Raw genomic sequence first — 448969 nt, forward strand, 5'->3', positions numbered from 1 at the left:
GTGTTCGGCGTGGAAGGCGTGGCGCCACCCGCCACCGCCGGCATCATCACGCAGGGCGAAGGCAACATCCAGTTGTACGCGCAGGGCAGCATCCTGCTGGGTCAGAGCCGGGTCATGACGACCTTCGGCGGGGGGATTACCGCGTGGTCGGCGCAAGGCGATATCAACGCGGGCCGGGGCTCGAAGACGACCGTGCTGTACACGCCGCCCAAGCGCGTCTACGACGCGGTCGGCAACGTGACCTTGTCGCCCAATGCGCCCAGCACCGGCGCGGGTATCGCCACGCTGGCGCCGCTGCCGGAAGTGCCGGCGGGCGATGTGGACCTGTACGCCCCGCTGGGCACGATTGACGCGGGCGAGGCAGGCATCCGCGTATCGGGCAACGTGAACATCGCGGCCTTGCAGGTGGTGAACGCGGCCAACATCCAGGCGCAGGGCGATAGCGCGGGGGTGCCGGTAACGGCCGGGGTCAACACCGGTGCGCTGTCGTCGGCCAGCGCGGCGGCAAGCTCGGCAGTCAATGCGGCGCAGGAGTCCGCCCAGCGCGCGCAGGCCGAGGCGCGTCAGAACCAACCTTCGGTGATCAATGTGCAGATCCTGGGCTATGGCGACGAACCGGTGGCGGGCGCCGCACCGGCTGTGCCGTCGGCGGGTGCGGCTTCGGGTACGGCTGCGGGTACGCCGAAGTACGACGCGGCCAGCGCGGTGCAGGTGCTGGGGGCGGGGGCGTTGGACGCGGGCGAGACGGCATCGTTGACGGCGGAGGAGCGGCGCAAGCTGATGCTGTGAAGAGGGGGGGCGGGGGCGGAACCGGGGCGTGAGGAACGCGATGGTTTTGAACCCCGGGGCGGAGTCGGGCGGACGGCGGTTGATGGGTTGCGCGCGTTCGGCGCCGGGGTTCTTGCCTTGGCGTTTGCGCGCTTCACCCATCCTACGCATGCGATTCACCCATCCCACGCATGCGCTTCACCCATCGTACGTATGGGCGGCCAGTTTGCTACTGGCCGCTTTTTTTTGTTGCGCTGCTGGCGCCGTCATGTGGCGTCGCCAGAATCCCCGCCAGATCGTTCGGCCCGCTCGACGCCCGGATTTTTTTCATGAAGTTTTTCTTACAACGCGCGGTCTTGGGCCTGCCAGTACGTCTAGTAACAAGCAGAAGTTGTAGACGCGGGGTTGTGGGCGAAAACCGTAACGGGATTGTCGCGAAGCGCGCTGCACGGTAGCGGCCGGTACCAGACCGGTTTTCACACAAGGAACTGAGTGCATCGCTATGCATGATTTCGAAAGTAGGGGCCGCGCGTTGCGCGCCATCTTGCGCCGCGCGCCGCAGGCGCTTGTGCTGATCGCCGTGATGAACACGGCCGGGGCGCAGGACGCGGCCGGGGCGGACGCCACGTCGGCGCGCCGCGTCAATATCAATGAGTACATCGTGCGCGGCAACACCGTGCTTGAAGCCCGTGACATCGAGCGCGCCGTCTATCCCTATCTGGGACCCGACCGCACCCTGGCCGACATTGAATCGGCGCGCGAGGCCTTGCAGACGATCTATCAGGAAAAGGGCTACCAGTCGGTCTACGTGGACTTGCCCGAACAACAGGTGGCCGACGGCATCGTCTTCCTGCAGGTGTCGGAAACCAAGGTCGGCCGCGTGCGGGTGGTGGGTGCGCAGCACTATTCGCCCCTGGCCATCCGCGACGACGTGCCCGCGTTGCAGGAAGGGCAGGTGCCCAACTTCAATCGCGCGCAGGCCGAGCTGACGCAACTGAACAAGGGCGCCAGCCGCCAGGTGGTGCCGTTGGTGAAGGAAGGGCGCATTCCCGGCACGATGGATGTGGACCTGAAGGTGGAAGACAAGAGCCCCTGGCACGCCAGTCTGGGCTTGAACAACGATTACAGCGCCGACACCTCGCGCCTGCGCAGCACGGCGTCGCTGGGCTATGACAACCTGTGGCAACTGGGCCATTCCGTCAGCCTGACTTTCTTCACCGCCCCGCAGGAAACCGACAACGCCAAGGTGTGGTCGGGCTCGTACTCCATGCCGCTGACGCCGCGCTGGGGCCTGCAATTCTCGGGCTACAAGAGCGACAGCAACGTCGCCACCATCGGCGGCACCAACGTGCTGGGCAAGGGCTATTCCTTCGGGCTTTCCGCCATCTACACGATGGATCCGCAAGGCGACTGGAGCAATTCGCTATCCATCGGGCTGGACTACAAGAAGTTCGATGAGTCCACCCGCTTCGGCGACAACGAAGACCAGATCCCCATCAAGTACCTGCCGTTCACGCTGGCCTACAACGGCTACCGCTATTCCGAGTCATCGCAAAGCAGCCTGGGATTGTCGGTGGTGGGCGCCAGCGGCTCCTTCTTCAACCAGGGCAGCGACTGGCAGGAGTTTGACGACAAGCGCTATCAGGCCAGCCCCAGCTTTGCCTTGCTGCGCGGCGACGGCACGCACACGCAGAACCTTTTCGGCGACTGGCAATTGGGCCTGCGCGGCTCGTTCCAGCTGGCCTCGGGCGCGCTGGTGTCCAACGAGCAATTCTCGGCCGGCGGCGCGACCAGTGTGCGCGGCTACCTGGCCGCCGAACGCACGGGCGACGACGGTGTGTTGGCTTCGGTCGAATGGCGCACGCCGTCCCTGGCGCGCTGGCTGGGCGCGAACGTCAACGAATGGCGCTTCTATGCCTTTGCCGACGCCGCCACCTTGCGCCTGCGTGACCCGCTGCCTGAACAAGACGCCAGCTATTCACTGGCCAGCCTGGGCCTGGGCACCCGCCTGCAAGTGCTGGATTGGTTGTCCGGCTCGCTGGACTGGGGCTACCCGCTCAAGGACGGCCCCAATACCCGCAAACATGATCCCCGTCTGAACTTCAGCGTCCGCGCCAACTTCTGAGCGCACGCGCTTACCCCATTCACCCCCGGAGTCTTACTCATGCAACGCCTATTGATGCTCCTGCTAACCGTGCTGGCCGGCGTACTGCCGTCCGCCGCCAACGCCTGGTGGCAACCAGACTGGCAGTACCGCAAGCAAATCACCGTCGACAGCACCGCGCAGGGCATGCCGCTGGGCGGCCCCGCCGGCCGCATGCCGCTGCTGGTGCGCCTGCATACGGGCAACTTCACCTTCGACGGTATCAACGAGAAGGGCGCCGACATCCGCTTCGTGGCGGCCGACGACCAGACCGTGCTGAACCACCAGTTGGAATCGTTCGACCCCTTGCTGGGGATGGCGTTGGTGTGGGTGGATGTGCCGGACGTGGCCGACGGCCAGCGTCAGGACATCTGGATGTACTACGGCAACCAGAAAGCGCCCGCCTCGGCCAACGGCCAACTGAGCTTCGACCCCAACACCACGCTGGTCTATCACTTTGACGGCGCGGCCGGTGCGCCGCCCCGCGACACCACGGCCTACAGCAACCACGGCCAGACGCCGACCGCTGCGATGGTGGATGGCGTCATCGGCCGCGCCGCGCAGTTCACGGGCGCCGCGCCGCTGATGCTGCCGGCCAGCCCCTCATTGGCCATTCCCGCCGCGGGCGCCTTCACGTTCAGCGCCTGGGTGCGTGCCGACCAACCGGCCGGCGAACAACTGATCTACGCGCGTCGCGACGCCGGCAACGCCTTGCTGATCGGCCTCAACCAGGGCGTGCCCTTTGTGGAAGTGAACGGCCAGCGCAGCCAGCCCGGCCAACCGCTGACGCCCGCCGCCTGGCAGCACCTTGCCGTAACGGCCGATGGCAGCCAGGTTCACCTGTATGTGAACGGCCGCGCTACCGCATCGCTGGCCGCGAGCCTGCCGCCGCTTGCCACCACCGCCGCGCTGGGCGGCGATGTGCCGATGCCGCCGGTGTCCGCCGCAACCCCCGCGACCCCTGCAGCGGACGGCACGACGCCCGTCGAAGCCGCCCCGGCGCCGCAGCCGACGTACGCGCCGTTCGTGGGTGCGATTGACGAAGTGCGCCTGTCCAAGGTGGCGCGTCCCGCCGCGCTGATCTACGCCGACGCGGCCTCGCAAGGCGCGGAGTCGCGCCTGGTGGTCTACGGCGCCGATGAAGAGCAATCTGGTTTTGGCTTTGGCGGACTGGGCTTTCTGCTTAACGCCGTGCCGATCGACGCCTGGATCATCATCGGTGTGCTGGTGCTGATGATGGTGCAGTCCTGGATCATCATGTTCAAGAAGAGCCGCAACGTGGCCCGCGTGTCGCGCGCCAACGAGTCGTTCCGTGAGGCCTTCGCCACGGTCGGCCAGCGCCTGGAACTGCTGGCGGACGACAAGGCGCTTGCCACCCGCGTTGAGCACGCCTCGCTGTGGCGCCTGTACCGCGTTGCGATCAACGAGATCCGCACGCGCCGCGCGCAGGGCGCCGACACCACGTCGATTTCCACGGCCACCATCGAAGCCATCCGCGCGTCGATGGATGCCGTGCGCACCAAGGAAAACCTGGCGCTGGGCTCGAAGCTGGGTTCGCTGTCAAACGCCATTGCCGGCGGCCCCTATATCGGCCTGCTGGGCACGGTGCTGGGCATCATGGTGGTGTTCCTGGGCACGGCCATGGCGGGAGACGTCAACATCAACGCCATCGCGCCCGGCATGGCCGCCGCCTTGCTGGCGACCGCGATGGGGCTGTTCGTGGCGATCCCCGCGCTGTTTGGCTACAACCGCCTGGTGTCGCGCAACAAGGAAGTCAGCGCCGACATGCGCGTGTTTGTCGACGAGTTCGTCACGCGCCTGGCCGAAGTGCACGGCGAAACGCAAGCGCAGGAAGCCGCCCATCAGCAGGCAGTGCGCGCCCCGGCGGCCAGCCGCCCGGCCGTGCGCGACGTGCAACCCGCGTCCGCCGAAGCCTAAGGAGCAGCCATGGCATCCGTATCCACTTCCCAGGACGATGACGACGACGCGCCTGTTGACGGCATCAACATCACGCCGCTGGTCGACGTGCTGATGGTCGTGCTGGTCATGTTCATCCTGACGGCTACCGCGCAGATCGCCGGCATCAAGGTCAACCTGCCCAAGGCCAGTTCGACCATGGCCTTGTCGCAGCCGAAAACCAAGGCGATCTCCGTCAACGACGCTGGCCAGGTTTTCCTGGACGCATACCCGGTTACCTTGCCCGAGCTGGAAGACCGGCTGCGCACGGAGAAGGCACTGAACCCCGACTTCCCGGTCATTGTGCGCGGCGACGCCGCCGTGCAATACCAGAAGGTGGTGGAAGTGCTGGACCTGCTGCGCCGCCTGGAACTTGCGCAGGTCGGCCTGGTTACCGGCAAGCCGCAATAGAGGCCGGAACCGACGTCATGCCGCAACATGCATCCGATTCCTCGCGCGATCCGCATCCGGCGCGCCGCTGGCTGAAGCTGGCGGCCGTGGTGGTGGCGGCGATCGTGGCGGCCTACGCGCTTTGGCGCTGGGCCAACGATATGTCCGGCGTCCGGCGCGATGCGCCCAAGGTCACGGCCATCATCCCGCTGCCGCCACCCCCGCCGCCGCCACCCGAACCCGAGAAGCCGCCGGAACCCGAGCAGCCCAAGGAAGAGCCCGTGGCCACGCCCGAGCCCGAACCGCAGCCCACGCCCGAACCGCCCAAACCGCAGGACGAGGCGCCGCCGCGCCCGGCCGACGACCTGGCCAACCCGATGCAGATCGACGGCGACGCACAAGCCGGCAGCGACGCCTTCAACATCGGCGCGGGGCAGGGCAAGGGCATGTCGGGCGGGGGCGGTGGCCGCGCGGGCAACGCCACCTACAGCCAATACCTGGCCTATGCGCTGCAGAAGATCCTGCGCGAAGACGAACGCACCCGCAATCTGACTTTCCGCCTGCAAGCCAACATCTGGCTCACGGCGTCGGGCCAGGTCACCCGCGTTGAACTGACCCGTGGCAGCGGCGACGCCGACGTCGACGCCCGCGTGATCGCCGCGCTGCGCGCCGTGCCGGGCCTGGACGAACGTCCGCCGGCCTCGGCCAGCATGCCCATCCGTGCCTCGCTGACTGGCCGCCGCCCGTCTTGATGTCTCACATTGAATTGATCCTGGAGTGACAAGAGCATGAAGTTCCCATTGAACCGGTTGGCGGCATCGCTGGCGTTGGCCGTGGCGGGCGCCGCCTCGCTGCCGGCGTACAGCGCGCCCGCGCCGTCCGAGAACGCCACCATCAACCTGATCCGCCTGCTGGTGCAGCAAGGCGTGCTCAAGCCCGAACAGGCCAACGCGCTGGTCGCACAGGCCGAGGCCGAAGCCCAGGCCGCGCGCAGCGCCCCGCCCGCCGACCGCGGCGCCGCCGTGGCGCAAGCGGGCGACGTGCGCGTGCCCTACATTCCGCAGACCGTGCGTGACCAGATTCGCGACGAGGTCAAGGCGGAAGTCATGGTGCAGGCCAAGGAAGAGAACTGGGCACAGCCCAACACCTTCCCGGAATGGGTGTCGCGCATCACGGTGGAAGGCGACGTCCGCGTGCGTGACGAATCGCGCTTCTACAACGGCGGCAACAGCGACGAGATTGTCAATTTCGCCAAGCTCAACGCCAACGGCCCGTACGACGTCAACAAGAACACCAACGGCGGCTATCCGCCCATGCTGAACACACGCGAAGACCGCCGCAACCAGTTGCGCATTCGCGCCCGTCTTGGGGTGCGCGCCGACATTTCCGAAGCCTGGACGGCCGGCATCCGCTTGGCCACCGGCAGCGACGACAGCCCGGTGTCTACGTCCCAGACGCTGGGCGGCGGCATGGGCAAGAAGGAAATCTGGCTTGACCAGGCCTACCTGACCTATCGTCCCGCGAAGTGGGCCACCGTAACGGGCGGGCGCATCGCCAACCCGTTTGAATCCACCGACACGCTGTTCTCCAACGATCTGAATTTCGACGGTATCGCGGCCATTTTCAAGCAGCCCCTGCAAGGCCGTGATGTGACCTTGTTCGGCACGCTGGGCGCGTTTGCGACCGAGTACGCCAACAACGGCTGGAACTCGTCGTCGATGACGGAAGGCGCAAGCGAAAACAAATGGCTGCTGGGCGCGCAGGTTGGCGCCGACTGGAAGGTCAATAACCAGAACAGCCTGCGCGGCGCGCTGGCCTACTACCACTTTGACAACATTGCCGGCAAGCGCTCAAGTGCGTGCTCGCCGTGGGCAGGCGACGAAAACTGCGACACCGACTGGTCGCGTCCCGCCTTCATGCAAAAGGGCAACACGCTGTTCCTGTTGCGCAACATCGCCCCCAACCCGCTCGACCCGGCCAACACGCCGCAACCGCAATACGTGGGCCTGGCCTCGAAGTTCGACCTGCTGGACCTGAACCTGCGTTGGGATACCCGCGTGTTCGATGGCCTGGGCCTGCGCGTGAACGGCAACTTCATCCACAACCTGGCCTACAGCAAGGGCAAGATGGCGAGCCGCTCGCAGGGCTATATCGTCAACAACTTCGACGACAACGGCAACGTCGAAAGCGGCCCCAACGCCTGGATGCTGCAAGCCACCTTGGGCCGTTCGTACGACCTGAAAGACAAGGGCGACTGGCTGGCCTTCGTTGGCTACAAGTACATCCAGCCGGATGCGCTGCCCGATGCCTTCAATGATTCGTCGTTCCACCAGGGCGGCACCAACGCGCGCGGCTACTACATCGGCGCGGGCTATGCCTTCGAAAAGAACGTGTATGGCGTGTTCCGCTGGATGAGCACCAAGGAGATCTACGGTGAACCCCTGGCCATCGACACCATGCAGTTCGAAATCAATGCCAGGTTCTAAGGCCATGGACATGCACATCGTATGGGATGAATCCCGCCATTCCCCCACGGCCGGGCGCGGCCGGCGCCTGGCCGCCGCCGTGGCGCTGTGCGCGGCGGGCCTGAGCCTCGCGGGCGGCGCGCAGGCCGAAACCATGGAAGAGCGCCTGCGCGCCCAGTTGCGCAGCACCACGCAGCAGCTACAGCAATTGCAAAGCGAGCAGGCGCAGATCAACGCGGCCAAGGCGGCCACCCAAGCGCAGCTTGACGCCGCGCAGAAGGAGCTGGAATCGCTGCGCGCGCAGTTGGCAAAGAGCCGTGGGCAGGCCGAGAAGCTGGCGGCGCAGCAAGACGCCTTGACGGAAAGCGCCCAGGCCCAAGTGGCCGCCAGCCATGCGCAACTGGGCAAGTTCAAGGGCGCCTACGACGAACTGTTGACCCTGGCGCGCACCAAGGAAACGGAACGCGTGGCGCTGGCCCGCAACCTGGCGCAGCGTGATGAAGAGGTCAAGGTGTGCCTGGCGAAGAACCGCGAGATGTATGCGGCAGGCAAAGAGATTCTGAATGCCTATGAACGCATCAGCACGGGCGACATTCTGGCGCTCAAGCAACCGTTCGCGGGCAAGGCGCGCGTGCAGTTCGAAGAGCAGGCGCAGGCCTACGGCGACAAGCTCTACGACGCGCAAGCGCCCCAAAGTCAAGCACCCCAAAGTCAAGCTGCTGCAACGTCCAAGCCGTAGCCTTGCCGCATGCTTAATCTTTATTCCTGGAAACCTGAAATGACCGAATCGAACCTGATTCTTGATGTGAACGCCGAACGCCTGCAAGCCCTGCTGCAATCCGTTGGCTACCGCGTAACGCTGTCCGAGCAGAACGGCATGGTGCAACTGTTGAGCGCCAGCCAGGGCGTGGGCTTTGCCGCGCGCATGGGCAACCCGGCCCAGCAGGATGGCCATTATCTGGACTACACGCTGAGCTGCGCGCTGCGTGTGCAAGGCGAGCTGCCTGCTGGTCTGGCCGACCGATGGAACGTCGAAAAGCGCTTTGCCCGCCTGTCGGTGCAAGGCGTGTTCCTGGTGCTGGAACTGGACGTGATCGTGGCCGGCGGCGTGTCGGAATCGTATCTGCGCGCCACGACCGAACTGTGGGACCGCTTGCTGCAAGAATTTCTGTTGTTCTTGCGCGCGAATGCCTCGGCGGAGCAGGGCGAGGCGGGGCAAGCTGAGGGCCGGGCTGAACAGCAATCCGATCAGCAAACCGAACAGCGAGCTGAACAGCAAACCGAACAGCGAGCCGAACAGGAAGCCGACGCGGCCGAGACAACGGCGGCGGCGTAACGCCGCTTGCCTGGCAAAGGGTGCGATCCATGACCAAGACACTGACTTCCAACAAGCAACTGCGCGTGACGGCGGCCGTGCTGCTTATCGCCGTGCTGGCGGGCGCCGTTGCGTTGATGCGCGGCAACGATGCCCAAAGCAGCGAGCCCGCTCCGGCACCGGCCAAAGCCGTGGCGTCCGCCGCGCCCGTGGCTTCACCGCCCGGCGCCACGGCGGCCAAGGTCGGGGCGGCGGCTCCGGCTCCCCAAATGCCGGCCATTGCCACTTTGGGCGCCGTGCGTGTCGAACGCGATGAATTGATGCGCCAATTGCAGGCCTTGCCGCCGCAGGCGCGTCAGCAATTGCAGGACAACCGCGCGGGCCTGGACCAGTGGCTGCGCGGGCGTCTGGCAGAGAAGGCGCTGATCGAGCAGGCGCGCGCGCAGGGCTGGCAGGAAAAGCCCGAGATCAAACAGGCCATCCAGGCGGCCCAGGAACGCATCGTGGTGCAAAGCTATCTGGAATCCGTCAGCCGCGCACCGGACGATTACCCCGGCGATGCGGAGCTGCAAGCCGCCTACGAACGCGCCAAGCCGCAACTGACCGAGCCGGCGCAATACCGCGTCAGCCAGATTTTCCTGCCCGCGCCATTAGCGGATGCCGACGCGGTTGCAGCGGCGCGCAAGCAGGCGCTGGACCTGGCCAAGCGGGCGCAGGCGCCCAAGGCCGACTTTGCGGCGCTGGCGCAGGCCAATTCGCGCGACGAGACCTCGCGCGCGCAGGGCGGCGACATCGGCTATGTGCCGTTGGCGCAGTTGACGCCGGAGATGCGCCCGGTGGTGCAGCAGATGAAAGCGGGCGACGTGTCCGCCCCGGTGCAGTCGGCTGCCGGCTTCCATATCCTGAAGCTGGCGGCGTCGCGGCCGGCCAGCGTGACGCCGTTCGACCAAGTCAGGCCGGCGCTGCGCGCCGCGCTGCGTAACCAACGTCAGGAACTGGCCGCGCGGGCCTATCTGGAGGGTTTGCTGAATGCCGGAACCGTCAGCATCGATGGCGCAGCCCTCAATGCCGCGTTCGAACAGAACGCGGCCGCCCAGGCAAGCGCGCCGTCCGTTGCCCGCGCTCCGTGACGCGGCAAGCGCCGTCACGCTGGCCCTGGACGAACGCCTGACGCGCGTGCTGGGCCACGCCCAGCCGCCCGCCAGCTTGCGAGACGCGGCGGCGCTATTGCAAGCGCTGCGCCAGACGTTCCCGAATGATCTTGCGCGCTGGTTTCCGTTGATACCCGTGGGCATGCCTTTGGGAATGTCCACGGGAATGCCGGCATCCGCGACCGCGCAGTCACCGCGCGCGTGGGGCCTGGACCTGGCCGACCTGCGCGTGTTGCATCGCGCGATTCGCGTGGTGTGGTTGGCCGAGCTGGTGTTCGGCGACCGCGAGCAGGCGGTTCGCTGGCTAAGCGCTCCCAAACGGCGGCTGCTTGGACGGGTGCCGTTGTGGGTGTGCCAGCATGGCCGCTATGCCGCCCTGATCGAACAATGGCTGGTGGATATCGACGAAGGAAACGGCCCATGATTGCGCTGTGGCGTTTGAGCAATGCCCAGGATTTGCAGCCGCGCGCGCTGCCGGCGGGCCGTTGGCACGAGGCGGGCGCCCCGGTGATCGTACTGGACGCAAGCCCGGCCGCCGCGGTGTTCGCGCGGCTGGCGCTGGCCGAGGTGGCGCATCCAGGCGCCTTGCCACGCGATTACCTGCTGCTGGAGGTACAGGCGCCCGGCCGCGCGGTGGGCGTGGCCGAGCCACCGCTGCATTGGCAGACCGATCTGCGCGCCACGCGGGCGGTGGGCGACGCCTGGCTGGCGGCCGGCGACACCCTGTTGCTGCGCGTGCCGACCGCCACGGGCGGCGTCCAGTATTTGCTGAACACCGCGCATCCGCAAATGGGGCAATGCCAGGTCGTGTCGTCCGTGGCCTATCCTTACGCGCCGCACCTGGGCGGTGTCGTTCGCGCAGTGCGGGACGGCGCCGCCTGGGTGGCCGCGGCATGCGAGGGCGCCACAGCGGACTAGAATGTTGCGCAGCCGGCCGCTTGCCGGCATGCAACCTTAAGTTCCTGTCAGGAGCCCGCCGTATGACCGCCATTTCCGCTGCCCCCACGCCCGGCGCAGCGTTGCCCGCCTTCACCGCGCAGGTGGACGTCATTTCGATCCAATCCCAAGTCGTCTACGGCTATGTCGGCAACAACGCCGCCATGCCGATCTTCCGCCGCGCGGGCCTGCGCGCCATCGCCGTGCCGACGGTGGTGCTGAGCAACACGCCGCACTATCCCACGCTGCATGGCGGCGCGGTGCCCTTGGACTGGTTCGCCGGTTTGTTGAAGGGGTTGGACGAGCGCGGCGTGACCCGCGTGGCGCGCGCCGTGGTCTGCGGGTATCTGGGGCAGCCGGGGCAGGCGGACCTGCTGGCAAGCTGGCTGCCGGCCTTGCGCGCCGCGCGGCCGGACGTGCGTGTGCATATCGACCCTGTCATGGGCGACCGCAACGACGGTTTGTATGTGGACGCGGGCCTGGTCGCGCAATACCGCGACTTGCTGGTGCCGCTGGCCGACGGCATGACGCCGAATCACTTTGAACTTGAAATGCTGGTGGGCCGACCCTTGGCGACGATGGACGAAGTGGCGGCGGCGGCGCGTGAACTGATCGCGTTGGGGCCGCAATGGATTGTGGTGACCAGCGCCGCGCCGATGGCGGCGGAACCGGGCGCCTTGCAGTTGGCGGTGGTCACGCGCGACACGCTCGACGTTGTGACGCATCCGGAAATCGCCATCCCGCCGTCGGTGCATGGCACCGGCGACGTGTTCATGGCCAGCCTGACGGCCAGGCTGTTGACCGGGCAGGACCTGCTTGAGGCTGCGCGCGAGGCGGCGGCGCAAGTCACGGCCACCTTGCAGCGCACGCGCGAGCTGGGTTGGGAAGAGCTGGCGGTGGAAGGCTAGGCCAGCTCGCAGCCAAAATCAGCAACCCAAGCGCGCCCCGGTCTTGACGCGGGGCGCGCCAGCTCAACGCATCAATACATCTTGTACGGCAGGAACTTGCCGCTCATCACGATCTGCACGCGGTCGCCCTTGGGGTCGGCTTCGCGCTGCAAGTCCATCTTGAAATCGATGGCGCTCATGATGCCGTCGCCGAATTCTTCGTTTATCAGCGCTTTGAACGTGGTGCCGTAGACGTTGATCAGCTCATAGAAGCGGTAGATCAGCGGGTCGGTGGGCACCGTGGTGGGCAGCGAGCCCTTGTAGGGCACCACTTGCAACTGCACCACGGCGTCGTCGGGCAGGTCCAGGATGCGGGCGGCGGCCAGGGCTTGTTCCTCGGTCAGCGTCATCTGGCCCAGCAGCGCGGCGGTGGTCCATTCCTTGCTTTGGCCAACGGCTTCGGCGATGGCGTTCCAGGACAGCTTCTTTTCCAGTTTGCGGGTAACGACCAGTTCGGTCACTTCAGCGCGGGACATCATGATGGGTGTCACTCCTTGTGGGATGCCTTGTCGACCAGGAAGTCGACGAGATGGTTGCGGATGTCGTAATAGCGGGGTTCGTGGTGCAGGCTGGCGCGGGTCCGGTCGCGCGGCAGGTCCACGCTGACGGACTCGGCAATGCGGGCGTAGGGGCCCGCGCTCATGAGCAGGATGCGGTCCGACAGCAGGATGGCTTCGTCCACGTCGTGCGTGATCATGAATACGGTCTGGCGGGTTTGCTGCACGATGCCGCGCAGCTCGTCCTGGATGGTGCCGCGCGTCAATGCGTCGAGCGCGCCGAAGGGTTCGTCCAGCAACAGCATCTTGGGCTGGATGGCGAAGGCGCGCGCAATACCCACGCGCTGCTTCATGCCGCCCGACAGTTCGCTGGGCTTCTTGCCGGCCGCCTGCGCCAGGCCCACCATGTCCAGGTAGCGCAGGCTGTGTTCGCGCACTTGCTCGCGGCTATAGGCGGGCCAGCGCGAACGCACGCCGAATTCCACGTTTTGCAGCGCGGTCAGCCAGGGCAGCAGCGCATGCGCCTGAAACACCACGCCGCGCTCCAGCGACGGGCCCGAGATCTGGCGGCCGTCCATGATGACGACGCCTTCGTTGGTGTCGTCGATGCCGGCCAGCACGTTCAGGATGGTGGTCTTGCCGCAGCCGGAATGGCCGATCACGCAAACGAACTGGCCTTGCTCGATGTCGAAATCAACGTTCTCGAAGACGGGCGGCTGGGGCTGGCCGTTGCGCCCCGGGTAGCGTTTGCCAAGGCCTTGGACTTGCAGGAATGCATGGCTCATGGCGTTACTCCCGATAGCTGACCAGCCGCGCGACGCGAGCCAGCGCGGTGTCCAGCAGCATGCCGATCAGGCCGATGAAAAAGATGGCGCAGATGATGTTGGCAATCGACAGATTGTTCCATTCGTTCCACACGAAGTAGCCGATGCCCGTGCCGCCGATCAGCATTTCAGCGGCCACGATCACCAGCCAGGCGATGCCCACCGATATACGCATGCCGGTCATGATGGTGGGCGCGGCGGCCGGCAAAATCACTTGCAAGGCGGTGCGCAGGCGCGACACTTCCAGCGTGCGCGCCACGTTCAGCCAGTCTTGCCGCACGGCGCCCACGCCGAAGGCGGTGTTCACCAGCATCGGCCATAACGAGCAGATGAAGATGACGAAGATGGCGGACGTGTCGGCGTCCTTGATCGTGTAGAGCGCCAGCGGCATCCAGGCCAAGGGTGAAATCGGCTTGAGCACCTGGATGAAGGGGTCGAAGGCGCGGTAGACGGTCTTGGACATGCCGATCAGAAAGCCCAGCGGTATCGCCACCAGTGCGGCCAGGCTGAAGCCGGCCAGCACGCGCGCTATCGAATAGCCCAGTTGCACGCCGATGCCTTTGTCGTTGGGGCCACGGTCGTAGAACGGATCCTTCAGGTGTTGCCACAGCTTTTCGCCAACGTCGGCCGGGCCGGGAAACGGCGTCTTGGAGCCGCTGGCCGCGGCATTGCCGACCAGCGCGGCGTAGGCCGGGTCCACCGTCACGTCGCCCGTGTCGGGGCGCGTGGCGGCGTGCCACAGCAGCAGAAACGCCAGGAACAGCGCGACGGACAGGAACGTCGCCCGCCAATATTGCACTGACCGCATCAGGTTCTCCGGATCTTGAAGCTGGCCAGATAGGCTTCGGGCTGGGCCGGGTCAAATGGCTTGCCCATGACGCTGAAGGTCTTGGCCGATTCGGCGGGCGGGGTCAGGCCGGCCTCGCGCATGAGGCGCACGGCGTCGGTCGCCAGGAAGACTTCGCTGGCCACCTTCTGGTAGTCGATGTCGCCCTTGACCTGGCCCCAGCGCTTCATCTGCGTCAGGATCCACACCGCGAACGACTGCCACGGCATGGGATCGAAGTCGATGCGGTTGGGGTCGGTCAGCACTTTGCCCAGGCCGTCGGCGTAGGTGCCGGTCAGCACTTGTTCGACTACGGTGACGGGCTGGTTCAGGTAGTTGGGCGCGGCGATGGCGGCGGCGATTTCCTTGCGATTGGCGGGGTTGCGGGCGTAGGCGGTGGCTTCGATGATGGACTTCAACAAGGCCTGGTAGGTGTTGGGCATGGTCTTCACGAATTCCTGGCTGGCGGCGAAGGCGCAGCAGGGGTGACCGTCCCAGATGTTCTTGGACAGGGTGTGGATGAAGCCCACGCCGTCGTAGACCGCGCGTTGGTTGACCGGGTCGGGCGCCAGGAAGCCGTCGATGTTGTCGGCGCGCAGGTTGGCCACCATTTCAGGGGGCGGCACGGAACGGATCTGCACGTCGGTGTCGGGGTCCAGGCCGTGTTCGGCCAGGTAGTAGCGCAACAGGTAGTTGTGCATGGAATAGTCGAACGGGACGGCGAACTTGAAGCCCTTCCAGTCCTTGGGGTCGCGGCGGTCCTTGTGTTTCATGGACAGCGTGATGGCCTGGCCGTTGATGTTTTCCACGGCGGGCATGGTCCACGGCACGGCGCGGCTGGCGCCGACGCCCAGCGAGATGGCCAGCGGCATGGGGGACAACATGTGGGCGGCGTCGTATTCGCCGGACATGGCCTTGTCGCGCACCAGCGCCCAGCCGGCGGTCTTGACCACTTCCACGTCGAGCCCCTGCTTGGCATAGAAGCCCATGGGGTGCGCCATGATGATGGGCGTGGCGCAGGTGATGGGAATGAAGCCGACCTTCAGCTTTTGTTTTTCTAGCGGGCCGGTGGATTGCGCGAAGGCTTCGCGGGCGGCGGCCAGCGGGAAGATCGACGCAATGGCGGCCATGGCGGTGCCACCACCCACGGCGCGCAGGAAGCGGCGGCGCAGGCCGTCTTCCGGGAACAGGGCGCGCATCACCGCCTGGTCGACGGCGTTGTCCGTGACGGATTGCACGGCGCGTTCATGTTCGGCTTGCGAGGCGTGGCGGCCGCAGCCGCAGGCAAGACGGCTGTTGGCGTCGAACGGATTGCTGAATAGGGACATGGGATGGCTCCGGCCAGAGGGGGATTGGAGCCATCATGGGGCCGGGCGCGCGGGGCCGGTATCCCCGGTTCGACGATATGCGTGTAGGGGGTCTACTACGCGGTGCGACGCTGCGCCGTGCTGGTGCGCAAGGGGGCTACAGCGCACCCAGGTGGTGCGTGTTGGCGTAGGCCACCAGTTCGACCAGCGTGCGCACGCCGAGCTTTTCGAAAATGCGGCTGCGGTAGGTGGAGATGGTGTTGACCGACAGGGCCAACTGTTCGCCGATGGCGGATACCGAACGGCCGGCTACCAGCAATTGCAAGACCTGGAATTCGCGGTTGGACAGTTGTTCGTGCGGGGGGCGGGTGCTGTCCTGGCGCACGGTGTGGGCCAGGAGTTCAGCCACGGTGGGGGTGACGTAGAGCTTGCCGGCGGCGGCGTTGATCAGGGCGGACAGCAGTTCGTCGGGGTCGCAGCCCTTGTTCAGGTAGGCGTGGGCGCCGGTGCGCAGGGCGCGCACGGCGAATTGGGTTTCGGGGTAGACGGACAGCATGACGACGCCCAGGGCGGGGTAGTCGGCGCGCACGGTTTTCAGGACGTCGAGCCCGTCGCGTTCGCCCAGGGCCACGTCCAGCACCATGGCGTCGTAGCGGGTCTGGCGCAGGGCGCGCAGGGCGGAAGGGGCGTCGGCGGCTTCGTGCACGAGGGCGACGCGCGGGTCTTCTTCCAGAATGCGGGCCAGGCCTCGGCGGATGATGAGGTGGTCGTCGACGATGAGCAGGTTCAGGGCCATGGGGCGGGACAAGTAGGGGTCAGGCGCTGGCGGGATTCAGGCGCGGGTGGGGTTCAAACGCAGGCGGGCGCGCATGCCGGCGCCGGGGGCGCTGTCCAGGGCAAGGTCGCCGCCAATGCCGCGGGCGCGTTCGCGCATGCCAAGGATGCCGAAGGTGTGGCGGGCTTCTGGCAGTTGCATGCCGATGCCGTCGTCTTCCACGGTAAGCAGCAGGCCGTCGTCGCTCCAGACGGCGCTGACGCTGACGCTGCGGGCGCAGGCGTGGCGCTGCACGTTGGTCAGCAGTTCCTGGACGATGCGGTAGACGGCGATTTCGGCGTTGCGGTCAAGGCGGCGGCGTTCGGTGTCGGGGGGGCACAGGTAGCGGCATTGCAGGCCGGTGCGGGTTTGCAGGTCTTGCAGCAAAGTTTCCAGGGCGGCCCACAGGCCCAGGTGGTCAAGCACGACAGGGCGCAGGTCGCTGAGGATGCGGCGGGTGGCGCCCATGGCGGTCTGGGTGACTTCGAGCATGCGGTCGACGTGGGTTTGCAGGGCAGGGGTAGCGCCCAGTTGGCGGCGCAGCCAGTTCAGGTCCAGTTGCAGGGCGGTGAAGGATGCGCCCAGGTCGTCATGGATGTTGCGGGCGATGTGGGCGCGCTCTTCTTCGCGCAGGGTGGACAGGTGGGAGGAAAGGCGCCGCAGGGAATCATGGGCGTTGCTGAGTTCGGCGGTGCGTTCGCCGACGCGGCGTTCCAGCAGGGCCTGGGTGCTGTGCAGTTCGCGTTCGATGCGCTTGCGGTCGGTGATGTCTGAAAACGTGACGACGGCGCCGACGACTTCCTGTTCGTTGCGGATGGGGTAGGAGGCGTATTGGGCGTCAAAGCAGGAACCGTCGCGGCGCCAGAGCACTTCGTCGTCCACGCGCACGCCACGGCCTTCACGAAAGGCCTGGAAGATGCGGCAGTCATGCACGGGCATCAGGGCGCGGTCGGCGTGGGAGTGATGGATGAGGTAGTGCATGTTGCGGCCAACGACTTCGTCGGGGGTGTAGCCCAGCAAGGTGGCGCCGGCGCCGTTGATGAAGATGCAACGGCCACGCAGGTCGATCCCGTAAATGCCTTCGCCGGCGGATTCCAGCAACATTTCCAACTGACGGCGCCAGGCGGCGTGGTGGGATAGGTGGTTCAGGTCGGCGAACATGATGGGGTTTATTGCGGGGGCGGCGGGCGGGCGGATTTTGGGGGGAGTTTACGGGAGGCTTGGTGCGGGGAAGGGGAGGGAATGCCCTTGGTGCGCAGGGCTTGAGATGCAAGGGGTGCGAGTCTTGAAACGCTTGGGGGGTGGTTCTTGAGATGATCGAGGCGTGGTGCCTGGGATGCGCCGGGTGCGGTTCTTGAGAAGCACAGGGTGTGGTTCTTGAGATGCCAGGGTGTGGTTCTTGAGATGCCCGGGGTGGGGTTCTTGAGAAGCACAGGGTGTGGTTCTTGAGATGCCCGGGGTGCGGTTCTTGAGATGCACGGGGTGTGGTTCTTGAGACGCCCGGGGCGGCGGCGTCCTGGCGTCGCGGGTCAACGATTGCGGTCCGGAGCCTTCGCTCCGGACTGCCCCCTTGTCATCCTCGTTGCCGCCTGCGGCGGCTGCCTTCGGATTCCCTCGGGCTTATCGACGCCCCGCGCCACCAGGCCGCCACCACCCCGAGCTGCGCCGCAGAAACTTGTCGGTTGCTGGGGCGGGCGGTGTGCTTGGCATGCTTCTGTGGGGGTGTTGGGGAATTGGAAGAGTGTGCAGGGCCGCCAAAGCCGGCCGCCCGGGCGGCCGGCTTTGGCGTTTGGTTTGGCGGCATTTTTCGGGCGTGATCCGACGGACCTCTCTTGGCATGTGATGCGACGACCGCCGTCGGCACCTGCACCGACGGACCTCTCTTGGCGTGTGATCCCACGACCGTTGCCAGCACCTGATTCGACGGACCTATCCTCGGCACCTGATTCGACGGACCTATCCTCGGCACCTGACGCGACGGTACTTTGTAGGATGGGTGAAGCGCGGCACGCCCGTCACGCGAAATCCGACGCTTAACGCGCGCAACCCATCACGATCCACCCACACCAACCGCCCTCGAGGCACACGCCCGACACTGCGGGGAAACCCGATATAAAAGTTTGCATGGCGTCCATGATCCAGGGTTATGCCTCGGCCGTCCGCCAACACCGTCCGCGTGCTGAATCCTCAATCCAATCAGCGCCTTAGCCACAATCCCCGCCCCGGCCACCGCCCGCCGCAACCCAACCGCTCACGGTATCGCAAAGTCGCGAAGGCATGCATGCTTCTTTCCTACGGTCGCGCGCGCCATTCGCCGCCTCCATCTGCCCCCCCCCGGCACTCGAACCCCATTCGAAACGAACCCCTGGAGATTGACATCGTGAGTAACGCATCCCCCGCCCGCAAAATGGGCCTGGCGGTCGCCCAGATGGGCGCCGTGAACCTTGCCGACACCCGCGCGGTGGTTGTGCGCCGTCTGGTCGAGATGATGCGCGAGGCCGCTGGTCGCAAGGCGGAATTTGTCGTGTTCCCGGAACTCGCCCTGACGACCTTCTTCCCGCGCTACTGGATGGAAGACGCGGAAGCGGTTGACCGCTTCTTTGAAAAGTCCATGCCCAATGCCGATGTGCAGCCGCTGTTCGACACCGCGCGCGAGCTGGGCATCGGCTTTTACCTGGGCTATGCGGAAGTGACGCCGGAAGGCCGCCAGTTCAACACCGCCATCCTGGTGGATCGCTCGGCCAAGATCATCGGCAAGTACCGCAAGATCCATCTGCCGGGCCACTCGGACCACAAGGTCGACGCGCCGTTCCAGCATCTGGAAAAGAAGTTCTTTGAAGTCGGTGACCTGGGCTTTGGCGTATGGGAGACCAACGACGTCAAGATCGGCATGTGCCTGTGCAATGACCGCCGCTGGCCCGAGACGTACCGCGTGATGTCGCTGCAAAGCGCCGAGCTGATCGTGCTGGGCTACAACACGCCGTCGCTGAACATCCATTGGAACGAACCGGCGCACTGGCGCACTACCACGCACGAGATCGTGTTGCAGGCCAGCGCCTATCAGAACGCGGTGTGGGTCGGCGCTGCCGGCAAGTGCGGCCATGAAGACGGCCACCACATGATTGGCAGTTCGATGATCGTGGCGCCGTCCGGCGAGATCGTGGCGCGTTCCAGCGGCGAGGAAGACGAAGTGATTACCGCGAAGATCGATCTGGCCATGGGCCAGACCTTCCGCGAACATGTCTTCAACTTCGCCAAGCACCGCAGCCCGCAGCACTACAAGCTGATCACCGAACGCACCGGCGCGGGTGATCCGCTACCCGTGCCGGACGTGGCTTAAGCCCGGTTGAAAATTGCCTGCGTTATCGCAGGCAATTTTTTTGGCGACCAGGGATAGCTGCGCCAGGGAATGCCTTCAATGGAGCGCTGGGGCGCATCGGGGAATGTCTTGGCAATGACTGGCGCAGGCGCAATTCAGGAATGTCTTGGCATTGGAGGGCTGGGGCTCATTCAGGAATGCCAGTGGCAATGGATGGTGAAGGTTCAATCCGGAGTTGGGGCAGGTGCACCAAAAGCTCCCCGCGTGAGTGCGGGATCTCGACAATCCGGCCCTCGATCATCACACCCAAGGTCCGCGCTGCTAGACTGCCTGCGGCTCTTTGATTCGTTGACCCTCTTCAGGCACTGATCCCATGCGCTTTATCGACACCGAACAGACTCGCGGCGCCCTGTCATTCGACGCCGTCATTCCCGCCCTGCGCGAGGCCTTCCGCGAAGGCGCCACCGTGCCCACGCGGCACGTCCACGCCATTCAGTCGGGCACGGCCCACGGCACCACGCTGATCATGCCGGCCTGGAGCGACCGGGGTTATTTCGGCGTGAAGATCATCAACATCTTTCCCGAGAACACGCACCAGGGCCTGCCCGGCCTGCACGCCACGTACAACCTGTACAGCGCCACGACGGGCGTGCCGATTGCGCAGGTGGATGGCGACATCGTTACCGTCTACCGCACTGCGGGCGCGGCTGCGCTGGGCGCGGACTATCTGGCGCGCAAGGAGGCGAGCACGCTGCTGATCGTGGGCTCGGGCCGCATCGCGGGCCTGGTTGCGCAAGCCATGCGTACCGTGCGTCCGATCCAGCGTGTGATGGTGTGGAATGTGCGCGAGGCCGGCGCCCAGGCATTGGCGGAAAGCCTGCGTGCACAGGGCTTCGATGCCCAGCCCACGACCGACCTGGAAGCCGCCGCGCGTGCGGCCGACATCATCAGTTGCGCCACCCTGTCCACCGTGCCGCTGATTCAGGGCGCCTGGTTGCGCCCCGGCACGCACCTGGACCTGATCGGCAGCTTCACGCCCGATATGCGTGAAACGGACCCGGCCTGCTTTGATGGCACGACGGTTTACGTGGATACCGACGAAGCCCCCACCAAATCCGGCGACCTGCTGTCAGCCTTCGACGCCGGCGTACTGACGCGCGACGCCATCCAAGGCAACCTGCACCAACTCACCACCGGCGCCCGCCCGGGTCGTCAAAACGATCAGGAAATCACGGTCTTCAAGGCCGTCGGCAGCGCCCTGGAAGACCTGACGCTAGCCACCCTCGTCTACGAATCCCTGAACCCGAGCTGACGCTGGCATCGTAGGATGGGTGAAGCGCGGGAAAAACGACAAAAGAACCCCGCCCCCCAACGCGCGCAACCCATCACCACACCGCACGCAAACACCCACCCCTTAACCCACGCACTCCTTAACCCACGCACCCCTTAACCCACCCACCCCTTAACCCACGCACCCCCCATCACCCTCAAGGCACCAACGACAACCCCACCCGGAACTGCGATTCATTGCGCTGGTTATACCCAAGCAACGTCTCCCCGTACCCGTTGAAATACTGCAAGTGCAGATACCCGTTCATGTTCAACCACGTGCGTTGCAGCGGCCAGGCAAAGTCCAGCTGCGTCGTGCGGCGCTTCTGGTCGCCTTGGCGGTACATCGCCGACACCACCGCGCCGTTGTCCTGCGCCCAGCGCAATTGCCAATCCACGTGGCCGGCGTAATCGGCGTAGTCGCGGTTCTCATCGGCCACGCCGAAGTAAGCCTTGACCTTGGGCGCGAAGGTCAGCGTGCTGCCGCCGTCGAAGCGGTAGTGGAAGCGCGGTTCGATATAGCCGTCGTTGACCGAGCGGGATTCGTCGCCGTCCTTGCCGTTGGAGCTGTGCTCCACGCCGGTGTTCATGCCGAAGCGCCAGTTCTGGTTGGCGGATTGCCAGATGCTGTCCGACAGCCAGAAGGCGCTGGGGTTGAAGGTGGTGTCGATGAAGGGCATGGAATCGCCCTGCAAATCCCACAGCGAAGTCTGCGTGTAGGCCAGGTAGAAGTTCTCGCCCCAGGTTGCCGGGCGGTCGCCCGTCGGGCTGAAGAGGCGGTACTTGGCGCTGATCTGAAAGCGGGCGGTGGTGCGGCCGCGGGTGCCGATGTCGAAGTAGACGGGCTTGTATTCCGAGATGGAACTGCGGAAGCGGTCGAACGCGGTTTGCGGCTGCACGGTCGGCGCAACGGTGGCGTCGGGCGCGGGGCCCACATCGGGCGAGGCGCCCGCCGCCGTGACGGCGGCCACGGGCACGGGCTGGCCGCTGCGCGCATCCACCACGGGGCCTTGGGCCGGCGTGCTGGCCAGCGTGCCGGTTTCGCGGCCGGTGGCGTCCAGCGCCATCAAGGACGGCTCGCCTTCAATGGACACGGCTTGCAGGCCGCGCGCGGTGCTGGGCACGACGGCGGTCCATGCCATGCGGGCAAAGTTGTTGACGGGCACGCTGTAGCTTGCGCGGTCACCGTCCAGCTTGGCCAGGCTGCGCACGATCTGGCCGTCCTGGCTGCGCCATTGCAGCACCAATTCGGGTGGCGCTTGCCAGTTGGCGCGTGCGCTGCCTTCGTTGAAGTACACAGCTTCGATGGTGACGGTCTCGCCGGGGGCGGCGGACGGGCGGTCCATTCGGTACGACACGCCTGCCGCGGCCGAGCCGGCGGCGCTCAGGGCAACGGCGGCGGTCAGGGTGCGCAGGGCGAAGTAGGGGGGTGCAGGTCGGCGTAGGGACATGGGGACGGTGTGCTTTTCTTGTGACGAAGAAATGTAGCATCGCCTGCCGCAACTGTTTGTAAGCCAGGCTTATCGGATGTAGGCCATGTAATAAACAGATGTTACGCAGGATGTCGTGCGATGACCCATGCAACAAGGCCCCGCGCGGATTCAACCGCGCGGGGCCTTGCGTTTCAAGCCTTGCGATTCAAGGCTTTCCAGTCGGCTTATTCGCCGAACTTGATGCCTTGCGCCAGCGGCAGGTTGCGCGAGTAGTTGATGGTGTTGGTGGCGCGGCGCATGTAATTGCGCCAGGCGTCGGAACCCGATTCGCGGCCGCCGCCCGTCTCCTTTTCGCCACCGAACGCGCCGCCGATCTCGGCGCCCGACGTACCGATGTTGACGTTGGCAATGCCGCAATCGGAACCGGACGCTGACAGGAAGGTTTCGGCTTCGCGCAGGTCATTGGTGAAGATGGCCGACGACAGGCCTTGCGGCACGCCGTTCTGCAAGGCCAGCGCGTCGCTGAATTCCTGGTAGCGCATCACGTACAGGATGGGGGCGAAGGTTTCGTGGCAGACCACGTCGGTCTGGCCGGGCATTTCGGCGATGGCCGGGCGCACGTACCAAGCGTTGGGGTATTCATCGGCCAGCACGCGCTCGCCGCCCGTGACCTTGCCGCCTTGCTCGCGCGCAGCCTTGAGCGCGTCTTGCATGGCGTCAAACGATCCCCGGTCGATCAGCGGGCCGACCAGGTTGCCGCTGTCCAGCGGATTGCCGATGGGGGCGCTGGCGTAGGCCTTGTGCAGGCGTTGGACCAGGGCGTCGGCCACGCTTTCATGCACGATCAGGCGGCGGGTAGTGGTGCAGCGCTGACCGGCCGTGCCGATGGCGCCAAACACGATGCCGCGCGCGGCCATGTCCAGGTCGGCGGTGGGGCCGACGATGATGGCGTTGTTGCCGCCCAGTTCGAGCAGCACGCGGCCAAAGCGTTGCGCCACGCGCGGGCCCACCTGGCGGCCCATGCGGGTGGAGCCGGTGGCCGACACCAGCGCCACCGTATGCGAATCCACCAGCGCTTCGCCCACGTCACGGCCGCCGATCAGCACTTCGGACAAGCCGGCGGGCGCGTCGCCGAAACGCTGCATGGCTTGCGCGAAGAGCGCTTGGCAGGCCAGGGCGGTCAAGGGCGTTTTTTCAGAGGGCTTCCACACCACGGCGTTGCCGCAGACGATGGCCAGCGCCGCGTTCCACGACCACACGGCCACGGGGAAATTGAAGGCGCTGATCACGCCGATGACGCCCAGCGGATGCCAGGTTTCCATCATGCGGTGGCCGGGGCGTTCGGACGCGATGGTCAGGCCGTACAACTGGCGCGACAGGCCGACGGCGAAGTCGCAGATGTCGATCATTTCCTGCACTTCGCCTTCGCCTTCGGCCACGATCTTGCCGGCTTCCAGGCTGACCAGGCGGCCCAGCGCGGTCTTGTTCTCGCGCAGGGTTTCGCCCAGCAGGCGGATCAGTTCGCCCCGGCGCGGGGCCGGCACGTCGCGCCAGGCCAGGCTGGCCTGGCGGGCGCGGGTGATGGCCGAATGGGCCTGGGCCACCGTGTGTTCATGCACCTGCGCCAGTTCAGCGCCGTCGATCGGGCTGCGCGCGGTCAGCGTGCCGCCGGTAAGCGCGTCGGGGTTCAGACCGAGCGCGCGCAGGATGTCTTGGGGGGTGTCCATGCCGGTTCCTTGGATTGCCAGCGAAGTCATGGCTTCGCTTAAGGGTTATGCCTAAGTGGCGATTCGGGAAAAAAATTTACTATACGAAACTCCAGCGTGAATTGCGAAACTTTTTTGCTTAACCCGCTTAAGCGCGGTTTTCGAGGTGCATCAGTGGCAGACGCTTTACTGGATGTCCAAGCAGTCACCAAAACGTTCCATCGCGACGGGCAGCCGCCGCATCTGGCGCTGGACGGCGTCGATTGCCAGCTGAACAAGGGCGAAGTCATGGTGGTGGTCGGGCCGTCGGGCTCCGGCAAAAGCACCTTGCTGCGCACGCTGAACGGCCTGGAAACCATTGATAGCGGCACCATCCGCGTGGACGGCGTGTCCTTGACGGACCCCGCCACCGACGTCAACCGCTGGCGCACGAATGTCGGCATGGTGTTCCAGCACTTCAACCTGTTCCAACACCGTACTGCGCTGGACAACGTGGCGCTACCCCAGCGGGTGGTGCGCGGGCGCAGCCGCGCCGACGCCGAACGCTACGCCCGCGACCTGCTGGGCCGCGTGGGCATGGCCGACTTCGGTGAGCGCTATCCCAGCCAGCTGTCGGGCGGCCAGCAGCAGCGCGTGGCCATCGCCCGCGCGCTGGCCATGGACCCCAAGCTGATGCTGTTCGACGAGGCCACATCCGCGCTCGACCCCGAAACCGTGGGCGGCATCCTGGAACTGATGCGGCAACTGGCCCGCGACGGCATGACGATGGCGGTGGTGACCCACGAAATGGGATTCGCGCGCGACGTCGGCGACCGTGCGCTGTTCATGGACGCCGGGCGCATCGTGGAAATCGGTACGCCCGACGAGGTGTTCGTTCATCCCAAGGAGCCGCGCACGCGCGCTTTCCTGGACAAGATTCTGTAGTCAAGGCAGTCCCAAGGCAGTCCCAAGACAGTTCGAAAGCAGTCCGAAAGCAGTCCAAGCACAGGCCGGTCCGGCAACTCCGGGCGCTGCCGGCCATGCGGCAACACCCTATGCCAAGCCCGGAACGACGTCATCCACCACAAGGGAATATCGACATGCTGAAAATCAAACAATGGCTGGGCCTGGCCAGCATCGCCGTCGCCAGCGCCACCGTGGCGCTGCCCGCGCAAGCCGACGAACTTAGCGACATCATCAAGCGCGGCGAACTGCGCGTGGCCGTGCAGACCTCGGGCCCCTTGATGAGCTTCATGGACAAATCCGGCAAGCGCACCGGGCTGGCCGTGGAAGTGGCCAAGCGCATGGCCGACGACCTGGGCGTGAAGCTGGTCTTGCAAGACTATGAATGGAAGGGCCTGCTGCCGGCGCTGTTGTCCGGCAAGGCCGACATGGTGGCCGCCGACATGACGCCCACCCCGCAACGCGCGGCGCAAGTGCTGTTCTCCGCGCCCATGTTCTATGCCGAAACGGTTGCCGTGGTGCAGAAGGACTCGCCCTACAAGTCGTACCAGGAACTGAACAAGGACGGCGTCAACGTCGGCGTGCTGGGCGCCAGCACCTATGCCGAAGCCGGCAAGAAGATGTTGCCCAAGGCCACCATGAAAGAGTTCTCCGGCGGCAGCGCCCCGGTCGGCCAGGCTCTGTCCAGCGGCCGCCTGGACGCCGGCATCATGTCCATGTCCACCGCCAACCAGTTCCTGGTGGACTTCGGCAACCTGCGCGTGCTGGACGGCGTAATGGTGCGCGAGCCGCTGGCGTTTGCCGTGGGCCCCAACGCCTTCCGCCTGAAGTTCTGGCTGGATAACTGGCAAACGCTGAAGACCGCCGACAACACGCTGCCGGAGCAGGTGCAGTACTGGTACTCCACCGACTGGAAGAAAGACCACCAATAAACCACGCGACATAACCAGGAGACCGGAGCGCCCATGGATTGGCTGATCGACTACTACAACTGGCGCATCGTCAGCCAGTACGCGGGCGAATTCGCCACGGGCTTGGCCAACACGCTGATCGCGGCAGGCGCCAGCCTGGTGCTGTCCGTGTTGCTGGGTGTGCCGCTGGCCTTGCTGCACATGTCGCGCCGAGGCGCCATCTGGCGCCCGGTGGCGGCGTATGTGCAGTTCATCCGGTCCACCCCCTTGCTGGTGCAGATCTACCTGGTTTATTACGCCGTGCCCATGGTGATACCAGGCGCGGGGCGCTGGAGCGAAATGGTGCTGGGCATCATGGCCATGACGCTGCATCACGCCGCCTACATGAGCGAGATCATCCGCGTGGGCATCGAGTCCGTGCCGCGCGGCCAGATCGAAGGCGCCAAGGCTTGCGGCATGAACTATCAGCAGCGGCTGCGCTATGTGGTGCTGCCGCAGGCCTTCGTCAACACGCTGCCGCCGCTGCTGGGGCAGACCGCTGTGCTGATCAAGGACACCTCGCTGCTGTCGTTGATTACCGTATTCGAACTGGTGGCGGCCGGCGTGCAGATGAACAGCGACCGCATCGTGCCCAGCGAAAGTTTCCTGACCATCGCCGCGGGCTACCTGCTGATCTACGGCGTCATGCTGATGTTGTCGCGAGGCGTCAGCCTCTGGTTGGCCGGCCCGGCCTGGAACGCGAGGTAAGCATGCTGGATTCCTATCTTTCCACCGCCGGCGTCGTGCTGCCCTTCCTGCTGAAGGGCTTCTGGGAAACGCTGAAGATCTCGTTCGTGGCCATCATCGCCGGGTCGCTGCTGGGCTTTGTGATAGGTGTGATACGCAGCTACCACATCCGTGGTATCCACCAATTGCTGGGCCTGTACATCCACATCCTGCGCGGCACGCCGTTCCTGGTGCAGCTTTATATCTTCTACTTTGTGCTGCCCAGCACCGGCATCGCACTGCTGCATTGGGATTCGGCCACCGCCGCCTTCGTGTCGCTGTCGGTGTACACGTCTTGCTATGTGGCGGAAATCGTCATGGGCGCCATCCAGTCCGTGCCACGCGGCCAGACCGAAGGCGCCATGACACTCGGCCTGCGTCCCTTGCAGATCCTGCGGCTGGTGGTGCTGCCGCAAGCCATGCGCCTGATCGTGCAACCCATGAGCGGCGTCTACGTCATGCTGATCAAAAGCACCGCCATTCTGTCGGTGGTCGGCATTACCGAACTGACGCGCCAGGGCGAAGTATTCATCATCACCTTTCCGGCGAAATCGCTCTTCATCTACGGCATGATCGCCGCCATCTACTTCATCTACTGCTACCCGTTGCTGCGCCTGGCCAACTGGCTGGAAAAGCGCCTGACGGGCGGCCTGCAAGGCGCAAGCCTGCACTGACACGGACCCCCACCGGCATGGCCTCCGAGTACATCGACACCTATTACAAGCGCACGCTGTCCGACGCGGATACGCGCTATGCGCCGTTGGCCGGCGTGGCCAGCACCGACGTCTGCGTGGTGGGCGGCGGCTTGGCCGGCTTGTCGACCGCGCTGGAACTCGCCCGGCGCGGCCGCAGCGTCACCTTGCTGGAAGGGCGGCGCATCGCCTGGGGCGCATCGGGGCGCAACGGCGGCTCGGTGTCGCCCGCGTTCTCGGCCGGCGCCGACGCCATCAAGCGCCATGTGGACGAAGACCACTACCGCCAGCTTTACCGGCTGTCGATGGAAGGCGTGGAGATCATCCGCGACAACATCCGCACCCTAGCCATCACCGACGCGCACAAGGTCGACGGCCGGCTGCGCGTGGTGCGCTACGAAGCCACCGACGCGCTCAACCAGTGGTGTGACGCCCAGCGCCGCGACTTTGGCCGCGACGTGCGCTTCCTGACGCGCAGCCAGGTGCGTGAACGGCTGGTGTCCGACGTCTATCACCAAGGTGTCGAAGACCCGGCCTCGTTTCACTTTCATCCCCTGAACTACGCGCGCGCGCTGGCCCGCGAATGCTTGCGACTGGGCGTGCGCATCCATGAAGATTCCCCCGTCACCGGCGTCACGCTAACCGGCGCCGTCAAGCACCTGAAGACGGCGCACGGCCAGATCGACGCGCGCACCGTGGTGCTGGCCACCGGCGGCTATACCGGCGACGTGGTGCCCGCGCTGCGCCGGGCCATGTTGCCCATCGCCACCTACATCATGTTGACCGAACCGCTGGGCGATCGCGTGCTTGAAGCCATCCGCAGCACCGCCGCCATTGGCGACGACCGCCGCGCCGGCAACTATTACCGCGTGCTGGATGGCGGCCGCATCGGCTGGGGCAGTAGAATCACCACCCGTGTCGACGACCCACCCGATCTGGCCGAGTCCCTGCGCCGCGAATTGCTGTCCGTTTACCCGCAATTGCAGGGGCTGCGCGTGGAAACCGCCTGGTCGGGCCGCATGGCCTACGCCCGGCACTTGATGCCGCAGATCGGCCAGTTGGCGCCAGACGTCTGGTATTGCACCGCGTTCGGCGGGCACGGCATGAACACCACGTCTATCGGCGGGCGCGTTGTGGCCGAAGGGATCACCGGCGACACGCAGCGCTACAAGCTGTTCGAACCCTTTGGGCTGGCGTGGAACGGCGGCGGGCTGGGCACGGCGGCGGTTCAACTGACTTATTGGTCTTACCAGGCGCGCGACTGGTGGCGGGAGCGCTCATCGCGGGCATGACAAGGTACACAGGATGCACGGCAACAAACAAAGCGCATTGGCGCAACGGCTGCGGGCCCTGCGCCAAGCGCGCAATTGGACCCTGAAGCAGGCGGCGGCAGCCACCGGCGTTGCCGCGTCCACGCTGTCGAAAATCGAAAACAGCCTGCTGTCGCCCACCTACGACAACCTGATCAAGATCGCCGCGGGTCTGGACCTGGACGTGGCCGAACTTTTTTCCGCGTCTGACGCCCACATGGGCACCGGCCGCCGCAGCCTCAGCCGCGAAGGCGAAGGCCGCCAATACGAAACCCCGTACTACGACCACCGCCTGCTGTGCACCGCGCTGTCGCACAAGCGCATGATGCCGTTTCACACCCGCGTCAAGGCGCGCTCGTTCGACGAATTCCAGGACTGGAGCCGCCACCGCGGCGAAGAATTCGTCTACGTGCTGGAAGGGGAAGTCATGCTGTACACCGAGTTCTACGAACCGGCGCGTTTGAAGGCGGGCGAAAGCTTCTATATAGACAGCCGCATGGGCCACCGGGTGATCAGCCTGAGCGAGGCGGATGCGATGGTGCTGTGGGTGTCCACGCACGCGGATATCGAGGACGAGTAGGGGGCGTGGGGGCTTAGAGGCCGCTGCGGTGGGCCGCGTCCCAAGTTTTTCCGCAACAAGGTAAAATGCGGCGCCCGGACATCTTCCGGGTCATCAAAAGACTGCGCGGCAGTAGCTCAGCTGGATAGAGCACGGGCCTTCTAAGCCCGGGGTCGGGGGTTCGAGCCCCTCCTGCCGCGCCAGAATCTTTAGGGAATACAGGGCTTTAGACTAAGTCCACCCTCCGAAGTCCATCCAGCGAAGTCCACCCACCGAGTCCATCCACTTGCGGCCCAGAAGCCACATCGCGCCGTTGCATTGGTCGATGTATTCGTTGAAGGCGCCGTCCACCATGCCGTCCGCGTTTACACCGAAGAGCTTGTCTTCGGTTGTGATGAACCCTGCCTTTTCGACAAACAGCTTGGTCCGTGCTTCGTAGGCGGCGCGGGTGTACGCACTGTGTCTATAATGCGAATCGTTATTGTTCTACTTTCGTGCGGGCGCAGCCGTGTCTTCCTCATCCGATGTTATGAAAGGCCAGGCGGTCGAGGACCTTTATCGCGTCCATCACCGCTGGCTGGTGACACTACTGCGGCGCAAGACGGGTAACGTCGATCAGGCGGCCGACTTGGCGCACGACACCTTCGAACGGGTCTTGCGTGACGATATCCGCGCCATCATCGCGGCGCCGCGTGCCTGCCTGACCAACATCGCACGCACGCTGACCATCGGCCATTTCCGCCGGGCGGCCGTCGAGGCGGCCTATTGCGAGGTGCTGGCGCGCCAGCCCGTCGACGTGGCGCCTTCGCCGGAAGAGCAGGCGCTGGTGGTCGAGGCGGTGACGGCGGTGTGCGCCGTGTTGGATGGCTTGTCGGTGCACGTGCACCGGGTGTTCATGCTGGCGCAGGTGCAAGGCCTGTCGCAGCCCGAGATCGCCCGCGAACTGGGCATTTCCACCAACGCCGTACAGAAAGCCTTGTCCAAGGCCTTGCAGCATTGCTATCTGGCGATCTATGGCTGACGCCGCGATGCTGAGCAAGCGTGCCCCGGGCGGCCTGCCGGTCGATCGCAAGCGCCTGGCGCAGGCGGCCGACTGGATGGCGCGGCTGCAAGGCGAGCCCAGCGACGCGACGGTGGCCGCCTGTCTGCGCTGGCGTCAGGCGCATCCCGACAACGAAACCATCTGGCAGCGGATGTGCGCCATGCGCGGCGATCTTGCAGCGCGCTGTGCCGTGGCGCCGCCGGCGGTCGCGGTCGAATTGATCGAGCGGGCCGCGATGCGCCGCGCGCGCCGCGACGCGCTCAAGTGGATGGTGACGGGCGGTGCCGTGGCCGGGCTGGCATGGGCCGCCGAACCGTGGGAGCGCTGGCCCGTCCTGCTGGCGGATCAGCGCACGGGCACGGGCGAGCTGCGCACCCTGACGTTGGATGACGGCACGCGCATCGTCATGGGGCCGGGCACCGCGCTGGACCTGCGCCTGGACCAGCGGCCTCGCTCCCTGGTGCTGCGCTCGGGTGAAATCTTGATCACCAGCGCCAGTTCCAACGACTTGGGCCCGCTGTCGGTGATGACGCGCGACGGCGTGCTGACGCCGGTGGGTACGCGCTATTCCGTGCGCGACAACGGGGCTGACCGAGGCTATGAGATTGCCGTTTTCGAAGGGGCGGTGGATATCGTCGCGCGCGCCGATGGGCGCGTGACACGCGTGCTGGCAGGCCAGCATACGGCGCTGCAAGCCTTGGGAACTGGTCCGGTGCTGCCGGTGGCGCCGGGCGCGGACGCCTGGACGCATGGCATGTTGTTGGCCGACCGGATGCCGTTGGGCGACTTCGTGGTGCAACTGGCCCGCTACCGGACGGGCGTGCTGCGTTGTGATCCCGCCATCGCGCGACTGGAAGTGGTGGGCACGTATCCGTTGGCGGACACCGACAGCATTCTGACGATGCTGCCCCGGGTGTTGCCCGTGCGGGTGCATTACCGCACGCGGTATTGGGTGACCCTGAGCGCCGCCCACTGAGGGCGCGGTGAAGTTGTTACAGGAAAGGCGGAAATTCAGCGTTCGAGCGCAAGAGATAGAGAACGGCGCCAACACACCGGCGTATCTGTTTTCCATCCCAGTCTAGGAACCCTGAGTCATGGCCTTTCCCCGAGCCGCCCGCCACACCCTTCTTGCGTCGGTATTGCTTGGCGCAATTCTTCCTCATCTGCCGTCTTCTGCCTGGGCGCAGGCGGCAGCCGACGATCAGCGTCGCGCCTATCGCATTGACGCGGGTGGCTTGAACGCCGCCTTGTTGAGCTTTGGCGCTCAGGCCGGGGTGTTGATCGCAAGCGATCCCGCCGTCACGTCGGGTTTGCAGAGTCATGGCGTGGACGGGGTGATGAGCGTCAGGGAAGGGCTGGTGGCGCTGCTGCGCGGCACGGGTCTGGAGGCGCTGCCCGAGCGTGACGGGTATCGCCTGGTTCGCGTGCCGCCGCCCGGCGTGACGCAGCTTGAGCCCGTCACCGTGCTGGGCCGCGTGGGCGTGACCGAAAACACGGGTTCTTTCACCGCCAGTTCGGCCACGGTAGGGGGCAAGACGGCGCAAGCGCTGCGCGAGGTGCCGCAAAGCGTGTCGGTGATCACCCGGCAAGAAATCGAAGACCGGCGTCTGGTCAGCCTGAACGATGTGATGAGCGCCACGCCGGGCATCTCGATGTTCCAGGGGGCGATGCTCAGCAGCAACTACCTGTCGCGCGGATTCGCAATCGGCAATATGCGCGTGGATGGCGGGGCGTCGATGTACCGCTCGTTCGGTGCGGACGATGACATGGCGTTCTATGACCACGTCGAAGTGCTGCGCGGTGCTGACGGCCTGTTTGGCGGCGCCAACGAAGCGGGCGGCACGATCAACCTGGTACGCAAGAAACCCACCTCGGAATTGCAGGTTATCGCGCAGGCCGAGGTAGGCAGTTGGGCCTATAAGCGTACGGATCTGGACGTGAGTGGCCCGCTGACGGAAAACGGCAAGTTGCGTGGGCGCGGCGTGCTGGCCTATGAAGACAAGAACTTCTTCTACGATGTGGCGCACAGCCGCCGCACGCTGGGCTACGGGATTCTTGAAGCGGATCTGTCCAGCACCACCACGGCCTTTGTCGGGGCCTCTTATCAAAAGCGGGATTCGTCCTATCAGGGCTACGGTTTGCCGCGCTATGCCACCGGCGAGGACCTGAAGCTTCCCCGCAATACCTACCTTAGCGGCGCCGACGATCAGGCGACCCGGACCATCGTCAATCTCTTCGGGCATGTGACGCAGCAGCTTGGAGGAGATTGGAGCGCCAACCTGGACATCAACCATGAAAACTCGCACCAGGACCGCTTCGATCACTATTTCTCCGGCGCGATCGACCCCTTGACGGGCAGCGGGTTGTTCGACACCGCCAGCGACCAGAACGAGCACTTCAAGAACACGTCCATCGACTTGTCCGCCAATGGTTCGTTTGGCCTGTGGGGCCGCCGCCACCAGGTGGTATTGGGCGCCAGTTGGGAACGTTTCCGGCCCAGCACTTATGGTTCCAAACCGGCCAACCGCGGCCAGGCGGTGCCTGACATCTTTGAGTTTGACCCTTACGATTACCCGCGCGGCACGGACTTCACGCCGATGTGGAATCAGACCACCGACACGCGGCAGGCCGGCGTGTACGGGTCGCTGAACATGCATCTGGCCGATCCGCTGCATGTCATTGTGGGCGGCCGCCTGAGCCGGTACGACTACACATTCACGAACCAGACCTTGAATGCCGCAAGAGAGGTCACTGCAACCTCGGTGACCCAGTACCAGGACGACAATGTCTTTACGCCCTACCTGGCCGCGACGGTTGACCTGAACGACACCTGGACCACCTACGCCAGCGTGGCCGAAACCTTCAAATCGCAAGCCAACAGCCTGCAAGGCCCAGCGCCCGGTAACCCGCTGGACCCGGTAACCGGCCGCAACTACGAGATCGGCCTGAAGGGCGAGCATCTGGACGGCAAGCTGCACAGCGCGTTCGCCATTTATCAGATCGAGCGCAAGAATGCCGCCGTGCGCGATACGGCCTATCCGTCCAGCAGGGCGGGCAACGGCGCGACTTGCTGCTTCCTGCCCAACGGGAACATCGTCAGCAAGGGCTTCGACGCGGAACTGAGCGGGGAAATAGCGCCGGGCGTGCAACTGACAGCCAGCTACAACTACAACCAGAATCGCGACCGCAATGCGTCGGGCGGCAGCTATCAGCCCCTGACGCCCAAGCACATGGCCAAGATCTTTGCGACCTACCAGTTGCCGGGCGAACTGCATCGCTGGAAAGTGGGCGGCGGCGTCAGCATCCAAAGCGCCACCTATGTCAGCGGCAGCGCGTACTTGCGTAATGCCGACGGCAGCCTCAGCAAGCAAAGCACGCCTTACAAGTTCACGCAGCCCGGCTACGCGATCTGGAATGCGTTTGCTCAATACCAGATCAGCGACAACTGGTCGGCGCAGGTCAACGTGAACAATCTGTTCGACAAGACCTACTACAGCACGGTCGGTTACCTGGACTACGGCAACTTCTACGGGACACCGCGCAGCGCCGCATTGACCTTGCGCGGCCGCTTCTAAGCCGTTGTCCGGCTGGCTCCTGACCAGGTTCGCCTAAGAGAACAGGACATATCCCATACATTTCTAAGATTGTTCTCATTTACCTGCTCAGGAGCTTGCTTCTAAAAGTGGTTACCACCACTTGACGCCTGAGACGGCCACCAAGGTCCGTCCTCGGCGGGAGCACGCCATGACTTCTTCATCCCACTTCCAGCCCTTCACCGCCCAGCAGATATTCGAAGCAACGCTCAGCGTTCCAGGCCATACGGAAACGGCATGAAGGACACCACGTCCGATCAATCCAAGGGGTCGCGTCAAGTGGTGAACACTCTTCCTCTCATGGACTGGGCCACGCTGCAACAGGGCGCACGGCCTTGGCTTTGGCTGAGCGGAGCACACAGCGAAACACTTGAACAAGACCTGCTGAAGATAAGCAAGCGTTTTGACTATCGTTGGGTGTGGCGCGACACCCCCTGGGAATACGCTTCTCCAGGCTATCGCGACGGGCCTTTGCTGGTACCGCTGGACGAGCCGCTCTTTACCTTCGCGCTCGACCACTGGCTTGGCCAGCAGGCGGGCTTGATCCTGCTAGGCCCTGACGACGAAGCCATGCTCGTGGCTCACCTCCAGCACCTGCACCAACTGCTGGGATCTGATGGTTTTCCGATCGCTTTCAGTCTCCATGCCGCGCGCGCCCTTGAAGAACTCTGTGAAGGGCTGCCGGCGGATCGTCTATCTCAGCTTTTCGGCCCTATTCAGCGCTTTGTCTGGCATGCAGGTGATGTGTTGTCGGGCGAGTGGCTGTGTGCCGATGCTCCGGAAGCCGCTCTTACTTCGTGGATAACGGAAAGCCCCATCGCTTTGACAGCGAACGATGAGGCCGCGCTTGGCCAAGCCAGCCTCGCGTGGTTCATGCGCGACTGTGCACGCGACGTTCGTCAACGTTTTCCGGCGTACGGCCGCCCAGAAAATGAATCCGTGCTCTGGCGGCATCTAAATCTCTTCACCAGTGAGGCTACCGATCAACTGGGGCTAGTCACGGAACGCGACGTTCGCCACTACCTGGAGCTGCGCTTTCGCTATGCACAGGAGAGCTTTACCAAGGACGTCGCGTTGCGCGACATCTTGGTCAATCGACACGTGCAGGGGAAACAGCGCTTGACTGACGCCGAAGCGCGGCTGGCGGCTACTGCTTCCACGATGTCGTGAGGGAAGATGCATGACGACGACTTACAAAATAGCGCTAGGCCCGGACCGCCCCAATGAAAAACAGCTGGGTAAAGCTATCTCGGCACCACCGTGTCATCGGTGCATTCCTGTCTACCCATTACGCTACGGCATCGCGGATAGTGCGCTAGATAAAGACGTATTCCCCACCCTTGATACCAAGGGCTATCCCGCGCTCGCATCAGGCAAGGCCTACGGCCTGCGCGTGCTGCGTCCAGGCACCTACGTCTACCTCTGCTATTTCGAGAATGGCCGCATGTGGACGCAGCACTATCAAGTTACCGAGGACGTACGATTTGCTCGTATCTGGTGGAGCCGTGCCGATGAAACCGACGCTACCCCAGGTCGGCATGCTCGCCCCGACACCGTGGGCGCCAAGTCCTTCCTATCAGCCCCAGATAGCAAAACCGCAGAAAGCGTCTATCTGATGGTGAGTGAAACGTTGCTGACGCATCGCACTCTTTGGGATATCGAAACGAACAAGGACGGGCTGCGGGATGCGCTGGCCGTCAAGATCAAGCCTGCTGGGGGGGATAAGCAGAAGCATGCCTTCAATGCCGCGCTGCTTGGCAATGCCGCCCCTGAGCTCGTTGCACCTGCCGTGTACGGCACTCCCATGCACTACGGCTGGAGCGAGATTCGGTTCTCAGCCACGGCACCTAACCACAACAACATACTGGGCAACATGTACATCGAACTGCGCCCACGTATGGACGTCACTCCGCTGGCAGTGGCATTGCCAGATCCCATCGGCATCGCAAGCGAACTTCACTACCTGGTCACCGATGCCGTTGCGATCAAGACAAAATATGCAGGTCGGAATGCACATAAGTTGCAGAGCGGAACCCTCATCGCCAACTATTTCGAAGCGATGACGAAGCAAACGGCCAGTTCCCCTGAACTGGCCAAGATCCTGGCCAAACAGCGCGGTCTTGTGAACTATGCCGGGGCAATCTCGTTTCCCGATACCTACTCCAAGAAGATCAAAGAGTTTGAGAAAGCCATTGCCACGGCGGTGAACGATTGCATCGCCTGGGTGCGGCTCATCGACCAAGAGAAGCTGTTGGGCAAAGCACTGAGGTGCTTTGATCTTCGCGTGATCCACAACGCACGCGACTATGAGAATGCAGTCTTCCAGTGCTTTGGCGGCTTGGTTCATACCCAGGACGGGGCGCAAGTCCTAGGTGACTTGATCGCCAAGCCCGCAGACAAGAGCCCCTATTGGCTCGCACTTGCCAATGGCAGCGAAATCCTGTTGGGCCGGTTGAAGTCCAGTACGGGTTATATCGCCAAGAACATGTTCGAAGTCATGGACAAGTTTATGGAAGAGCACGTCATCACTCCCGCCACCAACGCGCTGATTGGATTGCTGCAGGTGCTACCGCAAGCCAAGCAAGCGGACGTATTGGTACGGCGTCTGCGACACGTGATGGAGATCCGAGCCAACGCAACCATCGTTGTATACGACGTAAGTTTGGTGGATTTGCAGCGCGCCGCCTATGAATTCCAGGGCTATCAAACGCTAGGTGGCGAGCGCTCGCAGGGCTGGAAAATGCCGTCTCCGAAAGTCAATCAGACCGACGTGCTTACTCGTGTTTTGGTGTACGACTGGGTCAAGATTGCTGAAACCACATACCGAGAGCTTGATGAGGCGCCGGCTGATCGGGCTGCATTGCCTGCGCCTCGGGCTATACACATGGAAGGTAATCTTTTCATCAATATGCTGGATCGACTGCGAGGGCCGGGTGGACATTTTTTTACCGGCCTAGGCGGCTTTCTTGCGTTGAAAGGAATGGCCGCCGCAATGAAGCAAGCACGCTTGCATTTATCCAAAGCTGAAAACATCTTCAGCTTGTTGGGTGCCAGCAGTGCGCTTGTTGGTGCGGCTATCGAATTGAATGCGATGGCCACAGTTATCAAAGCTGAATCACGCGGTAGCACCGCCATAGCGAATAGTGCAAAGGTCCTTGCAGCCAAACGAGGCGTAGCATTCTTCGGCGCAGGGGGGGCTGGTATTGCTGCCGTTGCAGACGCTATCAGAGCCGCGAACGCATTCGGCGAAAGTAATCCGGAACAAGGCGGAATGTTGATGGGCTCCGCCATCGCTGGTGGCGTGCTGGCATTCGCCGCGTGGGCGGGAGGAACAGCTACAGCCGCGACCATTTTAGGGGAAGGGGCTGCCGTTGCAGTGCTTGGCCTCACTCCGTTTGGATGGGCAGTTGTTGCAGGTATCGCCGTCGTACTTGTCATTGGGTTTGCGTTCGGCGCTGATATGGCCAAACACGGTCCAGTCGAAATTTGGCTCAAACACAGTGCTTGGGGAGTGGACAGTCGTCATTACACCAATCGCGAGGAGTTGGATGCCGTCCATAGTTTGTACTATCGCCCAAGGCTGACTACGGAATGGGATAAATCCCTTGGGTATTCGGTGGGAACCCTTCGCATCAGTTGCCAGTTGCCCGGTATCAACGACATGCCTGGGGAGAGATTTCAAACCAAGCTGGCCTTAACCCTCCGGGGTGACAAACTTGCGCAAGTGAACGGGCCTATTGCGTATGCCCCGGGCACCAACCCCATCGACTATCACCGTGAATGCTTGGTCACCCCGTTAGGCGGAACCGGCAAAGAATGTGGCTGGGTGATTCAAATGCATGAGGACACCCAAGTGGCATTGGAGTATCTGTACTTTCCAGATCCGGAACAACAACCTGGGTTGGCATTGCTTCAACCCGACGCGCCGACGCCATTGGTTTTCACATCAAGCGGCTGGTTCACTGATCCGATTGATTCAGCCAAGCTCGAACCCGTTGGGGCTCCGGAATAATGTCAGAGATAAAACGTCTACCTAACAGCCTGCGCTTAGGTGGAACGCTACTCTATAGAGGTCAACCAACCGGGGAATCGCCTCAACCCGATGGCGTAAGACGGGTGAGCGAACAGTGTGTAGAACTCGACACTTTCGCTAATTTCACTCAGCGTGGAGTGGCTGGTTACATAGGCGCATCGTTCGTTGTGGCTGTTGCCACTATGCTGCTGCTTCTGGTGGTAGCTGGCGTGGAGAATATGACCTACCGCATCGCCGGCAACATGCTTCTCGGGGTGCTAGTCACGTTAACAATAGCGCTACTTTTCTACTTCGCTAGCGGTGCCCATCGAAATCGCGGTGCGTATATTCGCCTCCACCGAGGCACCCGCAAACTCTACTTCATCTACCCGCGCCAGAAGCGTCTGCACGTACTTGATTGGGACCAACTCGAAGCCTTGGCAGGGTACGTTCCCATTGTGTCTGCAAGTGGCTACGCGAGCCGACACCCGCTGTACCTTTTTGGCGTGGACTACAGCATGGATCCGCCGACAGAAATCTGCGCCGCATGCGGCAATCTCGGCCTGTTTGACGGTGACCGATCGGCCAAGAGCCTTTGGGCCTATTTGCAAGTCTTCATGGAACGAGGCCCAGAAGGCCTGCCCAAACCCCCGCCGTTGCCACCACGACAGAGCCGATGGCGGGAGACCCAACAACCCTACCGAGACTGGTATGCAGGCCTGCGACGCCTACTGGCGAAGCCCTATGGAATGTTCAAAGCCCCCCTCACCATTCCGCTCTGGCTGGGCTGGTTGCTCATCAACGCATTTCCGGACAGCGTCGAGGCCTTCATCCAGTACAACGTGCCGTACACGCAGTTCCCAAAGGAAATCGATAGGTTGTGCGGCTTTGACGAGAAGCGCAGGCCAGTGATTCGTGTGAACGGGGAGCGCATTGATTCGTGAGCACATGCCCACTATTCAATGAACGACTGTTATCTGGGTTGGCATTGCTACACCCGGACGCGCCGACGCCATTGGTGTTCACATCAAGTGGCTGGTTCTCGGATCCGATTGCTTCTGCCAAGCTAGAACCCGTTGGAGCACCAAATAATGTCCGCGACTAAACGTCTACCACACAGCTTGCGCTTTGGTGGAACGCCTCTGTATCGAAATCGGCCCACGGGAGAACCCCCTCAACCCGATGGGGTGCGACGGGTTAACGACCGATGTGTCGAACTTGAAACTTATGCAAACTTCACGCAAAGCGGAACAGCAAGTTTTATCGGCATGTCCGTCATTCTGAGCATCGCTACATTTCTAGCTAGCTTGTTCGCTGTTGGACCAGAAAACGTTGACGTTGAGTTCATATTAATTTTGGTCGCCTGGTCTCCAGCTGCACCAGGTATTGCGTTCATTTTTTATCTAGCCAGCGGTGCTCATCGAAGCCGTGGCGCCTTTATTCGCATTCACCGAGGCACCCGCAAACTCTACTTCATCTATCCGCGCCAGAAGCGTCTGCACGTACTTGACTGGGACCAACTCGAAGCCGTGGCAGGGTACGTACCCATTGTGTCTGCAAGTGGCTACACCAGCCGGCACCCGCTGTACCTTTTTGGCGTGGACTACAGCATGGACCCGCCGACAGAAATCTGTGCGGCATGCGGCAATCTCGGCCTGTTTGACGGCGACCGTTCGGCCAAGGCCCTCTGGTCCTATTTGCAAGCCTTCATGGAACGAGGCCCAGAAGGGCTGCCCAAGCCTGCACCGCTGCCACCACGACAGAGCCGATGGCGAGAGACCCAACAACCCTACCGAGACTGGTATGCAGGCCTGCGACGCCGACTGGCGAAGCCCTATGGAATGTTCAAAGCCCCCCTCACCATTCCGCTCTGGCTGGGCTGGTTGCTCATCAACGCATTTCCGGACAGCGTTGAAGCCTTCATCCAGTACAACGTGCCGTACACACAGTTCCCAAAGGAAATCGATAGGCTGTGCGGCTTCGACGAGAAGCGCAGGCCAGTGATTCGTGTGAACGGGGAGCGCATTGATTCTTGAGCACATGGCCACTGTGGGATGAACGAGGGCGGACTCCGCCGCGCTTGCGTATCGCGGCCGCGTTTCGCTTGTGTCAGCGTTGCTGAATGGTAAGCGCCCGGCGAACACGCCTTAAGCGCCGCCATTGTCCGCAAGCCTTAAACCCTGGCACATCGCGTCCTCAAACACCTGATGCACTCGGCTCAATCGCTCGGTGTAGGTGAAGGTGGTGGCATTACCGTAGGGATTGCCCTTTTCGGTGGAGTTACTTAGACCGCTTCCGCGACTACCCTATTCGTTCGAAAAAAGAACCGAGGGGATCGTCATGAAGAGATGGCTATGCGGGGCGGGCATCATGGGGATGATGCTGACGAGTCCGGTTGCAGCTCAATACATCGCCACCTGGCAGGATCCTGCGGGCGTGTGGAAAGGCCCTGCGGCGAATCAACCGGGTACGGAGCTTTACGCTGCTGAAGGAGCCGCGCAACGCGCTTGCCTGGATCGCGGCAACCCCAAACTTTGGAACCGTGCGGCGAAAGTGACGGAAAAGGCCACGGGAAAGGTGCTCCTGGAACTGGACTGCGACGCGGAGCGCGCCAAGAAAAAGAAGGGCCAGCCTCAGGCAGTCGCATCTTCCAGTGCTACGACCTACCAGGTTTCCAGGAAGGATCCCTTCGGTAGATGGATGCACGGGCACGGTTCCGATCCTGGGGCAAATCTCGCGTTGGCGGAAGGCTACGCATACGAAGCCTGCAAAGATCGCGGCAACCCTAAAGACCTCCAGTTGGCGTCCAAGGTGACTGAAAAGGGGACGGGAAAAATCGTGCTGGAACTCGATTGCAACGCCGTGCGCGCGAAGGCGAAATGATCTGCTAACCCAGCGAACGTTCCGCCATGCCCAGGCTTGGCAAGCTATGCGCAGCGCAACCTCGACGAAGCCGCCGCCAAGCTAAACGTCCGTCTCGGAAAGACCTTGGGGTTCACGACTCCAGCTGAGGCGCTGGGCGAATGTTGCACCGACCGCCTGAAGCCAGGGGCGTATTCGGGGCCAAGGTCTCCAGGCCCAACATTGCAGAAAAGAACGGTATATCCGGTCAGGCCGAGGACGTAACAGCGCTCGAATAAATAGTGGATTAAATCAACTAAAAGGCATATAGTCGATCCATGGCCGCGGCGTCTTGCGGCGACAAGAACCGAACATTCAGGAGCAGGCATGACCCCGACTTATCACACGATTCTGCTTGAGGTGCGGGACCGTGTTGCCACGGTGACATTGAACCGGCCCGATAGCCGTAACGCGCTCAGTTCGCAGATGTGCGCGGAGCTGGTGCAGGTCATGGAGGCGATTGCGGCGGACCCCGGCGTGCACGTGGCGCTGATCACGGGCAACGGCCCGGCCTTTTGCGCTGGCGCCGATCTCAAGGAACGCAAAACCATGAACCATCAGGAGATGACGGCGCGCCGCGTTCAGGGCTTTGCCGCCTATGCCGCCATTGAGCGTCTGCCGCAACCCGTGGTGGCGGTGGTCCATGGTCCGGCCTTTGGTTCGGGTTGCGAAATCGCCGGCGCCTGCGACTTCGTGCTGGCCTCCACCGAGGCCGTGTTCTGCTATCCCGAAGTGGGGTGGGGCACGGTCGGCGCAACGCAGCGTTTGCCGCGTATTGCTGGCGCTCGCATGGCCAAAGAGCTGTTGTTTACCGGCCGCCGCTTCGACGCCGACGAAGCGCGCGAGATCGGTCTGGTCAACCATGTGTATGCGCCCGATGCGCTGCGCCAGGAGGCGCAAGCCATGGCGGCCGCCATGGCCCGTGCCCAGCCTTTGACCATGCGTCTGACCAAACGCAGCATTGATCAAGGCCTGGCCACCACGCGCGAAGGCGCGATGGCCATTGAACTGTTGGCCATTGAAGAAAACCTGCGTGGCACGGATTGGCAAGGCGCCATAGCCGGCTTTGGCAAGGAGCCGCAGGCATGAAGGCAATGACTCTGGCTGCCTGTTTGGCGCAGACGGTGGCGGCACGTGGCCCCGAAGAGGCTTTTGTGGCCCCGGGGGGACGGTTGAACTGGAATGAGCTGGCAGCCGGCGCCCGGCTACGTGCGCGGGCGCTGTATGCGGCCGGTGTGCGCCGTGGCGACCATGTCGGCATCTTTCTTGGTAATGGTGGCGACTGGTTGCAACTGTTCTACGCCTGCGCCTTGATCGGCGCGGTGACGGTGCCGGTCAATACCCGGTTCAAGACGGAAGAGCTGGCCTTCTGCCTGCAACAGGCTGACGTCAAGCTGCTGCTGACGGCCGACACCTTTCTGGGCATAGACTTTCTGGATCTGCTGCAACGGGTAGAGCCGGCCCTGACGCAGCGTCTGCCCGGCGTGGCGCTGCCGGTATTGGAAAAAGTAGTGGTGCTGGGTGATCGCAGCCTGCCGGGCACGACCTCGTGGGCAGACTTTATCGAAGGCGCGGATCGTGCCGACGCGGCAGGCTTTGATGCAGCCATGCACGCCGTCAGCAGTGATGATGTGCTTTTGATCCAATACACCTCGGGCACGACTTCGTTCCCCAAGGGTGTCATGCTCAGCCACGCCAATATGCTGGGCAATGCCGCAGCCGTGGCGCAGCGCATGGGCGTGCGGCCGGAAGACCGCTATTTCAGTATCCGGCCTTATTTCCACGTGGCCGGCACCACGCTGTCCATTCTGGTCAGTCTGGTGACCGGGTGCTGTCTGCTGACCTTGCCGAATTTCGATGTGGGCGAGACCTTGCGCATGTTGGATGAGGAGCGCTGCACGCTTACCTCCGGCAACGACACCATCTTTTTGATGCTGATGGGCCATCCCGATTTTGATCGCCAGCGGATTCATCTGCGTGGCGGTTGGGCCGCCGCTGGCCCCGAGGTAATGCAGAAGATTCGCGATGTGATGGGCGTGCCCTCGGTGTGCAACGCCTATGGGCAATCCGAAGCCTCACCCAATATCGTCATGTCGGCCTGGAACGACGAGTTTTCATTGCGCGCCCACGGGTGGGCCTTGCCGCATCCCGGCATGGAAATCCGTCTGATCGATCCGGCAACCGGCGCGGTGGTCGCTCCCGGCGGGCAGGGTGAGATCCAGGCCCGTGGCTGGAGCGTGATGAAGGGCTATTACAAGATGCCCGAGGCCACCGCACGCGCGTTGAGCGAGGATGGCTGGCTCAGCACGGGCGACCTGGGCGAGATGAATGCCGATGGGCGCTTGCGCATGGTGGGGCGGCTGAAGGATATGTTCCGGGTTGGCGGAGAGAACGTGGCACCGGCCGAGGTCGAAGAGGTTTTGCATGGTCATCCTGCCGTGCGCATGGCCCAGGTAGTGGGGGTGCCCGATGTTCGTCTGGGCGAAGTGCCGGCCGCCTTTGTGCTCTTGCGCGAAGACCAGCAGGCCGAGACTGCCGAGTTGATCGCCTGGTGCAAAAGCCGTTGCGCCAATTTCAAGGTGCCGCGCTATATGGAAATCGTCGATACCTTCGAAAACATAGGCATGACAGGTAGCTCCAAGGTGCAGAAGATAAAGTTGCGCGCCCACGCGATCCGCCTGTTTGGCCTGGAGGAAAAAGCATGACGCGCGATGTGGTGCTGTGCGAGTGTTTTGCCCGTGATGGCTTGCAGCATGAGCCGGATTTCATTGCGACCGACATCAAGATCGAATTGGTCGACGCGTTTGCGGCGTTGGGTTTTGAGCGGGTAGAGGCCACCTCGTATTCCAATCCCAAGGTGGTGCCGCAGTTTGCCGATGCGAGCGACATGCTGGCGGCGCTGCCGCGTCGGGACGGCGTCTGGTACAAGGCGACCTGCGCCAATGCGCGCGCCGTGCAGCGGGCGCTGGCCGATCTGGAGCTGGGGCACGGCGCCAATGAGATCAGCCTGCTGGTCTCGGCCAGCGAGTCGCACTCCGAGCGCAATCTGAAGCGCAGCCGCGCTGACCAATGGGGCAATATCGCCGAGATGGCCAGCCTGGGCCGGGGCCATTTCCGCATGATAGGCACGATCTCGGTGGCGTTTGGTTGCCCCTTCGAGGGCGCGGTATCGGCCGATAGCGTGCTGCGCGACGCCGAGCGCTATGCGGCGCTGGGTGTGGACATCGTCACCTTGGGCGACACCACCGGCATGGCCACGCCGCAAGCGGTGCGCGAGCTGTATGGCGCGTTGCAACGTGAATTGCCGCAGCTCACGCTGGTGGCCCATTTCCATGACACCCGCGCAACCGGCCTGGTGAATTACGTGGCCGCCTTGGACGCCGGTGTTCGCTGGTTTGATTGCGCCGTCGGCGGCGTGGGCGGCCATCCGGCCAAGGTCAAATATGGCGGCGGCCATACCGGCAATGTGGCGACTGAAGACCTGGTCAGTCTGTTTGAATCCATGGGCGTGCGCACCGGTCTGGACCTGGACGGGCTGGCCGCCGTGTCGCAGCGCTGCCGCGAGGTGCTGGGGCGCGATCTGCATAGCCGCGTGGCCGACAGCGGCTTCCATCCGCTGATCAAGGCCGGTGCTTGAGCGGCGGTTGTATATCATGCCCTCGTCACCGCAACCGCTCCAAGAGAATTCCATGGCAACCAAAAGCAAGCTTTCCCCCCGCCGCGCCACGCCCGCCACGCTCAAGGAGCTGTTTTCCTACCGCTTGAATCGGCTGGCCTATGTGTCCAGCCGTATTGCCGCTGGCCTTAACGAAAGCCGCTATGGCGTGGGTCCGCGTGAGTGGCGGATTCTGGCCTTGCTGGGTGCCACGCCCGATATGTCTCTGAACGCAGTGGCGCGTGAAGCCAATATCGACAAAAGCCAGGCCAGCCGTACGGTGTCCGACCTGATCGAGCGCGGCTTGATCAAGCGCAGCGCCGACGCCCAGGATGCGCGCGGCGTAAGCCTGGACCTGACGCGCGCTGGAAAAAAACTCTACCAAGAGATATTCCCGGCCGCCATTGAGCGTAACGAGGAAATGCTGGCCGTGCTGAGCGAAGACGAGCGCGAGGTGCTGGAGCGCGCCTTGGACAAGATGACGTTGCACATGCTGGATATGCTTAATGACTTGAAGGCCGAAGTGCCCACACGCCGCGGTCGCGGCGTACAGCCGCGCTAAGGCGACAGCCTGTCTGTGACAGGCTTTCTTATGCTCATAAAGTTGATTAAATCAATTAAATAGAGGTCAAGACATGGTTGAATTGATTATCGAAAATCAGGGCGCGGTGCGCGTGCTGCGGCTGAACCGCCCGGAAAAGCACAATGCCTTGAACACCGCCTTGACGACCGGTTTGCTGACCAGCCTGCGCGAGGCCGATCAAGACCAGTCGGTGCGCGCGGTGGTGCTGACCGGCAATGGCAAGTCGTTTTGCGCAGGCGCGGATACGACGGAGTTTTCCGCCCTGACGCCTGAACATCCCGAGGCCGTGCTGGCGCGCGCCAGCCTGACCACAGACCTGCATCTGGTTTTCTCGCGGATGAGCAAGCCTGTGATCGGCGCCGTGCATGGCAATGCGCTGGGCGGCGGTGCCGGCCTGGCGCTGGCGTGCGACATGGTGGTCATGGCCGAGGACGCGCGCTTTGGCTATCCGGAGTTGCGTCATGGCATCGTGGCCGCAGTGGTGATGGCCAATCTGGTACGGCAATTGGGCCGCAAGCAGGCTTTCGAGCTGGTGGCCATGGCCGAGGCCATCGACGGCCATCGGGCGCTGGCCTTGGGATTGGTGAATCGGGCAGTGCCGGTCGCCGACGTCTTGCCGCAAGCGTTAGAACTGGCCAAGCGTGTCGCGGGTTGGGACCCGGCCGCCATGGGTCTCACCAAGCGCGCATTCCATCGTTGCGCGGATCTTGCGCTGGAAGACGCGCTGGGCGTGGGCCGGGATGCCAACATCATCATGCGCGGCTTTCGACAAGGGGCGGCGCGATGAAGCCGCTTGATGGCGTCACCATCCTGGACTTGTCGCGGGTGCTGGCCTGCCCCTTCGCGTCGATGATATTGGCCGAACTGGGCGCCACGGTGATCAAGGTCGAACAACCCGAAGGCGGCGACGAGACGCGCGGATTTGAACCCAAGGTGCACGGCGAGGGCGGCGATGAGTCGGCCTATTACCTTGCCTTCAATCGCAGCAAGCAATCGATCACGGTTAATTTCCGCACGCCCGAGGGGCAGGACTTGATACGCCGGCTGGCACAGGACGTTGACGTGGTGGTCGAGAACTTTCCGGTGGGCACCCTGGCGCGCTATGGCCTGGACAAAGCCCACATCGCGCCCGACAACACCGACCTGATTTACTTCTCGTGCACCGGCTTTGGCATGACCGGGCCGTATGCGGCGCGTAAAGGCTATGACACCGTATTCCAGGCCATGGGCGGCATCATGAGTTTGACCGGCGAGCGTGGTCGCGGGCCGGTCAAGCCTGGCTTGCCGGTGGCCGACTTGACCTCGGGCTTGTGGGCGGCGATAGGCATTTTGTCGGCCCTGGTCGGCCGTGAGCGTAGCGGGCGCGGCTGCCATGTCGATTTCTCCATGCTGGACGGTCAGGTCGGCCTGCTGTCGCTGGCTGCCGCGCGCTATTTCGCCTTGGGTGAAGTACCGCCGCGCCTGGGCACGGAACATCCTGGGCGCGTGCCGTCGGCCGCGTTCGAATGCCGCGATGGCAAATGGGTGCAGATTACTGGCAGCGATCAACACTGGAAGCCTTTGTGCGACCTCTTGGACCTCCCTCAATGGAGCGCCGATGAGGAACTGGCCCGCAACGCGGTGCGCGTGGCCCGGCGAGAGGAAGTCATGGCCGGCTTGCAGGGCGCGGTGGCCAAGCTGGACCGCGATGAGCTTTGCCGCCGTTGTGATGCCGCCGGCGTGCCGGCCGGGCCGATTCTGGATGTTGGCGAAATTCTCAATAACGAGCACGTGCTCGCGCGCGGCATGGTCGCAAGCTATGAGCATCCTCGCATCGGCCGCTTTGGCGCGGTGCCGGTGCCCTTCAAGTTCGAGGGTTATGAAGATCCTCAGGTCGAACGGCCTCCTTTGCTGGGCGAGCATACCGACGAGGTGTTGCGCGCAAGGCTGGGGCTGTCGCACGAGGAAATCACGGCGCTAAGGCAGCTTGGCGCCATCTAGCAATACAAAAAAAGCATCCCGATGAGGATCAGGAGACAAAGATGAATACCTTGAAGCGATTGCTGTGCGGCTTGGCCGTCAGCGCGTTGTGCAGCGGTGCAAGCCTGGCGGCGGACAGCTATCCCAGTCAGCCGATCACGCTGGTCAATCCTTATGCGGCGGGCGGCCCCGCCGATGTGCTGGGGCGGGCGTTGGCGCGCGAGCTGGAAAAGCAGTTGGGCAAGGCGGTTATCGTGGAGAACAAGGCCGGGGGTGGGGCTGCCATAGGCGCCAACTTCGTGGCGCGGGCCAAACCGGATGGCTATACCTTGTTGCTGGGCACGTCGGCCGCGCATGTGGTGACGCCCTTGATGCAGCAGACGCCGTACGACGGCATCAAGGATTTTGCCTTCGTGGGCATCGTGGCCAACCAGCCCAATATGCTGGTGGTGCGTTCATCCATGCCGGTGTCGACCTTGCCGGAGCTGATCGCCCTGGCGCGCAAGGAACCGGGCAAGATCAACTACGCGTCGGCGGGCCCGGGCAGTTCGCCGCATCTGGGCGGCGAGCTGTTCCGCCAGCAGGCCAAGGTCGACATCATGCATATTCCCTATAGCGGCGCTGCCCCCGCCATCAATGATCTGGTGGGCGGGCAGGTCGACATGGCGGTGTTGAATCTGGCTGCCAGCGTGCAGTTCATTCGTAGCGGAAAACTCAAGGCGCTGGCCTATGCCAACCCCAAGCGCTCGGCCTTGTTTCCCGATGTGCCCACCTTGGCGGAAGCGGGGGTAAGCGGGGCGGAGTCGGCGTCGTGGTACAGCTTGGCCGCGCCCAAAGGCACGCCGCCCCAGGTGCTGGAGACATTGAACAAAGCCGTGCAGGCCGTGAACCAGTCGGCCGAATATCGCAAGCTGATGGACGCGCAGGGTGTCGAGCTCTGGACCATGACGCCGCAAGAAGCGACCCAGTTCGTGGAGAAGGATCAGGTCGCCATGCGCAAGCTGGTCGAAGGCGCGGGCTTGTTGAAGAAGTAGGGCGGTTGAAGAAGTCGGCTTGCCGAAGAAGTCGGGTGGCTCACGACTTCAGACGTGAAATGAACGGACTCCCGATGGTTGGATAAAGCCAATCTTCGGGAGTCGGCGTGGTGTATGACGTCGGTGCTTGCCCAGTTCAACTGCGCTGGACCTTGCCACGGTCGCGGGGCTCAGCCCAACGCGGAAAGCCGCCGAATCGCCACCAAGGTTTCTTCCACCAGACGCTGCATTAATTCGCCGGCCGGTACCAGATCGTCAATCAACCCGGCGCTTTGCCCGGCTTCGACTTTACCCAGTTCGACATTGCCTTCCAGCGCCGCTTGCTTCAAGGTGCTTTGGGCAAACAGGGCGTCCAGCTCTTCATCGCTGCCGTTGCGTTCGGCGGTGAGGTACTGCTGGGCAAAGGCGTTGCGCAGCATGCGCACTGGTGAGCGCCCGCGGCCAACCAGGGTGGTGTCGCTGATGTTCGCGCCCATCACGGCCGCTTTATAGGCCGCGTGCACGCCCGCTTCGGGTGTCAGCAAAAAGCGCGTTCCCAGTTGCGCGCCGGCCGCACCCAGGCAAAGCGCGGCGGCAATTCCCGCGCCATCCGCGATGCCGCCGGCTGCAACCACCGGAAGGTCCACGCGCTGCACCGTCGCCCGCAGCAGCACTTGGGTGGTGATCTCTTCAGGACCGGGGTGCCCGCCAGCCTCCAACCCGACCGCGATCACGCCATCGACGCCGGCCGCCTGGGCTTTCTCGGCATGGACCGGGCTGGCAATGACCTGTAGCCATTTCATCCCGGCATCGTGCACGCGGCCCAGGTGCTCTCGCGGCCCGCCTTGCGAGGCGATGATGATGGGGGCGCCTTCCGCGATGGCGATATCCAAATGCTCGCGCGCGCGCTTGTTGTAGAGCGGGATGTTCACCGCGTAGGGGGCGTCGGTCAGGCTGCGAAGCTTGCGCAGCGCGGCTTGCAGCGCCTCCGGGTACATCGGTCCGGAGGCCACCACGCCCAGGCCGCCGGCGGCCGAGACAGCAGCCGCCAGTTCCGCGTTGGAGGATGCCCAGCTCATGCCGGCTTGAATGATGGGATATCGGATACCCAGAAGACGGGTCAGCGGGGTCTGCAAAGTCATGATGGCATCTCGGTGGGAAAGCAATCATTCTCGTGCAATTGGTTGATTTAATCAACTAATGTGCGAGGGTTGCTTTGGTGGCGCTGGCTGCCTGCCACTCCTATCTATAAGCAAACCCCGCGCAGGTGAGCCGGTTCTTTTACAATCCGGCGCGGTCCCTGGCGGGCACTCCGCCCGCATCTAATAACGGACCGCTCTCAACAACAGGATGTGGCAGTACATGGCAACGCAGCACTCTCAGCCCTCGACAGGCGAACTGATCAAGACCTTTCGGCATGGCAAGTTCTTTGTCTATTTCCTTGTAATACTGGGCATCGCGTGCCTGGCACTTGCCGGTTTCGTTGTCTACCTGAGCACCATCGTGCCCCAGAAGAATCCCCCACTTTTCTTCGGCACCGCCGGTTTCCTGGCCTTCTGCGGGCTCGGCGCGCTTGCGGCCAGCGTGTGGCAGAAGAAGTTGCGTCAGCCTAGCTATGAGATCTATGAAAAGGGCGTGGCCCGTATCGTCGGCGCGCAGAAGACATACACGCCTTTCGCCGAGATCGAAGATCTGTACCTGTTCAGTTCCGGGCAGACCGTGATGAGCGGCCTGGCCACCAACCTGGCCTATCGCCGCAACGCGCAAGAATCCTTCAACTGGATCAGTCTGCACCTGTCGGGCTTCATGGATTTCCAGCAGCTGTTCCGCGAGCTCTACCTGCGCGAGCGCCAGCCTGTCGTTCTTGAGACCCTGGCATCGGGCGGGGCGGTGACCTTCAACTACATCAGCACGGGACAGGTCTGGCGCAAGCGCATGAGCGGCAAGTTCCTGAGCATCACCACCCAGCCCATCGTTGTCACCCGCGACGCGCTGGAAGTGCAGGGGCAGAAGGTGCCGGTATCCAGCCTGCGCAACGTCGACCTGAACGCCTGGACCGAGAAGGTTGTCATCAAGGATGCGGCGGGCAATACCGTGCTGTCGACCATCGGCTTGGGCATTCTGGGCCTTGATCTGTTCTTGAATACCTTGAGCTTGATGCTTGACCAGAACCAGGACGTTGCGGCGTAACGGTTCGTTCAAGCAGGGAGCATGGGCGGATCGTTACAAAAGTAGGGGCATGGTTGCAAGGTCACGAAATACACTTTCGCCGACCTTAACCCTCTGGATTTCAAGATGAAGATGTTCTGTGCCCTGGCCGTCGTTGCATGCCTGCTTGGTGGATGCGCGGTCTATACGCCCGATGGCGCCGTGATCGTGGACCCGCATGGCGGTGGCGGCGGCGGTGGCGGATTCTGCCCGCCTGGACAGGCCAAGAAGGGAAATTGCTGAGCGGCGTTTAACGAAAGGCCGAAAGTTGCCCAGGCATGCAGCACGATGTCGGTTGGTGCGGTCGGTGCGTTTTGATACATTTATAAAAAAATGGTAAAACGTCCGGCGTTAACTTACATCAAAGGCCTGGGCACACCATGAAGCAATTGAAGTTGAAATCGGATCTCACCGTCGGCGATATCATCGGCCACGGGATTATCTGGATCCTCTTGAGCATCGTCACGCTCGGCCTGGCGCTGTTTGTCTTCCCGTACTACATGCAGCGGTTCATCATCAGCCGGACGTCGGTGCTTGACGATTCCGGTCGCCGCGTGGGGCGGCTGGAATGCACGATCGATTTGGCCAGCATCATCGGCAATATCGTCATTTGGGCGATCATCTCGATCGTTACGCTTGGCATCGGCTACCTCATCTTCCTGTACAAGATCAATGCGCATTGCATGAATCACACCAAGGTTGTGGACGTCACTATCTGACGATCAACCCGTGCGAATCAGCCCGCCTCTGTAGGCGGGCTTTTTTTATGACAGAGGGACTTGGCGCGGACAGCCCTATAGGCGCCGCTTCGGCCGCAGCAGGGCAGAAAGCTCACTCGCGTAATTGTGTCATTTCGAAACAGGGATATCTTTGTTCCTGGTAATCACCCATAGTGGCCGCGGGAATATTTTTTCCCTGTACATCTAGGACATACATTGAAGATAGAAACTGGCATCGTGAAGTGGTTCAACAACGACAAGGGCTACGGCTTTATTTCCCCGGAACTGGGCGGTAAAGATCTGTTCGCGCACTACTCTGAAATCCAGGGTGACGGACACAAGTCTCTTGAAGAGAACCAACGCGTGTCGTTTGTCGCCGGCCAAGGACAGAAAGGTCCCCAGGCGACGATGATCAAAGCGATCTAATTCCTGAGCTGCTTGCGCAAGCAGGCAGATGGGATGCAGTGATAGGGCCGAATCCTTTGAAACATGGGATTCGGCTTTTTGCTTTCTGATCGTTACGTTTTTTGCGCGCTGCGTTCATGCCTCAGACGGCATGGCGGACGCTACGTCCCGCCCGTCGCCGCTTGCAGATCGAACAATTGCAACTGCGCACGTGATCCAGATCCAGATCAACTTCGAAGCGGCACGCGCCGCAATGGCATGAGCCTTGATAGGTACGCATGGGTCAGGCTGTGGGCCAGGAGTGGCGTGAGGCGTTGACCGTGGACAGGTCAATGTCGACGTGCATCCAGAAGCCATCTTGAAACTCCGTCTGCTGCATCCAGTCGTTAACGGAGCTGGGTGTGGCAATCGGCTCGGTTTCGCCAAATAAATGGGCCTCAACGGCTTCTTGCGCTGCGGCAGGCAACTTTTGCAGCGTGAAGGCTGCCGCATGGCAACCCGGAAAGTCTGGAAAAGAAGCGCCGTAGACGCTGCCTTTTTCCTTGTGTACGTAAATGGGGTAGAGCACTTGGTTCTCCTGGCCGATCGCGCTTCCCTCAAGCGAGCTTGCTTGAAGATGCTGTGCGTTGTCGCCGCGATTCTCGAGGCCTTGATATGGCCTACACAATAATCGCTCTGCAGTGCGCGCGGATATCGGACCGCTTATTTAAAGCCGAATCTCAGACCAATTCCCTTGGCCCCTCCCACCGCAGACTCCCCGTCAGCCTCTCCGCATCCCCTTTTGCTCGCGCGCCTTCCACGCCGCCAGCACTTCATCGCACATCGCAGGCGCTTGTCCCAAGTAGTTCACCGGATCACTCAAGCGATCCAGTTCTTCCTCACCCAGCAATTCCCGCGTCGCCTCGTGCGATGCCAGCGTGTCCCGCACGGCGACTTTCAGCGGGCAGTTTCTGCGGACGGCTTCCTTGGATGCCTGTTCGATCAGTTCGTGCGCCTGCAAACGGCCGATGCGCGCGCCTAGCGCCAAGGCATATGCCTCGGCCAGAATCAGGCCGTGGGTGGCGTCGAGATTGCGCGTCATGTTCGCGTGGCTGACTTCCAGGCCGTTCAACATGCCCACCAGATGGCGCAGCGCGCCGCCTGCCAAGGCGCAGATTCTGGGCAGCACGTCCCATTCGGCCTGCCATCCGCCCAGCGCGCGCTCGTGCTCTTGAACCATCGCGGACAGCATGGTCGACACCAGGGGCGGCACGCGGGTCGCGGCGGCCAGGATGGCGGCGCTGGCGACGGGGTTGCGTTTGTGCGGCATGGTGCTAGAGCCGCCGCGACCCGGGCCGCCGGGTTCGGCCAGTTCCGCGATTTCGGTTTGCGCCATCAGCGAGACATCGCGGGCAATCTTGCCCAGCGTGCCGGTCAGCACGCCCAGCGTGGCGGCTACATCGGCGAGCCGGTCGCGATGCGTGTGCCAAGGCATGTCGGGCAGCGTCAAACCCAGCTCTTCGGCAAAGGCTAGCGCGACGGCGGGTGCCGCCGCGCCCAGGCTGGCCAGCGTGCCGGCAGCGCCACCGAATTGCAGCAGCGCCATGTGTTCCGCGTCTTGCCGTAAGCGACGCTGCCCCCGTTCCAGGGCTTGCAGCCAGCCCGCCGTCTTGAGACCGAAGGTGGTGGGAAGCGCGTGTTGCATCCACGTCCGGCCGACCAGGACCGTGTTGCGATGCGCCCCTGTCAATGTTGCGCACGCCGATTGCGCGGCGCTCAAGTCTTGATCCAACTGGGCAATGGCTTGGCGCAGTTGCAGTACCAGCGCGGTGTCCAGGATGTCCTGGCTGGTGGCGCCCCAATGCACATAACGCGCCGCCCCGGGGTCGACACGATGCACGGCGGCCGTCAGTTGCTTGACGAAGGGAATGGCGATGTTGCCGGCCAGGATTGAGGCGGTGGCGATGGCGTCCAGGTCGATGACGGCACCGATGTCGTCGCCACGGCAGGCGTCATGGCAAACCCCATCAATGCCGCGCGCGGCGCTGGCGGGGATGACGCCGCAGCGTGCCTGGGCGCGGGCCAAGGCCGCTTCAACCTCCAGCATCCGCCTGATCGTCTCCGCGCCCGAGAAGCACGCCATGATGTCGCGATCGCAGTAGATCTGTTCGGTCAGGCTGGAAAGAGTCGTCATGGTGTGCCGATGGAAAATACGTCAGATGTCAAAGAAAACGGTTTCGCCCGCGCCTTGCAGGTTGACGTTCCAGCGCAGTGTGCCGTTGTCTCCCGCTTGCGCCACCAGCGTGGCGCGCCGCGCGGCGGGAACTTGCTGCAAAATCCAGTCCTGTTCGTTGGCTTGAGCTTCGTCCGGAAAATACATCCGCGTCGACAGATGCTTGAGCAGCCCACGCATGAACAGCGACACAACCAGGTGCGGAGCCTGGAGCGTGCCGTCGGGGCCGGCAACGCGCCCTGGCTTGATGGTGGTGATGCGAAACGAGCCATCCGGCTCGGTCGGCAAGCGGCCAAAGCCTGTAAAGCCGGACTTCGCGGCATCAGCGCCGGAATAGCGCGGATCATCCGGATGTTGGTACACGCCTTGCGCGTCGGCTTGCCAGATCTCGATCATGCCGTCGGGCACGGGCTTGCCTTGCCCATCCGTAACGCGCCCTTCAATAATGACCGGGGGCGTGTCGAGCGCGGTCAGGCCGGCGGTCAGGTCCGCACAGTTCAGTCCAGACAGGCCGATATGCAAATAGGGGCCGACGGTTTGCGAAGTGGTGGGGTAGAGCATGCGTTACTCCATCGGGGTGGCGTTGCGGCCGCGCAGCACAATATCGAATCGGTAGCCCAGCGCGTATTCAGGCACGGTGGTTTCCCAGTCAAGCGTGGCGACGAGGCGCGCGCGAGCCTTGGCGTCGGGAATGCATTGAAAGATCGGGTCGAATTCCAGCAGCGGATCACCAGGGAAGTACATCTGCGTGACCAGGCGCGTGGCATACGCACGGCCGAACAAGGAAAAGTGGATATGCTGCGGCCGCCAGCCGTTGTAGTGATTGCCCCACGGGTAGGCGCCCGGCTTGATCGTCTTGAATTGATAGCGGCCCTGCGCGTCGGTGACGGTGCGGCCTTCGCCGCTGAAGTTCGGGTCCAGCGGCGCATCGTGCTGATCGCGTTTGTGCAGGTAGCGGCCGGCGGCGTTGGCCTGCCAGATTTCAATCAAGGCATCGGGAACGGGCCTGCCGTTTTCGTCCAGCACGCGGCCCGACACGATGATGCGTTCGCCGATAGCGTCGGCCTGGGCGATGCGTGTCAGGTCGCTGTCGCCCTGGGCGACGAAGTCCGCGCCGAAGGTGGGGCCGGTAATCTCGGACAAGGTTTGCGGAACGACGATCAAGGGCTCATTGGGCGAGCGCAGTTGGGTCGAACCGTATGGGTCGAAGCGGTACGCGGGCTGGGTGTTCCAGAACGCGCGCCGATACTGGGCAAGATGGGACATTGCAGAAACTCTCCTATTAAGTGCCGCCGGGGCCGGCCCCGGCGGCGCAATCCTGTCGGACCCTGTCGGACCCGCTACCCGCCGAACCAGCGCGCGGGCACCATGACCAAGGTGGGGAAGACGATCATCAGGAACATGACCAGGAACTCCGCGATCATGAACGGCACCACGCCGCGCATGACATCACCCAGCTTCATCTTGCCGACCCCCGCCACCACGTTGAGCACGGCGCCCACGGGCGGCGTCACCAGGCCGATCGAGCAATTGATGATGAACATCACGCCGAAATACACCGGGTCGATCTCGGCCGCGCGCACCACGGGCATCAGCACGGGCGTCAGGATCAAGATCGTGGGCGTCATGTCCATGGCGGTGCCTACCACCATGACCAGCACCATGATGGCCGCCATCAGCAGGACCTTGTTATCGATGAACGGTTGCAGCATTTCAACGATGCTGGCGGGCAGCTCGGCCACGGTGATCAGCCAGGCGCTCACCATCGCGGCCGCGATCAGGAACATGACGATGGCGCTGGTTTTCGCGGCGCCAACGAATACTGCGTACAACTGGTTGAGCTTCAGTTCGCGGTAGACCAGCGTCGACACCAGCAGGGCATACGTGGCGGCGACCACGGCGGCTTCCGTCGGCGTGAATACCCCCATCCGCAAACCCACCAGGATGATGACGGGCAGCATCAGCGCCCACAGCGCCTTGCGAAACGCCGTACCGATTTCCTGTGCCGATTTGCGCGGCGGCGGGACCAGCTTTTCGCGCCGCACGAGCCATGCCCAGGTCACCCACAAGGCGCCGCCGATCAACAGGCCGGGAACGATGGCCGCCATGAACAGCTTGGCAATGGACACATTGGCCGCCACCCCGAAGATGACCAGGCCGATGCTGGGTGGTATCACCGGGCCGATCACGCCCGTGGCCGCGATCAAGCCGCCCGCCGTGGGTTTCTTGTGGCCGGCGCTGACCATCATGGGCAGCAGCAACGCGGTCAACGCTGCGGCGTCGGCCACGGCCGAACCTGACAAGGCGGACAGCAGGCAACCCGCCATGATGGTGACGTAGCCCAGCCCGCCCTTGACGTGCCCGACCAGCGCCAGCGCCAAGTCCACGATGCGCCGCGACAGCCCGCCCACGTTCATGATTTCGCCGGCCAGCATGAAGAACGGCACGGCCAGCAGCGGAAAGCTATCCGCGCCGCCAATGACGTTTTGCGCCAGGATCTGCGAATCGAAAATATCCAGGTGCCACATCAGTGCAACGCCGCTGGCCAGCAGCGCAAACGCGATGGGCACGCCCAAGGCCATGACGCCCAATAGCGAGCCGATAAAAATGGCGATGGTCATGCGCTTCTCCCGGTGGCGCCATGTTTGGCGTCGTCCAGAATCTGCTTGAGCTGCACGGCCTCTTCGGATTCCTGGACCATGATCAGGTCCTGGTTGCGCAGCTTGCCCGTCAAGACACGGTAGAGATCCACCGCGATGATCAAGCCGGCCAGGGCCGAGAACACCAGGCCCGCCGCGTACACGATCGCCATCGGCAAACCGCTGACGGGCGCGCTGACCTCGGCGTTGATCACCGCCTGCTTCCAACTGCCTTCGAACATCAGCCCCACGATGTAAAGCATGATGATCTGCCCGACCACCAGGCAGATCTTCTTGCCCGCCGTCGGCAGCTTGGCCACGATCATGTCCATGCCCAGGTGGCCGCGTTCCTTCAGGGCGATGACGGCGCCCAGGAAGGTCAGCCAGATGAACATCCAGCGCGAGAGCTCTTCCGACAGCGTGATGCCGGAATTGAAGCCATAGCGCGCCACCACGTTGCCGAAGACCAGCACCACCATCGCCGCCAGCAGCAGGGCGATGGCCAGTTCCAGCACGCGGCAGACGGCGCTGATGAATCTGTCTATGAAAACCATGGTCCGGCCCCTACGCGAATCGGAGTTGGATCGGAGATGGGGCACGCCGCGTCATGCCTTGGCATCCCGAACGATATCCACCAGGCCGCGCAGCGCCGTCAGGTAGGAATGCGGCCCCAACCCTTGCACCGTGCCGCGCACGGCGGGCGAGATGATCGAATGCGCCCGCCACGCCTCGCGCGCCGCGATGTTCGACATATGCACTTCCAGCGTGGGAAAGGGCATGGCCTTGATGGCGTCGTGCAGCGGCACGCCGTGTTGGGTCAGGCCGGCCGGGTTCACCAGCGCGCCTTGCGCCGCGTCGATGTTCTCGTGCAGGAAATCGATCAGCGCACCCTCGTGGTTGGATTGCAGGGTGGCCAGTTCAACGCCCAGTTCACCGGCCAGCGCGCTCAGGCGCTGGTTGATTTCCGCCAGGGTGGTGGTGCCATAGATGTGCGGCTCGCGGCGCCCGAACAGGTTGAGGTTCGGGCCGTGCAAAACAAGAATCTTCATGATGGATAAGCCGGTGCGTTTACTTGCGGATGCGGGCGAGTTCGTCGTTGTAGAGCTTGACGATGGCGGGGTCGTAGCTGCCGGTGAAGTGCGCCACAACCGGTTTCACGACCTGCTGCATGCGGACCTTTTGCGCCGGCTCGATCGTGTTGTATTGGATGCCCTTGGCCTGCAATTCCGCCACGGCCTTTTGCGCGGCTTCGCGGCTGACCTTGCGCTGATAGCTGCGCGCCTCGTTGGCGGCCTCTTGCATGATGCGTTGCTCGGTGGGCGACAGCTTGTCCCAGAACTTCTTGCTGACCAGCACGATGTTGGCGGCGTAGACGTGGTTGGTCGCACTGACGAACTTCTGCACTTCGTAGAACTTGTTCGACAGGATCACCGAGTACGGATTTTCCTGGCCGTCCACCGCCCGGGCTTCCAGCGCGCCGTAGAGTTCGGCAAACGGCATGGGCACCGGGTTGGCGTTGAAGGCCTTGAACGTGTCCAGGAACACCGGGTTGGGAATGACGCGGATCTTCAACCCGGCCAAGTCTTCGGGCTTGGTGATGGCGTGCTTGGAGTTGGTGACGTTGCGAAAGCCCAAGTCCCAGAAGCCCAGCGCAACCAGGCCTTTCTCGGGCAGCTTGGCGATCAGGGCACTGCCCAACGGACCGTCCAGCAGCGCGTCGGCCTGGCCGAAGTCGGTGACCGAGAAGGGCAGGTCAACCAACCCGAATTCCTTGACGATGCCCGCCAGCGACGTCGACGCGGGGGCCGCCATTTCCTGCACGCCGCCTTGCAGGCCGGACTGCTGCTGCATTTCATTGCCAAGCTGCGAGGCCGGGAATTCCTTGACCTTCAGCTTGCCCCCGCTTTTGGCGGCAAGCAGTTCTGCAAACTTCTGCACGCCGGCGCTGACGGGGTGATCGGTATTGTTCAGGTGGCCGAAGCGGATCGTGCGTTCCTGGATGTCTTGCGCGGTGGCCGTCATGGCGGCCGTGCACAGGACAGCCATCAAACCCAAACGGAAAAGGGGGTTCTTCATCGTTGTCTCCTTCCTGGTTTTATTGGAATGTTCTCGATGTCTTTCACGACTCGGTAGTGGAATGTAATTCCGAGTGGAATAGTTTTCCACCTAGGGTTATCATCCATCACCCCACTACTTGTTGAGATGACATGGCCGGAGTCCTCGAACGCGCGCTTGCCGTCATGGAGTACTTATCCTCCAGACCCGAAGGCGTGCCGCTAGCCTCGCTGGCGCAGCAACTTGAGATCCCCCAAAGCGCGGCCCATCGCCTGCTGACCGACCTTTGCCGCTGCGGCTACGTCCGGCAGATTCGCGATCATGGCGACTACGCGTTGACGGCCCGCGTGGCCTCGATTGGCCTGAGCTATCTGGCGGCGACCGGCATCGTTGATATCGCCCAGCCGCTGGTTGACCGCCTGGCGGATATCTCAGGCGAACTCGTGCGCCTGGCCATCGTTGATAACGAACGGCTGACCTGGGTTGCCAAGGCGCAAGGCGCGCGCCATGGCTTGCGCTACGACCCGGAAATGGGATCGGACGCCAGGCTGTCGTGCAGCGCGTCGGGGCATGCCTGGATGCTGACGATGTCGGATGAACGGGCGCTGGACCTGGTGTCGCGACAAGGCTTCGGGTCGCCGGAGGAATACGGCCCGAATGCGCCCACCACGATTGCCGCCCTGACCAAGATGTTGCACGCGGCGCGCAAGCGCGGCTACGCGATGATCAATGAAGTGTTCGCGCCCGGCATGACCGCCATGGCTGCGCCCGTGCAGCGCAAGGGCGAAGACGCCATCGGCGTGCTGAGTATTGCCGGCCCCGCCATGCGCCTGACCGAAGCGCGCATGGTGGAACTGGGCCCCGACCTCTTGGCGGCCACCGAGGAACTGGCGCTGGCCAGCCTGGCCTCACCGATGTTTCGCAAGCGCTTTCCCATGCAGGGCCGTAACGCCGGCGACGACGCGGGGAAGTGAGTCACCGGTAAAGCAGTCACGGGGAAACGAGTCACCGCGCGCGGCCGGCATCGTTGTCATCGCTGCCGTTGTCAGTCACCGGGCCATTGCCCCACGTGCCCACGCGGGCCGAGCGCAACAAGGGCGACGCCTCTCCGGCCTGCGCCAACTCGCTGGCGGCGCGCAACAAGGCAGGCCCGAATTTCTCCATCGCCTTCAGCGTCAGCCGCTGCGACGGGCCGGCCACAATCAGGATGCCGGTGCTGGCGTGCCCCGGGCGGCGCACGGGCGCGGCCATCGCGCTCATTCCTGCCGCATAAACGTCTTGAAGCATGCTGTACCCGCGCCGACGATGCCCGTCCAGGCTGGCCAGCAAGGCGCGTATCGACGTCGGCGCATTCGGCCCGAAGTCGCGCGGCTTGCCCAGGCCTTGCTCGGTGACATAGGCAATGGCCTGGTCTTCCGGTAGCGTCATCAGCCACGCATGCCCCGCGGCGCTGCAAGACAGGCGCAGGTCGATGCCCATGTCGGGGTCGTAGAGCAGCCCGGATTTCGCGCCCTGGGCCTTGGCCACCAAGGTGAGCCGCTTGCCGTCCACGATTGCCAGCCGCACCAGTTCGCCAGTGGCCAGGGCAAAGCGGTCAATGACGGGCTGCGCAATATCGACCACACCCGAACGGCCCAGAAAGCTCAGCCCCATCGAGGCCAGTTTGGTCGTCAGGGCATATTCCCCCCGCACCGGCGTCTGCCGCACATAGCCGTACTTCATCAATTCGTGCAGGGTGCGATGGCAGCCGCTGCGCAACTGATTCAGGTCGTCGGCAACAGTGGCCAAGGCCACGCCGTCGGGGTGCTCGGCCAGGTATTCAAGCAACGCCAATGTCTTTTCGATTGCCCCGCTCATCGCTTGCTCCCAGAGGTTTGCCGCACTGAAATTCAAATTTTGAATTCGGCCAAATTTTGAACGGCATTCAAAATTATGCCCTATGCTCGCAGCCGAATAACCCGCAACTGAATATCCCGCAACTGAATACCCGTTACCCACATCAACAACTAAAGGGGTTTGTGATGGAGACCAGGAAACCGTTGTTCCGCTTTGCCGTAACTGCCGCCGCGTCGCTGCTGGCGTGTCTGTCGTTGAGCGCCACCGTGGCCGCGCAGGAGATCAAGGCACGCACCTTGAAATTCGCATTCAGCCTGGCGCAGGACCATCCGCTGGGCCAGGGCGCGCAGAAATTCGCGGACCTGGTCGCCGAGAAAAGCGGCGGCAAGATGAAGGTGTCGATATACGCGAACGCCGTGCTGGGCGGAGACCCGCAGAACCTGTCGGCCGTGCGTGGCGGCACGCTTGACTTCACCTCGATGGCGACGGGCCTGCTGGCCGGCATCGACAAGCGCTTCATGGTGTTCGACCTGCCATTCCTGTTCAACGATGCAAGCGAAGCCTATGCGGTGTCCGATGGCCCCGTGGCCCAGCGCCTGCTGGGCGGGCTGGCCGACCATGGCTTGATTGGGCTGGGCATCTGGGATCTGGGCTTTCGCAACATGACCAACAGCAAGCGCCCAATTGCCACGGTGCAGGACTTTCAAGGCCTGAAGATCCGCGTGATCGCGGCGCCGGTGTATATCGACATGTTCAAGACCCTGGGCGCCAATCCGGTTCCCATGACCTTTGGCGAGGTCTACGGCGCGCTGGAATCCAAGGCGATCGATGGGCAGGACAACCCCGTTGGCGTCATTCAATCCGCCAAGTTCGCCGAGGTGCAAAAGTACCTGTCGCTGACGCGCCATATCTACACCGGCATGCCCTTTCTGATGAGCAAGAAGACGTGGGACGGCATGTCGCAGGCGGAACGCCAGATCATCCTGGACGCCGCCGCCGAGGCCAAGGCGCAGGAACGCAAGATCTCGCAGGCCAAGGAAGCCGTGGCCATCGACGACTTGAAGGCGCGGATGCAGGTCAACGGCTTGACCCCGGAACAGGTCAGCCAACTGCGCGCAGCGGTCAAGCCCGTGGTGGAAAAATTCGCGGGCGAAATCGGGCCTGACGTGATGCAGCAAGTGACGACCGAACTGGCCACTCTGCGGGCCAAGCGCTGATCATGGCGCTTCTGGGAAAAGCCGCCATTGCGATGTGGTGGGACATGGCGCCGGCCTGGCGTTCGGAGTTCGAGGACTGGCACTCGCACGAGCACTTCCCGGAGCGCATGAGCGTGCCGGGGTTTCTGCGCGGGTCTCGTTGGGTCAGCGCGCATGGTGGGGAAGGGTTCTTCGTCATGTACGAGCTGGACGCCTACGAAACGCTGAGTTCTCCCGCTTACCTGGACAGGCTCAATCGCCCCACGCCCTGGTCCACCAAGCTGATGCCGCAGCATCGCAACATGATCCGCAGCCAATGCAAGGTGCTGGATAGCACCGGCGGCGGCTTGGCGCGGTATGCGCTGACCATCCGCTTGTCGCCGCGCCCAGGCAGACAAGACGAATTGAGGGCGTACTTGAAGGCGCATGCGGCCCTGGCCTGTTCGCGCCCCGGCCTGTCCGGCGCCCATCTGCTCATGACGCAGACGCCGCCCCTCTCCGCAACAACCGAGCAAACGATACGAGGCGGGATGGACCGGGTTGCGGATTGGATCTATGTCGTTCACGGCTACGAAATCCATCCCGTGGCGCTCTGCGAGGGCGAAGTGCTTAACGCCGAGGAACTGCGCGACATGGGGGACATGGCTGCCGCGTGGTCGGATATCTATTGTTTGTCCCACACCTTGGAGTCATAGGGGCAATTTGGAACAACTTTCCTCGCGGGAGCTTGCTATAAAGGGGGCTACCGCAGCGATTCAAGGATGAGGAAAATGTTGATTCAAATGCTGGGCCGCCCCGCTGTGGCTGCTGTGGCGCTCGTGCTTGCCACGCTTGTTTCCGGTTGTTCATCGATACTTCCCGGTTCATCAAAACCCGACCCGGCCTCCGCCGCCGCGTCCGAACGCGTGGTCAGCGACAACTGCAAATTCTTGCGCAGCCGCTGCATTCATGAAGGCTCTTACGATGCCGGCGAACGCGACTATGCCGAGCTGGAAGCGCGGCGCTTGAATCAGGCGGAACTGCAACGATTGCGCCGCATGGCGCAGTAAGCGGCAAGGCCATAAGGGCATCGCATCACGCCTTCCTATTTCGCTTCGTATATCGGCCGCTGGCATCGTGTCGCCACGCTTCTGTTTATTGAGTAGCATCGGACCATCTTTGGCCAGGCACTCAATGTCAGGAGAACTCGATGGCCCGTTCCACCGCAGTCCAGCGCGACACTTCCCAGACCTATCTATTCAGCCGCAGACGCCCCTGCCATTGCGGCAGCGTGGCGTGCCGCTTGATCTACCAGCGCGTGATGGCGGATATGTCGCGTCGCAAGTTCCTGGGCGGCGTGGCGGCCATGGCGATGCCCTTCATGGGCGCGCGCGCCGCGACCGCAGCGACCGCAGCGACCGATATCTTCCGCCATCCCGCCACGCCTGATCGCCCCTTGCTGCTGACCAACCTGCGCCTGTTCGATGGCTCGGGCAAGGCGGTGCAAGCGGGCGTGCACGTGTTGATCAAGGGCAATGTGATTGCCGACTTGCCGGCCGCTGGCACTGCCGTTACCGATGCGCAAATCATCGACTGCCAGGGCAAGCTGGTCATGCCCGGCCTGATCGATGTGCATTGGCATTCCATGCTGGCCGCCATTGCGCAAACCACCGCAATGACGGCCGACCTGGGTTACCTGTACATCGCGGCCGCCGAAGAAGCCGAGCGCACGCTGATGCGCGGCTTTACCGCCATTCGTGATGCAGGCGGCCCCGCGTTCGCCTTGAAGCGCGCCATCGACGAAGGCATGGTGCCCGGGCCGCGCATCTACCCCAGCGGCGCCATGATTTCCCAAACCGCGGGGCATGGTGATTTCCGCTTGCGCAGCGAAGTGCCGCGCGCGGCCAATGCGCCGCTGAGCCTGGTGGAAAGCGTGGGCGTCGCGATGATTGCCGACGGTGCCGACGAAGTCTTGCGCCGGGTACGCGAACAACTGATGTTGGGCGCATCGCAGATCAAGGTCATGGCGGGCGGCGGCGTCGCGTCGCTTTACGATCCCTTGGACAGCACACAGTTTTCCGAGGTTGAACTGCGCGCCGCGGTCGACGCAGCGGCGGATTGGAACACCTATGTGATGGCGCACGTCTACACGCCCAAAGGCATCCAGCGCACGATCAAGTCCGGCGTCAAATGCATTGAACACGGCCAACTGGCGGATGACGCCAGCGTGCGCATGATGCGTGACGAGGGGGTGTGGTGGAGCCTGCAACCGTTTTTGCAGGACGAAGACGCCAACTCCTATCCGGATGCCGAACGGCGCGCAAGCCAGCAGCGTGTTTCAGAAGGCACGGTCAACGCGTATGAGCTTGCGCAGAAATACGGCATCAAGACGGGCTGGGGCACGGACATTTTGTTCAACGCCAAGAACACGCCCAGCCAAGGGCGGCAACTGGCCAAGCTGGTGCGCTTCTACGACCCGCTGACGCTGCTTGCCCAAGCCACGGGCGTTAACGGCGAACTGCTGGGGCTGTCCGGTGAACGCAACCCGTATCCGCGCGCGCTGGGTCGCATCGTGCCGGGGGCGCTGGCCGATATTCTGGTGGCGGATGGAGACCCCTCACGCAACCTGGATTTTTTGGGCGACCCAGCCAACAATCTGCGGCTGATCATGAAAGACGGAAAGGTCTATAAAAATACCCTGGGCGCGGCAGCGGGCTAATAGATTTTATTAAGATGCATTATCTCTGCATATTATCTTTCCGCATTTATTGCAGAATAAATTGAAATAGTTAATGGGTTAGATACTTTCTGTCTGGTTTGATTGCCTTTCTTAAAGACCGGGGACGCATCACTCTCTACACTGCGCCGTTCCTGTAGAGGTGTAAATCCGGAATGCTGAGAAGGGCAGTGCTTGTGCATGTGGCTTCGTTACTGGTGCTCTGGCCATCGCAAAAAATACGAGAAGAAATAATCTGCGTGGAATATCCCACCCATCCACGAATAATCGTGCTGATCAGAAAAGACGTTTTCCTGAAATGGAATATTCCAGGTCAGGGCGACCCGCGTGGTGGCCCCGAGGGCGGCTGTACCGACGAACCATTACCCAGCATCCGCCGCATCAAGTCCGTTACCGGTGTCCGGGGTTGAACGGCCCGGAATTGATTAAGCATTTGCTAGCCAGCCGGCGCACGGCGTTCCAGCTCATGAACGATCTTATTTTTCAACGCCAGCAGCGCCGCGCCGTGCTGCCTTTCCACCGTTGATGCCGCATCGTCCGTAATCAGGCTCAGGTTCAAGGCCAGCGTTTGCCCGCCAGGCACGGCCAAGGGCGTGGACATGGCGACGACCCCCGGTTGCCAGGACGCCAGGCAAAGCCCCGTCGCGGCTACTTTCTCAATGGCCTTGTTGATCTCGGCGCTTATCGGTTTCCATGACGCGCTGCGATAGCCCTGCATTATTTCCCCAAGCAGCGGCTGGCGCGTCCTGGCGTCCAGCGTGGCCAGATAGGCTCGGCCCAATGACGTCAGTTCAATCGGAACACGCTGGCCCGCCACGATGGTGCGCAACGAGGGCTTGCGGTTATAGCGGATGGATTCCAGATAAACCATTTCCGTGCGGTCCGCGCTGGCCAGACCGATATTGACCTTGAGCTTGTTGGACACGTCCTGCATGAACGGCGTGGCCGCTTTCAAGACGGGCGAGGCGGCGCGCATCGCGTGTCCCAGGCTGAGCACGGGCGCGGCCAGCCGATAGGCGCGGGCGCCTCGTTCGTATTCCAGAAAACCGCTGGTCACCAAGGTTTGCGTCAAGCGGCTGACGGTTGCCCCCGATAAGCCGGTGCGTTCGGCAAGCTCGCCATTGCCCAGCAGGTCGGTGCCCGGCTTGAACGCCCGCAGGATGTCCAGGCCACGGGCCAGCGAACGGTTCTGGCTGACGCCATCGAAGCGTTGCGAGGGGTTGGCCGAAATATTGGCCGTTGAGTCGGGTATCCGGGTTGCCATCTGCAATTCCATCTAGTGGAAATAGGTGAGTGTTTTCGCCAACTGTAGCGCCTACCGTGTCGATATCGCCAGCCAAGAAAAACCCGATACCGGGACTGGCTGGTCCATCGACCAGGACGGAGCAAGCAAGATGGCGGACTACGAATTCATCAAACTGCAATTGGACGGCGGGGTGGCGACGCTGACGCTGAACCGGCCCGAAAAGCGCAACGCGATCAGCGACGCCATGCGCGCCGAATTGATCCACGCGCTGGAGGCCGTGAGCGCCGACCGTGGCACGAAGGCATTGGTGTTGACCGGCGAAGGCAAGGGCTTTTGCGCGGGCGGCGACATCTCGGGCATGCAGCGCCGCATGGACGCATCCTCGGGCGAGGTCGCCTTCAACGGCTGGTCGCGGCAGCAGCGCGTGCACCACGCGGTGAGCCTGCTGTATCGCATGCCCAAGCCCACCATCGCGGCCGTCAACGGCGCGGCCGCCGGGTTGGGCGCGGACACGGCCCTTAGCTGCGACTTCATCGTGGCCTCGGAAGCCGCGTCATTCACCTGGAGCTACATTGCGCGCGGGTTGATACCGGATGGTGGCGGCATGTATTTTCTGCCGCGTCGCGTGGGGCTGGCTCGCGCCAAGGACCTGATCTATTCCGGCCGCAAGGTACTGGCGGATGAAGCCTTGGCCTTGGGGATCGCCGACCGCCTGGCACCGGCCGGGGACGAGGTGCGCGCGGCCCAGGCTTGGGCGGCCGAACTGGCGCAAGGCTCGGCCACGGCGCTGGCGCTCAGCAAGTCGATTCTGGACCAGAGTTCCGAGTTGACGGCGGACCAGGTGTTTGCCATGGGCAGCCAGGCGCAGGGCATTTGCTACACCAGTACCGAACACCGCGAGTCGGTGGCGGCGTTTCTGGCGAAGATGGCTGAGGCCAAGATGGCCCAGGCCAAGACGGCCCGGGCCAAGACGGCCAAGGCCCCGGGAGAAGGCCAATGAACGGCCTGCAAAAGCTGCTGCGGCCGCGCAGCGTGGCGGTGGTGGGGGCGTCGGCGGACCCGGCCAAGACCTCGGGCCGGCCCGTGGCCTATTTGCAGAAGCACGGCTTCCAGGGCCGCATCTATCCCGTCAATCCCAAGGCGTCCGAGATTGCCGGGCTGCGTTGCTACCCCGATGTGCGTGCCTTGCCGGAAGCGCCGGACGTGGCCATCGTGCTGCTCAGCGCCCAGCACACGCAGCAAGCCGTGCGGGACCTGGCCGAGATCGGCACGGGCGCCGCCATCGTGCTGGCCAGCGGCTATGCCGAAACCGGCGACGAGGGCGCGCACCGTCAGCGCGAACTGCGTGACGCGGCGGGCAGCATGCGCATCCTGGGCCCCAACACGATAGGCCTGGTCAACCTGACGGACCGCATCACGCTATCGGCCAGCGGCGCGTTGGAACTGGACGATCTGCACGCCGGCGCGGTCGGCCTGGTGTCGCAAAGCGGCGGCATCCTGGGTGCGCTGCTGTCGCGCGCGGCGGCGCGTGGCATCGGCTTGTCCAAGCTGATTTCCACCAGCAACGAGGTCGACCTGGACCTGGCCGATTTTGTGGACGCGCTGGCGGACGACCCCGCCACGCGCGTCATCGCGCTGTATGTGGAAAGCATCCGCAACCCCAAGACCTTCCGCGCCGCCGCCCGCAAGGCCGCCGCGGCGGGCAAGCCGATCGTGGCGTTCAAGATCGGCCGCTCGGAATCCGGCGCGCAGGCCGCCGCGTCGCACACGGGTGCGCTGGCGGGCGCGGACGCCATGTACGACGCGCTGTTCGACGACGTGGGCATCATCCGCGCGCAGACGTTTGCAGACCTGCTGGACATTCCCGCCGCGCTGGCCAGCGAACGCAAGCTGGGCGGCCGGCGCGTCGCGGTGCTGACGTCAACGGGCGGAGCGGGCACGCTGGTGGCCGACAGCTTGGGCGTGGCGGGCTTTGAACTGCCCGCGCCCGACGCAAGCACCGGCGCCGCCTTGCGGGCGCTGCAAACGGGCGACCACGCCGCGCTGGACCGCAACCCCATCGACGTGACCCTGGCCGGCTTGCAGCCGGACCTGCTGCGCAACGCCATCCGCATCGTGCTGGAAAGCGATCAATACGATGCGCTGGTGGTGGTGGTGGGTTCGTCAGGCGTGGCGCAGCCTGAACTGATGGCCAACGCGCTGCGCGATTCTCTTGCGCTGAGCAGCAAGCCCTTGATGGCCTTCATCAGCCCACACGCGCCGCGCGCGGCCGAAGTGCTTAGCCACTACGGCATCCCCGCGTTCCCTGCGCCCGAGAGCATCGGCGCGGCGCTCTCGGCCATGTGGCGCGTGCAGGAGGGAAAGAAACGTTCCTCGCCGGGGCTCGTGCCGTCCACGGCGACTGAACCGATCCCCTGCGCGGAGCGGGGCTCGCTGGACGAGGCCCAGGCCAAGGCGCTGTTCGCCCGGTTCGGCATTCCCGGCGTACGCGAAATCACCGTCACGTCCGACGCGCAGGCAACAAGCGCCGCCGACACCTTGGGGCCGCGCGTCGTGCTCAAGCTGCTGTCGCGCGACATCACCCACAAAAGCGATGTGGGCGGCGTGGCGGTCAACGTGGCGCCCGAAGACATCGCAGAGCGCTTGCGGCAGATGACGCAAGACGTACAGCGGCACACCGGGCAGTCGCCCCAGGCCTTCCTGGTGCAAGAGATGGTGACGGGCGCCGCCGAGGTCATCGTCGGCCTGCATCACGACACGGTCGGTACGGCGGTGCTGCTGGGCATGGGCGGGGTGGTGGCCGAGCTGGTGCGCGACACGACCTTGCTGCTGCTGCCGGAAGATGGCGCGGCCTTGACGGAAGACGCGGTGCTTGCCGCCTTGCAACGCCTGAAGACCTGGCCCTTGCTGGACGGCTATCGCGGTCGCCCCAAAGCGGACGTGCCCGCGTTGATTCAGGCGGTGCTGGCGTTCGCGCGCATGGCCACCGCCTTGCAAGCGCAGTTGATCGAAGCCGAGATCAACCCCTTGTTCGTCAAGCCCTTGGGGCAAGGCGTCTGCGCGGCTGACGGCGTTGTGGTGTTGAAGAACTGACCGGGCATGGCCATCCGGCCGTCCATTTTTTGCAGAGGCGCCGCACCAGATCGGCGCAAGACAATATCAGGAGACAAGAATGAAGACCCAGCAATTTGCATGGCTTTCCGCCAAGGCCCTGGCGGCCACCGCGCTGACGATGGCTAGCCTTTGCGCACCGCAAGCGCACGCGGCGTTCCCGGATCGGCCGCTGCGCATCGTGGTGCCGTTCACCCCGGGCGGGGGCACGGACATCGTCGCGCGTCAGCTCGCCAAGGGCTTGACCGATGAGCTAGGCGAGTCGGTCATCGTGGAAAACCGGCCGGGCGGCAGCACCATCATCGGCACGGAAAACGTGGCCAAGAGCCCGCCCGATGGCTACTCGCTGTTGATGGCGACGTTCGCGCATGCGGTCAACCCGGCCATCCACAAGAAGCTGCCTTACGACACCGAGGCCGCGTTTGCGCCGGTGGCGATGATCGGCAAGTCGCCCAATGTGCTGGTGGTGTCGCCCAAGTCCCCATTCAAAAGCGTGCAGGACCTCTTGACCTACGCGCGCGCCCATCCGGGCAAGCTGACGTTCGGTTCCTACGGCAACGGCACGTCGGCGCACCTGGCGGGGGAATTGTTCAAGAGCCTGGGCAAGGTCGACATCCTGCACGTGCCGTACAAGGGCGCGGGGCCGGCCATCAATGACCTGATAGGCGGGCAGATCGACATGATCTTTTCAACCTCGGCCAGCGTCAGCGGCCAGATCAAGAACGGGCAACTGCGCGCGCTGGCGGTCACCACCAAAGACCGATCGCCCGCGTACCCGGGTGTGCCCAGCGTGGCGGAAGCGGGCGAAGCCGCTTACTTCGTGGATAGCTGGTACGGCGTCTTCGTGCCGCAGGGCACGCCGCAGGCGGTCATCAACCAGCTCAACGCGGCGATCAAGAAGGTGTCGGGCAAAGCAGATTTCCAGGCGGCGCTGGAATTGGAAGGGCTGGTCGCCGACGTGGGAACGCCGGCTGCGTTGGGTGAATACGTGCAGCAAGAAGAAACGCGCTGGACCAAGATCATCCGTGACGCGGGGATTGCGGATAAGCCGTAAAGGTCGACATTACAGACGCTATCTAGGACGCGATGGAGGACGCTGTGAAGGATGCGATGAAGGACGCTGCAAGGCGTGCCTGACATGCAATCCAAGCCGCGCGTCAAGGCTTGGACACCAAGTCCCCCGGCGCGTCCACATCCGCCAGCACGCCCGGGTCGTCCACCGCCAATTCATGAACCGGATGGCGCATCAGCACGCTGCGCGCGCCCACATCGCCCGCTAGCACGGCAAGCTCCGGCCACAGGTCGCGAGCGAACGCAACCGGATGCCCACGGCGGCCCTGCCACGTGGGCGCCACGATGCGGTGCTGGCGTGTTGCGGCAGCCACCTGCAAACACGTGTCTGCGCCCAACCACGGCATGTCGGCCAAGGCGATCAGGCAGGCGGACTCGGCCGGGCGGTCCTGGGTTTGGACGTCTTGCACTGCTTGCACCCCTTGCTCCCCTTGCTCCCCTTGGTTCTCTTGCATCAAGTGGCGCGCGGCCGTGGCCAGGCTGTCGCCCATGCCGTTTGCCTCAGCGTGCACCACCACGATTTCGCAACCCTCCGATTCCAGCAAGGCCCGCAGCGCCGTTTGGTCTGCGCGTAGCACCGCAATGGTGCGCGCCGTGGCTTGCCGCAGGGCACGGGCGCATGCCACGGCAACGGGTGTGCCATCGCCCAGCAGTACCAACAGCTTGTCCTGGCCCAGCGCGGCGGCGGCGTAGCGCCGCCCGTGGCCCGCCGCCAGCAGCACGCCCACGCAGAGGGGCAAGGCAGTGGAAGGGGGCAGTGAAGGGGGGCTGTCGAGTGCGGGGCTGGGCATGGGACTTGCTGGGTTTGCGCCTTGGCGGGTTGGTGTATTGAAGCATCGATGCACCAGCGCATCGGCGCACCGGCCCGTTGGTGAGTATTACTCATCAGAGTATGCGGATTTTGCCTCTTTTCTTGTCGGGTGGCGCGCTGCTACAGTGAGTTTGATATCCGGAGGGCATCACCATGGAAAGCCTGGATTTGCAGGTTTTAGCCGCAATCGAGAGCTGGCGCCATCAGGGCCACCGATTCATCCTGGCCACGGTTGCCAACACCTGGGGCGCCTCGCCACGACCGCGCGGATCCTGGCTGGCAGTGCGGGACGACGGGCGCATAGCCGGGTCGGTATCGGGCGGCTGTATTGAAGACGACCTGATCGACAAGATGCGGCGCGGCGAGCTCTGGCAGCCACGCCCTTACGCCCTGACCTACGGCGCCACCCGCGACGAAGCGTTGAACTTCGGCCTGCCCTGTGGCGGCATTCTGGAATTGCTCATCGAACCCGACCCAGACGTCGCGCTGCTGCAAGGTTTGGCAGAACACTTGGGCAAGGGTGAATTGGTCAAAAGAACTCTTAGCCTGGATGCCGGTGCGGTCACCTTGGCGCCTGCCCAGCCGGGCGATCAATTCCACTGGGACGGCAAAACGCTGACCACGCTGCACGGGCCGCAATGGCGTCTGTTGCTGGTGGGCGCGGGCGACATCGCGCGCTACATCGCGCCCATGGCGATGGCGCTGGGCTTTGAAGTCATTGTGTGCGACCCGCGCGAGGAATACGCCGCGTCGTGGAATGTGCCGGGCACGCGGCTGTTGACGACGATGCCCGACGACACCGTCACGGCCATCACGCCGGATATCCGCACGGCGATTATCGTGCTGGCGCATGACCCCAAGCTGGACGATATGGCGCTGCTGGAAGCGCTGCCGTCGCAAGCCTTCTTCGTGGGCGCGCTGGGTTCGCGGCGCACCAACGAGCAGCGCCGCAAGCGACTGCTTGAACATTTTGGTTTTACCCACGCGCAGGTGGCGCGCCTGCGCGGGCCGGTGGGCCTGCCCATCGGCAGCCGCACCCCGCCGGAAATCGCGGTATCCATCCTGGCCGAGTTGACGCAAGAGCGCATCCGCCACACCACCCCGCCCAGCCCCCATTCGCTACAGGAATGCGGATTGCTGGCCGATGACCTGGAGCGCGGCGTGGTCCGCGTTGCCGACTAGACAAAGAGGCTGCCTTGGAAAATTCGCTTGCCATCAAGATCACCCGGCGCAACCTGCTCAAGGCAGGCGCCGTTTCTGCCACCGCGATGGCTACGCCATCTTTGACCGGCGCCCAGCAGACTACGCAGGCCGGCATGCAAGCCATGTCCGCCACCGTGACCTTGCGTGTCAACGGCGCGGCGCGCGAGGTGTCGCTGGACATGCGCACGACGCTGCTGGACGCGCTGCGTGAACACCTGCACCTGACCGGCACCAAGAAAGGTTGCGACCACGGCCAGTGCGGCGCCTGTACGGTGATGCTGGACGGGCGGCGCGTCAATTCCTGTTTGACGCTGGCTGTCATGCATGACGGGGCCGAGATCACCACCATCGAAGGGCTGGGCACGCCCACCGCGCTGCACCCGCTGCAGGCCGCCTTCGTCAAGCATGACGGCTACCAGTGCGGCTACTGTACGCCCGGTCAGATCTGTTCGGCGGTGGCCATGCTGGAAGAGGTATCGCAAGGCGTGCCCAGCCACGTCAGCGCCAGCCTGACCGAGCGCCCGCTCCTGAGCGCGGAAGAAATCCGCGAACGCATGAGCGGCAATATCTGCCGCTGCGGCGCGTATTCGAACATCGTCGATGCCATCACCGAGGTGGCGGGGAGCAAAGCATGAGGCCCTTTACCTACGAGCGCGCCCGCACCCCCGCCGACGCCGCCGCCAGCGCCGCCCAGGTGCGCGGCGCACGCTTCATTGCGGGCGGCACGAACCTGCTGGACCTGATGAAACTGGAAGTGGAAACCCCCACGCATCTGATCGACGTGAATGGCTTGGGCCTGGACCAGATTTCAGAAACGCCGGACGGCGGCTTGCGCGTGGGCAGTCTGGTGCGCAACACCGACCTGGCCGCGGACGAGCGCGTGCGGCGCGATTACGCGGTGCTGTCACGCGCCATTCTGGCGGGCGCCTCCGGGCAGATCCGCAACCGCGCCACCACCGCCGGCAATCTGCTACAGCGCACGCGCTGCCCGTACTTCTACGACACCAACATGCCCTGTAATAAGCGCGCGCCCGGCACCGGCTGTTCGGCCATGGGCGGCGTGACGCGCCAGTTGGCCGTGATCGGCGCCAGCGAGGCCTGTATTGCCACGCACCCCAGCGACATGGCGGTGGCCATGCGCCTCTTGGATGCCCAGGTGGAAACCGTGCGCCCCGACGGCGCCACGCGCGTGATTCCAATCGCGGATTTTTACCGGCTGCCCGGCGACACGCCGCACATCGACAGCAACCTGGAACCCGGTGAACTCATCACTGCCGTGAACTTGCCCAAGCCGGTGGGCGGCGTCCACGTGTACCGCAAGGTGCGCGACCGCGCGTCGTTCGCCTTCGCGCTGGTGTCCGTCGCCGTCGTGGTGCAGGAAGACGGCAGCGGCCGTGTGGCGATGGGCGGCGTGGCGCCACAGCCGTGGCGCATGGACGCGGCCGACGCCGCGATGCCGCAAGGTGCCCGCGCGGTGGCCGACCGTCTGCTGGCTGACGCGCGACCCACCGAAGACAACGCGTTCAAGCTGACGCTGGCGGCAAGAACCCTGAGTGCAGTGCTGGCGCAAGCGAGGGCCTGACGCGATGAAATTCGATACTCCCGCCACCCAAAATCCCATCGATCAATTGAAGGTCGTGGGCCATGCCGTCGACCGCATCGACGGCCCCTTGAAGACCACGGGCAAGGCGCCCTACGCCTATGAACAGCATGACGCCGCGCCGCAGGCAGCCGTGGGTTACGTGCTGGGCGCGGCCATTGCGAAGGGCCGCATCAGCAGCATGGACATCGAGGCCGCGCGCCGTGCGCCCGGCGTGCTGGCGGTGGTTACCGCGCAAAACGCCGGCAAGCTGGGCAAGGGCAAGATGAACACCGCCGTGTTGTTGGGCGGGCCTGACATCCAGCACTATCACCAGGCCATCGCACTGGTCGTGGCTGAAAACCTGGAGCAGGCGCGCGCCGCCAGCCGCTTGATCCGCGTGCAGTATGAGCGCGCGCCCGGCGCGTTCGACCTGGCGGCGGAAAAGGAATCGGGCGGCAAGGCCGGCAAAAACGACGGCAAGAAAAACCCGCGCGAAGACCGCGTCGGCGACTTTGAAAGCGCCTTCGCACAAGCCCCGGTGAAGATCGACCACCTCTACACCACGCCGGATCAATCCCACTGCATGATGGAACCGCATGCGTCCATGGCGGCATGGGAGGGCGATTCGCTGACCTTGTGGACGTCGAATCAGATGATCGATTGGGGGCGCGGCGACGTGGCCCGCACGCTGGGCATCCCGCGCGAAAAAGTGCGGCTGATCTCGCCCTACATTGGCGGCGGCTTTGGCGGCAAGCTGTTCGTGCGGGCGGACGCCTTGCTGGCGGCGTTGGGCGCTCGCGCGGCGCGGCGGCCCGTGAAGGTGGCGTTGCAGCGGCCCCTGATCGCGAACAACACCACGCATCGCCCGGCGACAATCCAGCGGGTGCGCATCGGCACCACCCAAGACGGCAAGATCACGGCCATCGGCCATGAAAGCTGGTCAGGCGATTTGCCCGGTGGCGGTCCCGAAGAAGCCGTGCAGCAGACGCGCCTGCTCTATGCCGGCGCCAACCGGCTGACCGCGCTGAACCTGATGGAACTGGACCTGCCCGAAGGCAACGCGATGCGTGCCCCGGGCGAAGCGCCGGGCCTGATGGTGCTGGAGATCGCAGTGGACGAAATGGCCGAGGCCGCAGGCGTGGACCCGGTGGAATTTCGCGTGCGCAACGACACGCAGGTAGACCCCGCCAAGCCCGAGCGCCCGTTCTCGCAACGGCACCTGATTGAATGCCTGCGCGTGGGGGCGGACCACTTCGGGTGGGCCGACCGCAGCGCGCGGCCGGGCACGCGGCGAGAAGGGCGCTGGCTGGTGGGCATGGGCGTGGCGGCGGCGTTTCGCAATAACCTGGTGATGAAATCGGCCGCGCGCGTGCGTCTGGACGCAGCCGGCCAGGTCATCGTGGAAACCGACATGACCGACATCGGCACCGGCAGCTACACCGTCATCGCGCAGACCGCCGCGGAAATGCTGGGCGTGCCGCTGGCCAAAGTCATCGTGCGGCTGGGGGATTCCTCGTTCCCCGTGTCGGCGGGGTCGGGCGGCCAGTGGGGCGCCAACAGTTCCACGGCCGGCGTGTACGCGGCCTGCGACAAGCTGCGCGCCGCCATCCTGCAACGGCTGGGGTTCGCGAGCGACGGCGCGGTGTTCGCGGACGGCTCGGTCACCGACGCCAGCGGCCGAACTGCCACGCTGCGCGATGCGGCGGCGGGCGGCGAGCTGGTGGCTGAAGACGTGCTGGAATTTGGCGACCTGGACAAGAAGTTCCAGCAGTCCACGTTTGGCGCGCACTTTGTCGAAGTGGCGGTGGACGCCGCCACCGGCGAAACACGCATCCGCCGCATGTTGGCCGTGTGCGCGGCCGGGCGCATTCTGAACCCCAAGACTGCGCGCAGCCAGGTGATAGGCGCCATGACGATGGGCGTGGGCGCGGCGCTGATGGAGGAATTGGCGGTGGACGATCGCGTGGGCTATTTCGTGAACCACGACCTGGCCAGCTACGAAGTCCCCGTGCATGCCGACATCCCCAGTCAGGAAGTCATATTCCTGGACGAAACCGACCCGATCTCGTCGCCGATGAAGGCCAAGGGGGTAGGGGAATTGGGCCTGTGCGGCGTGGGCGCGGCCATCGCCAACGCGGTCTACAACGCCACCGGCGTGCGGGTGCGCGACTACCCCATCACGCTGGACAAGCTGCTGCCCGGGCTGCCGGACCTGGCTTGATCCAAACCGGTCCGTAACGCTTGCGCGCCGATCAGCCCGGCGCGTGATCCAGCAAGCCCGACAAGGCCGCCGCGCTTTGCCGCACGGCGGCCACGATGGCGTCCTGGTCCAGGCTGCCGCTTTCCAACTGCGCGGCGGGAATCGTCACGCCGATGGCGGCGGCAATGCGGCCGCTCTGGTCGCGCACGGGTGCGACCACGCTCGCGATGGCGGCTTCGAAGAACCCGGTGTCTTGCACATACCCCCGCGCGGCGTCCTGCCGCAGCATCTCATGCAGTGCTTCCACCGTGGCCGGCGTGCGCGGCGTGAAGCCCTGGAGCGGCGTCTCCGGATACAGGGCGCGCAGTTCGTCCAGCGTCAGGTCACAGAGCAGCGCGCGGCCCAATGACGTGGAATGCGCAGGCAGGCGCGTGCCCACGTACACCGTGCTGACAAAGGGCGTGGGCGCGGAAGACTTAGCCACCACCACCACCGACTGCCCGTCTCGCACCACCAGGTTGGATGGCAGGCCTGTGGCATCGCGCAGCTTCTCCAGCAGCGGGCCGCCCAGCTCGGTCAGTTCCAGCGACGCCAGATACTCGAAGCCCAGCCGCAACACGCCCATGTCCAGCCGGTACGCGGAGCCCGATTCCACCTTGCGCACGAAGCCCATGCGTTCCAGCGTGGTCAAGAGACGAAACACGGTGGAACGCGGAATCGACAGGCGACGGGCCAGCTCGGGCGCCGTCAACGTTCTGTCGTTTCTGCTGAACTCGCAAAGCAGCAGCAGGCCGCGCTCCAACGCGGGAACGGCATAGCGGTCGGACGGGGTCTCGCTGGTGTCGAGGTCGGTCAATTCGTGCTCCAGGGCGGTAATCCAAAAATTGGCGACGACAGAGTACCGCAGCTCATGCGCAAACGGGGCCGACTCGTACTTGTCTGAAATGCAGCGCGTCTAGGGATATCCCGGATGCCGGGTCTGGCATTGGTGGCGATAATTTGTCCGTATAGAAAACGTTGTTTTATATATGAGACAAAGTGACGTTATTGTCATCGGAGAACGCCATGTCATTACCCCCGCGGTCCGCCGCTGCGCCGTCCTTCAATCCGCTCCTCAAGCCCTGGGCGCCGCCGGATATCGAGCATGCCGCCGGCAAGGGCGAGATCGAGCGCCCGGGCGCCGCGCCGAACCTGATATGGCAAACCCGCGCCCTGGAACCGACCGCTTACGAAAACGCACTGGGCGACGCGCTGGAAGCGGCCTTCGACGATGGCGCCGAGACGCCCGCGGACGTGGTCGCAAGCCTGAATGCCCAGGCCCTGCGCGCGCCGGACGGCGAGCCCTGGACTGAAGCGGGCTTTCTGGACGAAATGCGCCGGCTTGGCGCTTGAACTTACTTCGCGGCCAGGACTCGATCCGCCGCCATCCCTCCTATTTAAGGGGTTGTTGACCATGACATCGCAACAGATAGAAAACCGCCTGAATCAGGGCCTGCGCAATTACTGGTATCCGGTCGCCGCGCAATGGGCCGTGGGCGGCGCGCCGCTCGGCATCACGCGCCTGGGCCAGAACATCGTGTTGTGGCGCGATACGCAAGGCAACGTCCACGCGCTGGAAGACCGCTGCCCGCACCGTGGCGCACGCCTGTCCATGGGCTGGAACCTGGGCGACCGCGTCGCGTGCTGGTATCACGGCGTGGAAGTGGGGGGCGATGGCCAGGTCAAAAGCGTGCCGGCCGTCAGCCAGTGCCCGCTGGAAGGCCGTAGCTGTGTGAAGTCCTACCCCGTGCGCGTCGCGGCGGGCGCGGTATTCCTGTGGTTCGGCCAGGGGGCGGCGCCGGCGCTCAGCCTGCCGGACGAACTGGACTGCCCCGAGCACGCGCACTTTCTGTGTACCGCGCAATGGGCCTGCAACTACCGCTACGCCATCGACAACGTCATGGACCCGATGCACGGCGCCTACCTGCACGCGGCGTCGCATTCGATGGCCGAGGGCGACAAACAGGCGCAGATGGCCATCCGTGAAACCGACACGGGCCTGATCTTCGAAAAGAGCAATCAGTCGGGCGTGAACTTCGATTGGGTCGAGTTCGGCGAAACCGATTCGATGTGGCTGCGCCTGTCCATCCCCTACAAGAAGCGATTCGGTCCAGGCGGCGAGTTTGGCATCGTGGGCTACGCCACCCCCGTGGACGAGGACCACTGCCAGATCTTCTTCTGGCGCACGCGGCGCGTGCAGGGTTGGCAGCGCGACGTGTGGCGCTTTCTGTACCGCAATCGGCTTGAAGGCCTGCATTGGGAAGTGCTGGAGCAAGACCGCGTTGTGCTGGAAAGCATGGCGCCGGATGCGCGCAAGCACGAGACGCTTTATCAGCATGACGTCGGCATCACGCGCGTGCGGCGCATCCTGCAGCGGCGCGCCGAGGCCGAAGTGCAGGCGGAAGTGCAGGCAGAAAGCCCGGCCAATGTGCAGGCCGCACATGTCTGAGGCCAACACTCACCGCTTGCCCGCGCTCTCGTTGGACGGCCGCCGCATTCTGGTGACGGGCGCGGCGCGCGGGCTGGGCCTGGCCTTTACGGAATATCTGGCGCAAGCCGGCGCGCAGATTGCGATGGTCGACGTATTGGGCCGGGAACTGGACCAGCAGGCCACCCGCCTGCGCAACGCCGGCCTGCGCGTGGATGCCTTCCTGGCGGATCTGCGCGACCCCGACTCCTGCCTGCGCTGCGCCCACGACGCGGTGCGCGCGCTGGGCGGCTTGGACGGCCTGGTGAACAACGCATCCATCACCCATTCCGGCGGACGCCTGGCCGAAGAGCTGGACGTGGCGCTGTGGGACAGCGTCATGGAAGTCAATGTGCGCGGCACCTGGTTGATGACCACGGCCTGCCTGCCCGCGTTGCGCGCCAGCGGCCAGGGCAGCATCGTCAACATTGCATCCGACACGGCGCTGTGGGGCGCGCCCAAGTTGCTGGCCTACGTGGCCAGCAAGGGCGCGCTGATCAGCATGAGCCGCTCGCTGGCGCGCGAACTGGGCGCGGACAACATCACCGTCAACACGATCGCCCCGGGCCTGACGCGCGTGGAAGCCACCGACTACGTGCCGGCCGCGCGCCATGAGCTCTACCGCAACCAGCGCGCCATTGCACGAGAGCAGGTGCCCGCCGACTTGTGCGGCACGGTGGCCTTTTGCCTGTCGGACCTGTCGCGCTTCATGACCGGGCAACTGTTGGCCGTGAACGGCGGCATGGTGATGCACTGAAATCAAGCAAAACAGGTGGAACGACTTATGTGGCAGTTGAAAAACAAAGTGGCGGTGGTGACGGGCGGCTCGTCGGGCATCGGCCTGGCAACCGTGCAGCGCCTGTTGGACGCGGGCGCGGCTGTCGCCTTCTGCGGGCGCAACGCGCAACGCCTGGCCGACGCGCGCGCGCAACTGATGGCGCAATGGCCCGACGCACAGTTGCTGGCCGCGCAATGCGATGTGCTGGACCCGACACAAATGACCGCTTTCGCGGCTCAGGTCCAGGCGCGGTGGGGACCCGCCAGCGTGCTCATCAATAACGCCGGCCAGGGCAGGGTATCCACCTTCGCCACCACCGACGACGGCGCCTGGCACGAAGAACTGCGCTTGAAGTTCTTCTCGGTCATCCACCCCACGCGCGCCTTTTTACCGCAGTTGAAGGCAGCGCCCGCGCCCGCCATCGTCTGCGTGAATTCTTTGCTGGCGGTGCAGCCCGAACCGCACATGGTGGCCACCTCGGCCGCGCGTGCCGGGGTGCACAACCTGGTCCGTTCCCTGGCGACCGAATTCGCGCCTTATGGCATCCGCGTCAACGCGGTGCTGTTGGGCCTGGTGGATTCCGGCCAATGGCGCCGCCGCTTCGACGCGCGCGACGACAAGTCCTTGAATTGGGCGGCATGGACCGCCCAATTGGCGGCTGACAAGGGCATTCCCCTTGCGCGCCTGGGCGACCCGGTTGAAGCCGCCAACGCAATCTGTTTCCTGGCCTCGCCCTTGGCGGCATACACCACCGGCGGCCACATCGATGTTTCTGGAGGATTGTCCCGTCATGCCTGAAGTGCCCCGTATCACCGTCGGCCACGCCATTGCCGCCTTTCTTGAACAATGCGAAATCAAAGCCGCGTTCGGCGTCATCTCTATTCACAACATGCCCATCCTGGACGCCCTGGGCGAACGCGGCAATATCCGCTTCGTGCCGGCACGTGGCGAAGCGGGGGCCACCAATATGGCCGACGCCTATGCGCGCACCACGGGTGGGCTGGGTGTGTGCCTGACCAGCACCGGCACCGCGGCCGGCAATGCGGCGGGCGCGCTCGTTGAAGCCTGGACTGCGGGCACGCCGCTGCTGCACCTGACCGGACAGATCGAAACGCCATTCCTGGATCGGGGCATGTCCTACATCCACGAAGCACCCGATCAGTTGTCGATGCTGAAGTCCATATCCAAGGCGGCGTTTCGCGTGCGCAGCGCCGACACGGCGCTAAGCGTCATCCGCCACGCCGTGCAAGTGGCCATGAGCGCGCCGCGCGGCCCCGTCAGCGTCGAGATTCCCATTGATATCCAGTCGGCGCTGATTCCCGTGCCGCAAGATCTGCAAGCGCTGCCGGTCGCGCCCGTGACGCCCAACGCCGACGCGCTGGACCGTCTGGCCGACGACCTGGCCCAGGCGCGCCGACCGATGCTGTGGTTGGGGGGCGGGGCGCGGGGCGCGGCCAAGGCGGTGAAGCGCCTGCGCAGCATGGGCTTCGGCGTCGTCACCAGCACCCAAGGCCGTGGCGTGCTGCCCGAGGACGATGCCGGCACGCTGGGCGCCTTCAACCTGCAAGCGCCCGTCGAGGCTTTCTATCAGACCTGCGATGCCATGCTGGTGGTGGGCTCGCGCCTGCGCGGCAATGAAACGCTGCAATACCGGCTGAACCTGCCGCGCGCCCTTTATCGCATCGACGCCGACCCCGCCGCCGATGGCCGCTGCTATGCCAATGCGCGCTTCGTGCATGGCGACGCCGCGCTGGCGCTGGAAGGCTTGGCCGACCGCCTGGAAGGCCGCATGCGCGTGCAAGACGGCTTCTTGTCAGATCTGCAAACGGCGCGCTCGCAAGCCAGCGCGGCACTGCGCGAAGGGCTGGGCGCCTACGGTGAATTGGTTGACAGCTTGCAACGCCACCTGGGCCGCGACTTCAACTGGGTACGCGACGTCACCGTGTCCAACAGCACCTGGGGTAACCGCTACCTGCGCGTTTTCGACCCCTTGGCCGGCGTGCATGCGCTGGGCGGCGGCATCGGCCAGGGTCTTGCCATGGGCATCGGCGCGGCGGTCGGCGCGGCCGCCACGGGCTCGGGCAAGAAAACGTTCTGCCTGTCGGGCGATGGCGGCTTCATCCTGAACCTGGGTGAACTGGCCACCGCCGTGCAAGAGCGGGCCGACGTGGTGTTCGTGCTGATGAACGACCGTGGCTACGGCGTCATCAAGAACATCCAGGACAGCCAGTACGGCGGCCGACGCCACTACGTGGACCTGCATACGCCCGACTATGCCGCCCTGGCGGCGTCCTTGGCGCTGCGGCACGTGCGCGTGTCGCGCGTGGCGGACATGGATGCGGCGCTGGCGACCGCCGCGCGCGAAGCGGGGCCGTGCTTGATCGAAGTCGACATGCTGTCCATCGGCGCATTCAAAACCGTCTTCGCCGGCCCGCCGGTCAAGACGCCGGAGGTGGCGTGATGCGCAAGCGCATAACTGGAACCCAGCCATGACAGACAAGAACATCCTGGACATCTGCGTGGGCGGCATCTGGCGCGCCGGGCGGGGCGAGGCGTACGCCAGCCTGTACCCGGCCACCGGGCAAGCCATCGCACACTTGCGCGCCGCCAACCTGGACGATGTCGACGAAGCGGTAAGCGCCGCCGACCATGCCTTCCGCCACAGCGGCTGGGCACAAAAACATCCGCACGAGCGCGCGCAGGTGCTGTACCGCGTGGCGCAGATCATTCGTGATCGCGCGGAAGAACTGGCGCAGACCCAGCGCCTGGATAACGGCAAGCCCATCACCGAAACGCGCGCCCTGGTTGCCAGCGCCGCGGCCACGTTTCAGTTCTACGCGGCGGCATGCGAGACGCTGGAAGACTGCCTGACGCCGATGCGCGGCGACTGCCTGACGATGAGCGTGCACGAACCCATGGGCGTCATCGCCGCGATCACGCCATGGAATTCCCCCATCGCCAGCGAGGCGCAGAAGCTGGCGCCCGCGCTGGCGGCGGGCAACGCCGTCATCATCAAGCCGGCCGAGATTACGCCCCTGATGGCGCTGGAGCTGGCCGCCATCTGCGTACAGGCGGGCGTGCCGGCCGGCATGGTCAGCGTGCTGCCAGGCAAGGGGTCGGTACTGGGCGACGCCCTGGTGCGGCATCCGCTAGTCAGGCGCGTGTCGTTCACGGGCGGCACCGGCACGGGTAAACAGATTGCCCGCCTTGCCGCCGACAAGATGATGCCGGTGTCGATGGAACTGGGCGGCAAGTCACCCACCATGGTGCTGGCCGACGCCGACATCGAGCATGCTGTCAACGGCGTGCTGTACGGCATCTTCAGTTCGTCCGGCGAGTCCTGCATTGCGGGGTCGCGCCTGTTCGTGGCGCGCCCGCTGTACGCGGAATTCCTGGACCGGTTGGCAACCGCCGCCCAACGCTTGCGCGTGGGCGACCCGGCGGACCCGGCCACGCAGATGGGCCCGCTGATCAGTGAGGCGCACCGCGCAACGGTAGAACGCTACGTGGCGCTGGCCTTAAGCGAAGGCGGCACGATCCGCACCGGCGGCAAGCGCCCCGAGGGCAGCGGCGTTGACCAGGGCTATTTCTACACGCCGACCATCATCGAAAACCTGGGCAACAGCAGCCGCACCTGCCAGGAAGAGATCTTCGGTCCGGTGCTGGTTGCCATGCCGTTTGACGATGAGGACGCGCTGATCGAGCAGGCCAACGACAGCGTCTATGCGCTGGCCGCGGGCATCTGGACCCGTGACTACAAGAAGGCCTGGCGCATCGGGCGGCAGGTGCAGGCGGGCACGGTCTGGATCAACACCTACAAGCAGTTTTCGATTTCGACGCCGTTCGGCGGTTGGCGCGACAGCGGGCTGGGCCGCGAGAAGGGCAGGCTGGGCATCCACCAGTACATGGAGCAGAAGAGCATCTACTGGGGAATGAACGCGCAGCCCTTGCCTTGGGCGGATCACGGAAGCGGGCCTGATGAAGGGCAGAGATAAACATGGACCAAAAAATCGTCGGAATCGACCAGATTACCTACAGCGCCGATGACCTGGACGCTTGCCGCACATTCTTTACCGACTGGGGGCTAGCCCTGCGGGAAGCGTCGCCGTCGCGCCTGGCGTTCGACACCTTGAATGGTTGCCGCGTCTTGGTCTGCGCGCCATCGGCGGACTTGCCGCCCGCGATCGAACCCGGGCCGACGCTGCGTGAAGTCGTGTGGGGCGTGGGGTCGGACGCGATGCTGGCCGCGCTGGCCGAACGCCTCAAGCATGCTCCCGGCTACAGCAGCGGCCCGGACGGGGTGGCGTGCACGGACCCCAACGGCATGGCCATCCGTTTTGCACGCACGCGCCGGCAGCCGGTGCAGCTTGAGTGCGGCGCGATGAACACCTGGGCCAGCAAGCCGCGCGTGAACCAGGCGGCGCCCATCTACGAGCGTGCCAGCCCGATCGACATTGGCCATGTCGTGTTCTTCGTAAGCGACGTGGAGGCCACCGCGCGCTTCTACACCGAGCATTGCGGCTTTGTCGTGTCCGACAGTTATCCCCGGCGCGGCATGTTCCTGCGTTGCGACGCCAGCGGCGGGCACCACGACCTGTTTCTGCTGCAACCACCGCAACCGCGCGCAGGGCTGAACCATGTGGCCTTCACGGTGCGCGATATCCATGAAGTCTTTGGTGGCGGACTGCATATGGCGCGTTGCGGTTGGGATACCCAGCTGGGTCCCGGCCGGCACCCGGTGTCGTCCGCGTACTTCTGGTACTTCAAGAACCCCGCGGGCGGACTCATCGAGTACTACGCCGACGAAGACCACCTGGACGAACGCTGGCAGCCCCGCGAATTTGAACCCGGCCCGACCGTGTTCGCCGAATGGGCGATAGACGGCGGGCTGGACGGCAATACCCGGCGCCAGAAGAACGCGGAAAGCGCGGGCGGCAAGTTCCTGACGGACCGGTCCGCCGACTAGCCATCACCCCATCGTCCGTCACCTTGATGCCGATCTGACCTGGAAGCGTTGCCCGATGTCCACTCCTGTACCCATACCCGTTCGCGTGCAGTGCATGCGGGTCGAAGCGCGTCACATCCTGAGCCTGGAGCTGGCGGCGCTGGATGGCGAGGCCTTGCCAGCCTTCACGCCCGGCGCGCATATCGACCTGCACCTGGCGCACGGCATCAAGCGCAGCTACTCGATTTGCAGTTCGCCCGAGCAGCGCGACCGCTATGTAGTGGGCGTGCTGCATGACCGTAACAGCCGGGGCGGCTCGGCCTACATCCATCAGCAATTGCGGCCCGGGCAGCAGTTGCTGATCGATCCGCCCCGTAATCACTTTGAACTGGAGCCATCGGCCGAGCAGTCCGTGATGATCGCCGGCGGCATCGGCATCACGCCCATTCTCTGCATGCTTCTAGACCTGCTGCGCCAGGGCAAACACGTCGAATTGTTCTACGCCGCGCGCTCACGCGCCGAAGCGGCCTTTCTTGCGCGCTTGCCGCCAGGGGTTCGAACGCATCTGCATTTCGACGAAGACCATGGCGGCGCGCCGAACCTGCACCGTTTTCTGGCCGCCATGCCAGCATCGGCCCATTTCTATTGCTGCGGCCCGAGGCCGATGATCGACGCCTTCGAAGCGGCGGCCGGCCTACTGAACCTGCCGCATTGCCACGTCGAACGCTTCGGCGCGAAGGACATCGTGCCGGCCACGGGCGGGGCGTATCAGGTGAGGCTGGCCAAGACGGGCAAGACGCTTGAGGTGGCGTCGGGCGCCGCGTTGCTGGACTGCCTGCTGAAGGCAGGCGTTGACGTACCCCATAGCTGTCGCGAGGGCGTGTGCGGCAGTTGCGAAACGCGCGTGCTCAGCGGCACGCCCGAGCATCGCGATTCCGTATTAAGCCAAAGCGAACAGGCCGCCAACCGCTGCATGATGGTTTGCGTGTCGGGGTGCCTGAGCGGGGAGCTTGTGTTGGATTTGTAGCGCTTCATCGATATCAGTTCATAACAACCCGCCACGCGGGGATAGGGGAGAGACATGAAAACGATCAATCGGCGTCAGCCGTCATGGCGCATCGCGGCAGTCAGAAAGGCAAGGGTGTCTGCCAGGGGGGCCGCGTGCTTGGGTTTGGGCTTGAGCCTGGGCGCCACGGCGTCGGCCCCCGCCGAGGCAAGCAACCTCCACCTGTACGGCAGCCTGACCCAAGGTGTGAGCTATGTCAGCAACATTGCGGGCGGCAGCTCGGCGCGGATCGACCCGGGCACCATGCAACCAGACCGCTTCGGGCTGCGCGGCTCCGAAAACCTGGGCGATGGGCTGCGAGCCAACTTCCTGCTGGAAAGCGGCTTTTCCACGCAGACCGGTTCGTCCATCATGCCGGGCGTGCTGTTCAACCGCAATGCCTGGGTCGGGTTGAGCGACGGCTGGGGTAGCGTTCAGCTGGGCCATCAGCCGGGCTTCATGTTTGACGTCATCGGCAAGTACAGCAACGGTTTTCAACTGACCAATTTTTTCTTGTTCCATCCTGGCAACCTCGACAATCTGGCCAACACGTTCCAGGCGGACAACGCCATCAAGCTGATGAGTCCGGCTGCGCGCCCCTGGCAAGTGGGGGCGCTGTATGGGTTCGCGTCGATGGCCCCCAAGGAAGGGTCGCGCAGCACCACCACACTCAGCGCCTTCACGCGCTATCAGGAAGAGGGCTTCTCGGGCGCGCTGGCCTTCACCCTGGTCAAGGACCGCGCGCACGTGGACCTGCCGCGCCGCACCGGCGTGGCGCGGCTGTTCGGGCAGACCTTGACGTCGGGCCTGCCCATCGTGCTGGACCGCCAGCGCATCTGGGGGGCGGGCGCCGGCTATCGCTTCGACAGCCTGCCGTTGCGCGTGAACGCCACCTACACCGGTGTGCAACTGGAATATCGGGGGCGCGACGAAGCCATGCGCAACGCCGACCTGGGCGCCGCCTGGACCTATCGGCCCAGCAAGGTGCTGAACCTGGGCTATTCGCGCAGCGCGTTCGCGGGTGGCCATTGGGACCTGTTCAGCCTGAGCCACGTGCACCAGTTCTCAAAGCGCACCGAGTGGTTCGCGCTGGCCGTGTACCAGCGCGCCGGTAGCGGCCTGGCGCATGCGGCGATCAATGGCGTGGGGGTGTCTTCCACGCGCAATCAGACGGTGCTGACCAGCGGCATCCATCACTCCTTCTAAAGCGGGCAGGGCGGGGGCCGGGCGCTGCACGCGCCGGCTTCCGCTCGGCCTGAATTCCCGACATCTCCGAGGTCACCATGCAAACCACTTCCAATCGATGGTTGGGCGTAGTCGCGATCTTCCTGATCGTGACCATCTCTTATGTGGACCGGATCAACCTGTCCGTCTTGATCACGCAAGCAGACTTTCTGAAGCAGATAGGCCTGACCGCCGTCGACAAAGGCGCGCAAGGCATGCTGGCAACCGTATTCATGGTGGGCTACGGCCTGTCGTCCATCATTCTGACGCCATTCTGCGTGGCGATGCTGGGCGTGCGGCGTAGTCTGATCTACGGCTTGTGCCTGTGGGGTGTCATCACGATGACCTCGCCGCTGTATCAAAGCTACGGGCTGCTGCTGTTCTCGCGCCTGATGCTGGGCCTGTCCGAAGGGCCGCTGTTTGCCCTGGCGTCGTGCTACATCAAAGCCAGGTTCGACGGCCATGAAAACGGCAAGCCCAATTCGCTGGTCAATAGCGGCACGGGCATGGGCTTTGCGCTGGGCTACCCGTTTGTGGCGATGCTGGTGCTGCATCTGGACTGGCAGGCGTCGTTCTACGTGCTGGGCCTGGTCAACCTGCTGATTGGCATTCCCGTGGTGCTGCTGTGCATTCATATGCCCGTGGGCAGCGAGCCGCAACGCGGCGCCACCAGGCTGTCGCTGCGCGAGGTGTTGGGGCGGCGCGTGCCCGCCATGGTGCGCGGCGCGATGCAGACGCGCCACGTGATTCTGATCACGGTGCTGACGTCCAGCTTCCTGGCCTATATGTGGGGCGTGGGCAACTGGCTGCCCGGCTACCTGAAAGAAGCACGCGGCTTTGACCTGCGCGCGATGGGCTGGCTGGCGTCGATGCCGCAATGGTCCACCATCGCGGCGGTGCTGTTGGGCGGGCTGCTCATCGACCGCATCAGCCGCGAGCGGGTGCCGCTGATTTTCGTGGGCGGCAGCCTGGGCGTGGTGTTGGCGGTAGCGCTGGCGCTCGTTGTCGACGACCGCTATCACGCCATTTACTGCCTGACCGCCGCCGGATTTTTCTGGGGTCTGCAAAGCCCGGCCATTCCCAGCACCATGCAGTTCTACGCACGGCCTGAACACATCGGCAGCGCTTTTGGCGTGGTCAACGGCGTGGGCAGCATCGTGGGCGGGATGATGCCGGCGATGATGGGCGCGGCCATATCGATGTCGGCCAGCCAAAACACATCGGGGTCTGCCGCGTACTCGGCGGGCTTTTATCTCTTGGTGGGATCGCAGTTGATGACCCTGGCGTGCGGCTTGTTGCTGTGGTTGCGTGTGCGCCCGCAGGCCGGAGTAAGGGCAGTGCCGGCAGGGGGGCTCAACTAGTCTGAATCCGACATGTGCTTGTCGCAGTTAGACAAGGGCGCTGCGACGCTTGCGCGTCGCAGCAATATTCTCGAAAAGTGCTGCTCAGCGCGTGTTAAGTGCGCTTTGCAATGCAGCAATACAGTTAGTGCCGAAGACTCGTCCTTGGCGCGAAATATCAGATTTCTAAGAGCACCAATTAAGCATCCTCCTAGTTAATTCTTCGCGCTCAAATCGTATCGTTCAGGGGGCTCGCAGTGATCCACCACGCAATCGCTTTGCGGGTCATTCGAGCACGCTTAGCCAGGCACGGAAGTGCCATCGCCATTCTTATCCCTGAATAGAGGAAATCGCATGAAGCGCAGTATCCTGACATCCCTGGCCGCCTCCGGCTTGCTAGTGGCAGTGTTGGCCCCGGGGGCGAGTTTCGCCGCGGGTGGCACCGTCAATTTCTTCGGCTCGATCAACGACGTAACGTGCGACGTTGAAGGCAGCGCGGGCGGCGCCAACGGCGTGACGGACGTGCCGTCTTTCGGCACGGTCAAGCCTGAAGACGTTGTCAACGGCTCCGCGCCTGAAAGAGACTTCCAGATCAAGGTGCACGGCTCGGCCGATTGCGCGAACGACACCAAGGTACGGCTGCAATTCCATTCCAATCATCCGAACGTCGACAAGGTTACTGGCAACCTGAAGCTGGTCGGCGCATCGCCGGCAGCCGGCGTGCAGATCCAGATCCGCAACAACCGCACCGAAGCCCCCGTCAACACCGCTCCGATCCGACTGGGCATCACCGACCCCGATCCGCAGGTTGCCGAGGTCAAGAACAACCAGGCTGTGCTGTATTACGCGGCGAAGTACGTGCCCGAAGATCCCACCGCCACTTCGGTCGGTTTCGGTGACGGCGATTCATACGTGACCTACACCCTGCGCTACAACTAAGCGCGACACTGCCATGACGACGATCACCGGGGCGCTTGCCCGTCATGCGTTCGCGCACGTGCTATCGCTCGCCTTGGTCCTGTGCGCCTGGGTGGTTCCCGCCCAGGCTGCACTGGTGCTGCAAGGTACGCGCCTGGTCATCAAGTCCGACGCGCGCGATTCCATCATGATCATCCGCAACAACGGAACTACGCCCGTGCTTGCGCAAAACTGGATTGACGACGGCAAGGAAAATGCGCTGCCCGCCGACATCCGTGTGCCGTTCGTGTTGACGCCGCCCGTCATGCGGATTGAACCGAACAGCGCCTCCAATATTCGCATCACCTACACCAAAGAGCCGCTTCCCACCGACCGGGAAAGCCTTTTTTATTTGAACGTCGTTGAAACGCCGCCGCGCGATCCGTCCGCCGTGAACGTGCTGCTGTTCTCGTTTCACACACGTATCAAGATTTTCTTCCGGCCCGCCTCCATGCCGGACGAGGCGGCCACCTCGCCCGACAAACTGACGTGGAAACTGGTGCACGCCGCCGGCGGAAAACGTCAGCTTGAAGTCACCAACCCCACGCCGTTTCATGTGTCGTTTGCGCGTATCGCGCTGGTGTCGGGCAAACGTAGCATTGCGGCGGAAAACGGCATGGTCGCCCCGTTTGGAACATCGAACTTCGCGCTGGCCTCGAATGCGGCCGGCTTGCAAGAAGGCCAACCCACCGTCCAGTACGAAGCCATCAACGACTTCGGCGGACGGCGCACCCTCAACATGCGCTTGCTTGATTGAGCCTTCCTCTCGGCCCTAGTCGGTGGAGCTTTTCCGGTTTGATGAACATTAGACTTGCGCGGACTTCCGTTCGCCATTCCTCTTGCGCGCGTTTCCGAACGCGGCGCCGTGTCCGGACGACCGCCCGCGTCGGAAGCTGCCTGCTGGCAGCCGCCTGCGCCATGGCCGCCGCCAACGCGTGGGCGCAAGACGAGGTCGCTATTTTCGACTCCTACATGCTGATGCAGGAAGTGGGTGGCCCCACCATAGACACCCGCCGTTTTCAGCGCGCGAACTTCGCCGATCCGGGCATGCACCGGCTGGACCTCTACTTCAACGGGCAATGGCGCGGCGTTGACGACATTGAATTTCGCAACGTGCCCGGCCAGGACAGCGCCGTGCCTTGCTACAACGCCGCCATGCTGGAACGTGGCGGGCTGGACCTGGGCAAGGTGTCGCGCGCGGACGGCGTTGAACCCTTGCCCCGCGAGCTGTCCTGTGAGGATCTGTCGCGCTACGTGCCCGGTGCAAAAATCCGCGTCGACATGGCGCAGCTTGGCTTGTACGTGACGTTTCCGGAATACCTGCAACGCTTGGCGGTGTCGAACCGCTGGGTGGACCCTTCCCAATGGGATAGCGGCATCACCGCCGCGCGTCTGAACTACAACGCCAACGTCTTCACGACCGAAAGCCAGGGCCGGCGCATGACGCGCGGCTATGCGGGCATCAACGCGGGCTTGAACCTGGGCGCGCTGCGGCTGCGCCATACCGGTTCGGCGTTCTGGTCGCAAACCAGCGGCGCGCAGTACCAAGCCAGTTCCTATTACCTGCAGACCGACATCCCCGCGTGGCAATCGCAGTTGCTTCTGGGCGAAAGTTCCACCAGCGGGGAACTGTTCGACGCCGTGTCGTTCAGGGGTGTGCAGCTATCCAGCGATGACCGCATGTTGCCCGAAACCCTGCGCCACTACGCGCCCATCGTCCGGGGCACCGCCAACAGCAACGCCAAGGTCTCGGTTTATCAACGTGGGTTTCTCATCTATGAAACCACTGTTGCCCCCGGCCCTTTCGTCATCGAGGACGTGCGCGCGGCCAGCTATGGCGGCGACCTGGACGTGCAGGTGACCGAAGCCGACGGCAGCACGCGCAGCTTCGTCGTGCCGTTCGCGACCATCGTGCAACTGCTGCGGCCCGGTGTGACCCAGTACAGCCTGACGGCCGGCCGGGCTGCTGACCGGGGCCTGCGCGGCCCCTCGCCGTATGTGCTGCAAGGCACGCTCAAACGCGGCATGGGCGATGCCATTACCGGCTACGGCGGCCTGGCGTTTACCGACCACTATGGCTCGGTGTTGCTGGGCGCGGCGATGAGCACCACCCTGGGCGCCTTTGCCGCGGACGTGACGGCCGCCCGCGCCAAGGTGCCGCTTGAAGGCAAGCGCGCCGGCGCCAGCTACCGGCTCACCTACAGCAAAGACCTGCCCAACAGTGGCACGAACTTTTCGCTTTTGGCTTACCGCTATTCCACCAGCGGCTACCTGGGCCTGCGCGATGCGGTGGCGCTGGGCAATGTGTCGCGCAACTATCGCTACCAGGGCGATGGCCGCATGCGCAGCCGCTTCGACCTGAACGTCAGCCAGAACCTGGGCGCAAGCCTGGGCAGCATGTATGCGTCGGCGTCCACCGCCAACTACTGGTCGCGGGCCGGCAGCGACGTCAATTACTCGGTTGGCTACAACAACGACTGGAGAGACGTGTCGTATTCCATCGCGCTGCAACGGGTCCATAGCGCCGGCATGGGTAGCTATTGGGGGGGAGGGGGCAGCGCGAAAAGCACGCAGGTGACGCTTAGCGTCGCCATCCCGCTGGGTCGCCGGGACATGACTTCCCGCGCGCCACGTCTGAGCGCGGTCTACACCGGTGACAGCTGTGAAGGCGCGCGTTTGTCGTCCAGCGTCAGCGGCCCGTTGGACGATCGCGGCGCGGGCTCATACTCAGTGTCGGCCGCCCACAATGGCCGCAGCAACGCCAATTCCGCGGACGCAGGCGTGGGCTATAACTTCCCGCAGGGCTCGGTGTCGGCCAGCGTGGGACAGGGGCGGGGGTATCGGCAAGCGTCCCTGAGCGCGAACGGCGCCATGCTTGTGCATGGTGGCGGCGTGACCTTGGCGCAGACCATGGGCGAAACGGTGGCGCTGGTCCAGGCCAAGGACGCCGAGGGCATGCGTGTGGGCTATGGCGTCAACCGGGTGGACGGCAGCGGCTACGCGGTGGTGGGCAGCCTGAGCCCCTACCGCTTGAACTCGGTGGACGTGGACCCGGCCGACCTGCCCGTGGACATTGAACTCAAGACCAGCTCGTTGAATATCGCGCCCCGCGCGGGCGCCATCATCAAGCTGGTCTACCCCACGCTGCGCGCGCGTCAGGTCTTGATCCTTAGCAAGCTGGCCGACGGCGCGCCCTTGCCATTCGGCGCCGAAGCCATCGACCCGCAAACCCGCATGGCGGTGGGCGCGGTGGGGCAGGGCAGCCGTATCGTCATGCGCGCCGAAAGCGACCAAGGACGCGTGCGTATTGAATGGGGGCCTGGGCAAGGCGAAAGCTGTCACATCGACTACGAATTGCCCGCTCGCCACACGCGCGGCGACAGTGCCTACGACATCCTGGAATTGCAATGCGTTCAAGACCAGCCGGGCGCGACGCAGCAAGGCGGCGTCGGGCCGCTGTCCCTGCGATGAGCGCGCGCGTGCTTGCCGGGTGGCGCGGGGTGTTGATGCTGGCGATGGCGGCGGCGTGGGTGCTTGCGCCGGTTCGCACCGTGCAGGCGGATTTGGTCGTGACCGGCACGCGTTTCATCTATCCGGCGGGGCAAAAGTCGCTGACGCTGCGCACCGGCAACGCTGGGCAACATCCCATCCTGGTGCAAAGCTGGCTGGATTCCGGCGATTTCACCGCCGACCCCAGCCGCGAAACCGTGCCATTCCTGCTGACGCCGCCCGTGTTCCGGCTGGACCCCGCAGGGCGCATGAGCTTGCTGCTGCGGCATACGGGGGAGGCCATGCCGAAAGACCGGGAATCCGTGTTCTGGATCAACTTCCTGGAAGTGCCGGCGCGCGATCCGTCACAGCAGAACTTGCTGCAGCTTGCGTATCGGTTGCGGATGAAAGTGCTGTATCGGCCCGAAGGCTTGCCGGGGTCCGCCAGTGAGGCCATCGGCAAGGTGACATGGACATATCACGCGGCCGAAGGCGAAATCGAGGCGCATAACGAGACGTCGTATGTTGTGTCGTTGGCGCAGGTGGAGTTGGCGGCAGAGGCGGGCGGCGATTCCCCCATCACGCTGACCGGCCTGACCGTCGCGCCGCTGGCTCGCACGCGGTTCTCGTTGCCCGCGGGGGCCGCGCCGCGCGTGGGGGAAGCGGCATTGCGGTACTACGCGGCGAACGACGACGGCGAAATCTTGGAAGCGAAGACGGCGCTGCGCCAAGCGAACACGCGCGGAACGCAATGAATCTACTCAGTCCGGGCGGCACGCTCAGTCCGGGCCAGACGGCCAGAGCGCTGCCCGGCACGCAAGGAGAATGACATGGGAAATAGACAATTACGCCGCCCGGTGGGGCAGGGTGCATGGGCGGCGCTGGCAGCGGTAGCCGTGATGGTGGTGCTGGGCGCGCTACCGCACTCCGCGTCAGGCGCCCAAAAGGACGCTTGGTTGGCTGCTAATTGCAGCAATTTCAGCGGTGGGCTACCTAGCGGATGGGAACCCGTCGAGCCATTGACAGCGCAATCACAGAAGGGGCAGGTGCTGTACGAAAAGCGCACTCCGATGAGGATTGGCTCTCGCCTGGTCAGGATGCCTGGCGCGACAGGCAAGTACCAGGTGGCCACGACGGCGATGTGGGCCAACGCGTCCAACATGGCCGGCCAAGCCGCCAAGACCAATGTCCCAGGAATCGGCTTGCTCTTCAAGTTGCGGGAACTGGAGGCGCCTGTCTATGTGCCCTTGGTGATGGACCTCGTCGACATCGTGGCAGGACGTGATCCTCAGGCACACGCTGCTGAGTTCGAGTATGTACAGCAGTTGGTGCTGCTGGTTCCGCCCGAGCACTTGCCACGCCGTATGAAAGTGACCGGGGTGGCCCCCGGCGTGGGACTCGTTCTTACGTTTTTCACGGCGGAGGAAGGATATGCCGTGCGAGGGGCGCTGAGTGACATGCCGTCCTGGCAGGGTTACCCCCCCACGGTACCGCCCGCCAAGATCTGCGCGCTGACCGAAAAATATATGGGCGACCAGGTTTTCAATATGGGTGGCCATATTGGCGATACCGTTGACATCTTTCACGCCTGCGAAGCCGGCGCGCATCAAGACGTTCAGGTGGAAATGCTGCCCGCCTTCATCGCCGACTTTCCCGCCGAAGGTTCGGTGTCGGCGCCCAAGCCGTTTCAGATCAGCTTGAACCAATGCAGCGCGTTTGCGCGGCCACAGGTCAAGTTCAGGGCCAAGAGCGGCTTGGTGGCGGGCACGGATTCGGTCCTGGCCTTGTACGACACGACTGCCAATGGCAAGAAGCCCGCTCAAGGATTCGGCATCATCGTCACTGATAGCCAAGACCGGCGTATACGATTCGGCCCCGTTGGCGGCGCGTATGGCCCCGAGTACGTGATGACGACACAGGGTGACAGTGCGCAGTTGTCCTTGGCTGCACGCTATATCCGCACAGCGGGCAATCGGCAAGATGTGGAAAGCGGCGTGGCCAACGCCGCGGCGGAATTCACCTTCGAGTTTCCCTGAGCCCGAATTCTCCTGAGTCTTGCCGTGCGCACCCCGCATCGAACTTGTCACGCAAAGGCGGCGCAATCCTCTCGGAATGCGCCGCCTTTTGTCATGGCGTCAACACGCCTTACCAGACGGTCCCGGTGTTGTGGCCCACCACCGTGCCGCGCGTTTGCAGCAACCACTGACCCCACCAGTAGTTGACGGTATTGCGTGCGTGCGACTGATGGATCAGCCCTTCGTTCACGCCCACCAGCCCACCCATGGTCACGAACAGGCCGCCACTGACGTTGCCATGGGCGGTGCCGCCCAGGACTTCGCCGCCGACCAGGTTGGTGCCAACCAGGCCGCCTATCCGGCTATGGGTTTCCCCGCGGACGGTGCCGCGCGCCACGCCTTGACGGATCGTGCCGCGATTCACGCCCGCCAGGCCGCCCACGTTAGCCCGGTCTTTGGCGGCGACGTTGCCTTTGGCCTCGGCGTTGGTCAGCAGGCCGTTGTTGTAGCCCACCAGTCCGCCCACAGCACTGTGGTTGCCGCCGCCGACGTGACCACTTGCGGTGACGTTGCTGATGACTCCGCCGTTGTAACCGGCCAAGCCGCCCACGGAGAAGGCCGATCCGCTATTCACCTGGACCCGGCCGAACGCGGCCGAGTCGGCAATGGTGGCTTCGTTCGCGCCGACCAGGCCGCCGAAATGGCCGTTGCCGGACTCGCCGCTGTGCGTGACGGCCCCGCGGGCTTGCACGTTGTATAAGGTGCCGCCCGCGCCGTGATACCCGGCGAATCCGCCGGCATGGACGTTGCCCGAGACCTGCACGGCGACATCCGCGCGGGAGTCGTTGATGTAGCCGCCGTTGTTGTCGCCGATCAGGCCGCCCACGCGCCCTCCCTTCGCTTGCAGCGTGGATCCGGTAACGCTCACGTGTTCGATCAACCCGCCGTTGCCACGTCCAACCAAGCCGCCGACCGCACCTCGACCCGCGCCCAGGTCGGTCATGCGTACCCCCACTGCGTGCACGTTGGCGATGGTTCCTGAATGGGTGCCCACCAGTGCACCAGCGGCCTTGTCGGGCGATTGTGCGTCGCGCGCGGTGGTCACCGAAATGTCTTCCAGGTTCAGGTTTCGGATGTGTCCGGAGGACTGTGCGAAAAGGCCCGCATGGTTGCCGCCGTTGACCTCGAATTTGCTCAAGGTGTGGCCGAAGCCTTCGAATTCACCGGTGAACGCCTCGTGGTCGTTGCCGATGGGGGAGACCCGTCCGCCAGCCTCAATGCTCTTGCCCAGCGCGTAGCGGCCGCTCAAGTCATTGTTCATGGTTTCCCATTCGCTGGCCTGGTTGATGACGGTGTAGCGGCCTTCGCGGGTTTCGTAGCTGCTGCCCTTGCCGGTCAGCGCAATGGACACGCCCTTGCGCAGAGCGAAGTTGGACTTCGAAAGAAAGGCCAGCGCCGCGTTGTCGCCGCCCAGCGTCATGTTGGCATTGATGCGCAGGTCGCCATCCAGCGATTTCGCGGTGATGCCCGCGCCGTTTCCACGGGCGGTCAGCGGGGCGTTGATGTCCACATGCCGCGCGGCCTGCAAGGTCAGCGAGTTGGCGCCATCCCATTCAAGAGGGGCGTCGATGGTCACGTCGCCGCTTGCGCTGATCAACGAGATGTTGGTCGTGGCCAGGCTCTTGACAACCGTATTCGCGCTGAGCGCGGCACTGCCTCGCTTGGCTGCCGAGGCGACGCTCATATTGTTGGCGGAGATCGACCACATGCCGGTCTGCCCGGATGCACCCCGGGTGTCGACTTCAACACCAGGCTGGATGACTATGGCGTTGCCCTTCACCGACACCGTACCGCCGGCCATCGTCGTGCCACCGTTGGCGGAAAGTATTCCGCCGACGTTGACGTTTCCAGACTCACCTCCATCCAGAACGATGGATCCGCGTGTTCCGTCGAGTGAATTTGCTTCGATCAGGCCATCGTTATTGACGACTAGCGAGGGAATGTCGGCGCGATCTCGAGCGGTTAAATGCACTTGGCCACCATTGGCTGTGAGCGTGCCGATGTTGTGCAGCTCGGCGTTCAATGCAGCCTGATCAATTTGCAGGCTCAGTATCGAATCGCCGTCGAGAGCCAGGGTGAAGACGTCGCCCGCCGCCAGCGCGATTTCGCCCTGGTTCGCCTGAATCGAACCGAAGTTGATGATGGATTTGCCCATCAGTATTACGCTGCCGCCGCTTTGCGCCTCGATTTCGCCTGCATTTGAAATGCGGTTTCCTTTGGAACTGACGAAGCGCATCGGCCCTCCCTTGAGAAAATCATCATGGGCCAGCTCGGTGGCCGCCACTACCAGGCTGCCCACACTTACCCGCGAAGACGCGCCAAAAGAAATGCCGTTGGGATTGACCAGAAACACACGTCCGTTGGCGTTAATGTTTCCTAGAATGTTGCTGAAGCCGTTGCTTAGCACTTTGTTGAGCACTGCCGAAGATCGCCCAGGTTGATCGAAGACCACCTGCTTACCCGCCCCAACGTCAAACCGTTGCCAGTCGATGATCAGCTTGTCCGTCTTCTGGTTGACCCGCATGGTGTTCTTGTTCGCGTCGATAGCGATGTCACCGGTTCCATGCTTGATCACCCCGTCCTTTGGAAGGTCTTGTGCACCGGCCACGCCAACAACTCCCATCAACGCCAGCGCAACAACAGTCATCCGCACCCCCCCCGACGATTTTCCACGCCGGCGCGCGCATTCGCTGGCGGCAACCCAGCCCCCTCGTGCTTCGCTCCAAACCAATGCAAAAGTCTTGTTCATGTTTTCCTCCTGGGAAAGTGCTGCGCGCGTGCCCAGGCGGCGCGTGGGCGCAGCGTGTGGGTAAGACTCAGAAGTAGCGGGTGGCCTGCACCCAGAACTGGGGTTGTCTGTCGTTTTTCGCGGTCTCTTTGCCTTGGCGCAAGGGCCAGGCAGCGCTGACGTTGACCACGTGCTGGGCGCCGCCATGGGCGATGCCCACGCCGAATGCGCTTAAGGATTGGTGGTTGCGTTCGGATGTCCAGGCGCGTTTGTTCACCTGCACGGAACCCGTATCGAAGAAGGCGGAGAACTGCAGGCCGGGCAGCGGCAGGTAACGCAGTTCGCCGGTGGCTTGCCAGCCTTGGTCGCCGCTGGCGGCGCCCGATGCGTAGGCGCGCACGCCATAGGGGCCGCCCAGGCTGAATTTTTCAGCGCTGTCCAGGTTCTTGTTGGCCCATTGCGAGCGCACCCGTCCGTAAAGCTGCACGGGGCCGGCCACGCGCTGCTGGCGGCTTACGCTGAGATTGACCACGCCGAAGCCGCCAGCCGCCTGCTTGGCAAGCTGGTCGTCACGCCGCTGCGTTTCATCGCCAAAGCGCAGCTTGCCGTGTGATACCCCAAGGTAGACGCCGTTGCTGGCGCCGCCCCACAGCGAGTCGCGGGCGCTGGCGTTGATGGCGGCGGTCCATAGGCCGATGCGATGGGCGCGTGTCAGGCTGAAGTAGTCGTAGCTATCCCGCAGGCGCTTGTGCTCGTACTGCAACGAGGCCTGGACATTGGCGTCGCGACTGCGCAGCAGGTTTTGCCGTATATAAAGGTGGGTTGTCTGCGCGCTGCCGTGGGCTTGCAGCACGGCAAACTCGCGGCCCAATTCATAGCGCATGTTGGACGCACCCATGCCGACGCGGGTTGACCACGGGCCAAGGGGAAGCTGGTAATCCAACTGGTAATAGCGCTGTTCGCGGTCGCTGGACAGCAGACGCGCGTCCAATTGGTCACCCAGGGCCAAGGGGCTGTTGAGGCTGGCGGCCACGCTAAGGCGGTATTCGCCCGTGTAGGCGCCACCAAAGTTGTCGGCGTCGATGCTGCCGGCGATCCACGGGCCGGGTTCAGCGTTGACAACAAGGTCGGTTGTGCCGGGCTCGGCGCCCGCGCGCAAGGTACCGGTAGCGACCACGCCGGGCAAGTCGTTCAGCCGCAGCAGCGCTTGGTCCAGGCTACGGCCGTGAATGGCATCACCCGGATGCAAGGGTTCGAGCACGGGCGCCAGCACGCCATCCCGCGCACGCGAAGTATTGTTCAGCAAGACCTGGCCATACGCCCCTTCCACGATGCGGATGCGAACCAGGCCATCCTGGATTTCCTGAGCGGGCAGGTAGGCGCGCGCCAGCAGGTAGCCGTCATGCCGATAGTGGTCGGACAGCCGTTCCGCCGCAGCGCGCAAGCCGTTCAGGTCTTGCTCCGACCCAAGCAGATCGGCCAGCAGGGTTTGTAGCGTGGCTTCGTCGTAAGCGTGGTTGCCGTCCAACAGGAAACCGTTCACCAAGACCCGGCTGCTTTTGGCGGCATCGGTTTCCGGGGTGTGCGCAGGGGCGCGTTGGGCCGGAACGTTCAGCGCCGGCGCCTCTGGAGCGGGGGGCGGCGCAGGGATCGTAGATTCCAGGTCGCGAAAGAAGCGGCCCGCGTCAGGGCGGCCCGCGTTAGGGCGGCCCGCGTCAGGGATTTGCGCCCAGGTAGGCTGGGCGCAGAGCAATAGCGCGCAAACGGAAAGGCGATGAGCAGTTAGGTAAGCGAATCGATGAGCAATTCGATGAGCGATTCGGGGTGCGAAAAATAAACGAGATCTTGCAAGCGCCGCAAAGCACCCGCGCGTATCGGGTTGCCGCGTATTCATTCTTATCATTCGATGTTGCCGGTGTGTTGTTGCCCGACATTGCTGACGCAGGCACTGGCCTCTGGCCGGTCACGGGCGAAATCAAACGACTATACGAAGCGCAAAGCGAACAAGCTCTATGAGGACTATGAAAGTCCTATATGACGATTACGAATCGTGCGTCATCGCGTTGCAAGGGCATGGCAGGGGCCGCCGATGCCGCTAGCGCGCACCCATGTCGTCAGCCATCTGCCGGCAGGAATCGCCGAACTCTTGCAGCGCCAGGTCTAGCTGCGCCACGATGGCGTCCAGCGACAAGTCATGGTTGTCCGGGTCCATGCAGGCGCCGCTCAACACCGAGCAAAGCCTGCTCAATTGCGCGTCGCCCGTCATCTGGGCAGCTCCCTTGATGCGGTGTGCCAAGTGGCGCAGGGCGGCACGGTCGTCGTGGGCATGAAGCGCGCGCAGGCGTTGCAGGTCGATGTCATTGGCCTTGATGAAGGCGTTGGCCAAGGTACGGATGCGCGCCGGATCGGCGCCGGTCAGCTCGGTGATGGTGCGTGTGCGGTGTTCGTGTCGCAGGGCGAGAGTATTGAGAGCGGCAAGTGTGGGAGCTTCGTTGTCACTGAGGAAAGCGCGGCGCTGGGGGGCGCGATGGGCGGTTTCTTCGCGGTCTTTTTTCTTCATGGGCTTGCTGATATGGCCTGTTGCAGGTATGCGTCTCTTGACGATAGTCGCGAAAGCAGGCTGGGCGTGATGGGGATACGTCTGACTTGCGCCAGGGAAAGTTGCGCATGGGGTACTTTCGTAGTATTCCTATTCTCTTATTGGCCTTGGCGCAGCACTATATCGGTCTATCGATATAGTGGCTTCACAATGGCGAAACGCCCATGCAACCCATCCGATGAACAAAACAACTTGCTTGCAGCGGGCGACACCTCCGGCATGCGAGGCAACGTGTTGCCCGGTGGGTCCCGATGTGGAAGAGGGAAATGCAACAATGTCATCACGATACATCCGCGTGATCGTCGCGGACGACCATCCCGCCGTGGCGCTTGGGGTCAGCTATGAACTAGGGCTGGACCCCGCCATCGATGTGATCGGATGCGCGGAGAACTCCACTGACTTGGTCGCGCGGCTGGAAACGCAGCACTGCGACGTCGTGGTGTCCGACTACACCATGCCCGGCGGCAAATACGGAGACGGCCTGGGGTTGATCGCGCTGTTGCGGCGGCGGTATCCCGCGTTGCGCGTCGCGGTATTGACCATGATCGACAACCCCACGCTGATCCGCGCCTTGCTGGCTTACGAAAACCTCTGCGTGCTCAGCAAGTCGGATTCAACCAGCCACATCATCAACGCCGTGCACGCCATGTACCAGGGCAAGACGTACTACTCGCCCACCATCAAGGACATGATCGTCAACCAGGCGTTTGTGCTGGGGCGTGGCCGGCTGACCAAGCGCGAAGCCGAAATCGTGCGCTTGTTCTGTGCAGGCGCCACGGTGACCGAAATATCCCAGATGTCCCATCGCAGCGTCCAGACGGTCAGCTCGCAGAAACGTAGCGCCATGAGAAAGCTGGGCATCGAACGCGACGCCGACTTGATCAAGTACGGCGCCGATGCGGTGCAAAGCCAATTGGGCGAAGGCGGCTTCCCGGCGCTCCAGCGGCCGGACAAGACCGCCTGGAGTTTGGCCTGAACTCCCCGATTTAAAACCCCACGGCCTGACCGTCGCGCCGTGAATCCGATGCCGCCACGTACCCGCCCTGGGGCAGGCGGCATATCAATTGCGCCGAGCCGAATTCCAGGCTGTCAGCGGGCGCCACGGCCACGTTGTGGCCGCGATCGCGCAGCGTTTGCACCACGTCTTCCGGCAGGTGCGATTCCACATTCACCACCGGGCCCTTCTCCACGCGGAAGCGGGGAGCGTCGCTCATGGCCTGCGGATTCTGACCGAACGCGGCCAGGCGCGTGACCATCTGCAGATGCCCTTGCGCCTGCATGGACCCGCCCATCACGCCGAACGACATCAAGGGCTGGCCACCGCGCGTGACGAACGCGGGAATGATCGTATGCATGGGCTTCTTGCGCGGCGCCACCTGGTTGGCGTGACCCGGCGTCAGCACGAAGTTCAGGCCGCGGTTGTGCAGGCTGATACCCGTGCCCGGCACCACCACGCCGGAACCGAAGCCGTGGTAGTTCGATTGGATGAACGACACCATGGTGCCGTTGGCATCGGCCGTGGTCAGGTAGACGGTGCCGCCGGTGGCTGGCGTGCCGGCGGTGGGGACGCTGGCGCGGTCCATGGAAATCAGGCGCGCGCGCTCGGCCAGATAGGCGCGGTCCAGCAGCGCTTTCGCGTCCGTGCGCATGTGGCGCGGGTCGGCCACATGATGATGCAGGTCGGCGAACGCCAGCTTCATCGCTTCGATGCTGACGTGGTAGTAGTCCGCGCTGTCCACGCCCATGCCTTCCAGATCAAACTGTTCCAGCATGCCCAGCGCCATCAGCGCGGAAATGCCCTGGCCATTCGGCGGGATCTCATGCAGTTCAACGTCGCGGAACGATTGCGAAATGGGCGCGACCCATTCGGGGCGATGTTCGGCCATGTCGGCAGCGCTGAGCGCGCCGCCCGTCTGGCTGGCGAAGTCGGTGATCTTGCGCGCGAGTTCGCCCAGGTAGAAGCTGTCGCCGCCGCTTTCGGCGATGTCGCGCAGGGTCTTGCCCTGGGCGGGAAAACGCCACCATTCGCCCGCTTGCGGCGCGCGGCCTTCCGGTAGAAATGCCTCGGCAAAACCGGGCTCGTGCGCCAGCTTGGGCGCTTGCGTCGCCCATTGCCGAGCGATGGTGGGCGACACGGGGAAGCCTTCTTCGGCATAGGCAATGGCGGGTTCGAACAGCTTGGCGAAGGGCAGCTTGCCAAAGCGTTCGGACAGCGCCTTCCAGCCGGCCACCTGGCCAGGCACGGTGACCGTGCCCCAGCCGGTGCCGGGCATGGCGTCGCGGCCATTGAAGTACTCGGGGGTCCAGGCGGCCGGCGCGCAGCCGCTGGAGTTCAAGCCATGCAGGCGCCCGTCGTGCCAGACCAGCGCGAACATGTCGCCGCCGATGCCGTTCATGACGGGTTCGACGACGGTCAAGGCAATGGCGGTGGCAATGGCGCTATCAACGGCATTGCCACCGGCGAGCAGCATGCGTAGCCCCGCCTGCGCGGCCAGCGGTTGGCTGGTCGCGACCGCGTTGGCGGCCAGGACCGGCATTTTTCGGGAAGCGTACGGAAAAGACCAATCGAAGGAGGGGGACATGGATGCTGAGACTCGTAGAAAGGATTACTGCGCGGTGATGCCGGCTTGGTCGATCAACTTCTTGGTGCGCGGGATCTCGGCCTTGATGAAGGCCGCGAATTCCTCGCGGCTGCCGCCACGCGGCTCCGCGCCGGCTTCCGCCAGCTTACCGCGCAATGCCGGGTCGGCCAGCACCTTGTTCACGGCGCGGTTGAGCTTGTCGAGGATGGGCGCGGGCGTGCCTTCGGGCGCCACCAGGCCATACCAGGGGGCGATGTCGTAGCCGGCATAGCCTTGTTCCGCGATGGTGGGAATGTCCGGCGCCAGCGCCGAACGCTGCGAATTCGACATGCCCAGCGCCAGCAACGCGCCGCTCTTGGCTTGCGGCAGGCCCGTCATGATGGTGTCGAAGTACATGGACACCTGGCCCGAGAGCAGGGCGGGGATGGCTTCGCCCGCGCCCTTGTAAGGCACGTGCAGGATATCGATGCCGGCAACGGACTTCAGCATCTCACCCGCCAAATGCGAGGTGGTGCCCGTGCCAAACGATGCATAGGTCAGCTTGCCCGGATTGGCGCGCGCATAGGCGACCATTTCCGGCAAGGTCTTGAACGGCTGTTGCGGATTGGCTAGCAGGATGTTCGGGGTGTAGGCCACCAGGGACACCAGTTCGAAAGCGTCCGGGTTGTAGGCCAGGCGCTTTTGCAGGAAGCGGTTGGTGACGACGGCGGCCGGGCCGCCCATCAGCAAGGTGTAGCCGTCGGGCGCCGAGCGCGCCACCGAGGCGCTGCCGATGGCCGCCGCGGCGCCCGGACGGGCTTCCACGACGAAGGGTTGGCCCAGTTCGTTGGACAGCGCGGCGCCCAGTTGGCGCGTGATCAGGTCCGTGGCGGAGCCGGCCTGGAAAGGCACGACGATGCGCACGGGGTGCTGCGGCCAGTCAGTGGCCGGAGCGGCTGCCGAGGCGGCTTGTGCGCCGGCCTGTGTCGCGAAGGCGGCGGCGGCCAGGCCTGCCAGTGTCCGGATGAGACGAAATTTCATGGATTCCCCTTGATCGCGTGTTGAAAGTGAGCTGCCGCCGGGCGGGTCTGTGCCCGTTCCGGCGCGGACAGCCCGTGGCGGCGCCGTCCGGAGGCAATTAGACGGGAGCGGACGGACTCGGACTATTGGTGTTTGCATCCATGGATCACTGGATCCAGTTTGTGTTATTTTTGCGTTTATCTATCATGGCGGCTTTCCAAGCCCGGGGACGACGATGCTGCAGTTTCAAAAGACAGCGATCAGCGCCGAAGACGAGGCGTACCTGCATTTGCAGCGCGAGATCCGCCTGGGCCGTTACGCCCCGGGCCAGCGCCTGGTGCCCGATGTGGTCGCCACTGAAATCGGTACAAGCCGCATGCCGGTTCGCGGCGCGTTGCGGCGGCTGGCCTCTGAAGGCCTGGTTGAAATCCGCGCCAATCGCGGCGCGGTGGTGCGCGGGCTGAACCAGCAGGAAATGCTGGAAGTGTTTGAAATGCGCTCGGTGCTGGAAGGGCTGGCCATGCGCAACGCCGTGCTGCACATGAACGCCGAACACGTCCGCCGCCTGACCAATATGCTGGAACAACTGGACCAAGGGTCCGGCGACTATCTGGACTGGACCACCGCCCACCGGGAATTTCACGAATACCTGTGCAGCTTCTGCCAGCAGCCGCGTTTACTGGGCCAGATCTCGGAGTTGCACTCCGTGGTGGAACCCTATATGCGGCTGTGGACGGCTCAGCCGGGGCGTGTGCTGCGCGTGCGTGAATCGCATCAAGAACTGATCGACGCGCTGCAAACACGAGACCCGGCGCGTTGCGAGGCGGCGATGCGCCAGCACGTGTTGAATACCGTGCCGGCCTTGCAGGCGTTTTTGGAAAAGAAGGCGTGACCCCGCTGTCGGCGCGAGGCTTGATTCAATCGGGCACGACGCTGCCCGCTCACCGAACAGCTTTTCTGGCCGCGCGTCATTCCCGCTTATAGCCGGGAGTAATATGTCGCCTCCGGCCGGCCTGTGGCCGCCGGCAAGAACACGCCCATTCGCGCTCCGTCCTTCTCCACCCCCGTGTCGACAGCGGATTTTCGTCCGCGCCTCCCCTGCGGTGTCTGTAAGCCCTGGCGCGCGCGTGCGGCCAAAAAAGTGACATCGAGGAGAGGCATGTTGGACAAGCAAGAGTCGGGCGGCTGGTATTTCGGCTGGAACATCGTCGGCGCTGCCGCGGTGCTTACCCTGTTGACGGTGGGCCTGCGCATGGGCATCGGGCCGTTTTTCCTGCCGATGGCGGATGGCTTGGGATTTTCGCGCAGCCTGCTGTCGGCCATCGTCGCGGTAGGCATGCTTTGCTATGGCCTGGCCATGCCGCTGGCGGGATATCTGGTCAGCGTGCGCGGCACGCGCTTCGTGCTGCTGACGGGCACGGCCATTGTGGTGGCGTCGTCGCTGTGGACGGTGTTTGCGCGCGGCCCCATTGAATTCCTGCTGTCCTTCGGCGTGGCGCTGTCGGTCGGCCTGGCGTTCACCAGCCCGGTTGCGCTGACCCCGATCATCAGCCGCTGGTTCACGCGCCAGCGCGGCATGGCGCTGTTCTTCCTGTCCACCGGTTCCATGGCGGGCATCGCCCTGATGACGCCGACGCTGACGTTCGCGATCTCGGCCGTGGGCTGGCAGGAAACGCTGCTGGCGTTTTCCGTGCTGTTCGCCTTGCTGACGGTGCCGGTCGCGCTGTTCGTGATGCGTGATGTGGCGCCCGAGCACACCGACCTGTTGCCGCATCAGATCGTCAAAGACAAAGCGCCCGCGAATGCGACCAAAGGCACCGCCACCGCCGCCGCCGCTATCAAAGCCCCCGCTCCCAACGTGCGCAACGCCCTGCGCACGCTGCCGTTCTGGCAGGTGGCGCTGGGCCTGTTCGCCTGTGGCTACAGCATGAACCTGCTGGGCACGCACGGCATGCCGATGTTGATGGACCACGGCTTTGACGCCACCACCAGTTCGCTGGGCATCGGGCTGATCGGCCTGGTCGCCATCTTCAGCACGCTGGTGCTGGGCCGCATGTCGGATCGGGTTGAACGGCGCAACATCCTGGCCGCCATCTATCTGGTGCGTGGGCTGGGGTTCTTTGCGTTGGTCATGGTGGGCGCGCACTGGGAGCTCTACGCCGCGGCCACGATCGGCGGGATCGTGTGGGCGGGCAGCATCGCCTTGTCGTCGGCCATTCTGGCGGACGTCTATGGCATCCGGCTGGTGGGCGTGCTGTATGGGCTGACCTATCTGGGCCACCAGGTTGGCGGCATGATCAGTTCCTGGCTGGGCGGCTGGGCCTTCGATACGTTCCACACGCACTGGGTCGCCTTCGGATCGGCGGGCGTGCTGTTGCTGCTGGCGGCGGCGATTTCTTTGCGGTTGCCGGGACGCGACCTGACGCGCATGCCGGCAACCGTGGGGCGCTGATTTAGCGGTCTTTCAGCAGCGTCACCAGTTCGGGCACATAGCGTTCGCCACCGCCTTGCGTGACGGCCTGGTCGAACGTGTGCTGCACGGCCGCGCCGATTTCACGCACGGCGCCGGCTTCGGCCGCCATGGTGTTGTAGTAGGACAGGTCCTTCTGCGCGTTCGACATGAAAAAGCGCAGCGACGACGGGTCCTGCTCCAGCAGGTACGGCTTGATGCGTTCCAGCGCCACGCCGCCACCGCCGCCCTTGCTCAGGACTTCCGCGAACACCGCCGGGTCGATGTCCGAACGCAGCGCGCAGGCAGCCGCTTCCGACAGCAGGGCAACCACCCCCAGCGACACATAGTTGTGCAGCAGCTTCATGCGATGCCCGGCGCCAATGGGGCCGGCGTGCGTGATGTTTTCGGCAAAGCAGGCCAGGATGGGCTTGCATTCTTCGAACAGCGCCGCGTCGCCGCCCACCAGCAGGTTCAGCCGGCCTTCGGCGGCTTCCTTGGGCGTGCGCGTCATCGGTGCGTCCAGGAAGCGGCCGCCGGAATCGGTCACGGCTTGGGCCACTTTCACGGTGGACGACGGAATGGCCGTCGAGCAATCAATGATGACGGTGCCCGCGCGCAAACCTTGCAGTACGCCGCCTTCGGACAGCAGCACGGCTTCCACCTGCGGGCTGCCGGTCACGCACAGAATGATCACATCCGACTGGGCCGCCAACGCGGCGCCGCTTTCCACGCTGGTCGCGCCAGCGGCTTTCAGCGCATCCAGGGGCTGATTGCCCGGATGCTCAAGCACGGTCAGCGTATGACCATGCTTGACCAGATTGCTTGCAATGCCGTGGCCCATGAGGCCGATTCCAACCATGCCGACTTTCGCCATCTTCCACTGCTCCTGCCATGTGTAGGTGTGTTGTGGCGTAAATCTTACTCTTAGATTACTTTCAGCCATCTCATTCCAGCGCTTACGATTCCACACCATGACTGATTCCATCCCCGAGGGTTTTGCACTGTGGCGCCCCAGCAGCCGGTTCATGACGCATCTGGCCGACCTGGGCACCCTGTACCGGCGCGATGCCGACAGCGTGCTGGCCCTGCGCGTGAACGAGGCGCATACGAACATGCACGGCATGGCGCATGGCGGCCTGCTTGCCACGCTGGCCGATAGCGCCCTGGGGCACACCATTGCCCAGCAGTTGCAGGTGTCCGTCGTAACGGTGCAGATGTCCGTGGAATACCTGAACGCGGTCAAGCCGGGCGACTGGCTGCAAGCGCACGTGCGCATCGACAAGCAAGGCCGGCGCTTGATCTACGCCAACTGCCTCTTGCAGGTAGAAGGGCGTGTCATGCTCAAAGCCAATGCGGTATTCGCCGTGCGCCCGGCGCCCACGCCCGCGTCGGACGGTTGATGGCACAGCTTTGAAACGCCACGAACGCAGCGTTCGAAACATTCAACTTCTCTGGGGTTGAGGGCGCGAACATACTTCTCCGAAAGCAGTTGAAACGGAGACGCTATGCTTCACAACGCCTTGCGCGGCATCAAAGTCGTGGACTTGTCGCGCATTCTTGCCGGCCCCTGGTGCACCCAGAACCTGGCTGATCTTGGCGCCGAGGTCATCAAGATTGAACACCCGGCGCGCGGCGACGATACGCGCGCATGGGGCCCGCCCGACCTGCGATCCGACGACGGCGGCGCGGCCATGTCCGCCTATTTCATGGCGTGCAATCGGGGCAAGCAATCGGTTGCCATCGACTTCGCCTCGGAAGCGGGCGCGGCGCGCGTGCGTGAACTGGTCGCGCAGGCCGACATCCTGGTCGAAAACTACAAGGCAGGCGGGCTGCGCAAATACGGCCTGGACTATGACTCGCTTGCACGCATCAACCCACGCCTGATCTATCTGTCCATCACCGGCTACGGCCAGTCCGGCCCCATGGCCGACAAGCCCGGCTATGACTACGTGTTCCAGGGCATGGGCGGGCTGATGAGCTACACCGGCCAGCCCGACGGCACGCCCGGCGCCGGCCCGCTGCGCACCGGGGTTGCCGTGGTCGACCTGATGACGGGCATGTACGCCACGTCCGCAGTCTTGGCTGCCCTGCGTCAGCGCGATCAGACGGGGCAGGGCATGCCATTGGATATCTGCCTGCTGGATGTGGCCGTGGCCCTTAACGCCAACCAGGGCGCCAACTACCTGGTGTCCGGCGTGGCGCCCAAGCGCAGCGGCAACGCGCATCCCAACTGTGCGCCCTACGAAGTGTTCGCATGCGCCGATGGCCATTTGATCCTGGCGATTGGCAACGACGCCCAGTTTGCACGCTTTTGCACCGTGGCCGGGCATCCCGAATGGGCGCTGGACGCGCGCTACGCGACCAACAGCGCGCGCCTGTCGAACCTGGACAGCTTGCGCGAGCTGGTCGCGCAGGCCTTGGTGGCTGCGCCGCGCCGGCACTGGACCGATGCGTTCGACGGCGCGGGCGTGCCATGGGGGCCGATCCACACGCTGGACGAGGTCTACGCGCATCCGCAAGTCCTGCATCGGCAACTGGTCCAGACCGCTACTCATCCCGTGCTGGGCGACATGCGGCTGGTGCGCAACCCGCTATTGGCCGGCACGCCGGCCAATGCGCTGGGTGCGGCGCCGCCGCTGCTGGGCGAGCACACCGACGCCGTGCTGGGCAGTCCGGCCACGATTTGAACTACCCCGAGGAGACAACAATGACATCCATTAAAAAACTGCCGCTTGCGGTTCTGCTGGCCTGCCTGACCACCCCTGCGCTGGCCGCCGCCGAGTATCCCGACAAGCCCATCCGCCTTGTCGTGCCGTATGCCGTGGGCGGCACCACCGACATCATCGCGCGCGTCGTGGGCAACAAGCTGGGCGCGCAGTTGGGCCAGTCGGTCATCATTGAAAACAAGCCGGGCGCGGGCGGCAGCATCGGATCGGCCTACGCCGCCAAGCAACCCGCCGACGGCTACACCTTGGTGATGGCGGTAGAAAGCTCGCACGCCGTCAACCCCAACGTCTATGCCAAGAGCGCCTACGACCCCGTCCGCGACTTTGCGCCGATCAGCAACCTGGCCGACGTGCCCAACGTGCTGGTGGTGAACCCGGCGTTGCCCGCGCAAAACCTGGCGGCGTTTCTTGCCTTGCTGAAGGCCGATCCCAACAAATACGCCTTTGGCTCTTCCGGCAATGGCGGCTTGAGCCACATGAATGGCGAACTGTTCATGAAGACCACCGGCACGCGCATGCTGCACGTTCCCTACAAAGGGTTGGGCCCCGCGCTGAATGACCTGGTTGCCGGACAGGTGCAGGTGGTGTTCGACAATATTCCGTCGTCCTACCCCTTGATCCAGGCTCAACGCATCCGCCCCTTGGCGGTGGCGGCCAAGCAGCGGCTGAAGGTGCTGCCGGACGTGCCCACCTATGCCGAGGCTGGGTTACCCGCCATGAACAACCCGTCGTGGTTCGGCCTGGCCGCGCCGGCCGGCACGCCCGCGCCGGTGCTGGACAAGCTGAACGCGGCGGTGCGCCAGGCCTTGGCGGACCCGGCCACGGTGGATGCCATCGAACGGCAGGGCGCGGTGCCCAGCCCGATGTCGCGAGAAGCATTCGGCGCGTTGATCGCACAGTCGAACAGCCACTGGAAGTCGGTGGTCGAAGATATTAAATTCGAAAAAATGCAGTAAGAGGAGCGCTTGTGAACACCAAGAATCTGTCCTTTCCCCATGCCGACGTCCAGATCGACGCGGCCGGCATCGCCACGCTGACCATGCAGGATGCCGGGGTGCTGAACATCTTGAGCACGCCCGTCATCAATGGCCTGCGCGAAGCGCTCACGCACTTGCAGGACGACGAGTCGGTGCGCGTGCTGGTGCTGCGCGGCGCAGGCGACCGCGCCTTCGTGGCCGGCGCGGACATCGCCGAAATGGCCGCGCTGGACGAATCCAGCGCCCAGCGCTTCATCTCGAACTTGCGTGACCTGTGCAATGCCGTCCGGCATTTTCCCGTGCCGGTGATTGCCCGCATCCCTGGCTGGTGCCTGGGCGGGGGACTTGAATTCGCCTTGGCGTGCGACCTGCGCATCTGCACCGATGACGCCAAGTTCGGCATGCCCGAGGTCAAGGTCGGCATTCCGTCGGTGATCCATGCGGCGCTGATGCCCCGGCTGATCGGCGCTGCCAACAGCGCCTGGCTGCTGCTGACGGGGGAACTGATCGACGCGCGCCGCGCGCAGGACTGGGGGCTGGTCAATGCCGCCGTGCCCGCAGCGCGGTTGGACGACGAGGTGAACAAGCTGGCGCAAGGCTTCGCCGCGTTGGGGCCGGCGGCGTTGCGTCAGCAGAAGAAGTTGCTGCGCCGCTGGGAAACGATGTCGGTGGACGCTGCCATCGAGGACAGCGTCGCGGAATTCGGCGCGGCCTTCAACACCGGCGAACCGCAGAAGTTCATGAACGAATTCCTGGCCAGCAAGCGCGGCGGGAAGGGCTGATCAGAAGGTGATCAGGCATTGATTAAAGCGTTGATTAAGGTGCGAGGGGGCGATCAATCCGCGCCGCGCGTCGCGGCAACGATCGGGTCGTCCAGCAGGTACTCGGCCACCTGTTCCACGAACGGTGACAGAGGCCCGTCGGCTTGCGTCACCAGCGTCAACTCACGCAGCGCCCAAGGTTCGCTGATGGCCACCGCCGCGATGCGCTGTTCGCGCAACGCGGTGGCGGCGATGCTGCGCGGCACCAGCGACACGCCCACTCCTGCCTCAACCATCGCCAGCACGGCGTCGAAGGTGTGCACGTGGATGCGCACCTTGGGCGTCTTGCCCGCCAGCTTGGCCATGTCGCGCAAGAAGATGTAGTTGCTGCTGGCGCGGCTCATGCAGACGAAATCCAGGTCCAGCACCGCCGGGAAGCGAATCGGTGAATGTTGCACCACAGGATGATTCAGCGGCGCCGCGATGATCAGTTCATCGATCGCATAGCGGATGGCCTGCACCCCGGCGGATTCGGCATGGCCGGCAAAGATGCCGATATCCGCTTCCTGCCCCGCGATGGCGGCCTCGATCGTGTTGCTGGAGCGCTCTTCCAGCAGGATGTTCACATTCGGGTTGGCCGACAGAAAGCGGCTCAGGCTGGGCACGATGAATCCGTTCAACGAACTGCTGTTGGCGAACAGCTTGACGCTGCCTTTCAGCCCGCTGGCAAAACCGCTGACCTCACCATGCATGCGCTCCACGCCGGCCAGCAGCGAGCGCACATGCTTAAGCACAAACGCGCCTTCCGCTGTCAGTTCCATGCCGCGCGCTTCGCGCTTGAACAGCGGCACGCCCATCGCCAATTCCAGGTTCTTCAGCCGGTAGCTGGCGGACGAGGCGGTCAGGTGGACCGTATTGGCGCCACCCGACAGGCTTTGCGCCTCGGCGATCGCAAGGAACAGGCGGAGGTCGGTGAGTTCGTAGCGCATCTTGCAAGATTACCGTGGCCGTTTTTGCTGCGTCACAGATACGGCGTGGCCAGCCAGATGACCTTGTTGCGCAGCCGCTTGGCGAATGGCGTGCCGGCCAGAGTTTCCAAGGTTTCCGCTTTGGAATTCGCGATCAGCCCGTCGATCCGGGTGCCGATCCAGCGCGCCACGGTGGGGTCGTAGATTTCGCTGTCCAGCTCAAAATTCAGGCGCAGGCTGCGCGGGTCCAGGTTCGAGGAACCCACGTAGGCCCAGGCGTCGTCCACCGTCATCAGCTTGGAATGGTCAAACGTGCCAAGCGCGCGCCACACGCGGCAGCCGGTGCGCACCACCTGGTCCAGTTGTGCGGACATGGCGAAGTCCACCAGCCGCAGGTTGTTCTTGTTGGGGATGACGATATCCACCTGAATACCGCGCCGCGCGGCGGTGGCCAGTGCACCGATCAGGGTCTGGTCGGGCAGAAAGTAGGGCGACTGGATGCGCACGTGGCGCTGCGCCACGGCCAGCGCACCCAGCAGAATGTTGTGCGAACTGCCAAGCGCGCGGTCCGGCCCTGAGGGCACGCAACGCATCGGCACATTGCCCGTGGGCGGCAATGCGTGCGGATCGAACCAGGGCCGTGCCGGCAACGATTCATGTGTCGTGAAATTCCAATCGTGCGCAAACACCGACATCAGCTGCGTCACGATGGGCCCTTCCACGCGGAAGTGCGTGTCGTGATTGACGGCGTCGCCCGCCAGCGCGGTCACAAACGCCGCCCGCACGTTCATGCCGCCGGTAAAGCCCACGCGCCCGTCTATCACCAGCACCTTGCGGTGGCTGCGCAGGTTGGCATACGGCATGCGCAGCACGCCCAGCGGATTCGTCATGAAGCGCGCCACCGGTACGCCGCCGCGCGCCAACATGCGCACGATGGGCGGACGCGAATACTTGGAGCCGATGGCGTCGATCAACACCCGCACCTGCACGCCCCGCGCCTGCGCTTCGATCAGCGCCTGCGCCATTTCACGGCCGATCTCGTCGTTGTCGAAAATGTAGCTTTGCATCGCGATGGCGTGCTGCGCGTCGCGGATGGCTTGCATCATGGCCGGATACGCTTCATCGCCGCCCGCCAGCGGCTGCACCGCATTGCCGCCCAGCAGCCGGAACCGGCTGACGCGGTCGCCCAGAATCTTCAGCGAGGCGAACTGCGGGCCGGACACCGCCGCGACATCCACGGGCAAGGTGTCGACCTGCTCGGCGTCCACCACCATGGTTTCGTCACGCAGTTGCGACACGCGCGTCTTGCGAATGCGGTTGATGCCCGCCACAAAATAGAACAGGGCGCCGAACAAGGGCGAAAACAGCGCCACCCCCACCCAACCGATGGCCGCCCGGACGTCCTGCTTGGTCATCGCGGCATGCACCGCCGCCCCCGTCCCCGCCACGATGCTGACGGCAAACACCAGATGGGGCCAGTAATCGATCAAAATTGCGTGTATGCGATCCATAGCGATGACGTAAAAGTCGGCCTCCGGGGTTGAGCCATGCGGAAGGATAGCAAGGTGCGTGGCGTTGGCAATGGGGAGGAAGATAAGGGGCTTTTGACGGCCCCAAAAAATATGCTATAGTTCGGCCTCTTCGTTGCTGAGCTTCAGTTTGAAGCGCGGCGGGGGAGAAAAAAGTGGTGCTGAAAAGTGCTACTGAAGTAGTACCCCAGAGGTGGCTGTAGCTCAGTTGGTAGAGTCCTGGATTGTGATTCCAGTTGTCGTGGGTTCGAGCCCCATCAGCCACCCCAAGAATTCCCCTTACATTACAGACGCTTAGGCGTCTGTTTTGCTTTCTCGGGGAGATTCTGGGGAGAAATCGCCAATTCTAGGCGGCTCATCTCCCGGTCGTTCTGATCGCCGTCCAGCCATTTGGAATAGGTTTTCAGGAACATCTCCACGCTGTGGCCCAACTGCTTCGCGCAGAAGGCCGGCGTCATCCCAGCCATCAGCATGACCGTCGCGTAAGTGTGCCGCATGTTGTACGGTCGCCTGTAGCGAATCCCAAGAAGTTTTAGCGTTGGCGTCCAGAAGCTGCGCCGGAACGCGCGCTCATCTTCCCACTGGGCCGCATAGCGTGGGTCGTGGAACACCGCCGCGCCGGTTACCTGTGTGTGCTGCCGCTGGGCCTGGATTGCGCTCAACGCGCGGCTGTTCAGGATGACCTGGCGGGCCACGGCCGTCTTGGTCCGGTCTTTCCGCTTCCCCCGAACCAGAGCTTCCGCCACCAGAATGGATCCAGATGCGAGATCCACGTTCGGCCATTGCAAGCCAAATACTTCGGACGTACGCAGGCCGCTCCAGAACCAGAACTCGATCAGGTTGTGGACCTGGCCGGGAAACCGCTGCGCGACTGATTCAAGGATGCCCTCCATTTCTGGTCTGCTGAATGGGTCGGGAGGCTCCCGCTGGTATTTTGCCCGGGGAATGCCAAGGGCCGGATTCTCGGTCAGAAGGCGGTCCTGTACGGCCAGGTCCAGGGCTTCGCGTACGACCGACACATAGTTGTTGATGGTCTTCCCGGACAAATCCGGGCGGCCAGCAACAACGGTCAGGAAATGGCTTAGCTTGGCCGAACGCAGGGGGACCATTCCAAGACGGGTGCCGTGGCGGTCGCAGATCGAGTGTTTCCAGAACTTGATGGCGTTGGAGTATCCATCGCGCGTCGACGATTCTATGCGTTGGGCAGCCAGCCACGTATCAAGCTGACCGCCAAGTGTGCCGACCTCTTCAACCACCGCGTTGGGGAAGTATTCCGCCAGGCTGAATGTCCGGTGGCGGATCTTCTCTTTGATCTCGATCGCCAGACGGTGGCACCAAGAGTTTCAGCCAGAGCATCGCAGGCGATGTTGCGGGCCTCTTCAATTTCTTCCCAGTCGCCGCCATGCATCTTGTCTTCAATCGCGGCGATCGTCATAGCGCCACCTGTTCGATAGTTACGCGGACCATCCCGCCCTTCGCCTTTTCCCGGATCTCAGCGGGCGCGAAATGGAACCCGCGGTCATTCATGCCGATAGCGTCCGCAATGCCATCCGTGCCCGCCTTCATGCGGGCCGCCAGGTTGTCTCGGTCGTAGGCACGAGCGTCGGGCGGGAAGAACTCATACGCGATGCGCACTCCGAGGAACTGGCTGAACCCGTCCGCCTTGGAAAGAGCTGATCTGGCCAGCAGCCGCGCGGCGTTTCGATATCGCTTCTTTGCTTGGGAAACCGGCGCCCAGTGCCCGCGGTGGTTGGGGCTCAGTTCCTTTGGTGGCCAGGGCAAGTCGACAACGATCATGCTCCCTCTCCCACGTTCAACCCGATCCCAAGCGCCCGCCTGGCCATGGCCAATACGGTCATCGAGTAGCGCCGGCCGCCGACCCGTTCACTCTCCCTCAAGATCCTCACTGCCCAGCGCCGCTCGTTAGGCACCGCAGCGAGTTCTGGCAACTCCATCATGCTTGCCTCCTATAGCTAGGCCAGTCGAACACCACCATCCGGCCGCCACCCTCGCGAAGGCGATCAATGACACGCTCGCCCAGGTACTCGGTCACCCTGTCGCGTGCCGAGCGGGATGCGCTGGTGGCGATGGCGCGAGATGGATTGTGCGCCCTGGCGATGAAGGACGCTCTGAAGCGGATCATCGAGAAGCCCCGCGCCCGGCAGGAGGGCGATATGTGGCTGGTGTGGTGCGCAGCAGTTGGACCCAGCCCGCGCGCAACGTTCGAGTCCGCCTATTTGGCATGGGCCCGCCGGCGTGGGTGGCTGGTATGACGGCCGATCTGCAACGGTGGGAACTGCGCGACCCGATGCTGGTGGTGATGAGCCGTCAGCAGGCCGCTCTGAAACGATCGTGCGAGGGCTGCGCGCATGCCAAGACCATCGAGACGCCATTCATCGGCGACACAATCACGCGCTGCCTGAAGGGCAGGCCCTACGGGAAGAAGTGCAGCCGGTACGAGGTGGCCAATGGATAGCAGCTTGCCGGCTTGGGTGGAATCGGAAATCCACAACTGGGCGCGCGCCCAGTGGGAAGGGGAGTGGCCCGGCCCTGGCAGACCGGTGCATGACGAGCCGGCCGTCTGCGCCTTCCCCGCAGAGCCTGGGCACGAGGATGACGACGAGCCCCCGCGCATCCCCGTGAACCATGACCGCGCGCGCCAGGTGAACCGCCTCTATGAGGCATTGCCCCTGGCGGAACAGCGCGTGATCCAGGCCGAGTACACGCGCCGCAATGAGTATGGCGATTTGCCGGCGCACCTTCGCCAGGACAAGGCGTGCCGCGTGATCGGGATCGCGCTGCCGTACTACAAGGTGGCGCTGGGCAGTTTCAAGCAGCAGGTTTGGAGGATGTTCGAATGAAGTACGCGCACGAAGTGATTGATCTGCTGGGCGCTTTTCCGGGACGTCGGTTCAAGATGCGGCAAATCATCAACCACGTGGCGCCTAGAGCCGATCAGCGCCAGCGGGCCGTCGTCCGTACCGGCGTGTGGCGCGTCCTGGTCGCGCTGGAAGAAACCGGGCAGATAGCCAGCACACGCGATGAAGAAGAAAGCCGCGTCCATGTCGAATATTGGTGGGAAACCATAACATCTGCTTCTGGAAAAGCATTTCAGAAACCATCACAATACGTGCGGGAACTTGCGTCCTGAACACTGCTAACTGAGAGACTTCGGCTATCAGGTTGGGACGGAAGTTTCTGCTATCGGCTTCACTTCACCGGACTCGAGGAGTGCGGATCTAGCGAGGTCGGAGTCGAAGCTCGCTTCCTCAAATGGGTGAAGTCCTAAGCGGTAAGCGATGATCACCCGGTTGTGCCCAGAGAGGGGCAGATTGTCCAGAAGCGCATATCGTTGGACATAGGCGTTGAATTTCTTCCCGTCATGAAGGAAACCGTTGAAGTAGATGACTCTCAATTCCGGGCCGGACAGTCGAGCACGAATAATAGAAACGGCGTCCCACTTTTCCGCCCAGCTCACGGTAGGGTGTGAATCCACCCATCTGAGCAGTGAATAGAGGGTTCTAATCAGTGCGCCTAATTGCGGCTCATTTGAGGCGAAACAACGCTCCCACCACGCGACCGTAGAGCTTCTATGCGTAGCGCGAATCTCCTCCTGCTCTGTTGCGTCGACTGATTGCATTTTCTTAATCAGAGAATGGGTCTCTTCATTGCTTGGAGTATGGCCCAATCGCAGAATTTCATGAAGCGCAATGACTCCGGTGAGGCGGGGGTCAAGCTCTGTGCCGCTTCCAAACTGAAGCCCCGATATCAATTCTCGGTAGCTGCTAGTCCAACCAAAGAAAGACTGTTCGAAGGCTTGCTTGGCAAGCTGCCGGCGCTGCTCCTCCAACTCGTCCTGTTGCGAGCGTAACGTGAGTACGAGTAGCACGATCGTCACAAGGCCTGCGACGGGGTTGACAATTCCTCCCATAAAGTCGCCGAAAGCTCCCCAATCCGCCTGGTCGGTAGAGAACTTTCCTTTGAACGTACTGCGGTAATACCAAAAGGCGATGCACGCACTAGAGATAGGAAGAAGTGAAGTTAATGCGATGAGGCGAAATGTTCGCCGCACACGAGGAGTTTTCATGATGTTGAGCTCGATGCGAGCTGACCGCATCTTGTGTAGTTAATTGTTACGGTATAGGAACTGTATTAGATATGGCGCTGACAGACAAACAGCGCCGCGTCGGCGCATTACGACCCAAGCCGCCAGCCGCTTTGTTGGCAGACGATTTGCTTTACACCTGCCTGACGCCAGCGCCTGAGTTGCTTGCCTGGGTACAGGACAGCATCCTGGCTGAAGACGGCCCCCTAAAAAATCCTGAACATTTCCATCTGATCGACGCAGACCTGGAGTTTCTCTGGGCGTCCCAAGCGTTCTCCAAGCAGGGCAGAACTGTTTTGGGCCAATGCGAGGAGGTGATGTTTCGAGCAGGAGGTTGGCAGAAGGCCAGGCAGGAACAGCAGTTCCGTGATTGGTTTGGACGGATTCCTCGGTTTGTCGTCACCCTGGCCGCCGACTATTGCGCTCAGTGTTCGGACGCCGAGTTCTGCTCACTGGTGGAGCACGAGCTCGACCACATCGCTCATCTCACCGATGAGTTTGGCAGTCCATCCTTTGGCAAGGATGGACTGCCAAAGCTTGGACTACGTGGTCACGACGTCGAGGAGTTCGTCGGAGTCGTGCGGCGTTACGGGGCGTCCAAGGATGTGTCGGCCCTGGTCGATGCTGCAAAGCTGTCACCCGAGGTCGGTGTGGCGGCCATAGCCCATTCTTGCGGGACTTGTCTTAAGGTCTCGGCCTAGCCCCTGCTTTTAGCTTCGCGGCCGTTGGCCATGGCCTTGCAATAACCGTAGAAGTCATCTTTGCGAGTCAGGTTCTTCCATTCTGCCCAAGCCTCATCTATGAGTGCTTCATCGTCAGAAGAGATAGCCTGCTTCAGCTTTTTCTGACAAGCCCGGGCCGCATAAAGGTCAAAGCCCGTGAGCATGCAGCAAGTCTGGAAACAGTCGTCGTAGAGCAGTTCATCAGTTGTCTTTTCGAGCATGTCGGCTCCGGTCGGAATGTTTTACCTGCACCATACGGATTTAACATTATGGCAAAGCTCAATGAGGCGGAGCAGCGGTTCATTGTGCAAGCGCTCGCCTGCTACGACATCCCGACCCAGGTCGCGGACGCGGTAAAGGAAGAATTCGGTTTAGAGGTTACGCGCCAACAGGTTGCGGCATATGACCCCACCAAGGTTACGAGCAAGGCCCTGGCCAAGAAGTGGCGCGACCTTTTCGCCTCAACCCGCGAGCGCTTTCGCAAGGAAGTCGCAGAGATTCCCATCGCTGACCTCGCCTACCGCCTGCGTCAACTGCACCGGATGGTCCAAGAGGCAATGAGGCGCAAGAACATCGTTCTCGCCGCGTCATTGCTGGAGCAGGCTGCGAAAGAGCAGGGCGGGATGTTCACGAATCGGCGCGAACTCAGTGGCCCCAATGTAGGGCCAATCCCGACGATGCCCACGACGATCGAGCTGGTAGCGCCCAATGTCCGAAAGAGCGAGGATTGAGCTACCGCCAAAGCTGATTCCAGTATTCAGCGGCCAGGCCCGATACAGGGGTGCGCATGGCGGGCGGGGATCGGGTAAGACCCGCTCGTTCGCCTTGATGACCGCCGTTCGCGCGTACATGTTCGCGGAGGCTGGTGCATCTGGCGTGATCCTGTGCGGCCGCGAGTTCATGAATAGCCTGGAAGATTCCTCTATGGAGGAGGTCAAACAGGCAATTCGCTCGGTGCCGTGGCTTGATGCCTACTTTGAGATTGGTGAGAAGTACGTCCGGACCAAGAACCGCCGCGTTTCATACGTCTTCGCGGGCCTTCGTCACAACGTAGACAGCATTAAATCCAAGGCGCGCATCCTCATAGCTTGGGTGGATGAGGCCGAAAGCGTCAGCAAGATCGCCTGGCAGAAGCTGGCCCCCACTGTCCGCGAATCAGGCTCCGAAATCTGGATAACCTGGAACCCGGAGAAAGACGGCAGCCCCACGGATGAGCGGTTTCGCAAGAATCCGCCGACCGGCGCCAAGATTGTCGAGCTCAATTACACGGACACCCAGCCGCGTACCTGACTGGTTGAACACGCCATGATCCCCACCGCAGTCACGATGCTGGCCGGCTGGAAGGGCTACGCCGCAGCGGCCCTGGTAGGGGTTATGGTGCTGGCTGCTGCCGGAGCAGGGGTCCGATGGTATGGAGTAAGCCAATTCGAGGCCGGGGCCATGGCCAAGGAAGCCGAGATTGAGAAACGCCAGGCGGCAATCGAGCGCGCATGGCAAGAGGAAAGGGATCGTGCTGATGCCAAATACCGAGGCGCCGTGCTGGCGCGGCAGCAAGTGGAAGAAGACCTGGGTCAGGCTGAGCGTGATCGTGACGCCGCTTTTACTCGTGTTGACGGGCTGCGCGAGCAGCTCGCCCGCCGGGGCACCGCGACTGCCAACTCCGGCGGCCGATCTGATGGCGCCAGCACCGACTGGATCGGACTATTTGGAGAGTGTCTCGCTCGAGCTGAAAGCCTTGGACACAGACTTGGAAAGGTGGGAAAGGATGCTGCTCGATGGGCCGATCAAGTAAACGGCCTACAGGGCCACATTCAAAGTCTTGGCATTCCTACTCCACCATAGCGACCCCACCATACGCTTCAGCAATTCGCACAAACTCGGCGTGAACGTCAATTCGATGGTCTGCCATGCGGCTAATTTTCCCCGTGGCCTTCGCTTCTTCGAACTGCTCCAAGAATCGCTCAGGATCCGTCCTGTCCATCCCTTGGAAGTTGAGGAATGAGTATTTCGTCCAGTCGGATGCTATCAGCCGCTCGACGGTCTTTTCGGGGAAACGCAACTTGCGGACAGTCGCGGGTGACCCGGCCACAATGGCGTAGGGCGGCACGTCCTTAGTGACGATCGATCGCGCAGCTATCACGGACCCTTTCCCGACTCGAATGGGCGCGGCGAAAAGAACGTCATTACCGATCCAGGCGCCGTCCTCTACGACAATGGTCTCATCCCGTTGAGGGAAGGGCAGAAGGTCGAACTGCGCGCCATTGTCGCGGGCGAACGCACCGTACGGAGCGGCGCCGGAATAGTCAAAACCGCACATGCCTATCCAGCCGACTGGGTGGTCACTCGCCATAATCGCGGCGTTATGCCCGATAGCGCAGTACCTGCCTACATGTGCGGTCTTCCCAAGATCGCTATGGCTATACGAGAAGGCACCAAGACTGCTAAATGCGCCGCCGCCGAACTGCCCCGAATAGCTCTCCATCAACGCGGGCTGCTTGTCCGTGTTGTAGGCATTACCGATGCGCAACCAGGTCTTGTTGTAGCGCTCAGACGGATGCAGGAAAATCCGCTTCTCCTGAAGAAAATCGATGTGCTCTTGGAGTACGGTAATCGTCGGCAATTGTGGGCTCCGAATTGTTTTGGCAGGATGGAGTGGGCTTCGCATCTAAAGCGATGATGCGTGTTCTCTTATATCTATGGGCACCGGTCACCAATCTTGAATTTTATCCGGGCTGGCCAAAATCGTATGACCCGAACCCATTCAAAGCGGCGGAACCACTGTTGGAAGCACTGCCTCGTTCCGTCTACAGAAGGCGACTCCCCAGCACTCGGAATTAATGCGCCATTTGGTGCACTTCATTGCCTCGATGGCAGAGGCCAAACGAACGCCCGCTGCCGCAAGGGCATGGTGAAATTGGATTTAGGTATAGAAATATGGAGCCTCCAGGCTGATACGGGCGTAGAGGTAGCGCGAATGGATTCGGCGAGGGCAGGGGAGCGTCGAAATCTACCGAAGCTTTCCTTTTGGAAGGCTGCGCCGAATCGTCGCTTCCAATCACCATTTCTCGAATGTGGGCCCATCCTCCAGGCTTCATTCCTCGCGGGACTTCTAAGAAGTTTTCGCCGATGGAGATCATTGTCTCCACGCGATAAGCCCTAATGCCGCTGGTGCGATGCACTACGTCTTTGCGCGAAAATATCACATCCTTGTCCATTTCCGCGTCGATTATCCATCCCCTATGGAACGCCTTAAGTCGCTCAATGCGCAACTCTGACGGCGGAATTGTGCGTAGAGCTAGTTCGATGCGGTTCTTTTTGCTACGGATAGTTATTCGGCCGGCGATGGTCGTCACGTCCCAATTGTCAGTAGGAGTTTTCCATTCGTTGTCTTCGATTGACAACAGGGGCTGGCCGTCTTCCCTCAGGAAGTTGGCGTTTATGCGATATGAGGCACCAGTTTCTTCGGGGGGCTCGACCCACAAAACCCTCTCTCCCTCAATCTCCAGAATCGTGTCCACATCTCTGGCGGAAACTCCGCCGAGATAGATAGTGGGCGGTTGCACACTGACTTCAAAAACCTCGGAGGCGAACCCCAACCGCAAACATTTTGGCTTGCGGTTGGCTTGAGCGACTCCTTGGGAGGATGCCCATCCCGTCGTCTTTTTGTTGTGGCATCCTCCGCACAGGAGCGTGATTCCTTGGGCGGTGTGCTCCATAGCGTCTTCAAATTCGGGATCGAAATGCTCATATTGATAGACAGCGCTTCCACACTTAATGCACCCGAAGCCGCAACGCTTTCGCACGGCCCTCTTAACTTCGGATGGGATGTAACGCGTCAATCCGTGCTTGTTCACATCGTTCGCCATTTTCACGTCCTTCATGATTTGTATCAAATTATAGAAGGCGTTCTTGACAGCCGTTGGGCTAACTACGACCCAGTTTATGGGGTACTGGAGGGATTTATATGATCGAGGCGCAGCATCTACCTTCCTTGGGAGTAGCGTCGCCCGACAACTATCTAGGTGCCATCCCCTTACGCAACTTGTTGGGCGCTTCCATCAAATCCTGCACATCCTGGTCGCGCTCAATCACACAGGTTTCTGCGCGCAGCGCTTCCATGAATTCGTCGTACAGGTCGCCGGTGACCCCAGCGGGGCGCTTGAAGTCGTTTGATAGCTGGTAGGCGCGCAGCAGGCTGGCGCGTAGGCGCTTAACCTCCCACAGCAGGGCGATCACATCGGTGTTCCATGGCTGCCGCTCACGGATGACGCGCAGATCGTTGTGGGAGAGAGGCGGTTTGAACGGCATGGCTGAAAATACTGGTTGAATATCCGGTATATTCCAGCGATGTCGGGGTCACTTCATCGGCGTGGCGATGAGTTTGTCAGAGGGGAAGGGGATCAGGAAGTCGCGGCTGTCGGCTGCTGGCGCTGTGAGCCAGTCGCCATAGGCACCTTCCGGCAGGATGACGACCATGCGCTTTTCCTTGCCCGCTTGGTGGTAGTCGCGGAATAGCGGATCATCGTCCGCATTGATGGTCAGCATGGTGTAGCTCTCTTGCCACTGGCCGGCCTCGTCTCGGTACCGATCCCAGATGCCGGCTATGCCGAGCGGCGCACCATCCGCACGTGTGAATCTGGTCGGCACCGATTTATCGGTCGGGAGCCTGGCCTTGGTTTCCTCGCGATGGTCAGGCTCGAATATCGAATCCGCCGGGATGATGCAGTGCTGGGCACGGCGCCAGGCGTTGCCGAACGTGAACGACTTTGGCGCCGTCTCGCTGCGCGCGTTGAACGTCGAAAGCTTGCCTACCTTGTCCAGCCCATCGGGCTTGGTCATGGCGCTTATGAGACCCCAGCGGCCAACGACTGCTTCCCGCTCCGGTACCGCCTCGTCGCCTGCGTCATGCTCCACCGGCCGGCGCACGAACACGCCTGGGTAGCGCGGCCACATGTCGTACTTGCCGCTGGCGGCCGGCTTCTTTCGCACGCCGAATTTCTTGAGCAGCATCTCGGCGTCTTTCAGAGTCTGGTAGTGGCTGCACATGGAACCCTCCAAGGAGGATTCCAGTATAGGGGAGCTCTTCCGCGGCTGGGGGAACCCACAGTCAAACCTCTATACGGGCAGTTGTGGTGTGGGTCTGCTCCAGTTGAGTTAGCGGATGCGGACTTCGTACGAAGTAGGGTTACGGCCGCTTACTAAGCCTAGTGCCAAAAGGTCGATTTTTTTACCCGGAGTCAATTCCGATTCCGCGGTGGCTGAAACGATGACCACAGTCATCTTCTCTTCTCCAATCTTCTGACTTTCCACGGTAGTGGTCGCGTACCGGGTCGCAGTGCAGGTGCCCAATTCGTCGATCTCGAACTCACCTGTGTCGACCTTTTGACCATTACTATCGAGAAAATCCAGGGCAACTTTGAGATTTCGGTAGCCCGATAAGCCGCCGCCATCAAGGAGAATTTGTGCTGCGTAATAGCCCTGATTCGCCCAGAGTGTGTCCCAATGGGTAATGGTGATCTGGCCGAGTTCTTCGTTCTGCATTGATGCCTCATCTTGCTGTTGGGGGGCTTATCTTTTACCAGATATTTCCCGTTACAATTTGGCGGCCTGAAGGAAATCCTAAGTCTTGGAAGTTGAGCGCTCAGCGATTAGCGTTGCACCGCGCCGAGTGGGTTGTCCGCAAATAATTCACTTTCGGGGAAGAATTCAGGGAAGAATATTGGATACGCAGGGGAATGATAAAAGCGGTATTCCTTTAGAATCAACACGATAGATCCCCAGTAATCCCCGCTATTCCCCTATTATCTGGGTTCGAGCCCCATCAGCCACCCCAAAGAATTCAAAGAAATCAGCCGCCTAGAGCGGCTTTTTTCTTGTCCGCCGATTCTGCAATCGGTGGCATGAACCGCGATTGGTGGCATCGGTCAGGCACTGCTCTTGATCTTCACCACGCGCCGCAGCAGTTGGCCAAAGCCGAACAGACCGAGCAGGTCAGCTAAGCATTAATCATTCGCCGCCGCCGGGCCGTCTGCCTGTTGCGGCGTAGCGGTATCGCGCCGTTGCAGCATGCGGGCGACCCGTTCGCCCGCGATCTGAAAGCGCTGCGCCAGGGACGCCGGCGCCAGCACATCGAATTCCACTTCCAGCGCCAGCAGCCAATACGTCAGCGCCTCCAGCGACTGGCCGGTGCAGCGGAGCAGGCAACGGCCATCGTCTAACGCCTCGACCTGGCCGGCCGATGCGGGAATGCGCGCTGCAATCTCCGCGTGCGGCGCATGCAGCACGATGCGGGCCTCTTCGGCGTTGGGCGCCTGCCCCACCGCCCGCGTCACATAGGCGCGTAGGTCGCCACCTTCGGGCGGCGGACGCGGCGCGAAGTGCGCGCCCAGCGTTACCGCGCCGGTGATTCGATCGAGTCGGAACGTGCGCCAATCGTCGCGCGCCGGATCCCACGCCACCAGATACCAGCGATACCCCGTGTGCGCCAGCCCCTGCGGCTCGACCTGACGCGTGCTGGGCTGTCCGCGGCTGTCCGCGTAGTCGAAGTTGACGCGCAACTGGTCGCGGCAGGCGGCGGCCAGCGCGGCCAACAGTCCCGCATCGATCATCGGGCCCCGGCTCGGCAGCGGCACGATGGCCGACCGCAGCGCGTCCAGCTTGTGGCGCAGGCGCGTGGGCATCACCTGCTCTAGTTTGACCAGCGCGCGCAGCGCAGCTTCTTCCACGCCACCGACCGTGCCCGTGGCCGCGGTGCGCAGCGTGATGGCCACCGTCAGCGCCTCGTCGTCGTCCAGCAGCAGGGGCGGCAGGGCGTTGCCCGCGCGAAAGGCGTAGCCGCCCGCCACACCGCTGCTGGCCTGGATGGGGTAGCCCAGTTCGCGCAGCCGGTCGATGTCGCGGCGCAGCGTGCGCGGATGCACCGCCAGAGTCTGTGCCAAATCGGCGCCGGCCCAATGGCGGCGGGTCTGCAATAGGGAAAGCAGGCGCAGGAGTCGGTTGCTGGAGCTGAGCATCGGTCAACGATAGCCTGTATCAAGGGCGGAAACTGTCCGCAATGGATTTTAAAGTTCGTCCGTCGTCAGCGGCCATGGGGCCGCGGCACTCCCCCAATCCGGAGCTTGTGTATGTCTATCGTTTTCCATTGGTACCCCCAGTCCAGCGCCTCCCCCATCGCCTGCGCCCTGGCCGAACTGCAGGTCCCGCACGAACGCGTCAAGGTGGATATCCAGGCCGGCGAGCAGCGCCGCCCGGAATTCCTGGCCTTGAACCCCAACGGCAAGGTGCCGACCCTGACCGTGGACGGTGCGCCGCTGTTCGAAGCCTTGGCCATCCACCTGTGGCTGGGTGAACAATGGGGCGTCGAGCGGGGCTTGTGGCCCGCGGCCGGCACTTCGCAGCGGCTGGCCGCCATGTCGTGGTGCACGTGGGCCTACGTGACGTATGGCGCGGTGGTCTCGCGCCTGTATGTCGTCGCCCACGGCGACGAGCAAAGCCGCGATGCCCACCAGGCCGAGCGGGCCATCGCCGACCTGGATTCGCTATTGGGGCTGCTGGATGCGCATCTGACGCGCCAGCCGTGGATGGTGGGCGACAAGTACTCGCTGGCTGACCTGGTGGTGGCGTCGGTGGTCGGCTACACCGCCTTTCTGGGCGCGCCAGTGGCCGCCCATCCGAAGGTGCAGGCATGGCTGAGCACGATCAAGGCCAGGCCGGCGATGCAAGGCGAGGTCTGAAGCGACGGCGGGCCTGAGCAACCCAGCGCGCCATGTTGCCGCGCGTGTGCGCGGCCGCGCCCAAGCCGGCTTGACGCACTATGGTAGGAATCGCCTGCATCGTGTCCGCGATTTCCTGTTCTTGCCCGATTCATTCAAGTTCTTGCCCTGGCTGCCGTTAACGCTGATACACCTTCATACGCCCACGGAAATCAGCGCCATGTTTGATTGGATCTCTCTTGCCCTAACCATCATTGCTCTGATTGCTTGGGCAATCCATCGCCAAAAGAAGCGGCATGACGCGCTGTTGGCCAAGTTTCGCGAACATAATCAGAGACTCGGTACGTCCTTTCCTGAAAACAGTGTCGACAGCGAGCTGATTCTTAGCGATAAGGACAAAAAGGTCGTCATTGCGTTCGACCCCCAAACCCGAAAACTCTGCATGGTATCGGGGGTGAAGGATCCGGGTGAGGTGCTCGACTTTTCCTACATCAGGCAGTGGCAGTTGAAATGGACCGAGGTTTCAGGCAACGGTGGGCTCGCTTTCAAGGATGTCCATTTTGCCTTTTCCACAAACGACCTTAAAAGGCCATTGCTCCACATCGCCGTCCCCGGCAAGGGCTATGGAGATACGTGGAATAGCCGCCTTGCAATTCTGATGGGCGCTTAAGGGACTGCACGCCTTGGCGGCATCTTGATTCACGTGGCAGGCTTGCCCGCACCGCGACGCAAGCCGCAAACCTGAAGCGCCTCCACCCGCATTCAAGCCAACCCGGGAATGGAACTTGCTGTAGTCCTGTTTCCCAAGCCGCCCACGCGGCTTGATAGATCCTCTAGGAGACCGGACATGGCTGACCACGTCATCAAGACACTGAATCACCTCATCGAAACCTCGAAGAACGGACAAAAGGGCTTTGAAGCCGCGGCCGATGACACGAAAAACCCCGAGCTGCAGCAGCTATTCAGGAACCGGGCGCAAGATTGCGCCGCGGGGGCCGCGGAGTTGCAAACCGTGATCGCGCAGTTGGGTGGCGTGCCCGAGGACAGTGGCACGGTTGCGGGTGCGGTGCATCGCGGTTGGACAAACTTGAAGGCCGCCGTGGCCGGCCGCACCGATCTGGCGATTTTGGAAGAGTGTGAGCGCGGCGAGGACGTGGCCAAGGCGGCCTATGCTGACGCCCTGAAGGAACCGCTGCCGGAAGAAATTCGCGTGATCGTGGAACGGCAGAATGCCGGCGTTGTGCGTAATCACGATCAGATCCGCGACCTGCGCAATCGCTACAAGGCCGCGAAGTAACTTGCCACCGGGGCTACACCTACGAGCCCCCCTAAAAGGTGTAGCCCGGGTATAGCCCGAATGAAGCCCTGTCGCTTGGCGCGGTGACAGACTGGGAATAAAGAACCAGGGTGCCTCGGCGTGCCCCTACAGCAAGCGCTCATCCACCCCATTGCGCAAGTCATAAGGCGACCACAAGATCCGCCCGACGATGCGAACCTCGCATCCGTCTTCCTTCTCCAGCGCAAAAGGCGCATAGGCCGGGTTCAACGACTTCGCCAGCCAGCCGCCTTCGCGTTCGCGTGCGATGCACTTCACGATCATCTTGCCGCCATGGTTGATGGCGTAGACCGTGCGCGGGTCGATCTCGCGCGGGTCGGTGATAGGGTCTTCAAAGAACAGCATGGGTCCGCCGTTGCGTATCACGGGTTCCATACTGTCGCCTTGCGCATACACGATCTTCATGCGGTTGATCGGCAGCTTGAACGATTCCAGAAATGAACGGCGCAGCAGAATTTCGCCGATCTCGGTCTCGTGATAGTTCTCGATGCCGAGCCGGCCGGCGGCCAGGCGCACATCCAGCTCGGGGATGGGCATGAATTCCTGATCGTTGGCGGAATAGCCCGCATGGGCGACGTGGCCGACATTGGCGGCGGTGCTGATGCGCAGCGCCTGCATGCGTTCGGCTTGATGCGTCGTGATGCCGTCCGGATCCCAGGGCGCTGCGGACACCGGCGCCATGGGAAATTCGTCCGCGATCGCATCGATATTCAACAGGGTGCCGCGTTTGGATTGCGGGGACTTGGATTGCGCGGCCGCCGCCTTCGTCTTGACCCCCATCTGGCCCAGCGCCAATAGCAGCGCGCCTTCCAGGCGCTTGAGCTGATCGTCGGCCAAGCCTTTGATCAGCGACTGCGGTACCGACGCGAAGGGCCACGCCACGTCCGTGGCCGGGGCGGCAAGTGGCGCCGCTGCCGATAGCGATGCGGCCTTTTTAGCTTCGGCCGCCAATCGCGGGCTGATCGCAGCCAGCGTGCAGCCAAACCCTTCGGCGTAAGCCATGGCCGCTTCAATCCCAATGGGACGGCGGCCGGTGATGTGCTGATAAATCATCGCCTGGCCGCCCTTCACGTGGTGGTCACGAGCAAAGGCCGCGCGGTTCACGCCTTCAAAGCGTGCGCGCAGCGCGGCGGCTTCCTCTTCGATAGTCCACATTTTCATATAGCAATGCTATGCAAATTAAACTATAGCATGGCTTGCTAATAAGATGTAGCGTCGCTATAGTTTTGGTAATGAACCTACATGACTATTTCGATTGCGAGGGGGCCATTACCGCTGCGGCGCTGGCTCGGCGCGTGGGGGTATCGCCCGCGCTGGTCTACCAGTGGCGCACCGGGCGCCGGCCGGTGCCGGTCAAGCACTGCGCCCTGATTGAGCAGGCCACGTGCGGCTGGGTCACCCGGCGCGACTTGCGTCCCACGGATTGCATTCGAATCTGGCCGGAGCTGGCCGAAGGGCTGAAGGCGCAATGAACTACTACCCCCATCACATTGGCGATTTCAATAGCGCCACGCGGCACCTGACGCGCATCGAACGCAGCGTCTATCGCGATCTGATCGAACTCTATTACGACACCGAAGCCCCCTTGTGCGCGGACGTCGACAAACTCTGTCGCCTGTTGATCGCGCGGTCAGACGAAGAGCAGGCCGCGGTGGTCCAGGTGCTGGGCGAATTCTTCGTGGACACCGAGCAAGGCTGGCGGCATGCACGTTGCGATGCCGAGATTGCCCGCTACCACGGCAACAAGGAAGCGAAGTCCGCGGCCGGCAAGGCCAGCGCGGCCAAGCGGGCGCGGCAAGCTGGCCGGCAAGTGAAAGCGGCGGAGAACGCGGCAATGGAGGCAACGGTGGAAGGCGGGGCGGGCCAACAGCCGTTGAGCACCCGTGCAACTAACCAGGAACCAGAACCAGAACCAGGAACCCAAAGCCAGAAAGAAAAGGAACCCCGGTCATGCCAGCGCACTCCAGGCTTTGACGCTACCGCCATTGCCTTGCCCGAATGGCTGGACAGGGCTGACTGGGTTAGTTGGGTAGCGGATCGCAAAGCCCGCAAGAAGCCGATTACCGAAGAGGGCGCGCGGCGGCAGTTGCAACAGCTTGCCGGCTACCGCGCCGAGGGCATTGCCGCGTGCGAGGTCATCGCCCACAGCATCGCCAGCGGCTATCTGGGGCTGTACCCACCGCGCGATAGGCCGCGCACCGCGGCAAGCAGCCGCGCACGGCAACGCGCCGACTGGTCATCTGAACTGCGCAGCGTGTTGGCTGAAGGCCGGGGTCGCGGCGAGATCGACATGGGGGTGATCGATGCAAGTCACTGAATCGTCCACCAGCCTGGGCGCGCTGGTCGTCAATGAAATGCACCTGCTGTACGGCGCAAAGTTCGCGCAGCAATGGGAAGGCCTGACGCCGCGCGAGTTGAAGGATTCCTGGAATCAAAAGTTGTCGGGGCTGACCGAGGCGCAAGTCAGGCGCGGGCTGACCGCGTGCCTGACGCGCGAGTGGCCGCCCACGCTGCCCGAATTTCTGAAGCTGTGTTGCCCGTGGTTGATCCCCGAGCTGGCCTATCACGAGGCCGTGCGCGGCGTATCGGCGCGGCGGCGCGGCGAGACCGGCGATTGGTCACACCCCGCGGTGTATTGGGCGGCGGTTGGCGTGAGCACGGTGGATTTGCTCAATAGCAACTACGGCGCCATCAAAACGCGCTGGGAAAGGACCTTGACCGAGGAGCTAAGCCGAGGCGCGTGGCTCGACATTCCGCCACCGCGCGCGGCACTGCCCGCGCCAGGTCAGACGCTGGCCACGCGCGCGCAGGCAGAAGCCGCGCTGAAAAAGATGGGGGCGGGAAAGCTGTTGGAGCCCCGCAGCCGGTCGCATCGCGAATGGATTGATCGATGGGAGGCGCGCATCGCGCTTGGCGGGCACCCGACCAAAGCCATCGCCGAGATGCTGACGCACGCCAGGCACACCACCGAACCGGAGGGCGCATGACACAGGCACACGAAGCGGAACACAAAACGGAACAAAAAATGGGATGCGACACGGGGCACCCAAGCGGTTCCGCGATCCGCGAACAAGCACGAGGCAACACGACAATGGAAGCAAGGGCAAGCACGCAAGCAGGCATACCACGTTGGGTGGAAGACGAAATTCGCAACTGGGCAAGATCGCAATGGGAAGGCGACTGGCCGGGCCCGCGCCGCATGATGCAAGACGCGACGGACGTGTGCGCGTTTCCGCCGCTGCCGGGTCACGATGACGACGATGAGCCGCTGCGCATTCCGGTGAATCACGAACGCGCGCGCCGCGTGCATGCCCTGTATGAAGCGTTGCCGCTGGTCGAGCGGCGCGTGGTGCAGGCGGAAACCACGCGCCGTGCCGACTACGGGGATCTGCCCGCGCATCTGCGTCAGGAAAAAGCCTGCCGCGCCATCGGCGTCACGCTGCCTTACTACAAGGTGGCGCTGGGCAACTTCAAGCAACAGGTCTGGAGGGAATTCAAATGAAGTACGCGCACGAGGTCATTGATCTGCTGGCCGCGTACCCGGGCCGGGAATTCAGAATGGCCGAGATACTGCGGCACGTCAGCCGCGGCATGCCGTTGACGCCCGCCTCGCAAGAAGCCATGCGGCGCGGCGCACGCCGGGTGCTGGATCATTTGCTGGATGCCGGCCACGTGCATCGTTGCGGCGGCAATACAAAATCCGCAACCTACGCGTGGTCGGAATTGGGACACGCACTTCATAAAAACCCTGCGCATTTGGGACCGGATTTGAGACAATAGCCGCGGGACATTGCGCCCACACGAAATGCAGCCCGCCAACCTTCAACGGTTCGCGGGCTTTGTTTTTTCCGAACCCTTTAATAGCCGACATGACGCCCGACAACGCAATCCTTACGCTGATAAGCGCCGCTGCAGGCAGCGTGCCGGTGGTGCTTTCCGACGACGCTGAAGCCTTCCCGCCGTCGCCTTATATCGCGATGGCCGTGCGCTGGGTAGAGGCCGGTCCGGCAGAGACGGGCCGCGTCGATGGCAACGGCAACCAGCCGGTGCACGACCATCGCGACGCCACCGTCGAACTGCGCAGCGTGGGCGTGGATGCCTATCGCGCGTTGGACAAGATGGGCCTGGTCTTGCGCCATCCCGCTTATGAAGAACAGGCCGAAGCGCTGGGCCTGGCCTTGTTTCAGGCTGGCCGCATACAGCGCGTGGCGCCCGACAGCGCCGGCGCGGCAAGCGAGCGGCTGGGCGTGCTTGAACTGGGCATCCGCTACGCGCAGACCTATACCGATTTTGTCGGCGTCATTGAAACGGTGACCGGCACGATCACGACCACGGGTGGCGCCACGCCTGCCCTTGAAACTTCTTTCTCCGCGAAGACCGACCCGGCGCAGTAGCGCCGCAGGCCTTCTTAACGTAGTCCCCGCCGCCTTTGGGCGGTTTTTTTTTGGAGCCGCAAATGGCAAAAATCGACCGGATCGTCAATGTGGCGATCTCGCTGAACACCACGGCGATCAAGGAGCAGAACTTTTCTGACCTGCTGATCCTTGGCGCGCACGCGCTGGCCGTCAACCGCATTCTGGCGCTGACCGAGCCGGGCGAGCTGTTGGACATGGGCATGGCGCCGACCGACCCGCTCTACATCGCCGTGCGCGATGCGTTCAAGCAGATCCCGACGGTGGCGCGCATTTTCGTGGGCCGCCGTCAGGTGGATGTCTCCCGCGTGACCGTCACGCGCGCCGCCGTGTCGGATTACCTGGTTTCGCTGTCGTGGCGCGACGCGCAAGGCGTGGTGCAGAAGGTTGATGTCGCGACGTCGGGCCTGGCCGACAGCACGCCCCAGACCCTGGCCACTGCATTGGCCGCCGCTATCGCCGACACCGATGCGCCGGTGACGGCAGCCGCCACGGGTGCCGAAGTCACGGTAACGGCTGCCGAGACCGGCCAAGCCGTGGCCATCGCCGTGAAGGGCAACCTGCAACTGGCCGCGCCGGTCAGCACCGAAACCCCGTCGGCCGCGTTGAACGCCTGCCTGCGCGAGAACGGCGACTGGTACGGCGTGTCCTTGGCCAGCCGTGTCGAAGCCGATGTGCTGGACGCCGCCGAGTGGGTGGAATCGAACGAGCGCCTGTTCGGCGTGTCCAGCGCCCAGGCCGGCATCATCGACGCCGCCGCGTCCAACGACATCGCATCCCAGTGCCAGCAGAAGCAGTTCTTCCGCACCCATGTCTGGTACCACGGCCAGGCCGCCAGCGAAGCCCTGGATGCCGCCGTCGCCGCCAACCGTTTCACCTTCTATCCGGGTGGCGAGACGTGGGCCAACACGCGGCTCTCGGGCGTCAGCTATGACAGCCTGACCGAAGGCCAGGCACTGGCCGCGCACGCCAAGAACGCCAACACCTTCGAGCAGATGCGCAACTTTGCCGTGACGCAGAACGGCAAGGTCGCGGCGGGCGAGTGGATCGATGTGATTCGTGGCCGTGACTGGTTGGCCGAGCAAGTGAAGATCAACGTTGCGTCGCAACTGATCAACGCCAACGGCAAGGTGCCGTACACCGACGCCGGCATCCAGGTGCTGGTCAACGGCATCCGCCAGGCGCTGCTGCTGGGCCAGAGCCGGGGCCTGGTCGCGCCCGATGAAATCGATGACGCGGGCCGCAAGATTCCCGGCTTCGTCATCAACGTGCCGCGCGCGGCCAGCGTGTCGACGAACGACAAAGCCAACCGCATCCTGCGAGACCTGAGCTTCAGCGCCCGCCTTGCCGGCGCCATCCATGTTGCCGAAATCAAGGGCAACCTCACCTACCAACAACTGTAATCGGGGCCTATCCATGTCTGTCAAAACCTATGCACCCAACCAGGTGAAGATCGTGATGGGCGCGCTGCCCATCTCGGGTCTTGCCGAAGACACCTTTGTCACCGTCACCGAAATCGGCGAAGGCATCGCCTCTGTCGTCGGGGTCGACGGCGAGGTGGCGCGCTCGATGTCGCGCGATTCGCGCTTGCGCATCACGCTGACGCTGATGCAGACCAGCGCCAGCAACGCCGCGCTGACCGCGCTGCACCAGGCCGACCGCGCCACCGAGGGCAACGGCGCCGTGCCGGTGTCGGTGACCGATCTGCGCGGCACGTCGCTGCACGCCTCGGATTCCGCCTGGATCGTCAAGATGCCCGACGCCGGCTACGGCGCCAAGGTGGGCAGCCGCGAATGGACGATCGAGACCGGCCCGGCCATCAACGTGATCGGGGGCAATACCTGATGAGCGCCGTCAAGGAAGTGACCATCGGCACCACCATCTTCCGGATCTCTCGGTTTGATCCCTTCCGCCAGTTGAAGCTGTTGGGCGACCTGCAAAAGGAAGTGCTGCCGGCCGCCGGCTCGATGCTGAGCTCGGTGTTCAGCGTGGAAGGCGCCAGCGAAGGCCGCGACGAAAGCGCGATGCTGAACGCGTTCCGGGAACTGTCGGCCAAGCTGGGCGGCGACGCCCTGGGCGGTTGGGCCGAGCGCCTGATCGACCCGGAGCTGGTCAGCTTCGAGCTGGCCGGCCGCGAGCCCCAGAAGCTGACGTCGGCCCATCGCGGCCTGGCCTTTGCCGACTACGCCGAAATCCTGGAGCTGTTGTTCCACATTCTTGAGCACAACTTCGCCGGCCCTTTGGCGCGTTGGGCCGGCCGCTTTGGTCCGGCCCGCGCGAAGCTGGCGAACCTGTCGGGCGGTTCGACGCAGGTTTCGAAAGAGAGTTGATCATCTGGCGGCCCATCCTGGCCCGCCATGTCAGCCTGGACGCCGCCAAGCGCGGCGACATCGATCTGCTGGACATCCTGAAGCTCAATGCGCTGATGGATGCCCAGCAGGCCGCGCAGGCTGCGGCAGATAACAAGGCGAGGTAACGATGATCGTGGTACGAGAGGTGGTGACGCTGCTGCGCCACCAGGTGGACACCACCGGCTTGCAGGCTTACCAGCAGGCGTTTGAAGCCATGCTGCAATCCATGGTTGGCGCTACCGTTCTGGCCAGCGCCGCGATGCGCCAGGCGCTTGCGGGCGTGCTGCCCAGCGTGCTGCGTACGCAGCAGGCGATAAGCGTGTTGGCGACAAGCGGACCGGCGATAAGCCGACCGGCAACAAGCACGCAGGCCACAAGCGGCCAGGCAACAGGCGGGCTGGCAACAAGCGGCCAAGCCACAAGTGCGCAGGCAACAAACCCGCAGGCGAGAAGCGCCGTGGCCCGGCCGCAAGGCGGCATCCCGGCGCCGCGCCAGCACGCGGCCGCGCTGGGCGGCTTGCGCGGCGTTGTGGAACTGACACTAGGTGCATCGCCGCTCAAGCGCATCCTGAGCGACATCGATGCCTGGGTGCAAATCCAGGAACCCCTGCGGCAAGCGGCGGGGTCGGGCGCGCAAGCGGCCGAGGCCGACCGCGACCTGGCCCGCGTGTCGCGCGCCAGCCGCACGCCGTATGCCGACAACGTCGACACCTATGCCCGGTCCGCGCAGACGCTGCAAGACCACGGGCGTTCGCCGCGTGACGCGGCTGGCATCACCGAGGCGGTGGCCTTGAGCATGCGCTTGTCGCAGACCCCGGCCGAGGACCGGAGCGGCGTCGTGGCGGCGCTGTTGAAGATGGTGGAACAGGGCAGCCTGGGCCTTGATGAGTACAACGCGCTGCCTCGCCGCATGCAGGAAGCATTGGCCGCCGGTCTGAACCTGGACCGAGGCCAGTTGCGCCAGCAGGTGCAAGGCGGCCAGGTCTCGGCCGACCGCGCATTGCCCGCGCTGCAGTCGCAGTTGCCCGCCATGCGCACGGAAGCCGAGGCCGCGCCCGCGTCCATCACGGCAGCGATGACGGTGTTCAACGACGCCTTGCAGCGTTACGTGGGCCAGGCCTTGCCGGCAGGCCGCAGCGTGCTGAACGGGGTGACGGCGTCGATCCTGTTCCTGGCTGACAACATCGACGCGGTCGTCAAACTGCTGGCACTGACGGGCGCCAGCATCGGGCTGGTCTCGCTGGGTAACTGGCTGCGGCGCGCCAGCGTGTTGTCGGTCGGTCTATTTCAATCGCTGGTCGCCGCCACGCGCGCGGCACTCGGGCTGGATGCCGCGATGGCGCTGCGCCGGGGGCCGGCGGGTGCGATGCAGATGCTGTCGGTATGGTCGCGATCGATCGCGCCGATGCTGCGCATGGCGGCGGTGTTGACCACGATTTATCTGATCGGGGAAGACATCGCCAATTGGCTGGGTGGTGGCGATTCCGTGCTGGGCGGCTGGATCGGTGGCGTGGAGCAATGGCAGGACGAACTCAATGCCGTGTCGGCCGTGCTGGGTTTCGTGAAGGACCTGTTGGGTGGCGCTGGCGAGGCGTTGGGGCCGTGGATGCAGCGCTTCGGGACGATTGGCGTGCTGGCCTATGGCCTGTGGCAGATCCTGTCCCCGATCGGCGGGTTCTTGCTGAACCTGGCAAGCGTCGTCGTGCCCATGCTGTGGAACGCGTTTGCCATGACGCCGATCGGCCGGATCATTTCGTTGATTGGGATGCTAGCGGTCGCGCTCTGGCAGATCTGGGAAAACTGGGATGTGATCAAGGCCTACATCTCGGCATCCTGGGATGCGCTGATGGCGATGGCCCTCGATTCCTTCCTGGGGCCGGTCATTGAATACATCCAGGCTATCTGGCAGTTCTGGGCCGAGCTTGTCAACGGTGTCGTGGCCGCCTTCAAGGGCGACTGGGACGGCGCCATCGCGCATTGGGCGGGCGCGTTCAACGGCTTGTGGACGTTCTTCTCGAACATGGGCGGACGGATGATGGCCACGATCAAACAGATCGGCGGCGCCATCCAGACCTGGGTGCTGGACAAGCTCAAGGTGGCCAAGGACTGGTTCCTGAGCTTGGTGCCGGACGCGTTGAAATCCAAACCGGACGCGCAGGCCTCGGTAATGGACGGTTGGAAGTCGGAGGGGAAACAGGGCATGCAGCAAGGCTTGCAGTCGGGCGCGTCGTCGGGCGACCAAGCTGCATGGTGGGCCGTGGCAAGCGGTGTTTCGCTTCCGCTCGTGCCTTCGGTCAATGTGTTCGGCCCCAAGGCGCTGCCCGGGCGCGCGCCATCCAACTTCCAAAGCCTCAACAATATCGTCGTCAACGTGCCGGCTGGTGATCCTCATGTCGTGACCAAGGCGGTGGCCGATGGCGTGAGTCAGGGCCACGAACGCAGTTATCAGAGCCTGTCGCAGACGTATGACGTGACGCCCGGCGTCGAGAGCCCCCCATAGGAGTCGCAATGAACTTTGTTTCCATGATCTTCGGATGGAATGGTGGCAGCAGCATCGGCACCTTGCCCTTGGACGCGCTGGTCAACGAAAAGACCACGCTCACCAGCCGAGTGACGTCGTTTGCCGTGGAAGACGGCCCGCCGGTCACCGACCACGTGGTGGCGGATTCCGAGCAACTGACGCTGGATGGCTGGGTGACGGCGGCTGACATCAGCTTGCTGGGCGGCCTGCGCGGCGCGGCCTTGGGCGCCGGCCGGTCAAAGCTGATCGGCGCCAAGGACGCACTGCGCAAGATCCATGCGGACCGCCTGCCCATCACCATCACAACCGGGCTGGATGTCTACGCAGACTTCGTGATGGAAAGCTGCTCCATCGGGCGCACCAATGGCGCCGGCGACCGCTTCGAACTATCCGCCAGCTTCAAGCGCATCCGCAAGGTGACCTTGCGGCAGGCGGATATCCCGTCAGAAAAAACCTCGGGCAGTGCAACGGGCAAGGCCGGGGCCACCAAGGCTAACGCCGGCAAGCAGAACGGCGTGCCCGCCAGCCAGAAGCAACGCGGCATCTTCAACTCGTCAGGAATTCTGAGCACATGATCCAGATACTCGTACCGGACGCCAACGACAGCCTGACTGAAATGGAGTTGGACGGCAGGACTTATTTCTTGCGCCTGTCGTGGAACAGCGAGGCGCGGCAATGGGTGCTGGCTGTCGAGAACGCCTACAACGAACTGATCGTGGCGGGCATTGCGGTGGTGCCGGATACCCCCATGTTTGCGGGTTACCGGCATCTGGCCGTGCCGGCGGGCGAACTCGTGGCCCTGGCGCCCGACCGTCGCGACACCATCAGCCGTGCGGCGCTGCCGTCCGGCGAAGTGGCGCTGCTCTACATCAACGCTGACGAGGTGGCCGATGGCCAGGTTTGATCGCGTTTACCGGCTGCTTGTCGGCAAGGACGGCGGGCCGGGACTGGAAATCGTGCCCCCGATCCGCATCACATTCGACATCGCAAAGACCACCGCCGAAGAACCCAACGACGCCAAGATCACCGTGTACAACCTGGCCGCGCAAACCCGCCGCACGTTGGAAGAACCCGGCCTGCGTTGCGTGCTGTATGCGGGCTATGCGGAAGAGGGCGGCCCTTTGCTGATGGCGTCCGGCAGCATCGTGTATGCGTATACCCGCTACGACCAGCCGAACGTGGTGACGGAATTGACGGTCAAGGACGGCTATATCGAAGTGCGCGACACGGCGGTCTCGATCGGCCTGGGACCCGGCGCGCGCGCCAGCGACATCATCCGCGACATCGCGCGGCAGATGGGCCTGCCGTTGCTCATGGCCGACGATGCGCCCGACCGTCGCTGGGAACAGGGATTTTCGTTTTACGGCGCGGCCCGCACGGCGCTGCACAAGGTCACGCAGGGCACCGGGCTGGAATGGTCGATCCAGAACCAGCAGCTGCAGGTTGTGCAGCGGCTGGGCACCACGCGGCGACAAGCCGTTGTGCTGGCGGTCGACACCGGCTTGTTGGGCCAACCCGAACGCACGCGGGCCGCCGCCAGCGAGAAGGCGAAGGCAAAGGCGCCGGGGCAGGCGGGTGTCGCTGCGGCTGCCGCTGCGGCTGCCGCTGCGCCGGCCGTAGCCGCCAAAGCCGCCAAAGCCGCCACGCCCGCCAGCGGCCAGCAACAGCGCGACGGCTGGAAGGTCAAGTCGCTGTTGCTGCCCACCATCAGCCCGGGTGATCTCGTCAAGCTGGAAAGCCGTTCGGTAGCGGCCTTTCAACGCGTGGAAACCGTGCGCCATACCGGCGATAGCGAAGGCGGGGATTGGCAAACGGAATTGACCCTGGTTGATCCCCACCCGTCCTCCGCAAAAAAGGAGCAGTCATGAACAACGCGGTAACCCTCATGCGCCGTCTTATCGCGACGGAGCTGGCGGACGTCTACACGACGCTGCCGGGCGAAGTCGTCGCCTATGACGGCACCTTCGTCACGGCTCGCCCCGCGCTGGCCAAGCGGCTGGCCAATGGCGACGTATTGCCGCCGCCGCAAGTGGTGCGCGTGCCGGTCTGCTGGCCGGTGGGCGATGTGAACGGCGCGCAGGCGCTGATCTCGGTGCCGCTGGCGCCGGGCGACGCGATCAAGCTGTCGTTCTCCGCTCGTGCGCTGGAGAACTGGCTGGCGGGCGACAACGGCCCACCGGATGACCCGCGCCAGTTTGATTTGTCGGATGCGTTTGCCTCGCCGCTGCTGCGGCCGGGCACGATGGCGGCCGATACGCAGAATGTCAGCATCCAGTACGGGCCGGGTACGTTGAAACTGTCGCCGGCCGGAGACCTGACTTTTCAGGTCAAAACCTGGACGGTGCAAGCGGAACAAGCCACCTTCAACACCCCGGTCACGATTAACGGGCCGCTGACCTATACGCAAGGCATGTCGGGCGAGGGCGGCCAGGGCAGCGCGTCGATGCGCATCCGCGGCGGCGTGGCCTATGAAGGCGGCGCGGTCACCCATAACGGCAAGAGCATCGGCGACACGCATCGCCACGCCTACGCGGGCGGCACGACCGAGGGGCCAATCTGATGACCCTGGACCTTGCCTTGTCCGCTGACCACGATCTGGACCTCGATCTGCTTGGCCGCGCCTCATTCGTGGATGGCGCCGACCGTATCGCGCAGCAGATCAAAACGACCTTGCTCGCCTTCATGGGCGAGTGGTTTCTGGACACCACTTTTGGTGTTCCCTACTTTGAGGACGTGCTGGTGAAGTCGCCCGACCGCGCCAGCATCGAAGCCATCTTCCGCGCCCGAATCCGAGCGGTGCCGGGGGTGACCCAGGTGCAGGCGATGCAGTTGCAGATGGAACGCCAGCTGCGCGTGCTGCGGGTCACATATCAAGCCGATACGTCCTTCGGGCGGCTGGATCGCGTGGTGCTGTTGGGCGCGTCTTCGGGCGCGCCTTCGCCCACGTCATCCAGCACGTCCTAGTCCCACCTTCCCCTTACTTTTGTTGAGGTACCTATGGCCTACGGTGTCACACCGGACGGGTTCGTACGCCCGCGCCTGCCCGAAATCCGCCAGGAAATCGTGGCGGACCTGCGCGCGCGCATGCAATCCGCCGGCTTCAATGGCGCGGTGGAAACCCGCCCGGACAGTATTACCGGCCTGCTGATCGACACCTTCGCGGAACGCGAAGCCACGTTGTGGGAGCAGGCCGAAGGCGTGTATTACGCGATGTACCCGGGCTCGGCCACGGGCGTTTCCCTGGACCGTTCCGTGTCGTTTACCGGCGTATCGCGCTACCGCGACGAGCCTTCGCGAGCCTATGTGGTGTTGTACGGCGCGCCGGGCACGACGGTACCGGCGGGGGCGCAAGTGCGGCATCGCGTCAGCCAGAATGTGTGGGCGGTGGACAGCGCCACGCGGATCTTGCCCGGCGCGGCGGCGGATGTGACGTTGCAGCCCGCCGTTGCCCCGCAGACCGCGTACACGGTATCGATTGATGGCGTGGACTATTCCTACACAAGCGGCGCCACCGCGAACCTGCCCCAGGTGTTGGCGGGATTGGTGGCGGCGCTGGCCGCAAGCGGCCTGGTGGTCTCCAGCGACGGCGCCGCCGTGCGGATTCATTCCGACGGCCGCCAGTCGGCGGCGTTTGCGTGGTCGGCCAGCTTGTCCTTGATCCGCCTTGGGTCGCCCGCCTTGGCGACCACGATCGGCTCGTCGGCCGAAGGCGCCGCCGTGGGGGACTTGAATGGAATCATCACGCAGGTTGATGGGTGGGAGGCCGTCAACAACCTGCAAGAGGGCGTGGCGGGCCGCCTGGCAGAAACCGCCGCGGAGTTGCGCGCCCGCTATCCGACCGGCTTGTTCCGGCTGGGCGCGGCCACGCTACCCAGCATTGCCCCCAACGTGCGTGACCGCGTAGCTGGCGTGCGTACCGTCAAAGTCTTCATGAACAGCACCGACACGCCGGATGCGCTGGGCCGGCCGCCGCACAGCGTGCACGTGGTAGCCGACGGCGGTCTGGATGATGAAGTGGCGGACGCCATTTTTCGTGTGGTGGCGGCCGGCATCGATACGCATGGCCAGCGCCGGGTGGTGGTCAAGGACGCGGACGGCGCGGATCAGGTCATCCGTTTCGACCGGCCCGAGCGCGTCTATCTGTGGGTGCGCTGCGCTACCACCTTGTTGCCGCCGTCCGAACAAGCGTTCCCGCCCGACGGCTTTCAGCGTATTGCCGACAGCCTGGCCGAGGTAGGCGAGGCATCCAGCATCGGCGAAGACGTCGTCCTGCAACGGTTGTACGGCGCAATATTCCGTACGCCGGGGCTGGCGTCCGTGGACCTGGCGCTGGCGTATTCGACCGACCCTGCATTCAAGCCGACGCCCGCCGACTATCGCGCGGCGAACGTCACGATCCAGGACTTTCAGGTGGCGGCGTTTGATCTGTCGCGCATCGAGGTGACGTGATGGATCTGAACCAAGACCATGCACAGGTGGCCTGGGGCCATTGGCTGGGGCAGTTCCAAACCAAGCGGCGGCTGGAAGCGCTGGTCAAGGCGCTGCTCAAACCCGCCCAGGGGCTGCAAGGCGCGTTGCGCGCGCTCTACGAAGACCGTTGGCTGGATACGGCGGTGGGCAGGCAGTTGGACGGCATCGGCGAGATCGTGGGCCTGCCCCGCGTTATCGATGAAGCGATCTACATCCGATTCTTCGGTTTCGACGGGCAGCCGAACGTGGGCAGCTTTGGCGTCGCGCGCTTGCGTCGCGCCAACGAGCGCGCCCTGGCCGGGTCCACCACGCTGCTCGATGCCGAGTACCGCAAGTTGCTGTACTGGAAGATCGCGTTGAACAACGGCCACGGCACCACGCCCGAGATCGCCAGTTCGCTCAAACCGATCTTCGATGTGACGCGGGTCGTGGTGCAGAACGCCGGCAACGCAAAGATCCGCATCTGGGTCAGCCGCATTCCCGGCCCCAACGACCCACTCATGGCCAACCCCTACAAGTGGGTACCCCAAGCCGCCGGCGTCGGCGTGCAACTCATCACCGGCTCGACCGAAAAGCCCTTCGGCTTTCGCGAGCAAGGTTTCTTTGGCTTTGGCGTCGGCGTGCTGGCGCGAGGGATTTACTGATGGCAGACCCTACTTTTTTCGATCTCTTCAAATCAACCTGGGCACAGAATGGCCTGACCGAAGACATTACCGATCTGCAATACAAGACCGGCTGGTCGTTCATCGGCTCCGTTCCGCCTTCGGTGGAGCAATTCAACAAGGTGCAGCAGACCACCGACGAACGCCTGGCCTGGCTGTACAAACAGTTGGACGGCCTGGCGGCGGTCACCGGTCGCCCGCTTTCGGCCACGAGTTTTGATGCGCTGAGCTACGCGCAGCAAAACCTGAACGCCGGCAACCTGAAAGCCGGTACGGTGCCGGTGGCGCGTTTGTCAGGGACGGCATCGTCGCTGACGGCCGGCGCCGCGACCAAGCTGGCGACCGCACGGACCATCGCCGCGACCGGTGACGCGACGGGCGCGGGGTCGTTTGATGGAACCGCGAACGTGTCGCTGGGGCTGACGCTAGCCCCCAGTGGCGTGTCCGCCGGCAGCTACGGCAGCGCCAACGCGGTCCCAACCTTCACGGTCGATGCTAAGGGCCGCGTGTCCGCCGCCGGCGAAGTCGCCGTGGGCAATGCGGCCACCGCAACAAAGCTGGCCACGGCCCGATTGTTCTCCGTCACGGGCGGGGCCACGGCGGGCGGCGTGAGCTTTGATGGGTCGGGCAATGTGGCGCTGAATGTGACAGCGCTGGATGTGTCGAAGGCGTCTGCTGGCACCTTGCCGGTGGCGCGGGGCGGTACGGGTCTGGCCACCGTTGCCGCGGGTTCCTATGTGACGGGTGCGGGAACCGGCGCACTGGTGACGCGCACGCCGGCGCAGGTGCTGGAAGACATTCAAGCGTTGCCGAAGGCGGGCGGGGATGTCAGTGGGCCGGTGCTGTTGAACACGGGGGCGACCTTGGGCGCGCAATACGGCGCAAACACCACATCAGGCCGCACGGCACATGTCTTGCTGCCCGATGGCGGCGGCTATTCCACTCATACCGGCACGGTTACCGGCGCGATGAAGATCACGCTGCCCCCCGCCGCCGTGGGAGCGAACACGATGCTGCGCCTGCGCGTGGATGTGTTCGAGTATCTGGACGGCGTACCACCCGTGTCGCTGCTGATCCATGGCTATCTGCAAACGACAAAGGCATGGGGACGCTGCGGCGCGACAGTGCTGGCAGGCAGTGCCGTCTCGGACCTGCCGATCCGGTTTGGCTCCGACGCGGCGGGCGCCCCATGCATCTGGATCGGCGACACGACCAAGCCCTGGTCGTACCCGACCGTGACGGTGTCCGAAGTGCTGGCCAAGTACAACACCACGGGCGCCACGGTCGCGGCATGGGGCGTGGGCTGGAAGGTAGAACCGGTCACGGCGTTCGAGACGGTGGTGCAGACGCTGGCAAGTGGAAACCTGGCGTTCGGCCGTGCGGATGTTGAGCGGGTGAGTGGCTTGCAGGACGCGCTGAATTTGAAGGCCAACGCGGCCGTGTCGCTGGTGGCGGGGAACGGCTTGAGCGGCGGCGGTACGTTGGGGGCGAATCGTACGTTCACGTTAGGTACGCCATCGAAACTGACCGCCGCCACGACGAACGCGGTGACGGCCACCAGCCACACGCATGAAATCGATACGCAGACGGCGCCGAATGATGCGACGGCTGGGCGGATTCTGACGGTGGGGAATGCATTTGGGTTGGGGGCGGATAACCCCTTGGGGACGGTGGACTTGAATGCCGTCAAGGTTCCGGGGTTTTACGGGCAACCGGCGAGTGTCAACGCCACAGCGGCGCGCAATTACCCCGTCCTTCTCGCCGGAGTGCTGCTGGTTGAATCGGGCGGTAGCCAGATCACGACTCAAAAGTACACGGTCTACAACACCGGCACGATCTTCACCAGGGCTTGCTACAACGGCGTCTGGTATGCCTGGAAGGAAGTCGTGACGGTCGATAGCAACCCTGCCAATGCTTGGGCAGGCATGGTCGCCTATTTCGCCCGTTCTACCCCTCCCGCAGGGTGGTTACGCGCGAATGGCGCTGCTGTATCGCGCACGACGTATGCCGATCTGTTCGCAGCTATCGGCACGAATTGGGGCGCGGGAAACGGCAGTTCCACCTTTGTTCTGCCGGACTTGAGAGGTGAGTTTGTGCGAGGTATCGACGATGGTCGAGGTGTCGACCCGGGACGCATACTCGGTACGGTTCAAAGCAGTCAAAATTTGGCTCATGCCCACAACATCTACGACCCTGGGCATATCCACCAACTGAACTATCAGACACCGCTCAACATAGCCGACGCCGATCGTGGTGAGGGTGGTCATGCCAGTGATTTTTCGATTGACAACACGATAATTCCCAGCACATTTGGCAGCACGACCAATATCTCCATTCAGTACGACGGCGGGGCCGAATCACGTCCGCGAAATATGGCACTACTGGCATGCATCAAATTTTGATCGGAGGCGATATGCAGAAAGAATCTTCAAACCACTCGTCGGACGTTAGTCCTTTCCCCATGCAGAAAATCGTTTCTCAGCTCGATGCGCGAGGATTCCTGGTTGGACCCGCATTCGCGGACGCATCGCCGCTTGGCGAACCGGGCGAATACCTGATTCCGGGCGGAGCCATTGATCGCGCCCCTCCGGATTCCATGGAGGTCGGTCGCATCTACTACCTCGCTGAAGATGGCGGCTGGGCCAGCATGGAAGACCTGCGCCAGCGAACGTTGTACCAGACGGCCGACAGCGAGCCGTATACGGTCGGTACGAACGTTGATGGTCGACTGTTCGACGGGTTGGGACCTTGCCCGGACTGGCTGACGCTGGAGCCCCGCCCCAACACGTGGAGCAAGTGGGATGGATCGGCATGGGTTACAGACGAAGCGCTGAAAGCGTCTGAGCTGACGCGCCTGCGCTCTGAAGAAAAGATGGCAAAGCTCACGCATGCAGGGCAGATGATCTTGCCGTTGCAGGACGCCCAGAATCTGGGCGTGGCCACGGCAGAAGAATTGGATCTGCTGGAGCGCTGGATGCTTTATCGCATAGCGCTGGCTCGTGTGAACCCGACCGACCATGAGGCCGATTGGCCGGACGCACCCGTTTAATACGAGTTACCTACAACCAGCCCGCTTTCGAGCGGGCTTTTTTCCGTCCCTACAGGAGGCCTCATCCTGCACACACTTTTCAGGAGCAACCCCAACATGGAACCCGGTTCTACCAGTCTGGGCGGCCTGGCCGCCCTGAAGGTCGCGATGGCGTATGGCATCCCGGCTGCGATCGCGGCGATGCTTGGCCTCTTGATCATGCCGCCGCATAGCATTCGCGAGTTCACCGTCCGCACGGTATCCACCGTGGCCTGTTCTTTTCTCTTCGGCCCTGCGCTTGCCGCTGCCGTCATCACCTGGAAGCCTGCGTTGATGCAATCCATGACCTGGCTGGCGCAGCATGGCGCGGGCACGGATGACGCTTTGCTCGCCAAGTTCTACGTCCTGGGTCCCAGCATGTTGTTGGCCGGCCTGCCCGCGTGGTGGGTGCTGGGCGCCTATATGCGCTGGATGGCCAGCATGCGGAAAAAGGGCGTGTTGGAGTGGCTGGTGGACGCGCGCCGCAAGCTGTTCGGCGTCGGTGTGCATCGGCGGGGAGGGGGAAAAAACCATGGATCTTGATGCCATCACCGATGCCGCGATCTTGCCTGCACTCGCGCTGCTTCCGCCAGCCATGAATACTCCCCAAGCCCGCGTCCTGCTGCTTGCCATCGGCTTGCAGGAAAGCCGCTTTCAGCATCGCCGCCAGATCGGCGGGCCGGCGCGTGGGTTCTGGCAGTTCGAGCGTAACGGCGGTGTGCGCGGGGTGTTGATGCATCCCGCCAGCCGCGAAGACGCACTGCGGATTTGCGCGGCTCGTCACGTTGCTCCGGTCTCCGCAACCATCCATGCGGCCTTGGAAACGGACGATATCCTCGCCGCCGCGTTTGCGCGCCTGTTGCTGTGGACGGACCCGCAGCGTTTGCCCGCCGCGGGCGATGCCGATGGTGCTTGGGCGCTTTACCTGCGTACCTGGCGTCCGGGTAAGCCGCATCCGCATACGTGGCCTGCGTTGTATGCACAAGCCTTGTCCGCGATGGAGGCCGAACATGCGCGCCTGGCTTGAGCGTTTCACGGGAACGGCGATGGCCGCTTTGGCTGCGATCGCCGTGTTGTTGCTGGCTTACTTGCGGGGGCGCAGCACGGGCCGCAGCGCCGAGCGCGAGCAGCGCGACATGCAAATCAACCGGCAGGCCGATGAGGCTCGGCAGGAGGTAAGGAATGTTCAGGATCAGACGGCGCGTATGGATGACGCTGCCATTGCTGATGAGCTTAAGCGTGACTGGGTGCGTGGCGCCGGCCCGGGTGGGCGTTGAGTATTGCGAGCACGCGCGGCCGATCTATTTCGATGAAGCGGCGCAGGTGGATTCCACGCCGGCTTCTATTCGCCGGCAGATCCGGGACGGCAATGCCGTCTGGCGCAAGCTGTGCGGCGGTGCGCCGTCATGACCTAGTCCATATTGCGATTTATGGCTCTATTCGGCTCGGCCGGGCAGGTGCACGATAGCGGTTCTGAAATATTTCTATCCAGGATTCACCATGAGCTCTCGCCTCGACTATGCCCAAGCTTCGCCCGATGGTTACAAGGCCTTCGGCGCGGTATACGCCTACCTGCATGACTGCGGGCTGCCCAAGACCTTGGTCAACCTTGTCTTTCTGCGCGTATCGCAGATCAATGGCTGCGCTTACTGCATCGACATGCATTCGCGTGATCTGATCAAGCAGGGCGTGACCGTGGACAAGCTGGTGCTGGTGCCGGTGTGGCACGAAGCGGGTGCTGTGTTCACGCAGCAGGAACGCGCGGCGTTTGCTTGGGCGGAAAGCGTGACGCGCGTGGCGGATACCGGCGTGCCCGACGAGGACTATGCGGCGGCTGCCGCTGAGTTCAACGACAAGGAACTGGCGGACCTGACCTACGCGATCGGCCTGATGAACGCCTTCAACCGTCTGGGCGTGTCGTTCAGGGCCACGCCGGCCGCCACCAAGGCGGCAGAGAAGGCGGCGCGCTGAGTCAGTCAAGACACCATCTCTGCGACACGGGCGGCGCAAGAATCAGGCAGTTGTTTTCAATCCAGATTGATGACGGATTGGGTGGCCTGCGGAGTGGCGGCGCTATCGGTGCGGATGTCGGCGTCGGCATTGACGTCCTGGCTTTCGCACAGCGCACCGATGTCCAGCACCGCGATCCGGCCATCCACCGTGCCGGCCAATAGCGACTGCTCGTTCGCATCCATGGCGAAGATCACCGTCGGCAGGCCGTCGAGGTGCACGCGGGCGTGCCGCCGCAGCGCGCCGCTTTGGGCGTCGATCAGTTGTAGCGAGCCGTCAAGAAAGGCGGCGGCGATCAGGTCAACGCTCGGAAGGTGCACGATGGCGCTGGCTGACGCGGGAATGGGGCGCCGCCATCGTTCGCGGTCTCGGTCCAGCGGCTTGCGGTAGATAAAGCCGCTGTAGGGGGCGCGCACGTCTGGCGAATAGTGCTTGCCGCTGATGATGACGGCCGCGCCCAGCGCATCGTCGACGTAGGCGCCGCACAGCTCCATCGCATGGCTGGCGGGGTCGCGGCTGGCTTTCAAGACGGGCCATAGCCGCCGCACCGCGCCGTCGGGCTGGACGACGCACAGGGTTTTGCGTTCGTGCGAACTGGCCGGCGTGCCTTGCAACAGAAACAGGCAGGGCGCGTGGCGGATGCGAATGTAGTGGTTGAAGCAATCGTAATGACCAAGGTCTGGCCGGTGTTCGATGCCGGCGGCCAAGTCCAGCAGCACGTCGCGCGCGCCCGTGTCGGCGACGGGAAAGCGGTTCTGGCGGCCCAGGATCTGGCCTTGGCTTGTGGCCGAAAACGTGAAATCGCCGTCGTAGGCGCGTGTCAGGCGCAGGCCGTTGTCGGTCAACGTATACAACCGGGCATCCTGCCGGCCGAACGCGGCGCCACGCGCGCTGGCCTCGACGACGTGCACCAATACGTCCTTTGACTTGATGATCTCAACGCCATGGCCCGCGCCGGAATACCCGGCTAGGCGCTTGCCGTCACGGTGGTAGACCTCAAGCTGGCAGCCCTCATGCACGGCGGCGTAGCGGTCGCGATCCAACCAGGCCACGTCCAGGATGGTGTCTTGGCGTGCCCAGTCGCCAACGTTGAACCATGCGCGCAAGCGTGCATCAAGTTCGTCTGCGTGGGGTACGTGCAAGGCCGGTGCGCACGCATCCGCAGGGACGCGATGGGCAACGTCGAGGTTCACGTCCAGCGGTTGCGACGTGGGGCCGGGCGCGGGCGCGCGCACGCTGAACAAGGTGTCGAACGGGTCATCGTCGATGTCGGCTCCGTCGCGGTCCGCACGGTCGCTCGGCGGGCACCACTCTTCATCCCAGGGCCGTACCCAGGCCTCGATGTCATCACCCGTTGCGTTGTAGCGGCACCGCACCACTTCGGGCACATGGTTGTAGGGCCGGACGCCATGCGCCTCGCACCAGTTCCAGACGACAAGATCGCCTTCGAACAGGTAGCCGCCGTCGTAGCTGCCGGCGCCGATGGCCACCATCGTGCCGGTTGGATGAAAGGCGACATCGTTGACGGGAAAGTGCAGGTCGTCAAAGGCGGCGAAGGGAATGAGCGAATCACGCCGGTACAGCGCCAAGCGATAGCGTAGGGCGCGGCCGCCATAGGCAGCCCGCGCACGGGGATGCGCCAGTAACGGGAATGCCGACGCCACGGCCGCCACGTCGCCCGCCGCGTTGAAGAACACGCCGCTGATTTTGCCGCTGCCGCGTAGCGTTGGTTGCGGGGTTGGGGCCGAGGCCGTCAATGTCGTCATGGTGCGCTTGTAAAAAAGCTACGAAGGGCCAATGCCCGGAACGCCCTGCCGGATGGCCCTGGAAAACCCGGCGGCATCCCCATGAGCGCGTGCCCGGTCGGTGTAGCGGCCCAGCTTGCGATACTGCGCGGCGCTGTCCGCGCCTTGCAGCACGCGCAGGTCGAAGAAATACTCGGGCAGGTAGCCGGATGCCAGTTGGCGGTAATCCAGCGGAAGACCCGGCACGATGCGCCGGGCCATCTGGAACACGATGGTGGTGCAGTTGGCCGTCAGCGTGTGATAGAAGCGGGGCGTGTCGCGCAGCCGGTTGGTGCTGTCCACATACGCCAGGAACAACGAGCGCGCATTGTCTGGCGGCATGTGGATGCGGTACAGGTAGCAGTCTTCGCCGCGCACGTTGGTGCGTACGCGCAGGCTGTCTTCTTCGGTCGACGCAATCAGGCTCAGCTCGTACAGCTTGAAAAAGCCACCTATTTCTGAAAAGCGGTCGCCTTCCTTGCGGCGGATTTCCACCGAGAACACCACGTATTGATCATCGCCGAAACCAAACGACACCAAGGCGTGGGCAATGGCCGGGCGGCCCCAGTACGACAGCGCCACGTCCACGGATTGCAGCTCGTTGAGCGCGTAGCGGTGGGTTTCCCAATGGGGCGTGAAGTCGGTGCGGCTGCGCCAGTCGAAGTTGCGCACGTTGTGCAGCGTGACCTGATCGCCGTCGATCTCGCCGTGCGTTTGGCGTGAGACTTCCGGGATCCATGTCCGGTCATTTGATGGGCTGATGCGTGCCCACCAGACGCCTAGCGCCAGCATAGCCAGCGCGAAGCCGTAGCCGGCGGCGCGCCATGCGGGCCAAGCCAATGCGGCCAAGGCCGCCAACGCCAGCATCAACCAGGCCAGCGTCAGCACACCCCTTGCCGTGGGGGCCAAGGGCGCGCGTATCCATAACGCCAGCGCGCCCCAGGCGGCGACCAGCGTGATGGTGATGCCAAGCAGGATGGAAACGGTCATGGGATCCCTGAGCGGACGAGGCCGCCAGAGTATGGCCGGGCTTGATTTGAACCGTCAATTGCGCCGTGGGGGTGTCGGCGCGGGTTCCGTCAGGGCAACGGGTGGCGGTGGGGCCGGCATGGGACGGACAACGCCGCACAGGCGGCGTATGCCCTGGCCGGCAGCATCATGAACGCGCCCGGCTTGTGGCCGGCGGTTCTTTTTTGGCGCGCGGTTTAGGCGCGGGTTTTTTGACTTCGGCAGGAGCGTCGAACTCCTGTTTATTGCGCTCACCGCGTGGGGTGTTTTCCGGATGAGGCTTGGGAAAGGCCCAGGGCTTCGTTTTCTGATCCATTGCATGTACTCCTTGCACAGGCGGAACAGTAGCATTAGCCGTGGCTGTGGGTAAGTGAGGGTTGACGTCAATATTCATCACATCGTGATTCTTGAAAAAAATACTCGGGCGTTTTGACGGGGCGTCGCCTGCAATGTTCCCCGCTTGCGGCAAGCTGGCGTATCGCCGTCCGGAACGCTATGTGCTGGCAGTCCGTGCGCCGTTCGTTAAAGACATGGTCCGGGTGTCGCGCAGCGTGTCGATCCCGGCCCATCCCTTTGCCGCATGGCTGCGTTGTGCTCTGTCGGAGCTGCCGAATTTTACGCAGATTGCGAACGCCGCGATGCGACGCGGTCGGCAAGCCTTTCGGTAGCCCTCTCCGACGGGTAAACCCTGTCAGGAACTGGAGCTCATCCATTTTTTTCAGGGGGAGCAACGCAGCCGCCGCAGCACGCGGCGCTACGATCGAAAGCGTGCACGTAGGGGGATCACTATGGACACCGCCAAGGAATGGTATGCCGCTGTCAGGGAATGGCAACGCGCCCGCGACGAGCTTACCGCGGCCATCGCCGCCATCAAGTGGCCCAGCCCCACGCCAGGGTGCCTGGAAAACTACGACCGCGCCTACGCGCGCGAAACCGAAGCGCGGGAACGCATGAATCAAGCTTATGAGCGTGTCCGACGATAAGCGCTGGCGCGGCGATATCTGCTGAAGTGGCTCTATTAAACAGGGAAACGATAGCCCTTTGCATGGGGCCATGAAGGCGTTAGGCCTACATCACGCCTGCGGGGGCGTGGCGCCGGCGTCGCGGTCATGGCCGCGCGGGTGGCGCGCCGGGGTCCACCGGCTTGATGGCGGCAGGCGGCGCAACCCGCGTTGCCGCATGGCCGCGTCCGGCGGCAAAGCAGACGATGGCGGCGCCCTGCAACAGGGCCGCCGCCGCCAGAAACCCGATCATCGCCTGCCCGCTTGCATCCAGCACCGCGCGCAGCAGGCCGAACAGCGCGGGCGCGAAGGCGTAGGCGCCTTGCGATAGCGCAACAATCAACGGCACCACGCGCAGGCTGTCTTCGCGCACGAATTCCGTTTGCGCGATCAACGGCGGCAAGGACGTGGCGTTGCCGATACCCGACCCGAACAGGATGACGCCCAGCCACACCGCCCATTGATGGTCGGCCGCCAGCATTAACGTGAACGACCCGCAGATTTGCACGGCGTAGGCCACGCACGCGACCTTGCGCCGATCCGCGCCGGCGGGCATCAACGCGCCCACGATGGTGCGGCCGGCGATGGCCGCCGCCGTGGCCAAACCCATTGCGATGCCGGCCGTTTGCGCGCCCAGCAACGGCGCCAATAGCGACAGCAGATGCGCGATCAGCCCGATCTGGGCGAACAAGCCCAGCGCCATGCCGCCCGCCAGCGTCAGAAAGGCGCGGTCGTGCCACAGGCGGGGAACGCGGGGCAGGGAGGCGGACGACGCCGCAACCGGCAGGGCGGCGTCGTCGCCGTCGGGCAATTGGCCCAACTGCTGCGGCGTGACCGAGAACACCTTGCGCGCCAGCAGCGCAACCACCACCACCATCACCGCGCCGACCCACCATGCTGCCTGGGCAAAGCCCGCCTGCGCGATCAAAAACACCCACAGCGGCGAGAACACAATGCCGCCCACGCTGGCGCCGTTATAGGCCATGCCCAGCGCGGCCGGCCGCCGCCGCACGAACCAGGGGGCGATCAGCGCATTGACCGCCGCGGCACCCAATGCCACCCAGCCCATGCCGCTCAACATCGCGGCGCCATACAACTGCCACGGCGCCACGGCCATTGACCAACCGGTCACACCCAAGCCCAGCAACACCGCGCCGCCGAAGGTGACTTGCGGCACGCCGATGCGGCGGTACAGGCGGGGCAGGTTGGCGACCACCACGGTGCCGCTAAGAAAGTGCAGCGTGACGGCGCCGGACACCAACGCCACGCTCCAACCGGTGCGTTGCACCACGGCGTGCAGGAACACGGGCGGGCCGTAAAAGCCCACGCCCCAGCCGAAGATGGCCAACACGAACGTGGCGGCAAGGACTTTCCAACCGAAGAAGGCGGACGAGGTAGACATGATTTTCGGATTTGTCGGGATGTTCTGTTGAGATGAGCCGCAGTATGCTTACGCCTTGCACACAACACTTTGGTCTATAGCGAATCATGGAATCCGAGTTCGCCGACATCAATCTCTCGGCCGTGGCGGGCGCCATTGCCGACCCGGCCCGCGCCCGCATGCTGTGCCTGCTGCTGGACGGGCGCGCGCGCACCGCGACCGAGCTGGCCGCCGCCGCCGATATCGGCGCATCCACGGCCAGCAGCCATTTTCAGCGCCTGCGTGAGCAAGGCCTGGTCGACATGGCCGTGCAAGGCAAGCATCGCTACTATCGCCTGGCCAACGGCGAAGTGGGGCATGCGCTGGAAGCCTTGCTGGTGGTGGCGGGCGCCGAGCGCGTGCCCTTCAAACCGAATACGCCGTCCGCGCTGCGCGAAGCCCGCACCTGCTATGACCATATGGCCGGCACGCTGGCCGTGCGAATTCACGACGCCATGATCGCGCGCCATTGGCTCGCGGCTGATGGCCGCGACTACACGCTGACCCCGCTGGGCGAGGCTTCTTTGGCGCAGGTGGGGGTGGACGTGACCCAAGCGCGGCAGCGGCGGCGCCGCTTTGCCTGCGCCTGCCTGGACTGGAGCGAGCGCCGTTCGCACCTGGGCGGCGCACTGGGCGCGGCCTTGCTAAGCGCCTTGGTGGACCGAGGCTGGATCGAAAAAAGTCTGGATTCGCGCGCGCTGTCGGTCACGCGAAAAGGCGCGCGGCAGTTTCCGGCTTTCTTCGGCGCACCGGATGCGCAGGCCGCCCACGATGGGCTGCATGGGGACGCGCATGCCGCGGCATAGCCTGCAAGCCTTCGTTTTGCGCGTTGTCGGCTCGGGCCGATGGCGGCGCATTGAACATTGCCATTCCAGCCGCGAATGCGGCTTTTTTTTCGTCGGCTTGTTTACCTTCAAGTCTTCTTGAGCATTGTTTCTTTCCACTGTTTTTCTCAATAGCCTTATCAACTTTCGTCAGGAGGGGGCCTTGCCTACGTTGGCGCTGCGCGCATTTCGTTTTCCCACCCGTTTCGTCACGGAGCTTCGCATTGACGTCAACCACGCGCCAGAAGAAGTCGAGCGTGAACTCGACGCCATCCACCAGCGGATGCAGCGGCCTTCGGACCGCTTGCATGGGTTGCCGCAGGTGCAGACGGACATCCCCGGCATCGTGCTGCGTTATCGCGAGGCCGACGGCGAGTACTACGTGTATGTGGTGGACGTGCGGCGCGACCGCGTGGCGGGCTACACGGTCTTCAATCGCTTGATTGAAGTAGGCAAGCGGGCCGACCCTTTCGTGCGTGCGCCGCATTCCAAGTACGCCGCGCCGTATCAGGGCATGGGGCTGGCCACGGCGGTTTACCGCTGGGGCCTGGATGCGGGCTTGTGCATCATCAGCGGCGCGCGCCAATCGCCCGGCGCGCATCGGCTATGGATGGGTCTGGCACGCCACTACGAACTGGGCTATGTGGATTTGCGGCGCAAGCAATTGCGCTATCTGGGCAAGCAGGTAAGGCCCCAGGTGCTTGAAGACCTGCACACTCGCATGATCATGCTGGGGCGCGGCTGGGACATGCCTGATTACATGCAGGCAACAGGGATGATTTCGTCCGAAGATGCGCTTTCGCAACAGGACCTAGGGAAATCCCTGTGAATCGTTAGGCGCGGTTGCATGACAAAAAGCGGCGTCAGCCGAAAAGCCGCGCCAGGCTTGCCATTGCGTTCACCACCCCGCCATGCGGGGTGACCACATAGAAACGGGGACGCAATTGTTGCAATGCAACAGTGTTTCCATTAACCACCGAGGTTACAAAACATATCCGAACTGTCATGAACGGTCGGGGTATGCTGATTCGCAGAACGAGGGCATCCGAAGTGCATCAAAACAACTTGATCTACAAGGGATACCGGCTGACAGCCAAGGTGTCCCGGGGCGCGGACGCTGAAATTCCAGCGTTGCCCAGCGGCCCCGTATTCATCGCATCGGTAATGGTGGTTCAGGCAGGCGCCGTGCTGGAAGGCGGCGACGAATATCCGGTTCCGCGCTTTGCGGACGGCGGATTTGTCTATAGTCCACGCGAAGCCGTGCACGCGGCCATCTTGCATGGCCGCGAAATCGTCGACGGCCTGACGAACATGCCGTCCTAGCCGGAAAAGACTTCCCGCCAATCGCGCGTCTTGGCCAGCGTCTGCACGGTTGCGGACTGCTCAAGTATGGTCACGGCCTTTTTGAATTCCTCGGCCGTGGCGCCGTCTTCCAGGATGACCATGCGCGAGTTGCGCGCGTCGGCCATCTTCACGTCCGACATCTTGCCGTGGGTTTGATAGACCTGCGTCCAGTCCATCTTCTTGCCGGCTTTCAGCGCAATCGGTTCGATGTAGGTCAGCGCCGTGCTGCCCGCCGCGCGCACGGCGAACGCGAAGTCGGCCGTGTGGCCGCTGCTGCCCTTGGCGCGCGCGCCCTTGACCATGCGGTTTGCGCCCACGCCTTCAGCCAGCGCGCGGCCCACCTGGGCGCGAAAACGCAGTTGGCTGAACTTGGGCATCCACTTGGCGCATTGGAACGACAGCGCCATCGCCAGCTTCACCGCGTCCCACAAGGCTTCCTGCAACTGCTCGTTTGGGCCGCTTGCCACGATGGCGCCGTCGCGGTCGAAATGCGCCAGGCTGACGCCGGGCGTTTCGTTCAGCATGTCGATGCGTTTGGGGCCTATCTCGATGCCGTAGCTGGAGGCGTGCATCGAGGTCTCACAGGCGTCGGTCAGATAGAACGTGGCGTCGTCCGGGTGCGCGATGAAGAAGGCCGCGTGCTGGCCGTCCAGCCCCAAGGTCATGGGGGCGACGGCGCGAATGGCGTGTTCACCGGCCGGCAGGACGGTCCAGCCGGAGGCTTCCAGAAAATTACTCATAGGATCAGTTCGATTTGGCGGCCTTTGAGGGGATGCGCAAAACCGCCGACTAGCGTCAGGTTTGCCCGCGGCAGGAAGTACTGCATCAGCGCGCCGATATTATGCAGGGCGGGCACGATCGGCTCGGCATAGCCTTCGCCTTCGTCCACCCAGATATGTTCGTGGCTGCGGTCCGCAAGCGGCTTGCGAAACTGCGGCCGGCCTTCGCCCACCAGGCTGGTGTGAAAAGAGTCGTCCGTGTCCACGCCGAATACGCGGTGCGGCCCGACGAACAGGCTGGCACAGAACGCTTCGGTCAGGAAGATCGTGGCCTGCCCGTGCACCACGGTACGCGCGCCACGGTAGGTGACGCGAAAGATCACGTCGTCGCGCACTTCGCCCTTGACCTTGCACGCGCTGCTGAACTCCATCCACTGGAGGTTGTTGGCGGCAGGCTTGGGCAACCAGGTGATCGGTTTTACGGTTTCCTTGGGTTCGGCAAGGATCTCTTGCACCTCATCAACAGTAATTAACGGTTCGAACTTGTTGGCCATAAAACGGATCTAGGGTCTTTGAACTGCGCGCTGGATGCGCGGCACGCTCGCGGCATGGCGCAGCGGACTCATGCGCGCAAACAGGGCGAGGGGGCGTAATCTTACAAGATGGAGTCAGCGCAAACCCTTTGCTGTATGGATATACAGCAAAGGGGGCGGTGCGGATCAGGCCGTCAGCCGACGACTACAAGGTGCTGGCCGCGAACGTATCGCATTGCTTGATGTTGCCGCTTTCCAGGCCGCGCTTGAACCAGCGCACGCGCTGGGCGGACGAGCCATGGGTGAATGAGTCTGGCACGGCATAGCCTTGCGCCTGCTTTTGCAGGCGGTCGTCGCCGATGGCGGTGGCCGCGCCCAGCGCTTCTTCGATGTCCCCGCCTTCCAGAATGTTGCGAGCCGCGTTGGCGCGTTGCGCCCACAAGCCGGCAAAGCAGTCGGCCTGCAACTCCACCCGCACCGACAGCGCATTGGCCTGGGCCGGATTACGGCGGCGCAGTTGGTCCACCTGATCCGAAATGCCCAGCAGATGCTGCACGTGGTGTCCGACTTCGTGCGCGATCACATAGGCTTGCGCGAAATCGCCCGGCGCCTTGAACTGGTTTTGCAATTCATCGAAGAACGCCAGGTCGATATACACCTTGCTGTCGCCCGGGCAGTAGAACGGCCCCATCGCGGATTGGCCCGTGCCACACGCGGTGGGCGTGGCGCCACGGAACAGCACCAACTTGGGCGCGACGTATTGGCGGTTAAGGTCTTTCTGAAAGATGGCGGCCCAGGTGTCTTCGGTTTCGCCCAGCACCTTGGCCACGAAGCGCGCTTGCGGGTCGTTGGCGGGCGGCTGGCTCGCGGGCGTTTGCTGCGTTGCGGGCGGGCCTTCGGCCATCTGCAGGACCACGCTGGGGTCCACGCCGAAGTACATGGCTACCAAGGCAAGTACTATCGTACCGATGCCGATGGTGCCTCGGCCGCCGATACGGGGGCCGCGAGACCGTCGGTCTTCAACGTTGTCGCTTTCGCGCGAGTCATCGAGGCGCATACTGTTTCTCCGGGCGGGTCGGCATCCCCGCCATTTTGCATCGCCGCTCGTCGTTGAGCGGCATTCAAGAGTGTTAGGATAATCCCATGGCTCTGCATTTATCTATTCATCCTGCGAATCCTCAACCTCGCCTGCTCAAGCAGGCAGCCCAATGGCTGAACGATGGGGGCCTTGTGGCCGTACCCACCGATTCCAGCTACGCCGTTGTCGCGCGGCTGGACGACAAAGACGCCGCGGACGGCCTGCGCCGGCTACGCGGTCTGGACGAAAGACATCACTTGACGCTGCTGTGCCGTGACTTGGCCGAAATCGGCCATTTCGCGCGGGTCGACAACAAGCAATACCGCTTGTTGAAGGCTGCCACGCCGGGTCCGTGGACCTTCATTCTTGAAGCCACCAAGGAAGTGCCGCGTCGCGTATCGCACCCGTCGCGCAAGACCATCGGCATTCGCGTCCCCGATCACCTCGTAATGCTGGGCCTGCTGGAGCAGGTTGGCGCGCCGCTGCTTTCCACCACGCTCATTCCCAAGGACGAAATCGACGCGTTGAACGACGCCGAAGCCATCCGCGAACGCTACGACCACGATCTGGCCGCCATCATCGACGCGGGCGCCTGCCCGCAGTCACCCACCACCGTCATCGACCTGACCAGCGACGATCCCGTCGTGGTCCGCGTGGGCCGCGGCGACCCGGCCACGCTTGGTCTTGCCTGACTTCCCTTTCCCTGCGTTACCCTTGCGTGCCGGCTGCCGCCGGCACGCGGCTCATCTACAATCCGGTTCGCCATGAACGACCTCATTCAAACCATTGCCGTCTACGCGATCCCGGTCATTTTCGCCATCACGCTGCATGAAGCCGCTCACGGCTACGTGGCGCGCATGTTCGGCGATCCCACGGCGTATGAAGCGGGCCGCATCAGCCTGAACCCGGCGCGACATATCGACCCGATCGGCACGCTGCTTGTGCCGGTGGCCATCTTGCTGGCGTCTAAATTGTTGGGCAGCCCCGGCATGCTGTTTGGCTGGGCCAAGCCCGTGCCCGTGGACTTCGGGCGCTTGCGCCGGCCCAAGCGCGACATGCTGTGGGTGGCGCTGGCGGGGCCGGCCGCGAATCTGGTCATGGCGATCATGTGGGCGTTTTCTCTGCGCCTGATGCTGGAATCCGGCATGCAGGAATCCTTCTGGTTCCAGATGGGCGTGGCGGGCGTGAACATCAACCTGGTGTTGATGGCGCTTAACCTGCTGCCGATCCTGCCGCTGGACGGGGGACGCATCCTGTTCAGCCTGCTGCCGAACCGCCTGGCCTGGCAATACTCAAAAATCGAGCCGTATGGGCTGGTGATTGTCATCGTGTTGCTGGTCACCGATGTGCTCTGGCTTTTGATGCGCCCGGTGTATGAACTTGGAACGACTATCGTTCAGTGGTTTCTGTAGGATTTCATCCAATATCCGTTAAACTCAGCGGTTTCATTGATTCTGGCCCTGGGGCATCCTGCCACGGGGCGTTGGAGCCCTACATTTATGGCATCCCCTGCAACCGCCGCAGGCGTTAATTTCCAGGGCAGCTTGGTGGCCCTGGTCACTCCCATGCAGCCCGACGGCAGCTTGGACTACGCTGCCTACCGGTCACTGATCGACTGGCACGTCCAGGAAGGAACCGACGCGCTCGTGGTGGTGGGCACCACCGGGGAATCGCCCACGGTTTCCATGGAAGAACACGCGGAACTGATCCGCGTTGCGGTCGAACATGCCGCGGGCCGCATCCCGGTCATCGCTGGCGTGGGCGCCAACTCAACCGACGAAGCCATCCATCTGGCCAACCACGCGAAGGCCGTGGGCGCGCATGCCGGGCTGTCGGTCGTTCCCTATTACAACAAGCCGTCGCAAGAAGGCCTGTACCGCCATTTCCGCACCATCGCGGAAGCCGTTGACCTGCCGACCATTCTTTACAACGTGCCGGGCCGCACCGTGGCCGACATGTCCAATGAAACGGTTCTGCGCCTGGCGCAGGTGCCCGGCATCATCGGCATCAAGGACGCCACCGGCGACATCGCCCGCGGTGGCCTGCTGCTGCGTGAAGCGCCGGCTGATTTCCAGGTTTTCAGTGGCGATGACCCCACCGCCGCCGCCCTGATCCTGCTGGGCGCGCGCGGCAATATCTCCGTCACCGCCAACGTGGCCCCCAAGCTCATGCGCGACCTCTGTGCCGCCGCGCTGGCGGGCGACGTGCCGAAGGTGCGTGAACTTAATGCCTACCTGGCCCGTCTGAACAAGGCTTTGTTCGTTGAAGCCAATCCCATCCCCGTCAAGTGGGCGTTGGCCGAAATGGGCCGCAGCGCACTGGGCTACCGGCTCCCGCTGGTTGAACTGGGTACGCAGAACCACGAAGTCGTGCGTCGCGCGCTCCAGGAAACGGGTCTGCTCTAAATATCGTGAGGATACGTATGAACAAACGTCATGCCGGTTTGTCGGCATTGATGTCTCTGGTGTTGTTGGCCGGCTGCAGCGAGGTCAATCAATTCCTGGGCAATGAAGAATCTGTCGACTATAAGAGCGCCGTCACCCAGCGTGGAGAGCCTCTGAGCATCCCGCCGGATCTGACCCAGGCCAATAGCGACCCGCGTTATCGCGCGCCCGCTTCGGGCTCGACGACGTACTCGCAGTTTCAACAGCAGGGCCAGGCGCAAGCCACCGCCCCGAAGACCAGCAACGTGCTGCCGGGCCGCCAAGACATGCGGGTTGAGCGCGACGGCGACTTGCGCTGGCTGGTGGTTGACCGCGCACCGGAAGAAGTCTTCCCGCGCCTGGTCGACTTCTGGACCGAAAACGGCTTTACCGTGGCCAGCAACAACCCGGCCGCTGGTTTGATCGAAACCGACTGGGCGGAAAACCGCGCCAAGATTCCGGAAAGCTGGCTGCGCCAAGCATTGGGAGCCGTCCTGGAATCGGCGTGGGATAGCGGCGAGCGCGAGAAATTCCGCACCCGCGTCGAGCGTGTCGACGGTCACACCGAGGTGTACGTCAGCCATCGCCAGATGCTTGAAAAGCGCGTTGGCGCCGACGGCGGCCAGGTGCAATGGCAAAACGGCCAGGAAGATCCGGGCCTGAATGCCGCCATGCTTGCCCGCATGATGGTCTACCTGGGTTCCGACGTGGACAGCGCCCGCAAGCTGGTGCAGCAGGCGGAAGCCTCGCCGCAAAAGCCCGCAGTGCAGGAAGACGTTCGCAGCCAAGGCACTTCCTTGCTGGTGGCCGAATCGTTTGACCGCGCCTGGCGCCGTGTTGGCGTGGCCCTGGACGGCGGCGGTTTCGCCGTTGATGACCGCGACCGCTCCGCTGGCGATTACTTCGTCCGCTACGTCGATACCGACACCGGTGCGCAGAACGAGCAGCCGGGCTTCTTCAGCCGCATCTTCTCGGGCGACAAGAAGGCGGAAGCGCCGCAGTACCGCATCCACCTGGCCGCCAGCGGCGACCAGACCACGGTCACGGTGCTGGACACCAACGGTACGCGCGACAACAGCGCCACGGCTCAGCGCCTGCTGAGCGTCCTGAAGGACAAGATGTAAATCGCGTCGGGCCGGCGCCTGCGTACCGGCCTGAAACGCCAAGGCCCCCGATCTTCGGATCGGGGGCCTTTTTCATTTGAGCCGCTGAAAAGCAGACGAAAAAATAGACGCAAAAAAACCCCGGCAATTCACTTGCCGAGGTCTTTCTGCGTCTTCAGAGCGGGGGTTCGTCTCTGTTTTTATTAAGACGCGGGCGTGGTCGAGCCGCCCGGGGTGGTCGAACCGCCGCCAGGGGTGGTGCCAGGCGCGGGGGCCGGAGCCGGCGAGGTGGCGGGCGGCGTGGTCGAGGGGGCGGGCGTGCTAGCCCCCGGGGTGGACGCGGGCGCCGCGGCATCTTCCTTCTTGTTGCAAGCGCTGAGCGCAACGGCCAGCACCGAGGCAATAATCAAGGTTTTGCTCATCATTTTTGGACTCCTGTAGATGACGACTCTTGAAACCCCCTTAGGGGAAACCAGAAGTCAGGCTACAGGAAGCCGACGCCGCAGCGCGTGTGAAAGTTAAAGAGGTCGCATCCGAACGGCAACAAACCTTTCAGCTTCGTGTTATGTCTTTCCGTATGTGTCCCGGCCCATGGATCTGATTGCGTTCTGTTCGAATCCGATACGTGGGCGTGTCGGGATACTACGCCGCCACGTAGTGAATCCAGCCGGAATCCAGCCAATCCGCCAGGCAGGAACGCGCCTCGGACGACAGCTTGGCGCAGGCCGGATCCGCGCAGTCCAGGCGGCGAGCGTCCGCCAGTGTGCGCAGCGCGGCGTCGGCGGGCGTCATCGCCGTTTCACCGTTGATGAAGAGCTGTTTGCCGCGATAGAGCATGCGGCTGCGGCGGTCCAGCACCAAGCGGCCCGAGTCCGGCCAGGCCTCTTCCAGATCCACATCAACGTCGTCCGCGGCGTCAAAGACGCTTTGGTTATGGGGTTCGGTCAGCCAGCAGCCCAAGAAGCGCGATGCCAGCGCATCGTCAAACCGCAGCTTTTCAACCGTTTCCAGCGTGGCGGCCACCAGCGCATCGGGCAGGGCGGCAGGGGTGTCGACGGCGGGTTGGCCCGGGTCGCGGTACACCGCCGACAGCTTCGGGCCGGGCAGCGCGGGTTCGCCGTAGGGGCCGCCCAGCAAGCCCACGCGCGCCATCACCTGGTCGGCCGCGGCTTCGAGCAGGCCGCGCGCCAGTATGGCCTGGGTGGGGGCGCGGAAACCGATCGAGATGGTCATGCAGCCATCGCCCACGGCGACGCCGTCGTGCGCGGCCTGGGGCGGTAGATACAGCATGTCGCCGGGCGACAGCACCGCTTTTTCCTCTGGCTGGAAATTGCTGAGGATCTTCAAGGGCAGACCGGGTTCCAGCGACAGGTCTTTCTGGCGGCCGTAACGCCATTCGCGTTCACCCGCCGCTTGCAGCAGGAAGACGTCATAGCTGTCGAAGTGCGGACCCACGCCGCCGCCATGGCTGGCGATGCTGACCATCACGTCGTCAAGCCGGGCGTCGGGAATGAAGCGGAACAGGCCCATCAGTTCAGACGCTGCGTCGCTAAGCAGATCCACGCTTTGCACCAGCAACGTCCAGTCGCCCTCGTTGTCCTTGGGCAGGCGCGCGAAGGGGCCGTTTTCCATTTGCCATTCGCCGTTCTCGCGCCAGATCAGGCGCGATTCCACATCGTCGCGCCGCGCCAGTTTCTTGATGGCGGCGATGGCCAGGGGCGGCGTGAAGTCGGGAATCGCCTGGCGGATCAGCAGCGGCTTGCGCTGCCAGTAGCGGCGCATGAAGTCGTTGGGGCTTTGGTTGCCCAACAGCGGCAAGGGTTGGTCAAGGTTCATTGAAGGTGCTTCTTCAGGCGGTAAAGGGCGTCCAGCGCTTCGCGCGGGGTGAGGCTGTCGGGGTCGATGGTGGCAAGCTCTTCGCGCAGCGCGTCCAGCGCTTCGATGGCGTCGTGCCGCTCGGCCTGGGCGTAGGCTTGCGCGTCGGCATCGGCCGCGGCCGAGAACAAGCCCAACTGCGGCGTCGGCGCGCCTTGCGCTTCCAGCCGTTCAAGCTCGCGCGTAGCTTGGCGGATAACCGCTGCCGGCACGCCGGCGCGTTGCGCGACCTGAATCCCGTAGCTGCGGCTGGCGGGGCCTTCGCGCACTTCGTGCAGGAACACGATGCCGGCGGCGGATTCCGCGGCGGCCAGGTGCACGTTGGCCGACGCGGGCTGTTCGGCCGGCAGGCGCGTCAGTTCAAAGTAGTGGGTGGCAAACAGCGTCAGCGCGCGGTTGTGCGCCAGCAGGCGGCAGGCGATGGCCCAGGCCAGCGCCAGGCCGTCATAGGTGGACGTGCCACGGCCGATTTCGTCCATCAGCACCAGGCTGTTGGGCGTGCTGGCCGACAGGATGGCGGCGGCCTCGGTCATTTCCATCATGAAGGTCGAGCGCCCGCCCGCCAGGTCATCGGCGGCGCCGATGCGGGTGAAGATCCGGTCGATCTTGCCGATGCGGGCACGGGCGGCCGGCACGAAGCTGCCGATGCGCGCCAGCAGCACAATCAACGCCACCTGCCGCATGTAGGTCGATTTACCGCCCATGTTCGGGCCGGTGATCAGCAGCATGCGGCGCGCCGGATCCAGCCGGCAACCGTTGGGCGTGAACCGTTCGATGGCGTGTTCCACCACGGGGTGGCGACCGGCGTCGATGTCGATGTCGGCGTTTTCGGACAGTTCAGGCGCGATCCAGTCGTGGCGGCGCGCGTGTTCGCCCAACGCGGCCAGCGTGTCCAGCTCGGCCAGTGCGGCGGCGCAGTCCGACAAGGGCCGCACGTGTTCGGCCAGCACGTCCAGCAATTGCTCGAACAGCCATTTCTCGCGCGCCAGCGAACGGTCTTGCGCGGACAAGACCTTGTCTTCCCAGGTCTTGAGTTCGGGCGTGATGTAGCGTTCGGCGTTTTTCAGCGTCTGGCGGCGGCGGTAGTCTTCCGGCACCTTGGCTGTCTGGCCCTTGCTGACTTCAATATAAAAGCCATGCACGCGGTTGAATTCCACGCGCAGGTTGCTGATGCCGGTGCGCTCGCGTTCGCGGGCTTCCAGTTGCACCAGGAAATCGCCACCATCGGCCGCCAGGCCGCGCAGCTCGTCAAGTTCGGCATCAAAGCCCGTAGCCAGCACGCCGCCATCGCGGATGGCGACGGCGGGTTCCGGCGCAATGGCGCGTACCAGCAGCGCGGCCAGCGCCGGGTCTACAGACAGGTGCGAAACCAGTTCGCCCAGACGCGGCGAGCCCGCCATGGGTTCGACCAGGTCGCGCAGCGCGGGCAGCGATTGCAGGGCATCGCGCAGGCTGGCCAGTTCACGCGGGCGCACCGAGCGCAGCGCCAGGCGTGCCGCGATGCGTTCGATGTCCGGGAAGGCGTTCAGCGCGGCGCGCAGCGCTTCCAGCAGGCCGGCCGACCCAAACGTTTGTTCCACGTCCATGCGGCCGGCCAACAGCGCCGAAATGGCCTGCTGGCGAGCCAGCGCCTGCTCGTTTTCGCGCAAGGGGTGATGCAGCCAGCGGCGCAGCAGGCGGCTGCCCATGGGGGTGCGGCAGCCGTCCAGCAGCGAGAACAGCGTGGGCGCGTCTTCGCCCGACAGCGTTTGCGTCAGTTCCAGGTTGCGGCGGGTGACCGGGTCCAGCAGCACATACTGGCCCGGGCGTTCGGCCGACAGGCTTTGCACGTGCGCCAGCGCCTGCGATTGCGTGCGCGCCGCATAGCGCAGCAAGGCGCCGGCGGCGCAAATGCCGGCCGGCATGTCTTCAATATCGAAGCCCGCCAGGGTGTCGGTCTTGAAGTGCGCCAGCAGATGCGCGCGGGCGCCATCGCTTTCGAAGTGCCAGTCCGGCACGCGCGAACGCGCGCCTTCGAAGGGAAATTCAAAGACGGCGTTGTCGGCGCAGATAATCTCGGCGGGCGCAATGCGATGCAGCTCGGATTCCAGTTGGGCCGGCGCGCATTCAGTAACGCGGAATTCGCCGCTGGCCAGGTTCAGCCAGGCCAGGCCGGCGCGCGGCGCGCGGGCATTGCCGGACACGAACACGGCAGCCAGCGCGCGGTCGGCCTTGGCGGGCAGCAGCGCGTCGTCGGTCAAGGTGCCGGGGGTGACGATGCGCACGATGCGGCGCTCGACCGGCCCCTTGGACGCGGCGGGGTCACCGATCTGTTCGCAGATGGCGATGGACTCGCCCATGGCGACCAGCCGCGCCAGGTATTGCTCCATGGCGTGTACGGGCAGGCCGGCCATGGGGATGGGCGTGCCGTTGGACGAACCCCGCTTGGTCAGCGTGAGGTTGAGCAGGCGCGCGCCGCGCTCGGCGTCTTCGTAGAACATTTCATAGAAGTCGCCCATGCGGTAGAAGAGCAGCAAGGGGCCAGCCTCCGCTTTTAAGCGAAGGTACTGCTGCATCATGGGGGTGTGGCCTGCGTGGGCCTCGGCGGCGGTGGGTTGTGTTGCTGAATTCATGCCCGTGATTGTATCGGGGCGGGCGCGCGCGTGCGGTGGCGGGCAGGATGGTTTTAGCGCTTGTTTGTCGTAATCGGGGTCGGGCTGATGATTGCGTGGCTGCCAGCCGGACAAGTGCTTGATCGCGCCCCATCCGGCGCTACGGATTTGCCGCGCCCGACCGCCGGCGGCACAATCGCACGACGCGGCCCTGTGATGGCCGTGGGAGCAGCAGATGTCGGATTTTCCTTTTCCCGACCCCGTCAACGCCCTAGAGCGCGTGACGATTTCCAGCGGGGCGCACCAGGCTGAATTCGCGCCCGGGGGCGGGGGGCGGCTGACCCGCCTGTCCACGGGCTCGCATGACTGGATCGTGCCGCTGACCGCCACCGAGTGGCCGGCCGGCAAGTGGCCGCGCGCGGGGTCCTACCCGTTAGCGCCGTATTCCAACCGCATTCGCGACGGCGTCTTCACGTTCAATGGCGCGCGCCACGTGCTGGAATCGGTGCCGGGCCGGCCGCAAGCCATTCATGGGGCGGGCCTGTTCCAGCCCTGGCAGGTGCGCAATCATACGCCGGACGGCATCGACCTGGTGCTGAACCAGCCGGCGGGTGTGCTGGGCTGGCCCTGGCCGTTCGAGTGCGTGCAGCGCTATCGGCTGGACGCGCGCGGTTTGAGCCTGTCGCTTAGCCTGATCAACCAGGGCGACTCGCCCATGCCCTGCGGCCTGGGGATCCATCCGTATTTCACCGCCGAGCGCGTGGCGCTGAACGCGCGGCGCCTGTGGCCCGCCGACGCGGACGGATTGCCCACGGGCAGCCGGGTCAAGCATGTGCGCGACGTGCGCCGGTCGGCCGAGGGTTGCGATACCTATCTGTCGCAATGGGCAGGGCGCGCCACGCTGCACTGGGCCGACGGCCACGAACTGGCGCTGCACGCGGACCCGGCGTTTGCGCATCTTGTCGTCTATACCGCGCCCGGGTCGGCATTTCTGTGTGTGGAGCCGGTCACCAATGTGGCGGATGCCTTCAACCTGGCGGCGGCGGGTGAAACGCGCACCGGGATGCAGGTGCTGGAACCGGGCGCCCGCTTTGCGGCAACGGCCTTGATGGCGCTGACGCCGCCCCGGGGGCAACGCTGAAGGCCGAGCCCGCAGACCCAACCCGCAGGCCGCACGTCGGGCGCGGGCCCTCGAACGCGGTGCTTTGAAAGCGCCGGTTCCTCCGGCGATAATCCCCGCACCCCAATCCAGGAGTCCCTACGTGAAAAAGCTCAGCACCGAACAATTGCAGGCCGCGGCCGAAACGTTGCGCCGGGTGCAGGCGAAGCTGGCCCGTTCGGGCAGCCTGCCGCTTGAGCCCACGCTGTACGCCAGCGCAAAAGGCTTTCGCCGCAACGTGCCGGACTATCTGTGGACCTGGCTGTCGGGCCTGCTGGCGCCACACAAGAGCCTGGCGTCGTGGATGGACACGCATCAACCGGGTTGGCGCGACGGCAAGACGCCGGCCGCCGTGGTCTATGCGCGTACCGAAAAAGGCTGGTTCGATTGGCTGATCGCTGAACTGGAAGCCGAGATCAACGATCCGCATGCCCGTGCCAAGCGGGCAGGGCAGGCCTGATCAGGCGATGCTTGCTAAAGCCGCTTGACCGGCAGGGGCTAGACCCAAGATCCGGTCAAGCCGCCGCGCCCGCCTTGCCTTGGGCGCCTGCCTTGCCCTCTGCACCGATGTCGTCTGCAAGCACCTTTGTGTACACCGTGGCGCCCAATGACGCGCCATGCACGGCAAGGTGCGCGCCTAGCTGAATCACTTGCAGGATCTCTGCTCGCGTCACGCCTTGCGTCAACGCATGCGTGATGAGCGCGCGCAAACCCGTCTGATCGCCCTGCGTGAACGAGGCGTGTAGGGCAATGCGCACCAGCAGCCGTTCGGTTTGACTCAAGCCACCGGCCGGCGCGCCGTCCTCAACAAAATCCAGCAGCACCCCGACATAGCCCGGATCTTGTGCCGCCAGCCGCAGCAGGCTTGCCGCCTGTTCCGGCCATAGCGCGTGGATGCGCTGGCAAAGGGGCTCTTGCGGCGGCAGGGGGACGGCGGGCGCGGCGTCATGCAGGACGTCGGCGGCTTGCAGTACGGCGTTGACGCCTTGCAAGGTAAGCAGATGCAGTACGTCGAACACATCCGCTTCACTGGCGCCGGCCGCGAGCGCCATGCGCAAATGGGTCTCCAGCCCGGCCGCGTACAGATGGGTGGCGGACGCGTCCAGCGCGACATAGACCAATTCGACCATGCGCGGCGTCAGCGGACCGGTCTTCGCCGGATAGCCCGCGTAGTCGGCGTAGTACGACAGAAACGCGGGGTTGGCGCGCAGCATGGCCTCGGTCCATGGGCGCCAGTAGCCGCGCGCGGCAATGAAGCGGGATTTGATGGCATCCAGGTCGGTTAGCGTGTGCATAGCGTTTGGCCGGTCAGGTATTGAGCTTGGGCACCCGCTACGAAGCGAAGCAGCGGCCATAGCGCGGGGTCGGGGTGTTGCGAGGCGACTTCGACGGCATTGATCCGGCGCGCGCGGGGCCCCCATTCACAGGCCAGGGTGGCGATCAGCATGCGCGCGGCGGCGTCGTCGCCGGCGTGTTTCCAATCAGCCTGTTCGATGCGCGGCAAAAGCAGCGTCAGGCTACTTGGTTTGCCGTCCATGCCGCTTATTCCATGGCGGCGTGCCACGGCCAGGACCGCGGCCAGGCGGCCACCGGGCGGGCTAGCCAGGACGGTCGTGTCGATGACGGCGGGGTAGCCGTCGCGCGCTTGTTCGTGCTCTTGTCCGTGCTCTTGTTCGTGCTCGTATCCGTGCTTGTGCTCGCGTTCGTGCTCGTGCGCTTGCGTGTCGCCCCTTACGGGCCAGTTGCCGTGCACGGTCAGTGCCAAGGGCGTATCGCATGGCACGGGGGCGATGGCGTTGGGCGCATAGGCTTGGCTGCCGCCGAAGACGGACGACCCGCCGTCCACGGACAGGCGGCTGCCGCTTAACTGTGCGGCGTCCGGGCTGGCCAGAAACGCCAGCGCGCAAGCCAGTTCTTCGGGCCTGGCCAGGCGGCCCAGCGGAATCTTCGCCACCGCGCGCACCGGGTCCAGGCGGCCGCTGGCGATCAGCCCGTCGACCAATTCCGTTTGTACGAATCCCGGGCACAAGACGCTGACGCGCAGGTCGGGCCGCGCGCGCGCCAGGGCTTGTGTTTGCGCGATCAAGCCGGCCTTGCTGGGACTGTACGCGCCGCGCATCGGGATGGCGTGCAATCCCGCACCCGAGGCCACGTTGACGATGCGGGCATGCGGCGTGAGTCGCCCTTGTAGCGCACGCAGCAGTCGCGGCGGCGCGTGCAGGTTCAGGTCCAGCAAACGCTGCCAATCAAGATCGGCTTGTTCGACCACGGGCAGATTGCTGGCGTCCGTCATCCCCGCGTTGTTGATGATGGCGTCCAGCGGCGGCATGTCGTCGGCCAGCGCGTTGATCTGGTTGGGATCGGTCAGGTCCGCGACGCGGGCAATATGTTCGGTGGCTGGTGTGGCAGGCAGCGGCCCAGAGACGACGGCGGCTCGGACACCCGAACCTTCGGCACCCAGGACTCCGCCGCCCATGACCACGGCACCCAGGGCATCGGCGGCCCCTGGCTCGTTGTTCGTCGCCAGCGCGCCCGACCCGCCTGCGCGCAGCTCCGCCAGTAACCCCTCCAGCGCTTCCGCATTACGGTCCACCAGCACGCAGCGGTGGCCTAGACGGGCCAGCCGCCAGGCGGTGGCGCGGCCGATGCCGCTGGCTGCGCCCGTCAACAGCACCGTTTCCATCAGAGCGTGGTGAACGTGATGCCGCCGTCCACCACCAGCGCCTGCGCGGTGATGAAGCGCGCTTCGTCGCTGGCCAGGAACGCAATGCCGCTGGCCACGTCTTCCACCGTGCCTAGCCGCCCCATCGGCGTGCTGGCGATGCGGCGTGCGTCGCGTTCGGCGTTGCGGTTGCGCTGCGTGCCTTCCGTCGGCACGGCCGAGGGGCAGACGGCGTTGACGCGAATGCCGCGCCCGCCCAGCTCGGCCGCCGCCGCGCGCGTAATGCCCAGCACGCCGGCCTTGATGCCCGAATACACCATCGATGCAGGCGCGGATTTCAGCGCGGCAGTGGACGCCACGTTGACGATCGCGCCGCCGCGCTCCGGGTCCATCGCCTCGGCGGCTGCCTGGATGCCCCAGATCACCGCCTTGAAACCGATGTCCAACATGCGGTCCATCGTGTCGGCCTGGATCTCGGCGGCGCTTTGGTAGCGCACCCACGCCGCGTTGTTGACCAGGATGTCGAAGCGCGAACCGTGTTCGGCGGCCTGGCGCACGGCCTGCCCGATGCCTTCGCGCGATGACACGTTCTGCACCACCGCAAACGCCTTGCCGCCGGCGGCGGTGATGTCGGCGACGGCCGCATCCACCAGTTCCTGTTTTAAATCGTTGACGCCGACGACAGCGCCGCGCGCGGCCAGCGCGCGGGCCGTGGCGCGGCCGATGCCGGCGCCTGCGCCGGTGATGAGCGCGACGCGCCCAGCCAGATCTTGTTGCATGGTTTCTTCCTACACCGATTCAATGAATGCGCGGCCCGCCGCGCGCGACAAGCCGCTGAACGCCGCATCCAGCTTGCGCACCGCGCGCAGCGCGGGGTGCAAGGGCAGCTCCCAGGTAAAGCCCATGCCGCCGTGCAGGTGGATGGCCTTCTCGATGACGAAGGCGGCGTTGGCGATGGCGCCGGCCAGCGCGGGCCGGGTGTCGCGCGGCGCGCCGAATTCGTCGGTATGCATCGCGCGGCGAATGGCGGCGCGGGACACGTCCTGGACCAAGCGCATGCGCGCCAGCAGATGCCGCACGGCCTGCTTGGCCGACAGCGGACGGCCAAACTGCACGCGGGTGGCCAGGTAGCTGGCAGCGGCTTGCAGCGCCCCTTCGGCCGCGCCGTTGGCGAATTCGGCCAGCAACAACCGGGCCGAGCCTTGCAACGCGCGCCAAGCCTGCGCATCAAGCCGCGCCAGCACCGGCGCGCCTTCCAGCGCCAACCACACCTGCGGATGATCCGGGTCCAGCGTTGCTTGAGGCTCGTGCGTGGCATCGCTGACATCGACCAGCACCGCGCCGTCGCCATCGGCCACCAGCACCCAATCCGCCGGGCCATGGTCCAAGCGGGCGCTGCCTTCCTGCACGCTGCCTTGCCAGGCGATGCCGGCCAGCCGTTCGCCCGCCACCAGCGCCGCGGCGTGCGGCGTGCCGGCCAGCGCCCGGGCAAGCAAGATCTGCTCGGCCAGCGGCAAGGGCAGTTGTAGCCGGCCCGCCGCGTGGGCGATGGGCAGGGCAAACGCCAGGTCCAGGCCCAGCCCGCCGTCAGCCTCGTCCGCCATCACGCCGCACAGGCCCGCCTGTGCCAGCACGGCGGCCATCGCATGCGGATCCTGGCGCGAAAGCGCATCGGCAATGGCCGCGTCGGCGGCTTGCGCGAACTCTTCGGGATGCAGTTCTTCGCTACTCATGTCAAATCCTTGGGTAGGTTCATGACGCGCTGCGCGATCACATCCAGCTGCACTTCCGTGGTGCCGGCGTAGATCGTCTCGGCGCGCGCGAACAGATACGCGTTGGTAAAGGCCTGGTGAGCGCGCTGTGCCAAGGGGCTGGAATGCGGCCCCACCTGCGACAGCAGCGAGAGCGCCAGGCCCGCAAACGCCTGATGGCATTCGGACCAATACAGCTTGGTCAAGGACCCGCGCGCGCCGATGGATTCACCGCGAAGCATGCGTTCAACCGTCAGTTCGACCAGCCCCTTCAAGCCGTCGATTTCAGCGATCAGATCACCGACGCGACGTTGCACGTAGCCATCGTCCAGCGTCGCGGCAAGCCGGGTGTCGGACTTGCAGGCGGCGATCAGTTGGCGCAGTTCGCATTCGAAGCGCCAGGGGCGGTACATGCGGTTGGTGGCGCGTTCGATCGACAGCACGCGGATGGCCGCGTTCCAGCCTTCGTCCGGTGCGCCCAGGCGCGCGCTGTCGGGCACGATCACGTCGTCGAAGAAGACTTCGGCGAACGACTCCTTGCCGTCGATGGACTTGATCGGCACCACGCGGATGCCCGGCGTGTCCATCGGCACCGCGAACATCAGCAGCCCCCGGTGCTTGTCCGCCACGGTGCCGGTGCGCGTCAGCAGCAGGCAGTAGTGCGCCTTGGCCGCGCCGCTGGTCCATATCTTCTGGCCGTTGATACGCCAGTGTTCGCCTTCCTGTACGGCTTTCGTGCGCAGCCGCGCCAGGTCCGAGCCCGCGTCCGGTTCGGAAAAGCCCTGGCACCAGAACTGCCGCATCGTCAGGATTTCGGGCAGGAAGGCCTGCTTCTGGGCCTCGTCGCCGACGGCCATGATGATGGGGCCGGCCAGTTCCTTGCCGATGGAGCTGACGCTTTCCGGCATCGGCAGCGCGCCGATTTCCTTGTTCACCGCCAGATGCTCGCGCAGGCTCAGTCCATGGCCGCCATAGGCCTTGGGCCAGGTCATGCCCGCCAGGCCGGCCTGATGCATCGCCGCTTCCCAGGCGCTGCTTTCGGCCAGCGTGGCGGCGCGCCAGTCCAGGCTGTCGGCGCGCATGAAATCCGGCAGATTGGCGCGCAGCCAGTGGCGCGCGTGTTGCCGGTAGACCTCGACGCCCGAGGCGGGGTCGGGAACGATCACCTGTTGCTCAAAATTCATGCTTGTCCTTGCTGTGCGGGCGCGGGTTCGGTTGCTGATGCCGGTACGGCGCGCGGAATCATCAGCGCGTCCAGCACCACCACGCCCTGGCCCTGCGGCCGTACCAGAATGGGGTTCATGTCGATGTCGGCGATGTCGTCGCGGTGCCGGAATGCGAATTCCGACAGGCGGGCCACGCTGCGTGCGGCGGCGGCCACGTCGGCCTTGGCCTGCCCGCGCGCGCCGTCCAGAATCGGGAACATCTTCAGCGACCGGATCATCGCCATCGCCTCGTCTTCGGTGACGGGCGCGGCCTGCACCGCCACGTCGTTCAACACTTCGGCAAAGATGCCGCCCATGCCCACCATGACGATCGGCCCGAAGACCGGGTCTTGCGACACGCCCGCGATCATCTCCGTGCCGCCGCGCAGCATCGGCGCCACCAGCACGCCGTCGATGCGGGCGGCGGGCGCATGGCGCACCACGTTGGCAAGAATGCGCGCATGGGCCTCGCGCACGGCCTCGGCGTCTTCCACATTCAGCGCCACGCCGCCCGCCTCGGTCTTGTGCGCCACGTCTTCCGACGCGATCTTCAGCACGACGGGGTAGCCGATGGTGTCGGCGGCGCGAACCGCCGCGTCGGCGTCGGTGGCGATCACTTCGCGCGGCACGTCGATGCCCGCGTGGCCGAGCGCCTGCTTGGCGTGGAATTCATTCTTGAAGACGATGGGGTCGATGGGGGCAGGGGCGGGGGGCGCGATGTCAGCCCCACCCATCGCACGCAGTTGCCCCAGCCGTGCCAGCCCCGCCAAGCCCGTGGCCGCGGCATCAATGCTGGCGAACACGGGGATGCCCAGCGTGTTGATCTGTTCGATGGCGTCCGCCGGCCCCTGGCTGATGATCATCAGCAGCCGCTCCGGATGGCTGGCGCGCACCTGCGCCAGCGCTTCCAGATAGATGCCGCGCAGCCGCGTGTTGTACAGCGACAGCGACATGAACAACACCAGCGAACTGTCTGAAGGGTCTTCCAGCAGCGCGGTCAGCATCTTTCCCAGGATGTCCGGCCGGCTCGACATCTGCGCCGACGCGTCGACCGGGTTGCCGGTGCTGGCGGTGGGCACCGCTTCGTGGATGCGCTGTTGCGTCAGAGGCGCCAGCGCGGGCAGGGTCATCCCGGCCTCGCTCATGGCGTCTGCCATCATGATGCCGAAGCCGCCCGAGGCCGCCACCAGCGTCACCGCGTCGTTGCGGGGCAGCCGGTTCGGCATCAGCATCGACGCCGCGTGGCCGATGTCGATCAGCGCTTCCACCGAGCGCACGCGCAGCACGCCGTGGCGGCGGAAGACGGCGTCGATGACGGCATCGGATCCGGTCAGCGCGCCGGTGTGCGACGCGGCGGCCTGCTGGCCCTTTTCGGTGGAGCCGATCTTCAACACGATGACCGGTTTGCCGCGCTGGCGCGCCAGGCGCAGCGCGCTGATCAGTTTGGTGGCGTCGCGGCAGGTTTCCATGCAGCAGAGAATGATGTGCGTGTCCGGGTCGTCGGCCAGCGCGGCGATGCCGTCGGCCACGTCCACATCCGCCTCGTTGCCGGTCGCGATGAAGCGGCTGACGCCCATGCCGCGCCGGGCCACGCTTTGCATGGTGTGGCTGCCCACATTGCCCGACTGCGACACGATGCCCGCGTGCCCCACCGGCGGCATGTGTTCTTCCAGCGCGATCGAGAACGAGCCGATCAGGCGATCGGCCACATTGACCGCGCCCAGGCAGTTCGGCCCCAGCACGCGCATGCCGTGTTCACGCGCAATGGCGACCAGCTCGGCTTGCAGCGCGGTGCCGGCAGCGCCTGTTTCGGTAAAGCCCGCCGACAGCACGATGGCGGCCTTGGTGCCGCGCGCCGCGCAGTCGCGCAACGCGGCGGGCGTGGCGGCGGCGGGCACGGCCAGGATGGCCAGCTCGGGAGCAGAGGGCGTGTCGCGCACCGAGGCGTAGGCGGGCAAGCCCTGGATGACGCCGCCCTTGGGGTTGATGGGATACACGGCGCCGGCATAGCCGTGCTTGATCAGCATGTGCACGGGCCGGCCGCCGATCTTGGTGACGTCATCCGACGCGCCCACGACGGCGATGCTGCTTGCGGTGAAAAACGGCGCCAGCCCGGCGCCCGCGCGCTGGGGGCTATGTTGCTGCGGGCTGTACGCTTGTGCGGTCTGCGCCATGCTCAGCGCCCCTTGAATTGCGGCTGGCGCTTTTCCAGGAAAGCCATGCGCGCCTCGCGGGCGTCTTCCGTCTTGGCCAGCGTCATCGTGAAGTCCTGCTCGAAGCGGTAGGCATCGCGCTGCGGCATCAGGTCAACCATATTGGCCGCGCGCTTGGCGTACAGCACGGCCAGCGGCGCCTTGGACGCGATTTCATGCGCCAGGGCCAACGCGGTCGGCAGCAACTGGTCGGGCGGCAGTACGTCTTCCAGCACGTTGCGGCGCAAGAGGTCGTGCGCACTTAGACGCTGGCCGGTGAAGAACATGCGGCGCAAGGTTGATCGGCCCACCAGCGTGCGCAGCATGGACGCGCCGCCCGCCAGGCCCACGTTGATCTCGGGCATGCCAAAGGTCGCGTTGTCGGACGCGTACATGATGTCGCACGCGGCCATCAGCCCCATGCCCGCGCCCAGCGCCGCGCCATTGACGGCGGCAATCACGGGCTTGGCGCATTCCTTGATGGCGTTGCCGGTTTCGCGGGTGATGCGGTTGTGTTCCAGGAAGTCGCCGGCGATGTCGGCGTTGGGGCGGTCTTTCAAATCCGCGCCGGCGCAGAACACCTTGCCATGGCCCGTCAGGACCGCGCAGCGTATGTCGTCGCGTTCGGAAATTTCGTCGAAGATAGCGACCATGCGGCGGCGCATGGCGCGGTTCAGGGCATTGACGGGCGGGCTGTTCAGCGTGACCAGCGCAACGCCTTCGTTGACTTCCAGAGTGACGGTGGCCTCGCTCATGCGGGCACCTTGTTGGTCGGGGAAAAGGCGAGGGCGCGCAGGGCGCCGGTGGCATGCTGCATGACGTGTCTCCTAGAGTCCGATGGACCGGTCTTGCCCTGTTTTCAGCGCGGGGCGGCCGGCTTTTTTTGGATTATATGGACGGGTATTGCGCAGGATTCAGGCCAAAAATGTTGGTTGTGTTCTGCATGAAAACGGCATATTCCCGGCCCGTTCAAGCCGATACCATGGCTTGGGAAATCGTCCGCCGGACGAGCAGAACAGGGGCGGTTGGCTGATGCAGATCGAACGTATCGGCACGGTTCGCGCCGCGCTGGGCGAGTGCCCGGTGTGGGACGCAGCCGGCAATGTGTTGTGGATGCTGGACTGCCGTAGCGGGCAGTTGCTGAGGATCAATCCGGATAGCGGCGCCACGCGTGAATGGCTGTTGCCCGCCCCGGTGGGCTCGTTCGCGCTTAACGGCGACGATGAAATCATCGTGGCGCTGAAAGAGAGCTTTGCGCTGGTTCGCCTGTCGGACGGCATGTTGCGCACCTTGGCAAGCATCGACGACAGCCATCCCCATCTGCGCCTGAACGACGGCGCGCCGCTACCGGATGGCAGCTTCGTGGCCGGCACCATGCATATCCACCGGGAAGCGGGCGAAGCGCCGCTGGGCGGCCTGTATCGCGTGGACACGGCAGGCCAAGTCACTCGCATTGCGCAAGGGCTGGGCGTGGTGAACGGCCCGGTCATGCATCCGGACGGGCAGCATTTTCATGTGTGCGATAGCGCGCAGCGCAAGGGGTTTCGCTATCGCATGGATGAGGCAGGCCGCTTGTCATCCCCGGAAGTTTTCATCGATACCGATCCCTTAGGTTCCGCCCCGGACGGCTGTTGCTTTGATCGCGACGGTGGCTTGTGGACCGCGCTGGTGCATGCGTCGGCCATTGCGCGGTTCGACGCCGACGGCAAGCTGGATCGCCGTATCGACTTGCCGGTGGCGCACCCGGCATCGCTCTGCTTCGGGGGCCCGGATCTGTCGGATATCTTCGTCACGACCATCAGCGACAGTGGCCGCCTGACCGCCACGGGCCCGCTTGATGGGGCCTTGCTGCGCATACGGGGGGCGGGCGCCGTGGGCGAGCCACGCGGGCGTTGCCGCATACGACCCTGATCACTGCCCCTGATCACTGCCCCTGATCAGGGGCTTTCGGCCGCCGCGGTCTTGTTATATGCCGTGAACCGCAGCGCCGACCCCGACACGTGCGAGGCCACGAAATCCAGGAACAGCCGGATCTTCACTGGGATCATCGCGGTGTCCAGGATGGTGGCGTACATGCCTTCTTCGAAGGTCGTGTTGGTGACGTGGTAATCGGGGAATAGACGCACCAGCGTGCCGCGCGAAATATCGTTGTGCACGGTGTAGTCATCCAAGAGCGCAATGCCTTCGCCCAGCAGCGCCAGTTCCAGCAGCGCAACGCCGTTGTTGGTCACGTGGCGCGGCTTGATCAGCACTTCTTCGATGGTTTCGTCCTGCTTGAAGCGCCAGCAGGTTTGATCGCCCGGCAGCAAGTAGGCCAGACAATCGTGCTGCGCGATATCCGTGGGCAGGGCGGGCGCGGGCCGCTTGGCGAGATACGCGGGCGAGGCCACCAGGAAACGTTCGCTCTTGAACAGGATGCGCCGCTTCAGGCCCGCTTCCACGGGCGGCGAAATACGGAAATCGATATCGAAGTTGTTGCGGCGCAGGTCTGCCTTGGCTTCGGTCAGCACCAGTTCAATATGGATGTCGGGGTACTGCTGGCGAAAGGCGGCAACCAGCGGCGGCAGCACGCCCAGGCCGAACATCATGCGCGAATGCACCCGCAATATGCCCTTGGGCGCGGCGCGGATTTCGGTGATGTTGCGATGCGCCTCGTTGATGTTCCACAAGATGGATTCAAGCTGTTGCGCGTATTCCTGGCCGGCTTCGGTCAGCACGACCTGGCGGGTGGAACGCAGCAGCAGCTTCACGTTCAACTCGTTTTCGAACTCGGTGATCATGCGGGATACCGACGTTGCCGACACCCCGAATTGCCGAGCGGTTTCAGAGAAACTCTCGGTCTTGGAGATCGATAGAAAGAGCTCCATCGCGCGCAGCCTGTCCATCATTCCTCCACTTTACGCAGCACAGAACGCCGCATTTCCTGTATTCATCCGATGACTGCCGGCCTCTAGAATTTCCTCAGAACGTCAAGCATTCAATGAGGAGACATTATGGAATTCGGCGTGTTCATTCTGGCGCAGCAGCGAGGTTACCACCAGTCCTCAAAGCAAGTCATCAACAACTCCATCGAACAAACCGTGGTGGCGGAGCAGGCTGGTTTCGACGCCGCCTGGTACGCCGAACACCACTTCAACAACTACTCCTTGTCGCCGTCGCCGCTGATGACGGTAGCGCACGCGGCGGCCAAAACGCACCGCATCCGCCTGGGCACGGCGGTGTGCATCTTGCCGCTGTATCACCCCGCGCGTTTCCTGGCCGAAGTGGGTTTCGTGGACACCGTCTCCAATGGCCGGTTGGACCTGGGCGTGGGCTCGGGCTATCAGGAATTCGAGTTCGAACGCTTCGGCGTGCAGATTGCGGATTCAGGCGCGATCTTCAATGAATTTCTTGACGTCATCCCCAAGGGCCTCACGCAGAAGATCTTTCAACACGATGGCGAGTTCCTGAAGATTCCGCCCAGCTCGATCGCGGTGCGCTGCCTGCAAGACCCAATGCCGCCGCTGTGGATCACGTCGGGAAATCCGGTGACGCTGGGCCGTGGCGTGCGCGAAAACCATAACCTGTTCGTCACTGCGCTGCTCAAGGGCAACGACGCGATTTCCGAGCTGCGCGGCCGCCTGGAAAAAGTGGCGGAAGACAATGGCCGCGACCTGGATCGCGATGTGAAGTTCGGCTTTCTGCGCTGTGGCTACGCGTCGGACAACAAGGCCGAGATCGACGCCTATCTGGACTGCGCGCGCTTTCAACGCCGCATTTCCGAAAGCCTGAAATTCCGTCGCGCGCAAAGCGACGACGGCTACATGGTCAAGGAAGTGCCGTCGGAAAACGATCCCACGTTCGAGCAGTTGCGCAAGAACCTGCCGGTGGGCTCGGTGAACGAAGTGATCGACAAGATGCTGGAAGAGATCAGCATCCTGCGGCCCAAGCACATCGCCTTGCAGACGCAACTGGGCGACTTCGATCAGAAGACGATGCTCAAGCAGATCGAGCTGTGGGGCGACAAGATCATTCCGGCGATCCGCAAGGAAGTCGGCAGCGCGACGGCCATTGCCTGAAGGAGCGCAAGATGCAGATCTATCTGAGCAACGCGGGGGCAATCACGCTGCGCCACCCGTCGGACTTCCGGCGGCTTGATGTGCTGGCCGATCCGCAGCCGCGCGAACGGTTGGAACACGCCATCGCGCGGGTGGGGCGGCGCGAGGACGAGCGCCATGTGCGCCTGTCTCCCTCGGTGCTGCGCTTCTTGTCGCAACACGCGGGCGACCCGAAGTGGGAAGCGGATTTTTCCGCCATGGTGGACTATGCGGCCACCCACGGCTGGGTCGATGAACGCGGTGATATCCGTGCGCACATGGTGGTCAGCGAGCATGACCAGGTGGTGTCCGTGGACGACTTCAAGGCGGCGATGCGCTCGTTGCCGGCGGGTATCAGCGCGGTGACGACGGGTGATGGCGAGCAGGTGGCCGGCATGATCGTGTCGAGCCTGACATCGATTTCGGCCGACCCGCCGATGGTCGGCTTCTTTGTCCAGCAAACGTCGTCCGCGCGGGAACCCTTGCTGCGTCATGGCCGCTTCGTGGCCAATGTGCTGGGCGAGGGGCACGAGGCCGTCATGCAGGCCTTTCTTGGGCAGCCGCAGGGCATGGCACGGTTTGCGCACGGCGGCTGGGTGATGAACGGGCAGGGCACGCCGGTATTGCCGGACGCGCTGGCCAGCATCGAATGCGACATCGTTTGCACCGAAGCGTTGGGCACCCATGACCTGATCGTCGGCAAGATCCGCAAGACGATGTGTCGCGAGGCGCAGCCCGTGATCAATTTCAAGTCGGCCACGCATCGGATCGCGCCGGTCCGGCTTCAGTAGAACGGGCAGGCCTACGCCTTATGCGGGCGGATACGGGGCCCACGAAAATGCCCGCCATTCTATTGGCGGGCATTTTTTTGTGGCCACCACATGCTTGTTGCCCCCGACTGCACGGCGGCAAGCTTGTTATCAATCCAGCACGATGTGATTGTCCTGGATCACGCGGCCCCAGTATTGGCGGTCGGCTTCCAATTGCGCGTCCAGCGCTTGCGGGCCGCCCGCCTTTTCGGTCTGCCCGTTCGCGACCAGCATGTGGCGAAAGCTCTCGGACTGCACCGTCTTGATGGCCGCTGCGGAATAGGCCTGGATCAGGTCCGAGGGCGTGCCCTTGGGCGCATGCAGCGCGGTCCAGTAACTGGCCTTCAACTGCGGATAGCCCAGTTCAGCCACCGACGGAACGTCGGGCAGGGCAGGGTCGCGCTGGTCGGTCGTCAGCGCCAGGATCTTCACCGCGCCCGCCTTTTGGTGATCAGCCAGCGCGATGGGCGTCATGTACGACAAATCATTGCGGCCGGTGATCAGGTCGATCAGGCTCGTCGGCGTGCTCTTGTACGGCACGGCGATCAAGGGGATACCCAGCGTCTTGGCCAGGATCAGCCCATACAGGTCCGTAACGCTGCCCGGCCCCAGCGAGCCATAGGTCAGCGCGCGGTTTTCCTTCTTGGCGTAGGCGACCAGGTCCGCAATGGAATTGACGCCGATCGTAGCGGGCACCGTGATGGTCAAGGGGCCGTCGAACATCATGGCAACCGACTCGAAGCTGTCGAACCGGTATTGCAGCTTGGGGCGCAGCAGGATGTTCAGCGACAAAGGCCCCGAGCCGCCCATCAGCAGCATGTTGCCGTCGGCGGGCGCGCGCGCAACCTGCGTGGCGCCGATGATGCCGTTGGCGCCGGGCTTGTTTTCAACGACAAATGGCACGCCCAGTTGCGCGCTCATGCCTTCGGCAAGCACGCGGGCGAAGTTGTCATTGGGGCCGCCGGCGGCATAGGGCACGATCAGGGTCACGGGCTTGGGCGCGGCGCGCAGCGGCCGGGCAAGCATCATGAGGGTGCCGGCCGCGATGAAGCCGCGGCGCGTGAGCTTGAACATTGTCTCTCTCCTTGTACCCACCGCCTGCATGTCCGTGCCTTCTGCGGGCCGGCTCAGCGTATTGTCAGCTTGGCGACGGGGGCGGCGGGCGCTTGGGCGCCCGCCTTGGGTTGTCACAGAAGTCGATGATAATTTTTATCGGACTTCCGGATTACCCCACTATTGCGCAGAACAGTTCTGCAAAGGCCGTCAGAAACCCTCCAGGACGACCTTGCCCTGCGCCTTGCCGCTTTCGATGAAGGCATGCGCGCGGCGCAGGTTATCGGCGTTGATCTTGCCGTAGTGCTCGCCCAGCGTGGTGCGCAGCGTGCCGTTGTCGATCAGGCGCGCGGCCTGGTTCAGCAGTTCGTGCTGCGCGATCATGTCGGGCGTCTGGTGCAGGGGCCGCGCGAACATGAATTCCCAATGCAGCGACGCTGACTTGCCCTTGAGCAGGCGTACGTCGATGGCGGCCGGGTCGTCGATCAGCGCAATCTTGCCCTGCGGCGCGATGGCCTCGGCCAGTTGCGCAAAGTGCTTGTCGGTGTGGGTCAGGCCGGCGATGTAGCTGACCTGCGGCACGCCGATGCGCTTGAGCTCTTCGGTCAGCGGCTTGCTGTGGTCGATGACGTGGTGGGCGCCCAGCTCGCGCACCCAGGCTTGCGTTTCGGGGCGCGAGGCGGTGCCGATCACCGTCAGGCCGGTCAGTTGGCGCGCCAGCTGCACCAGAATGGATCCCACGCCGCCCGCCGCGCCGACGACCAGCAGGGTGCCCTGGCTGGGGGCGGCGTTGTCCAGCACGCGCAAGCGGTCAAACAACAGTTCCCAAGCGGTGATGGTGGTCAGCGGCAGCGCCGCGGCCTGGGCAAAGTCCAGGCTCTTGGGCATATGGCCGACGATGCGCTCGTCCACCACATGGCGTTCGCTGTTGGCGCCGGGCCGGTTCAGCGCGCCGGCGTACCAGACGCGGTCACCGGGCTGGAACAGGCTGGTCTTGGCGCCTACGGCGCGCACGATGCCGGCCGCGTCCCAACCGATGATCTCCGGCTTGCCGTCCTTGGGCGCGCGGTTGGCGCGGATCTTTACGTCCACCGGGTTCACCGAGATGGCGTGTACGTCGACCAGCAGGTCGTGGTCACCCGGCACGGGTTCGTCGATGGTGATGTCTTGCAGCGCGTCGGCATGGTCAGCCGGCAGGTTCTTGAAATAGGCGATGGCTTTCATGGATAGGCTCGTTGTATTGGGGGGAATCAAAGAATGGAGCGGACCACGCCGCCGTCCACGCGCAGCGCGGCGCCGTTGGTGGCGCTGGCCTGCGTGGAGCAGGTGTAGACGACCATGTTGGCCACTTCGTCCACGGTGGCCAGGCGGCGCAGCAGCGACGTGGGGCGGTGCTGGGCGATGAAGTTGCGCTCCATCTCGTCTTGCGACACGCCTTGTTCCTTGGCCATTTCGGCAAAGAAGTCGGCCACGCCTTCCGAGCGCGTCGGCCCCGGCAGCACGGCGTTGACGGTGACGCACGTGCCGGCGGTCAGCTCGGCCAGGCCGCGCGACACGGCCAGCATGGCGGTCTTGCTGACGCCGTAGTGGATCATCTCGGCGGGAATCTGCACCCCGGATTCGCTGGAAATGAAAACAATGCGGCCCCAGTTGGCGGCCAGCATGCGCGGCAGGTAGTAGCGCGACAGCCGGATGCCGCTCATGACGTTGATGTCCAGCATGTCCTGCCAGTCGTCGTCGGTGATTTCCGTGAACGACTTCGGGGCGAAGAAGCCCGCGTTGTTGACCAGGATGTCCACGTCGGGATGGGCGGCGCATATTGATGCCGCGCCGTCCGCCGTGGCCAGGTCCGCCTGCACGGTGCTGACGCTGGCGGCCGGGAATTTCTGCGTGATGGCCTCGGCGGCGTGGGCAAGCTTGTCCGCGCTGCGGCCGTGCAGCACGACCTGGGCGCCGGCTTCGGCCAAGCCCATGGCGATGGCCAGGCCGATGCCGCCGGACGAGCCGGTCACCAGTGCCTTTTTGCCTTTCAGTTCGATGTTCATGTGTGGGCTCCAGAAGGTTTGGGAACGTAGGTTGAGTACGGGTATCGCGTACGGATATCCAGTAGGTGTATCGAGTACGTGTACTGAGAACGCCACCATCATTACCCAGTCCGCACCGATAAAAAACCGGCTAGCATCGCACTCAGTTTCAATATTTTTTTGAAAATAGGCCAAGCATGGTGCGGTTTGAAGACTTACGGATCTTTGTTGCGTCGGCCGATCACGGCAGCTTCTCGGGTGCCGCGCGCGAACTCGACGTGTCGCCGGCGGTAGCCAGCGCGGCGCTCAAGCGCCTGGAACAGACCTTGGACGCGCGCCTGTTCGTTCGGTCCACGCGCAGCCTGCGGCTGACCACGGACGGCGAGCGCTATCTGGAATACGCCCGTTCGGCCATCGCCACGCTGGAGGCCGGCAAGAACGCCATGGCGCGCGACAAGACCGCCATATCCGGCACGCTGTCGGTATCCATCCCCTCAGACCTGGGGCGTCACGTGCTGCTGCCCTGGCTGGATGATTTCCAGACCCGGTATCCCCGCGTGAGCTTCCAGGTACGCATCAGCGACCGGCTGGCCGATCTGTATCGCCAGCCCGTGGACATCGCCATCCGCTACGGCACGCCGAATGACTCCGGCCTGGTGGCGCTGCCGCTGGCCGATAACAACCGCCGCGTCGTGTGCGCGTCGCCCGCATACCTGGCGCGTCACGGCGTGCCCCAGACCCCAGCCGATTTGCGTCGGCACAACTGCCTGTCGTTCGTGCTGGGCGAGACGCTGCACGACCGTTGGGCGTTCGAGCACGAGGGCACGGCGATGACGGTGCCGGTAAAGGGCGACCGCGTCGGCGACGACGGCGACCTGGTGCGTCGTTGGGCGCTGGCCGGGCACGGCGTGGCGTACAAGTCACGCTACGACGTGCTGGCCGATCTGCGCGCCGGACGCCTGGTGGCGCTCTTACCCGACTACGTTACCGAGCCGTCGCCGCTGTACCTGTTGTGCGTACATCGCATGCTGCTGTCGCCTGCCGTGAAGCGCATGCGGGAGTTTTTGCAAGAACGCTTTCGGCAGTTTGACGCGGCTTAGCCTGGGTGCAGGCCTAGCGCAGGCCTAGCGCGGGCCTAGTGCGCGGCATGGTGGTGCGATCCCGCCGCGGCCTTGTTCTTCGCCCGGGTGCGCGCCGCCTTCTTCGCAGCGGCAGAACGCCCGGCCGCGCCCTTGGTGGCCGCCGCCTTTTTCGCCGCCGCCGATCGGTCAGCAGCGGTGCGCCGGCTGGCCGTCTTGCTGGCGTGGTGCGACAGCGCCGAGCGCGAGGCGGGCTTGGTGCTTTCCTTCTTCAAGGCCTTGGTGGTTGCGCGCGAGCGCGTCGAGGACTTGGCGTGTCCGTCATGCGCGGCTTCCAAGTCCTTCTTGGCGTGGCGCTTCGTCGACGGACTGGCGTTCTTCGAAGGCGAGGCCTTCACGCCCGCGCGGCGCGCCTTGGACAGCCCGATCGCAATGGCTTGCTTGGTGGAACGCACGCCATGCTTGCCTTCGCGCACGTGTTCGATTTCCTCGCGCACGAATTCTCCGGCCTGCGTGGATGCGGACTTGCCTTCGCGCTTGTCTTGCTTGGCACGCTCCAGGGTTTTTCGTTCAGGCATGGTGATCTCCTTGCTGGGTTGCGGGAGCGGGCTCCGTCGCCAGTCGAGACCACGCGACGGAACTCGTAACACCACGATAGCGCCGCGGCGGTATCCTGTGTGTTCGAATGGATTGCCGGTCGTAAGCGCCGGAACATCGCGTGCAGACCGGACAGTTCACGACTCACCCCCTTAGCGGAGACGAGCTATGTCGAATCATGTCTACAAGCAAATCGAACTGGTGGGCTCTTCCACCACCTCAACCGATGACGCCATCGCCAAGGCGATCGAGCGTGCATCCGAAACGCTGCGCAACCTGGATTGGTTTGAAGTCACCGAAGTGCGTGGCCACATCAAGGACGGCAAGGTGGCCCACTGGCAGGTCGGTTTGAAGATCGGCATGCGCCTGGAAGGCGACGAGTAATCCCTCGGCTGGTCTTTCTTTGAGCAGCACTTCCAAGTGCTTGTCGGATAAGAGGTTTTTGGGCTTGTTATCCGACTGTTCATAGGCTTGTCCACATTCCATGGGGACAAGCCTGTTCCTTTATCCCCAGCTTGCGCGGCATCGGCCGGGGCCGGCGGCCCGTCACCGCAGCCTGCCCGCTATTGGGCGTTTATTGCCCGCCGCCTCCAAGTGCTTGGCCCACAAGGGTTTTTAGCGACTACCCGCACACTGTCCTCAGGCTTATCCACATTTGGCGGGGACAACTTGGCGCCCTGGGATCCACCGCTGGGCCATTATTGACCACCCCCTGCAGGTGCTTGATATCAATGGCGTTTTCGTACCTGCCCTCAAACTGTCCTCATGCTTTTCCACAGAATGCTGGGACAAATGAACAGGCGCTGCGCCGCATCGGCAACTGCTGGTCGGACATCCAGCCTTTTCGGGGATAAGTCCGCCGAATCTCATCCAAAAGGATGATTGCGCATTGTTTGATCAGTGCACGCAAGTGCTTGGCGGCACAGGGGATTTTGACTGTGCCCCAAGACTGTCCTCAGCCTTCTCCACAGATGGCGGGGATAAGTTTCGACTGGACCCTGGAAGCCGGCGTTTTTCGCTGTCCCGATCAAGTCGGGCCGCTGCGTGACTCCACATCCATCGCAGCCGGCCATTCGACTTTTGGCGCTAGGCGAAGCGCCAGGTTGTGCGGCGGAACGTCGTTGGGATCGTTGAGTTTTTCGATGGGCGGCAGCGCGTCGGGGCCGTGCTGCATGTAGGTGCGGACGTAGTCCCAGGAACTGCCTTCGTCTTGGCATACGGTCAGAGGAAATCGGGTGATCACCACGTTGGTATCGGGTTTGACCACTGCGATGGACACGCCCCAGGTGATGATTAAGCCCCCTTGCGGTGTAAACGCGCGCCGACGCCAAAATTCGGCATGCAGGTCGTCCCAATCGAAGGAATGTGTGGTGACGCGCCACCGCGTCGGAAAGGTAAGCCAGTTTTGCTTGAAGTCGTATACATAGACTTTTCGGCGAAGACGATTGAAGCGGATAGGGCAATCTCTTGGTGGCAATATGGCGGCACCTAGAAGAAAGGCTGGTGCGATGATGACGAATATGATGGCACCGACGTAGAGACCAATCATCGTGGGGTCGAAACCAAAAAAGTTATTTGAAAACAGCATCTTGGTTGACCATGTAAAGAAAATTATGCTTGTCATCAACTGAGCGGTACCCAGCAGCAGAGTTATGTTCCGGCGCGTAGAAACATTGCGCGAAAGTTCCAAATAGGTGCTGCTTAGGCTATTGGCCCTGGGACTTGGGCGTGCTTTTATGCTGATGGGATTGTTGGTAGGCGGGAGGTCAGCCTGCCATCCGGGGCATGGTTGATTAAGAATGGGAGATTTTCTGCTCACGAGTGCTCTTGCCTAGCGCTGGGAATATATTGTCAGGTCCGCATAGTCAGCGGCATCGGAACTCTCGGGCCAGTACTTAATGCGCAATGTCGCGGCCTGAACGTCCTGATCGAATAGTTCTAAAAGCAGCGTGCCCGCGATAGTAGGCCGCGACTGAGTGGGCCTATAGGTCGCATTGACGTCTTCGGAGTAATTCGGCCGTTTTTCAACTGGCGATATTTCGCGAAGCTGGGTGCTGTTATGGTGTCCGTTTATCGCCACCTGTTCACCCTTGTAGCTGTGGACGCTCAGATACATTGAATATGCTGAATGGTCCGCATCCCAATACGGCAGTTCGATTCGATACGTAATTGCTTTTCCTGCTATGACGCTGACGCCATCCGTTGAAATTCCGGCAGGGTGGGAAATGTTGACGAAACTAAGGTCAGCCTTCATGCCTAAGATTGCCGCGTTTAGCGCTCCAATCGCGACATCCTTGTCCGCGTTTGCTTGCTTAGCTTTGATGATGTTCTCTTCGATCGTCCTGCTCTCCCGGAGAGGGAGTGATGTCTTGGCAGTGTTCCACCATATCGGGGGCGATTCGTCGTGATTGCCGAAATAGCAACGGCGAGCCCATAGTTCGAGGTCTGTCGATTCTCGGGTTTTGGCATATTGGGATACCGAGTACGCTACGATGCCGAGCGCTATGGCCCATCCAAGTGGGCCGAGCAAGCTGGTAACTCCGGCGGCGGCTGCGTGGGCTGCAAAGTACGCGGTCGCAAGGTGAACGACGTGCGCAATGCCGTGGATGAAGGCAGCCTCCCTATCGCCGTTTTTGAGCGATCGGTTTACCGCGAATCCGCTTTGCATCCCGTCCGCAATGCCGGAGAGTGCCGCTGTTACGCCGCCAAACCGCACAAATCCCTTGCCCAGTTCCAGCGCGTTCAATGCAGTTGCTCCGCCGAGGCCGGTCTTGGTCGCGGCGTTGGCAACTCCCCGTATCCCCACGCCCGTCGCTTCAATACCCACACCCACCACCCCCACCGCGCTTGCCGCCACACCCGCGACGGCTTCAGGGTATTGGTCTCCCATCACGCGCTCCAGGTCTTGCAGGCTTCTTGCCAGCCCATCCTGCTGAAAGAACAACGCGCCCATGGACAACGCCAAATCCAGGTTGGCCATCCCACGTATTCCGACAAAAGCGGTATGCGCCCGTAGCTTTGCATCCGCAGCCGTGGTTCGTAGTTGCCCGGCTATCGCATGTGCCTTCGGTTCCAGTCCGCCAATGCCCACCACCACGCTGCGCCAACCGCCTTCCAGGGTCTCCGCCGTGGCATTGGACATTGCGGTTAGCTTGTTTTTCAGTCCTTCAGCGGTATCCGCCACCCAGAACGTGGCTTTGAATATCTGGTTCTGTGCCGGCCCAGGCAGGGTCAGCATGCCGCTGAATATCAGCGCGCGGGCCTTCTTGCCGGTTTCCTTCGCTGCTTTGTCGTATTCCTGGCGCATCTGTTGGGTGAGTAATTCCTGATACTCGCCCAGCGTCAGTTCGATCTGAACTTGCAGCATTTGGACGCGCTCGCATAGCAGCAGGGCGGCTTGATGGACGGTTGCGGCCACGGGTAGAAGCTGTTCTTGCGCCCGTGCGTCCATCGTCAACATCGCGTTGATCATTGCGCCTTGCAGTTGGCCCACGGCATCCCTGACGCTGCTGCGTAGGTACATCTCGCCTTCTTGCGAGGCCATCACGTCTTTGATCGCGGCATACAGCTTGCCGGAATCGTTTGCTTTAAAGCCTTCCGCAAAAGTGGGATGCAAACCTTCAAGCAGGCGGGCGTTCTTGGCCAGTAGCGCCTGGTACAGAATGCTGTCGGGGCTTTCCAGCAAGGATTTCCATAGCCGCTGCGTGGGGCCCAGTTCCGCGCCATCGACTGGGGTAGCTTCGCTGGGACCGCCATCCAGGCAAGCCGCCACCATCTTGGTATACGCCGCTGCTGAATACGGATCGCTTGCCGAGTAGTCGTATCGTGCGATGCGCAGCCAGGCTAGCGATTGCAGCCAACTCACGTAACGGTTGGCCATCACGTCGATCAAGGTTTGCCGGCGTTGCCATTCCTTGTCATGGGCGTCCTGAAACTGCTTGCGGCGTGGCTCGCTGTAGCGTTGTTCCAGGCGTTCGTGATACTCGGTCGTGATGCGCTTGGCAGCAGTTTCCGTTGCGCGCGGCACATCGACAGGCGGTAAATGTGAGCGCGTGCCCAGCACCGGATGGTCATTATGCTGTCGGCGGTATTCGATTTCTTTGTCTACTTCCTGCACCGCTTGCGTGCGCGCCCAGGTCTTCTCAAGCTCTCTGATCTGCAACAGCGCCGCAGAAGTGAATAGCAGATACTGCCGCTCGGCGTTCCCCGCCCAGGCCAGCCGCTCGTTAATCAGCATGTGCCGCTGCTGGTTGAATTCCAGCACGGCGCCCACGGGGTCAGGCAAGGCCAACACCGGAACGCCTTGCGGCAACCCCTGAGTCTTGGCAATGTCGTCGACGTAGTCATTCAGCGGCACGAACCGTGGGGTGCGTAAACGCACGGCGTGCCGGCTGCCAAAATCCACCCCGTCGTACCGGTATTCCCACACGTGATCAGTCAGGAATCCATCCGCGAACTTCAATCCATGCAATATCGCTGGTGGCGTCTCGCGCAGCGCTGTCAGATCGACTTTCACAAAGCGCGCGGAAGGCGCGCGCTGCGCCTTATAGGCATCCAGCACCGGCTCGGGCCACCGGTCTTGCGAGAACGCGATCCACGCTTCCTTGTGGACCTTGGTGTCGATGTGAATGAACGAAGCACGCACGTCATGCCCTTCGCTCGTGCAAGACTGGGACAGCGGCTTGGGGCTGCCTCTTGGCATTCGGTAGGGGTCATATTGGCGCATATGCCCGTCGGCAGTGACCTGATACGCGTGCCAGATTTCCTGATCCAACAGTACATACACATAGCCTTCGCGCAGGATGCGGTACTTGCCCGCCTGCATATCAATGCGTACGCGGTCTTGTTCAGGATCGAAGGGTGACGAGGACGTCGGCGGCAATGGTGCGTCACGCAGCAGCAGGATCGGCATCCCGCCGCGCTCGCAGGCACGGCAGGTGTCCATCGGCACTGCCGTGGTTTCCAACACCGCCAGCCGAATCTGATTGGTGAACGAATCTGCGTGCGAACCCATGAAGCAACTCCCCGTATTGTCCGAGAGGTGAAGACGGTTGCGCCGTTTGGCGTTGCCGTCGAGCACCCAGGCAGGCGCACGGCGCGTCTGAGCCAGAAGCGCGTGCGCCTACCAGATACGGGGTAATGCAATATCCATGCCATGTGACGGGCGCCGAGAAATAACTCAACCATATCAATGGCTTGCGAGGGAATTGGCTGGCTTTTCGAGTCTTGGGTTGAGGGCTGCGGCTTGAAAACACATGTTTTCGACGAGAAATCGGGCCAGATCTGACCCGATTGAGAATAAGCCGATATTTATCAACGGCTTAGATCGAGCCAGAATTGGCCCGATCGGGTCAAATCTGGCCCGGTGCGTTATGAAAGCCCAAAACAGCCATAAAAAAGCCCCCCGACGTATCGGGGGGCTTGATCGCCCGGAGGTAGATCGGGCGATCGGCGCCGGCGGGCTTGGCCCTGCCGGCAGCGGCGGCGATCAGCGCTGCAAATCAGGTGCTCATCTTCTTGACCCAGTCGACGTAGCGGTCGACCCAGCCTTGCAGGAACTTGCGCGTGCCTTCATTGGTGATGGTGTATTGGTCGTCGACCAGGCCGTCGGAATACTGCAGGAAGACTTCTGGGGTGGTCAGCGCGTTGGCGCCTTCGGCGGCCAGGATGTTGCGCAGGTGCTGTTGCATCATCGCGGTGCCGGCGGCGCTGGGGGATGCGCCCACGATGCCGACGGCCTTGCCCGGCCAGGAGTTCTGGCCCCACGGGCGCGAGCCCCAATCGATGGCGTTCTTGATGGCGGCGGGCACCGAGCGGTTGTGCTCGGGCGATACGAAAAGAATGCCTTGCGCGTCGGCGATCTGCTGCTTGAGCTTGGCGGCGGGGGCGGGCAGGTTGTTTTCGTTGTCCTGGTTGTACAGGGGGATGTCGCCCAGGTTCACATACTCGAACTTGAAGTCTGCGGGAACCAGCTTTTCCAGCGCTCGGGCCAATCGCAAATTGATCGAGGCGGCACGCAGGCTGCCGACAAAAACCGCAATCTTGTATGTGCTCATGGGCAAATGCTCCGACGGGAAAAATGGAAAGATCAGTGTAGACCTGGTGCGCGATGCGCTCAATCATCAAGCGCGTGATGTCTTGATGCGAGATGTGTCATTGAAGCCGTCATGCTGAAGCCGTCATGCCATCAGGCTGACGTGCGCCGACACCACGCGCCAACCGGCCGGGGTCCGCATCCAGGTCTGGCTTTGGCGGCCGATGCGCTCGCTGCCTTCGCGCTGGAATTCAATGTTGGTGGTGGCGAAGTCGTTGCCGTAGGTGGTGATGGCGGTGCGCAGGACGCGGCGGGCCAAGCCTTGCGGTGAACGCCCCGCGCGGAATTCGCGGATGGCGTCATAGCCGTAGAGGTTTTCACTGGCGCCGTAGCGCAGCGTGTGGGGGCTGTTCCAGAACAGCGCGTCCAGTTCCTCGACGTCATTCGTGACCAGCGCCGTTTCGTAGCGTTCGAAGGCGGTGGTGACCTCGGCGACGACGTCGGGCAGGTTGATGTCCATGAGCTTTCTCCGAATGCACCGATGTGGTGCGTTGTGTAGGGGTAATCACCAATATGGTGTGTGCTGCGGTGCGCAAAATTCCAGATGCTGCGTCGTACGGTCATTCACACCAGGGAAATGGTGCGGCGCAAGGCTGGCACGGGGATTGCTAGGGTTAACACTGCATAACAAGCTGCACCGTTGCTCAGGAGTTCCGTCATGTCCAGTTCCGCTGTTTCCGCCCCGGTCACCATGCTGGTCACCCGTCACATCGCGCCCGAACGCTATAGCGATTTTCTGTCCTGGATGCGCCAGGGCGAAATTTTGGCGGCGGGGTTCCCCGGCTTCCTGGGATCGGGCGTGCTGCAACCGCCCGAGGGCGGGGACGAGTACCAGATTGTGCTGCGCTTTACCGACGAGGCCAGCCTGTTGCGCTGGGAAAAGTCGCTGCCGCGTCGCATGTGGTTGGAACGCGGCGCGAACCTGGTGCGCGCGAGCCATGAGCATCGCGTCAGCGGCACCGACGGCTGGTTCGCGCCCAAGGCGGCCAGCGCGCCGCCGCGTTGGAAGCAGGCCGTGAGCATCTGGCTGGCTTATTTTCCGGTGCTGCTGGTGTTTTCGATTCTGGTCAGCGAGCACTTGAACATGATGCCGGTGTTCTGGCGCGTGCTGATCACGAGTGTGATATTGACGCCCATTATGGTGTTCATCTGCATCCCGGTCATTTCGCGTGTGTTGCAGCGTTGGCTGCGAGCGGGGTGATTGCGGGCGGTGAACCCTCATCCCCCGCGGCATGAGCCCGGGGCATGAACCCCCACCCCCGGGGCATTGCCGCGCATTCATGCCGCCTTGGCATGCCGCGTGGAGTACAGGCGGTGCAGGGTGATCTTGCGCACTGCGGTCTGGCTGTCATGGATATGGGCTTGCAGCAGTTGCGTGGCGGCGGCGCCGTCACGCGCCAGCACCGCGCGCAAGATCGCGCCATGTTCCTCGTAGGTATTGTCGATGCGGTCTTGCAGCGTGAAGTCCAGCCGGCGCACGATGCGGATGCGCTCGGTGGCGGCGCGGTGCACGCGCGAGATTTCCGGGTTGCCGGCGGCTGCAACCAGGTCGATATGGAAGCGTTCGTCCAGGTCGGCCAGCCATTCGCCATCGTTGGAGCGTTCGCTTGGGCTGACCAGCCACGTGTCCGCCAGCGCTTGCAGCGCGCGTAGCGGATCAGGCACTTGTTGCGGGGCGCACAAGGTCTGGACGGCAGCGGTTTCCAGCACGCTGCGCAGTTCGTAGAAGTGGTCCAGCGTGTTGAAGTCCAGCGGCTTGACCAGCCAGCCGTTGCGCTGCCGCACTTCCAGATAGCCTTCGCGCTCCAGCCGGAACAGCGCTTCACGCACCGGGGTGCGGCTGACCTGTAGCCGTTCCGCGATTTCGGTTTCGGTGAAGCGGTCGCCCGGCGCCAGCCGGAAGTCCAGGATGTCGCGTTTCAAAGCCCCGTAGGCCGTGTCGGCCAGGGTGCGCGGCATGTCGATGGCAGCGAAAGCAGTTTCCATAACGGGGCCTTGATTGCGAAAAAGGTAGGGGGGCGATCGGGCGTTGTCGGGGGGGCGGGTAACTTAATTAAGCGTCAGACTGTCCGGACCCGCGCCGCGCCGGCCTGTTCCAGCGCATAGGCGGCGGCCAGGCAATCGGCCTCGCGCCAGGGGGCGCCGATCAGTTGCACGCCCAGCGGCAAGTGGCCGTCCTGCTCGGCTTCGGGCCAGGTGGGCGCGGTGCACACGGGCAGGCCGATGCACGAGATGGGCTGCGTCAACAAGCCCATGCTGGCGCGCGCCGGCAGTTCCTTGCCCGCCAGCGTCAGCCAGTCGGTGCCGATGGGCGTGGCGGACACGGGCGTGGCGGGCGCGATCAGCACGTCGTACTGGTCGAACAGCGCCAAGGCCTCGCGGTAGACGCGGTGGCGGATGCGTTGCGCCTGCTGCACCCAGGCCGCGGGCACCAGGCTGCCGGCCACGAGGCGGTCGCGGGAATAGGGTTCGTAGTAGTCGTAGTGGGTGACCAGCTTGCGTCGATGCAAGGCCCCGCCTTCGGCCGCCGTGATGATGAAGGCGGCGGCGCGGGCTTGCGTGGCGCCGGGTAGTTCGACGATGGCGGTGGCGTCCAGGGCGCGCGCGGCGATCTCGACGGCGCGGCGCGCGGCGGGGCCGGCCCAATCGTTGAAGTAGCCGCCCAGGACGGCCACGCGCAGCTTGCGCGCGCCAGCCGCAAGCGCGGGTAGCACGGGTTCGGCGGCGTGTTGCGCGCAGGCGGCGTCGTCGGCGTCCGGCCCTTGCAGCGCATCGTAGGCGGCGGCCAGGTCGCTGGCGCTGGCCGCGAACGGCCCCAGGTGATCCAGGCTGCCCACGAACGGAAAGGAACCGGTGCGGGGCAGGCGGCCATAGGTCGGCTTCAAGCCAAAGACGCCGCACAGGGACGCCGGCACGCGTATGGACCCGTTGGTGTCGGAGCCCAAGGTCAGTGGCACCAGTCCGCCCGCGACGGCGGCCGCGCTGCCGCCGGAGGAACCGCCCGCCACGCGGGTGACGTCATGCGGGTTGCGGCAGGGCCCGTAGTGCGTGTTTTCGGTGGTGAAGCCGTAAGCGTGTTCGTCCATGTTCAAGGCGCCGACCAGCACCGCGCCGGCCTCGCGCAGGCGCGTTACCAGGCGGGCGTCGTGACTGGCGGGGGGATTCGCCGCATTGACGCGGCCCCCCGCCAACGTGACTTCGTCGGCGATGTCGAACAGGTTCTTGACGGCGTAAGGCACACCGGCCAGCGGCGGCAGCGCTTCGCCCCGGGCGCGGCGCGCGTCGATGGCGGCGGCTTCCTGGCGCGCGCGGGCTTCGGTGATGGCGGTGAAGCAGTTGTAGCGGGCGTCGCGTTCGCGGATGCGCGCCAAGGTGGCGTCCAGCACCGCGACGGCGCTGCGCTCGCCGCTGGCAACCTGGCGGGCGATGTCGGTGGCGGGGCCGCTCATGGACGGAACACCGATGCGGATTCCAGCTCCACGGGCAGCGGCTCGTCGACAAAGCTAGCCGCAATGTCGTGGATGCGCGCGAACTGCTGCACGACTTCCACCGTGGTGGATTCGCGCAAGGCATAGCCCGACAGCGCCAAGGCGCTGCGCACATATTGATCGATGGTTTCCTGGGTCATGGCGGAGGCTCCCGATAGACGCTGTGTTGACTTACCTGTGTTGCTTGCTTGCAAAACGTTTGCTTGCAGGACGTATGTTCCCGACTTACCTGCGCACTTCGCGCTGGAAAATCTCCAGGCTCAGTTTCTTCATCTGGATGAAGCTGGGTTCGGACAAGGTTTCCACGGTGCGCGGGCGGGCGTCGGTGTAGTCCAGAATTTCAGCCACGCGCGTGGGCCGCTTGGTCAAGAGCAGTACCTGGTCGGCCAGGTACACGGCTTCTTCCAGGTCATGCGACACCAGCAACATCGTCGTGCCGGTCTGCAGGAACACCTCTTGCAGCTTTTCGCGGATGAACAGCGTCATCTCGAAGTCCAGTGCCGAAAACGGTTCGTCCAGGAACAGCACCTCGGGTCCGGGCGCCAGGGCGCGCATGATGGACGCCGTCTGCTGCTGCCCGCCGGACAGTTCATACGGATAGCGCTTCAGGTCGAACTTGACGTCGAACGACGCCACCAGCTCTTCCACGCGGGCATCCACTTCGGCCTTGCTGCGGCCTTCCAGGCGCAGCGGGTAGGCGATGTTGTCGATGGTGCGCAGCCACGGGAACATGGCTTCGCGGTAGTTCTGGAACACGTAGCCGATCTTGGTTTGCGCCAGCGATTTGCCATCGAACAGGATCTCGCCCGAATCAATGGGAATCAGGCCCGCGATCATGTTGATCAGCGTGGACTTGCCGCAGCCGTTGGGGCCGAACACCGAGACGATCTTGCCCTTGGGGATGTCCAGGTTGAAGTCTTCGTACAGCGGCCAGCCCGCGAAATACTTGGTCAGGCCACGGATGGTGATGTGCGTGCCCAGGGGGCCGGGCGCAAATGGCGCGGCGGCGGGGGCGGGGGCGATGATGGGATTGATGACGGTAGACATTTATCGGCCGCTCCAATGGACCACGCGCTTTTCCAGCACAAGAAAAATAATGTTCAGCACATAACCCAGGGCGCCGGCCGCCAGGATCGCCGCATACATCTCGCGCACGTTCAGCACCTGCTGCGAATTGATGATGCGGTTGCCCAGCCCGCTGTCGGACCCGATGAACATCTCGGCCACGATCACGATCACCAGCGCCATCGACACGCCGCTGCGCAAGCCCACGAACGTGGGTTGCAGGCTTTCCCAGATCAGTACGTCCTTGAAGATCTGCCAGCGCGATGCGCCCATCACGCGGGCCGCCATTACGCGCTGCTTGCGTGCATTGATGACGCCATAGGCGCTGTTGAACAGAATCACCAGCACGGCGGCGAATGCCGCGATGGCGATCTTGTTCATGTCCGTGACGCCGAAGATCATCAGGAACAGCGGGATCAGCGCGGACGACGGCGTGGAGCGGAAGAAGTCCACCAGGAACTCCACGCTGCGATACGCCTTTTCATTGCTGCCCAAGAGCACGCCCAGCGGCACGCCGATGACGCCGGCAATGACGAAGGCTTGCAGCGTGCGGTTCAGGGACGACAAGAAGTCCCACAGCAGCGGGCCGCCCGCCAGGCCCTTCACCAAGGCCACGATGGTGGCGCTTGGGGTAGGCAACAGCACGGGGCTGACCAATTGCAGGCGCACGACCAGGTCCCAGATGATGAAGAGTGCCAGCGGGCCGATCAGCGGCAGGAAGCGCGACGCATCGAACTTGCGGGGCGGCGACTTGGCGGGAGCGGCCCCGCTTGCGGCGGAGGCGGCGGGCGTGGCAGACGTTGTTGCTGTCATGGATCAGCCCTTGTAAAGCATGGACGACACGTCGACCTTCTGCGCGAAGATGCCCTTTTCGGTGAACAGGTCGAAGAATTTCTGGAAGTACTGGATGTCGCTTGGCGTGAACTCGTTGTAGAGCGTGTAGGCGGCCAGCGGCACTTCTTCGGTCATGGGGCCTTCGATGGCGGTGTAGCCCTTCATGAAGGGGCGCGCCTCGGCCGGCTTGGTGCGGATCAGTTCAATGCCGCGCGCATAGGCCGCGATGAATTTCTTGCTTTCTTCCGGATGCTTTTTCAGGAAGGCGGTGGTCAGCGAGGCCGACCCGCCGAACCACGGCGCCATGGGATCGCCCAACACGTACTTGGCGATCACGCCGGTTTCCAGCACGCGCGTGGTGCCGTTCAGGCGGCCCACCGTGCCCGTGGGTTCCAGCGTGTAGCACGCATCCAACTGGCCGGCGGCAACCGCGGCTACGTGCTGGCTGATTGCCAACTCGACCACGGTTGCTCCGGTTGCGCCGGCGCGCTCCAGTACTGCTTTGGCCAGCGTGGCGTTCTGGATGCCGGGTCCAGATCCGACCTTTTTCCCCTTGAGGTCTGCTATGGATTTGATGGGACTGTCTTTCGCGACGATGAACTCATCCAGCACGTTCTTCACGTTGCTGGGGTTGGACGCAAAAATCTTGAACAGGCCGGGCGAGGCGATTTCGCCAATGGCCAGGTTGGCCGAGCCCGTGCCGTTGGCGCTGCCGTCCGCGCGGCCGGCCAGCATGGCCTCCATGACCTGCTGCGCGCCCGCGAACTTCAGCGGTTCGACATTCAGGCCGGCTTCCTTGAAATAGCCTTTTTCAACCGCGGCGTAAAACGGCAGGCCGGCGGCAACGGGCCAGAAGCCGATACGGATTACCGGACCCGACTGCGCGCGCACCAGCGCGGGCGCGGCCAGCGTCGCGGCGCCCATGGCGGCGCCCTGGATCAGGCGGCGGCGGGTGGCGTTGAAAGCGAAGGGCGCATTGCGGTTGATCATGAGGGCTCCTGGAGGGCTTGCATTGATTTGGGTCTGAGGCCTGTCTTGTAGACAAGCTTGCATACCAGTCATCAAGCAAAACCCGTGCCAGGTTTGCGCGGGGGTTCCTGCTGGGGCTTCTTCCGGGGTTTGCGCCAAGGTGCTGGCCGCGCGGGCCTCGGGCTGGTGCTTGGCGTGAACCATTTTGGTGCATGGCGCACCATTTAAGGGGACGTATCAAGGGCGAAGTCTGCCGATCGCCTGCCCAAGCACTGGCTACCTGATCCGCCAACCATCAGCCCGTCAGCCCACCAGCCGGTTCGCCAGCGGCTCGCCGCCAGCCCAGCGTTGCAGGTTGTTCACGAACAGCGCACGCACTCGGGCGCTGTTGCCATCCGAAAAACCAGCGCTGTGCGGCGTGACGATGACATTGTCCAACCCCCATAGCAGGGATTCCGGCGGTAGCGGCTCTTGCTGAAAGACGTCCAGGAACGCGCCGCCCAACCGGCCCACCGCCAGCGCCTCGATCAGCGCGGGTTCGTCGATGACATGGCCGCGCGCCACGTTGATGACCGATGCATGCGCGGGCAGGGCGGCCAGCGCGGCGCGGTCGACCAACCCGCGCGTGGCCGAGGTCAGCGGACAGGCCAGCACCAGCCAGTCTGCCTGGGGCAGCAGCCCGCCCAGTTCGTCATACGTGGCGGTGTGGCGTGCCTCGGGCACAGGCGTGGCGGAATGGCGCACCACGGTCAGTGTCAGGCCCAGCGCGCCCAGCAACGCGCCGATGCGCTGGCCGATGGCGCCCCAGCCCACCACCACAGCGTGCTGTCCCGCCAGATCGCGCGGGGTGCGCGCGCCCAACAGCGGTCGCCATGCGCGTGCGCGCTGGTCGGCCGCCAATAAGGGCAGGCGGCGCGCCAAGGCCAGCACGCCGCCGATGGCGGTTTGCGCCACCACGGCGTCGGTCGCGCCTTGCGAGGTGGTAATAGCCACCCCGCGCGCGTGCAGGTGCTGATAGATCTCGCGGTCGGCGCCGGCCGAATGCACGTGCACCCATTGCAGCGCGGGCGCCTCGCGCATGGCGTCGTAATACAGCGCGGTGTCGGGCGTGATCTGGAACTTGGTCGAATCACCGGTGATATCGCGGGACACAAACGCCACCTGCGCATCGCAGGGCTGGCCGGCTTGCGGGTGGCACAGTGTGAAGCGCCGCCCGCCGGTGGCGGGCAGCGCGTGGCGCAAGGTGTCCGCCTCGGCCGGCGAACACAGGATGCGGATCTCTTCTTGCGGCATAGGAGGGCGGCGTCAGGGGCTAAGCGTCAGGGGCTCAGTTGGGGTTGGGTTGGAACTTGCGCACCAGCGCCGCCCACTTGTCGTGTTCCTGCTTGATGAAGGTGGCGAACTGCGCCGGCGTGCCGCCCACGGGTTCAGCGCCCTCGTTCACCATCTGCGTCTGCAGGCCGGGCAACGCGGCGTTGACTTCGCGATTGATGGTGGCCACCACCGTGGGCGGCGTGCCCTTGGGCGCAAAGAAGCCAAACCACGATCCGGCGTCAAAGCCCGCATAGCCGGATTCGGCAATGGTGGGCAGGTCGGGCAGGGTGGCCGAGCGTTGCAACGTGCTGACCGCCAGCGGCCGCAGCTTGCCCGCGCGTATCTGCCCGATCACCGACGGAATGGTGGCGAACATGAAATCGATGCGCCCGGCCAACAGGTCGTTGACCGCATCCGCGCCCTTGTACGGCACGTGCGTGGCTTCCACGCCCAACTGGTCCATCAGCATGTAGCTGGCCAGGTGTGATGACGTGCCCACCCCGGTCGAGCTGTAGTTCAGTTGCTTGGCTTCTTTGACGTACTTCAGGAAGCCCTTGATGTCCTTGGCGGGTGAAGACGGCGGCACCACCAGCACGTTGGGCACCGTGGCGATCTGCACCATGGGAATCAGGTCGGTCAGCGGGTCGAAGGGCAGCTTGGTCAGCGATGAATTGACGGCGATGGGGCCCACGGAATTGACGATCAGGGTGTGTCCGTCAGGAGCGGCGCGCACCACGAATTCCGTGCCGATATTGCCGCCGGCGCCGGGCTTGTTTTCCACCACGAAGGACTGGCCCAATTGTTTGGCCAGCACATTGGAGACGCTGCGCGTCAGGGTGTCGGTGGTGCCGCCCGCGGTGAACGCGACGATCACCCTGACGGGTTTGTCGGGATAGTCCGCGGCAGTCGCGGGCAGAGCGGTACAGGCGCAGGCCGTCGCTGCGGCGGCGAGCAGGGCTCGGGCAGTGTTCATGTTGTCTCCGTTCGTGGTTGTTGTGTGGGCGGTGTCAGCGCCGTGCCGCCACGTCGGCCAGCGCTTTTGAAAAGGGGGGCTTCAGTCAGTCTTTAGCTAGTCAGCTCCGAAAGCTCGGGTCCATGCGGTCCAGCTTGCGCAGCAGGGCCGGCCATTCCATGACGCCGTAAGGGCGCCGCGTGCCGGGCTGATAGTTGTTCCAGGTTTCTTCCAGCACGGCCGGGCTGACGGCGCGCAGGGGCGAGCCCGTGGCCATGGCCGCCAGTTGCGCGCGGCAGGCCAGTTCCAGCCGGTGCATCCAGTTGAAGGCCTCGCCCACCGTGCGGCCCACGGTCAGCGCGCCATGGTTGCGCAGGATCAGCGCCTCGCCCTGGCCCAGGTCGCGCAAGAGCGATTGCTGCTCTTGCAGGTCCAGCACCACGCCTTCGTAGTCGTGATAGCCGATCTTCAGGAAACGCATGGCGGTCTGCGTCAGCGGCAGCAGGCCGCAGTCCAGCGAGGCCACGGCCATGGACGCCCAGCTATGCGTGTGGATCACGCAGTCCACGTCATGGCGCGCGGCGTGCACGGCGCTGTGGATCACGTAGCCGGCCTTGTTGATGCCGTAGTCCAGGTCGCCAAAGTCGGGCTTGGCCAGGATGGTGCCGTCCAGGTCCACCTTGATCAGGCTGGACGCCGTGATCTCTTCGTACATCATCCCGTAGGGGTTGATCAGAAAGGCGTTGTCTTCGCCCGGCACGCGCGACGAGATGTGGTTGGCCATCATGTCGGCCATGCCGTAGTGCTCGACCAGCCGGTAACAGGCGGCGAGGTCGACGCGGGCCTGCCATTCCTGTTCGGAACAGTGCGGCCGCATCGAAGAGATAGGAAGTACACCGGGGGGTAACACGCCCGGGCGTCGGGTGTCAGTCGTCATCGGATATCAAGAAGGTCCTTGGCCGTGGCACGATGCCGCAGCGTCCATGAACCCACTTTATCCGTGTGACTTACCGCGGCCTAGCCATGCACCCGGCATGGGGGCATCACGAATCCAGAAGGGTGGCGCCGGGCCAGGCGCCATGGCGCACCTGGGCGCGCATCACGTCCACCAGCACCACGCGGGCGGCCAGCGCGGCGGGCGACAATTCCTCTTCGTCGATGCAGTAGACGGCGTTGCGCCGGTACAGGAAGGGGTCGTCGATGGGGTGCATGTTCAAGAGGCCCGCCTCGGCCCGCGCGACCGCCGCGCCGGGCTGGATGGTGGCGATGGGGTTGGCCTGCACCAGATCCATCAGGGTCGTCAGGCCGTCTACCTCGACCCCGATCCAGGGTTCGATGCCCGCGCGTTCAAAGGCGGCTTCGACCCAGGCGCGCAGGCCGTGCGCCTTGCTGGTCACCGCCAGCGGCAGGCCCGCCAATTCGGCAATGGTGGTGGGCTCGCCATCGGCCAGCGCAACCATGCCGCGCCGGGCCAGCAGGAACAAGCGTTCATCCAGCACGGGGATGGCGCTGCGACCCTGGCCGCTGTCGTTCTGAAACAGCACGGCCAGGTCCAGGCGGCGGCTGCCAAGCTGTTCGCCCAGGTTGCCCGACAAGCCTTCCACCAGATGCAGCCGCACATTGGGATAGCGTTCGGCCATGGCGGCATAGAACGGTTTGGCCAGCAGTGACGCGGTGGTGGGCGCAAAGCCCACGCTGACCATGCCGGCCAGCCGGGCCTCGCGCGCGGCGGCCACGGCGTTATCCGCGTGCCGCAGCGTCAAGCGGGCCTGCCGCAAGAAAGCGGTGCCGGCGGCGGTGGCCACAACCCCAGTGTGCGTGCGCATCAGCAGCCGCGTCGCCAGCTCGCTTTCCAGCCGGCTGATCTGCTGGCTTAGCGCCGAGGCGACCACGCCCAGATCACGCGCCGCGCGGCCGATGCTGCCCAGTTCAGCCACGCGGACGAAATAGCGGAGTTGTCGAAGTTCCATGGATAAGGCGAGGGAAGAGAGATTGCCGGATAGTAGCGGCGAGCCCTTGATATTGCGCGGATTTCACCGCGAAAGCCGTTCAAAAAAGTGTCAGGTATCTGACTTTGGGCTGAATATCAAACGAAAATTGTTTACACTCGCATCCTCAAAACTGAAGTCGGAACGGCCCGCCGCGGGGGCGGATACCGTTCGAGTCACGGGAGAAAGTCGATGCGCAAGTTGTTGTTGGGAGCGGTGCTGGCCGCGGCGGTATTCGGGGGAACGGCCCACGCGGCGGCAGAGCCTCGCGCCGTGGTCGCCACCTATTCGGATCTGGCGCTGGCGGGCTATGAAGACTCGCTGACCGCCGCCAAGACGCTGCGCACGGCCATCAACGCGCTGATCGCCAAGCCCAGCCCCGACACGCTGAAGGCCGCGCGCGAAGCCTGGCTGGCGGCCCGGGTGCCGTACCAGCAAACCGAGGCCTACCGCTTCGGCAACCCCATCGTTGACGACTGGGAAGGCCGCGTGAACGCCTGGCCGCTGGACGAAGGCCTGATCGATTATGTCGATGCTTCCTACGGTACCGAAAACGACGAAAACGCTTTCTACGCCGTCAACGTCATCGCCAATTCCAAGATCTCGGTGGGCGGCAAGACGGTGGACGTCAGCAAGATCACGCCGCAACTGCTGTCTGAAGTGCTGCACGAAGCCGACGGCAACGAGGCCAACGTGGCCACGGGCTATCACGCCATCGAATTCCTGCTTTGGGGCCAGGACCTGAACGGCTCTGGCCCCGCGCCGGCCGACCGCAAGGGCACGCCGCAAGAGCGCCATTCGGGCAACCGCCCGCATACGGACTTCGACACCAAGCAATGCACGGGCGGCCACTGCGAGCGCCGCATTGAATTCCTGAAGGCCGTGACGGATCTGCTGGTGACCGACCTGGAAGAAATGGTGGGTAACTGGAAGAAGGACGGCGCCGCGCGCAAGGCCGTCGAAGAAGATCCCAAGGCAGGGCTGATTGCCATGCTGACCGGTCTGGGCAGCCTGTCGTACGGCGAACTGGCCGGCGAACGCATGAAGCTGGGCCTGATGCTGCATGACCCCGAAGAAGAGCACGACTGCTTCTCGGACAACACCCACAACTCGCACTACTACGACCAGATCGGCATCCGCAACGTCTATCTGGGCACCTACACCCGCATCGACGGCAAAGAGGTCAAGGGCGCAAGCTTGTCCGAACTGGTCAAGGCTCGCGATCCGAAGCTGGATGCCGAAGTGCGCGCCAAGCTGGACGCCACCGTGGCCGCCATGCAGGCCATGAAGACCCGCGCTGAAACGGTCGAAACCTATGACCAGATGATTGCGGACGGCAACAAGGAAGGCAACGCCGTGGTGCAGGCCGCCATTGACCGCCTGGTGGACCAAACCCGCAGCCTGGAGCGCGTGATCACGCTGCTTGAGCTGGGCAAGGTGGCCATCGAAGGTTCCGACAGCCTGGACAAACCTGACGCCGTATTCAAGTGAAACTCGTACTAGCCGCCGTACTGGCGGCGTCGGCTCATGCCGGCGCCGCCGCCACTGAAGTGACTGTCGGGCGTGATGACCTTACGCCCGAAGACCAAAAGCGCGTCACCGCCATCACCGCGCCCACGCGCGACTTTTCAAAGGTCGAATCCTTTGAAACCATGCAGGCGGGCGCCGCGACCACCAACAAACTGATCAACGCCGATATCTTTTCCCAGCCCTCGGCCAACATGAGCTTCGAGGGGCGCCAGGAATTCCAGGTTGGCAATGGCCTGTTCCGCAAGGACTGGGTGTCGGCGCCGGCCTCGACGCAGGCGTCCGATGGCCTGGGCCCGCTATTCAACGCGCGCTCGTGCCAGGCCTGTCATACCAAGGACGGACGCGGCACGGTGCCCGGGTTCGATCCCTTGGAACGCACGGACGCCGTGGCGCTGCTGTTGCGCCTGGCCGTGCCGCATGGCCCCGATCGTGGCCACCCCAAGCTGGCCCCGGGCGAAATCGCCGAGCTGCCCGAACCCGTCTACGGCGTGCAGTTGCAGAACTTCGCGGTGGCGGGACTGCCCGCCGAAGGCCGGATGGAGATCGAGTACGAGCCCATTCCGGTGGCCCTGAATGGCGGCGAAACCGCCACGCTGATGAAGCCCACTTACCGCATCGAAAACCCCGGCTACGGCCCGATGCGCGCCGACACGCAGATCTCGCCACGCCTGGCGCCGCCGATGATCGGCCTGGGCTTGCTGGAATCCATCCACGAAGCCGACATCCTGGCCAACGTGGGGGCGGACAAGCGCGATGGCATCGTCGGCAAGCCCAACTGGGTGACCGATGCGCGTACCGGCAAGCGCGCGCTGGGGCGCTTCAACCTGAAGGCCGGCCAACCTACCGTCGAACAGCAGAGCGCCGCGGCGTTCTCCAACGACATGGGCTTGTCCACGCCGATGTTCCCCAAGCATTCGGGCGATTGCACGCCCGCGCAGAAGCAGTGCCTGGACATGCCGCACGGGGCGCAGCCGCGCTTTGGTCCGGAAGAAGTGCCGGCCAAGCTGATGGACTTCATCACCACCTATTCCACCAACCTGGCCGTGCCGCAGCGCCGCGACGCGGACGACGCGCGCGTGCTGGCGGGCAAGAAGCTGTTCTATGAAGCCAATTGCGTGGCGTGCCACGTGCCCAAGTACGTGACGAGCCGCAACGCCAAGCAGCCGGAGCATCGCTTCCAACTGATCTGGCCCTACACCGACATGCTGGTGCACGACATGGGCGACGACCTGGCCGATGGCGTGTCTGACGGCCAGGCCAATGGCCGCGAGTGGCGCACGCCGCCGCTGTGGGGCATTGGCCTGACCAAGACCGTGAACCCGTCGGCCACGTGGCTGCATGACGGGCGCGCGCGCACCTTGCTGGAAGCCGTGCTGTGGCATGGCGGCGCGGGCAAGCCCTCGCGCGACCGCGTGGTGGCAATGACGCCTGAAGAGCGCGCCGATCTGATCCGTTTCCTGGAGTCGCTGTAAATGGCCCGATACGCCTTGATGACCCGATACGCTGCCATGACCCGATTCTTGCCTGCCGGGTTCAAGCCTGCTGTGTTCAAGCCTGCTGTGTTCAAGCCTGCCCTGGCGGCTGTGCTGGCGTTGTCGGCCGCCTTGGTAATACCGATGAGCGCGCAAGCCCAGTCGCAAGCCGGGTCTCAAGCTACCCTGCCGGCTGACCTGGGCGAACGGCTGGCGCGTGATTACGCGCGTCCGGCCGTGGGCAAGATGGTGGATGCTGCCGCCGCGTTGGACGGCGCGCTGGGCGGCTGGTGCGCCAAGCCGGATGCAGCAGGCGCGGCGCGTGTGGGTGAGGCCTACACGCAATTGGCGCTGGCTTGGTCGGGCGTGGAGATTCTGCGCTTTGGGCCGCTGGTGCAGGCCAACCGCTTTGAGCGGCTGGCCTTCTGGCCCGACACGCGCGGTGTGATGCCCCGGCAAGTGCAGCAACTGATTGCTGCCAAGGACGAAGCCTTGCTGGCGCCGGGCGCGCTGGCCGGCCGCAGCGTGGCGGTGCAAGGCCTGCCCGCGCTGGAATATGTGTTGTACGGCGACCCGTCGCTGTTGAAGCAAAGCACGCAAAGCACCGCGCCCACCTTCGCCTACGCGTGCGGCTATGCGCGCGCGGTGGCCGCCAACGTCGCCACGATATCGCGCGATCTGGCGCAGGCCTGGAGCGCGCAGGGCGATTTCGGTGGCCAGTTCGCCAAGCCGCAGTCGGGCAACGACCTGTACCGCAACTCGCAGGAAGTGGCGGCCGAAGCCATGAAGGCCTTGTCGACCGGCCTCCAATTTGCGCGCGACGTGAAGATCTTGCCGGTGCTGGGCGAGTCGCCCGATGCCGCGCGGCCCAAGCGCGCGGCATTCTGGCGCAGCGGGCTGTCCACGCGCCTGTTGGCCGCGAACCTGGACGGCCTGAAGGCGTTTTACCAGGCCGGCGCGTACCCCTTACCGGCGGGCGATGAGTGGATAGACGGCTCGGTGCGTGGCGAACTGCAGGCCGCCGCGCAAACCCTGCAAGCCGTGCCGGTGCCGCTGGACGCGGCGCTGCAAACCGAAGAAGGTCGTCGCTTGTTGGTGCTGGCTTCCCTGACCATCAAGAACGCCAAGGACATCGTCGACCAAAACCTGGCGCCCGCGTTGGGCGTCACCATCGGATTCAATGCGCTTGATGGTGATTGACCGCCGCCGCTTCTTGTCGATGGCCGTGGCGCTGGGCCTGTCACCCGCCGCCGCGCGGGCGGCGTTGCCGGCCGACGGCGGGCCGCTGTATCTGAGCGCGCGCAAGCGCGGTGGTCGTGACGAAGCCGTGCTGCTGGACGAGGCCGGGCACGACCGCCTGGTGGTGCCGATGCCCGCTCGCGGCCACAGCTTTGCGATTGATTCTGCCCGCAATCGCGCCGTGGTGTTCGGTCGCCAACCCGGCTTTTTCGCCGTGGCGTTTTCGCTGCGCGAGGGCGGCGAGCCCCAGGCGCTGCCGGTGCCCGACGAACGCCATTTCTTCGGCCATGGCGCGTTCGTGGATGGCGGACGTTTGCTGGTCTCCACGGAAAATGATTTCGAGGTCGGGCGCGGCGTACTGGGCATTTACGATGCCTCGCCGGGCGGGGCGTGGCGGCGCGTCGGCGAATTCGACTCAGGCGGCATCGGCCCGCACGAAGTCGTGCTGATGCCCGACGGCAAAACGCTGTGCGTGGCCAATGGCGGCATCCTGACGCATCCCGATTACGGCAAGCTGGAACTCAACCTGGATACGATGCGGCCGTCGCTGGCCTATATCGACGCGGCTAGCGGCCAACTGCTGGAAAAGGTGGAACTGGCGCCCGCGCTGCATCGCTTGTCGATCCGGCACCTGGCGCTGGCGGGCGATGGTTGCGTGTGGTTCGGCTGCCAATACATGGGGCCCGCCGCCGACCGGCCCGCGCTGGTGGGACGGCATCGCCGGGGTTCACCGCTGGAACTGTTCGAAGGGCCGGCCGAGACGCTGCGCAACATGCGCAACTACGTGGGCTCGGTATCGGTGGACGCGGCGGGCAGCATCATCGCCACGTCCAGCCCCGTGGGCGGGCAGGTGATCTATTGGGATGCGGCCAGCGGCCGCTGCCTGGGCACAACGCAATTGGCCGACGGCTGCGGCGTGGCGCCCGCACCGCAAGCCGGCTTTCTGGTCAGCAGCGGTTTGGGCGCCATGTTGCGCACCGATGCCGCGGGCCATGAAACGCCGGTGCTGCCGCCGTCGCGCGAACAGTCCTGGGACAACCACTTCCGCATCGTTCCGGCCTGAAAGCAGGTTGAAAAGCAGGTTGAAAAACAGGCTGAAAAACAAGCTGACAAGCACCCGCCGCATCGCTTACAAAGCTTGACATAGCCAGGCTGCGGCGCGCCCCTTTGCGTATCCGCCATCTGATACAGTTTTCGGTTGTCATTTTTGTTGGAGATTCCATGGAAGACGCCTTGAACGAATTCAACGCCTGGGCCCCCAGGCTGGTGGAGATGGGCATCAATTTGCTGGTCGCCCTGTTGATCCTGATCATCGGCTGGTGGGTGTCGTCGTTGCTGGGCAGTTGGGTTCGACGCGCCGCCACACGGTCCAGCAAGATCGATCCGACCATCGTGCCGATGTTCTACAGCACGGTCGTCTGGGCGGTGCGTATCTTCACGGTGATCGCGGTGCTGGCGCGCTTTGGCGTGCAGACGGCGAGCTTGATCGCGGTCTTGGGCGCCGCCGGCCTGGCAGTCGGTTTGGCCTTGCAAGGCACGCTGCAAAACATCGCGGCCGGCATCATGCTGCTGATCCTGCGGCCCATCCGCGCCGGTGAATACGTGGCCCTGAGTTCGGGCTCCGAAGGCACGGTGGAAGAGGTCGGCCTGTTCCTGACCCGCTTGGTCCAGGGGGACGGCATTCATCTGACCCTGCCTAACAGCACGGTATGGAACGCCACCATCATCAACTACAGCCGCAACAAAACCCGTCGTCTGGATATCCCGGTGCCGGTGCGCTATGGCGATGATCTAAACGCGGTGCTGGCCAAGCTGAACGAAATCGTGGCCGCGCGTCCGGATGCGCTGAAGGACCCGGAACCGCAGGTGAAGGTGTTCGAATACAAGGAAAGCGGCGTCATCGTGAACGTGCGCGTCTGGGCGGAAAGCAGCAAGTACTGGGATCTGCGTTGGGGCCTGTACCAGCAGATTCGCACGTCGCTGGAAGCGGCCGGCTTCCAACCGCCGATTCCGCTGCGCGAAATCCAGAACCCCAAGACGGCGGGCAACGCCGACGCGGCGGCCTGATCGCCTTCGTTGGGTCTTCAATGCAAGCGGGCGCCTCGGTTCATCCAGGCGCCCGTTTTTTATCTGGCCAGGGGGAGATCAGGCCTGCATGACCAGCCGCGCCAATTCCGCCTTGATCCAGCCTGCGATTTCGCGCTGGCGCTGGGCCGGCATGCGGTCGATGATGGCCGTGACGCTCACCGCCAGCAGCGGCGAGCCGTGTGCGTCCAGCAGCGCGCAGCCCACGCCCAGCGCACCGCGCACGGCGTGGTTGCCCACCACCGAATAGCCGCGCGCGCGGGTGTTGTCGATCAGCCGGTACATTTCCTGGGGCGTCATGCCGCCGTACTCGTCGAGCCGGCCCGAATTGCGTTCCACGATGCCGCGCGCCAGGTCGTCCGGCAACGCGGCCAGCAAGGCCATGCCGCCCGAGCCCACGCCCAGCGGCTGACGCTTGCCGGCATAGGTGGCAAGGATCTGCACCGGGTAGCTGCCGATCTCGCGATGCAGGCTGATGGAATCGTCGTCTTCGCGCACCACCAGGAAGACGGCGTCGCCCGTGCGGTCGGCCAGGCGGCGTAGCACCGGCAGCAGTTGGCGCACGCGCGGATCGCGTGAGCGCGTGTCGGGGTCCACCGCCAATTGGGCGCGGTACTTTTTGGTGCCCGTAACCGGCAGCACCAGCCCGGCATCAAGCAGGGCGGCCAGCAGGCGGTAAATGGTGGGGCGCTGTATGCCCGTCAAGCGGGCGATATCGGTCACGCTGAGGCCATCGGGACCTTGGTCGCGCAGGGCGGCCAGCACGGCCAGTCCGCGCCGCAAAGTCCGTGGGCCTGCTGACGCGGCATCACTGTCTGGCATGCAAATCTCTGAAAAAGCTAGGGTTATTCCGGAACGGTCAAGGGAAAACCATTGTCCGTAGCGTGGACTCTACCTTGATGCAACCGTCGTGTATAGATCAGAATGCGTCATCCAATAATTCAAATCGTCCATCTAATGGACAGTACCTGCACGGAGACACTATGACTACAGGTCAAAAGCCTGGCCTGCGGCGTTTCGCCGCCACCCTTCTGGCCACCGCCGCAAGCGCATTCGCAATGGGTTCCGCACACGCCGCCTACCCAGACAAGCCCGTCCGTATCGTGGTCGGTTTTTCCGCCGGTGGCACCACCGACGTGATCGCCCGCATCATGGCCAAGGAACTTACCGAGTCCCTGGGCCAATCGTTCGTGGTTGAAAACAAGCCGGGCGCCGGCAGCAACATCGCCACCGACCAGGTGAAGCGCGCCGACCCGGACGGCTACACGCTGCTGTTCGTGGCCGTGACCAGCGCCATCAACCAGACGCTGTACAAGAACGTCAACTTCGACCTGACCAAGGATTTCGCCCCGGTGGCGCTCGGCGCGAAAGTGCCGAACATCCTGGTCGTGAACCCGCAAGTGCCGGTGAAGTCGGTCAAAGAACTGGTCGACTACGCGAAGAAAAACCCCGGCAAGCTGGCATTTGCCTCGTCGGGCAGCGGCACGTCCATCCATATGGCGGGCGAGCTCTTCAAGATGAAGGCGGGCATCGACGTCCTGCACGTGCCTTACAAGGGCAGCGCCCCGGCCATGACCGACCTGATCGGCGGCCAGGTGCAGTTCATGTTCGACAACATGCCGTCTGCCTGGCCGCACGCCCAAACGGGCAAGCTGCGCGCTCTGGCCGTGACCACCACCGACCGCTCCAAGAGCGCGCCGGACCTGCCCACGATGCAGGAATCGGGCTTTGAGGGTTTCGACGTGTCGTCGTGGTTTGGCCTGTTGGCGCCGGCCGGTACGCCGCCGGAAGTGATCAACAAGCTGAACGCCGCCATGCAGAAGGCCTTGGACACCCCCTCCGTGCAGACCAGCTATGAGAAGCTGGGCGCCGTGGGCGTGAAGACGACGCCGGCCGAATTTGGCGCGTTCATCAAGTCGGAAGTCGACGGCTGGGCCCCGGTGGTCAAGGCCTCGGGCGCCAAGGTGGACTGATGCCTGGATTGCCCCGGCAGGCTTGCCGCCGGGGCTGACCAGAACCAGGGATGGGCATTGCGCCCATCCCTATTTTTTTGTCTGGCCTTTGCGTGCCGTGGCCAGCATGGCGGTGCAGACGCCGCGCAGCATGTCCACTTCGTCACGGGTCAGCGCGGGGCGTGAAAACAGGTGCCGCATGCGCGGCATCAGCTTCTTGGGATGGGCGGGGTCCAGGAACTGCACACCGACCAACGCCTCTTCCCAGTGCGCCAGGAACGCCTGCACGGCCTCGCCCGAGGCGGGCTCGGCGCCGCGCGACGGTTCCTGCGCGGTCGAGGTGGGCAGCAAGGCAGCGCCCTGTTCCACCAGCAGCGCATAGCGCAACTCCCAGGCGGCCAGTTGCAGCGCCTGGGCCACGTTGAGCGAGCTGTATTCGGGGTTGGCGGGAATGTGGCAGATGCGGTGGCACAGCGCGATCTGCGCGTTGGTCAGCCCGGCCCGCTCGGTGCCCAGCACCACGGCGGTCACGCCCTCGGCCGTGCTGGCCAGATGCGCGCGGGCCAGGTCGGCCGCCTGACGGATGTCGCAGGGCGGAGGGCCCAGGTCGCGCACCCGCGCGGTCAGGGCGAAGGCCATCGTCACCGGGGCCAGCGCTTCTTCCAATGAAGGGTAGATGCGTGCGTTTTCCAGCACGTCCAGCGCGCCGCTGGCCAAGGCCACGGCCTCAGGCTGGGTGGTTACATCTGGAAATTTTGGCTCCACCAAGACCAGTTCGGAGAAGCCCATTGTCTTGATGGCACGGGCCGCCGAACCCACGTTTCCGGGGTGGCTGGGGTTCACCATAATGAAGCGAACACGTGAAAATGCTTGAGTCATTTAAAATGGCGCGTTTGGCTTCACGCCTTCCTGGTTTTTTGGGTCGATTTCCCCGTTGGGGCGACGATGGATCCGGGGGGCGGCAAGTGGCCTATCATCACGCGAACCCACCGCATACGTACGGAATTTTATGCACCCGATGCTCAACATCGCCATCAAGGCGGCCCGGCGTGCCGGCACCATTATCAACCGTGCCAGCATGGATTTGGAACGACTCAGCGTGGCTCGCAAGGGGCCGCGCGATTATGTCACGGAAGTCGATCGCGCCGCCGAGGAGTCCATCGTCGAGACCCTGCATGCCGCTTACCCGGACCATGCCGTGCTGGGCGAGGAATTCGGGCTGCAAGGTCCCGACCAGGCTGAATTCCAATGGATCATCGATCCCCTGGACGGCACGACGAACTTCATCCACGGCCTGCCCAACTACGCCGTGTCCATCGCGCTGACGCAGCGCGGCCAAGTGACGCAAGCGGTCATCTATGACCCCTCGCGCAACGAACTGTTCACGGCTAGCCGTGGCAGCGGCACCTTCTTGAACGACCGCCGCGTGCGCGTCTCGGGCCGCACTCGGTACCACGAAGCGCTGCTGGGCGCCCACTGGCCCAACGCCGGCGACCCTGAACAGGGTTCGCAGCGATTCCGCCATATGGCGGAAAACGTCACCGGCGTGCGCCGCATGGGCTCCACCGTGCTGGACCTGGCCTACGTGGCCAGCGGCCGCCTGGATGGCTTCTGCGGCGTGGGCTTGAAGCCCTGGGACCTGGCGGCCGGCAGCCTGATGGTGCTGGAAGCCGGCGGCCTGATCGCCGACTTCGACGGCGAGCAAGGCTGGATGGACAGCGGCAATGTGCTGGCCGCCACGCCCAAGATCTTCACGCAGATGCTGGGCTCGCTGAACCCGCCGTCGGCAGCCTGATTCCGGCATGAATCCGGCATGAATCCGGCATGAATCCGGTTTCAAAAAAGACTGGCCTTCGGGCCGGTTTTTTTTTGGCGTGACGCGTTCGGGCAAGCCCCGCGCATGGCGCAAAGCCAATGGCCATCAGGCAAACGGACGGGGGCGCGTCACCGGCATGTCATGAATTTTCCATGTACGATTACCGGTCGTGTAACTTCTGGAGCTCCTGATGGAGTGGCTGCTGGACCCCGCCGCGTGGGTCGGCTTGCTTACCCTGGTCGTCCTTGAGATCGTCCTGGGCATTGATAACCTGATATTCATCGCCATCCTGGCGGACAAGCTTCCCCCCGAGCAACGCGACCGCGCTCGCGTCCTGGGGTTGAGCCTTGCGCTGATCATGCGCCTGGGTTTGCTGTCCGTCATGTCGTGGCTGGTCACCTTGACCACACCCTTGTTTTCGGTGGGCCCCTTGTCCCCCTCGGGCCGCGACTTGATCCTGATGGTGGGCGGCCTGTTCCTGCTGTTCAAGGGCACGATGGAACTGCACGAGCGCCTGGAAGGCGGGTTTCACAGTGGCTCGTCAGGCCCGCGCGTGTACGCCAGCTTCTGGGTGATCGTGACGCAGATCGTGGTGCTGGACGCGGTGTTCTCGCTGGACTCGGTCATCACGGCCGTGGGCATGGTGGACCACCTGGCCATCATGATGATTGCCGTCGTCATCGCCATCGGCATCATGCTGATCGCCTCCAAGCCGCTGACGCGCTTCGTCAACGCGCATCCCTCCGTGGTGGTGCTGTGCCTGGGCTTCTTGCTGATGATCGGTTTCTCGCTGCTGGCCGAAGCGTTTGGCTTCAAGGTGCCCAAGGGCTATCTGTATGCGGCCATCGGCTTCTCGGTGGCCATCGAAGCGTTGAATCAGGTGGCGCGCCGCAACCTGCTCAAGCTGGACGCCCGTCGTCCCATGCGGGAACGCACCGCGTCGGCCGTGCTGCGCATGCTGGGCAAGCGCCCGCCCGCCAGCGACGAGGCCGACCTGCCCAACATGGACGGCCCGGCCATGCCGGCCTTCGGCGTTGAAGAGCGCAACATGGTCAGCGGGGTGCTGACCTTGGCCGAACGTTCCATCCGGTCCATCATGACGCCGCGCACGGATGTGTCGTGGATCAATATTGATGACGACCCGGACCTGATTCGCCACCAATTGACCGAGGCGCCCCACAGCTTCTTCCCGGTCTGCCGGGGTTCGCTGGACGAGGTGCTGGGCATCGCGCGCGCCAAGGACCTGGTCGCGGACTTGATCACCGAGGGCCGTGTGCGCCGCAATCGCTTGCGCGACCCGATCATCGTGCACGAGTCCATCGGCATTCTGCGCCTGATGGATACGCTTAAGCGCTCGCGGGGCCAACTGGTACTGGTGGCCGACGAGTTCGGCGCCATTGAAGGCCTGGTCACGCCGATTGATGTATTCGAAGCCATTGCCGGTGAGTTCCCCGACGAGGACGAACTGCCCGACATCGTGGCCGACGGCGACAACACCTGGAAGATCGACGGCGCGGCCGACCTGCACCACGTTGAACAGGTGCTGGAAACCGAAGGCCTGGTCGACGACGCGCAGGAATTCTCGACCCTGGCGGGCTACCTGTTGTCGCGCTTCGGCCACCTGCCCAAGCCGGGCGATGTTTGCGAATACGAAATTCACTACCAGCATTTCCGCTTCGAGGTGCTGGAGATGGACGGTCGCCGGATCGCGCTGGTGCGCGTTGAAAAGCGGCCGCAGGAAATGCTGTCGGACGAAGCCCCCCTGGCCAACGATTAACCGGACCCTTATCCAACGTGACTGATAACGCGCTCTACCTGATCAAGGCCTTCATCCTCGGCATTCTTGAAGGCCTGACCGAGTTCATCCCCGTGTCCAGCACCGGCCACCTGATCCTGGTGGGTGACTGGATCAATTTCCAGTCCAGCGATGGCAAAGTGTTCGAGGTGGTGATCCAGCTTGGCTCGATCCTGGCGGTGATGTGGGTATTCCGCGCGCGGCTGCTTCAGCTGATACGCGGCACGCTGACCGGCGTGGCGAGCGAGGTCGCGTTCACCCGCAACCTGATCATCGCGTTCCTGCCGGCGGCAGTCATCGGCGCGATCTTCATCAAGACGATCAAGTCGGTGTTCTATCACCCGGGCGTGGTGGTCGTGACGCTGGTGGTGGGCGGGTTGATCATGCTGTATGTCGAGCGCAAGACCCACCATACGCCGGGCGATGCGCCGGGTGCGGCGGACGATACGGCATCCGATGAAAGGGCGTCGGCGCACACGTTGGAGCAGATCACCTGGAAGCAGGCGTTGGGCGTGGGGGTGGCGCAGTGTTTTGCGATGATCCCGGGCACGTCGCGGTCTGGCGCCACCATCATCGGCGGGATGATTGCCGGAATTCAGCGCAAGACGGCCACGGAGTTCTCGTTCTTCCTGGCCATGCCCACGATGCTGGGCGCAGCGATTTTTGATATGTACAAGAACTTCGGCGTGCTGACCCAGCACGATTTGTCGGGCATCGCCGTGGGCTTCATCGCGGCATTCCTGAGCGCGATGGTGGTGGTGCGCGCGGTGCTACGTTTCGTGGCGAACCATACGTATAGAGTGTTCGCGTGGTACCGAATCGTGTTCGGCGGGATTGTGGCGGCTTGGATCTTTACGCGCTGAGGTAACGGTGGCGCTGCGCGCAGGGTACGGGTGGGGCGCTGGTTGATGGGTTTGCGCGGTGGGGGATGGGGTTTTTATCCCTGCTTTGCCGCGCTGCACCCATCCTACGGGGGCGCTGGTTGATGGGTTTGCGCGGTGGGGGATGGGGTTTTTTATCCCTGCTATGCCGCGCTGCACCCATCCTACGGCTGCTGGGCGATGGGGTTTTTATCCGTGTCTTGCCGCGCCATTCCCATCGTAGGATGGGTGTGGCGCGAGACGTTGCAGGCTAGGGCGAAGGCGGTACAACGCGCAAACCCATCAAACGGCATCTGCTACGGAAATCCCATGCTGGTTGATGGGTTTGCGCGTTAGGCATTGGGATTCTTATCCGTGCCTTGCCGCGCTACACCCATCCTACGTTTCCAGGTCGTAGAACTCTAGCCCGTCGCGGTCGATGGTGAGCCAGCCGCCGCGGGGGGGCGACACGTGGTCAAAGTCCCAGTCGGGCAGTACCCAGCGTTCGCATTTCTTGCCGTCGACGTCCAGCACATGGCGCGCCGGGCGGTGGGTGTGCCCGTGCACCAGCACGCGCACGCCGGTGTCGCGGAAGATTGCGTCGATGGCCGCGCCATTGACGTCCATGATTTCCATGGACTTCGTCTGGTTGGCCGCCTGGCTTTCGCCACGGGCCTGCTGCGCCATCGCCAGGCGGTCGGGAATGCTCTTGCCCAGGAATTCGGACTGCCATTGCGGATTGCGGACCATCTTGCGGAACTGCTGATACGCGGCGTCGTCCGTACAGAACTCGTCGCCGTGCGTCAGCAGCACCTGGCCAAAATCCGTTTCCAGCAGCGCCGGTTCGGGCAACAGCTTGGCGCCCACGGCATTGGCCAGCTCTTCCCCGATGAGGAAGTCGCGGTTGCCGCGGCCCAGCCACACGGGAATGCGTGCGGCCGTCTCGCGCAGCGCCGTCAGCACCGTGGCAAGCCACGGTGGCGCGGCGCGGATCACGTCGTCGCCGATCCAGGCGTCAAAGATGTCGCCCGGCAGCAGCAAGGCTGCGGCGTCTTCTTGCGCGGCTTCCAGGAATGCCAGGAATGCCTCGGACGTGGCCGGCGTGGCCGGCCCCAAGTGCAGGTCGGACGCCAGCCAGATCTGGCCGGGCAGGGCAATCTTATTCAAGAATTTCGGCCTTCTCGATGATCACGTCTTCGTTGGGCACGTTCTGGTGGAAGCCCTTGTTGCCGGTCTTCACGCCCTTGATCTTCTCGACCACGTCGGTGCCTTCGGTGATGGTGCCGAACACGGCATAGCCCCAGCCGTTCGGCGTGGGCGACGTGAAGTTCAGGAAGTCGTTGTTGGACACGTTGATGAAGAACTGCGCGGTGGCCGAGTGCGGGTCGCTGGTGCGGGCCATCGCCAGGGTGTACTTGTCGTTCTTCAAGCCGTTGTTGGCTTCGTTTTCGATGGGGGCATGCGTCTGCTTTTGCTTCATGCCGGGTTCGAAGCCGCCGCCCTGGATCATGAAACCGTCGATCACGCGGTGGAACACCGTGCCGTTGTAGAAGCCTTCCTTGACGTAGGTCAGGAAGTTTTCGACGGTCTTGGGGGCCTTGGCGGCATCCAGGGTGATGACCATATCGCCTTGGTTCGTGACGAGCTTGACGCGCGGATTGGTGCTCATGGCTTTTGTGCCTTCAGAAGTAGTGGTGGTGGAGGAGGCCGCTGGGGCGGCGCTGACAAGCGCTGGGGCAAATGCGGCCAGCGCGAACGAGCACGCCGTCAGGCGCAGCAGGTGAAAGGGGGAGTATCGGGACATCATTTGCCTTGTTTATCCTTCAGCATGGTTTCGACTTCACGAGCCTTTTCCTGCATGCCCGGCACGCCATCGCTGGCGGCCTTTTTGTAGGTGCGCAGGGCCAGTAGAAGTTGCAGATCGCCCAGATTGGCGCGGGCGGCGGCATAACCGGGGTCAGCGCGTAATGCCATTTGCAGGGCATCTTGCGCTTTTTCAAGTTCTCCGCGGCTGGCATATAGAGCGGCCAGATTATTCCAAGGTTCCGGAAGCTCCGGGAAACGCGTGGTCATTTCGGTATAAATGTCGATGGCTTCTCCCGGGCGGTCCAGGGCAGCCAAGGCGCGCGCGTGCTGGAACATCAGTTGCACATCGGTGCCGCGCTGGTCCTTGATTTCGGCCTGGCGCTTTTCGATCATCGCCAGTGCTTCTTCGTTGTCGCCGCGGTTCAGCAGCGTTTCGATGCGAGTGGTGATCTGCGATGCCGACGGCGTCAGCCGCGTGTCGACGCCGGGTTTCGCCGCTTCCAGCAAATTGGCCAGGGCGTCCCAGCCGCCTTCGGGCGGAATGGGGTCCAGGGTGGTGCGCGTGGCGTTCGGGTTGGCTCCGCCGCCGCCAGCCATCGACTGGGCAAGGGCGGTTCCAGCCGGCGCGCCGGCAAGGGCCAGGGCGAGCAGGGCGACAAAAAAACGCGGCTTGATCGTCACGTGGGTATCCGTTAAAAGTCGTGGCCGGGCAGCACTGATACGTGCGACCGGGCCGCTTGCTATACTTGACGACCGCCATTTTAGCCCCGGTTGCGTTTTTGGTTCGGCGTTGGGTAGAGCTTTATGCCAGAGCGCTATGAGTCAGTGCTTTATGCCAGAGCGGCATGAAGGTAATTGACCCCAAAAGCCAAGCTTTGAAGCCTAAGCCCAAGAGCTAAGGCCAAGAGCAACAACCTATCCCGATGGCGGCAAGCTGCGCGGGTATCGTCCCGCCCAAGCAACTTTTTCCGATTCCGCCGCGGAAAGCAATCAGACACTTCATAAGCGCCATGCTGCAAATCTACAACACGTTATCGCGTACCAAAGAACCGTTCAAACCGGCCCAGGCTGGTCAGGTGCGCATGTACGTGTGTGGCATGACCGTGTACGACTTCTGCCATCTGGGCCACGCCCGCATGCTGGTGTCGTTCGATGTCGTGCAGCGTTGGCTGCGCGCCAGCGGCCTGGCCGTCGACTACGTGCGCAACATCACTGACATTGACGACAAGATCATCCGCCGCGCCGTTGAAACCGGCCGCCGCATTGGCGAAGTCACCGAGTTCTACATTGCCGCCATGCATGCCGACGAGCAGGCGCTGGGTGTTGAAACGCCCGACCGCGAGCCGCGCGCCACGCAATACGTGGGCGAGATGCTGGACATCATCGGCAAGCTGGAACAGAACGGCCTGGCCTATCAGGCCGATGACGGCGACGTGAACTACGCCGTGCGCGGCTTCCCCGGCTACGGCAAGCTGTCCGGCAAGACGCTGGACGACCTGCGCGCCGGCGAGCGCGTGGCGGTGGGCTCGGCCAAGCGCGACCCGCTGGACTTCGTGCTGTGGAAGTCGGCCAAGGCCGAAGAACCCGACGACACCAAATGGGAATCGCCCTACGGCATGGGCCGCCCGGGCTGGCACATCGAATGCTCGGCCATGAGCAAATCCCTGTTGGGCTTGCCGCTGGATATCCACGGCGGCGGCCCCGACCTGAAATTCCCGCACCACGAAAACGAAATCGCGCAGACCGAAGGCGCGTTCGGCGGCACGCTGGCCAACGTCTGGATGCATTGCGGCCCGCTCATGGTTGATTCGGACAAGATGTCCAAGTCCCTGGGCAATTTCCGCACCATCCGCCAAACCATCGCCCAGGGCAACCCGGCCACCGATGACGCCAGCTACAGCGTGAACCCGCGCGAAGCGGAAATGGTGCGCTTCTTCATCGTGCGCAATCACTACCGCAGCTCGCAGAACTACACGCCCGACAACCTGATCGACGCGCAAAACGCACTGGACCGCCTGTACCAGGCCTTGCAGAACGTGCCCGCCGACGACCAGGGCATCGACTGGAACGAGCCGCAGGCCCAGGCCTTCAAGGCGGCCATGGATGACGACTTCAACAGTTCGGGCGCGGTCGCGGCCCTGTTCGAACTGGCGTCCGAAGCCAACCGTGGCAAGAGCGCGCGCAGCGCCGGCCAGTTGAAGGCACTGGCTAGCCTGTTGGGCTTGTTGCAGCAGGACCCGGCAACGTATTTCCAATCGCCCACCCGCTATTCGGCGGCGGCCATCGAGCAAGGCCAGCGCGCCACGCTGGACGCCACGGCCATCCAGGCCCTGATCGACGCCCGCGCCGCCGCCAAGGCAGCCCGCGACTTCGCCGAAGCGGATCGTATCCGCGCGGAATTGCGCGAGGCCGGCATCGAACTCGATGACAAGCCCGGTGGCTTGACGCAATGGCGACGGGCGTGAGCCCAGTGGATACGCCCGATATGTCCACTCCCGATCTCGACGTTCCCAAGCCTGAATATTGGGAAACCGCCGTCGCCCATCTGATGCGGCGCGACCGCATCCTGAAAAAGGTCATCCCCCAGCACCCCGAGGTCTGGTTGACCTCGCGCGGCACGCCGTTCGTGACCTTGGCGCGCGCCATCATCGGCCAGCAGGTATCGGCCAAGGCGGCCGACGGCGTCTGGACCAAGTTCATCGAAGCCGTGGGCAAGCGTCCCACGCCCGTGGCCGTGCTGCGCGTGGGCCTGGAAGGCCTGCGTAAGGCAGGGCTGTCGCAACGCAAGGCCGAATACGTGCTCGACCTGGCCGTGCACTTCGGCGAACGCCGCGTCCACCCTGAAAAATGGGCGGCGATGGACGACGAAGCCGTTATTTCTGAATTGGTCGCCATCCGGGGCATTGGGCGCTGGACGGCGGAGATGTTTTTGATTTTCAATCTACAGCGGCCTGACGTCCTGCCGCTGGATGATCCAGGGTTGCTCAAGGCAATCTCGCTACACTATTTCAGTGGCGAGCCTGTCTCGCGCTTCGAGGCTCGCGAAGTCTCGCTGGCGTGGCAGCCCTGGCGTACCGTGGCAACCTGGTACTTATGGCGCAGTCTGGAACCGACACCGGTCCAGTACTGATGCACACCAGGCAGCCCATCTACGGAACCACACTACATGCGCAATACATTTCTGGAATTTGAACAGCCGCTGGCCGAACTTGAAAACAAGATCGAGCAGCTGCGCTATGTGCAGGCCGATTCGGCGGTAGACATCTCCGACGAAATCGGACGTCTGCAGCAAAAGAGCCAGACCTTGGCCAAGGAAATCTACGCCAAGCTCACGCCTTGGCAGACGGCCCTTGTCGCCCGCCATCCCCAGCGTCCCTACACGCTGGACTACGTGCGCGAAATGTTCACCGACTTCCACGAACTGCACGGCGACCGCATGTACGCCGACGATCAATCCATCATTGGTGGATTGGCGCGGTTCAACGGCACGCCCTGCATGGTCATCGGCCATCAAAAGGGTCGCGACACCAAGGAACGCGCCGCCCGCAATTTCGGCATGCCGCGTCCCGAAGGCTATCGCAAGGCCCTGCGCCTGATGCGCCTGGCTGAAAAATTCGGCATCCCCGTGTTCACCTTCGTAGACACCCCGGGCGCCTACCCCGGCATCGGCGCTGAAGAGCGCGGGCAGTCGGAAGCCATCGGCCATAACCTGTACGCCATGGCCGAGCTCAAGGTCCCCATCATCTGCACGATCATCGGCGAAGGCGGCTCCGGCGGCGCGCTGGCGATTGCCGTGGGCAATGCCGTGCTGATGCTGCAATACGCCACCTACGCCGTGATCTCGCCCGAAGGCTGCGCGTCCATCTTGTGGCGCAGCGCCGACAAGGCGCCGGACGCCGCCGAAGCCCTGGCCATCATCGCGCCGCGCTTGAAGGACCTGGGCCTGGTCGACCGCGTGGTCAACGAACCGGTGGGCGGCGCCCATCGCGACCCCCGCGTCATGGCCCGCCTGTTGCGCCGCGCGCTGGGCGATGCCCTGCGCCAATTGCAAGGCATGACGCCCGAGCAGCTTGTGGAACAGCGCGTGCAGCGCCTGCTGTCCTACGGCGCCTACCAGGAAGTGCGCGCGTAACGCAGGCAAAGGCGCTGGCCGCTTGGCCGGCGCCACGGCCGCGCCGCCCGCGCCCTGCATCATGAACACGCCTCCCACGCCCGACACGCCCCTTGCGGCCGAGTCGGGCGTGTTGCGTTGCGCGTCCGTCGCGCTGCCTTTGACGCCCGCGCTGCTGACGGCGTTGCGACTGGCCTTGCGTGCCTTGCCGGCGCAACCGGCACGCATCGGCGTGGCCTTGAGTGGCGGCGCCGACTCGGCCATGCTCGCCGTGCACGCGGCGGCGGTGGCGCGCGAATTGGGCATCGGCCTGGCGCTCTTGCACGTGCACCACGGCTTGCAGTCCGCCGCCGACGACTGGGGGCGGCACGTCCATGCCTTGGGCGCCTTGCTGGGGCTACCGGTCCAGGAAGCTCGCGTGCAGGTGGAGCAGGGCGCGGGCAAAGGGATCGAGGCCGCCGCGCGCGACGCCCGCTACGCGGCGCTGGCGCAGCTTGCGCAGGCACAGGGCATCAACCACGTGCTGCTGGCGCATCACCGCAACGACCAGGCCGAAACGGTGTTGCTGCGCCTGCTGCGCGGCACGGGCGTGGTGGGCATGGCGGCCATGTCCGACCGCTCGGTTCGCGACGGCATCACCTATCTGCGTCCTTGGCTGGGGCAGGACCGCGCCACGATCTTGCAGGCCGCCGCTTCGGTCGAAAACGCCTGCGGCTGGCGCCCGGTACAAGACCCCACCAATGCCGACCCGCGCTACACACGCGCCGCCGTGCGCGAACTGCTGGCGCCGGTGCTGGACAGCCGCTGGCCCGGCTGGCGCGCCATTGTGGCGAGGCACGCCGCCCACATGGCCGAAGCCGCCCAGATCCTGGACGAGGTGGCACGCGAAGATTTTGCGCGGCTGGAACCGAGTGCAGACGGCGCCAGCTTTTCGTTGAAAGCGTGGCGGGAATTGTCACCGGCGCGCCAGGCGCAGGTGCTGCGCTTCTGGCTGCAACAAAACGGTGCGCGCATGCCCACGGACGCGCGCCTGCGCGACCTGCTGCGCCAATTGCGCGAACTGCACAGCCTGGGCCATGACCGCCAGTTGCGGGTGGAGCAGGCCGGCCATGTGGTGCGCTGCCATCGGGGACGGGTCTGGGTCGAGCCGCGCGGATAGCGATTGTGGTTTCCGCAGGAATTCACGGAAAAATAACCGCCCAATGAACGTAAATTCGCACAAATTGAGCAAATTTTTACCGCCGCGCTAGAATATATGGTTTTGCCCGTCACCACTTTGCGGCGGGTTTCCAGCCAGAGTACGAGATGTCCCTGATCGTTCACAAATATGGCGGTACTTCGATGGGCTCGGTCGAGCGCATCCGAAACGTGGCGCGTCGCGTCGCGAAGTGGCATGCCGCCGGCCACCAAGTTGTTGTTGTGCCGTCGGCAATGGCGGGCGAAACCAATCGCCTGCTGGGTCTGGCGCGCGAAATTTCGCCCCAGCCTGACGGCCGCGAACTCGATATGATCGCCGCCACCGGCGAGCAGGCCAGCAGCGGTTTGCTGGCCATTGCGTTGCAGGCCGAAGGCGTGCCCGCGCGCAGCTATGCCGGTTGGCAAGTGCCGGTGCGCACCGATTCGTCGTTCACCAAAGCCCGCATCAGCTCCATCGACGATGCGCGCGTGCGCGCTGACCTCGACGCCGGCCGCGTGGTGATCGTGACCGGCTTTCAGGGCATAGACCCCGAAGGCCACATCACGACGCTGGGCCGTGGTGGTTCGGACACCTCGGCCGTGGCCGTGGCAGCCGCCATCAAGGCCGACGAATGCCTGATCTACACCGACGTGGACGGCGTCTACACGACCGATCCGCGCGTGGTGCCCGAAGCGCGCCGCATGGCCGTCGTTTCCTTTGAGGAAATGCTGGAAATGGCGTCGCTGGGTTCCAAGGTGCTGCAGATCCGCTCGGTGGAATTCGCCGGCAAATACCGTGTACCGGTCCGGGTGTTGTCCTCGCTGACCGACCCGCTTATTCCGCTCGACGAAGAAATGGTCTCGGGCACGCTGATTACTTTTGAGGAAGACGAAAAAATGGAAGCCGCCGTAGTCTCCGGCATCGCCTTCAGCCGCGACGAAGCCAAAATCACCTTGCTGGCGGTGCCCGACAAACCGGGTATCGCTTTCTCCATCCTGGGTCCGGTCGCCGCCGCTAATATCGACGTCGACATGATCGTGCAGAACCAGTCCGTGGCCGGCACCACCGACTTCTCGTTCACCGTGAACCGCAACGAATTCGCGCGTGCCGTCGACCTGCTCAAGCGCGAAGTCATCCCCGCCGTGGGCGCGCGTGAACTGTCCACCGACGAGAAGGTTGCCAAGGTCTCGATCGTGGGCATCGGCATGCGTTCGCACGTGGGCGTGGCCAGCTTGATGTTCCAGACGCTTTCGCAAGAAGGCATCAACATCCAGATGATCAGCACCAGCGAAATCAAGACGTCGGTCATCATTGACGACAAGTACATGGAATTGGGCGTGCGCGCGCTGCACAAGGCGTTCGGCCTGGACCAGGCGCCGGGCGCCAAGGAATAAAGGCAGCGAGTCCGGCACGATTTTTTTGCATGATGACCCCGTTTGCGGGCAACGGCCAAAAAATTCGTGCTAGAATCTCGTTCTCTTTTCGGAGACGTGCCCGAGAGGCTGAAGGGGCTCCCCTGCTAAGGGAGTATGTGGCTAAAAACTGCATCGTGGGTTCGAATCCCACCGTCTCCGCCAGATAAGCTTCGGCGCTGGCTTAAGTACAGCGGTGAAGATAAAAACCCCGCAATCGCGTAAGTGATTGCGGGGTTTTTTCATGTCGTTCTTATCTGCATCGCCTACGTCTGCATCGCCGCCAACAGCGCGCGCGCCTGTTCCACCACATCCGCATCGTTCGGCCTGAACCTCATCTGCATGGCTTGCGGCAGTTGCGTGTAGTGCGCGTGGCCACTGCGGGCATACGCCGGGTCGTAATGGCGGTTGATCAGGTCGCTTGCCAGCTCCAGGCGGCGGCCTTCGTCCACCATCTGTAGCCAGCCCTTGATGACGTCGCGGCTGTGCAGGCCAAGCAGGCGTTGCAACTGTTCCTTGAGCCAATCGGCGTTGTCGAATAATTGCGCGTAGTCCTGCTGTAAAAACGCCGCGCGGTCTTCGGGTGTGCAGACCACTTCAATGCACGCGCCTTGATGCATGGCTTGCAGCAGCGCGGGTGGCAACGCCACGGCGCCGATCTTGCGGCTTTCGGCTTCAACGAACACGGGGCGCGTGGTGTCCAGGGCACGCAGGCGCGCGGCTAGCAAGGTGTCGAAACGCTTTTGTGAGGGTTGTGCAACGCCCGGCACGGCGCCCAGCAGCGAGCCGCGATGGGATGCCAGGTGCTCAAGGTCCAGCGTCTGTGCGCCAGCCGATTCAAGCGCGTGCAGCAGGCGCGTCTTGCCGCTGCCCGTGGGACCCACAAGCACCACGCAGCGCAGCGTGGTGGGCAGGGTGTCCAGGGCAAGCAGCGTGGCGCCACGGTAGCGTTTGTAGCCACCGTTCAATTGCCTGGCGCGCCAACCGATCATGTTGAACATCACAGTCATCGAGCCCGAGCGCTTGCCGCCGCGCCAGCAGTACACCAGCGGACGCCAACCCTGCGGCCGATCGACGAAGGTGGTTTCCAGGTGCCGTGCGATGTTGCGCGCAACGATCGCGGCGCCAATGCGCGAGGCTTCGAAGGGCGAGACCTGGGTGTACAACGTGCCGACCCGCACGCGCTCTTCGTCGTTCAGCACCGGTGCGTTGATGGCGCCGGGGATGTGGTCGATGGCGTACTCAAGCGGCGAGCGCACGTCGATGATTTCGTCGAAGTCGTTTAGCTGTTCCAGATCAGCGAGCAGGTGTTTCACGTTCAAGGCCGTTGTGTTGAGCGGCCATTAGAGTAGTGCTTTTCTGACCGCACCCAAACTTGCACGCCGCAAAAATTCACGCTATTATTCAAGGCTTGCTTGAACGCGCGCCCGTAGCTCAGCTGGATAGAGTACCTGGCTACGAACCAGGGGGTCGTAGGTTCGAATCCTGCCGGGCGCACCAAGTTTCGAAGTGGTTTGATTGTGCTGATGTTGAGCCGAATGAATCGCTAAAAAACTTTGAGTAGAACAAGCAAAAAAAGCAGTAAAAAAAGCAGCAAAAAAAAAGCAGTAAACATGCAGTAATGGTGAAATTGTTCTGATATAATTTTGCCTCTTTGTCGGAGCGCCCGTAGCTCAGCTGGATAGAGTACCTGGCTACGAACCAGGGGGTCGTAGGTTCGAATCCTGCCGGGCGCACCAGATTTCAGGTCACACTGAAATCACCGTCAAAGAAAATAGAAAGGCCTTTGATCATTGATCGAAGGCCTTTTTGTTTTGTGCGGCGTGGAATGCATGGAAGCGATGCGGGAGTGATGCAGGGCGGGTGGTGTACATGCTGTGGTGTAAATGCAGTGGTGTACGGCGTAGTGCGCGACGGTAGTGCACATCGAATTTCCCCCTCGATTTGCACGACCCTATTTTTTCATGTTATAAACACGCCTCTTTCGGGGCGCCCGTAGCTCAGCTGGATAGAGTACCTGGCTACGAACCAGGGGGTCGTAGGTTCGAATCCTGCCGGGCGCACCAACTTATTTTTGAACACGCGATATCCGAAATGTCGTGGTTCAGCCGAAGCGTAAAAGCGAACGGCAACACGCAATGCAAAGCGGCTTGATGGTCATCCATCAAGCCGCTTTTGTTTTGTCTGGTGCAAGGCGGATCGACGTCAGCCCGGATCAGCCACCCCGTCGTCGGTCCACCGCGGTCAACGAGACGCCGCTCTTGATCATCTTGTAGGCCTGGCCGCCCAACCAAGTGACCTTTTCGCCAGAGCTTGTGCGGCAGATGCAGTGCGTCTTGGGATCGAAGCGAGAGGTGCCCAACGCGGAATAGGCATCCAGGTCCGCAACGAAGCGCTCGATGCGATACAAGGTGCCGTCGGGCGATGTGACAAGCACATCGGTCAATCTTCTTGCGGTGCCGAGCATACTCAGTACCTCCACGGGCCGGCGGTGTTGCGGCGCCAAAGTGGTGTGGACGCTTCAGGGCGCCGCGCGTGCGCGATGCAGGCGCGGCACTACAGAAAACGGCCCCCAAACAATGAATCATCAAGTTGGTCGGGTGACACGCCCAAGGCCTCGGAGACTCGGTCCAGCACAATCTGTCGAGGGCGCGGGCGTGGCCGTTCCAATTCAATGTAAATGGAATGATCCACGCCAAGCCGGGCAGCCATATCAGCGGTAGTGATATTGAGGTGCTCGCGCCACGCGCGTATCAAACTCCAGTCGTTGCCGGTTTTTAGATTGACAACAGCTAGCGGTAAGGGGTTATGCCCTTGGGCTCGTCTTTTGTGCGGGCCGGCTGGGGCGGGGCCGTGTTTGCTCCGTTTGGCGGCGCCGCTTTTGCGGCGTTCGCTGGTCGGGGCCGTGACATCGGGTTCAGCGGTGAATATTGCGTCGCCGTTGGTTTGACGATATTGATTGCTTCCGATCCACGTAAGCGCCTCGCCGTTATCAAGCATGCATTCGCAATCCAAGTGGTAATTGCTGGGGATGCTCTCAAGTTTGGCGATGGTTGCCGTGGTCGTGGCGTGGCGCACAACACGGTGCAGCGTGCCATCCGACGCACGTACGAATACGTCGGGAAGTCTCCAGGAAAAAGGGATGATGATCTCCACGGTCGAAGCCACGATCGCCACTGTAGCCCGATGGCGACGCGGCGAGATTTGGGGTTTCCCCTCGACTGCTGCGCTAGCTCGTTTCTACTCGATGTGGGTCGTAAAGATCTTCACAAATGTTCACCAGGCTTATGCAAATTGCACGGCTATGCCAATTGCACAGCTATGCCAATTGCACGGCTATGCCAATTGCACGGCTATGCAAAAGCCGCCACCAGCACGCGCGGCATCACGTCGGCGGCCGCGCCATGCAGATTGCAATGCGCCTGGGCATCCAATGGCGTGACGTTCGGGTTCACCTGCACCACCGTCGCGCCCGCGGCCAGCGCGCGTTGCGGCAGTTCCGCGGCGGGGTAGACCAGGGCCGATGTGCCGATGCTGAAGAGCAGGTTGCATTGCTCTGCCGCGCGCAGCGCGATGCTCCAGGCATCGCCAGGCAGGCTCTCGCCAAACCACACCACGCCGGGCCGCACAGGCTGCCCACAGCGCGTGCAGGCGGGCGGGGCAATGCGCCGGCCTTCGTCGGGCTCGTCGGGCGCATTGTTGGCGTAGGCTTGCGGCGCGGCGCACACCGAGCAGCGCGGCGTGTGCAGGCTGCCATGCAGATGCACCACCTGCGTGCTGCCCGCGCGTTCGTGCAGGTCATCCACGTTCTGTGTGACGACCGTCAATTCAGGTACGTGGCGCGCCAGCGCCGCAATGGCATGGTGCGCGGCGTTTGGCGTGGCGCGCAGCACTTGCGCGCGCCGCCATTCATACCAGCCCCAGACAATATCGGGATGCGCGCGAAAGGCCTCTGGCGTGGCCAGCGCTTGCGCATCGAAGCGCGACCACAGTCCCGTCAAGGCGTCGCGAAAGGTGGCGATGCCGCTTTCGGCCGACACGCCGGCGCCTGTGAAAACCACGACACGCTGCGCGCTGCGCAACGCATCCAGCAATGCCTGGGGAATCTCGTGATGCGTGTTTTCCATTTCAACCCTTGAAGACAGTGCATACGCTGCGCGCCGTGGCCCGGGGCTGTCAAGCAGGGCGTTGCGTGATGTCGCGACCGAAGCACAAGGCCCGGCGTGCGCAAGCATCCCGAATGGTGGATACTGCTTTTCTTATCTGGGATTGCCACAACGATTGCCACAACGATTGCCCCAACGATTGCCCCAACGGTTGACCCAACCACAGGAGACCCGTGATGCCCGATTCTTCCGCCGGCCTGGACCGGCTGCGCCGCTTCATTGCCACCGCGACACGCTTGGCGACGCCGGACGCGCTAGCGCAAACGCCCGCGCTGCGCGATGCCTTTGCCGACCTGGTGCGCCACGACGACTGGTTGCCCGAAGACTGTACCGTGCCGCATCCGCAGTACTACCAGCAATACCTGCTGCACTGCGACCCCTTGGAGCGATTCTCCTTGGTCAGCTTTGTGTGGGGGCCGGGGCAATTCACGCCCGTGCATGACCATGAAGTGTGGGGCTACGTGGGCATGCTGCGCGGGGCCGAGATCAACCAGCGCTATGTGCGCCATGCCGACGGCCGCGTGCTGCCGGTGGGCGACGCCACCACCTTGCAACCCGGCGACGTTGAACGACTGTCGCCCGCCGAGGGCGACATTCACCGCGTCTCCAACGCCTTCCTGGATCGCGTGTCGATCAGCGTGCATCTGTACGGTGGCAATATCGGCGCGGTGTCGCGCCATGTCTATGACCCGGAAACGGGGCAGCCCAAGCCCTTTGTGTCCGGCTATTCGTCGCCCAGCCTGCCCAATCTGTGGGACCGGTCGGCGGCGGTGCGCGCGACCATTGCGGCCGGCAGCCAGGGGTAGCTCCCAAGCGCGTGGCTACACAGCGCGCCACACAGCGCACCACACAACGCACCACACCCGCCGCGCGTTGTTCGGCGGCCTTGTCTCGTGCTATGTTCGCGTCCTAAATATTAGGAAAAACACAAGATGGACAAGACACTGCTCAAGGGGCTGATGGTGTTGGAGGCGGTGACGGATGTGGACAATCCGCCGCGCACCATCGATGCCCTGGCCGCCCGGGTCGGCCTGACCCGCAGCAATACGCATCGCACTCTGCAAACCTTGATCCACGCCGGCTACGTCATCAAGGACGATGACGGCGGCGGCTACCGTGGCGCGGTACGGCTGTTTGAGTTGGCCGCGCGCCAGCTTGCGCAGTTGGACGTGCGCAAGCTGGCCGCGCCGTTCATGCGCACGCTGGCGGACCAGACGGGCGAGACGGTGCACTTGTCGGTGCTGGATGGGTTCGACGTCGTGTATGTAGACAAGATCGACAGCCCGCAACCCATCCGCGCCTACTCGATGGTGGGTGGACGCGCGCCCGCCTATGCCGTGGCCACCGGCAAGGCGCTGCTGGCGTATCAGCCCGAAGGCTATGTCGAGCGCTACGCCGATCAGCTTGTGCGCCACACGCCGTCCACCATCGTGTCCTTGCCCTTGCTGAAAGACGAACTGCGCAAGATCGCGCGCGCGGGCTATGCCGTGAACCGGGGCGAATGGCGCGAAGGCGTGGGCGGCCTGGCCGTGACCTTGTTCAATAGTCTTGACCAAGCCGTGGCGGCCGTGGGCATTTCCGGCCCCCTGGACCGCCTGAGCGCCGCTAGGATGAAGCAGTTGGCGCCGGATGTGTCGGCCTGTGCGCAGTCCATTTCGCAAGGGATGGGTTATCGGCGAGGCTATCTGAATCAGTGATTCTTGCCGGCATGGCAAGCGCCGTCGCAATACGCACCGCCTGGTCGCGCGCCAACCTGGCGTTGACATCCATGGACGTGGTCCAGAAGTACGTGCCGCCCGCCAGGCTGCCCAACACCGATACCTGGCCCAGCACCGCGTCCTGCGCGGTCTTCAGGCAACCCGTGTTGAAATCCAGCGCCAGGCCGCCGAACGGATCGGCGCGCGCATGGCCGTCGCGCAGCAGGGTTGAGATCAGCGGATCATCCGTGCGCGCCACGTCCACTGAAAAGCTGGTGGCGTTGATCAGGTAGTCGCTGCGCTGAGTGGTTTCGCCATTGGTGCCGCGTAGCCGGGTATGGAAACGGCCACCGGCCGGGTCATGGCCAGCGTCACGATATCGCGTATCCACATACCCCGCGCGCACCTGCAATTGGCCCGTCTTGAAGAGCGCTTGCAGCTTTAGCGCGTTGCGCATCGGGAACGTGGCGCGCCGCGCCATCCACAGCGCGCGCCAACGCGATTGAAAGCGCTGGCGTTCGGCATCCGGCATCAAATGCCACACCTGCTCCACCACCGCGTTAGTGGCGGCGGCCACGGCCTGCCAGGGGCGGGCCGCTTGCGATGAGCGGCGTATTTCTTCGTCCAGTGCGCGTTGCGCATCGGTGGCAAGGCCCATGATCTCATCCGCATCCAGCGCGCCATGCAGCGCCAGCACCTCGTCTTGCAGGGCGCCGGCTATCGCGTCCAGCGTCAGCGTGCCGCCCTGGCGCGCCGCCAAGCGCAGGATGCCTTCTTGGTTGAAATGGCGCAGCGCCGTCGGGGCCTGGTTGTGCGGGCTGCGTACCGAGGGCAGGCGGCCATTGCGCGACACACAAAGCAGGGGGCCGCGATGGCCCGATTGCTGTAAGGCGGCCACCGCGTCCACCGCGCTCAGGCTGGTGCCGACGATGCACACGGAGGCGTCCGGCGGAATCTCCCGCGCCAGGTCGGCTACGGGATACGGGCTGTTGAAATAGCCCGGCGCATCTTGCAAGGCAGGGAACGCCTGCGACGGCAGATTGCCGTTGCACAGCACGGCGTAGCGCGCCAGGCACGGCGCGTTGCCCTCGGCCTCGATTCGCACGCTGCCGTCAGCCAATGGCGACACGCGCTGCACGCGGCGTTGCACCTGGGCAAGCGCCACGCCTTGCGCCAGTGCCAGTTCGCGGCAACGCTCGTACACGGCGCGCATGTAGGCACCGAACAAGGGGCGCGGAAGAAAGTCCGACGGCGCAATTGCATCCACGCCATACCCCCGCAACCACGCAGCGTCCTGCGTACGCAGCCAGTCGACAAAGTCCATGCGCTGGTCCGCGCGCGCCGACATGTTGCCGGCGGGAATGTTGAGCAGGTTGCTGGGCAAGTCTTCCTGATACGCGCCGCCCGGGCCGCACACCGCTTGCGGTTCGAACACGGTGATGGCAAGGGGGCGCGCCGCGCTGTCTGCCTGCCACGACAGCAGCAACTGGTACAGGAAGCTGACGGCGACCGAGCCGCCGCCCACGATCGCCACGTCGGTGGCGATCGAACCCGGAGAGGCGTCAAGGGGCTTCATTTGGCGGACGACAGGCGCACCACGTCGGCCCAGCGGGCCACTTCTCGCTTCAGCACGCGGCTGGTGTCTTCTGGGGACGTGGCCACTGCATCGGCGCCCAGTTTCAACGCTGCTTGCTGCACGGATTCCATGGCCGCGGCCTTCTGCATGCCGGCCGACAGCTTGTCCACCACGGCGGGCGGCGTGCCGGCGGGCGCCAGCAGCGCGTAGGCGGTCGCCACGGAATAGTCTTTCACGCCTTGCTCCATCAAGGTGGGCAGGTCGGGCAAGGCCGTGGCGCGCTTGGCGGTGGTCACGCCCAACAAGCGGATCTTGCCGCTGGCCACTTGCGGCAACAGCGCCGGCAGGGTTTCGATGACCATGTCGATCTGGCCACCCAGCAAATCGGTAATGGCCGGACCGCTGCCGCGATACGGCACATGCATGAGCCGGGTGCCGGTCACCACCTGGAACAGTTCGCCGGCCATGTGCTGCGAGGTGCCGGGCCCGGCCGAGCCGAAGGTGATGGTGCCGGGCTTGCTCTTGGCCAGCGCAATCAATTCCTGCACGTTGTTGGCGGGCACCTTGCTGTTGACGGCCACCGCCATCGGCATGCTGGTAGCCATGGACACGCCGACGAAGGCGGTGGCGAAGTCGTAGCCAGGCTTGTCGGGCATAGCCGCATGGATGGCGTGGCTGCCCACGGCGCCCATCAACAGGGTGTAGCCGTCGGGGGCGGATTTGGCGACGTATTCCGCGCCGATCTCGCCGCCCGCGCCCGCCTTGTTTTCAACGACCACGCCTTGCCCCAGGAAGTCTCCCAGGTGCTGCGCGTAGATGCGGGCCGCGGCATCGGTGGCGCCGCCAGGCGGGAAGGGCACGACCATGCGGATGGGCTTGGTCGGCCAGGTCTGGGCCAGCGCGGGTCCGGCGGCCAGCGCCAGGACCGCGCCCGCCAGGGCAATGCGCCACGTTTGCTTCATGAATGTCTCCTTGGTGTGCCGGGCCGTCTTGCGCAGGGCGCGCCGCGGACCGTTTTTATAAATCCTAAAATATAGGATTCGAATTCCAATAAATGGTTTACGTAGAATTCCACAGGGTGATATGCTGGTCAACAATTAAGCGCAAGACCTAGGGATTGCACTAGGAACCACCGAGAAGGTGGCGCGAATTGCCTGGCATGATGCCATCCGGAACGCAGCGCACTTATACTGATTTGCTTATCCCAAATATTGAATTTTCATAATGAGAGGTCAGACATGACACCCAGTTCGGCACTGGCCGGCATCACCGTGCTGGAAATTTGCAACGTCGCGGCGGGACCGTTTTGCGGCATGTTGTTGGCGGATATGGGCGCCGACGTCATCAAGGTCGAAAACCCCGAGGGCGGCGATACGCTGCGTAGCTGGCCGCCCATCTCGGACGGCTACAGCGAGAATTTCGCGTCCTTGAACCGCAACAAGAAGTCGGTGACGCTGAACCTGAAAAACCCCGAAGACCTGGCCCTGGCGCGCGAATTGGCGCAGACCGTCGACGTGCTGATCGAAAACAATCGGCCCGGCGTGATGGATCGGCTGGGCCTGGGGTATGCGCAACTGCGCGAGGCCAATCCCAAGCTGGTCTATTGCTCGATCTCGGCCTATGGGCAGTCGGGCCCGCGTTCGCAGGAAGGCGGTTTCGACCTGACCATCCAGGCCATGAGCGGCATCATGAGCGTCACCGGCGAGGCCGGCGGCGAACCCGTGAAATGCGGCGTGCCGGTGGCGGATTTTTCGGCCGGCCTGTATGGCGCCTTCGCCATCGCGTCGGCCTTGCGTGCGGCCCAGGCCAGCGGGCAGGGCACGCACATTGATGTGCCGATGCTGGGCGCGACGCTGGGCATTGCCGCCTTGCAGACGTCGGAATTCTTCGGCAGCGGCAAAGACCCCGTGAAGCTGGGCTCGGCCCACCCGCGCAACGCGCCGTATCAGGCGTTCCGTTGCCAGGGCGGTTATTTCGGCATGGCCGCCGGCAACCAGGCGTTGTGGAAAAGCGTATGCGCCACCGTCGGGCGCGACGACCTGCTGGCCGACCCGCGCTTTACCGACACCAGCGCCCGCGCCCGTAACCAGACCGCCTTGCGCGAGATCCTGGAAGCCATTTTCGCCAACGATGACGCGCAGACCTGGCTGTCGCGCTTCCGTGCCGCGGGCGTGCCCTGCGCGCCGATCAACACCTATTCCGAAGTGCTGGCCGACCCGCAGGTGGAACACATGGGCTGGGTGCAGCCGGTTGAACTGCCCAACGGCGTGCAGACGCGCACCTTCGGTTTGCCTGTGCGCTTTGACGGCCAGACCACGGCGCTGCGCCTGCGTCCGCCCGCGCTGGGCGAGCACAACGACGAGGTGCTGGGCGCCTTGCGCGCGGCCAGGAAGGGAGCGGTGGCATGAGCGTGCTGCGTATCGACAAACAGGGCGCGCGGCATGTGCTGACGCTGACGCGCGCCGACAAGATGAACGCGCTGTCCGCCGAATTGGTGGACGCGCTGATCGCCGCCCTGGACGAAGCCGAGGCGCAGGGCGCCAAGCTGATCGTGCTGAAGGGCGAAGGCAAGAACTTCAGCGCGGGCTTTGATTTCGGGGATTGGCAATCGCAAAGCGAGGGCGACCTGCTGCTGCGCTTTGTGCGTATCGAGACCTTGCTGCAACGCCTGGCCGCGTCACCCTGCCTGACCGTGGCGCTGGCGCATGGCCGCAACTTCGGCGCGGGTGTCGATGTATTCGGCGCTTGCAAATGGCGCATCAGCGCGCCGGACGCCACGTTCCGCATGCCGGGCCTGAAGTTCGGTCTGGTGCTGGGCACGCGCCGCTTTGCCGCGCTGGTGGGTGCCGAGCGTGCCCGCGTGGTGCTGGAGCAGGCCGCCACGTTCAACGCGGAAGAAGCGTTGCGAGACGGCTTTGCGACCCGGCTTGCCGTGGCGCAGGAATGGCCCGATATCGAACAGCAGGCGTGGGACACGGCGCAGGCATTGACGGACGCCAGCCGCATTCAGCTCTACGCCGCGCTGTCGCAGGAAACGCCCGACGCCGATCTGGCGCGCCTGGTGCGTTCGGCGGCGGCGCCCGGCTTGAAGAACCGCGTGGCCGCCTATCTAGACGCGCGCTAACGGCACAAGAACCAGCAGGAGGAAGACAATGGCTTCAGGCTTCAATCAACCCAACAAGCAGTGCACGGTGGCCGAACTGGCCGCGCTGGTGCCCAATGGCGCGTCCATTGCGCTGGGCGGCAGCTTTCTGCACCGTGGGCCGTTCGCGTTCGTGCGCGAACTGATCCGGCAAGGCAAGCGCGACCTGGAACTGGTCAAGCAGTCGCCGGGATACGACGTAGACATCCTCTGCCGCGCGGGCGTGCTGCGCCGCGTGCGCGCGGGCATCGTCGCCATGGAAGGCAACTTCGGCCTGGCGCCGTGGTATCGCCGCGCCGTGGAACGCCGCGAGATCGAACTGGAAGAACACGCCTGCGCCAGCCTCACGGCCGGCTTGCGGGCAGCGGCGTTTGGCGTGCCGTTCCAGCCTTGCGGCGGGCTGCATGGCAGCGGCCTGCCGGAACTGAACGGCTGGGCCTGCCTGGACGACCCCTACGGCAGCGGCCAGAAAACCTATGTGGTGCCCGCCATCCGCCCGGACTTCGCGGTGATCCAGGCGTCTGAAGTGGATGCGTTGGGCAATGTGCGCGTGCATGGCACGGCGCATTGGGACCGCATCATGTCGCGGGCCGCCGGCAGCGTGCTGGTGGTGGCCGAGAAGGTCGTCGACAGCGCGGTGTTCGAGGCGCAGCCGGAATCCACGCTGGTGCCGTACTTCATGGTGCAGGCCTATGCAGTGGCGCCGGGCAGCGCCTGGCCGGGTTCGTGCTGGCCCGACTACGCCATCGACTATCCGGCGGTCGAGGCCTACATGGACAAGAACAGCGATCTACAAGCGCACCTGGCCGCCGCGCCCGAAGTGCAAGGGGGCAATCATGGCTGAACAATGGTCGGGCTTTTCCTACATCGTGACGAATCTGGCGCGCTTCATCCGCCCCGATGAAATCACCTTCAGCGGCGTCAATTCCACCATGCCGATGCTGGCCTGCCTGTTGGCCAAGCGCGCCTATGACTGGGACTTCGTCTACATCAACGTGGCGGGCGGCGTGAATCCACGCCCGTCGCAAATTCCCATTTCCAGTTCAGACCCGGTGCTGGCTGAACACACCGCGTCGATCTTCTCGAACGAAGACTTCTACGACCTGTGCACGCGCGGCCGCATGGACCTGACCTTCCTGGGCGCGGCGCAGATCGATGGCGCGGGCTGCGCCAACAACTCCTGCATTGGCGACTGGCATGAACCCAAGGTGCGGCTGCCTGGCGGCGGGGGCGGCGCGGTGATGCTGCCCACGGCCAAGCGCGCCTGCACGTGGCGCACCGAGCATTCGCGCCGCACCTTCGTGCCCAAGCTGGACTTCATGACGTCGTGGGGCGGCTTTCATGGGGTGGTGACGCCCATTGCCGTGTTCATCCAGCGCGATGGGCGGCTGGCGCTGCAATCGTGGCATCCGGAGTCCAGCTTGTCGGAAGTGCGTGAGCGCACCGGCTTTGAATTCGACGCGACCGGCGCCGAGCCCACCGCGCCGCCGACCGAGCAGGAAGCGCGCGCGCTGCGCGAGCTGGACGCGGACGGTCAGTTTGAACGCGACGCCGCCGTCGCGCTGCGCTAGGGAGGGAGGCCGACATGACGCTTTCCGAACCCACCTTGGTGGCGGCGTTTGCGCGCGCCTGGAGCCAGCCCGAATGGGCCGCGCGCCCCGCCATCGTCACGGCCGACACCACGCTGACTTATGCCGACCTGCACGGTCGCGTCGCAAACATAGCGGAAGGCTTGCGCGCGGCCGGGGTCGCGCCAGGCAGCTATGTGGCGGTGGCCATGGAGCGTTCGCTGGATCAAGTGTTGACGATACTAGGCGTGATGGCGGCGGGGGCGTGCCCCTGCCCGTTGGAGCCGAGGCTGTCGGTCGACGAAACGGCGCGGCGCGTGGCGGCGGTGGGTTTGACGTGGCTGGTGCATGACGAGGCCAACACGGCGACGGCGGCGGCCAGTGGCCTGGCGCCGTCGCGAGTGCTGACGGCGGCGAATGTCGCCAATGCCGCCCAAGCGAACAATGCGGGCAATGCGCGGACGCTCGATCACGCCACCGATATTTCGCCTGACGCCCCGGGCTTGCTGCTGTTCACCTCCGGCAGCACCGGCAACCCCAAGGGCGTGTTGCTCAGTCACCGGGGCTTGATCAACAATGCGCGCGGCGTGCTGGCGCATACCGGGCTGACGCCCGACGACCGGCTGCTGCACGTGATGCCGCTGCATCACACCAACGCGCTGAACAACCAGATCTTCGCGCCGCTGCTGGCCGGCGCCAGTGTGGCCTTGGCGGGCCGCTTCCGCGCGGACGACATGCCGGGGCTGTTGCGCGCGTTTCGTCCCACCATCATCACCGGCGTGCCGACTATGTACGCCCGCATGCTGGAACTGGAATTCGACGCGGCCTGCCTGGCGGGCCTGCGCTTTGCGCGCTGTGGATCAGCGCCTATCACCGAAGCGCTGCATCGGCGCATTGAAGCGTTCCTGGGCTGCCCGCTGGTGGTGTCCTACGGTCTGTCTGAAGCCACCTGCACGTCCACGATGAACCCGCCCGGCGCGCGCCGCCTGGGGTCGGTCGGCACGGTGCTGGCCGGGCAAAAAGTCACGCTGCGGCTGCCGGACGGGTCCGAGGCCACGCCCGGCGGCGAAGGTGAAATCTGCATCGCGGGCGACAGCCTGATGCTGGGCTATCTGGGCGTGGACAACGGCGACGATGGCGCGCCGACCTTGTTGCGCACCGGCGACCTGGGGCGCTTTGACGACGCGGGTTACTTGAGCATCACGGGCCGCATCAAGGACGTGATCATTCGTGGCGGCGAGAACATTTCACCTGCCTTGATTGAAGGCGTGGTGACGGGGCTGCCTTTCGTTGCCGCGTGCTGTGTGGTGGGCGCGCCGGATGATGACCTGGGCGAAGTGCCGGTGATTTTCGTGCAGGCGAAGGGCGAAGTCATGCCGGGCGCGGAGGATGCCGCTGCAATCTTGGCCGAGGTTCAGTCCAGACTGGGCCGCATCTACGTGCCGCGCGAGGTCTTGTGGGTGGAGCGCCTGCCGGAAAACGCGGTGGGCAAGGTGGATCGCAAGGCCTTGGCCAAGCAGGTGATGGCGGCAGCCAGTGCTTGAGAGGATGCGTAAGTGCGTAGGTGCGTAAGTGCCTGAGCGCCCGACCGTTCGAGCGCGTGAGAAGCCAGAAGCGTGTGTGGCGCGTCATCGGAATGACGCGCCCGTCACATCGGCGCGGTTAGGCCTGGCTGCGTAGCCGGGCCAGTTCCGCCGACAGTTCGGCGACCAGGGCTTCTGCCCGCGCCAGGGGATCGTGCTGCGAGGCCGACGCCCCGTCATCCATGTCAACCGACACCGACGCATCCTGCAAGCGCGGATGCACGCTTTCGTGGCCGTTGCTGACGTCCACGTCGAACACCAATTGTTCGGCGCGGTGCCAGGTGGTGAACCACTCCAGCGGCCGGTCGTGCTGGTCCATGCCCTGGCCTTGCAACATCAGCAAGGGCGTGCCGGCTTGCGTGTCCAGCAGCTTGGCCAGCTTGGCGTCGGCGGCAACCGCGCGGATCTGATTGCGACCGGCGCCGGGGCGCAGGCCAAAGCGGCGCGTCAACACGCCGTGCAGGGAAGCATCGGTCAGGTCTTCGGCGCGCAGGCCGGGTACCACATCGACGGGCAACCACGTGCGCACATAGGCCAGCGGCGCGTCGGCCACGTGGCGCAGGCGTTCCAACATCAGCAATTTGGATGTGCCGAAAAACGCGGCCACTTCAGCGGGCGGTTCGGCGCGCGCGAAGGCCAGCACGCGCGTCTGCAAGGCCACGCCGGACTGCGCGAATTGCTCGTACAGGCCGGTGGACCGCTGCACCAGCCGGCGATGTTCCTGCTGCGCGGCAACCGTGGCGGGGCGTCCGCTTTCGCGTTGGATCAGCCCCTCGGTGGCCAGCGCGGCAAGCGCCTGGCGCACCACGCTGCGCGCGACGCCAAAGCGTACGCACAGCGCGGCTTCGCTAGGCAGCACGGCGCCCGCCGCAAGCTTGTTCGACCGGATGAACCCTCGCAGCAGGGTCGCCACCTGGGCGTGCAGCGGGATGTCGCCTGAGCGATCAAGCGTGGGCAATGCGTCGTGCGTGGCGGGCGCCATGGAAATCAACCTCCGGTTTGTGCCCGCGCAGTTTCCCATACATGCGTCCAGCCCGGGGCCAGATGCGCGGCGCGCTCGGCGGCCAGGATCAGGCTGTCTTCGCGGGCGATGCCCTTGCCCGCGATGTCGAACGCGGTGCCGTGGTCCACGGACACGCGCACGACGGGCAGGCCCACCGTGATGTTGACGCCGTCATCGCCATACACGGCCTTGAAAGGCGCGTGGCCCTGGTCGTGGTAGCAGGCGATCACGAATTGCCACTTGCCGCGCACGGCTTGCGGGAACAGGGCGTCGGCCGGGATGGGGCCGGCGGCCAGGATGCCGGCCGCATTGGCTTCGGCCACGGCGGGCGCCAGGATGTCGGCGTCTTCGCTGCCGAAGATGCCGTTTTCGCCGGCGTGCGGGTTCAGGCCCGATACGGCCACGGGTTGGTCGCCCCGGCCCAGCGCCTTGGCGAACGAACCCGCCAGGCGCAGCACGGCGCGCATGCGCGTGGGCGTCAGGTCTTCAATGGCTTGGCGCAGCGACACGTGGGTGGTGGCGTGGAAGATGTAGAGGTCGCCGGCCGACAGCACCAGCGAGAAGGTCTTCACGCCGAACTCATGGGCCAGCAGTTCGGTGTGGCCGGGCCACTTGTGGCCGGCGGCGTGCATGGCGGCCTTGTTCAGCGGCGCGGTCACGATGCCGTCGACTTCACCGGCGCGCGCCAGGGCGCAGGCGGTGGTGACGAAGCGGACCGAACCGTCGCCCGCGTCGGCGCTGATTTCACCCAGCTTGACGTGAGCCAGCGACGGGCCGGCTTGCAGCACTTCGATCGTGCCGGGCGTGTTGGAACAGTCGGCCGCGCGGTCCAGCTTCTTCACGATGGCGGGGTCGCCGCCCAGGTTGCGCACGGCGTTAACCATGACGTCGACATCGCCGACCACCAGCAGGCGGGCCTTTTGGCGCAGTTCGTCGTGGCCCATCAGCATCTTGGCCGTGATTTCCGGCCCGATGCCGGCCACGTCGCCCAGGGTGACGGCCAGCAAAGGCAGCTTGTTCGGTTGGGGTTGTGTCATCGCTTGAATCTCCTGTCGCGGATCGCGCGCACGGCGCGAACCAATACGTCTTCGGTGCCAAAGCCGCCGGCCTTGGTCACCACGGGCAGGCCCGCGGCCGTGCCTCCGGTCAGCGTGCCTAGCGGCACGCCACCCATTACTTCATCCACCAGCGCGATACCGCTGGCATTCAGCGCCACCAGCACGCTGCGCGCGCCGTCGCCGCCCGTGGCGACCACACCGGCCGCGCGCGAGGTGGCGATCAATTGCGCCGCCAGGCTACCCAGGCGGTCAGCCACTTTTTCCGAATCCAGTCCTTCCAGTTGCCCTTCGGGCGCCAGCAGCAGTACGGTGCCCGCTTCGGCGGGCGCCTTGGCGTGGGCCTGCAGCAGCGGCTGGCTCCAGGCTTGCCAGGCGGCGTCGTCGGCCAGTTGGGCAAGCGACGGCGTCCAGGTGTCTGCGCCCGAGGCTTGCAGCGCGGCGGCTTGGGCGCGCGCCGCGCTGTGCTGCGACGTCACCACGACCACGACGGGCGCGGTCTGGTCGGCGCCGGCCCACACGCGGGCCAGCGGCACGGCCAGGCCGCCCGCGCCCACGGGCAGGGCGTGTTCGCCCAGCAGGCCGATGGCGCGGGCCAGGCGTTCCAGGTCGGCATCGGTGCTGGCGTCCACCACCACCGTGTTGCCGGCCTGCCGGATGCGCGCGGCAAGCGTGTCGGGCGTGTCGCCGTCTTGCGCCGCCACATGGGCGCAGCCCAGCAGGGTGGGGATATGGCTTTCCGTCACCGGGGTCACCGGGTCGGTGGCGGCGGACGTCTCGGTGACCGGCTTGCCATTCACCAGCAATACGCCCTGTTCCACGGTACGACCGGTGGCGGGGAACGCGGGGCAGATTACCGCCACCGTGTCCGGGCCCCAGGCATCGCGCGCGGCGTCGATCTCGGCCTTGAAGGCGCCGCGCAAGGTGGAGTCCACCTTCTTGTACAGGCGCGATACGCCGGCGGCGCGCAGTTGGCGCACGTTCTGTTCAATGACGCGGGCGGCGTCAGCGGCGGGCAGGGCGCGGCTGTGCGTCGTGACCGCCAGCACTTCGACGCCTGCGGTAGCCGGGCCGGCCAGCGCTTCGTCGGCGCCGCCGATGGACAGGTGCGTGGTCCAGCCAGCGCGCACAAACTGCACCGCGGTATCGCCGGAACCGGTCAGGTCATCGGCGACGATGGCGATGGTGGGCGTCAAAGCGCCTCTCCGCGCGCACTGGCCAACGTGGGCGCGGCGCTGCTGTCCGGATCGGCATCTTCGGACTTGAGTTCACCGGCGCGCTTGAGGAAGTACGAGGCCAGCATCGGCGCCAGGATCGAACTGATCAGCACGCAGGCGGCAACCTGCGCGGTGGCGGTCGACACGTACTGCTGGAAGTTGGGGTCGGCCGCTGCGACCACGGCGGGCGTGGCGATGGCGTTGCCGGCGGTCGTGCCCGCCGCGAAGCCCAGGCCGCTCTTGCCGCCACGACGCAGAATCAAGCGATAGCCCAGGTAGACCAGGCCGCCGGTGATGGGGCTGATGATCAGGCCCAGGATCAGGCCGCTCATGCCGCCGCTGACGACCGCGCCCAGGTTGATGCCGGTGCCCAGCGCGAAGGCGAAGAACGGGATCACGATGTTGGGCACGGGCTTGAGCACGTCGCGCCACTTCGGATCCAGGTTGCCGACCACCACGCCCAGCAGGAACGGCACCAGCGCCGCCACCAGGGCAATCATCGGAATGTCGGCCAGGCCCGAGGCGCCCAGGAACAGCAGGCTGAAGAAGGGGCCGTCGTTGACCGCGCTGGCGACGTAGGCGCCGCGGTCGCGGGCGTCACCGTACTGGCCGGTGTAAGCCAGCCACAGGCCGCCGTTGCTGTTGTCGAACGCGGCCAGCAAGGCCAGGATCGACACGCCCATCACGCCGTCCAGGCCCACATAGCTCCCCAGGATGATGATCAGCGTGGCGGGCACCAGCGTCTTCATCAGCAGCAGGGTGCCGGCGGTAGCCAGGATGGGGCCGCCGGTGCGGGCGTTGACTTGCGTGCCGGTCGCGAAGATCAGCAGGGCGATCAGCGGCAGGGCGCTGTTCTTGAAGAGAGCGGTGGTGAAGCCGCCGATGGCAAGCGCATCAGGGGCGAAGGTGCCGATCAGGGAACCCAGGATCAGCGGCACGAGCATCAATCCACCAGGGATTTTCTGCATGGTGCCAAAAAATGGCGAACGGGAAGAAGCGGTGGTCGACACTTGCGTAAGTCTCCAGGACGGTTCTGGTGGATTGCAGACGTTCGTGGGCGCGTCTGTCAGTGGGGGTTGAAAAACCGCTAGTGTACACCTGTACGTACTGCCTGTACGTACAGGTATCCCCGTCCTGGAGGGCGGCGGCCTGCGCCGTGTCAGATCAGAATCGGTACGTCCCGCTCAGCATGACGGTGCGGCGCGCGCCGTAGAAGCAGTCGCCACGGTCCAGGCAGACCGTTTCGTAGGTGCGGTCGGCGATGTTGTTGACGTTCAAGGCATAGCGCCACGGGCCATTGTCGTAGCTGACCATGGCGTCGAACAGCGTGACCGCGGGCGTTTCCGGTGCGCCGCCGTCGCGGAAGGCCGTCAGGTAGCGCACGCCCGCGCCCACCGCGAAGCCGGGCTGGCCGGCCAGCGCAAAGCGGTACTTGCTCCACAACGACGCCATGTGTTTGGGCAAGCCTTCCAGTTGCGGGTCGACATCGGTGTAGATGTAGTTGGCGATCACGTCCACGTTCTTGGTGACGCGGCCACGCAGCTCCAATTCAACGCCGCGCGTGCGCGTCTTGCCGGCCTGGAGCTGGTTGTTGGGGTTCTCGGGGTCGTTGGTCTGGCGGTTTTTTTCGCGCAGGTCGTAGGCGGCGGCGGTGAATTCGATGTCGGCATCGCGGGGCATGTACTTGATGCCGGCTTCGACCTGTTTGCCGCGCATGGGCTTGTAGCGTTCGTTGTAGAAGTTCGACCCGGCAATCGGCGTGAACGATTCGCTGTAGCTCAGGTAGGGCGACCAGCCATTGTCGGCCGCGTACATCAGGCCGAAGCGCTTGGTGGTGGCGTAGTCGGTTTCCTTGTCCTGGCCGTCGATGCGGTTGTCGGCGCGGTCGCGGCGGATGCCCGCCAGGAAGATCCAGTTCTGGTCGAACTTGATCTGGTCTTGCGCGTAGAAGCCCAGTTGCTGCTGCTTTTGCTTGGGCGTGTCCGACAGCTCGTATTCCGGCCGGTTGCCGTACACGGGGTGGTACAGGTTCAGCGGCGCGCCCAGGCCAGAGGCCGTCTGGCTGGTTTCGCGGTAGTGCGAATAGTCCATGCCCAGGATGACGGTGTGCTCGGTGCGGCCCCAGTTGAGCTTGCCCTCGATGTTCTGGTCAGCCAGCAGCGTGCGCATGCGCGGCTTGTTGACGTAGAAGTAGCGGTCGGTGGTGGTCTGGTTGGCGTCAATATAGGAATCGCCCCGGCGCGCGCCATACACGTTGGGGTACAGCGATTGATAGTCGACGCGGCTGACGGTGTTGCGGAAGTTCTGGCGGAATTTCCAGGTGTCGTTGAACTGGTGTTCAAACAGCCAGCCCACGCTGAATTGCTCGGTGTCGTAGGCGTCCCAGCCCGGTTCGCTGACGAAGCGGCGGGTGGGAATGCGGCCGTTCGGGTTTTCTTGTACCGACCCGCTCCAGGGCAGGAATGACTGCGTGGTGCCGGCCCTGTCCTTTTGCCACAGCGCCTGCAAGGTCAGCGACGTGGCGGCGCTGGGCTGCCACGTGAGTGACGGCGCCAGCATCAGGCGGTCGTCCTGCGCGTACTGCACCTGGGTGTCGCTGTCGCGGCCTACGGCCACCACGCGGTACAGCCATTGGCCGTCTTCGGTCACGGGGCCAGTCAGGTCCGTATGGATCTCGCGGCGGTTGTCGTTGCCCAGCACCACGCCGATTTCGCGTTGCGCTTCGGCCTGCGGACGCTTGCTGACCAGGTTGACGATGCCGCCGGTGCTGCCCTGTCCGTACAGCATGGACGAGGGGCCGCGCAGCACCTCCACGCGCTCCATGCCATAGACCTCGGTGCGCGGGTTGTTTGAATTGAAGAACTGGCGCAGGCCGTCCAGGTATTGCGCCGGTTCCGTGCCACGGACGCGGACGTAGTCGCCGCGGTTGTCCACGCCATACGCATTGGGCCGCACGCCGGCGGCGTAGTTCATGGTGTCCTGCACGTTCTGGGCGCCCTGGTCCACGATCTGGTCGCGCGGAATCACCGTGATGGCCTGCGGCGTTTCAGACAGGGGGGTATCGGTCTTGGTGCCGGTGGCGCTGCGCTTGGCCACGTAGCCGACGACCGGGCTGGTAGCGGTTTCGGCCGTGCCGGTCACCTGCACGGCGGGCAGCACGGTGGTAGGGGTGGTGGCGGGGGCGGTTTGGGCGTGGGCGGTGGCGCCCAGGCAGGCGGCGAGCGCGGCGGCGGGCAATAGGGTCTGCTGGCGCGCGCGGTGGGCGGCCCGGGTCGGGTGGCGTTTCAAGTGAGTTCCCCTGCGACGTGATCGCCGCTGATTACATATAGGAATGGCAACGATAATTATTATTAATTGAGCCGTGCTCGCGCGCCTAGCCACGCGTCCCATCCCAGATGTAAAAAAGGCCTGCAAAACGTGCCGGCCGACGCCTTCGTGTCTGTAAAAGCCTTTTCTTTCAGCGGCTTGGCGATAGGTTTTCAGGCCGCCCTTGCCCGGCCGCGTTGTTGGCCCGGCGCGACACACCCGGCTTACGCATACTGCGCACGCCGGGTTCCTCCTTCGCGGCGGCTGGCCTTGTCCGCCACGATATTGTCTTCGGCCATGCGCCGCCCGCGCTGCTCGATGCGGCCCAGAAAGTCGCGCAGCAGGGCGACTTCGGCTTCGTTCAAGTCCTGCACCAGCAGCTCGTTCAGCCGCAAGACCTCGGGCAGCAGCGCCTGATAGCGGGCCAGCCCCTCGGCCGTGGCTTCGACCCGCACGACGCGGCGGTCGGCGCTGTCGTGCAGACGGCGCAGCCAGCCTTTTTGGCACAGCGCGCCCAGCGTGCGCGACGTGCGGGCCAGGTCCAGCTTGGCGGCGGCGGCCAGCTCGGCCGAGCTCATGATGCCGCCTTCGATAGCGCAGGCCAGAATGCGCCATTCGCGGCGCGTGATGCCGAAACGGCCTTCGCATAGGCGCACGAAGACCGGGTTGGACTGCGACCATGCCTGGTACAGCCGGTACATCAGCATGTCGGCCAAATGGGGAGGCGGGTCCGATGGGAGCTGGCCCGGGGGCTGAGCTTCGGGCTGACCTGATTCGGCTGATTCGGGCTGACCTGACCGGGGTTGGGCTGACGGGGGCAGACCGGATGTCGGTTGGGTTGGCATGGCGTCTCCTCCTTGCCGCGGCGCGGGCCGCGTCTTGCACGGTGCGTGCTGCATATCGTTATTGAAAGTCCTGGATTAGATCAAGCAACGGCCGCGTTGCTAAATTGATTCTGCTTATTTGGATTTGGCCAGGCAGAAAGAACCATAACCGACAGCAGGCCACTGTCCCCAGGAGAAGACGATGCATCAATGGACCAAGGGGTGGATAGCAAAAGCCATCGTGGCCACGGCCATGGCGGGGGGGGGCTCGCTGGCCTGTGCGCAGCAGGCGCCGCTGGACGGCACCTTGACGCTGGTGGTGGGCTACCCGCCAGGCGGCAGTTCCGACCGCATTGCGCGGCTGGTTGCCGACCGCTTGAAGGACCGCGTGGGCGTGCCCGTGGTGGTTGAAAACAAAACCGGGGCAGGCGGACGCATCGCGGCCCAGGCGCTGCATGCGGCGCCGGCTGGGCAGAACGTGCTGATGCTGGCCAACCCCGCGGTCATGGTCGTGGCGCCGCTGGTCTATGCCCAGCCCGGGTATGACGCCAAGCGCGACTTCACGCCGGTGTCGCTGGTCAGCCGCTACAAGTTCGCGCTGGCCGTGCCAGCCAGCTCGCCCATCAAGGACGTGCCCGCCCTGCGCGAGTGGTTGCGCGCCAACCCCAAGCAGTTCACGGTCGGCGTGCCGGCCACCGGCAGCCTGCCGCACTTCTTCGCGCTGATGCTGGGCCGCGAGATCAAGCAGGAACCCGAAGTGATCGGCTATCGCGGGTCCGCGCCGTTGATATCGGAACTGATCGGCGGCATCCTGCCGCAAGGCATCGACACGCTGGACACCCTGCTGCCGCAGCACCGCGCCGGCAAGATCCGCATTCTTGCCACGTCCGGCGACACGCGCGACGCGGATCTGCAAGACGTGCCCACCTTCAAGGAAAGCGGCGTGGACCTGGCCGCCGACGGTTGGAACGCCTTCTTCGCGCCCGCCGCCATGCCCAAGGCCAAGGTGGATCGACTGGGCGCGGACATTGCCGCCATCCTGCGCGAACCCACCATGGAAGAAGCCGTGCGCGCCGTGTTCCTGGAACCGGTATCGCAGGACGCGGCGGGTACCGCCGGCGCACTGGACGCCTACCGCAAGCAATGGGAACCGGTGGTGCGCGACTCCGGCTTCACGGCCACGCAATAGGGGCGGCAATGAGCACGGTGCAGAATGTGTTGTTCATCATGGCCGACCAGTTGCGGGCGGATCACCTTAGCTGCTATGGCCATCCCTATTTGCAAACCCCCAGCCTGGATGCGCTGGCGGCGCGCGGCGTGCGCTTTGATCGCGCCTTTGTGAACTCGGGCGTGTGTGGTCCGTCGCGCATGAGCTACTACACGGGCCGCTATCCGTCGCGCCACGGGGCTACGTGGAACCGCGTGCCGCTGTCGGTCAACGAGATCACGCTGGGCGAGTACCTGGCGGGGCAGGGGCGCGAGCTGGCCCTGGCCGGCAAGACCCACATCATTCCCGACAAGGCCGGCATGGAACGCTTGGCCATCGACGGCGCGTCCGAGCTGGGCGTGCTGCTCAGCCGGGGCGGCTTCACGGAACTGGACCGCTACGATGGCCACCACACCCCCGGCCAGGAAAGCGGCTACCCGGCCTTTCTGCGCCGCCACGGCTACGACAGCGCCGACCCCTGGACCGACTACGTGATTGCCGGCGTGGACGCCAACGGACAGATCGCCAGCGGCTGGAACATGCGCAACGTGCATCTGCCGTCGCGCGTGGCCGAAGCGCATTCCGAAACCGCCTACATGACGGATCAGGCGCTGGACTTCATGCAGCGCCGTGGCAGCCAGCCCTGGGTGCTGCACCTGAGCTACGTCAAGCCGCACTGGCCCTACATGGCCCCGGCCCCGTACCACCAGCGCTATACCGCCGATCAATGCCTGCCCGTGCGGCGCAACCAGGAAGAATTGGCGAACGCCCACCCCGTGGTCGCCGCCTATCGCCAGCAGGAAGAGAGCGTCAGCTTTTCGTCGGACGAATGCGTGCGCGTGGTGCGGCCGGCGTATCAAGGGTTGATCCGGCAACTGGATGATCATCTGGGCCGATTGTTCGACTACATGGAAGGCGCGGGCTTGATGAAGAACACGCTGATCGTGTTCACGGCCGACCACGGCGACTTCCTGGGCGACCACTGGCTGGGCGAAAAAGAACTGTTCTACGACACCGTGCAGCGTGTGCCGTTCATCGTGATGGACCCGTCGGCGGCGGCCAACGCCACGCGCGGGCAGGCCTTGAACGACATGGTGGAAAGCGTGGACGTCGTGCCCACGGTGCTGCGCGCATTGGGCACGCCCGGACCGTCGCATCGGCTGGAAGGCAGGGAACTGCAAACGCTGCTGCATGGCCGAGGAGGTGGCTCTGCATTCGGTACCGGATCGAGTACTGCATCCAGCATTGCATCCGGTACGGTATCCGGCGCTGCATCCGGCGGTGCATACGGCGGTGCATACGGCGGTGCATCCGCCACGGAATGGCGCGACTGTGTGTTCTCGGAACTGGACTACAGCTTCCGCCAGGCCCGTATCCTGCGCGGCAAGACGCCACAGAATGCGCGGGCCTGGTCGGTGCGCACGGACCGCTGGCGCTATGTGTACTGGCTCGACGAGCCCGAGCAGCTCTTTGACCTGCACGCCGACCCGGATGAGTTCCAGGACCTGGGTACCAGTAGCACGCATGCGGCGATACGGCTGGAACTGCGCCAGCGCCTGTTGGACTGGATGCTGCGCGGCAAGCGGCGCACCACCATCAGCGACGAGGCCGTGGAAAAAGCCACCAACGCGCATAAGCGGGCGGGGGTGTTCTTCGGGCAGTGGTAGCGAGGGTAGGGGCCTGGAAGGCGGCCAAGATGCCCGGAACCCACAACGCCGATCGCGCGGAACCCGTCTTGAAATGGTTGCTATGTGGGAAGGCTGCGGAAGAATTGGGGTGCTGCTTGATGGGTTTCGCGCGATCGGCGGTTCGTTCTTTTTGTTGCTTTGCCGCGCTCCACCCATCCTACCTGCGACGGGTGGCGCCCGTAGGATGGGTGCAGCGCGGGAAGGTCGTGCCCAGAACGCCTGGCGCTGATCGCGCGGAACCCATCTTGCAGCGGTAGCTATGTGGCAAGTCTGCGGAAGAATGGGGCGCTGCTTGATGGGTTTCGCGCGATCGGCGGTTTCGTTCTTTTTGTTGTCTTGCCGCGCTCCACCCATCCTACTGCTACGGCTGGTGCAAAAGCCGTTGGGTTGTTCAACTTTGACCCACGCTTTGCTTTTCCGACTGCGGGGCGGCCTCGGGTTTCAATTCCCGGCGCAGGATCTTGCCTACGTTGGTGCGCGGCAAGTCATCGCGGAACTCTACCTGGCGCGGCACCTTGTAGCCCGTCAGTTGCGTGCGGCAATGCGCGATCAGCGTTTCGGCATCCAGCGTGGGATCCTTGCGGATCACATACAGCTTGACCACTTCGCCCGAGCGTTCGTCCGGCACGCCGACCGCGGCCACTTCGCGCACGCCGGGATGCAGCGCTGCGGCGTCCTCGACCTCGTTGGGGTACACGTTGAAGCCGGACACCAGGATCATGTCTTTCTTGCGGTCGATCAGGAACACGTAGCCATCCTGATCCACGTAACCGATGTCGCCCGTGCGCAGGTAGCCATCCGCGTACATCACCAAGGCGGTTTCGTCGGGACGGTTCCAGTAGCCCTGGGTAACCTGCGGACCGCGCACGCAGATCTCTCCCGTTTCGCCCACGCCCAGTTCCACGCCTTCATCATTGCGGATGGAGATGTCGGTGGACGGCACCGGCAGGCCGATCGACCCCGTGAACGCCTTGACGTCCAGCGGGTTGACGGTGACGGCGGGCGAGGTCTCGGTCAGGCCGTAGGCCTGCGCCAGCGACTTGCCCGTGACCGCGCGCCAGCGGTCGGCCACGGCGCGCTGCACCGCCATGCCCCCGCCCATCGTCAGACGCAGGCGTGAGAAATCCAGCTTGGCGAAGTCGGGATGATTCAGCAGCGCGTTGAACAACGTGTTGACGCCGGTGAACGCCGAAAACGGCACCTTGCTCATCTCCTTGATCAGCCCGGGAATATCGCGCGGATTGATGATCAGCAGGTTGCTGGCGCCGATCTTCATGAACGTCAGGCAGTTCGCCGTCAGCGCAAAGATGTGATACAGCGGCAAGGCCGTGACGATGCACTCTTCGCCATCCTTGACCAGCGGCTTGATCCAGGCGTGCGCCTGGTTCAGGTTCGCCACCAGATTGCCGTGCGACAGCATCGCGGCCTTGGCCACGCCGGTGGTGCCGCCCGTGTATTGCAGGCAGGCCAGGTCGCGCTGGCTCAGCGGAACTTCGGTGAATGGCGCCTGGCGGCCCGCGCGCAGCGCATCGCCCAGGCGCACGTGGCCGGGCAGCGACCACGCCGGCACCATGCGCTTGACGCGACGGATCACGAAGTCCACCAGCCGGCCTTTAAGCGGGCCCAGCATCTCGCCAATGGACGTTACCAACACGTGTTCGACCGTGCTCCCAGGCAGCGCCTTCTGCACCGTGGCCGCGAAGTTGTCCGCCACCACGATGGCGCGCGCGCCCGAGTCCGCCAACTGGTGTTCAAGCTCGTGCGCCGTGTAAAGCGGATTGCAGTTGACCACGATACAGCCGGCGCGCAAGGCGCCGAACAGGCAGACGGGGTATTGCAGCAGGTTGGGCATCATCAGCGCGATGCGGTCGCCTTTGCCCAGGCCATTCGCGTGCAGCCAGGCGGCGAAGTCGCGCGTCAGCCCGTCCAGTTCGGCGTAGCTGATGGACTTGCCCATGCTCAGGTACGCGGGTTTGTCCGCGTAGCGGCGGCAACTGTCCCGCACGACCGAGACCAGCGTGGTGACGCCGTCCACCTCGATCTCCGCGGGAACGCCTGCGGGATAGCTCTTGTGCCAGATTCGTTCCATCGTGTGCGGTTCCGCCTAGTTGCCCAGCAGGGCATTCTTCAGGGAAGTCTGCGCGGGCTTGTCGCCCAGCCAGACGCGGAGCAAGGCGCGCGCGAAATCGGGGTTGTCGACGCGGCCCCGGTGCTTGCCATTGTGGGTCACGGCCACGCCTTGGGCGTCGAAGTCCACGTCGACCACATCGCCCTCGCGGGCAATGCCCAGATCGGCCACCAGGCTTTTCAGGCGGTCCGCCGACGCTTTCAGCGTGGCTAGTTCCGCAGGCGGCGTGTTGTCGCGCAGGCCGTCTTGCAGCGCCTCGTCCAGGCTTTCGCTGTCCACGTCGCGCAGCAGTTGCAAACGGATGCGGCGCGGTTCGGTGCTGTTGATCACCGCCGTGGCGTCCCGGCTTTTCGTGGTGACGTACAGCGCGGCCACGTAGACCTTCACGACGAATCGGGTGCGCAGGCCCGCGCCGTTGAGCACCAGCGCGCGGCCGCCTTCGGTCATGTGTTCCGGCACGCGCTGGCCGGCGACTTCCATGTCGGCGGCGAACGTGGGCGCAGCAGCCGCCAGGCTGGCGGCAAGGATCAGGCTCAGGGCGGGGTATCGCCCTCCAGAGATGCTTTGCATGAGTCTCCTCCTGTGTTCTTTTGCTTGTAGAACTTCTTGTCCGCGATATAGATCGTGCGTTCCACCACGGCATACACCACGCCGTCCTTGTCCTTCAATTCCACCGTGTACGTGCGGGTGGTTTCGTGGTCGCGCGCGAGTACGCCGCGTATCTCCGCGATTTCCCCGGGTGGCAGCCGGAAGTCGGCATACAGGGTCGTGTAGGCCGGCTTGCGAAAGCGAATCGATGCCGCCTTGTCCCACACGATGTGGTCCGGGCCCAGCGCCGACATCAGCATGGTGGGGTGGGCGCCGTCCGTCACCGCGAACAGCGACCCGCCGTACATCGAGCCCACGATATTGCGCGTGCGCCGCAACAGCGGCAGCTTGATGCGGATGTGCTGGAAGTCCGGCGACACATGCATCACGCGGCCGCCGGTGGCGCGAAACGCCGGATGCAGGTTGAAGCCCACCCGCATCAGGCGCGCGCGCCATTCCGGCGACAGGTTCTTGAACCAATAGGGCTTCATGCTGGGCATGCCGGGTTATGTCGCACGGTGGTTTTGCTGGGTTGCGCCAGGCCTTACATCGCCTCGAACAGCCCGGCCGCGCCCATGCCGGTGCCGATGCACATGGTGACCAGCCCGTACTTGCCGCCCGTGCGGCGCAGGCCGTGCGTGATGGTGGCCGTGCGAATCGCGCCGGTAGCGCCCAGCGGGTGGCCCAACGCAATGGCGCCGCCCAGCGGGTTGACCTTGGTGGGGTCCAGTTTCAGTTCACGAATCACCGCCAGTGATTGGGCTGCGAAGGCTTCGTTCAGTTCGATCCAGTCCAGCGCGTCTTGCGTGATGCCGGCGCGCTCCAGCACCTTGGGGATCGCCGCCACAGGGCCGATGCCCATCACCTCGGGCGGCACGCCGGCCACCGCGAAGCTGACGAAGCGCGCCAGCGGGCTCAGGTTGAATTCGCGCAGGATGCGGTCGGACACCAGCACCACGGCGGCCGCGCCGTCGGACATCTGCGAACTATTGCCGGCCGTGACGCTGCCGCGCGTCGAGAACACGGGACGCAGCCGCGCCAAGGCTTCGGCGCTGCTGTCCGGGCGCGGGCCTTCGTCCACTTCCACCAGGCGGCGCACCACGCGCACCGCGCCGCTGGCGCCGTCAGGCAGATGCGACACCACTTCATACGGCGTGGTTTCAGCGCGGAAATGACCGGCCGCGATCGCGGCGCAGGCCTTCTGGTGCGAGGCCAGCGCGAAGGCGTCCTGATCCTCGCGCGAGACCTTCCAGCGTTCAGCGACCTTTTCACCGGTCAGCCCCATGCCGAAGGCCATGCCGATGTTCTCGTCGTGGGCGAAGATCTCGGGGTTCATCGACACCTTGTTGCCCATGATCTGCGGCATCGCGCTCATGGATTCGGTGCCCGCGCCGATCATGATGTCGGCCTCGCCCAGGCGGATGCGCGCGGCGGCGTCCGCCACCGCCTGCAAGCCCGATGTGCAGAAGCGGTTGACGGTCACGCCCGCCACGCTTTGCGGCAGGCCCGCCAGCAGCAGGCCGATGCGCGCCACGTTCATGCCTTGTTCGGCTTCCGGCATGGCGCAGCCGGCAATCACGTCTTCGATGCGCGCGGTGTCCAGCGCCGGCACCTGCGCCAGCGCGCCGTTCAGCGCGGCGGCCAGCATGTCGTCGGGGCGCGTGGTGATGTAGGCGCCGTTGCGCTTGCCCACCGGCAGGCGCGTGGCGGCGACGATGTAGGCGTCTTGTATCTGCTTGGTCATGATGCTTTCCTCAGTTGCGCAACGGCTTGCCGGTTTCCAGCGTGTGGCGAATGCGGGCCTGGGTTTCAGGCGTGCGCAAGAGCGCGACGAATTCGCGGCGCTCAACCGCCAACAGCCATTCTTCGTCCACCTTCGTGCCGGTTTCGACTTCGCCACCGCACAGGGCCACGGCGGCGCTGCGCGCCACGCGGTAATCGTGCGCGCTGATCATGCCGCCTTCGCGCATGTTGACCAACACCATCTCGAAGTTGGCGATGCCGTTGCGGCCCGCCACGGGAATGTTCGACAGTCGCGGCGGCGGTGTGTAGCCGGCCTCGGCGGCGGCGCGGGCCTGGCCGATGGCAACAAACAGCAGCTCGTCTGGGTGGAACAGCACGATGTCGTGTTCGCGCGCGAAGCCCGCGTCGATCGCTTCCAGCGCGCTCTTGGCCACCTGCGCCATGGCGATGGTCTGGAAGACGGGTTGCAGGTAGGGGAAAACCTCGCCCGGCGTCGCGGTCTTGGCCGCCAAGGCAGCCGCGCGGCCGGCGAATTCCTTGCTGCCACCGCCTGCGGGAATCAGTCCGACGCCCGCTTCCACCAGGCCGATATAGCTTTCCAATGCCAGCACGCGGTGCGACGCGTGCATCAGGAATTCGCAGCCCCCGCCCAGCGCCATGCCCTGCACGGCGGCCACGGTGGGAATCTGCGCGTACTTGAACGACTGGGACGCGCGCTGGAATTTTTCGACCATGGCTTCCAGCATGTCGAACTGGCCCTCGGCGCACGCCTGCACCACCTGCTGCAAGTTGGCCCCCACGGCAAAGGGCGGTTCGTGCCAGATGACCAGGCCGTCGAAATCACGTTCGGCACGCGCCACGGCTTGCAGCACGCCTTCCAATACTTCGCCGCCCAGCGTGTGGTTCTTCGATGTGACGGACAGGATGGCGATGCCCGCATCCAAGTCCGGCAGGTTCCACAAGCGCACGCCTTCGTTTTCCCACACGGTGACGCCACGATCATCCGGGCCTTCACCGAAGACACGCTCGGGGAACAACTGGCGGCGATACACCGGCAATGAAGAACGCGGATGCAAGGTGCCGGTGCGCGCGGAATACGAGCCTTCGGGCGCATGCACTCCCTGGCGGTCAGATTCCTGCACCCAGGCGGGCAGGGGCGCGTTGCTCATGGCGCGGCCGGCGGCGATGTCTTCAGCCACGGCGGCGGCAATGTCCTGCCAGCCTGCGGCCTGCCAGGTTTCAAACGGGCCTTGCGCCCAGCCAAAGCCCCAGCGCATGGCCAGGTCCAGGTCGCGCGCGTTGTCGGCCACGTGCTCAAGCTGCACGGCGCTGTAGTGGAAGATGTCGCGGAACAGGCTCCACAGGAACTGCGCCTGCGGGTGCTCGCTGGCGCGCAGCGCGGCAAAGCGCTTGGCGGGGTTGCGTTCCTTCAAGAGGGCGGCAACCTCATCGGCCAGCTTGCCGGCGCTGGGCACGTAGTCTTGCGCCTTCAGGTCCAGCACCAGGATGTCGCGGCCTTGCTTGCGGTAGACGCCCGCGCCGGTCTTCTGGCCCAGCGCGCCTTTCTGGATCAGGGCCGACAACCATGCAGGCAGCGCGAAGTAGCGGTGCCAGGGGTCGTCGGGCAGGTTCTTTTCCATGGTGCCCACCACGTGGGCCAAGGTGTCCAGGCCGACCACGTCGGCCGTGCGATAGGTGGCGCTCTTGGGGCGGCCGATCTTCGGACCGGTCAGCGCGTCGACTTCGTCAAAGCCCAACCCCAGGCGCGCGGTGTGGTGCATGGCGGCCAGGATGGAGAACACGCCGATGCGGTTGGCCACGAAGTTGGGCGTGTCCAGCGCGCGGATCACGCCCTTGCCCAGCGTGGACGTAAGCCAGGTTTCCAACTGGTCCAGCACGGCCGGCTGCGTATGCGACGTGGCAATGATTTCCACCAGGCGCATGTAGCGCGGCGGATTGAAGAAGTGGATGCCGCAGAAGCGCTCACGCAGGCTTGCGGGCAGGGAGTTGGCCAGCGCGTCGATCGACAGGCCGGACGTGTTGGATGCAACGATGGCGTCGGGCGACACATGCGAGGCAATGCGCTCGTACAGCGCCGTCTTCCAGTCCATGCGTTCGGCGATGGCTTCGATGACCAGGTCGCAGCCACGCAGCGCGTCCAGGTGGTCGTCGTAGTTCGCGGGGGTGATCAGGGCGATGCGGGCCGCGCCGGCCAGCGGGGCGGGTTCCAGCTTTTTCAGGCCGGCCAGGGCCTTGTTGACGATGCCGTTGCGGTCGCCTTCGGACGCGGCCAGGTCGAACAGCGTGACGGGCACGCCGGCATTGGCCAGGTGGGCGGCAATTTGCGCGCCCATGACGCCGGCGCCCAGGACGGCAACGTGTTTGACGACGAACTTGCTCAAGGGGAATCTCCTTCAAAAAACGGGGGGCGGCGCGGCCGCCCGCCCGTGCAAGCCTGAATGCGGGGCCTGATCTTGGCGCCTAGAAGCGGGACGTCAGTTGCAGGCCCACGATGTGGGCGTTGCTGTTATAGGTGCCCGCCACGCGGCCCTTGGTCGCCGCACTGCCGGACGTGGTGTCGATGTCCGTGTCGCGCAGGTACAGATAGGTGTAACCCAGGTCCAGCGTGGTGCTCTTGGTGGCTTCCCACTGCACGCCGGTCGAGAACCAGTAACGGTTGTTGTCGGGCAGGGACGTCGGGCGGTCGGCCTCGTTGTGGACCGGCGACTGGTCATAGGCCAAGCCGAACTTCCACTTCCAGGCCGGGGCGAACTTGTAGTTCGCGCCCACGGCGATGCGCCAGGTGTCGCGGAAGTTCAGGGGCAGTTCATCGTCGCGCGCGCCGGGGCCGGAGTTGCGGATTTTCAGCTCGGGAATGCTGCTCCAACCCGTCCACGATACGTCGCCCAGCAGTTCCCAGCGTTCGTTCAACTGGTGCGCGGCGCTGAGGATCAGCGTATCGGGCAGGTCTACCGAGGCCTTGGCATCGAACGACACCGATTGCCGTGCCGGGCCGATGTTGCTGATGTCGGTATCGCCCTTGGCGGTGTGCTTGATCTTTGAACGGTACGACAGGCCGATGCGGGTGTCTTCCGTGGGTTGCAGCATGAAGCCGACGTTCCAGCCCCAGGCATCGCCCTTCAGGTTCAGGTCGGCATCGCCATTGGTGGCGACCGGCAGGCCGGCAATCGGCACCACCGTTTTTTTCTTGTAGTTGGCGTCGATGTGTTGCCAGTTCACGCCGAAGCCCATCGAGAACTTGTCGTTCACCTTGTAGGCAATCGACGGGTTCACGTTGATGGTCTTGATCTCGAACTTGTTGGAGTGGTACTGGCCTACCCAGTCGTCGTCGTATTCGGTCATGAGGCCGAAGGGGGCGCCGACGCCCAGGCCGATGTACCACTGCTCATTCAATTGCCAGGAGGCATACAGGTTGGGTACCACGCCCAGGTTGCCTGCGTCGCCACCGTTGCCGCCGGTGGGCACCGAACCGTTCAGGCCCGAGCCCGGAATGCCGGGAACGCTGGGATTGCGGCTGTCGCCGTTGTCCTTGAATTTGAACGACGGCTTGATCAGATTGACCCCGCCCGAAAAGTTCACGCCCGGCAGATACGTCATGCCGGCCGGGTTGTAGTAGATGATGCTGGCGTTTTCCGGATTTGCCGCCGAGCCTGCGTAGGCGTTGCCCAGGCCGCTGGCGTTCTGCTCTAAGAGCTGAAAGCCGGCGGCGTAGGACGTTGCGGACGCGCCCAAGCCGACCACGATGGCCGACAAGGTGCTCAGGGACAATGAACGTCTGCGCATGGTACTGCCTCCTCGAGTTGGATGTATGTCTCTATGGCACTGCCGGTCTGTTTGTCGGGCCGGTCTAATCGGCGTGAGCCGTTCTGCTGCGGTGCTAGGCATTGCTGCCCCGGTAATGCAAGGGTCCGCCCGTGAAAGGCGCGAACCCCGTTCCAAAAATCACGCCGGCATCGGCCAGGTCGGCATCGGCGACCACGCCGTCTTCCACGCGCTGCCGGGTGGCGTCCACCAGGGGCTGGATCAGGCGCTGCGCCAGGCCGTCGGGTACGGAAGAGGCGGGGGCGGCGTTGGCCTTGCCCGCTTTGTCCTTTTCCGCTTTAACCGGCTTGCCGTCGCGCCAGGTGTAGAAGCCCTTGCCGGTTTTCTTGCCGAGGTCGCCGCGTGCCAGCCGGTCGGCCAGGCAGCGGGGCGGCTCGGCGCCATCCGCCAGGGCTTCCCCCGCCGCGCGCGCGATGTCCAGGCCCACCGTGTCGGCCAGCTCCAGCGGGCCCATCGGCATGCCGAACGCCACCATGGCGGCGTCGACGGTTTCTGGCGCCAGGCCGTCGTCCACGCTGCGCATGGCTTGCAGCATATAGGGCGCCAGCACGGCGTTCACGAGGAATCCCGGCGCGCTCTTGACGGGAAGCGCCAGCTTGTCGATCTGACCCACGAAGGCGCAGGCGCGCGCGGTGGCGTTGCTCATGTTGCTAGTCGTGTTGGCCCCCGCGTTGCCCGCCGCGTTGCTGCCCATGTCACCCCCGTCGCCGTCGGCATGCACCACTTCCACCAGCGGCATCTTGGCCACCGGGTTGAAAAAGTGGATGCCCACCAGCCGTTCGGGCCGCGCCAGCCCGGCGCGCAAGGTTTCCAGTGACAGGCTGGACGTGTTGGTGGCCAGCAGCGCGTCGGCCTTCATGTGAGGTTCCAGCGACGCATACAGTGCACGCTTGGCGTCGGCTTGTTCGCTGATGGCTTCGATGATGATGTCGGCGCGCGGCACGCCACCGCCCGCGGGGTCGGGAATCAGGCGGTCCAGCGCGGCGCGCGCCAGACGGGGATCTTTCAAGCGGCGCGCATACAGCGCGGCGGCGCGCTTGATGGCGGGGGCGATGCGCGCCATGTCCTGGTCTTGCAAGGTCACCGTCATGCCCTTGAGCGCGCACCACGCAGCGATGTCGCCGCCCATCGTGCCCGCGCCCACCACATGCAGATGGCGCGCGGGCGCGACGCCAGGCTGCTTGCCGTTGGCCTTCAGCCGTTCCTGCAAGCGGAACACGCGCAGCAGATTGCGCGCCGTGTCCGACGAAATGATGCCGTCGATCAGCTCAGGAGCCTGCAAGGCGTTGCCGCCATGTTTTTCCCAGAGCGTGACGATGGCGGGCGCGGCGGGGTAGTGCCCCAGCGGATCTTTCTCGGCGATCTGCTTGCGCGCGCGATTGGCGACGATGGCCTTGAACGGCCAGCGGTTGGCCAGGCCGCCCAGCCCGCGCGCGCGGCGCGGCGGCTTTTTCGACAGCACGGTCTGGCGGGCGGCGGCGTGCAGCAAGCGCGTGGGCACGCGCGCGTCGGCCAGGCCGAGCGCGGCGGCGCGCCGGGCATCCGCGCCCCGGCCGGTCAGCATCATGTCCAGCGCGGCGGGCGCGCCAATGACTTGCGGCAGGCGCAGCATGCCGCCCCAGCCGGGAAAGATGCCCAGCATGACTTCCGGCAGCGCCAGCGATGTGCCGGGCTGGTCGGCCACCAGCCGGTAGCGGCAAGCCAGCGCCAATTCCAGGCCGCCGCCCAGGCAATGGCCCTGAATCAAGGCCAGCGTGGGATAGCGCACGGCGGCCAGGCGGTTGAACAGGTTCCAGCCACGGGCCACCAGCCCGCGCGCTTGTTCCGGGGTGTCCAGGTTGGCGAATTCGTTGACGTCGGCGCCCACGATAAAGCCCGTGGCCTTGCCGGACTGGATGATCAGCCCCTTGGGCGGGGCGGCGTCCAGCGCGTCCAGCACCACGGCCAGCTCGGCCATGGTGTCGGCCGACAGCGCGTTCACGGCGCTGCCGGCGCGGTCGAACGTCAGCCATGCCAGGCCGTCGGTGTCGCGCTCCAGGCGCCAGTGCGAAAGCGAGTCGATGGTCGTCATGGGCGGTCCTCGTCCAGGGTTTCAACCAGCATGGCGCCGCCTTGGCCGCCGCCGATGCAGATGGCCGCCATGCCGCGCTTGGCGCCGCGGCGCTTGAGCGCGTCAAGCAGGTGCAGCACAATGCGCGCGCCGGACGCGCCCACCGGGTGCCCGATGGCGATGGCGCCGCCATCGACGTTGAGCTTGGCGGGGTCCAGCGAGCCCCATGCCGGTGTCCCGAAATGCTCCTGGCAATAGGCTTCGTCGCGCCAGGCCGCCAGGCAGCCCAGCACCTGCGCCGCGAAGGCTTCGTTGATTTCCCACAAGTCCAGGTCGTTCAAGCCAAGACCGTGGCGTTGCAGGATGGGGGTGGCGGCATGCACGGGACCCAAGCCCATTTGCGCGGGGTCCAGGCCGGCCCACTGGCTGTCGACGATGCGGCCGATGGGGCGCAGGTTCCATTTGGCGACGGCGTCTTCGGAAGCCAGCACCAGCATGGCCGCGCCGTCGGTCACCTGCGAGCTGTTGCCCGCCGTGATGTTGCCCCAGGGCTTGTCGAACACGGGTCTGAGCTTGGCCAGCTTGTCGGGCGTGGAGTCTTCGCGCACGCCGTCATCGTCGGGGTACAGCTTGCCCTGGTTATCGATCAGCGGTGTGATTTCACCCAGCGCGCCCGCCGCGCGCGCAGCCAGCACGCGCTGGTGGCTGCCCGCCGCGTAAGCGTCCATGGCGGCGCGGTCGATGCCGAAACGGGTGGCGACGTTCTCGGCGGTCTGGCCCATCGACAGGCCCACCACCGGGTCCGTCAGGCCCTTGAGCAGGCCGATGACCGGCGCCAGGTTTTTCAGTTTGAAGCCGCGCAACGCCGCCAGTTTGGCGCCCACGCCGCGTGCCGCGTACCAGCCCGACAACCAGCGCACCATCTCGTCCGAGAACAACAGCGGCGCGCGCGACAGCGCATCGGTGCCGCCGGCCAGCACCAATTGCGAGCGGCCGGACTGGATGTTGGCAATGCCGGAATCCAGCGCCTGCATGCCGGACGCGCAATTGCGCATGACCGTCCAACCGGGCACCTGGTTGCCGCAGCCCAGGCGCAGTGCAATCACGCGGCCGATGTTGACTTCATCGGGCGAGGGCGCGGCGCAGCCTACGATGACTTCGTCCAGATCGGTGGGCGCATAGGGCTGGCGCAGCAACAAGGCACGTCCGGCCTGCACCGCCAGATCGCCCGCCGAAAATGGGCCCGGCCCGGTGCGGGCTTTGAGGAAGGGCGTGCGGGCGCCATCCACGACATAAACCGGTTTGAATGCCATCGGGGCCCTCCGTCAAGCGACCTTGCGTTCGGCGTCGGGCCGGGCGGCCTGCGACGCGCCAAGATCAAAGGGGAAATCATCCACTTTCACCACGGTATCGCGCAAGCTGTTGCGGCGTTTCACCACGGCATATTCTTCCGCCGTGATGCCGCCTGCCGCGTAGGCGGCATCGGCAATGTCGCGCACGTTGGCTTGCGGGTTGCCTTCCAGCGTGCCGCGCTTTTCCAGTTCGCGGATCTTGGCGTCGATGGGCTCGGCTTCCAGCGTGGCGGCCAGCGCTTGTTCGATCGCGCCCACGGGCTCGTCGGCGGTGGCGGGCAGGTGGCAGCCCGAGGTCAGGCGGTCGCGCGTGGCGCCCGGGTTGATCAACAGCCGCGCCACGTCCTGGCCCAGGATGTCCGAGGGCTGCGTCTGCGTGCGGCCCCAGGGGAAGATAAGCCGCGCCATGCTCCAGGCCACAAAGCGGTTGGGGAAGTTGTCCAGCACGCCGTCGAATGCTTCCTGCAACTTGAACAGCGCGTCCTGGATCGACCAATGCGCAAGCGGCGCATCGGCGGCCTGGCGGCCTTCGTCCTCGAAGCGCTTGAGCGTGGCGCTGATCAGGTACATCTGCGAGAGCACGTCGCCCAGGCGCGCCGACAAGCGTTCGCGGCGCTTCAGGCTGCCGCCCAGTACCAGCATCGACGTATCGGCCAGCAGCGCGAAGGCGGCCGAATAGCGGCTGAGTAACTGGTAATAGCGCTTCATGTCGGGTGCCACGTCGGCGTTCACCTTGACCCAGCGCGCGCCAGTCAAGGCGGTGCCCAGGGTGCGCAGCTTGTTCTTGGCCACAAAGCCCACGTGGCCCCAGAAGGCGGCATCGAAGTCGGTCAGGCCTTGCCTGGCGTCCGACGATTGCGCGGCCTGCATTTCAGCCAGTACATAGGGATGGCAACGGATGGCGCCCTGCCCGAAGATGATCAGGCTGCGCGTCAGGATGTTGGCGCCTTCGACGGTGATGCCGATGGGAATCTGCTGGTACGCCCGGCCCAGGAAGTTGTTGGGGCCCAGGCAGATGCCCTTGCCGCCAATCACGTCCATGCCGTCGTTGACGACCTGGCGCGCGCGTTCGGTCACATGGTATTTGACGATGGCCGACACGACCGATGGCTTTTCACCCAGGTCCACCGCGCCCGCCGTCATGCTGCGCGCGGCGTCCATCATGTAGGTGTGGCCGCCGATGCGGGCCAACGCTTCTTCCACGCCTTCGAACTTGCCGACGGGCATGCGGAACTGGCTGCGCACGCGCGCATACCCGCCCACGGCGCGCGCCGTCAGCTTGGACATGCCGGTGTTGGAAGAGGGCAGCGAAATCGAACGGCCCGCGGCCAGGCATTCCATCAGCATGCGCCAGCCCTGGCCGGCCATGGCGGGGCCGCCGATGATGAAGTCCAGCGGCATGAAGACGTCCGTGCCGCGCGTGGGGCCGTTCATGAACATGGCGTTCAGCGGGAAGTGGCGGCGGCCGGTGTCCACGCCGGGATGGTCGTGCGGCACCAGCGCGCAAGTGATGCCCAGGTCCTTCTTGCCGCCCAGCAGGCCGTCGGGGTCATACAGGCGGAACGCCAGGCCCAGCAGCGTGCAGACCGGGGCCAGCGTGATGTAGCGCTTGTCCCAGGTGACGCGCATGCCGATCACTTCGCGGCCCTGCCATTCGCCCTTGCAGACAATGCCGCTGTCGGGGATGGCGGCGGCATCCGAACCCGCCCACGGGCTGGTCAGCGCAAAGGCCGGCACGTCTTCGCCGCGCGCCAGGCGCGGCAGATAGTGGTTCTTTTGTTCATCGGTGCCGTAGTGCAGCAGCAGCTCGGCGGGGCCCAGCGAGTTGGGCACCATGACCGACACCGCCAGCGCGGACGAGCGCGTCGACAGCTTGGTCACGATTTCGGAATGCGCGTAGGCCGAGAACGCCAGGCCGCCATATTCCTTGGGGATGATCATGCCCAGAAAGCCCTGGGTCTTCAGATAGGTCCAGACCTCGGGCGGCAGGTCGTGGCGTTCCTGCGTGACGCTCCAGTCATTGACCATGCGGCAGGCGGTTTCGGCCTGGTTATCCAGAAAGTGCTGTTCTTCGTCGGTCAGGCGCGGGCGCGGGTAGGCCAGCAGGCGGCTCCATTCGGGGCGGCCGCGAAACAGCTCGCCTTCCCACCACACCGTGCCGGCCTCCAGCGCGTCGCGCTCGGTGTCGGACATCTGCGGCAGCACCTTGCGGTACAGGTTGAAGATGGGCGCGGACAGCAGCGCCCGGCGCAGCGGCCGCACGGTCAGCACGATGGCGGCAAGGGCCGCGATAACGAGAAGCGTGAGGATCACTGCGTTCATTTCTTTTGTCTCCGTAAGGTCTGTCTTGCGCTGTGTCTGGTCTGGTGCCGGTCTTGCGCCTGCCGTGGCCGCTAGGTGCCGGCCACGGGCGGCAAGGGCGCGCGCAGGCCGCCCAGCAGAAAGCTCATCAGCCGGGGCAGCAGCATGTCGGGGTTGTCGGGTTGTTCGGATTCATCGATCTGCCAGCCCGTGACGGAGCGCAGCAGATCGGTGCCGATGATGGCGTAGGACGTGGCGCCCAGCATGAACTGGAAGCGCCACACGATTTCGGCCTTGGGTACGTCGGGCAGGGCGGCGAACAGCGCGTTGCGGTAGCGCTCGAGCACGTCGGCGTATTCCTCGGCGAACAGCGCGCGAATGAAGTCGGACGGGTGCGTCATGGTGCGTTCCAGCAGCGGCAGGAAGGTGCTGCCGGCCTGGGCCGGATCGGCGGCCAGGCGCAGCAGCGTGCCGAAGAAGGCATCCACGATTTGCGAGGGCTTCAAGGGCTTGCCTTCGGACTGCGCCTCAAGCTCATCCAGCAGCCGCATGCGCTCGCGATTCAGCACTTCCAGGCGCCGCTTGAGCACCGCCTGAACGAGTGACTCTTTTGACCCGAAGTGATAGTTCACCGACGCCAGATTGACGCCGGCCGCACCCGTGATCTGGCGCATCGACGTGCCGTCGTGGCCCTGCTGCGCAAAGAGCGCCTCGGCCGTGTCCAGGATGGAATCGCGGGTGTTGGGAGTTCTGATTTCTTGCATAAAGTTGAATTCAAACGTTTGTTTAAAAGCGATTATGCGGTAGCCAAGGTGGAGAAGCGAGCACGGCTATCCCCAATAGGGTTTACCCCTAAAGTGCGGAGAGTCCATGAACGGCGTACTAGTAGACGGTGCCGTTGCACCGGATCAGCTAGACCGGAAGGATGAAGGCGCGCGCCGTCGGACGAGCTTCCGCTAGCCCGGTGGCACGAGGCTGAGCCCTTCGTCCTCGGGCGCGCGACCTAGGTTGTATGTGGTCTGGAAGGCTTGGGAAAAACCCCGCAGTATCAGCGCGAGGACTTAATTGCGTTGCATCGGCGCTGCCGGCGGCGACCCCGCGCGCCCGGCCGGTGCGGGTGCCCAAGACGCCCTGACACAGGAGCGGGACAAATGAAAACCTACCGAGTGGGACTGTTGGTTGACGGGTATGAGCAACCCGGCTGGATGCATGAGATGGTGGACTGGCTCATCCACAGCCAAGACTTCGATATCTCCGCCTTGTTGGTGATGGACGGCCCGGGCGCCGAGAAGCCGCCTCGCCTGGCCACCCGTGCCTTGTTCGGCACGCTGTCGCGTTTCGAGTCCCGCATGCTGCCCGCCAAGCAGCGCCAGATGCTGTCGTGCGGTGATATGCGCCAGCGCATGCCGTCTGCTTCGGTGCCCGTGCTGCCGATTGAAGTCGGCGATAAGGGGCAGGGCACGCAGGATGCGGTGACGGCGCTGGGGCTGGACCTGGTCATCACGCTGGGCGCGTCGCGCGCCACGCGCACGCAGATGAGGGGCTGGGCGCGGTTGGGCGTGTGGCAACTGAGTTATTCCGACATTGCCGTGTCGACCAGCCGCTACGCGGGATTCTGGGAAGTGTTCCAGCGCCAGGATCACACCACCGTAAAACTTTGGCGGGTGGGTCCCGCGCCCGAGCAGGACGAACTGCTGGACCAGCGCAGTTTCAATACCGAAGTGTTCTGGCTGAAAAATCAGGCGCGCGCGTTCAGCCTGGGCAATTTCATGGTCTACGACGCCTTGCAGGCGCTGGCCCGGGCGCGGCAGAGCGAGCCGGCCCCCGAAATGCAGATCATGAGCGGGCCGCGGCGCGCGGATCCGGTCGAGTGGGACAGCGCTGCCTATATCGCCCGCCAGGCTTGGTTAATCAGTGATTTGATTGTGCGGCGCATCATGAAGCGCAATATTCGATGGCGGATCGGTATGTTTCCGTCGTCAAGGCAGCAGGCGGTAGTATCGGAGGCGATGGTGCTGCAACCTCCCAAAGGTAGGTTCTTCGCAGATCCGTTTGTATATACCCACGATAAAAAACCGTATATATTTTTTGAAGATTACGATTTTACTTCCCGCAAGGGTACGATTTCGGTTGCGACCTACTCCGACGGGGCTTTCCGGCTGTTGGGCACCGCATTGAACCTGCCGTACCATTTATCTTTTCCGTATATTTTTGAGCACGATGGCGTCACGTACATGGTGCCGGAAACGTGCGGAAATCGCAGTATTGAATTGTGGAAATGCACTGAATTCCCGCTGAAATGGGAGCTTGATGTCACGTTAATGACCAATATATCGGCCGTGGATACCATTATTTTTAAATACGGCGAATATTGGTGGTTATTAACCAATATTGACCGTACGGACGGCCAAAGCCATTGTGACGAGCTTTTCGCGTTTTTCTCGGATTCGCCGCGCTCGACCGAGTGGACGCCCCACGCCTGCAACCCCATCGTGCGCAACCCCATGCGGGCCAGAAACGCCGGAATCGTTGTCTCGCCTAGCGGAGAGGTGATCCGCTGCGCCCAGTACCAGGGCTTTTGCCACTACGGCAAGGGCGTGTCCTTGAACCGCATTGAAGAGCTGACGCCGTCGACCTACGTCGAAACTGACGGTGAAATCCACTACGCCAACTTTTTAAGCAAGCGCCATGCTTCAATGCACCATTGGCACCATCAGGGGGGGCATACGGTATTTGACTTCGCCTATATGGAGTAAATGTTGCATCCGGCACGAAAATAAAAATGTTACCTATATTGCGAGTGGTCGATCCGCGCCCGGGCGCGGTGTGTCCGCGGAAACATATTGAGAGTCTTTCCGTGCAAATCTTGGGTTTCGTGCCGTGGAGAGCGTCTGCCTCGCCGCGGCTTTTTTTCGCCCGCGATCCGGCGCACATCATGACGAATCAAGCCTCTTGGCGGAGCTCGTCATAGGGAGAAAGCCGCGCCTGGCATAGCGGCGCTGGTGAAAACCCTAGCGGTAGAAAGGCGGAGGAGGCTTCCTCATCCGTATTTACGAGAGTGATTAAGGCTAACGAATGATTTCTGTTTTTATCGGATTATATCGCCCTGAAACGTCTTGATTTTGAAGGTTTCGAACCATAAGATGGGTCCATGCCATCCGTTATGTTGGCTACCAAAGTTGCCCAGCCCAAGTGCCCCGGTCCAGCTTCATTAGATATTCCGGGATATTGCGGACCACCCCCGTAGGGTTGGAAAAAAAATAGTCTTCAGCACAGCGAAGATCCCTTCTAGGCCCGTCGAAAAACCGGGAGGACACCATGGCCAAGATGGTCCTGATTGAAGCCCATCCGCTACTGCGGTTGGGGTTGTGGCAGATACTCAGCAAGTTGGATGATGTTTGGGAAATCGAGGGTATGGGCTTGGCGGATTTGTCCAAGGCCGACGGCGCGCACGCGGGCGCCGATCTCTTGATCTATGGGTTGCCGGTGGAAACCGACGAGGCATGGAGCGCGCTGCACGAAATTCAGCGCGTGCTCACGCCGAAGCGGATTCTGCTGTTGACGGATGTGATGCCCTTGCCGATGCCGGTGCAGGGCTTGCCCGGCGCCAGCGTGTATGGCTGCTTGATGAAGACGGCTTCGGTCGAAATCCTCGAAGCCGCGATTCGCCTGGTCATGGCGGGCGGACAGTGCTTTCCCAGCGAGCAGGCAATGCAGGCCCCGGCCTCCGCCGTCTGCGCGTTGCCGACCCGCGATGGCGACGATGCATCCGCCAAGGCCACGATGCCGGTCAGCGCCGGGGCGCAATTGCTTCAGATCACGCCGCGTCAATACGAAGTGCTGGTGTTGTTGGCCAGGGGCTATCCGATCAAGACCGTCAGCCGGATGCTCAACATTTCGGTTGCCACTGCAAAGACGCACGCATGCACGCTCTACCAACGTTTGCATGTCAAGAACAAGGGCGAAGCCGTGTACGCGGCGCTGCAACGCGGTGCGACCTTGGAATGGCATGAACCGAACAACGGCAGGGAGTCGGACACCGGGCAGATCTATGGGCGCAAGCTTGGGTAATGACAGGCGCGCCGCCTGCCCGGCGGCCAGGAACGAGTCTGTTCCGTTGCTGCCGGGTGCGCCCCACCATCACGCCTAAGTCATACACCGCAGTATCCGCGCCCGCCCGGGTGCGGTTTTCCTCCACCAATCATCCTCCTGAACGAGATCCAGCGAACGTGCCCGCTGATAGCATGGGTTGTGTCCGCAAGCATGGATCGAGAGCGCGAATCACAAGGCCTCGCGACGCCGGTCCAATAGCGCGGGCAAGATTCCCTTGGGGCTGGCGCCGCACATAACCTGCTTGTCGCAGCGTGATGCGCCGACGTCATGGGAACCGTGCATGGGCCCTGTGTCACAAGGTTCTCTCCGGGATGACAACCGTACTAATAGAAGACTACGCGCTGCTTCGCGTCGCCATCCAGCATGTCCTGGAACGCGTGCGCAACGCCGACGACATCCTGGCCATTTCGCCAGCGCATCTGCTCAATATGTCCAGTTCGATCAACCGCCCAGTGGAATTGCTGGTGATCGGTTGCAGCGGCGTTGCCGAACAGGACCTTGGGCTTATCTCGCAGTCCATGGCGTTCTTCATGCCGCGCCTGGTGCTGGTGCTGTATTCCGTACTGGACCCTGCGGTAATGGGCACGTGCGCGCGGGCGGGCGTGGCGGGCTATCTGCCCAAGGCCTCCAGCCCCGACGCGCTGGCCGCGGCCGTCAGCCTGGTGGTGGCGGGTGGCGAATGCTATCCGCAGCCCGCGGGCCGGCCGCAAGGCGTGTCGCAAGCGCCGCTGCATGAACTGCGCGAACTGACGCAACGGCAAGAGGAAATCCTGCAACTGCTGGTACAAGGAAAAACCATGCGCGAAATCGGCCAACACGTCGGCATATCGGTCGCCACGGTCAAGAGCCACGCGCGCACGCTGTACTGGAAACTCAACGCCCGCAACCAGGCCGAAGCCGCCTACATCGCCGTACAAATGGGCCTGGTAAGAAGCGGCGCCGTCCTCCCCCCCGCCAAGAAAGACCCGCCCAGCTAACGCCCACACGAACGGTAGGATGGGTGAAGCGCACCTCAAATGTAGGATGGGTGAAGCGCGCGCCTCAAATGTAGGATGGGTGAAGCGCGGCAAAGCCGCAAAAAGAACGAAACCGCCAATCGCGCGCAACCCATCAAGCAGCGCCCAATTTTTCCGCAGCCTCGCCGCATATCAACCGTTGCAAGATGGGTTGCGCGCGATCGGCGGTGTGTTCTTGCCGAGATCATGCCGCGCTTCACCCATCCTACATGCCACGGTGCAGCGCCCGTAGGATGGGTGAAGCGCGGCAAAGCCGCAAAAAGAACGAAACCGCCAATCGCGCGAAACCCATCAAGCAGCGCCGGAATAAAAAAAGGACGGCAGAAAAATCCCCGTCCTTTCTTTCCTAAAGAAATCCCTTCCTTTCTCCCGCAAGAAATCCCGTCCTTTCTCCCGCAAGAAATCCCCGTCCTTTCTCCCGCAAAACTCAAATACCCGCTACCTCCCCACCGCGGCCGCTTCCTTGCCCCCCACCACCTTTCCAAACTCCCGTTCCGCCGCCGCCAGCACCGCGTCCACATCCAGATTATTCAGCGCATACAACCTTGCCGCAGCCCCCAGCGTCTCGCGGATCGCTGCGTTGTAGCTCAGCTTGCGCACTGCTTCGGCCATCGCCTCGGCATCCTCGGGCGGCGTCACTAACCCGCAGCGCGCCACCACGCTCGCCAGCTCGGTCCCCCGCGCCGCGCCGCACACCACGGGCCGTCCGCTGGCCAGCATTCCCGTCAGCTTCGACGGCATCACCAGGTCGGCCGCGCCGGCGCGTTGCGGCAGCAAATGAATATCCGCGGTGTTCAACAACGCGCCCAGCCGATCGGCCGGCTGCAAATCCAGAAACACCACGCGCGCCAATCCCTGGCACGCCGCTTCCAAGGGTTCGCGTTCCGGACCTTGCCCGCAGAACACAAACCACAGCCGGCTCTCGCGGCTTAACCGGCGCGCCACATCCGCCAGCGTCTGCAAGCCTTGCTTGCCGCCCATGTTTCCGGAATACAGCGCCACGATGGCGTTTTCCGGAATGCCCAGCTCGGCGCGATAGTCACCACCCTCCGCGCGCGGTGTGATGGCGTTGACGTCGATCCAGTTGGGCAGCAGCACCGCGCGGTCGGGCTCCACGCCCTTGGCCAGCGCCAGGTCCAGCATGCGCTGGGAAATCGTCGACACCCGATCGAAGCGGCGCATCAACCAGCGCTCGGCTCGCTTCACCACCGCGCGCAGGCCGGCTCCCTTGAGCAGGCCTAGTTCAAACGCGGCGTCCACTTCGTAATCCTGGATGTGCAGCCACGCGCGCGCGCCGCACAGGCGCGCCGTGATCCAGGCGGCCGGTGCGCAGAACAACGCGGGCTCTACCACCAGGATCAAGTCCGGCCGCCCCGCCGCCGCGCGCAGCAGCGAGGGCAGGCTGGACAGCGCGAAGCTGGCCAGGTGGATCAGGCGTTTCAGCCCACCGGGACGCGAGGGCACCCACAGCGGTGCGCGGCGCACGGTCACGCCGCGCCGCACTTCCTTCTGGTAGCGTCCCGCGCGATAGCCGTCGTGTACCTGCCACTGCGGATAGTAGGGTGGGGCCGTCACCACGCTGACCTCGTGGCCGTGCGCGGCCAGCCATTCGGCCAGTTCGGCGCTGTACTTGCCGATGCCGGTCAGTTCGGGTGCGTAGTTGATCCCGTAGATCAGGATCTTCATGGTTTTGTCGCCATGCGTGGGCGCACCGGGCGGCAGGGGTTGCCGTGGCAGACCATCGCGGGCGGCATGTTGCGAAAGACCGAACTGCGCGCGCCCACCACGGCTTCGCGGCCGATGGTGACGCCGGGGCCGACGAAGACATCGGTCGCCACCCAGGCGCCGTCCTCGACGCGAACCGCGCGTTCGCGCAGGGGAAAGTCCGGCTGGCCGGCGTCATGGTCGGCCGCGCACAAATAACTGCGCTGCGACACGACGGCGTGCGCGCCGATCTGGATGGGACCCAGGCTGTAGAGGACGGCGTCATCGCCGATCCAGGCATAGTCCCCAATCTGCACCTTCCACGGATAGGTCACCGTGGCGCTAGGCCGAATCAACACCTTCTTGCCCACCTGCGCGCCAAAGCAGCGCAGCAACCAGCGCCGAAAGCCATACGCCACTTGCGGCGACCACCGAAACAAGGTGCTCTGCACCGTCCACCACAGTTGCACCGTCAGCGCGGAGCGGCCACGTTGGCCGGGCGCCAGCGCAAAGCGATCCAGTTGCTGCAATGTGCTCATTTGGCGGCTCCGGTCACGGCGTCGGCCTCGGCATCCGCCTCGCCGGCGCGCGCCAGCCGCGCCTTTTGCAGTTCTTCGGTCTTGATGCGGATCTGCCAGTAATACATGGCGCGGGCCACCGCGTAGTCATAGCCCGCCTTGCCGTCCAGGAAGCCCAGCCGGAACACGTAGGAATGCAGGAAAGAGATCGGCGCCTTGAAGGGCATGGCCTGGAAGATGCGCTTGAGCAGCGCGCGCGCGCCCACGTTGGCTTCGCGCGGATCGTTCATCAGACCCTTGGTGCGCAGGTTGGCTTCCCAATCCGAATAGCGGTTGTGCTTGTCGAAATAGTGGAACAGCGAATCGTGGTCGTTGTGCACCATGCGCTGGCGCAGGGCAAAGGTTTCGCCCTTGACCTGCGGCTGGTAGTGGCCTTCCACTTCCCACATATGCGCCACGTCCAGATCGTCGTAATCCAGGAAGCGCGATTGCTTGCGCGCCAAGAGCGCCAGCTTGTAGACGCGGTGGCCGTGTTCCAGCTTCTTGCCGCAGAACACGTAATCGAACGGCACGAAGGCGCCGCCCGCGCCCGCCGCAAAGCGAGGCAGCACCTCGCGGATTTCCTCGGCAAGGGCGGGGGTCATTTCCTCGTCGGCGTCCACGTACAGCACGACGGGATGCGAGAAGGGCAGTTGCTCCAGGCACCACTGCTTTTTCTTGGGGTACTTGCCGTTCCATTGGAAGTTGGAGACGCGGGCGCCCAGCGCCGTCGCCATCGCGCAGGTGGCGTCGGTGCTGTTGGAATCCACCACGAAGACTTCGTCAAAATCCACCAGCGCCTTCAGGCATTTGGCGATGTTGCGCTCTTCGTTCTTCGTCATGACCACCACGGAAACCGGTATTTTCTGCATGATTCCTTCCTGTTCAAGGCGTGCCGCGTTGCATCAGCGGCTGGAATAGCGCGATGACGTTGCGGCAGTGCCGCTCTAGGGAAAAGGCGTCGGCGCGCTCGGGGCCTTGCGCCGCCAGTTGCTCGCGCATCTTGGCGTCGTAGGCCAACCGGCGCACGGCGTCGGCCAGCGCCGCCGCGTCGCCCACCGGCACCAAGAGGCCGTAGCGGCCGGCGTCAAGAATTTCGGCGGGGCCGTGCGGACAATCGGTGGATATCACCGGCACGCCCAGGCACAGCGCTTCGACCAGCACGTTGCCGAAGCTTTCGCGGATGGAGGTCAAGGCGAACGCGCCGGCGCTGGCGATGACGGGAAAGGGGTTGTCGATATGCCCGGCCAGCGTGACGGGGCTGCGCGAGGCGCGCTCGTCGATGCGCTTTTGCAAGGCGGCGTGCTCGGAGCCTTCGCCCAGGATGGTGAAGGCGATGCCGGGGTCGTCCAGCAAGGCGGCGGCGTCGATCAGGGTGGCGTAGTCTTTCACGGCTTCCAGCCGGCCCACCGCCACCACCTGATAGGGCGCCGCGCCGTCGCCTTCGGTGCGCTGCGCGCCTTGCCGGCGCACATTGTCCAGGGGCACGCCGTTGTAGATCGTATGTACCTTGCCGCGCAGCGGCGGAAACATGCTGACCAGGTCTTCCTTCACGCCGCGAGACACGCCCACCACCGCGTCATGCCGGCGATACGTCTGGCTGACCAGCCAGCACTTCAGCCGCCGCATTTTCGACGCGCCGTAATGGATGGCGGGGCTGCTGTGTTCGAAGGCTACGGTGCGGAACTTGCCGCCCAGCATTTTCCTGGCCAGCACCACCAGCATGTTGCACAGCAAGCCGTGTGAACACACGATGGCCGGCTTGTCGCGGCGGATCTGGGCCATCAACTTCATGAAGGCAAAGGGCAGCATCAGCCGCAGCTTGGTGGATGATTCGATGATGGGCAGGGCGCGCGTCACCTTCGGGTTGGCGACGGGGTATTCCCGGTTGCGCGAACGCAGCAGGAACAGGGCGGAATCCACTCCCTGTTCCGGCAAGGCATCCACGATGAAGGCAACGCATCTTCCGACGCCGCCGTGCAAGTCTGGCGCGACAAACAAGACATCAGGCATGGGGTATCACTCTAGGTGGCGACCGGTGCGCGGCATCCGGACGGTGGCTGGTGGGGCGCCGGGCCACGGGCGCATCCGCCCTGGGCACGGGCATGATCTGGGCATTTCGCATCAACGACAGGCAGTAGCACAACAGGAATCCGGTGAAGGCGGTCTTGGGCGCGTAGGCCAGCCCGCCGGACAACGAATCAATGAAGATGTAGATGGGCGCGGTGGCCAGCAGGTAGCGCCGGTGCATTTCCAGGCCGGGATGCGCGTACCGCTTGAGCAAGGTCAGCAGCAGGATCAGCAAGGGCGGCAGCATGATCATGGTGGTGCCCACCACGCCGAACTTCATCAGGTAGAAGGCCCAGGAGTTGTGCGCGAAGGTGCTGAGCTCGAACCCGTTTTCGCCCATGACCCAACTGCGAAAGCCCGCGCCTTTGCCAAACACCGGGCTTTCGGCGAAGAAGTCCATCTGCCCTTCCATTTCCTGGATGCGCGCGCCGTAGCTGGAATCCTCGTCCAGCTTTTCGACGCTGAAGATGCGGTTGGCCAGGACGTCCAGGTAGCCGATGCTGGCGAACACCAGCACGCCCGCGACCGCGGCCGGCACAAAGATCAGCACCGCGCGCCGGCGGATTTCCGGGCCCGTGCCCAGCAGCACCGCGATGAAGACGGACACCGCCAATTGCAGGTACTGGCTGCGGTTCAGCGAAAACACCAGCGCCAGCAGCATGAACAATGTCAGCGCGTAGGCTTTGGGGCCGGACACGTTCAAGGTGCGCCGGAAGGTCAACAGCGACACCACGCCAAAGGGGATGGCCCAGACGCCCAGCCGCACATTGCGCAGGGGATCCGCCACGCTGAAGCCCATGGCTTGTTCCAGCAACATCTGCACGGCCACGAACAGGCAGGCCGCCACGATGTACTTCTGCAGCACGGCGTAGGCGGCGGGGCTGTCGATGTCCTTGTAGCAAAGGAAGGGCGTGCACAGAAAATAGAACACGATGCGCAGGTCGCGCGCCACGTCGCCCGTTTCAATGCCGGGGTGGTCCATCGACACCAGCAACAGATAGATCACCGACAAGGTCTGCAAACCCAACAACGCGCCCAGCATGCCGCGTGGCAAGGCATAGGCGCTGGGCTCCGACAGCCGCAGCGCCTTGACCGCCAGGATCATCACGAACAGCACATCGAAGGGCGACAGCTTGAAGCTGCCGACACCCAGGATGAAGCGGTCATCGTTCAGGGCCAGCGCGGTGAAGGCGAACAGCCCCAGCAGATGCAAGGTGGAGAAGCGGCGGTGCGGGCTCATGTCGGCATCGTCCTAGTGCGCGGCCCAGTCGTCGCGTCCGAAGATCTTCGTGGTCAGCTTTTCGAACAGGTACGTCAGGTCGCCCTGGCGTGCGTGGGCGGCCACCTTCGAGGCGCGGCACGACAGTTCGAACAAGCGGCCCAGTCCGGGCTCGGTGCGCCGGATGCGCGTGACGATCTGCTCGCGCTCTTCCAGCAGCACGTCCTGCATCAGCGCCGTCTTGGTTTCGTCGTGGGCGGTGTAGACGCCCAGCGCATCGGGCACGATCAGGTTCTTGCCTTCGCGCAGCAAGCGGCTCCAGAGTTCCAGGTCCATGCAGTAGCGCATGCTTTCCTGCAGCAGCCCGTACTTGCGCAGCAGGTCGCGCCGGAAGATGGCCGACTGGTTCGGAATGGATGCCTTCACCACCGTCAACGTGCCCCGGTTGACCGGCGTGTAGTGGATCTTGCGGAAGATGTGGTTGTTGGCGTCGGCCACGAACAGGTTGCCGCTGACGATCGGCGCGCGCCCGCGCGAGGCCGCCGTGCCCAGCTTGCGCAGCGCGCCGGGAAAATACAGGTCGTCTGAATTCTGCCAGCCGACGTAATCGCCCGTGGCGCGCTCGAAGCCCTTGTTGATGGCGTGCGATTGCCCGCGGTCCGGCGTGCTTTCCCAGTAGCTCAGATACCGTTCGTACTTGCGGATGATGTCCACGCTGCCGTCGGTCGACCCGCCATCGATGATGATGTATTCCAGACGCGGATAGCCCTGGTTCAGCACCGACAGAATGGTGCGTTCCAGGAACTTGGCCTGGTTGAACGAGGGGGTCACGATGGTCACTTTGGGCAACAGGCCGCCGGCGATCGGCGCGGGCGGACGCAGCTCGCGGACGAAGTCGATGAGCTGACGTGAATACTCGTTATGACGCTTGCGCATGTAAGACCTCAGCATGTTGGTGTTATCGGGTGGCCGCGGGTAACGCGCCCGGATACTCGGGGCGCGATTGACGGATAGCTAGTGCCACGCCGGCCAGCGTGATCGCCGCATAAGCCATGCGGCCCCACGCCGCCGCATGTTCGCCCGCGGCGTGCACCAACCCCGCCATGACGCACAACATCGCCAGTCCGCCCAGCCCGTTCAGGATGGCGACGGCGCGGGAATTGCCCAGGCCCAACAACGAGAAGTGGGCCGCGGCGTTCAATGACAGCAGCCCGGAGGCCACGATCAGCAATTGGAAAGTGCCCAGGTGGCCCGCCGCCACGTTGTCGCCCAGCAGCAGGTTCAAGAGCGGGCGGCTGACCGCCAGCACCGCCAGCGTGGCGATCGACGACAGCAGCAGGTTCCACATCATCATGCGGCGGATCTCGCGTTCGGCGGCGCCCGCATAAGGGGGCGACACCGACAGGCGCGTCACGCGCGGCATCGCCTTCTGGAAGATCGCGACGGCGGCGGTGTGGATGATCTGGCCCACTTGCACGCCCACCGTATAGATCGCCAGCGCGGCCGGCCCCATCATGCTGCCCACCAACACGCGGTCCACCGAACCGAAGGCCAGCGCGCTCAGGCTGTTCAGCCAGGACCAGCGCGAAAACTTGAAGGCGTCCATCATGGCGCCCCGGTCGCGCACGGGCCGCACCACGACATGGCCATAGGCGCGCGAGAACACGCGCATCTTCACGCTGCCCGCAATCAACAAGCCGGCGGCCTGCGCCAGGCCGGTGTAGGTGGGCGACGCGGTGTACCAGGCGGTCGCGCAGGCCAGCGCCATGGTGCCGCTGCGGCTGAACACTTCGCACAGCGCGGTAGCGCGGAAATCTTCACGTCCTTTCAGGCAGCCCGAAAACAACTGGTCGTATTGCTGGGTCAGGTAGATGGCCAGCGCGGGCATGGCCAACAGCGTGACGGCCACGCCGCCGAACGTGGCGGCCGGCCAGGCCAGGCCCACCACCGCCCACAGCAACACGGCCGCCAAGGTCACGACGCCCAACGCGCAGCCGATCAGCGACATGCTGACCCCCGCCGCGCGGTAGGCGCCGCCGGGTTCGTGCAGGCGTTCGGACACCAGCTTGGTGGCGGTGACCGCCGCGCCCAGGTTCGCGGCGTTGCCGAAGCCGGCCAGCGCGATGATCATCGAATACTGGCCAAAGCCCACCGTGCCCAACTGGCGGAACAGGATGGGCAGGGCGATGAGCGCCGCGACCGGGCCGATGCCGTATTCCACCAGCCCCCAGAAAGAGGCGTTGCCGGCGATGTGTTTCCTGACGAATCCAAACATCGGGGAACCTGTGGTTGATGCTGGCGCGGCCCTCAGGCCACGGGCAGCGCCGGTTGGGATTGATCGGCACGTTCGCGCAGGAAATGCCCGTAGGCCAGCGCGATGCCGTCGCTCAAGGACACGGTGGGTTGCCAGCCCAGCGCCTGAACCCGCGACGAATCCATCAGCTTGCGTGGCGTGCCGTCGGGCTTGCCGGTGTCGTACACGATGCGGCCTTGGTAGCCGACCACGCGCGCCACCAGCGCCGCCAGGTCCGCAATGCTGATGTCCTTGCCCGCGCCGATGTTGTAGATGCCTTCGGCGTCGGGGTGTTCCATCAGCATCACGCAGCCTTTTGCCAGGTCGTCCACGTACAGGAACTCCCGCAGCGGCGTGCCCGTGCCCCAGATCGTCACGCTTTCCTGACCGGCTTCGCGGCCTTCATGGAATTTGCGGATCAGCGCCGGCAGCACGTGGCTGCTGTGCAGGTCGTAGTTGTCGTGCGGGCCGTACAGGTTGGTGGGCATGGCGCAGATAAAGCGCGCCCCGTATTCCCGCTGGTAGGCTTCGCACAGCTTCAGACCCGCGATCTTGGCGATGGCATAGGGCTCGTTGGTGGCTTCCAGCGGGCCGGTCAGCAAGGCGTCTTCGCGGATGGGCTGGGGCGCCTCGCGCGGGTAGATGCAGGACGAACCCAGGAACAGCAGCTTGCGCACCCCGGCCGCATACGCGGCGCGGATCACGTTGCACTGGATCATCAGGTTCTTGTAGAGGAAGTCGACGGGATGGTTCTGGTTGGCCAGGATGCCGCCCACCTTGGCGGCCGCCAGATACACCACGTCGACCGGCGTGGTCGAGAAGAAGCGATGCACCTGGTTCTGGTTTTCCAGGTCCAGCTCGGTTCGGTTGCGGGTCAGCACGTGCTGATAGCCACGGCGGTGCAGCTCGCGGGTGATCGCGGCGCCGACCATGCCGCGATGGCCCGCGACAAACACGCGTTGGTCCAGGTTCGTCATGGCCGACTACTCCTTGTAGGCGTAGATTTCGTAGCCGTTCTGTTCGACCAGCGCATCGCGACGCGCATCCTTCAGGTCGGCCTCCACCATTTCCTTGACCAATTCCGCGAACGTGGTGCGCGGCGACCAGCCCAGCTTTTCGCGCGCCTTGGTGGGGTCGCCCAACAGGGTTTCCACTTCGGTCGGGCGGAAGTAGCGCGGGTCCACCCGCACGATCACCTGGCCGGGCTTCACGTCATGCACGGGCGAGAACAGCACGGTGGCCGTTTCTTCCAGGCCTTCGCCTTCCCACGCCAACAGAATGCCCAGCTCGCGCGCCGCCGTATTGATGAATTCGCGCACGCTGTACTGCAAGCCGGTGGCGATGACGTAGTCCTCGGGGGTGTCCTGTTGCAGCATCAGCCACTGCATTTCGACGTAGTCGCGCGCATGGCCCCAGTCGCGCAAGGCGGACAGGTTGCCCAGGTACAGGCATTCCTGCAGGCCCAGCACAATGCGCGCCAGCCCGCGCGTGATCTTGCGCGTGACGAAGGTTTCGCCGCGCTTGGGAGATTCGTGGTTGAACAGGATGCCGTTGCAGGCGTACATGCCATACGCTTCGCGGTAGTTCACGCTGATCCAATAGGCGTAGAGCTTGGCGGCGGCGTAGGGGCTGCGCGGGTAGAAGGGGGTGGTTTCCTTCTGCGGCGTTTCTTGCACCAGGCCGTACAGCTCTGAAGTCGACGCCTGATAGAAGCGCGACTTGTTTTCCAGCTTCAGGATGCGGATGGCTTCCAGCAGGCGCAAGGTGCCCAGGCCGTCGGCGTTGGCGGTGTACTCCGGCTCTTCGAACGAGACCCCCACATGGCTTTGGGCGGCCAGGTTATAGATTTCGTCGGGTTGCACCGATTGCACGATGCGGATCAGGCTGCAAGAGTCCGTCATGTCGCCATGGTGCAGCACGAAATTGCGCGGCTTGTCGTGGGGGTCCTGGTACAGATGATCGATGCGCGCGGTATTGAACAGCGAAGCGCGCCGCTTGATGCCGTGGACCTCATAGCCCTTGGCCAGCAGGAACTCCGCCAGGTAGGCCCCGTCTTGGCCGGTAACGCCGGTAATCAGTGCCCGTTTTGGCATGGTTGTGTCCTTAAGACTTAGTGACTGCACGAAAGGAGCCGAAGGCTGTGGAACCGATGTGCAATGAGATTACTGTTGCACCCGCCGCCAAGATATCGGCCAAAAGGTCTAAGAGTTCAGCCTGTCGGTAGGGAAAAAAGGATTGGATGGTTTCGTCCACCACCGCCAGCGCCGTCACGGCCAACATGGCCACCAGCGCCGGGCGCCGGTTGACCGACAGGTAGATCAATCCCGTCAGGACGGCGTAGGCCACAAGATGCAGGCGCTTGTCGCCGAAGGCGTCGGACATGTCGGCCGCCAGGCCGGGCAGGTTGCCCACGGTGACCAGCACCAGGAAGAACAGGCCGGCCACCGGCAGGCAGAGCCTGGCGACGCCTGGCCGCCAAAAAGGCTCAGCGGTCAGTCGCCCCTCACCCCCGCCGCCGGGCCGCCCCAAGGCGGGGGTAGCCCCCTCGGGGGGCAGCGCGCGCCTGGAAGGCGCGGCGCGTGGGGGCTGTTCACACTCGGCCATACATGTCCTGAAAACGCACGATGTCGTCTTCGCCGAGATATGCGCCGGATTGAACCTCGATGATCTCCAGCGGAATCTTCCCCGGGTTTTCCAGGCTGTGGGTTTCGCCCAACGGGATGTAGGTCGACTGGTTCTCCGTCAGCAGGTATTGCTTGTCGCCGTTGTAGATGCGCGCCGTGCCCGACACCACGATCCAGTGCTCCGCGCGGTGGTGATGCATCTGCGACGACAGCCGCGCACCGGGCTTCACCGTGATCCGCTTGACCTGGTAGCGCGGGCCGTGGCCCACCGAGTCGTACGAGCCCCAGGGCCGCTGCACTTCGCGATGGTGATTCAGCTCGGAGCGATGCTGCGTCTTGAACGTTTCCACCAGCCGCTTGACGTCTTGCGAGCGCGACTTGTGCGCCACCAGCACGGCGTCCGCCGTTTCGATCACCACTATGTCGTCCAGGCCCACCGAAGCGACCAGCCGGCTGGTGGAATGGATCAGGCAGTTGCGGGAATCCTCCACCATGACGTCGCCGCTGGTGGAGTTGCCTTCCTCGGTTTTCTGGGCGATGCCCCAGACCGCGTCCCAGGCGCCCACGTCGCTCCACGACGCCGCCAGCGGAATGACCACGGCGCTGTCGGTGCGTTCCATGATGGCGTAGTCCATCGAGTCGCTGGGGCAGGCCTCAAACGCCGGCCCATCCAGGTGGAACAGCGCGTTTTCCCCATGGCCGTCGGCCACCGCCGCCTCTACCTGGGCCAGCATCTTCGGCGCCAGCCGCCCCATTTCGGACAGGAACACCGACGCCTGGAACGCGAACATGCCGCTGTTCCAGTAATAGCCGCCGTCTTCGATCAGGCGTTGCGCGACTTCGGGCGAGGGCTTTTCCACAAAGCGCAGCACCCGGCGCGCCGGCGCCATCTCGCCGGGTTCGTCCGACTGGATGTAGCCATAGCCGCTAAGCGGCGCCGTGGGCGTAATGCCGAAGGTGACCAGCGCGCCCTGACGCGCCGCCTCGTACGCCTGGGCGAAGGCGGCGCGAAGCACTTCGCCATCTTCCAGCACGTGGTCCGACGGCATGATCAGCATGATGGGGTCTTCGCCGTCGCGCATGGCGCGCAGCGTGGCGGCGGCGATGGCCGGCGCGGTGTTGCGCGCGAAGGGCTCCAGAATCACTTCCGCGTCCTTGATGCCCAGTTCCTGCGCCTGCTCTGCGGCAATGTACTGGTGCGCATCGTTGCAGACCAGCATCGGCTTGGCTTGCGCGCCCGCCGAGCTCAACCGCAGCAGCGTGTTTTGCAACAGGCTGCGCGAATCGGTCAAACGGATGAACTGCTTGGGCAACAGTTCGCGCGACAGCGGCCACAGGCGCGAGCCGGAACCGCCGCAAAGGATGACAGCCCGGTAGGCGGGAGGGGGATTCGTCATGGCGCTCACTCCTTGAAGTAGGCCTGGGTGTACGGATGCACGCCGGGATCGGCGGCGATCTCTTCCGCTTGCAGCCAGCGGTAGCCGTGGTGCTGGCCGCGCGGAAGGCTTGCGGTGTCCAACGAAAGCTCGGCCTCGTAGGCGAGGACGACGTAATGGGTGGAGCGTCCCGCTTCACCCGCGAAATTGGTGCCATAAAAGTGTTCGTACACGCCGCGCGGCGTCCACGCATCGGGCGCGATGGCCAGGCCCAGTTCTTCACGGGCGATGCGGTCCAGCGCGGCGCGCAGGGGCTCGTTCTTGCGGATGCGGCCGCCCGGCACAAACCACGCGCCGCGCGCGGGCGGGTTGGTGCGCAGCCCGGTCAGGTAGCGGCCGCCGGCATCGCGCAGCAACAGGTCGATGGAAACGAGCGGCAGCATCTGCACGGCGTGGCGGAAGTCCGCGGGCGGCAATACACCTTCCGGTGTGACGCTGGGCGCGGTGGCGGCCCCCGAAGCGGGCCCCGTGCGCGCGGCGGGCCATCCCAAGGGGCTAGTAGACATTGCGGCCCGTCCATCCCGACACGGCCGTGCGGGCGATGATCAAGAGGTCCATCCGAAACGTCCAATGCTGGATGTAGTAGATGTCGTGCTCGACGCGGTCGCTCATCTTGCGCAGCGTGTCCGTCTGCCCGCGAAAGCCATTGACCTGCGCCCAGCCGGTGATGCCCGGCTTGACGCGGTGGCGCATCATGTAGCGCTGCACCAGGTCCTTGTACATTTCGTTGTGCTCCAGCGCGTGCGGACGTGGGCCCACCACCGACATGTCGCCCATCAGCACATTCAGGAACTGCGGCAGCTCGTCCAGGCTGGTGCGCCGCAGAAAGCCACCGATACGGGTAATGCGGGAATCGTTGCGCGTGGCCTGCGTCACCGTGCCCCGTTCCTGGTGCACGGTCATGGTGCGGAACTTGTAGACGTGGAACACCTTGCCGTCCACGCCCAGCCGGGGCTGCGTAAAGAACACCGGCCCGCGCGAAGTCAGCTTGATGGCCAGCGCAATGGACAGCATCAGGGGCGCCAGGCCGATCAGGGCGAAGAACGCGAAGCTGCGGTCAAACACTTCCTTGGCCCAGCCGCGCACGCCGGCGGCCGGCAGGCTGTTGAGCTGGATGGCGGGCAGGCCCAGGAATTCACCGATGCGATGGCCCAGCAACTGGATCGACATCACATCCGGAATCCAGCGGATATCCACCAGGTCGTTGCGCAGGTGATACAGCACTTCGCGCAATTCCTGGCCCGCCTCCATCGGAAGGACGATCCAGATCTCGCGCACATTGTTTTCGCGCACGAAGGTGTGCAGGTTGTCGAGCTCGTGCAGGCGGCGGACTTGCGGCGGCAGGCTTTCGTGCGGCTCGGCGTAGATGCCGGCCACTTCATAGCCCGCGCCGCGATAGCGTTCGACGCGGCGCCACAGGTCATGCCCCAGCGCGCCGAAGCCCACCAGCAACACATGCTTCTTGTTCAGGCCGCGATCGCGCGCGGCGCCCAGCGCGGCGTAGACCGCGATGCGTACACCCGCCAGCGTCAGGGCGGTCATCCCAAACCAGGTACCCGCCCACATGCGCGATATCGCGGCGGTCTGATGCATGAGAAAACTGACAAGGATGCCCAGCGCGAACACGGTCGCCCACGCGGCCAGGCTGCGCACCACCAGATCCGTCAGCAGCCGGCCGCGCCATGACACGTACAGGCGAAATGCCGGGAACAGGGCAATCACGCCCAGGCCGCACAAATAGATCAGGAACAGATGAATCTGCGGAGGCTCCGCCAATGCATCGTCCGAGAATTTCAAGCCGGTGGCAGTCAGGCCGCAGGTGATGACGATCGCGGCGTCGAGCAGGCGGTACAGATAGCTTGCTCCGCTGAATCTTGCCGATGTGTCCGATTGGGACGGGTCCATCGCGCACTCCTGTTCGTGGGGCGTTTTCCGCGGCGAAAAGAAAAAACGATGCACTGCCGCAAAACATGTGGCTACCGACGAAATCTTATTGAGTGCGAGGCTTACCCGAAACCTCCAAACGATGTAGGAGAAGGCTTAGGGCATCCGTCGAATGTGCGGGACTTCGAAAAGAGAGTGGAATGTCGCAACCCGTTACGCATCGGGCTCCATTCCAAGCAACGAAGTCATTCACAGTGGATTTGCCATGACGACATTTATCGGAACGTTGAGCCGAGCCATCGCCGCTATCGCGCTCGTGTCCTCGCTGGGCGCTTGCGCCTTTTCCCCCGGTATGACCTTTAAAGCCGACCACCTCGTTGATCCCCTGGATCCGAATTCCGTGGCGACGATCAAGGAAATCACCCCCTCGCTGGTCGTCGACGACCTGCGCAACCGCCAGGCGTTGATCAACAACGACGGAGTCGAAAAGCTGGTGGGAAGCCCCGAGCCCTACCGCATCGGGCCGGGCGACATTCTTTCCATCGTGGTGTGGGATCACCCCGAACTCGTCCTTCCGACGCAAACCTACGCAATCGGGACTGGGGTGACCGAACTAGTCATGGGGGATACCGCCTCGGGCATACCGGGGTATACCGTCTCATCCACTGGATATATCCAATTTCCCTATACGGGATTGCTGAAAGTGGCGGGGTTGACGGAACTGCAGGCGCGCAATCTCATAGTGAATAGTTCCGGCAAGTACATCCAGGATCCGCAGATCACGGTACGCGTGCTGGGCTATCGAAGCAAGCGCGTCTACGTGGAAGGCGAGGTCAAGTTCCCGGGCACGGTTGCCATCAACGACATTCCGATGACTTTGCTCGAAGCGGTCAACCGCGCGGGTGGCTTGCTGCCCACCGCCGACCGCAGCGCCGTCTATGTCATTCGCGATGGCCGCCGCACCCGTGTGAACTTGCCCGCGCTGGTTGAACGCGGTCAGGACTTGAATCAAGTGATGCTGAGGTCGGGCGACATCGTGCGTGTGACACCGCGCGATGACAGCAAGGTCTTTGTGATGGGCGAAGTGTTCCTGCCCACCACGGTCGTGATGCGCGATGGACGCATGTCGTTGACCGAGGCGTTGGGCTTGGCGGGAGGCCCCAATCAGTTGACGGCCGATGCGTCGCAAGTGTTTGTGGTGCGCAGTACCGAGCAAGCGACGCCCGAGGTGTTCCACCTGAACGCCAAGTCGCCGCAGGCTTTGGCAGTGGGATCGAAGTTTGAGCTGGACCCCAAAGACGTCGTATTCGTGGATACGGCTTCGCTGGTGCGGTGGAACCGCTTCATCAGCAACCTGTTCCCGAGCGCGCAAACGGTGCAGACCGTGAAGTCGATCGATTAATCCGCCTTTCAGGGCCAACGGGCCCTAAAACAACGCCTTTTGGGGGCGCCGCATCCGCCGCGGCGCCCACGTCTGGAGAGCTGCATGTCGTTGCCCATCGAATCATTCGAGCCGAACGTCCCGGCTCGCCAGCAGGAAACCCCGTTGTCCTCGCACGTGGATGCCATCATCAGCAACCGGTGGATGATCATTGCGATCACGCTGCTCGCCTTCCTGGGCGCGCTGGCCTACGTGATGGTGACCCCATCGGTGTATTCGGCCGACATCATCGTGCAGGTTGAAGAAGAAGCCCCCAATGGACAGGCGCGCAGCCTGTTGGGCGATGTGTCGTCCATGTTCGACACCAAGGCAGAGACCTCGGGCGAAATGGAAGTGCTGCGTTCGCGCATGGTGGTGGGGCCCGCGGTCGACAAGTTCTTGCTGTACATCCACGCCAAGCCGCGCTACTTCCCCGTGATCGGTGAATGGCTGGCCCAGCGCTACGAAGCCTTGCCGTATCCCTCCAGCCTGCCACGCGGCGGCTACGCCTGGGGCGGCGAGACGATCGCGATCTCGCACCTGGACGTGCCCAACGAATGGCTGGGCAAGCCGTTCATCGTGACCACGCAAGGCGAAGGGCGCTACACGGTGACCGACAAGTTCACGGGCGCCACGTTCAGCGGCGCGGTGGGCAAGCCCGAACAATTCCGCCTGCCCGGCGGTGGCGTGATGGACGTGCATATCGACGCGCTGACGGGCCGGCCCGGCACGCAGTTCACCATCTCGCGCAGCTCGCGCCTGGCGGCGATTGAAAACGTGCAGTCGCACATGGGCATCTTCGAGCGGGGCCGCGCGTCGGGCGTGATCGGCGTCACGCTGGAAGGCAACGACCCGGCGCTGACCACCGCCGTGCTGAACCAGATTGGCCAGGAATACGTGCAGCAGAACGTGAACCGCAAGGCGGCGCAGGCAGAGAAGTCGCTGGGCTTTTTGGAACAGCAGTTGCCGTTGCTCAAGAGCGAGCTGGACGCGGCCGAAACCAAGTACAACGCCTTGCGCAACAAGCGCGGCACCATCGACCTGAGCGAAGAGGCCAAGCTGATCCTGGGCCAATCGGTTGACGCGCAAACGCGCGTGATGGACCTGCGCGCCAAGCGTCAGGAACTGATCACGCGCTTTTCGCCGAGCCACCCCAGCATCGTGTCGATCGACCGCCAGATCGCTTCGCTGACCAGCGACGTCAACCGCATCGGCAACAACATCAAGCAGTTGCCGGACCTGGAGCAGGACGTGGTGCGCCTGGTGCGAGATGTGCGCGTCAACACCGAGCTGTACACGGGCCTCTTGAACAACGCGCAGCAACTGCGCCTGATCCGCGCCGGCAAGGTGGGCAACGTGCGCATCCTGGACGCCGCGGTGCAGCCGGACCGCCCCGTGCGCCCGAAGGCCGCGATCATCATCGGCGTGGCCACGGTCATCGGCCTGATCTTCGGCATGCTGTGCGCGTTTGTGCGCAATGCGCTGTTCGGCGGCCTGTCTGAGCCGGATGATGTGGAACGCTACACGGGCCTGCCGGTGCTGGCGGCCATTCCGTACAGCGACATGCAAGACAAGCTGTGGCGCCGCAGTCGGCGCAAGAACGCCACGGTGCCCGCGTTGCTGGCGCAAAGCCAGGGCAATTCACCCCCCATCGAAAGCCTGCGGTCGTTCCGCAACGTGCTGCAAGCGTCGCTGCGTCAGTCGGCCAACAACATGGTGATGTTCACCGGCCCGGTGGCGGGCGTGGGCAAGTCGTTCCTGTCGGCCAACTTCGCTTTCATCCAGGGCGGCGTGGGCAAGCGCGTGCTGCTGATCGACGCCGACTTCCGCAAGGGCCAGTTGAATCGCTATTTCGGCGTGCCCAAGGAAGACGGCCTGTTCGAAGTGCTGTCGGGCACGATCCCGCTGACGCGCGTCAGAAAGCACAGCGTGTCCGAAGGCGTGGACTTCATCGCCACCGGCGCGGTCACCTTCGACCCGTCGGAACTGCTGGCCTCGCCCGTGTTCGGCGCGACCCTGCGCGAGCTGTCCTCGCAATACGACATGGTGATCCTGGACACCGCGCCCGTGCTGTCCTCGCCCGACGCGGCGGTGGTGGGCACGCATGCCGCCGCCGTCATGGTGGTGGTGCGCTCGGGCATGAACACGGTCGGCGAAATCCGTGAAACGGCCAAGCGCCTGATCCAGGCCGGCGCGCCCGTGGACGGCGTGCTGTTCAACGGGCTCAAGCTCATGCCGGAACGCTTCGGCTTCCGGTCCAAGTATGGGAATTATCGATACTCCCGTGCGGCGTATTACGGCGATTTCAAACAGAACGGTCCCAAGTAACGCCACCCGGAGAAACTGGCATGCACGGAACTTTTGGCTGGGATACCCCGCAAATTCTGGATGCGGTTTTCAAGGCTTACGACATAAGAGGAACGGTACCGGACGAGATTGACGCACGCTTTGCCCACAGCCTGGGCATGGCGGCGGGCACCCAGGCACACGCGCAGGGGGCGCGTTCGATGGTGGTGGGGCGCGACGGCCGGCTGAGCAGCGTGGAACTGGCGGCGGCCTTGCAGGCGGGGCTGCGTTCGGCGGGCATGCACGTGATCGACATCGGCATGGCGACCACGCCGATGGTGTATTTCGCCACGCGCCTGATGGACACGGGGGCGGGCATCGCGGTCACGGGCAGCCACAACCCGCCGTCGCACAACGGCTTCAAGATCGTGCTGGACGGCGCGTCGCTGTATGGCGAGGGCATCACGGCCCTGCGCGATGCGATGCGCTTGCCGATTGAATCGGCCAGCGTGTCGGGCGGGCGCACGCAGATGCAGATCCAACCCTGCTATGCCGCGCGCCTGGTGGGCGACATCCGCATGGCGCGTCCGATGAAGATCGCCATCGATTGCGGCAACGGCGTGGCGGGCGCGGTGGCGCCGGCCTTGTTTCGCGCGCTGGGCTGCGATGTGACCGAGCTGTTCTGCGAGGTGGACGGGACTTTCCCCGGCCACCACCCCGATCCGGCCGACCCGCAAAACCTTCAGGACCTGATCTATTGCCTGCGCTATTCCGACTGCGAGGTCGGCCTGGCCTTCGATGGCGACGGCGACCGCCTGGGCGTGGTGTCGAAATCGGGACAGATCATCTGGCCTGATCGGCAACTGATTTTGTTCGCCCGCGACGTGCTGGCGCGCAACCCCGGCGCCGAAGTGCTCTACGACGTGAAATGCAGCCGCCACGTGGCCCGCGCCATCTTCGAGGCCGGCGGCAAACCCACCATGTGCAAGACCGGGCATTCCCTGATCAAGGCCAAGATGCGCGAGTCGGGAGCGCTACTTGCTGGAGAGATGAGCGGCCACATGTTTTTCAAAGAGCGCTGGTACGGCTTTGACGATGGCATCTACGCCGCTGCCCGGCTGCTGGAGATCCTGTCGGCGGCGCCGGACCCGTCGGGCCTCTTGGAAAGCCTGCCGCAGTCTTGCGCTACCCCCGAAATCAAGCTGGACACCGCCGAAGGCGAACAGTTCGAACTGGTGGAGGCGCTGCGCCAACAAGGGGAATTCCCCCGCGCGGTGTCCATCAACGATCTGGACGGTGTGCGGGTGGACTACGTCGACGGCTTCGGCCTGGCGCGTCCATCGAACACCACGCCAACGGTGGTGATGCGTTTTGAAGGAGACACCGTGGCCGCATTGGCCCGTATCGAGGAGGATTTCCGCAACGCGTTCCGGCGCATTGCACCTCATGTTCGTTTACCGTTCTAAGGAGCATCACGCGATGGGAAAGGCCAATTATGCGATTGAGGCGTTAAGGGCGAATTCCGGCCTGGCGCAAAGCCCTGAGTGGCAGGCGTTCGCGCAGGCCGCCGAGGCCGCCGAGCTGGACGCCAACACGCTTAAAGTGATCGAGGCCGCAGGCTTGTGCGTGGACCTGACCATGCAGCGCCAGTCACCCGCGCTGGAAGCGGCGGCATTGAATCTGCTGCAGGCGCGTGGGCTGGCGGATGCCCGCCACGCGCTGTTCGCGGGCGACCCCGTCAACTGGACGGAAGGCCGGCCCGCCTGGCACACCGCGCTGCGGGCGGGGCGTACCCGCGAGCAGCCGGACGGCCTGGACGCGGATTCGGTCTGCGAGTATTCGCGCATGACCGACTTCGTGCGCAAGCTGGACCAGACGGCGGATTTTTCAACGGTGCTGCACATCGGCATCGGCGGCAGCGACTGGGGGCCGCGCCTGGCGGTCCAGGCGTTCGGGGGCCCGTCGCAGCGCCGCCAGATCCGCTTCGTGTCCAACATCGACGGCCACGCCTTCCATGACGCCGTGGCCGGCCTGGACCCGCGCCGCTGCCTGGTGGTGATTTCGTCCAAGTCCTTCACCACCTCCGAAACCCTGCACAACGCGCGCGCGGCCATGGCGTGGCTCAAGCAGGGCGGGGTGGCCGATGTGTCCGAGCACCTGGCGGCGGTCACGGCCAACGTGTCGGCCGCGCGCGCGCTGGGCGTGCCAGCCAGCCACACGTTCAAGATGTGCGACTGGGTGGGCGGACGCTATTCCGTCTGGTCGGTAGCCGGCCTGTCCATCGCGCTGACCGTGGGCGCCGACGTGCTGATCGGCATGCGGGCGGGCGCCGAAGCCATGGACCAGCATTTCCAGCAAGCGCCGTTCGCCGCGAACGCACCGATCCAACTGGCCTTGGCCGGCCTGGTCAATTGCAGCGTGCTGGGCCATAACTCCTTGAACATCGCCGCCTATAGCGCGCGCCTGCTGCACCTGGTGACCTATCTACAGCAGTTGGAAATGGAGTCGCTGGGCAAGCGGGTGGCGGGCGACGGCACGGCGGTCGGCGTGCCCACGGCGCCCATCATCTGGGGCATGCCGGGCACCGATGGCCAGCACACGTTCTTCCAATGGCTGCATCAAAGTGAGAACGGCGCGCCGGTTGATTTCATCGCCAGCCTGCAAGGCCATGCGGACAGCCCGGACGCGCACCGCCTGCTGCTGGCCAATTGCCTGGCGCAGCGCCAGGCGCTGCTGCGCGGCAAGAGCCTGGAAGAAGCCTTGCAGGACGTGGCGCACATCGACGACCAGGAACGCGCCCTGAGTCTGGCGCAGCACATGGTGCATCCGGGCGGTCGGCCGTCCACCCTGGTCGTGCTGCGCCAACTGGATCCGCGCGGCCTGGGCGCGCTGCTGGCGCTGTATGAGCACAAGGTGTTCGTGCAGAGCGTGGTGTGGGGCATCAACCCCTTCGACCAATGGGGCGTGGAACTGGGCAAGCGGCTGGCCTCGGGCATCGAGCGCGAACTGGCGGTGCCGGTGTCGGCCGGCGTGGTCGATTGGGGCCACGATGCGTCCACCTCGTACTGGATCGATCGCTACCGTGGCCACGCGCAGGCGCCGCGTCCCCGGCATGCGTGGGTGCCGGGCGTGGCGGCGCACCTGTGACGGGGGCGGGGATGCCAGACGCAGACATGCCTGATGTGCGCATTCAGGCCCCCCACGTGCAGGCCTCGGACCTGCACGTGCTGGTCACGGGCGGGGCCGGCTATATCGGCACGCATACCTTGATTGCAATGCTGGCGGCCGGCCAGCGACCGCTGGTGCTGGACAACTTCAGCAACGGCAGCCGCGAGGCCGTGAGCCGGGTCGAGCGCTTGTGCGGCGTGCCGATACCGCTGATCGAAGGGGATATCCGCACGCCAGGCCTGATCGAACGCGTGCTGTCAGACGCGGCGGCACGCGGCCAGCCGGTGCGGGCCGTGCTGCATCTGGCCGGCTGCAAGGCGGTTGGGGAATCGGTGGCGGACCCGCTCAAGTACTACGACAACAACGTCGCGGGTTCGATGGTGCTGCTGCAGGCCATGCGCGAGGCGGGCGTCACGCGGCTGGTATTCAGCTCGTCGGCCACCGTGTATGGCGAGCCCCAGTACCTGCCCTTTACCGAGGCGCATCCGCTGGCGCCGGCCAACCCCTACGGGCGCACCAAGCTGATGGTGGAAGAGATGCTGCGCGACGTCTGCACGGCCAACCCCGCCTTCAGCGCCGTCACGCTGCGCTACTTCAACCCCATCGGCGCGCATCCCAGCGGGCAGATCGGCGAGAGTCCGCGCGACCTGCCCAACAACCTTTTCCCCTTCATCACCCAGGTGGCGGTAGGCCGCCAGCCATTCCTGCGGGTGTTCGGCAACGACTACGACACCGCCGACGGCACGGGCGTGCGCGACTATCTGCATGTGATGGATCTGGCGCAGGGCCATGTGCGGGCGCTGGCGTATTGCGTGGACCACCCCGGGTTTATTGCCGTCAACTTGGGCACGGGCCGGGGCACCAGCGTGCTGGAGCTGGTGCGCGCGTTTGAACAGGCCAGCGGCTGCCGGATTCCCTTGCAGACCCTGGCGCGACGCCCCGGAGACGTGGCGCGCACCTGGGCCGACCCTACGCTTGCCGAGTCTTTGCTGGGCTGGCGCAGCACCTACGATGTGGCCGCCATGTGCGCCGACGGCTGGCGCTGGCAGCAAGGCAATCCGCTGGGCTACGCCCCGGACGAGCCCAGCCAGGCCGCCGCATAACCCCGATGCCGTATCGGAGGCTTTCCGGAAAAGGGGCGCTAGCGGTTACAGTTGACGGGACTATTGCGTAGCACCGTCAGCGAGGCACTTCCATGTTTGAAACCCATTCCCAGCCCGGGCTCCCCCGCAACCGCCAGGGGCAGTCCCAATGAACGGGCCCACCCACCTTCCGCCCGCCCACTGGAACCTGGACAGCATCGTGTCCGGCTTGCGCGAAGCGCGCGTCGCCTGGCGCGGCCCGCGTGGCCGCCTGCGTGAAGACGCGGGCCTGCGTGAATTCCCGTCCCAGGAAAGCCTGCGCCAGATCATCAAGGACCTCTGTGGCGCCTTGTTCCCGATGCGGCTGGGCCCCATCGATCTGCGCGAAGAAGTCGAAGACTTCTATGTGGGCCACACCATCGGTGCGGCGCTGGACGCCCTGTTGCATCAGGTCTGTCTTGAACTGCAATACGTGGGCCGCAATGAACACGTCGACCCGGCTGAGACCCAGCGGCGCGCCATCGAGATCGTGCGCCAGTTCGGCGCCGAGCTGCCGCGCGTGCGCGCCGCGCTGGACCTGGACGTGACCGCCGCCTACCAGGGGGACCCGGCCGCGCACAGCGTGGACGAAGTGCTGCTGTGCTATCCCGGCGTGGCGGCGATGATCCATCACCGCCTGGCCAACGTGCTGTATCGGCTGAATGTGCCGATGCTGGCCCGTATCGTGGCCGAGATCGCGCATGCCGACACCGGCATCGACATCCACCCCGGCGCCACCATCGGCCGCAGCTTTTTCATCGACCACGGCACCGGTGTCGTCATCGGCGAAACGGCCATCATCGGCGACCGCGTGCGGCTCTACCAAATGGTGACGCTGGGCGCCAAGCGCTTCCCGCCTGGCGAAAACGGCGAGCTTAAAAAGGGCTTGCCGCGCCATCCGTTGATCGAAGACGACGTGGTGATCTACGCGGGCGCCACGATCCTGGGCCGCGTCACGATCGGCAAGGGGTCGACCATTGGCGGCAACGTCTGGCTGACACGCAGCGTGCCCCCGGGCAGCAACGTCACGCAGGCCAGCCTGGTCAGCGACATGCCCGACTGCGGCTTGGGCGGTTGATTGCAGCGGGTCAGGGCGACCGGCTAGGGCGACCGACGAGGGCGACCGGCTAGGGCGGCCACGGATAGGAGCCAGGATGGACACGCAAGTTTCGGATCTGGCCGCGTTGCGCGGCTTTGTCGACCGCCACCCGCGGCTGTTCGTGTTGACGGGGGCGGGCGTCAGCACCGATTCCGGCATCCCGGACTATCGCGACACCGAAGGCGAATGGAAACGCTCGCCGCCCATGACCCTGCAAACCTTCATGGGCACGGAACTGGCGCGCGCCCGTTACTGGGCGCGCAGCATGGTGGGCTGGCGCCGCTTTGGCCAGGTCAAGCCCAACGATTCGCACCGTGCGCTGGCGCGTCTGGAATCGCGCGGCCGCCTCAGCGTGCTGGTCACGCAAAACGTGGACGGCCTGCATGCCGCCGCCGGTAGCCGCGATGTAGTGGACCTGCATGGCCGGCTGGACGAAGTGCGCTGCATGCAATGCGACTGGCGTGGCGGCCGCCACGACTGGCAAGACCGGCTGCAACACAGCAACCCCGCGTGGGCCTTGCTGGACGCCACCGATGCGCCGGACGGCGACGCCGACCTGGACGGCCAGGATTTCTCGCAATTCATCGTGCCGCCGTGCCCGCGCTGCGGCGGCATCGTCAAACCCGATGTGGTCTTCTTCGGCGAAACCGTCCCGCGTGACCGCGTCGATCGCGCCAATGCCGGGCTGATGAGCGCCGACGCGGTGCTGGTGGTGGGCTCGTCGCTGATGGTGTATTCGGGTTACCGCTTCGTGACGGCAGCGTCGCGCAACGGCATGCCCATCGCCGCCATCAACCTGGGCCGCACGCGGGCCGACAATCTTTTGACCCTGAAGGTGGAACAGCCTTGCGCGCTGGCGTTGGACGCGTTGTAAGCCAAGGTGTAACCGGCCGGTTTTTGACCGGTTTAAGCAAGTGCTTGCCCTGTCAGGGATTTTTCGCGCCGTTACAGACCTTTCCATAGGGTTGTCCACAGGAACTGTGGATAAATCCCTAGGGAATACCCGGGTTTTTCAGCCCTCAGCCCCTTCCAGCCCCTCGCCCAACAACGCTTTACGCGCGGCATGCCAACTGCCGGCGTCTGGCGCATACAACAAGCCGCCCGTGCGATGCGTGGGCTTGTAGGGCGAGCCATCGAAGCGCGCCGCGTAGCCGCCGGCTTCGCGGTGCAGCAGCCAGCCGGCGGCGTGGTCCCAGGCGGTCAGTTGGTTGTACAGCGCAATGTGGCAATGCCCGGCCGCCAGCATGCGGTATTCGTGCGCGGCGCAGCGTAGCGACGAGGTGCTGGCCAGGCGCGACAGGTGGCTGTTGACGGTGGTGCGCAGGGGCTCGGGCAGGGCGCCCGTGGAGATCAGCCCGTCCATGTCTTCCAGCGGCGCGGGGGCGGCCACGGTCAGCGGCACGCGGCGGCCGTTGTCGTATTCCATCCAGGCGCCTTCGCCGCGCACGGCCAGTGCGCTGTCGCGGTTGACGGGGTCGTAGATCACGCCGGCGATCACGTCGCCGCGGTGACAGGCCGCGATCATCATGCCGAACAAGGGCAGGCCCGCCACGTAGTTGCGCGTGCCGTCGATGGGGTCAATCAGAAAGGCCAGGTCGGCGTCGACCAGCATGTTCAGCAGCGCGGGGTTGCGCGCGGAGGCTTCTTCACCGATGAGCACGGCGCCGGGATGCAGCTTGGCCAGGCGAGCGCCGATCATGCGTTCGGCCGCTTCGTCCGCGTCGGTCACCAGGTCACGCGGCGAGCTCTTGCCTCGCACCGAGCCGTCGGGCAGGTTGCGAAAGCGCGGCATGACCTCGGCCAGGGCCGTTTCGGCCAGCACGGCGGCCAGCTTGCGGGTGTCCTCAAGGGAGAAGGTTTTGCTCATAGGGATCCATCCAGGGAACGCGCAAATCTATCACGCCTGGGCGGCATTTGATCGCGCTTCGCAAGTGACTGGATTGAAAGGACTTTTCCGGGCTGTGCAGGACTTATCGGCCGGGTTGTCCACAGTTGTTGGGGATAAGCGGCGTTGAAAACCGCTTATCCCCGGTGCGCGGCGAGCGCCGCGCACCGCTTGGGGCTCAGGCGCCCAGGTCCACGCACAGGTACTTGATTTCGAGGTATTCCTCGATGCCGTACTTCGAGCCTTCACGGCCCAGGCCCGACTGCTTGACGCCGCCGAACGGGCCGACTTCGTTGGAGATCAGGCCGGTGTTGATGCCGACAATGCCGTACTCCAACGCTTCGGACACGCGCCAGATGCGGGCGTAATCGCGGGTGAAGAAGTAAGCGGCCAGGCCGAAGATGGTGTCGTTGGCCATGCCGATGACTTCTTCTTCGGTGTCGAAGCGGAACAGCGGGGCCACCGGGCCGAAGGTTTCTTCGGTGGCAAAGCGCATCGACTGCGTCACGTCGCGCACCACGGTGGGTTCAAAGAACGTGCCGCCCAGCGCATGCGGCTTGCCGCCGGCAATAACCTTGGCGCCGTGCGAGGTGGCGTCAGCGATGTGCTCCTGCACCTTTTCAATGGCGTTCTTGTCGATCAGCGGACCTTGCGTCACGCCATCGGCAAAGCCGTCGCCGACCTTCATGGCTTCGACCTTGGCGACCAGGCGCTTGGCGATTTCCTCGTACACGCCGGCTTGCACGTAGATGCGGTTGGCGCACACGCAGGTCTGGCCGGCGTTGCGGTACTTGGAGGCCAGGATGCCGTCAACGGCGCGGTCCAGGTCGGCGTCGTCGAACACGATGAACGGCGCGTTGCCGCCCAGTTCCAGCGACAGCTTCTTGATGGTGGGGGCGCATTGCTCCATCAGCGTGCGGCCCACTTCGGTGGAGCCGGTGAAGCTCAGCTTGCGCACGACATCGCTTTCGCACAGGGCGGCACCGATATCGCGCGAGCTGCCCGTGATGACGTGGAACACGCCCGCGGGCACGCCGGCTTCTTCGGCCAGCACGGCCAGCGCCAGCGCGGTCAGCGGGGTTTGTTGAGCGGGCTTGACCACCATGGTGCAGCCGGCGGCCAGCGCCGGGCCGACCTTGCGGGTGATCATGGCGGCCGGGAAGTTCCACGGCGTGATGGCGGCCGTAACGCCGATGGGCTGCTTCAACGCCAGGAGGCGCTGGCCGGCCTTGGGGCTTTGCAGCACGTCGCCGTCGATGCGCTTGGCTTCTTCGGCGAACCACTCCAGGAACGAGGCGGCGTAGGCGATTTCGCCCGCGGCTTCGGTCACGGGCTTGCCCTGTTCGGACGTCATGATGGCGGCCAGGTCTTGCTGGTTCTGCATCATCAGTTGCGACCACTTCAGCAGGATCGCGGCGCGTTCCTTGCCGGTCTTGGCGCTCCAGGCGGGCAGCGCGGCTTGCGCGCTGGCGATGGCCTGTTCGGTTTCCTTGCGGCCCAGCTTGGGCACCGACACGATGGTCTTGCCGGTGGAGGGGTTGTCCACCGGGATCGACGCGCCGTTGCCGGCGCCGACCCACTTGCCGTCGATGTAGCAGGCGTCGCGCAGCAGATCCGGGCGCGACAGGGGATGAGTCAAAGCGGTCATTATTGAAGTCTCCTTGATGGGGATTCAGTGGGGCCAACAAGCACTAGCGGGCGCGGCGGAAAGATCCGCGACGCCCGCAATTACCGTGCCTGTGGCCCCCTGAATAAAGGGTTCAGGCCGTGAACCTTACGCTGCCAGTGCGTCGGACAGAATCGCCAGCGCGCGGTCGAATTGCGCGTCGGGGATGGTCAGCGGGTACAGGAAACGCAGCACGTTGCCATACACGCCGCAGCTCAACAGGATAAGCCCTTGTTCCAGCGCGCGCGCTTGCACGCGCTTGACGGCTTCGGCGTCCGGCTTGCCGCTGGCGTCGTTCAGTTCCAGCGCCACCATCGAGCCCAGGCCGCGCACGTCGGCAATGCCCGGCACCTTGGCGCGCAGGCCTTCCAGGTGGGCGCGCAGCTTCTCGCCCAGCACGTTGGCGCGATCGCACAGCTTTTCTTCGGCAATCACGTCCAGCACGGCGTGGGCCGCGGCAACGGCCAGCGGGTTGCCGGCGTAGGTGCCGCCCAGGCCGCCAGCCGCCGGGCCATCCATGACGTCGGCGCGGCCGACCACGCCCGAAATCGGGAAGCCGCCGCCCAGGCTCTTGGCCATGGTGATCAGGTCAGCCTGCACCGAGTGGTGTTCCATGGCGTACAGCTTGCCGGTACGGCCAAAGCCGGTTTGCACTTCGTCGGCGATCAGCAGGATGCCGTGCTCGTCGCAGATCTTGCGCAGCGCGGTCATCAGTTCGGGCGGGGTGATGTTGAAACCGCCTTCGCCTTGCACCGGTTCAATGATGATGGCGGCGACGCGCTTGGGGTCGATGTCGCACTTGAACAGCAGGTCCAGCGCCTTGAGCGAATCGGCCACGCTGATGGCTTGCGTGGCGTTGGGGAACGGCACGTGATAGATGTCGCCGGGCATCGGGCCGAACGACAGCTTGTACGGGGCGACCTTGCCGGTCAGCGCCATGCCCAGCATGGTGCGGCCGTGGAACGAGCCCGAAAACGCGATGACGCCCGAACGGCCGGTCGACGAACGCGCGATCTTGATGGCGTTTTCAACGGCTTCGACGCCAGTGGTGAAGAAGGCAGTCTTCTTCAGGCCGTCGATGGGGGCCAGGCGGTTGATGCGTTCGGCCAGCGAGATGTAGCTTTCGTACGGAACGATCTGGTAGGCCGTGTGCGTGAAGTTGTCCAGCTGCGCAGCGACGGCGGCCTTGACCTTGGGGTGCAGGTGGCCCGTGTTCAACACGGCGATGCCGCCGGCGAAATCGATGTATTCCTTGCCGTTGGCATCCCACAGGGTGGCGTTCTCGGCGCGCACCGCGTAGAAGTCGCACATGACGCCAACGCCGCGCGGCGTGGCCAGGGAACGGCGGGTATTCAGGTCTTGATTCTTCATCTCAGCCTCGATGAACAGGGTGGGCGGGAAAAACCTTATTTAATGCTACGATGGCCCCACTTGTGGGAACCACTTTGATAAAACAGGTAGAACCAATTGCGGTCCATTGTAGGTGACTTGCTGCTGCTGCGCCTGGCCGAGGCCTCCAGCGAGCCCATGAACAAGCGGCTGTATCGCGGCATACGCGAAGCGATCCTGGACGGCGCCATTGCGGCGGACTCGCGTTTGCCCGCTTCCCGCGACCTGGCTACCGAGCTCGGCATCGCCCGCAACACGGTGGTTCACGTCTATAGCCAACTGCTGGCTGAAGGCTATACGCGCAGCCGGCAGGGCAACGGCACCTTCGTCAACGCCTCGGTGCCCGATTCCTACCTGGCCAGCGGCCGTCGCCTGCGTCACCCTGCCCAGGCCCAAGCGGGCGCCGCGCTGTCGGCGCGCGGCGCGGCCATTGTGGATGGCGTGTCGGCCTCGCCCTACCAATGGGGCGCCTTCATGCCCGGCGTGCCCGACCTGACGGAATTCCCGCACAAGAAGTTTGGCCGCATCGTCAGCAGCCTGTGGCGCAACCCGTCGCCCGATCTGCTGACCTACGCGTACGGCGGCGGCCTGCCGGCGCTGCGTGAAGCGCTGGCCCAGCATCTGGCCTTGACGCGATCCATCGACTGCGACCCGGACCAGATCATCATCACCGAAGGCTCGCACCAAGCCATCGACCTGACCACCCGCATCCTGGGCGAAGCGGGCGAAACGGCCTGGGTCGAAGACCCCGGCTACTGGGGCGCCCGCACCATCCTGCAGGCCAACGGGCTGCACACGGTGCACCTGCCGGTGGACGAAGAGGGCATGCGCCTGCCCGAACCGGGCGGCACGCCGCCACGCTTCATATTCGTCACGCCGTCGCACCAGTATCCGCTGGGGCCGGTGATGTCCCTGACGCGCCGCCGCCAGTTGCTGGCGGTTGCCCGGCAAAGCGGCAGTTGGATCATCGAAGACGATTACGACAGCGAATTCCGATTCTCGGGCCGGCCCATTGCCTCGCTGCTGGGGCTGGAACCCGACGCGCCGGTCATCTACATGGGCACGTTCAGCAAGACGCTGTACCCGGGCCTGCGCGTGGGCTACCTGGTCTTGCCCAAGCCCTTGACCGCCGCATTCCAGGCGGCGCACGCCGAGCTCTACCGCGAAGGCCATCTGATGACGCACGCGGCGCTGGCCACGTTCATCTCTGAAGGGCATTACGCCGCGCACATCCGCCGCATGCGCATGCTGTACGGCAGGCGCCGCGCCATGCTGGTCAACCTGATCGAACGCCGCCTGGGCCCCGACTGGCTGCATCGCGACGCCAGCATGGCGGGCCTGCATCTGGTGCTGACCTTGCCGACGGACATGGACGACCTGCGCGTGGTGGACGTGGCGCGCGGCAAGGGCGTGCTGACGCGCGCGCTGTCGCGCTATTACGTCAACGCCGAGGGCCGGCGGCCGGGGCTGCTGCTGGGCTACGCCTGTGTGCCCGAACACGACATCGCGCGCAAGTTTGAAGTGCTGCTGGAAAGTCTGGCCGAAGTGGCCCGCAAGCCTGTCGCCGCCTGACGCGCCGGGTCAGGCAGGCCTATCAGAAAGGCCATCAGGCAGGCGGTCGGTTGGCCATCAGAAAGGCAACAGCGCGGTGGCAAAGGCCGCGGCGTTGCGCATGCCCTGGTCTTCGAAGTTGGTATTGAACACCGCATGCGCCTGGGCGCTTTGCGCGGCCAGGCGCGAGAAGCGCTCGGCCAGTTCCGCCAGTTCCTGTTCCGTGTATTCGTATTGAAAACGGCTGGACGAAGCGGGGCCGGACGCGTTCCATGCAGCCGCATTGCGGCCATGCAGGCGCAGCAAAGTCAGGTCGGGATGCGTGCTTTCCCACACCGCGGGCACCGTGTTGTCAAAGCCCTGCGGCGCATCGACCACGGTATGCACCACACCCAGATCGCGTTCAAACGCCAGCGTGTCGGCGATGGCCGCCGGGCTGTCGAACCAACTGCGATGGCGGAATTCCACGGATATCAGGTGCTCTTGCATGCGCTGCGCGCAATCGGCCACATGCGCGCGGCCTCGGGCGTCACGGCGGATCCACGGCGGAAACTGAAAATGCACCGCGCCCAGCTTGCCCGGCATGCGCAGCGGCTCCAGCGCCAGTTGATAGCGGCGCCAGAGTTCGTCGCGCAAGTCCTCGGGCATGTGGTGGTGGTAGATCATCGGTTCCGGCCAATCTTCCAGCTCGCGCGCAATGTCTTTGGGCAGCGCGGCAAGCGGCGTCTGGTGGCCGGTGAACAGGCGGAAGGCCTTGATGTTGAACACGAAATCGTCGGGCGTGCGCTGCGCCCAAAGATAAGCATTGTTGGCCGAGGGCAGGGCGTAGTAGCTGGAATCGATTTCGGCCATGGCAAAGCGCGTGGCGTAGAAACGCAGCCGCGCCTCGGCGCCACGCACGTCTGGCGGGTAAAAGCGCCCGCAGGCGAGCAGGGTGGGGTCGGTCCAGGAGGCGGTGCCGGTCAGGATACGCATGGCGACGGGGTGCAAGTTGGCGCGCGGGCAGGGTAGGGCTACGCTGCTATGATAGCTGGATAAATAGCCAGTCATTTGGCCTACTTTACCGTCATGTCCGACCACAATCCCCCTTTGAATTCCCGCCCCGACCCCTTAGCCGACCTGAACCCCGCCCAGCGCGAAGCCGCCGAATTCGGCGTCAGCGTGCCAGGGGGCGGGGCGGCGGCGGGCGACGATGGCCCTTTGCTGGTGATCGCCGGGGCGGGCTCGGGCAAGACCAACACGCTGGCGCATCGCGTCGCCCACCTGATCCTGAACGGGGCCGACCCGCAGCGCATGCTGCTGCTGACGTTTTCGCGCCGCGCGGCCCAGGAAATGGATCGTCGCGTGGGCAGCGTGCTGCAACGGGTCATGAACCTGCGCGGCTCGCAGCAGGCGCCGTCGCTGCCGTGGGCGGGCACTTTCCACGCCATCGGCGCGCGGCTGCTGCGTGATTGCGCGCTGCGCATCGGGCTGTCGGAAGCCTTCACCATCCACGATCGTGGCGACGCCGAAGACCTGATGGGCATGGTCCGCCACGAACAGGGCCTGTCGTCGACCAAGTCGCGCTTTCCCCTGAAGGGCACCTGCCTGGCCATCTATTCGCGCGTGGTCAACAGCCAGAGCCCGGTTGCCGATGTGCTGAAAACCTCGTTCCCTTGGTGCGCGCAATGGGAAGACGAGCTGAAGACGCTGTTTCGCGGCTATGTGGCGGCCAAGCAGGACCAGCAGGTGCTGGACTACGACGACCTGCTGCTGTACTGGGCCGAGATGATGTCGGACCCGGGCATCGCGGCGGATGTCGGGGCGCGCTTCGACCATGTGCTGGTGGACGAATACCAGGACACCAACCGCCTGCAATCCGCCATTCTGCTGGCCATGAAACCCGACGGCCGCGGCCTGACGGTGGTGGGCGACGACGCGCAATCCATCTATTCGTTTCGCGCGGCCACCGTGCGCAACATCCTGGATTTTCCAACGCAGTTTCCCAAGCCCGCCCGCGTCATCACGCTGGACCGCAACTACCGCTCGACCCAGCCCATCCTGAACGCCTCCAACGCGGTGATCGGGCTGGCAACAGAGCGCTTCGCCAAAGACCTCTGGACCGACCGCGCGTCGTCGCAATTGCCCGAACTGGTCACGGTCAGCGACGAAGCCGGGCAAGCGCGCTGGGTGGCCGACCAGGTGTTGGCGCAGCGCGAGGGCGGCGCCACGCTGAAGTCGCAAGCCGCGTTGTTCCGCACGGCCAGCCACAGCGCCGCGCTGGAACTCGAACTGACCCGGCGCAATATTCCTTTCGTGAAATTCGGCGGTCTGCGCTTTCTGGAAGCCGCGCACGTGAAGGACTTGTTGTCGCTGTTGCGCTGGGCGGAAAACCCGCGCGGCCGCATGGCGGGCTTTCGCGTGGCGCAGTTGATGCCCGGCATTGGCCCGGCCACCGCCGGCAAGCTGATGGACGCGATGTCCGCCAGCGCCGAGCCGCTGCGCGCCTTGCGTGAATTCAAACCGGGCGCGGCGGCGCAGCAGGAATGGGGCGCGTTCGCCGACACCTATGCGGCGCTGTGCGACCCCGGCCTGCGCTGGCCCGCCGACGTGGACCTGGCCTTGCGCTGGTACGCCGGCCAGCTTGAACGCCTGTATGACGACGCCCGCGTGCGCAAGACCGACCTGGATCAGTTGGTGCGGCTGGCGGCGGGCTACCCGTCGCGCGAACGCTTCCTGACCGAACTCACGCTGGACCCGCCCGACGCCACCAGCGACGAATCCGGCGCGCCGTCGCGCGACGAGGACTACATGATCCTGTCCACCATCCACTCGGCCAAGGGCCAGGAATGGAAGGCCGTCTATGTGCTGAATGTGGTCGATGGCTGCATCCCTTCCGACATGAGCACCGGCACCGCCGAAGAGATCGAGGAAGAACGCCGCCTGCTGTATGTGGCCATGACGCGCGCCAAGGAACGCCTGCAATTGATCGTGCCGCAGCGCTTCTACGTGCATCAGCAGACGGGCATGGGCGACCGCCACGTCTACGGGTCGCGCACGCGCTACATCACCAATGCCATGCTGCCGCTGTTTGACCACCTGCCCAAGCCGCCTGCGCTGGCCGACCTGCCGGGCGGGGGCGCGGCCAAAGAACCGCAGGCGCCCGCCATCGACGTGACAAAGCGCGTGCGCAGCCTGTTCTCATAGCCTGGGCTATCATCGCCCGATGCCATGAGTTGTTCGGCAAGGATCGCATTGCCAGAGGGTGTCCATGTCCGCTGAAGAGAATTTCGCCGACGTCCACAAGGGCGAGGTGGTTGCGTCGATCGCCTATGTGAACGGACGCCGCGACCGCGAAGTGCCCATCGACGAGGTCGGGCAATACATAGGCCAATACGGTGGCCAAAGTGACGACCAAAGCGCGGGCCAAAGCGACGAAAAAAAGCCGGGTCACGCACCCAGCATGCTGTGGATCGGCTTGCGCAACCCCACGCCTGAATTATTGGCCAGGGTGACCGGCGAACTCGGCGCCTGCGACAAGAACCAGGAAGAGATGCTTGAACCGCATCGGCGGCCCAAGATCATCGACTACGGCAACATGGTCCTGATCGTGACCATCACGGTCGAGGTCGAAGCCGAACGTCCGGTCTTCGGCGAAACCCAGCTCTTGATTGGCGACGGCTTTCTGGTCACCGTGCGGCGCGGCGCCACCGCGGCGCACAGCCCGCTGCGCGAACGGCTGGAAGCCTCGCCCGACCTGCTCAAGCGCGGCAGCGACTACGTGGCGTCCGAAGTGCTGGACTGGCTGGTCGATCGCTACGTGGCGGCGGCGGGCAAGATCGAAAGCGTGGTGGAAGGCGCCGAACAAAAGCTGCTGATCCGTGGCGCCAAGGATTCCGACATCCGCAGGCTGTACCGCCAGCGTCGCGATCTGTTGCGCATCCACACGGTGGTGTCGCCCATGGCCGAAATCTGCCGGCGTCTGGCGCGGGTCGAGATGTCTGCCGTGGACGAACATGCCAGGCCGTACTTCGGCGAGGTCGCCGACCGGGTGTTGCGGGTGGATGAACTCTTCAACGCCTTGCGGGAATCGTTGGCCTTCGCGTTCGAAGCCAGCTTGATGATCGGGCAGGCCGCGCAGAACGACACCACCCGCAAGCTGGCGTCCTGGGCCGCCATCCTGGCAGTGCCGACCGCCATTGCGGGCATTTATGGCATGAACTTCGAATTCATGCCGGAACTGAAATCGCCGTGGGGCTATCCCGTTACGCTGGGCATCATCGCGTCGATCTGTTCGGTCCTGTACTGGCGCTTCCGGAAATCGGGCTGGCTGTAGGCGGGCGGGCAATGGCGGGCGGCAGGGCCGTTTTCGCACGCGGTTTTTGCAAAATCGCGCCCCGCCTGTGGCACACTTGCCGCGTTTCTCATCTGGAGCCCAGCCGGTGCGTGGCAAACCCCCATTTCGCGGCGGCGGCAAGCTGACCGCCCTGATCGTCGCCCTGATCCTTGCGGCGGCGGGCGCCATCGTCAATTGGCTTCAGCCCTCGGGGCGCGGTGATTCCTCCCCGGCCTCGCGCCAACCCCAATCCCAAAGCACACCCGCGCAGCCGTCCACGCCTTCGTCGCGGCCCGGCCCGGCGCTGGCAGGCGGCATCCCCGCGGGCAGCTATACGCTGACCGGCGCGATCGTCAACGTGGCCGACGGCGACACCGTCACGCTGCGCGCGAGCGACGGCCAGCGCCGTATCCGCATGGACAGCATTGATGCGCCCGAAGAGGGCCATGGCGCCGATCAACCCGGCCAGCCCTACGCCGAAGCCTCGCGCAAGCATCTGGCCGACCTGGTGGCGGGCAAGACCCTGACCGCCCAGTGCTACGAACAAGACCAGTACGGCCGCGATGTGTGCGCGCTGATCCTGGACGACGGGCGCTCGGCCAACCGCTTGCAGGTGGAAGCGGGCTACGCCTGGGCCTACACCGCCAGAAAGGGCGCATACCTGCGCGACAAGGCCCTGCCCGGCCTGCAACGCCAGGCCAAGGACGCCAAGCGCGGCCTGTGGGCGCAGCCCGCCGCCATGCAGCCCTGGAAGTGGCGCTATGACTGCTGGCGTCAGCGCCAGTGCGGTTGATGCGGGCGAGTTCGCACCCATGTACTCCACGCACCGCACGCATCCCAGGCGATCCGCGCGATTCGCCCACCCCGCGCACCCCACGCACCCGCTAGGGGGATGCCTGGGTATGGGCTCTGTCCCGCGTTTGCTATTCTCTGTCGCAACGATTTGAAGGGAAGGTTTCCATGCTTGCTATGAAGCGGCTCGGGGCAACAGCCATGCTGATGTTGCTGGCGCTGGCGGGCTGCTCGCAAGAAAGCCCCATCAACAGCCCGTATCCGTCCGGCGCCGAAGGCCAGAACACGTTCTACTCCGCGTTCGTGCAGCGTTCGCCCAAGTACCTGGATCCGGCAAGCTCTTATTCCGGCGACGAAACGCCCTACACCTACAACATCTACGAGACGTTGTACGGCTATCACTACCTGAAGCGGCCCTACGAACTGGTGCCGCGCGCCGCGCAGTCCATCGACCCGCCCCAGTATCTGGATGCCCAGGGCCAGCCGCTGCCGGCCGACGCGCCGGGTGAATCCATCGCCGAAAGCATTTACGACATCAAGATCCGGCCAGGCGTGCGCTACCAGCCGCACCCCGCCTTTGCCCGCAAAGCCGACGGCAGCTACGACTACTACCCGCTTGCCGACGGCGAACTCAAAGACAAGTACTACATTCCCGACTTTCCGCGCACCGGCACGCGCGAGCTGACGGCGGACGACTACGTCTACGCCTTTCGCCGCCTGGCCAGCCCGCGCGTGGTGTCGCCCATCTATTCCGTGATGGCCGACCACGTGGTGGGCATGCAGGAATACGGCGACCGCCTGCGTCAACGCGACCAGGCCGTACGCCGCGATCTTCCGGGCGGAAGCACGGCCCCGTGGCTGGACCTGCGCGACGCCGACGGCTTTACCGGCGTCCAGGCGCTGGACCCGCACACGCTGCGCATCCGCGTCAAAGGCAAGTATCCGCAGTTCAAATACTGGCTGGCCATGACGTTCACGGCGCCCATCCCCTGGGAGGCCGACCGCTTCTATAACCAGCCCGGCATGGCCGAGCACGACCTGTCCTTGAACACTTGGCCGGTGGGTACCGGCCCGTACATGATGGCGGAATCGTTGCAGAACCGCCGCCATGTGCTCGTGCGCAATCCCAACTACCACGGCGAGGCCTACCCCTGCGAGGGCGAACCTGGCGACAAGGAAGCAGGCCTGTTGGCCGACTGCGGCAAGCCCACGCCCTTCATCGATCGCGCGGTATTCAGCCTGGAAAAAGAGGCCATCCCGCTGATCGGAAAATTCATGCAGGGCTATTACGACGTGCCGCAGATTGAACGCGGCGAGTACGGCGTGGCCATGCTGGTGGCCGCGGGCGACAGCCAGGACAAGGCCAAGCAGTACCGCGAGCACGGCATCCGGCTGCCGACCACGGTGGAAACCGCCAACTGGTACATGGGCTTCAACTGGCTGGACCCGGTGGTAGGCAAGGGCGACACGCCCGAGCAGGCGGAAAAGAACCGCAAGCTGCGCCAGGCCATCAGCATCGTGTTCGACTGGGAAGAATTCGTCACCGTGTTCGAAAACGACCAGGCCTCCGTGGCGCAAGGCCCGGTGCCGCCTGGCGTGCTGGGCTATCGCGAACCGCCCGAAGGTGTGAACCCGGTGGTCTACAACCTGGTGGACGGCAAGCCGGTGCGCAAATCCGTCGACGTGGCCAAGCGCTTGCTGGCCGAAGCGGGCTATCCCAATGGACGCAGCGCCGAAACCAATGCGCCGCTGGTGCTTTATTACGACGCCATGCAAGGCGGCGGCTCGAACCCGCGCTTTGACTGGATGCGCCGGCAAATGGCCAAGATCGGCGTGCAACTGGACGTGCGGTCCACCGACTACAACCGCTTTCAGGACAAGATGAAGCGCGGCGCGGCGCAGATTTTCCTGTGGGGCTGGAACGCCGATTATCCCGACGCCGAAAATTTCCTGTTCCTGCTTTACGGCCCCAACGCCAAGGCGCGCGGGGGCGGCGAGAACGCGGCCAACTACGACAGCCCCGAATTCAACAAGCTATTCGAGCAGATGAAGTTCCTGGACGACGGCCCGGAGAAAGAACAATTGATCGCCAAGATGGTGGCCGTGGTGCAACGTGACGCGCCCTGGATGTTTGGCTATTTCCCCATGTCGGGTGGCGCGTACCAGCAGTGGGTTGGCAACGCCAAGCCCACGCAGATGGTGCGCAACACGCTTCAGTACATGAAGATTGATCCACAACTGCGGCAGCAGAAGATCGACGAATGGAACGTCCCAAGGTGGTGGCCGATCGGCCTGTTCGTGCTGCTGTTGGCGCTGGCGATCTGGCCGTCGTACGTCGCGCTCAAGCGCCGTGAACGCCAGACTGCCTTCGGCCCGGCCGTGAAGAAGGAGCATCAATCATGATCGGCTACGTAATCCGCCGGCTGCTGTATGGCGTGCTGATCCTGATTGGCGTCAACCTGTTCACGTTCATCCTGTTCTTCGCGGTCAACACGCCCGACGACATGGCGCGCCTGGCCATCGGCGGGCAACGCGCCAGCCAGGACGCGGTGGAAAAATGGAAGGTCGAGCGCGGCTACGACAAGCCGTTGTTCTTCAATGCGCAGGCGCAGGGCACGGCGCAACTGACCGACACCATCTTCTATCAGCGCTCGGTGCCGCTCTTGGCCATGGAGTTTGGCGCGTCGGATAGCGGGCGCGACATCGGCCGCGAGATCCAGACGCGGATGGGGCCCAGCCTGGCGCTGGCCGTGCCCACCTTCGTTCTAGGCTTGTTTGTCAGCATCGTGTTTTCACTGACGCTGGTGTATTTCCGCGCCACGCGGCTGGACTTCTGGGGCGTGGTGGTGTGCGTGCTGCTGCTGTCGATATCCAGCCTGTTCTACATCATCGCGGGGCAATGGGTGTTCGCCAAGCTGATGCGGCTGGTGCCGTTCTCGGGGTTTTCGGGCGGGCTGGACGTGGTCAAGTTCCTGGCGCTGCCGGTGCTGATCGCCATCATTTCCCGCCTGGGCCCTGAAGCGCGTTTCTACCGCACGCTGTTCCTGGAAGAAATCGGCAAGGACTACGTACGCACCGCGCGCGCCAAGGGCCTGGCCGAGCGCGTGGTGCTGTTTCGCCATGTGCTGCGCAACGCCATGCTGCCCATCCTGACCAGCACGGTCGCCGCCTTGCCGCTGCTGTTCATGGGCAGCCTGATCGCCGAATCGTTCTTCGGCATTCCCGGGTTGGGCAGCTACACCATCGACGCCATCAACGCGCAAGACTTTTCCGTGGTGCGTGCCATGGTGTTCCTGGGCGCGGCGCTCTACATCGTGGGGCTGATCCTGGCCGACATTTCCTACACGCTGGCTGACCCCCGCGTCCGATTCGAGTAGCCGCCATGCCCAAGATCGTCTTCCTGTGGACCGACATCGCGCTGTGGCTGATGGTGCTGAGCGCGCTAGCCTACCTGTGGCACGTGCGCCGCAGCCCGAACCTGCGCGCCACCTGGGGGCGCGTGGCGCGCGACACGCCCGCCATGTGCTCGGCCGTCATCCTGGCCGCGTTCACCGTGGTGGGGCTGCTGGACTCTATCCACTACCGGCCGCAACTGCCGCCCGCGCCAGGGGCCGCCGCCAATGCCGCGCCCATTTATGCGCCCGTGGTGAAGTCCGCGCTGGACGGCCTGTTGGCCGGCACGGTGCTGACGCAACCGGAAAGAAATTACTCGCAGCCCCTGGCCACGAAGCTGTTCCTGAAGGAAACCATGCTGGTGGACGACAAGCCGGTGCGCGATTTCCCGCGCCTGCGCGGCGCCGCCACGCATTTGACCGACCCAGACACGCAACATGTGGGCGATGTCTTGAAACGCCTGGGGTGGGGCGTGGCGGGCGGGCTGGTCGTGGCGCTGTTGTCGGCTGCCGTGCTTTACGCCTGCCTGGCGCGCCACCTGGGGTCAGCCTCGCACGCGGGCCAGGTGTTGCTGCGGGGGGAATCCGACGTGCCGTGGCGGGCCATGGCAATCACCTTTGGTTTGCTTTGCATGACGGCCGGCGCGCTGGCGGGGCTATCCAGCGGCTACCACGCGCTGGGCACCGACCGCATCGGCAACGACGTGTTGTGGCAGGCGCTGAAGAGCATCCGCACGGCGCTTGTCATCGGCAGCCTGACCACCATCGCCATGCTGCCGCCGGCCATTATTTTTGGCATCGCGGCGGGCTACTTTAAAGGCAAGGTCGACGACGCCATCCAATACCTCTACACCACCATCACGTCGATCCCCGGCGTGCTGCTGGTGGCCGCCTGCGCGCTGATGATGCAGGTGTATATCGACAACCATGCCGACCTGTTCGACACCTCGGTTGCGCGGGCGGACCTGCGGCTGTTCCTGCTCTGCATGATTCTTGGGCTGACCGGCTGGGCGGGCCTGTGCCGCCTGCTGCGCGCCGAAACCTTGAAGCTGCGCGAGCTGGAATACGTGCAGGCGGCGCGCGCGTTTGGTGTGTCGCACTGGCGCATCATGACGCGGCACCTGCTGCCCAACGTGGCGCACCTGGTGCTGATCACCGTGGTGCTGGAATTCTCGGGCCTGGTGCTATATGAAGCCGTGCTGTCCTACCTGGGCATCGGCGTGGACCCCAGCATGAATTCCTTTGGGTCGATGATCGACGGGGCGCGCCTGGAAATGTCGCGCGATCCCATGATCTGGTGGAGCCTGATGACCGCTTTCCTCTTCATGCTGGCGCTGGTGCTGGCGGCCAACCTGTTTGCCGACGCCGTGCGCGATGCCTTCGACCCGCGCACCCGCCGCTACAAACCCAGCCGCCTGGCGCGGATGGGCAGCGTGTTCGGCCGCCGCCAGGTGTTGGCCGCCGAACCGCGCGCCTCGAAATCGGGAGAAGCGCCATGAGCTCGGATACTCTCTTGCTGGACGTGCGCGGCCTGGAGGTGGACATTGCCGGCGAATCCGGCATGACGCATGCCGTCAAGCGGCTGGAACTGGCCATTTCGCAGCGCGAGACATTCGCGCTGGTCGGAGAATCCGGCTGCGGAAAAAGCATCACGGCCTTGGCGTTGCTGCGCTTGCTGCCAGACGCCGGCCGCATCGTTGGCGGGCAGATCGACCTGGACGGGCAAGACCTGAACCGGTTGCCCGAAAGCGCGATGCGCGGCGTGCGCGGCGGCCGTATCGGCATCATCTTCCAGGAGCCGTCCACCAGCCTGAACCCGGTCATGCGCGTGGGCGACCAGATCATCGAAACCCTGACGGCGCATACGCCCTTGCGCGGCGCGGCGGCGCGGGCTCGCGCCATCGATTGGCTGCGCCGCGTGGGCATCCCCGAACCCGAACGGCGCGTGGACGACTACCCGTTCCAGTTTTCGGGCGGACAGAAGCAGCGCGTCATGATCGCCATTGCGCTGGCGGCCGAGCCGCTGCTGCTGATCGCGGACGAACCCACCACGGCGCTGGACGTCACGGTGCAGGCGCAGGTGCTGGACCTGCTGGCTGACATCCAGCGCGAAATGGGCATGGCCGTGCTGCTGATCACGCACGACCTGGCCGTGGTGAAAAACGTGGCGCATCACGTGGCGCTGATGCGCGGCGGCGAAATCGTTGAAAGCGCCAGCGCCGAAGAATTTTTCCGCGCGCCCAAGCACCCTTACGCACGGCAATTGTTCGAAGCCATCCCCACCTTCGCCAAGCGTGGCGCGCCGCTGACGGCGCAGGCGCGTGATGCCATCGCGCAAGACGGCGCGCAGCGAGCCACGCCGCGCGCGGCAGGTGGCTTGGTGCTGGATGTGCAGGATCTGAAAGTGCATTACCCCGTGCGCAAGGGCCCGTTGCGGCGCATCGTGTCCTGGGTCAAGGCCGTTGACGGCGTAACGTTTTCGTTGCGCGCGGGCGAAACGCTGGCGCTGCTGGGCGAGTCCGGCTGCGGCAAGACCACCACGGGCAAGGCGCTGCTGCGGCTGATCGACGGTGCACGCATCTCCGGCCGCGCGATGCTGCAAGGCAAGGACGTGCTGTCGGCCGACCGCCGCACGTTGCGCGATCTGCGGCAAGACATCCAGATTGTGTTCCAGGACCCCTACGCATCGCTTGACCCGCGCATGCGCGTGGGCGACATCCTCGACGAGGGCCTGGCGTCGTTGCGACGGGGCATGAGCCAGCAGGCGCGCGCCGCGCACGCCGCGCAGTTGATCGAGCGCGTGGGCTTGCCGGCCAACACGCTGACGCGCTATCCCCATGAATTCTCGGGCGGCCAACGCCAGCGTATCGCCATTGCGCGCGCGCTGGCGGTGGAACCCAAGGTACTGATCTGCGATGAACCCACGTCGGCCCTGGATGTGTCGGTGCAGGCGCAAATTCTGGACCTGCTGCGCGAGCTTCAGGCCGAATTGGGCATTGCGTATCTCTTCATCACGCACAACTTCGGCGTGGTCGAGTATCTGGCGGACCGCATCGCCGTCATGGATGGTGGCCGCATTGTTGAGCTGGGCGAGGCCGACACCGTGTTGCACGCGCCCCGCCAGGAATTGACGCGCCGGCTGCTGGCGGCGGTGCCACGTCTGGAGTTCGGTACGCCCAGCGCGGCTTGAACCGGCGCTTCAGCGCTTGTTGAATAGTCATCTCCCGCATCCATGAAAAACGCGCCCTGATTGCTTGAAATCAGGGCGCGTGGTCAGTCGGCGTCGCGGCATACGCCGCCGGGTTTACAGATCGTCGCGATGGGCGTTGGGCGTTTCCAGCCAGACCAGCGTGTCGTGCCTTAAGGCGCGCACGCATTGCGCCAGGAAGGCATGCACGGTTTCCAGCTCGACCGTGTCGTAGCGTCGCGCCATCAACATCACCGCATCCGCGACCCATTGGCGTTCCTGCGCCAACTGCTGGCACTGTTCCTCAACCGGCCGGATCACGATCATCCGGCGATCCAGCGGGTGGCGGCCACGCTGCACATAGCCCGCCGCCTCCAGCCGATTGATCAAGGCGGTGGCGCCGCCCGAGCTGATGCCCATCAGTTGGGCAAGCTGCCCGGTCGGCAAGGCGTCGAACTCCATCACCAGTTCCAGCGCTTTCAAGTCAGCCAGGGGGATACCCAGCTTTTCCGCCAGGGCCGACTGGCACGCGGTGTTGTACACCGAGAACTGTCGACCCAGCATCAGGGCGATATCGTCAAGCGTTCCCGGTCGCAAGTCACTCGTGCGGGATTCAGGCATCAGGGTCACATGCTCGTGGTGAACCATCGTTTCTTGTTGCAGCATGATGTCGCTCCGTAGCGGATAGATCGATTACTTCTGTGCCGACAAGCCGCCGAGCAGACCGCCCAGCAAGCCGCCGTTGTTGGTGCCGCCTGCCGTCGTACCGCCCGTCAAGCCGCTTGTGACGCCACCCAGCAAACCACCCAGCAAGCCGCCATTGGCAGCCGTGCCCGCACCGGCCGCGCCACCGGCGCCGGCACCCGCGCTGGCACCCGCACTGGCGCCTGTTCCCGTTGTGGCGCCGACCGATACGCCGCCCGCCACGCCACCCAGCACGCCGCCCAACAGGCCACCTCCCGCAGCGCCACCGGCGCCACCCGCACCGCCCGCGGCGCCACCAGTCACGCCGCCCGTCACGCCGCTCAGCAAACCGCCCAGCAGGCCGCCATTGGCCGCGCCGCCCGCTGTGCCGCCCGTCGCACCGCCCACGGCACCCGTTACACCGCCCAAGAGGCCGGTCACCGGCGCCAGCAGGCCAGCCACGCCGCCCGCGGCCGGCGTGCCGCCGACGCCGCCGACGCCGCCCAGGATGCCGGTGATGGGGCTGAGCAAGCCGCCCGTGCCGCCACCCGTCAGGCCTCCCGTGACGCCGCCCAGGCCGCCGGTCAACGAGGCGACCGCGCCGGTCGCGTTGGCCAGCGTGGCGCCCAGCGGGTTGGTATTGCCCGGCGTGGCGTGGAGCAGGCCACCGGCGCTGGCGACCGCGCCGCCCAGGCCTTGCAGCACCCCATTCAAGCCAGCCGTGTTGCCAGGCAGCGTGCTGCCGGCCCCGGCGACCGTGCCGCCCAGGCTGGAGAGCAGCCCGGCCACCGGTGCGCCCAGATTGGTCGTGGCGCCTACTTGCTGCGTCAGGTTGGTCACCACGCCGGCAACCGGCGCGACGTTCACGTCCAGCGCCGCGCCGACGCCGCTCAGTGCGGGTTGCAGGCCCAGGGGCAAGAGGTTGTCCGCGGCTTTGCCGGTGTTGGACAAAGCGGGTTGCAGCACGGGGCTGCCGGGGCCGTCCAACACGCCGCCCGTCACACCACCCAGCGCTTGGGTAACAGGGTTCAGCAAGCCGCCCTGGCCCGACAGGCCAGCGGTCAGCGCGCCCACGGCATTCGTGGCGTTGCCCAGCACGGTCGTCAAGGGCATGGGGTTGGCGGGATCTGCATTCAACAGGTCACCCGCGCTGGACACGGTCTTGCCCAGGCCATCCACCAAGCCGCCTACGCCGCTGCTCAAGCCACCCGGCAGGCCGGTGCCCTTCAGGGTGGTGCCCAGGTCGCTGACCACGCCGCCCGCTTGCGTGGTGATGCCATCCACGGGGGCGCCCAAGCCGGTCGTGGCGCCGATTTGCTGCGTCAGGCCAACCACGGTATTGGCCACGGGCGCTACCGTGGGATCCAGCGCCTTGCCGACGCCGCCCAGGGTCTCGCCCAAATTCAAGGGCAGGGTGTTGTCGACGGCGTTGCCGGTGTTACCCAGGGTGGTTTGCAGCAAACCTGCCGTAACGGGATTGACCGGGGTATTGGGGTCCGTGCCGCCAGGGTTGGTCGGGTCCGTGCCGCCGGGGTTGCTGCCGCCCGGATTGCCGCCGCCCGGGTTGCCACCGCCCGGGTTGGTCGGAATATTCGTGCCTGGCAGGCCGGCTGATTTATCGCCGCCGCCGCCGCCACCACCGCCGCAAGCGGCCAATGCGCCAGCCAAGGCAGTTGCCATCACGGTGGCGGTCAAAATACGTTGAATGCGGCTTGCTTCAATCTTCGAAACCATGACGAGCTCCTCGGGTGGATGGTCTAGGCAAAGAAACTGCCCGATACGGCTCTACATGCATAAACCGTGCCAAGATTTTTCAGAACCCGAGGAGGTGTGTTGCTAAGTCATGTTTTCTTTTCCAAAAAATCCTTGTTTATCAATGAGTTGTTGTTTGTGGACCAGGGTTTGTACTAGCGTTCGATGATCGCAAGTTTGCGACCACATAAACCCTGCGAATGTTACGAATGGCCGGTAATTCGACGTTACGTTACGGGCAACGTTACGTAACGCGGCGTGGGGAATCTTCCCAAATAAATCGACGCCCGTGACGTGGGTGCGCCCATGAAAAAGCGCCTGTCGAAACAGGCGCATTACCAGAGCGGAGGACGGGCAACCGAGTCAGAAGGCGTCGTAGAACAGCGAGTAGTTGGCGTTGAAGCGCACGTCGCGGTCGTTGTTGATGGTGGCGGAGCCGATCGGCTTGGCCACGTTGAAGTCGAACAAATAGTATTTGTCGTCCGTGAACCGCAGGCCCAGCGCCACGGATGACAGGTGCCGCTGGTTCAAGGCTTGCAAATCCTTGTTGTTGTACCAGGTGCGGGAGTAGTCGATCAGCGCGTATGGCTGGACGCTGGACAGGTATTCCCACCCAGTGCCGAAGCGCCGGTTGACTTCGGCCGACACGCCCACGCCTTTGTCGCCGCTTTGTTCGCCTTGGGGGTATCCCATGGCATAGCGCCAACTGCCGAACGATACCTGTTCCGAAGACGGCAATATATTGCTGGAATACTGCGCCGCGCCAGAGAAGATCAGGCCAAACTGGGCGGGTAGGGCGAACGTTTGTTTGGCATTCAGGTTATAGCGGACGAAATCCAGATCCAGAATGGGGGTGGCTGAATAACCATAATTGGTGGAAATGTCCTTCTTGGCGCCCGCCGCGTCAAACCCCTTGGATACGCTGCCGCTAATGTCCGAAGTTTGGCTTTCAGAAACCTGTATATATCGTAGTTCGATATTAGCGGCACGCACGCGCGCGTCTTGTTGCAACCAACGATCCGAATTGCGCGCTTCATATCGGTCTTTGGAATTGGCCGCGTACATACCCACCGTGCCGGTAAGTGAACGCCTGTTGTTCAGCAATATCGGATAGCTGACGCCGATACCGATGCGGTCATTCTTGACGCGCCTTTCAAACCCCAGGTATTCAATCGCGTCGTCCTGGGGTTTGGCGTCATAGTGGTATCCATCCACCTTGACCGCCAAACCGTCTGGCCCGATGGGTACGCTGATCTCACCCATGACGTATTTGACGTCGTCGGTATTGAATGGCACCGACGCCGTCAGTTTGACCTGTTCGCCCAGCGGCGTGAGGCTGTTGGTGCCCATATTGACCAAGGGCTGCATCCCGGTACCCAGGTCGGCGATGCCACCCGACAAACTGAACGGGTGGCGCGTGGCCGCCAAGACCAATTCAGTTGCGCCATCCGCGCGGCGGGGCAGATCCAGGCTGGGTGTGAACTTCACGCCGGGCACGGTCCGCATCAGATTCAATTGGCGCTCAAGCGTGGCTTGTTTCAGCGGACGCTCTTCTGTGAGCGGGCCGGCCAAGGTGTCCAGACGCCCCTGGGCGTTGCCGATATCGCCTTCGATCCGGACATTGGAAATGAAGCCCTCAACCACGGTCACCACCACCAGGCCATTGGCGAACGTCTGGTTCTGCACCAGCGCGAAAGACAGCGGATAGCCCTTGTCGCGGTACAGCTGCGTGATCTTGTCGACTTGCTGGACCAGGTCGCCCAGGCTGATTTCCTTGCCCGACAGCGGGCTGAGTATCGCGGAAACTTCGTCGAAGGGAATGGCGTGCACGCCGCTTACGTCAAAGTTCAGCGGCACGATGCGTTGCGCCAGCCTGGCCTGCAACGCCAACTGTTCGGGCGTGGCGGTTTGCACAACGGGCGGCGGCTGCGTGGCGCCGGGCGGCCTTTCAAGCTGGGGCAGGGCGTCAACGGGGTTGCCCCGTAGAGGGCCATCCGCCCGCGCCTGCGCGCCGAAGGCAAAGATGCAGATAAGGGCGAGGGTAAGCGAACTTGCCGGGTACGTACGTCTCATTGCCTAGGTGTCTCGGTTTCCGCCGACGCCGTCCCAATGAATATTCGGTATTGCCGATATATTGAATATATAAAGGGACACAACGTTGGTAAACGCGCTTGGTGCGCCGCGGGTAGTATGGGGCCAATGACGATTAGTAATAACAATTTATTTCTTTGTGACCATCCGGGCACGACAGGATTACAACATATGGAAATTCTCAGGAACGAAAATATTCACGATATATAAGGGTTAACTATGGTTTTTTAATCAGATTGGCGCGAATTTTGCTGTATCGGTTACAAGTCTGTAGCCGCATTATCGCGAATATAGGTAATAACCCTGATGTGTATTAAATGTTAATAGATAAGACTATATAAACGTATCAAAAACACATCGGTTATGAGCCACCGGGAGTCCACAAAATGGGCACGCATCACCCCAATAATGCTTGGCGCGATCAACCGATCCCGCACTTTGGTTTCCGGCGCGTTTGCTGGGGCAGTTCATGAACCCCGGCGATATCGTTCCGCTATCTTTCAACGGCGGTCTGGTCGCTCTGTCATTCCTGACGGCGGTGCTGGGTTCGTATGTCGCCTTGTTGGCGGCGGCCGGCATCCGCACTGAAACCCAAGACGGTGATATCCGCATCGGTTACATCATCATTGGCGCCGTGGCGATGGGTGGCGTGGGTATCTGGAGCATGCACTTCATTGGCATGCAAGCGCAAAACCTGCCGTTCGACGTGGGTTATCAAGTCGGCCTGACCGTACTCAGCTTCTTCGTCGCCGCGGGCTTCTCCGGGTGGGCATTCTGGTATGTGGGGCGCGCGAACTTCACGTTCGGCCGCTGCGTCATGGGCGGCTTGGCCGCTGGGCTGGGGGTTGCCGCCATGCATTATCTGGGCATGGGCGCAATGCGCATGCCCGCCGTGTTGCTGTGGAATTTGCCCATTGTCGTTTTATCGGTGCTTATCGCCGTAATTGCCGCTTCGGCCGCGCTGTGGCTGGCTTTCAATACCCAGAACGAGTTTCAGCGCGGCGGCGCAGCCATTCTGATGGCGGTGGCCGTGTGCGGCATGCATTACACCGGCGCGGCGGCCGGCACCGTCATCTGCACCGCCCCTCGCGACAGTTCCAGCCTGCAAATTGGCGGGGTCATGCTGCCCTACATCGCTTTCGTGCTGTCCGCGCTCATGTTGCTGATCATGCGTTGGCAATTGCAGCGGGCATCAAACCGATTCCGCGCGCGCATGGCGCAACGGATCGACTCTTTCATTGAATCGGCGCCTGTGGCTGAACCAGGCAAGGCGCCCGGCTCCACGCTGGGGCCGGGTTAGCAGGGCCCGGTCTGCGAACGAATGCGGGGCATTCGCAAAGCAGAAATACCGGGAATAGGGGGTCGGCGCCGCATCGCGGATCGGCTCAATTATCAAGCGAGTGTTAGGAGCTCGAAATGAAAGCGAAACTTGCGCAGTTCTGGAACGACGAAGACGGCATCACCGCCCTGGAATACGGGCTGATCGCAGGTCTGGTGGCAGTGGCCCTGATCGCTGCCGTGGGCACTTTCACTGATGCCCTCGGCGACATGTTCACGGGGCTCGGCGGCAAGCTCGATACGGCCGGTGGCGCGGGCGGTTAATCGTCCTGCTGTGCTACGCGTACCGCGACGGCTCAATCAATGTGGCGAGTCATCGCGGTACGCGGTCTGTATCAGTTGCTTGACCGGGGCATGTTCGTCTGGATGAGCACGCCTGCCGTTGAATCTGATTGATAAGAAGGTCCTGCCTTGTATCCAGGGGAAGTGCTGTGGCTGCTGTTGTTCGCATGCTGGGGTGGGGCGCTGATCTACAACGATCTGCGCTATCGCCGCGTACCCAACACGTTGATCGTGGCGGGATTCGCGGCGCAACTGCTTTGGCTGGCCGCCGCCGCGTTCGTGCCCGGATGGATGTTTCCCCCGCGTTGGACGGGCTGGCTGATGACCTTGGCGGGCTTTCTGGCCGCCTTTCTGTTCCTGCCGCTTTGGGGCCGACGCTTGATGAGCGCGGGCGATATCAAGGCCATCGCCATTCTTGGGCTGTGGCTGGGCCTGGCGCCGCTGGTGCTGGTGCTGCTGCTGTCGAGCCTGCTGGCGGGCCTGCACAGTCTGGCCGTCGTGGCCGCGTCGCGCTACTGGGCGCTGACGCAACGCTGGCGCCAGGTTCCTTATGCAATGTATCTGGGCATCGCCGCGCTCAGCGTGGTGCTTATGCCATTGAGTTCGCCCTGGTATTCGTGGTGTTCTTCCTGGTGTTCTACGGCATCCTGACCTACGGGCTGGTGTTTCTTGCACAGAATTCGGTGACCTTGGCGGCGCAGGACGGCGCGCGCAAGGTTCTGCAATGGCAGGCCGGCTCGGCCTCGCTGGCGGCGCGCGCCAACGCCGGGCGTGACACGGCATTGGATATCGCACAGTGGATGTCCTCGATGTCGTCCGCGCCCATCAAGGTGGCGGTGTGCGGCAGCGGGGGCGCCTTGAGCAGCAGCGCTGGCGGCACCTGCAGCGGCCAACCCTTGGCGCCCGACCAGATTGAAGTGACGGTGTCTTATGCCTATGGCGCGAATCCCCTGATTCCGTCGTTCCCGCTGTTGCAGTTGGCCATGATGCCGGCTTCCAGCGTGTTGAGCGCGCGCGCCACGGTCCATCTGGGCAACACGGTTGGCGTGGGAGGCTGACATGACCTTGCCCACCGCTTTCCGCCGTCCTGTGCACCATTGCCCTCGCTTGATCCGCCAACGCGGCATTGCCGCGCTTGAGCTGTCGCTGACCTTGACCATGCTGCTGATCTTCATCTGCGCCGTGGTCGGCTACGGCGTGCTGTTCTGGATGCAGCAACAACTGGCCGCCGCCGCCGGCGAAGGCGCGCGCGCCGCCGTGCACGCTCAGATCACCGGCAGCCCGAATGTGCAGGGCGATGCCTGCGCCGCCGCCATGAGCGTCTTTTCCACGGGTTCGGCCGTTGCCTGCGCGACCACCAGCGCCCCATGCACGTGGACCGGATCCGGTGGCCAAGTGGCCAATTGCGCCACCGTCGCCATGACCTACAACACCCAGTCCTGGCCTTTGCTGGCCACCTTGCAGTCGTTCATCGTCCTGTTGCCCGGCACGAACAAGGACTGGGTTCCCAGCAGGTTGTCGTCGAAAGCCATCGTACAGATATCGCAAGGGACACCATGAGCAGTCTTAGCAAAATCATCGCGGGTGTTTTGTTGGTGGCGGGCCTGGTGTTGGCCTTCCTGGCCTGGCGCCTGGCGTCCCATCCCAGCGCGCCGCCGGCAAGCCCGACCCCGGTGGCCACGACGCCTGCGCCCGCCGCGCCGCCGGTCAAATTCTATTCCGTTGTGGTGGCCAAGGAAGCCATTCCCGCCGGCACCCGGATCGAAGCCGAAAAAATGCTGACGGTGGCGCAATGGCAGGTGGCGCTGTCCAACAGCTTCGACAGCATGGCGCCCTTGGAAGGGTCGGTGACGCGCGTGGACGTCGCGGCGGGCGACCCCATCGTGCCCAGCCTCTTGGCGCAAGGCCTTGCCAGGCAGCTCAAGCCCGGCGAGCGCGCCGTCGCCATCGCGGTCGATGAAGTGGTCGGCGGCGGCAACCGCATCGCGCCGGGCGACCTGGTGGACGTGTTCTTCATGGTGGAAAAAAGCCAGGAAATCTCGGGCGGCCAGGCCCGGCTGCTGCAAGCGCAACTGCGCGTGCTGGCCTACGGCAAGGCCTCGGTCGACGGCCCTGAAGAAAAATCGATGCTGCAGCAAGGCCCCAGCCAGCCGGCGCGCACGGCGGTGCTGGCGGTGCCGGTCGAACATATCAACGAGCTGATCCTGGCAAGCCGCGCCGGCCGCCTGCAATTGGCGTTGCGCCCGGTGGGCGACGACGCGGTGCCCGACGAGACGCTGTTCGCCAAGCGCGGCACGGTCTTGCCCACGCGCGCCGACCTGACGCCGGCGCAGCGCGAGGCCTTGCTGGCCGGCCCCAACCGCGCGTACGCGGGCGACAGCCTGCTGCAACTGGAAGGCACGACGCCCGCGGCCCGGGCCCCCGCCAACCGCGTGGCGGCCACGGGCGGCGGTGGCGGTGGCGGCAGAACCATCGAAATCGTGCGGGGAGATAAATCCGAGCGCGTTCGCTATTGACCATCGCCGCGCGTGGCCTGGTGCCGCCCGCGGCTGGACCTTTCAAAATAACTAGATCCGGCACTATGAAGAGATATCAGCGCACCACTATGATCTGCGTCCTGTCGGCCGCAGCGGCGATGACATACGGTGTTGTCAGCCTGGCGCAAACCGCCGCGCCCGCGACGGGGGCAAATGCTCCTGTCCGTGATATCGCGGTGGCCGTCAAGGGCCAGCAATCCCTCATGCTGGATGGCGCCACGCCCCGCCGCATCGCCATCGGCGACCCCGAGGTCGCCGACGTGAAAATCCTGCCGGCCTCGGGCAAGCGCGCGGGCTCGCTGCTGATCTACGGCAAGAAGGCGGGCACGACGCAGCTTCAGATATGGACTGGCAACAATGCCGCGCCGCAAATCTGGAACGTGCGCGTGGCGTCGTCGGTGCAAGCCGCGCTGGCCAGCCGTGGCATCGACGGCGGCGTCAACGTCGACATCGCCGGCGACCGCGCCATCGTGTCCGGCTACTCCGAAACCCCGCTGGCGCAGATTGCCGCCGCAAAGGCAGCGGCGGCGGCCGTGGGCGACAAGAACGTGGTCGACGTGTCCACCGCCGGCACGGGCGGCGTGGTCCAGGTGGAAGTCAAGGTCGTGGAAGTATCGCGGTCGGTGATGAAGCAGGCCGGCATCAACTTCGCGGCCAGTAATGGCCCGTGGGCGAGCACCAGCGCGCAGCCGCTCCCGAGCCAGTCGTCGTCGGTGGGCGGCTTCACCCCGGGCGGCGTCCTTGCCGCGGGCTTCTCGTTGTTCTACGACTCCAACAACTTCGCGGCGCGCCTGCGCCTCTTGCAAAGCAACGGCATGGCGCGCGTGCTGGCCGAGCCCACGCTGGTGGCGCTGACCGGCCAAAGCGCCAGCTTCCTGGCGGGTGGCGAATTGCCGATTCCGGAAGCCGGCGGCCTGGGCACCACCACGGTCACCTTCAAGCCATTCGGTATCGGCCTGACCGTGACGCCCACCGTGCTGTCACGTGACCGCATTTCCTTGAAGGTGGCGCCCGAGGCCAGCGAGCTGGACTACAGCAACGCCATCTCCATCAACTCTGGTTCGGACAGCCCCATGCTCATTCCGGCGTTGCGCACGCGCCGCGCGGACACCACCGTGGAATTGGGCGATGGCGAAAGCTTCGTGATCAGCGGGCTGGTGTCGCGGCAGACCAAGGCGATGGTCAACAAAGTGCCGATGCTGGGTGACCTGCCGATCATCGGCGCGTTCTTTCGCAGCGTCGATTACACGCAAGAAGACACCGAACTGGTGATCGTGGTGACGCCGCGTCTGGTGCGTCCGATTGCGCGCGGCGTGACGCTGCCGCTGCCGGGCGGGCGGCAAGAAGTATCGGATTCGACTTTCAATGCCTGGGGCTATTACCTGATGGGCCCGGTGGGCGGGCAGCAAATGCCGGGCTTTTCACGGTGAGTAATATGAAGACACATGCCAGCGAGTGGGTCGGCCTGCAAAACGGGAAGCGGTTCCTGTTTTGCTCAAAAGGCGATGGTGTAGCCGCGCAGCTTGGACAGGCCCTGGGAGACATGGGTATGTTGACCCAGGAAACCCCGGGCATCGAAGAGCTGGCGCGGCGCTTGACCGAGATTGCACCGCAGGTGGTGTTCCTGGACTTCACGCTAAGCGAAGACGAACCGGGCAAGCTGTTCAAGTCCGCGGAGCTGGCACGAGTGTTGGCGCGCATAGCGCCGACCGTGCCGCGCGTGGCGGTGGGTTTGCTGAGCCAGCCTGAAGGCGCCATTGCCGCGCTGCGCGCTGGCGTCAGCGATTTTGTCGACCCCTCCGTTGCCCCCGAGGAAGTAAAAGAAGTTGTGCTGCGTCTCTTGGAATTGCCGGCGGGCGGCGGCCGCATGGACGGATCCCGGCGCAGCGTGTTGCTGCTGGGTGCGCGCCCCGGTGTGGGCACCAGTACGCTGGCCGTGCACTTGGCCGGCATGGTGCAAGACCGCTTGAAACAGATCCATGCCACGCGCACCGCGGCCAACGGCGCCAAGCCCGCCAAACCAGCCGAGCAAACGGGCGCGATGCTGCCGCTGGCCAGCCGCGTGGCCCTGATGGACCTGGGCTGGCCCGTGGGCGATTGCCAGCTTTACCTGAATATCGGCAGCGACTTTGATTTTGCTGAAGCCGCGCGCAACCTGCGCCGGCTGGATTCCACCTTGCTCGGCTCGGCGATGGCGCACACCGCCAACGGCCTGAGCGTGCTGGCATTGCCGCGCGATCTTGCCCAGATGCGCGACGTCTCGCAGTCCGACTCCCTGCTGGTGTTCGAGCGCATGCGCCAACACTTCGGCGTGGTTGTAGCGGATGCGGGCGGCTTCACGAACCCGGAGTTCGTGGCGGGCCTGGCCCGCTCGTCTCAACAGAACTGGATAGTGACCGACCAAAGCGTCGGGGCGTTGGTGTCGCTGGCCGGCCTGCTGCAAGAGCTTGAGCAACTGCACGTGGACCGCCGCAGCCTGGGCCTGATCGTTAACCGCTACGACGAACGCTACGGCATGACTGCGCAGCAGATCGCCGACCGCTTTCAACTGGAGCTGGTGGGTACCTTGCCTGACCGCACGCTGGCCTTGATGGTCTGCACGAACCAGGGCCACCTGCTGCACGAAGAAGCCGAGCGCGACGTGTATGTGCGCGCGGTGCAGACCTTGGCGGAAAAACTCAGCGCGGAAGAGAACACTCCCGGCGGGCGGGCAAGCTGGCTGGCCACGTGGCTGCCTGGCGTGCACCGTCGCATGATCGTCGGTTAACGGCAAGATTCACGGGGCGGCGGCGGAATCCGACATGATCATGACAGCGACCATAGAGTTCGGCGGTGACGGCGACAAGGGCTTTGCCTCGTCGAACCGCTTTCAGGAAGTCAAGACGGCGGCGTACGAGCACCTGCTTTCCCGTATCGAGGAACTGGGCGCCGAGTTCGGCCGCTGGGCGCGTTCGGCGATCCAGGAATTCGTTGACATCGAAGTGGCCAGCTTCGTGCGCTTGCGCCGCGTGCCGATCAACGAAGGCGAAATGCGCCAGATTGCCGAGGCGCTGACCAAGGAATTGGCGGGGCTTGGGCCCCTGGAAGACCTGCTGGCCGACCCGGCCGTTGAAGACATTCTGATCAACGGCTATGACAACGTGTTCGTGTCGCGGCGCGGGGTGCTGGCGCGCGAGACGCTGCGCTTCACCGACAACCAACATGTGCTGCGCATCGTGCGCCGCATCCTGGCGCCCATCGGCCGGCGGCTGGACGAGTCCAGCCCCATGGTGGACGCGCGTCTGCCCGACGGCGGCCGCTTGAACGTGGTGATTGAACCGCTGGCCGTCGACGGCCCGATGGTGTCCATCCGCAAGTTTCGCCAAGACCCGCTCAAGCCCGCCGATCTGCTGACGCTGGGCACCTTTGACGAAGACATTTACCGGCTGCTGCACGAAGCCGTGAAGCACCGCTGCAACGTGCTGGTGTCGGGCGGCACCAGCTCGGGCAAGACCTCGCTGTTGAACGCGCTGGCGTTTTTCATTCCAGAGACCGAGCGTGTGGTGACGGTGGAAGACACCGCCGAACTGTCGCTGAACCACCCGCACGTGGTGCGGCTGGAATCGCGCCAGGGTGGCTTTGACGGCAGCGGCGCGGTCAGCATCCGCGAACTGATCCGCAACAGCCTGCGGATGCGACCCGACCGCGTGGTGGTGGGCGAAGTGCGCGGCGCCGAAGTCATGGACATGCTGCAAGCCATGAACACCGGCCACGAAGGCTCCATGGCCACCATCCACGCCAACTCACCACGCGAATGCCTGTACCGCATTGAAATGCTGGCGGGCTTCGCGGGCTTTCAGGGCAGCGAAGACAGCCTGCGCCGCCAGATCGCCAGTGCCTTGGACTTCATTGTGCAGATCGGCCGTCTGTCCAACGGCAAGCGCCGGGTGCTGTCGGTGACCGAAGTGACCGGCATGGGCGACAACGTCATCTCGACGCAGGAACTCTACCGCCACGAAACCTTCACCACACCCGAGGGCGAAGAGAAGGACCGCTGGAACTGGCTGGGCATTCATCCGCACACGCCCAAGCTGGCGAAGCTGCGCAACGACGCGCGCGTCAATGACCCGCCGCCCGGCGACAACGATGGCGGCGGCGGATTCTGGAGCCGGAGGCGCTGATGCAAGACGCTCTGATCCTGGGCGCGCTGGCGTTGGTGCTGGCTTCCGGCGCGGTGCTGCTGTGGCGTCATGCCAATAGCGGCGCGCGCCGCGCGGCCAGCTCCGCGTTCCTGGACAACCAGCTCAAACGGGGCCGCGAAGCGGTCGAAGCCGCGCCGTTCGCTGAAGGCGGGCGCGCAATGCGCAGCGGGTTCTCTGGTTGGGACCGGCTGCTGCTGCTGGCGGGCGTGCGTCAAAGCGTGGGGTTCTATCTGCGGATCGCCATTCCTGTCGTCGCGGGCGCGGTGCTGGCCTGGGTGTTCCTGGGCCCCCTGTCCGGCGTGGTGTCTTTCATCATGCTGGCCGTGCTGACGTACTTCCTGCTCTGGCTGCGCGCCGACAAGCGCCGGCGTCGGATGATTGCGCAACTGCCTGCTTTCCTGGACAACATCGTGCGCTTGATCACCATCGGCAACAGCATGGGCGCGGCGTTCCAGACGGCCGCGGCCTCAACCGACCAGCCCTTGCTGGAAGTGGTGGAAACGGCGGCCAGCCTGAGCCGCTCGGCCAAGGAACTGGATGCGGCGCTGGTGCAGGTGTCGCGCATGTATGGCTTGAAAGAGTTGTACATGGTGGCGGCCGTGGTGTCGCTGGCAATGCGCTTCGGCGGCCGCAGCGACCAGGTGCTGGAACGCATGGCCGCCTTCATGCGCGACGTGGCCCAGGCCCGCAACGAATTGACGGCCAGCTCCGCCGAGGTGCGCTTGTCGGCATGGATCCTGGCCTTGCTGCCGGTGGGCATTGCCGGCTTCATCATGGTGGCGAACAACAAGCTCTTCATGGGGCTGTGGGAAGACCCGCTGGGCTTCAAGATGCTGCTGACTGCCGTGGTGTTGCAGATTGGCGGCTGCTATTGGCTGTATCGCATGGCCAAGTCAATTTAAGGGATGGCGACGATGGAGATGCTGCAATCCTGGAATGCCTCGACCGTGCTGGCGGCGGCATTGATGCTGGTGGCCGTGGCGCTGTTGGTGTTGGGCATCGGCATGGCGCGGCGCCTGCGCGGACAGGACCGTAGCCGCCAGGTGATCGACCAGGCGCTGGCAACGCGCCAGAACCCTGGTGCGACCGCGGCGGCGATGGCCGCGAACCCGGGCGAAGGGCGGTTTTCATCGGCCACCCGCGCCGCCGACGCCTTTGGCAAACGCCTGAGCGAAGGCCGTCTGGCCGACACGCTGATGGCCGCCGAAGACCGCAAGATGGTCGACATGGCGGGTTATGCGAATTCCGGCACCGCGCGCTCGCGCTTCGTGGCGGCGCGCTTCGGCCTGGCCATCTTGCTGCCCATCGCAGCGGTGCTGCTCAACCAGCAGAAGCAGTTGATCGATTCCCCGATGGGCGGCTTGATCGCCGCGTTCTTCGGCTTCGCCATCGGCTACATGCTGCCCAAGTGGGTGGTCGGCCGGCGCCTGTCGCGCCGCAAGCGGATGGCGGGCGACGAACTGCCGCTGCTGATCGACCTGCTGCGCTTGCTGCAAGGGGTGGGGCTGTCCATCGACCAAAGCATGCAGGTGCTGATCAAGGAATTCGCGCAAGTGCTGCCGGTGCTGTCGCATGAACTGCGGCTGGCGTCTGAATTGCACGTGCGCGGGCGCAGCCGCGAGCAATCGCTGGCGCGGCTGGCCTCGGGCTTTGACAACGACGACCTGTCGGCCATCTGCCGCTTGATTGCGCAGGTGGATCAGCACGGCGGCGCCGTGCAAGAGCCCTTGAATCGGTTTGGTGAGCGCCTGCGCGACAAGCGCAGATTGGAACTGAAGGAAAAGGTCGGCAAGACCACCGTCAAGATGACGGGGGTCATGATCGTGACCTTGCTGCCCGCGCTGTTGATCGTGACGGGCGGGGCGGGGTTTATCGCGGTATTGCGCGGCATGTCGCGCATGGGGGGGATGTAATGGCTGGCGAAATCAAGAGCAAGGCGCGCGTCTTGCGGTGGACCTTGGTGGCGGCGACGGTGGCCGCCGGCGCGGGGTTGACCGGATGCAAGACCAATAGCGCGGAGTCGGCCTGGCAGCTTATCCAGCAGCAACAGCAGGAACAGGCGCTGGCGCGGCAGAAGGAAGAAGAGGCCGATGCCAAGGGGCGTCCCCAAGCGCCCGAGATGATGCTGTCGCTGATTTCCGAAGCGCAGCGCCAAGAGCGCTATTTTGCGTCGCTGGCGTATATCGACGCCTATCAGCAACGGTTCGGCAACGACGCGCGGGTGTCGGTGCTGCGGGCGGAAGCCTTGCGCCAGACCGGGCAGACGGCGCTGAGCGAACAGGCGTATCGCGCGCTGCTGGGTACCGATCAGGCAGCCGACGGTTGGCACGGCCTGGGCTTGATCGCCGGTTCGCGCGGGCAGTTCGACCAAGCGGCCGACGACTTGGCGCGCGCGGCGAAGTTGTCGCCGATGGATCCACGCATTCTGGGTGACCTGGGTTATGCCCGGTTGCGCGCCGGGGATCCGGCAGGCGCGCGCGTGCCCTTGGGGCAGGCGGCCGAGCTGGCGCCGGACAACGGCAAGGTGCTGGCCAATCTGGCGGTGCTGCTGTTGGTGGAAGGCGAGCCCGTGCGCGCGCAACGGCTGATGGACCAGGCCCAGCTTACCGAGGAAGCGCGCAGCCAGGTGCTGCGCATGGCCTCCGACATCCGTGCGCAGCGTCCGTCGGCGCCGGTGCCCGTGGCGGCGGCCGAAGCGTCGGCGACCCGTGTGTCGAGCGGCGGCGGCATGATCATGCCGGTGATGAGTCCGTTGATGGAAGGCCTGGGCAATGGGCCCATCGTGCGCTAACCCGTATTCAGGAAGAGATCCATGTCTGACTCCCGCTATTCCGCTTCCCAAGTGCTGACTGCTGCGTTGGTCACCACGCTGGTGGCCTTGGCGCCGTTGACCAGCCAGGCGCAATCGAACGCGCCGCTGACCGGTGGCATGACCAGCAGCCCGCCCGCCGCCGCGCCGGCCCAGGCCTTGCCGCAGGCGCAACTGCCCACGCGGCCCGTGGTGCAGCAGGTGCAGACGCCGATGCCGCAGCCGCAGCCAGCCACTGCTTCCACACAAGTCGTGCAGCCCACCTCGACCGCTACCCCGGCTGCCCAGCCCTCAGCCCCGGCCGAGGAAGCGTTTGGCGACGTCACGCGGGGCTTGTTGGCCGCGCAGGCGGACGGCCGCCGCGCCGGGAACATGCTGCCCGTGCTGGGGCCGGTGTCCACCGCCGCCTGGAACCGCTACCTGGAGAGCTTTTCGCATCCGATTCCGGAGTATCTGCAAAAGCGCGTGGAGACCAAGAACACGAACTAACCCCGGCGCCGACACGCCCTCACCGCCTTGCAATCCAGGATTGCCCGATCATGCCTGCCAGACCTCTTCGTTGTGTGTCCTTGCCTCGCCAGCGCGGCAGCATGACCGTGGCCGTCGTGTTCGCGGTGCTGGTGGGCGTGGCGATGCTGGGCGTGGCGCAACTGGGCTACGGCTATTACATGAAGCGCGAAGTGCAAAAGGCCGCGGATCTGGCCGCGCTGTCGGCGGTTCAGGTGCTGGGCATGGGGTCCCCGGCGGATTGCACGCGGGCCAGCGCGGCCGGCAAGACGTCTGCCTTGGCGAACCTGCCCAATATCTTTGACACCTTCGCGGCCGACGACATCACGGTGGAATGCAAGCTGTGGGATTCCACTCGCGCCGACGCCAGCGGCATGCATGTGTTCGACCCCACGGGCGCGCAGACGCTCAACGCCGTGCGCCTGACCATCCGCAAGGAACTGGCCAGCCTGTTCGGTACCTTGGGGCTGAGCACAACCGTGTCGGTCAGCGCCGTGGCCACCAATACGCAGCCCGTGGCGGCATTCACCGTGGGTTCGCGCTTGCTGCGCCTGGAACGCGGCGGGCTGCTGTCGCAATTGTTGTCGACCGTGGGCGCCTCGCCCGCGCAGTTGGACGTGCTGGACGCGGCCGGCCTGGCCAGCGTCAACATCACCCCATCCGGCCTGTTGCAGGCGCTGGGCCTGCCGCTGTCGGTGGCCACCGGCGTGGGCACGCCGGCGGAATTGGCGGCGCTCGATAACCTGACACTTGGGCAGTTGCTGCAAGCCACGCTGACGGTCGTCAACCAAAGCGGCACGGCGGCCGCCGACATCGGCCTGATCAGCAACGCCATCAACACGGTGCTGGCGGTGATGCCGCTGAACCTGCCCGTGAAGCTGTTTGGCGACGGCGGCGTGCTGGACCTGTCGGTGGTGGGGGGAGACGCCACGGGCGCCCTGGCGGCGAACGTGAACGCCCTGAACCTGTTGGAAACCGCGCTGGTTGTGGCTAACGGCGAGAACCTGATCAACCTGGGCTTGAGCGTGCCGCTGCTGGGCGTGGACGCCCGGGTGCGCGTGGTGGAACCGCCCACGCTGGCCATCGGCGGCATCGGCACCCAGGCCACCAGCGCGGGCATACGCGTCTACCTGCGGCTGAACACCAGCAACATCCCGCTGGTGGGGCCCTTGCTGGCAAACACCCTGGGCACGCGGGTTGACCTGCCCATCATCATCGATGTGGCGCAATCCACCGGCACGCTGACCAACCTGTGCCAGGCGCCGCTGACCGAGCACCAGGCCACCATTGCGGTGACCGCGGCGGCGGCCAGCATCTGCCTGGGGCGCTTTCCCGGCATGACGTCCAGCACCGACCAGAACGCCGCGAATTTCGTGTCGCTGACCAATAGCTGCCAGCCTAGCTCGTTCGGCGCCATCCAGCGCCATCAGGTGTTGAACGTGCTGGGCATTTTGCCCCTGACCGCCAAGGTGACCCTGCCGGTCTTCAATTCCACGACACCGGTGTCGGTCACGCTGACGGAACCGCCGGGCGCGCCGTCCACCCAGACGGTGAACGCCACGTCCATCGACCTGGGCGGCTTGGCCTCGAACCTGGCGGACGCCGTGGTGGGCGGCATCCTGGGCGATCTGGTCAATTCCGGCACGCCGTTGACGGCCGCGGAGCGCACGGCGCTTGCCACCCAACTGGTGGGCGGTGGCGGCAGCAATGCCGGCAAGTCCATCACGCAGGTATTCAATGACATGCAGTGGTCCGCGACCGCGCTGAACCAGTTGGGCAACCGGTTGTCCACGGGCGGCTTGACGGGCGTGCTGGGCGGCACCCTGCAACTGGTGGGCAATATCCTGACGTCGCTGCTGGTGGCGCCCGTCAATGACCTGGTCTGCACGCTGGCGATCACGCCCAGCGCCATCCGGCAGTGCCGCATCAATTCGGTTGCGGCGCTGGCGCTGGACGGCGGTTCGCAGGTGAGCGGGGTGCTGTCCATCGTGGTGAATCTGTTGCAGCCCGTGCTGTCGCCCCTGTCCGCCTTGCTACAGCAACTGCTGGACACGCTGGGCGTCAGCGTGGGTCAGACCGACGTGTCGCTGCTGTCCGTGGATTGCGGGCAACCGCGCTTGGTGTACTGATGAGGATGCTTTTGGACTACGCCCTTTCTTTGTCGGCATGGTGCCTGCGATGACCCAAAAATTCGCCCGCGACGAGTTCGATGTGTATGTCTGGGAAGGCACGTCCGACATTGCCGGCCGCGCGGAACGCTGCCTGGCCGGCATGGACGTCACGCTGGTGCGCGCGGACGCCGGCACCGCTTTCCCGCCGCCACGCGACCCGACGCGCCCCGCCGTGGCCTTGGTGTCGGTGTCGGTCATGGGCGACAACCGCTTCAGCGGCTACGACTGGTTATCCGCCCAAGCCATGCCGGTGATATGGGTGTCGGCCGAGGCGCGGGGACGCGATTCGCGCTATTACCCGCCTGAATATTCGTACACGCTGCCGCTGTCCTTCACCACGGCGGACTTGCGCAAGCTGCTGTATGAACTGTTGGGCACGTTGGACCAGTTCAACCGATCCGCGCCCAAGCGTGAACAGCCGCTGATTGCGGTTTCCGAGCCCATGCGGGCGCTGCTGGCCGAGGCCGAGATGTTTGCCGATTGCCGCAGCAACGCGCTGATCCACGGCGAAACCGGCGTGGGCAAGGAACGCATTGCGCGCCTGCTGCATGACCGCGCCGCCTGGTCCGATGGCCCGTTCGTGGCCGTCAACTGCGGCGCCATTCCGGAAGGGCTGTTTGAAGCGCATTTCTTCGGCCACGCCAAGGGCGCCTTCACCGGCGCGGTCGGCGCGCACAAGGGCTACTTCGAACAAGCCAACGGCGGCACGCTGTTCCTGGACGAAATCGGCGACTTGCCGCTGTATCAGCAGGTCAAGCTGCTACGCGTTCTGGAACAAAGCGCCGTGACGCGGCTGGGCTCGACGGTAGAGATTCCGGTGGACTTCCGCCTGGTCGCGGCCACCAATAAAGATCTGCGCGTGCTGGTGGGCCAAGACGAATTCCGCGCGGATCTCTATTACCGCCTGGCTGTGATCGAACTGCGCATTCCCAACCTGGAGCAACGCGGCGGCGAGGAAAAGATCGCGATTTTCCGCGCGCTGCTCGAACGCCTGGGGGGCGAGGGCGAGCCGCCGGACTGGCTGCTGGAGCGCGTGGCGCGTACGCAGTACGCGGGCAATGTGCGCGAACTGTCCAACGTGGCCGAGCGCGTGGCCATCATGCGCCGGCAATTCCAGGGGTGGGACCAGGCCCGCATCGAGCGCATCTTTGATCAGATCGCCGAACCGCTGCGCGCCTCGGGCGCCCTGGGCGGCACCAGCGCAATGTGCGAACCGCCGGTATTCACCGATGCCGAACGGGCCGAGCGTGCCCGCATCCTGGCCGCGCTGGACGTCAATGGCTGGCGCCGTCAGGACACCGCCAACACGCTGGGCATCAGCCGCAAGGTGCTATGGGAAAAGATGCGAAAACTGCATCTGGGTGGCGGCCAGGGTGAGACGGCGGAAGGGGTCGTCGAGGCATCTTGATTGCTGCAATTGGGGAAGGCCCGTAGGGGGCGACAGTTCGCCCGCGGCTAATGTAAGCGGATCAGCCGTGAGCGAAATAAATTGCTATAGTTCCGCAACGATTTTTTTGGGGAAGGCATGAACGTCCAATTTATCCGTGCCGCCACACGCATGGCGCTGTTAGGCACGGTGATGTCCGGCTTGGCGGCGTGCGCCAGCGCGCAGTCCGAAGCGCCGCGGCCCACGGTCAAACAGGTCGAAGACCCGCAGGCCGCTGCCACGCCGGTGACCCCGCCGGCAGCACCCGCCGCTCCCGCTCGGCCGGCCTCGACGGTGGCCGAACTGCAAGACCTGATCCAAAGCCGCCAGGTGTCGGAACTGCGCACCGCCTATAACGGGACGTATGGCGCCAGCCTGCTGTTCAAGCCCGAAGACCTGACCTATTACGTGGCCTTGTTCCAGCAGAAGGATTTTTGGCGTGTGCTGAAAACGGTGTCTGAAAAGCAGGCCGAATCCACCTACCGCGCGTTTGCCGCGCAGTCGGCGGAATTGGCTGAAGTCGACATCAAGCGCATCAAGCTGCAAGCCGAATACGCGCATGCCGAAAAGCTGCTGGCCAGCCGCAGCGCCCAACTCAGCACGCTGCAGGCCGACCGTACCTTGCGCATGCAGCAGGAACAGCAAGTGGCGGCGCGCCAGGAACAGTCGCGTCAGGAAGCCACGGCGTTGGCCGACCAGCAAAAGGATGTGCGCGAGCAACTGCGTGATTTGCAGCGCCAGATTGATTCGCTGCAAGCCCAGCAAGCCCAGATCAATGCAGGCCCGGGCGCCAAGCGCGGTAAGTAAGTGTTGTTCATTACGCCGTGCCAAGACGGGCCCGCGGGCCCGTTTTTTCTTGGGGCGCGGCGCCTTGTCCCTGCGCTTTCAAGGGGATAGCAGGCGCGGCGAGCGGATTCTTGTATTCTGGCTGCTGGCCCCCATATACCGACCATGGCTCTAAAAGTTTTCGACCTTCAGTGCGAGCACAGCCACATTTTTGAAGGCTGGTTCGGTTCGCACGACGACTATGACGCGCAACAGGCGCGTGGTCTGGTCACGTGCCCCGTTTGTGGCTCGGCCAGCATCACCAAGCGGCTGTCGGCGCCGCGCCTGAACGTGTCCCACCTGCATGCGCCGGCCCAGCCGCCCGCCGTGCCGGCCGGCGCGTCCGACGCCGAGAAAATGGCGGCCGTGCAGGCCGTGGTCATGAAGCAGGTGCGGGCGCTGTTGCGCAACACTGAAAACGTCGGCCCCCGCTTTGCGGAAGAAGCCCGCCGCATCCACGACGGCGACGCCGATGAACGCCCCATCCGTGGCACCGCAACGCCCGAAGAACGCGAGGCCCTGGCCGAGGACGGCATCGAAGTCATGGCAGTGCCTGACTTCCTGGACGACGAACGCTTGCAGTAGGCACCTAATACGCAATTGGCGCGCGCTTCCGTTTCCGGATAGCGCGCCCATGAAAAAAGCCAGGCCCTGTTGTCAGGGGCCTGGCTTTTTCGTACCAACTGCCGGATCTTACTGAACGCGGCTGCGGTATTCGTTCGTGCGGGTGTCGATTTCGATCTTGTCGCCAATGGCGCAGAACAGCGGCACGTTCAGTTCGTAGCCGGTGTTGATCTTGGCCGGCTTGGTGACCTTGCCCGACGTATCGCCACGCACGGCGGGTTCGGTGTAGGTGATTTCGCGAACGATCGTCGTGGGCAGTTCCACCGAAATGGCGCGGCCGTCGTAGAAGACCACTTCCACGGGCATCGCTTCTTCCAGGTAGTTCAGGGCGTCGCCCATGCTTTCCGCTTCGATTTCGTACTGGTTGTACTCTTCGTCCATGAAGACGTACATCGGGTCGCCAAAGTAGGAGTAGGTGCACTCCTTGCGATCCAGTTGAACGACTTCGAACTTTTCGTCGGCCTTGTAGACCGATTCGCTGGCCGAGGCGGTCAGCAGGTTCTTGAACTTCAGCTTCACAACAGCAGCGTTACGGCCAGACTTGTTGTATTCGGCTTTCTGGACCACGAGGGGATCCTTGCCGACCATGACCACGTTGCCGACTCGCAATTCCTGAGCGGTTTTCATCGATAAAACTCCGGGGGGTAGGGTGCACTCGCCGTGCTTGCAAAAAGCCGCTGTACTTGCGGCTTTTTGCACACCCCGGGAGGCGTCATGTTGAGGCCCGACAAAATTCAGGGCAGCTCAGAAAACTCTCTATTCTAACGTTTCTTGGCCAAGTCTGCGCAAAATCTGGCCAGATTTTCAGCCAGATCGGGTAGCGCCGCCTGCTTGGCGTCCCAGTCGCGGGCGGCCGTGGCCCAGGCGTGCCAGGCGTCAGGCGCCAGCGCCGCAGCGGCCGCCGCGACGGTTTGTTCGCCTTGCGGCGCGTTCCAGGCCCGGATCAGCGACTGCGCGGATTCCGGGGCCGGATAGCGTGCCAGCCAGGCTTCAAGCTTTTCCAGGTGCGTGTTCTGATCCTGCGGGTAAATCTGCCACACCAGCGGACGCGCCGCCCAGGCGGCACGGATAAACGAGTCTTCACCGCGCACGAAATTCAGGTCCGACAACCACAGCACCCGGTCGAAATCCGGCTGGGCGACGAAGGGCAGGCGGGCCAGCAGCGGGGCGCCGGGTGCCGCGCAGGCGGCTTCCAGGCCCGGCGCAACGCCCACGGGCGCCAGCAACACGCTGGGCCGTGAGTCAGCCGCCAGGGCACTGACCAACGCCTGTACCGGCGCCGTGGGATAGCAGAACAGGCTGACCGTGCGCGCTCCGTCGCGGCGGCGCGCGAGCACGGCGTCGTCCACGCCCAGGGCGCGCAGAAAATCATCTTGCAGATCCATCGACGCTTGCAGCGCGTCGCGTTCCGCGCTCAAGCCCGGTTCGCGCAGCAGGCCACCGGTGGCGGCGGTGAATCCGGGAAAGAAAAAGTGCTTGACCAGCCCATCAGGCCGCTGCGAAGGCAGGCCGTGGCAGCTTTCCACCCAGGCCTCGGCGCTTAGATATTCCAGGTTGATCCAGGCCGGATGCGCTTGGCGCATGCTTTGCAGAAAGGCGTCCGGGGGATCGCAGGCGAAGGCCTCGATGACGACATCGCGCGCGCCCAGGGCGGGGTCGGGGGTGTCGGACCAGTGCACGACATCCACGCCCGCGCAGCGTTGCCGCGCGGCGTGGTCGGCTATACCCGGTTGGATGCGGGCGAAGCTGGCCAGGTCGTCCACCCACAAGCGGATATCCCAGCCAAAGCCCTGGGACAGCCGGCGAGCCAGCCGCCAGCACACGCCGATGTCGCCATAGTTATCGACGACCCGGCAGAAAATATCCGCTTGCATGGACGTTTAGTGGAACTTGGCCGGCGCGGCTTCGGCGTCCTCGGGCAATTCGGCGTGTACCAATTCGCCCAGCGGATTCGGGAAGTAGGGCGCGCCGCAATCTTCGCAATATTCCGCCGGCAGCACGCCCGGGATGCGGCGCATTTCGGTGACGCCGTATTCCTTCAGCAAGGCCGCGATTTCATCGACCACGTCGGGTTGGCCTTCGTCGGACGGCGTTTCTTCCTCGCGTCCATACAAGGGCCATACGCAGCCGTAATACACGTCATTGCTGTTGCGCGCCGTGAAGCTGATGCGGTATTCGTCGATGCGGTTTTCGCCGCAGCCGGCCACCACCGCGCGCAATTGCGAGGCTTCCAGGTTGACCGCGCCTTCCAGCCAACTGACAGCCGCGCGCAGCGACAGGGGGCGCACGCGCCGGTCGGCTTCGCGGTTGCTGACGTAGTAGGCGTCCGGCAACAGGGCTTCGAAGCCGCAGCCGGGCAGCAGCGCGGCCAACGTGGGCTGCGCCTGGGCGGCCCATTGTTCCTGGCAGGCGTCGCGCGTGGCGTCGGCTTCGCCCAGGCTTTCCTGCCAGCGGAAGATAGGTGCGTTTTCGGGCACGGCGACGGCGCCGATGATGTAGCGCGTGTCGGCCAGCATGTTGGCCGTTTCAACTTCGGTGTTCAGCGTGGGCTTGGTGGCTTCGCCGCCCAGGGCTTGCGAGCCCAGGCGTTGCAGCCACTGCCAGGTTTCGCCGAAGGTGCGCGGCATCTGGTCCACGCTGACCAGCATGGGCATCAACGCGGTGCGCGCCTGGCTGGACAGCACATGGCCGTGCAGTTGCGCCAGCAGCGCCTGCTGGACGCTGGCGGAGACGGGGCCGGTGGGGATCGTGTAGCGGGTCCAGGCGACAATCGGCGCGACGATCAGCAACACGTCGTGCACGACGCCATCTTTTTCGATCTTCATCGACTCGGACAGCGTTTCCGCCTGTTCGATCAAGACTTCGTAGGCGCCTATGTCGCTTTGCGCGAGGTGGTCCAGGGCCGCTTCCAGCGGGGCGTCCTGCCCAGCCTTGAGCAGCTTGGGAATCGCTTCGCCAAGCTGGTTCTCCCAGAACACGTCTTCAACGCGGCTGCCCGAACGGTTAAGCGCTTGGGACAGCGCCACCAGGCGGGTGGCGTCGCGGGTCATGCGGGGAGCGGATTGGCTGCGGGATCGGGCCATAACTTCGAGGGACGTCCAGTAAGTGTGTAACGACGTAGTTTAACGCCCGCCGCGCGCGTCGGCGTGGCCGCTAGGGTTTGCAAGGCCAGGGGCGGCCGGGCACGGCGGCGGCGCGGGTTGTCCATATTGATGCCGGATTGGCAACAGAGCATCCCCGCCCTAGGGGTTTATTGCTGATCGGAAACGTTCGAAAATCTGGGCATCGACTTATTTTCAGGAGGCTTCGCCATGCGTTGGCCTACGCTATTCGTTTCCCACGGCTCGCCCATGCTGGCCGTTGAGCCTGGGCTGACCGGCCCCGTGCTGGCGGCCTGGAGCCAGGCCCAGGGCCGCAAGCCGCGCGGCATCCTGGTGGTGTCGCCGCATTGGATGGGTGAAGGCCTTGCGCTGTCCACCCGCGACCAGCAAGTGGCCTGGCACGATTTCGGTGGCTTTCCGCCCGAGCTCTACACGCTGCAATATGCGGCGCCCGGGTCGCCCGAACTGGCCGCGCGCGTGCAAACGCTGCTGGCCGAATCCGGCATTACCGCCGACCGCGACCCGCGCCGTCCGCTGGACCATGGCGCCTGGGTGCCGTTGCGTTACCTGTATCCCGATGTCGACGTGCCGGTGGTGCAACTGTCGCTGGACATGGGTCGCGACGCTGCCGGACAGTTGGCGCTGGGACGCGCGCTGGCGCCGCTGCGCGACGAGGGCATCCTGATCATCGGCTCGGGTTCGTTGACGCACAATCTGCGCCACGTGCGCATGCCGCAAGACGCGCCGGCGGCGCCTTATGTGCCCGAGTTTCAGGACTGGTACGCGCGCAACCTAGCCGATCACAACGTGTCGGCGCTGCTGGACTGGCAGGCGCGGGCGCCGGGTGCAGCGCAGGCCCATCCGCATGACGATCACCTGATGCCGCTGTATGTGGCGCTGGGCGCGGGCGGTGCGTCGGCCACGCGCTTGAATGACGAGATCTCGTACAGCGCGCTGGCCATGGACGCCTATCAGTTCGACGACTGACACGCTGCTTGTCTACGAAGTAAAAAGCCCCGAAGCCGCAAGGCTTCGGGGCTTTTGCATTGCGCCGCCGCGAGCGGGGCGCAAGCGAGTGGCGGGGTCAGGCCGCCAGCAGTTGGCGCAGCACGAAGGGCAGGATGCCGCCATGCAGGTAGTAGTCGACCTCGATCGGCGTGTCGATGCGCAGCAGCACCGTCACGTCTTGCTTCGAACCGTCCTTGCGGGTGATCGTCAGCGTCACGTCCTGCATCGGCTTGATGCCGTTTTCCAGGCCCGAGATGTCGTAGGTTTCTTCGCCGGTGATGCCCAGCGACTCCACGCTGTCAGCGCCCTTGAATTGCAGCGGCAACACGCCCATGCCCACCAGGTTGCTGCGGTGGATGCGTTCAAAGCTGCGGGTGATCACGGCCTTGACGCCCAGCAGTTGCGTGCCCTTGGCCGCCCAGTCGCGCGACGAGCCGGTGCCGTATTCTTCGCCGCCGAACACCACGGTGGGGGTGCCCTGCGCCACGTACTTCATGGCCGCGTCGTAGATGGACATCTGTTCGCCGGTGGGCTGGAACAGGGTCTCGCCGCCTTCAAAACGGCTGCCGTCCGGCAGCGACGGGATCATCAGGTTCTTGATGCGCACGTTGGCGAAGGTGCCGCGCATCATGATTTCGTGGTTGCCGCGACGCGAGCCATAGCTGTTGAAATCGGCCTTCATGACGCCGTTTTCCTTCAGCCACTTGCCGGCCGGCGAGGTTTCCTTGATGGAGCCTGCGGGTGAGATGTGGTCGGTGGTGACCGAATCACCAAACACGCCCAGCGCGCGCGCGCCCTTGACGGTGGGCATCGCGGCCGGCGTCATGTCGAAGCCTTCGAAGAAGGGCGGTTCGGCAATGTAGGTGGAGTCAGGCCAGTTGTAGGTATCGCCGGCCACGCCCTTGATGTTTTCCCACAGCTTGCCGGGGTTGCTCTTGACCTGGCCGTAGTTGGCCTCGAACACCTTCGGGTCCAGCGCGTGCTTCATCAGCGCTTCGACTTCTTCGGACGTGGGCCAGATGTCGCCCAGCCAGACATCGCCGTTCTTGCCCTTGCCAACCGGCTCGGTCATCAGGTCGCGCGTGACGGTGCCGGCCAGCGCGTAGGCCACCACCAGCGGGGGCGAGGCCAGGAAGTTGGCCTTGATGTTCGGGTGGATACGCGCTTCAAAGTTGCGGTTGCCGGACAGCACGGCCGAGCAGACCAGGTCGTTGCCGGTGATGGCTTCGTTCAGATCGGGCGTCAGGTCGCCGGCGTTGCCGATGCAGGTGGTGCAGCCGTAGGCGGCCACGTCAAAGCCCAGCTTTTCCAGGTAGGGCAAGAGGCCCGTCTTGGTCAGGTAGTCGGTGACCACGCGCGACCCAGGGGCGAGCGACGTCTTGATGTGCTTGGGTACCTTCAGGCCGGCTTCCACGGCCTTCTTGGCCAACAGGCCGGCGGCCAGCAGCACGTTCGGGTTCGATGTGTTGGTGCAGGACGTGATGGCGGCAATCAGGATGTCGCCGTTCTTGATCTTGGTGCCGGTGCTGGTCGTGAAGGTCTGGTTCAGCTTTTCTTCCGGCTGGTTGAAGCCGTTTTCCGCGACCGGCTTGGAGAACAGGTCGATGAACGTGTTCTTGACGTTGCCGATTTCGATGCGGTCTTGCGGGCGCTTCGGGCCGGCCAGCGACGGCGCCACGGTGGACAGGTCCAGCGTCAGCAGCTTGGTGAAGTTGATGTCTTGGGCGGCGGGGATGCCGAACATCTTCTGCGCCTTGAAATAGGCTTCGAAGGCGGCGATTTCATCTTCCGTGCGACCGGTGCCACGGAAGTAATCGATGGTGCGTTCGTCAACCGGGAAGAAGCCCATGGTGGCGCCGTATTCCGGCGCCATGTTGCCGATGGTGGCGCGTTCGGCCACGGTCAGGCTGGCGGTGCCTTCGCCGCAGAATTCAACGAACTTGCCCACCACCTTTTCACGCCGCAGCATTTCGGTAATGGTCAGCACCAGGTCGGTGGCGGTGACGCCGCCGCGCAACTGGCCCTTGAGTTCGACGCCCACCACGTCGGGCGTCAGGAAGTACACGGGCTGGCCCAGCATGCCGGCTTCGGCTTCGATGCCGCCCACGCCCCAGCCCACCACGCCGATACCGTTGATCATCGTGGTGTGGCTGTCGGTGCCCACCAGCGAATCGGGGTAATAGACATTGTTTTTCTTGTCCTGGTGCACGCCGCGCGCCAGGTATTCCAGGTTGACCTGGTGGACGATGCCGAAGCCCGGGGGCACGACGCCGAAGGTGTCAAACGCCTGCATGCCCCACTTCATGAACTGGTAGCGCTCTTGGTTGCGCTTGAATTCCAGCTTCATGTTCAGGTCCAGCGCATTCTTGGTGCCGAAGTAGTCGATCATGACCGAGTGGTCGACGACCAGGTCAACCGGCACCAGCGGTTCAATGCTCTTGGGGCTCTTGCCCATCTTGTCGGCCACCGAGCGCATGGCCGCGATATCGGCCAGCAGCGGCACGCCGGTGAAGTCCTGCAGCACGACGCGCGCCACGACGAAAGGGATCTCGTCTTCGCGGCGGGCATTGGCCTGCCAGTTGGCGAGCTGCTTGACGTGTTCTTCCGTGACCTTCTTGCCATCACAGTTGCGCAGCACGGATTCCAGCACGATGCGGATCGATACCGGGAGCCGCTGCACATCGATGCCGAGGGACTTGCCCAGCGCCGGCAGCGAATAGTACTGACAGGATTTATTGCCGATCTTGAAATTCTTGAGAGTGTCTAGGGTGTTGTGCGGCATGATGGACTCCGTGGTTTTGCCCGGCTGTATTCGCCCAAGCGCAGGCGGCATTTTCTGGCGTTTTTGCGCGTTTGTCATTGTAGGGGACACAAGCCCGCGCGCGGCCGTATGTCTTATATCTTATATAAGACTTGGTGCGCACGTCAAAGTTCAAGCCCAAGTCCGGTCAGGTCCCGTTCAGCGACTGCAAAACCCCTACTTTGGCGGACATGGACCAAGCCCGCAAGACCCCGTGGTTTTACCAGGGTTGTCCTACAGCGGCGTGGCGGCGGGTGTTGCCCAGGAAGCGGCTGCCCGGATCAATTCAAATAAGCGCGCAGCAGCGGCTCCAGTTCCCGTTTCAGGAAGGCGACCAGGGCGCGTTGGGCGGTGGATGGGTAAGGCGTGGGCGAGGTCAGGATGAACAGCTTGTCGCCGGGGCCTTCCGCTCGATAGGCGGGCAGCACTTCCCGCAGCCGCTGCGTTTCCAGGTCGGGTTGCACGATATAGGCGGGCAGTAATGCGATGCCCGCGCCGTCGCGCGCGGCCTGGGCCAGAAAAGGGAAGTATTCGGATTGCAGCCGGGGCGCCAGCTTGGCTTCATAGGTTTGCCCTTTGCGGCTCAAGCGCAGCGTGGTCTGCGGCTTGGGGCCGGGCGGGCACAGGAAGTCGAACCGGCCCAGGTCGCGCGGGTGCGTGGGCATGCCCACGCGCTGCAAATAATCGGGGGCGGCGCACAAATGCCATTTCACGTCGCCCAGCTCGCGGGCAACGTAGTCTTGCGGGGGCTGAGAAATCACCCGCAACGCCACGTCGATCTCTGACGAAATCAGGTCGCTGACGCGGTTGGAAAACAGGACCCGCAGGCTCAGGCTGGGATGCTCCAGCGCAAAGCGCACCAGCAGGGGGCGCAGCGCATCCAGTTCGCCCAGGCCGGTGGGCAGGGACAGGCGGACGTGGCCGGTGGGTTCCGCGCCCAGCTTCTGCAAGGCATGTCGCGCCGATTCCACCTCGCGCGCCATGCGCGCCCCATGTTCGTACAGCACCGTGCCCTGCTGCGTCAGTTCCAGGCGGCGCGTGGTGCGCCGGATCAACTGCGCGCCGAACGCGCGTTCCAGCTTTTGCAGATTGCGGCTGACGTGCGACCGCGTCACCCCTTGGCGCAAGGCCGCTTCGCTTAGCGTGCCCGCCTCGACGATGGTCACGAATAGCTGGATCAGGTTCAGGTCTAGCGCGGGCAAGGCGGACATGGCTGTCTTGGATTGTTGCCTCTGGGGAAACAGAGTTTACTCAGACTGAAGGATTGTCGCGCCATTGGCGCGTTGATAATCTGCTTCCCACACCGCATTGCGATCAGATAAAGGAGACAAACCATGGTGCAAAGCATGTTCCGCGCGGACCTGTTCCGCGGCCAGCGCATCCTCGTCACGGGAGGCGGCACGGGGCTGGGTCTGGCCATGGCCGAACAATTGGCCTCGTTGGGCGCCACCGTGCATTTGTGTGGCCGCCGCCAGGCCGTGGTGGAAGAAGCCGCCGCCGGGCTGCGCGCCAAGTACGGCGCCCAGGCCTACGCGCATGCCGTTGACATCCGCGACGCCGACGCGGTGGATGCCATGGTTGAAGGCATCTGGACCACGCACGGCGGGCTGGATGGCCTGGTCAACAACGCGGCGGGCAACTTCATCAGCCCCACCGAAAAATTGTCGGCGCGCGGTTTCAACGCCATTGCCGACACCGTGTTTCGCGGCACCTTCTACATGACGCAGGCGGTGGGTAAGCGCTGGATTGCGTCCGGCACGCACGGCGCGGTGGTGTCGATTGTGGTGACCTGGGTATGGACCGGGTCGCCGTTCGTGGTGCCCTCGGCCATGTCCAAGGCCGGCATCGACGCCATGACCAAATCGCTGGCGGTGGAGTGGGGCAGGCATGGCATCCGCTTGAACGCCATTGCGCCGGGGGTTATTCCCACCGAAGGCGCGACGGCGCGCTTGCGCCCCAATGGCGACGGCCAGGACGCACTGACGCAACAAAACCCCATGCGGCGCCTGGGCACCGGGCACGACATCGGCGAACTGGCGGCCTTTCTGCTGGGGCCGGGCAACGATTGGATCAACGGCCAGACAATTGCGCTGGACGGGGGCGACTACCTGGCCAATGGCGCCTACTTCAAGCAGTACTTCGATTGGTCAGACGACGACTGGGCGGCCGCCCGCGCCGCCATCGAAGCGCGCACCGCGCAAGACAAGGCGCAACGCGCGGGGAAGCCGGCATGACGGCACGCATCATTGCCGGGGACGTGAGCCTGACGCGCGATGCGCTGGTGGCCCGGGGCGAGCAGGTTGCGGCGGGCCTGGCGGCGATGGGCGTACGCGAAGGCGACGTCATCGCCGTGCTGCTGCGCAACGGCATGCCGTACCTGGAAATCATCCAGGCCTGCAAACGGCTGGGTTGTTATTACTGCCCCATCAACTGGCATTACACGGCTGACGAGGTGGCGTTCCTGGTGGCCGACAGCGGCGCCAAGGTGTTGATCGCCGAGGACGATCTGTGGCGTCAGGTGCACGCCGCCTTGCCTACCGGCCTGCCCGCGCTGCGGGTCGCGGGAAATGGCGATGCGGTGACCGCCGCGCGCAGCGAAGACGGTGGCGGTGGCGGTGGCGGTGGCAATGGCAGTGTCAGCGGCAATGGCAACGGCAACGGCAACGGCAATGGCGATAGCACCGACTACAACGCCTGGCGCAACGCACAGCCCCGCTACGACGGCCCCGTGGTCGCCCCGCGCGGCCACATGGCGTACACCTCGGGCACGACCGGCCGGCCCAAGGGCGTGGTGCGCCAGCCTTTCCCGGTGGACCGCCTGGCCGAGCATCTGGCGGCGGTGGAGTCCGTGGTGGAACAGGCCTACGGCCTGCGGCCGGGCTGCCGCGCGCTGCTGCCGGCGCCGATCTACCACAGCGCGCCCAGCGTCTTCGCCCAGGTGGCCCTGCGCGTGTGCGACACGCTGGTGCTGACGGCGCGGTTCGACCCGCTTGAAGTCTTGCGCCTGATCGAGCAGCACCGCATCGACACCGTCTACCTCGTGCCCATCATGTATGTGCGCCTGCTGAAGCTGGATGCGCGCACGCGGGCGTCGTTCGACCTGTCCTCCTTGCGCTTCGTGGCGTCGACGGGGGCGCCCTGCGCGCCCGAACTCAAGCGCGCGATGATCGACTGGCTGGGGCCGGTCATCCATGAAACTTATGCGTCCAGCGAAGCGGGCATGGTGACCGTGATCGACTCGCACGAAGCGCTGGCCAAGCCCGGCAGCGCGGGGCGGCCCATCGGGCCGGCGCAAGTGCGCGTCTACGGCGACGACGGCCACGTCTGCGAGCCCGGCGAAGTCGGCCGCATCTACGTGCGGCAGCCGGCCTACGCCGACTTCACCTACCGCAACCATCCCGAAGCCCGCCAGGCGGTGGAACGCGACGGGCTGATTGGCCTGGGTGACCTGGGCTACGTGGACGAAGACGGCTACCTGTTCGTGTGCGACCGGGAATCAGACCTGGTGATCTCGGGCGGCGTGAACATCTATCCAGCCGAAATCGAACACCACCTGACCCAGTACCCGGGCGTGGCCGATTGCGCCGTGTTCGGCGTGCCGGATGCGGAATTCGGCGAACGTTTGCTGGGGCTGATCCAGCCTGCGCCAGACGCCGCTATCGACGTGCAGGACCTGATGCAATGGCTGTCCACCCGCATCGCCCGCTACAAGGTGCCGCGCGAACTGTTGCTGCGCCCGGCGCTGCCGCGTGACGACAACGGCAAGATCGCCAAGCGCCGCTTGCGCGCCGAGTTTTGGGAGGGCCAGGCGCGCAAGGTGTAAGCGCCGGGCCGCCAGCAGCACCGCCCGTATGCCGGGCAACACCACGATAGACGTCAAAAAAATCAGAGTCGCCACAGACTCGGGAGACAAGCATGTTGAAGATGAATCGTTGGATCGGCCGCGCCGCGACCGCGATGTGGGTTTGCGCCACCGCCGCGTCGCCTGCGGTGGCGGCGTTTCCCGACCGGCCGTTGAAGCTGGTCGTGCCCTACACGCCGGGCGGCGCGGCCGACCAGTTGTCGCGCGTGCTGGCCGAGCGCCTGTCGCGGGAACTGGCGCAGCCCGTGGTCGTTGAAAACAAGCCCGGCGCCAACACCATGATCGCCGCCACGCAGGTGGCGCGCTCGCAGCCCGACGGCTACACCTTGTTCCTGGCCAGCAACGCCAGCATGGTGCTGAACCCGATGCTCTATCAGAAGATCGCCTACGACGCGGCGCGCGACTTCAGCGTGCTGTCGGTGGTGGCTGAACTGCCGCTGGTGGTGGTGGCCAACAACGACGTGCCGGCCGCGACGCTGGCGCAATTCGTCAACGTGGCCAAAGCGCGTCCCGGCAAGCTGAACTACGCCTCGGTCGGCATCGGCAACCCGCTGCAACTGGCGACGGAGCTGCTGAAATCGCGCACCGGCATGGACGTGGCGCACATTCCGTACAACGGCAGCGCGCCCGCGCTCAGTTCGCTGATGGCCAATGACACACAACTGATGGTCGACGTGATCAGCACATCGCTGCCGCTGGTCAAAGAGGGCAAGATCAAGGCCCTGGCGGTGACCACGGCCGACCGCCTGCCGGTGCTGCCCGACGTGCCCACGGTGGCCGAAAGCGGCTTTCCCGGCTTTCGCGCGGCCACGTGGTTCGGGGTTGCGGTGCCGGCGGAAACCCCGGCGGCCGAGGCCAACGCCCTGCGGGACGCGGTGGCCAAGGTCATGCGCCAGCCGGATTTTCGCGAACGCTTTCAGGCCTTGGGGCTGGTGATTCAGGCGCCGCGCGATCAGGCCGAGACCGAACGCTACGTGGCGGAAGACCGCGAGCGCTGGGGCGAGGTGATCCGGGCGAACCACATCAAGCTGGACTGAGCAGGGCGCGTTACGCCAGCAGGGCGGGCAGTTCGGCCGCCGCCACTTCCAGGAAGCGGCGCAAGGCCAGGGGCTCGCCCCGGCGCGCGGGCATGATGGCGTAGATGCGCGACGGTGCGGCCCGCCAGCCCGGCAGTATCTCGACCAGCTTGCCCTGGGCCAGCATGTTGGCGCACAGATAATGCGGTATCAACGCCGCGCCCAGCCCCGTCAGTGCCATGGAACGCAGCGTTGCCATATTGCTGCTCAGGCAACGCGGCTGAAACTCCAGTGACGCCGCTTCGCCGCCCGGGCCGGTGAAGCGCCAGGTGTGCAGATTGTCTTGCGTGGCATGCGCCAGGAGCGGCAGCGCGGCCAGGTCGCGCGGATGGCGCGGCGCGGCCGCCTTTACCAGTGCCGGCGTGCCGACCAGCGTCAGGGGCGCCACCGCCAGCTCGCGGCCGATCAGCCGCGAATCCGTCAGCGGCGCACCCATGGCGCGAAACGCCAGGTCATAGCCTTCGCCCACCAGGTCGATGATCTCGTCGCGCGTGTCCAGCAGCACGCGCACGCCGGGGTGCGCCAGGCAAAAGCGCGCCACCATATCGCCCAACAGCGTGACCGCCAGCGGCGAGGGCGCGGTGATGCGCAACAGGCCGCTGGGCGTGTCGCCCATGGAAGCCGCCAGGTCGAACGCGATGCGGGCCTCGCGGGCCACGGCTTGGGCGTGCACGTAGATCTGCTCGCCCATCGGGGTCAGCGCCACCCGCCGGGTGTTGCGATGAAGCAGCCGCACGCCCAGCCGCGCTTCCAGTTCGGCCACGCGCCGACTGAGCTTGGAACGCTGCATGTTCAACACGCGCGCGGCAGCCGAGAAGCCGCCTTTTGCGACGACTTCGCTGAACAGCAGCAGATCGTCAAGGTGATACAGGGGCGGGGGCATGGGCGGGGGCGGCGGCTGGATGGCGGGACGGGGGGCGGATTGTCCTGCATGGCAGGACAACTATTCCTGAAATTGGCCTCTACTGTCCGCCTGGTGGAACGAATAAGCTTCGGCACTTCAAACGTCGTTTCACACGCGCTTGGGCACGGCAAGCGTCATTCCCACACGCTGGCCCCGCAAGCGTCATCCCAATCAGGCAGCAGTTTTTTGACTATTCATCTCAGCAACGTCGTTGCCAGCCAGCCGCAATCGGCCGGCGATTCCTGCACGATTCGTCCGTTTTGCCACGCCGATTTTTACCGCGAGCCTTCAGCGGTTTCTTCCCGGGCGCCTTCCCCGGCTTCGTCACCCTTGATCCAGGTGGACTATTTCGCCATGACCGCGTCGGACGCCGTGTTCCCGTCGGTACCCGGCGCGCGGCCCGGCCTGTTGGTGGCGACGCTGATGCTGGAGGATTGCCGAGGCCTCATGCAAAGCCTGGGCGGCAACGGCGAAGACCATCAACTGCAGGCGGGGGATCTGTTCTGGACTCGGGAAGACGCCGGCGTCATGCGAGCGCGGGCGGCAGGGGAGGCCGCGTCGCCGGGCGCTGAGCTCCGGTTGAACGGCCTGCGGATGGTGTTGGGCCTGCATGGCCAGTCCGAAGCGGCAGCCGGCCCCGAATCCGAATCCGAATCCGAATCAAACCCCCAGCCTTTGGCCGCCACGTCCGCCTTGCTGCGCGGCTGGGAGATGCCGGTGATAAAGACCGACGCCGGCCGCATCCGGGTGGCGGCGGGTAGCCATGCCGGATCGCAGTCGCCCTTGGCTACCCCCGCGCCCCTGACGATCCTGGACGTCTGGCTGCGCCCCGGCGCCACCCAGTTGGTGCCGCTGGCGCCGGGCTGGAACGCGTGGGTCTACTCGGTGTCCGGCGAGCTAGGGGTGCGCGCCCGGCATCGCCGGATCGGGGCGCCACCGTTGCCCCGGCAAGCGGCAGGCGACCGGGACTTCGCGGTGCTGGACGCAGGATCGGCGCTGGTCGCGTCGGCCTCGGCCGGTGACGAGGAAGGCGTGCTGGTCTTGATGGCGGGCAGGGCGCCCGCGCACTTCGTGCTGGTGGGTAGCGCGGGCAGCACGGACAGCGCGGTGAGTGCAGCGAGCGCGGGCAGCGCGCCGTCGACGGCAATGCCCAGTCGTCGCGGCGCCAAGCCGCTCGCGGCTTAACCCTGCGACCATCAGGGATGTCTGTTGTGTGACGGCAACGTCAATCAACGTAAAAAACGGGGAAATATTGAGAATGATTATCGGTTTGATAACATTTGCGACTCAAGACCTCAAGACCCCCTTGGTGAACGGGCTCGGTCAGGGCCTGATGGCAGGCTTTCGCGGTAGTGCCCACTGATAAGCCGTTTTCCGTGCGTGACCCAATCGGGATTGTGTGTTTGTTTGCGCGGCGACGCGCCCCACCTTCCTCTCTTGATCCCGAAATGAAAATTCGAACTCTCGCTTGCGTGGCCGCGACGCTGCCATGCATGGGCGTCGTCCATGCGCAAACCGCCACCCCTGTCCCAGCGCAGCCTGCCACGGACAGCAGCTCGGTGGTGTCGATGCAAGCCATCAAGGTAGAGGCCAGCGCCGACGCCTCGGCCGGCGGCCTGGCCCCGGCGTTCGCGGGCGGGCAGGTGGCCACGGGCGGCCGGGTGGGCGTGCTGGGCACGCTGGACAACATGAGCACGCCGTTCAGCATCACCAGTTACACGAACGAACTGATCCAGGACAAGCAGGCCCGCAGCGTGGGCGATGTCTTGCAGAACGATTCGGGCGTGCGCGTGGCGCGCGGCTTCGGTAATTTCCAAGAGTCCTACTTCATTCGCGGCTTTATTCTCAGTTCGGACGACGTGGCCTACAACGGCCTGTACAGCCTGCTGCCGCGCCAGTACATCGCCACCGAACTGTTCGAGCGCGTGGAAGTGCTGCGCGGCGCAACGGCTTTCCTGACAGGCGCCACGCCTGGCGGCGGCGGCATCGGCGGCGTGATCAACCTGGTACCCAAGCGCGCGCCGAACGAGCCGCTGACCCGCGTCACCACCGGCGTTGCCAGCGGCGGCCAGTTCCAGATCTCCACCGACATCGCCCGCCGCTTTGGCCCGGACGACAGCACCGGCATCCGCCTGAACGCCGCGCAACGCAGCGGCGACACGGGCATTGACGACGAACATTCGCGCACCAGCCTGGTGTCGCTGGGCCTGGACTGGCGCTCGGCGGACACGCGCTTGTCGGCGGATATCGGCTGGCAGGAAAACAAGCTGAAGCGCGCGCGTCCGAATATTTCGATGACAGGATTGAAAGATCATGTCCCAGATGCGCCGGACGCAAGCTCCAACTACGCACAACCGTGGTCGTACTCTAATGAACGTGACGTATTCGGCACTCTGCGCGCTGAGCATGACTTCAGCGACAAATTGACTGGTTGGGCGGCATATGGCTTTCGCCGAAGCGACGAGGCCAACTCGCTTGGTAATGTCACATTGACCAACGCCAGTACCGGCGACGGGAATTTCTATCGCTTTGATAACACCCGGGAAGATAGTGTTAATACGGGCGAGGTGGGCTTACGAGCAAAGGTGCGTACCGGCCCGGTAGGCCATGAGTTTGTCGTGTCGGCCTCTTTCTTTGATCTTAAGAAGAAGAATGCCTATGCGTTTGACTCCACGAATAAGTTCGCTACCAATATCTACGATCCGGTTTTCTATGACCGTCCGCCCTTCAGCACTAAGGCCGTCTATGGCAACGATCTTGACGACCCTGCCTTGCAAGGTCGTACGCGCATGAGCAGCTACGCGCTGGGCGACACGATGTCGTTCCTGGATGACAAGGTCCTACTCACACTTGGGGTCCGCCATCAGCGTATGTCGACGCGCAGCTATTCCTACGATAACGGGACTGGCAACGGAGGCAACGAGACAGGCGCATACGACAAGAGCCGGAATTCGCCGGCTGCTGGTGTGGTATTCAAGGTGACCCCGAGTGTCTCACTGTATGCCAACTACATTGAAGCTTTGGTGCAGGGGGATACGGCCCCCGCGAACGCTAACGGCAAGCCGGTACCTAACGTTGGCACGGTGTTGTCCCCCTACGTCTCCAAACAAAAGGAGATCGGCGCCAAGTATGAAGGCGACGGGTTGGGTGCAGGCCTTGCACTTTTCTCCACTGACAAACCGCGGTCTGCATACAACGCTAACAACGAACTCACGGCCTCAGGTAAAGACCGCCATCAGGGCGTGGAGTTGACGGTATATGGTGAACCTATCAACTCTGTTCGAGTTCTTGGCGGGCTCACATGGCTGGACGCCAAGCAGCGTTCTACCGGTAATGCGTCAGTCGACGGCAACCGCGTGATCGGCGTGCCGCGCTTCCAGGCCAACATGGGCGTGGAATGGGACATCCCGGGCGTGCAAGGCCTGGCGGTGGACGGCCGCGTCGTCTACACCGGTTCGTCCTACGCGGATGACGCCAACACGCTCAAAGTCCCCGGCTGGACCCGCTTTGACGCCGGCGTGCGTTACATGACGGACGTAGGCGGCCACTTGGTCACCCTGCGCGCCCGCGTGGAAAACATCGCCAACCGCAACTACTGGTCTTCGGTGGGCGGCTACCCCGGCAACGGCTACCTGGTGCTCGGCGGCCCGCGCACCTTCCTGCTGTCGGCAAGCATGGACTTCTGATCGAGGCGGCCAGTTTCGGCCGGCATACCCCCAAAAAAAAATCCCGGCTTCGTGCCGGGATTTTTGCTTTGGGATAGAAAGATCAACCGCGGATCACGCTGCTTCCTGAATTGTCATCTGCACGTGCAGGCCCGCAGCAGTCGCCATATTGACCAGCGCATCCAACGCAAACAGGTTGATCTTGCCGCGCATGAGATCCGACACGCGCGGCTGCGTAACCCCGAGCAGTTGCGCCGCTTGTTGCTGGCTCATTTCAGAACGAGCGATGTGATTTTTCAGCGCCACCATCAATCCCGAGCGCAGTTTCATGTTTTCAGCGTCACCGGGAGTGTCTTCAATAGCATCCCACACGCTGGTGAATGGTTGGCTGCTCATTGGCCTGCCTCCTCTAACAGATATCAGCGCCAGCATAGCGCCTTACACGCTCACCAAAACCACCCCCCACGCGTCAGATCCGCTTCGCAGCTTTTGTACTGCGACGTGAATTTCTCCGCGCGCGCCTTGACCTTCAGCGATACCGTTTTCAACCATGCCTTGCGGTCGTAGCTGCGGTTGCGGTAGCCCGTCCAGCCTTCGTGGTAGTTCAGGTATTGGGCGTAGGCGTCCCATTTGGATACGCCGTTGATGCGCTGGCTTTTGCTCATGTACCAGCCCATGAAGTCCAGCGCGTCGGCGAAGTCGTCGCGGCTGGCGCCCCAGCTTCCGGCTTCGCGCTTGTAGTCGGCCCAGGTTTCGTCCTTGGCTTGCGCGTAGCCGTAGGCGGAACTGACGCGGCCCCAGGGGATGAAGCCCAGGAAGTAGTAGCGGGGTGGCACGGCGTCCTGTTTGTAGGAGGACTCCTGATACATCATCGCCATGGGCACCGGCACGGGCGCGCCCCATTTCTTTTGCACCTTCAGGGCGGCGTCGTGCCAGTCCGGCTTTTCACGGAAGATCGCACAAATGTTCTCGGGGTTGGATGGCGGCGCCGTGGCGCAACCGGCAAGCGCCAGCAGTAGCAGCGGCGGCAGCAAAAGCCGGGTCATTGGCGGGCTTCCTCCTTCGGGTCATGGCGCGAACGGATCGCTGCGCCGGGGCAAGGGTCACAAAGTACCGCGATTGTATGAAAACGTATCGGGGGAAAAGTTTCCTGTTCGGACGCTTGCTTGGGCGTTCAGGCAGGAACCGCTGAAACCCGATGCCGGCACCTGATGCCGAAAGCTCGCCCTGTGAAGTCCGCCTTCCGAAACCCGCCCCAAAAGAAAACGGCCCCGGATTGCTCCGGGGCCGTCGTTCCTGCTGCAAGCAGGTCAAGACACCTGGCTAGCGTGCAAGGCTTAGACCTCGATCACGTCCGCCACGTCCTTGTAGTCCGCGATCTTGTCGAAGTTCAGGTACTGATAGATCTGGTCGCTGCTCTTGTTAATGACGCCCATGTCGGTCATGTACTCGTCCTTGGTCGGGATGCGGCCCAGCTTCGAGCAGATGGCGGCCAACTCGGCCGAACCCAGGTACACGTTCGTGTTCTTGCCCAGGCGGTTCGGGAAGTTGCGGGTGCTGGTCGACATGACGGTCGCGCCTTCGCGCACTTGTGCCTGGTTGCCCATGCACAGCGAGCAGCCCGGCATTTCCGTGCGGGCGCCGGCGGTGCCGAAGACGCCGTAGTGGCCTTCCTCGGTCAACTGCGTGGCGTCCATCTTGGTGGGCGGAGCCACCCACAGCTTGACCGGGATGTCGCGCTTGCCTTCCAGCAGCTTGGACGCCGCGCGGAAGTGGCCGATGTTGGTCATGCAGCTGCCGATGAACACTTCGTCGATCTTGGCGCCGGCAACTTCCGACAGCGTCTTGACGTCGTCCGGGTCGTTCGGGCAGGCCACGATGGGCTCGTGCACGTCGGCCAGGTCGATCTCGATGACGGCGGCGTATTCGGCGTCGGCGTCCGGCTCCAGCAGCTTGGGGTCAGCCAGCCAGGCTTCCATGGCCTTGATGCGGCGGCCCAGCGTGCGTTCGTCTTCGTAGCCGTTGGCGATCATCCACTTCAACATCACGATGTTGCTGTTGATGTATTCGATGATCGGTTCCTTGTTCAGGAACACCGAGCAGCCGGCGGCCGAACGTTCAGCCGACGCATCCGACAGTTCGAAAGCTTGCTCGACCTTCAGGTCCGGCAGGCCTTCGATTTCCAGGATGCGACCCGAGAAGATGTTCTTCTTGCCTTGCTTGGCAACGGTCAGCAGGCCTTGCTTGATGGCGTACAGCGGGATGGCGTTGACCAGGTCGCGCAGGGTGACGCCGGGTTGCAGCTTGCCCTTGAAGCGGACCAGCACCGATTCCGGCATGTCCAGCGGCATCACGCCGGTGGCGGCGGCAAAGGCTACCAGGCCCGAACCGGCGGGGAACGAAATGCCGATCGGGAAGCGCGTGTGCGAATCGCCGCCGGTGCCGACGGTGTCGGGCAACAGCATGCGGTTCAGCCACGAGTGGATCACGCCATCACCCGGACGCAGCGACACGCCGCCACGGGTGCTGATGAATTCCGGCAGCGTGTGGTGCGTCTTGACGTCCACGGGCTTGGGGTAGGCTGCGGTGTGGCAGAACGACTGCATCACGAGGTCAGCCGAGAAGCCCAGGCAAGCCAGGTCTTTCAGTTCGTCGCGGGTCATCGGGCCGGTGGTGTCCTGGCTGCCGACCGAGGTCATCTTCGGTTCGCAGTAGGTACCCGGGCGGATGCCCTTGCCGTCCGGCAGGCCGCAGGCGCGGCCAACCATCTTCTGGGCCAGCGTGTAACCCTTGCCGGTATCGACCGGGTCTTTGGGCAGGCGGAACAGCGTCGACGGGGCCAGGCCCAGTGCTTCGCGCGCCTTGCTGGTCAGGCCACGGCCGATGATCAGCGGAATGCGGCCACCGGCGCGCACTTCGTCGAACAGCACGTCGGACTTCACTTCGAATTCAGCGATGACTTCGCCGTTCTTCAGCGCCTTGCCCTCGTAGGGGCGCAGTTCGACGACGTCGCCCATTTCCATCTTGGAAACGTCGAGCTCGATCGGCAGCGCGCCGGCGTCTTCCATCGTGTTGTAGAAGATCGGGGCAATCTTGTTGCCCAGGCACACGCCACCAAAGCGCTTGTTCGGCACGAAGGGAATGTCTTCGCCCGTGAACCACAGCACCGAGTTGGTGGCCGACTTGCGCGACGAACCCGTACCGACCACGTCGCCCACGTAGGCAACCAGGTGGCCTTGTTCCTTCAGCGATTCAATGAACTTGACCGGGCCGCGCTTGCCGTCTTCTTCCGGTTCGAACGCCGCGCCGTCGCGCTTGTTCTTCAGCATCGCCAGGGCGTGCATCGGGATGTCGGGGCGGGTGGTGGCGTCGGGCGCGGGCGACAGATCGTCGGTGTTGGTTTCGCCAGGCACCTTGAAGACGGTGATGGTCAGGCTTTCCGGCAGTTCCGGACGGCTGGTGAACCATTCGGCGTCAGCCCAGCTTTGCATCACGGACTTGGCGTTGGCGTTGCCCTTATCGGCCTTTTCCTTCACGTCATGGAAGGCGTCGAACATCAACAGGGTCTTTTTCAGCGCATCGGCGGCGATGGTGCCGATTTCCGCATCGTCCAGCAGGTCGACCAGCGGGCCAATGTTGTAGCCGCCGAGCATCGTGCCCAGCAGTTCCGTCGCCTTGGCACGGCTGATCAGCGCACAAGCTTCCGTGCCCAGCGCCACGGCGGCCAGGTAGGACGCCTTCACCTTGGCGGCATCGTCCACGCCGGCCGGCACACGGTGGGTCAGCAGTTCGACCAGGTTCTGCTCCTCGCCAGCGGGCGGGTTCTTCAGCAGTTCGATCAGTTCGGCGGTTTGTTTAGCCGTCAGGGGCAGCGGGGGAATCCCCAGAGCCGCGCGTTCGGCAACGTGTTGGCGGTAGTTATCCAGCATGTGAGGCCTGCTCAAAAGTCGGGTTGGAAGAAGGGTTGTCGGGCGGAATTGTAGAGGCAACAGAAGGCGCTAGCAAATGTCTTATATCTTATATAAGACCTGAGCCGATAGCTGTTGCATTGTGGAGACGGGGGGGGCGCCATGCTGGGTCCGGGCAGGCGCCGGCACAGACGCCGGCACAGACGCCAGCCCAGACGCCAGCCCAGACGCCGACTATCGCCCGGCCACGTCGTACACCACGCCCACCCGTGCAAAATTCCCGCCGTGCTGCTTGACGATGACCTCGAACGGGGCGCTCTCGCCCGGTTGCAGCTTGGGCAGGCGCAGTTCCTTGAAGCTGGCGCCGCTGAGCTTGTCCTGCGCGTCATAGAGGCTGACCCACACCCGCACGTTGTTCACTTCCGCCTGGTCCTCATTGCGCACGCGGCCCGTCACGGTGACGTATTTGTAACGGTAGCGGTAGCTGAAGTTCAGCGTGCCGGTGCCGACACCGGCTTCGGTGTTGTCGACGGAAATGTCCAGCTTGGGGCGGGGGCCGGGCAGGGCGGCGCGCTTGGCGGGCATCCAGTCGGTCTTGACCTCGGTATAGCGGTCGTAATTGCCGCCCACCAGCGCCACCGGCACGCGCTCGCCCGGGTACAGATAGGCGGGTAGCGTCCAGTCCTGCCGTACCTTCAACGGGGTCGAGCCATCGAACACCGTGATCTGCGCCTTGGGCGACAGGGCCACGTAGTCCGCGCTGGTATTGACGACTTCCGCGTACATAAGCGGGCGGTCGATTTCATCCAGCAGCCGGCGCGGCGGGGACAAGGTCAGCGCTTTGGTATCGAACAGCGCAAAGCCGGGGTCCAGCAGTTCTTCGGTGGTCAGGCGCACATGGTCGATCACCCGCACCTCGGCCGGGCTGACCCGCACGATGCGGGATGCGGAATCGGCATCCTTGGGCGTTTCCGCGCGTGAGGACGCCTGGGCGGCCGTCAGAATCATCAGCACCGATACGGCCTTGACCGGCCAGGACAGCGGCGGGGCGCCGCGACGATCAGCTTTCACTTTGCACCATGTAGTCGTAGGACGCGACCTTGCCGTCGCCAAGCATTTCGCAGCGCACGTCGAACGCCGTCAGCGCGCCGGGCGCCAGCGGGTTGGCCGTGGCGTAGCCGTTGCCGGTGCCGATCATCGTGCCGTCTTCGCCGTACAGCATGACGGTGATCTGCGTGCTGCCGGCCTGCGCGTCGCCCTCGTTTTTCGCCAGGCCCACCAGGCGGTAGGCGCCGTCGTTCTTCACCAGTTGCACCTTGCTGGGCGTGACCTGGTTGTTCTTGCCGCGCGCGGCCCTGGGCGTGGCCACCTCAAGCGTGTAGCGCGAGTAGGCCTTGTCCGGTACCGAGACCAGCACGGGCACGTATTCACCCGGCTGCAACGAGCGCGCCGACGGCGATGCCGACGCTGACGACAGCGTCAGCTCGCCTTGGTAGAAGGTCGCCGTGACGCGGGGCGGGTCGATCTTCTGGCCGGTTTCGTTGCGCATGATCATCACCAACTGCTTGCGCCCGTGCGTCTGGGTTTCGCGCACGTCCGTCAGCTTGACCTTGGTGGCATCGATGGGCGGCGTGACGGGTTGCGCGCGGTAGGGCGCCGACGGGCGACTTGAGGTCAACAGTGACGCCACCAGCGGAATGGCCACTACCGCCGCCACCACCAGGGCGACGATCGCCACCACGCGGGGCTTGATCTGCGCGGGGTGGGCGGGCCGCTGCATGCCCGCCAGGATTTTCTCCAGCCGCTGCGCAACGTCGTCTTCCACCAGCGTCAGCGCGTGGCAGTGATTGCAGCGGTATTCGTTGGTGGCGAGCTTGGTGAACTGCGCGCTGCCGCAGGTTGAGCAGGTCAGCGTGACCGTGTTGATCGTGGTGTGTTTAGGCGTCATTCTGTGCGGGGTTGGCCGGGGCAAAGCGGACAGGGGGACAGGGCGGGAAGGATAGCGGCAGGGCATCGCGCGCGGGGTGCGGGTGCGCTTCCGGTTGTGACAATATGTGCCCGGCGTTGACGGCGGCTGACCGCCATGGCGTTCTGCCGGGGCCAAAGTCGCCGATGCCCGGGTGATATCATCGCCGCGACTACACCGCCCCCCTCCGCATGACCCTCACCCATCACTTGCTATTCCTGGCCTGCGTGGCGCTCGCCACCTATGCCCAGACCATGACCGGCTTTGCGTTCGGACTCGTGCTCTTGGGCCTGTCCGGCGTCTTCCAGTTGGCCTCGGTGGCCGAAGTCGCCAATGTGGTCAGCGTGCTGTCGCTGGTGAATGCCGCCGTCACGCTGGCGCGAACCAAGCCGCAAGTGAACTGGTCGCTGATGCGACCCGCCATGATCGCCAGCTTTGTCGGCGTGGGCGTGGGCGTTGCCGCGTTGACGTGGATCAGCGGGTCAATGACGGTGTTGTTGCAGTTGCTGCTGGGCATCACGATCCTGGCTTGTGCCGTGCTGCTGGTGGCGCGCGCCAAACCGCTGGAATGCCTGTCGTCCAAGGCGTCTTTCTGGTTCTTTGGGGGCATATCCGGAGTGTTGGGCGGCCTGTTCTCCAGCGCCGGGCCGCCGATGGTGTATCACCTGTATCGCCAGCCCTTGCCCTTGGTGGCCATCCGCAACAGCCTGCTGGTGCTGTTTTCGCTGAATGCCGTGGTGCGCCTGACGCTGGTGACGGCGCAGGGCGCATTCGAGGCCTCGTCGTTCTGGCTCAGCGTGTACGCGCTGCCCGTCGTGATCGGCGTGACGTGGGCCGCGCGGCGCTTCAGCACGTCCGGGTCAATGAAGACCGTCAAGCGCATGGTGTTCGTGTTGTTGCTGGCGGCCGGCATGGGCTTGATCGTGCCGGCGGCACGGATACTGGCGGCGGGGTAGCCGCCAGCGTGGGGTTGCGCCAAGCCGCCCTAAGCGTGGCCGCCGCTGATGTAGCGTTCCAGTTCGTGGATGATGAACTTCTGTTCGCTCATGACGTCCTTGACCAGATCGCCGATGGACAGCAGGCCAATGAGCTTTTCGTTGTCGATGACCGGAAGATGGCGAAAATGCCGTTCGGTCATCATGGCCATACAGTGTTCCCGCGTGTCGGAAGGGCCCACGTAATAGACCGAGTCGGTCATGATGTCGCGCACCTTGGTGCTGCGCGACGAACGATCCTGCAGGACCACTTTGCGGGCGTAATCGCGCTCGGAGAGCATGCCCAGCACGGTTTCCCCTTCCACGACCACCACCGCGCCGATGCTGCGTTCGGCCATGGTCTTGATGGCGTCGAACACCGAGGAATCCGGTGAAACCGTCACCACGGAATGGTTCGACTTTTCCCTGAGAATCTCAGCCACTGTTTTCACGATGTGCTCCCGTATCGCTGACAAGGTTCAACCGCGGACCGCGCGTTGCGCCCTGGGATAACGGTCAGGGCGCCGCCGCGCGGTCATGCTCCATCCTAAGCCTGCCGGCCACCTTGCCGCAAGCGCGGCGCGGTTATTTGGTTGGCCGGGGGCGGAATGCGTGGACCGCCAGCTCGCGCAGGTTGCGCGCGGCGCTGCGTTCGGTAGCGGGATTCCAGGCCAGGGAAATGCCGATCGAGGCATCGGCCGGAAAATCGGACAGGGTCTTGGTGACCACGTTCGGGCTGGGATGGCGGCGGGCGCCGGCGGGAACCAGGGCCACGCCCAGCCCGCTTTCGACCAGGCTCAACAAGGTTTGCACCTGCACCGCCTCTTGCGTGATGCGGGGCGTGAAGCCGCGCAACTGGCAAGCGTTGATGGCCGCCATGCGCAAGCCCGCGGCTTCGGTCGCGGTGTACATGATGAAGGCCTCGTCGGCCAGGTCGGCCAACCGAAGTCGGCCCCGGCGCGCCAAGGCATGGCCCTTGGGCACGGCCAGCACGAAGTGCTCGGTGGTCAGCGGGGCGAGGCGAACGTTCGAGCCCATGGCCACCGGCACGCGCACGATGCCGACTTCCAGCGCGTCGTCGGCCAGGTCCTGCATGATGCGGATGGAGGTGGCTTCGCGCAGCACCACCGTCACGCCCGGATAGCGTTGGCGGAACAAGGGCAGCACGCGCGGCAGGATGGGGTGCGTGGCCGACCCCACGAAACCGACGCGCACCGTGCCGCCTTCGCCCGCCGCGCCGGCACGCGCGGCCAACCGGAATTGCTCGGCATGGAACAAGGCGCGGCGCGCTTCGTCCAGCGCCGCCAGGCCGGCCTCGGTCAGTTGCACGCCTTGGCGACCGCGCACGAAGAGAGCAACGCCCACGCTCTCTTCCAGCTTGCGGATTGACACCGATAGCGGCGGCTGCGACATATGCAGCTTTTCCGCAGCGCGGTGAAAATTCAAGGTGTCGGCAAGCACCAGGAATTGCTGTAGATGACGGAAATCCATGAGGGCGGTCCAAGGCGGCGGCGGCCTTCGATGATACGTGGACGCTATCGTCGTCGCCATCCGTCCAAGCCTTTCGGTATCAACAGTACCTAGGCCATGCCTTGCAGCGTGGTGCGCACCGTGTCCAGCGCGCTGGCGTTGCTGGCCAGCGCATGCGCGCCGATGCGTTCATGCCAGTAGGATTCCGACCCTGCCGCCCGCCGCCAGTCACGCAAGCGGCGCGTATACAACTGCAAGTCGAATTCCGCCGTGATTCCCATGGCGCCATGCACGGCATGCGCAATGTCGGCCACCAGCGGCGCCGCCTGGCTGGCGCGCGCCTTGCCCACGGCCGCCAGCATGGCTTGCGGCAAGCCGTCGCGGCCTTGAAACGCCAGTTGGGCGCCCATGCGCGCCGCCCACACCTGTTCGGCCATCACGCTGATCTGCTGCTGCACGGCTTGAAAGCGGCCGATGGCGCGGCCGAACTGCGTGCGTGCGTTGGCGTGCGCTAGCGTCATGTCCAGCACCCGCTCCATCGCGCCGGCCATCAGGCCTGCATAGGCGACGGCCGCCAGCGTATCCAGCGCCGGCCCGCTGCCCAGGCATTGCGCATCCGCCATCGCCCATGATGCCTCGCCGTCCAATGAGCCGTGCACGCCGTTGTGCTGGACGCAGCCCGCCTGCACGGGCAGCAGCCAGGCTTGCCCGTTGATCTCTGCCAGCACATAAGCGGCCACGCGAACCCATGGCACGTTGACGCCCGTGATGCGCTTGCCATCCATCGCCAGGCCATAAGGCGCGATGGCGATGGCGCCCGCCGGCCGCGCCTTCTGTGTCTGCCCGATAGCCGCCAGCCAGGCGCGCGCCAGCATCGTATGCGCGATGGGATAGGGGCACAGGTGGCGGCCCGCCGCCAGCGCCACGGGTAAGGCGTCGGCCAAGGCAAGCCCGGCGCCGCCTTGTGATTCCGGCACCAGCGCGTCGGCAAAGCCCGCGTCCTCGCAGGCCTGCCATGCCGAATCAACGGGCAGGCCTTGTTCGGCGGCGCGCAGCAGCGCGGGTGTGCAGGTTTGAGCGAACAGGCGTTCGGCGGCATCGCCAAGCAGGGTGTCCATGGGGGCGTCCAGTAGTTATCGAAGGCCAAGGCCGCGCGCGATGATGCCGCGCAGAATTTCGCGCGTGCCGCCGCGCAGGGAAAAGGTCGGGGCAATCTGTTCCAGGTAGGCCAGCGTGCGCAGCAGCGGCAGGGGCGGCGGTACATCGGCTTGGCGGCCCAGCGCGTCGCCGATCAGTTGCGGAATTTGCTGTTCCAGTTCGGTGCCCAGGTCTTTCACCAACGCGGCCTCGGTGGCCGGGCTGGCGCCGGCCGCCAGCTTGCCCGCCACCGCCAGCGACAAAGCGCGCAGCACCGCCATCTGCGACAGGATCGCGCCCAGCGTGGCGCGGTTGGCGCTGTTGTCCGACAGGCCACGGCAATGCGTCAGCCAGCATTCCAGCAGCGCCATGCTGGAATACAAGCGTTCGGGGCCGCTGCGCTCGAAGGCCAGTTCCGCGTTTACCTGCGCCCAGCCCGCGCCTTCCTCGCCGATCAGTGCGTCGGCATGCAGTTCGACGTTGTCGAAGAACACTTCCGAGAAATGCGCATCGCCCGTCAGGTCTTGAATGGGGCGCACGGTCACGCCGGGCAGCGACAGGTCCACGATAAGTTGCGACAAGCCTTGATGCCGGTCTTCGGCAGTGCCCGACGTGCGGACCAGCGCAATCATGTAGTGCGAGCGGTGCGCGTTGGTCGTCCAGATCTTGCTGCCGTTCAAGCGCCAGCCGCCGCCTCCCGCGTTGATTGGGTCTGCGCGGGTGCGGATGCCGGCCAGGTCGGACCCGGCCCCGGGTTCGCTCATACCGATGCAGAAGAAGGCGTCTGCGCGGCAGATGCGCGGCAGGTAAAACGCCCGTTGCGCGGGCGAGCCGTATTTCAGGATCAAGGGCGCGCTCTGGCGGTCGGCGATCCAGTGCGCCGACACCGGTGCCCCCGCGCCCAGCAATTCTTCCGACAGCACGAAGCGCGCGAAGTGGCCGCGCTCGGCGCCGCCGTATTCGCGCGGCAGCGTCAGGCCGAGCCACCCGCGTTCGGCAAGCTGGCGGCTGAAGCCTGCGTCAAAACCCATCCAGGAACGCGCGCGCTCGTCGGGCTCCAGGCCGTCCAGCGTGTCCGCCAGAAAGGCGCGAACCTCAGCGCGCAAGGCCTCGTCGGCGGAAGGAATGGTGGTCAGTTCCAGCGTATCGATCATGGCGGTAAACCGAATGGGGGCATGCCCGGGGCGGGCGCATCCACCGACTATCACTGAGCGCGCAGACAGGCGTCCAATATTATTTTCAAGGTTTTTGATACCGATTTCGTATCAGCCAACCCAAAACTAATATTGGACGATGCCCAGGCGCGGGGCCTACGCTGATGGCTTTCGCCGTTGCGCGCGCAGGCGATCCAAGAACTTTAATGTCAGGAGCACAACATGACGGAACTCGTGCATTTCGAGCTGGACGCGGACGGCGTGGCCACGCTGACGCTGGACGACCCGACCACCCGCAATGCCTTGACCGGCAGCGACATCGTGGACCAGATGCTGGCCGTGTTCGCGCGCATCGAGCGCGACCCGGCCGTGCGCGTGCTGATCCTGACCGCGGCGGGCAAGGCATTTTCGTCCGGCGGCAACATCAACGAGATGCAGCGGCAGATCGGCCCCGAGGTCGCCGGCGTGGAACTGCGCCAGGAATACCGGCATGGCATACAACGCCTGCCGCTGGCGCTGCACGCGCTGGAGGTGCCGACGATTGCGGCGGTGAACGGGCCGGCCATCGGCGCGGGCTGCGACCTGGCCTGCATGTGCGACGTGCGCATCGCGTCGGAAGCCGCCACGTTTGCGGAAAGCTTCGTCAAGCTGGGCATCATTCCCGGCGACGGCGGCGCCTGGTTTCTGCCGCGCCTGATCGGCATGGCGCGCGCCGCCGAAATGTCGTTCACCGGTGACGCCATCAGCGCGGCCACCGCGCTGGAATGGGGCTTGGTGTCGCGGGTGGTGCCGGCCGTTGAGCTGTTGCCCGCCGCGCGCGCGCTGGCGGCCCGCATGGCGGCCAATTCGCCCCAGGCGGTGCGGCTGACCAAGCGGCTCTTGCGCGAAAGCCAGCATTCGCGGCTGGACGCCTTGCTGGAACTGTCGGCGGCGTATCAGGCGCTGGCCCACAAGACCGACGCGCACGCCGATGCCGTCGCTCAATTCCTTGCGGCGCGGCGGCGCTAGGCCGGCGGTATGATGCAAAACATCAGATGGAAACACCACAAGGAGGAAACACCATGAATGAAGTTATCGTCGCGTCGGCCGTCCGCAGCGCCATTGGCGACTTTGGCGGCGCGCTGAAAGATGTGCCGCCCTGCGACCTGGGCGCCACCGTCATCCGTGCCGCGCTGGAACGCGCCGCCGTCAAGGGCGACGAGGTCGGCCACGTTGCGGTGGGCCACGTCATCAACACCGAACCGCGCGACATGTACTTGTCGCGCGTGGCGGCCATGAACGCCGGCATCGCCAAGGAAACGCCGGCCTTCAACGTCAACCGCCTGTGCGGCTCGGGCCTGCAAGCCATTGTGTCCGCCGCGCAAACCATCATGCTGGGCGATGCCGACATCGCCATCGGCGCGGGCGCCGAAAGCATGAGCCGCGCCCCGTACATCGTGCCCTCGCAACGCTGGGGCGCCCGCATGGGTGACAGCACCATGCTGGACATGATGACCGGCGCCTTGTCCGACCCCTTCGGCCGCATGCACATGGGCGTGACCGCCGAAAACGTGGCGGCCAAGTTCGGCATCAGCCGGCAAGACCAAGACCTGCTGGCCGTGGAGTCGCATCGCCGCGCGGCCGCCGCCATCGACGCCGGTTATTTCCGCGACCAGATCGTGCCGGTGGTGTTGAAGACGCGCAAGGGCGAAGTCGTGTTCGACACCGACGAACACGTGCGCCGCGACGTCTCGGCCGACACCATGGCCGCGCTCAAGCCCGTGTTCAAGAAAGAGAACGGCACCGTCACGGCGGGCAATGCGTCGGGCCTTAACGACGGCGCGGGCGCCGTGGTGCTGATGAACGCATCGGTGGCGGCCAAGCGTGGCATCAAGCCGCTGGCGCGCCTGGTGGCTTACGCGCATTCGGGCGTGGACCCGGACATCATGGGCATTGGCCCGGTGCCCGCCACGCAGGCCGCGCTCAAGCGGGCCGGCCTGACGGTGGATCAACTGGACGTCGTCGAAGCCAACGAAGCCTTTGCCGCGCAAGCCTGCGCCGTGTCGCGCGAACTGAAGCTGGACCCGGCCAAGGTCAACCCGAACGGCAGCGGCATCGGCCTGGGCCACCCCATTGGCGCCACGGGCGCGATCATCACCGTCAAGGCGCTGCACGAGTTGCAGCGCGTGGGCGGACGCTACGCGCTGGTGACGATGTGCATCGGCGGCGGGCAGGGCATCGCGGCCATTTTCGAGCGTATTTAAGTTGCCGGCCGCAAGCGCCTGAATTTCGCTGAATGAATGCGCTTGCAGTCGAGTGACTGCGCTTGACCAGACACGCGCCCCGCCATCACGCGGGGCGCGTGTCCATCAGGCATGACCCAGATAGTCCTGCGCCCAGGCCAGGCATTCGGCACGCAGCAGTGCCCCCATCTTGGCGCGGCGCGGTGCATCCAGCCGGCTGCTGATGGCGCCGAAGCTGAACGCCACCCACGTCAGTTCCGATACCGGAAACGCCACCCCCACCCCCGACACGCCCGGCGTGATCGTGTCGACGATCTCGGAATACCCCGCCGCGCGCGTCTGCTTCACGGCCTTCATCAAGGCAGTGCTTGATACGCCGATCTGTGCGTAGCTGGCCGCGTGCCGCGCATACAGCGACGCAATCTCTTCATCCGCCAGGCTGGCCATCAGTGCCAGGCCGCCCGCGCCCACGCCCAGCAGTCGGCGTTCGCCCTGGTCGATGGTGAATACCTTCACCGGAAACGAACCCGCCTCGCGCAGCAGGCACAGCGCGTAGTCGCCCTGACGGATCACCAGGAACACCGTATCGCCCGACAGCCGCGCCAGCTTCTGGGCGAAGGGCCGCAGCGCGTCCAGCAGCGGCGTGCGGCGCAGCGCGGCAAAGCCCAACTGCATGGAATCCACCCCCAGGCGGTAGCGCCGGGTGCGCCCGTCGCGTTCGGCGAATTGTTCTTCCAGCAGGCAGCTCAGCAGGCGATGGGCTGTCGAGCGTTCCAGCCCGCTTGCCGCCATGACGCCTTGCAGGTCGATGCCGTCTTCCTGGTGCTGCGCCAGCACCCGCAGCAGCCCCAAGGCCCGCCGCATGCTCTGGGTTCCGCCGGTGCTCATCGTCTTGTTCATATTGTGGGAAAAATTGATTGAATATTTTGTATTCTAGGATTCCAGGTGCGTTAATTCAATCAAATCCATGCAGTGCAAGCGCTGCAATCCAACCGACCCGGGCCCCACGAGCGCGGGCCCCGCAAGAGACGAGGAGACTATGGAATACGCCACCCTGGCCGTCGAGCACTACGACTCGGTCTGCCGCATCAGCCTGGCGCGCGAGTCCGCGCGCAACGCCCAAAGCCAGCAGATGCTGGATGAGCTGGACGACGCCCTGACCCGCGCCGAGCAGGACGACGCCGTCCGGGTGGTGGTGCTTGCCGGGCGCGGCGCGCATTTCTCGGCGGGCCACGACTTGAAGGAAGCACAGGCCAAGCGCGCGGACTTCACCGTGGAAGAACGCTGGGAATACGAATCGCGCCGCTACTACGGCTACTGCCTGCGCATCTGGGACTTTCCCAAGCCCACGGTGGCCCAGGTGCAGGGCGCCTGCGTGGCCGGCGGCTTCATGATCGCCAATATGTGCGACCTGGTCGTGTGCGCCGACACCGCGTACTTCTCCGACCCGGTCGGCCATACGCTGGCGGCCGCCGCCACCGAAGTGCTGATCCACCCGTGGGTGATGGGCCTGCGCAAAGCCAAGGAAATGCTCTACACCGGCGAAAAGGTCGACGCCCAGGAAGCGCTGCGCATCGGCATGGTGAACCGCGTGGTGCCCGAGGCCGAGCTTGACGACGCCACGCTGGCTTTGGCGCGGCGCATTGCGCAGGCGCCGCCGTTCGGGCTACGGCTGATCAAGCGGTCGTTAAACCGTACCGCCGATGCGCAGGGCTTTCGCACCGCGTTGTCGGCCCACTTCGACACGCATCAACTGTCGCACCTGAGCGAAGAATTCCAGGCGGTGCGCGAGCGCGGCCTGGCGCAAGCCATTCAGCGCAACAAGAAGGGCGAAACGGCATGAGGCCCGCGCTGGATTGCCTGCTGGATCCGCATTCCATCGCGATGATCGGCGCCAGCGCCAACGCGGGCCGCATCGGCGGCATGCCGCTGGAATTGCTGACGCGCTTTGGCTACGCGGGCGGCATCTATCCGGTCAACCCGAAGTACCAGGAAGTGTTCGGCAAACGTTGTTGGCCCGACATCGAATCCGTGCCCGAGCCGGTGGACCTGGCGGTGCTGGCGATTGCCGCGGCCGACGTCACGCCCATGCTGCGCCGCTGCCACGCCAAGGGCGTGCGCGCGGCCATCGTCTATGCGGCGGGCTTTGCGGAAGCGGGCGGTGAGGGCGCGCGCCTGCAAGACGAACTGGAAGCCTTCGTGGCGCAAAGCGGCATGGCCGTGGCCGGGCCCAACTGCATGGGATTTGCCAACTTGAACACGCAGGCGCACACGGCGTTTGCGTCGGTGTTCAAGACCGCGCCGGCGCAGTCCGGACCGGGCGTGGTCAGCCTGCTGACGCAGAGCGGCAATGTGTGCGCGGCGGTGTACGCCATCGCGCGCCGGCTTGACCTGCCGTTCTCGCATTTCATCAACACCGGTAATGAAGCCTGCCTGGATTTCTCGCAGTACCTGGAATACCTGGCGGGCGATCCGCGCACGGAAATCGTGCTGGGCTATATCGAACAACTGCGGGACGGCGAACGCTTCGTGCGCGCCTGCCGTGAACTGGAACGCCAGGGCAAGCTGCTGATTGCGCTGAAGGCCGGCAACACCGACAAGGGCGCGCAGGCCGTGCGTTCACACACGTCGGCGCTGGCCGGCGACCGGCGCGTGTACGCGGCGGCGTTTCGCCAACTGAACGTGATTGAAGCCACGGATTTTGCGCAGATGGCGCACCTGGCCAGCCTGGCCACGCTGCGCCATCGCAGCGCCGGCAAGCGGGTGGCCGTGTTGACGATGTCCGGGGCGCTGGGCGCGATCCTGGCCGACAAGTTCATCGGCGCGGGCCTGGACTTGCCCGATCTGCCCGAAGACTTGCAGGCCGTGCTGCGCGGCGGCATTCCCGATTACGGCATGGTCGGCAACCCGGTGGACGTGACCGGCAACGTGGTCAACGACCCCGACTTTGTGCGTACGGTGTTGCAGGCCCTGGCCACCACCGACGCCATCGACGCGGTGGTCGTCTACGCACCCGGCTACATGCTGGACCGCATGGCCGATGCCTTGGCCGAGGCGTCGCGCCAGCATGCGCGCCTGTTCATCGCCATCGATACCGGCCTGGCCCAAAGCCGCGCCGCCTTGCGCGAGGCCGGGGTGGCCGTGTTTGAAGACCTGGGGCAGGCGGTGTCCGCCCTGGCGCCTTACCTGCTGTGGTGCGACGCGCGCGGCGGCCATCGCACCGCGCCCGCGCCGCGCCTGGACGCGGCGGTGGTGCCGGCGCTGCCCTGCAATGAAGCCGATGCTCGCGCCTACCTGGCCGCCTTCGGCCTGCCGCAGGCCCAGGCTCGCGCGGCGCGCAATGCCGACGAAGCCGTGGCCGACGCGCGCGCCGCGGGCTACCCCGTGGCCTTGAAGATTCTTAGCGCCGACATCGCGCACAAGACGGAAGTGGGCGGTGTGGCGCTGGGGCTGGCGGATGACGACGCCGTCAAGGCGGCCCACGAACAGATCCTGAATTCGGCGGCCGCCGCGCAACCGGATGCCCGCATCGACGGCGTGCTGGTGCAGAAGATGGAACGCGGCGTGGCCGAGCTGATCGTGGGCGCCACGCGCGACCCGGTCTTTGGCCCCGTGCTGACGGTGGGCCTGGGCGGCGTGCTGACCGAAATCTATCAAGACACCACCCACCGGCTGTTGCCCGTGGACGAAGACATGGCCATGCAGATGCTGCGCGAGCTGAAGGCGTTTGCGCTGCTGGACGGCTACCGGGGCAAGCCGCGAGCCGATCTGGCGGCGGCCTGCCGAAGTATTGTCGCCGTGGGCAACGCCATGTTTGCCGCGCCCGCGCACGTGGCGGAAATTGAAGTCAATCCCTTGCTGATCAAAGAGGCGGGACAAGGCGTTGCGGTACTGGACGCGCTGATCCTGCCCGCAACCCCGTAGTGCAACCGCGCAAACCGCGCAAGCGCATCCCCCAGGAGGAGACAAGCATGATGAAAAGACTATTGGCCGGCGTGGCGCTGGCCTGCATCGGCGTCACAGGCCCATCGCACGCCCAGGACCCGTATCCCAACCGCCCCGTGCGTATCGTGGTGCCGTTTTCGCCTGGCGGCGCGGCGGACATCATGAGCCGCCTGCTGGCCGAACGGCTGACCGCCAAGCTGGGTCAGACCGTCATCGTGGAAAACAAGCCGGGCGGGGGCACGATGATTGCGTCCGACTATGTGTCGCGCGCCGCGCCCGATGGCTACACGCTGCTGATGGCTGCATCGTCGCTGGGCATCGCGCCCAGCATCTACGCCAAGGTCAATTACGACCCCATCAAGGACTTCGCGCCGGTCAGTCAGGTGGCGTCGGTGGTGCATGTGCTGGAGGTGCATCCGTCGATTCCGGCCAAGAACGTGGGCGAGCTCATCGCCTATCTGAAAGCCAACCCCGGCAAGGTCAGCTATGGCTCGGTGGGCGCCGGCAGCTCCACGCACCTTGAGGCCGAACTCTTCAACAGCATGGCCGGCGTGCAGATGGCGCATATTCCGTACAAGGGCAGCGCGCCCGCGCTGAACGATCTGGTGGCCGGGCGCATTCAGGTGATGTTCGACGCCTGGGCCTCGTCCGGCCCCTTCGTGAAAGACGGCAAGCTGCGCGCGCTGGCGGTGACGACGACGAAGCCTTCGGCTTCCGTGCCGGACCTGCCGACGGTGGCGGCCTCCGGTCTGCCGGGCTATTCGGCGATGCCGTGGCTGGGACTGGTGGCGCCGGCGGGCACGCCGCAACCAGCGATCGACAAGCTCTACCAGAACCTCGCGCAGATTCTGGCGCAGCCCGAGGTGAAGGCGCAGTTCAAGGGCCTGGGGCTGGACATCATCGGTAGCGACCCCAAGGCCTTCTCCGCCTTTATCCGGCAAGACGTAAGCACCTGGGCCAAGGTGGCGCGCGATTCCAACATTCGCCTGGAGTAGCAGGAATGGGTCGACAGGAACAAGCCGCGCAAGCCAGCGTGGCTACAGACGACGCCGCCTTCCGCCTGCAACTGCGCGCGTGGCTGAACGACGCCTACGCCAGTTTCGTGCGCGGCTGGCCGGGCGGCGCGGCCCCGCGCGACCTGGATTTCCGGCGCGCCTGGGAAGACGCGCTGTGCGCCAGCGGCTGGTCGGGCCTGGGCTGGCCCAGGGACTATGGCGGACAGGATTTACCGCTGTCGCGCCAGGCCGTGTTCCATGAAGAGCATGCGCGTTGCGGTGCACCGCTGGGCGTCAACCTGATCGGCCACGGCATTCTGGCGCCCACGCTGCTGCACTTTGGCAGCGAGGCCCAGAAGCGCCGCTTCCTGCCCGGCATCCTGTCCAACCGCGAGGTCTGGTGCCAGGGCTATTCCGAACCCGGGGCCGGGTCCGACCTGGCCTCGGTGCGCACGCGCGCCGAAGCCGTGGCGGGCGGCTACCGGGTCAACGGCCACAAGATATGGACGTCGTTTGCCGACCGCGCGCAGTGGTGTTTCGTGCTGGCGCGCACGGACGCCAGCGCGCCCAAGCACAAAGGCTTGAGCTTCCTGCTGGTGGACATGCGCAGCCCCGGCGTGCGGGTGGAACCCATCCGCCAGATGACGGGCGACGCCGAATTCTGCGAAGTGTTCTTTGAAGATGTCTTCGTGCCGCAAGACCTGCTGCTGGGGCAGGAGAACCAGGGCTGGAAGGTGGCGATGGCCGCCGCCAGCTTTGAGCGCGGCACCTATTTCATCCCGCGCCTGGTGCGGTTTGGGCAAGAGCTGGACGCGGTGCGCCGCCTGGCGCTGCGCCCGGACGCTTACGGGCATGTGCCGGCCTCGTCGGCGGCGGTGCGCCACAAGTGGGCGCGGCTGGCGGCCGACAGCCACGTGCTGGCATTGAAGTCGCAACGCGCGCTGGAAGGCGCCATGCGCGGCGACCCGCCCGGGCCGGAAGGCTCGTCCACCAAAATCCACTGGAGCGAGGCACATCAGCGGTTGCTGGAACTATCCATGCAGATGCTGGGCGATGCGGCATGCCTGGCGGACGACGCCGATGCACAGGCCGCCGAGCTGACGCACGCCTACCTGTGGTCGCGCGCCGAAACCATTCTGGCGGGCACGTCCGAGATCCAGCGCAACATCATCGCCGAGCAGATGCTGGGCCTGCCGAAGGCCTGAATGGCACGCGCTTGCACCTTGCCTCGAGCTAGAACCTGGGCACGAGCTTGCACCTTGCCTCGAGCTAGAACTTTGTCACGACGATCACCATGACTTTTTCCTTGAATGAAGATCAGCGCATGTTGCAAGAGGCGGCAGGGCGTTTTCTGGCTGACCGCCATCCTCCAAGCGTCGCCCGCGCGGCGGCGGGGTGTCCGGCGGACGCCCGCCTGGCGCTGTGGCGCGAGATTGCCGAGCAAGGCTGGCCCGCGCTGCTCGCGCCGACCGGGCACGACGGGCTGGGCTTGGGCATGCGCGAAGCCTGGGTCGTGGCGGAAGCGGCGGGGCGGCATTTGTTGAGCCTGCCGCTGGTGGCGAACATGGTGGTGCTGCCGACCTTGTGCGAGTCGATCCCGGCAGGGCCCGTGGCGCAATGGGCGCAAGCCGTGATGCAAGGCGAGATGTACTTCGCGGACGCGGCGATGCGCCCGGACGGATCGGCGTTCATCGAGGGCGCGGGGGCAGGCGTGTCGGCCTTGGCATTGCGCTGCCTGGGACCGGGCAGCTTGCGGCTGGAACGCCATGCGCCCTTGTCGGGCATCGGGGGCACTGCGGGCGCTTCGGCCACCGCAGGCCTGGACCCGACGATGCCGGTGGCGCGGGTGGCGTGCCCCGACGTGCAGGAGGCTATCGAAGTACAAGTCGACGCGCGCATGTGGCGGCGCTTGAAAACCCGCATGACGCTGTTGCGCTCGGCGGAACTGCTGGGCGCGGCGTCGGCGGCGTTGGACATGGCGGCGGCGTATGCACGCGAGCGCCGCCAGTTCGACCGCGCCATCGGCGCCAACCAGGCGATCAAGCATCGCCTGGCCGACGACTGGATGGCGCTGGACGACGCGCGGCTGGCCGGCATGGCCGCGGCGGCGTCCCACGATGCCGACGCACCATCGGCGGACCGCGACAGCCTATATGTGCCGCTGCTGGCGGTGGAGGGCGGCCGGCGCGCCGTGCACAACGCGATTCAGGTGCACGGCGCCCTGGGCATCACCTGGGAATGCGACGCGCACCTGTACCTGAAGCGGGTGTTGCGACTGGCGGCGAGCCTGCACGCGGAGGCGTCATGCACCGAATGGCTGGAGCGGATCTGGGAAGGCGCCGGCGCGGAACGGGTTGCGGCCTGATAAGGCAGCGGGGCATGGGCCGCGCTTGTGAGACGCCCGCCCGGCGTCCGCCCTACAATCGCCGCCATGAATAAATCGAACTTCCCCTCCGAACTCGACCAGCCGACCCTGTCCGAACTGGACGGCGTGCGCTATCTGCACTTCAACACCCAGTGGGTCCAGGGCGCCATGCGCGTCAAGACCCCGGCCGAGCTGGTGCTGGAATACACCGGCCAGATGATGGCCTGGCTGCTGTTTCTGGAGCCGCCCAAGGAAGAGGCCATCGGCATGCTGGGCCTGGGCGCGGGCTCGCTGGCGCGCTTTTGCGTGAAGCACACGCGCAGCCCGCTGCTGGCCGTGGAATGGAACCCGCGTGTGACCGCCGCGTGCCACATGTTCTTCCGCCTGCCCGGATCGAACCGGCTGCAAGTCGAACACATGGACGCCGGCCTGTGGGTGGCCGACCCCGCCAACGCCGGACGTTGCCCCGTGCTGATGGTGGACCTGTACGACGCCGCCGCCGAAGGCCCCGTGCGCGACAGCGTGAAGTTCTACCGCGATTGCCGGCGCGTGCTGGGCGAGGTCGGCGTGGTGGCGGTGAACCTGTTCGGCCGCCACGAAAGCTTCGGCAAGAACATCGACAACCTGTCCAAGGCGTTTGACGATCGCGTGGTGTTGCTGCCGGAAGTGGACGCGGGCAACCAGATCGTGCTGGCCTTCTCGGGGCCGCGCCTGTCGGTCACGCCCGCCGAATTGCTGGAACGCGCGGAAGTGGTGGAATCCAAGTACGGGCTGCCGGCGCGCCGCTGGGCACGGGCGCTGACCCGCCACGCCGTGGACGGCGTGCTGCATTTCTGATCGGTCCCCGGTGTTCTGCCGGGGGCGTTTTCGTCTTTAGGATGGGGTTCGGGGGCGGAAGGGGTTTTCCAGGGGTTTACCTTTTTCCGCGTCGGGATTTAACATGGGCCTGTTCATAATTATGAATTACGGCGCAGTGCTCGCGCACCCCCCCGCCGCCATCCCATGAGCCAACCCATCGTCCGTCAAGCCCTCTACCTGGAAGTCGCGGATCGCCTGCGCGCCATGATTCACGCGCGTGCGCTGTGCAATGGCGAGTGGATCGACGAACTGCGGTTGGCCGGCGAAATGGGCATTTCCCGCACGCCCCTGCGGGAAGCGCTGAAGGTGCTGGCCACCGAAGGGCTGGTGCGGTTGGAGCCCCGGCGCGGCTGCTTCGTCAACGAGCTTTCCACGCAAGACCTGGAAGACATCTTCCCGCTGATGGCCATGCTGGAAGGGCGCTGCGCCTTCGAGGCCGCACGCAAGGCCAGCGACGCGGAGCTGGCGGCGCTTGAGCCGCTGCATGCCGAACTGGCCGGCCACGCACGCGCCGGCCGTATCGACGCCTACTACCAAACCAATTACCTGATCCACGAAGCCGTGCAGGCGCTGGCCGGCAATCAATGGCTGTCGGACATGGTGGGCAACCTGCGCAAGGTGCTCAGCCTGTCGCGCCACCGCAGCCTGGCACGGCCCGGGCGCATCCAGCAGTCCTGCGCCGAGCACCTGGCCATTTTCGATGCGCTCAAAGCGCACGACAGCGACGCCGCCCAGGCGCTGGCCCACACCCATCTGATGCGGCAGTTGGAAGCCCTGCGCGCATTGGCCAATGAAGACGCCGCCGACCCGATTTTGACCGATCCCATCGTTATCCAGGAGCCCGCCCATGTCCGTACCCGCCAATCTCGCGCCCGCGCGGGGCGCTCGCACGCCTGAGCCCGACCCCGAACTGATCGATGCCGCCGCCGCGGCTGAAGGCGCCAGCCTGATGACGCGGCTGGGCAAGCTGTGGGAACGCGGGCGCTTGCCCAGCGAATCCGAAGTGCGCCGCCTGTTCGAAGCGCGCCTGACCGACGTAGCCGCCAATAAGCTGGCGCGCCGCTGGTGTGAGCAGTACAGCGCGGCCGACGGCAAGGACCGCCGGCTGATGCTGGCCGCGCTGGCGCAAGTGCGCGCCACCTTCCCGGCCGATGGCGGCGAGGGCACGCGCCTGTTCAAACGCTTCAACGCCTTGCCGCACGGCCTGCGCTTCCTGGTGGATCTGCGGGCTGACATGCTGCGCTGGCGCAAGCAGGTGTCCGGCATTCAGGGGCTGGACAAGGAACTGGAAGGCCTGCTGTCGGCATGGTTTGACGTGGGCTTGCTGGAACTGCGCCCGCTGACCTGGGATTCGCCCGCCTCGCTGCTGGAAAAGCTGATCCTGTACGAAGCCGTGCACGAGATCACCTCTTGGGATGACCTGCGCCGCCGCGTGTCGCCCGACCGCCGCTGCTACGCCTATTTCCACCCGCAGATGCCGGGCGTGCCGCTGATCTTCGTGGAAGTGGCGTTTGCCGGCAACATGGCCGACAACGTGCAGGTGCTGCTGGACAGCACGCTGCCGCCGCAGGATCTGGACAAGGCGCGCTGGGCCATCTTCTATTCCATTTCGAATACGCAGCCCGGCCTGAAGGGCATCAGCTTCGGCAACTTCCTGCTCAAGCGCGTGGTTGAGCAACTGCTGGAAGAACTGCCCAAGCTGAAGAACTTTGCCACGCTGTCGCCCATCCCCGGTTTTGCCGACTGGCTGGGCAAGCTGGACGCCGACGCCGTGGAAGCCATCGTGCGCGAAGACAAATCGCGCGCCAAGGACCGCAAGCGCGAAGGCGTGCCGGACGGGCAGCGTTGGGTGTCGCGCCTGGCCAAGGCCGCGCAAGGCCCGGCGTCCGACGTGGTCAAGCGCGCGGGATTCCGCCTGGCGGCGACTTATTTGCAATCCATGAAAAACGGCTTGCCGCTGGACCCGGTGGCGCGCTTTCACCTGGGCAACGGCGCCCGCATTGAACGCTTGAACTGGGCGGCAGATACATCGACCAAGGGGCTCAAGCAATCTTGCGCGCTGATGGTCAATTACCTGTACGACCTTGACGAGCTCGACACCAACCTGGCGCGCCTGGGCGAAGGCAAGCCCCAGGTCAGCCGAGGCGTGGGGCGCGTGGCCTGACCGCCATTGCCCGGCGACGACGGCAAGACATATCAATAAAAAAAGGGTAGGGGACATGACGCAAGACGTGACCGGCCGCGTGCGGCTGGAACGCGAAGGGGCCTTGGCCTGGGTGACGCTATCGCACCCGGGGCGCCTGAACGCGATAACGGTGGGCATGTGGGGCGAACTGCGCGACGTGTTCACGCGCGTGTCGGCCGACGACGCCCTGCGCTGCGTGATCGTGCGCGGCGAAGGCGGCAATTTCGCGGCGGGCGCGGACATCCGCGAATTCCCCGCCCAGCGCGCCGACATGGCGGGCGTGCAGCGCTATCACCGCGACATCCTGGCGCCGGCCCTGCAAGCGGTGGCCAATTGCCCGCATCCGGTGGTGGCGCAGATTGAAGGCGTGTGCGTGGGCGGCGGGCTGGAAATCGCCAGCCAGTGCGACCTGCGCATCGCGGGCGCGTCGGCCCGTTTCGGCGTGCCGATCAACCGCCTGGGTTTTCCCATGGCGCCCGATGAAATGCGCGGCCTGCTGGCGCTGGTCGGGCGCGCGGCCACGCTGGCCATCCTGCTGGAAGGCCGCGTGTTCGGCGCCGACGAGGCCCACGGCCTGGGCCTGCTGACCCGCATCGTGCCGGATGAGCAGGTTGCCGATGCGGCGCGCCGCAGCGCCGAACGCATCTGCCAGGGCGCGCCCTTGGCCGCCCGCATCAATAAACGCCTGTCGGCCAGGCTTGCCCAAGGTGGCGCCTTGACCGAAGACGAATATCAAGATTATTTCTCCTATGCCGAAAGCCGGGACCACCAGGAAGGCGTGCGCGCATTCCTGGCCGGCGTAGATCCATCCTTTTCCGGAGACTGACCAAGGTGAGCAACGCCAATCTATATGCTGTCCTACAAGGCGGCTTTCCCAAAGACCGCAGCAAAGTCGCGCTGGAAACGCCCGACCTTGAATACACCTGGGATGACATCGACCGCGCCACTGCGTGCCTGGCCAACCTGCTGACGTCGCTGAACCTGCCCGACGGGTCGCGCGTGGCGGTGCAAGTGGAGAAGTCGCCGGAAGCGCTGTTGCTGTATCTGGCCACCTTGCGCGCCGGCCTGGTGTACCTGCCGCTGAACACGGCCTACCGCGAAGCCGAGATCGAATACTTCCTGGGCAACGCCGAGCCGGCCGTCGTGGTCTGCGCCAGCAAGAACCAAGACTGGGTGCAGCGCGCCGCCGACAAGGCCGGCTGCGCGCACGTCTACACGCTGGACGAAGACCGCACGGGCACGCTGCTAGACGCCGCGGGCAGCCTGCCGCAAACGTTCAAGACCGTGGAGCGTAAGCCGGAAGACCTGGCCGCCATCCTGTACACATCGGGCACCACCGGCCGCAGCAAGGGCGCGATGCTGTCGCACGGCAACCTGGCCGCCAACGCGCAGGTGCTGCACGAATACTGGGGCTGGCGCGAAGACGACGTGCTGTTGCACATGCTACCCATCTTCCACGTGCACGGCTTGTTCGTGGCCTCGCACGGGGCCTTGCTGGCGGGCGCCAAAATGATCTGGCTGCCCAAGCTGGACGCCGATCAGGCATTGCGCTATCTGCCACAAAGCACGGTGATGATGGGTGTGCCTACCTACTACGTGCGCCTGCTGGCCGACCCGCGCTTTGACCGCGCCGTGTGCGCCAACATGCGCTTGTTCATCTCGGGGTCGGCGCCGCTATTGGCCGAGACCTTCTCGGACTTCAAGACGCGCAGCGGCCACGCCATTCTGGAACGCTACGGCATGAGCGAAACCGTCATGCTGACGTCCAACCCTTACGACGCAAAGCTGGGCGAACGCCTGGCCGGCACCGTCGGCCGCGCGCTGCCGGGCGTGCAGGTGCGGGTGGTGGACGACGCGGGCGTAGCGCTTGCGCCGGGCGAGATCGGCAACGTGCAGGTGCGCGGGCCCAACGTGTTTTCGGGCTACTGGCGCATGCCGGAAAAGACGCGCGAGGAATTCACCGAAGACGGCTGGTTCAAGACGGGCGACGTGGGCCGCTGGGGCGGCGAATCCGCTGGCCGTGACGCGCCGTCCGATTACCTGTCCATCGTGGGCCGCAGCAAAGACCTGATCATCTCGGGCGGCTTCAACGTCTATCCCAAGGAAATCGAAACGCTGATCGACGACATGCCCGGCGTGGCCGAATCGGCCGTCATCGGCGTGCCGCATCCGGACTTCGGCGAAGCCGTCGTCGCGGTGGTGGTGCCCAAGGAAGGCGTGTCGCTGGACGCCGACGCGATGCAGCGCGAACTGAAGTCGCGCATTGCGAACTTCAAGGTGCCCAAGCGCGTGCACATCATCGACCAACTGCCGCGCAACACCATGGGCAAGGTGCAAAAGAACGTGCTGCGCGAAACCTATCAGGCGCTGTGACGCCAACCATCAGTGCCGGCCTTCAGGGGCCGGCATTTTTTTCTTCAAAGGAGGCGATGCCGACCCCATCCCCGCTATGCAGTCCTGGCAGCTTCATTCAATAAAAAATTCAAGAGACGAGACGCAGACAACCGCGCCGTCCCCGTGATGCAGCAAGAGGAGACATTATGAAAGTTCGCAAGATCGCCACGGCCGTATTCGCCGTGGCAGCCCTGGGTTTCGGCGGCTCGGCCGCCGCGCAATGGCCAGAGCGCGCCATCACCTTGATTGTTCCGTTCCCCGCTGGCGGCGGCACGGACACCTTCGCCCGCCCGCTGGCCCAGCAACTGACCATGCAGTTGGGTCAGACGGTCGTCATCGACAACAAGGGCGGCGCGGGTGGCACGGTGGGCGCCGGTGTGGCGGCCAAGGCCAAGCCCGACGGCTACACCTTCTTCATGGGCGGCGCGCACCATGCGCTGGCTCCTTCGCTCTACAAAAACCTCAGCTACAACATCCAGAAGGACTTCGTGCCCGTCGCGCTGGTGGCCCAACCGCCGCAAGTGGTGGTGATCAACCCCGGCAAGCTGCCGGTCAAGACGCTGCAGGAACTCATCGACTATGCCAAGAAGCATCCCGGCGAAATCAACTACGGCACGGCCGGCAAGGGCAGCACGCACCATCTGGCGGGTGAGCTGTTCGCCATGCAGACTGGCATCAAGTTAGTTGACGTGCCCTATCAAGGGGCGGGGCCTATGTTGTCGGCGCTGATCGGCGGGCAGGTGGACATGGCGTTCGACGGCTTGGGCTCGTCGTCCGGACATATCCGCGCGGGGGCGATCAAGCCTCTTGCCGTGGCCGCCACCGAGCGGTCGGCTTCCTTGCCCGACGTGCCCACCGCTGCCCAGGCGGGCGTGCCCAATTACGTGGTGTCCACGTGGTACGCCATCTGGGCGCCGGCCGGCACGCCACAAGCGGCGGTCGACAAGATGGCGTCTGAAATCACCAAGGCATTGAACACGCCGAAGTTGAAGGAAACCTGGGCCGGCAATGGCTCGGCGGTGCCCAACATGACGGGTCCCGCCTTCGGCAAGTTCGTCGACAGCGAGGTGGCTCGCTGGGCCAAAGTGGTGAAGGATTCCGGCGTGACGCTGGATTGACGGGGGCGCCGCTACGTTGCCGCTAGCGGCGCTTGGTCCTCGTCAGCGCCACTCGCTGGCCTGGCTCAGTTTGGTCAACTGGTCATGCGTCAGCGTCAAGCTGGCGGCCTTGACCAGTTCGTCAAGCTGCGCCAGGGACGTGGCGCTGACGATGGGCGAGGTGATACCCGGCTGCGCGATCTGCCAGGCCAGCGCGGCCTGCGCGGGCGTGCAGCCGGCGTCTTCCGAGACCTCGTCCAGCGCTTTCAGGATGCGCATGCCGCGTTCGTTCAGATACGTGTCCACGATCTTCTGGCCACGCGCGCTTTTGCCGGCATCCGCCGCGCTGCGGTACTTGCCGCTAAGAAAGCCGCTGGCCAGCGCGTAGTAGTTGATCGTGCCCATCTGCTGCGTCTTCACCAGGCTTTGCAGGCCGGATTCGAAGGGCGCGCGGTTGTACAGGTTGTATTCGGGCTGGATGCTTTCGTAGCGCGGCAGGTCGTGGCGTTCGGCCGCGATCAGCGCTTCGGACAGGCGCACCGCCGTGTAGTTCGACGCGCCAATGGCGCGCACCTTGCCGGCTTCAATGTGCTTGGCGTATTCGGCCAGCGTGTCGGTCAGAGGCGTGTCCTGGTCGTCCTTGTGCGACTGGTACAAATCCACGTAGTCAGTCTGCAACCGCGCCAGCGAGGCCTCCAGCGCACGCCGGATGTACGCGGGCGACAAGCCCACCGCGTCAGGGCCCATTTCCATGCCGACCTTGGTGGCGATCATCACCCGGTCGCGCTTGCCCGAGCGCTTGAGCCATTTGCCGATCAAGGTTTCGGATTCGCCGCCCTGGTTGCCGGGAGCCCAGCGCGAATACACGTCGGCGGTGTCGATGAAATTCAGACCCGCGTCCACCATGGCGTCAAGCAGGGAGAAGGCGCCGGCTTCGTCGACGGTCCAGCCGAAGACGTTGCCGCCGAAGGTAAGCGGGGGAACTTGCAGGCCGGAACGGCCCAGCGCGCGTTTGATCATGGTGAGGCCTTTGGATGCGTCTGACGGGTTGCCCCGGGCTGCTGCATGAAGCGCGGGCAGCAAGAGCCCGGGTGGCGATATTTAGTATATTGGCGCCGCGCGCCCTGGCTTGGGGCATGCCTGATTGGCATGCACCATTTCAGGGATTCCCCGCAAATTCTTTTGTCTGGCGGCAAGTTAGACTATACGGCTTTACGGCTGACCGACCGGCGGGAAGCCGCCGGCGCAGTTGTAGTAACGAACAAAAACCAAGGGTTCAAGGAGCTTAGTATGCTGATCGGAAAAAAACATTTTCTGACGGTTGGCGCCATGGCGCTGGCAATGGCTATCGCCGCGCCGGTGTCCGCGCAGCAAAAATCGGTGGCGGTGACCGCCATCGTCGAGCACCCGGCGCTGGATGCCGTGCGTGACGGGGTGCAAGACGCCCTCAAGCAAGCCGGTTTTGAATCCGGCAAGAACCTGAAGTGGCAGTACCAAAGCGCGCAGGGCAACAACGGCACCGCCGCGCAGATCGCCCGCAAATTCGTGGGTGACCGCCCGGACGCCATCGTCGCCATCGCCACGCCTTCGGCCCAGGCCGTCGTGGCCGCCACCAAGGACGTGCCGGTGGTGTATTCCGCCGTGACCGACCCCGTGGCCGCCCAACTGGTCAAGAGCATGGACGCCACGGGCACCAACGTGACCGGCGTGTCGGACATGCTGGCGCTGGAAAAGCAGGTTGAACTGATCAAGAAGATCGTGCCCAACGCCAAGCGCGTGGGCATCGTCTACAACCCGGGTGAAGCCAACTCGGTCGTGGTGGTGAAGAAGCTGCAGGAAATTTTGCCCAAGTCGGGCATGAGCCTGGTGGAAGCCGCCGCCCCGCGTTCGGTGGACGTGGCCTCGGCCGCGCGCAGCCTGATCGGCAAGGTCGACGTCATCTACACCAACACCGACAACAACGTGGTGTCGGCCTATGAATCGCTGGTCAAGGTGGGTAACGACGCCAAGATCCCGCTGATCGCCTCGGACACCGACAGCGTCAAGCGCGGCGGTATCGCGGCGCTGGGCATCAACTACCACGACCTGGGCATGCAGACCGGCAGGGTGGTGGTGCGCATCCTCAAGGGCGAAAAGCCCGGTGCCATCCCGTCGGAAGTCATCTCCAAGCTTGAGCTCTACGTGAACCCGGGCGCCGCCGCCAAACAGGGCGTGACGCTGTCCGACGACGTGATCAAGTCGGCCGCGGTGGTCGTGAAGTAAAGCGATTCCGGCCAGACCCCGCCACGCTCAAGCGGCGTGCGCGGGGTTTTTGTTATGTTTTTTTGGGGTGCGCGGCGGCCCCGTCCCCGACGAACCGAGAAACGTTTGTTGCGAAAGCTCGGGTAAAACTGATGCCGGAACGCAAGAAATCCGACGTTTCAAGTCTTTAATATGCACCATCCTTACCCTGATTGGATTTAACCCATGTCATTGTTCTCGTTGTTAGGCGCGTTGGAGATCGGGCTGATCTTCAGCCTGGTGGCCTTGGGCGTGTTTATCTCCTTTCGCCTGTTGCGCTTCCCCGACCTGACCGTTGACGGCAGCTTTCCGCTGGGCGGCGCCGTCTGTGCCACGCTGATCGCGTCGGGCACCGACCCGTTTACCGCCACGGTCGTCGCCACCATCGCCGGCGCGGCGGCGGGGCTGGTGACGGGCTGGTTGAACGTGAAGCTGAAGATCATGGACCTGCTGGCCAGCATCCTGATGATGATCGCGCTGTACTCGATCAACCTGCGCATCATGGGCAAGCCCAACGTGCCGCTGATCACCGAACCCACCGTGTTCACCATCTTGCAGCCGGGCTGGATTTCCGACTACGTCGCCCGCCCGCTGATCCTGATCGTGATCGTGATCCTGGTGAAGCTGGCGCTGGACTGGTTCTTCGCCACGCAAAGCGGTCTGGCGCTGCGCGCCACCGGCTCCAACGGCCGCATGGCTCGCGCACAGGGTGTCAATACCGGCCGCATGATCCTGGGCGGCATGGCGCTGTCCAACGCACTGGTGGCGCTGGCCGGCGCGCTGTTCGCGCAGACGCAGGGTGGTTCTGATATTTCGATGGGCATCGGCACCATCGTGATCGGCCTGGCCGCGGTGATCGTCGGCGAAAGCATCCTGCCGTCGCGCAAGCTGGTGCTGGCGACGCTGGCCGTGATCATCGGCGCCATCGTCTACCGCTTCTTCATCGCGCTGGCGTTGAATAGCGATTTCATCGGCCTGAAGGCGCAAGACCTGAACCTCGTCACCGCGGTGCTGGTCACGATTGCCCTGGTCATCCCCATGCTCAAGCGCCGTCTCGTCGGCAAGAAGGGGCGCTGATATGTTGTCCGCCAAAGATCTGAAAATTACCTTCAACGCGGGAACGCCTATCGAAACCCGCGCCTTGCGCGGCCTGTCGCTGGACATTCCCTCGGGCCAGTTCGTGACCGTCATCGGGTCCAACGGCGCCGGCAAGTCCACGTTCCTGAACGCGGTGTCTGGCGACCTGCCGATTGATTCGGGCAGCATCGATATCAACGGCGTGGACGTGACGCGCCAGCCCGTCTGGGCGCGCGCCGGCCGGGTGGCGCGGGTGTTCCAGGACCCCATGGCGGGCACCTGCGAAGACCTGACCATTGAAGAAAACATGGCGCTGGCGCAGATGCGCGGCGTGCGTCGCGGCTACAGCCGCGCGGTCAAGGCGTCGATGAAAGACGGTTTTCGTGAGCGCCTGGCTACGTTGGGCTTGGGGTTGGAAAACCGGCTGACCGACCGCATCGGGTTGTTGTCGGGTGGTCAGCGTCAGGCGGTCAGCCTGCTGATGGCGGCCTTGCAGCCGTCACGGATTTTGCTGCTGGACGAGCACACCGCGGCGTTGGATCCGCGCACCGCGGATTTCGTGCTGCAACTGACGGCGCGCATCGTGGCCGAAAACCAGTTGACGACCATGATGGTGACCCACAGCATGCGCCAGGCGCTGGACGTGGGCGACCGCACGGTGATGCTGCATCAAGGGCAGGTGGTGCTGGACGTATCTGGCGACGAGCGCCGCGGCATGGACGTGCCGGATTTGCTGGCGATGTTCGAGCGCGTGCGCGGGGAAAAGCTGTCGGATGATGCGTTGTTGTTGGGGTAGGACGGCGGCGTGACATGGGCGGCGCGTTGGCGTGCGGAACGTGCACGTTGGGGCGGCGTGTGATGGGTTGCGCGCGTTGGGGCGGTAAATGATGGGTTGCGCGCGTTGGGGCGGCGGCGATACGTTGCCGTTCATCGCGCGCTTCACCCATCCTACGAAGGACACCGGCTTTCCTTTATGGCGATCGCCATTTGCCCATTACCCGATCGTCAAACGACCCCCACCTAAATAAACCGCCCCGGCCGAAACGCATGGTGGCGCGATGCCTCGCCCTCGTCGAACATCAACTCACCCAAAATCTTCGCCGTGCCCGGCGCGGTGCTGAAACCGATGTGCTGGTGGCCCAACGCCAGCCATAACCCAGGGTGTTTCGGCGCCTGCCCGATCATCGGCCGGCTGTCCGGCAGGGTAGGGCGCCGGCCCAGCCACGCGCTGGGGTCCAAGCGCTCGCCCAACGGAAACGCTTCACGCGCCCGCGCTTCCGCCATGTCCAACTGCGTGTTGCGTGGCGCGGCGTCGCAGGCGTCCAATTCCACACCCGTCGACAATCGCAGCCCGCGCGCCATGGGCGACAACACATACCCGCCGCCCGTGTCGTACACCGGGCGCGTGACGCTTGCCCCGTCTTCACCTCGGTAATGCATGTGATAGCCGCGTTCAAACGCCATGGGAAGCTCAATGCCCGTGCTCTTCAACATCGCCTTCGACCACGGCCCCAACGCCACCACCAACTGGTCCGCCGACACCGACTCGGACGCCTGCGCGCCAAGCACCGTCCATCCCTGGCCGTCGCGGCGGATGCTGGCGGCCTGCAAGCGCCGGAACGTGCCGCCCTTTGCACGGAACAGGTCGGCGTAGGCCGTGACCACCGCATGCGGGTCGTCAACCGAATACGAACCCTGGATCCACAGCGCCCGGTGAAAGATCGGTGACAACGCCGGTTCCAGCTCCGCCAATTCGGTGGCATTCAAGGTTTGCGTCGGCACCTGATACTGCGCAAAGGTGTTGCGCGCCAACGCGCTGCCGTTCCACGCCGCCTCGCTGCGGTACAAAAACACCCAGCCCGTGTCTCGCAAGCGATGGCGAGCACCGGCATCAAGCAACAGTTTCAAATGCTCGGGCGCGGACAGCCGGATCAAACCGTCCAGCGCATTCACGGTTTCCTTGAATACCGACGGCCGCGCGTTCAACAAAAAGCGCGTCGCCCAGCCCAGGTTCCTGGCCAGATACGACGCGCGATAGCGGAACTGCACGCTGTCGTTCTTCATCAGCCGGGGCAGTTGCCCCCACAAGCCGGGGTGGTTGAACGGCATCAGTGAACTGCGCGCCAGCACGCCCGCGTTGCCCAATGACGTTTCCATGCCGGGCGCCTGACGGTCAACGAGCGTCACGCGCACACCCCGGCGCAAGAGCTCCAGCGCGCAACACACGCCCACAATGCCCGCGCCCAAGACGATGACGTGCTTATCCATGTGTTCCTGTTCCTGTAGCTGTACCTGTTCCTTTACCTAGCGCGGCTTGTCCCAAAATCCGGCCCGCCGCCACTACGCCCCACCACGACGCTTCCTCGAAGACGGAATAGCCCGACAAGTCCGCATGCGCGAACAGCACCGGGCCGTCCACTTCGCGCAAGGCGGCAAGCCCGGCGTTGGATAAATAACCACAAAGCGGTGAGGCCATGGCGTGGCCGCGCACGGTGATGTCGAGCCGGCGAGCGTTGCGCCAGAACTCCTTGCCATAGGCGGCAAGCAGGTCGGCGGCGGCTTCGTCACGCAGGTCTTGCGGGCTGGCGGTGGCCAGCCATTGCCGCGCGGCGCTGGGTGACTGCCCGCTTAGCGCGTGATAAGCCGTGAAGACGCTGCGCGGCGAGCGTGTCACGCGCAGCAGTTGGTGCGTGGACACCACATACCCCAGCGCCCGGCCCTGGTAGACCACGTTGTCCCAGGACAGCGGTTCGCCGGGGGCCTCGATGGGATAGCCGTCCAGCACGAAGTTGGACACCAACCAGGGCGCATGCGACGAGGCATGTACGGCCGGGTCATACCCATAGGCGCGGATGTCGGGCAGCAGGCGTTGGGCCACGAACAGCGGCATGGCGCACACGGTACGCCGGCTTTGCAGCGTGTAGGCGCGCGGCTTGGCGTCCCCGGTCAGGCAAGTCGTCAAGGGGCCGGCGGGCGTGTCGGCCACGCGCACGGCCGTGCCGGCCATCAGCCAGCGGGGGTGCCCCAGCTTTGCGTCGATGGATTGGCGCATGCGCTCGGCCAGCACCGACAGGCCGCCCGGCCAGGTCAGCACCGCGCCTTCGCCTGCATTGGCGGCATGGCCGTCGCGGCTGGCGAAATAGTGCAGGCCCGCCCAGGCCGAGACCACGTCGTAGTTGGCGCCGTAATCGTCGCGGCAGCAGTAGTTCAGATACCAGTGCAAGGCGGGCGACGTGTAGCCTTCGCGGTCCAGCCATTGCTTGAAGGTGATGGTGTCCAGCGCCCGCCAGGCGGGGTCTTCAGACGACAGCACAAGCGGAATGCAAAAGACCTTGCGGCCGTCGTTGCCTACCTGGGTATGCAGACGTTCGATCAGCGCCAGGAAGCGATGGTGTTGCGCCACGTCCGCGTCTGGCAAGCCCGTCATGGGCAGCAGGCCGTCTTCCCAATGGCCGTTGCGCAGCAGGCGTTCTTGCGGCGAATGCACCAGGATGGACTCGTCGTAGTACGGGCGGATGTCGCCCGCGCCGCGTTCGATGATGCCGAAGTCGGCCAGCATCTCGCGCACGTGGGTGGACGCCATCGACGGCAGCGGCAGGTAATGCGCGCCCAGCGGATAGTGCAGTTCGTCGCGCTGCCCGCCCGCCGCGTTGCCGGCGAATTCCGGCCCTTGCACCACGACGAAATCGGTGAACCCTTCGCGCGCCAGCTTCCAGGCGCAGGACAGGCCCGCCACCCCCGCGCCCAAGATAACCACCTGATGCCGATAGTTGGCCGTGGGCGCGGGCAGCGCGGCACCGTCGCGCAGCGCATGCCCGGCCTGCATGCCGGGATAGGACACGTCGGCCGGCGTCTCGACGATGCGCGACCGGGCGTACCCTGCCGCGCCCGCCACCGCCGCCGTGGCCGCGCCCAGAAGAAAGCTGCGGCGGCGCATCAGCGGATGACCTTGCGCCAGTCCTCGTCGAAATAGCGCACAAGCGACTGCTCATTCAAGCGGTTGGGCGGCATCGCCAGCGCCGGCATGTCGGCGGGAAAGTGGAAGAGTTCGCGCGTGGTGACGGCATCCAGATAGCGCGTGGGCACGGTGATCTTGTCGGGCGGTGTGTAGTCGCGCCGCTTGCTGGCCAGAATGAAGCCCCAGTCGCCGAACGACGGCACATAGGTGTGATACGGCCAGGTGTTAAGCCCCGCTTCCTTCAGCGTGGCGTCCACGCTCCAGAACGAGCGCGGCGCGAAGTAGGGCGACGTGGACTGGATCACCATGTAGCCGTTTTCCGCCAGGTGGCGCGCCATCAGGTAATAGACGGGCACCGAGTACAGGCGGCCCAGGCCGAAATTGGACGGGTCGGGAAAATCCACCACGATGAAGTCGTAGACCTCGGCGTGCGTTTCCAGCCAACGGCCGGCGTCGTCGTTGATGACGGTGACGCGCGGGTCCTTCAGTGAACCCTGGTTCAATTCGACCAGCGGCTCGGAACGCGAGAACAGCCCGGTCATGGCCGGGTCCAGGTCCACCAGCGTGATGTGTTCGATGTTCTTGTATTTGAGGATTTCGCGCACCGCCAGCCCGTCGCCGCCGCCCAGCACCAGCACGTTGCGCGCCCAGGGCAGCGTCTGCAAGCCCGGATGCACCAAGGATTCGTGGTACCGATGTTCGTCGCGCGACGAAAACTGAAGGTTGTTGTTGATGTACAGGCGCAGGTCGTCGTGCCAGCGCGTTACCACCAGGCGTTGGTAGGGCGTGGTTTCGGCATGCACCACGTCGTCGCCATACAGGCCTTTTTCGGCCCAGGTCGTCATGGCGGTGGAATAGAAGAAGCCCAGCCCCAGGAAGCCGATCACCACGCAGGCGCGCAACGCCTTTTCCCCGGGGCGGCGCACCTCGGCGCGAAACAGCCACGTGGTCCACAAGGCCACGCTGGCGTTCAGGATGCCGAACAGGAAACTGGTACGCAGCAGCCCCAGCTTGGGCGCGAGCAGCAGCGGGAAGATCAGCGACACGGCCAGCGCGCCCAGATAGTCGAAGGTCAGCACGCGGCTGACGATTTCCCGGAATTCGGCCTTGCGCTGGTTGAACACCCGCATCACCAGCGGAATCTCCATGCCCACCATCAAGCCGATGACGAAAACGCCCACATAGAGCGCCGCGCGAAAGGGTGCGGACAGCCAGGCGAACACCAGGAACAACACGGCCGCCGAGACGCCGCCCAACAGGGCCACCAGCAGCTCGACGTCGATAAACCGATTCAAAACGTCTTCGTCTCTTACATATTTTGACAACCACGAGCCGATGCCCATGGCGAACAAATAGCAGCCGATGACGGAGGAGAACTGAAGGATGGAATCGCCCAGTAAATAGCTGGCCAGCGCGCTGCTGATGAGCTCATAGCCCAAACCGCAGGAAGCAACGATCAATACCGATAGGATGAGAACGCGGTCGCGCATGAGGTGTCCGGGGCGAAAAATGCGTTCGCAGTATATCGAACGCCGCGTATATACTGCGCGCAATTAGGAGGGTGGCAATGGGAGAAGCGATGCATCCGGCGGTGACCTATCTGATCTATATCGTCTCGGCGCTTGTCATGCTGGGCGTCTTCACCGCGGTCTATACCGCCGTGACCCGCTACAAGGAATTCGACCTGATCCGCGAAGGCAATATCGCCGCCGTGCTGTCGTATGGCGGTGCGCTGGTGGGCTTCAGCTTCACCCTGTGCTCAAGCATTGCCGTGCATGCCAGCTTCGTGATGTTCCTGGTGTGGGGCCTGGCCGCCATGCTGGTGCAGATCGTTGTGTACGTGGTGGTCAACAAGGCCGTCCAGGGCATGAACGAGGCCATCGAACAAAACAACATCGCCATGGGCGGCCTGATCGGTTCGATCTCGCTGGCCGCCGGCATCGTGAATGCGGCCTGCCTGACCTGAAGGCGGGCGCCATCGAATCCGATCTGACACGGGAGAGCTTTTCATGAGTCTCGGTTCCTTTATTCGCAAGCAGTTCATCGACATCCTGCAATGGAACGAGGATCGCGACGGCGTGCTCGCCTGGCGCCATCCGATGCAGGACTTTGAAATCCAGTACGGCGCCAGCCTGACCGTGCGCGAATCGCAGATGGCGGTGTTCGTGAACGAAGGCAAGGTGGCCGACGTGTTCGGCCCCGGCATGTACAAGCTGACCACGCAGACGCTGCCGATCCTGACCTACCTGAAGAACTGGGACAAGCTGTTCGAGTCGCCCTTCAAGTCGGACGTGATCTTTTTCAGCACGCGCTTGCAACTGGGCCGGCGCTGGGGCACGGCACAACCCGTGACCTTGCGCGACAGCGAATTCGGCATGGTGCGGCTGCGCGCCTTCGGCGTGTACTCGTACCAGATTGCCGACCCGGCCAAGTTCTATCGCGAAATCAGCGGCACGCGCGACGAATACACGGTGGACGACCTGGAAGCGCAATTGCGCAACATGGTGGTGGCCGCCATGACCACGGCGCTGGGCGGGTCCAAGGTGCCGTTCCTGGATATCGCGGGCAACCAGGGGCTGATGTCGCAAAGCATCAGCGAACAACTGGCGCCGGTGTTCGACCGCTATGGCGTCAAGCTGGACAACTTCACGGTTGAAAACGTGTCCTTGCCCGAAGAACTGCAAAAGGCGCTGGACACGCGGATTTCGATGGGCATGGCGGGCGACCTGGGCAAGTTCACCCAGTACCAGACGGCCACCGCGATACCGCTGGCCGCGCAGAACGAAGGCGGTATCGCCGGCGTGGGCGCGGGCCTGGCGGCGGGCGCGGCGCTGGGGCAGACCATGGCGGCGGGTTTGGGCGTGGGGCAAGCCCAGCCCCAGCAACCGGCGCAACCCCAGCAACCCGCGGCGCCTTCGCAACCCGACCCGGTCGCGCGCTTGCAGCAGTTGAAAGACCTGCTGGATAAAGGCCTGATCACCGCCGCCGATTACGACACGGCCAAGGCGGAAGTGCTGAAGAAACTGACCAGCTAAGGCCCCATGCAGCAGGTTCTGTGTCCGCAGTGCGGCGCCCCGGTCAAGTTCACCTCTACCGCCTCGGTCATGGCGGTTTGCGGCGCATGCCGCAGCACCTTGTTGAAAGATGCCGAGTCGGTCAAGCGCATTGGCGAAATGGCCGACGTGCTGGAAGACTATTCGCCGCTGTGCCTGGGCGCGGCGGGCAGCGTCGACGGCAAGCGCTTCGATGTGATCGGCCGCATTCAACTGCGCTATGACGACGGCTTCTGGAACGAGTGGTACGTCTGGTTCGAAGACGGCGCCGACGGCTGGCTGTCGGACGCCTCGGGCCAGTACGCGGTCACACGGCGGCGCACGGTCAAGTCCACGCAAGGGCTGCCGGCCTTTGCCGACATCGCGCCGGGTGATGTGCTCAAGCTGGACGGGCAGCGCTTCGTGGCGGCGGACGTGCGCCGCGCGCAGGCCGGCGGCGCGCAAGGCGAACTGCCCTTTGTGCCCGGCAAGGGCTGGGAAGCCAAGGTAGCGGATTTCCGCAGCCTGGACGCCTTTCTCACGCTGGATTTTTCCGACGGCCCCGAACCCGAGCTCTATATCGGCAAGGCCTTCGACCTGTCCGCCATGCAGGCGGCATCGTTGCGCAGCAACGAGCAGGTGGAAGAGACGGCCGGCCGTTTTCGCGGCCAGATCAAGGCGCTGGACTGCCCCAACTGCGGCGCGCCCATCAGTTTCGTGGCGGCCATGGCTACCCATGTGGTGTGCCCGTCCTGCGCGGCCGCGGTCGATTGTTCCGGCCCCACCGCCGAAGTCATCGCGAAGGCGCGCAAGGTCAAGTCGATTAGCACCACCTTGTCGCTGGGCGCGGTGGCCAAGATCAGCGGCGTCAGCTATACGCTGATCGGCTTGATGAAATGCGCCGATCCCGATCCCGACGAGCCGTCCGACTGGATCGAATACCTGCTGTTCAACCCGGCCAAGGGCTTTATCTGGTTGGTGGAAACGGACGAGGGCTGGGAGCGCGTGCAAGTCTGCGACACCTGGCCCAGCCTGAACAACGCCACCAGCGTGCGCTGGCGCTCAAAGCTGTACCAGAAGCTGTACGACTACACCTCGCGGGTCGAGATGCCGCTGGGCGCGTTCAATTGGCGCGTCAAGGCGGGCGACACCACGAAGATCACCGACTACAAGGCCGGCACGCTGAAGCTGACGCGCGAACTGAGCGAGTCCGAGCTGGGCTGGTCGGCATCGGCGCCGGTGGCGCCGGCGCAACTGGCGGAATGGTTCGGCAACCCCGAGCTGGCCAAGCAGAAGTCCCTGCCGCTGGGCGGCAAGCCGGGCGGATACAGCAAATGGGCCTGGATCGCGACGATCGGCATGGTGTTCCTGAACTTCGGCAACATCCTGAACGGCCGCTTCGTGCCGATCCTGATCGGGCTGGCGTTCCTGTGGTTCCCCGCCAAGCTGGCGGACAAGCTTTCCGGAAAGGACGAGTAGAACGATGGGCAAGTTCCTGTATGGCATCTATGCCTTGGTGGTGGTGATGGCGGCCACGGGCGCCAGCTCGCCGGGCGTGAGCATGAGCGGGGGCAGCGGCAGCCGTAGCAGTAGCAGCAGCAGTTGGGGCAGTTCGTCGGGTGGGTCGGGCTGGTCGTCGGGCGGGTCGCACAAGTGACGGTGCACGCCACGCCCGGCCGCCATGTGCTGGCCGATTTTCGCGGTGTAGCCGCCGACCTTCTGCGCGACGCCAAGGGGCTTGAAGCGCAATTGGTCGCGGCGGCGCGGGCCGCGGGCGCCAATGTGCTGAGCGCGCATTTCCATCACTTTGGCGAGGGCGCCGGGGTGACCGGCGTGGTCATGCTGAGCGAATCCCATATCAGCATCCATTCCTGGCCCGAACATTGCTTCGCGGCACTGGACATCTTCATGTGCGGCGCGGCCCAGCCCGAGCTGGCGCTGGCCAGCCTGCAAGCGGCGCTGGCGCCGGAAACGCTGCGCGTCACAACCGTCGAGCGCGGCTGAACCCGATTTTTTCCTTTAAGCCTTAATCCTTGATCGGGCGCAGACCACGCCTGCGCGCCAAATTGACGGTCGTTATATACCGCTATATATTTCGCTACCGAACCCGTAATTTCCAAGGAAGACTATGTCTTGCAAACGTGCGCTGCCGGCGCTGGCCCTGGTGCTTTCCGCCTTGTGGATGCCTGGCGCGCAGGCCGCCGACCTGGTCGTATCGGCCGCGGCCAGCCTGACCAACGCCTTCAAGGACGTGGCGCAGGCCTACGAAAAGGAACATCCGGACACCAAGGTCGTGCTGAACTTCGGCGCGTCCGACGTCCTGCTGCAACAGATCTTGAAGGGCGCGCCGGCGGATGTGTTCGCCTCGGCCGACCAGAAGGCGATGGACAAGGCCGTGGAAGAAAAGGCCGTGAAGCCGGCATCGCGCGTGGACTTCGCGGCGAACCAGGTCGTGTTGATCGTGCCGGCCGATAGCAAGGCCAACATCACGTCGCTGAAAGATCTGACCCGCGATGACATCAAGCGCGTCGCCTACGGCAACCCGGCGTCGGTGCCGGTGGGGCGCTACACGCAGGGCGCGCTGGAAGCGGCGGGCTTGTGGAACGCCGTGCAAGCCAAGGGCGTGCTGGCGCAAAACGTGCGCCAAAGCCTGGCCTACGTGTCGCGCGGCGAGGTCGACGCCGGTTTCGTGTTTGCCACCGACGCCGCCGTCATGCCCGAGCAGGTCAAGGTGGCGGTGCGCGTGCCCTCGCAAACGCCCGTGACCTATCCGATTGCCATCACGGCGCGCCAGGCGGCGGCGCCGGAAGCCGAACGTTTCGTGGCCTATGTGCGGTCGCCCGCGGGCCAGGCGATCCTGGCGCGGTATGGTTTCCAGCAACCGTGATTGCTGTTTGATAGGCGGGAATCGATGACGGATTCGGTCTGGGTGCCGCTGCTGCTGTCGCTGAAAGTGGCCGGCTGGGCAACGCTGTTGGCCACCGTGGCCGGCACCGCCGCTGCCTATGGCCTGTCGCGCTGGCGCTGGCCGGGCCGTGATCTGCTGGACGCCATCCTGACGCTGCCGCTGGTGCTGCCGCCTACCGTGCTGGGCTACTACCTGCTGGTGTTGCTGGGCCGGCGCGGCATCATCGGCGAAACGCTGGCGAAGTGGAACATTGAACTGGTCTTCACGTGGCAGGGCGCGGTGATCGCCGCTGCCATCGTGGCGTTTCCGCTGGTATTCAAGTCAGCGCGCGCGGCGTTTGAAAACGTGGACGTCCAGTTGGAAAACGCGGCGCGTGTGCTGGGCGTGGGCGAAGCCGGCGTGTTCTTCCGCGTGACGCTGCCCTTGGCCGCCCGTGGCATCGTGGCGGGCGTGTTGCTGGCCTTTGCTCGGGCGCTTGGCGAATTCGGCGCCACGCTGATGATCGCCGGCAGCCTGCCGGGCCGCACGCAGACGCTGTCGGTCGCCATCTACGAAGCCGTGCAGGCGGGCGACGACCGCACCGCCAATCTGCTGGTGCTGGTCACGTCGATAACCTGCGTGGTGGTCTTGGTGGCGGCGGGCAAGCTGCTGCCCGTGGGCGCCAGCCGGCGCGATGGGGGCGGGCGATGAGCATCCACATCCAGATCTCCCGACGCATGGTGTCAGGCGACCGGCACTTTCAGCTGGACGCGGCGTTTACCTCGTCGTCCAAGCGCATCGCTCTGTTCGGGCCGTCGGGCGCGGGCAAGAGCCTGACCTTGCGCGCCGTGGCGGGGCTGCTGCGCCCGGACGCCGGGCGCATCGAGATCAACGGCCGGGTGCTGTTCGACTCACAAGCCGGCATCTGCCTGCCCGCGCAGGCGCGGCGCGTGGCGTATCTGTTTCAGGACTACGCCCTGTTTCCGCATTTGACGGTGGCGCAGAACATCGCCTTTGGATTACGCCGGGGCTGGCGCAATCCGCCCCGGCGCGAAGTGGGGCCCGAGGCCAAACGCTGGGTCGATGCCTTTGAGCTGGGCGCCATCGTGGGCAGTTATCCCGGCGAAATATCCGGCGGCCAGAAGCAGCGCGTGGCGCTGGCGCGGGCCTTGATGCTGCAACCCGACATCCTTCTGCTGGACGAGCCGTTCTCGGCGCTGGACGCGCACCTGCGCGGCCGGATGCGCCAGGAGCTTAGTACCTTGCAGCGGCAGCTTGACGTGCCGATGTTGCTGATCACGCATGACCCGGCGGATGTCGACGCCCTGGCCGACGAGGTCTTTGAAGTGCGCGACGGCAAGGTCGGCAGCCGCCGCGATGACGTGGGGATTTGATCCCAAGCGTTGATCCCAAGCTTTGATCCCAAGCATTAAGCCCGCGCTTGTGGCCTCGGCAGGCGCCCGCGCCTAGTCCAGCACGCCCAGGATCACGCTGGATGCCTTGAAGATGGCCACGGCGGGCGCACCCACTTCCAGCCCCAGTTCCTGCACGCTGTCATTGGTGACGATGGCCGCGAGCGTGGCGCCACCTTCCATGCCGATCAGGATCTCGCTGTTGACCGCGCCCGGCCGGATGGCCGAGATCTGCCCCAGCAACTGGTTGCGCGCCGACAGCCGCAAGCCCGGACCCGGCGCGCCGATGATGACGGCGGACGCCTTGACCAACGCAATCGCCTCTTTGCCGGGCTCCAAGCCCAGTTCCGCCGTGCTGTCGCGCGTGATGGTGGCGGTGATGAGATGGCCGCCCGCAATGCGAAGCTGGATTTCGTCGTTGACGGCGCCGGTGCGGATCTCGGTCACCGTGCCCAAAAATTTATTGCGTGCGCTGGTTTTCAACATGAAGCGTCTCATCAGGTCGATGTCGCCGCTGGCGTTCAGCCCCGCGTGCGTCAGCTTGTCCATGAATTTACGGTGTTCGGACTCCAGGGCGCGAAAGGTCACGATCAGGCGGCGCGCGCGGTCGGTCAGTTGCGTGCCGCCACCGCCTTTGCCGCCCGCCGCGCGCAGCACCAGCGGTTCGCCCGCCAGGTTGTTCATGGCGTCGATGGCGTCCCAGGCCCCCTTGTAGCTCATACCCACGGCGCGCGCGGCGGCCGTGATGGAGCCGGTGGCGTCAATTTGCGCCAGCAGGTCTATGCGATTTTTTCCGCCCCAGGTCTGGGCGCCGGAACGAAACCAGATCGAGCCGTCGAGTTCCAACATGGTGGTCAGCATCAGGGTCAAAAAGTCAGCCCCGAGTGTAATGGACGGGCAGGGCGCGGCGAGGCGCGGCCGGGGGGGCGTCGGCACGGGATGCGAATGAGATTCTGTTGAAACTTTACGGGCTTCGCGGCACTATGTGGTGGCCCTGTGCTCTCGGAGACATCCACATGAAAGCGATCAAAGCGGTGAAATGGTTGACGGCGGGTTCCATGACGGCATTGCTCGCGGCTTGCGCCTCGGGGCCCACGATCAAAGGCGACTACGACCATCAGGCCAATTTTGCGCAGTACCGAACCTTCGGCTACATGACGCCCCTGGGCACCGACAAGGCCGGCTACAGCACCTTGCTCACCGAGCGCCTCAAGGACGCCACGCGCGGCCAGATGGAAATGCGCGGCTACACCTACAACGCATCCAACCCCGACCTGCTGGTGAACTTCGGCGCCAAGCTCCAGCAAAAAACGCAGGTCACGCCCGCCGCGCCGCCCATGGGACCGTACTACGGCTACCGCTCGGGCTTTTACGGCGGCTGGCCCGGCTACGGCTGGGGCGACGACGTCTATCAATACACCGAGGGCACGTTGAACATTGACCTGGTCGACGCCCGCCGCAAGCAACTGGTGTGGGAAGGCGTGGCCGTGGGCGAAGTGCAGAACCCCGATAGCGCCAACACGCCGCAAAGCGTGGACAAGGCCGTGGCCCAGATCTTCTCCAAGTATCCGTTCCGCGCCGGCGTGGCCGCGCCGCAACTGCCGGACAAAAGCAAACCCTGACCCGAGGTAGCCGCATGACCACTCGCCGCAATGCCTTGTCCAAAGACACCGGCAATACGCCGTCCTACGACACCGTCGCTCTCGTGCTGCAAGGCGGGGGCGCGCTGGGGTCCTACCAGGCGGGGGTCTACCAGGGCTTGCACGAGGCCGGCATCCGGCCTAACTGGGTGTCGGGCATTTCCATCGGGTCGATCAACGCGGCCATCATCGCGGGCTCCCGCGAAGATGAGCGCGTTGATCGCTTGCGCGGTTTCTGGGAAAGCATCTGCCGGCCCGCGGGTTTTGCGTCGGTGCCATGGGGCGATACGCTGGCGGGCATGTTTGAAGGCATCCCGTTCGGCTTCGGCTCGCCGGCCATGAACGGCCAGGTGTCCGCGTTCCAGGCCTTGTTTTCGGGGCAGCCGGGCTTCTTCAAGCCGCGCTTTCCGCCGCCTTACCTGGCCAAGGGCCGGGGCGCGGCCTCCACCAGCTTCTACGACACCACACCGCTTGCCGCCACCCTGCGCCAGTTCGTGGATTTTGACCTGCTCAACAGCGGCGAAGTCCGTGCCAGCTTCGGCGTGGTGAACGTGCAGTCGGGCAACTTCGCGTATTTCGACAGCCTGAAAGACACGCTGCGCCCCGAACACATCATGGCGTCGGGCGCCTTGCCACCGGGCTTTCCTTCCGTGGAGATCGACGGCGAACACTATTGGGATGGCGGCGTGGTGTCCAACACGCCGCTGGCGCAAGTGCTGACCACCGAAAACATGCGCGACACGCTGGCCTTCCAGGTTGACCTCTGGCCCGCGCGCGGCGGCCTGCCCACGACCTTGGAAGAGGTGGCCGAGCGCCAGAAAGACATCCAGTATTCCAGCCGCACACGCCTGGTCACCGACCAGTTGCGCCGCGTGCTGAAACTGCGCCACGGCTTGCAGCGCCTGCTTGAACGCCTGCCCGACGCTGATCGCAACGCGCCCGAGCTGGCCGATATCCGCAAGTTGTCGCACACGCCGGCCACCAACATCATCAACCTGATCTACGAATCCAAGCACCGGGAGCGCTATTCCAAAGACTATGAATTCGGCACCGAGGCCATGCGCGAACACTGGGAGTCCGGCTTGTCCGACATCCGCCAGACGCTTGCCAAACCCGGCATCCTGGCCCGTCCCACACAAGACAGTTGCTTTGTCACGCACGATATCCACCGGAACGGCACGCGCAATTAGCTAGGGTTTCGTAGGACTGGTCTGATACTCGGGCCCATCGCGCGTCAAACCCGCGTCACAAGGCCGCAAGGCCGGTAGTCTTCAAGGACAAACAGCAACCTTGTTCCGGGATCCGGCCGCCGCCACTGTTGGCGAGGGCCGTCCTGGTGGAGACTCGCCATGAACGCGCTCGACGTTTTTTCCCGCCTGGCATCGCAGCCGCCGGACGCTTCCGCCTTGCCCCAGACCGCCGCGCCCCTGCCGTTGGCGAATGACCGCCTTGATGGCTGGTGGAGCCTGCTGTACCGGGGCTGGACCCTGTTGGCGCCCAGCGGCGTGCGTATCGACCTGACTGAAATCGAACGCGCGTGCTTCATCTGCCTGCTGCGCAATCCAAACCGGGAATTGTTGCGTGACGAATTGATGGCATTGCGCGCGAGCACCAACCTGCGCACCCTGAATGTGGCTATCTGCCGACTGCGCGGCAAAGTCTTGCAGACAGGCATTCGCTTGCCGCTGCATACTGTGCACGGCGTGGGGTATGTGTTCCTGGGCAATCTCCGAGAGCTTTCAAACCTTTGAGGCGCTTACCGGTTTGTCTCCTAATGCAGCGCAATGCATCGTTTAAGCGGCCGAAAAATACGTAATTTCCCCAATAACTGAGTTACATTATTGGGCTGTTTACGTGTCGTGGCTGATGTTTGGGCTTGGTTTGATAGCGCCTGACCGAGGTTGATCGCGGGAGGTCGTGTTTGACCGTCATGGTTGACGCGGGTGCGCTTGATGATTCGTTAGCCTGATTCAGCCGATTGATGCGGTTAATGATTGATGCGATTAACTGAAGCGGTTCACTACGCTACGCGGGGGTTTCAATGCGGTTTTTGCCTAAACGTGTTTCAGGTCTGGCTGTTTCCGGTGGCATCCTCGCGCTGGTGTTGGCGGGATGCGGAGAAGAGCCGCATATGAATCCGGGCATGCCCCAGGTCAGCGTCATCACCGTTCAGCCTGAGCGCGCGCCCATCGTTTCTGAACTCCCTGGCCGCGTGGATGCCGTGCGCGATGCGCAAATCCGCGCGCGAGTGACGGGCATCGTGCAGAAGATCACCTTCGAGCAAGGTGGCGACGTCAAGGAAAACCAACTGCTGTTCAAGATCGATCCGGCGCCCTACAAGGCCGCCTACGATCAGGCCACGGCACAACTGAAGCAGGCGCAAGCGAACCTGTTCAGCGCCAAGCTGCTGGCCGACCGCTACGCCCCGCTGGTGAAGGCCAACGCGGTCAGCAAGCAGGAATACGACAACGCCGTGGCCTCGTTCCGGCAGGCCGACGCCACCGTCGCCGCCGCGAAGGCCGCGCAAGACAACGCCGCCATCAACCTGGGCTATACCGACGTCACCTCGCCCATCACGGGCCGCATCGGCAAGCCGCTGGTCACCGAAGGCGCGTTGGTGGAATCCACCTCGGCCACGCAGATGGCCACCGTGCAGCAACTTGACCCGATCTACGTGGACTTCACTCAGTCCACCGCTGAATTGGCCTCGCTGCGTCGCGCGTTCGCCAGCGGCAAGCTGCAGCAAGTAGGCAAGGACACTGCCCGCGCCATGGTCATGCTGGAAGACGGCACGGAATACGAGCACCCCGGCAAGCTGTTGTTCACGGGCATTACCGTGGATCCGTCCACGGGTCAGGTGAACCTGCGCGCCGAAGTGCCCAACCCCGATGGCATCTTGCTGCCCGGCATGTATGTGCGGGTGCGCCTGGAGCAGGGCGTGGACGACAAGGCGCTGATGGTGCCGCAGCAGGCGCTGCAACGCACCGCCGACGGCTCGCAAAGCCTGATGCTGGTCAAGGACAACAAGATTCAACAGTTGCCCGTCACCACCGGCGGCGCGCTGGGCAACAACTGGTTGATCACCAGTGGCCTGAATGCCGGTGACGTGGTCGTGGTGGAAGGTTTCCAGAAGATTCGTCCCGGGGCGCCGGTGCAGGTCAGCCAATGGACCAAGAACGGCGCGGCGCCTAAAACGGGTCAACCCGCGGGTCAACCCGCGGCCCAATCCGGCGCACAGCCCGGGGCACAGCCCGCCGCGAAACCCGAGCCCCAACCGGGCGGCCAGCCCGCCGCGCCGTCCAAGCCTGCCGAGCCCGCTCAGCAGGACAAGGCCGCAGGCCAGAAATCGTAAGCGGCACGCGGCGTCACAAGCGCCGCGTTCCTCTTTGGTGAGCATCGCTTTCAGAGTCAGCCCACATGCCGCAATTTTTTATTGATCGACCAATTTTCGCCTGGGTAGTTGCCCTGTTCATTCTGCTGGCCGGGGTGTTGGCCATCCCGAACATGCCAGTGGCGCAGTACCCGGATGTGGCCCCGCCGGCCATCACGATCACCGCCACGTACCCTGGCGCTTCGGCGAACGAGGTGGCCGAATCGGTCACCAGCATCATCGAAGACAAGCTCAACGGCGCCAAGGGCCTGATCTACTACGAGTCGGTCAGCGATTCCTACGGCACGGCCACCATCACCGCGACCTTCGCGCCGGGCACCAACCCTGACCTGGCTCAGGTTGACGTGCAGAACCGCGTTTCGAACGTGATTGCGCAGTTGCCGTCCGCCGTGCAGCAGCAGGGCCTGCAATACGAGCAGACCAGTACCGGCTTCCTGATGATCGTGACGCTGTCGTCGGCGGATGGGTCGCTGGACCAGACGGCGCTGGCCGACTACATCACGCGCAACGTGCAGAACCCGGTTTCGCGCGTGGCCGGCGTAGGCCAGTTCCAGTTGTTCGCGGCGCCGCGCGCCATGCGTGTCTGGGTAGACCCCGCCAAGCTGGTGGGCTTCAACCTGAGCATGAACGAGGTCAACCAGGCCATCGCGGCCCAGAACGTCCTGATCTCGGGCGGCAGCATCGGCGCGCCGCCCAACCCGGAATCGCAACGCATCACGGCCACGGTCACGGCAAACGGTCAGTTGAGCACCGTGGACGGCTTCGGCAAGATCGTGCTGCGCGCCAACACCGATGGTTCCAAGGTGCTGCTGCGTGACGTGGCCCGCATTGAAGTCGGCGCCGACAACTACCAGTTCGGTGCTCGCCTGAACGGCAAGCCGACGGCGGCCTTCGCCATTGTGCTGTCGCCGGACGCCAACGCGCTGGCCACCGCCCAGGGCGTGCGCCAGCAGATGGAAGAGCTGTCCAAGTACTTCCCGGGCAACATCCAGTACGCCATTCCCTACGACACCGCGCCCTACGTGAAGGTGTCGATCGAGCAGGTGCTGCACACCCTGGCTGAAGCCATGGTGCTGGTGTTCCTGGTGATGTACCTGTTCCTGCAGAACGTGCGCTACACGCTGATTCCCGCGCTGGTCGTTCCGGTGGCCATGCTGGGGTCGTTCGCGGTGATGCTGGGGCTGGGCTTTTCCATCAACGTATTGACCATGTTCGCGATGGTGCTTGCCATCGGGATTCTGGTGGATGACGCCATCGTGGTCGTCGAAAACGTTGAACGCATCATGGCCAGCGAGGGCTTGCCGCCCAAGGAGGCCACCAAGAAAGCCATGCCGCAGATCAGCGGCGCCATTATCGGTATCACGCTGGTGCTGGTTACGGTGTTCTTGCCGCTGGCCTTCATGAGCGGGTCCGTGGGCGTGATCTACCGTCAGTTTTCGGTGGCCATGGCCGTGTCGATCTTCTTCTCGGCCCTGCTGGCGCTGACTTTCACACCGGCCTTGTGCGCCACCATTCTCAAGCCGATCCCCAAAGGGCACCACAACGAGAAAAAAGGCTTCTTCGGCTGGTTCAACCGCAAGTTCGACGCCACCACCCACGGTTACCAGAACTGGGTGTCGCGCATTCTGCACAAGGGCGGCCGCATGATGCTGGCCTTCCTGGTGCTGGTGCTGCTGCTGGGCTGGCTGTACCTGCGCCTGCCGTCGTCGTTCCTGCCCGAGGAAGACCAGGGCTACGTCATCAGCAACATCGAACTGCCCACGGGCGCCAGCGCCAACCGCACGGTTGAAGTGATCGAACAGGTCGAGGAATACTTCCGCAGCATTCCCGCGGTCGAGAACATCATCGCCGTGCAGGGCTTCAGCTTTAACGGTAACGGCCTGAACGCAGCTATTGCGTTCACCACCTTGAAAGACTTCAAGGACCGTAAAGAGAAGCAGGATTCGGCGGGCGCCATTGCCTTCAATGCCTTCCAGAAGCAGTTGATGGGCATCCACGATGCGCAGGTGTTCACCCTGGTGCCGCCGGCCATTTCGTCCCTGGGTAACGCCACCGGCTTCGACTTGCGTCTGCAAGACCGTGGCGCGGCCGGTACCGCGGCGCTTGCCGCCGCGACAGGCCAGCTGATGGGCATGGCGATGAAGAGCCCGGTGCTGTCGCAGGTGCGTATTACCGGCCTGGCGGCCGGCACGCAACTGACGCTGAACATTGACCGCGACAAGGCCGCCGCCTTGGGCGTGGACTTCAATGAAGCGGCATCGCTGATTTCGACGGCAGTCGGTTCGGCCTACCTGAGCAAGTTCCCCAACATGGGCCGGATGCAGAACATCTGGGTGCAGGCGGATGCGCCGTATCGCATGCAGTTGTCCGATGTCCTGAAGCTGAACGCACGCAACGGCCAGGGCGGCATGGTGCCCTTGTCGACCTTCGTGTCGGCCGAGTGGGTCCAGGGCCCGGTGCAGGTGGTGCGCTACAACAGCTACGAGTCCATGCGTATCGGCGGCGCCGCCGCCGCGGGCTACACCACCGGCCAGGCCATGGAAGAAATGCAGAACCTGGTGGCGCAGTTGCCGCAAGGCTTCGGCTACGAATGGACGGGCCTGTCCTACCAGGAACGGCAAGCCGGCAACCAGGCGCCTATCCTGATGGGCCTGTCGCTGCTGATCGTGTTCCTGGTGTTGGCCGCGCTGTATGAAAGCTGGGCCATTCCGCTGTCGGTCATGCTGGTGGTGCCGCTGGGCATGCTGGGCGCCGTGGCGCTGGTCAGCGCGCTGGGCATGTCCAACGACGTGTACTTCCAGGTGGGCATGGTGACCGTGATTGGCCTGGCGGCCAAGAACGCCATTCTTATCGTGGAGTTCGCCAAGGATCAGTACGCCCGGGGCATGGGGCTGTATGAATCGGCGGTGGAAGCGGCCAGGCTGCGGTTCCGGCCGATCTTGATGACGTCGCTGGCGTTCATCCTGGGCGTGGTGCCGCTGGCCATGGCCACCGGCGCGGGCGCCGCCAGCCAGCGCGCGGTGGGCCTGGGCGTGTTGGGCGGCATGCTCGCCGCCACGCCGTTCGCCGTGATCTTCGTGCCGACCTTCTTCGTGGTGGTTCTGGGCCTGTTCAAGACCCGCCCGCGCCTGCTGGGCGCCGAACTGAAGGCCTGGGAAGAAGAGCAGGCTGCCAAGAAGGCCGCAGAAGGGCAGCCCGCAACGGACACCGCCCACACTCCCGCACAACCCAATGGTGGCCCGGAGGGCAAGGCATGAAAGCCCTGATGATCAAGCAATCCGCCCTGTCCGCCTTCGTGGCGGTGGCGTTGGCCGGCTGCTCGCTGGCGCCCGACTACAAGCGTCCCGACGCACCGATCACGGGCGTCTGGCCCGATCAGCCCAAGGTGCAGTACGGCGGCTACAACAACCCCACGTCGCTCGGCTCGCAGCCGGCGTCAGCGGTCTTGCCCGAAGCCGGCATACCCGCCGCCGATTTGGGCTGGCGCGAATTTTTCCGCGACCCGCGCCTGCAAAGCCTGATCGCGCTGTCGCTCGTCAACAACCGCGACCTGCGCGTGGCGGTGCAGCGCGTGGAAGAAGCGCGTGCCCAGTATGGGGTTCAGCGCGGCGCGCAGTGGCCCAGCATTGGCGCCGGCATCCAGGGCCAGCGCCAGCATCTGCCGGCCAACATGCGCGCGGGCGGGCCGGATTCCAGCTCGATTTCCAGCTCGTACCAGGCCGGCATTGGCCTGACGACGTTTGAAATTGATCTGTTCGGCCGTCTGCGCAACCTGTCGGAAGCGGCGTACCAGCAGTACCTGTCGACCGAGCAGGCGCAAAAGACCGTGCAGATCACGCTGGTCGGTTCCGTTGCGCAGGCGTACTTCAACCTGCGCGCGGCCGAAGTCCAACTGGACCTGACGCAGCGCACGTTGGCGTCGCGCCAGGAATCCTATGACCTGGTCAAGCGCCGCTTTGACGGCGGCGTGGCGTCCGAACTGGATCTGAACCAGTCCAAGACGCTGCTGGACACGGCGTCGTCTGACCTGGCGCAATTGGCCCGGGCCCGCGCCCAGGCGCTGAACGCGCTGGTGCTGCTGGTGGGCGCGCCTTTGCCCGAAGACCTGCCGCCGCCCGCCACCTTTGGCCGCGACCAGTTGTTGGCCACCGTGCCGTCGGGCCTGCCGTCCGACCTGCTTGAACGGCGCCCTGACATTCTGGCGGCGGAAAACCAGCTGCGGTCGGCCAACGCCAACATCGGCGCGGCCCGCGCGGCGTTCTTCCCCACCATTTCCCTGACCGGTCTGTTGGGCGTGGCCAGTCCGTCGCTGGGTGACCTGTTCAAGGGCGGCCAGGGCTATTGGAGTTTCTCGCCGTCCATCACGACCCCGCTGTTTGCCGGCGGCACGATCCGCGAAGGGCTGAACCTGGCCAAGGCGCGCGACAACATCGCCGTGGCGCAATACGAGCAGACCATCCAGCAGGCGTTCCGGGAAGTGTCCGACGCGCTGGCGGGCGAAGCCACCTACGGCGCGCAGTTGGACGCCCAACGCGCCTTGCAGGAATCGTCTTCGCGCACCCTGGAACTGTCGAACCTGCGTTATACCAACGGCATCGATAGCTTCTTGCAGGTGCAGACCGCGCAGGTAGACTTCTTCAATGCCCAGTTGTCGCTGGTGCAGACCGGTTTGGCCGCGCTGATCAACCGCGTGGAGCTTTACAAGGCCTTGGGCGGCGGCTGGGAAGAAACCACGAAAGAACCGACCAAAGTGTCGACGACCACGCAATGATAGAACTTGGTGTAAATATCGATCACGTTGCCACCTTGCGGCAACAACGCCATACGGTGTATCCGGACCCGGTGGCCGCCGCGCTTCGCGCGGAGGACGCCGGCGCCGACCTCATCACGCTGCATCTGCGTGAAGACCGGCGTCATATCCAGGACGCCGACGTGTACGCGATTCGTCCGCAACTGCGCACGCGCATGAACCTGGAATGCGCGATCACGGCGGAAATGCTGGAAATTGCCTGCGCCGTCAAACCCCAGGACGTTTGCCTGGTGCCCGAAAAGCGCACCGAGCTCACCACCGAAGGCGGCTTGGAAGTAGCCGGCGCCATGGACTCCGTGACGGACGCCGTGGGCCTGCTGGTCGAAGCGGGCATACGCGTGTCCCTGTTCATCGACCCGGACCCGGTGCAGATTGCCGCGGCGGCCAAGACCGGCGCCACGGTCATTGAACTGCATACCGGCGCCTATGCGGAAGCGCAGGGCGATGCGGCCGAAGCCGAGCTGCAACGCATCCGCCTGGCCGTGGTCGAAGGGCTGCGCCATGGCTTGCGCGTGAACGCCGGCCATGGCCTGCACCTGGGCAACGTGGCCCCGGTGGCCGCCATTGACGGTATCTCTGAACTGAACATCGGCCACGCCATCGTGGCGCAGGCGGTGTTCGACGGCTGGGAAAAAGCGGTTCGCGACATGAAGGCGGTGATGGTGCAGGCACGCCTGCAAGCGCTGCGCGGCCTGTGACCGCTGGCCGGATGACGGATGCCACCATCTTGCGTCACGCATCCCGTGCCGCTGTTTTTGGGTGACGTTTATGTCTGACTCCTCCAAGGCTCCCGCAGCAGCCGCCAGCGCGGCCCCCACCGCAGCCCCCGCCCCGGCAGGCGCCATCGCTGGCATCGGCATGGACCTGCTGCGCATCGACCGGATTGAACGTGCGCTGGAACGGCATGGCGACCGGTTCGCGGAAAAAATCCTGGGCACTGAAGAACTGCAAAAGTTCCATGCGCGCCGTGCCCGTGACCCGGTGCGCGGCGTGCGCTTTTTGGCGACCCGCTTTGCCGCCAAGGAAGCATTTTCCAAGGCCATCGGCTTGGGCATGCGCATGCCCATGACGTGGCGGCGCGTGCAGACGCTGAACGCGCCGGGCGGGCGCCCGGTGCTGGTCATCGCGCCTGAACTGCAAGACTGGTATGGTCAACGGTTCGGCGCGGCGCATGTGTCCATCACCGACGAATCCGATATGGCCGCCGCCTATGTGGTGGTCGAACGCAAGCCCTGAATTAGGACCCCTCATGGCCAAGAAAAAATCCAAGGTAGTCCTGCCCCCCGGCCCCGTGATGGTCGATGTGGCGGGAACCTCGCTGACCAAAGAAGAAAAGACCCGCCTGCGCCACCCCCTGGTGGGCGGCGTGATTCTGTTCTCCCGCAATTTCGAGAACCGCAAGCAACTGACCAAGCTGACCCGCCAGATCCACAAGGCTCGCAAGGAGCCGCTGCTGATCCTGGTGGACCACGAGGGCGGCCGCGTGCAGCGCTTCCGCGAAGACGGCTTCACCGCCTTGCCCGCCATGCGCGACCTGGGCACGCTGTGGGACCGTGACCCCTTGCAGGCCATGCGCCTGGCGACCGAGGCCGGCTACGTGCTGGCTGCCGAACTGCGCGCCTGCGGTGTGGACATGAGCTTCACGCCGGTGCTGGACCTGGACTACGGCGCCAGCCAGGTGATCGGCAACCGGGCCTTCCATTCGGACCCGCGCGTGGTCACGATGCTGTCGCGCGCGCTGATCCAGGGCCTGGCGCTGGCCGGCATGTCGGCCTGCGGCAAGCACTTCCCTGGCCACGGCTACGTGGGCGCGGACTCGCACCACGAAATTCCCGTCGACCCCCGCAAGCTGGACGACATCTTGAAGGACGACGCCGCACCCTACGCCTGGCTGGGCGACGCCGTGCTGCCGTCGGTGATGCCCGCGCACGTGATCTACCCCAAGGTGGACAAGCATCCGGCGGGCTTTTCCAAGAAGTGGGTGCAAGACATCCTGCGCAAGCGCCTGGGCTATGACGGCGTGGTGTTTTCCGACGACCTGACGATGGAAGGCGCGTCGGTGGCGGGTGATATCCTGGCCCGTGCCAAGGCCGCGCTCAACGCGGGTTGCGACATGGTGCTGGTGTGCAACCGGCCGGACCTGGCCGACGATTTGCTGTCGCGCCTGAAGTTCGACCACGCGCCCGAATCGGTTGAACGCATCCGCCGCCTGATGCCGCGTTTCGATGCGCCCGACTGGGATACCTTGCAGGCCGAAGGCCGTTATCAGAATGCCCGACGACTTCAATCTCAAATCGTTCCTGTCTGACCTGCCGCATCTTCCAGGTGTCTACCGGCACCTGGATGCAGCCGGTGAAGTCATGTATGTCGGCAAGGCGCGCGACCTGAAGAAGCGCGTCTCGTCGTATTTCCAGAAGAACCTTGCCAGCCCCCGCATCGCCCAGATGGTGTCGAAAGTGGCGCGGCTGGAGGTCACCGTGACGCGCTCGGAAGCCGAAGCGCTGATCCTGGAAAACAACCTCATCAAGAGCCTGAAGCCGCGCTACAACATCCTGTTTCGCGACGACAAGTCCTACCCCTATCTGCTGATCACCGGCCACGAATGGCCGCGCATTGCCTACTATCGCGGCGCGACCAACAAGCGCGGCCAGTACTTCGGACCGTTCCCCAACGCGTGGGCGGTGCGCGAGACGATCCAGATCCTGCAAAAAGTCTTCCGCCTGCGCACCTGTGAAGACACCGTCTTCGCCAACCGCTCGCGCCCCTGTCTGTTGCATCAGATCGGGCGCTGTTCGGCGCCTTGCGTGGGCGCCATCGAGGCCCAGGAGTACGAGCGCGACGTGCAGCGCGCGGTGCGCTTCCTGAATGGCGAAGCAAAAGACGTCATGGGCGAAATCGAAGCGCGCATGCAGCAGGCGGCGGGTGAACTGCGCTTTGAGGAAGCCGCCGCGCTGCGCGACCAGATGGGGTCGCTGGCGCGCGTCCTGCATCAGCAGACCATGGAGAACACCAGCGGCGAAGACACCGACATCATTGCGGTGGCCGTAGCGGGTGGCAAGGTCTGTGTGAACCTGGCGATGGTGCGCGGTGGCCGCCACCTGGGCGACAAACCCTTCTTTCCGACGCACGCCGAGGGCGAAGCCGCGCCGCAGGTGCTTGAGGCCTTTGTTGCCCAGCACTACACCGACAACGCCATGCCGCCCGTGCTGGTCTGTTCGCACGCCTTGCCCGACCCCGACTTGATCAACCTGCTGATCGAACAGGCGGGCGGGCGACCGTCACGCCTGCTGACCCGTCCGCAGGGCGCGCGCCGTTCGTGGCTGGAACAGGCGGGCAAGAACGCCGAGATGGCGCTGGCCCGCGCGCTGACCGAATCCGGGGCCCGCGCCGGCCGCACGCTGGCGCTGGCCGAGGCGCTGGACCTGGACACCGATGAAGCCGCGCTTGATGCGCTGCGCATTGAATGCTTCGACATCAGCCACACGGCCGGCGAAGCCACGCAAGCATCGTGCGTGGTGTTTGAACACCACGACATGCAGCCCTCGCTCTACCGCCGTTACAACATTGCCGGCATCACCCCGGGCGACGATTACGCGGCCATGCGCCAGGTGTTGACGCGCCGCTTCGCCAAGGTGGCGGATGGCGACGCCCAGATGCCGGGCCTGGTGCTGATCGATGGCGGCAAGGGCCAGGTCGAAGTGGCGCGCAAGGTGTTTGCGGAATTGGGGTTGGACATCCAGACGCTGGTCGGCGTGGCCAAGGGGGAAGGGCGCAAGGTTGGCCTGGAAACCCTGGTGTTCGCCGACGAGCGGCCCCCCGTGGCGCTGGGTGGCGAGTCCGCCGCGCTGATGCTGATTGCCCAGGTGCGTGACGAGGCGCACCGCTTTGCCATCACCGGCATGCGGGCGCGCCGCGCCAAGACGCGCAATGTGTCGCGGCTGGAAGAAATTGAAGGGGTGGGCGCCCGGCGCCGCCAGCGCCTGTTGGCCCGGTTCGGCGGATTTTCGGGGGTGGCGTCCGCCAGCATTGAAGACCTGGCATCGGTGGACGGCATTTCCCAAGACCTGGCCGAACGCATCTACGAGGCGCTGCGTGGCTAGCCGATATCGGCTCGTGCAGTGGCCGGGCGCCGGCCAAAGCGCGGCCACCCCACCGCGTCGATACAGCCAGCGTCATCCGGCTGATGTAGCATACGGACACTATGCCAATTAACGTACCCATAATCCTGACGTGGCTGCGCATCGCCATGATTCCTCTGGTGGTCGGGCTGTTCTACCTGCCCGAGAGCTGGATGTCGGTCCCCACGCGCGACACCTTCGCGGCGTGGGCGTTCATCATTGCGGCGCTGACCGATTGGTTCGACGGATGGCTGGCCCGCCGCTGGAACCAGACCTCGGCCTTCGGCGCCTTCCTGGACCCGGTTGCCGACAAACTGATGGTCTGCGCCGCGCTGATCGTCCTGCTGGACCTGAGCCGCGTCGACGCCTTTATCTCGCTGATCATCATCGGCCGTGAAATCACCATTTCCGCCTTGCGCGAATGGATGGCCAAGATCGGCGCCAGCGCCAGTGTCGCCGTGCACCGCCTGGGCAAGTTCAAGACCGCCGCCCAGATGGTGGCGATTCCCTGCCTGCTGTACAACCAGCCCGTCTACGGCATCAGCACCAAGCTGCTGGGCGACGTGCTGATCATTGTTGCGGCGGTGCTGACGGTCTGGTCGATGCTGTATTACCTGCAGCGCGCCTGGCCCGCCATTCGCGAAAAGGCGCTGTAAGCGCCCTGGCAGTATCCTGATTTGCAGACGGCGGCCGGGCTCGCGCATGGCGGCCGCCAATACAGTCCAAGAGCGATGGCCGGCACGATCCGGCCCGGCCTTGTCGCCGCATTCGCCATGAACTCAACGGCCGGGCTCCCGGCCGTTGCCGGAGACAACCCGCGCACCGCATCACTGCGTGCGCTACCCGCCGCTTGCGCGGCCTTTTGCAATGCACACCGCCACCACCCCCTTGCCCTCGGATGCCGATGTCCGCCGGCGCGACTGGAAGACCATTCTGTTGATCGGCGTTGCACACGCCGCATCGCACTTTTTCCAACTGGTGCTACCCCTGCTCAACGTGTCCCTGGCCACGGCGTTTGGCCTGGACTTCGCGCGGGTGGGGGCGCTGGTGGCTACGTTCTACGTGGTGTCGGGCATCGGCCAGGCGTCCTCGGGTTTCGTCGTGGACCGCATCGGCGCGCGGCCCGTGCTGTGGTTCGGGCTGGCGTGCTTTGTGTTGTCGGGCGTGTTGATCGGCTCGGCCAACGGCTACCCCATGCTGATGTTTGCTGCCATTGTGGGCGGCATCGGCAATTCGGTGTTCCATCCGGCCGACTACTCCATCATCAACCACCGCATTACGCCGTCGCGCCTGGGGCACGCGTTTTCAGCGCACGGGCTGACCGGCAACCTGGGCTGGGCGCTGACGCCGATATTCATGACCACCATCACCTTGCTGGCCGACTGGCGCGTGGCCGCCTATAGCGCCGCGGGGCTGGTGGCGGTGGTGCTGGTGTTGACCGTGCTGGGCGGCCATCTGCTTGGTGGGCCCATATCCCTGGACGCCGAAGCAAAGGATGACGGCAAGGACGCAGCCCAGGCCGCCACCGCGGCATCCAATGCCGCGCCCAAGCCGCAAGAAGGCGTGCTGACTACCCTGGCGACGCTGCTGTCCAAGCCCGCGCTGTGGGGCGCGTTCCTGTTCTTTGCCTGCACGTCGATCGCGTTGTCGTCGGTGCAGAACTACACGATTCCGCTGCTGGACCAGTTGTACGGCCTGTCTGAAGTGGTGGCCAGCTCGGCGTTGTCCGGCTACATGGTGGCGTCGGCCGTGGGCATGGCGGCGGGTGGCTTCCTGGTGTCGGCCAACCCGCGCACCGAGCGCACCGTGATGGTGGCGCTGTTGTTGGCCGGCTTGACGCTGGTGGTGCTGGCCCTGGGCCTGGTGCCCGGCGCACTGGCCGCACCGGTGGTGGGCCTGGCCGGCTTCTGCTCGGGCGTGGCGGCGCCTTCGCGCGACATGCTGATCCGCCGCGTCACGCCCAAGGGTTCCACCGGTTCTGTCTATGGGCTGGTGTATTCGGGCATGGACGTGGGCTCGGCCCTGGGCCCGCTGGCGTTCGGCCTGCTGCTGGATGCAGGATTCCGCCAGGGGCCGTGGGTGGGCGCGGGCGTGGCGTTCGCGGCGGCGGCGTTGCTAGCGCAGTGGATCGCCGTGCAGGCGCGCCGCGCCGATCCCGTGCTGGCGGGGGGCGCGGTCGCCCGGTCCTGACGTGTTTCGGGTGTCGCCACCCGGTCCTGACTTTTCTTGGACGCCGTCTCCCCCTGGCTTGCCCGGGCCAAGCAGCATCAGCCCAATCAAACCAATCAACACGCACAGCGCCACGTAATAGGCCGGCACCATCAGGTTGCCGGTCTGCTGGATCAGGGCGGTGTTGATGAAGGGCGCCAAGCCGCCAAACAGCATCACCGCCAGGTTGTACGACAGCGACACGCCGGTTGATCGCAAGTTCACGGGCAGGATCTCGGTCATCAGCGCGGGCGTGGGCCCCCACATGAAACCCATGCAGGCCGCCGCCAACAATTGCGCCTGCAAGAGCGTGGCGAAGGACGGCGCATGCAGCACGCGCGCCATCATGAACCATGTGACCACGCCAAAGGCGAAGGTGGCGGGCAGCATGAGGGCGCGGCGCGTCAGGCGGTCCGACAGCGCGCCCGACAAGGGGCACAGCACCAGCAGCAGCACGGCGGCCAAGGCGCTGCTCAGTTGCGCGTCGCCCATCGTCAGCCCCAATTCCGTGACGGCGAAGATGGGCAGATACAGCAACATGACGTAGTTGGACGCCGTGCCCGTCACCACGATGCAGAACGACCCGATCAGTTCACGCGGATACCGCGAAAACAGCGTGCGCAGCGTGGTGCGTTCGGGTTTGACGAGCTGGTCCTGAAAGCGGCGGAATTCAGGCGTTTCGTCTACCTGAGTGCGCAGGTAATAACCGATGGGCCCGATCAAAATGCCGAACAGGAACGGCACGCGCCAGCCCCAGCTTTCCAGATCCGCCGTCGACAAGTTCGAAGATAGCAGGTAGACCACGCCGGCCCCGGCTGAAAACGCCAGCGACTGCGAGCACATCTGAAAGCTGCCGTACAGGCCGCGCCGCCCGGTGGGTGCGAATTCCACCAACATGGCGCTGGCGCTGGCGTACTCGCCGCCCACCGAAAACCCCTGGATCAGCCGCGCCACCAGCATCAGCACGCTGGCCGCCACGCCGATTGATGCATAGGTGGGCAGCAGGCCGATCAGGGCGGTGCCGCCCGCCATCATCAGGATCATCAGCGACAACGCGCGGCGGCGGCCGTGGCGGTCGGCGTACATGCCCAGCACCAGGCCACCGATCGGGCGCACCGCAAAGGCCACGCCAAAGGTGGCCAGCCCCAGCAGCAGCGACGTTGCGCTGTCGCCGGTGGGGAAGTACAGGCGCGAAATCACGGCGGCGAACATGCCGTAGATGGCGAAATCGAACCACTCGAAGGCATTGCCCAGCACCGAGGCAATGACCACGCGCCGACGCATGGCGGCGGAAACTTGATAAGCGGGGGAAGACGAAGACGTCATCTTGGACTCCTGCGAACGCCGTACAGGCGCAAGGGGACACGAGCGCGTTGCATGGCAACGCGGCCCGTGGACTCGACAGCAAGAAAAGGGGGGATCAGCCCAGGCGGTCGCGCACGATCTCTACGAAGACCGCTGCGCCGATGGGCAGGATGTCGTCGTCGAAATCGTATTCAGGGTGATGGCAGAAGTGGCCGTCCTGGCCAACGAAGAAGTAGGCGCCAGGACATTCCTGAAGCAGGTAGGAGAAATCTTCCGAGGCCATCAAGGGCGTGACGCGGTCGTCCACCGCGTCGATGCCGACCACGCGCGCCGCCGCGGCAGCGACCGTGGCGGCCGGGCCGGGTGCATTGATGGTGGGCGGGCAGCCCAGGCCGAACTCGCAGTCGATGCGGGTGGCGTTGGACAGGGCCAGGCCGTCGCAGATTTCGCGCACGCGGCGCAAGGCGGTTTCGCGGGCGGGGATGCTCATGGTGCGCACCGTGCCCCGCAGTTCCATCAGGTCGGGGATGACGTTGGGCGCGGTGCCGCCGTTCATCATGCCCACGCTGACCACGCCCGCCACCAGCGGATCCAAGGACCGGCTGACCACGGTTTGCAGCATGCCCACCAACTGGCTGGCGATTACTACCGGGTCGTTGCCTTGCTGCGGCATGCCGCCGTGGCAGCCCACGCCATGCACGCGGATGGTGAAGCCGTCGCAGGCGGCCAGCAGCGCGCCTTCGCGCACGGCGACGCGCCCTTTGCCCAGCATCGGATTGTTGTGCAGGCCATAGATTTCGTCGCAGGGAAAGCGCGTGAACAGCCCGTCTTCGATCATCGCCGCGCCGCCGGCGAGCGTTTCCTCGGCCGGTTGGAAGATGAAATTCAGGGTGCCTGCGAAGTCACGGTTCTGCGACAGGTGTTGCGCCACCGCCAACAGCGTGGCCGTGTGCCCATCGTGCCCACAGCCATGGAAGCTGCCTTCGTGGGTGGAGCGGTACGGCAGGGTGGTTTTCTCCTGCATGGGCAGCGCGTCCATGTCGGCCCGCAGCCCGATGCGACGGTCGCCGGGGCGTTCGCCCCGCAACACCGCCACCACGCCCGTGCGGCCGATGCCGCTATGCACCTCCAGGCCCCACTGTTTGAGCTTGGCCGCGACCAGTTCGGCGGTGCGGTGTTCTTGAAAACCTAATTCCGGATGCGCGTGCAGGTCTTGCCGCCATTGCGCGAATTCGGGTTGACGCTCGACAAACCAATCACGGACTTGCATTGCCGCCTCCTGGGGGAAGTGAAATGGCTGAGGTTCGGATGTGGCGGCGGGCCGGGCGGCCCGCCTGATGCCGTGGGAACCTTAGACGATATCGTCGGCGGAAGGTGAATCTGTAACTGGTCGTGAGCTGGGCCTATTGGCGGACTGTGCGTACGTCGGCCGGGGGCGACGTTTCCACGTTGCTGCGCCACGGGTTGATGTCCAGCCCGCCACGGCGCGTGTAGCGCGCGTAGACCGTGAGGTGTTCCGGGGCGCAGGCGGCCTGGATGTCGCTGAAGATGCGTTCCACGCAGTGCTCGTGGAATTCGGCGTGCTGGCGGAACGACACCAGATAGCGCAGCAGCGATTCGCGGTCGATGGGGGCGCCCCGGTAGCGGATCTGCACGCTGGCCCAATCGGGCTGGCCGGTTACCGGGCAGTTGGACTTCAACAGGCGCGAGGCCAGCGTTTCTTCGACCACATCGCCGGGCCGGGTGCGCAGCAGCTCGGGTGCGGGCTCGTAAGTGTCGATTTCGATGTCCAGCTTGTCGATATAGATGCCGTCCATCTCCGCCATCCGCAATTCTGAAAAACGTTGCGGCAGGAAGAAATCCAGGCCAACCGGCGCGCCCGCGGCGGCGCTCAGGTCGCGTTCCAGGCGCCCGCGCAGGGCAGCCGAATTCACCAGGCGCGTCTGGTTGAACGAATTCAAATAGAGCTTGAACGACTTGGATTCGATGATGTTGGGGCTGTCTGCAGGCACCGAGAACGTGGCCATGGCCACGCGCGGTTTGCCCTTGGCGTCCAGCCAGGACAGCTCGTAGGCGTTCCAGATATCCACGCCGGTGAAGGGCAGCTTGCCGGCTTCCAGGTTCAGCGCTGCTCGATTGTGCGAGCGCGCGATGGGAAACAGCAGCGAGGGATCGTATTGCGAGGCGTAGGCCACGCTTTGGCCCAGGGGGCCGTGAGACAGGGTCATGGCAAATCAAGGAAATCGGAGGAATAGCGGCATTGTAGGCGGTCGGAAAAACGCTAAATTTTCGCATTATGAAATGTAAGTCTCGTCATGTGAAAGTTCCTGCTGCTACGCAACCAAAGCGCATTTCACAGATGGCAAAGTCGTTCCGCAATACGAAATGGAAGTTTTAATTCATTGATTTTAAAGAAAAACATTTTTCATCTTCTATAAGACATAAGCCCACATTGCCCTGCAGCACAGGCATAGACTTTGTCCAACGATTCACGCAATGCAAGACGCGAATCTTTTGAAGTTTTCCTATCACTGACCAGGAGCATCACCATGAGCACTCGCGAAACCGAAATCCGCAATTTGCAGAAAGACTGGGCCGAGAACAGCCGCTGGCAAGGCATCAAGCGCGACTACAGCGCCGAGGATGTCATCCGCCTGCGCGGCTCGATCAGCGTGCAGCACACGCTGGCCGAACGTGGCGCGACCCGGCTGTGGGAATCCCTGCATAGCGAGCCCTTCGTGAATTCGCTGGGCGCCCTGACCGGCAACCAGGCCATGCAGCAGGTCAAGGCCGGCCTGAAGGCCATCTACCTGTCGGGCTGGCAAGTGGCCGGTGACGCCAACCTGGCCGGCGAGATGTACCCCGACCAGTCGCTGTACCCCGCCAACTCGGTGCCGCAAGTGGTTCGCCGCATCAATAATTCCTTGTCGCGCTGCGACCAGATCCAGTGGATGGAAGGCAAGAACCCGGGCGACGAGGGCTACATTGATTATTTCGCGCCCATCGTGGCGGATGCCGAAGCCGGTTTCGGCGGCGTGCTGAACGCCTTCGAACTGATGAAGGCCATGATCGACGCGGGCGCGGCCGGCGTGCACTTCGAAGACCAATTGGCTTCCGTGAAGAAGTGCGGCCACATGGGCGGCAAGGTGCTGGTGCCCACCCGCGAGGCCGTCGCCAAGCTGGTGTCGGCCCGCCTGGCCGCCGATACGATGGGCACGCCCACCGTGTTGCTGGCTCGTACCGACGCCGACGCGGCAGACCTGGTGACCAGCGACGTCGACGAAAACGACCGCCCGTTCATCACCGGCGAGCGCACCGTGGAAGGCTTCTTCCGCACCAAGGCCGGCATCGACCAAGCGATTTCGCGCGGCCTGGCCTATGCGCCCTACGCTGACTTGATCTGGTGCGAAACGTCCACGCCCAACCTGGAATACGCCCGCAAGTTCGCGGACGCCATCCATCGCCAATTCCCGGGCAAGCTGCTGGCGTACAACTGCTCGCCCTCGTTCAACTGGAAGAAAAACCTGGACGACGGCACCATTGCCAAGTTCCAGCGCGAGCTGGGCGCCATGGGCTACAAGTTCCAGTTCATCACGCTGGCCGGCTTCCATGCGCTGAACTACGGCATGTTCGAACTGGCCCACGGCTATGCCCGCCGCCAGATGAGCGCCTTCGTGGAATTGCAGCAGAAGGAATTCGCCGCCGCCGACTTGGGCTTCACCGCCGTGAAGCACCAGCGCGAAGTGGGCACCGGCTACTTCGACGCCGTGACGCAAACGATCGAAAACGGCCAGTCTTCCACCACCGCCTTGACCGGGTCCACGGAAGAGGCCCAGTTTGAACACGGCAAGGAACAGAAGGTGGCTTGATCGCGTTATCGCGTTATCGCACTACCGCATGATCCGTCGCCCGGTAAGTGGTTGACCGGGTGACGAGATTGATTGCTTTGCAGTTGCAGTTGTAGGTGCTGTTGTAGGGTGGATTCGGGGTGCCTTCGGGCACCCTTTTTTTTCCCCAGGTCAGCACGCTTGCGCGTCAGGCGGCGGCCGCCTCTTTCTCAAGCGAGGCCATGTCGATCACGAAGCGGTACTTCACATCGTTCTTGGCCAGGCGCTCATAGGCGTCGTTCACGGCCTGGATAGGCACGATCTCGACATCGCTGACGATGCCGTGTTCGGCGCAGAAGTCCATCATCTCTTGCGTTTCCTGCATGCCGCCAATCGCCGAGCCGGCAATCGATTTACGCCCCAGGATGAGGTTGGCGCCCGGGATCGGATCCAGCGGCGTCAGCGCGCCCACCAGTGCCATCGTGCCGTTCAGCGTCAGCAAGGCCAGGTACGGATTCACGTCATGGCTGACGGGCACCGTGTTCAACAGGAAATCGAACGAGCCGGCATGCGCGGCCATCGCCTCTGCGTCACGCGACACCAGAACTTCGTCGGCGCCCAGGCGCTTGGCGTCGCGGCCCTTGTCGGCGGACGTCGTGATCATCACCACGTGCGCGCCCATCGCGTGCGCGAATTTCACGCCCATGTGGCCCAGGCCGCCCAAGCCGATGACGCCCACTTTCTGGCCGGGGCCGACCTTCCAGTGGCGCAGTGGCGAATAGGTGGTGATGCCGGCGCACAGCAACGGCGCCACGGCCTTCAGGTCCAGCTTGTCGGACACCCGAACGACGAAGTGTTCCTTGACGACGATGTGGTCGGAATAGCCGCCGAACGTCAATTGGTCGCTGCCGCGTTCCTTGTCGTTGTAGGTCAGCGTGGCGCCTTGCTCGCAGTATTGCTCGAGGTTCAGGCGGCAGGCCTTGCAGTGTTGGCAGGAATCCACCATGCAGCCCACGCCGGCGTAATCGCCCGCCTTGAACTTGGTGACGTTCTTGCCCACCTGCGCGACGCGGCCGACGATTTCGTGGCCCGGCACCATCGGGTACATCGAATTGCCCCAATCGCCGCGCGCCTGATGCAGGTCGGAGTGGCAAATGCCGCTGTACAGGATGTCGATCAGCACGTCGTCGTCGCCAGGTTCGCGGCGCGTGAAGCTGAAGGGAACGAGCGGGGTGTCAGTGCTGTGGGCGGCGTAGCCACGGGCTTGGGTCATGATCGATTCGCAGGAATTTGTTAAGCAGGCGTTCACAATATGCTTCGCCATCCGCCGGATCAAGCTAGAATTTCCGCATGTTTTATTGAAGGAATTTGCACAATCATGCAGGCGGATAACCTGTCCCACCTGGCCGCCTTCGCCGCCGTGGCCCGGCATTGCAGCTTTCGCCGCGCGGGCGAGGAACTGGCCCTGTCCACGTCCGCCGTCAGCTACGCCATCCGCAACCTGGAAGAGCGACTGGGCGTGAACCTGTTCAATCGCACGACGCGCAGCGTCGCGTTGACCGCCGCCGGGCAGCGCCTGGCCGAACGCTTGCTTCCCGCGCTGGTCGACCTGGGCGACGCGCTTGAAGAAATGAACCACTTTCGCGGCGCCGCGTCCGGCACGTTGCGGATCAACACGTCGCGGGCCGCGTCCTACATGCTGCTGATGCCGTTCGCCGCGCGCTTCCTGGCCGCCTATCCGGACATCCAGTTGGAAATCGCCGAGGACGACAGCTTTGTCGACATCGTGGCATCTGGCTTTGACGCGGGCGTGCGCTTGTTGGAGGCCGTGCCCGAAGACATGGTGGCCGTGCAGATCGGCCCGGCGTTGCGCGCGGCGGTGGTCGCTTCGCCCGCCTACCTGGCAGGACGGCAATTGCCCCGCCATCCCCACGACTTGTTGAACCACGCGTGCGTGCGCTACCGCTTTCCCAGCGGGCGCTTCTACAAGTGGGAATTCGAAAAGGATGGCGTTGCTATGGAAGTCGACGTGACCGGCCGCATCGCGCTTAGCGACGTGCACGCGGAAGTGCGCGCGGCGGCGGACGGCATCGGCATCGGCTGCGTGCCGGAACACTACGTGCGCGACCTGCTGCAATCGGGGCAGTTGGTGCGGATGCTGGATGACTGGTGCCCGACGATACCGGGCTTCATGCTGTACTACCCGCGCCAACGTCGCGTGTCGTCAGCGTTACGGGCGTTCATCGACATGGCGAAACAGACCAGCTAGCGCGGGGCGGGGGAAGGCTCGCGGATCAAGGACGCGCGCCTTCCAGCAACGCCTGCACCAGCCGATTCTCTTCGTCCGCCTGCCGGCACACGAATGAAATCTGGCGGTACGGGGCGTGCTTGCCTAGCGGCAGCACCCGCACGGGATGCACATCCAGCAGGTTGCGGCCCGGTTCGGGCAACACGCACACGCCCAAGCCCGCCGACACCAAGGCGGTCAGTGCCGCCAAAGACTGCATTTCAATGCGGCAGCGCGCATGCGGCGCGTGCTGGGCCACATACCGTGCGGCCAGGCGTCCGCCGATGGTGGTTTTGTCGAAGCGGATCCATTCGTACTGCAGGAACAATTCGGCCACGCGCGTTTCATCGGAATCCGGCGGCGCGATCAGCACCAGCGTTTCACGAAACAGCGGCGTCCAGGCCAAGCGGCTGGAGCCCCCCGTTTCGGGCTGCGTGATGATGGCGGCATCAATTTCGCCTTTCTTCAGCTTCTCGGTCAGTTCGGTGGCACGGCCGCGCACCAGCCGCACATCCAAGAAGGGGTAGCGTTCGCGCAGTTTGCGCAGCAGCGGCGGCAGCAGCGTGACCTGCAAGGGTTCGATCGTGCCCAGCCGCACGCGCCCCTCAACGGCAGGAGTGCTGCGCCGGCGCAGTGCATCCAGCCGGGCCAGCGCGTCTTGAAGCACCGCGTCAACTTCGGCGGCAAACGCGTTCGGCCTGGCCTGTAGCGCCGACCGGTCAAATAGCGGCTGGCCGAAGTACTCCTCCATCTGCTTCATCTGCAGGCTCACGGCGCTGGGCGACAGGTTCATGTCCGCCGCGCCCGCCGCGAAACTGCCGCCGCGCAATACCGCATTGAGCGTACGGAAAGACTCGATCTTCATCAGAAATTCTCACGTAGTGCTTTAAGAATCCTCGCTTTATATCATCAGTGCCCAGTCCTAGTATTTGAGTCGACCACAACGAAAAGCGGCTGCGGGACGGGCGTGCCACGCCCGCCGGAACAGACCGACACCGAGGAGACATACGATGAACCCGACTTTGAACAAGCTGCGCGCGGCAATACCCGCATTGGCCGTGAGTCTGACGTTTGCCGCTGTGGGTGCCCCCGCGACGGCCACCGCGCAGTCCGCTGCCGTCCCCCCTACGATCACGATGGTGGTGCCGTTTCCGCCCGGCGGCAGCAATGACGTCTTCGCCCGCGTGCTGGCCGAAAAGCTTGGCGCGCGGCTGTCAAACACGGTCATTGTTGAAAACCGGCCAGGCGCAGGTGGCGCGATCGGCGCGGAATACGTGGCGCGCGCGCCCAAGGACGGCTCGGTCTTGATGCTGTCTTCTTCCACGCTGACCACCAACGCGGCGGTGCAGACCAACTTGAAGTACGACGTGGTGCGCAGCTTCGCCCCGGTGGCGATGCTGGCGCGCAGCCCGATGGCGCTGGTGGTGGGCAAGGATTCGCCGTACCAGTCCATGGCCGACCTGCTGGCCGCCGGCCGCAAGGAACCCGGCAAGCTGACCTATGGCAGCGCCGGCCTGGGCTCGGTCAACCAGATGGCCAGCGAAATTCTGGCCGGAGGCGAGAAGACGGCGTTCACGCACGTGCCCTACAAGGGCATGTCGCACGCGCTGAACGACCTGGCTGGCGGCCGTGTTGATTTCGTGATCGGCAGCTTCGCGTCCACGGCGTCGCTGCTTAAAGGCGGCAAGCTGCGCGTGCTGGCCGTCACGTCGCCCAAGCGGTCGCAGTTCTACCCGGCCCTACCCACCATCGGTGAAGGCCAGCCCGGCTACTCGGTGGAACTGTGGTGGGGCGTGTTGGCCCCGGCCGGTACGCCCGCGCCCCTGGTCGACAAGCTCAACGCCGATATCCGCGCCATCGTTAACGACGAAAAGATGCGCGCCATGTTTGCCGAGGAAAGCGCCGTGCCCGCCGAGCTGACCGTGCCCCAATTCGCTGACTTGGTCCAGGCCGACGCCGCCAAGTGGAAGCAGGTGGCGCGCGATCGAAACATCTCCATCCAGTAAGCACGGCCCTGATTCAACCTTCGTCACAAGAGCGCAAGCATGAGAAGCAAACTGTTCGTTCCAGGATCCCGTCCCGAGTTATTTTCCAAGGCCCTGAACGGCCCCGCGGACGCGTTGTCGTTCGACCTGGAGGACTCCGTGGCGCCATCGCGCAAGGCCGAGGCGCGCGAGCACCTAACCCGCATGTTGGCCGACCCGCAAACCGCCGCGTCGGGCAAGACCCTGATCGTTCGGGTGAATGCGTTGGATAGCGGGCATTTCCATGCAGATGTGCAGGCGGTGGTGCGGCCGGGCTTGCATCTGGTGAACCTGCCCAAGGCGGAAAGTGAGGCCGACGTGGTGGCGGCAGCCAGCGCCATCGAGCAGGCGCGCGCCACCAATGGAGTGGATGAGCCGGTCGGCTTATTGCTGAACATTGAATCGCCGCGCGCATTGCGTCTTGCGGCCACCCTGGCGGCGGCGCATCCATCCGTGGCCGGTTTGCAGTTGGGTTTGGGGGATCTGTTCGAACCGGCCGGCATCAGCCGCCGCCAGAACGTCGCCGTGCAGCAGGCCATGTTTGCGCTGCGCATGGCGGCGGCCGAGGCGGGCGTGTTCGCTTATGACTCCGCTTTTGCCAACATTGAGGACGAAGCCGGTTTTCGCGCCGAGGCCGAGTTGGCGCGCAGCCTGGGTTATCTGGGCAAAAGCTGCATCCACCCGCGCCAAGTGCCGCTGGTCAATGCCGCGTTTCGTCCGACGGACGACGAAATCGCCCACGCTACCCGCGTGGTGCAGGCCGCGCGCGAGGCATCCGATAAAGGCGTGGCCGCGTTCGTGGTGGATGGCCGGATGATCGACGGTCCCTTTCTGCGCCGCGCGGAAGACATTTTGCGTTCGGCCTCGTCGCTGGGGCTGGATGGCGCGGAGCAAAAGCAATGATGGCGGCCGAACAAGCTTCAACAGGTGGCCCGCTTGCCGGCGTTCGCGTACTGGACCTTAGCGCCTACATCGCCGGGCCTTATGGCTGCACGCTGCTGGCCGATCAGGGCGCGGACGTAATCAAGGTTGAACCGCCCACGGGCGACAACCTGCGCAAGTATCCGTCAACGCTGGACGCTGAGAGCCGCGCCTTCCTGGGGGTGAACCGGGGCAAGCGCGGGCTGGTGCTGGACCTGAAAAATCCCGACGCGCTCGCTGTGCTGCATGAACTCGCCCGGCAAGCGGATGTACTGGTCCACAATTTTCGGCCCAGCGTGCCGGCGCGGCTGGGCATCGCCTACGAACAACTGGCCGAGCTGAACCCCCGCTTGATCTATTGCGCCGTGTCGGGTTACGGCGAATCTGGCCCGTTGAAGGACAAGGCCGGATACGACCAGGTGCTGCAAACCATGACGGGCATGTGCGCGTTGCAGGGCAAGGTCGATGGCCCGCCCGAAATCCTGTACGGATCGGTGGTGGATTACTACGCGTCGTCGATGGTGGCGGCGGGCGTGGCATCGGCGCTGTACGAGCGCGAACGCAGCGGGCGTGGCCAGTTCGTGGGCGTGTCATTGCTGCGCAGCGCGCTGGCGCTGCAATCGGCAAGGCTGATCTGGGCCGAAGGCGAACCGCGCAACATCGGGCGCGATATGCGCTCGGGCGGTATTACGGGCATTCATCCCACGGGCGAGGGTTATCTGTACATCTCTGCGAATACGCCGCACTTCTGGCAAGCCTTGTGCGAAAAAACCGGCTTGTCCGAACTAGCCGCCAACGAGCGCTACGACTCGGTGCGCAAGCGCGCCGAACACCGCGACGAAATCGTGCCACGCCTGCACGAGGCGTTGCGCGCCCGTAGCGCGCTGGAATGGGAAGCCTGGTTTGGCGAAGCCGTCCCCTGTGCCGCCGCGCGCGGCGTTGAAGACATGTTCGACTTCCCGCAGGTGCAAGCCGAAAACATGATCTCGACCTTTACACACCCGGTCGTCGGCAGCTATCGCGGCTTCGCCCAAGCTATCAAGTTCGGCCGCACCACGCCCGACACACCGCGCGCCGCGCCCGCGTTCGGCCAACACAGTGAAGCCGTGCTGGCGGAAGCGGGGATATCGGCGGAGACGGCCGAGACGTTACGGAAAGGGGGGGCGTTGGGGTGATGTTCGCGCTTGCGTTACATACATGACGACGCGCGTCCGTAAACCAGAAAAATACGCGGCGTCGGCTGCCGGAGCTCGAGCAGATGAGGCTCCTTCCAGCATAAGCCGTCGCAGTTGGTGTCGATCCTGATTCTTTCGGAGGAGAAGGGGTCTGGTATCCATCGCCATAGAGTAGGCGCCTTTGCATGGGTTTCCAAGATCGTACTTCCCGACCCCTAATCCGCTACCGTCGGCGCCGCGCCCAGCGCCGCCAAACATTCCTCTAGCGCCGGAATACCCTGCGCCAGCCTCGCGACCGTTGCCGCGTCGACGTGCGACAGCGGCGGGATTTCTGCCAGTACCCGGACGTCGCCGAAGCGTTCGATGGCTTCCTTGTTGCCGGGGGACAGCGGGCCGCTCATCACCACGCCCAGAATCGGGATGCCGCGGCGCTTCAGGGCTTCCAGGCTGAGCAGCGTGTGGTTGATGGTGCCCAGGCCGCTGCGCGCCGCCAGCACTACGGGCATGTCCAGGCGGGCGATCAGGTCGATCATCATGTGCGTGTCGTCGATGGGCACGTACAGGCCGCCCGCGCCTTCCACGATCAAGGGCGCGGTGGTGGCGGGGGGCACGATGCTGGTGGCGTCGACGACCGTGTCTTCCAGCGTGGCGGCGGCCCAGGGCGACAGCGGCGCTTGCAGCACGTAGGCGGGCAGGTGCAGGCGTTCGGGCGGCAGTTGCGCCAGTTCGGCCACGGTGTCGGTGTCGCCCCGTTCTTCGGATACGCCGGTCTGCACCGGTTTCCAGTAGTCGGCGTTCCAGGCGCGCGCGAGGATGGCGGACACCAGCGTCTTGCCGATGCCGGTGTCAGTGCCGGTCACGAAAACCCCGGCGGGGCGTTGCGTTGATTGTTTCCACATACCGTAGGCCAGGTGATACGTCACCGTGGCTCCTTGTTCGTCAAACGCCGCCAGCACTTGGCGCAGCGCCGCCGCGGATAGCGGCGGGCGTCCGGGCGCGGGCGTGGTGGCGCCGATGCCTTTCAAGCCTTTCAGAAAAGTCAGGCCATCAGGATGATTTTGTATCAGCCGTTCGCCGCGCACGCTACCGGCCAGATTGCTCATGGCCGGGCGGATGAGCGGGCACGGCGGGTAGGGCGGCGTGGCGGCGACAAAGCCCGCCGCCTGATGCGCGCGCTGCCATTCGGTGAAGGTGCCATCGGCCAGCGTCGCCACGGCAAGATGGCCGCCGGGCGCCAGCAGCGCGGCCAGCCGGCCCAGGCCGGCGTTCAGGTCGGTGAACCACTGCACGGCCAGGCTGGAGCAGATCAGGTCGTACTCTCCATCCAGCGCCTGGGGGTGCTCGCCGTCCATCAATTGGAAGCGCGACGTGCCGGGTAGCGCCGGGCCGCGCTGGGCGGCGGCGAGCATGGCGGGCGAGATGTCGGTGATGGTCCAGTCCGCCTCGCCTAGCCGGCGCGCCAAAGCCTGGGTCAGCAAGCCGGTGCCGCAGCCGATTTCCAGGATGCGAGGACGCGTAGACAAGCCCAGGCACGCGATGTCGCTGGCCAGCCGTTCGGCGGTAATGCGCTGGATGGGCGCGTGATCTTCATAGCGGTGGGCAGCGGCGCCAAAGCGGGCGGCGACCCGGGTGTTACGTGGCGTGGCTTGCATCAGGCGGCACGCGACAGGCGGTCAATGAAACCGGCGATGTGGCGCGCGCACCAGGGCGCGGCCGACACCGGCAACAAATGGCCGCCGTGTTCCAAATCGTGCCGTTCGTCGCCCAAGCGGCCGCCAAACGCGGCTTGCGTCATGGCGGCGGGCACGATGGGGTCGTCCAGTCCGGCCAAAATCAGCAAGGGCACGGGTAGCGCCGCCAAGGCGTGGCGCTGGTCTTCGTCGCGCAAGGCTTCCAGGTCGCGGGCCAGGGGTTGCAGGTTTGGTGCACCGAAGGCGGAAGCGTCTCCGCAACGCTCGCGAAAGTCTTGCAGCACAGCGGTGGGGTCGGCGGACAGCCGCTTCATCATGCGGTCCAGCATGCGGCGCGGCACCCCGGCGTCAAAGTCCGGCGCGGCGCCAAAGCGCGGGAATCCGTTGATCGACACCAGGCCCACACAGTTGGGCGGCAGATCCCGCAACAAGCGCAGCACGCCCAGCGAATGGCCGATCGCGACGAGGGGGCCGGTGGCGGGGTCCATGACCCGTCCGATGGCTGGATCTGCAACATGGCCGACGACTGGGTCTATCACTCGGCCGATGGCTGTTGCCGGCGCTTGCGCGGCGCCGAAATAACCGGCGTCGGCAACGGCGTGTGGCCAGTCGCCAAGCTCGGCGCGCAGCGGCGTCCAGACAGACGCGTCGAACGCCCAGCCGTGTACGAAGAGCAGGGTGGGGCGTGTGCGGATCATGCGAGCACTGCCTTGATGCCATCGATCAGTTGCGCGACGTCGGCGTCGCGGTGCGCGGCGCTAAGCGTCAGGCGCAGTCGGCTGGTGCCGGCCGGCACGGTGGGCGGGCGGATGGCCACGGCCAGCAGGCCCCGGCGTTCCAGGGCGGCCGCCATGTCCAGCGCGCGCGCTTCGTCGCCCACGATGGCGGGCACGATCTGCGTGGAGGAATCGCCGGTGTCCAAGCCCATGCCTTGCAGCGCGGCGCGCAGCCCGTCACCGGCGGCGGCCAGCCGGGCGCGCTCGGCGTCCAGCGTGGGCACCAGGTCCAGCGCGGCGTCCATGGCGCCCAGCACGGCGGGCGGCAGCGCCGTTGTGTAGATGAAGCCAGAGCAGGTGTTGACCAGGTAGTCGCACAGCGCGCGCGACCCGGCCACATACGCGCCGAATCCGCCCAGCGCCTTGCTGAACGTGCCCATCGCCAGGTCGATACGCCCCGGCGCCAAGCCCGCCAATCCCATGCCGCCCGGCCCCAGTACGCCGGTGGCATGCGCTTCGTCCAGGTAGACAAAGGCTTGATAGCGGTCGGCCAAGTCGGCCAGCCGGACGACGTCGGTTCGGTCGCCGTCCATGCTGAATACGCTTTCCGTGACGATGAAGCGGGCCACGGGCTTGCCCGCGCCGGCCTGCACGCGAGCGGCGAGCAGGCTTTCCAGATGATCCAGGTCGTTATGTCGGAACCGGATCTGCCTGACCCCGGCCGCCTGGCAACCCTGGTGCAGGCTAGCGTGATTGAGCTTGTCGGCGTACAGCTCGATCTCGCCCCGGCTTGCGGCGGCGCGCAGCAGGGCTGGCAGCACGGCGGCATTGGCCTGCCAACCCGAGGCTAGCAGCAGCGCGGCCTCGGTGCCTTTCAGGCGAGCCAGCTTGGCCTCCACCTGTTCATGCAAGTCCAGGTTGCCGCATACCAGCCGCGAGGCCTGGGCACCCGCGCCGTGGCGGGCCGCCCATTCCCGGGCGCGTTCGATCAGCAGCGGGTGCTTGGACAGGCCCAGGTAATCATTGCTGGAAAAGTTCAGCACGGGCGCGCCATTGAGCACGATGCGCCCGGGCGGCGCGGCCGTGGCGGTGCGCAGGCGGCGGCGTACGCGGCGGGTGTCGGCGGCGGCCAACTCGGAAGAAAACAGAGAATCCAGCTTTGACATCAATCGTTCCGGCAGCGGCCGGGCAAGGGAAGCGCCCGCGCCAAGCCGTAGAATGCGGGCCATTGTAGTGGAGGCGCGCAGGGCGTTTTCCGGCGTTCGGGACGCCAGGAATGCCCCTGCGAACGCGCCTGTTTTTTCGGAGCTTAACCATGCACACGCCCGACTGGGTGGCCCAGGGCCAACCTCATATCTGGCTTCCCTATGCCCAAATGAAAACGGTGACGCCGCCGCTGCCCGTGGTGCGCAGCCACGGCAGCCGGCTGGAACTGGCGGACGGGCGCAGCCTGATCGATGGCGTGGCGTCCTGGTGGACGGCCTGTCACGGTTACAACCACCCGCACATCGCCCAGGCCGTGCGCGCGCAACTGGACGCCATGCCGCATGTGATGTTCGGCGGCCTGACCCACGAGCCCGCGCTGACGCTGGCGCGCCGCCTGGCCGGCTTGCTGGGGCCGGGGCTGGACCGCGTCTTCTACACCGACTCCGGGTCGGTGGCGGTAGAAGTCGCCATGAAGATGGCGGTGCAGTTCTGGCTGAACCAGGGCGAGCGCGGCCGCAGCCGCTTTGTGGCGTTTCGGGGCGGCTATCACGGCGATACGTTCGGCACCATGGCCGTGTGCGATCCCGACGACGGCATGCACAGCCTGTACCGGGGCATGCTGGCCGAGCACGACATCGTGGACCTGCCGCGCGACGACGCCTCCTACGCGGCGCTGGACCAGTTCCTGCAAGCGCGCGCGCCGCAACTGGCGGGCATTCTTGTCGAGCCGCTGGTGCAGGGCGCGGGTGGCATGCTGCTGCATGACCCCGAAGTGCTGCGCCGCTTGCGCCGCCTGGCGGACCGCCACGGTCTGCTGCTGATCTTCGACGAAATCTTCACCGGCTTCGGACGCACCGGCACGATGTTCGCCTTCGAGCAGGCCGGCATCAAGCCCGACATCATCACCTTGTCCAAGGCGCTGACGGGCGGCACGTTGCCGCTGGCCGCCACGGTGGCCAGCAACCGGGTGTTCGACGCCTTCTGGTCCGACAACCCGGCGCATGCGCTGATGCACGGCCCCACGTTCATGGGCAATGCGCTGGCCTGCGCGGCCGCCAATGCCTCGCTGGATCTGTTCGAGTCCGAACCCCGGCTGGCGCACGCCCAAGCGCTGTCCCAGGCCTTGGCGACCGGCTTGGAACCTTGCCGCGAATTGCCCTGGGTGCGCGACGTGCGCGTGCTGGGCGCCATCGGCGTGGTGGAGTTGGACGGCATCACCGACCGCGAAGCCTTGAAACGCCGGCTGGTCGAGGCGGGCGTGTGGGTGCGCCCCTTTGGCAACGTCGTTTACCTGACCCCGGCGCTGACGATCGATGGCGACGACCTGGCCGTGTTGACTCGCGCGGTGGTGGACGTGCTGCGCCAGCAGCGCCCTTGATGCGATCTGTGGGCAAGCCAGGCAAGCCAGACCAGCCGCAACGAAAAGCGGCTTGATCCAGATCAAGGTGCTGGGCGAGGGCGCTCGTTACCATCGGCGCATGCGAGCAAAATCGATCTTCGCCGTCCCGTCCTGCCTGTCGGATACCGACCGCCAGCAGCGCCGCCATGCCTTGGTGCGCCTGTCGCTGGCCTGGTTGGCGATGATGCAGGTGATGATGTTTGCCTGGCCCGGCTATCTGCGCCACGAGAGCATGCCCGCCGACGCCCTGGAAACGCTGGACTGGGCCATCGTGCTGATGAACTGGGCCAGCTTCGCGCTGACCATTCCCGTGGTGCTGTATTCCGCCTGGCCCATCTGGCGCCATGCCGGCGACAACCTGCGCCACGGCCGCGCCGGCATGGACGTGCCGGTGGCGCTGGGCATCGTCGCCGCGTTCATTCCCAGCGTGCACGCCACCTGGACGGGACGCGGTGAAGTCTATTTTGATTCCGTCACGATGTTCGTGGCGTTCCTGCTGACCGCGCGCTACCTGGAACTGTGCGCCCGCCAATCGTTTGGCGGCGCGGCGGGCGGGGTGCGCCATCAGCGCGTCGAGGCGCAGCGGCTGGACCTGGGCGCGCGCGCCGATCGCCTGGCGTCGCGTTTCGTGCTGGCGCAGGTGGCGTTGGCGCTGGCCGCCGCCATCGGCTGGGCCTATATCGACCCCGCCCACAGCCTGCCCGTGATGGTGGCGCTGCTGGTCATGAGCTGCCCTTGCGCGATGTCGATGGCGGTGCCCACGGCGATGGCGTCCGCGCACTCGGCGCTGGCGGCGCATCCCACCATGCCCGACGCCGCGCTGGATGCGCTGCTGGAACAGGCGCGCCACAAGGCGCGGCAGAACCTGTACGGGTCGCTCGTCTGGCATCTGCTGATGACGCCGTTGGCGTTGATGGGCTGGGTGCAGCCTTGGCTGGCCGCCATCACGATGCTGGTGTCGTCGTTGGCGGTTGCCTATAACTCGTGGCGCCTCTGCCGCCGCGACTGGTCCGGCAGCGCGGCGCCCGTGGGCGCGTTGGACGTGGCAACGATGGAAGCCGCCAAGATGGAAGCAGCGCAATGACCATCCTGTACTTGCTGCTGCCTTTGTCCCTGCTATTCGTGCTGGCCATTGGCGTAGCGTTCTGGTGGGCCGTGTTCAACGGCCAGTACGACGATACCGACAGCGCCGGCACGGCGATCCTGCGCGACGACGACAGCGGCCGCGCCAGTGGCGACGGCTTCAATTCATAACAAACCCTTGCTGATGCGTTGCGGCGTTGCCGCGTTCCCTTGCTGCCCCACGCGCGCTTGATCCATATCAACGCCGACTTCTAGACCCGGTCCCATCATTCAAGCCTGGAGCTATTTGTTACTTTGGGGGAAGGGTGATGAACGATTGCGCCGCAATCGCAAGCAAGGCCGACACCTTCAACTACAAGATCGTGAGGCAGTTCGCGCTCATGACGGTGGTTTGGGCGATTGTCGGCATGGCTGTGGGCGTTTTTATCGCCGCGCAGCTGATTTGGCCTCAGTTGAATTTCGACACCGCATGGCTCAGCTACGGCCGCCTGCGCCCGCTGCACACCAACGCGGTGATCTTCGCCTTTGGCGGCAGCGCGCTGTTCACGACGTCGTACTACGTGGTCCAGCGCACCTGTCAGGCGCGGCTGTTTTGCGACAAGCTTGCCGCCTTCACGTTCTGGGGTTGGCAGATCGTCATCGTGGCCGCCGCCATCACCTTGCCGATGGGGTTCACCAGCAGCAAGGAATACGCTGAACTCGAATGGCCCATCGACATCCTGATCACGCTGGTCTGGGTGGCCTACGCCATCGTCTTCTTCGGCACCATCATCAAGCGCCGGTCCAAGCACATCTACGTGGCCAACTGGTTCTTCGGCTCGTACATCCTCACCATCGCCATCCTGCACATCTTCAACAACATTGAAATGCCGGTGTCGATGTGGAAGTCGTACTCAGCTTACGCCGGCGTGCAGGACGCCATGGTGCAGTGGTGGTATGGCCACAACGCCGTGGGCTTCTTCCTGACCACCAGCTTCCTGGGCATGATGTATTACTTCGTGCCCAAGCAGGCCGGCCGCCCGATCTATTCGTACCGCCTGTCCATCGTCCACTTCTGGGCGCTGGCGTTCACATACATGTGGGCGGGTCCGCACCACTTGCTGTACACGTCGCTGCCTGACTGGACGCAATCGCTGGGCATGACGTTTTCGTTGATTCTGCTGGCGCCGTCCTGGGGCGGGATGATCAACGGCATCATGACGCTGCAAGGCGCCTGGTACAAGCTGCGCACCGACCCGATCCTGAAGTTCATGGTCACCGCGCTGTCGTTCTACGGCATGTCCACGTTCGAAGGGTCGATGATGTCGATCCGCACCGTCAATGCGCTGTCGCACTACACGGACTGGACCATCGGCCACGTGCACTCCGGCGCACTGGGTTGGGTCGCGATGATTTCCTTCGGCTCGCTTTACTACCTGATCCCGCGCCTGTATGGCCGCGAAAAGATGTACAGCGTAAAGGCCATCGAACTGCACTTCTGGATCGCCACCATCGGCGTGGTGCTGTACATCGCCGCCATGTGGATTGCCGGCGTGCAGCAGGGCCTGATGTGGCGTGACACCGCCAGCGACGGCACCCTGGTCTACAGCTTCGTCGAAGAACTGAAGACGCGCGTGCCGTACTACCTGATCCGTTTGCTGGGTGGCACCTTGTTCCTGTCGGGGGTGTTCGTGATGGCCTGGAACGTGTGGATGACGGTGCGCGGTGCGCTGCCGGTCAACCCCGCCATTCCCGAAGACGATCCCCATGCCGCTCGCCCGTCGGTCTCTGCGCCCGACGTGCCCGCCGCACCCGCCGTGCCGGCCACTGCTTGACGAGAGGACATCATGGCCAACAATAAAACCGGCTTCTTTTCTCACCAGACGCTTGAGAAGAACATCGGCTGGATGATCATCGCCAGCATCCTTGTGGTGTCCTTCGCGGGCCTGGTTCAGATCATTCCGCTGTTCTTCCAGCACAGCACCACCCAGCCCGTGGCGGGCGTCGACCCCTACAGCCCGCTGCGGCTGATGGGGCGCGACGTGTACATCCGTGAAGGCTGCGTAGGCTGCCACTCGCAGCAGGTGCGCGTGCTGGCCGCCGAAGTGCAACGCTACGGCTCGTATTCGACGGCGGCGGAATCGGTCTTCGACCACCCGTTCCTGTGGGGCTCCAAGCGCACCGGGCCCGACCTGGCGCGCGTGGGCGAACGCTATTCCGACGACTGGCATCGCATCCACCTGCGCGACCCGCGCAAGGTGGTGCCTGAATCGAACATGCCCGCGTATCCCTGGTTGCAAAAGACGGTGATCACCGGTCAGAACGTGTCCGACCGCATGCGTGCCTTGCGCACGCTGGGCGTGCCGTACACCGACGAACAGATCGCCGCCGCGCCGAAGGAAATCGAAGGCAAGACGGAAGAGGATGCGCTGGTCGACTACCTGCAAAGCCTGGGCGTGGGCGTGCGCCGCGCCAAGCTGGCCGCCGAAGCCAAGAAGGCGGAAGAGGCCAAGAAGGCAGAAGACGCCAGGAAGGCCGCTGAATCGGCCGCGCCGACCGCGCAGTCCGCCGCGCAGTCCGCCGTGCAGCCCGCCGCGCAGGCGGTTACGCAACCGGCCACGGGAGGCTGATCATGGTGGCTTACCTGAGCGCAATCGTTACCGCCATTTCCATGGCGACCTTTTTCGGCATCGTCTGGTGGGCCTGCTCGCGCGGCCGCCAGGGCGCCAACCGCGAATCGGCCATGTTGCCGTTCGCCCTGCCCGATGAATTCGGCCAGGCACAACAAGATGGAGCGAATCGATCATGAGCGATTTCGTCAATGGCTTCTGGGGGATTTTCATTTCGGTGGTCGCCGTGGGCGGCGTGCTCTGGTGCGTGTGGCTGCTGTACACGCAGCGCCGCTGGCTGGGCGCCAAGCCCGCCGCCGGGCAGGTGGAAGACACCGGCCACGTCTGGGATGGTGACCTGACCGAACTGAACAACCCCGTTCCCACGTGGTGGACGTGGATGTACCTGCTGGCCTGCCTGTTCGCGCTGGGCTATCTGTTCTTCATGCCGGGCCTGGGGTCGTACAAGGGCCAGTTGGGCTATAGCAGCACGGAAGAAGTGGCGCGGCACCAGGCCCAGATGGCAAACGCCGTGCGCCCCATCTACGCGCGTTTTGAAACCATGACCGTGCCGCAGATTTCACAGGACGCGGGCGCCCGTGAAATCGGCCAGCGCCTGTTCCTGAACAACTGCGCGCAATGCCATGGCTCGGACGCCAAGGGTGGCCCCAGCTTTCCCAACCTGACCGATGGCGACTGGCTGCACGGCGGTTCGCCCGAAGTCATCATGAAGACCATCAAGGAAGGCCGCCACGGCGTCATGCCGCCCTGGAAGGCCGCCATTGATGCGAAGGCGGCGGGCGATATCGCGCAGTACGTGCGTTCCTTGTCGGGCCTGACGGCGGACCCGATCCGCGTGTTTCGCGGCAAGCGCGAGTTCGGCAACTTCTGTGTGGCTTGCCACGGCGTGGACGGCAAGGGCAACCCATTGGTGGGCGCGCCCAACCTGACCGACGACGTGTGGCTGTATGGGTCGTCGGAAGCGTCGATCGTGAAGACCATCCTGGACGGCCGCGACAACCGCATGCCCGCGCACGAACACATCCTGAACCCTGAACAGATCAAGGTGTTGACGGCCTGGGTGTGGGGCCTGTCGAACAAGCCGGAAGGTGCGGGAGACGTGCAGGCGGTTGATACCAAGGCGGTTGATACCGCGGCGGTCGGCACCGCGGCGGTTGGCACCGCGGCGGTTGATACCAAGGCGGTTGATACCGCGGCGGTCGATACCGCGGCGGTCGGTACCGTCGCGGTCGGCACCACGCCCTTGGCCAAGTAATCCGGCCAGTGGCGCTTAGGTGGGGCGGGCCACGCACGGCCGGCCCCACATCATCGGATTTACCGTACGGAGCAGCATATGGATGATGGGTCAACCGCAAGCGTGGGCACGCCGCCTGGCGGCGACCCGCCGCCCTGGCGCCCGCACACGCGGCCGCCACGCCCAGGGGCTGAAACCCTGGAGCAGACGCTGGCGGGCGTGCGCAGCAAGATCTATCCGCGATCCGTCAGCGGCATCTTCGCCCGCTGGCGCATCGCTTTCGTATTCATCACCCAGCTCATCTTCTACGGCTTGCCCTGGCTGCAATGGAACGGCCGGCAAGCGGTGCTGTTCGACCTGGGCGCGCGCAAGTTCTATCTGTTCGGGCTGGTGTTGTGGCCGCAAGACGTCGTGTACCTGGCCGTGCTGCTGGTGATCTCGGCGCTGGCGCTGTTCCTGTTCACCGCCGTGGCGGGCCGGCTGTTCTGCGGCTACGCCTGTCCGCAAACGGTCTACACCGAAATCTTCATGTGGATCGAGCGCAAGGTCGAAGGCGACCGCATTGCGCGCATTCGCCTGGACGAGTCGCCGTGGAGCCTGCGCAAGGCGCGCCTGAAAATCACCAAGCACTTCCTGTGGATCGCGCTGGCCTGGTGGACGGGGTCCACCTTCATCGGCTATTTCGCGCCCATCCGCGAACTGGGCCATGAACTGTTCACGCTGCAACTGGGTCCGTGGCAATGGTTCTGGATGCTGTTCTACGGCTTCGCCACCTGGGGCAACGCCGGCTTCATGCGTGAATCCGTGTGCAAGTACATGTGCCCCTATGCGCGCTTCCAGAGCGTCATGGTGGACCCCGACACCTTCGTCGTGACCTATGACAAGCGCCGGGGCGACCCGCGTGGCGGGCGCTCGCGCAAGGTCGACCACAAGGCGGCCGGCCTGGGCGATTGCGTGGATTGCAGCCTGTGCGTGCAGGTCTGCCCCACCGGCATCGACATCCGCGACGGCCTGCAATACATGTGCATCGGCTGCGGCGCCTGTATCGACGCCTGCGAGCAGGTCATGGACAAGATGCAGTACGAACCCGGCCTGATCCGGTACACGTCGGACCGCGCCATGCAAGACGGCCTGAGCGCCCAGAGCGCGCGCTCGCACCTGCTGCGCCCGCGCGTGCTGATCTACGGCACGCTGATCCTGATCCTGGCCGTGGCGTTTGTGGCGTCGTTGGCGATGCGCAACCCCTTGCGGGTGGACGTCATTCGCGACCGAGGCGCGCTGGGGCGCGAAGTGGCGGGTGGCCAGATTGAAAACGTCTACCGCTTGCAGATCATCAATACGTCGGACACGCCAATGCGGCTGCGCCTGTCGGCCGATGGCATGCCGGGCCTGCAAGTGATGGCCGGCCGTCAGGGCTCGGACACGGTTGACGTGGAAGCGGCGGCCAACAAGCTGGTGCCCATGGTGATCCGGGCGCCCGCGGGCGTTGAACCCGGCGCCCATCCCATCACGCTGCGCGCGCGCGGCCACGACGGCGAAAACCGGTCCATCCATACCGACGAGCCCGCCAGTTTCTACGTACCCGATTAAGCCCGCCAAGGACTGCTCATGACACTTGCCCAACACGCCCCGACCCCGAAGCCCTGGTACCAGGAACCCTGGCCCTGGATTCTGATGGCCGGCCCGTTCGCGGCCATGATCGGATGCTTTGTCACGATCTACTTCGCCTACAGCAACTTCATCCACGAGCCTATCCAGGACGGCGTGGTCAAGCGCGGCCTGGTCATCGAACAGGTCGCACCCCAGGCGAGCGAGGGCGCGGGCGCCGCGCAAGCCAAGCCTTAAGCAGGGAGAGCACAGATGGGCCTGCGTTCATTGATGTGGATTCTGTGGCCGTCGTTCCTGGCGGCCGGGATAGGCAGCGCGCTGATATTCGCGCTGATCGACCCCCTGGATGTGGCGATCTTCGGGCACGTGCCCACGGGGCGCGTAGGCTTTTACACCGTGTCGTTCTTCGTGCTGTGGGTGATGGCGGGCATGTCCAGCACGCTCACGGCGTATCTGATGCCGAAGGCGGCGGAAGACGAAGACCTTTGAACTTTCAGCATTGCTATGGCAGCTGTGATGCGGCGGCTGTGACAGGGCGGCTCTGAGAGGGCGGCTCTGAGAGGGCGGCTCTGAGAGGGCGGCTTTGACCCCGCCGCCTTGATCCGGCCGCCTTGATCCGGCCGCCCACCCCCGCGGCGCGGTGCCGCCCGGGTGGGCGCCTGGCGTCAGATCTTCTTCACGAATTCCGACTTCAGGCTCATCTGGCCAAAGCCGTCGATCTTGCAATCGATGTCGTGGTCGCTGTCGACCAGGCGGATGCCCTTGACCTTCGTGCCCATCTTCACCACGCCGCTTGAGCCCTTGAGCTTCAGGTCCTTGATGACGGTGATGGTGTCGCCGTCTTGAAGCACGTTGCCGGCTGAATCGCGGTAGACGCGGGCTTCATCGGCGGCAGCGACGGCAGCGGCGGTGTCCTGGGCCGACCACTCATGCGCGCATTCCGGGCAGATGTAGAGGCCGCCGTCTTCGTAGGTGTATTCGGATTGGCATGTGGGGCAGGCGGGCAAAGCACTCACGGGGAAACCTCGGATAAAACGCGCGCGTGGCGCAATCGGCGATTGTACGTCGCGGCGTTGGTGAATTTTTCTAAATCCCGCTAATTTTCCGCTAACGCGCAGGCATCATCGTTAATTGTCGTGCAGTAGGTCGATAAAGTGCTGCCCGGCCGCGCTCAAGGGGCGGTCGCGCGGCACGATGCTGCCGAAGGCGGTCAGCGTCTGCCGGATCTGGTAGGGCAGGATAGCCAACAGGCCATGCGCCGCGTACCGGCTGGCGACCGATTCCGGAATCACGCCCAGCATGTGCGACTTCATCGCCAGGTTGGTGGTCGTCAGGATGGACGCCGATTCGATCAGCCCGGGCGGGGTCGCCACGTTGTGCGACCGGAATTCCTGTTCGATCACGTCGCGCATCGGGCTGCCGTGCGGTTGCAGAATCCACGGATACGCCAGCATCGCCTCAAAGTCCAGGCGTTTCTGTACGGACTGCGGCATGGCCAGCGGATGGTCCACCGCCGCGATCACGGACAGCGCCTCGTCGCCGATCGGCCGGAACACGTAGTTGCGATCCGACAAGGTCAGCATGCGGCCGATCACCACATCCAGCTTGCCCTCGTTCAAGCGGGCGATCAGCAGGTCGCTGGTGCCGGTGACGATCTCCACGGCAAGCAGCGGATAAGTCTGCTTCAAGCGCAGCAGCGCATCGGTCAGATGCCCGGGCGAGGCCGCCATGATGCTGCCGATGAACAGCTTGCCGGCGCTGCCCAGCCGCAGTTCGTCTAGCTCGCGCGCCAGCGACGACATGGTGCCGCGCATGCCCCGGAAATACCCCATGACGCAGGCGCCGGCCGGCGTCTGCGCCAGCCCGCGTCCCACCCGTTCAAACAGCGGCTGCCCCAGCGCCAATTCCAGTTCGTGCAGCATTTTGCTGGCGGCCGATTGGGTCATGTTCAGTTGCGACGCCGCTGCCCGCAGCGTGCCGCGTTCGTCGATGGCCAGCAACAGCACGATCTGGCGCATGCGCAGCCGCGAGAGCAGGGCGGGAACATTCAAAGTGCGGTCCATGATTGATCGCCTGTAGTGAACGATTGGTGCAAAAGTTTCATTTTACGGAAACAGGCGATGTTTCTAAGATGGCTTCACAACAAAAGCCGTAAGCGGCGAAGAAACATCAAGGAGACAAACCATGAAGATCCATAAGATCCGCGTCGCCCTGGCGGCCGCCGCGCTGTGCCTGACAACCCTGGCCCCCGCCCAGGCGCAAACCACCGGCTGGCCGAACAAGCCGCTGCGCCTGCTGGTGGGGTCCGCGCCTGGCGGCGGTACCGACGCCATGGCGCGCGCCGTGGCCGACCGCCTGGGCCCGATGCTGAAACAGACCGTGGTGGTGGAAAACAAGCCGGGCGCATCCAACACGCTGGCGGCAGACCAGGCGGCGAAGTCGGCCGACAACCACACCATGGTGATGGGGGTGTCGACCGCCCACGCCATCGCCCCGCATCTGCTGAAGCTGGGTTACGACAATGACCGCGACCTGACGCCGGTGGTGTTCGTGGGGGCGGTGCCGAACATCCTGGTGGTCAACAACCAAGTGCCGGCCGAGTCCGTGCAGGCGCTGATTGCGCTGATCAAGCGCCGTCCGGGTGAATTCAATTTCGCCAGCAGCGGCGCGGGCAGCACGCAGCACATTGCCGCCGAGTTGTTCAAGGACGCCACGGGCGTGCAGATTACGCACATACCGTATCGCGGCAGCGGTCCCGCCATGGTCGACCTGATGGGCGGACAGGTGCAGATCGCGTTTGAAACGGCGTCGTCCGTCATTCCGCACATCAAGAGCGGCAAGGTGCGCGCGCTGGCGGTGCTGAGCGCCCGCCGCAATCCCCAGCTTCCCGATGTGCCCACGATGGCCGAGGCCGGCGTGCCCGGCGTGGAGATGAGCGCGTGGTACGGCATCTACATGCCAGCCAATACGCCCGCCGCCATCCAGACGCGCATCCACGACGACGTGAACCAGATTCTGGCCCTGCCTGAAACGCAGGCCCGGCTGCTGGCGATCGGGGCGGACATTACGCCGATGAGCCAGGCGCAGTTCGCGCAGTTCCATAAAGCTGAAAACCAGCGCTACGCCAGCATCATCAAGAAGAACAACATTTCCGTGGAATGACCTGAAATGGACACGCAGCAAAAACCCGTTATTGCCCTGACCCTGGGCGACCCGGCCGGCATCGGCGCCGAGCTGATCGCCCGCCTGCTGGCCCGGCCCGAGGCGTGCGAACGCGCCAACATCGTGCTGGTGGGGGATGCCTGGCTGTGGCGCGAAGGCCAGCGCGTGGCGGGCGTGCAGGTGCCGACGCAAGCCGTGGACAGCATGGTTGCCGTGCGGGGCCGCGCCGATACCCGCCAGCCCGCATGGCTGGCCATGGACACCGTGCGGCCCGACCAGGTAACCGTGGGGCAGGCCGAGGCGCCCGGCGGTGCGTCGGTGCTGCAAGTGCTTAACGCTTGCATGGACGCGGCGCGCGATGGGCATATCGACGCCATCTGCTTTGCGCCCTTGAACAAGTTCGCCATGAAGCAGGGCGGCTTGCGGCACGACGACGAGCTGCATCACTTTGCGCAGTACCTGGGCGTGACCGGCTACTTCTGTGAATTCAATACGCTGGGCGATCTGTGGACGTCGCGCGTGTCGTCCCACATTCCGCTCAAGGACGCCGCGGCCGCGCTCAGCATCGAAGGCATCAAGGCGGCCACGCGACTCATCTATCGCTCCTTGCAGGCCAACGGCATTGCCGCGCCGCGCGTGGCGGTGGCGGCGTTCAACCCGCACGGCGGCGACGGCGGCACATGTGGGCGCGAAGAAGTCGACATCATTGCGCCGGCCGTGCGGCAAATGAACGAGGAAGGGCTGCCGGTGCAGGGGCCGTTTCCCGCCGACACCATTTTCCTGAAGGCGCAGGCCGGACAGTTCCAGGCGATTGTCACCATGTATCACGACCAGGGGCAGATCGCGATCAAGCTGCTGGGCTTTTCCCGCGGCGTCACGGTGCAGGGCGGCCTGCCCATACCCATCACCACGCCCGCGCACGGCACCGCCTACGACATCGCCGGCCTTGGCCGCGCCAATGTGGACGCCACCTGGCAGGCGTTCCTGATCGCCTGCCGCATGGGCGCATCGCATCGAACCTCTATCGTTTGAACAGGACCCCACCATGAAGATCAAATCCGTCCGCGCCCGTGTCTTTGAATGGACCGGCAAGACCGTGCCGCCGCAAGGCAACTTTTGCTCCAACGCCATGGACCTGCTTTATTCACGCGAGGAAACCATGAGCACGTTTCGCTTTCACGGCTGGACGGTGGTGGAAGTGGAAACGGACGACGGCATCGTCGGGCTGGGCAATGTGGCGCTGGCCCCGCGCGTGGCCAAGGCCATCATCGACCAGTACCTGGCGCCCCTGGTGGTGGGCCAGGACCCCTGGGACTACGAATACCTGTGGCAGCGCATGTACCGCGCCACGCATGCGTGGGGCCGCAAGGGCGTGACGATGGCGGCGATTTCCGGCGTGGACCTGGCTATCTGGGACATCCTGGGCAAGTCGGTGGGCAAGCCCGTTTTCAAGCTGCTCGGCGGACGCACCAAGGAGAAGATTCCCGTCTACTACTCCAAGCTGTACCGCACCGACTTGAAAGCCATGCAGGACGAAGCGCAGACCTATCTGAACCAGGGCTTTACCGCGTTCAAGATGCGTTTTGGCTACGGGCCCGCGCATTTGCAGAAGGGCGTGGTCGAGAACCTGAAATCGGTGGAGGCCATTCGCGAAGTCATCGGCTACGACACGGATCTGATGCTGGAATGCTATATGGGCTGGAACCTGGAATACGCCAAGCGCATCCTGCCCAAGCTTGAAAAGTATGAACCGCGCTGGCTGGAAGAGCCCGTCATTGCGGATGACATCGACGGCTACGCCGAGCTGAACCAACTGACCTCGATTCCGATCTCGGGCGGTGAGCACGAATTTTCGCTGTATGGCTTCAAGCAACTGCTGGACAGGAAGGCCGTGTCGGTGGTGCAGTACGACACCAACCGCGTGGGCGGCATCACGGCGGCGCACAAGATCAACGCGCTGTGCGAAGCCTACAGCGTGCCGGTCATTCCGCATGCCGGCCAGATGCACAACTACCACCTGACGATGAGCACGCTGGCTTCCCCCATGAGCGAGTACTTTCCGATGTTTGATGTGGAAGTCGGCAACGAGCTGTTCTACTACATCTTCGACGGCGAGCCCGTGGCCAAGGAAGGGTTTATCGACCTGGACGACAACACGCCGGGCCTGGGGCTGACGCTGAAGACCGAATACCTGAACGATTTCAACATCATCGAGTAGGCCGCCATCACCATGACCATGACCATGACCAGGACCGCGACATCCCAGGCTCCGCGCTATCGCGGCATCTTCCCGGTGGTGCCCACCACGTTCACCGAATCGGGCGAGCTGGACCTGCCCAGCCAGAAGCGCGCGGTGGACTTCATGATCGATTCTGGCGTGGATGGCCTGTGCATCCTGGCCAATTTCTCCGAGCAGTTCGTGCTGTCGGACGACGAGCGCGAGGTCCTGACGCGGACCATTCTTGAACACGTGGGCGGCCGCGTGCCGGTCATTGTGACGACCACGCACTTCGGCACGCGCGTTTGCGCGGCGCGCAGCCGGCGCGCGCAAGACCAGGGCGCCGCCATGCTGATGATCATGCCGCCTTATCACGGTGCGACGATCCGGGTGCCCGAAGCGCAAATCGAAGCCTTTTTCCAGCAGGTGTCGGACGCGGTGGATATTCCCATCATGATCCAGGACGCGCCGGTGGCGGGCACGCCGCTGTCGGCCGCGCTGCTGGCGAAGATGGCGCGCGAGATCGAACAGGTGTCGTATTTCAAGATCGAAACCGCGGGCGCGGCCTCGAAGCTGCGTGACCTGATTGCGCTGGGCGGGGCCGCCATCGAAGGCCCGTGGGATGGCGAAGAGGCCATCACGTTGCTGCCGGACCTGGATGCCGGCGCCACGGGCTCGATGACGGGCGGCGGCTTTGCCGACGGCATCCGCCCCATCATCGAGGCGCATCGCGCGGGCCAGCGCGACGAGGCCTACCGCCTGTATGAACGCTGGCTGCCGCTGATCAACTACGAAAACCGCCAGGGCGGCATTCTGACGGCCAAGGCCTTGATGAAGGCGGGCGGGGTGATTGATTGCGACGCGCCCCGGCAACCGTTCCCGCCGATGCGCGACGAGGTGCGCCAGGGCCTGCTGGAAACCGCCCGCCGGCTGGATCCCCTGGTGCTGCGCTGGGGGCGGTAGCCGCCAGATCTTAAACACAGCGTTCCACCAGGCCGACCAAGCGGCCCTGGGGTAAAGAGTAAAATCCCCGGCTATCGATTACGTTGGGGGCTTGTGTGCAGCCGGTTATTTCAATTCAAGGTTTATCCAAGCGATACGCCTCGGGATTCCAGGCGCTCAAGGGCGTCAACCTGGACATTCAGCGCGGTGAGATCTTCGCCTTGCTCGGGCCGAATGGCGCGGGCAAGACGACGCTGATCAGCATCATCTGTGGCATCGTCAACCCGTCCGAAGGCCGGGTGCTGGCCGATGGCCATGACATCGTGTCGGACTTTCGCGCCGCGCGTTCCAAGATCGGACTCGTGCCCCAGGAAATTTCCACCGACGCGTTCGAAAGCGTGTGGAACACGGTCACGTTCAGCCGGGGCTTGTTCGGCAAGCCGGCCAACCCGGCCTACATCGAAAAAGTGCTGCGCGATTTATCGCTGTGGGACAAGAAGGACAGCCGCATCATGGCCTTGTCGGGCGGCATGAAGCGCCGCGTGATGATAGCCAAGGCGCTGTCGCACGAGCCGGCCATTCTGTTCCTGGACGAGCCTACCGCGGGCGTGGACGTGGAATTGCGGCGCGGCATGTGGGAAATGGTGCGGCGGCTGCGTGAAAGCGGCGTCACCATCATCCTGACTACGCACTACATCGAAGAAGCGCAGGAAATGGCCGATCGCATCGGGGTGATCCGCAAGGGCGAGATCATCCTGGTGGAAGAAAAGGACGCGCTGATGGCCAAGCTGGGCAAGCGCCAACTGAGCCTGACGCTGAAGGCGCCGCTGCCGGGCATTCCCACCGCGCTGGACGCCTATCAGTTGGACCTGTCCGCCGACGGCTACAAGCTGGTCTACACCTATGACAACCAGGGCGGCGGGCAAATTTCGCAGTTGCTGCAGGACCTGAGCCGGCTCCAGATCGAATTCACCGACCTGAGTTCATCGGAAAGCTCGCTTGAGGACATCTTCGTCAGCCTGGTACACGGTCAATCATGAACTTCTACGCCATTCGCGCTATCTACCTGTTTGAAATGGCCCGCGCCTGGCGCACGCTGATGCAAAGCGTGTTGTCGCCCGTCATTTCCACGTCGCTGTATTTCGTGGTGTTCGGCTCGGCCATCGGCTCGCACATGGTCGAGATCGACGGCGTCAGCTACGGCGCGTTCATCGTGCCCGGCATGATCATGCTGTCGCTGTTGACGCAAAGCATCGCCAACGCCTCGTTCGGCATCTATATGCCGAGGTTTTCCGGGACCATCTACGAAATCCATTCCGCGCCCATCTCGTATGTCGAGATCGTGATGGGCTATGTGGGGGCGGCCGCCAGCAAGTCCATCATCCTGGGGCTGATCATGCTGGCCACGGCGCGGCTGTTCGTGTCGTTCGAGGTTGCCCACCCCTTCTGGATGCTGGGCTTCCTGGTGCTGACCGCGGTGACGTTCAGCCTGTTCGGCTTCATCATCGGCGTGTGGGCCGACGGCTTCGAGAAGCTGCAGATCATTCCGCTGATGATCGTCACGCCGCTGACCTTCCTTGGCGGCACCTTCTATTCCATCAAGATGCTGCCGCCGTTCTGGCAGACTGCCACCTTGTTCAATCCGGTGGTCTACCTGGTCAGCGGTTTTCGCTGGGCGTTCTATGGCGTATCGGACGTCAGCCTGGGGGTCAGCGTGGGCATGACGCTGGTGTTCCTGCTGGCATGCCTGATCGGCGTGCGCTGGATCTTCAAGACGGGTTATCGCCTGAAGACCTGATCAGCGGGCGGCCGGCCCACGCACTCGAAGCGAAAAGCGTCGCGCAGTTGAACTGAGAGGCGCCACGCACGCTAAACGAAAAGCGCCCCGCACTTGAAATGAAAAGCGCCACGCACTTTGAAAGCGCGTGGCGCGGGCCGAACAATCCCCGGTTCGGCCGGTCATGCTCTCATGACCTTACTTGGACTTGCCCTGGCTCAGGTTCATCACCTTCTGCTTCAACTGCGGGTCCTGCTGCACGGCCTGGCCGATGCCGTTGAATTCTTCAACCGTCAGGCCGTCGGCGCGCACCAGTTGCACCATCTTCGCGTCGGCTTCCTGAACAACCTTTTGCTTGTCGTCGTTCGTTTTCGCGGCGTCGACCTTGGGACGGTATTCGTCGACCACGCCGGACACCTTCTGCGATGCCGAGGCAAAGCGTTGCAGTTGCTGATCGGTGGGTTGGGTGATGGCGGGCGCCATCTGCGGCTGAGCCGCCGGCTGGCTGGCGTTCTGCGCCATCGCGGGAGCACCGGACAGCGCCGTCGTCAGAATGGCGGCGGATAGGAATGCGTAAGTGGAACGCTGCATGAAACCTCCGTGTTCCGGTTAAGTGTCCGACCATGATGAAGACCGTAAGCGCCCAGGGGCAAGTTTCGCGATGTGTTTTCCTGTGTCGGCAGGCCACGAGCGGGCGGGTCCCCTGTAGGAGGGCGGCCCCTGCGGGGGCCACGGAAACGTTTTGCGCGGTTTCGTAGTGGCTGCTGGCCGCGATGTTTCGGCAGGTATGCGGGTGGGGGACGTTGCGGCCCACGAATGTGCGGACCAATCGTAGGATGGGTGGAGCGCGAGGAGACGCCCAGAAAGACCCAAGCGCCCAACGCGCGCAACCCATCAGCCACCGGTGAATATCAATCGGACCGCTGCCAGATGGGTTACGCGCGATGCTGCCCCGGCGATCTTGCCACCGACACCGCGCGCTTCACCCATCCTACGAAGTCATGGTCCGTCGTTTGGCGCCAGGGCGTCGAAGACGGCCAGTCAGATCAGCAGCATGCTCACCAACACCAGCGCCAGCAGCGCGATGTAGATGCGTGCGTGCAGGCGGTCGGGAATGCGGGGAATCAGCGGGGCTGCCAGCCGCATGCCTGCCAATGAGCCCAACGCCAGCACCGCGAAAGCCAACAGGTCGACATAGCCGATGATCCACGGCGCAAGCGGGGCCGGCAGACCGCGTGCCGCCGCCATGTAGGCCACGGTGCCCACGATGGCCACCGGCAAGGTCAAGGGGTTTGCCATCGCCGCTGCCTGGGCCATCGGCAGGCCCCGTCGCCGCAGCAGCGGCACCGTCATCACGCTGCCGCCCACGCCCAGAAACGTGGCGATGGCGCCGATCACCACGCCACCACCCACCACAACGCCCCGGCCCAGCGGCACGGGCGCGCGGGCGTCGGCTTGCGCCAGAAAGCCTTGGCGCAGCAGGCAGTCCAGGATGGTCACGGCCAGGTAGGCAATGAAGGCCCAGCGCACAAGATCGCCGCTGGCAAGCGTAGCGGCCCACGCGCCCAGCAGCGCACCCAGGCCGATATACGCCGCCAGCGGCCAGATGTACGCCCGCAATAGATTGCCCGCGCGCTGATGCTTGCGGGTTGCGGCAACGGAGTTCACCACCATCACGCACGTGGAAGTGGCCACCGCGATATGCATCGCGGACTGGCCGATCAGATCGATGGCGCCCGGCGTTACACCTGAATTTGCGCCATGCATCGCGGTCAGTACGCCATACAGGACGGGCACCACGACAAAGCCCCCGCCAAAGCCGAACAGCACGGTCGTGACACCGCTGAGTCCGCCGAATAGCGCCAGTAGTAGATAAAGCATGGTTGTCATCCTGAAGAACACCAGGACGATACGGCGCGGTTCGGTGGCTGGTTATCGCGCTTTGGACAATAATGTTTGAGTTTCGGCCAAACCCGTCCTCTTGCAATGCGCAATACCCATATCGACCGCTACGACGCGCTGGACCGTGCGGTGGTCGCCATCGGCAACGACTACCCGCCCGGTCACGTGCTGCCCGCGCATGCGCATCGGCGCGCGCAACTGCTGTATGGCGCAACCGGCGTCATGCATGTGGTCACGCGCGACGGCAATTGGGTGGTGCCACCGCAGCGCGCAGTGTGGATTCCCGCCGGCGTGACGCATCAGGTGCGCATGTGGGACGTCAGCACGCGCAGCGCGTATATCGAACCGGGCGCGGCGCGCGTTGATCGGAACGTGTGCGAGGTTATCGACGTGTCGCCGCTGTTGCGGCAGTTGCTGCTGGACGCGGTGGATATGCCCGCTTCCTATGACCCCGCGGGCCGCGACGGCGCGCTGGCGGCCTTGCTGCTGCACGAAGTGGAACGCGCACCTGTCTTGCCGCTGCACATTCCGCTGCCGCGCGACAAGAAGCTAGGGCCGCTCTGCCGCGCCTTCATCGCCGCGCCGGACGCGCGCATGCCGCCGCAAACCTGGGCAAACCGGCTGCACATGAGCCCGCGCACGTTCAGCCGATATTTCCGTCAGCAAACGGGGATGGCATTTGCCCAATGGCGCCAACGCGCTTGCGTGGTCTTGGCGCTGGCCCGCCTGGCGGCCGGTGGATCAGTCACCGCCATTGCGCTGGACTTCGGCTACCAAAGCCCCGCGGCGTTTTCAACGATGTTCCGCCGCGTGTTGGGGCGCGCGCCCACCGACTATCTGCGGCATCGCTAAGGTGGGGCGTCGCGGGGCAGGTATGGGTGAAGCTAGGCCGCGTACCAGAGCACCGCAAAAAAGTGGCAGACCGTGCCCGCCAGCACAAACAGATGCCAGATGAAATGGCTGTAGCGCCAGCGGTTGTCAAACACGAAGAAGACCACGCCGCCCGTATACGCCAGCCCACCCGCCACCAGCCAGGCAAGCCCGCCCGAGGGCACGCTTTCGATCAGCGGCTTGACCGCGATGATCACCAACCACCCCATGGCCAGGTACAGGCCAGTGGACAGGGCAGGGCGATTCAGCCGCTTGCTGGCCTTCAACCCCACACCCAGCAACGCCATCGCCCACACCAGCCCGAACAAGGTCCAGCCCCAGGGCCCACGCAGGGCGCCCAAGGCAAACGGCGTATAGGTGCCGGCAATCAGCAGATAGATGGCCGAGTGGTCCAGCACGTTGAAGATCTGCTTGGCCCGGCACAGCGGCAAGGCGTGATAGATGGTGGATGCCAGATACAGCAAACACATCGACGCCGCGAACACCGCCGCCGCCGCGATGAAGGCGGCATCCCCCTGGCGGACTGCCGCCACGATCAGGATGGGCGCGGCGGCCAAAGCGCCCACGGCGCCAATCCCGTGGCTGATGGTGTTGGCGATTTCTTCGCCGAAGGTTTGGGGGCGGTCGTTGGGAAACATGAATACGTCTTATTGATGCAAGGCTACAACCATAAGCGCTTTGGGCGGTGGGCTCAATGGGTGGCGGGGTGGTGGCTAGGGCGAAGGCGGGTCGCGCTTGATCTTAGGCAATCAGGATGTTATTTTTTGTGGGCAATAAAATATTTTTGCCTTCAATAAATAACACCCTGTCCCACGACATAACGCGAGATAACACAACGTGGCAGTGCATAGCCGTACGGTCAAACCTCCCATCCCCAATCGCGACCGCGTCCTCCAATTGGTGCGAGAGCGGGGAATCGCGCGCGCGCGGGATCTGACGGCGGCAGGCATTCCCCTTGTCTATTTGAAGCGGCTGACCGACAGCGGAGACCTCGTCCGCCTCGGCCGTGGGCTTTACCAAACGCCGGATCGCGTCGGTGAAGATGTTGCCCATGATCTTGCCGAGGCAGCTCGCCTGGTCCCCCAAGGGGTAGTAAGCCTTATCAGCGCGCTTCGCATGCACGGACTGACGACGCAGCTACCTGGTGCGGTCTGGATGACCATTCCCCATAAGGCCCGCGCACCCAGTCCGGCGAGGCTGCGGCTCGAAATCGTACGCGCTACCGGCGAAGCCCTGACTGCGGGTATCGAATACATCGACATCGAAGGGGTGAACGTGCCCATTTACTGCGTTGCCAAGACAGTGGCCGACTGCTTCAAGCACCGGCGCCACGTTGGCGAGGACGTGGCCATAGAAGCCCTGCGTGACGCCCTGCGCCAGCGCAAGGCCACGCCTGGCGAACTCATGAAATTCGCAACCATTGACCGCGTGGCCTCACGGATGGCGCCCTACATTCTGGCCATGCAATGAACGACAAGCTTTCCAAGAATCCCGCTGTCTCTATTCGCGCCAAGCTGCTCGCCCACGCCAAACGGCACGGGGAGGATTTTCAGCGGGTGCTGACCCGTTACGCCGTTGAGCGCTTGCTGTTCCGCCTTGGCCAGACCGAGGAGGCCAAACGCTATGTGCTCAAAGGCGCGATGCTGTTCGTGACATGGCCTGAGCATGTCTTCCGGTCTACGGGCGATCTTGATCTGTTGGGCCAGGGTGATCCTCATCCCGAGGCGTTGAGCGAACGATTCGCTCGCATCTGCCAGGTAAGATTTCCAAGTGATGGCATTGTGTTCGACGGGGCTACGCTGAAGGTCGGGGCCGTTCGCGAAATCGACAAATACCAAGGGGCCTGCATCAGCTTGGCGGCGGACTTGGCGGGGGCAAGGATTCCATTGCAGATCGATATCGGATTCGGTGACCGCGTTCATCCAGAGCCCAAGCGCGGGATTTTTCCAAGCTTGCTGCCCGATCTCCCACCGGCCAACATCCTGATGTATCCACCCGAGACCGTGGTCGCTGAAAAGTTCGAGGCGATGATCCGGTTTGGTGAAGCCAATAGCCGGATCAAGGACTTCTACGATGTCTGGATCACTACCCGGATTTTCTCCTTCGATCTGGTCAATGTGGTCAAGGCAGTCGGTGGGACGCTTCATAACCGAGCGACTGTGCTGCCCCCAGAAATGCCGTTGGGACTCACCGACGTTTTTGCCACCATTGCCGAGGAACGCGGGCTGTGGTCTGGCTTTCTGCGTCGGACAGCTCCAACGCAGAGGCCGCCATCGTTCCGAGACCTTCAGTCCGACTTGCGAGGTTTCTTCGGTCCTGTCCTGGCTGATCTCAGAGGGCCGGCGCGCACCCAAGGTATTTGGGATCCCGGCGCTCGAACTTGGCGCAACCGTTAGCCGAGATCTGCCGTGGCCAAGCTGACGCCTGACGACGTGTTCCTATATCAACGCACTTGGGTTCTGCCCGCAGCCTTCACATCTAGGGGCTACAGGCTTGATCTTGAGCAAGCCAAACACGTGCCCGCGTCAGGAACCTACCCTCTTCGATAGTTACCCTGTGATACATTTCATGCGGCTGTCCAACAGCCCGCAGAGGCGGACGCCTTGTTCTTTTTCCTGGGCTCGCACCCGCGTTGGCGCATCGGCGTCAGCGCAACAGATACTCTTAGCGTTCTGACCATCGCCGTCGCGTTGGTGTCCCGTTTGCAATGGCTGATGGGCGGCCCCGGCCTGGCCGGGAGGTTCTAGCAGGTTTACTGGCCGAGGCCTACCAATGGCGCGCAGTTTTACCAATCTGTTTTTCAAAGCGGCAAAGAAGCTGAGCAAGCTGCAACGCACGGCGATGCGCATGGCGACGCCCAAGCCGGCCCGCAAGCGGGTCACGTCGGCGCGCAAGGCGGCGGCGAAGGCAGCGCCGGCCACGGCTACCCCACGTCAGCCCGTGGCCCCCTCGCTGGGTAGCGGGCGCTGGGAAGGCTCCCGGCAGTTTTCTGATGGACAGGGGCGCCAACTGAGCTTTGCGCGCTATACCCCGGTTTCCGCGCCGCCCACGGGCATTCCTTTGGTGGTGATGTTGCATGGCTGTCGCCAGACCGCACTGGCGTTCGCGCGGGGCACCCGGATGAACCAATGGGCGGACGCTGGTGGCTTCATGGTGCTGTATCCGCAGCAATCCATGACGCGCCAGGTGCAGCGCTGTTGGCGATGGTTCCAGCCCGATGACGCCCACGGCGGCGCCGAGGCTGATTTGATCGCGGCGCTGATCCAGTCGGAAGTCGCGCGGCACGGGCTGGACCCCGAGCGTGTCTATGTGGCGGGCCTGTCCGCGGGCGCGGGCATGGCGGCCTTGGTGGCTTTGCGCCATCCGTCATTGATCGCGGCGGTGGCGATGCACTCCGGGCCGGTGGTGGGCGACGCCCACAGTGCCACGGCCGGCATCAGCACCATGCGGCGCGGCTCGGTCAAGCCCTTGCTGCCGATGCTGGCAGCCGTGTCGGACCCGGCCGTGTTTCAACTGGGCATGCCCGCGCTGATTCTTCAAGGCCAACTGGACCCTGCGGTAGCGCCGCGCAACGCCAAACAATTGTTCGAACAGTTCCGCGCGCTGAACGACCTGCGCCCCGAAGACGTGCCGGTTGAGCGCGTGCTGGGCTTGGGCACCGACAAGGCGTATCGCCGGGTGGACTTGCTGCGCGGCCGTAAAGCCGTGTTGCGCCTATGCGAGATCACGCGGCTGGAGCATGCCTGGAGCGGGGGCGACGCCTCCGTGAAATACCACGCCCGGGGCGGGCCGGATGCGTCGGCGCTGGTGTGGCGGTTCTTCCAGGGCTTGCGCCGCGTGGGTGCGGGCCAGCCAAAATCCTAGGCAGGATTGTTCCGATTTCGGGAATGGATATGTCGAGGTCGGGCGCCAGGGAAATGGCATCCGGCGGCGGTAAGATCGCCGCATCCCTGGCGTTTGCCGCCTTCCGCGCGCGCCAAGCAGACGAACCCCTTTGGAAATTCCTGCCATGACGCTTTCTGTTTATCAGGCATCCGTGCCCGTGTTCATCCGCGGCTTGACCGTGCTGGCCAGCTTGCTGGAAAAAGGCCTGGCCCATGCCGAGGCGACGGGCACCGACCCCGCCGAGCTCGTCAACGCGCGTCTGGCGCCCGACATGTACCCCTTGTCGGGGCAGGTGCAGCGCGCCAGCGATGCGGCCAAGTTCACCGTGCAGCGCTTGTCGCAAGGGCAGGCACCCAAGTTTCCCGATGAAGAAACCACGTTTGCGCAATTGCAGCAACGTATCCAGGACACGATTGCCTATTTGCAAAGCGTCACGCCCGAGCAGTTCGACGGCGCCGAGGACCGGCAGATCGTCATCAACTTCGGCGACTTCAAGCCCGAGTTCAAGGGCGACACGTATCTGCTGAGCTTTGCGCTGCCAAACTTCTATTTCCACGTGACGACCGCCTACGCGATCCTGCGCAATGCGGGCGTGAAGCTAGCCAAGCTAAATTTCCTGGGGCCGTACCCGCAATAAGTAGCGCGCAGGGGCAGGGCACACGCGGGGCGAGGGCGGGGCGAACGCAGACCGTGCAGACCTCCGTTTGCCCGCCGCCTGCCAGGCAGGTTTACTTCTTGGCGGCGTCGCCGCAACCCGACATCTCGCCCATCTTGGCCATGTTCTGCTGGATTTCTTCGGGCGTGTAATCGAACTTGTGTGTGGCGATTGACCAGCGGTGTCCAAACGGGTCCACCACCTGGCCGTAGCGGTCGCCCCAGAACATATCTTCGGCCGGCATCGCCAGGGTGGCGCCGGCGTCCACCGCTTGCTTCATCGCGGCGTCTACGTCGTTGACGTACAGGTGCAGCGTGACGGGCGTGCCTTTGAGCGCCTTCGGCCCCAGGCTGCCCCATTCGGCAAAATCATCCATCAGCATCAGCACGGAATCACCGATGCGCACGGCCGCGTGCATGATCTTGCCGTTCGGGCCGGGCAAGCGCGCCAGCTCCTCGGCGTTGAAGGCTTTTTTGTAGAAGGCGATGGCGTCGGCAGCGCCTTCGCAGATGATGTGCGCGGTCAGCGTGTGCATGCCGGCGGGAATGGGCGTGGTGGCGGGCGTTGCCATGATGCGTCTCCGAAAACTGTTGAGTGATGGATGGGGGACGGAGCGGCGTCACGAGAGGCTTTACCGGTGGGTCCCTGCCTATACGACGAACGGACAGTGCCGATATCGACACGCCGCGCCACTTTTTTTATTTGCTTACCAAAGTGCTGAATCCGCCCCAGCACATCCGCTTGAAATCGAACACGTTTTCGCAACCGCTCATATTGGCCAAGCGGGGGTCGGCCATGACCAACGGGTTGATGCGGTCGCGGTCGGCCTTGCTTGCATACAGAATCCAGGCGAAGACTGCCGTTTCCCCATCCTTCACGCCTGCGGCTTCCGCAAACGAGCGCATGTTTTCACCGCCCGGTTCATCGGCCACGCATTCGCGGTAATCCAGCGCGCCATGATCCAGCCAAACCACCTTGGCCTGTTCTGCCATCTTCTTGTAGTCGGCCAGATTGGCCTTGGGCACCGGCAGCAAGAAACCATCTACGTATTCTTCCATCGCACACTCCTTTGGTCGCTGTTGTTGTATCGGCGGGGCGCGCCCGCTGGCCACGCCTGCCGCCGTCCGGCCTCCCAGGCCGTAAACGCCACTTTATCGGGATAGACGACGCTTTCAGATAGGGGATTGCGACATTCTTGCGGGTAGATTGCGTCAACGCGCGGGCGTATGCTTAGCGTCATGAAAAACGTCGCGTTTCTTCTGCCCACGGGCACCAACATTGCGTCCCTGGAAACCGCGCGCCACGGCTTCCTGGTGGCCAATAACTATCTGGCCGCGCAAGGGCGCGAACCCCAATTCCACGTGCGCACCCTGGCGCTCACGCGCGAGGTCAGCCTGGATGAAGGGCGCATCAAGGTGCAGGCCGATCTGGTGCTGGCTGATGCGCCGCAGATCGACATCTGCATCGCGCCGCCCTTGTTGGGCACGGTGTCCGACGTGGTGCAGTCCAACCGCGAGCTGATCGATTGGTTGTCGACCCATCATCGCAACGGCGGCGAAGTGGCCAGTTTGTGCGTGGGCGCCGCGTTGTTGGCCGCAGGCGGCATGCTGGACGGACAGCAGGCGGTGGTGCATTGGGTGGCGCAGAACCTGTACGCCAGCCTTTTCCCGAATGTCCGCTGGATCAGCGACCGCGTCGTCATGGCCGAGAACGGCGTCTACACCAGCGGCGGCGCATTTTCCGCGGCGCATCTGGTGCTGCACCTGATCGAAAAATATACCGACCGCGACACCGCCATCTGGTGCGCCAAGTACTTCCAACTGGACTGGAGCCGTCAGAGCCAATTGCCGTTCGCGGTGTTCATGGGCCAGAAGGCTCACGCCGACGAGGTGGTGCGCGCCGTGCAGACCTATATCGAAGGCCGCTACACGGAAAAAATCACCGTGGAAGATTTGGCTGGCCGCCATGCCATGGGACGCCGCACGCTGGAACGGCGCTTTCGGCAGGCCACGGGCAACAGCATCGTGGAATACCTGCAGCGCGTGCGCGTGGAAGCGGCCAAGAAACGCTTGGAAAGTTCGCGCAAGAGTGTGGCCGAAGTCATGTATGAAGTGGGCTACAACGACACCAAGGCGTTTCGCGATATTTTCAATAAATACTGCGGCATGTCGCCGGTGGGATATCGCGGACGGTATCAGTAGAAAATCGGACTCCTCTTACAGATGTTCGGGGCGCTCTCGGCCTATCCTTGATGCGTCGCGGCCTGACTCCCAGGCCCGGGAGGCAAGCCGACATGAGCATCAGCGTGACCCACGACGATCCCCGCTACAAGACCCTGAAAAAGGGCTTCAACCTGCGGTGGCCCGCCCAGCCCGAAGATGCGGCCGCGCGCATCGAACTCTGTGAAACACCCGATGACGCGGCCCGTGCCCTGTCCCGCATCGTGGCGCAGGGCAAGCGCCCCACGATACGTAGCGGGGGCCACTGCTATGAGGACTTCGTCTCGAACAATCCGGGCGGCGCCATCCTTGACCTCAGCTTGCTGGACCGCGTGCCTCCGTCATCCGACGGGCTGCTGCGCATTGCCGCCGGTTCGCAAAACTGGAACGGCGACCTGGACCTGTACAAGCGTCATGGCGTGTCCTTGCCCGGCGGCTCTTGCTATTCGGTGGCGGCGGGCGGCCACATCACGGGCGGCGGCTACGGCCTGCTGTCGCGCCTGCAAGGGCTGGCGTGCGACTGGCTGAGCGCGGTCGACATCCTGACCGTGGACGCGGGCGGCAACGTCGTGCCGCGCACCGTCGACGCCACGCGCGACGCCGACCTGTTTCGTGCCTGCCGAGGGGCGGGCGGCGGAAACTTCGGCGTGATCACCAGCTATGGTTTTGCCACGTTGCCCCAGGCTCCGCGCGAAGTGGCCATCGCCACCGTTGCATTCGACTGGGCCGGCATGACGCCCCGGCGCTTTGCGCAACTGCTGGACATCTATGGCAGCTATTGGGAAACGCGGGGCAGGGCCGCCGACACCTGGGGCATGTTCTCGTTGCTGAAGCTCACGCATCAGGCGGCGGGGCAGATCGTGATGATCGTGCAGTTCTGCAACCCCGACGGCACTTGCCGAGACCTGACGGTGCTGCAAGATTTTCTGGACCGCTTCCGTGCCTGCGCGCCGGTTGCCGCGCGGGCCACCACGCCAGGCCTGCCACGCCCGCGCATGGGCGGCGACCTGCTTTGCAGCGAGCCGCACACGGTTATCCGCTACGACTGGCTGGCGGCCACGCAAACGCTCAATGGCTCGGGCCCCAACCAGCGCGGCAAATACAAGTCCGCCTACATGAAACGCAACTTCAGCGTGCACGAGTCCGCGCGCATTTACACGCATCTGACTCGCGACATGCCCGGCGCTGACCTGCGCCAGTCGCTGTTGCAGGTGGACTCTTACGGCGGCGCCATCAACCGGCCCGAACGCCTGCGCGACACCGCCGTGCATCAGCGTGAATCGGTCATGAAGCTGCAATACCAAACCTACTGGACCCATGCCGACCAGGACGCCATCCATTTGCGCTGGATGACGGATTTTTACCGCGACGTGTATACGGACCCGGCGGCCCCTTCGCCATTGTCGGGATTCGCGGGCACGCCGTATCCGGGGGATAGGTATCAAGGCTGCTACATCAACTACCCCGACCGCGACATGCTCGCGCATGATTTTTGGCCGCAGTTGTATTACGGAAAGGGCGAGCTTTATCCGTTCCTGCAACAGGTCAAGCGCCGCTACGATCCGAATAATGTCTTCCACCATGCGATGTCGGTGCGCCCGTGATGACGCACGATTCGCCTTGCCGGAGCCTGCCATGAACACCTTCTTCAGCGCGCCGCGCAGATCCTTCATCCAGCTTGCCGGTGGTTTGTCGGCCGCGAGCGCGGCGGCGCCGTGGCTGTCCGCGATGGGCGCGTCGGCATCGGCCCCATCTTCCACATCCCTTACATCCCCCGCTGATCCCGCCGGCTTTGCCTATGTGGGCACCTACACGCACGATGCGCCGGGCGGCACGGCAGGCGGGCCACCGTCCGCGGGCATCCACGTGTTTGCGATGCGCGCGCAAGGCTGGCGGCTGGTCCAGGTAATGGAAAGCGACAACCCGTCCTATCTGGCCGTGCATCCCACGCGGCGCTTTCTGTACGCCATCAACGAGATCGAACACTGGCAAGGGCTGCCCCGGGGCACGGCCGAGGCCTACGCCATTGATGCCGCGGATGGCAGCTTGCGATTGTTGAACCGGCAGCCCCTGTCCTTATCCAGCACCGCGCCAGCGCACCTGGCGGTATCGCCCGACGGCAAGCATCTGGTCACTGCGCAGTACCTGGGCGGCACCTACAACGTGCTGCCCATCCAGCGCGATGGTTCGTTGGGCGCGGTGTCAGGCATCGTCAAGGAAACCGGCTCTGGCCCGCGTCCCGAACAGCAATCCGCCCACCCGCACATGGTGCTGTTCGACCCCACCGGCCAGCGCGTGCTGGCTACTGACCTGGGCAGCGACCGCATCAATGCGTTTACGCTGGCAGACGGCAACTTGTCGCTCTCCGCGCGCACCGAACTGCCTGCGGGCAGCGGGCCACGCCATCTGGCGCTGCATCCCGACGGCGCGCTGCTGTATGTCGTCAATGAGCTCGATGCCAGCGTGTCGTGCTACGGGTATGACTCCATCGCGGGCCGTGTGCTGGAACACCGCCACACCGTCCCGGCCACGCCGGCGGGCTTTACTGGCACGGCCAACGCGGCGTCACTGCTCATTCATCCATCCGGCCGCTATCTGTATGTGTCTACCCGCCGCGTCCAGAACGATCATCCGCAGGCGGACAGCATCGGCGTCTTTGGCATAGGCGCGGACGGCGCGCTCACGCCGCTGCAAGTCTGGACGGAAGGGCTGCGCTTTCCGCGCGCACTGACCATGGCGCCGGACGGCGGCGCCTTGTACGCGCTGAACCAGAAAGGTGATTCGATCCTGCGCTTGCGCATCGATGCCGCAACGGGGCGCCTGGACAACCCCGACGTGGTGGCCCAGGTGCCCACGCCGGTGTGTCTGGTGTTCGCCTGAGCCTTCATACCCATTGGCGTCATTGCATCCATCGCGGCTATCGCAGCCGTCACAACTGCCGTAGTCGCCTCAGACACCGGGGAACCCCTCCGCCCGCTCAGCGTCGAACCGTTCATGAACGCCAACCCTGTCTTGCGCTTCATCAGGCGCATCGTCGTACTTTCCTTGTTGGCCGCGCTGGCCGTTTGGGCGTGGCCCCGCCTGCCCGATGCTGCGCGCGCGCCGTGGCATATGGCGCGGCTTGCGTGGCAAGAAGCGCCGACGTCATTGCCCGTGCCGGTGCAGGGTGTTTCCTCGCGACGCCTTTCCGACACCTGGGGCGCCGCGCGGTCGAACGGCCGGCGCCACGAAGGCATCGACATCTTTGCCCCCCGGGGCACGCCCGTGCTGTCCACCACCGAAGGCGTCGTGATGCAGGTGGGCACGAACAACCTTGGCGGCCAGGTGGTATGGGTGCTGGGCCCCGGCCGCCAACGGCATTACTACGCGCATCTGGACGGCTACGCCGACATTGAACGCGGGCAATTGGTGGCGCCGGGTGATGTGCTGGGTTATGTCGGCAATACGGGGAATGCCCAAGGAACCCCGCCGCATCTGCATTATGGAATTTATGACGGCGGGGCCATCAACCCGTATGCGCTGTTGGTGACCCAGAAAACGCCGCCCTGACGCTTTCCGTCAGCACCTGCGCCGTCGCCGCCGATAAGGTCCAGCCCAAGTGCCCATGTCCGGTGTTGTAGAACACTCCCGGGCGTTTGCCCGGCCCCACACGCGGCAGCATGTTGGGCGTCATGGGGCGCAGGCCGCACCACGGGACGACCCGCGATGTCATCACGCCGGGGAAATGCTTGCGGGTCCAGTCGATCAGCGGTTGCACGCGCTCGGCACGGATGTCCAGGTTGAAGCCGTTGAACTCGGCCGTGCCGGCTACGCGGAAGCGGTCGCCCAGGCGGCTGGTGACGATCTTTGCGGCTTCGTCCAGCAAGCTGACGTGGGGCGCGGCTGCGCGGCTGTCGGCGTCGTCCAGGTGCACGCTGATCGAATAGCCCTTGACCGGGTAGATGTTCAACCTGTCGCCCAGCAGCTTGGCGAATTGTCTGCTGGCGGACCCCGCGCACACCACGATGGCGTCGGCCTCGTGCGGTTCGCGTTCGGTGCCGCCGTTGCGCAGTACGTCCAGCCCGTAACCGCCGTTGTGCGGGCGGATGGCGCCGATGTCGGCGTCTTGCACGAAGCTCACGCCACGGCGTTCGCAGGCGCGGGCCAGGCCTCGGGTGAACTTGTGGATGTCGCCTGTGGCGTCCGATGGCGTGTAGAAGCCGCCGTGGCATCCGGTTTGCAGGGTGGGTTCGATGGCGCGGGCTTCGTCGGCCGTCACGGCGTAGCGGTCCAGGCCGCCGGCTTGCAACAGCGTGTTGGCGCGGTGCGCCGCCTTGAAGCTGTCGGCGTCATGGTAGATGTGCAGGATGCCCCGGCGTTCCAGGTCGAAGTCGATGCCTTCGGCCTCGGCCATGTCGAACAAGTGCTGGCGCGCCTGGATGGCCAGGCGGGTAGTGGCGATGGTGTTGTCGCGGTAGTTGGGAATTTGCGCCATGAACTGCGCCAGCCACGAATACTTGTGCCAACTGAACCGGGGGTTCAGCAACAGCGGCGCGTTTTTGCGCAGCATCCAGCGCAGCCCTTTGAGAATGGTGGCGGTGCTGTTCCAGACCTCGGCGTTGCTGGCGGACAGTTGGCCGCCGTTGGCGTAGGACGTTTCCATGGCGGGATAGCGCTGGCGGTCGTAGACGGTGACCTGGTATCCCAATTTGCACAAGGCATAGGCGGACGTGACGCCGGTGATACCGGCGCCAATGATGGCGATGCGGGGCATGGTGGCTCCAGAGGGTGTGGCCGCAACCAATACGGATGCGGCACCCCATCTGTCTTTGATACCTGAGAGCTTCACCCGGCCGACGGGTGCGGCGGGGTTCCCCTTCGGTGGGCGCGCACGGCGCCTCTCTCCAGATTGTCTAGACGCGCGCAGTCCTGTTGCCTGAGAGTTTCCGGGGCGGTTGCTCCGTCGGCGCCGGCCGCAAGGGCCAATCTCTTCTACGCGGTTTTGAATCGACGGGGTAGAGAATAGCCAAGTTCCTGTCGTAATTGATTCAGGGTTAGTACTATGTCGCGTTCGCCGCCTGCGTTGTTGGACCGGCGCAAACCAAGAGGACGATAGGAATGACGTTTCACGCCGCGCGACGCGCCGTCTTGCAAGCCCTGGCTACCGTGGCCGGCGGCGCTGTGTTTTCTTTGGTGGCCGTGTCCGGCGTTCAGGCGGGCTCGTCGCCTATGAAGGCTGATCAATCCGCCACCTCGGGCCAGCCCGTACGTGCCGAGCCGGTGCCTCCTGGCGCCGATATCGACGACGCCGTGCATGCGCTGATGCAGGAGTACGACGTTGCCGGTCTGGCCATTGCCGTCACGCGCGATGGGCACCATGAGTTCCGGAACTATGGCGTGGCCTCGCTGCAAACGCACACGCCTGTCAGCCGCGACACGCTGTTCGAGCTAGGCTCCATCAGCAAGACCTTTACCGCCACCCTGGCAACCTATGCCCAAGCGTTGGGCAAGCTGTCGCTCTCCGACAGCCCGGCGCGCTTCTTGCCGACCTTGCAAGGCACGGCATTCGGCAAACTGAACCTGATCCACCTGGGTACCCACACGGGTGGCGGCTTTCCCTTGCAAGTGCCGGACGTTGTGACGGACGACGCCCAACTGATGGCCTACCTGGCCGCGTGGACGCCGCGCTACGCGCCGGGCACGTACCGCACCTATGCCAACCCCAGCATCGGCATGCTGGGCGTGGTGGCGGCCAAGAGCCTCGGCCAGCCTTATGCTGAAGCTATCGAGAAGACGCTGTTGCCCAAGCTGGGCTTGTCCAACACGTATATCCACGTGCCGGCCGCCAAGATGGGCGACTACGCGCAGGGCTACAACAAGCAGAACGCGCCCGTGCGCGTGAACCCGGGTGTGCTGGCCGACGAAGCGTACGGCGTGAAGACCAGTGCCAGCGACCTGATCCGTTTTGTGGACGCGAACATGGGTGTGGCGTCTGCCCCGCGCGAATTCAGCGCCAAGGCCGCGCGGGAAGCGAGGATTGCCAAGCGCGTCATTGGTGACACCGTAATTGCCAAGGCGCTGGCGGATACGCACGTGGGCTACTACGACCTGGGTCCGATGACGCAAGACCTGGCGTGGGAACAACTGGCGTACCCGGTGACGCTGGAAGCGCTGGTTGCCGCCAATGCCGGCACGATGAACAGCCAGAGCCAACCGGCCAAGGCCTTGACCCCACCGCAAGCGCCGCGCGCCGATGTGTGGATCAACAAGACCGGTTCCACCAACGGCTTTGGCGCCTACGTGGCGTTCGTGCCGGCCAGGAAGGTCGGCGTGGTGATCCTGGCGAATCGGAATATTCCGAACGAAGCGCGCGTGCGCCTGGCGTATCGCATTCTTGAGGCGGACGCGCACTGAGGGCTTGGCTAGCGCGCACCACCCGCGCGCGGCAATAGCCCCATCACTTCCAACCGCTTGCACAACTGTCCCAGGCGCTCCATTTTGTAGGCATCCACGTCTACGCCGGCGTAGTCGTAGAAGCCTTTGCCATCTCGCAGCCCATTGCGGCCTTGTTCCATGTTGCGGGCGATGACGTCAGGCGACGCGAAGCGCGGGCCGATCTCGCTTTCAAGGTAGCGCGACGCGTAGTACAGGATGTCGCCGCCACCCCAGTCGATGAATTCCAGCAAGCCCAGCACCGAAAAGCGCAATCCGAATCCCAGGCGCACGGCGGTGTCGATGTCTTCGGCGCTGGCCACGCCTTCCTCGACCATGCGGGCGGCTTCGTTCATCGCCAGTGCCTGAATGCGCGGCACGATGTAGCCCGCCGACGGCGCGCACTGCACGGGCACCTTGCCGGCCTGACGTAGCACGTCCAGCAAGGCTTGCAAGGCGGCATCGTTTGTACGCGGCCCACGGCTGACCTCAACCAGCGGAATCAGATAGGCCGGGTTGAGCCAGTGCGCGTTCAGAAAGCGTTCCGGGTGTTGCACCAGTTCCGCCAGCTCGGTCACCAGAAATGTTGAGGTGGTTGACGCAATGACGGCGTCCTTCGCGCAGACCTGCCCCAACCAGGCGAAGGCGTCGCGCTTGGCGTCCAGGCGTTCGGGCACGGCTTCGAAGATGACGCGCGCGTGTTGAAGATCGGCAATGGCGTCGTCGCGCCCGCACAGGCGCACGCGCTGCATGGCGGTGTCGGCCTGGTCGGCGTCCAGTAAACCCAGGCGGCTTAGCGTGCCCAGTTCGCGGCGCAGGTTGGCCCGCACGCGCGCGTGGTGCTCGGCTTGTTCGGCGGGCGTTCTGGGCTTGATGTCGATAAGCGTCACGTCGCGGCCGGCATGCACGTACGACAAGGTGATGCCTTCGCCCATGCGGCCGGCGCCGATCACGCAGATTCTGTCTTCCATGTTCAGCACCCCTGTTCCAGCAATTCCGCCATGCCGGCGCGCGACAAGCGGTCCAGGCCCAGGCGTTCCAGCGTGCGGCCCTCGGCGTAGAGATCGCGGCCGGTGATGGCGCTGGCGATATTCAGCAGGCCCTGCGCCACCGGCGTCGGCACGCCCGCCCAGCGGCCGGTGGATACCAGGAATGACAGGCCCAGCCGCGTGTCTTCCAGCATGTAGCGGTGCGTGTGCAGGTCGATGGTTTCGCGCCAGTCGCCGCTGTCGGTCAGCTTGCCGTGCGCGCCGCGGCCGTACATCCATTCGTCGCCTTCGCTGGCGTAGTGGTCGGCCAGCGGAAAGTGCGGCGCGGCGTAGCCCAGCGCCTCGCGGATGGCCACGCGTTCGGCGTCCAGTGCGTCGGTCACGCGGCGGATGGACGGCTGCGTGCCTTCGTTATGGATGTCCCACTTGTCGAAATGCTCCAAGGGCCCGGCATTCATCAGAATAAGCGGCGGGTGAATGATGGGGCCGGCGTTCATCAGCGCGCCGGCCAGCCCGTCTTCAATGGGTTCAATGCTGGGGTAGGCCTGGCCCAGCAGCGCCAGCGCGTTGTCGGCCAGGCGGCTGGGAAACACGCCCGTGGGCAGGCGCGTGGCGTAGCCGCTGATCACCACCGTGTTGCCGTGCTTGCGCGCCAGATAGGGCAGGGTGCCGGTTTCCGCGTAGGCGACGCGGGCGGGGTTGCCGGCGTCTTTCTGCGCGCGCGCGAAGAGGTAGCTGCCGAAGGTTCCGGGTGGCAGGAACACCACCTGGCCGTCTTGCAGCAGCGGCGCCAAGGCGGGGGCAAGCGCGTCGTGGGTGGTGCAGGGCAGGGGAATGACCAGCACTTGCGCGTCGGCCACGGCGTCTTGCAAGGCGTCGGTCAGCGCCAGATGGCCGGGGCCGGAACCCAAGGGAACCTGACGGGTGCCGCGATAGTCGGTGACCGTCAACGCGCCGGCATCGCGCAAGCCCCGGAAGGCGGCGCCGTCGCGGCGCCACCAGCGCACCTCGTGTCCTTTTTCGGCCAGTTCGGCGGCTGCCGCGTAGCAGCCGTGTCCGCCGCCTATGACGCTGATTCGCATGATCAAGCTCCTTCGATGAAGGCTTGATCCTAGCGGTGGTGCGTGGCGCGGGCTGCGCCAAACGCGCAAGCGCCGTTCAGATCCGGCAAGGGATTACAACGCGCGCAACCCGTAGGATGGGTGAAGCGCGAGAATCCTTAAAAAAGAACAATGCTGCGCAACGCGCGCAACCCATCAAGCAGCGATGGAATTCTTAACCCCCGCAGCCACGACACCACCTCCGCGCGATGGGTTACGCGCGATCTCCATTCCATTTTTTTTGGATGGCGTCTCGCGCTTCACCCATCCTACGATGCTGGCGCAAGGTGTCCGAGGGCAGGCAGCTATGAGTTACGCGCGAATGCTGCGCAACGCGCGCAACCCATCATGCAACGGCGGAATTCTTAACCCGCGCAGCCACAGTACCACCCCCGCGCGATGGGTTACGCGCGATCTCCATTCCATTTTTTTTGGATAGCGTCTCGCGCTTCACCCATCCTACGATTTTGGCGCAGGGTGTCCGATGGCAGGCGGCCGTAGCGCTTGCGGTAGTGGGTGGCGAAATGGCCGAAGCTGGTTACGCCGTGGCGCAGCAGGATGTCGGTCACGCTGTCGCCCGCGCGGGCCTGTTCCAGCGCGGCATGCACCAGCGTCAGGCGCTGGTTGCGCACGTAGTCGCTGGGGCTCTGCTTGAGAAACTGCGTGAAGCCGTTTTGCAGCGTGCGCACGGACACGCCGCAGTGCGCCGCCAAGTCAGCCAATGAGATCGCCTCATCGACATGGGTCTCGATGTAGTCGCGCGCGCGGCGCACATGCTGCGGCAAGGGCTGGC

The 448969-nt window shown here is 64.5% G+C and carries 420 protein-coding genes, 6 tRNA genes and 1 riboswitch (2 of these 427 only partly in view); of the genes, 262 read left to right on the forward strand and 164 right to left on the reverse strand.

Going from position 1 to position 448969, the window contains the following annotated elements:
- From M2361_RS00710 to pdxK, 12 genes are all read left to right on the forward strand, one after another.
- Window positions 1-789, forward strand: the 3' end of a protein-coding gene (locus M2361_RS00710; RefSeq protein WP_259245766.1) for a filamentous haemagglutinin family protein. The gene continues 11880 nt to the left of window position 1, outside the view; only the last 789 of its 12669 coding nucleotides appear in the window; its start codon lies off the left edge, out of view; it ends in the stop codon at window positions 787-789.
- Between the two features lie 481 nt (window positions 790-1270).
- Window positions 1271-2893, forward strand: coding sequence for a ShlB/FhaC/HecB family hemolysin secretion/activation protein (locus tag M2361_RS00715; protein ID WP_259245767.1), 1623 nt, complete (start codon window positions 1271-1273; stop codon window positions 2891-2893).
- Between the two features lie 39 nt (window positions 2894-2932).
- On the forward strand, window positions 2933-4849 hold the full coding sequence (locus M2361_RS00720; RefSeq protein WP_259245768.1) for a DUF2341 domain-containing protein: 1917 nt from the start codon (window positions 2933-2935) through the stop codon (window positions 4847-4849).
- A 9-nt stretch (window positions 4850-4858) separates the two neighbouring features.
- Window positions 4859-5278: a biopolymer transporter ExbD gene (locus M2361_RS00725; RefSeq protein ID WP_046804844.1), complete on the forward strand. Its 420-nt coding sequence runs from the start codon at window positions 4859-4861 to the stop codon at window positions 5276-5278.
- Window positions 5279-5295: 17 nt separating this feature from the next.
- Window positions 5296-6009, forward strand: a complete 714-nt coding sequence (locus M2361_RS00730) for a TonB C-terminal domain-containing protein (protein ID WP_050450158.1) — start codon at window positions 5296-5298, stop codon at window positions 6007-6009.
- A 36-nt stretch (window positions 6010-6045) separates the two neighbouring features.
- Window positions 6046-7743: a putative porin gene (locus M2361_RS00735; protein WP_259245770.1), complete on the forward strand. Its 1698-nt coding sequence runs from the start codon at window positions 6046-6048 to the stop codon at window positions 7741-7743.
- Between the two features lie 10 nt (window positions 7744-7753).
- Window positions 7754-8461 carry a DNA repair protein gene (locus M2361_RS00740; RefSeq protein WP_259245771.1) on the forward strand — a complete coding sequence of 236 codons (708 nt, stop codon included), beginning with the start codon at window positions 7754-7756 and terminating at the stop codon, window positions 8459-8461.
- A 39-nt stretch (window positions 8462-8500) separates the two neighbouring features.
- The gene (locus tag M2361_RS00745) at window positions 8501-9058 is read left to right on the forward strand and encodes a YbjN domain-containing protein (protein ID WP_259245772.1); all 558 of its coding nucleotides are present in this window, start codon (window positions 8501-8503) and stop codon (window positions 9056-9058) included.
- 29 nt (window positions 9059-9087) lie between these two features.
- Window positions 9088-10167 carry a peptidylprolyl isomerase gene (locus M2361_RS00750; protein WP_259245773.1) on the forward strand — a complete coding sequence of 360 codons (1080 nt, stop codon included), beginning with the start codon at window positions 9088-9090 and terminating at the stop codon, window positions 10165-10167.
- A complete protein-coding gene (locus M2361_RS00755; protein WP_259245774.1) occupies window positions 10151-10612 on the forward strand; it encodes an MbcA/ParS/Xre antitoxin family protein in 462 nt (153 codons plus the stop codon). Before M2361_RS00750 ends, M2361_RS00755 begins: the two co-directional genes overlap by 17 nt.
- Window positions 10609-11106: an RES family NAD+ phosphorylase gene (locus M2361_RS00760; protein WP_259245775.1), complete on the forward strand. Its 498-nt coding sequence runs from the start codon at window positions 10609-10611 to the stop codon at window positions 11104-11106. Before M2361_RS00755 ends, M2361_RS00760 begins: the two co-directional genes overlap by 4 nt.
- 62 nt (window positions 11107-11168) lie before the next feature.
- On the forward strand, window positions 11169-12032 hold the full coding sequence (gene pdxK / locus M2361_RS00765) for a pyridoxine/pyridoxal/pyridoxamine kinase (protein ID WP_259245776.1): 864 nt from the start codon (window positions 11169-11171) through the stop codon (window positions 12030-12032).
- A 71-nt stretch (window positions 12033-12103) separates the two neighbouring features.
- On the opposite strand, the gene cynS is transcribed toward pdxK, so the two are convergent.
- From cynS to M2361_RS00795, 6 genes are all read right to left on the reverse strand, one after another.
- Window positions 12104-12547, reverse strand: coding sequence for a cyanase (cynS, locus tag M2361_RS00770; protein WP_259249204.1), 444 nt, complete (start codon window positions 12545-12547; stop codon window positions 12104-12106).
- 11 nt (window positions 12548-12558) lie between these two features.
- Window positions 12559-13353 (reverse strand): ABC transporter ATP-binding protein, encoded by a 795-nt coding sequence (locus M2361_RS00775; protein WP_259245777.1) that lies wholly within the window; start codon window positions 13351-13353, stop codon window positions 12559-12561.
- A 4-nt stretch (window positions 13354-13357) separates the two neighbouring features.
- Complete coding sequence (gene ntrB, locus M2361_RS00780) at window positions 13358-14200, reverse strand: nitrate ABC transporter permease (protein ID WP_259245778.1); 843 nt, start codon at window positions 14198-14200, stop codon at window positions 13358-13360.
- Complete coding sequence (locus tag M2361_RS00785) at window positions 14200-15546, reverse strand: CmpA/NrtA family ABC transporter substrate-binding protein (RefSeq protein ID WP_259245779.1); 1347 nt, start codon at window positions 15544-15546, stop codon at window positions 14200-14202. The genes ntrB and M2361_RS00785 overlap by 1 nt, the downstream gene beginning before the upstream one ends.
- A gap of 136 nt (window positions 15547-15682) precedes the next feature.
- The gene (locus M2361_RS00790; RefSeq protein ID WP_050450344.1) at window positions 15683-16321 is read right to left on the reverse strand and encodes a response regulator transcription factor; all 639 of its coding nucleotides are present in this window, start codon (window positions 16319-16321) and stop codon (window positions 15683-15685) included.
- Window positions 16322-16357: 36 nt separating this feature from the next.
- Window positions 16358-17500 carry a PAS domain-containing sensor histidine kinase gene (locus tag M2361_RS00795; RefSeq protein WP_259245780.1) on the reverse strand — a complete coding sequence of 381 codons (1143 nt, stop codon included), beginning with the start codon at window positions 17498-17500 and terminating at the stop codon, window positions 16358-16360.
- A gap of 1246 nt (window positions 17501-18746) precedes the next feature.
- Here M2361_RS00795 and M2361_RS00800 point away from each other — a divergent pair.
- Both M2361_RS00800 and M2361_RS00805 read left to right on the forward strand, forming a co-directional pair.
- Window positions 18747-19679: an N-carbamoyl-D-amino-acid hydrolase gene (locus M2361_RS00800; protein WP_259249205.1), complete on the forward strand. Its 933-nt coding sequence runs from the start codon at window positions 18747-18749 to the stop codon at window positions 19677-19679.
- Between the two features lie 352 nt (window positions 19680-20031).
- Window positions 20032-20970, forward strand: coding sequence for an ornithine cyclodeaminase family protein (locus M2361_RS00805; RefSeq protein ID WP_259245781.1), 939 nt, complete (start codon window positions 20032-20034; stop codon window positions 20968-20970).
- 175 nt (window positions 20971-21145) lie between these two features.
- Here the strand turns inward: M2361_RS00805 and M2361_RS00810 are convergent, their stop codons facing one another.
- Both M2361_RS00810 and M2361_RS00815 read right to left on the reverse strand, forming a co-directional pair.
- The gene (locus M2361_RS00810) at window positions 21146-22438 is read right to left on the reverse strand and encodes a phospholipase A (protein WP_259245782.1); all 1293 of its coding nucleotides are present in this window, start codon (window positions 22436-22438) and stop codon (window positions 21146-21148) included.
- 206 nt (window positions 22439-22644) lie between these two features.
- Window positions 22645-24147: an aldehyde dehydrogenase family protein gene (locus tag M2361_RS00815; protein WP_259245783.1), complete on the reverse strand. Its 1503-nt coding sequence runs from the start codon at window positions 24145-24147 to the stop codon at window positions 22645-22647.
- Window positions 24148-24300: 153 nt separating this feature from the next.
- On the opposite strand from M2361_RS00815, the gene M2361_RS00820 reads away from it, so the two are divergent.
- The 22 genes from M2361_RS00820 (at window position 24301) to M2361_RS00925 (ending at window position 48084) form a co-directional block, all read left to right on the forward strand.
- Window positions 24301-25050 (forward strand): amino acid ABC transporter ATP-binding protein, encoded by a 750-nt coding sequence (locus tag M2361_RS00820; protein ID WP_100856853.1) that lies wholly within the window; start codon window positions 24301-24303, stop codon window positions 25048-25050.
- A gap of 155 nt (window positions 25051-25205) precedes the next feature.
- Window positions 25206-26000 (forward strand): ABC transporter substrate-binding protein, encoded by a 795-nt coding sequence (locus tag M2361_RS00825; RefSeq protein ID WP_259245784.1) that lies wholly within the window; start codon window positions 25206-25208, stop codon window positions 25998-26000.
- Window positions 26001-26033: 33 nt separating this feature from the next.
- Window positions 26034-26726: an amino acid ABC transporter permease gene (locus M2361_RS00830; protein ID WP_259245785.1), complete on the forward strand. Its 693-nt coding sequence runs from the start codon at window positions 26034-26036 to the stop codon at window positions 26724-26726.
- Window positions 26727-26728: 2 nt separating this feature from the next.
- Window positions 26729-27418 (forward strand): amino acid ABC transporter permease, encoded by a 690-nt coding sequence (locus M2361_RS00835; protein ID WP_100856850.1) that lies wholly within the window; start codon window positions 26729-26731, stop codon window positions 27416-27418.
- A 17-nt stretch (window positions 27419-27435) separates the two neighbouring features.
- On the forward strand, window positions 27436-28728 hold the full coding sequence (locus M2361_RS00840; protein WP_259245786.1) for an FAD-binding oxidoreductase: 1293 nt from the start codon (window positions 27436-27438) through the stop codon (window positions 28726-28728).
- Between the two features lie 13 nt (window positions 28729-28741).
- The gene (locus tag M2361_RS00845) at window positions 28742-29326 is read left to right on the forward strand and encodes a helix-turn-helix domain-containing protein (protein WP_259245787.1); all 585 of its coding nucleotides are present in this window, start codon (window positions 28742-28744) and stop codon (window positions 29324-29326) included.
- A gap of 105 nt (window positions 29327-29431) precedes the next feature.
- Window positions 29432-29508: transfer RNA gene (locus tag M2361_RS00850), tRNA-Arg, on the forward strand.
- 305 nt (window positions 29509-29813) lie between these two features.
- A complete protein-coding gene (locus M2361_RS00855; protein ID WP_240669354.1) occupies window positions 29814-30326 on the forward strand; it encodes a sigma-70 family RNA polymerase sigma factor in 513 nt (170 codons plus the stop codon).
- Window positions 30319-31323 (forward strand): FecR domain-containing protein, encoded by a 1005-nt coding sequence (locus M2361_RS00860; protein ID WP_259245788.1) that lies wholly within the window; start codon window positions 30319-30321, stop codon window positions 31321-31323. Before M2361_RS00855 ends, M2361_RS00860 begins: the two co-directional genes overlap by 8 nt.
- Before the next feature lie 118 nt (window positions 31324-31441).
- Window positions 31442-33922: a TonB-dependent receptor gene (locus M2361_RS00865; protein ID WP_259245789.1), complete on the forward strand. Its 2481-nt coding sequence runs from the start codon at window positions 31442-31444 to the stop codon at window positions 33920-33922.
- Window positions 33923-34177: 255 nt separating this feature from the next.
- The gene (locus M2361_RS00870; protein ID WP_259245790.1) at window positions 34178-35110 is read left to right on the forward strand and encodes a DUF4123 domain-containing protein; all 933 of its coding nucleotides are present in this window, start codon (window positions 34178-34180) and stop codon (window positions 35108-35110) included.
- 10 nt (window positions 35111-35120) lie between these two features.
- Window positions 35121-37952 carry a toxin VasX gene (locus M2361_RS00875; RefSeq protein ID WP_259245791.1) on the forward strand — a complete coding sequence of 944 codons (2832 nt, stop codon included), beginning with the start codon at window positions 35121-35123 and terminating at the stop codon, window positions 37950-37952.
- A 203-nt stretch (window positions 37953-38155) separates the two neighbouring features.
- On the forward strand, window positions 38156-38896 hold the full coding sequence (locus M2361_RS00880) for a DUF6708 domain-containing protein (protein WP_259245792.1): 741 nt from the start codon (window positions 38156-38158) through the stop codon (window positions 38894-38896).
- Between the two features lie 324 nt (window positions 38897-39220).
- Window positions 39221-39988 carry a DUF6708 domain-containing protein gene (locus M2361_RS00885; RefSeq protein ID WP_259245793.1) on the forward strand — a complete coding sequence of 256 codons (768 nt, stop codon included), beginning with the start codon at window positions 39221-39223 and terminating at the stop codon, window positions 39986-39988.
- Between the two features lie 304 nt (window positions 39989-40292).
- The gene (locus tag M2361_RS00890) at window positions 40293-40835 is read left to right on the forward strand and encodes a hypothetical protein (protein WP_259245794.1); all 543 of its coding nucleotides are present in this window, start codon (window positions 40293-40295) and stop codon (window positions 40833-40835) included.
- A 345-nt stretch (window positions 40836-41180) separates the two neighbouring features.
- Window positions 41181-41942 carry an enoyl-CoA hydratase/isomerase family protein gene (locus M2361_RS00895; protein WP_259245795.1) on the forward strand — a complete coding sequence of 254 codons (762 nt, stop codon included), beginning with the start codon at window positions 41181-41183 and terminating at the stop codon, window positions 41940-41942.
- The gene (locus M2361_RS00900; RefSeq protein WP_259245796.1) at window positions 41939-43558 is read left to right on the forward strand and encodes an AMP-binding protein; all 1620 of its coding nucleotides are present in this window, start codon (window positions 41939-41941) and stop codon (window positions 43556-43558) included. The genes M2361_RS00895 and M2361_RS00900 overlap by 4 nt, the downstream gene beginning before the upstream one ends.
- Window positions 43555-44490: a hydroxymethylglutaryl-CoA lyase gene (locus M2361_RS00905; RefSeq protein ID WP_259245798.1), complete on the forward strand. Its 936-nt coding sequence runs from the start codon at window positions 43555-43557 to the stop codon at window positions 44488-44490. The genes M2361_RS00900 and M2361_RS00905 overlap by 4 nt, the downstream gene beginning before the upstream one ends.
- Window positions 44491-44542: 52 nt before the next feature.
- Window positions 44543-45070, forward strand: coding sequence for a MarR family winged helix-turn-helix transcriptional regulator (locus M2361_RS00910; RefSeq protein WP_259245799.1), 528 nt, complete (start codon window positions 44543-44545; stop codon window positions 45068-45070).
- Window positions 45071-45143: 73 nt separating this feature from the next.
- A complete protein-coding gene (locus M2361_RS00915; RefSeq protein ID WP_259245800.1) occupies window positions 45144-45878 on the forward strand; it encodes an enoyl-CoA hydratase/isomerase family protein in 735 nt (244 codons plus the stop codon).
- Complete coding sequence (locus M2361_RS00920) at window positions 45875-47071, forward strand: CaiB/BaiF CoA-transferase family protein (RefSeq protein ID WP_259245801.1); 1197 nt, start codon at window positions 45875-45877, stop codon at window positions 47069-47071. Before M2361_RS00915 ends, M2361_RS00920 begins: the two co-directional genes overlap by 4 nt.
- Before the next feature lie 41 nt (window positions 47072-47112).
- Window positions 47113-48084, forward strand: a complete 972-nt coding sequence (locus tag M2361_RS00925; protein WP_259245802.1) for a tripartite tricarboxylate transporter substrate binding protein — start codon at window positions 47113-47115, stop codon at window positions 48082-48084.
- A gap of 170 nt (window positions 48085-48254) precedes the next feature.
- On the opposite strand, the gene M2361_RS00930 is transcribed toward M2361_RS00925, so the two are convergent.
- Entirely contained in the window at window positions 48255-49205 is a 951-nt protein-coding gene (locus M2361_RS00930) for a nitronate monooxygenase family protein (RefSeq protein WP_259245803.1), read from the reverse strand.
- Between the two features lie 220 nt (window positions 49206-49425).
- On the opposite strand from M2361_RS00930, the gene M2361_RS00935 reads away from it, so the two are divergent.
- From M2361_RS00935 to M2361_RS00950, 4 genes are all read left to right on the forward strand, one after another.
- The gene (locus M2361_RS00935; protein WP_259245804.1) at window positions 49426-50253 is read left to right on the forward strand and encodes a hypothetical protein; all 828 of its coding nucleotides are present in this window, start codon (window positions 49426-49428) and stop codon (window positions 50251-50253) included.
- 105 nt (window positions 50254-50358) lie between these two features.
- Window positions 50359-50514: a hypothetical protein gene (locus tag M2361_RS00940; RefSeq protein ID WP_100856831.1), complete on the forward strand. Its 156-nt coding sequence runs from the start codon at window positions 50359-50361 to the stop codon at window positions 50512-50514.
- A gap of 137 nt (window positions 50515-50651) precedes the next feature.
- Complete coding sequence (locus M2361_RS00945) at window positions 50652-50990, forward strand: DUF6693 family protein (protein ID WP_100856830.1); 339 nt, start codon at window positions 50652-50654, stop codon at window positions 50988-50990.
- Between the two features lie 222 nt (window positions 50991-51212).
- The gene (locus M2361_RS00950; protein WP_172616244.1) at window positions 51213-51416 is read left to right on the forward strand and encodes a cold-shock protein; all 204 of its coding nucleotides are present in this window, start codon (window positions 51213-51215) and stop codon (window positions 51414-51416) included.
- A gap of 262 nt (window positions 51417-51678) precedes the next feature.
- On the opposite strand, the gene M2361_RS00960 is transcribed toward M2361_RS00950, so the two are convergent.
- The 8 genes from M2361_RS00960 to M2361_RS00995 all read right to left on the reverse strand — a co-directional run bounded on the left by M2361_RS00960 (window position 51679) and on the right by M2361_RS00995 (window position 58322).
- Window positions 51679-51963: a type II toxin-antitoxin system HicB family antitoxin gene (locus M2361_RS00960; RefSeq protein ID WP_259245805.1), complete on the reverse strand. Its 285-nt coding sequence runs from the start codon at window positions 51961-51963 to the stop codon at window positions 51679-51681.
- A gap of 192 nt (window positions 51964-52155) precedes the next feature.
- Window positions 52156-53568: a 3-carboxy-cis,cis-muconate cycloisomerase gene (locus M2361_RS00965; RefSeq protein ID WP_259245806.1), complete on the reverse strand. Its 1413-nt coding sequence runs from the start codon at window positions 53566-53568 to the stop codon at window positions 52156-52158.
- A 21-nt stretch (window positions 53569-53589) separates the two neighbouring features.
- Window positions 53590-54168, reverse strand: coding sequence for a protocatechuate 3,4-dioxygenase subunit alpha (gene pcaG / locus M2361_RS00970; protein WP_259245807.1), 579 nt, complete (start codon window positions 54166-54168; stop codon window positions 53590-53592).
- A 3-nt stretch (window positions 54169-54171) separates the two neighbouring features.
- Window positions 54172-54873 carry a protocatechuate 3,4-dioxygenase subunit beta gene (pcaH, locus tag M2361_RS00975; protein ID WP_259245808.1) on the reverse strand — a complete coding sequence of 234 codons (702 nt, stop codon included), beginning with the start codon at window positions 54871-54873 and terminating at the stop codon, window positions 54172-54174.
- Between the two features lie 74 nt (window positions 54874-54947).
- Window positions 54948-56228 (reverse strand): TRAP transporter large permease, encoded by a 1281-nt coding sequence (locus M2361_RS00980; protein ID WP_259245809.1) that lies wholly within the window; start codon window positions 56226-56228, stop codon window positions 54948-54950.
- Window positions 56225-56791 carry a TRAP transporter small permease gene (locus tag M2361_RS00985; protein WP_404976339.1) on the reverse strand — a complete coding sequence of 189 codons (567 nt, stop codon included), beginning with the start codon at window positions 56789-56791 and terminating at the stop codon, window positions 56225-56227. Before M2361_RS00985 ends, M2361_RS00980 begins: the two co-directional genes overlap by 4 nt.
- Window positions 56792-56851: 60 nt before the next feature.
- Entirely contained in the window at window positions 56852-57295 is a 444-nt protein-coding gene (locus M2361_RS00990) for a type II 3-dehydroquinate dehydratase (RefSeq protein WP_259245811.1), read from the reverse strand.
- A gap of 19 nt (window positions 57296-57314) precedes the next feature.
- Window positions 57315-58322: a TRAP transporter substrate-binding protein gene (locus M2361_RS00995; protein ID WP_404976226.1), complete on the reverse strand. Its 1008-nt coding sequence runs from the start codon at window positions 58320-58322 to the stop codon at window positions 57315-57317.
- Between the two features lie 131 nt (window positions 58323-58453).
- On the opposite strand from M2361_RS00995, the gene M2361_RS01000 reads away from it, so the two are divergent.
- Window positions 58454-59275, forward strand: a complete 822-nt coding sequence (locus tag M2361_RS01000) for an IclR family transcriptional regulator (protein WP_100856821.1) — start codon at window positions 58454-58456, stop codon at window positions 59273-59275.
- Between the two features lie 31 nt (window positions 59276-59306).
- On the opposite strand, the gene M2361_RS01005 is transcribed toward M2361_RS01000, so the two are convergent.
- A complete protein-coding gene (locus tag M2361_RS01005) occupies window positions 59307-60158 on the reverse strand; it encodes an IclR family transcriptional regulator (RefSeq protein ID WP_259245812.1) in 852 nt (283 codons plus the stop codon).
- A gap of 164 nt (window positions 60159-60322) precedes the next feature.
- Between M2361_RS01005 and M2361_RS01010 the strand changes: the two genes are divergently transcribed.
- From M2361_RS01010 to M2361_RS01025, 4 genes are all read left to right on the forward strand, one after another.
- On the forward strand, window positions 60323-61354 hold the full coding sequence (locus M2361_RS01010) for a TRAP transporter substrate-binding protein (RefSeq protein WP_259245813.1): 1032 nt from the start codon (window positions 60323-60325) through the stop codon (window positions 61352-61354).
- A 2-nt stretch (window positions 61355-61356) separates the two neighbouring features.
- A complete protein-coding gene (locus tag M2361_RS01015) occupies window positions 61357-62028 on the forward strand; it encodes a hypothetical protein (RefSeq protein WP_259245814.1) in 672 nt (223 codons plus the stop codon).
- A gap of 75 nt (window positions 62029-62103) precedes the next feature.
- Complete coding sequence (locus tag M2361_RS01020) at window positions 62104-62382, forward strand: hypothetical protein (RefSeq protein ID WP_259245815.1); 279 nt, start codon at window positions 62104-62106, stop codon at window positions 62380-62382.
- 140 nt (window positions 62383-62522) lie between these two features.
- Window positions 62523-64031 carry an amidohydrolase family protein gene (locus M2361_RS01025; RefSeq protein WP_259245816.1) on the forward strand — a complete coding sequence of 503 codons (1509 nt, stop codon included), beginning with the start codon at window positions 62523-62525 and terminating at the stop codon, window positions 64029-64031.
- A 454-nt stretch (window positions 64032-64485) separates the two neighbouring features.
- Here the strand turns inward: M2361_RS01025 and M2361_RS01030 are convergent, their stop codons facing one another.
- Window positions 64486-65313, reverse strand: coding sequence for an IclR family transcriptional regulator (locus M2361_RS01030; RefSeq protein ID WP_259245817.1), 828 nt, complete (start codon window positions 65311-65313; stop codon window positions 64486-64488).
- Between the two features lie 130 nt (window positions 65314-65443).
- Between M2361_RS01030 and M2361_RS01035 the strand changes: the two genes are divergently transcribed.
- The 3 genes from M2361_RS01035 to M2361_RS01045 all read left to right on the forward strand — a co-directional run bounded on the left by M2361_RS01035 (window position 65444) and on the right by M2361_RS01045 (window position 69460).
- Window positions 65444-66295, forward strand: a complete 852-nt coding sequence (locus M2361_RS01035) for an enoyl-CoA hydratase/isomerase family protein (protein WP_259245818.1) — start codon at window positions 65444-65446, stop codon at window positions 66293-66295.
- Window positions 66292-68388 (forward strand): acetate--CoA ligase family protein, encoded by a 2097-nt coding sequence (locus M2361_RS01040; RefSeq protein ID WP_259245819.1) that lies wholly within the window; start codon window positions 66292-66294, stop codon window positions 68386-68388. The genes M2361_RS01035 and M2361_RS01040 overlap by 4 nt, the downstream gene beginning before the upstream one ends.
- 79 nt (window positions 68389-68467) lie before the next feature.
- Entirely contained in the window at window positions 68468-69460 is a 993-nt protein-coding gene (locus tag M2361_RS01045) for a tripartite tricarboxylate transporter substrate binding protein (protein WP_404976227.1), read from the forward strand.
- 103 nt (window positions 69461-69563) lie between these two features.
- Here the strand turns inward: M2361_RS01045 and M2361_RS01050 are convergent, their stop codons facing one another.
- Window positions 69564-70268, reverse strand: a complete 705-nt coding sequence (locus tag M2361_RS01050) for an NTP transferase domain-containing protein (protein ID WP_259245820.1) — start codon at window positions 70266-70268, stop codon at window positions 69564-69566.
- Window positions 70269-70441: 173 nt separating this feature from the next.
- On the opposite strand from M2361_RS01050, the gene M2361_RS01055 reads away from it, so the two are divergent.
- Genes M2361_RS01055 through paoC form a run of 4 tightly spaced genes read left to right on the forward strand, consistent with a single transcriptional unit; the run spans window position 70442 to window position 75294 of the window.
- A complete protein-coding gene (locus tag M2361_RS01055; protein ID WP_259245821.1) occupies window positions 70442-71470 on the forward strand; it encodes an XdhC family protein in 1029 nt (342 codons plus the stop codon).
- 14 nt (window positions 71471-71484) lie between these two features.
- Window positions 71485-72126, forward strand: coding sequence for an aldehyde dehydrogenase iron-sulfur subunit PaoA (paoA, locus tag M2361_RS01060; RefSeq protein WP_259245822.1), 642 nt, complete (start codon window positions 71485-71487; stop codon window positions 72124-72126).
- Window positions 72123-73073, forward strand: a complete 951-nt coding sequence (locus tag M2361_RS01065; protein WP_259245823.1) for a xanthine dehydrogenase family protein subunit M — start codon at window positions 72123-72125, stop codon at window positions 73071-73073. Before paoA ends, M2361_RS01065 begins: the two co-directional genes overlap by 4 nt.
- Window positions 73074-73077: 4 nt before the next feature.
- Window positions 73078-75294, forward strand: coding sequence for an aldehyde oxidoreductase molybdenum-binding subunit PaoC (gene paoC / locus M2361_RS01070; RefSeq protein ID WP_259245824.1), 2217 nt, complete (start codon window positions 73078-73080; stop codon window positions 75292-75294).
- A gap of 31 nt (window positions 75295-75325) precedes the next feature.
- Here the strand turns inward: paoC and M2361_RS01075 are convergent, their stop codons facing one another.
- A complete protein-coding gene (locus M2361_RS01075) occupies window positions 75326-76129 on the reverse strand; it encodes an IclR family transcriptional regulator (RefSeq protein ID WP_259245825.1) in 804 nt (267 codons plus the stop codon).
- Window positions 76130-76338: 209 nt separating this feature from the next.
- On the opposite strand from M2361_RS01075, the gene M2361_RS01080 reads away from it, so the two are divergent.
- The 15 genes from M2361_RS01080 to M2361_RS01150 all read left to right on the forward strand — a co-directional run bounded on the left by M2361_RS01080 (window position 76339) and on the right by M2361_RS01150 (window position 93593).
- The gene (locus M2361_RS01080; RefSeq protein WP_259245826.1) at window positions 76339-76665 is read left to right on the forward strand and encodes a recombinase-like helix-turn-helix domain-containing protein; all 327 of its coding nucleotides are present in this window, start codon (window positions 76339-76341) and stop codon (window positions 76663-76665) included.
- 61 nt (window positions 76666-76726) lie between these two features.
- Window positions 76727-77761 (forward strand): aromatic ring-hydroxylating dioxygenase subunit alpha, encoded by a 1035-nt coding sequence (locus tag M2361_RS01085; protein ID WP_259245827.1) that lies wholly within the window; start codon window positions 76727-76729, stop codon window positions 77759-77761.
- The gene (locus M2361_RS01090; RefSeq protein WP_259245828.1) at window positions 77754-78536 is read left to right on the forward strand and encodes an SDR family oxidoreductase; all 783 of its coding nucleotides are present in this window, start codon (window positions 77754-77756) and stop codon (window positions 78534-78536) included. The genes M2361_RS01085 and M2361_RS01090 overlap by 8 nt, the downstream gene beginning before the upstream one ends.
- Before the next feature lie 27 nt (window positions 78537-78563).
- Window positions 78564-79355, forward strand: coding sequence for an SDR family oxidoreductase (locus M2361_RS01095; RefSeq protein ID WP_259245829.1), 792 nt, complete (start codon window positions 78564-78566; stop codon window positions 79353-79355).
- A complete protein-coding gene (locus M2361_RS01100) occupies window positions 79348-81018 on the forward strand; it encodes a thiamine pyrophosphate-binding protein (RefSeq protein WP_259245830.1) in 1671 nt (556 codons plus the stop codon). The genes M2361_RS01095 and M2361_RS01100 overlap by 8 nt, the downstream gene beginning before the upstream one ends.
- 28 nt (window positions 81019-81046) lie before the next feature.
- Window positions 81047-82552, forward strand: coding sequence for an aldehyde dehydrogenase (locus M2361_RS01105; RefSeq protein ID WP_259245831.1), 1506 nt, complete (start codon window positions 81047-81049; stop codon window positions 82550-82552).
- A gap of 2 nt (window positions 82553-82554) precedes the next feature.
- Window positions 82555-83523, forward strand: coding sequence for a VOC family protein (locus tag M2361_RS01110; RefSeq protein WP_259245832.1), 969 nt, complete (start codon window positions 82555-82557; stop codon window positions 83521-83523).
- 55 nt (window positions 83524-83578) lie between these two features.
- Window positions 83579-84529, forward strand: coding sequence for a PDR/VanB family oxidoreductase (locus tag M2361_RS01115; protein WP_259245833.1), 951 nt, complete (start codon window positions 83579-83581; stop codon window positions 84527-84529).
- A 54-nt stretch (window positions 84530-84583) separates the two neighbouring features.
- Window positions 84584-85753 carry a porin gene (locus M2361_RS01120; protein ID WP_259245834.1) on the forward strand — a complete coding sequence of 390 codons (1170 nt, stop codon included), beginning with the start codon at window positions 84584-84586 and terminating at the stop codon, window positions 85751-85753.
- Between the two features lie 77 nt (window positions 85754-85830).
- Entirely contained in the window at window positions 85831-87132 is a 1302-nt protein-coding gene (locus M2361_RS01125; RefSeq protein ID WP_259245835.1) for an MFS transporter, read from the forward strand.
- A 333-nt stretch (window positions 87133-87465) separates the two neighbouring features.
- Window positions 87466-88050 (forward strand): fimbrial protein, encoded by a 585-nt coding sequence (locus M2361_RS01130; RefSeq protein WP_259245836.1) that lies wholly within the window; start codon window positions 87466-87468, stop codon window positions 88048-88050.
- 13 nt (window positions 88051-88063) lie between these two features.
- A complete protein-coding gene (locus tag M2361_RS01135) occupies window positions 88064-88825 on the forward strand; it encodes a molecular chaperone (RefSeq protein WP_259245837.1) in 762 nt (253 codons plus the stop codon).
- Between the two features lie 161 nt (window positions 88826-88986).
- Window positions 88987-91539 carry a fimbria/pilus outer membrane usher protein gene (locus M2361_RS01140; RefSeq protein ID WP_259245838.1) on the forward strand — a complete coding sequence of 851 codons (2553 nt, stop codon included), beginning with the start codon at window positions 88987-88989 and terminating at the stop codon, window positions 91537-91539.
- Window positions 91540-91583: 44 nt separating this feature from the next.
- Window positions 91584-92312 (forward strand): fimbria/pilus periplasmic chaperone, encoded by a 729-nt coding sequence (locus M2361_RS01145; RefSeq protein WP_404976340.1) that lies wholly within the window; start codon window positions 91584-91586, stop codon window positions 92310-92312.
- Between the two features lie 144 nt (window positions 92313-92456).
- Window positions 92457-93593, forward strand: a complete 1137-nt coding sequence (locus M2361_RS01150; protein WP_259249208.1) for a fimbrial protein — start codon at window positions 92457-92459, stop codon at window positions 93591-93593.
- Window positions 93594-93702: 109 nt separating this feature from the next.
- Here the strand turns inward: M2361_RS01150 and M2361_RS01155 are convergent, their stop codons facing one another.
- The 3 genes from M2361_RS01155 to M2361_RS01165 all read right to left on the reverse strand — a co-directional run bounded on the left by M2361_RS01155 (window position 93703) and on the right by M2361_RS01165 (window position 98920).
- Window positions 93703-96567, reverse strand: a complete 2865-nt coding sequence (locus M2361_RS01155; protein ID WP_259245841.1) for a filamentous hemagglutinin N-terminal domain-containing protein — start codon at window positions 96565-96567, stop codon at window positions 93703-93705.
- Window positions 96449-97903 (reverse strand): ShlB/FhaC/HecB family hemolysin secretion/activation protein, encoded by a 1455-nt coding sequence (locus M2361_RS01160; RefSeq protein WP_259249209.1) that lies wholly within the window; start codon window positions 97901-97903, stop codon window positions 96449-96451. The genes M2361_RS01155 and M2361_RS01160 overlap by 119 nt, the downstream gene beginning before the upstream one ends.
- Before the next feature lie 552 nt (window positions 97904-98455).
- A complete protein-coding gene (locus M2361_RS01165) occupies window positions 98456-98920 on the reverse strand; it encodes an Hpt domain-containing protein (protein ID WP_259245842.1) in 465 nt (154 codons plus the stop codon).
- Window positions 98921-99233: 313 nt separating this feature from the next.
- On the opposite strand from M2361_RS01165, the gene M2361_RS01170 reads away from it, so the two are divergent.
- The gene (locus M2361_RS01170) at window positions 99234-99935 is read left to right on the forward strand and encodes a response regulator (protein ID WP_050449782.1); all 702 of its coding nucleotides are present in this window, start codon (window positions 99234-99236) and stop codon (window positions 99933-99935) included.
- A 10-nt stretch (window positions 99936-99945) separates the two neighbouring features.
- Here M2361_RS01170 and ggt read toward each other — a convergent pair whose 3' ends face one another.
- Together ggt and M2361_RS01180 are read right to left on the reverse strand one after the other, a co-directional pair.
- Entirely contained in the window at window positions 99946-101541 is a 1596-nt protein-coding gene (gene ggt / locus M2361_RS01175) for a gamma-glutamyltransferase (RefSeq protein WP_259245843.1), read from the reverse strand.
- 24 nt (window positions 101542-101565) lie between these two features.
- Complete coding sequence (locus tag M2361_RS01180) at window positions 101566-102561, reverse strand: tripartite tricarboxylate transporter substrate binding protein (protein ID WP_259245844.1); 996 nt, start codon at window positions 102559-102561, stop codon at window positions 101566-101568.
- 214 nt (window positions 102562-102775) lie between these two features.
- Here M2361_RS01180 and M2361_RS01185 point away from each other — a divergent pair, with 214 nt between their 5' ends.
- Both M2361_RS01185 and M2361_RS01190 read left to right on the forward strand, forming a co-directional pair.
- Window positions 102776-103432: a GntR family transcriptional regulator gene (locus tag M2361_RS01185; RefSeq protein ID WP_100856788.1), complete on the forward strand. Its 657-nt coding sequence runs from the start codon at window positions 102776-102778 to the stop codon at window positions 103430-103432.
- Window positions 103433-103702: 270 nt separating this feature from the next.
- Window positions 103703-104992 carry an MFS transporter gene (locus M2361_RS01190; RefSeq protein WP_259249210.1) on the forward strand — a complete coding sequence of 430 codons (1290 nt, stop codon included), beginning with the start codon at window positions 103703-103705 and terminating at the stop codon, window positions 104990-104992.
- 1 nt (window position 104993) lies between these two features.
- Here the strand turns inward: M2361_RS01190 and M2361_RS01195 are convergent, their stop codons facing one another.
- Complete coding sequence (locus M2361_RS01195) at window positions 104994-105866, reverse strand: NAD(P)-dependent oxidoreductase (protein ID WP_100856787.1); 873 nt, start codon at window positions 105864-105866, stop codon at window positions 104994-104996.
- 97 nt (window positions 105867-105963) lie between these two features.
- On the opposite strand from M2361_RS01195, the gene M2361_RS01200 reads away from it, so the two are divergent.
- The 4 genes from M2361_RS01200 (at window position 105964) to M2361_RS01215 (ending at window position 109477) form a co-directional block, all read left to right on the forward strand.
- Window positions 105964-106392, forward strand: coding sequence for a PaaI family thioesterase (locus M2361_RS01200; protein WP_100856786.1), 429 nt, complete (start codon window positions 105964-105966; stop codon window positions 106390-106392).
- A 105-nt stretch (window positions 106393-106497) separates the two neighbouring features.
- Window positions 106498-107679 carry a CaiB/BaiF CoA-transferase family protein gene (locus M2361_RS01205; RefSeq protein ID WP_259245845.1) on the forward strand — a complete coding sequence of 394 codons (1182 nt, stop codon included), beginning with the start codon at window positions 106498-106500 and terminating at the stop codon, window positions 107677-107679.
- 20 nt (window positions 107680-107699) lie between these two features.
- Window positions 107700-108674 carry a tripartite tricarboxylate transporter substrate binding protein gene (locus tag M2361_RS01210; protein WP_259245846.1) on the forward strand — a complete coding sequence of 325 codons (975 nt, stop codon included), beginning with the start codon at window positions 107700-107702 and terminating at the stop codon, window positions 108672-108674.
- Window positions 108675-108685: 11 nt separating this feature from the next.
- Window positions 108686-109477 (forward strand): enoyl-CoA hydratase, encoded by a 792-nt coding sequence (locus tag M2361_RS01215; RefSeq protein WP_259245847.1) that lies wholly within the window; start codon window positions 108686-108688, stop codon window positions 109475-109477.
- 53 nt (window positions 109478-109530) lie between these two features.
- Here M2361_RS01215 and M2361_RS01220 read toward each other — a convergent pair whose 3' ends face one another.
- Both M2361_RS01220 and cls read right to left on the reverse strand, forming a co-directional pair.
- Complete coding sequence (locus tag M2361_RS01220) at window positions 109531-110445, reverse strand: LysR family transcriptional regulator (RefSeq protein ID WP_259245848.1); 915 nt, start codon at window positions 110443-110445, stop codon at window positions 109531-109533.
- Window positions 110446-110477: 32 nt separating this feature from the next.
- Window positions 110478-111935 (reverse strand): cardiolipin synthase, encoded by a 1458-nt coding sequence (gene cls, locus M2361_RS01225; RefSeq protein ID WP_259245849.1) that lies wholly within the window; start codon window positions 111933-111935, stop codon window positions 110478-110480.
- A 211-nt stretch (window positions 111936-112146) separates the two neighbouring features.
- Here cls and M2361_RS01230 point away from each other — a divergent pair.
- A tRNA-His gene (locus M2361_RS01230) sits at window positions 112147-112222 on the forward strand.
- Window positions 112223-112237: 15 nt separating this feature from the next.
- On the opposite strand, the gene M2361_RS01235 is transcribed toward M2361_RS01230, so the two are convergent.
- Both M2361_RS01235 and M2361_RS01240 read right to left on the reverse strand, forming a co-directional pair.
- The gene (locus tag M2361_RS01235; protein ID WP_404976229.1) at window positions 112238-113209 is read right to left on the reverse strand and encodes a tyrosine-type recombinase/integrase; all 972 of its coding nucleotides are present in this window, start codon (window positions 113207-113209) and stop codon (window positions 112238-112240) included.
- Window positions 113210-113384: 175 nt separating this feature from the next.
- Entirely contained in the window at window positions 113385-113750 is a 366-nt protein-coding gene (locus tag M2361_RS01240; RefSeq protein WP_259245850.1) for an endonuclease, read from the reverse strand.
- A 472-nt stretch (window positions 113751-114222) separates the two neighbouring features.
- Here M2361_RS01240 and M2361_RS01245 point away from each other — a divergent pair, with 472 nt between their 5' ends.
- The 3 genes from M2361_RS01245 to M2361_RS01255 are packed head-to-tail and all read left to right on the forward strand — an operon-like array spanning window position 114223 to window position 115104.
- A complete protein-coding gene (locus M2361_RS01245; RefSeq protein ID WP_259245851.1) occupies window positions 114223-114429 on the forward strand; it encodes a hypothetical protein in 207 nt (68 codons plus the stop codon).
- Window positions 114422-114814, forward strand: a complete 393-nt coding sequence (locus M2361_RS01250; RefSeq protein WP_259245852.1) for a hypothetical protein — start codon at window positions 114422-114424, stop codon at window positions 114812-114814. The genes M2361_RS01245 and M2361_RS01250 overlap by 8 nt, the downstream gene beginning before the upstream one ends.
- The gene (locus M2361_RS01255) at window positions 114811-115104 is read left to right on the forward strand and encodes a hypothetical protein (protein WP_259245853.1); all 294 of its coding nucleotides are present in this window, start codon (window positions 114811-114813) and stop codon (window positions 115102-115104) included. Before M2361_RS01250 ends, M2361_RS01255 begins: the two co-directional genes overlap by 4 nt.
- A 27-nt stretch (window positions 115105-115131) precedes the next feature.
- Here M2361_RS01255 and M2361_RS01260 read toward each other — a convergent pair whose 3' ends face one another.
- Window positions 115132-116040 carry a putative phage abortive infection protein gene (locus M2361_RS01260; protein WP_259245854.1) on the reverse strand — a complete coding sequence of 303 codons (909 nt, stop codon included), beginning with the start codon at window positions 116038-116040 and terminating at the stop codon, window positions 115132-115134.
- Between the two features lie 71 nt (window positions 116041-116111).
- Between M2361_RS01260 and M2361_RS01265 the strand changes: the two genes are divergently transcribed.
- Complete coding sequence (locus M2361_RS01265) at window positions 116112-116759, forward strand: putative metallopeptidase (protein ID WP_259245855.1); 648 nt, start codon at window positions 116112-116114, stop codon at window positions 116757-116759.
- On the opposite strand, the gene M2361_RS01270 is transcribed toward M2361_RS01265, so the two are convergent.
- Window positions 116756-117001 carry a hypothetical protein gene (locus M2361_RS01270; RefSeq protein ID WP_259245856.1) on the reverse strand — a complete coding sequence of 82 codons (246 nt, stop codon included), beginning with the start codon at window positions 116999-117001 and terminating at the stop codon, window positions 116756-116758. The two genes, M2361_RS01265 and M2361_RS01270, sit on opposite strands and share 4 nt — an antisense overlap.
- A gap of 48 nt (window positions 117002-117049) precedes the next feature.
- On the opposite strand from M2361_RS01270, the gene M2361_RS01275 reads away from it, so the two are divergent.
- The 3 genes from M2361_RS01275 to M2361_RS01285 are packed head-to-tail and all read left to right on the forward strand — an operon-like array spanning window position 117050 to window position 118622.
- The gene (locus M2361_RS01275; RefSeq protein ID WP_259245857.1) at window positions 117050-117511 is read left to right on the forward strand and encodes a DUF2280 domain-containing protein; all 462 of its coding nucleotides are present in this window, start codon (window positions 117050-117052) and stop codon (window positions 117509-117511) included.
- A complete protein-coding gene (locus M2361_RS01280; RefSeq protein WP_259245858.1) occupies window positions 117489-118070 on the forward strand; it encodes a phage terminase large subunit in 582 nt (193 codons plus the stop codon). Before M2361_RS01275 ends, M2361_RS01280 begins: the two co-directional genes overlap by 23 nt.
- 15 nt (window positions 118071-118085) lie before the next feature.
- Window positions 118086-118622 carry a hypothetical protein gene (locus tag M2361_RS01285; protein WP_259245859.1) on the forward strand — a complete coding sequence of 179 codons (537 nt, stop codon included), beginning with the start codon at window positions 118086-118088 and terminating at the stop codon, window positions 118620-118622.
- Here the strand turns inward: M2361_RS01285 and M2361_RS01290 are convergent.
- The 6 genes from M2361_RS01290 to M2361_RS01315 all read right to left on the reverse strand — a co-directional run bounded on the left by M2361_RS01290 (window position 118609) and on the right by M2361_RS01315 (window position 123793).
- Window positions 118609-119400, reverse strand: a complete 792-nt coding sequence (locus M2361_RS01290) for a CatB-related O-acetyltransferase (RefSeq protein ID WP_259245860.1) — start codon at window positions 119398-119400, stop codon at window positions 118609-118611. The two genes, M2361_RS01285 and M2361_RS01290, sit on opposite strands and share 14 nt — an antisense overlap.
- A 214-nt stretch (window positions 119401-119614) precedes the next feature.
- On the reverse strand, window positions 119615-120661 hold the full coding sequence (locus tag M2361_RS01295) for an SEC-C domain-containing protein (RefSeq protein ID WP_259245861.1): 1047 nt from the start codon (window positions 120659-120661) through the stop codon (window positions 119615-119617).
- A gap of 133 nt (window positions 120662-120794) precedes the next feature.
- Window positions 120795-121088: a hypothetical protein gene (locus M2361_RS01300; RefSeq protein WP_259245862.1), complete on the reverse strand. Its 294-nt coding sequence runs from the start codon at window positions 121086-121088 to the stop codon at window positions 120795-120797.
- A 48-nt stretch (window positions 121089-121136) separates the two neighbouring features.
- The gene (locus tag M2361_RS01305; protein WP_259245863.1) at window positions 121137-121826 is read right to left on the reverse strand and encodes an SOS response-associated peptidase; all 690 of its coding nucleotides are present in this window, start codon (window positions 121824-121826) and stop codon (window positions 121137-121139) included.
- Window positions 121827-121934: 108 nt separating this feature from the next.
- Window positions 121935-122321, reverse strand: coding sequence for an IrmA family protein (locus M2361_RS01310; protein WP_259245865.1), 387 nt, complete (start codon window positions 122319-122321; stop codon window positions 121935-121937).
- A 461-nt stretch (window positions 122322-122782) separates the two neighbouring features.
- A complete protein-coding gene (locus M2361_RS01315) occupies window positions 122783-123793 on the reverse strand; it encodes a YafY family protein (RefSeq protein ID WP_259245866.1) in 1011 nt (336 codons plus the stop codon).
- A gap of 111 nt (window positions 123794-123904) precedes the next feature.
- On the opposite strand from M2361_RS01315, the gene M2361_RS01320 reads away from it, so the two are divergent.
- The 3 genes from M2361_RS01320 to M2361_RS01330 all read left to right on the forward strand — a co-directional run bounded on the left by M2361_RS01320 (window position 123905) and on the right by M2361_RS01330 (window position 125789).
- Window positions 123905-124513 carry a glutathione S-transferase family protein gene (locus M2361_RS01320; RefSeq protein ID WP_259245867.1) on the forward strand — a complete coding sequence of 203 codons (609 nt, stop codon included), beginning with the start codon at window positions 123905-123907 and terminating at the stop codon, window positions 124511-124513.
- A gap of 199 nt (window positions 124514-124712) precedes the next feature.
- The gene (locus M2361_RS01325) at window positions 124713-125162 is read left to right on the forward strand and encodes a hypothetical protein (protein WP_259245868.1); all 450 of its coding nucleotides are present in this window, start codon (window positions 124713-124715) and stop codon (window positions 125160-125162) included.
- 177 nt (window positions 125163-125339) lie between these two features.
- A complete protein-coding gene (locus tag M2361_RS01330) occupies window positions 125340-125789 on the forward strand; it encodes a PA2169 family four-helix-bundle protein (RefSeq protein ID WP_259245869.1) in 450 nt (149 codons plus the stop codon).
- Window positions 125790-125915: 126 nt separating this feature from the next.
- Here the strand turns inward: M2361_RS01330 and M2361_RS01335 are convergent, their stop codons facing one another.
- Window positions 125916-126989, reverse strand: a complete 1074-nt coding sequence (locus tag M2361_RS01335; protein WP_100856777.1) for a LexA family transcriptional regulator — start codon at window positions 126987-126989, stop codon at window positions 125916-125918.
- A gap of 71 nt (window positions 126990-127060) precedes the next feature.
- Between M2361_RS01335 and M2361_RS01340 the strand changes: the two genes are divergently transcribed.
- The 24 genes from M2361_RS01340 to M2361_RS01455 all read left to right on the forward strand — a co-directional run bounded on the left by M2361_RS01340 (window position 127061) and on the right by M2361_RS01455 (window position 145282).
- Entirely contained in the window at window positions 127061-127300 is a 240-nt protein-coding gene (locus M2361_RS01340) for a helix-turn-helix domain-containing protein (RefSeq protein ID WP_259245870.1), read from the forward strand.
- The gene (locus tag M2361_RS01345) at window positions 127297-128145 is read left to right on the forward strand and encodes a YdaU family protein (RefSeq protein WP_259245871.1); all 849 of its coding nucleotides are present in this window, start codon (window positions 127297-127299) and stop codon (window positions 128143-128145) included. The genes M2361_RS01340 and M2361_RS01345 overlap by 4 nt, the downstream gene beginning before the upstream one ends.
- A complete protein-coding gene (locus M2361_RS01350) occupies window positions 128132-128815 on the forward strand; it encodes a hypothetical protein (protein WP_259245872.1) in 684 nt (227 codons plus the stop codon). Before M2361_RS01345 ends, M2361_RS01350 begins: the two co-directional genes overlap by 14 nt.
- Window positions 128816-128919: 104 nt before the next feature.
- Window positions 128920-129330 carry a hypothetical protein gene (locus tag M2361_RS01355; protein ID WP_259245873.1) on the forward strand — a complete coding sequence of 137 codons (411 nt, stop codon included), beginning with the start codon at window positions 128920-128922 and terminating at the stop codon, window positions 129328-129330.
- Window positions 129327-129608, forward strand: coding sequence for a hypothetical protein (locus M2361_RS01360; RefSeq protein ID WP_100856772.1), 282 nt, complete (start codon window positions 129327-129329; stop codon window positions 129606-129608). Before M2361_RS01355 ends, M2361_RS01360 begins: the two co-directional genes overlap by 4 nt.
- 89 nt (window positions 129609-129697) lie before the next feature.
- Window positions 129698-130222 (forward strand): LIC_12616 family protein, encoded by a 525-nt coding sequence (locus M2361_RS01365; protein WP_259245874.1) that lies wholly within the window; start codon window positions 129698-129700, stop codon window positions 130220-130222.
- 62 nt (window positions 130223-130284) lie between these two features.
- The gene (locus M2361_RS01370; RefSeq protein ID WP_259245875.1) at window positions 130285-131643 is read left to right on the forward strand and encodes a DUF3383 domain-containing protein; all 1359 of its coding nucleotides are present in this window, start codon (window positions 130285-130287) and stop codon (window positions 131641-131643) included.
- A gap of 13 nt (window positions 131644-131656) precedes the next feature.
- On the forward strand, window positions 131657-132085 hold the full coding sequence (locus M2361_RS01375) for a phage structural protein (protein ID WP_105557420.1): 429 nt from the start codon (window positions 131657-131659) through the stop codon (window positions 132083-132085).
- Window positions 132085-132570 carry a phage tail assembly chaperone gene (locus tag M2361_RS01380; RefSeq protein ID WP_259245877.1) on the forward strand — a complete coding sequence of 162 codons (486 nt, stop codon included), beginning with the start codon at window positions 132085-132087 and terminating at the stop codon, window positions 132568-132570. Before M2361_RS01375 ends, M2361_RS01380 begins: the two co-directional genes overlap by 1 nt.
- On the forward strand, window positions 132567-132716 hold the full coding sequence (locus tag M2361_RS01385; RefSeq protein WP_164741192.1) for a hypothetical protein: 150 nt from the start codon (window positions 132567-132569) through the stop codon (window positions 132714-132716). Before M2361_RS01380 ends, M2361_RS01385 begins: the two co-directional genes overlap by 4 nt.
- Window positions 132717-132718: 2 nt before the next feature.
- Complete coding sequence (locus M2361_RS01390) at window positions 132719-135091, forward strand: tape measure protein (RefSeq protein ID WP_259245878.1); 2373 nt, start codon at window positions 132719-132721, stop codon at window positions 135089-135091.
- An 8-nt stretch (window positions 135092-135099) separates the two neighbouring features.
- Window positions 135100-135687, forward strand: a complete 588-nt coding sequence (locus M2361_RS01395) for a phage baseplate protein (protein ID WP_259245879.1) — start codon at window positions 135100-135102, stop codon at window positions 135685-135687.
- Window positions 135684-136016, forward strand: coding sequence for a phage baseplate plug protein (locus tag M2361_RS01400; RefSeq protein WP_259245880.1), 333 nt, complete (start codon window positions 135684-135686; stop codon window positions 136014-136016). The genes M2361_RS01395 and M2361_RS01400 overlap by 4 nt, the downstream gene beginning before the upstream one ends.
- Window positions 136003-136980, forward strand: a complete 978-nt coding sequence (locus tag M2361_RS01405) for a baseplate hub protein (protein WP_259245881.1) — start codon at window positions 136003-136005, stop codon at window positions 136978-136980. Before M2361_RS01400 ends, M2361_RS01405 begins: the two co-directional genes overlap by 14 nt.
- Entirely contained in the window at window positions 136977-137672 is a 696-nt protein-coding gene (locus M2361_RS01410) for a Gp138 family membrane-puncturing spike protein (RefSeq protein WP_259245882.1), read from the forward strand. The genes M2361_RS01405 and M2361_RS01410 overlap by 4 nt, the downstream gene beginning before the upstream one ends.
- The gene (locus tag M2361_RS01415; RefSeq protein ID WP_259245883.1) at window positions 137672-138076 is read left to right on the forward strand and encodes a hypothetical protein; all 405 of its coding nucleotides are present in this window, start codon (window positions 137672-137674) and stop codon (window positions 138074-138076) included. Before M2361_RS01410 ends, M2361_RS01415 begins: the two co-directional genes overlap by 1 nt.
- 33 nt (window positions 138077-138109) lie before the next feature.
- Window positions 138110-139561, forward strand: coding sequence for a hypothetical protein (locus tag M2361_RS01420; RefSeq protein WP_259245884.1), 1452 nt, complete (start codon window positions 138110-138112; stop codon window positions 139559-139561).
- Window positions 139561-140226 carry a DUF2612 domain-containing protein gene (locus tag M2361_RS01425; protein WP_259245885.1) on the forward strand — a complete coding sequence of 222 codons (666 nt, stop codon included), beginning with the start codon at window positions 139561-139563 and terminating at the stop codon, window positions 140224-140226. The genes M2361_RS01420 and M2361_RS01425 overlap by 1 nt, the downstream gene beginning before the upstream one ends.
- Window positions 140226-142646, forward strand: coding sequence for a phage tail protein (locus M2361_RS01430; protein ID WP_259245886.1), 2421 nt, complete (start codon window positions 140226-140228; stop codon window positions 142644-142646). Before M2361_RS01425 ends, M2361_RS01430 begins: the two co-directional genes overlap by 1 nt.
- Complete coding sequence (locus tag M2361_RS01435; protein ID WP_259245887.1) at window positions 142631-143293, forward strand: tail fiber assembly protein; 663 nt, start codon at window positions 142631-142633, stop codon at window positions 143291-143293. The genes M2361_RS01430 and M2361_RS01435 overlap by 16 nt, the downstream gene beginning before the upstream one ends.
- A gap of 96 nt (window positions 143294-143389) precedes the next feature.
- A complete protein-coding gene (locus tag M2361_RS01440; protein ID WP_259245888.1) occupies window positions 143390-143854 on the forward strand; it encodes a hypothetical protein in 465 nt (154 codons plus the stop codon).
- Window positions 143844-144338 carry a hypothetical protein gene (locus tag M2361_RS01445; RefSeq protein WP_259245889.1) on the forward strand — a complete coding sequence of 165 codons (495 nt, stop codon included), beginning with the start codon at window positions 143844-143846 and terminating at the stop codon, window positions 144336-144338. The genes M2361_RS01440 and M2361_RS01445 overlap by 11 nt, the downstream gene beginning before the upstream one ends.
- Window positions 144322-144588, forward strand: coding sequence for a hypothetical protein (locus M2361_RS01450; protein ID WP_259245890.1), 267 nt, complete (start codon window positions 144322-144324; stop codon window positions 144586-144588). Before M2361_RS01445 ends, M2361_RS01450 begins: the two co-directional genes overlap by 17 nt.
- 223 nt (window positions 144589-144811) lie before the next feature.
- Entirely contained in the window at window positions 144812-145282 is a 471-nt protein-coding gene (locus tag M2361_RS01455; RefSeq protein WP_259245891.1) for a carboxymuconolactone decarboxylase family protein, read from the forward strand.
- Between the two features lie 56 nt (window positions 145283-145338).
- Here M2361_RS01455 and M2361_RS01460 read toward each other — a convergent pair whose 3' ends face one another.
- From M2361_RS01460 to M2361_RS01470, 3 genes are all read right to left on the reverse strand, one after another.
- A complete protein-coding gene (locus M2361_RS01460) occupies window positions 145339-147087 on the reverse strand; it encodes a hypothetical protein (protein WP_259245892.1) in 1749 nt (582 codons plus the stop codon).
- 18 nt (window positions 147088-147105) lie between these two features.
- Window positions 147106-148095, reverse strand: coding sequence for a DUF4105 domain-containing protein (locus tag M2361_RS01465; RefSeq protein ID WP_259245893.1), 990 nt, complete (start codon window positions 148093-148095; stop codon window positions 147106-147108).
- 166 nt (window positions 148096-148261) lie between these two features.
- Complete coding sequence (locus M2361_RS01470) at window positions 148262-148429, reverse strand: hypothetical protein (protein WP_167401052.1); 168 nt, start codon at window positions 148427-148429, stop codon at window positions 148262-148264.
- Window positions 148430-148520: 91 nt separating this feature from the next.
- Here M2361_RS01470 and M2361_RS01475 point away from each other — a divergent pair, with 91 nt between their 5' ends.
- Both M2361_RS01475 and M2361_RS01480 read left to right on the forward strand, forming a co-directional pair.
- A complete protein-coding gene (locus tag M2361_RS01475) occupies window positions 148521-148781 on the forward strand; it encodes a hypothetical protein (protein WP_259245894.1) in 261 nt (86 codons plus the stop codon).
- A 120-nt stretch (window positions 148782-148901) separates the two neighbouring features.
- A complete protein-coding gene (locus tag M2361_RS01480) occupies window positions 148902-149096 on the forward strand; it encodes a hypothetical protein (protein ID WP_259245895.1) in 195 nt (64 codons plus the stop codon).
- 124 nt (window positions 149097-149220) lie between these two features.
- On the opposite strand, the gene M2361_RS01485 is transcribed toward M2361_RS01480, so the two are convergent.
- Window positions 149221-150516 carry an MFS transporter gene (locus M2361_RS01485; RefSeq protein WP_259245896.1) on the reverse strand — a complete coding sequence of 432 codons (1296 nt, stop codon included), beginning with the start codon at window positions 150514-150516 and terminating at the stop codon, window positions 149221-149223.
- Between the two features lie 86 nt (window positions 150517-150602).
- Between M2361_RS01485 and M2361_RS01490 the strand changes: the two genes are divergently transcribed.
- The 3 genes from M2361_RS01490 (at window position 150603) to M2361_RS01500 (ending at window position 152681) form a co-directional block, all read left to right on the forward strand.
- A complete protein-coding gene (locus tag M2361_RS01490; RefSeq protein ID WP_259245897.1) occupies window positions 150603-151340 on the forward strand; it encodes a helix-turn-helix transcriptional regulator in 738 nt (245 codons plus the stop codon).
- Window positions 151341-151521: 181 nt separating this feature from the next.
- On the forward strand, window positions 151522-152187 hold the full coding sequence (locus M2361_RS01495; RefSeq protein WP_259245898.1) for an N-acetyltransferase: 666 nt from the start codon (window positions 151522-151524) through the stop codon (window positions 152185-152187).
- A 221-nt stretch (window positions 152188-152408) separates the two neighbouring features.
- Window positions 152409-152681, forward strand: coding sequence for a hypothetical protein (locus M2361_RS01500; protein ID WP_100856747.1), 273 nt, complete (start codon window positions 152409-152411; stop codon window positions 152679-152681).
- On the opposite strand, the gene M2361_RS01505 is transcribed toward M2361_RS01500, so the two are convergent.
- The 3 genes from M2361_RS01505 to M2361_RS01515 form a co-directional block, all read right to left on the reverse strand.
- Window positions 152678-153442 carry a DUF1828 domain-containing protein gene (locus tag M2361_RS01505; RefSeq protein ID WP_100856746.1) on the reverse strand — a complete coding sequence of 255 codons (765 nt, stop codon included), beginning with the start codon at window positions 153440-153442 and terminating at the stop codon, window positions 152678-152680. The genes M2361_RS01500 and M2361_RS01505 overlap by 4 nt on opposite strands.
- The gene (locus tag M2361_RS01510; RefSeq protein WP_259245899.1) at window positions 153439-153975 is read right to left on the reverse strand and encodes a hypothetical protein; all 537 of its coding nucleotides are present in this window, start codon (window positions 153973-153975) and stop codon (window positions 153439-153441) included. The genes M2361_RS01505 and M2361_RS01510 overlap by 4 nt, the downstream gene beginning before the upstream one ends.
- Before the next feature lie 184 nt (window positions 153976-154159).
- Window positions 154160-155011, reverse strand: a complete 852-nt coding sequence (locus M2361_RS01515) for a neutral zinc metallopeptidase (protein ID WP_259245900.1) — start codon at window positions 155009-155011, stop codon at window positions 154160-154162.
- Between the two features lie 86 nt (window positions 155012-155097).
- Between M2361_RS01515 and M2361_RS01520 the strand changes: the two genes are divergently transcribed.
- The 4 genes from M2361_RS01520 to bamC all read left to right on the forward strand — a co-directional run bounded on the left by M2361_RS01520 (window position 155098) and on the right by bamC (window position 158579).
- Window positions 155098-155724, forward strand: coding sequence for an L-threonylcarbamoyladenylate synthase (locus M2361_RS01520; RefSeq protein WP_100856743.1), 627 nt, complete (start codon window positions 155098-155100; stop codon window positions 155722-155724).
- A 72-nt stretch (window positions 155725-155796) separates the two neighbouring features.
- Window positions 155797-156444 (forward strand): site-2 protease family protein, encoded by a 648-nt coding sequence (locus M2361_RS01525; protein ID WP_100856742.1) that lies wholly within the window; start codon window positions 155797-155799, stop codon window positions 156442-156444.
- A gap of 87 nt (window positions 156445-156531) precedes the next feature.
- The gene (dapA, locus tag M2361_RS01530; RefSeq protein WP_259245901.1) at window positions 156532-157437 is read left to right on the forward strand and encodes a 4-hydroxy-tetrahydrodipicolinate synthase; all 906 of its coding nucleotides are present in this window, start codon (window positions 156532-156534) and stop codon (window positions 157435-157437) included.
- A gap of 17 nt (window positions 157438-157454) precedes the next feature.
- The gene (bamC, locus tag M2361_RS01535; RefSeq protein ID WP_259245902.1) at window positions 157455-158579 is read left to right on the forward strand and encodes an outer membrane protein assembly factor BamC; all 1125 of its coding nucleotides are present in this window, start codon (window positions 157455-157457) and stop codon (window positions 158577-158579) included.
- Window positions 158580-158761: 182 nt separating this feature from the next.
- On the opposite strand, the gene M2361_RS01540 is transcribed toward bamC, so the two are convergent.
- The 3 genes from M2361_RS01540 to mutS form a co-directional block, all read right to left on the reverse strand.
- Complete coding sequence (locus M2361_RS01540) at window positions 158762-158983, reverse strand: endopeptidase (RefSeq protein WP_259245903.1); 222 nt, start codon at window positions 158981-158983, stop codon at window positions 158762-158764.
- 217 nt (window positions 158984-159200) lie between these two features.
- Window positions 159201-160394, reverse strand: coding sequence for a cupin domain-containing protein (locus tag M2361_RS01545; RefSeq protein ID WP_259245904.1), 1194 nt, complete (start codon window positions 160392-160394; stop codon window positions 159201-159203).
- On the reverse strand, window positions 160391-163045 hold the full coding sequence (gene mutS, locus M2361_RS01550) for a DNA mismatch repair protein MutS (protein ID WP_259245905.1): 2655 nt from the start codon (window positions 163043-163045) through the stop codon (window positions 160391-160393). The genes M2361_RS01545 and mutS overlap by 4 nt, the downstream gene beginning before the upstream one ends.
- Window positions 163046-163259: 214 nt before the next feature.
- Here mutS and M2361_RS01555 point away from each other — a divergent pair, with 214 nt between their 5' ends.
- Together M2361_RS01555 and M2361_RS01560 are read left to right on the forward strand one after the other, a co-directional pair.
- Complete coding sequence (locus M2361_RS01555; RefSeq protein ID WP_259245906.1) at window positions 163260-164165, forward strand: aldose 1-epimerase; 906 nt, start codon at window positions 163260-163262, stop codon at window positions 164163-164165.
- A gap of 121 nt (window positions 164166-164286) precedes the next feature.
- On the forward strand, window positions 164287-164643 hold the full coding sequence (locus M2361_RS01560; RefSeq protein WP_259245907.1) for a hypothetical protein: 357 nt from the start codon (window positions 164287-164289) through the stop codon (window positions 164641-164643).
- 55 nt (window positions 164644-164698) lie between these two features.
- On the opposite strand, the gene M2361_RS01565 is transcribed toward M2361_RS01560, so the two are convergent.
- From M2361_RS01565 to M2361_RS01595, 7 genes are read right to left on the reverse strand one after another with little or no spacing between them, the layout of a single operon-like run.
- Window positions 164699-165478 (reverse strand): carboxymuconolactone decarboxylase family protein, encoded by a 780-nt coding sequence (locus M2361_RS01565; RefSeq protein WP_259245908.1) that lies wholly within the window; start codon window positions 165476-165478, stop codon window positions 164699-164701.
- The gene (locus tag M2361_RS01570; RefSeq protein ID WP_259245909.1) at window positions 165466-166866 is read right to left on the reverse strand and encodes an SDR family NAD(P)-dependent oxidoreductase; all 1401 of its coding nucleotides are present in this window, start codon (window positions 166864-166866) and stop codon (window positions 165466-165468) included. The genes M2361_RS01565 and M2361_RS01570 overlap by 13 nt, the downstream gene beginning before the upstream one ends.
- On the reverse strand, window positions 166866-167624 hold the full coding sequence (locus M2361_RS01575) for an SDR family NAD(P)-dependent oxidoreductase (protein WP_259245910.1): 759 nt from the start codon (window positions 167622-167624) through the stop codon (window positions 166866-166868). Before M2361_RS01575 ends, M2361_RS01570 begins: the two co-directional genes overlap by 1 nt.
- 9 nt (window positions 167625-167633) lie before the next feature.
- Complete coding sequence (locus tag M2361_RS01580; protein WP_259245911.1) at window positions 167634-168578, reverse strand: acyl-CoA dehydrogenase; 945 nt, start codon at window positions 168576-168578, stop codon at window positions 167634-167636.
- Window positions 168575-169780 (reverse strand): acyl-CoA dehydrogenase family protein, encoded by a 1206-nt coding sequence (locus tag M2361_RS01585; protein WP_259245912.1) that lies wholly within the window; start codon window positions 169778-169780, stop codon window positions 168575-168577. The genes M2361_RS01580 and M2361_RS01585 overlap by 4 nt, the downstream gene beginning before the upstream one ends.
- Window positions 169777-171975: an acetate--CoA ligase family protein gene (locus M2361_RS01590; protein WP_259245913.1), complete on the reverse strand. Its 2199-nt coding sequence runs from the start codon at window positions 171973-171975 to the stop codon at window positions 169777-169779. The genes M2361_RS01585 and M2361_RS01590 overlap by 4 nt, the downstream gene beginning before the upstream one ends.
- Window positions 171976-171977: 2 nt before the next feature.
- A complete protein-coding gene (locus M2361_RS01595) occupies window positions 171978-172748 on the reverse strand; it encodes an enoyl-CoA hydratase/isomerase family protein (RefSeq protein ID WP_259245914.1) in 771 nt (256 codons plus the stop codon).
- 277 nt (window positions 172749-173025) lie between these two features.
- Between M2361_RS01595 and M2361_RS01600 the strand changes: the two genes are divergently transcribed.
- Entirely contained in the window at window positions 173026-173904 is an 879-nt protein-coding gene (locus M2361_RS01600) for an SMP-30/gluconolactonase/LRE family protein (protein ID WP_259245915.1), read from the forward strand.
- A 26-nt stretch (window positions 173905-173930) separates the two neighbouring features.
- Here the strand turns inward: M2361_RS01600 and M2361_RS01605 are convergent, their stop codons facing one another.
- Window positions 173931-174878 carry a LysR family transcriptional regulator gene (locus M2361_RS01605; RefSeq protein ID WP_259245916.1) on the reverse strand — a complete coding sequence of 316 codons (948 nt, stop codon included), beginning with the start codon at window positions 174876-174878 and terminating at the stop codon, window positions 173931-173933.
- 108 nt (window positions 174879-174986) lie between these two features.
- Here M2361_RS01605 and M2361_RS01610 point away from each other — a divergent pair, with 108 nt between their 5' ends.
- Both M2361_RS01610 and M2361_RS01615 read left to right on the forward strand, forming a co-directional pair.
- Complete coding sequence (locus M2361_RS01610) at window positions 174987-176051, forward strand: LLM class flavin-dependent oxidoreductase (RefSeq protein WP_259245917.1); 1065 nt, start codon at window positions 174987-174989, stop codon at window positions 176049-176051.
- A gap of 11 nt (window positions 176052-176062) precedes the next feature.
- Window positions 176063-176860, forward strand: coding sequence for a flavin reductase family protein (locus M2361_RS01615; RefSeq protein WP_259245918.1), 798 nt, complete (start codon window positions 176063-176065; stop codon window positions 176858-176860).
- A 129-nt stretch (window positions 176861-176989) separates the two neighbouring features.
- On the opposite strand, the gene M2361_RS01620 is transcribed toward M2361_RS01615, so the two are convergent.
- From M2361_RS01620 to M2361_RS01630, 3 genes are all read right to left on the reverse strand, one after another.
- Window positions 176990-177952 carry a tripartite tricarboxylate transporter substrate binding protein gene (locus M2361_RS01620; RefSeq protein ID WP_259245919.1) on the reverse strand — a complete coding sequence of 321 codons (963 nt, stop codon included), beginning with the start codon at window positions 177950-177952 and terminating at the stop codon, window positions 176990-176992.
- Between the two features lie 189 nt (window positions 177953-178141).
- The gene (locus tag M2361_RS01625; protein ID WP_259245920.1) at window positions 178142-179155 is read right to left on the reverse strand and encodes a zinc-binding alcohol dehydrogenase family protein; all 1014 of its coding nucleotides are present in this window, start codon (window positions 179153-179155) and stop codon (window positions 178142-178144) included.
- A 26-nt stretch (window positions 179156-179181) separates the two neighbouring features.
- Window positions 179182-179976 carry an SDR family NAD(P)-dependent oxidoreductase gene (locus M2361_RS01630; protein WP_259245921.1) on the reverse strand — a complete coding sequence of 265 codons (795 nt, stop codon included), beginning with the start codon at window positions 179974-179976 and terminating at the stop codon, window positions 179182-179184.
- 176 nt (window positions 179977-180152) lie between these two features.
- Between M2361_RS01630 and M2361_RS01635 the strand changes: the two genes are divergently transcribed.
- A complete protein-coding gene (locus M2361_RS01635; RefSeq protein WP_259245922.1) occupies window positions 180153-181055 on the forward strand; it encodes a LysR family transcriptional regulator in 903 nt (300 codons plus the stop codon).
- 35 nt (window positions 181056-181090) lie between these two features.
- On the opposite strand, the gene M2361_RS01640 is transcribed toward M2361_RS01635, so the two are convergent.
- Complete coding sequence (locus tag M2361_RS01640) at window positions 181091-181612, reverse strand: DUF6496 domain-containing protein (RefSeq protein WP_259245923.1); 522 nt, start codon at window positions 181610-181612, stop codon at window positions 181091-181093.
- Window positions 181613-181799: 187 nt separating this feature from the next.
- On the opposite strand from M2361_RS01640, the gene M2361_RS01645 reads away from it, so the two are divergent.
- Window positions 181800-182015, forward strand: a complete 216-nt coding sequence (locus M2361_RS01645) for a dodecin (protein WP_050449258.1) — start codon at window positions 181800-181802, stop codon at window positions 182013-182015.
- A 643-nt stretch (window positions 182016-182658) separates the two neighbouring features.
- Here the strand turns inward: M2361_RS01645 and M2361_RS01650 are convergent.
- From M2361_RS01650 to hpxZ, 4 genes are all read right to left on the reverse strand, one after another.
- Window positions 182659-183321, reverse strand: a complete 663-nt coding sequence (locus M2361_RS01650) for a DUF6708 domain-containing protein (RefSeq protein WP_259245924.1) — start codon at window positions 183319-183321, stop codon at window positions 182659-182661.
- Window positions 183322-183462: 141 nt separating this feature from the next.
- Window positions 183463-186645, reverse strand: a complete 3183-nt coding sequence (locus tag M2361_RS01655) for a T6SS effector BTH_I2691 family protein (protein WP_259245925.1) — start codon at window positions 186643-186645, stop codon at window positions 183463-183465.
- A gap of 487 nt (window positions 186646-187132) precedes the next feature.
- A complete protein-coding gene (locus tag M2361_RS01660; RefSeq protein ID WP_259245926.1) occupies window positions 187133-187687 on the reverse strand; it encodes an NADPH-dependent FMN reductase in 555 nt (184 codons plus the stop codon).
- A gap of 123 nt (window positions 187688-187810) precedes the next feature.
- Window positions 187811-188185 carry an oxalurate catabolism protein HpxZ gene (hpxZ, locus tag M2361_RS01665; protein ID WP_259245927.1) on the reverse strand — a complete coding sequence of 125 codons (375 nt, stop codon included), beginning with the start codon at window positions 188183-188185 and terminating at the stop codon, window positions 187811-187813.
- Window positions 188186-188383: 198 nt separating this feature from the next.
- On the opposite strand from hpxZ, the gene M2361_RS01670 reads away from it, so the two are divergent.
- A complete protein-coding gene (locus M2361_RS01670) occupies window positions 188384-188926 on the forward strand; it encodes an antibiotic biosynthesis monooxygenase (RefSeq protein ID WP_259245928.1) in 543 nt (180 codons plus the stop codon).
- A gap of 77 nt (window positions 188927-189003) precedes the next feature.
- Here M2361_RS01670 and M2361_RS01675 read toward each other — a convergent pair whose 3' ends face one another.
- From M2361_RS01675 to M2361_RS01720, 10 genes are all read right to left on the reverse strand, one after another.
- The gene (locus M2361_RS01675; protein WP_259245929.1) at window positions 189004-189711 is read right to left on the reverse strand and encodes a GntR family transcriptional regulator; all 708 of its coding nucleotides are present in this window, start codon (window positions 189709-189711) and stop codon (window positions 189004-189006) included.
- Window positions 189712-189785: 74 nt separating this feature from the next.
- Window positions 189786-191174: an AtzE family amidohydrolase gene (locus tag M2361_RS01680; protein WP_259245930.1), complete on the reverse strand. Its 1389-nt coding sequence runs from the start codon at window positions 191172-191174 to the stop codon at window positions 189786-189788.
- Window positions 191171-191353 carry a DUF4089 domain-containing protein gene (locus tag M2361_RS01685; RefSeq protein ID WP_050448639.1) on the reverse strand — a complete coding sequence of 61 codons (183 nt, stop codon included), beginning with the start codon at window positions 191351-191353 and terminating at the stop codon, window positions 191171-191173. Before M2361_RS01685 ends, M2361_RS01680 begins: the two co-directional genes overlap by 4 nt.
- A gap of 85 nt (window positions 191354-191438) precedes the next feature.
- The gene (locus M2361_RS01690; RefSeq protein WP_259245931.1) at window positions 191439-192260 is read right to left on the reverse strand and encodes an ABC transporter ATP-binding protein; all 822 of its coding nucleotides are present in this window, start codon (window positions 192258-192260) and stop codon (window positions 191439-191441) included.
- A complete protein-coding gene (locus tag M2361_RS01695; protein ID WP_259245932.1) occupies window positions 192261-193091 on the reverse strand; it encodes an ABC transporter permease in 831 nt (276 codons plus the stop codon). It lies immediately after the preceding gene.
- Window positions 193092-193094: 3 nt separating this feature from the next.
- On the reverse strand, window positions 193095-194102 hold the full coding sequence (locus tag M2361_RS01700) for an ABC transporter substrate-binding protein (RefSeq protein WP_259245933.1): 1008 nt from the start codon (window positions 194100-194102) through the stop codon (window positions 193095-193097).
- Window positions 194103-194384: 282 nt separating this feature from the next.
- Window positions 194385-195374 (reverse strand): NAD(P)-dependent oxidoreductase, encoded by a 990-nt coding sequence (locus M2361_RS01705; protein WP_259245934.1) that lies wholly within the window; start codon window positions 195372-195374, stop codon window positions 194385-194387.
- Between the two features lie 34 nt (window positions 195375-195408).
- Window positions 195409-196368: a tripartite tricarboxylate transporter substrate binding protein gene (locus tag M2361_RS01710; protein WP_100856650.1), complete on the reverse strand. Its 960-nt coding sequence runs from the start codon at window positions 196366-196368 to the stop codon at window positions 195409-195411.
- Between the two features lie 100 nt (window positions 196369-196468).
- Window positions 196469-197284, reverse strand: a complete 816-nt coding sequence (locus tag M2361_RS01715; protein ID WP_259245935.1) for a class II aldolase/adducin family protein — start codon at window positions 197282-197284, stop codon at window positions 196469-196471.
- Window positions 197285-197390: 106 nt separating this feature from the next.
- A complete protein-coding gene (locus tag M2361_RS01720) occupies window positions 197391-198317 on the reverse strand; it encodes a LysR family transcriptional regulator (protein ID WP_259245936.1) in 927 nt (308 codons plus the stop codon).
- A 210-nt stretch (window positions 198318-198527) separates the two neighbouring features.
- Here M2361_RS01720 and M2361_RS01725 point away from each other — a divergent pair, with 210 nt between their 5' ends.
- The 5 genes from M2361_RS01725 (at window position 198528) to M2361_RS01745 (ending at window position 204643) form a co-directional block, all read left to right on the forward strand.
- A complete protein-coding gene (locus M2361_RS01725; protein ID WP_100856647.1) occupies window positions 198528-199826 on the forward strand; it encodes an imelysin family protein in 1299 nt (432 codons plus the stop codon).
- Window positions 199823-201337: a di-heme oxidoredictase family protein gene (locus tag M2361_RS01730; RefSeq protein WP_259245937.1), complete on the forward strand. Its 1515-nt coding sequence runs from the start codon at window positions 199823-199825 to the stop codon at window positions 201335-201337. The genes M2361_RS01725 and M2361_RS01730 overlap by 4 nt, the downstream gene beginning before the upstream one ends.
- Before the next feature lie 144 nt (window positions 201338-201481).
- Window positions 201482-202537, forward strand: a complete 1056-nt coding sequence (locus M2361_RS01735) for an imelysin family protein (protein ID WP_259249212.1) — start codon at window positions 201482-201484, stop codon at window positions 202535-202537.
- Window positions 202527-203639: a DUF1513 domain-containing protein gene (locus M2361_RS01740; protein WP_259245938.1), complete on the forward strand. Its 1113-nt coding sequence runs from the start codon at window positions 202527-202529 to the stop codon at window positions 203637-203639. Before M2361_RS01735 ends, M2361_RS01740 begins: the two co-directional genes overlap by 11 nt.
- A 158-nt stretch (window positions 203640-203797) precedes the next feature.
- Entirely contained in the window at window positions 203798-204643 is an 846-nt protein-coding gene (locus tag M2361_RS01745) for a mechanosensitive ion channel family protein (protein WP_100856644.1), read from the forward strand.
- A 78-nt stretch (window positions 204644-204721) separates the two neighbouring features.
- Here the strand turns inward: M2361_RS01745 and M2361_RS01750 are convergent, their stop codons facing one another.
- Window positions 204722-205483 carry an IclR family transcriptional regulator gene (locus M2361_RS01750; protein ID WP_100856643.1) on the reverse strand — a complete coding sequence of 254 codons (762 nt, stop codon included), beginning with the start codon at window positions 205481-205483 and terminating at the stop codon, window positions 204722-204724.
- A 161-nt stretch (window positions 205484-205644) separates the two neighbouring features.
- Between M2361_RS01750 and M2361_RS01755 the strand changes: the two genes are divergently transcribed.
- Window positions 205645-206634 carry a tripartite tricarboxylate transporter substrate binding protein gene (locus M2361_RS01755; RefSeq protein ID WP_259245939.1) on the forward strand — a complete coding sequence of 330 codons (990 nt, stop codon included), beginning with the start codon at window positions 205645-205647 and terminating at the stop codon, window positions 206632-206634.
- A gap of 69 nt (window positions 206635-206703) precedes the next feature.
- On the opposite strand, the gene M2361_RS01760 is transcribed toward M2361_RS01755, so the two are convergent.
- The gene (locus M2361_RS01760) at window positions 206704-207492 is read right to left on the reverse strand and encodes an RNA methyltransferase (RefSeq protein WP_259245940.1); all 789 of its coding nucleotides are present in this window, start codon (window positions 207490-207492) and stop codon (window positions 206704-206706) included.
- A 130-nt stretch (window positions 207493-207622) separates the two neighbouring features.
- Here M2361_RS01760 and M2361_RS01765 point away from each other — a divergent pair, with 130 nt between their 5' ends.
- From M2361_RS01765 to M2361_RS01775, 3 genes are all read left to right on the forward strand, one after another.
- Window positions 207623-208408 (forward strand): inositol monophosphatase family protein, encoded by a 786-nt coding sequence (locus M2361_RS01765; protein WP_259245941.1) that lies wholly within the window; start codon window positions 207623-207625, stop codon window positions 208406-208408.
- Between the two features lie 211 nt (window positions 208409-208619).
- Window positions 208620-210206 (forward strand): TerC family protein, encoded by a 1587-nt coding sequence (locus tag M2361_RS01770; protein ID WP_259245942.1) that lies wholly within the window; start codon window positions 208620-208622, stop codon window positions 210204-210206.
- Between the two features lie 17 nt (window positions 210207-210223).
- Window positions 210224-211087 (forward strand): undecaprenyl-diphosphate phosphatase, encoded by an 864-nt coding sequence (locus M2361_RS01775; RefSeq protein WP_259245943.1) that lies wholly within the window; start codon window positions 210224-210226, stop codon window positions 211085-211087.
- 396 nt (window positions 211088-211483) lie between these two features.
- Here the strand turns inward: M2361_RS01775 and M2361_RS01780 are convergent, their stop codons facing one another.
- From M2361_RS01780 to M2361_RS01790, 3 genes are all read right to left on the reverse strand, one after another.
- Window positions 211484-212251, reverse strand: a complete 768-nt coding sequence (locus M2361_RS01780) for a UDP-2,3-diacylglucosamine diphosphatase (protein WP_259245944.1) — start codon at window positions 212249-212251, stop codon at window positions 211484-211486.
- Complete coding sequence (locus tag M2361_RS01785; RefSeq protein ID WP_006225507.1) at window positions 212244-212753, reverse strand: peptidylprolyl isomerase; 510 nt, start codon at window positions 212751-212753, stop codon at window positions 212244-212246. The genes M2361_RS01780 and M2361_RS01785 overlap by 8 nt, the downstream gene beginning before the upstream one ends.
- 134 nt (window positions 212754-212887) lie before the next feature.
- Window positions 212888-213571: a tetratricopeptide repeat protein gene (locus tag M2361_RS01790; protein WP_259245947.1), complete on the reverse strand. Its 684-nt coding sequence runs from the start codon at window positions 213569-213571 to the stop codon at window positions 212888-212890.
- 329 nt (window positions 213572-213900) lie between these two features.
- Here M2361_RS01790 and cysS point away from each other — a divergent pair, with 329 nt between their 5' ends.
- From cysS to M2361_RS01820, 6 genes are all read left to right on the forward strand, one after another.
- Window positions 213901-215355: a cysteine--tRNA ligase gene (cysS, locus tag M2361_RS01795; protein WP_259245948.1), complete on the forward strand. Its 1455-nt coding sequence runs from the start codon at window positions 213901-213903 to the stop codon at window positions 215353-215355.
- A 20-nt stretch (window positions 215356-215375) separates the two neighbouring features.
- Complete coding sequence (locus M2361_RS01800) at window positions 215376-216020, forward strand: DNA-3-methyladenine glycosylase (protein WP_259245949.1); 645 nt, start codon at window positions 215376-215378, stop codon at window positions 216018-216020.
- Between the two features lie 36 nt (window positions 216021-216056).
- Window positions 216057-217022 (forward strand): acetyl-CoA carboxylase carboxyltransferase subunit alpha, encoded by a 966-nt coding sequence (locus tag M2361_RS01805; protein ID WP_259245950.1) that lies wholly within the window; start codon window positions 216057-216059, stop codon window positions 217020-217022.
- Between the two features lie 163 nt (window positions 217023-217185).
- Window positions 217186-218160: a tRNA lysidine(34) synthetase TilS gene (gene tilS / locus M2361_RS01810; protein ID WP_310508903.1), complete on the forward strand. Its 975-nt coding sequence runs from the start codon at window positions 217186-217188 to the stop codon at window positions 218158-218160.
- 146 nt (window positions 218161-218306) lie between these two features.
- The gene (locus M2361_RS01815; RefSeq protein ID WP_259245952.1) at window positions 218307-219572 is read left to right on the forward strand and encodes an aspartate kinase; all 1266 of its coding nucleotides are present in this window, start codon (window positions 218307-218309) and stop codon (window positions 219570-219572) included.
- Window positions 219573-219662: 90 nt separating this feature from the next.
- Window positions 219663-219755: transfer RNA gene (locus M2361_RS01820), tRNA-Ser, on the forward strand.
- A gap of 101 nt (window positions 219756-219856) precedes the next feature.
- Here the strand turns inward: M2361_RS01820 and mnmH are convergent.
- Complete coding sequence (gene mnmH, locus M2361_RS01825; RefSeq protein ID WP_259245953.1) at window positions 219857-220906, reverse strand: tRNA 2-selenouridine(34) synthase MnmH; 1050 nt, start codon at window positions 220904-220906, stop codon at window positions 219857-219859.
- 107 nt (window positions 220907-221013) lie between these two features.
- On the opposite strand from mnmH, the gene M2361_RS01830 reads away from it, so the two are divergent.
- From M2361_RS01830 to M2361_RS01840, 3 genes are all read left to right on the forward strand, one after another.
- Window positions 221014-221090, forward strand: a tRNA-Arg gene (locus M2361_RS01830).
- Between the two features lie 162 nt (window positions 221091-221252).
- Window positions 221253-221329: transfer RNA gene (locus M2361_RS01835), tRNA-Arg, on the forward strand.
- Between the two features lie 250 nt (window positions 221330-221579).
- Window positions 221580-221656: transfer RNA gene (locus M2361_RS01840), tRNA-Arg, on the forward strand.
- A 149-nt stretch (window positions 221657-221805) separates the two neighbouring features.
- Here the strand turns inward: M2361_RS01840 and M2361_RS01845 are convergent.
- From M2361_RS01845 to M2361_RS01855, 3 genes are all read right to left on the reverse strand, one after another.
- Window positions 221806-222057 (reverse strand): hypothetical protein, encoded by a 252-nt coding sequence (locus M2361_RS01845; RefSeq protein ID WP_172616223.1) that lies wholly within the window; start codon window positions 222055-222057, stop codon window positions 221806-221808.
- A gap of 89 nt (window positions 222058-222146) precedes the next feature.
- Window positions 222147-222746: a helix-turn-helix domain-containing protein gene (locus M2361_RS01850; RefSeq protein ID WP_259245954.1), complete on the reverse strand. Its 600-nt coding sequence runs from the start codon at window positions 222744-222746 to the stop codon at window positions 222147-222149.
- A gap of 197 nt (window positions 222747-222943) precedes the next feature.
- Window positions 222944-223717, reverse strand: coding sequence for an NAD-dependent deacylase (locus M2361_RS01855; protein WP_259245955.1), 774 nt, complete (start codon window positions 223715-223717; stop codon window positions 222944-222946).
- 215 nt (window positions 223718-223932) lie between these two features.
- Between M2361_RS01855 and M2361_RS01860 the strand changes: the two genes are divergently transcribed.
- Together M2361_RS01860 and M2361_RS01865 are read left to right on the forward strand one after the other, a co-directional pair.
- Window positions 223933-224562: a cysteine dioxygenase gene (locus tag M2361_RS01860; RefSeq protein WP_259245956.1), complete on the forward strand. Its 630-nt coding sequence runs from the start codon at window positions 223933-223935 to the stop codon at window positions 224560-224562.
- Window positions 224563-224688: 126 nt separating this feature from the next.
- Entirely contained in the window at window positions 224689-225453 is a 765-nt protein-coding gene (locus M2361_RS01865; protein ID WP_100856630.1) for an IclR family transcriptional regulator, read from the forward strand.
- On the opposite strand, the gene M2361_RS01870 is transcribed toward M2361_RS01865, so the two are convergent.
- Together M2361_RS01870 and M2361_RS01875 are read right to left on the reverse strand one after the other, a co-directional pair.
- A complete protein-coding gene (locus M2361_RS01870; RefSeq protein WP_259245957.1) occupies window positions 225362-227029 on the reverse strand; it encodes an FAD/NAD(P)-binding protein in 1668 nt (555 codons plus the stop codon). The genes M2361_RS01865 and M2361_RS01870 overlap by 92 nt on opposite strands.
- A complete protein-coding gene (locus tag M2361_RS01875; RefSeq protein ID WP_259245958.1) occupies window positions 227026-227991 on the reverse strand; it encodes a tripartite tricarboxylate transporter substrate binding protein in 966 nt (321 codons plus the stop codon). Before M2361_RS01875 ends, M2361_RS01870 begins: the two co-directional genes overlap by 4 nt.
- A 276-nt stretch (window positions 227992-228267) precedes the next feature.
- Between M2361_RS01875 and M2361_RS01880 the strand changes: the two genes are divergently transcribed.
- Genes M2361_RS01880 through M2361_RS01900 form a run of 5 tightly spaced genes read left to right on the forward strand, consistent with a single transcriptional unit; the run spans window position 228268 to window position 233283 of the window.
- Complete coding sequence (locus M2361_RS01880) at window positions 228268-229437, forward strand: CaiB/BaiF CoA-transferase family protein (protein WP_259245959.1); 1170 nt, start codon at window positions 228268-228270, stop codon at window positions 229435-229437.
- Window positions 229434-230153: an enoyl-CoA hydratase/isomerase family protein gene (locus M2361_RS01885; protein ID WP_259245960.1), complete on the forward strand. Its 720-nt coding sequence runs from the start codon at window positions 229434-229436 to the stop codon at window positions 230151-230153. The genes M2361_RS01880 and M2361_RS01885 overlap by 4 nt, the downstream gene beginning before the upstream one ends.
- 28 nt (window positions 230154-230181) lie before the next feature.
- Window positions 230182-231015 carry a CoA transferase subunit A gene (locus tag M2361_RS01890; protein WP_050448667.1) on the forward strand — a complete coding sequence of 278 codons (834 nt, stop codon included), beginning with the start codon at window positions 230182-230184 and terminating at the stop codon, window positions 231013-231015.
- Window positions 231008-231742 (forward strand): CoA-transferase subunit beta, encoded by a 735-nt coding sequence (locus M2361_RS01895; RefSeq protein WP_259245961.1) that lies wholly within the window; start codon window positions 231008-231010, stop codon window positions 231740-231742. Before M2361_RS01890 ends, M2361_RS01895 begins: the two co-directional genes overlap by 8 nt.
- A gap of 14 nt (window positions 231743-231756) precedes the next feature.
- Window positions 231757-233283 (forward strand): class I adenylate-forming enzyme family protein, encoded by a 1527-nt coding sequence (locus tag M2361_RS01900; RefSeq protein ID WP_259245962.1) that lies wholly within the window; start codon window positions 231757-231759, stop codon window positions 233281-233283.
- 118 nt (window positions 233284-233401) lie between these two features.
- Here M2361_RS01900 and M2361_RS01905 read toward each other — a convergent pair whose 3' ends face one another.
- The 6 genes from M2361_RS01905 to M2361_RS01930 all read right to left on the reverse strand — a co-directional run bounded on the left by M2361_RS01905 (window position 233402) and on the right by M2361_RS01930 (window position 240610).
- Window positions 233402-234304 (reverse strand): GntR family transcriptional regulator, encoded by a 903-nt coding sequence (locus tag M2361_RS01905; protein ID WP_259245963.1) that lies wholly within the window; start codon window positions 234302-234304, stop codon window positions 233402-233404.
- 5 nt (window positions 234305-234309) lie between these two features.
- Entirely contained in the window at window positions 234310-235362 is a 1053-nt protein-coding gene (gene pdxA, locus M2361_RS01910; RefSeq protein WP_050448674.1) for a 4-hydroxythreonine-4-phosphate dehydrogenase PdxA, read from the reverse strand.
- Window positions 235359-236576 carry a D-threonate kinase gene (gene dtnK / locus M2361_RS01915; protein ID WP_259245964.1) on the reverse strand — a complete coding sequence of 406 codons (1218 nt, stop codon included), beginning with the start codon at window positions 236574-236576 and terminating at the stop codon, window positions 235359-235361. Before dtnK ends, pdxA begins: the two co-directional genes overlap by 4 nt.
- Window positions 236573-237565: a 2-keto-3-deoxygluconate permease gene (locus M2361_RS01920; RefSeq protein WP_259245965.1), complete on the reverse strand. Its 993-nt coding sequence runs from the start codon at window positions 237563-237565 to the stop codon at window positions 236573-236575. Before M2361_RS01920 ends, dtnK begins: the two co-directional genes overlap by 4 nt.
- Before the next feature lie 196 nt (window positions 237566-237761).
- Window positions 237762-239834 (reverse strand): TonB-dependent siderophore receptor, encoded by a 2073-nt coding sequence (locus tag M2361_RS01925; RefSeq protein WP_259249213.1) that lies wholly within the window; start codon window positions 239832-239834, stop codon window positions 237762-237764.
- A gap of 293 nt (window positions 239835-240127) precedes the next feature.
- A complete protein-coding gene (locus M2361_RS01930) occupies window positions 240128-240610 on the reverse strand; it encodes a MarR family winged helix-turn-helix transcriptional regulator (protein WP_259249214.1) in 483 nt (160 codons plus the stop codon).
- Window positions 240611-240980: 370 nt separating this feature from the next.
- Here M2361_RS01930 and M2361_RS01935 point away from each other — a divergent pair, with 370 nt between their 5' ends.
- Together M2361_RS01935 and M2361_RS01940 are read left to right on the forward strand one after the other, a co-directional pair.
- The gene (locus M2361_RS01935; RefSeq protein ID WP_404976341.1) at window positions 240981-241916 is read left to right on the forward strand and encodes a Bug family tripartite tricarboxylate transporter substrate binding protein; all 936 of its coding nucleotides are present in this window, start codon (window positions 240981-240983) and stop codon (window positions 241914-241916) included.
- Between the two features lie 8 nt (window positions 241917-241924).
- A complete protein-coding gene (locus M2361_RS01940) occupies window positions 241925-243601 on the forward strand; it encodes a sulfatase-like hydrolase/transferase (protein WP_259245966.1) in 1677 nt (558 codons plus the stop codon).
- A 412-nt stretch (window positions 243602-244013) separates the two neighbouring features.
- Here the strand turns inward: M2361_RS01940 and M2361_RS01945 are convergent, their stop codons facing one another.
- The 10 genes from M2361_RS01945 to M2361_RS01990 form a co-directional block, all read right to left on the reverse strand.
- Window positions 244014-245711 (reverse strand): AMP-binding protein, encoded by a 1698-nt coding sequence (locus M2361_RS01945; protein ID WP_259245967.1) that lies wholly within the window; start codon window positions 245709-245711, stop codon window positions 244014-244016.
- 15 nt (window positions 245712-245726) lie between these two features.
- Entirely contained in the window at window positions 245727-246320 is a 594-nt protein-coding gene (locus M2361_RS01950; RefSeq protein ID WP_259245968.1) for a chalcone isomerase family protein, read from the reverse strand.
- Window positions 246284-246829 (reverse strand): DUF4442 domain-containing protein, encoded by a 546-nt coding sequence (locus M2361_RS01955; protein ID WP_259245969.1) that lies wholly within the window; start codon window positions 246827-246829, stop codon window positions 246284-246286. The genes M2361_RS01950 and M2361_RS01955 overlap by 37 nt, the downstream gene beginning before the upstream one ends.
- Window positions 246830-246882: 53 nt before the next feature.
- On the reverse strand, window positions 246883-248082 hold the full coding sequence (locus M2361_RS01960; protein ID WP_259245970.1) for an acetyl-CoA C-acyltransferase: 1200 nt from the start codon (window positions 248080-248082) through the stop codon (window positions 246883-246885).
- A gap of 10 nt (window positions 248083-248092) precedes the next feature.
- Window positions 248093-250483, reverse strand: a complete 2391-nt coding sequence (locus M2361_RS01965) for a 3-hydroxyacyl-CoA dehydrogenase/enoyl-CoA hydratase family protein (RefSeq protein WP_259245971.1) — start codon at window positions 250481-250483, stop codon at window positions 248093-248095.
- Between the two features lie 79 nt (window positions 250484-250562).
- On the reverse strand, window positions 250563-251885 hold the full coding sequence (locus M2361_RS01970; RefSeq protein WP_259245972.1) for an OmpP1/FadL family transporter: 1323 nt from the start codon (window positions 251883-251885) through the stop codon (window positions 250563-250565).
- Between the two features lie 94 nt (window positions 251886-251979).
- The gene (locus M2361_RS01975) at window positions 251980-253995 is read right to left on the reverse strand and encodes a 3-hydroxyacyl-CoA dehydrogenase NAD-binding domain-containing protein (RefSeq protein ID WP_259245973.1); all 2016 of its coding nucleotides are present in this window, start codon (window positions 253993-253995) and stop codon (window positions 251980-251982) included.
- Entirely contained in the window at window positions 253992-255287 is a 1296-nt protein-coding gene (locus M2361_RS01980; protein WP_100856606.1) for an acetyl-CoA C-acetyltransferase, read from the reverse strand. The genes M2361_RS01975 and M2361_RS01980 overlap by 4 nt, the downstream gene beginning before the upstream one ends.
- A gap of 12 nt (window positions 255288-255299) precedes the next feature.
- Window positions 255300-257648 (reverse strand): acyl-CoA dehydrogenase, encoded by a 2349-nt coding sequence (locus tag M2361_RS01985; RefSeq protein WP_259245974.1) that lies wholly within the window; start codon window positions 257646-257648, stop codon window positions 255300-255302.
- Window positions 257649-257719: 71 nt separating this feature from the next.
- Window positions 257720-258391, reverse strand: coding sequence for a TetR/AcrR family transcriptional regulator (locus M2361_RS01990; protein WP_259245975.1), 672 nt, complete (start codon window positions 258389-258391; stop codon window positions 257720-257722).
- A 387-nt stretch (window positions 258392-258778) separates the two neighbouring features.
- Between M2361_RS01990 and M2361_RS01995 the strand changes: the two genes are divergently transcribed.
- From M2361_RS01995 to M2361_RS02005, 3 genes are all read left to right on the forward strand, one after another.
- Window positions 258779-260383, forward strand: coding sequence for a hypothetical protein (locus tag M2361_RS01995; protein WP_259245976.1), 1605 nt, complete (start codon window positions 258779-258781; stop codon window positions 260381-260383).
- 562 nt (window positions 260384-260945) lie between these two features.
- Window positions 260946-261698, forward strand: coding sequence for a response regulator transcription factor (locus tag M2361_RS02000; RefSeq protein ID WP_259245977.1), 753 nt, complete (start codon window positions 260946-260948; stop codon window positions 261696-261698).
- A gap of 353 nt (window positions 261699-262051) precedes the next feature.
- Window positions 262052-262717, forward strand: a complete 666-nt coding sequence (locus M2361_RS02005) for a response regulator transcription factor (RefSeq protein ID WP_259245978.1) — start codon at window positions 262052-262054, stop codon at window positions 262715-262717.
- A 477-nt stretch (window positions 262718-263194) separates the two neighbouring features.
- Here the strand turns inward: M2361_RS02005 and M2361_RS02010 are convergent, their stop codons facing one another.
- The 13 genes from M2361_RS02010 to M2361_RS02070 all read right to left on the reverse strand — a co-directional run bounded on the left by M2361_RS02010 (window position 263195) and on the right by M2361_RS02070 (window position 276564).
- Window positions 263195-264442, reverse strand: coding sequence for a glycosyltransferase WbuB (locus M2361_RS02010; protein ID WP_259245979.1), 1248 nt, complete (start codon window positions 264440-264442; stop codon window positions 263195-263197).
- Window positions 264439-264999, reverse strand: a complete 561-nt coding sequence (locus M2361_RS02015) for a putative colanic acid biosynthesis acetyltransferase (RefSeq protein WP_100856599.1) — start codon at window positions 264997-264999, stop codon at window positions 264439-264441. Before M2361_RS02015 ends, M2361_RS02010 begins: the two co-directional genes overlap by 4 nt.
- Window positions 264996-265889, reverse strand: a complete 894-nt coding sequence (locus tag M2361_RS02020; RefSeq protein ID WP_100856598.1) for a glycosyltransferase family 2 protein — start codon at window positions 265887-265889, stop codon at window positions 264996-264998. The genes M2361_RS02015 and M2361_RS02020 overlap by 4 nt, the downstream gene beginning before the upstream one ends.
- Before the next feature lie 13 nt (window positions 265890-265902).
- Entirely contained in the window at window positions 265903-267030 is a 1128-nt protein-coding gene (locus M2361_RS02025) for a glycosyltransferase (protein ID WP_259245982.1), read from the reverse strand.
- A complete protein-coding gene (locus M2361_RS02030; protein ID WP_259245983.1) occupies window positions 267023-268327 on the reverse strand; it encodes an O-antigen ligase family protein in 1305 nt (434 codons plus the stop codon). Before M2361_RS02030 ends, M2361_RS02025 begins: the two co-directional genes overlap by 8 nt.
- Window positions 268328-268339: 12 nt before the next feature.
- Window positions 268340-269257, reverse strand: coding sequence for a glycosyltransferase family 2 protein (locus M2361_RS02035; RefSeq protein ID WP_259245984.1), 918 nt, complete (start codon window positions 269255-269257; stop codon window positions 268340-268342).
- A gap of 7 nt (window positions 269258-269264) precedes the next feature.
- Entirely contained in the window at window positions 269265-270581 is a 1317-nt protein-coding gene (locus M2361_RS02040) for an oligosaccharide flippase family protein (RefSeq protein ID WP_259245985.1), read from the reverse strand.
- Window positions 270582-270613: 32 nt separating this feature from the next.
- Window positions 270614-271576 (reverse strand): GDP-L-fucose synthase, encoded by a 963-nt coding sequence (locus tag M2361_RS02045; protein WP_259245986.1) that lies wholly within the window; start codon window positions 271574-271576, stop codon window positions 270614-270616.
- 6 nt (window positions 271577-271582) lie between these two features.
- On the reverse strand, window positions 271583-272692 hold the full coding sequence (gene gmd, locus M2361_RS02050; RefSeq protein ID WP_100856592.1) for a GDP-mannose 4,6-dehydratase: 1110 nt from the start codon (window positions 272690-272692) through the stop codon (window positions 271583-271585).
- Between the two features lie 10 nt (window positions 272693-272702).
- Window positions 272703-273044, reverse strand: a complete 342-nt coding sequence (locus M2361_RS02055; RefSeq protein ID WP_259245987.1) for a VanZ family protein — start codon at window positions 273042-273044, stop codon at window positions 272703-272705.
- Window positions 273045-273189: 145 nt separating this feature from the next.
- Entirely contained in the window at window positions 273190-274620 is a 1431-nt protein-coding gene (locus M2361_RS02060; protein WP_259245988.1) for a mannose-1-phosphate guanylyltransferase/mannose-6-phosphate isomerase, read from the reverse strand.
- A 5-nt stretch (window positions 274621-274625) separates the two neighbouring features.
- The gene (locus tag M2361_RS02065) at window positions 274626-275042 is read right to left on the reverse strand and encodes a GDP-mannose mannosyl hydrolase (RefSeq protein ID WP_259249216.1); all 417 of its coding nucleotides are present in this window, start codon (window positions 275040-275042) and stop codon (window positions 274626-274628) included.
- Between the two features lie 112 nt (window positions 275043-275154).
- On the reverse strand, window positions 275155-276564 hold the full coding sequence (locus tag M2361_RS02070) for an undecaprenyl-phosphate glucose phosphotransferase (protein WP_259245989.1): 1410 nt from the start codon (window positions 276562-276564) through the stop codon (window positions 275155-275157).
- Window positions 276565-276808: 244 nt separating this feature from the next.
- Here M2361_RS02070 and M2361_RS02075 point away from each other — a divergent pair, with 244 nt between their 5' ends.
- The 7 genes from M2361_RS02075 to M2361_RS02105 all read left to right on the forward strand — a co-directional run bounded on the left by M2361_RS02075 (window position 276809) and on the right by M2361_RS02105 (window position 286511).
- A complete protein-coding gene (locus M2361_RS02075; RefSeq protein ID WP_259245990.1) occupies window positions 276809-277945 on the forward strand; it encodes a polysaccharide biosynthesis/export family protein in 1137 nt (378 codons plus the stop codon).
- Between the two features lie 84 nt (window positions 277946-278029).
- The gene (locus M2361_RS02080) at window positions 278030-280291 is read left to right on the forward strand and encodes a GNVR domain-containing protein (RefSeq protein WP_259245991.1); all 2262 of its coding nucleotides are present in this window, start codon (window positions 278030-278032) and stop codon (window positions 280289-280291) included.
- 20 nt (window positions 280292-280311) lie between these two features.
- A complete protein-coding gene (locus tag M2361_RS02085) occupies window positions 280312-281715 on the forward strand; it encodes a phosphomannomutase/phosphoglucomutase (protein ID WP_259245992.1) in 1404 nt (467 codons plus the stop codon).
- Window positions 281716-281728: 13 nt separating this feature from the next.
- The gene (pgi, locus tag M2361_RS02090) at window positions 281729-283396 is read left to right on the forward strand and encodes a glucose-6-phosphate isomerase (protein WP_259245993.1); all 1668 of its coding nucleotides are present in this window, start codon (window positions 281729-281731) and stop codon (window positions 283394-283396) included.
- Window positions 283397-283407: 11 nt separating this feature from the next.
- Complete coding sequence (galE, locus tag M2361_RS02095) at window positions 283408-284520, forward strand: UDP-glucose 4-epimerase GalE (RefSeq protein ID WP_259245994.1); 1113 nt, start codon at window positions 283408-283410, stop codon at window positions 284518-284520.
- Window positions 284521-284668: 148 nt separating this feature from the next.
- Window positions 284669-285616, forward strand: a complete 948-nt coding sequence (gene epsC, locus M2361_RS02100) for a serine O-acetyltransferase EpsC (RefSeq protein ID WP_259245995.1) — start codon at window positions 284669-284671, stop codon at window positions 285614-285616.
- A gap of 76 nt (window positions 285617-285692) precedes the next feature.
- Window positions 285693-286511, forward strand: coding sequence for an NAD-dependent protein deacetylase (locus M2361_RS02105; protein WP_100856581.1), 819 nt, complete (start codon window positions 285693-285695; stop codon window positions 286509-286511).
- Window positions 286512-286649: 138 nt separating this feature from the next.
- On the opposite strand, the gene M2361_RS02110 is transcribed toward M2361_RS02105, so the two are convergent.
- The 3 genes from M2361_RS02110 to M2361_RS02120 form a co-directional block, all read right to left on the reverse strand.
- Window positions 286650-287504, reverse strand: coding sequence for an inositol monophosphatase family protein (locus tag M2361_RS02110; protein WP_259245996.1), 855 nt, complete (start codon window positions 287502-287504; stop codon window positions 286650-286652).
- Between the two features lie 196 nt (window positions 287505-287700).
- Window positions 287701-289170: an NAD-dependent succinate-semialdehyde dehydrogenase gene (locus tag M2361_RS02115; RefSeq protein WP_100856579.1), complete on the reverse strand. Its 1470-nt coding sequence runs from the start codon at window positions 289168-289170 to the stop codon at window positions 287701-287703.
- 126 nt (window positions 289171-289296) lie between these two features.
- Window positions 289297-290559, reverse strand: coding sequence for a 4-aminobutyrate--2-oxoglutarate transaminase (locus M2361_RS02120; RefSeq protein WP_259245998.1), 1263 nt, complete (start codon window positions 290557-290559; stop codon window positions 289297-289299).
- A 96-nt stretch (window positions 290560-290655) separates the two neighbouring features.
- Between M2361_RS02120 and M2361_RS02125 the strand changes: the two genes are divergently transcribed.
- Window positions 290656-292149: a PLP-dependent aminotransferase family protein gene (locus tag M2361_RS02125; protein WP_404976236.1), complete on the forward strand. Its 1494-nt coding sequence runs from the start codon at window positions 290656-290658 to the stop codon at window positions 292147-292149.
- A 57-nt stretch (window positions 292150-292206) separates the two neighbouring features.
- Here the strand turns inward: M2361_RS02125 and M2361_RS02130 are convergent, their stop codons facing one another.
- Entirely contained in the window at window positions 292207-293103 is an 897-nt protein-coding gene (locus tag M2361_RS02130; protein WP_259245999.1) for a DUF72 domain-containing protein, read from the reverse strand.
- 93 nt (window positions 293104-293196) lie between these two features.
- Here M2361_RS02130 and M2361_RS02135 point away from each other — a divergent pair, with 93 nt between their 5' ends.
- From M2361_RS02135 to M2361_RS02165, 7 genes are all read left to right on the forward strand, one after another.
- Window positions 293197-295314 carry an ATP-dependent helicase gene (locus M2361_RS02135; RefSeq protein WP_259246000.1) on the forward strand — a complete coding sequence of 706 codons (2118 nt, stop codon included), beginning with the start codon at window positions 293197-293199 and terminating at the stop codon, window positions 295312-295314.
- A gap of 64 nt (window positions 295315-295378) precedes the next feature.
- A complete protein-coding gene (locus M2361_RS02140; RefSeq protein WP_259246001.1) occupies window positions 295379-296443 on the forward strand; it encodes a magnesium and cobalt transport protein CorA in 1065 nt (354 codons plus the stop codon).
- A 106-nt stretch (window positions 296444-296549) separates the two neighbouring features.
- Complete coding sequence (locus M2361_RS02145; RefSeq protein WP_259246002.1) at window positions 296550-297236, forward strand: thermonuclease family protein; 687 nt, start codon at window positions 296550-296552, stop codon at window positions 297234-297236.
- Window positions 297237-297403: 167 nt separating this feature from the next.
- The gene (locus M2361_RS02150) at window positions 297404-299638 is read left to right on the forward strand and encodes an ABC transporter substrate-binding protein (protein WP_259246003.1); all 2235 of its coding nucleotides are present in this window, start codon (window positions 297404-297406) and stop codon (window positions 299636-299638) included.
- The gene (locus M2361_RS02155) at window positions 299635-300612 is read left to right on the forward strand and encodes an ABC transporter permease (RefSeq protein WP_259246004.1); all 978 of its coding nucleotides are present in this window, start codon (window positions 299635-299637) and stop codon (window positions 300610-300612) included. The genes M2361_RS02150 and M2361_RS02155 overlap by 4 nt, the downstream gene beginning before the upstream one ends.
- Before the next feature lie 5 nt (window positions 300613-300617).
- On the forward strand, window positions 300618-302126 hold the full coding sequence (locus M2361_RS02160; protein WP_259246005.1) for an ABC transporter permease: 1509 nt from the start codon (window positions 300618-300620) through the stop codon (window positions 302124-302126).
- Complete coding sequence (locus tag M2361_RS02165) at window positions 302123-303817, forward strand: ABC transporter ATP-binding protein (RefSeq protein WP_259246006.1); 1695 nt, start codon at window positions 302123-302125, stop codon at window positions 303815-303817. The genes M2361_RS02160 and M2361_RS02165 overlap by 4 nt, the downstream gene beginning before the upstream one ends.
- A 114-nt stretch (window positions 303818-303931) precedes the next feature.
- Here M2361_RS02165 and M2361_RS02170 read toward each other — a convergent pair whose 3' ends face one another.
- The 3 genes from M2361_RS02170 to M2361_RS02180 form a co-directional block, all read right to left on the reverse strand.
- Window positions 303932-304480 carry a MarR family winged helix-turn-helix transcriptional regulator gene (locus M2361_RS02170; RefSeq protein ID WP_259246007.1) on the reverse strand — a complete coding sequence of 183 codons (549 nt, stop codon included), beginning with the start codon at window positions 304478-304480 and terminating at the stop codon, window positions 303932-303934.
- Between the two features lie 27 nt (window positions 304481-304507).
- Window positions 304508-306232, reverse strand: a complete 1725-nt coding sequence (locus M2361_RS02175) for a collagen-like triple helix repeat-containing protein (RefSeq protein ID WP_259246008.1) — start codon at window positions 306230-306232, stop codon at window positions 304508-304510.
- Between the two features lie 381 nt (window positions 306233-306613).
- Window positions 306614-308323: a ShlB/FhaC/HecB family hemolysin secretion/activation protein gene (locus tag M2361_RS02180; RefSeq protein ID WP_259246009.1), complete on the reverse strand. Its 1710-nt coding sequence runs from the start codon at window positions 308321-308323 to the stop codon at window positions 306614-306616.
- Window positions 308324-308810: 487 nt separating this feature from the next.
- Here M2361_RS02180 and M2361_RS02185 point away from each other — a divergent pair, with 487 nt between their 5' ends.
- From M2361_RS02185 to M2361_RS02265, 17 genes are all read left to right on the forward strand, one after another.
- Window positions 308811-309641 carry an MHYT domain-containing protein gene (locus tag M2361_RS02185; protein ID WP_259246010.1) on the forward strand — a complete coding sequence of 277 codons (831 nt, stop codon included), beginning with the start codon at window positions 308811-308813 and terminating at the stop codon, window positions 309639-309641.
- Between the two features lie 116 nt (window positions 309642-309757).
- The gene (locus tag M2361_RS02190) at window positions 309758-309943 is read left to right on the forward strand and encodes a Flp family type IVb pilin (RefSeq protein WP_100856567.1); all 186 of its coding nucleotides are present in this window, start codon (window positions 309758-309760) and stop codon (window positions 309941-309943) included.
- A 147-nt stretch (window positions 309944-310090) separates the two neighbouring features.
- A complete protein-coding gene (locus tag M2361_RS02195; RefSeq protein ID WP_259246011.1) occupies window positions 310091-310612 on the forward strand; it encodes a prepilin peptidase in 522 nt (173 codons plus the stop codon).
- Window positions 310582-311019: a TadE/TadG family type IV pilus assembly protein gene (locus M2361_RS02200; protein ID WP_404976237.1), complete on the forward strand. Its 438-nt coding sequence runs from the start codon at window positions 310582-310584 to the stop codon at window positions 311017-311019. The genes M2361_RS02195 and M2361_RS02200 overlap by 31 nt, the downstream gene beginning before the upstream one ends.
- Before the next feature lies 1 nt (window position 311020).
- A complete protein-coding gene (locus M2361_RS02205; RefSeq protein WP_259246012.1) occupies window positions 311021-311521 on the forward strand; it encodes a TadE/TadG family type IV pilus assembly protein in 501 nt (166 codons plus the stop codon).
- On the forward strand, window positions 311518-312477 hold the full coding sequence (gene cpaB, locus M2361_RS02210) for a Flp pilus assembly protein CpaB (RefSeq protein ID WP_259246013.1): 960 nt from the start codon (window positions 311518-311520) through the stop codon (window positions 312475-312477). Before M2361_RS02205 ends, cpaB begins: the two co-directional genes overlap by 4 nt.
- Before the next feature lie 119 nt (window positions 312478-312596).
- On the forward strand, window positions 312597-313928 hold the full coding sequence (locus M2361_RS02215) for a type II and III secretion system protein family protein (protein WP_259246014.1): 1332 nt from the start codon (window positions 312597-312599) through the stop codon (window positions 313926-313928).
- Window positions 313925-315265 carry a pilus assembly protein CpaE gene (locus M2361_RS02220; RefSeq protein ID WP_259246015.1) on the forward strand — a complete coding sequence of 447 codons (1341 nt, stop codon included), beginning with the start codon at window positions 313925-313927 and terminating at the stop codon, window positions 315263-315265. Before M2361_RS02215 ends, M2361_RS02220 begins: the two co-directional genes overlap by 4 nt.
- Window positions 315266-315299: 34 nt before the next feature.
- On the forward strand, window positions 315300-316658 hold the full coding sequence (locus M2361_RS02225; protein WP_259246016.1) for a CpaF family protein: 1359 nt from the start codon (window positions 315300-315302) through the stop codon (window positions 316656-316658).
- Window positions 316658-317581, forward strand: coding sequence for a type II secretion system F family protein (locus M2361_RS02230; protein ID WP_259246017.1), 924 nt, complete (start codon window positions 316658-316660; stop codon window positions 317579-317581). Before M2361_RS02225 ends, M2361_RS02230 begins: the two co-directional genes overlap by 1 nt.
- Before the next feature lie 12 nt (window positions 317582-317593).
- Window positions 317594-318592 (forward strand): type II secretion system F family protein, encoded by a 999-nt coding sequence (locus M2361_RS02235; protein ID WP_259246018.1) that lies wholly within the window; start codon window positions 317594-317596, stop codon window positions 318590-318592.
- Window positions 318592-319470: a tetratricopeptide repeat protein gene (locus M2361_RS02240; protein ID WP_259246019.1), complete on the forward strand. Its 879-nt coding sequence runs from the start codon at window positions 318592-318594 to the stop codon at window positions 319468-319470. The genes M2361_RS02235 and M2361_RS02240 overlap by 1 nt, the downstream gene beginning before the upstream one ends.
- A 21-nt stretch (window positions 319471-319491) precedes the next feature.
- Window positions 319492-319977, forward strand: coding sequence for a DUF3613 domain-containing protein (locus M2361_RS02245; protein ID WP_259246020.1), 486 nt, complete (start codon window positions 319492-319494; stop codon window positions 319975-319977).
- A 50-nt stretch (window positions 319978-320027) separates the two neighbouring features.
- The gene (locus M2361_RS02250) at window positions 320028-322124 is read left to right on the forward strand and encodes a TadG family pilus assembly protein (RefSeq protein WP_259246021.1); all 2097 of its coding nucleotides are present in this window, start codon (window positions 320028-320030) and stop codon (window positions 322122-322124) included.
- A gap of 49 nt (window positions 322125-322173) precedes the next feature.
- Window positions 322174-323574, forward strand: coding sequence for a sigma 54-interacting transcriptional regulator (locus M2361_RS02255; RefSeq protein ID WP_259246022.1), 1401 nt, complete (start codon window positions 322174-322176; stop codon window positions 323572-323574).
- 117 nt (window positions 323575-323691) lie between these two features.
- Window positions 323692-324399 (forward strand): DUF2968 domain-containing protein, encoded by a 708-nt coding sequence (locus tag M2361_RS02260; protein ID WP_259246023.1) that lies wholly within the window; start codon window positions 323692-323694, stop codon window positions 324397-324399.
- A gap of 144 nt (window positions 324400-324543) precedes the next feature.
- Window positions 324544-325002 (forward strand): DUF1178 family protein, encoded by a 459-nt coding sequence (locus tag M2361_RS02265; RefSeq protein ID WP_100856556.1) that lies wholly within the window; start codon window positions 324544-324546, stop codon window positions 325000-325002.
- Window positions 325003-325110: 108 nt separating this feature from the next.
- Here M2361_RS02265 and efp read toward each other — a convergent pair whose 3' ends face one another.
- From efp to M2361_RS02280, 3 genes are all read right to left on the reverse strand, one after another.
- A complete protein-coding gene (efp, locus tag M2361_RS02270; protein WP_046804079.1) occupies window positions 325111-325668 on the reverse strand; it encodes an elongation factor P in 558 nt (185 codons plus the stop codon).
- Window positions 325669-325802: 134 nt separating this feature from the next.
- Window positions 325803-326915 (reverse strand): elongation factor P maturation arginine rhamnosyltransferase EarP, encoded by a 1113-nt coding sequence (earP, locus tag M2361_RS02275; RefSeq protein WP_259246024.1) that lies wholly within the window; start codon window positions 326913-326915, stop codon window positions 325803-325805.
- 6 nt (window positions 326916-326921) lie between these two features.
- The gene (locus M2361_RS02280) at window positions 326922-328124 is read right to left on the reverse strand and encodes a DUF2863 family protein (protein WP_259246025.1); all 1203 of its coding nucleotides are present in this window, start codon (window positions 328122-328124) and stop codon (window positions 326922-326924) included.
- A 228-nt stretch (window positions 328125-328352) separates the two neighbouring features.
- Here M2361_RS02280 and M2361_RS02285 point away from each other — a divergent pair, with 228 nt between their 5' ends.
- The gene (locus M2361_RS02285; protein WP_259246026.1) at window positions 328353-329129 is read left to right on the forward strand and encodes a class III extradiol ring-cleavage dioxygenase; all 777 of its coding nucleotides are present in this window, start codon (window positions 328353-328355) and stop codon (window positions 329127-329129) included.
- A 97-nt stretch (window positions 329130-329226) separates the two neighbouring features.
- Here M2361_RS02285 and acnA read toward each other — a convergent pair whose 3' ends face one another.
- Window positions 329227-331932: an aconitate hydratase AcnA gene (acnA, locus tag M2361_RS02290; RefSeq protein ID WP_259246027.1), complete on the reverse strand. Its 2706-nt coding sequence runs from the start codon at window positions 331930-331932 to the stop codon at window positions 329227-329229.
- A gap of 299 nt (window positions 331933-332231) precedes the next feature.
- Window positions 332232-333161, reverse strand: coding sequence for a LysR family transcriptional regulator (locus M2361_RS02295; RefSeq protein ID WP_259246028.1), 930 nt, complete (start codon window positions 333159-333161; stop codon window positions 332232-332234).
- Between the two features lie 135 nt (window positions 333162-333296).
- Between M2361_RS02295 and M2361_RS02300 the strand changes: the two genes are divergently transcribed.
- From M2361_RS02300 to M2361_RS02310, 3 genes are all read left to right on the forward strand, one after another.
- Window positions 333297-334184 carry an SDR family oxidoreductase gene (locus M2361_RS02300; RefSeq protein WP_259249218.1) on the forward strand — a complete coding sequence of 296 codons (888 nt, stop codon included), beginning with the start codon at window positions 333297-333299 and terminating at the stop codon, window positions 334182-334184.
- Window positions 334181-335773, forward strand: a complete 1593-nt coding sequence (locus M2361_RS02305) for an AMP-binding protein (RefSeq protein ID WP_259246029.1) — start codon at window positions 334181-334183, stop codon at window positions 335771-335773. The genes M2361_RS02300 and M2361_RS02305 overlap by 4 nt, the downstream gene beginning before the upstream one ends.
- 92 nt (window positions 335774-335865) lie before the next feature.
- Window positions 335866-336849, forward strand: coding sequence for a Bug family tripartite tricarboxylate transporter substrate binding protein (locus tag M2361_RS02310; protein WP_404976238.1), 984 nt, complete (start codon window positions 335866-335868; stop codon window positions 336847-336849).
- A 10-nt stretch (window positions 336850-336859) separates the two neighbouring features.
- On the opposite strand, the gene M2361_RS02315 is transcribed toward M2361_RS02310, so the two are convergent.
- Entirely contained in the window at window positions 336860-337771 is a 912-nt protein-coding gene (locus M2361_RS02315; RefSeq protein WP_259246030.1) for a LysR substrate-binding domain-containing protein, read from the reverse strand.
- 375 nt (window positions 337772-338146) lie between these two features.
- Between M2361_RS02315 and M2361_RS02320 the strand changes: the two genes are divergently transcribed.
- Both M2361_RS02320 and M2361_RS02325 read left to right on the forward strand, forming a co-directional pair.
- The gene (locus M2361_RS02320; protein ID WP_259246031.1) at window positions 338147-338977 is read left to right on the forward strand and encodes a pirin family protein; all 831 of its coding nucleotides are present in this window, start codon (window positions 338147-338149) and stop codon (window positions 338975-338977) included.
- Between the two features lie 263 nt (window positions 338978-339240).
- The gene (locus M2361_RS02325) at window positions 339241-341478 is read left to right on the forward strand and encodes a TonB-dependent siderophore receptor (protein ID WP_259249220.1); all 2238 of its coding nucleotides are present in this window, start codon (window positions 339241-339243) and stop codon (window positions 341476-341478) included.
- Window positions 341479-341571: 93 nt separating this feature from the next.
- On the opposite strand, the gene M2361_RS02330 is transcribed toward M2361_RS02325, so the two are convergent.
- The 5 genes from M2361_RS02330 to M2361_RS02350 all read right to left on the reverse strand — a co-directional run bounded on the left by M2361_RS02330 (window position 341572) and on the right by M2361_RS02350 (window position 347313).
- Complete coding sequence (locus M2361_RS02330; RefSeq protein ID WP_259246032.1) at window positions 341572-341853, reverse strand: helix-turn-helix domain-containing protein; 282 nt, start codon at window positions 341851-341853, stop codon at window positions 341572-341574.
- Window positions 341854-341903: 50 nt separating this feature from the next.
- On the reverse strand, window positions 341904-342503 hold the full coding sequence (locus M2361_RS02335) for a hypothetical protein (protein ID WP_100856543.1): 600 nt from the start codon (window positions 342501-342503) through the stop codon (window positions 341904-341906).
- Between the two features lie 291 nt (window positions 342504-342794).
- Window positions 342795-345386 carry a bifunctional aconitate hydratase 2/2-methylisocitrate dehydratase gene (gene acnB, locus M2361_RS02340; RefSeq protein WP_259246033.1) on the reverse strand — a complete coding sequence of 864 codons (2592 nt, stop codon included), beginning with the start codon at window positions 345384-345386 and terminating at the stop codon, window positions 342795-342797.
- Between the two features lie 213 nt (window positions 345387-345599).
- Entirely contained in the window at window positions 345600-346436 is an 837-nt protein-coding gene (locus M2361_RS02345) for an FxLYD domain-containing protein (protein WP_259246034.1), read from the reverse strand.
- Window positions 346426-347313, reverse strand: coding sequence for an FxLYD domain-containing protein (locus M2361_RS02350; RefSeq protein ID WP_259246035.1), 888 nt, complete (start codon window positions 347311-347313; stop codon window positions 346426-346428). The genes M2361_RS02345 and M2361_RS02350 overlap by 11 nt, the downstream gene beginning before the upstream one ends.
- A gap of 209 nt (window positions 347314-347522) precedes the next feature.
- Here M2361_RS02350 and M2361_RS02355 point away from each other — a divergent pair, with 209 nt between their 5' ends.
- Window positions 347523-348287: a sulfite exporter TauE/SafE family protein gene (locus M2361_RS02355; protein WP_259246036.1), complete on the forward strand. Its 765-nt coding sequence runs from the start codon at window positions 347523-347525 to the stop codon at window positions 348285-348287.
- A gap of 29 nt (window positions 348288-348316) precedes the next feature.
- Here the strand turns inward: M2361_RS02355 and M2361_RS02360 are convergent, their stop codons facing one another.
- From M2361_RS02360 to M2361_RS02375, 4 genes are all read right to left on the reverse strand, one after another.
- The gene (locus tag M2361_RS02360) at window positions 348317-348757 is read right to left on the reverse strand and encodes a CBS domain-containing protein (protein WP_259246037.1); all 441 of its coding nucleotides are present in this window, start codon (window positions 348755-348757) and stop codon (window positions 348317-348319) included.
- Between the two features lie 133 nt (window positions 348758-348890).
- Window positions 348891-349796, reverse strand: a complete 906-nt coding sequence (locus M2361_RS02365) for a LysR family transcriptional regulator (protein WP_259246038.1) — start codon at window positions 349794-349796, stop codon at window positions 348891-348893.
- An 89-nt stretch (window positions 349797-349885) separates the two neighbouring features.
- Window positions 349886-350893, reverse strand: coding sequence for an acyl-CoA dehydrogenase family protein (locus M2361_RS02370; RefSeq protein WP_259246039.1), 1008 nt, complete (start codon window positions 350891-350893; stop codon window positions 349886-349888).
- 15 nt (window positions 350894-350908) lie between these two features.
- Window positions 350909-352066 carry an acyl-CoA dehydrogenase family protein gene (locus M2361_RS02375; protein ID WP_259246040.1) on the reverse strand — a complete coding sequence of 386 codons (1158 nt, stop codon included), beginning with the start codon at window positions 352064-352066 and terminating at the stop codon, window positions 350909-350911.
- Between the two features lie 222 nt (window positions 352067-352288).
- On the opposite strand from M2361_RS02375, the gene M2361_RS02380 reads away from it, so the two are divergent.
- Complete coding sequence (locus M2361_RS02380) at window positions 352289-353074, forward strand: crotonase/enoyl-CoA hydratase family protein (RefSeq protein ID WP_259246041.1); 786 nt, start codon at window positions 352289-352291, stop codon at window positions 353072-353074.
- Between the two features lie 53 nt (window positions 353075-353127).
- On the forward strand, window positions 353128-354309 hold the full coding sequence (bktB, locus tag M2361_RS02385; protein ID WP_259246042.1) for a beta-ketothiolase BktB: 1182 nt from the start codon (window positions 353128-353130) through the stop codon (window positions 354307-354309).
- A 105-nt stretch (window positions 354310-354414) separates the two neighbouring features.
- On the opposite strand, the gene M2361_RS02390 is transcribed toward bktB, so the two are convergent.
- Window positions 354415-355188 (reverse strand): IclR family transcriptional regulator, encoded by a 774-nt coding sequence (locus M2361_RS02390; protein WP_259246043.1) that lies wholly within the window; start codon window positions 355186-355188, stop codon window positions 354415-354417.
- Window positions 355189-355327: 139 nt separating this feature from the next.
- On the opposite strand from M2361_RS02390, the gene M2361_RS02395 reads away from it, so the two are divergent.
- The 11 genes from M2361_RS02395 to M2361_RS02445 all read left to right on the forward strand — a co-directional run bounded on the left by M2361_RS02395 (window position 355328) and on the right by M2361_RS02445 (window position 368148).
- Complete coding sequence (locus M2361_RS02395) at window positions 355328-356131, forward strand: enoyl-CoA hydratase (RefSeq protein WP_259246044.1); 804 nt, start codon at window positions 355328-355330, stop codon at window positions 356129-356131.
- The gene (locus M2361_RS02400; RefSeq protein ID WP_259246045.1) at window positions 356128-358212 is read left to right on the forward strand and encodes an acetate--CoA ligase family protein; all 2085 of its coding nucleotides are present in this window, start codon (window positions 356128-356130) and stop codon (window positions 358210-358212) included. The genes M2361_RS02395 and M2361_RS02400 overlap by 4 nt, the downstream gene beginning before the upstream one ends.
- Before the next feature lie 47 nt (window positions 358213-358259).
- Window positions 358260-359228 carry a tripartite tricarboxylate transporter substrate binding protein gene (locus M2361_RS02405; RefSeq protein WP_259246046.1) on the forward strand — a complete coding sequence of 323 codons (969 nt, stop codon included), beginning with the start codon at window positions 358260-358262 and terminating at the stop codon, window positions 359226-359228.
- Between the two features lie 5 nt (window positions 359229-359233).
- Entirely contained in the window at window positions 359234-360433 is a 1200-nt protein-coding gene (locus M2361_RS02410) for an acyl-CoA dehydrogenase family protein (RefSeq protein WP_259246047.1), read from the forward strand.
- Between the two features lie 89 nt (window positions 360434-360522).
- A complete protein-coding gene (locus tag M2361_RS02415; protein ID WP_259246048.1) occupies window positions 360523-361593 on the forward strand; it encodes an acyl-CoA dehydrogenase family protein in 1071 nt (356 codons plus the stop codon).
- A gap of 66 nt (window positions 361594-361659) precedes the next feature.
- On the forward strand, window positions 361660-362430 hold the full coding sequence (locus tag M2361_RS02420) for a spermidine synthase (RefSeq protein ID WP_100856527.1): 771 nt from the start codon (window positions 361660-361662) through the stop codon (window positions 362428-362430).
- A 165-nt stretch (window positions 362431-362595) separates the two neighbouring features.
- Window positions 362596-363348 (forward strand): GntR family transcriptional regulator, encoded by a 753-nt coding sequence (locus tag M2361_RS02425; RefSeq protein WP_259246049.1) that lies wholly within the window; start codon window positions 362596-362598, stop codon window positions 363346-363348.
- A complete protein-coding gene (locus tag M2361_RS02430) occupies window positions 363299-364615 on the forward strand; it encodes a malonyl-CoA decarboxylase (protein WP_259246051.1) in 1317 nt (438 codons plus the stop codon). Before M2361_RS02425 ends, M2361_RS02430 begins: the two co-directional genes overlap by 50 nt.
- A 55-nt stretch (window positions 364616-364670) precedes the next feature.
- On the forward strand, window positions 364671-365462 hold the full coding sequence (locus M2361_RS02435; protein WP_259246052.1) for an enoyl-CoA hydratase/isomerase family protein: 792 nt from the start codon (window positions 364671-364673) through the stop codon (window positions 365460-365462).
- A 5-nt stretch (window positions 365463-365467) separates the two neighbouring features.
- A complete protein-coding gene (locus M2361_RS02440; RefSeq protein ID WP_100856524.1) occupies window positions 365468-367009 on the forward strand; it encodes a malonyl-CoA synthase in 1542 nt (513 codons plus the stop codon).
- A 167-nt stretch (window positions 367010-367176) separates the two neighbouring features.
- Window positions 367177-368148, forward strand: coding sequence for a tripartite tricarboxylate transporter substrate binding protein (locus M2361_RS02445; RefSeq protein ID WP_259246053.1), 972 nt, complete (start codon window positions 367177-367179; stop codon window positions 368146-368148).
- 42 nt (window positions 368149-368190) lie between these two features.
- On the opposite strand, the gene M2361_RS02450 is transcribed toward M2361_RS02445, so the two are convergent.
- Window positions 368191-369147 (reverse strand): aldo/keto reductase, encoded by a 957-nt coding sequence (locus M2361_RS02450; protein WP_259246054.1) that lies wholly within the window; start codon window positions 369145-369147, stop codon window positions 368191-368193.
- A 270-nt stretch (window positions 369148-369417) separates the two neighbouring features.
- Between M2361_RS02450 and M2361_RS02455 the strand changes: the two genes are divergently transcribed.
- From M2361_RS02455 to M2361_RS02465, 3 genes are all read left to right on the forward strand, one after another.
- Complete coding sequence (locus M2361_RS02455) at window positions 369418-370389, forward strand: ABC transporter substrate-binding protein (protein ID WP_259246055.1); 972 nt, start codon at window positions 369418-369420, stop codon at window positions 370387-370389.
- A 204-nt stretch (window positions 370390-370593) separates the two neighbouring features.
- Window positions 370594-371484 carry an ABC transporter permease gene (locus tag M2361_RS02460; protein ID WP_259246056.1) on the forward strand — a complete coding sequence of 297 codons (891 nt, stop codon included), beginning with the start codon at window positions 370594-370596 and terminating at the stop codon, window positions 371482-371484.
- Between the two features lies 1 nt (window position 371485).
- Window positions 371486-372280, forward strand: coding sequence for an ABC transporter ATP-binding protein (locus M2361_RS02465; RefSeq protein ID WP_259246057.1), 795 nt, complete (start codon window positions 371486-371488; stop codon window positions 372278-372280).
- Window positions 372281-372504: 224 nt separating this feature from the next.
- On the opposite strand, the gene M2361_RS02470 is transcribed toward M2361_RS02465, so the two are convergent.
- The 3 genes from M2361_RS02470 to M2361_RS02480 are packed head-to-tail and all read right to left on the reverse strand — an operon-like array spanning window position 372505 to window position 376932.
- On the reverse strand, window positions 372505-373752 hold the full coding sequence (locus M2361_RS02470; RefSeq protein WP_259246058.1) for an FAD-binding oxidoreductase: 1248 nt from the start codon (window positions 373750-373752) through the stop codon (window positions 372505-372507).
- Entirely contained in the window at window positions 373745-375421 is a 1677-nt protein-coding gene (locus M2361_RS02475) for an NAD(P)/FAD-dependent oxidoreductase (RefSeq protein WP_259246060.1), read from the reverse strand. The genes M2361_RS02470 and M2361_RS02475 overlap by 8 nt, the downstream gene beginning before the upstream one ends.
- Entirely contained in the window at window positions 375421-376932 is a 1512-nt protein-coding gene (locus M2361_RS02480) for a polyamine aminopropyltransferase (RefSeq protein ID WP_259246061.1), read from the reverse strand. The genes M2361_RS02475 and M2361_RS02480 overlap by 1 nt, the downstream gene beginning before the upstream one ends.
- Before the next feature lie 89 nt (window positions 376933-377021).
- Here M2361_RS02480 and M2361_RS02485 point away from each other — a divergent pair, with 89 nt between their 5' ends.
- The 8 genes from M2361_RS02485 (at window position 377022) to M2361_RS02520 (ending at window position 382755) form a co-directional block, all read left to right on the forward strand.
- Entirely contained in the window at window positions 377022-377408 is a 387-nt protein-coding gene (locus M2361_RS02485) for a DUF350 domain-containing protein (RefSeq protein WP_100857823.1), read from the forward strand.
- 43 nt (window positions 377409-377451) lie between these two features.
- Window positions 377452-378477, forward strand: a complete 1026-nt coding sequence (locus tag M2361_RS02490; RefSeq protein ID WP_259246062.1) for an SPFH domain-containing protein — start codon at window positions 377452-377454, stop codon at window positions 378475-378477.
- 6 nt (window positions 378478-378483) lie between these two features.
- Window positions 378484-379953, forward strand: a complete 1470-nt coding sequence (locus tag M2361_RS02495) for a DUF4178 domain-containing protein (RefSeq protein WP_259246063.1) — start codon at window positions 378484-378486, stop codon at window positions 379951-379953.
- A 4-nt stretch (window positions 379954-379957) separates the two neighbouring features.
- Window positions 379958-380131 carry a hypothetical protein gene (locus tag M2361_RS02500; RefSeq protein WP_259246064.1) on the forward strand — a complete coding sequence of 58 codons (174 nt, stop codon included), beginning with the start codon at window positions 379958-379960 and terminating at the stop codon, window positions 380129-380131.
- Window positions 380128-380478: an adenosylmethionine decarboxylase gene (gene speD / locus M2361_RS02505; RefSeq protein WP_259246065.1), complete on the forward strand. Its 351-nt coding sequence runs from the start codon at window positions 380128-380130 to the stop codon at window positions 380476-380478. Before M2361_RS02500 ends, speD begins: the two co-directional genes overlap by 4 nt.
- 124 nt (window positions 380479-380602) lie before the next feature.
- A complete protein-coding gene (gene modA / locus M2361_RS02510) occupies window positions 380603-381361 on the forward strand; it encodes a molybdate ABC transporter substrate-binding protein (protein WP_259246066.1) in 759 nt (252 codons plus the stop codon).
- Window positions 381362-381385: 24 nt separating this feature from the next.
- Window positions 381386-382072 carry a molybdate ABC transporter permease subunit gene (gene modB, locus M2361_RS02515; protein ID WP_259246068.1) on the forward strand — a complete coding sequence of 229 codons (687 nt, stop codon included), beginning with the start codon at window positions 381386-381388 and terminating at the stop codon, window positions 382070-382072.
- Window positions 382069-382755: an ATP-binding cassette domain-containing protein gene (locus tag M2361_RS02520; protein WP_259246069.1), complete on the forward strand. Its 687-nt coding sequence runs from the start codon at window positions 382069-382071 to the stop codon at window positions 382753-382755. Before modB ends, M2361_RS02520 begins: the two co-directional genes overlap by 4 nt.
- 72 nt (window positions 382756-382827) lie before the next feature.
- Here M2361_RS02520 and M2361_RS02525 read toward each other — a convergent pair whose 3' ends face one another.
- Window positions 382828-383622 carry a TOBE domain-containing protein gene (locus M2361_RS02525; RefSeq protein WP_259249221.1) on the reverse strand — a complete coding sequence of 265 codons (795 nt, stop codon included), beginning with the start codon at window positions 383620-383622 and terminating at the stop codon, window positions 382828-382830.
- Between the two features lie 176 nt (window positions 383623-383798).
- On the opposite strand from M2361_RS02525, the gene M2361_RS02530 reads away from it, so the two are divergent.
- The 12 genes from M2361_RS02530 (at window position 383799) to M2361_RS02585 (ending at window position 398922) form a co-directional block, all read left to right on the forward strand.
- The gene (locus M2361_RS02530) at window positions 383799-384395 is read left to right on the forward strand and encodes a DUF4136 domain-containing protein (RefSeq protein WP_404976342.1); all 597 of its coding nucleotides are present in this window, start codon (window positions 383799-383801) and stop codon (window positions 384393-384395) included.
- A gap of 14 nt (window positions 384396-384409) precedes the next feature.
- Window positions 384410-385603, forward strand: coding sequence for a patatin-like phospholipase family protein (locus M2361_RS02535; RefSeq protein ID WP_259246071.1), 1194 nt, complete (start codon window positions 384410-384412; stop codon window positions 385601-385603).
- A 159-nt stretch (window positions 385604-385762) separates the two neighbouring features.
- A complete protein-coding gene (locus tag M2361_RS02540; protein WP_259246072.1) occupies window positions 385763-386164 on the forward strand; it encodes a helix-turn-helix domain-containing protein in 402 nt (133 codons plus the stop codon).
- A 290-nt stretch (window positions 386165-386454) separates the two neighbouring features.
- Complete coding sequence (locus tag M2361_RS02545) at window positions 386455-387765, forward strand: efflux RND transporter periplasmic adaptor subunit (protein WP_259246073.1); 1311 nt, start codon at window positions 386455-386457, stop codon at window positions 387763-387765.
- Window positions 387766-387830: 65 nt separating this feature from the next.
- Window positions 387831-391061, forward strand: coding sequence for an efflux RND transporter permease subunit (locus M2361_RS02550; protein ID WP_259246074.1), 3231 nt, complete (start codon window positions 387831-387833; stop codon window positions 391059-391061).
- Window positions 391058-392575 (forward strand): efflux transporter outer membrane subunit, encoded by a 1518-nt coding sequence (locus M2361_RS02555; RefSeq protein ID WP_259246075.1) that lies wholly within the window; start codon window positions 391058-391060, stop codon window positions 392573-392575. The genes M2361_RS02550 and M2361_RS02555 overlap by 4 nt, the downstream gene beginning before the upstream one ends.
- Window positions 392572-393312, forward strand: a complete 741-nt coding sequence (locus M2361_RS02560) for a pyridoxine 5'-phosphate synthase (RefSeq protein WP_259246076.1) — start codon at window positions 392572-392574, stop codon at window positions 393310-393312. The genes M2361_RS02555 and M2361_RS02560 overlap by 4 nt, the downstream gene beginning before the upstream one ends.
- 70 nt (window positions 393313-393382) lie before the next feature.
- Complete coding sequence (acpS, locus tag M2361_RS02565) at window positions 393383-393850, forward strand: holo-ACP synthase (RefSeq protein ID WP_259246077.1); 468 nt, start codon at window positions 393383-393385, stop codon at window positions 393848-393850.
- A 13-nt stretch (window positions 393851-393863) separates the two neighbouring features.
- Window positions 393864-394922, forward strand: coding sequence for a beta-N-acetylhexosaminidase (nagZ, locus tag M2361_RS02570; RefSeq protein WP_259246078.1), 1059 nt, complete (start codon window positions 393864-393866; stop codon window positions 394920-394922).
- A complete protein-coding gene (gene uvrC, locus M2361_RS02575; protein WP_259246079.1) occupies window positions 394885-396714 on the forward strand; it encodes an excinuclease ABC subunit UvrC in 1830 nt (609 codons plus the stop codon). Before nagZ ends, uvrC begins: the two co-directional genes overlap by 38 nt.
- A 101-nt stretch (window positions 396715-396815) precedes the next feature.
- Window positions 396816-397388: a CDP-diacylglycerol--glycerol-3-phosphate 3-phosphatidyltransferase gene (pgsA, locus tag M2361_RS02580; protein ID WP_006225674.1), complete on the forward strand. Its 573-nt coding sequence runs from the start codon at window positions 396816-396818 to the stop codon at window positions 397386-397388.
- A 211-nt stretch (window positions 397389-397599) separates the two neighbouring features.
- Window positions 397600-398922 (forward strand): MFS transporter, encoded by a 1323-nt coding sequence (locus M2361_RS02585; protein ID WP_259246082.1) that lies wholly within the window; start codon window positions 397600-397602, stop codon window positions 398920-398922.
- Here M2361_RS02585 and M2361_RS02590 read toward each other — a convergent pair.
- From M2361_RS02590 to queF, 3 genes are all read right to left on the reverse strand, one after another.
- Window positions 398848-400266: an MFS transporter gene (locus tag M2361_RS02590; protein ID WP_259246083.1), complete on the reverse strand. Its 1419-nt coding sequence runs from the start codon at window positions 400264-400266 to the stop codon at window positions 398848-398850. The genes M2361_RS02585 and M2361_RS02590 overlap by 75 nt on opposite strands.
- Before the next feature lie 94 nt (window positions 400267-400360).
- Window positions 400361-401515 (reverse strand): M20 aminoacylase family protein, encoded by a 1155-nt coding sequence (locus M2361_RS02595; protein ID WP_259246084.1) that lies wholly within the window; start codon window positions 401513-401515, stop codon window positions 400361-400363.
- Between the two features lie 133 nt (window positions 401516-401648).
- Entirely contained in the window at window positions 401649-402473 is an 825-nt protein-coding gene (gene queF / locus M2361_RS02600; protein ID WP_259246086.1) for an NADPH-dependent 7-cyano-7-deazaguanine reductase QueF, read from the reverse strand.
- Between the two features lie 321 nt (window positions 402474-402794).
- Here queF and aceA point away from each other — a divergent pair, with 321 nt between their 5' ends.
- A complete protein-coding gene (gene aceA / locus M2361_RS02605) occupies window positions 402795-404114 on the forward strand; it encodes an isocitrate lyase (protein WP_100856496.1) in 1320 nt (439 codons plus the stop codon).
- A gap of 166 nt (window positions 404115-404280) precedes the next feature.
- Here aceA and M2361_RS02610 read toward each other — a convergent pair whose 3' ends face one another.
- On the reverse strand, window positions 404281-405345 hold the full coding sequence (locus M2361_RS02610) for an NAD(P)-dependent alcohol dehydrogenase (RefSeq protein WP_259246087.1): 1065 nt from the start codon (window positions 405343-405345) through the stop codon (window positions 404281-404283).
- Window positions 405346-405450: 105 nt separating this feature from the next.
- On the opposite strand from M2361_RS02610, the gene M2361_RS02615 reads away from it, so the two are divergent.
- A complete protein-coding gene (locus M2361_RS02615) occupies window positions 405451-406341 on the forward strand; it encodes a LysR family transcriptional regulator (protein ID WP_259246089.1) in 891 nt (296 codons plus the stop codon).
- Window positions 406342-406366: 25 nt separating this feature from the next.
- Here M2361_RS02615 and M2361_RS02620 read toward each other — a convergent pair whose 3' ends face one another.
- Window positions 406367-407224 (reverse strand): LysR family transcriptional regulator, encoded by an 858-nt coding sequence (locus tag M2361_RS02620; RefSeq protein WP_259246090.1) that lies wholly within the window; start codon window positions 407222-407224, stop codon window positions 406367-406369.
- 145 nt (window positions 407225-407369) lie between these two features.
- On the opposite strand from M2361_RS02620, the gene M2361_RS02625 reads away from it, so the two are divergent.
- From M2361_RS02625 to M2361_RS02635, 3 genes are read left to right on the forward strand one after another with little or no spacing between them, the layout of a single operon-like run.
- A complete protein-coding gene (locus M2361_RS02625) occupies window positions 407370-408365 on the forward strand; it encodes a tripartite tricarboxylate transporter substrate binding protein (protein WP_259246091.1) in 996 nt (331 codons plus the stop codon).
- Window positions 408366-408404: 39 nt separating this feature from the next.
- Window positions 408405-409286, forward strand: coding sequence for a CoA ester lyase (locus tag M2361_RS02630; RefSeq protein WP_259246092.1), 882 nt, complete (start codon window positions 408405-408407; stop codon window positions 409284-409286).
- Window positions 409283-410479 (forward strand): CaiB/BaiF CoA-transferase family protein, encoded by a 1197-nt coding sequence (locus M2361_RS02635; RefSeq protein WP_259246093.1) that lies wholly within the window; start codon window positions 409283-409285, stop codon window positions 410477-410479. The genes M2361_RS02630 and M2361_RS02635 overlap by 4 nt, the downstream gene beginning before the upstream one ends.
- Before the next feature lie 215 nt (window positions 410480-410694).
- On the opposite strand, the gene bioD is transcribed toward M2361_RS02635, so the two are convergent.
- The 3 genes from bioD to M2361_RS02650 are packed head-to-tail and all read right to left on the reverse strand — an operon-like array spanning window position 410695 to window position 414052.
- A complete protein-coding gene (bioD, locus tag M2361_RS02640) occupies window positions 410695-412131 on the reverse strand; it encodes a dethiobiotin synthase (RefSeq protein WP_259246094.1) in 1437 nt (478 codons plus the stop codon).
- Window positions 412131-412868 carry an alpha/beta fold hydrolase gene (locus M2361_RS02645; protein WP_259246095.1) on the reverse strand — a complete coding sequence of 246 codons (738 nt, stop codon included), beginning with the start codon at window positions 412866-412868 and terminating at the stop codon, window positions 412131-412133. Before M2361_RS02645 ends, bioD begins: the two co-directional genes overlap by 1 nt.
- The gene (locus M2361_RS02650; RefSeq protein WP_259246096.1) at window positions 412865-414052 is read right to left on the reverse strand and encodes an aminotransferase class I/II-fold pyridoxal phosphate-dependent enzyme; all 1188 of its coding nucleotides are present in this window, start codon (window positions 414050-414052) and stop codon (window positions 412865-412867) included. Before M2361_RS02650 ends, M2361_RS02645 begins: the two co-directional genes overlap by 4 nt.
- A 149-nt stretch (window positions 414053-414201) precedes the next feature.
- Here M2361_RS02650 and M2361_RS02655 point away from each other — a divergent pair, with 149 nt between their 5' ends.
- The 10 genes from M2361_RS02655 to M2361_RS02700 all read left to right on the forward strand — a co-directional run bounded on the left by M2361_RS02655 (window position 414202) and on the right by M2361_RS02700 (window position 422514).
- Window positions 414202-415470, forward strand: coding sequence for an adenosylmethionine--8-amino-7-oxononanoate transaminase (locus M2361_RS02655; RefSeq protein ID WP_259246097.1), 1269 nt, complete (start codon window positions 414202-414204; stop codon window positions 415468-415470).
- Window positions 415471-415570: 100 nt separating this feature from the next.
- Window positions 415571-416575, forward strand: a complete 1005-nt coding sequence (locus M2361_RS02660) for a hypothetical protein (RefSeq protein WP_259249222.1) — start codon at window positions 415571-415573, stop codon at window positions 416573-416575.
- Window positions 416572-416745, forward strand: coding sequence for a cbb3-type cytochrome oxidase assembly protein CcoS (gene ccoS / locus M2361_RS02665; protein ID WP_259246098.1), 174 nt, complete (start codon window positions 416572-416574; stop codon window positions 416743-416745). Before M2361_RS02660 ends, ccoS begins: the two co-directional genes overlap by 4 nt.
- A 137-nt stretch (window positions 416746-416882) precedes the next feature.
- Window positions 416883-418388, forward strand: a complete 1506-nt coding sequence (ccoN, locus tag M2361_RS02670) for a cytochrome-c oxidase, cbb3-type subunit I (protein ID WP_259246099.1) — start codon at window positions 416883-416885, stop codon at window positions 418386-418388.
- Window positions 418389-418400: 12 nt separating this feature from the next.
- Window positions 418401-419183: a cytochrome-c oxidase, cbb3-type subunit II gene (ccoO, locus tag M2361_RS02675; protein WP_259246100.1), complete on the forward strand. Its 783-nt coding sequence runs from the start codon at window positions 418401-418403 to the stop codon at window positions 419181-419183.
- A 2-nt stretch (window positions 419184-419185) separates the two neighbouring features.
- Complete coding sequence (locus M2361_RS02680) at window positions 419186-419362, forward strand: CcoQ/FixQ family Cbb3-type cytochrome c oxidase assembly chaperone (RefSeq protein WP_100856484.1); 177 nt, start codon at window positions 419186-419188, stop codon at window positions 419360-419362.
- Window positions 419359-420438, forward strand: a complete 1080-nt coding sequence (ccoP, locus tag M2361_RS02685; protein ID WP_259246101.1) for a cytochrome-c oxidase, cbb3-type subunit III — start codon at window positions 419359-419361, stop codon at window positions 420436-420438. The genes M2361_RS02680 and ccoP overlap by 4 nt, the downstream gene beginning before the upstream one ends.
- Before the next feature lie 78 nt (window positions 420439-420516).
- Window positions 420517-422007, forward strand: coding sequence for a cytochrome c oxidase accessory protein CcoG (gene ccoG / locus M2361_RS02690; RefSeq protein ID WP_259246102.1), 1491 nt, complete (start codon window positions 420517-420519; stop codon window positions 422005-422007).
- 18 nt (window positions 422008-422025) lie between these two features.
- Entirely contained in the window at window positions 422026-422262 is a 237-nt protein-coding gene (locus M2361_RS02695; protein ID WP_259246103.1) for a FixH family protein, read from the forward strand.
- 15 nt (window positions 422263-422277) lie between these two features.
- On the forward strand, window positions 422278-422514 hold the full coding sequence (locus tag M2361_RS02700) for a hypothetical protein (protein ID WP_100856481.1): 237 nt from the start codon (window positions 422278-422280) through the stop codon (window positions 422512-422514).
- 176 nt (window positions 422515-422690) lie between these two features.
- On the opposite strand, the gene M2361_RS02705 is transcribed toward M2361_RS02700, so the two are convergent.
- Together M2361_RS02705 and M2361_RS02710 are read right to left on the reverse strand one after the other, a co-directional pair.
- Window positions 422691-423041 carry a zinc ribbon domain-containing protein YjdM gene (locus M2361_RS02705; protein ID WP_259246104.1) on the reverse strand — a complete coding sequence of 117 codons (351 nt, stop codon included), beginning with the start codon at window positions 423039-423041 and terminating at the stop codon, window positions 422691-422693.
- A gap of 111 nt (window positions 423042-423152) precedes the next feature.
- Window positions 423153-424088 (reverse strand): LysR family transcriptional regulator, encoded by a 936-nt coding sequence (locus M2361_RS02710; protein ID WP_259246106.1) that lies wholly within the window; start codon window positions 424086-424088, stop codon window positions 423153-423155.
- 121 nt (window positions 424089-424209) lie between these two features.
- Here M2361_RS02710 and M2361_RS02715 point away from each other — a divergent pair, with 121 nt between their 5' ends.
- The 6 genes from M2361_RS02715 (at window position 424210) to M2361_RS02740 (ending at window position 430145) form a co-directional block, all read left to right on the forward strand.
- Window positions 424210-425187, forward strand: coding sequence for a tripartite tricarboxylate transporter substrate binding protein (locus M2361_RS02715; RefSeq protein WP_259246108.1), 978 nt, complete (start codon window positions 424210-424212; stop codon window positions 425185-425187).
- 6 nt (window positions 425188-425193) lie between these two features.
- On the forward strand, window positions 425194-426219 hold the full coding sequence (locus M2361_RS02720; RefSeq protein ID WP_259246109.1) for a 4-hydroxythreonine-4-phosphate dehydrogenase PdxA: 1026 nt from the start codon (window positions 425194-425196) through the stop codon (window positions 426217-426219).
- A 13-nt stretch (window positions 426220-426232) separates the two neighbouring features.
- Window positions 426233-427405, forward strand: a complete 1173-nt coding sequence (locus tag M2361_RS02725; RefSeq protein ID WP_259246110.1) for an L-rhamnonate dehydratase — start codon at window positions 426233-426235, stop codon at window positions 427403-427405.
- A gap of 24 nt (window positions 427406-427429) precedes the next feature.
- Window positions 427430-428368, forward strand: a complete 939-nt coding sequence (locus tag M2361_RS02730) for a dihydrodipicolinate synthase family protein (RefSeq protein ID WP_259246111.1) — start codon at window positions 427430-427432, stop codon at window positions 428366-428368.
- Window positions 428369-428463: 95 nt separating this feature from the next.
- Complete coding sequence (locus tag M2361_RS02735) at window positions 428464-429387, forward strand: ABC transporter ATP-binding protein (protein ID WP_259246112.1); 924 nt, start codon at window positions 428464-428466, stop codon at window positions 429385-429387.
- Window positions 429384-430145 carry an ABC transporter permease gene (locus M2361_RS02740; protein WP_050445042.1) on the forward strand — a complete coding sequence of 254 codons (762 nt, stop codon included), beginning with the start codon at window positions 429384-429386 and terminating at the stop codon, window positions 430143-430145. The genes M2361_RS02735 and M2361_RS02740 overlap by 4 nt, the downstream gene beginning before the upstream one ends.
- A gap of 177 nt (window positions 430146-430322) precedes the next feature.
- Here M2361_RS02740 and M2361_RS02745 read toward each other — a convergent pair whose 3' ends face one another.
- Together M2361_RS02745 and M2361_RS02750 are read right to left on the reverse strand one after the other, a co-directional pair.
- On the reverse strand, window positions 430323-430715 hold the full coding sequence (locus M2361_RS02745; protein WP_259246113.1) for a DUF4168 domain-containing protein: 393 nt from the start codon (window positions 430713-430715) through the stop codon (window positions 430323-430325).
- Window positions 430716-431165: 450 nt separating this feature from the next.
- Window positions 431166-432005 carry a sulfite exporter TauE/SafE family protein gene (locus tag M2361_RS02750; RefSeq protein WP_259246114.1) on the reverse strand — a complete coding sequence of 280 codons (840 nt, stop codon included), beginning with the start codon at window positions 432003-432005 and terminating at the stop codon, window positions 431166-431168.
- 105 nt (window positions 432006-432110) lie between these two features.
- Between M2361_RS02750 and M2361_RS02755 the strand changes: the two genes are divergently transcribed.
- Complete coding sequence (locus M2361_RS02755) at window positions 432111-432878, forward strand: helix-turn-helix domain-containing protein (RefSeq protein WP_259246115.1); 768 nt, start codon at window positions 432111-432113, stop codon at window positions 432876-432878.
- A 32-nt stretch (window positions 432879-432910) separates the two neighbouring features.
- Here the strand turns inward: M2361_RS02755 and M2361_RS02760 are convergent, their stop codons facing one another.
- Window positions 432911-433555 carry a hemolysin III family protein gene (locus M2361_RS02760; RefSeq protein ID WP_050445047.1) on the reverse strand — a complete coding sequence of 215 codons (645 nt, stop codon included), beginning with the start codon at window positions 433553-433555 and terminating at the stop codon, window positions 432911-432913.
- A 103-nt stretch (window positions 433556-433658) separates the two neighbouring features.
- Window positions 433659-433970 carry a hypothetical protein gene (locus M2361_RS02765; RefSeq protein WP_259249289.1) on the reverse strand — a complete coding sequence of 104 codons (312 nt, stop codon included), beginning with the start codon at window positions 433968-433970 and terminating at the stop codon, window positions 433659-433661.
- Between M2361_RS02765 and M2361_RS02770 the strand changes: the two genes are divergently transcribed.
- The 4 genes from M2361_RS02770 (at window position 433851) to M2361_RS02785 (ending at window position 437439) form a co-directional block, all read left to right on the forward strand.
- Window positions 433851-434387, forward strand: a complete 537-nt coding sequence (locus M2361_RS02770; RefSeq protein ID WP_259249223.1) for a type IV toxin-antitoxin system AbiEi family antitoxin domain-containing protein — start codon at window positions 433851-433853, stop codon at window positions 434385-434387. The genes M2361_RS02765 and M2361_RS02770 overlap by 120 nt on opposite strands.
- Entirely contained in the window at window positions 434384-435313 is a 930-nt protein-coding gene (locus tag M2361_RS02775) for a nucleotidyl transferase AbiEii/AbiGii toxin family protein (RefSeq protein WP_259246117.1), read from the forward strand. Before M2361_RS02770 ends, M2361_RS02775 begins: the two co-directional genes overlap by 4 nt.
- A 376-nt stretch (window positions 435314-435689) precedes the next feature.
- Window positions 435690-436781, forward strand: coding sequence for a PHB depolymerase family esterase (locus tag M2361_RS02780; protein ID WP_259246118.1), 1092 nt, complete (start codon window positions 435690-435692; stop codon window positions 436779-436781).
- A 145-nt stretch (window positions 436782-436926) separates the two neighbouring features.
- Window positions 436927-437439 (forward strand): DUF1993 family protein, encoded by a 513-nt coding sequence (locus M2361_RS02785; protein ID WP_259246119.1) that lies wholly within the window; start codon window positions 436927-436929, stop codon window positions 437437-437439.
- 91 nt (window positions 437440-437530) lie between these two features.
- Here M2361_RS02785 and M2361_RS02790 read toward each other — a convergent pair whose 3' ends face one another.
- Both M2361_RS02790 and M2361_RS02795 read right to left on the reverse strand, forming a co-directional pair.
- Window positions 437531-438028: a VOC family protein gene (locus M2361_RS02790; RefSeq protein ID WP_259246120.1), complete on the reverse strand. Its 498-nt coding sequence runs from the start codon at window positions 438026-438028 to the stop codon at window positions 437531-437533.
- Window positions 438029-438155: 127 nt separating this feature from the next.
- Window positions 438156-438515 (reverse strand): DUF1428 domain-containing protein, encoded by a 360-nt coding sequence (locus tag M2361_RS02795; RefSeq protein ID WP_100856467.1) that lies wholly within the window; start codon window positions 438513-438515, stop codon window positions 438156-438158.
- A gap of 168 nt (window positions 438516-438683) precedes the next feature.
- Here M2361_RS02795 and M2361_RS02800 point away from each other — a divergent pair, with 168 nt between their 5' ends.
- The 4 genes from M2361_RS02800 (at window position 438684) to M2361_RS02815 (ending at window position 443225) form a co-directional block, all read left to right on the forward strand.
- Window positions 438684-439658 carry a GlxA family transcriptional regulator gene (locus tag M2361_RS02800; RefSeq protein WP_259246121.1) on the forward strand — a complete coding sequence of 325 codons (975 nt, stop codon included), beginning with the start codon at window positions 438684-438686 and terminating at the stop codon, window positions 439656-439658.
- A gap of 92 nt (window positions 439659-439750) precedes the next feature.
- Window positions 439751-441280: an FAD-binding oxidoreductase gene (locus M2361_RS02805; RefSeq protein WP_259246122.1), complete on the forward strand. Its 1530-nt coding sequence runs from the start codon at window positions 439751-439753 to the stop codon at window positions 441278-441280.
- Window positions 441281-441311: 31 nt separating this feature from the next.
- Complete coding sequence (locus M2361_RS02810; protein WP_259246123.1) at window positions 441312-442556, forward strand: beta-propeller fold lactonase family protein; 1245 nt, start codon at window positions 441312-441314, stop codon at window positions 442554-442556.
- Between the two features lie 114 nt (window positions 442557-442670).
- Entirely contained in the window at window positions 442671-443225 is a 555-nt protein-coding gene (locus tag M2361_RS02815; RefSeq protein WP_259246124.1) for a M23 family metallopeptidase, read from the forward strand.
- On the opposite strand, the gene M2361_RS02820 is transcribed toward M2361_RS02815, so the two are convergent.
- The gene (locus tag M2361_RS02820) at window positions 443182-444429 is read right to left on the reverse strand and encodes a D-amino acid dehydrogenase (protein ID WP_259246126.1); all 1248 of its coding nucleotides are present in this window, start codon (window positions 444427-444429) and stop codon (window positions 443182-443184) included. The genes M2361_RS02815 and M2361_RS02820 overlap by 44 nt on opposite strands.
- Before the next feature lie 140 nt (window positions 444430-444569).
- Window positions 444570-444660, reverse strand: a riboswitch (glycine riboswitch).
- A gap of 113 nt (window positions 444661-444773) precedes the next feature.
- On the opposite strand from M2361_RS02820, the gene ampC reads away from it, so the two are divergent.
- On the forward strand, window positions 444774-446069 hold the full coding sequence (gene ampC / locus M2361_RS02825; protein WP_259246127.1) for a class C beta-lactamase: 1296 nt from the start codon (window positions 444774-444776) through the stop codon (window positions 446067-446069).
- A gap of 8 nt (window positions 446070-446077) precedes the next feature.
- Here ampC and M2361_RS02830 read toward each other — a convergent pair whose 3' ends face one another.
- The 3 genes from M2361_RS02830 to M2361_RS02840 all read right to left on the reverse strand — a co-directional run.
- Complete coding sequence (locus tag M2361_RS02830; RefSeq protein WP_259246128.1) at window positions 446078-447058, reverse strand: 3-hydroxybutyryl-CoA dehydrogenase; 981 nt, start codon at window positions 447056-447058, stop codon at window positions 446078-446080.
- Between the two features lie 2 nt (window positions 447059-447060).
- Window positions 447061-448158 carry an NAD/NADP-dependent octopine/nopaline dehydrogenase family protein gene (locus tag M2361_RS02835; RefSeq protein WP_259246129.1) on the reverse strand — a complete coding sequence of 366 codons (1098 nt, stop codon included), beginning with the start codon at window positions 448156-448158 and terminating at the stop codon, window positions 447061-447063.
- A gap of 422 nt (window positions 448159-448580) precedes the next feature.
- A protein-coding gene (locus tag M2361_RS02840) for an AraC family transcriptional regulator (protein ID WP_259246130.1) crosses the window boundary here: on the reverse strand, window positions 448581-448969 show its 3' portion. 646 nt of this gene lie beyond the right edge of the window; 389 of the gene's 1035 nt are visible here — the last part of the coding sequence; the start codon falls outside the window, past its right edge; it ends in the stop codon at window positions 448581-448583.

The organism is Achromobacter sp. JUb104 (genome assembly GCF_024806975.1).
Classification (GTDB): Bacteria; Pseudomonadota; Gammaproteobacteria; order Burkholderiales; family Burkholderiaceae_B; genus Achromobacter; species Achromobacter spanius.

What these genes read in the sequence shown, in the direction of transcription:
- M2361_RS00715 (WP_259245767.1), top strand. Translation starts at nt 1,271, where the DNA reads ATGCATGATTTCGAAAGTAGGGGCCGCGCGTTGCGCGCCATCTTGCGC.
- M2361_RS00720 (WP_259245768.1), top strand. Translation starts at nt 2,933, where the DNA reads ATGCAACGCCTATTGATGCTCCTGCTAACCGTGCTGGCCGGCGTACTG.
- M2361_RS00725 (WP_046804844.1), top strand. Translation starts at nt 4,859, where the DNA reads ATGGCATCCGTATCCACTTCCCAGGACGATGACGACGACGCGCCTGTT.
- M2361_RS00730 (WP_050450158.1), top strand. Translation starts at nt 5,296, where the DNA reads ATGCCGCAACATGCATCCGATTCCTCGCGCGATCCGCATCCGGCGCGC.
- M2361_RS00735 (WP_259245770.1), top strand. Translation starts at nt 6,046, where the DNA reads ATGAAGTTCCCATTGAACCGGTTGGCGGCATCGCTGGCGTTGGCCGTG.
- M2361_RS00740 (WP_259245771.1), top strand. Translation starts at nt 7,754, where the DNA reads ATGCACATCGTATGGGATGAATCCCGCCATTCCCCCACGGCCGGGCGC.
- M2361_RS00745 (WP_259245772.1), top strand. Translation starts at nt 8,501, where the DNA reads ATGACCGAATCGAACCTGATTCTTGATGTGAACGCCGAACGCCTGCAA.
- M2361_RS00750 (WP_259245773.1), top strand. Translation starts at nt 9,088, where the DNA reads ATGACCAAGACACTGACTTCCAACAAGCAACTGCGCGTGACGGCGGCC.
- M2361_RS00760 (WP_259245775.1), top strand. Translation starts at nt 10,609, where the DNA reads ATGATTGCGCTGTGGCGTTTGAGCAATGCCCAGGATTTGCAGCCGCGC.
- pdxK (WP_259245776.1), top strand. Translation starts at nt 11,169, where the DNA reads ATGACCGCCATTTCCGCTGCCCCCACGCCCGGCGCAGCGTTGCCCGCC.
- cynS (WP_259249204.1), bottom strand. Translation starts at nt 12,547, where the DNA reads ATGTCCCGCGCTGAAGTGACCGAACTGGTCGTTACCCGCAAACTGGAA.
- M2361_RS00775 (WP_259245777.1), bottom strand. Translation starts at nt 13,353, where the DNA reads ATGAGCCATGCATTCCTGCAAGTCCAAGGCCTTGGCAAACGCTACCCG.
- ntrB (WP_259245778.1), bottom strand. Translation starts at nt 14,200, where the DNA reads ATGCGGTCAGTGCAATATTGGCGGGCGACGTTCCTGTCCGTCGCGCTG.
- M2361_RS00785 (WP_259245779.1), bottom strand. Translation starts at nt 15,546, where the DNA reads ATGTCCCTATTCAGCAATCCGTTCGACGCCAACAGCCGTCTTGCCTGC.
- M2361_RS00790 (WP_050450344.1), bottom strand. Translation starts at nt 16,321, where the DNA reads ATGGCCCTGAACCTGCTCATCGTCGACGACCACCTCATCATCCGCCGA.
- M2361_RS00795 (WP_259245780.1), bottom strand. Translation starts at nt 17,500, where the DNA reads ATGTTCGCCGACCTGAACCACCTATCCCACCACGCCGCCTGGCGCCGT.
- M2361_RS00800 (WP_259249205.1), top strand. Translation starts at nt 18,747, where the DNA reads ATGGGCCTGGCGGTCGCCCAGATGGGCGCCGTGAACCTTGCCGACACC.
- M2361_RS00805 (WP_259245781.1), top strand. Translation starts at nt 20,032, where the DNA reads ATGCGCTTTATCGACACCGAACAGACTCGCGGCGCCCTGTCATTCGAC.
- M2361_RS00810 (WP_259245782.1), bottom strand. Translation starts at nt 22,438, where the DNA reads ATGTCCCTACGCCGACCTGCACCCCCCTACTTCGCCCTGCGCACCCTG.
- M2361_RS00815 (WP_259245783.1), bottom strand. Translation starts at nt 24,147, where the DNA reads ATGGACACCCCCCAAGACATCCTGCGCGCGCTCGGTCTGAACCCCGAC.
- M2361_RS00825 (WP_259245784.1), top strand. Translation starts at nt 25,206, where the DNA reads ATGCTGAAAATCAAACAATGGCTGGGCCTGGCCAGCATCGCCGTCGCC.
- M2361_RS00830 (WP_259245785.1), top strand. Translation starts at nt 26,034, where the DNA reads ATGGATTGGCTGATCGACTACTACAACTGGCGCATCGTCAGCCAGTAC.
- M2361_RS00835 (WP_100856850.1), top strand. Translation starts at nt 26,729, where the DNA reads ATGCTGGATTCCTATCTTTCCACCGCCGGCGTCGTGCTGCCCTTCCTG.
- M2361_RS00840 (WP_259245786.1), top strand. Translation starts at nt 27,436, where the DNA reads ATGGCCTCCGAGTACATCGACACCTATTACAAGCGCACGCTGTCCGAC.
- M2361_RS00845 (WP_259245787.1), top strand. Translation starts at nt 28,742, where the DNA reads ATGCACGGCAACAAACAAAGCGCATTGGCGCAACGGCTGCGGGCCCTG.
- M2361_RS00860 (WP_259245788.1), top strand. Translation starts at nt 30,319, where the DNA reads ATGGCTGACGCCGCGATGCTGAGCAAGCGTGCCCCGGGCGGCCTGCCG.
- M2361_RS00865 (WP_259245789.1), top strand. Translation starts at nt 31,442, where the DNA reads ATGGCCTTTCCCCGAGCCGCCCGCCACACCCTTCTTGCGTCGGTATTG.
- M2361_RS00870 (WP_259245790.1), top strand. Translation starts at nt 34,178, where the DNA reads ATGAAGGACACCACGTCCGATCAATCCAAGGGGTCGCGTCAAGTGGTG.
- M2361_RS00875 (WP_259245791.1), top strand. Translation starts at nt 35,121, where the DNA reads ATGACGACGACTTACAAAATAGCGCTAGGCCCGGACCGCCCCAATGAA.
- M2361_RS00880 (WP_259245792.1), top strand. Translation starts at nt 38,156, where the DNA reads ATGCTGCTGCTTCTGGTGGTAGCTGGCGTGGAGAATATGACCTACCGC.
- M2361_RS00885 (WP_259245793.1), top strand. Translation starts at nt 39,221, where the DNA reads ATGTCCGTCATTCTGAGCATCGCTACATTTCTAGCTAGCTTGTTCGCT.
- M2361_RS00890 (WP_259245794.1), top strand. Translation starts at nt 40,293, where the DNA reads ATGAAGAGATGGCTATGCGGGGCGGGCATCATGGGGATGATGCTGACG.
- M2361_RS00895 (WP_259245795.1), top strand. Translation starts at nt 41,181, where the DNA reads ATGACCCCGACTTATCACACGATTCTGCTTGAGGTGCGGGACCGTGTT.
- M2361_RS00900 (WP_259245796.1), top strand. Translation starts at nt 41,939, where the DNA reads ATGAAGGCAATGACTCTGGCTGCCTGTTTGGCGCAGACGGTGGCGGCA.
- M2361_RS00905 (WP_259245798.1), top strand. Translation starts at nt 43,555, where the DNA reads ATGACGCGCGATGTGGTGCTGTGCGAGTGTTTTGCCCGTGATGGCTTG.
- M2361_RS00910 (WP_259245799.1), top strand. Translation starts at nt 44,543, where the DNA reads ATGGCAACCAAAAGCAAGCTTTCCCCCCGCCGCGCCACGCCCGCCACG.
- M2361_RS00915 (WP_259245800.1), top strand. Translation starts at nt 45,144, where the DNA reads ATGGTTGAATTGATTATCGAAAATCAGGGCGCGGTGCGCGTGCTGCGG.
- M2361_RS00920 (WP_259245801.1), top strand. Translation starts at nt 45,875, where the DNA reads ATGAAGCCGCTTGATGGCGTCACCATCCTGGACTTGTCGCGGGTGCTG.
- M2361_RS00925 (WP_259245802.1), top strand. Translation starts at nt 47,113, where the DNA reads ATGAATACCTTGAAGCGATTGCTGTGCGGCTTGGCCGTCAGCGCGTTG.
- M2361_RS00930 (WP_259245803.1), bottom strand. Translation starts at nt 49,205, where the DNA reads ATGACTTTGCAGACCCCGCTGACCCGTCTTCTGGGTATCCGATATCCC.
- M2361_RS00935 (WP_259245804.1), top strand. Translation starts at nt 49,426, where the DNA reads ATGGCAACGCAGCACTCTCAGCCCTCGACAGGCGAACTGATCAAGACC.
- M2361_RS00940 (WP_100856831.1), top strand. Translation starts at nt 50,359, where the DNA reads ATGAAGATGTTCTGTGCCCTGGCCGTCGTTGCATGCCTGCTTGGTGGA.
- M2361_RS00945 (WP_100856830.1), top strand. Translation starts at nt 50,652, where the DNA reads ATGAAGCAATTGAAGTTGAAATCGGATCTCACCGTCGGCGATATCATC.
- M2361_RS00965 (WP_259245806.1), bottom strand. Translation starts at nt 53,568, where the DNA reads ATGACGACTCTTTCCAGCCTGACCGAACAGATCTACTGCGATCGCGAC.
- pcaG (WP_259245807.1), bottom strand. Translation starts at nt 54,168, where the DNA reads ATGCTCTACCCCACCACTTCGCAAACCGTCGGCCCCTATTTGCATATC.
- pcaH (WP_259245808.1), bottom strand. Translation starts at nt 54,873, where the DNA reads ATGTCCCATCTTGCCCAGTATCGGCGCGCGTTCTGGAACACCCAGCCC.
- M2361_RS00980 (WP_259245809.1), bottom strand. Translation starts at nt 56,228, where the DNA reads ATGACCATCGCCATTTTTATCGGCTCGCTATTGGGCGTCATGGCCTTG.
- M2361_RS00990 (WP_259245811.1), bottom strand. Translation starts at nt 57,295, where the DNA reads ATGAAGATTCTTGTTTTGCACGGCCCGAACCTCAACCTGTTCGGGCGC.
- M2361_RS00995 (WP_404976226.1), bottom strand. Translation starts at nt 58,322, where the DNA reads ATGAAGAACCCCCTTTTCCGTTTGGGTTTGATGGCTGTCCTGTGCACG.
- M2361_RS01000 (WP_100856821.1), top strand. Translation starts at nt 58,454, where the DNA reads ATGGCCGGAGTCCTCGAACGCGCGCTTGCCGTCATGGAGTACTTATCC.
- M2361_RS01005 (WP_259245812.1), bottom strand. Translation starts at nt 60,158, where the DNA reads ATGAGCGGGGCAATCGAAAAGACATTGGCGTTGCTTGAATACCTGGCC.
- M2361_RS01010 (WP_259245813.1), top strand. Translation starts at nt 60,323, where the DNA reads ATGGAGACCAGGAAACCGTTGTTCCGCTTTGCCGTAACTGCCGCCGCG.
- M2361_RS01015 (WP_259245814.1), top strand. Translation starts at nt 61,357, where the DNA reads ATGGCGCTTCTGGGAAAAGCCGCCATTGCGATGTGGTGGGACATGGCG.
- M2361_RS01020 (WP_259245815.1), top strand. Translation starts at nt 62,104, where the DNA reads ATGTTGATTCAAATGCTGGGCCGCCCCGCTGTGGCTGCTGTGGCGCTC.
- M2361_RS01025 (WP_259245816.1), top strand. Translation starts at nt 62,523, where the DNA reads ATGGCCCGTTCCACCGCAGTCCAGCGCGACACTTCCCAGACCTATCTA.
- M2361_RS01030 (WP_259245817.1), bottom strand. Translation starts at nt 65,313, where the DNA reads ATGGCAACCCGGATACCCGACTCAACGGCCAATATTTCGGCCAACCCC.
- M2361_RS01035 (WP_259245818.1), top strand. Translation starts at nt 65,444, where the DNA reads ATGGCGGACTACGAATTCATCAAACTGCAATTGGACGGCGGGGTGGCG.
- M2361_RS01040 (WP_259245819.1), top strand. Translation starts at nt 66,292, where the DNA reads ATGAACGGCCTGCAAAAGCTGCTGCGGCCGCGCAGCGTGGCGGTGGTG.
- M2361_RS01045 (WP_404976227.1), top strand. Translation starts at nt 68,468, where the DNA reads ATGAAGACCCAGCAATTTGCATGGCTTTCCGCCAAGGCCCTGGCGGCC.
- M2361_RS01050 (WP_259245820.1), bottom strand. Translation starts at nt 70,268, where the DNA reads ATGCCCAGCCCCGCACTCGACAGCCCCCCTTCACTGCCCCCTTCCACT.
- M2361_RS01055 (WP_259245821.1), top strand. Translation starts at nt 70,442, where the DNA reads ATGGAAAGCCTGGATTTGCAGGTTTTAGCCGCAATCGAGAGCTGGCGC.
- M2361_RS01065 (WP_259245823.1), top strand. Translation starts at nt 72,123, where the DNA reads ATGAGGCCCTTTACCTACGAGCGCGCCCGCACCCCCGCCGACGCCGCC.
- paoC (WP_259245824.1), top strand. Translation starts at nt 73,078, where the DNA reads ATGAAATTCGATACTCCCGCCACCCAAAATCCCATCGATCAATTGAAG.
- M2361_RS01080 (WP_259245826.1), top strand. Translation starts at nt 76,339, where the DNA reads ATGTCATTACCCCCGCGGTCCGCCGCTGCGCCGTCCTTCAATCCGCTC.
- M2361_RS01085 (WP_259245827.1), top strand. Translation starts at nt 76,727, where the DNA reads ATGACATCGCAACAGATAGAAAACCGCCTGAATCAGGGCCTGCGCAAT.
- M2361_RS01090 (WP_259245828.1), top strand. Translation starts at nt 77,754, where the DNA reads ATGTCTGAGGCCAACACTCACCGCTTGCCCGCGCTCTCGTTGGACGGC.
- M2361_RS01095 (WP_259245829.1), top strand. Translation starts at nt 78,564, where the DNA reads ATGTGGCAGTTGAAAAACAAAGTGGCGGTGGTGACGGGCGGCTCGTCG.
- M2361_RS01100 (WP_259245830.1), top strand. Translation starts at nt 79,348, where the DNA reads ATGCCTGAAGTGCCCCGTATCACCGTCGGCCACGCCATTGCCGCCTTT.
- M2361_RS01105 (WP_259245831.1), top strand. Translation starts at nt 81,047, where the DNA reads ATGACAGACAAGAACATCCTGGACATCTGCGTGGGCGGCATCTGGCGC.
- M2361_RS01110 (WP_259245832.1), top strand. Translation starts at nt 82,555, where the DNA reads ATGGACCAAAAAATCGTCGGAATCGACCAGATTACCTACAGCGCCGAT.
- M2361_RS01115 (WP_259245833.1), top strand. Translation starts at nt 83,579, where the DNA reads ATGTCCACTCCTGTACCCATACCCGTTCGCGTGCAGTGCATGCGGGTC.
- M2361_RS01120 (WP_259245834.1), top strand. Translation starts at nt 84,584, where the DNA reads ATGAAAACGATCAATCGGCGTCAGCCGTCATGGCGCATCGCGGCAGTC.
- M2361_RS01125 (WP_259245835.1), top strand. Translation starts at nt 85,831, where the DNA reads ATGCAAACCACTTCCAATCGATGGTTGGGCGTAGTCGCGATCTTCCTG.
- M2361_RS01130 (WP_259245836.1), top strand. Translation starts at nt 87,466, where the DNA reads ATGAAGCGCAGTATCCTGACATCCCTGGCCGCCTCCGGCTTGCTAGTG.
- M2361_RS01135 (WP_259245837.1), top strand. Translation starts at nt 88,064, where the DNA reads ATGACGACGATCACCGGGGCGCTTGCCCGTCATGCGTTCGCGCACGTG.
- M2361_RS01140 (WP_259245838.1), top strand. Translation starts at nt 88,987, where the DNA reads ATGGCCGCCGCCAACGCGTGGGCGCAAGACGAGGTCGCTATTTTCGAC.
- M2361_RS01145 (WP_404976340.1), top strand. Translation starts at nt 91,584, where the DNA reads ATGGCGGCGGCGTGGGTGCTTGCGCCGGTTCGCACCGTGCAGGCGGAT.
- M2361_RS01150 (WP_259249208.1), top strand. Translation starts at nt 92,457, where the DNA reads ATGGTGGTGCTGGGCGCGCTACCGCACTCCGCGTCAGGCGCCCAAAAG.
- M2361_RS01155 (WP_259245841.1), bottom strand. Translation starts at nt 96,567, where the DNA reads ATGGCGGCGCCCAGCACGTGGTCAACGTCAGCGCTGCCTGGCCCTTGC.
- M2361_RS01165 (WP_259245842.1), bottom strand. Translation starts at nt 98,920, where the DNA reads ATGAAGAAAAAAGACCGCGAAGAAACCGCCCATCGCGCCCCCCAGCGC.
- M2361_RS01170 (WP_050449782.1), top strand. Translation starts at nt 99,234, where the DNA reads ATGTCATCACGATACATCCGCGTGATCGTCGCGGACGACCATCCCGCC.
- ggt (WP_259245843.1), bottom strand. Translation starts at nt 101,541, where the DNA reads ATGTCCCCCTCCTTCGATTGGTCTTTTCCGTACGCTTCCCGAAAAATG.
- M2361_RS01180 (WP_259245844.1), bottom strand. Translation starts at nt 102,561, where the DNA reads ATGAAATTTCGTCTCATCCGGACACTGGCAGGCCTGGCCGCCGCCGCC.
- M2361_RS01185 (WP_100856788.1), top strand. Translation starts at nt 102,776, where the DNA reads ATGCTGCAGTTTCAAAAGACAGCGATCAGCGCCGAAGACGAGGCGTAC.
- M2361_RS01195 (WP_100856787.1), bottom strand. Translation starts at nt 105,866, where the DNA reads ATGGCGAAAGTCGGCATGGTTGGAATCGGCCTCATGGGCCACGGCATT.
- M2361_RS01200 (WP_100856786.1), top strand. Translation starts at nt 105,964, where the DNA reads ATGACTGATTCCATCCCCGAGGGTTTTGCACTGTGGCGCCCCAGCAGC.
- M2361_RS01205 (WP_259245845.1), top strand. Translation starts at nt 106,498, where the DNA reads ATGCTTCACAACGCCTTGCGCGGCATCAAAGTCGTGGACTTGTCGCGC.
- M2361_RS01210 (WP_259245846.1), top strand. Translation starts at nt 107,700, where the DNA reads ATGACATCCATTAAAAAACTGCCGCTTGCGGTTCTGCTGGCCTGCCTG.
- M2361_RS01220 (WP_259245848.1), bottom strand. Translation starts at nt 110,445, where the DNA reads ATGCGCTACGAACTCACCGACCTCCGCCTGTTCCTTGCGATCGCCGAG.
- cls (WP_259245849.1), bottom strand. Translation starts at nt 111,935, where the DNA reads ATGGATCGCATACACGCAATTTTGATCGATTACTGGCCCCATCTGGTG.
- M2361_RS01240 (WP_259245850.1), bottom strand. Translation starts at nt 113,750, where the DNA reads ATGATCGTTGTCGACTTGCCCTGGCCACCAAAGGAACTGAGCCCCAAC.
- M2361_RS01245 (WP_259245851.1), top strand. Translation starts at nt 114,223, where the DNA reads ATGACGGCCGATCTGCAACGGTGGGAACTGCGCGACCCGATGCTGGTG.
- M2361_RS01250 (WP_259245852.1), top strand. Translation starts at nt 114,422, where the DNA reads ATGGATAGCAGCTTGCCGGCTTGGGTGGAATCGGAAATCCACAACTGG.
- M2361_RS01255 (WP_259245853.1), top strand. Translation starts at nt 114,811, where the DNA reads ATGAAGTACGCGCACGAAGTGATTGATCTGCTGGGCGCTTTTCCGGGA.
- M2361_RS01260 (WP_259245854.1), bottom strand. Translation starts at nt 116,040, where the DNA reads ATGAAAACTCCTCGTGTGCGGCGAACATTTCGCCTCATCGCATTAACT.
- M2361_RS01265 (WP_259245855.1), top strand. Translation starts at nt 116,112, where the DNA reads ATGGCGCTGACAGACAAACAGCGCCGCGTCGGCGCATTACGACCCAAG.
- M2361_RS01270 (WP_259245856.1), bottom strand. Translation starts at nt 117,001, where the DNA reads ATGCTCGAAAAGACAACTGATGAACTGCTCTACGACGACTGTTTCCAG.
- M2361_RS01275 (WP_259245857.1), top strand. Translation starts at nt 117,050, where the DNA reads ATGGCAAAGCTCAATGAGGCGGAGCAGCGGTTCATTGTGCAAGCGCTC.
- M2361_RS01280 (WP_259245858.1), top strand. Translation starts at nt 117,489, where the DNA reads ATGTCCGAAAGAGCGAGGATTGAGCTACCGCCAAAGCTGATTCCAGTA.
- M2361_RS01285 (WP_259245859.1), top strand. Translation starts at nt 118,086, where the DNA reads ATGATCCCCACCGCAGTCACGATGCTGGCCGGCTGGAAGGGCTACGCC.
- M2361_RS01295 (WP_259245861.1), bottom strand. Translation starts at nt 120,661, where the DNA reads ATGAAGGACGTGAAAATGGCGAACGATGTGAACAAGCACGGATTGACG.
- M2361_RS01300 (WP_259245862.1), bottom strand. Translation starts at nt 121,088, where the DNA reads ATGCCGTTCAAACCGCCTCTCTCCCACAACGATCTGCGCGTCATCCGT.
- M2361_RS01305 (WP_259245863.1), bottom strand. Translation starts at nt 121,826, where the DNA reads ATGTGCAGCCACTACCAGACTCTGAAAGACGCCGAGATGCTGCTCAAG.
- M2361_RS01310 (WP_259245865.1), bottom strand. Translation starts at nt 122,321, where the DNA reads ATGCAGAACGAAGAACTCGGCCAGATCACCATTACCCATTGGGACACA.
- M2361_RS01315 (WP_259245866.1), bottom strand. Translation starts at nt 123,793, where the DNA reads ATGCTCAGCTCCAGCAACCGACTCCTGCGCCTGCTTTCCCTATTGCAG.
- M2361_RS01320 (WP_259245867.1), top strand. Translation starts at nt 123,905, where the DNA reads ATGTCTATCGTTTTCCATTGGTACCCCCAGTCCAGCGCCTCCCCCATC.
- M2361_RS01325 (WP_259245868.1), top strand. Translation starts at nt 124,713, where the DNA reads ATGTTTGATTGGATCTCTCTTGCCCTAACCATCATTGCTCTGATTGCT.
- M2361_RS01330 (WP_259245869.1), top strand. Translation starts at nt 125,340, where the DNA reads ATGGCTGACCACGTCATCAAGACACTGAATCACCTCATCGAAACCTCG.
- M2361_RS01335 (WP_100856777.1), bottom strand. Translation starts at nt 126,989, where the DNA reads ATGAAAATGTGGACTATCGAAGAGGAAGCCGCCGCGCTGCGCGCACGC.
- M2361_RS01340 (WP_259245870.1), top strand. Translation starts at nt 127,061, where the DNA reads ATGAACCTACATGACTATTTCGATTGCGAGGGGGCCATTACCGCTGCG.
- M2361_RS01345 (WP_259245871.1), top strand. Translation starts at nt 127,297, where the DNA reads ATGAACTACTACCCCCATCACATTGGCGATTTCAATAGCGCCACGCGG.
- M2361_RS01350 (WP_259245872.1), top strand. Translation starts at nt 128,132, where the DNA reads ATGCAAGTCACTGAATCGTCCACCAGCCTGGGCGCGCTGGTCGTCAAT.
- M2361_RS01355 (WP_259245873.1), top strand. Translation starts at nt 128,920, where the DNA reads ATGGAAGCAAGGGCAAGCACGCAAGCAGGCATACCACGTTGGGTGGAA.
- M2361_RS01360 (WP_100856772.1), top strand. Translation starts at nt 129,327, where the DNA reads ATGAAGTACGCGCACGAGGTCATTGATCTGCTGGCCGCGTACCCGGGC.
- M2361_RS01365 (WP_259245874.1), top strand. Translation starts at nt 129,698, where the DNA reads ATGACGCCCGACAACGCAATCCTTACGCTGATAAGCGCCGCTGCAGGC.
- M2361_RS01370 (WP_259245875.1), top strand. Translation starts at nt 130,285, where the DNA reads ATGGCAAAAATCGACCGGATCGTCAATGTGGCGATCTCGCTGAACACC.
- M2361_RS01375 (WP_105557420.1), top strand. Translation starts at nt 131,657, where the DNA reads ATGTCTGTCAAAACCTATGCACCCAACCAGGTGAAGATCGTGATGGGC.
- M2361_RS01380 (WP_259245877.1), top strand. Translation starts at nt 132,085, where the DNA reads ATGAGCGCCGTCAAGGAAGTGACCATCGGCACCACCATCTTCCGGATC.
- M2361_RS01390 (WP_259245878.1), top strand. Translation starts at nt 132,719, where the DNA reads ATGATCGTGGTACGAGAGGTGGTGACGCTGCTGCGCCACCAGGTGGAC.
- M2361_RS01395 (WP_259245879.1), top strand. Translation starts at nt 135,100, where the DNA reads ATGAACTTTGTTTCCATGATCTTCGGATGGAATGGTGGCAGCAGCATC.
- M2361_RS01400 (WP_259245880.1), top strand. Translation starts at nt 135,684, where the DNA reads ATGATCCAGATACTCGTACCGGACGCCAACGACAGCCTGACTGAAATG.
- M2361_RS01405 (WP_259245881.1), top strand. Translation starts at nt 136,003, where the DNA reads ATGGCCAGGTTTGATCGCGTTTACCGGCTGCTTGTCGGCAAGGACGGC.
- M2361_RS01410 (WP_259245882.1), top strand. Translation starts at nt 136,977, where the DNA reads ATGAACAACGCGGTAACCCTCATGCGCCGTCTTATCGCGACGGAGCTG.
- M2361_RS01415 (WP_259245883.1), top strand. Translation starts at nt 137,672, where the DNA reads ATGACCCTGGACCTTGCCTTGTCCGCTGACCACGATCTGGACCTCGAT.
- M2361_RS01420 (WP_259245884.1), top strand. Translation starts at nt 138,110, where the DNA reads ATGGCCTACGGTGTCACACCGGACGGGTTCGTACGCCCGCGCCTGCCC.
- M2361_RS01425 (WP_259245885.1), top strand. Translation starts at nt 139,561, where the DNA reads ATGGATCTGAACCAAGACCATGCACAGGTGGCCTGGGGCCATTGGCTG.
- M2361_RS01430 (WP_259245886.1), top strand. Translation starts at nt 140,226, where the DNA reads ATGGCAGACCCTACTTTTTTCGATCTCTTCAAATCAACCTGGGCACAG.
- M2361_RS01435 (WP_259245887.1), top strand. Translation starts at nt 142,631, where the DNA reads ATGCATCAAATTTTGATCGGAGGCGATATGCAGAAAGAATCTTCAAAC.
- M2361_RS01440 (WP_259245888.1), top strand. Translation starts at nt 143,390, where the DNA reads ATGGAACCCGGTTCTACCAGTCTGGGCGGCCTGGCCGCCCTGAAGGTC.
- M2361_RS01445 (WP_259245889.1), top strand. Translation starts at nt 143,844, where the DNA reads ATGGATCTTGATGCCATCACCGATGCCGCGATCTTGCCTGCACTCGCG.
- M2361_RS01450 (WP_259245890.1), top strand. Translation starts at nt 144,322, where the DNA reads ATGCGCGCCTGGCTTGAGCGTTTCACGGGAACGGCGATGGCCGCTTTG.
- M2361_RS01455 (WP_259245891.1), top strand. Translation starts at nt 144,812, where the DNA reads ATGAGCTCTCGCCTCGACTATGCCCAAGCTTCGCCCGATGGTTACAAG.
- M2361_RS01460 (WP_259245892.1), bottom strand. Translation starts at nt 147,087, where the DNA reads ATGACGACATTGACGGCCTCGGCCCCAACCCCGCAACCAACGCTACGC.
- M2361_RS01465 (WP_259245893.1), bottom strand. Translation starts at nt 148,095, where the DNA reads ATGACCGTTTCCATCCTGCTTGGCATCACCATCACGCTGGTCGCCGCC.
- M2361_RS01470 (WP_167401052.1), bottom strand. Translation starts at nt 148,429, where the DNA reads ATGGATCAGAAAACGAAGCCCTGGGCCTTTCCCAAGCCTCATCCGGAA.
- M2361_RS01480 (WP_259245895.1), top strand. Translation starts at nt 148,902, where the DNA reads ATGGACACCGCCAAGGAATGGTATGCCGCTGTCAGGGAATGGCAACGC.
- M2361_RS01485 (WP_259245896.1), bottom strand. Translation starts at nt 150,516, where the DNA reads ATGTCTACCTCGTCCGCCTTCTTCGGTTGGAAAGTCCTTGCCGCCACG.
- M2361_RS01490 (WP_259245897.1), top strand. Translation starts at nt 150,603, where the DNA reads ATGGAATCCGAGTTCGCCGACATCAATCTCTCGGCCGTGGCGGGCGCC.
- M2361_RS01505 (WP_100856746.1), bottom strand. Translation starts at nt 153,442, where the DNA reads ATGAGTAATTTTCTGGAAGCCTCCGGCTGGACCGTCCTGCCGGCCGGT.
- M2361_RS01510 (WP_259245899.1), bottom strand. Translation starts at nt 153,975, where the DNA reads ATGGCCAACAAGTTCGAACCGTTAATTACTGTTGATGAGGTGCAAGAG.
- M2361_RS01515 (WP_259245900.1), bottom strand. Translation starts at nt 155,011, where the DNA reads ATGCGCCTCGATGACTCGCGCGAAAGCGACAACGTTGAAGACCGACGG.
- M2361_RS01520 (WP_100856743.1), top strand. Translation starts at nt 155,098, where the DNA reads ATGGCTCTGCATTTATCTATTCATCCTGCGAATCCTCAACCTCGCCTG.
- M2361_RS01525 (WP_100856742.1), top strand. Translation starts at nt 155,797, where the DNA reads ATGAACGACCTCATTCAAACCATTGCCGTCTACGCGATCCCGGTCATT.
- dapA (WP_259245901.1), top strand. Translation starts at nt 156,532, where the DNA reads ATGGCATCCCCTGCAACCGCCGCAGGCGTTAATTTCCAGGGCAGCTTG.
- bamC (WP_259245902.1), top strand. Translation starts at nt 157,455, where the DNA reads ATGAACAAACGTCATGCCGGTTTGTCGGCATTGATGTCTCTGGTGTTG.
- M2361_RS01540 (WP_259245903.1), bottom strand. Translation starts at nt 158,983, where the DNA reads ATGATGAGCAAAACCTTGATTATTGCCTCGGTGCTGGCCGTTGCGCTC.
- M2361_RS01545 (WP_259245904.1), bottom strand. Translation starts at nt 160,394, where the DNA reads ATGAACCTTGACCAACCCTTGCCGCTGTTGGGCAACCAAAGCCCCAAC.
- mutS (WP_259245905.1), bottom strand. Translation starts at nt 163,045, where the DNA reads ATGAATTCAGCAACACAACCCACCGCCGCCGAGGCCCACGCAGGCCAC.
- M2361_RS01555 (WP_259245906.1), top strand. Translation starts at nt 163,260, where the DNA reads ATGTCGGATTTTCCTTTTCCCGACCCCGTCAACGCCCTAGAGCGCGTG.
- M2361_RS01565 (WP_259245908.1), bottom strand. Translation starts at nt 165,478, where the DNA reads ATGCACACGCTAACCGACCTGGATGCCATCAAATCCCGCTTCATTGCC.
- M2361_RS01570 (WP_259245909.1), bottom strand. Translation starts at nt 166,866, where the DNA reads ATGGAAACGGTGCTGTTGACGGGCGCAGCCAGCGGCATCGGCCGCGCC.
- M2361_RS01575 (WP_259245910.1), bottom strand. Translation starts at nt 167,624, where the DNA reads ATGCAACAAGATCTGGCTGGGCGCGTCGCGCTCATCACCGGCGCAGGC.
- M2361_RS01580 (WP_259245911.1), bottom strand. Translation starts at nt 168,578, where the DNA reads ATGAGTAGCGAAGAACTGCATCCCGAAGAGTTCGCGCAAGCCGCCGAC.
- M2361_RS01585 (WP_259245912.1), bottom strand. Translation starts at nt 169,780, where the DNA reads ATGAATTTTGAGCAACAGGTGATCGTTCCCGACCCCGCCTCGGGCGTC.
- M2361_RS01590 (WP_259245913.1), bottom strand. Translation starts at nt 171,975, where the DNA reads ATGGCGCAGACCGCACAAGCGTACAGCCCGCAGCAACATAGCCCCCAG.
- M2361_RS01595 (WP_259245914.1), bottom strand. Translation starts at nt 172,748, where the DNA reads ATGAGCGAGGCCACCGTCACTCTGGAAGTCAACGAAGGCGTTGCGCTG.
- M2361_RS01600 (WP_259245915.1), top strand. Translation starts at nt 173,026, where the DNA reads ATGCAGATCGAACGTATCGGCACGGTTCGCGCCGCGCTGGGCGAGTGC.
- M2361_RS01605 (WP_259245916.1), bottom strand. Translation starts at nt 174,878, where the DNA reads ATGGACAGGCTGCGCGCGATGGAGCTCTTTCTATCGATCTCCAAGACC.
- M2361_RS01610 (WP_259245917.1), top strand. Translation starts at nt 174,987, where the DNA reads ATGGAATTCGGCGTGTTCATTCTGGCGCAGCAGCGAGGTTACCACCAG.
- M2361_RS01615 (WP_259245918.1), top strand. Translation starts at nt 176,063, where the DNA reads ATGCAGATCTATCTGAGCAACGCGGGGGCAATCACGCTGCGCCACCCG.
- M2361_RS01620 (WP_259245919.1), bottom strand. Translation starts at nt 177,952, where the DNA reads ATGTTCAAGCTCACGCGCCGCGGCTTCATCGCGGCCGGCACCCTCATG.
- M2361_RS01625 (WP_259245920.1), bottom strand. Translation starts at nt 179,155, where the DNA reads ATGAAAGCCATCGCCTATTTCAAGAACCTGCCGGCTGACCATGCCGAC.
- M2361_RS01630 (WP_259245921.1), bottom strand. Translation starts at nt 179,976, where the DNA reads ATGAACATCGAACTGAAAGGCAAAAAGGCACTGGTGACCGGCTCGTCC.
- M2361_RS01635 (WP_259245922.1), top strand. Translation starts at nt 180,153, where the DNA reads ATGGTGCGGTTTGAAGACTTACGGATCTTTGTTGCGTCGGCCGATCAC.
- M2361_RS01640 (WP_259245923.1), bottom strand. Translation starts at nt 181,612, where the DNA reads ATGCCTGAACGAAAAACCCTGGAGCGTGCCAAGCAAGACAAGCGCGAA.
- M2361_RS01645 (WP_050449258.1), top strand. Translation starts at nt 181,800, where the DNA reads ATGTCGAATCATGTCTACAAGCAAATCGAACTGGTGGGCTCTTCCACC.
- M2361_RS01655 (WP_259245925.1), bottom strand. Translation starts at nt 186,645, where the DNA reads ATGGGTTCGCACGCAGATTCGTTCACCAATCAGATTCGGCTGGCGGTG.
- M2361_RS01660 (WP_259245926.1), bottom strand. Translation starts at nt 187,687, where the DNA reads ATGAGCACATACAAGATTGCGGTTTTTGTCGGCAGCCTGCGTGCCGCC.
- hpxZ (WP_259245927.1), bottom strand. Translation starts at nt 188,185, where the DNA reads ATGGACATCAACCTGCCCGACGTCGTCGCCGAGGTCACCACCGCCTTC.
- M2361_RS01670 (WP_259245928.1), top strand. Translation starts at nt 188,384, where the DNA reads ATGTCCAGTTCCGCTGTTTCCGCCCCGGTCACCATGCTGGTCACCCGT.
- M2361_RS01675 (WP_259245929.1), bottom strand. Translation starts at nt 189,711, where the DNA reads ATGGAAACTGCTTTCGCTGCCATCGACATGCCGCGCACCCTGGCCGAC.
- M2361_RS01680 (WP_259245930.1), bottom strand. Translation starts at nt 191,174, where the DNA reads ATGAGCGGCCCCGCCACCGACATCGCCCGCCAGGTTGCCAGCGGCGAG.
- M2361_RS01685 (WP_050448639.1), bottom strand. Translation starts at nt 191,353, where the DNA reads ATGACCCAGGAAACCATCGATCAATATGTGCGCAGCGCCTTGGCGCTG.
- M2361_RS01690 (WP_259245931.1), bottom strand. Translation starts at nt 192,260, where the DNA reads ATGTCTACCGTCATCAATCCCATCATCGCCCCCGCCCCCGCCGCCGCG.
- M2361_RS01695 (WP_259245932.1), bottom strand. Translation starts at nt 193,091, where the DNA reads ATGACAGCAACAACGTCTGCCACGCCCGCCGCCTCCGCCGCAAGCGGG.
- M2361_RS01700 (WP_259245933.1), bottom strand. Translation starts at nt 194,102, where the DNA reads ATGATCAACCGCAATGCGCCCTTCGCTTTCAACGCCACCCGCCGCCGC.
- M2361_RS01705 (WP_259245934.1), bottom strand. Translation starts at nt 195,374, where the DNA reads ATGCCGCAAGAAGAGATCCGCATCCTGTGTTCGCCGGCCGAGGCGGAC.
- M2361_RS01710 (WP_100856650.1), bottom strand. Translation starts at nt 196,368, where the DNA reads ATGAACACTGCCCGAGCCCTGCTCGCCGCCGCAGCGACGGCCTGCGCC.
- M2361_RS01715 (WP_259245935.1), bottom strand. Translation starts at nt 197,284, where the DNA reads ATGACGACTGACACCCGACGCCCGGGCGTGTTACCCCCCGGTGTACTT.
- M2361_RS01720 (WP_259245936.1), bottom strand. Translation starts at nt 198,317, where the DNA reads ATGGAACTTCGACAACTCCGCTATTTCGTCCGCGTGGCTGAACTGGGC.
- M2361_RS01725 (WP_100856647.1), top strand. Translation starts at nt 198,528, where the DNA reads ATGCGCAAGTTGTTGTTGGGAGCGGTGCTGGCCGCGGCGGTATTCGGG.
- M2361_RS01735 (WP_259249212.1), top strand. Translation starts at nt 201,482, where the DNA reads ATGAGCGCGCAAGCCCAGTCGCAAGCCGGGTCTCAAGCTACCCTGCCG.
- M2361_RS01740 (WP_259245938.1), top strand. Translation starts at nt 202,527, where the DNA reads ATGGTGATTGACCGCCGCCGCTTCTTGTCGATGGCCGTGGCGCTGGGC.
- M2361_RS01745 (WP_100856644.1), top strand. Translation starts at nt 203,798, where the DNA reads ATGGAAGACGCCTTGAACGAATTCAACGCCTGGGCCCCCAGGCTGGTG.
- M2361_RS01750 (WP_100856643.1), bottom strand. Translation starts at nt 205,483, where the DNA reads ATGCCAGACAGTGATGCCGCGTCAGCAGGCCCACGGACTTTGCGGCGC.
- M2361_RS01755 (WP_259245939.1), top strand. Translation starts at nt 205,645, where the DNA reads ATGACTACAGGTCAAAAGCCTGGCCTGCGGCGTTTCGCCGCCACCCTT.
- M2361_RS01760 (WP_259245940.1), bottom strand. Translation starts at nt 207,492, where the DNA reads ATGACTCAAGCATTTTCACGTGTTCGCTTCATTATGGTGAACCCCAGC.
- M2361_RS01765 (WP_259245941.1), top strand. Translation starts at nt 207,623, where the DNA reads ATGCACCCGATGCTCAACATCGCCATCAAGGCGGCCCGGCGTGCCGGC.
- M2361_RS01770 (WP_259245942.1), top strand. Translation starts at nt 208,620, where the DNA reads ATGGAGTGGCTGCTGGACCCCGCCGCGTGGGTCGGCTTGCTTACCCTG.
- M2361_RS01785 (WP_006225507.1), bottom strand. Translation starts at nt 212,753, where the DNA reads ATGAGCACCAATCCGCGCGTCAAGCTCGTCACGAACCAAGGCGATATG.
- cysS (WP_259245948.1), top strand. Translation starts at nt 213,901, where the DNA reads ATGCTGCAAATCTACAACACGTTATCGCGTACCAAAGAACCGTTCAAA.
- M2361_RS01800 (WP_259245949.1), top strand. Translation starts at nt 215,376, where the DNA reads ATGTCCACTCCCGATCTCGACGTTCCCAAGCCTGAATATTGGGAAACC.
- M2361_RS01805 (WP_259245950.1), top strand. Translation starts at nt 216,057, where the DNA reads ATGCGCAATACATTTCTGGAATTTGAACAGCCGCTGGCCGAACTTGAA.
- M2361_RS01815 (WP_259245952.1), top strand. Translation starts at nt 218,307, where the DNA reads ATGTCCCTGATCGTTCACAAATATGGCGGTACTTCGATGGGCTCGGTC.
- M2361_RS01845 (WP_172616223.1), bottom strand. Translation starts at nt 222,057, where the DNA reads ATGCTCGGCACCGCAAGAAGATTGACCGATGTGCTTGTCACATCGCCC.
- M2361_RS01855 (WP_259245955.1), bottom strand. Translation starts at nt 223,717, where the DNA reads ATGGAAAACACGCATCACGAGATTCCCCAGGCATTGCTGGATGCGTTG.
- M2361_RS01860 (WP_259245956.1), top strand. Translation starts at nt 223,933, where the DNA reads ATGCCCGATTCTTCCGCCGGCCTGGACCGGCTGCGCCGCTTCATTGCC.
- M2361_RS01865 (WP_100856630.1), top strand. Translation starts at nt 224,689, where the DNA reads ATGGACAAGACACTGCTCAAGGGGCTGATGGTGTTGGAGGCGGTGACG.
- M2361_RS01870 (WP_259245957.1), bottom strand. Translation starts at nt 227,029, where the DNA reads ATGAAGCCCCTTGACGCCTCTCCGGGTTCGATCGCCACCGACGTGGCG.
- M2361_RS01875 (WP_259245958.1), bottom strand. Translation starts at nt 227,991, where the DNA reads ATGAAGCAAACGTGGCGCATTGCCCTGGCGGGCGCGGTCCTGGCGCTG.
- M2361_RS01880 (WP_259245959.1), top strand. Translation starts at nt 228,268, where the DNA reads ATGACACCCAGTTCGGCACTGGCCGGCATCACCGTGCTGGAAATTTGC.
- M2361_RS01885 (WP_259245960.1), top strand. Translation starts at nt 229,434, where the DNA reads ATGAGCGTGCTGCGTATCGACAAACAGGGCGCGCGGCATGTGCTGACG.
- M2361_RS01890 (WP_050448667.1), top strand. Translation starts at nt 230,182, where the DNA reads ATGGCTTCAGGCTTCAATCAACCCAACAAGCAGTGCACGGTGGCCGAA.
- M2361_RS01895 (WP_259245961.1), top strand. Translation starts at nt 231,008, where the DNA reads ATGGCTGAACAATGGTCGGGCTTTTCCTACATCGTGACGAATCTGGCG.
- M2361_RS01900 (WP_259245962.1), top strand. Translation starts at nt 231,757, where the DNA reads ATGACGCTTTCCGAACCCACCTTGGTGGCGGCGTTTGCGCGCGCCTGG.
- M2361_RS01905 (WP_259245963.1), bottom strand. Translation starts at nt 234,304, where the DNA reads ATGGCGCCCGCCACGCACGACGCATTGCCCACGCTTGATCGCTCAGGC.
- pdxA (WP_050448674.1), bottom strand. Translation starts at nt 235,362, where the DNA reads ATGACACAACCCCAACCGAACAAGCTGCCTTTGCTGGCCGTCACCCTG.
- M2361_RS01920 (WP_259245965.1), bottom strand. Translation starts at nt 237,565, where the DNA reads ATGCAGAAAATCCCTGGTGGATTGATGCTCGTGCCGCTGATCCTGGGT.
- M2361_RS01930 (WP_259249214.1), bottom strand. Translation starts at nt 240,610, where the DNA reads ATGCTGATGTACCGGCTGTACCAGGCATGGTCGCAGTCCAACCCGGTC.
- M2361_RS01935 (WP_404976341.1), top strand. Translation starts at nt 240,981, where the DNA reads ATGGCGGGGGGGGGCTCGCTGGCCTGTGCGCAGCAGGCGCCGCTGGAC.
- M2361_RS01940 (WP_259245966.1), top strand. Translation starts at nt 241,925, where the DNA reads ATGAGCACGGTGCAGAATGTGTTGTTCATCATGGCCGACCAGTTGCGG.
- M2361_RS01945 (WP_259245967.1), bottom strand. Translation starts at nt 245,711, where the DNA reads ATGGAACGAATCTGGCACAAGAGCTATCCCGCAGGCGTTCCCGCGGAG.
- M2361_RS01950 (WP_259245968.1), bottom strand. Translation starts at nt 246,320, where the DNA reads ATGCAAAGCATCTCTGGAGGGCGATACCCCGCCCTGAGCCTGATCCTT.
- M2361_RS01955 (WP_259245969.1), bottom strand. Translation starts at nt 246,829, where the DNA reads ATGAAGCCCTATTGGTTCAAGAACCTGTCGCCGGAATGGCGCGCGCGC.
- M2361_RS01960 (WP_259245970.1), bottom strand. Translation starts at nt 248,082, where the DNA reads ATGACCAAGCAGATACAAGACGCCTACATCGTCGCCGCCACGCGCCTG.
- M2361_RS01970 (WP_259245972.1), bottom strand. Translation starts at nt 251,885, where the DNA reads ATGCGCAGACGTTCATTGTCCCTGAGCACCTTGTCGGCCATCGTGGTC.
- M2361_RS01975 (WP_259245973.1), bottom strand. Translation starts at nt 253,995, where the DNA reads ATGACGACCATCGACTCGCTTTCGCACTGGCGCCTGGAGCGCGACACC.
- M2361_RS01980 (WP_100856606.1), bottom strand. Translation starts at nt 255,287, where the DNA reads ATGGCATTCAAACCGGTTTATGTCGTGGATGGCGCCCGCACGCCCTTC.
- M2361_RS01985 (WP_259245974.1), bottom strand. Translation starts at nt 257,648, where the DNA reads ATGAACGCAGTGATCCTCACGCTTCTCGTTATCGCGGCCCTTGCCGCC.
- M2361_RS01990 (WP_259245975.1), bottom strand. Translation starts at nt 258,391, where the DNA reads ATGCAAGAAATCAGAACTCCCAACACCCGCGATTCCATCCTGGACACG.
- M2361_RS01995 (WP_259245976.1), top strand. Translation starts at nt 258,779, where the DNA reads ATGAAAACCTACCGAGTGGGACTGTTGGTTGACGGGTATGAGCAACCC.
- M2361_RS02000 (WP_259245977.1), top strand. Translation starts at nt 260,946, where the DNA reads ATGGCCAAGATGGTCCTGATTGAAGCCCATCCGCTACTGCGGTTGGGG.
- M2361_RS02005 (WP_259245978.1), top strand. Translation starts at nt 262,052, where the DNA reads ATGACAACCGTACTAATAGAAGACTACGCGCTGCTTCGCGTCGCCATC.
- M2361_RS02010 (WP_259245979.1), bottom strand. Translation starts at nt 264,442, where the DNA reads ATGAAGATCCTGATCTACGGGATCAACTACGCACCCGAACTGACCGGC.
- M2361_RS02015 (WP_100856599.1), bottom strand. Translation starts at nt 264,999, where the DNA reads ATGAGCACATTGCAGCAACTGGATCGCTTTGCGCTGGCGCCCGGCCAA.
- M2361_RS02020 (WP_100856598.1), bottom strand. Translation starts at nt 265,889, where the DNA reads ATGCAGAAAATACCGGTTTCCGTGGTGGTCATGACGAAGAACGAAGAG.
- M2361_RS02025 (WP_259245982.1), bottom strand. Translation starts at nt 267,030, where the DNA reads ATGCCTGATGTCTTGTTTGTCGCGCCAGACTTGCACGGCGGCGTCGGA.
- M2361_RS02030 (WP_259245983.1), bottom strand. Translation starts at nt 268,327, where the DNA reads ATGAGCCCGCACCGCCGCTTCTCCACCTTGCATCTGCTGGGGCTGTTC.
- M2361_RS02035 (WP_259245984.1), bottom strand. Translation starts at nt 269,257, where the DNA reads ATGCTGAGGTCTTACATGCGCAAGCGTCATAACGAGTATTCACGTCAG.
- M2361_RS02040 (WP_259245985.1), bottom strand. Translation starts at nt 270,581, where the DNA reads ATGTTTGGATTCGTCAGGAAACACATCGCCGGCAACGCCTCTTTCTGG.
- M2361_RS02045 (WP_259245986.1), bottom strand. Translation starts at nt 271,576, where the DNA reads ATGACGAACCTGGACCAACGCGTGTTTGTCGCGGGCCATCGCGGCATG.
- gmd (WP_100856592.1), bottom strand. Translation starts at nt 272,692, where the DNA reads ATGCCAAAACGGGCACTGATTACCGGCGTTACCGGCCAAGACGGGGCC.
- M2361_RS02060 (WP_259245988.1), bottom strand. Translation starts at nt 274,620, where the DNA reads ATGACGAATCCCCCTCCCGCCTACCGGGCTGTCATCCTTTGCGGCGGT.
- M2361_RS02065 (WP_259249216.1), bottom strand. Translation starts at nt 275,042, where the DNA reads ATGCTGCCGCTCGTTTCCATCGACCTGTTGCTGCGCGATGCCGGCGGC.
- M2361_RS02070 (WP_259245989.1), bottom strand. Translation starts at nt 276,564, where the DNA reads ATGGACCCGTCCCAATCGGACACATCGGCAAGATTCAGCGGAGCAAGC.
- M2361_RS02075 (WP_259245990.1), top strand. Translation starts at nt 276,809, where the DNA reads ATGACGACATTTATCGGAACGTTGAGCCGAGCCATCGCCGCTATCGCG.
- M2361_RS02080 (WP_259245991.1), top strand. Translation starts at nt 278,030, where the DNA reads ATGTCGTTGCCCATCGAATCATTCGAGCCGAACGTCCCGGCTCGCCAG.
- M2361_RS02085 (WP_259245992.1), top strand. Translation starts at nt 280,312, where the DNA reads ATGCACGGAACTTTTGGCTGGGATACCCCGCAAATTCTGGATGCGGTT.
- pgi (WP_259245993.1), top strand. Translation starts at nt 281,729, where the DNA reads ATGGGAAAGGCCAATTATGCGATTGAGGCGTTAAGGGCGAATTCCGGC.
- galE (WP_259245994.1), top strand. Translation starts at nt 283,408, where the DNA reads ATGCCAGACGCAGACATGCCTGATGTGCGCATTCAGGCCCCCCACGTG.
- epsC (WP_259245995.1), top strand. Translation starts at nt 284,669, where the DNA reads ATGAACGGGCCCACCCACCTTCCGCCCGCCCACTGGAACCTGGACAGC.
- M2361_RS02105 (WP_100856581.1), top strand. Translation starts at nt 285,693, where the DNA reads ATGGACACGCAAGTTTCGGATCTGGCCGCGTTGCGCGGCTTTGTCGAC.
- M2361_RS02110 (WP_259245996.1), bottom strand. Translation starts at nt 287,504, where the DNA reads ATGAGCAAAACCTTCTCCCTTGAGGACACCCGCAAGCTGGCCGCCGTG.
- M2361_RS02115 (WP_100856579.1), bottom strand. Translation starts at nt 289,170, where the DNA reads ATGACCGCTTTGACTCATCCCCTGTCGCGCCCGGATCTGCTGCGCGAC.
- M2361_RS02120 (WP_259245998.1), bottom strand. Translation starts at nt 290,559, where the DNA reads ATGAAGAATCAAGACCTGAATACCCGCCGTTCCCTGGCCACGCCGCGC.
- M2361_RS02130 (WP_259245999.1), bottom strand. Translation starts at nt 293,103, where the DNA reads ATGCGTATCCTGACCGGCACCGCCTCCTGGACCGACCCCACCCTGCTC.
- M2361_RS02135 (WP_259246000.1), top strand. Translation starts at nt 293,197, where the DNA reads ATGTCCGACCACAATCCCCCTTTGAATTCCCGCCCCGACCCCTTAGCC.
- M2361_RS02140 (WP_259246001.1), top strand. Translation starts at nt 295,379, where the DNA reads ATGTCCGCTGAAGAGAATTTCGCCGACGTCCACAAGGGCGAGGTGGTT.
- M2361_RS02150 (WP_259246003.1), top strand. Translation starts at nt 297,404, where the DNA reads ATGCTTGCTATGAAGCGGCTCGGGGCAACAGCCATGCTGATGTTGCTG.
- M2361_RS02155 (WP_259246004.1), top strand. Translation starts at nt 299,635, where the DNA reads ATGATCGGCTACGTAATCCGCCGGCTGCTGTATGGCGTGCTGATCCTG.
- M2361_RS02160 (WP_259246005.1), top strand. Translation starts at nt 300,618, where the DNA reads ATGCCCAAGATCGTCTTCCTGTGGACCGACATCGCGCTGTGGCTGATG.
- M2361_RS02165 (WP_259246006.1), top strand. Translation starts at nt 302,123, where the DNA reads ATGAGCTCGGATACTCTCTTGCTGGACGTGCGCGGCCTGGAGGTGGAC.
- M2361_RS02170 (WP_259246007.1), bottom strand. Translation starts at nt 304,480, where the DNA reads ATGCTGCAACAAGAAACGATGGTTCACCACGAGCATGTGACCCTGATG.
- M2361_RS02175 (WP_259246008.1), bottom strand. Translation starts at nt 306,232, where the DNA reads ATGGTTTCGAAGATTGAAGCAAGCCGCATTCAACGTATTTTGACCGCC.
- M2361_RS02180 (WP_259246009.1), bottom strand. Translation starts at nt 308,323, where the DNA reads ATGAGACGTACGTACCCGGCAAGTTCGCTTACCCTCGCCCTTATCTGC.
- M2361_RS02185 (WP_259246010.1), top strand. Translation starts at nt 308,811, where the DNA reads ATGAACCCCGGCGATATCGTTCCGCTATCTTTCAACGGCGGTCTGGTC.
- M2361_RS02190 (WP_100856567.1), top strand. Translation starts at nt 309,758, where the DNA reads ATGAAAGCGAAACTTGCGCAGTTCTGGAACGACGAAGACGGCATCACC.
- M2361_RS02205 (WP_259246012.1), top strand. Translation starts at nt 311,021, where the DNA reads ATGACCTTGCCCACCGCTTTCCGCCGTCCTGTGCACCATTGCCCTCGC.
- cpaB (WP_259246013.1), top strand. Translation starts at nt 311,518, where the DNA reads ATGAGCAGTCTTAGCAAAATCATCGCGGGTGTTTTGTTGGTGGCGGGC.
- M2361_RS02215 (WP_259246014.1), top strand. Translation starts at nt 312,597, where the DNA reads ATGACATACGGTGTTGTCAGCCTGGCGCAAACCGCCGCGCCCGCGACG.
- M2361_RS02225 (WP_259246016.1), top strand. Translation starts at nt 315,300, where the DNA reads ATGATCATGACAGCGACCATAGAGTTCGGCGGTGACGGCGACAAGGGC.
- M2361_RS02230 (WP_259246017.1), top strand. Translation starts at nt 316,658, where the DNA reads ATGCAAGACGCTCTGATCCTGGGCGCGCTGGCGTTGGTGCTGGCTTCC.
- M2361_RS02235 (WP_259246018.1), top strand. Translation starts at nt 317,594, where the DNA reads ATGGAGATGCTGCAATCCTGGAATGCCTCGACCGTGCTGGCGGCGGCA.
- M2361_RS02240 (WP_259246019.1), top strand. Translation starts at nt 318,592, where the DNA reads ATGGCTGGCGAAATCAAGAGCAAGGCGCGCGTCTTGCGGTGGACCTTG.
- M2361_RS02245 (WP_259246020.1), top strand. Translation starts at nt 319,492, where the DNA reads ATGTCTGACTCCCGCTATTCCGCTTCCCAAGTGCTGACTGCTGCGTTG.
- M2361_RS02250 (WP_259246021.1), top strand. Translation starts at nt 320,028, where the DNA reads ATGCCTGCCAGACCTCTTCGTTGTGTGTCCTTGCCTCGCCAGCGCGGC.
- M2361_RS02255 (WP_259246022.1), top strand. Translation starts at nt 322,174, where the DNA reads ATGACCCAAAAATTCGCCCGCGACGAGTTCGATGTGTATGTCTGGGAA.
- M2361_RS02260 (WP_259246023.1), top strand. Translation starts at nt 323,692, where the DNA reads ATGAACGTCCAATTTATCCGTGCCGCCACACGCATGGCGCTGTTAGGC.
- M2361_RS02265 (WP_100856556.1), top strand. Translation starts at nt 324,544, where the DNA reads ATGGCTCTAAAAGTTTTCGACCTTCAGTGCGAGCACAGCCACATTTTT.
- efp (WP_046804079.1), bottom strand. Translation starts at nt 325,668, where the DNA reads ATGAAAACCGCTCAGGAATTGCGAGTCGGCAACGTGGTCATGGTCGGC.
- earP (WP_259246024.1), bottom strand. Translation starts at nt 326,915, where the DNA reads ATGCAAGCGGATATTTTCTGCCGGGTCGTCGATAACTATGGCGACATC.
- M2361_RS02280 (WP_259246025.1), bottom strand. Translation starts at nt 328,124, where the DNA reads ATGGCCCGATCCCGCAGCCAATCCGCTCCCCGCATGACCCGCGACGCC.
- M2361_RS02285 (WP_259246026.1), top strand. Translation starts at nt 328,353, where the DNA reads ATGCGTTGGCCTACGCTATTCGTTTCCCACGGCTCGCCCATGCTGGCC.
- acnA (WP_259246027.1), bottom strand. Translation starts at nt 331,932, where the DNA reads ATGCCGCACAACACCCTAGACACTCTCAAGAATTTCAAGATCGGCAAT.
- M2361_RS02295 (WP_259246028.1), bottom strand. Translation starts at nt 333,161, where the DNA reads ATGTCCGCCTTGCCCGCGCTAGACCTGAACCTGATCCAGCTATTCGTG.
- M2361_RS02300 (WP_259249218.1), top strand. Translation starts at nt 333,297, where the DNA reads ATGTTCCGCGCGGACCTGTTCCGCGGCCAGCGCATCCTCGTCACGGGA.
- M2361_RS02305 (WP_259246029.1), top strand. Translation starts at nt 334,181, where the DNA reads ATGACGGCACGCATCATTGCCGGGGACGTGAGCCTGACGCGCGATGCG.
- M2361_RS02310 (WP_404976238.1), top strand. Translation starts at nt 335,866, where the DNA reads ATGTTGAAGATGAATCGTTGGATCGGCCGCGCCGCGACCGCGATGTGG.
- M2361_RS02315 (WP_259246030.1), bottom strand. Translation starts at nt 337,771, where the DNA reads ATGCCCCCGCCCCTGTATCACCTTGACGATCTGCTGCTGTTCAGCGAA.
- M2361_RS02320 (WP_259246031.1), top strand. Translation starts at nt 338,147, where the DNA reads ATGACCGCGTCGGACGCCGTGTTCCCGTCGGTACCCGGCGCGCGGCCC.
- M2361_RS02325 (WP_259249220.1), top strand. Translation starts at nt 339,241, where the DNA reads ATGAAAATTCGAACTCTCGCTTGCGTGGCCGCGACGCTGCCATGCATG.
- M2361_RS02330 (WP_259246032.1), bottom strand. Translation starts at nt 341,853, where the DNA reads ATGAGCAGCCAACCATTCACCAGCGTGTGGGATGCTATTGAAGACACT.
- M2361_RS02335 (WP_100856543.1), bottom strand. Translation starts at nt 342,503, where the DNA reads ATGACCCGGCTTTTGCTGCCGCCGCTGCTACTGCTGGCGCTTGCCGGT.
- acnB (WP_259246033.1), bottom strand. Translation starts at nt 345,386, where the DNA reads ATGCTGGATAACTACCGCCAACACGTTGCCGAACGCGCGGCTCTGGGG.
- M2361_RS02350 (WP_259246035.1), bottom strand. Translation starts at nt 347,313, where the DNA reads ATGACGCCTAAACACACCACGATCAACACGGTCACGCTGACCTGCTCA.
- M2361_RS02355 (WP_259246036.1), top strand. Translation starts at nt 347,523, where the DNA reads ATGACCCTCACCCATCACTTGCTATTCCTGGCCTGCGTGGCGCTCGCC.
- M2361_RS02365 (WP_259246038.1), bottom strand. Translation starts at nt 349,796, where the DNA reads ATGGATTTCCGTCATCTACAGCAATTCCTGGTGCTTGCCGACACCTTG.
- M2361_RS02370 (WP_259246039.1), bottom strand. Translation starts at nt 350,893, where the DNA reads ATGGACACCCTGCTTGGCGATGCCGCCGAACGCCTGTTCGCTCAAACC.
- M2361_RS02375 (WP_259246040.1), bottom strand. Translation starts at nt 352,066, where the DNA reads ATGATCGATACGCTGGAACTGACCACCATTCCTTCCGCCGACGAGGCC.
- M2361_RS02380 (WP_259246041.1), top strand. Translation starts at nt 352,289, where the DNA reads ATGACGGAACTCGTGCATTTCGAGCTGGACGCGGACGGCGTGGCCACG.
- bktB (WP_259246042.1), top strand. Translation starts at nt 353,128, where the DNA reads ATGAATGAAGTTATCGTCGCGTCGGCCGTCCGCAGCGCCATTGGCGAC.
- M2361_RS02390 (WP_259246043.1), bottom strand. Translation starts at nt 355,188, where the DNA reads ATGAACAAGACGATGAGCACCGGCGGAACCCAGAGCATGCGGCGGGCC.
- M2361_RS02395 (WP_259246044.1), top strand. Translation starts at nt 355,328, where the DNA reads ATGGAATACGCCACCCTGGCCGTCGAGCACTACGACTCGGTCTGCCGC.
- M2361_RS02400 (WP_259246045.1), top strand. Translation starts at nt 356,128, where the DNA reads ATGAGGCCCGCGCTGGATTGCCTGCTGGATCCGCATTCCATCGCGATG.
- M2361_RS02405 (WP_259246046.1), top strand. Translation starts at nt 358,260, where the DNA reads ATGATGAAAAGACTATTGGCCGGCGTGGCGCTGGCCTGCATCGGCGTC.
- M2361_RS02410 (WP_259246047.1), top strand. Translation starts at nt 359,234, where the DNA reads ATGGGTCGACAGGAACAAGCCGCGCAAGCCAGCGTGGCTACAGACGAC.
- M2361_RS02415 (WP_259246048.1), top strand. Translation starts at nt 360,523, where the DNA reads ATGACTTTTTCCTTGAATGAAGATCAGCGCATGTTGCAAGAGGCGGCA.
- M2361_RS02420 (WP_100856527.1), top strand. Translation starts at nt 361,660, where the DNA reads ATGAATAAATCGAACTTCCCCTCCGAACTCGACCAGCCGACCCTGTCC.
- M2361_RS02425 (WP_259246049.1), top strand. Translation starts at nt 362,596, where the DNA reads ATGAGCCAACCCATCGTCCGTCAAGCCCTCTACCTGGAAGTCGCGGAT.
- M2361_RS02430 (WP_259246051.1), top strand. Translation starts at nt 363,299, where the DNA reads ATGTCCGTACCCGCCAATCTCGCGCCCGCGCGGGGCGCTCGCACGCCT.
- M2361_RS02435 (WP_259246052.1), top strand. Translation starts at nt 364,671, where the DNA reads ATGACGCAAGACGTGACCGGCCGCGTGCGGCTGGAACGCGAAGGGGCC.
- M2361_RS02445 (WP_259246053.1), top strand. Translation starts at nt 367,177, where the DNA reads ATGAAAGTTCGCAAGATCGCCACGGCCGTATTCGCCGTGGCAGCCCTG.
- M2361_RS02450 (WP_259246054.1), bottom strand. Translation starts at nt 369,147, where the DNA reads ATGATCAAACGCGCGCTGGGCCGTTCCGGCCTGCAAGTTCCCCCGCTT.
- M2361_RS02455 (WP_259246055.1), top strand. Translation starts at nt 369,418, where the DNA reads ATGCTGATCGGAAAAAAACATTTTCTGACGGTTGGCGCCATGGCGCTG.
- M2361_RS02460 (WP_259246056.1), top strand. Translation starts at nt 370,594, where the DNA reads ATGTCATTGTTCTCGTTGTTAGGCGCGTTGGAGATCGGGCTGATCTTC.
- M2361_RS02465 (WP_259246057.1), top strand. Translation starts at nt 371,486, where the DNA reads ATGTTGTCCGCCAAAGATCTGAAAATTACCTTCAACGCGGGAACGCCT.
- M2361_RS02470 (WP_259246058.1), bottom strand. Translation starts at nt 373,752, where the DNA reads ATGGATAAGCACGTCATCGTCTTGGGCGCGGGCATTGTGGGCGTGTGT.
- M2361_RS02475 (WP_259246060.1), bottom strand. Translation starts at nt 375,421, where the DNA reads ATGCGCCGCCGCAGCTTTCTTCTGGGCGCGGCCACGGCGGCGGTGGCG.
- M2361_RS02480 (WP_259246061.1), bottom strand. Translation starts at nt 376,932, where the DNA reads ATGCGCGACCGCGTTCTCATCCTATCGGTATTGATCGTTGCTTCCTGC.
- M2361_RS02485 (WP_100857823.1), top strand. Translation starts at nt 377,022, where the DNA reads ATGCATCCGGCGGTGACCTATCTGATCTATATCGTCTCGGCGCTTGTC.
- M2361_RS02490 (WP_259246062.1), top strand. Translation starts at nt 377,452, where the DNA reads ATGAGTCTCGGTTCCTTTATTCGCAAGCAGTTCATCGACATCCTGCAA.
- M2361_RS02495 (WP_259246063.1), top strand. Translation starts at nt 378,484, where the DNA reads ATGCAGCAGGTTCTGTGTCCGCAGTGCGGCGCCCCGGTCAAGTTCACC.
- M2361_RS02500 (WP_259246064.1), top strand. Translation starts at nt 379,958, where the DNA reads ATGGGCAAGTTCCTGTATGGCATCTATGCCTTGGTGGTGGTGATGGCG.
- modA (WP_259246066.1), top strand. Translation starts at nt 380,603, where the DNA reads ATGTCTTGCAAACGTGCGCTGCCGGCGCTGGCCCTGGTGCTTTCCGCC.
- modB (WP_259246068.1), top strand. Translation starts at nt 381,386, where the DNA reads ATGACGGATTCGGTCTGGGTGCCGCTGCTGCTGTCGCTGAAAGTGGCC.
- M2361_RS02520 (WP_259246069.1), top strand. Translation starts at nt 382,069, where the DNA reads ATGAGCATCCACATCCAGATCTCCCGACGCATGGTGTCAGGCGACCGG.
- M2361_RS02525 (WP_259249221.1), bottom strand. Translation starts at nt 383,622, where the DNA reads ATGTTGGAACTCGACGGCTCGATCTGGTTTCGTTCCGGCGCCCAGACC.
- M2361_RS02535 (WP_259246071.1), top strand. Translation starts at nt 384,410, where the DNA reads ATGACCACTCGCCGCAATGCCTTGTCCAAAGACACCGGCAATACGCCG.
- M2361_RS02540 (WP_259246072.1), top strand. Translation starts at nt 385,763, where the DNA reads ATGAACGCGCTCGACGTTTTTTCCCGCCTGGCATCGCAGCCGCCGGAC.
- M2361_RS02545 (WP_259246073.1), top strand. Translation starts at nt 386,455, where the DNA reads ATGCGGTTTTTGCCTAAACGTGTTTCAGGTCTGGCTGTTTCCGGTGGC.
- M2361_RS02550 (WP_259246074.1), top strand. Translation starts at nt 387,831, where the DNA reads ATGCCGCAATTTTTTATTGATCGACCAATTTTCGCCTGGGTAGTTGCC.
- M2361_RS02555 (WP_259246075.1), top strand. Translation starts at nt 391,058, where the DNA reads ATGAAAGCCCTGATGATCAAGCAATCCGCCCTGTCCGCCTTCGTGGCG.
- M2361_RS02560 (WP_259246076.1), top strand. Translation starts at nt 392,572, where the DNA reads ATGATAGAACTTGGTGTAAATATCGATCACGTTGCCACCTTGCGGCAA.
- acpS (WP_259246077.1), top strand. Translation starts at nt 393,383, where the DNA reads ATGTCTGACTCCTCCAAGGCTCCCGCAGCAGCCGCCAGCGCGGCCCCC.
- nagZ (WP_259246078.1), top strand. Translation starts at nt 393,864, where the DNA reads ATGGCCAAGAAAAAATCCAAGGTAGTCCTGCCCCCCGGCCCCGTGATG.
- uvrC (WP_259246079.1), top strand. Translation starts at nt 394,885, where the DNA reads ATGCCCGACGACTTCAATCTCAAATCGTTCCTGTCTGACCTGCCGCAT.
- pgsA (WP_006225674.1), top strand. Translation starts at nt 396,816, where the DNA reads ATGCCAATTAACGTACCCATAATCCTGACGTGGCTGCGCATCGCCATG.
- M2361_RS02585 (WP_259246082.1), top strand. Translation starts at nt 397,600, where the DNA reads ATGCACACCGCCACCACCCCCTTGCCCTCGGATGCCGATGTCCGCCGG.
- M2361_RS02590 (WP_259246083.1), bottom strand. Translation starts at nt 400,266, where the DNA reads ATGACGTCTTCGTCTTCCCCCGCTTATCAAGTTTCCGCCGCCATGCGT.
- M2361_RS02595 (WP_259246084.1), bottom strand. Translation starts at nt 401,515, where the DNA reads ATGCAAGTCCGTGATTGGTTTGTCGAGCGTCAACCCGAATTCGCGCAA.
- queF (WP_259246086.1), bottom strand. Translation starts at nt 402,473, where the DNA reads ATGACCCTGTCTCACGGCCCCCTGGGCCAAAGCGTGGCCTACGCCTCG.
- aceA (WP_100856496.1), top strand. Translation starts at nt 402,795, where the DNA reads ATGAGCACTCGCGAAACCGAAATCCGCAATTTGCAGAAAGACTGGGCC.
- M2361_RS02610 (WP_259246087.1), bottom strand. Translation starts at nt 405,345, where the DNA reads ATGACCCAAGCCCGTGGCTACGCCGCCCACAGCACTGACACCCCGCTC.
- M2361_RS02615 (WP_259246089.1), top strand. Translation starts at nt 405,451, where the DNA reads ATGCAGGCGGATAACCTGTCCCACCTGGCCGCCTTCGCCGCCGTGGCC.
- M2361_RS02620 (WP_259246090.1), bottom strand. Translation starts at nt 407,224, where the DNA reads ATGAAGATCGAGTCTTTCCGTACGCTCAATGCGGTATTGCGCGGCGGC.
- M2361_RS02625 (WP_259246091.1), top strand. Translation starts at nt 407,370, where the DNA reads ATGAACCCGACTTTGAACAAGCTGCGCGCGGCAATACCCGCATTGGCC.
- M2361_RS02630 (WP_259246092.1), top strand. Translation starts at nt 408,405, where the DNA reads ATGAGAAGCAAACTGTTCGTTCCAGGATCCCGTCCCGAGTTATTTTCC.
- M2361_RS02635 (WP_259246093.1), top strand. Translation starts at nt 409,283, where the DNA reads ATGATGGCGGCCGAACAAGCTTCAACAGGTGGCCCGCTTGCCGGCGTT.
- bioD (WP_259246094.1), bottom strand. Translation starts at nt 412,131, where the DNA reads ATGCAAGCCACGCCACGTAACACCCGGGTCGCCGCCCGCTTTGGCGCC.
- M2361_RS02645 (WP_259246095.1), bottom strand. Translation starts at nt 412,868, where the DNA reads ATGATCCGCACACGCCCCACCCTGCTCTTCGTACACGGCTGGGCGTTC.
- M2361_RS02650 (WP_259246096.1), bottom strand. Translation starts at nt 414,052, where the DNA reads ATGTCAAAGCTGGATTCTCTGTTTTCTTCCGAGTTGGCCGCCGCCGAC.
- M2361_RS02655 (WP_259246097.1), top strand. Translation starts at nt 414,202, where the DNA reads ATGCACACGCCCGACTGGGTGGCCCAGGGCCAACCTCATATCTGGCTT.
- M2361_RS02660 (WP_259249222.1), top strand. Translation starts at nt 415,571, where the DNA reads ATGCGAGCAAAATCGATCTTCGCCGTCCCGTCCTGCCTGTCGGATACC.
- ccoS (WP_259246098.1), top strand. Translation starts at nt 416,572, where the DNA reads ATGACCATCCTGTACTTGCTGCTGCCTTTGTCCCTGCTATTCGTGCTG.
- ccoN (WP_259246099.1), top strand. Translation starts at nt 416,883, where the DNA reads ATGAACGATTGCGCCGCAATCGCAAGCAAGGCCGACACCTTCAACTAC.
- ccoO (WP_259246100.1), top strand. Translation starts at nt 418,401, where the DNA reads ATGGCCAACAATAAAACCGGCTTCTTTTCTCACCAGACGCTTGAGAAG.
- M2361_RS02680 (WP_100856484.1), top strand. Translation starts at nt 419,186, where the DNA reads ATGGTGGCTTACCTGAGCGCAATCGTTACCGCCATTTCCATGGCGACC.
- ccoP (WP_259246101.1), top strand. Translation starts at nt 419,359, where the DNA reads ATGAGCGATTTCGTCAATGGCTTCTGGGGGATTTTCATTTCGGTGGTC.
- ccoG (WP_259246102.1), top strand. Translation starts at nt 420,517, where the DNA reads ATGGATGATGGGTCAACCGCAAGCGTGGGCACGCCGCCTGGCGGCGAC.
- M2361_RS02695 (WP_259246103.1), top strand. Translation starts at nt 422,026, where the DNA reads ATGACACTTGCCCAACACGCCCCGACCCCGAAGCCCTGGTACCAGGAA.
- M2361_RS02700 (WP_100856481.1), top strand. Translation starts at nt 422,278, where the DNA reads ATGGGCCTGCGTTCATTGATGTGGATTCTGTGGCCGTCGTTCCTGGCG.
- M2361_RS02710 (WP_259246106.1), bottom strand. Translation starts at nt 424,088, where the DNA reads ATGGACCGCACTTTGAATGTTCCCGCCCTGCTCTCGCGGCTGCGCATG.
- M2361_RS02715 (WP_259246108.1), top strand. Translation starts at nt 424,210, where the DNA reads ATGAAGATCCATAAGATCCGCGTCGCCCTGGCGGCCGCCGCGCTGTGC.
- M2361_RS02720 (WP_259246109.1), top strand. Translation starts at nt 425,194, where the DNA reads ATGGACACGCAGCAAAAACCCGTTATTGCCCTGACCCTGGGCGACCCG.
- M2361_RS02725 (WP_259246110.1), top strand. Translation starts at nt 426,233, where the DNA reads ATGAAGATCAAATCCGTCCGCGCCCGTGTCTTTGAATGGACCGGCAAG.
- M2361_RS02730 (WP_259246111.1), top strand. Translation starts at nt 427,430, where the DNA reads ATGACCAGGACCGCGACATCCCAGGCTCCGCGCTATCGCGGCATCTTC.
- M2361_RS02740 (WP_050445042.1), top strand. Translation starts at nt 429,384, where the DNA reads ATGAACTTCTACGCCATTCGCGCTATCTACCTGTTTGAAATGGCCCGC.
- M2361_RS02745 (WP_259246113.1), bottom strand. Translation starts at nt 430,715, where the DNA reads ATGCAGCGTTCCACTTACGCATTCCTATCCGCCGCCATTCTGACGACG.
- M2361_RS02750 (WP_259246114.1), bottom strand. Translation starts at nt 432,005, where the DNA reads ATGCTTTATCTACTACTGGCGCTATTCGGCGGACTCAGCGGTGTCACG.
- M2361_RS02755 (WP_259246115.1), top strand. Translation starts at nt 432,111, where the DNA reads ATGCGCAATACCCATATCGACCGCTACGACGCGCTGGACCGTGCGGTG.
- M2361_RS02760 (WP_050445047.1), bottom strand. Translation starts at nt 433,555, where the DNA reads ATGTTTCCCAACGACCGCCCCCAAACCTTCGGCGAAGAAATCGCCAAC.
- M2361_RS02765 (WP_259249289.1), bottom strand. Translation starts at nt 433,970, where the DNA reads ATGGGCAACATCTTCACCGACGCGATCCGGCGTTTGGTAAAGCCCACG.
- M2361_RS02775 (WP_259246117.1), top strand. Translation starts at nt 434,384, where the DNA reads ATGAACGACAAGCTTTCCAAGAATCCCGCTGTCTCTATTCGCGCCAAG.
- M2361_RS02780 (WP_259246118.1), top strand. Translation starts at nt 435,690, where the DNA reads ATGGCGCGCAGTTTTACCAATCTGTTTTTCAAAGCGGCAAAGAAGCTG.
- M2361_RS02785 (WP_259246119.1), top strand. Translation starts at nt 436,927, where the DNA reads ATGACGCTTTCTGTTTATCAGGCATCCGTGCCCGTGTTCATCCGCGGC.
- M2361_RS02790 (WP_259246120.1), bottom strand. Translation starts at nt 438,028, where the DNA reads ATGGCAACGCCCGCCACCACGCCCATTCCCGCCGGCATGCACACGCTG.
- M2361_RS02795 (WP_100856467.1), bottom strand. Translation starts at nt 438,515, where the DNA reads ATGGAAGAATACGTAGATGGTTTCTTGCTGCCGGTGCCCAAGGCCAAT.
- M2361_RS02800 (WP_259246121.1), top strand. Translation starts at nt 438,684, where the DNA reads ATGCTTAGCGTCATGAAAAACGTCGCGTTTCTTCTGCCCACGGGCACC.
- M2361_RS02805 (WP_259246122.1), top strand. Translation starts at nt 439,751, where the DNA reads ATGAGCATCAGCGTGACCCACGACGATCCCCGCTACAAGACCCTGAAA.
- M2361_RS02810 (WP_259246123.1), top strand. Translation starts at nt 441,312, where the DNA reads ATGAACACCTTCTTCAGCGCGCCGCGCAGATCCTTCATCCAGCTTGCC.
- M2361_RS02815 (WP_259246124.1), top strand. Translation starts at nt 442,671, where the DNA reads ATGAACGCCAACCCTGTCTTGCGCTTCATCAGGCGCATCGTCGTACTT.
- M2361_RS02820 (WP_259246126.1), bottom strand. Translation starts at nt 444,429, where the DNA reads ATGCCCCGCATCGCCATCATTGGCGCCGGTATCACCGGCGTCACGTCC.
- ampC (WP_259246127.1), top strand. Translation starts at nt 444,774, where the DNA reads ATGACGTTTCACGCCGCGCGACGCGCCGTCTTGCAAGCCCTGGCTACC.
- M2361_RS02830 (WP_259246128.1), bottom strand. Translation starts at nt 447,058, where the DNA reads ATGGAAGACAGAATCTGCGTGATCGGCGCCGGCCGCATGGGCGAAGGC.
- M2361_RS02835 (WP_259246129.1), bottom strand. Translation starts at nt 448,158, where the DNA reads ATGCGAATCAGCGTCATAGGCGGCGGACACGGCTGCTACGCGGCAGCC.